The organism is Leifsonia williamsii (assembly GCF_030433685.1).
Lineage (GTDB): Bacteria > Actinomycetota > Actinomycetes > Actinomycetales > Microbacteriaceae > Leifsonia > Leifsonia williamsii.
The window spans coordinates 788738-1242750 of sequence record NZ_JAROCF010000001.1; the positions used below are offsets into that span (position 1 = coordinate 788738).

General features: G+C 71.4%; 423 protein-coding genes, 3 tRNA genes and 3 rRNA genes (2 of these 429 running past the window's edge). 241 read left to right on the plus strand and 188 right to left on the minus strand.

Translation table 11 applies throughout. From position 1 onward, the window contains the following. Positions 1–1424, plus strand: partial view of a choice-of-anchor A family protein gene (locus tag P5G50_RS03695; RefSeq protein ID WP_301211769.1) — the 3' portion only. The gene continues 4 nt to the left of window position 1, outside the view; 1424 of the gene's 1428 nt are visible here — the last part of the coding sequence; its start codon lies beyond the left edge, outside the window; it ends in the stop codon at positions 1422–1424. A 9-nt stretch (positions 1425–1433) separates the two neighbouring features. Next, a complete protein-coding gene (locus tag P5G50_RS03700) occupies positions 1434–1994 on the plus strand; it encodes a hypothetical protein (protein WP_301211771.1) in 561 nt (186 codons plus the stop codon). Here P5G50_RS03700 and P5G50_RS03705 read toward each other — a convergent pair. From P5G50_RS03705 to P5G50_RS03725, 5 genes are all read right to left on the minus strand, one after another. Then, positions 1978–2541, minus strand: a complete 564-nt coding sequence (locus tag P5G50_RS03705; protein ID WP_301211772.1) for a dihydrofolate reductase family protein — start codon at positions 2539–2541, stop codon at positions 1978–1980. The genes P5G50_RS03700 and P5G50_RS03705 overlap by 17 nt on opposite strands. Positions 2542–2557: 16 nt before the next feature. Beyond that, on the minus strand, positions 2558–2797 hold the full coding sequence (locus P5G50_RS03710; protein WP_301211773.1) for a hypothetical protein: 240 nt from the start codon (positions 2795–2797) through the stop codon (positions 2558–2560). 158 nt (positions 2798–2955) lie between these two features. Beyond that, a complete protein-coding gene (locus P5G50_RS03715) occupies positions 2956–3429 on the minus strand; it encodes a MarR family winged helix-turn-helix transcriptional regulator (RefSeq protein ID WP_301211774.1) in 474 nt (157 codons plus the stop codon). Continuing rightward, positions 3419–3664 (minus strand): DUF6458 family protein, encoded by a 246-nt coding sequence (locus P5G50_RS03720; protein ID WP_301211775.1) that lies wholly within the window; start codon positions 3662–3664, stop codon positions 3419–3421. Before P5G50_RS03720 ends, P5G50_RS03715 begins: the two co-directional genes overlap by 11 nt. A gap of 41 nt (positions 3665–3705) precedes the next feature. After that, positions 3706–4521 carry a shikimate 5-dehydrogenase gene (locus tag P5G50_RS03725; protein ID WP_301211776.1) on the minus strand — a complete coding sequence of 272 codons (816 nt, stop codon included), beginning with the start codon at positions 4519–4521 and terminating at the stop codon, positions 3706–3708. A 114-nt stretch (positions 4522–4635) separates the two neighbouring features. Here P5G50_RS03725 and P5G50_RS03730 point away from each other — a divergent pair, with 114 nt between their 5' ends. From P5G50_RS03730 to P5G50_RS03745, 4 genes are all read left to right on the plus strand, one after another. After that, positions 4636–5826: an ROK family transcriptional regulator gene (locus P5G50_RS03730; RefSeq protein WP_301211777.1), complete on the plus strand. Its 1191-nt coding sequence runs from the start codon at positions 4636–4638 to the stop codon at positions 5824–5826. A gap of 164 nt (positions 5827–5990) precedes the next feature. After that, entirely contained in the window at positions 5991–7538 is a 1548-nt protein-coding gene (mmsA, locus tag P5G50_RS03735) for a multiple monosaccharide ABC transporter ATP-binding protein (RefSeq protein ID WP_301211778.1), read from the plus strand. 2 nt (positions 7539–7540) lie between these two features. Beyond that, on the plus strand, positions 7541–8884 hold the full coding sequence (mmsB, locus tag P5G50_RS03740; protein WP_301211779.1) for a multiple monosaccharide ABC transporter permease: 1344 nt from the start codon (positions 7541–7543) through the stop codon (positions 8882–8884). 61 nt (positions 8885–8945) lie between these two features. Continuing rightward, entirely contained in the window at positions 8946–10046 is a 1101-nt protein-coding gene (locus tag P5G50_RS03745) for a substrate-binding domain-containing protein (RefSeq protein ID WP_301211780.1), read from the plus strand. 210 nt (positions 10047–10256) lie between these two features. On the opposite strand, the gene P5G50_RS03750 is transcribed toward P5G50_RS03745, so the two are convergent. After that, positions 10257–10907 (minus strand): GntR family transcriptional regulator, encoded by a 651-nt coding sequence (locus P5G50_RS03750; RefSeq protein WP_301211781.1) that lies wholly within the window; start codon positions 10905–10907, stop codon positions 10257–10259. A gap of 118 nt (positions 10908–11025) precedes the next feature. On the opposite strand from P5G50_RS03750, the gene P5G50_RS03755 reads away from it, so the two are divergent. After that, positions 11026–11700, plus strand: coding sequence for a GntR family transcriptional regulator (locus P5G50_RS03755; RefSeq protein WP_301211782.1), 675 nt, complete (start codon positions 11026–11028; stop codon positions 11698–11700). Positions 11701–11735: 35 nt separating this feature from the next. Here P5G50_RS03755 and P5G50_RS03760 read toward each other — a convergent pair whose 3' ends face one another. Genes P5G50_RS03760 through P5G50_RS03780 form a run of 5 tightly spaced genes read right to left on the minus strand, consistent with a single transcriptional unit; the run spans position 11736 to position 14576 of the window. Next, positions 11736–12548 (minus strand): alpha/beta fold hydrolase, encoded by an 813-nt coding sequence (locus P5G50_RS03760; protein WP_301211783.1) that lies wholly within the window; start codon positions 12546–12548, stop codon positions 11736–11738. After that, on the minus strand, positions 12545–12964 hold the full coding sequence (locus P5G50_RS03765) for a hypothetical protein (protein ID WP_301211785.1): 420 nt from the start codon (positions 12962–12964) through the stop codon (positions 12545–12547). Before P5G50_RS03765 ends, P5G50_RS03760 begins: the two co-directional genes overlap by 4 nt. 39 nt (positions 12965–13003) lie before the next feature. After that, positions 13004–13309, minus strand: coding sequence for an AzlD domain-containing protein (locus P5G50_RS03770; RefSeq protein ID WP_301211786.1), 306 nt, complete (start codon positions 13307–13309; stop codon positions 13004–13006). Further along, positions 13306–14034, minus strand: coding sequence for an AzlC family ABC transporter permease (locus tag P5G50_RS03775; RefSeq protein WP_301211787.1), 729 nt, complete (start codon positions 14032–14034; stop codon positions 13306–13308). Before P5G50_RS03775 ends, P5G50_RS03770 begins: the two co-directional genes overlap by 4 nt. Next, positions 14031–14576, minus strand: a complete 546-nt coding sequence (locus P5G50_RS03780; protein ID WP_301211788.1) for a TetR/AcrR family transcriptional regulator — start codon at positions 14574–14576, stop codon at positions 14031–14033. Before P5G50_RS03780 ends, P5G50_RS03775 begins: the two co-directional genes overlap by 4 nt. Before the next feature lie 93 nt (positions 14577–14669). Between P5G50_RS03780 and P5G50_RS03785 the strand changes: the two genes are divergently transcribed. Next, positions 14670–15908, plus strand: a complete 1239-nt coding sequence (locus P5G50_RS03785; RefSeq protein WP_301211790.1) for an MFS transporter — start codon at positions 14670–14672, stop codon at positions 15906–15908. Here the strand turns inward: P5G50_RS03785 and P5G50_RS03790 are convergent. Together P5G50_RS03790 and P5G50_RS03795 are read right to left on the minus strand one after the other, a co-directional pair. Beyond that, entirely contained in the window at positions 15892–16911 is a 1020-nt protein-coding gene (locus tag P5G50_RS03790) for an NADPH:quinone reductase (RefSeq protein ID WP_301211792.1), read from the minus strand. The genes P5G50_RS03785 and P5G50_RS03790 overlap by 17 nt on opposite strands. A 51-nt stretch (positions 16912–16962) precedes the next feature. Further along, positions 16963–18150, minus strand: a complete 1188-nt coding sequence (locus tag P5G50_RS03795; RefSeq protein WP_301211793.1) for a MarP family serine protease — start codon at positions 18148–18150, stop codon at positions 16963–16965. A gap of 145 nt (positions 18151–18295) precedes the next feature. On the opposite strand from P5G50_RS03795, the gene P5G50_RS03800 reads away from it, so the two are divergent. Next, positions 18296–18532, plus strand: a complete 237-nt coding sequence (locus tag P5G50_RS03800) for a hypothetical protein (RefSeq protein ID WP_301211794.1) — start codon at positions 18296–18298, stop codon at positions 18530–18532. Here the strand turns inward: P5G50_RS03800 and P5G50_RS03805 are convergent. From P5G50_RS03805 to P5G50_RS03820, 4 genes are all read right to left on the minus strand, one after another. Next, the gene (locus tag P5G50_RS03805; RefSeq protein ID WP_301211795.1) at positions 18529–18657 is read right to left on the minus strand and encodes a hypothetical protein; all 129 of its coding nucleotides are present in this window, start codon (positions 18655–18657) and stop codon (positions 18529–18531) included. The genes P5G50_RS03800 and P5G50_RS03805 overlap by 4 nt on opposite strands. 129 nt (positions 18658–18786) lie before the next feature. After that, complete coding sequence (locus P5G50_RS03810; RefSeq protein WP_301211796.1) at positions 18787–19512, minus strand: copper resistance CopC family protein; 726 nt, start codon at positions 19510–19512, stop codon at positions 18787–18789. After that, entirely contained in the window at positions 19509–20252 is a 744-nt protein-coding gene (locus P5G50_RS03815; RefSeq protein WP_301211797.1) for a YcnI family copper-binding membrane protein, read from the minus strand. Before P5G50_RS03815 ends, P5G50_RS03810 begins: the two co-directional genes overlap by 4 nt. A 78-nt stretch (positions 20253–20330) precedes the next feature. After that, positions 20331–20966 (minus strand): hypothetical protein, encoded by a 636-nt coding sequence (locus P5G50_RS03820; protein ID WP_301211798.1) that lies wholly within the window; start codon positions 20964–20966, stop codon positions 20331–20333. A gap of 169 nt (positions 20967–21135) precedes the next feature. On the opposite strand from P5G50_RS03820, the gene P5G50_RS03825 reads away from it, so the two are divergent. The 3 genes from P5G50_RS03825 to P5G50_RS03835 all read left to right on the plus strand — a co-directional run bounded on the left by P5G50_RS03825 (position 21136) and on the right by P5G50_RS03835 (position 24944). Further along, a complete protein-coding gene (locus P5G50_RS03825; protein WP_301211800.1) occupies positions 21136–21798 on the plus strand; it encodes a response regulator transcription factor in 663 nt (220 codons plus the stop codon). Then, positions 21795–23483 (plus strand): sensor histidine kinase, encoded by a 1689-nt coding sequence (locus P5G50_RS03830; protein WP_301211801.1) that lies wholly within the window; start codon positions 21795–21797, stop codon positions 23481–23483. Before P5G50_RS03825 ends, P5G50_RS03830 begins: the two co-directional genes overlap by 4 nt. 291 nt (positions 23484–23774) lie before the next feature. Next, entirely contained in the window at positions 23775–24944 is a 1170-nt protein-coding gene (locus P5G50_RS03835; RefSeq protein ID WP_301211802.1) for a hypothetical protein, read from the plus strand. Between the two features lie 200 nt (positions 24945–25144). Here P5G50_RS03835 and P5G50_RS03840 read toward each other — a convergent pair whose 3' ends face one another. From P5G50_RS03840 to P5G50_RS03850, 3 genes are read right to left on the minus strand one after another with little or no spacing between them, the layout of a single operon-like run. After that, positions 25145–26293, minus strand: a complete 1149-nt coding sequence (locus tag P5G50_RS03840; protein WP_301211803.1) for a YihY/virulence factor BrkB family protein — start codon at positions 26291–26293, stop codon at positions 25145–25147. Next, complete coding sequence (locus P5G50_RS03845; protein WP_301211804.1) at positions 26283–26561, minus strand: DUF3618 domain-containing protein; 279 nt, start codon at positions 26559–26561, stop codon at positions 26283–26285. The genes P5G50_RS03840 and P5G50_RS03845 overlap by 11 nt, the downstream gene beginning before the upstream one ends. After that, positions 26558–26989, minus strand: coding sequence for a phage holin family protein (locus tag P5G50_RS03850; protein ID WP_301211805.1), 432 nt, complete (start codon positions 26987–26989; stop codon positions 26558–26560). Before P5G50_RS03850 ends, P5G50_RS03845 begins: the two co-directional genes overlap by 4 nt. 112 nt (positions 26990–27101) lie before the next feature. Here P5G50_RS03850 and P5G50_RS03855 point away from each other — a divergent pair, with 112 nt between their 5' ends. Genes P5G50_RS03855 through crcB form a run of 3 tightly spaced genes read left to right on the plus strand, consistent with a single transcriptional unit; the run spans position 27102 to position 28443 of the window. Next, positions 27102–27626, plus strand: a complete 525-nt coding sequence (locus tag P5G50_RS03855) for a universal stress protein (protein WP_301211806.1) — start codon at positions 27102–27104, stop codon at positions 27624–27626. A 20-nt stretch (positions 27627–27646) separates the two neighbouring features. Then, a complete protein-coding gene (locus P5G50_RS03860; protein WP_301211807.1) occupies positions 27647–28072 on the plus strand; it encodes a fluoride efflux transporter FluC in 426 nt (141 codons plus the stop codon). After that, positions 28069–28443: a fluoride efflux transporter CrcB gene (crcB, locus tag P5G50_RS03865; RefSeq protein ID WP_301211808.1), complete on the plus strand. Its 375-nt coding sequence runs from the start codon at positions 28069–28071 to the stop codon at positions 28441–28443. Before P5G50_RS03860 ends, crcB begins: the two co-directional genes overlap by 4 nt. Positions 28444–28467: 24 nt before the next feature. Here the strand turns inward: crcB and P5G50_RS03870 are convergent, their stop codons facing one another. The 3 genes from P5G50_RS03870 to P5G50_RS03880 are packed head-to-tail and all read right to left on the minus strand — an operon-like array spanning position 28468 to position 30423. Beyond that, positions 28468–28833: a nuclear transport factor 2 family protein gene (locus tag P5G50_RS03870; protein WP_301211810.1), complete on the minus strand. Its 366-nt coding sequence runs from the start codon at positions 28831–28833 to the stop codon at positions 28468–28470. 50 nt (positions 28834–28883) lie between these two features. Further along, the gene (locus P5G50_RS03875) at positions 28884–29897 is read right to left on the minus strand and encodes a BtrH N-terminal domain-containing protein (RefSeq protein ID WP_301211811.1); all 1014 of its coding nucleotides are present in this window, start codon (positions 29895–29897) and stop codon (positions 28884–28886) included. A gap of 1 nt (position 29898) precedes the next feature. Continuing rightward, positions 29899–30423, minus strand: a complete 525-nt coding sequence (locus P5G50_RS03880) for a PadR family transcriptional regulator (protein WP_301211812.1) — start codon at positions 30421–30423, stop codon at positions 29899–29901. 58 nt (positions 30424–30481) lie between these two features. On the opposite strand from P5G50_RS03880, the gene P5G50_RS03885 reads away from it, so the two are divergent. Genes P5G50_RS03885 through P5G50_RS03900 form a run of 4 tightly spaced genes read left to right on the plus strand, consistent with a single transcriptional unit; the run spans position 30482 to position 32542 of the window. Next, positions 30482–30979 (plus strand): hypothetical protein, encoded by a 498-nt coding sequence (locus tag P5G50_RS03885; protein ID WP_301211813.1) that lies wholly within the window; start codon positions 30482–30484, stop codon positions 30977–30979. A 37-nt stretch (positions 30980–31016) separates the two neighbouring features. After that, positions 31017–31868 carry a pyridoxal kinase PdxY gene (gene pdxY / locus P5G50_RS03890; RefSeq protein ID WP_301211814.1) on the plus strand — a complete coding sequence of 284 codons (852 nt, stop codon included), beginning with the start codon at positions 31017–31019 and terminating at the stop codon, positions 31866–31868. A 57-nt stretch (positions 31869–31925) separates the two neighbouring features. Further along, positions 31926–32141 (plus strand): type II toxin-antitoxin system VapB family antitoxin, encoded by a 216-nt coding sequence (locus P5G50_RS03895; RefSeq protein ID WP_301211815.1) that lies wholly within the window; start codon positions 31926–31928, stop codon positions 32139–32141. Continuing rightward, positions 32138–32542, plus strand: coding sequence for a PIN domain-containing protein (locus tag P5G50_RS03900; RefSeq protein WP_301211816.1), 405 nt, complete (start codon positions 32138–32140; stop codon positions 32540–32542). Before P5G50_RS03895 ends, P5G50_RS03900 begins: the two co-directional genes overlap by 4 nt. Before the next feature lie 90 nt (positions 32543–32632). Here P5G50_RS03900 and P5G50_RS03905 read toward each other — a convergent pair whose 3' ends face one another. The 6 genes from P5G50_RS03905 to P5G50_RS03930 form a co-directional block, all read right to left on the minus strand. Then, on the minus strand, positions 32633–33409 hold the full coding sequence (locus P5G50_RS03905) for an ABC transporter permease (protein WP_301211817.1): 777 nt from the start codon (positions 33407–33409) through the stop codon (positions 32633–32635). Next, positions 33406–34185 carry an ABC transporter ATP-binding protein gene (locus P5G50_RS03910; RefSeq protein WP_301211818.1) on the minus strand — a complete coding sequence of 260 codons (780 nt, stop codon included), beginning with the start codon at positions 34183–34185 and terminating at the stop codon, positions 33406–33408. Before P5G50_RS03910 ends, P5G50_RS03905 begins: the two co-directional genes overlap by 4 nt. Further along, entirely contained in the window at positions 34182–34568 is a 387-nt protein-coding gene (locus tag P5G50_RS03915) for a DUF1048 domain-containing protein (protein ID WP_301211820.1), read from the minus strand. The genes P5G50_RS03910 and P5G50_RS03915 overlap by 4 nt, the downstream gene beginning before the upstream one ends. 1 nt (position 34569) lies before the next feature. Continuing rightward, positions 34570–34899 carry a PadR family transcriptional regulator gene (locus tag P5G50_RS03920; RefSeq protein WP_301211821.1) on the minus strand — a complete coding sequence of 110 codons (330 nt, stop codon included), beginning with the start codon at positions 34897–34899 and terminating at the stop codon, positions 34570–34572. Between the two features lie 132 nt (positions 34900–35031). Next, positions 35032–35448: an aspartate 1-decarboxylase gene (gene panD / locus P5G50_RS03925; protein ID WP_301211823.1), complete on the minus strand. Its 417-nt coding sequence runs from the start codon at positions 35446–35448 to the stop codon at positions 35032–35034. A 37-nt stretch (positions 35449–35485) separates the two neighbouring features. Beyond that, entirely contained in the window at positions 35486–35938 is a 453-nt protein-coding gene (locus tag P5G50_RS03930; RefSeq protein WP_301211825.1) for a MarR family winged helix-turn-helix transcriptional regulator, read from the minus strand. Positions 35939–36069: 131 nt separating this feature from the next. On the opposite strand from P5G50_RS03930, the gene P5G50_RS03935 reads away from it, so the two are divergent. The 4 genes from P5G50_RS03935 (at position 36070) to P5G50_RS03950 (ending at position 41076) form a co-directional block, all read left to right on the plus strand. Beyond that, complete coding sequence (locus P5G50_RS03935; protein ID WP_301211826.1) at positions 36070–37269, plus strand: MFS transporter; 1200 nt, start codon at positions 36070–36072, stop codon at positions 37267–37269. Between the two features lie 40 nt (positions 37270–37309). Continuing rightward, entirely contained in the window at positions 37310–38395 is a 1086-nt protein-coding gene (locus tag P5G50_RS03940) for a hypothetical protein (protein ID WP_301211827.1), read from the plus strand. Positions 38396–38484: 89 nt separating this feature from the next. Continuing rightward, positions 38485–40374: a hypothetical protein gene (locus P5G50_RS03945; RefSeq protein ID WP_301230569.1), complete on the plus strand. Its 1890-nt coding sequence runs from the start codon at positions 38485–38487 to the stop codon at positions 40372–40374. 291 nt (positions 40375–40665) lie between these two features. Then, complete coding sequence (locus P5G50_RS03950; protein WP_301211829.1) at positions 40666–41076, plus strand: META domain-containing protein; 411 nt, start codon at positions 40666–40668, stop codon at positions 41074–41076. 61 nt (positions 41077–41137) lie between these two features. On the opposite strand, the gene P5G50_RS03955 is transcribed toward P5G50_RS03950, so the two are convergent. The 4 genes from P5G50_RS03955 to P5G50_RS03970 all read right to left on the minus strand — a co-directional run bounded on the left by P5G50_RS03955 (position 41138) and on the right by P5G50_RS03970 (position 44308). Next, positions 41138–41377: a ParB family protein gene (locus P5G50_RS03955; RefSeq protein ID WP_301211830.1), complete on the minus strand. Its 240-nt coding sequence runs from the start codon at positions 41375–41377 to the stop codon at positions 41138–41140. Between the two features lie 243 nt (positions 41378–41620). Further along, positions 41621–42664: an NAD(P)/FAD-dependent oxidoreductase gene (locus P5G50_RS03960; RefSeq protein WP_301211831.1), complete on the minus strand. Its 1044-nt coding sequence runs from the start codon at positions 42662–42664 to the stop codon at positions 41621–41623. After that, a complete protein-coding gene (locus P5G50_RS03965) occupies positions 42661–43185 on the minus strand; it encodes an isoprenylcysteine carboxyl methyltransferase family protein (protein WP_301211832.1) in 525 nt (174 codons plus the stop codon). The genes P5G50_RS03960 and P5G50_RS03965 overlap by 4 nt, the downstream gene beginning before the upstream one ends. A gap of 13 nt (positions 43186–43198) precedes the next feature. Then, positions 43199–44308, minus strand: a complete 1110-nt coding sequence (locus P5G50_RS03970; RefSeq protein WP_301211833.1) for a type III polyketide synthase — start codon at positions 44306–44308, stop codon at positions 43199–43201. 88 nt (positions 44309–44396) lie between these two features. Between P5G50_RS03970 and P5G50_RS03975 the strand changes: the two genes are divergently transcribed. Beyond that, entirely contained in the window at positions 44397–44963 is a 567-nt protein-coding gene (locus P5G50_RS03975; RefSeq protein ID WP_301211834.1) for an RBBP9/YdeN family alpha/beta hydrolase, read from the plus strand. A gap of 56 nt (positions 44964–45019) precedes the next feature. Here P5G50_RS03975 and P5G50_RS03980 read toward each other — a convergent pair whose 3' ends face one another. From P5G50_RS03980 to P5G50_RS04005, 6 genes are read right to left on the minus strand one after another with little or no spacing between them, the layout of a single operon-like run. Continuing rightward, the gene (locus P5G50_RS03980; protein ID WP_301211835.1) at positions 45020–46183 is read right to left on the minus strand and encodes a mannitol-1-phosphate 5-dehydrogenase; all 1164 of its coding nucleotides are present in this window, start codon (positions 46181–46183) and stop codon (positions 45020–45022) included. After that, on the minus strand, positions 46180–46617 hold the full coding sequence (locus tag P5G50_RS03985) for a PTS mannitol transporter subunit IIA (protein ID WP_301211836.1): 438 nt from the start codon (positions 46615–46617) through the stop codon (positions 46180–46182). The genes P5G50_RS03980 and P5G50_RS03985 overlap by 4 nt, the downstream gene beginning before the upstream one ends. Further along, positions 46614–48236 (minus strand): PTS mannitol transporter subunit IIBC, encoded by a 1623-nt coding sequence (locus P5G50_RS03990; RefSeq protein ID WP_301211837.1) that lies wholly within the window; start codon positions 48234–48236, stop codon positions 46614–46616. The genes P5G50_RS03985 and P5G50_RS03990 overlap by 4 nt, the downstream gene beginning before the upstream one ends. A 52-nt stretch (positions 48237–48288) precedes the next feature. Further along, entirely contained in the window at positions 48289–49962 is a 1674-nt protein-coding gene (gene ptsP, locus P5G50_RS03995; protein ID WP_301211838.1) for a phosphoenolpyruvate--protein phosphotransferase, read from the minus strand. Between the two features lie 14 nt (positions 49963–49976). Further along, positions 49977–50243, minus strand: a complete 267-nt coding sequence (locus tag P5G50_RS04000; protein ID WP_301211839.1) for an HPr family phosphocarrier protein — start codon at positions 50241–50243, stop codon at positions 49977–49979. 56 nt (positions 50244–50299) lie between these two features. Then, positions 50300–50608 (minus strand): PTS sugar transporter subunit IIB, encoded by a 309-nt coding sequence (locus P5G50_RS04005; RefSeq protein ID WP_301211840.1) that lies wholly within the window; start codon positions 50606–50608, stop codon positions 50300–50302. Positions 50609–50837: 229 nt separating this feature from the next. On the opposite strand from P5G50_RS04005, the gene P5G50_RS04010 reads away from it, so the two are divergent. Then, positions 50838–52727 carry a BglG family transcription antiterminator gene (locus P5G50_RS04010; protein WP_301211841.1) on the plus strand — a complete coding sequence of 630 codons (1890 nt, stop codon included), beginning with the start codon at positions 50838–50840 and terminating at the stop codon, positions 52725–52727. Positions 52728–52812: 85 nt separating this feature from the next. Here P5G50_RS04010 and P5G50_RS04015 read toward each other — a convergent pair whose 3' ends face one another. The 3 genes from P5G50_RS04015 to P5G50_RS04025 all read right to left on the minus strand — a co-directional run bounded on the left by P5G50_RS04015 (position 52813) and on the right by P5G50_RS04025 (position 54452). After that, complete coding sequence (locus P5G50_RS04015; RefSeq protein ID WP_301211843.1) at positions 52813–53217, minus strand: hypothetical protein; 405 nt, start codon at positions 53215–53217, stop codon at positions 52813–52815. Positions 53218–53300: 83 nt separating this feature from the next. Then, on the minus strand, positions 53301–53978 hold the full coding sequence (locus P5G50_RS04020) for an HAD hydrolase-like protein (protein WP_301211844.1): 678 nt from the start codon (positions 53976–53978) through the stop codon (positions 53301–53303). 54 nt (positions 53979–54032) lie between these two features. Beyond that, positions 54033–54452 carry an SseB family protein gene (locus P5G50_RS04025; RefSeq protein ID WP_301211845.1) on the minus strand — a complete coding sequence of 140 codons (420 nt, stop codon included), beginning with the start codon at positions 54450–54452 and terminating at the stop codon, positions 54033–54035. A 134-nt stretch (positions 54453–54586) separates the two neighbouring features. On the opposite strand from P5G50_RS04025, the gene P5G50_RS04030 reads away from it, so the two are divergent. After that, positions 54587–54910 (plus strand): histone-like nucleoid-structuring protein Lsr2, encoded by a 324-nt coding sequence (locus P5G50_RS04030; protein ID WP_301211846.1) that lies wholly within the window; start codon positions 54587–54589, stop codon positions 54908–54910. 20 nt (positions 54911–54930) lie between these two features. Here P5G50_RS04030 and nucS read toward each other — a convergent pair whose 3' ends face one another. Then, complete coding sequence (gene nucS, locus P5G50_RS04035; RefSeq protein ID WP_301211847.1) at positions 54931–55626, minus strand: endonuclease NucS; 696 nt, start codon at positions 55624–55626, stop codon at positions 54931–54933. Positions 55627–55709: 83 nt separating this feature from the next. Between nucS and P5G50_RS04040 the strand changes: the two genes are divergently transcribed. Beyond that, positions 55710–56774, plus strand: coding sequence for a lactonase family protein (locus tag P5G50_RS04040; protein ID WP_301211849.1), 1065 nt, complete (start codon positions 55710–55712; stop codon positions 56772–56774). Here P5G50_RS04040 and P5G50_RS04045 read toward each other — a convergent pair. Then, a complete protein-coding gene (locus tag P5G50_RS04045) occupies positions 56771–58021 on the minus strand; it encodes an MFS transporter (RefSeq protein WP_301211850.1) in 1251 nt (416 codons plus the stop codon). The genes P5G50_RS04040 and P5G50_RS04045 overlap by 4 nt on opposite strands. A 78-nt stretch (positions 58022–58099) precedes the next feature. Between P5G50_RS04045 and P5G50_RS04050 the strand changes: the two genes are divergently transcribed. Together P5G50_RS04050 and P5G50_RS04055 are read left to right on the plus strand one after the other, a co-directional pair. Further along, positions 58100–59173 carry a LacI family DNA-binding transcriptional regulator gene (locus P5G50_RS04050; RefSeq protein WP_301211851.1) on the plus strand — a complete coding sequence of 358 codons (1074 nt, stop codon included), beginning with the start codon at positions 58100–58102 and terminating at the stop codon, positions 59171–59173. A gap of 172 nt (positions 59174–59345) precedes the next feature. Continuing rightward, entirely contained in the window at positions 59346–60554 is a 1209-nt protein-coding gene (locus P5G50_RS04055; protein WP_301211852.1) for an amidohydrolase, read from the plus strand. A 25-nt stretch (positions 60555–60579) separates the two neighbouring features. On the opposite strand, the gene P5G50_RS04060 is transcribed toward P5G50_RS04055, so the two are convergent. Next, complete coding sequence (locus P5G50_RS04060; protein ID WP_301211853.1) at positions 60580–61947, minus strand: MATE family efflux transporter; 1368 nt, start codon at positions 61945–61947, stop codon at positions 60580–60582. A 67-nt stretch (positions 61948–62014) separates the two neighbouring features. Between P5G50_RS04060 and P5G50_RS04065 the strand changes: the two genes are divergently transcribed. The 8 genes from P5G50_RS04065 to P5G50_RS04100 all read left to right on the plus strand — a co-directional run bounded on the left by P5G50_RS04065 (position 62015) and on the right by P5G50_RS04100 (position 70434). Then, positions 62015–62692: a hypothetical protein gene (locus P5G50_RS04065; protein ID WP_301211855.1), complete on the plus strand. Its 678-nt coding sequence runs from the start codon at positions 62015–62017 to the stop codon at positions 62690–62692. Then, a complete protein-coding gene (locus tag P5G50_RS04070) occupies positions 62689–63498 on the plus strand; it encodes an HNH endonuclease family protein (protein ID WP_301211856.1) in 810 nt (269 codons plus the stop codon). Before P5G50_RS04065 ends, P5G50_RS04070 begins: the two co-directional genes overlap by 4 nt. 51 nt (positions 63499–63549) lie before the next feature. Further along, positions 63550–64548 carry an ABC transporter ATP-binding protein gene (locus P5G50_RS04075; RefSeq protein ID WP_301211857.1) on the plus strand — a complete coding sequence of 333 codons (999 nt, stop codon included), beginning with the start codon at positions 63550–63552 and terminating at the stop codon, positions 64546–64548. Next, on the plus strand, positions 64545–66311 hold the full coding sequence (locus P5G50_RS04080) for an ABC transporter permease (RefSeq protein WP_301211858.1): 1767 nt from the start codon (positions 64545–64547) through the stop codon (positions 66309–66311). Before P5G50_RS04075 ends, P5G50_RS04080 begins: the two co-directional genes overlap by 4 nt. Before the next feature lie 39 nt (positions 66312–66350). Further along, positions 66351–66821, plus strand: a complete 471-nt coding sequence (locus P5G50_RS04085) for a GbsR/MarR family transcriptional regulator (protein WP_301211859.1) — start codon at positions 66351–66353, stop codon at positions 66819–66821. A gap of 73 nt (positions 66822–66894) precedes the next feature. Then, a complete protein-coding gene (locus P5G50_RS04090) occupies positions 66895–67362 on the plus strand; it encodes a hypothetical protein (protein WP_301211861.1) in 468 nt (155 codons plus the stop codon). Between the two features lie 10 nt (positions 67363–67372). Next, the gene (locus P5G50_RS04095; RefSeq protein WP_301211863.1) at positions 67373–69346 is read left to right on the plus strand and encodes a M13 family metallopeptidase; all 1974 of its coding nucleotides are present in this window, start codon (positions 67373–67375) and stop codon (positions 69344–69346) included. A 176-nt stretch (positions 69347–69522) separates the two neighbouring features. Beyond that, positions 69523–70434 carry a serine hydrolase gene (locus P5G50_RS04100; protein ID WP_301211864.1) on the plus strand — a complete coding sequence of 304 codons (912 nt, stop codon included), beginning with the start codon at positions 69523–69525 and terminating at the stop codon, positions 70432–70434. Between the two features lie 4 nt (positions 70435–70438). On the opposite strand, the gene P5G50_RS04105 is transcribed toward P5G50_RS04100, so the two are convergent. From P5G50_RS04105 to P5G50_RS04125, 5 genes are all read right to left on the minus strand, one after another. Beyond that, positions 70439–71503, minus strand: a complete 1065-nt coding sequence (locus P5G50_RS04105; RefSeq protein WP_301211865.1) for an NAD-dependent epimerase/dehydratase family protein — start codon at positions 71501–71503, stop codon at positions 70439–70441. Between the two features lie 118 nt (positions 71504–71621). After that, on the minus strand, positions 71622–74207 hold the full coding sequence (locus P5G50_RS04110; RefSeq protein ID WP_301211866.1) for a bifunctional lysylphosphatidylglycerol flippase/synthetase MprF: 2586 nt from the start codon (positions 74205–74207) through the stop codon (positions 71622–71624). Between the two features lie 76 nt (positions 74208–74283). Beyond that, positions 74284–75672, minus strand: a complete 1389-nt coding sequence (locus P5G50_RS04115) for a glycine--tRNA ligase (RefSeq protein ID WP_301211867.1) — start codon at positions 75670–75672, stop codon at positions 74284–74286. A gap of 75 nt (positions 75673–75747) precedes the next feature. Beyond that, positions 75748–76377 (minus strand): GNAT family N-acetyltransferase, encoded by a 630-nt coding sequence (locus P5G50_RS04120; RefSeq protein ID WP_301211868.1) that lies wholly within the window; start codon positions 76375–76377, stop codon positions 75748–75750. Positions 76378–76403: 26 nt separating this feature from the next. Beyond that, positions 76404–77714, minus strand: a complete 1311-nt coding sequence (locus P5G50_RS04125) for a glutamyl-tRNA reductase (protein WP_301211869.1) — start codon at positions 77712–77714, stop codon at positions 76404–76406. A 113-nt stretch (positions 77715–77827) separates the two neighbouring features. On the opposite strand from P5G50_RS04125, the gene hemE reads away from it, so the two are divergent. The 11 genes from hemE (at position 77828) to hemL (ending at position 87838) form a co-directional block, all read left to right on the plus strand. Continuing rightward, a complete protein-coding gene (gene hemE / locus P5G50_RS04130) occupies positions 77828–78976 on the plus strand; it encodes a uroporphyrinogen decarboxylase (protein ID WP_301211871.1) in 1149 nt (382 codons plus the stop codon). Continuing rightward, positions 78973–80619, plus strand: a complete 1647-nt coding sequence (locus tag P5G50_RS04135; protein WP_301211873.1) for a protoporphyrinogen/coproporphyrinogen oxidase — start codon at positions 78973–78975, stop codon at positions 80617–80619. The genes hemE and P5G50_RS04135 overlap by 4 nt, the downstream gene beginning before the upstream one ends. A 15-nt stretch (positions 80620–80634) precedes the next feature. After that, complete coding sequence (locus P5G50_RS04140) at positions 80635–80970, plus strand: hypothetical protein (RefSeq protein WP_301211874.1); 336 nt, start codon at positions 80635–80637, stop codon at positions 80968–80970. A 25-nt stretch (positions 80971–80995) separates the two neighbouring features. Further along, entirely contained in the window at positions 80996–81406 is a 411-nt protein-coding gene (locus P5G50_RS04145) for a phage holin family protein (RefSeq protein ID WP_301211875.1), read from the plus strand. Further along, entirely contained in the window at positions 81396–81611 is a 216-nt protein-coding gene (locus P5G50_RS04150) for a DUF3618 domain-containing protein (protein WP_301211876.1), read from the plus strand. The genes P5G50_RS04145 and P5G50_RS04150 overlap by 11 nt, the downstream gene beginning before the upstream one ends. A 49-nt stretch (positions 81612–81660) precedes the next feature. Then, entirely contained in the window at positions 81661–82392 is a 732-nt protein-coding gene (hemQ, locus tag P5G50_RS04155) for a hydrogen peroxide-dependent heme synthase (protein WP_301211877.1), read from the plus strand. Beyond that, complete coding sequence (locus P5G50_RS04160) at positions 82389–83573, plus strand: ferrochelatase (RefSeq protein ID WP_301211878.1); 1185 nt, start codon at positions 82389–82391, stop codon at positions 83571–83573. Before hemQ ends, P5G50_RS04160 begins: the two co-directional genes overlap by 4 nt. After that, positions 83570–84571 carry a hydroxymethylbilane synthase gene (hemC, locus tag P5G50_RS04165; RefSeq protein ID WP_301211879.1) on the plus strand — a complete coding sequence of 334 codons (1002 nt, stop codon included), beginning with the start codon at positions 83570–83572 and terminating at the stop codon, positions 84569–84571. Before P5G50_RS04160 ends, hemC begins: the two co-directional genes overlap by 4 nt. After that, positions 84568–85362, plus strand: coding sequence for a uroporphyrinogen-III synthase (locus P5G50_RS04170; RefSeq protein ID WP_301211880.1), 795 nt, complete (start codon positions 84568–84570; stop codon positions 85360–85362). The genes hemC and P5G50_RS04170 overlap by 4 nt, the downstream gene beginning before the upstream one ends. A gap of 185 nt (positions 85363–85547) precedes the next feature. Beyond that, complete coding sequence (gene hemB / locus P5G50_RS04175) at positions 85548–86474, plus strand: porphobilinogen synthase (protein WP_435870829.1); 927 nt, start codon at positions 85548–85550, stop codon at positions 86472–86474. Next, on the plus strand, positions 86471–87838 hold the full coding sequence (gene hemL / locus P5G50_RS04180; protein ID WP_301211882.1) for a glutamate-1-semialdehyde 2,1-aminomutase: 1368 nt from the start codon (positions 86471–86473) through the stop codon (positions 87836–87838). The genes hemB and hemL overlap by 4 nt, the downstream gene beginning before the upstream one ends. 10 nt (positions 87839–87848) lie before the next feature. Here hemL and P5G50_RS04185 read toward each other — a convergent pair whose 3' ends face one another. The 5 genes from P5G50_RS04185 to P5G50_RS04205 are packed head-to-tail and all read right to left on the minus strand — an operon-like array spanning position 87849 to position 92531. Beyond that, complete coding sequence (locus P5G50_RS04185; protein ID WP_301211883.1) at positions 87849–88085, minus strand: hypothetical protein; 237 nt, start codon at positions 88083–88085, stop codon at positions 87849–87851. A gap of 28 nt (positions 88086–88113) precedes the next feature. Next, a complete protein-coding gene (locus tag P5G50_RS04190) occupies positions 88114–89358 on the minus strand; it encodes a sugar ABC transporter permease (RefSeq protein WP_435870830.1) in 1245 nt (414 codons plus the stop codon). Further along, entirely contained in the window at positions 89355–90203 is an 849-nt protein-coding gene (locus P5G50_RS04195) for an ATP-binding cassette domain-containing protein (RefSeq protein ID WP_301211884.1), read from the minus strand. The genes P5G50_RS04190 and P5G50_RS04195 overlap by 4 nt, the downstream gene beginning before the upstream one ends. A gap of 46 nt (positions 90204–90249) precedes the next feature. Continuing rightward, on the minus strand, positions 90250–91356 hold the full coding sequence (locus tag P5G50_RS04200) for a substrate-binding domain-containing protein (protein ID WP_301211885.1): 1107 nt from the start codon (positions 91354–91356) through the stop codon (positions 90250–90252). Continuing rightward, a complete protein-coding gene (locus P5G50_RS04205; protein WP_301211886.1) occupies positions 91353–92531 on the minus strand; it encodes an ROK family transcriptional regulator in 1179 nt (392 codons plus the stop codon). Before P5G50_RS04205 ends, P5G50_RS04200 begins: the two co-directional genes overlap by 4 nt. Positions 92532–92674: 143 nt before the next feature. On the opposite strand from P5G50_RS04205, the gene P5G50_RS04210 reads away from it, so the two are divergent. Beyond that, positions 92675–93061 (plus strand): hypothetical protein, encoded by a 387-nt coding sequence (locus P5G50_RS04210; protein WP_301211887.1) that lies wholly within the window; start codon positions 92675–92677, stop codon positions 93059–93061. 30 nt (positions 93062–93091) lie between these two features. On the opposite strand, the gene P5G50_RS04215 is transcribed toward P5G50_RS04210, so the two are convergent. The 3 genes from P5G50_RS04215 to P5G50_RS04225 all read right to left on the minus strand — a co-directional run bounded on the left by P5G50_RS04215 (position 93092) and on the right by P5G50_RS04225 (position 95376). Next, positions 93092–93472: a DUF1304 domain-containing protein gene (locus P5G50_RS04215; RefSeq protein WP_301211888.1), complete on the minus strand. Its 381-nt coding sequence runs from the start codon at positions 93470–93472 to the stop codon at positions 93092–93094. A 28-nt stretch (positions 93473–93500) separates the two neighbouring features. Next, positions 93501–94526 (minus strand): acrylyl-CoA reductase (NADPH), encoded by a 1026-nt coding sequence (gene acuI / locus P5G50_RS04220; RefSeq protein ID WP_301211889.1) that lies wholly within the window; start codon positions 94524–94526, stop codon positions 93501–93503. A 73-nt stretch (positions 94527–94599) separates the two neighbouring features. Further along, complete coding sequence (locus tag P5G50_RS04225; protein WP_301211890.1) at positions 94600–95376, minus strand: isocitrate lyase/PEP mutase family protein; 777 nt, start codon at positions 95374–95376, stop codon at positions 94600–94602. A gap of 45 nt (positions 95377–95421) precedes the next feature. On the opposite strand from P5G50_RS04225, the gene P5G50_RS04230 reads away from it, so the two are divergent. Beyond that, on the plus strand, positions 95422–96900 hold the full coding sequence (locus tag P5G50_RS04230; protein WP_301211891.1) for an LssY C-terminal domain-containing protein: 1479 nt from the start codon (positions 95422–95424) through the stop codon (positions 96898–96900). Positions 96901–96942: 42 nt separating this feature from the next. Here the strand turns inward: P5G50_RS04230 and P5G50_RS04235 are convergent, their stop codons facing one another. Further along, on the minus strand, positions 96943–98529 hold the full coding sequence (locus P5G50_RS04235) for a cation:proton antiporter (protein ID WP_301211892.1): 1587 nt from the start codon (positions 98527–98529) through the stop codon (positions 96943–96945). A gap of 200 nt (positions 98530–98729) precedes the next feature. Between P5G50_RS04235 and P5G50_RS04240 the strand changes: the two genes are divergently transcribed. Together P5G50_RS04240 and P5G50_RS04245 are read left to right on the plus strand one after the other, a co-directional pair. Continuing rightward, entirely contained in the window at positions 98730–99509 is a 780-nt protein-coding gene (locus P5G50_RS04240; protein ID WP_301211893.1) for a polyprenol monophosphomannose synthase, read from the plus strand. Positions 99510–99519: 10 nt separating this feature from the next. Next, positions 99520–100050 (plus strand): YbhB/YbcL family Raf kinase inhibitor-like protein, encoded by a 531-nt coding sequence (locus tag P5G50_RS04245; protein WP_301211894.1) that lies wholly within the window; start codon positions 99520–99522, stop codon positions 100048–100050. Between the two features lie 62 nt (positions 100051–100112). On the opposite strand, the gene P5G50_RS04250 is transcribed toward P5G50_RS04245, so the two are convergent. Further along, a complete protein-coding gene (locus P5G50_RS04250; protein ID WP_301211895.1) occupies positions 100113–100751 on the minus strand; it encodes a LysE family translocator in 639 nt (212 codons plus the stop codon). A 31-nt stretch (positions 100752–100782) separates the two neighbouring features. Here P5G50_RS04250 and P5G50_RS04255 point away from each other — a divergent pair, with 31 nt between their 5' ends. From P5G50_RS04255 to P5G50_RS04265, 3 genes are read left to right on the plus strand one after another with little or no spacing between them, the layout of a single operon-like run. Next, positions 100783–102354: an MmgE/PrpD family protein gene (locus P5G50_RS04255; protein WP_301211896.1), complete on the plus strand. Its 1572-nt coding sequence runs from the start codon at positions 100783–100785 to the stop codon at positions 102352–102354. Next, on the plus strand, positions 102354–103253 hold the full coding sequence (gene prpB / locus P5G50_RS04260) for a methylisocitrate lyase (protein ID WP_301211897.1): 900 nt from the start codon (positions 102354–102356) through the stop codon (positions 103251–103253). The genes P5G50_RS04255 and prpB overlap by 1 nt, the downstream gene beginning before the upstream one ends. A gap of 33 nt (positions 103254–103286) precedes the next feature. Beyond that, the gene (locus P5G50_RS04265) at positions 103287–104414 is read left to right on the plus strand and encodes a bifunctional 2-methylcitrate synthase/citrate synthase (protein ID WP_301211898.1); all 1128 of its coding nucleotides are present in this window, start codon (positions 103287–103289) and stop codon (positions 104412–104414) included. A 36-nt stretch (positions 104415–104450) separates the two neighbouring features. Here the strand turns inward: P5G50_RS04265 and P5G50_RS04270 are convergent, their stop codons facing one another. Continuing rightward, positions 104451–105638, minus strand: coding sequence for an acetyl-CoA C-acetyltransferase (locus P5G50_RS04270; RefSeq protein ID WP_301211899.1), 1188 nt, complete (start codon positions 105636–105638; stop codon positions 104451–104453). A 237-nt stretch (positions 105639–105875) separates the two neighbouring features. Between P5G50_RS04270 and P5G50_RS04275 the strand changes: the two genes are divergently transcribed. Next, entirely contained in the window at positions 105876–106634 is a 759-nt protein-coding gene (locus P5G50_RS04275; RefSeq protein WP_301211900.1) for a JAB domain-containing protein, read from the plus strand. On the opposite strand, the gene aspS is transcribed toward P5G50_RS04275, so the two are convergent. Beyond that, a complete protein-coding gene (gene aspS, locus P5G50_RS04280; RefSeq protein WP_435870916.1) occupies positions 106564–107871 on the minus strand; it encodes an aspartate--tRNA(Asn) ligase in 1308 nt (435 codons plus the stop codon). The genes P5G50_RS04275 and aspS overlap by 71 nt on opposite strands. Positions 107872–107992: 121 nt before the next feature. Here aspS and P5G50_RS04285 point away from each other — a divergent pair, with 121 nt between their 5' ends. From P5G50_RS04285 to rrf, 8 genes are all read left to right on the plus strand, one after another. Then, entirely contained in the window at positions 107993–108658 is a 666-nt protein-coding gene (locus tag P5G50_RS04285) for a histidine phosphatase family protein (RefSeq protein WP_301211902.1), read from the plus strand. A 23-nt stretch (positions 108659–108681) separates the two neighbouring features. After that, on the plus strand, positions 108682–109263 hold the full coding sequence (locus tag P5G50_RS04290; protein ID WP_301211903.1) for a TlpA family protein disulfide reductase: 582 nt from the start codon (positions 108682–108684) through the stop codon (positions 109261–109263). A 1-nt stretch (position 109264) separates the two neighbouring features. Next, complete coding sequence (locus P5G50_RS04295; RefSeq protein ID WP_301211904.1) at positions 109265–110005, plus strand: cytochrome c biogenesis CcdA family protein; 741 nt, start codon at positions 109265–109267, stop codon at positions 110003–110005. After that, positions 109989–111614: a cytochrome c biogenesis protein ResB gene (gene resB, locus P5G50_RS04300; protein ID WP_301211905.1), complete on the plus strand. Its 1626-nt coding sequence runs from the start codon at positions 109989–109991 to the stop codon at positions 111612–111614. Before P5G50_RS04295 ends, resB begins: the two co-directional genes overlap by 17 nt. 9 nt (positions 111615–111623) lie before the next feature. Next, on the plus strand, positions 111624–112694 hold the full coding sequence (ccsB, locus tag P5G50_RS04305; protein WP_301211906.1) for a c-type cytochrome biogenesis protein CcsB: 1071 nt from the start codon (positions 111624–111626) through the stop codon (positions 112692–112694). A 555-nt stretch (positions 112695–113249) separates the two neighbouring features. Then, positions 113250–114773 (plus strand): 16S ribosomal RNA (locus tag P5G50_RS04310). 418 nt (positions 114774–115191) lie between these two features. After that, a 23S ribosomal RNA gene (locus P5G50_RS04315) occupies positions 115192–118306 on the plus strand. Between the two features lie 131 nt (positions 118307–118437). Continuing rightward, positions 118438–118554 (plus strand): 5S ribosomal RNA (gene rrf, locus P5G50_RS04320). Together the 16S, 23S and 5S rRNA genes form the textbook arrangement of a ribosomal RNA operon. 429 nt (positions 118555–118983) lie before the next feature. Here the strand turns inward: rrf and P5G50_RS04325 are convergent. Then, a complete protein-coding gene (locus P5G50_RS04325; protein ID WP_301210041.1) occupies positions 118984–119691 on the minus strand; it encodes a hypothetical protein in 708 nt (235 codons plus the stop codon). Between P5G50_RS04325 and P5G50_RS04330 the strand changes: the two genes are divergently transcribed. Further along, complete coding sequence (locus P5G50_RS04330) at positions 119677–120585, plus strand: tetratricopeptide repeat protein (RefSeq protein ID WP_301210042.1); 909 nt, start codon at positions 119677–119679, stop codon at positions 120583–120585. The genes P5G50_RS04325 and P5G50_RS04330 overlap by 15 nt on opposite strands. Further along, entirely contained in the window at positions 120560–121579 is a 1020-nt protein-coding gene (locus tag P5G50_RS04335; protein ID WP_301210636.1) for an HAD-IIA family hydrolase, read from the plus strand. Before P5G50_RS04330 ends, P5G50_RS04335 begins: the two co-directional genes overlap by 26 nt. 22 nt (positions 121580–121601) lie before the next feature. Here the strand turns inward: P5G50_RS04335 and P5G50_RS04340 are convergent, their stop codons facing one another. Next, a complete protein-coding gene (locus P5G50_RS04340) occupies positions 121602–122594 on the minus strand; it encodes an o-succinylbenzoate synthase (RefSeq protein WP_301210043.1) in 993 nt (330 codons plus the stop codon). Between the two features lie 56 nt (positions 122595–122650). Between P5G50_RS04340 and P5G50_RS04345 the strand changes: the two genes are divergently transcribed. The 3 genes from P5G50_RS04345 to P5G50_RS04355 are packed head-to-tail and all read left to right on the plus strand — an operon-like array spanning position 122651 to position 125806. Next, positions 122651–123562 (plus strand): 1,4-dihydroxy-2-naphthoyl-CoA synthase, encoded by a 912-nt coding sequence (locus tag P5G50_RS04345; protein WP_301210044.1) that lies wholly within the window; start codon positions 122651–122653, stop codon positions 123560–123562. A 10-nt stretch (positions 123563–123572) separates the two neighbouring features. Then, a complete protein-coding gene (locus P5G50_RS04350) occupies positions 123573–124796 on the plus strand; it encodes an AMP-binding protein (protein ID WP_301210045.1) in 1224 nt (407 codons plus the stop codon). 26 nt (positions 124797–124822) lie between these two features. Beyond that, positions 124823–125806 (plus strand): 1,4-dihydroxy-2-naphthoate polyprenyltransferase, encoded by a 984-nt coding sequence (locus P5G50_RS04355; protein WP_301210046.1) that lies wholly within the window; start codon positions 124823–124825, stop codon positions 125804–125806. Here P5G50_RS04355 and P5G50_RS04360 read toward each other — a convergent pair. Next, on the minus strand, positions 125768–126106 hold the full coding sequence (locus tag P5G50_RS04360) for a DUF4229 domain-containing protein (protein WP_301210047.1): 339 nt from the start codon (positions 126104–126106) through the stop codon (positions 125768–125770). The two genes, P5G50_RS04355 and P5G50_RS04360, sit on opposite strands and share 39 nt — an antisense overlap. 42 nt (positions 126107–126148) lie before the next feature. On the opposite strand from P5G50_RS04360, the gene P5G50_RS04365 reads away from it, so the two are divergent. The 3 genes from P5G50_RS04365 (at position 126149) to P5G50_RS04375 (ending at position 128798) form a co-directional block, all read left to right on the plus strand. Continuing rightward, a complete protein-coding gene (locus tag P5G50_RS04365; RefSeq protein ID WP_301210048.1) occupies positions 126149–126505 on the plus strand; it encodes a PLDc N-terminal domain-containing protein in 357 nt (118 codons plus the stop codon). Beyond that, complete coding sequence (menD, locus tag P5G50_RS04370) at positions 126498–128399, plus strand: 2-succinyl-5-enolpyruvyl-6-hydroxy-3-cyclohexene-1-carboxylic-acid synthase (protein ID WP_301210049.1); 1902 nt, start codon at positions 126498–126500, stop codon at positions 128397–128399. The genes P5G50_RS04365 and menD overlap by 8 nt, the downstream gene beginning before the upstream one ends. 144 nt (positions 128400–128543) lie before the next feature. Then, positions 128544–128798, plus strand: a complete 255-nt coding sequence (locus P5G50_RS04375) for a DUF3072 domain-containing protein (protein ID WP_301210051.1) — start codon at positions 128544–128546, stop codon at positions 128796–128798. Between the two features lie 12 nt (positions 128799–128810). On the opposite strand, the gene murQ (P5G50_RS04380) is transcribed toward P5G50_RS04375, so the two are convergent. Together murQ (P5G50_RS04380) and P5G50_RS04385 are read right to left on the minus strand one after the other, a co-directional pair. Beyond that, positions 128811–129761, minus strand: coding sequence for an N-acetylmuramic acid 6-phosphate etherase (gene murQ, locus P5G50_RS04380; RefSeq protein ID WP_435870831.1), 951 nt, complete (start codon positions 129759–129761; stop codon positions 128811–128813). Next, entirely contained in the window at positions 129745–130758 is a 1014-nt protein-coding gene (locus P5G50_RS04385; RefSeq protein ID WP_301210053.1) for an N-acetylglucosamine kinase, read from the minus strand. Before P5G50_RS04385 ends, murQ (P5G50_RS04380) begins: the two co-directional genes overlap by 17 nt. 131 nt (positions 130759–130889) lie before the next feature. Here P5G50_RS04385 and P5G50_RS04390 point away from each other — a divergent pair, with 131 nt between their 5' ends. Beyond that, the gene (locus P5G50_RS04390; RefSeq protein ID WP_301210055.1) at positions 130890–131756 is read left to right on the plus strand and encodes a MurR/RpiR family transcriptional regulator; all 867 of its coding nucleotides are present in this window, start codon (positions 130890–130892) and stop codon (positions 131754–131756) included. Between the two features lie 26 nt (positions 131757–131782). Beyond that, positions 131783–133342 (plus strand): glycoside hydrolase family 3 protein, encoded by a 1560-nt coding sequence (locus P5G50_RS04395; protein ID WP_301210057.1) that lies wholly within the window; start codon positions 131783–131785, stop codon positions 133340–133342. A 14-nt stretch (positions 133343–133356) separates the two neighbouring features. On the opposite strand, the gene P5G50_RS04400 is transcribed toward P5G50_RS04395, so the two are convergent. The 5 genes from P5G50_RS04400 to P5G50_RS04420 all read right to left on the minus strand — a co-directional run bounded on the left by P5G50_RS04400 (position 133357) and on the right by P5G50_RS04420 (position 138301). Beyond that, positions 133357–133668 carry a hypothetical protein gene (locus P5G50_RS04400; protein WP_301210059.1) on the minus strand — a complete coding sequence of 104 codons (312 nt, stop codon included), beginning with the start codon at positions 133666–133668 and terminating at the stop codon, positions 133357–133359. 60 nt (positions 133669–133728) lie between these two features. Beyond that, positions 133729–134529 carry an MBL fold metallo-hydrolase gene (locus P5G50_RS04405; RefSeq protein ID WP_301210061.1) on the minus strand — a complete coding sequence of 267 codons (801 nt, stop codon included), beginning with the start codon at positions 134527–134529 and terminating at the stop codon, positions 133729–133731. Positions 134530–134570: 41 nt separating this feature from the next. Beyond that, positions 134571–135830, minus strand: coding sequence for a diaminopimelate decarboxylase (gene lysA, locus P5G50_RS04410; protein ID WP_301210062.1), 1260 nt, complete (start codon positions 135828–135830; stop codon positions 134571–134573). A gap of 72 nt (positions 135831–135902) precedes the next feature. After that, positions 135903–136808, minus strand: coding sequence for a universal stress protein (locus P5G50_RS04415; protein WP_301210063.1), 906 nt, complete (start codon positions 136806–136808; stop codon positions 135903–135905). Further along, positions 136805–138301, minus strand: a complete 1497-nt coding sequence (locus P5G50_RS04420) for an amino acid permease (protein ID WP_301210064.1) — start codon at positions 138299–138301, stop codon at positions 136805–136807. The genes P5G50_RS04415 and P5G50_RS04420 overlap by 4 nt, the downstream gene beginning before the upstream one ends. A 145-nt stretch (positions 138302–138446) precedes the next feature. On the opposite strand from P5G50_RS04420, the gene P5G50_RS04425 reads away from it, so the two are divergent. From P5G50_RS04425 to P5G50_RS04435, 3 genes are all read left to right on the plus strand, one after another. Continuing rightward, positions 138447–139367, plus strand: coding sequence for a LysR family transcriptional regulator (locus P5G50_RS04425; RefSeq protein WP_301210065.1), 921 nt, complete (start codon positions 138447–138449; stop codon positions 139365–139367). A gap of 104 nt (positions 139368–139471) precedes the next feature. After that, entirely contained in the window at positions 139472–140017 is a 546-nt protein-coding gene (locus P5G50_RS04430; RefSeq protein ID WP_301210637.1) for a thioesterase family protein, read from the plus strand. A gap of 50 nt (positions 140018–140067) precedes the next feature. Continuing rightward, positions 140068–141024: a DNA-3-methyladenine glycosylase family protein gene (locus P5G50_RS04435; RefSeq protein ID WP_301210066.1), complete on the plus strand. Its 957-nt coding sequence runs from the start codon at positions 140068–140070 to the stop codon at positions 141022–141024. Between the two features lie 28 nt (positions 141025–141052). On the opposite strand, the gene P5G50_RS04440 is transcribed toward P5G50_RS04435, so the two are convergent. Continuing rightward, entirely contained in the window at positions 141053–141583 is a 531-nt protein-coding gene (locus P5G50_RS04440) for an SRPBCC domain-containing protein (protein WP_301210067.1), read from the minus strand. A gap of 104 nt (positions 141584–141687) precedes the next feature. Further along, a complete protein-coding gene (locus tag P5G50_RS04445) occupies positions 141688–143280 on the minus strand; it encodes a phytoene desaturase family protein (RefSeq protein WP_301210068.1) in 1593 nt (530 codons plus the stop codon). A 112-nt stretch (positions 143281–143392) separates the two neighbouring features. On the opposite strand from P5G50_RS04445, the gene P5G50_RS04450 reads away from it, so the two are divergent. Beyond that, complete coding sequence (locus tag P5G50_RS04450) at positions 143393–147085, plus strand: proline dehydrogenase family protein (RefSeq protein WP_301210070.1); 3693 nt, start codon at positions 143393–143395, stop codon at positions 147083–147085. A gap of 22 nt (positions 147086–147107) precedes the next feature. Beyond that, positions 147108–147977: an aldo/keto reductase gene (locus P5G50_RS04455; RefSeq protein WP_301210071.1), complete on the plus strand. Its 870-nt coding sequence runs from the start codon at positions 147108–147110 to the stop codon at positions 147975–147977. Here P5G50_RS04455 and P5G50_RS04460 read toward each other — a convergent pair. From P5G50_RS04460 to P5G50_RS04480, 5 genes are all read right to left on the minus strand, one after another. After that, positions 147974–148372 (minus strand): hypothetical protein, encoded by a 399-nt coding sequence (locus P5G50_RS04460; RefSeq protein WP_301210072.1) that lies wholly within the window; start codon positions 148370–148372, stop codon positions 147974–147976. The genes P5G50_RS04455 and P5G50_RS04460 overlap by 4 nt on opposite strands. 14 nt (positions 148373–148386) lie before the next feature. Continuing rightward, complete coding sequence (locus P5G50_RS04465) at positions 148387–149814, minus strand: sensor histidine kinase (RefSeq protein ID WP_301210074.1); 1428 nt, start codon at positions 149812–149814, stop codon at positions 148387–148389. Next, positions 149811–150611: a response regulator transcription factor gene (locus tag P5G50_RS04470; RefSeq protein ID WP_301210076.1), complete on the minus strand. Its 801-nt coding sequence runs from the start codon at positions 150609–150611 to the stop codon at positions 149811–149813. The genes P5G50_RS04465 and P5G50_RS04470 overlap by 4 nt, the downstream gene beginning before the upstream one ends. 103 nt (positions 150612–150714) lie before the next feature. After that, complete coding sequence (locus P5G50_RS04475; protein ID WP_301210078.1) at positions 150715–151140, minus strand: SRPBCC family protein; 426 nt, start codon at positions 151138–151140, stop codon at positions 150715–150717. Between the two features lie 74 nt (positions 151141–151214). Next, entirely contained in the window at positions 151215–151652 is a 438-nt protein-coding gene (locus tag P5G50_RS04480) for an Lrp/AsnC family transcriptional regulator (RefSeq protein WP_018189220.1), read from the minus strand. Between the two features lie 113 nt (positions 151653–151765). Here P5G50_RS04480 and ddaH point away from each other — a divergent pair, with 113 nt between their 5' ends. The 11 genes from ddaH to P5G50_RS04535 all read left to right on the plus strand — a co-directional run bounded on the left by ddaH (position 151766) and on the right by P5G50_RS04535 (position 164173). Next, entirely contained in the window at positions 151766–152656 is an 891-nt protein-coding gene (gene ddaH / locus P5G50_RS04485; protein WP_301210081.1) for a dimethylargininase, read from the plus strand. Beyond that, positions 152653–153906 carry an ornithine--oxo-acid transaminase gene (gene rocD / locus P5G50_RS04490; RefSeq protein ID WP_301210083.1) on the plus strand — a complete coding sequence of 418 codons (1254 nt, stop codon included), beginning with the start codon at positions 152653–152655 and terminating at the stop codon, positions 153904–153906. The genes ddaH and rocD overlap by 4 nt, the downstream gene beginning before the upstream one ends. A 40-nt stretch (positions 153907–153946) precedes the next feature. After that, the gene (locus P5G50_RS04495) at positions 153947–155422 is read left to right on the plus strand and encodes a peptide MFS transporter (RefSeq protein WP_301210084.1); all 1476 of its coding nucleotides are present in this window, start codon (positions 153947–153949) and stop codon (positions 155420–155422) included. 31 nt (positions 155423–155453) lie between these two features. After that, positions 155454–156101, plus strand: coding sequence for an MOSC domain-containing protein (locus tag P5G50_RS04500; RefSeq protein WP_301210085.1), 648 nt, complete (start codon positions 155454–155456; stop codon positions 156099–156101). A 175-nt stretch (positions 156102–156276) separates the two neighbouring features. Then, positions 156277–157572 carry a sugar ABC transporter substrate-binding protein gene (locus tag P5G50_RS04505; RefSeq protein ID WP_301210086.1) on the plus strand — a complete coding sequence of 432 codons (1296 nt, stop codon included), beginning with the start codon at positions 156277–156279 and terminating at the stop codon, positions 157570–157572. Between the two features lie 4 nt (positions 157573–157576). Then, the gene (locus P5G50_RS04510; RefSeq protein ID WP_301210087.1) at positions 157577–158557 is read left to right on the plus strand and encodes a carbohydrate ABC transporter permease; all 981 of its coding nucleotides are present in this window, start codon (positions 157577–157579) and stop codon (positions 158555–158557) included. Continuing rightward, positions 158554–159381 carry a carbohydrate ABC transporter permease gene (locus tag P5G50_RS04515; protein WP_301210089.1) on the plus strand — a complete coding sequence of 276 codons (828 nt, stop codon included), beginning with the start codon at positions 158554–158556 and terminating at the stop codon, positions 159379–159381. The genes P5G50_RS04510 and P5G50_RS04515 overlap by 4 nt, the downstream gene beginning before the upstream one ends. Then, positions 159378–160685 carry an anhydro-N-acetylmuramic acid kinase gene (locus P5G50_RS04520; protein ID WP_301210091.1) on the plus strand — a complete coding sequence of 436 codons (1308 nt, stop codon included), beginning with the start codon at positions 159378–159380 and terminating at the stop codon, positions 160683–160685. The genes P5G50_RS04515 and P5G50_RS04520 overlap by 4 nt, the downstream gene beginning before the upstream one ends. Then, positions 160682–161674: an N-acetylmuramic acid 6-phosphate etherase gene (murQ, locus tag P5G50_RS04525; protein WP_301210093.1), complete on the plus strand. Its 993-nt coding sequence runs from the start codon at positions 160682–160684 to the stop codon at positions 161672–161674. The genes P5G50_RS04520 and murQ (P5G50_RS04525) overlap by 4 nt, the downstream gene beginning before the upstream one ends. Then, positions 161664–162551, plus strand: a complete 888-nt coding sequence (locus P5G50_RS04530; protein ID WP_301210095.1) for a MurR/RpiR family transcriptional regulator — start codon at positions 161664–161666, stop codon at positions 162549–162551. The genes murQ (P5G50_RS04525) and P5G50_RS04530 overlap by 11 nt, the downstream gene beginning before the upstream one ends. Continuing rightward, positions 162548–164173 (plus strand): beta-N-acetylhexosaminidase, encoded by a 1626-nt coding sequence (locus P5G50_RS04535; RefSeq protein ID WP_301210097.1) that lies wholly within the window; start codon positions 162548–162550, stop codon positions 164171–164173. Before P5G50_RS04530 ends, P5G50_RS04535 begins: the two co-directional genes overlap by 4 nt. Before the next feature lie 18 nt (positions 164174–164191). Here the strand turns inward: P5G50_RS04535 and P5G50_RS04540 are convergent, their stop codons facing one another. Together P5G50_RS04540 and P5G50_RS04545 are read right to left on the minus strand one after the other, a co-directional pair. After that, positions 164192–165052, minus strand: a complete 861-nt coding sequence (locus P5G50_RS04540; protein ID WP_301210099.1) for an aldo/keto reductase — start codon at positions 165050–165052, stop codon at positions 164192–164194. 14 nt (positions 165053–165066) lie between these two features. Beyond that, positions 165067–166038 carry an aldo/keto reductase gene (locus P5G50_RS04545; RefSeq protein ID WP_301210101.1) on the minus strand — a complete coding sequence of 324 codons (972 nt, stop codon included), beginning with the start codon at positions 166036–166038 and terminating at the stop codon, positions 165067–165069. A gap of 161 nt (positions 166039–166199) precedes the next feature. Between P5G50_RS04545 and P5G50_RS04550 the strand changes: the two genes are divergently transcribed. Both P5G50_RS04550 and P5G50_RS04555 read left to right on the plus strand, forming a co-directional pair. After that, positions 166200–166976, plus strand: a complete 777-nt coding sequence (locus P5G50_RS04550; RefSeq protein ID WP_301210103.1) for a hypothetical protein — start codon at positions 166200–166202, stop codon at positions 166974–166976. 312 nt (positions 166977–167288) lie between these two features. Next, a complete protein-coding gene (locus P5G50_RS04555; protein WP_301210104.1) occupies positions 167289–167546 on the plus strand; it encodes a hypothetical protein in 258 nt (85 codons plus the stop codon). Between the two features lie 15 nt (positions 167547–167561). Here P5G50_RS04555 and P5G50_RS04560 read toward each other — a convergent pair whose 3' ends face one another. Next, positions 167562–168482, minus strand: a complete 921-nt coding sequence (locus tag P5G50_RS04560; RefSeq protein ID WP_301210105.1) for an SDR family oxidoreductase — start codon at positions 168480–168482, stop codon at positions 167562–167564. A gap of 106 nt (positions 168483–168588) precedes the next feature. Here P5G50_RS04560 and P5G50_RS04565 point away from each other — a divergent pair, with 106 nt between their 5' ends. Beyond that, positions 168589–169152, plus strand: a complete 564-nt coding sequence (locus tag P5G50_RS04565; RefSeq protein WP_301210106.1) for a TetR/AcrR family transcriptional regulator — start codon at positions 168589–168591, stop codon at positions 169150–169152. A gap of 21 nt (positions 169153–169173) precedes the next feature. On the opposite strand, the gene P5G50_RS04570 is transcribed toward P5G50_RS04565, so the two are convergent. From P5G50_RS04570 to P5G50_RS04605, 8 genes are all read right to left on the minus strand, one after another. After that, a complete protein-coding gene (locus P5G50_RS04570; RefSeq protein ID WP_301210107.1) occupies positions 169174–169416 on the minus strand; it encodes a glutaredoxin family protein in 243 nt (80 codons plus the stop codon). 9 nt (positions 169417–169425) lie between these two features. Beyond that, positions 169426–170112 carry a nucleoside/nucleotide kinase family protein gene (locus P5G50_RS04575; protein ID WP_301210108.1) on the minus strand — a complete coding sequence of 229 codons (687 nt, stop codon included), beginning with the start codon at positions 170110–170112 and terminating at the stop codon, positions 169426–169428. A gap of 42 nt (positions 170113–170154) precedes the next feature. After that, positions 170155–171609, minus strand: a complete 1455-nt coding sequence (locus tag P5G50_RS04580) for a rhamnulokinase (RefSeq protein WP_301210110.1) — start codon at positions 171607–171609, stop codon at positions 170155–170157. After that, positions 171606–173642, minus strand: coding sequence for a bifunctional aldolase/short-chain dehydrogenase (locus P5G50_RS04585; protein ID WP_301210111.1), 2037 nt, complete (start codon positions 173640–173642; stop codon positions 171606–171608). The genes P5G50_RS04580 and P5G50_RS04585 overlap by 4 nt, the downstream gene beginning before the upstream one ends. 5 nt (positions 173643–173647) lie before the next feature. Continuing rightward, positions 173648–174811: an L-rhamnose isomerase gene (gene rhaI / locus P5G50_RS04590; RefSeq protein ID WP_301210112.1), complete on the minus strand. Its 1164-nt coding sequence runs from the start codon at positions 174809–174811 to the stop codon at positions 173648–173650. Positions 174812–174836: 25 nt separating this feature from the next. Continuing rightward, the gene (locus P5G50_RS04595; RefSeq protein WP_301210113.1) at positions 174837–176156 is read right to left on the minus strand and encodes an MFS transporter; all 1320 of its coding nucleotides are present in this window, start codon (positions 176154–176156) and stop codon (positions 174837–174839) included. Between the two features lie 45 nt (positions 176157–176201). After that, the gene (locus P5G50_RS04600; protein ID WP_301210115.1) at positions 176202–176528 is read right to left on the minus strand and encodes an L-rhamnose mutarotase; all 327 of its coding nucleotides are present in this window, start codon (positions 176526–176528) and stop codon (positions 176202–176204) included. 268 nt (positions 176529–176796) lie between these two features. After that, on the minus strand, positions 176797–177840 hold the full coding sequence (locus tag P5G50_RS04605; RefSeq protein ID WP_301210116.1) for a LacI family DNA-binding transcriptional regulator: 1044 nt from the start codon (positions 177838–177840) through the stop codon (positions 176797–176799). 369 nt (positions 177841–178209) lie between these two features. Between P5G50_RS04605 and P5G50_RS04610 the strand changes: the two genes are divergently transcribed. Then, positions 178210–180519: a beta-glucosidase gene (locus tag P5G50_RS04610; protein WP_301210117.1), complete on the plus strand. Its 2310-nt coding sequence runs from the start codon at positions 178210–178212 to the stop codon at positions 180517–180519. Positions 180520–180577: 58 nt separating this feature from the next. On the opposite strand, the gene P5G50_RS04615 is transcribed toward P5G50_RS04610, so the two are convergent. From P5G50_RS04615 to P5G50_RS04625, 3 genes are read right to left on the minus strand one after another with little or no spacing between them, the layout of a single operon-like run. Then, entirely contained in the window at positions 180578–181642 is a 1065-nt protein-coding gene (locus P5G50_RS04615; RefSeq protein WP_301210119.1) for a LacI family DNA-binding transcriptional regulator, read from the minus strand. Between the two features lie 10 nt (positions 181643–181652). After that, a complete protein-coding gene (locus tag P5G50_RS04620; protein WP_301210121.1) occupies positions 181653–183449 on the minus strand; it encodes an alpha-L-rhamnosidase-related protein in 1797 nt (598 codons plus the stop codon). Then, positions 183446–186058 carry an alpha-L-rhamnosidase gene (locus P5G50_RS04625; protein ID WP_301210122.1) on the minus strand — a complete coding sequence of 871 codons (2613 nt, stop codon included), beginning with the start codon at positions 186056–186058 and terminating at the stop codon, positions 183446–183448. Before P5G50_RS04625 ends, P5G50_RS04620 begins: the two co-directional genes overlap by 4 nt. A gap of 233 nt (positions 186059–186291) precedes the next feature. Here P5G50_RS04625 and P5G50_RS04630 point away from each other — a divergent pair, with 233 nt between their 5' ends. The 3 genes from P5G50_RS04630 (at position 186292) to P5G50_RS04640 (ending at position 189457) form a co-directional block, all read left to right on the plus strand. Further along, positions 186292–187602 (plus strand): ABC transporter substrate-binding protein, encoded by a 1311-nt coding sequence (locus tag P5G50_RS04630; protein WP_301210123.1) that lies wholly within the window; start codon positions 186292–186294, stop codon positions 187600–187602. 64 nt (positions 187603–187666) lie between these two features. Continuing rightward, positions 187667–188551 (plus strand): carbohydrate ABC transporter permease, encoded by an 885-nt coding sequence (locus P5G50_RS04635; protein WP_301210124.1) that lies wholly within the window; start codon positions 187667–187669, stop codon positions 188549–188551. Between the two features lie 3 nt (positions 188552–188554). Then, complete coding sequence (locus tag P5G50_RS04640) at positions 188555–189457, plus strand: carbohydrate ABC transporter permease (RefSeq protein ID WP_301210125.1); 903 nt, start codon at positions 188555–188557, stop codon at positions 189455–189457. A gap of 6 nt (positions 189458–189463) precedes the next feature. Here P5G50_RS04640 and P5G50_RS04645 read toward each other — a convergent pair whose 3' ends face one another. Both P5G50_RS04645 and P5G50_RS04650 read right to left on the minus strand, forming a co-directional pair. After that, positions 189464–190762, minus strand: a complete 1299-nt coding sequence (locus P5G50_RS04645) for an MFS transporter (RefSeq protein ID WP_301210126.1) — start codon at positions 190760–190762, stop codon at positions 189464–189466. 5 nt (positions 190763–190767) lie between these two features. Continuing rightward, complete coding sequence (locus tag P5G50_RS04650) at positions 190768–191199, minus strand: MarR family winged helix-turn-helix transcriptional regulator (RefSeq protein ID WP_301210128.1); 432 nt, start codon at positions 191197–191199, stop codon at positions 190768–190770. Between the two features lie 71 nt (positions 191200–191270). Here P5G50_RS04650 and P5G50_RS04655 point away from each other — a divergent pair, with 71 nt between their 5' ends. The 7 genes from P5G50_RS04655 (at position 191271) to P5G50_RS04685 (ending at position 200022) form a co-directional block, all read left to right on the plus strand. After that, the gene (locus tag P5G50_RS04655) at positions 191271–192119 is read left to right on the plus strand and encodes an alpha/beta fold hydrolase (RefSeq protein ID WP_301210130.1); all 849 of its coding nucleotides are present in this window, start codon (positions 191271–191273) and stop codon (positions 192117–192119) included. Positions 192120–192214: 95 nt separating this feature from the next. Then, a complete protein-coding gene (gene lplAB, locus P5G50_RS04660; protein WP_301210131.1) occupies positions 192215–193264 on the plus strand; it encodes a lipoate-protein ligase LplAB in 1050 nt (349 codons plus the stop codon). 216 nt (positions 193265–193480) lie between these two features. Continuing rightward, positions 193481–196438 (plus strand): HtaA domain-containing protein, encoded by a 2958-nt coding sequence (locus P5G50_RS04665; protein WP_301210132.1) that lies wholly within the window; start codon positions 193481–193483, stop codon positions 196436–196438. A 134-nt stretch (positions 196439–196572) separates the two neighbouring features. Continuing rightward, a complete protein-coding gene (locus P5G50_RS04670) occupies positions 196573–197658 on the plus strand; it encodes a heme/hemin ABC transporter substrate-binding protein (RefSeq protein ID WP_301210133.1) in 1086 nt (361 codons plus the stop codon). After that, positions 197655–198746 carry a FecCD family ABC transporter permease gene (locus tag P5G50_RS04675; RefSeq protein ID WP_301210134.1) on the plus strand — a complete coding sequence of 364 codons (1092 nt, stop codon included), beginning with the start codon at positions 197655–197657 and terminating at the stop codon, positions 198744–198746. Before P5G50_RS04670 ends, P5G50_RS04675 begins: the two co-directional genes overlap by 4 nt. A gap of 32 nt (positions 198747–198778) precedes the next feature. Continuing rightward, positions 198779–199654, plus strand: a complete 876-nt coding sequence (locus P5G50_RS04680) for a heme ABC transporter ATP-binding protein (RefSeq protein WP_301210135.1) — start codon at positions 198779–198781, stop codon at positions 199652–199654. Further along, positions 199651–200022 carry a hypothetical protein gene (locus P5G50_RS04685; protein ID WP_301210137.1) on the plus strand — a complete coding sequence of 124 codons (372 nt, stop codon included), beginning with the start codon at positions 199651–199653 and terminating at the stop codon, positions 200020–200022. The genes P5G50_RS04680 and P5G50_RS04685 overlap by 4 nt, the downstream gene beginning before the upstream one ends. On the opposite strand, the gene P5G50_RS04690 is transcribed toward P5G50_RS04685, so the two are convergent. Further along, complete coding sequence (locus P5G50_RS04690; RefSeq protein ID WP_301210139.1) at positions 199982–200266, minus strand: GNAT family N-acetyltransferase; 285 nt, start codon at positions 200264–200266, stop codon at positions 199982–199984. The genes P5G50_RS04685 and P5G50_RS04690 overlap by 41 nt on opposite strands. 49 nt (positions 200267–200315) lie before the next feature. On the opposite strand from P5G50_RS04690, the gene P5G50_RS04695 reads away from it, so the two are divergent. The 5 genes from P5G50_RS04695 (at position 200316) to P5G50_RS04715 (ending at position 207808) form a co-directional block, all read left to right on the plus strand. After that, positions 200316–201206 (plus strand): DNA-methyltransferase, encoded by an 891-nt coding sequence (locus P5G50_RS04695; protein ID WP_301210141.1) that lies wholly within the window; start codon positions 200316–200318, stop codon positions 201204–201206. A gap of 71 nt (positions 201207–201277) precedes the next feature. Further along, positions 201278–202102 (plus strand): phosphatase PAP2 family protein, encoded by an 825-nt coding sequence (locus tag P5G50_RS04700; protein ID WP_301210142.1) that lies wholly within the window; start codon positions 201278–201280, stop codon positions 202100–202102. Positions 202103–202137: 35 nt separating this feature from the next. After that, positions 202138–202473 (plus strand): VOC family protein, encoded by a 336-nt coding sequence (locus tag P5G50_RS04705; RefSeq protein WP_301210143.1) that lies wholly within the window; start codon positions 202138–202140, stop codon positions 202471–202473. 158 nt (positions 202474–202631) lie between these two features. Beyond that, positions 202632–206573, plus strand: coding sequence for a hypothetical protein (locus tag P5G50_RS04710; protein ID WP_301210145.1), 3942 nt, complete (start codon positions 202632–202634; stop codon positions 206571–206573). 137 nt (positions 206574–206710) lie between these two features. Next, positions 206711–207808, plus strand: coding sequence for a LacI family DNA-binding transcriptional regulator (locus tag P5G50_RS04715; protein ID WP_301210638.1), 1098 nt, complete (start codon positions 206711–206713; stop codon positions 207806–207808). A gap of 39 nt (positions 207809–207847) precedes the next feature. Here P5G50_RS04715 and P5G50_RS04720 read toward each other — a convergent pair whose 3' ends face one another. Next, positions 207848–209485, minus strand: a complete 1638-nt coding sequence (locus tag P5G50_RS04720) for a glycoside hydrolase family 13 protein (protein ID WP_301210146.1) — start codon at positions 209483–209485, stop codon at positions 207848–207850. Between the two features lie 63 nt (positions 209486–209548). Here P5G50_RS04720 and P5G50_RS04725 point away from each other — a divergent pair, with 63 nt between their 5' ends. From P5G50_RS04725 to P5G50_RS04735, 3 genes are all read left to right on the plus strand, one after another. Then, on the plus strand, positions 209549–210829 hold the full coding sequence (locus P5G50_RS04725) for an ABC transporter substrate-binding protein (protein ID WP_301210147.1): 1281 nt from the start codon (positions 209549–209551) through the stop codon (positions 210827–210829). A gap of 84 nt (positions 210830–210913) precedes the next feature. Further along, positions 210914–211948, plus strand: a complete 1035-nt coding sequence (locus P5G50_RS04730) for a carbohydrate ABC transporter permease (RefSeq protein WP_301210149.1) — start codon at positions 210914–210916, stop codon at positions 211946–211948. Next, on the plus strand, positions 211945–212802 hold the full coding sequence (locus tag P5G50_RS04735) for a carbohydrate ABC transporter permease (RefSeq protein ID WP_301210151.1): 858 nt from the start codon (positions 211945–211947) through the stop codon (positions 212800–212802). Before P5G50_RS04730 ends, P5G50_RS04735 begins: the two co-directional genes overlap by 4 nt. Here the strand turns inward: P5G50_RS04735 and P5G50_RS04740 are convergent. The 12 genes from P5G50_RS04740 to P5G50_RS04795 form a co-directional block, all read right to left on the minus strand. Then, the gene (locus P5G50_RS04740) at positions 212799–213131 is read right to left on the minus strand and encodes a DUF7882 family protein (RefSeq protein WP_301210152.1); all 333 of its coding nucleotides are present in this window, start codon (positions 213129–213131) and stop codon (positions 212799–212801) included. The two genes, P5G50_RS04735 and P5G50_RS04740, sit on opposite strands and share 4 nt — an antisense overlap. 186 nt (positions 213132–213317) lie before the next feature. Continuing rightward, positions 213318–215210, minus strand: coding sequence for an amidase family protein (locus P5G50_RS04745; protein WP_301210153.1), 1893 nt, complete (start codon positions 215208–215210; stop codon positions 213318–213320). A 32-nt stretch (positions 215211–215242) separates the two neighbouring features. Further along, on the minus strand, positions 215243–216004 hold the full coding sequence (locus tag P5G50_RS04750; protein ID WP_301210155.1) for a cohesin domain-containing protein: 762 nt from the start codon (positions 216002–216004) through the stop codon (positions 215243–215245). Positions 216005–216267: 263 nt separating this feature from the next. Then, on the minus strand, positions 216268–217020 hold the full coding sequence (locus P5G50_RS04755) for a hypothetical protein (protein ID WP_301210157.1): 753 nt from the start codon (positions 217018–217020) through the stop codon (positions 216268–216270). Further along, positions 216996–217682 carry a hypothetical protein gene (locus tag P5G50_RS04760; RefSeq protein WP_301210158.1) on the minus strand — a complete coding sequence of 229 codons (687 nt, stop codon included), beginning with the start codon at positions 217680–217682 and terminating at the stop codon, positions 216996–216998. Before P5G50_RS04760 ends, P5G50_RS04755 begins: the two co-directional genes overlap by 25 nt. Before the next feature lie 105 nt (positions 217683–217787). Beyond that, on the minus strand, positions 217788–218810 hold the full coding sequence (locus P5G50_RS04765) for a LacI family DNA-binding transcriptional regulator (RefSeq protein ID WP_301210159.1): 1023 nt from the start codon (positions 218808–218810) through the stop codon (positions 217788–217790). A gap of 24 nt (positions 218811–218834) precedes the next feature. Next, on the minus strand, positions 218835–220292 hold the full coding sequence (locus P5G50_RS04770) for a GH1 family beta-glucosidase (protein ID WP_301210161.1): 1458 nt from the start codon (positions 220290–220292) through the stop codon (positions 218835–218837). A 2-nt stretch (positions 220293–220294) separates the two neighbouring features. Beyond that, positions 220295–221173: a carbohydrate ABC transporter permease gene (locus tag P5G50_RS04775; RefSeq protein WP_301210162.1), complete on the minus strand. Its 879-nt coding sequence runs from the start codon at positions 221171–221173 to the stop codon at positions 220295–220297. Further along, complete coding sequence (locus P5G50_RS04780) at positions 221170–222303, minus strand: carbohydrate ABC transporter permease (protein WP_301210164.1); 1134 nt, start codon at positions 222301–222303, stop codon at positions 221170–221172. Before P5G50_RS04780 ends, P5G50_RS04775 begins: the two co-directional genes overlap by 4 nt. A 66-nt stretch (positions 222304–222369) precedes the next feature. Further along, positions 222370–223695, minus strand: coding sequence for an ABC transporter substrate-binding protein (locus P5G50_RS04785; RefSeq protein ID WP_301210166.1), 1326 nt, complete (start codon positions 223693–223695; stop codon positions 222370–222372). Between the two features lie 174 nt (positions 223696–223869). Next, positions 223870–224679, minus strand: a complete 810-nt coding sequence (locus P5G50_RS04790) for a phosphatase PAP2 family protein (protein WP_301210168.1) — start codon at positions 224677–224679, stop codon at positions 223870–223872. A gap of 154 nt (positions 224680–224833) precedes the next feature. Continuing rightward, the gene (locus P5G50_RS04795; RefSeq protein ID WP_301210170.1) at positions 224834–226819 is read right to left on the minus strand and encodes an MDR family MFS transporter; all 1986 of its coding nucleotides are present in this window, start codon (positions 226817–226819) and stop codon (positions 224834–224836) included. A gap of 315 nt (positions 226820–227134) precedes the next feature. Between P5G50_RS04795 and P5G50_RS04800 the strand changes: the two genes are divergently transcribed. The 6 genes from P5G50_RS04800 to P5G50_RS04825 all read left to right on the plus strand — a co-directional run bounded on the left by P5G50_RS04800 (position 227135) and on the right by P5G50_RS04825 (position 232917). Beyond that, positions 227135–228028, plus strand: coding sequence for an amidase domain-containing protein (locus tag P5G50_RS04800; RefSeq protein ID WP_301210171.1), 894 nt, complete (start codon positions 227135–227137; stop codon positions 228026–228028). A gap of 94 nt (positions 228029–228122) precedes the next feature. After that, on the plus strand, positions 228123–228962 hold the full coding sequence (locus P5G50_RS04805) for a M15 family metallopeptidase (protein ID WP_301210172.1): 840 nt from the start codon (positions 228123–228125) through the stop codon (positions 228960–228962). Positions 228963–229045: 83 nt separating this feature from the next. Then, positions 229046–230224: a PP2C family protein-serine/threonine phosphatase gene (locus P5G50_RS04810; protein WP_301210174.1), complete on the plus strand. Its 1179-nt coding sequence runs from the start codon at positions 229046–229048 to the stop codon at positions 230222–230224. After that, positions 230221–232182: a glycosyltransferase family 2 protein gene (locus P5G50_RS04815; RefSeq protein ID WP_301210176.1), complete on the plus strand. Its 1962-nt coding sequence runs from the start codon at positions 230221–230223 to the stop codon at positions 232180–232182. The genes P5G50_RS04810 and P5G50_RS04815 overlap by 4 nt, the downstream gene beginning before the upstream one ends. Continuing rightward, a complete protein-coding gene (locus tag P5G50_RS04820; RefSeq protein ID WP_301210177.1) occupies positions 232179–232511 on the plus strand; it encodes an STAS domain-containing protein in 333 nt (110 codons plus the stop codon). The genes P5G50_RS04815 and P5G50_RS04820 overlap by 4 nt, the downstream gene beginning before the upstream one ends. Beyond that, on the plus strand, positions 232504–232917 hold the full coding sequence (locus tag P5G50_RS04825) for an ATP-binding protein (RefSeq protein ID WP_301210178.1): 414 nt from the start codon (positions 232504–232506) through the stop codon (positions 232915–232917). The genes P5G50_RS04820 and P5G50_RS04825 overlap by 8 nt, the downstream gene beginning before the upstream one ends. On the opposite strand, the gene pgm is transcribed toward P5G50_RS04825, so the two are convergent. Next, positions 232914–234536 (minus strand): phosphoglucomutase (alpha-D-glucose-1,6-bisphosphate-dependent), encoded by a 1623-nt coding sequence (gene pgm / locus P5G50_RS04830; protein WP_301210179.1) that lies wholly within the window; start codon positions 234534–234536, stop codon positions 232914–232916. The two genes, P5G50_RS04825 and pgm, sit on opposite strands and share 4 nt — an antisense overlap. 65 nt (positions 234537–234601) lie before the next feature. On the opposite strand from pgm, the gene pheA reads away from it, so the two are divergent. Next, positions 234602–235615, plus strand: coding sequence for a prephenate dehydratase (gene pheA, locus P5G50_RS04835; RefSeq protein ID WP_301210180.1), 1014 nt, complete (start codon positions 234602–234604; stop codon positions 235613–235615). A 24-nt stretch (positions 235616–235639) separates the two neighbouring features. Next, positions 235640–236254, plus strand: coding sequence for a hypothetical protein (locus tag P5G50_RS04840; RefSeq protein ID WP_301210181.1), 615 nt, complete (start codon positions 235640–235642; stop codon positions 236252–236254). A gap of 5 nt (positions 236255–236259) precedes the next feature. Here P5G50_RS04840 and P5G50_RS04845 read toward each other — a convergent pair whose 3' ends face one another. The 4 genes from P5G50_RS04845 to P5G50_RS04860 form a co-directional block, all read right to left on the minus strand. Continuing rightward, a complete protein-coding gene (locus P5G50_RS04845) occupies positions 236260–237441 on the minus strand; it encodes a Fic family protein (RefSeq protein ID WP_301210182.1) in 1182 nt (393 codons plus the stop codon). Between the two features lie 70 nt (positions 237442–237511). Then, positions 237512–238555 carry a diacylglycerol/lipid kinase family protein gene (locus P5G50_RS04850; RefSeq protein WP_301210184.1) on the minus strand — a complete coding sequence of 348 codons (1044 nt, stop codon included), beginning with the start codon at positions 238553–238555 and terminating at the stop codon, positions 237512–237514. 32 nt (positions 238556–238587) lie between these two features. After that, entirely contained in the window at positions 238588–239265 is a 678-nt protein-coding gene (locus P5G50_RS04855; RefSeq protein WP_301210185.1) for an NADPH-dependent F420 reductase, read from the minus strand. 3 nt (positions 239266–239268) lie between these two features. Then, the gene (locus P5G50_RS04860; RefSeq protein ID WP_301210186.1) at positions 239269–240084 is read right to left on the minus strand and encodes a DeoR/GlpR family DNA-binding transcription regulator; all 816 of its coding nucleotides are present in this window, start codon (positions 240082–240084) and stop codon (positions 239269–239271) included. A 105-nt stretch (positions 240085–240189) separates the two neighbouring features. Here P5G50_RS04860 and melA point away from each other — a divergent pair, with 105 nt between their 5' ends. Both melA and P5G50_RS04870 read left to right on the plus strand, forming a co-directional pair. After that, complete coding sequence (melA, locus tag P5G50_RS04865) at positions 240190–241491, plus strand: alpha-glucosidase/alpha-galactosidase (RefSeq protein ID WP_301210187.1); 1302 nt, start codon at positions 240190–240192, stop codon at positions 241489–241491. Next, a complete protein-coding gene (locus P5G50_RS04870; RefSeq protein ID WP_301210188.1) occupies positions 241488–242345 on the plus strand; it encodes a class II fructose-bisphosphate aldolase in 858 nt (285 codons plus the stop codon). The genes melA and P5G50_RS04870 overlap by 4 nt, the downstream gene beginning before the upstream one ends. A gap of 19 nt (positions 242346–242364) precedes the next feature. Here P5G50_RS04870 and P5G50_RS04875 read toward each other — a convergent pair whose 3' ends face one another. Then, on the minus strand, positions 242365–243432 hold the full coding sequence (locus P5G50_RS04875) for an amidohydrolase family protein (protein ID WP_301210189.1): 1068 nt from the start codon (positions 243430–243432) through the stop codon (positions 242365–242367). A gap of 135 nt (positions 243433–243567) precedes the next feature. Between P5G50_RS04875 and P5G50_RS04880 the strand changes: the two genes are divergently transcribed. The 12 genes from P5G50_RS04880 (at position 243568) to P5G50_RS04935 (ending at position 254462) form a co-directional block, all read left to right on the plus strand. Beyond that, the gene (locus tag P5G50_RS04880) at positions 243568–244449 is read left to right on the plus strand and encodes an SIS domain-containing protein (protein WP_301210190.1); all 882 of its coding nucleotides are present in this window, start codon (positions 243568–243570) and stop codon (positions 244447–244449) included. A 52-nt stretch (positions 244450–244501) separates the two neighbouring features. After that, positions 244502–245836, plus strand: coding sequence for an ABC transporter substrate-binding protein (locus tag P5G50_RS04885; RefSeq protein WP_301210191.1), 1335 nt, complete (start codon positions 244502–244504; stop codon positions 245834–245836). 13 nt (positions 245837–245849) lie between these two features. Next, positions 245850–246800 carry a carbohydrate ABC transporter permease gene (locus tag P5G50_RS04890; protein WP_301210192.1) on the plus strand — a complete coding sequence of 317 codons (951 nt, stop codon included), beginning with the start codon at positions 245850–245852 and terminating at the stop codon, positions 246798–246800. Next, entirely contained in the window at positions 246800–247705 is a 906-nt protein-coding gene (locus tag P5G50_RS04895) for a carbohydrate ABC transporter permease (RefSeq protein WP_301210193.1), read from the plus strand. Before P5G50_RS04890 ends, P5G50_RS04895 begins: the two co-directional genes overlap by 1 nt. Beyond that, complete coding sequence (locus tag P5G50_RS04900) at positions 247702–248688, plus strand: carbohydrate kinase family protein (RefSeq protein WP_301210194.1); 987 nt, start codon at positions 247702–247704, stop codon at positions 248686–248688. Before P5G50_RS04895 ends, P5G50_RS04900 begins: the two co-directional genes overlap by 4 nt. Beyond that, a complete protein-coding gene (locus P5G50_RS04905) occupies positions 248685–249578 on the plus strand; it encodes a 1-phosphofructokinase family hexose kinase (RefSeq protein ID WP_301210195.1) in 894 nt (297 codons plus the stop codon). The genes P5G50_RS04900 and P5G50_RS04905 overlap by 4 nt, the downstream gene beginning before the upstream one ends. Before the next feature lie 35 nt (positions 249579–249613). Continuing rightward, positions 249614–250879 carry a serine--tRNA ligase gene (gene serS / locus P5G50_RS04910; protein WP_301210196.1) on the plus strand — a complete coding sequence of 422 codons (1266 nt, stop codon included), beginning with the start codon at positions 249614–249616 and terminating at the stop codon, positions 250877–250879. Continuing rightward, entirely contained in the window at positions 250876–251700 is an 825-nt protein-coding gene (locus tag P5G50_RS04915; protein WP_301210197.1) for an HAD family hydrolase, read from the plus strand. Before serS ends, P5G50_RS04915 begins: the two co-directional genes overlap by 4 nt. A 104-nt stretch (positions 251701–251804) precedes the next feature. Further along, a complete protein-coding gene (locus tag P5G50_RS04920; protein WP_301210198.1) occupies positions 251805–253106 on the plus strand; it encodes an LCP family protein in 1302 nt (433 codons plus the stop codon). 129 nt (positions 253107–253235) lie between these two features. Continuing rightward, positions 253236–253320, plus strand: a tRNA-Ser gene (locus P5G50_RS04925). A 96-nt stretch (positions 253321–253416) separates the two neighbouring features. After that, positions 253417–253671 (plus strand): hypothetical protein, encoded by a 255-nt coding sequence (locus P5G50_RS04930; protein WP_301210199.1) that lies wholly within the window; start codon positions 253417–253419, stop codon positions 253669–253671. Between the two features lie 41 nt (positions 253672–253712). After that, on the plus strand, positions 253713–254462 hold the full coding sequence (locus P5G50_RS04935) for an ABC transporter permease (RefSeq protein WP_301210200.1): 750 nt from the start codon (positions 253713–253715) through the stop codon (positions 254460–254462). Positions 254463–254499: 37 nt separating this feature from the next. Here the strand turns inward: P5G50_RS04935 and P5G50_RS04940 are convergent, their stop codons facing one another. Both P5G50_RS04940 and P5G50_RS04945 read right to left on the minus strand, forming a co-directional pair. Next, positions 254500–255537, minus strand: a complete 1038-nt coding sequence (locus tag P5G50_RS04940; protein ID WP_301210201.1) for a TerC/Alx family metal homeostasis membrane protein — start codon at positions 255535–255537, stop codon at positions 254500–254502. A gap of 188 nt (positions 255538–255725) precedes the next feature. Next, positions 255726–256184 carry an ester cyclase gene (locus tag P5G50_RS04945; RefSeq protein WP_301210202.1) on the minus strand — a complete coding sequence of 153 codons (459 nt, stop codon included), beginning with the start codon at positions 256182–256184 and terminating at the stop codon, positions 255726–255728. Positions 256185–256243: 59 nt separating this feature from the next. On the opposite strand from P5G50_RS04945, the gene P5G50_RS04950 reads away from it, so the two are divergent. The 7 genes from P5G50_RS04950 to P5G50_RS04980 all read left to right on the plus strand — a co-directional run bounded on the left by P5G50_RS04950 (position 256244) and on the right by P5G50_RS04980 (position 264223). Beyond that, complete coding sequence (locus P5G50_RS04950; protein WP_301210203.1) at positions 256244–256915, plus strand: TetR/AcrR family transcriptional regulator; 672 nt, start codon at positions 256244–256246, stop codon at positions 256913–256915. Continuing rightward, a complete protein-coding gene (locus tag P5G50_RS04955) occupies positions 256912–257700 on the plus strand; it encodes a sugar phosphate isomerase/epimerase family protein (RefSeq protein WP_301210205.1) in 789 nt (262 codons plus the stop codon). The genes P5G50_RS04950 and P5G50_RS04955 overlap by 4 nt, the downstream gene beginning before the upstream one ends. Positions 257701–257838: 138 nt before the next feature. Next, the gene (locus tag P5G50_RS04960; RefSeq protein ID WP_301210206.1) at positions 257839–260649 is read left to right on the plus strand and encodes a fibronectin type III domain-containing protein; all 2811 of its coding nucleotides are present in this window, start codon (positions 257839–257841) and stop codon (positions 260647–260649) included. Positions 260650–260816: 167 nt separating this feature from the next. Then, entirely contained in the window at positions 260817–262334 is a 1518-nt protein-coding gene (locus P5G50_RS04965; RefSeq protein WP_301210207.1) for a SulP family inorganic anion transporter, read from the plus strand. A 24-nt stretch (positions 262335–262358) separates the two neighbouring features. Further along, positions 262359–262976 (plus strand): DUF2510 domain-containing protein, encoded by a 618-nt coding sequence (locus tag P5G50_RS04970; protein WP_301210209.1) that lies wholly within the window; start codon positions 262359–262361, stop codon positions 262974–262976. A 74-nt stretch (positions 262977–263050) separates the two neighbouring features. Next, positions 263051–263142, plus strand: a tRNA-Ser gene (locus tag P5G50_RS04975). 244 nt (positions 263143–263386) lie between these two features. Next, a complete protein-coding gene (locus P5G50_RS04980; protein ID WP_301210210.1) occupies positions 263387–264223 on the plus strand; it encodes an alpha/beta fold hydrolase in 837 nt (278 codons plus the stop codon). On the opposite strand, the gene P5G50_RS04985 is transcribed toward P5G50_RS04980, so the two are convergent. From P5G50_RS04985 to P5G50_RS04995, 3 genes are read right to left on the minus strand one after another with little or no spacing between them, the layout of a single operon-like run. Next, positions 264210–264926: an NADPH-dependent F420 reductase gene (locus P5G50_RS04985; RefSeq protein ID WP_301210212.1), complete on the minus strand. Its 717-nt coding sequence runs from the start codon at positions 264924–264926 to the stop codon at positions 264210–264212. The two genes, P5G50_RS04980 and P5G50_RS04985, sit on opposite strands and share 14 nt — an antisense overlap. 13 nt (positions 264927–264939) lie before the next feature. Then, positions 264940–266019, minus strand: a complete 1080-nt coding sequence (locus P5G50_RS04990) for an LLM class flavin-dependent oxidoreductase (protein WP_301210214.1) — start codon at positions 266017–266019, stop codon at positions 264940–264942. Between the two features lie 46 nt (positions 266020–266065). Then, a complete protein-coding gene (locus P5G50_RS04995; protein ID WP_301210215.1) occupies positions 266066–267076 on the minus strand; it encodes an LLM class flavin-dependent oxidoreductase in 1011 nt (336 codons plus the stop codon). A 185-nt stretch (positions 267077–267261) separates the two neighbouring features. On the opposite strand from P5G50_RS04995, the gene P5G50_RS05000 reads away from it, so the two are divergent. Beyond that, positions 267262–267744: a MarR family winged helix-turn-helix transcriptional regulator gene (locus P5G50_RS05000; protein ID WP_301210216.1), complete on the plus strand. Its 483-nt coding sequence runs from the start codon at positions 267262–267264 to the stop codon at positions 267742–267744. A 33-nt stretch (positions 267745–267777) separates the two neighbouring features. Here P5G50_RS05000 and P5G50_RS05005 read toward each other — a convergent pair whose 3' ends face one another. The 4 genes from P5G50_RS05005 to P5G50_RS05020 all read right to left on the minus strand — a co-directional run bounded on the left by P5G50_RS05005 (position 267778) and on the right by P5G50_RS05020 (position 272321). After that, positions 267778–268782: an AraC family transcriptional regulator gene (locus tag P5G50_RS05005; protein ID WP_301210217.1), complete on the minus strand. Its 1005-nt coding sequence runs from the start codon at positions 268780–268782 to the stop codon at positions 267778–267780. Positions 268783–269300: 518 nt separating this feature from the next. Next, entirely contained in the window at positions 269301–269945 is a 645-nt protein-coding gene (locus P5G50_RS05010; protein WP_301210218.1) for a DUF1345 domain-containing protein, read from the minus strand. 74 nt (positions 269946–270019) lie between these two features. Next, positions 270020–271174, minus strand: coding sequence for a glutathione-independent formaldehyde dehydrogenase (locus P5G50_RS05015; RefSeq protein WP_301210219.1), 1155 nt, complete (start codon positions 271172–271174; stop codon positions 270020–270022). Between the two features lie 187 nt (positions 271175–271361). Continuing rightward, positions 271362–272321 (minus strand): LacI family DNA-binding transcriptional regulator, encoded by a 960-nt coding sequence (locus P5G50_RS05020; RefSeq protein WP_301210220.1) that lies wholly within the window; start codon positions 272319–272321, stop codon positions 271362–271364. 102 nt (positions 272322–272423) lie between these two features. Here P5G50_RS05020 and P5G50_RS05025 point away from each other — a divergent pair, with 102 nt between their 5' ends. The 3 genes from P5G50_RS05025 (at position 272424) to P5G50_RS05035 (ending at position 277801) form a co-directional block, all read left to right on the plus strand. Next, a complete protein-coding gene (locus P5G50_RS05025) occupies positions 272424–274961 on the plus strand; it encodes a glycoside hydrolase family 2 TIM barrel-domain containing protein (RefSeq protein WP_301210221.1) in 2538 nt (845 codons plus the stop codon). Beyond that, positions 274904–276394: an MFS transporter gene (locus P5G50_RS05030; RefSeq protein WP_301210222.1), complete on the plus strand. Its 1491-nt coding sequence runs from the start codon at positions 274904–274906 to the stop codon at positions 276392–276394. The genes P5G50_RS05025 and P5G50_RS05030 overlap by 58 nt, the downstream gene beginning before the upstream one ends. A gap of 114 nt (positions 276395–276508) precedes the next feature. Next, positions 276509–277801, plus strand: coding sequence for a DUF1254 domain-containing protein (locus P5G50_RS05035; RefSeq protein ID WP_301210223.1), 1293 nt, complete (start codon positions 276509–276511; stop codon positions 277799–277801). 14 nt (positions 277802–277815) lie between these two features. Here the strand turns inward: P5G50_RS05035 and P5G50_RS05040 are convergent, their stop codons facing one another. Then, on the minus strand, positions 277816–278487 hold the full coding sequence (locus tag P5G50_RS05040) for a Type 1 glutamine amidotransferase-like domain-containing protein (RefSeq protein WP_301210224.1): 672 nt from the start codon (positions 278485–278487) through the stop codon (positions 277816–277818). 100 nt (positions 278488–278587) lie between these two features. On the opposite strand from P5G50_RS05040, the gene P5G50_RS05045 reads away from it, so the two are divergent. Then, positions 278588–278809 carry a PLDc N-terminal domain-containing protein gene (locus tag P5G50_RS05045; protein ID WP_301210225.1) on the plus strand — a complete coding sequence of 74 codons (222 nt, stop codon included), beginning with the start codon at positions 278588–278590 and terminating at the stop codon, positions 278807–278809. A gap of 18 nt (positions 278810–278827) precedes the next feature. Here the strand turns inward: P5G50_RS05045 and P5G50_RS05050 are convergent, their stop codons facing one another. Both P5G50_RS05050 and P5G50_RS05055 read right to left on the minus strand, forming a co-directional pair. Continuing rightward, complete coding sequence (locus P5G50_RS05050) at positions 278828–279199, minus strand: VOC family protein (RefSeq protein WP_301210226.1); 372 nt, start codon at positions 279197–279199, stop codon at positions 278828–278830. 151 nt (positions 279200–279350) lie between these two features. Continuing rightward, complete coding sequence (locus P5G50_RS05055; protein ID WP_301210228.1) at positions 279351–280052, minus strand: helix-turn-helix transcriptional regulator; 702 nt, start codon at positions 280050–280052, stop codon at positions 279351–279353. A gap of 126 nt (positions 280053–280178) precedes the next feature. On the opposite strand from P5G50_RS05055, the gene P5G50_RS05060 reads away from it, so the two are divergent. Then, complete coding sequence (locus tag P5G50_RS05060) at positions 280179–283565, plus strand: DUF5107 domain-containing protein (protein WP_301210229.1); 3387 nt, start codon at positions 280179–280181, stop codon at positions 283563–283565. 16 nt (positions 283566–283581) lie between these two features. Here the strand turns inward: P5G50_RS05060 and P5G50_RS05065 are convergent, their stop codons facing one another. Beyond that, positions 283582–284490: an AraC family transcriptional regulator gene (locus tag P5G50_RS05065; protein WP_301210230.1), complete on the minus strand. Its 909-nt coding sequence runs from the start codon at positions 284488–284490 to the stop codon at positions 283582–283584. Positions 284491–284603: 113 nt separating this feature from the next. On the opposite strand from P5G50_RS05065, the gene P5G50_RS05070 reads away from it, so the two are divergent. The 4 genes from P5G50_RS05070 to P5G50_RS05085 are packed head-to-tail and all read left to right on the plus strand — an operon-like array spanning position 284604 to position 289827. Next, positions 284604–285893, plus strand: coding sequence for an ABC transporter substrate-binding protein (locus P5G50_RS05070; protein ID WP_301210231.1), 1290 nt, complete (start codon positions 284604–284606; stop codon positions 285891–285893). Further along, positions 285890–286795, plus strand: a complete 906-nt coding sequence (locus P5G50_RS05075; RefSeq protein ID WP_301210232.1) for a carbohydrate ABC transporter permease — start codon at positions 285890–285892, stop codon at positions 286793–286795. The genes P5G50_RS05070 and P5G50_RS05075 overlap by 4 nt, the downstream gene beginning before the upstream one ends. Further along, positions 286792–287685, plus strand: a complete 894-nt coding sequence (locus P5G50_RS05080) for a carbohydrate ABC transporter permease (protein ID WP_301210234.1) — start codon at positions 286792–286794, stop codon at positions 287683–287685. Before P5G50_RS05075 ends, P5G50_RS05080 begins: the two co-directional genes overlap by 4 nt. A gap of 3 nt (positions 287686–287688) precedes the next feature. Further along, complete coding sequence (locus P5G50_RS05085; protein ID WP_301210235.1) at positions 287689–289827, plus strand: alpha-galactosidase; 2139 nt, start codon at positions 287689–287691, stop codon at positions 289825–289827. Between the two features lie 87 nt (positions 289828–289914). On the opposite strand, the gene P5G50_RS05090 is transcribed toward P5G50_RS05085, so the two are convergent. Next, positions 289915–292017, minus strand: coding sequence for an NPCBM/NEW2 domain-containing protein (locus P5G50_RS05090; protein WP_301210236.1), 2103 nt, complete (start codon positions 292015–292017; stop codon positions 289915–289917). 223 nt (positions 292018–292240) lie between these two features. Between P5G50_RS05090 and P5G50_RS05095 the strand changes: the two genes are divergently transcribed. Continuing rightward, the gene (locus P5G50_RS05095) at positions 292241–292882 is read left to right on the plus strand and encodes an HD domain-containing protein (protein ID WP_301210237.1); all 642 of its coding nucleotides are present in this window, start codon (positions 292241–292243) and stop codon (positions 292880–292882) included. 42 nt (positions 292883–292924) lie between these two features. Beyond that, positions 292925–293842 (plus strand): NADP-dependent oxidoreductase, encoded by a 918-nt coding sequence (locus tag P5G50_RS05100; RefSeq protein WP_301210238.1) that lies wholly within the window; start codon positions 292925–292927, stop codon positions 293840–293842. A gap of 1 nt (position 293843) precedes the next feature. Here P5G50_RS05100 and P5G50_RS05105 read toward each other — a convergent pair whose 3' ends face one another. Then, positions 293844–294836: a GlxA family transcriptional regulator gene (locus tag P5G50_RS05105; RefSeq protein WP_301210239.1), complete on the minus strand. Its 993-nt coding sequence runs from the start codon at positions 294834–294836 to the stop codon at positions 293844–293846. Positions 294837–294926: 90 nt separating this feature from the next. On the opposite strand from P5G50_RS05105, the gene P5G50_RS05110 reads away from it, so the two are divergent. Further along, on the plus strand, positions 294927–295559 hold the full coding sequence (locus tag P5G50_RS05110; RefSeq protein ID WP_301210240.1) for an HD domain-containing protein: 633 nt from the start codon (positions 294927–294929) through the stop codon (positions 295557–295559). A gap of 24 nt (positions 295560–295583) precedes the next feature. Here P5G50_RS05110 and P5G50_RS05115 read toward each other — a convergent pair whose 3' ends face one another. From P5G50_RS05115 to P5G50_RS05125, 3 genes are all read right to left on the minus strand, one after another. Continuing rightward, the gene (locus P5G50_RS05115; protein ID WP_301210241.1) at positions 295584–296039 is read right to left on the minus strand and encodes an SRPBCC family protein; all 456 of its coding nucleotides are present in this window, start codon (positions 296037–296039) and stop codon (positions 295584–295586) included. A gap of 21 nt (positions 296040–296060) precedes the next feature. Then, positions 296061–296795 carry a hemerythrin domain-containing protein gene (locus P5G50_RS05120; protein ID WP_301210242.1) on the minus strand — a complete coding sequence of 245 codons (735 nt, stop codon included), beginning with the start codon at positions 296793–296795 and terminating at the stop codon, positions 296061–296063. Positions 296796–296912: 117 nt separating this feature from the next. After that, positions 296913–297548 carry a hypothetical protein gene (locus P5G50_RS05125; RefSeq protein WP_301210243.1) on the minus strand — a complete coding sequence of 212 codons (636 nt, stop codon included), beginning with the start codon at positions 297546–297548 and terminating at the stop codon, positions 296913–296915. A 113-nt stretch (positions 297549–297661) separates the two neighbouring features. Between P5G50_RS05125 and P5G50_RS05130 the strand changes: the two genes are divergently transcribed. Further along, positions 297662–297934, plus strand: a complete 273-nt coding sequence (locus P5G50_RS05130) for a hypothetical protein (protein ID WP_301210244.1) — start codon at positions 297662–297664, stop codon at positions 297932–297934. Positions 297935–297975: 41 nt separating this feature from the next. Beyond that, complete coding sequence (locus P5G50_RS05135; protein WP_301210245.1) at positions 297976–298497, plus strand: GNAT family N-acetyltransferase; 522 nt, start codon at positions 297976–297978, stop codon at positions 298495–298497. 2 nt (positions 298498–298499) lie between these two features. Here P5G50_RS05135 and P5G50_RS05140 read toward each other — a convergent pair whose 3' ends face one another. Further along, complete coding sequence (locus P5G50_RS05140) at positions 298500–299723, minus strand: MFS transporter (protein ID WP_301210246.1); 1224 nt, start codon at positions 299721–299723, stop codon at positions 298500–298502. 78 nt (positions 299724–299801) lie between these two features. Here P5G50_RS05140 and P5G50_RS05145 point away from each other — a divergent pair, with 78 nt between their 5' ends. Continuing rightward, complete coding sequence (locus tag P5G50_RS05145) at positions 299802–300674, plus strand: LysR family transcriptional regulator (protein WP_301210247.1); 873 nt, start codon at positions 299802–299804, stop codon at positions 300672–300674. An 18-nt stretch (positions 300675–300692) separates the two neighbouring features. On the opposite strand, the gene P5G50_RS05150 is transcribed toward P5G50_RS05145, so the two are convergent. Together P5G50_RS05150 and P5G50_RS05155 are read right to left on the minus strand one after the other, a co-directional pair. Continuing rightward, complete coding sequence (locus P5G50_RS05150; RefSeq protein WP_301210248.1) at positions 300693–301997, minus strand: SGNH/GDSL hydrolase family protein; 1305 nt, start codon at positions 301995–301997, stop codon at positions 300693–300695. Between the two features lie 155 nt (positions 301998–302152). Next, positions 302153–303052, minus strand: coding sequence for an Lrp/AsnC family transcriptional regulator (locus P5G50_RS05155; protein ID WP_301210249.1), 900 nt, complete (start codon positions 303050–303052; stop codon positions 302153–302155). Between the two features lie 214 nt (positions 303053–303266). On the opposite strand from P5G50_RS05155, the gene P5G50_RS05160 reads away from it, so the two are divergent. The 8 genes from P5G50_RS05160 to P5G50_RS05195 all read left to right on the plus strand — a co-directional run bounded on the left by P5G50_RS05160 (position 303267) and on the right by P5G50_RS05195 (position 312655). Next, a complete protein-coding gene (locus tag P5G50_RS05160; protein WP_301210250.1) occupies positions 303267–304112 on the plus strand; it encodes a transporter substrate-binding domain-containing protein in 846 nt (281 codons plus the stop codon). 31 nt (positions 304113–304143) lie between these two features. Then, the gene (locus P5G50_RS05165; RefSeq protein ID WP_301210251.1) at positions 304144–304875 is read left to right on the plus strand and encodes an amino acid ABC transporter permease; all 732 of its coding nucleotides are present in this window, start codon (positions 304144–304146) and stop codon (positions 304873–304875) included. Further along, complete coding sequence (locus tag P5G50_RS05170) at positions 304872–305663, plus strand: amino acid ABC transporter ATP-binding protein (protein ID WP_301210252.1); 792 nt, start codon at positions 304872–304874, stop codon at positions 305661–305663. Before P5G50_RS05165 ends, P5G50_RS05170 begins: the two co-directional genes overlap by 4 nt. 49 nt (positions 305664–305712) lie before the next feature. Further along, a complete protein-coding gene (locus tag P5G50_RS05175) occupies positions 305713–306705 on the plus strand; it encodes a C-terminal binding protein (protein ID WP_301210253.1) in 993 nt (330 codons plus the stop codon). Between the two features lie 46 nt (positions 306706–306751). Next, complete coding sequence (locus tag P5G50_RS05180) at positions 306752–308428, plus strand: amidohydrolase (protein ID WP_301210254.1); 1677 nt, start codon at positions 306752–306754, stop codon at positions 308426–308428. Next, on the plus strand, positions 308425–310077 hold the full coding sequence (locus P5G50_RS05185) for a thiamine pyrophosphate-binding protein (RefSeq protein ID WP_301210255.1): 1653 nt from the start codon (positions 308425–308427) through the stop codon (positions 310075–310077). The genes P5G50_RS05180 and P5G50_RS05185 overlap by 4 nt, the downstream gene beginning before the upstream one ends. After that, positions 310074–311669: a zinc-binding metallopeptidase family protein gene (locus tag P5G50_RS05190; RefSeq protein ID WP_301210256.1), complete on the plus strand. Its 1596-nt coding sequence runs from the start codon at positions 310074–310076 to the stop codon at positions 311667–311669. Before P5G50_RS05185 ends, P5G50_RS05190 begins: the two co-directional genes overlap by 4 nt. Before the next feature lie 83 nt (positions 311670–311752). Beyond that, the gene (locus P5G50_RS05195) at positions 311753–312655 is read left to right on the plus strand and encodes a ribokinase (protein WP_301210257.1); all 903 of its coding nucleotides are present in this window, start codon (positions 311753–311755) and stop codon (positions 312653–312655) included. Here the strand turns inward: P5G50_RS05195 and P5G50_RS05200 are convergent. Beyond that, the gene (locus P5G50_RS05200) at positions 312645–313541 is read right to left on the minus strand and encodes an Lrp/AsnC family transcriptional regulator (protein WP_301210258.1); all 897 of its coding nucleotides are present in this window, start codon (positions 313539–313541) and stop codon (positions 312645–312647) included. The genes P5G50_RS05195 and P5G50_RS05200 overlap by 11 nt on opposite strands. 228 nt (positions 313542–313769) lie before the next feature. Here P5G50_RS05200 and P5G50_RS05205 point away from each other — a divergent pair, with 228 nt between their 5' ends. From P5G50_RS05205 to P5G50_RS05240, 8 genes are all read left to right on the plus strand, one after another. Beyond that, the gene (locus tag P5G50_RS05205) at positions 313770–315107 is read left to right on the plus strand and encodes an MFS transporter (protein ID WP_301210259.1); all 1338 of its coding nucleotides are present in this window, start codon (positions 313770–313772) and stop codon (positions 315105–315107) included. 32 nt (positions 315108–315139) lie between these two features. Continuing rightward, positions 315140–316798, plus strand: coding sequence for a thiamine pyrophosphate-binding protein (locus tag P5G50_RS05210; RefSeq protein WP_301210640.1), 1659 nt, complete (start codon positions 315140–315142; stop codon positions 316796–316798). A gap of 27 nt (positions 316799–316825) precedes the next feature. Further along, positions 316826–317788, plus strand: a complete 963-nt coding sequence (speB, locus tag P5G50_RS05215; RefSeq protein ID WP_301210260.1) for an agmatinase — start codon at positions 316826–316828, stop codon at positions 317786–317788. Between the two features lie 92 nt (positions 317789–317880). After that, positions 317881–318939, plus strand: a complete 1059-nt coding sequence (locus P5G50_RS05220) for an ABC transporter ATP-binding protein (RefSeq protein WP_301210261.1) — start codon at positions 317881–317883, stop codon at positions 318937–318939. After that, positions 318936–320153 carry an ABC transporter substrate-binding protein gene (locus tag P5G50_RS05225; protein WP_301210262.1) on the plus strand — a complete coding sequence of 406 codons (1218 nt, stop codon included), beginning with the start codon at positions 318936–318938 and terminating at the stop codon, positions 320151–320153. Before P5G50_RS05220 ends, P5G50_RS05225 begins: the two co-directional genes overlap by 4 nt. Then, positions 320150–320968 (plus strand): ABC transporter permease, encoded by an 819-nt coding sequence (locus P5G50_RS05230; protein WP_301210263.1) that lies wholly within the window; start codon positions 320150–320152, stop codon positions 320966–320968. The genes P5G50_RS05225 and P5G50_RS05230 overlap by 4 nt, the downstream gene beginning before the upstream one ends. Beyond that, complete coding sequence (locus P5G50_RS05235; RefSeq protein WP_301210264.1) at positions 320965–321780, plus strand: ABC transporter permease; 816 nt, start codon at positions 320965–320967, stop codon at positions 321778–321780. The genes P5G50_RS05230 and P5G50_RS05235 overlap by 4 nt, the downstream gene beginning before the upstream one ends. 101 nt (positions 321781–321881) lie before the next feature. Continuing rightward, positions 321882–323702, plus strand: a complete 1821-nt coding sequence (locus P5G50_RS05240; protein WP_301210265.1) for an alkyl sulfatase dimerization domain-containing protein — start codon at positions 321882–321884, stop codon at positions 323700–323702. A gap of 25 nt (positions 323703–323727) precedes the next feature. Here the strand turns inward: P5G50_RS05240 and P5G50_RS05245 are convergent, their stop codons facing one another. The 3 genes from P5G50_RS05245 to P5G50_RS05255 all read right to left on the minus strand — a co-directional run bounded on the left by P5G50_RS05245 (position 323728) and on the right by P5G50_RS05255 (position 327104). Beyond that, positions 323728–324552, minus strand: coding sequence for a nitrilase-related carbon-nitrogen hydrolase (locus tag P5G50_RS05245; RefSeq protein ID WP_301210267.1), 825 nt, complete (start codon positions 324550–324552; stop codon positions 323728–323730). Then, positions 324552–326051 carry an APC family permease gene (locus P5G50_RS05250; RefSeq protein ID WP_301210268.1) on the minus strand — a complete coding sequence of 500 codons (1500 nt, stop codon included), beginning with the start codon at positions 326049–326051 and terminating at the stop codon, positions 324552–324554. The genes P5G50_RS05245 and P5G50_RS05250 overlap by 1 nt, the downstream gene beginning before the upstream one ends. A 147-nt stretch (positions 326052–326198) precedes the next feature. Further along, on the minus strand, positions 326199–327104 hold the full coding sequence (locus P5G50_RS05255) for a LysR family transcriptional regulator (protein WP_301210269.1): 906 nt from the start codon (positions 327102–327104) through the stop codon (positions 326199–326201). A 72-nt stretch (positions 327105–327176) separates the two neighbouring features. Here P5G50_RS05255 and hisD point away from each other — a divergent pair, with 72 nt between their 5' ends. The 6 genes from hisD to P5G50_RS05285 all read left to right on the plus strand — a co-directional run bounded on the left by hisD (position 327177) and on the right by P5G50_RS05285 (position 333708). Beyond that, the gene (gene hisD, locus P5G50_RS05260; protein ID WP_301210270.1) at positions 327177–328496 is read left to right on the plus strand and encodes a histidinol dehydrogenase; all 1320 of its coding nucleotides are present in this window, start codon (positions 327177–327179) and stop codon (positions 328494–328496) included. A gap of 25 nt (positions 328497–328521) precedes the next feature. Then, on the plus strand, positions 328522–329853 hold the full coding sequence (locus tag P5G50_RS05265) for an ABC transporter substrate-binding protein (protein WP_301210272.1): 1332 nt from the start codon (positions 328522–328524) through the stop codon (positions 329851–329853). Next, the gene (locus P5G50_RS05270) at positions 329850–330788 is read left to right on the plus strand and encodes a carbohydrate ABC transporter permease (protein WP_301210274.1); all 939 of its coding nucleotides are present in this window, start codon (positions 329850–329852) and stop codon (positions 330786–330788) included. The genes P5G50_RS05265 and P5G50_RS05270 overlap by 4 nt, the downstream gene beginning before the upstream one ends. After that, positions 330785–331585, plus strand: coding sequence for a carbohydrate ABC transporter permease (locus P5G50_RS05275; RefSeq protein WP_301210275.1), 801 nt, complete (start codon positions 330785–330787; stop codon positions 331583–331585). The genes P5G50_RS05270 and P5G50_RS05275 overlap by 4 nt, the downstream gene beginning before the upstream one ends. Next, on the plus strand, positions 331582–333276 hold the full coding sequence (locus P5G50_RS05280) for a glycoside hydrolase family 13 protein (protein WP_301210277.1): 1695 nt from the start codon (positions 331582–331584) through the stop codon (positions 333274–333276). The genes P5G50_RS05275 and P5G50_RS05280 overlap by 4 nt, the downstream gene beginning before the upstream one ends. A gap of 69 nt (positions 333277–333345) precedes the next feature. Then, positions 333346–333708: an META domain-containing protein gene (locus P5G50_RS05285; protein ID WP_301210279.1), complete on the plus strand. Its 363-nt coding sequence runs from the start codon at positions 333346–333348 to the stop codon at positions 333706–333708. Here the strand turns inward: P5G50_RS05285 and P5G50_RS05290 are convergent. After that, on the minus strand, positions 333705–334187 hold the full coding sequence (locus tag P5G50_RS05290) for a MarR family winged helix-turn-helix transcriptional regulator (RefSeq protein ID WP_301210280.1): 483 nt from the start codon (positions 334185–334187) through the stop codon (positions 333705–333707). The genes P5G50_RS05285 and P5G50_RS05290 overlap by 4 nt on opposite strands. Positions 334188–334249: 62 nt before the next feature. Between P5G50_RS05290 and P5G50_RS05295 the strand changes: the two genes are divergently transcribed. Beyond that, the gene (locus tag P5G50_RS05295) at positions 334250–334618 is read left to right on the plus strand and encodes a VOC family protein (protein WP_301210281.1); all 369 of its coding nucleotides are present in this window, start codon (positions 334250–334252) and stop codon (positions 334616–334618) included. A 24-nt stretch (positions 334619–334642) separates the two neighbouring features. On the opposite strand, the gene P5G50_RS05300 is transcribed toward P5G50_RS05295, so the two are convergent. Further along, a complete protein-coding gene (locus tag P5G50_RS05300; RefSeq protein WP_301210282.1) occupies positions 334643–334906 on the minus strand; it encodes a DUF805 domain-containing protein in 264 nt (87 codons plus the stop codon). A gap of 94 nt (positions 334907–335000) precedes the next feature. Between P5G50_RS05300 and P5G50_RS05305 the strand changes: the two genes are divergently transcribed. From P5G50_RS05305 to P5G50_RS05320, 4 genes are all read left to right on the plus strand, one after another. Continuing rightward, positions 335001–335741 (plus strand): GntR family transcriptional regulator, encoded by a 741-nt coding sequence (locus tag P5G50_RS05305; RefSeq protein ID WP_301210283.1) that lies wholly within the window; start codon positions 335001–335003, stop codon positions 335739–335741. Continuing rightward, positions 335738–336733, plus strand: coding sequence for an ADP-ribosylglycohydrolase family protein (locus tag P5G50_RS05310; RefSeq protein WP_301210284.1), 996 nt, complete (start codon positions 335738–335740; stop codon positions 336731–336733). The genes P5G50_RS05305 and P5G50_RS05310 overlap by 4 nt, the downstream gene beginning before the upstream one ends. A gap of 78 nt (positions 336734–336811) precedes the next feature. Then, positions 336812–338272 (plus strand): purine-cytosine permease family protein, encoded by a 1461-nt coding sequence (locus P5G50_RS05315; RefSeq protein WP_301210285.1) that lies wholly within the window; start codon positions 336812–336814, stop codon positions 338270–338272. Continuing rightward, positions 338265–339206: a PfkB family carbohydrate kinase gene (locus P5G50_RS05320; protein ID WP_301210286.1), complete on the plus strand. Its 942-nt coding sequence runs from the start codon at positions 338265–338267 to the stop codon at positions 339204–339206. The genes P5G50_RS05315 and P5G50_RS05320 overlap by 8 nt, the downstream gene beginning before the upstream one ends. A 25-nt stretch (positions 339207–339231) precedes the next feature. Here P5G50_RS05320 and P5G50_RS05325 read toward each other — a convergent pair whose 3' ends face one another. After that, positions 339232–339696: a hypothetical protein gene (locus tag P5G50_RS05325; protein WP_301210287.1), complete on the minus strand. Its 465-nt coding sequence runs from the start codon at positions 339694–339696 to the stop codon at positions 339232–339234. 258 nt (positions 339697–339954) lie between these two features. After that, positions 339955–340509 carry a TetR/AcrR family transcriptional regulator gene (locus P5G50_RS05330; protein WP_301210288.1) on the minus strand — a complete coding sequence of 185 codons (555 nt, stop codon included), beginning with the start codon at positions 340507–340509 and terminating at the stop codon, positions 339955–339957. A gap of 124 nt (positions 340510–340633) precedes the next feature. On the opposite strand from P5G50_RS05330, the gene P5G50_RS05335 reads away from it, so the two are divergent. The 4 genes from P5G50_RS05335 to P5G50_RS05350 all read left to right on the plus strand — a co-directional run bounded on the left by P5G50_RS05335 (position 340634) and on the right by P5G50_RS05350 (position 345064). Further along, complete coding sequence (locus P5G50_RS05335; protein WP_301210289.1) at positions 340634–341266, plus strand: hypothetical protein; 633 nt, start codon at positions 340634–340636, stop codon at positions 341264–341266. Further along, positions 341263–342780, plus strand: coding sequence for a dihydrolipoyl dehydrogenase family protein (locus P5G50_RS05340; protein ID WP_301210290.1), 1518 nt, complete (start codon positions 341263–341265; stop codon positions 342778–342780). Before P5G50_RS05335 ends, P5G50_RS05340 begins: the two co-directional genes overlap by 4 nt. 14 nt (positions 342781–342794) lie before the next feature. Next, on the plus strand, positions 342795–343100 hold the full coding sequence (locus P5G50_RS05345; RefSeq protein ID WP_301210292.1) for an EthD domain-containing protein: 306 nt from the start codon (positions 342795–342797) through the stop codon (positions 343098–343100). An 86-nt stretch (positions 343101–343186) separates the two neighbouring features. Continuing rightward, positions 343187–345064, plus strand: coding sequence for a DEAD/DEAH box helicase (locus tag P5G50_RS05350; protein ID WP_435870837.1), 1878 nt, complete (start codon positions 343187–343189; stop codon positions 345062–345064). Positions 345065–345074: 10 nt separating this feature from the next. Here the strand turns inward: P5G50_RS05350 and P5G50_RS05355 are convergent, their stop codons facing one another. The 13 genes from P5G50_RS05355 to P5G50_RS05415 form a co-directional block, all read right to left on the minus strand. Further along, positions 345075–345299, minus strand: coding sequence for a hypothetical protein (locus tag P5G50_RS05355; RefSeq protein WP_301210293.1), 225 nt, complete (start codon positions 345297–345299; stop codon positions 345075–345077). Beyond that, on the minus strand, positions 345290–346195 hold the full coding sequence (locus tag P5G50_RS05360; RefSeq protein ID WP_301210294.1) for a hypothetical protein: 906 nt from the start codon (positions 346193–346195) through the stop codon (positions 345290–345292). Before P5G50_RS05360 ends, P5G50_RS05355 begins: the two co-directional genes overlap by 10 nt. Positions 346196–346371: 176 nt before the next feature. Next, the gene (locus P5G50_RS05365) at positions 346372–347601 is read right to left on the minus strand and encodes a DNA polymerase domain-containing protein (protein ID WP_301210642.1); all 1230 of its coding nucleotides are present in this window, start codon (positions 347599–347601) and stop codon (positions 346372–346374) included. Between the two features lie 48 nt (positions 347602–347649). Next, the gene (locus P5G50_RS05370) at positions 347650–347799 is read right to left on the minus strand and encodes a hypothetical protein (RefSeq protein ID WP_301210295.1); all 150 of its coding nucleotides are present in this window, start codon (positions 347797–347799) and stop codon (positions 347650–347652) included. 98 nt (positions 347800–347897) lie between these two features. Continuing rightward, entirely contained in the window at positions 347898–348290 is a 393-nt protein-coding gene (locus P5G50_RS05375) for a VOC family protein (RefSeq protein WP_301210296.1), read from the minus strand. Positions 348291–348318: 28 nt separating this feature from the next. Continuing rightward, positions 348319–348738 carry a hypothetical protein gene (locus P5G50_RS05380; RefSeq protein WP_301210298.1) on the minus strand — a complete coding sequence of 140 codons (420 nt, stop codon included), beginning with the start codon at positions 348736–348738 and terminating at the stop codon, positions 348319–348321. Between the two features lie 90 nt (positions 348739–348828). After that, positions 348829–350499 carry an alkaline phosphatase family protein gene (locus P5G50_RS05385; RefSeq protein WP_301210300.1) on the minus strand — a complete coding sequence of 557 codons (1671 nt, stop codon included), beginning with the start codon at positions 350497–350499 and terminating at the stop codon, positions 348829–348831. Continuing rightward, complete coding sequence (locus P5G50_RS05390) at positions 350496–351194, minus strand: RibD family protein (RefSeq protein WP_301210301.1); 699 nt, start codon at positions 351192–351194, stop codon at positions 350496–350498. Before P5G50_RS05390 ends, P5G50_RS05385 begins: the two co-directional genes overlap by 4 nt. After that, entirely contained in the window at positions 351191–352246 is a 1056-nt protein-coding gene (locus tag P5G50_RS05395) for a lysylphosphatidylglycerol synthase transmembrane domain-containing protein (protein ID WP_301210302.1), read from the minus strand. The genes P5G50_RS05390 and P5G50_RS05395 overlap by 4 nt, the downstream gene beginning before the upstream one ends. Positions 352247–352260: 14 nt before the next feature. Further along, positions 352261–353076 (minus strand): small ribosomal subunit Rsm22 family protein, encoded by an 816-nt coding sequence (locus P5G50_RS05400; protein WP_301210304.1) that lies wholly within the window; start codon positions 353074–353076, stop codon positions 352261–352263. Continuing rightward, complete coding sequence (locus P5G50_RS05405) at positions 353073–354161, minus strand: glycosyltransferase family 4 protein (protein ID WP_301210306.1); 1089 nt, start codon at positions 354159–354161, stop codon at positions 353073–353075. Before P5G50_RS05405 ends, P5G50_RS05400 begins: the two co-directional genes overlap by 4 nt. Continuing rightward, entirely contained in the window at positions 354134–354532 is a 399-nt protein-coding gene (locus tag P5G50_RS05410; protein WP_301210307.1) for a 6-pyruvoyl trahydropterin synthase family protein, read from the minus strand. Before P5G50_RS05410 ends, P5G50_RS05405 begins: the two co-directional genes overlap by 28 nt. Then, a complete protein-coding gene (locus P5G50_RS05415; RefSeq protein WP_301210309.1) occupies positions 354532–355509 on the minus strand; it encodes a zinc-dependent alcohol dehydrogenase in 978 nt (325 codons plus the stop codon). The genes P5G50_RS05410 and P5G50_RS05415 overlap by 1 nt, the downstream gene beginning before the upstream one ends. A 104-nt stretch (positions 355510–355613) precedes the next feature. Between P5G50_RS05415 and P5G50_RS05420 the strand changes: the two genes are divergently transcribed. Genes P5G50_RS05420 through P5G50_RS05430 form a run of 3 tightly spaced genes read left to right on the plus strand, consistent with a single transcriptional unit; the run spans position 355614 to position 357457 of the window. Beyond that, positions 355614–356324, plus strand: coding sequence for a CDP-alcohol phosphatidyltransferase family protein (locus tag P5G50_RS05420; RefSeq protein ID WP_301210310.1), 711 nt, complete (start codon positions 355614–355616; stop codon positions 356322–356324). A gap of 23 nt (positions 356325–356347) precedes the next feature. Continuing rightward, on the plus strand, positions 356348–356785 hold the full coding sequence (locus tag P5G50_RS05425) for a VOC family protein (protein WP_301210311.1): 438 nt from the start codon (positions 356348–356350) through the stop codon (positions 356783–356785). Between the two features lie 6 nt (positions 356786–356791). After that, positions 356792–357457, plus strand: coding sequence for a winged helix-turn-helix transcriptional regulator (locus P5G50_RS05430; protein WP_301210312.1), 666 nt, complete (start codon positions 356792–356794; stop codon positions 357455–357457). Between the two features lie 9 nt (positions 357458–357466). Here the strand turns inward: P5G50_RS05430 and P5G50_RS05435 are convergent, their stop codons facing one another. Then, the gene (locus P5G50_RS05435) at positions 357467–358102 is read right to left on the minus strand and encodes a hypothetical protein (protein ID WP_301210313.1); all 636 of its coding nucleotides are present in this window, start codon (positions 358100–358102) and stop codon (positions 357467–357469) included. Between the two features lie 92 nt (positions 358103–358194). Between P5G50_RS05435 and P5G50_RS05440 the strand changes: the two genes are divergently transcribed. Beyond that, positions 358195–359040, plus strand: coding sequence for a hypothetical protein (locus tag P5G50_RS05440; RefSeq protein ID WP_301210314.1), 846 nt, complete (start codon positions 358195–358197; stop codon positions 359038–359040). 86 nt (positions 359041–359126) lie between these two features. Next, complete coding sequence (locus P5G50_RS05445) at positions 359127–359450, plus strand: hypothetical protein (RefSeq protein WP_301210315.1); 324 nt, start codon at positions 359127–359129, stop codon at positions 359448–359450. A 16-nt stretch (positions 359451–359466) separates the two neighbouring features. Here the strand turns inward: P5G50_RS05445 and P5G50_RS05450 are convergent, their stop codons facing one another. Continuing rightward, on the minus strand, positions 359467–359970 hold the full coding sequence (locus P5G50_RS05450; protein WP_301210316.1) for a MarR family winged helix-turn-helix transcriptional regulator: 504 nt from the start codon (positions 359968–359970) through the stop codon (positions 359467–359469). A gap of 102 nt (positions 359971–360072) precedes the next feature. Here P5G50_RS05450 and P5G50_RS05455 point away from each other — a divergent pair, with 102 nt between their 5' ends. The 12 genes from P5G50_RS05455 to P5G50_RS05510 all read left to right on the plus strand — a co-directional run bounded on the left by P5G50_RS05455 (position 360073) and on the right by P5G50_RS05510 (position 380204). Further along, entirely contained in the window at positions 360073–361014 is a 942-nt protein-coding gene (locus P5G50_RS05455; protein ID WP_301210317.1) for an NADP-dependent oxidoreductase, read from the plus strand. 158 nt (positions 361015–361172) lie between these two features. Beyond that, positions 361173–361874, plus strand: coding sequence for a hypothetical protein (locus tag P5G50_RS05460; protein WP_301210318.1), 702 nt, complete (start codon positions 361173–361175; stop codon positions 361872–361874). 77 nt (positions 361875–361951) lie between these two features. Then, positions 361952–368074: an RHS repeat-associated core domain-containing protein gene (locus P5G50_RS05465; RefSeq protein ID WP_301210319.1), complete on the plus strand. Its 6123-nt coding sequence runs from the start codon at positions 361952–361954 to the stop codon at positions 368072–368074. A 442-nt stretch (positions 368075–368516) separates the two neighbouring features. Then, on the plus strand, positions 368517–368834 hold the full coding sequence (locus tag P5G50_RS05470) for a hypothetical protein (protein ID WP_301210321.1): 318 nt from the start codon (positions 368517–368519) through the stop codon (positions 368832–368834). An 829-nt stretch (positions 368835–369663) separates the two neighbouring features. Next, positions 369664–370038 carry a hypothetical protein gene (locus P5G50_RS05475; protein ID WP_301210322.1) on the plus strand — a complete coding sequence of 125 codons (375 nt, stop codon included), beginning with the start codon at positions 369664–369666 and terminating at the stop codon, positions 370036–370038. Positions 370039–371657: 1619 nt separating this feature from the next. Then, the gene (locus P5G50_RS05480) at positions 371658–373298 is read left to right on the plus strand and encodes an ABC transporter substrate-binding protein (RefSeq protein ID WP_301210323.1); all 1641 of its coding nucleotides are present in this window, start codon (positions 371658–371660) and stop codon (positions 373296–373298) included. Further along, a complete protein-coding gene (locus P5G50_RS05485; protein ID WP_301210324.1) occupies positions 373276–374316 on the plus strand; it encodes an ABC transporter permease in 1041 nt (346 codons plus the stop codon). The genes P5G50_RS05480 and P5G50_RS05485 overlap by 23 nt, the downstream gene beginning before the upstream one ends. After that, on the plus strand, positions 374313–375185 hold the full coding sequence (locus P5G50_RS05490) for an ABC transporter permease (protein ID WP_301210325.1): 873 nt from the start codon (positions 374313–374315) through the stop codon (positions 375183–375185). Before P5G50_RS05485 ends, P5G50_RS05490 begins: the two co-directional genes overlap by 4 nt. Then, positions 375182–376894 carry a dipeptide ABC transporter ATP-binding protein gene (locus P5G50_RS05495; RefSeq protein ID WP_301210326.1) on the plus strand — a complete coding sequence of 571 codons (1713 nt, stop codon included), beginning with the start codon at positions 375182–375184 and terminating at the stop codon, positions 376892–376894. Before P5G50_RS05490 ends, P5G50_RS05495 begins: the two co-directional genes overlap by 4 nt. Then, positions 376891–378315, plus strand: a complete 1425-nt coding sequence (locus tag P5G50_RS05500) for an NtaA/DmoA family FMN-dependent monooxygenase (protein WP_301210327.1) — start codon at positions 376891–376893, stop codon at positions 378313–378315. The genes P5G50_RS05495 and P5G50_RS05500 overlap by 4 nt, the downstream gene beginning before the upstream one ends. 104 nt (positions 378316–378419) lie before the next feature. Further along, positions 378420–379487 carry an alpha/beta fold hydrolase gene (locus P5G50_RS05505; protein ID WP_301210329.1) on the plus strand — a complete coding sequence of 356 codons (1068 nt, stop codon included), beginning with the start codon at positions 378420–378422 and terminating at the stop codon, positions 379485–379487. Between the two features lie 48 nt (positions 379488–379535). Continuing rightward, positions 379536–380204 (plus strand): class I SAM-dependent methyltransferase, encoded by a 669-nt coding sequence (locus P5G50_RS05510; RefSeq protein WP_301210330.1) that lies wholly within the window; start codon positions 379536–379538, stop codon positions 380202–380204. A gap of 4 nt (positions 380205–380208) precedes the next feature. Here the strand turns inward: P5G50_RS05510 and P5G50_RS05515 are convergent, their stop codons facing one another. Both P5G50_RS05515 and P5G50_RS05520 read right to left on the minus strand, forming a co-directional pair. Then, entirely contained in the window at positions 380209–381186 is a 978-nt protein-coding gene (locus P5G50_RS05515; protein WP_301210643.1) for a zinc-binding dehydrogenase, read from the minus strand. A 102-nt stretch (positions 381187–381288) separates the two neighbouring features. Beyond that, a complete protein-coding gene (locus tag P5G50_RS05520; RefSeq protein ID WP_301210331.1) occupies positions 381289–382056 on the minus strand; it encodes an SDR family NAD(P)-dependent oxidoreductase in 768 nt (255 codons plus the stop codon). 103 nt (positions 382057–382159) lie between these two features. Between P5G50_RS05520 and P5G50_RS05525 the strand changes: the two genes are divergently transcribed. Beyond that, complete coding sequence (locus P5G50_RS05525) at positions 382160–382762, plus strand: TetR/AcrR family transcriptional regulator (RefSeq protein WP_301210332.1); 603 nt, start codon at positions 382160–382162, stop codon at positions 382760–382762. Here P5G50_RS05525 and P5G50_RS05530 read toward each other — a convergent pair whose 3' ends face one another. After that, entirely contained in the window at positions 382763–383437 is a 675-nt protein-coding gene (locus P5G50_RS05530) for a FadR/GntR family transcriptional regulator (protein ID WP_301210333.1), read from the minus strand. Positions 383438–383446: 9 nt separating this feature from the next. Further along, positions 383447–384721 (minus strand): enolase C-terminal domain-like protein, encoded by a 1275-nt coding sequence (locus tag P5G50_RS05535; protein WP_301210334.1) that lies wholly within the window; start codon positions 384719–384721, stop codon positions 383447–383449. A gap of 85 nt (positions 384722–384806) precedes the next feature. On the opposite strand from P5G50_RS05535, the gene P5G50_RS05540 reads away from it, so the two are divergent. From P5G50_RS05540 to P5G50_RS05555, 4 genes are read left to right on the plus strand one after another with little or no spacing between them, the layout of a single operon-like run. Beyond that, on the plus strand, positions 384807–385670 hold the full coding sequence (locus P5G50_RS05540) for a fumarylacetoacetate hydrolase family protein (RefSeq protein ID WP_301210335.1): 864 nt from the start codon (positions 384807–384809) through the stop codon (positions 385668–385670). Then, positions 385667–386464 (plus strand): SDR family NAD(P)-dependent oxidoreductase, encoded by a 798-nt coding sequence (locus P5G50_RS05545; RefSeq protein ID WP_301210336.1) that lies wholly within the window; start codon positions 385667–385669, stop codon positions 386462–386464. Before P5G50_RS05540 ends, P5G50_RS05545 begins: the two co-directional genes overlap by 4 nt. Further along, positions 386464–387318, plus strand: coding sequence for an amidohydrolase family protein (locus P5G50_RS05550; RefSeq protein ID WP_301210337.1), 855 nt, complete (start codon positions 386464–386466; stop codon positions 387316–387318). The genes P5G50_RS05545 and P5G50_RS05550 overlap by 1 nt, the downstream gene beginning before the upstream one ends. Then, on the plus strand, positions 387311–388273 hold the full coding sequence (locus P5G50_RS05555) for an aldo/keto reductase (RefSeq protein ID WP_301210338.1): 963 nt from the start codon (positions 387311–387313) through the stop codon (positions 388271–388273). Before P5G50_RS05550 ends, P5G50_RS05555 begins: the two co-directional genes overlap by 8 nt. Before the next feature lie 121 nt (positions 388274–388394). Here P5G50_RS05555 and P5G50_RS05560 read toward each other — a convergent pair whose 3' ends face one another. Both P5G50_RS05560 and P5G50_RS05565 read right to left on the minus strand, forming a co-directional pair. Next, positions 388395–388649 (minus strand): hypothetical protein, encoded by a 255-nt coding sequence (locus P5G50_RS05560; protein ID WP_301210339.1) that lies wholly within the window; start codon positions 388647–388649, stop codon positions 388395–388397. 225 nt (positions 388650–388874) lie between these two features. Beyond that, on the minus strand, positions 388875–391301 hold the full coding sequence (locus tag P5G50_RS05565) for a M1 family metallopeptidase (RefSeq protein WP_301210340.1): 2427 nt from the start codon (positions 391299–391301) through the stop codon (positions 388875–388877). 212 nt (positions 391302–391513) lie between these two features. Here P5G50_RS05565 and nhaA point away from each other — a divergent pair, with 212 nt between their 5' ends. Continuing rightward, entirely contained in the window at positions 391514–393388 is a 1875-nt protein-coding gene (gene nhaA / locus P5G50_RS05570) for a Na+/H+ antiporter NhaA (protein ID WP_301210342.1), read from the plus strand. Here nhaA and P5G50_RS05575 read toward each other — a convergent pair. The 3 genes from P5G50_RS05575 to P5G50_RS05585 all read right to left on the minus strand — a co-directional run bounded on the left by P5G50_RS05575 (position 393345) and on the right by P5G50_RS05585 (position 399520). Further along, positions 393345–394250: a hypothetical protein gene (locus tag P5G50_RS05575; RefSeq protein ID WP_301210344.1), complete on the minus strand. Its 906-nt coding sequence runs from the start codon at positions 394248–394250 to the stop codon at positions 393345–393347. The genes nhaA and P5G50_RS05575 overlap by 44 nt on opposite strands. After that, positions 394247–396904, minus strand: a complete 2658-nt coding sequence (locus P5G50_RS05580; RefSeq protein WP_301210345.1) for an ATP-binding protein — start codon at positions 396902–396904, stop codon at positions 394247–394249. The genes P5G50_RS05575 and P5G50_RS05580 overlap by 4 nt, the downstream gene beginning before the upstream one ends. 63 nt (positions 396905–396967) lie before the next feature. Further along, the gene (locus tag P5G50_RS05585) at positions 396968–399520 is read right to left on the minus strand and encodes an MMPL family transporter (protein ID WP_301210346.1); all 2553 of its coding nucleotides are present in this window, start codon (positions 399518–399520) and stop codon (positions 396968–396970) included. A gap of 85 nt (positions 399521–399605) precedes the next feature. Here P5G50_RS05585 and P5G50_RS05590 point away from each other — a divergent pair, with 85 nt between their 5' ends. Then, a complete protein-coding gene (locus tag P5G50_RS05590; RefSeq protein WP_301210348.1) occupies positions 399606–400184 on the plus strand; it encodes a TetR/AcrR family transcriptional regulator in 579 nt (192 codons plus the stop codon). Here the strand turns inward: P5G50_RS05590 and P5G50_RS05595 are convergent. Continuing rightward, positions 400175–400822, minus strand: coding sequence for a TetR/AcrR family transcriptional regulator (locus P5G50_RS05595; RefSeq protein WP_301210349.1), 648 nt, complete (start codon positions 400820–400822; stop codon positions 400175–400177). The genes P5G50_RS05590 and P5G50_RS05595 overlap by 10 nt on opposite strands. 140 nt (positions 400823–400962) lie before the next feature. On the opposite strand from P5G50_RS05595, the gene P5G50_RS05600 reads away from it, so the two are divergent. Both P5G50_RS05600 and P5G50_RS05605 read left to right on the plus strand, forming a co-directional pair. Continuing rightward, complete coding sequence (locus P5G50_RS05600; protein WP_301210644.1) at positions 400963–402693, plus strand: MDR family MFS transporter; 1731 nt, start codon at positions 400963–400965, stop codon at positions 402691–402693. Positions 402694–402716: 23 nt separating this feature from the next. Beyond that, on the plus strand, positions 402717–403223 hold the full coding sequence (locus P5G50_RS05605; protein WP_301210350.1) for a MarR family winged helix-turn-helix transcriptional regulator: 507 nt from the start codon (positions 402717–402719) through the stop codon (positions 403221–403223). A gap of 67 nt (positions 403224–403290) precedes the next feature. Here P5G50_RS05605 and P5G50_RS05610 read toward each other — a convergent pair whose 3' ends face one another. Beyond that, positions 403291–404451: an ABC transporter permease gene (locus P5G50_RS05610; protein WP_301210351.1), complete on the minus strand. Its 1161-nt coding sequence runs from the start codon at positions 404449–404451 to the stop codon at positions 403291–403293. A gap of 49 nt (positions 404452–404500) precedes the next feature. Between P5G50_RS05610 and P5G50_RS05615 the strand changes: the two genes are divergently transcribed. Then, positions 404501–405259: a hypothetical protein gene (locus tag P5G50_RS05615; RefSeq protein ID WP_301210352.1), complete on the plus strand. Its 759-nt coding sequence runs from the start codon at positions 404501–404503 to the stop codon at positions 405257–405259. A gap of 6 nt (positions 405260–405265) precedes the next feature. On the opposite strand, the gene P5G50_RS05620 is transcribed toward P5G50_RS05615, so the two are convergent. Further along, on the minus strand, positions 405266–405826 hold the full coding sequence (locus P5G50_RS05620) for a GNAT family N-acetyltransferase (protein ID WP_301210353.1): 561 nt from the start codon (positions 405824–405826) through the stop codon (positions 405266–405268). Further along, positions 405823–406836 carry a PHP domain-containing protein gene (locus P5G50_RS05625; protein ID WP_301210354.1) on the minus strand — a complete coding sequence of 338 codons (1014 nt, stop codon included), beginning with the start codon at positions 406834–406836 and terminating at the stop codon, positions 405823–405825. Before P5G50_RS05625 ends, P5G50_RS05620 begins: the two co-directional genes overlap by 4 nt. 79 nt (positions 406837–406915) lie before the next feature. On the opposite strand from P5G50_RS05625, the gene acs reads away from it, so the two are divergent. Further along, positions 406916–408916, plus strand: a complete 2001-nt coding sequence (gene acs, locus P5G50_RS05630) for an acetate--CoA ligase (RefSeq protein WP_301210355.1) — start codon at positions 406916–406918, stop codon at positions 408914–408916. A gap of 120 nt (positions 408917–409036) precedes the next feature. Then, the gene (locus P5G50_RS05635; RefSeq protein ID WP_301210356.1) at positions 409037–418255 is read left to right on the plus strand and encodes a DUF7507 domain-containing protein; all 9219 of its coding nucleotides are present in this window, start codon (positions 409037–409039) and stop codon (positions 418253–418255) included. Between the two features lie 87 nt (positions 418256–418342). On the opposite strand, the gene P5G50_RS05640 is transcribed toward P5G50_RS05635, so the two are convergent. From P5G50_RS05640 to treY, 6 genes are all read right to left on the minus strand, one after another. After that, the gene (locus tag P5G50_RS05640; RefSeq protein WP_301210357.1) at positions 418343–418804 is read right to left on the minus strand and encodes a GNAT family N-acetyltransferase; all 462 of its coding nucleotides are present in this window, start codon (positions 418802–418804) and stop codon (positions 418343–418345) included. A gap of 10 nt (positions 418805–418814) precedes the next feature. Beyond that, on the minus strand, positions 418815–419744 hold the full coding sequence (locus tag P5G50_RS05645) for an alpha/beta fold hydrolase (protein WP_301210645.1): 930 nt from the start codon (positions 419742–419744) through the stop codon (positions 418815–418817). A gap of 77 nt (positions 419745–419821) precedes the next feature. Continuing rightward, positions 419822–420682, minus strand: coding sequence for a serine/threonine-protein kinase (locus tag P5G50_RS05650; protein WP_301210358.1), 861 nt, complete (start codon positions 420680–420682; stop codon positions 419822–419824). Beyond that, entirely contained in the window at positions 420682–422718 is a 2037-nt protein-coding gene (glgX, locus tag P5G50_RS05655) for a glycogen debranching protein GlgX (RefSeq protein WP_301210360.1), read from the minus strand. Before glgX ends, P5G50_RS05650 begins: the two co-directional genes overlap by 1 nt. A 230-nt stretch (positions 422719–422948) precedes the next feature. Continuing rightward, complete coding sequence (gene treZ / locus P5G50_RS05660) at positions 422949–424670, minus strand: malto-oligosyltrehalose trehalohydrolase (RefSeq protein ID WP_301210361.1); 1722 nt, start codon at positions 424668–424670, stop codon at positions 422949–422951. 5 nt (positions 424671–424675) lie between these two features. Next, positions 424676–427018 carry a malto-oligosyltrehalose synthase gene (gene treY, locus P5G50_RS05665; protein WP_301210362.1) on the minus strand — a complete coding sequence of 781 codons (2343 nt, stop codon included), beginning with the start codon at positions 427016–427018 and terminating at the stop codon, positions 424676–424678. A 167-nt stretch (positions 427019–427185) separates the two neighbouring features. Here treY and P5G50_RS05670 point away from each other — a divergent pair, with 167 nt between their 5' ends. The 3 genes from P5G50_RS05670 to P5G50_RS05680 are packed head-to-tail and all read left to right on the plus strand — an operon-like array spanning position 427186 to position 428655. Then, on the plus strand, positions 427186–427536 hold the full coding sequence (locus tag P5G50_RS05670) for a DUF7882 family protein (RefSeq protein WP_301210364.1): 351 nt from the start codon (positions 427186–427188) through the stop codon (positions 427534–427536). Positions 427537–427584: 48 nt separating this feature from the next. Further along, entirely contained in the window at positions 427585–428136 is a 552-nt protein-coding gene (locus P5G50_RS05675; RefSeq protein WP_301210365.1) for a MarR family winged helix-turn-helix transcriptional regulator, read from the plus strand. A 33-nt stretch (positions 428137–428169) separates the two neighbouring features. Continuing rightward, positions 428170–428655 (plus strand): MarR family winged helix-turn-helix transcriptional regulator, encoded by a 486-nt coding sequence (locus P5G50_RS05680; protein ID WP_301210367.1) that lies wholly within the window; start codon positions 428170–428172, stop codon positions 428653–428655. A 40-nt stretch (positions 428656–428695) separates the two neighbouring features. Here P5G50_RS05680 and P5G50_RS05685 read toward each other — a convergent pair whose 3' ends face one another. Continuing rightward, the gene (locus P5G50_RS05685) at positions 428696–428947 is read right to left on the minus strand and encodes a hypothetical protein (protein ID WP_301210368.1); all 252 of its coding nucleotides are present in this window, start codon (positions 428945–428947) and stop codon (positions 428696–428698) included. A gap of 144 nt (positions 428948–429091) precedes the next feature. Here P5G50_RS05685 and P5G50_RS05690 point away from each other — a divergent pair, with 144 nt between their 5' ends. After that, complete coding sequence (locus P5G50_RS05690; RefSeq protein ID WP_301210370.1) at positions 429092–429268, plus strand: CsbD family protein; 177 nt, start codon at positions 429092–429094, stop codon at positions 429266–429268. 123 nt (positions 429269–429391) lie between these two features. Then, on the plus strand, positions 429392–429766 hold the full coding sequence (locus P5G50_RS05695; protein WP_301210371.1) for a hypothetical protein: 375 nt from the start codon (positions 429392–429394) through the stop codon (positions 429764–429766). Here the strand turns inward: P5G50_RS05695 and P5G50_RS05700 are convergent. Continuing rightward, positions 429718–430689 carry a helix-turn-helix domain-containing protein gene (locus P5G50_RS05700; protein ID WP_301210372.1) on the minus strand — a complete coding sequence of 324 codons (972 nt, stop codon included), beginning with the start codon at positions 430687–430689 and terminating at the stop codon, positions 429718–429720. The two genes, P5G50_RS05695 and P5G50_RS05700, sit on opposite strands and share 49 nt — an antisense overlap. Positions 430690–430774: 85 nt before the next feature. Here P5G50_RS05700 and P5G50_RS05705 point away from each other — a divergent pair, with 85 nt between their 5' ends. From P5G50_RS05705 to hpaD, 10 genes are all read left to right on the plus strand, one after another. Further along, positions 430775–430996, plus strand: a complete 222-nt coding sequence (locus P5G50_RS05705; RefSeq protein ID WP_301210373.1) for a hypothetical protein — start codon at positions 430775–430777, stop codon at positions 430994–430996. A 33-nt stretch (positions 430997–431029) separates the two neighbouring features. Continuing rightward, entirely contained in the window at positions 431030–431656 is a 627-nt protein-coding gene (locus tag P5G50_RS05710; RefSeq protein WP_363319454.1) for an HAD-IA family hydrolase, read from the plus strand. A gap of 57 nt (positions 431657–431713) precedes the next feature. Further along, positions 431714–431974 carry a hypothetical protein gene (locus P5G50_RS05715; protein ID WP_301210374.1) on the plus strand — a complete coding sequence of 87 codons (261 nt, stop codon included), beginning with the start codon at positions 431714–431716 and terminating at the stop codon, positions 431972–431974. A 57-nt stretch (positions 431975–432031) separates the two neighbouring features. Continuing rightward, positions 432032–432562, plus strand: coding sequence for a DUF302 domain-containing protein (locus P5G50_RS05720; protein WP_301210375.1), 531 nt, complete (start codon positions 432032–432034; stop codon positions 432560–432562). Positions 432563–432604: 42 nt separating this feature from the next. Next, a complete protein-coding gene (locus P5G50_RS05725) occupies positions 432605–433321 on the plus strand; it encodes an IclR family transcriptional regulator (protein WP_435870840.1) in 717 nt (238 codons plus the stop codon). A gap of 68 nt (positions 433322–433389) precedes the next feature. Further along, complete coding sequence (gene hpaH / locus P5G50_RS05730) at positions 433390–434175, plus strand: 2-oxo-hept-4-ene-1,7-dioate hydratase (RefSeq protein WP_301210376.1); 786 nt, start codon at positions 433390–433392, stop codon at positions 434173–434175. After that, positions 434160–434984 (plus strand): aldolase/citrate lyase family protein, encoded by an 825-nt coding sequence (locus P5G50_RS05735; protein ID WP_301210377.1) that lies wholly within the window; start codon positions 434160–434162, stop codon positions 434982–434984. Before hpaH ends, P5G50_RS05735 begins: the two co-directional genes overlap by 16 nt. A 65-nt stretch (positions 434985–435049) precedes the next feature. Beyond that, positions 435050–436522 (plus strand): fumarylacetoacetate hydrolase family protein, encoded by a 1473-nt coding sequence (locus tag P5G50_RS05740; RefSeq protein ID WP_301210378.1) that lies wholly within the window; start codon positions 435050–435052, stop codon positions 436520–436522. Between the two features lie 69 nt (positions 436523–436591). After that, complete coding sequence (gene hpaE, locus P5G50_RS05745; RefSeq protein WP_301210379.1) at positions 436592–438157, plus strand: 5-carboxymethyl-2-hydroxymuconate semialdehyde dehydrogenase; 1566 nt, start codon at positions 436592–436594, stop codon at positions 438155–438157. Between the two features lie 110 nt (positions 438158–438267). Further along, positions 438268–439401, plus strand: coding sequence for a 3,4-dihydroxyphenylacetate 2,3-dioxygenase (hpaD, locus tag P5G50_RS05750; protein ID WP_301210381.1), 1134 nt, complete (start codon positions 438268–438270; stop codon positions 439399–439401). An 84-nt stretch (positions 439402–439485) separates the two neighbouring features. On the opposite strand, the gene P5G50_RS05755 is transcribed toward hpaD, so the two are convergent. Beyond that, positions 439486–441381 carry an FAD-binding monooxygenase gene (locus P5G50_RS05755; RefSeq protein WP_301210648.1) on the minus strand — a complete coding sequence of 632 codons (1896 nt, stop codon included), beginning with the start codon at positions 441379–441381 and terminating at the stop codon, positions 439486–439488. 134 nt (positions 441382–441515) lie between these two features. On the opposite strand from P5G50_RS05755, the gene P5G50_RS05760 reads away from it, so the two are divergent. Continuing rightward, positions 441516–442745, plus strand: coding sequence for an alpha/beta hydrolase family protein (locus tag P5G50_RS05760; RefSeq protein ID WP_301210383.1), 1230 nt, complete (start codon positions 441516–441518; stop codon positions 442743–442745). A gap of 7 nt (positions 442746–442752) precedes the next feature. Here the strand turns inward: P5G50_RS05760 and P5G50_RS05765 are convergent, their stop codons facing one another. The 3 genes from P5G50_RS05765 to P5G50_RS05775 all read right to left on the minus strand — a co-directional run bounded on the left by P5G50_RS05765 (position 442753) and on the right by P5G50_RS05775 (position 446265). Then, positions 442753–443922, minus strand: coding sequence for a hypothetical protein (locus P5G50_RS05765; RefSeq protein WP_301210384.1), 1170 nt, complete (start codon positions 443920–443922; stop codon positions 442753–442755). A 122-nt stretch (positions 443923–444044) separates the two neighbouring features. Next, positions 444045–444917, minus strand: a complete 873-nt coding sequence (locus P5G50_RS05770) for an alpha/beta fold hydrolase (RefSeq protein WP_301210385.1) — start codon at positions 444915–444917, stop codon at positions 444045–444047. A gap of 19 nt (positions 444918–444936) precedes the next feature. After that, positions 444937–446265, minus strand: coding sequence for a DMT family transporter (locus P5G50_RS05775; RefSeq protein WP_301210386.1), 1329 nt, complete (start codon positions 446263–446265; stop codon positions 444937–444939). Between the two features lie 31 nt (positions 446266–446296). Here P5G50_RS05775 and P5G50_RS05780 point away from each other — a divergent pair, with 31 nt between their 5' ends. Next, positions 446297–446854, plus strand: a complete 558-nt coding sequence (locus P5G50_RS05780; RefSeq protein ID WP_301210388.1) for a helix-turn-helix domain-containing protein — start codon at positions 446297–446299, stop codon at positions 446852–446854. 58 nt (positions 446855–446912) lie between these two features. Here P5G50_RS05780 and P5G50_RS05785 read toward each other — a convergent pair. Beyond that, positions 446913–446985 (minus strand) — tRNA-Arg (locus tag P5G50_RS05785). An 81-nt stretch (positions 446986–447066) separates the two neighbouring features. After that, positions 447067–447843: a dienelactone hydrolase family protein gene (locus P5G50_RS05790; protein ID WP_301210389.1), complete on the minus strand. Its 777-nt coding sequence runs from the start codon at positions 447841–447843 to the stop codon at positions 447067–447069. A gap of 269 nt (positions 447844–448112) precedes the next feature. On the opposite strand from P5G50_RS05790, the gene P5G50_RS05795 reads away from it, so the two are divergent. The 7 genes from P5G50_RS05795 (at position 448113) to P5G50_RS05825 (ending at position 452754) form a co-directional block, all read left to right on the plus strand. After that, positions 448113–448406, plus strand: a complete 294-nt coding sequence (locus tag P5G50_RS05795) for a GNAT family N-acetyltransferase (protein ID WP_301210390.1) — start codon at positions 448113–448115, stop codon at positions 448404–448406. Between the two features lie 13 nt (positions 448407–448419). Next, positions 448420–449409 carry a quinone oxidoreductase family protein gene (locus tag P5G50_RS05800; RefSeq protein WP_301210391.1) on the plus strand — a complete coding sequence of 330 codons (990 nt, stop codon included), beginning with the start codon at positions 448420–448422 and terminating at the stop codon, positions 449407–449409. 234 nt (positions 449410–449643) lie between these two features. Beyond that, a complete protein-coding gene (locus tag P5G50_RS05805) occupies positions 449644–450012 on the plus strand; it encodes a hypothetical protein (protein WP_301210392.1) in 369 nt (122 codons plus the stop codon). 46 nt (positions 450013–450058) lie between these two features. Then, on the plus strand, positions 450059–450271 hold the full coding sequence (locus tag P5G50_RS05810; protein ID WP_301210393.1) for a hypervirulence associated TUDOR domain-containing protein: 213 nt from the start codon (positions 450059–450061) through the stop codon (positions 450269–450271). Positions 450272–450333: 62 nt separating this feature from the next. Then, entirely contained in the window at positions 450334–450711 is a 378-nt protein-coding gene (locus tag P5G50_RS05815) for an META domain-containing protein (protein WP_301210394.1), read from the plus strand. After that, positions 450708–452075, plus strand: coding sequence for a glutamate decarboxylase (gene gad, locus P5G50_RS05820; RefSeq protein ID WP_301210395.1), 1368 nt, complete (start codon positions 450708–450710; stop codon positions 452073–452075). The genes P5G50_RS05815 and gad overlap by 4 nt, the downstream gene beginning before the upstream one ends. A gap of 22 nt (positions 452076–452097) precedes the next feature. After that, positions 452098–452754, plus strand: a complete 657-nt coding sequence (locus P5G50_RS05825; RefSeq protein ID WP_301210396.1) for a YrhK family protein — start codon at positions 452098–452100, stop codon at positions 452752–452754. On the opposite strand, the gene P5G50_RS05830 is transcribed toward P5G50_RS05825, so the two are convergent. Continuing rightward, positions 452729–453010, minus strand: a complete 282-nt coding sequence (locus P5G50_RS05830) for a hypothetical protein (RefSeq protein ID WP_301210397.1) — start codon at positions 453008–453010, stop codon at positions 452729–452731. The two genes, P5G50_RS05825 and P5G50_RS05830, sit on opposite strands and share 26 nt — an antisense overlap. Before the next feature lie 50 nt (positions 453011–453060). After that, a protein-coding gene (locus P5G50_RS05835) for an SDR family NAD(P)-dependent oxidoreductase (protein WP_301210398.1) crosses the window boundary here: on the minus strand, positions 453061–454013 show its 3' portion. 25 nt of this gene lie beyond the right edge of the window; only the last 953 of its 978 coding nucleotides appear in the window; its start codon lies off the right edge, out of view — the gene reads right to left on this strand; its stop codon occupies positions 453061–453063.

Genomic DNA, 454013 nt, shown 5'->3' on the forward strand with positions numbered 1-454013 from the left:
CGACGATGCTGGCCGTCGCCGCGGCGGTCCTCTTCGGCGCCGCCGTCGTCAACGGGCTGAGCGCGGCCTCCGCGGCGCCGGTGGTCGTCGGGCCGGTCAATCCGGTGACGCTCCCGGTGTCCGGTCATGCCGCCAACAGCGGCTTCACCATCTTCGTGGAGGGGGATGTCGCCCTCAACGCCGACGAGGTGGAGGGCACGGTCGCGGCGGGCGGCGACCTCCGGTTCGCGTCGAGTTACAACATCGCGGCGGGAGGCGCGTTCCCGCCCACCTTCACCGCGCCCGGCGATGCGGCGCCGACGTACCTGTACGTGCGCGGAGGCGTCGACTACAGCACCGGACCGACCAACGTGCTGCGCATCCTCAACAGCGGATACGCGAAGGTCGGCGACACGTCGACCTACACCGCGCTCGACCGCGACCAGAACAACGCGCTGGTGTCCTACGAGCTGGTCGCGCCGGGCTCGGCTTACGGCAGCGTCCCGCGCATCGAGGGCACGATCACCGAGACGCCGGCGCAGGTCGCCGCGCCGGTGGGCACCGAGCTCGTCGACATCGACGGCGCCTTCGCGGCCTACCGCGATCTGTCCGGGCAGCTGGCGCAGTGTCCCGTCAACGCGATCCTCAGGGACGACCAGGGCGCCCCCGTCACATCGCCGATCGCTCCCGGCGCGCGGGCGCACATCGGGCTGGCCGGCGGCGTCACCAACGTGCTGAACATCTCGGCGGCCGACCTCGCCGCGCTCGGCGAGCTGGTCTTCGACACCCCGCCCACCGCCTCCACCCCCCTCGTCGTCAACGTCACCGGCACGACCTTCACCGGCACGTTCCCGAACCAGGCCGGCATCGCGTCCCCTCAGGCCCCCTTCCTGCTGTGGAACTTCCCGGAGGCCACCTCCATCACGGTCACCGGGGGCGACAGCCTCGAGGGCACGATCTACGCGCCGGACGCGGCGCTGAACTGGCAGGTCACGCAGAACATCGAGGGCAACGTGATCGCCGCGAGCTTCATCCACGGTGTGCCGGCCGTGGGAGGAACGCTGCCGAGGGAGGTGCACAGCTTCCCCTTCTCGACCACCGTCACATGCACCTACGACGACGGCACGACGCCCACGCCGACCCCCACCATGCCGACCCCGACCGTCACGCCGACGCCGACGCCCACGCCCACGGTCACTCCCACGCCGACGGTCACTCCCACGCCGACACCGACCCCCGCTCCCACCACCACCCCGACCGCGGCAGTCCCCACCGACCCCGGGTCCTCGTCGGGAGGCGGCTCCGTGTACGGCACCTCCGACCCCCTCGCCGCCACCGGCAGCACGGCAGGCGGCGCGTGGCTCGGCACCGCCGTCCTGGCAGCGGCCGCCGTCGCGGCCGGCGCCCTCGCCCTCGTCCTGCATGCGCGTCGCCGGCGGTCCTAGACTCGTCCCGTGTCCGACGGAGTCCCGGCGCTGAGCGGCGCGCTGTTCGAGGTCTTCGGGGGTGGCAGCTGGGTCTTCCTGCCCGCCATGTCCGCGCGCGGCCTCGCCGCCGAGCTCGAGGCCGACATCCTCGACGAGCAGTTCTCGTGGTGCGAGAACCCGCACCTGGGCGAGGGCGCCGGGCTGCTCGTCCTCACCGCTCCGATGAACGGGTGGATGCTGCTGCACGGCGCGAGCGAGACCGTGGGCGGCGCCGCGGCCCTACTGAGCGAGCAGCGCGACGTGTACCGCGCGATGATCGACGTCCGGCTGCCCGCGATGTCGTGGTCGTTCCTCGAGCGCGGGATGCCGACGCGCACGGTCTCGCTCGAGCTGGGCGACGACGGCCATCTGGTCACTCGCACCGCGGGCCATCCGCTGCCGTTCGAGGCGGACGGGGCCGAGGCGCCGGTCGCCGCGGGCGGCCTCGACTCCTTCTTCTACCCGGTCGCGATCATGGGCGAGCACGGCGTCTCGCTGCGCGACCTCGAGCAGGCCCTCGACCTCCCGAGCGTCACTCTGCAGGTCTGACGCCGTAGCGCAGGAACACCGTGCCGTCCTCGAAGGCCCGCTGCTCGCGCAGCTCGTACCGCTGCAGCGCGTCGCGGGGGAGGGCCGGGGTGCCGCCTCCGACCGACACCGGCACCAGGTAGAGCTGCACCTCCTCCACCAGCCCGGCGGCGAAGGCGTGCGCCGCGAGCGTCGGGCCGCCGATCGACACGTCACCTGGGCTGCGTTCCACCAGCCGCCGCACCTCGTCCGGCCGGAACGCCGACTCGACCCGCGTGCGCGGCGTCGTGACCTCCGGGTGCGTGCCCGAGAAGACGACCTTGTCGGCGTCGCGCCAGATCCACGCGTACTCGGCCATCACCTCCGGGTCGTCCGGCCCGGGGAGGTCCTGCCACGCGCGCATGACCTCGTACATCCGGAGGCCGTAGAGGTACGTGCCGATCGCCCGCTCCTCGGCGTTGACGTGCGCGTGCACCTCCGCGGAGGGCGCCGCCCAGTCGAAGCTCCCGCTCGCGTCGTTGATGTAGCCGTCGAGCGAGCAGATGGCGGAGAACACGAGACGGCCCATGGGCCGCACTGTAGTGTCAGCGGCCGAGGCCGGGGAAGAGCGCGGCCAGCGCGTGCAGCTCCGAGCCGAAGATCAGCGGCACGACGATGTCGAGCACGAGGCCGATCCCGACCGTGAGCGCCGCAGCGCCGGCCGCGACGACGACGAGGATCAGGAACAGCCGGAGGTAGGCGTTCTGCGCGATCCCGGCGAGCGTCCCCCGCGCCCGCTCCGAGCTCATGCGCTGCGCCGAGAGGCGCTGATCCAGTGTCGTCATCTTCTCTTCCCTCCCCATGCCCGGCCCCCCGGCCGGGCATCACCCAGTCAACCGGCGTGGAGGGTCGCCGGGCATCAGCCGCAGGTCGTCGGGCGGTCATCCCCGGGTATGATCCCGGCGGCCACGACGGCGCCCACCACGGTGCCGGGGGAGGGGCGTCAGGAGGCGCGGACGGCCGCGGCGATGATGGCGCGGAGGCTGCCGCGCAGGTTCTCGAGCTCGCCCACCGGCAGCCCGAGGCGCTCGACGATGCGCGGCGGGATGGTCTCGGCCACGGCCCGCAGGTCGCGCCCTGCTGCGGTGAGCCGCACCTCCAGCGCCCGCTCGTCGGCCCTGCTGCGCTTGCGCTCGATGTACCCCGTCGCCTCCAGCCGCTTGAGCAGCGGGGAGAGGGTCGCCGGCTCGAGCTGGAGGGCGTCGCTCAGGTCCTTCACCGACCGCGGTTCTCGCTCCCACAGCGCCAGCATCACGAGGTACTGGGGGTGCGTCAGGCCCAGCGGTTCGAGGACCGGGCGGTATAACGCGATCACGCTGCGCGCGGCCACGGCGAGCCCGAAGCAGACCTGATTCTCGAGCGCGAGGATGTCCGCGTCGGTCGCTCCGGAGCCTGTGGCCGCCAGCTCAGTAGTCATCGGTGCGCCGCTCCTCGATCCGCTCGCCGGTGGCGGGGTCGATCATGTCTCGGCGGGTGACCGTCGTGGAGCGCCGGCGCAGCGCGAAGACGAGCGAGATGACGAAGACGACGAGGCCCGCACCCATCAGGATGTACCCCGTCAGCTTCAGGTCGATCCACGTCACCTCGATGTTCAACGCGAAGGCCAGGATCAACCCGACGACGAAGAGGAAGATGCCGCTGCCGATTCCCATGTCCGCGCTCCTTCGATCGTGGCGTCAGGCTACCTCGCGAGTCACTCCGCGCGCGAGAACTCCGAGGCGCGGGCGATCTGGTCCGCCGTCAGGGCCACGCCGGTGTAGCGCTCGAACTGGCGGGCCGCCTGGAGGGCGATGACCTCCGCACCGGTGATCAAGGTCTTGTCCGCCGCTCGACCGGCCGCGACGAGCGGCGTCTCCGAGGGGAACGCGACGACGTCGAAGACGGTGCTCGCCGCCTCGATCTGCGCGGGCGTGAACGACAGCGCCTGCTCGTCCGCGCCGCGCATCCCGAGCGGGGTGACGTTGACGACCATGTCGTAGCCGGGCGCCTCCTCCTCCGCGACCCAGCGGTAGCCGTAGCGCTCGGCCAGCGCCGGGCCGGCCTCGGCGTTGCGCGCGACGATCGTCAGGTCCTCGAACCCGACACCGCGGAAGGCGGCGACGACCGCCTTCGCCATGCCGCCGGAGCCGCGCAGCAGCACCCGCTGCGTCGGGTCGACGCGGCGCTCGTCGAGCAGCATCGCGACGGCCTCGTAGTCCGTGTTGGAGGCGGTGAGGAAGCCGTCCTCGTTGACCACCGTGTTCACCGACTCGATCGCCACGGCGGAGGGCTCCAGGTTGTCCACCAGCGGGATGATCGCCTCCTTGAACGGCATGGAGACCGAGCACCCCCGGAAGCCGAGCGCGCGGATGCCGCGCACGGCCCCCTCCAGGTCATCCGTCGTGAATGCCTTGTACATGAAGTTGAGCCCGAGCTCGTCGTACAGGAAGTTGTGGAAGCGGGTGCCGATGTTGCTGGGACGGGCGGCGAGCGAGATGCAGACCTGCATGTCCTTGTTCAGGATGGGCATGCCGCCATTCTGACAGGCGCCCGTGGGAGCCGGGCGGTGCACCGACCGGTCGTCCCCCATCGGTGTTACGTTCACAGCTTGACTACAAGGCGGTCATCCCTCACTCTTGAGGGCATGACCGCCACCTCGGGGCTCCTCGCTCGTGGCGCTCGCAATCCGGGGTCGCAGGGTGCGCTCAGACATCTGAACCAGGAGCGGCTCGTCGAGTTCCTCCTCGCCAACGGTCCGTCGACCCAGGCTGAGCTGGCGCGCGGCACGGGCCTGTCCACCGCCACCGTCTCGAACATCGTCCGCGACATGGCGGCGAAGGGTGTCGTCTCGACCTCCCCGGTCACCTCCAGCGGCCGCCGCGCGCTGCTCGTGCAGCTCGCCGACACCGGTGATATCGCGGTCGGAGCCGACTTCGGCCGCCGCCACGTGCGGATCGTCCTCTCCACGCTCGGCTACCAGGTGCTGGCCGAGGAGGAGCTCGCACTGCCGCTCGGCTACGACGTCCCGAGCGCGCTGGCCGAGGCCTCCGCGCTGCTCGACCGCATGCTGGCCGAGGGAGGCCACGACCGCGAATCCGTGCTGGCGGTCGGCGTCGGCATCCCCGGCCCGATCGACAGGAGGACCGGCACCGTGCTGCAGGGCGCGATCCTCCCCGAGTGGGTCGGCGTCAACCTGCGCGACCTCGAGAACGCCTTCCGCTTCCCGGTCGTGATCGACAACGACGCCAACCTCGGCGCGCTCGCCGAGGTGACCTGGGGAGCGAACCGCGGCGCGCGCAACATCATCTTCGTGAAGATCGGCTCCGGGATCGGGGCGGGCCTCATCCTCAACGGCCAGCCGTACTACGGCTACCTCGGCGTCACCGGCGAGCTGGGCCACACCCCGGTCGTCGACCAGGGCGTCATCTGCCGGTGCGGCAACCGCGGCTGCCTGGAGACCGTCGCCTCCACCTCCGTCATGCTGGAGTCGCTCAGCCGCAGCACGCACGGCCCGGCCTCCACCTCCGACCTCCTCCGCCGCGGGCGCGACCGCGACCCGGCCGCGCTGCGCGTGATCGGCGACGCCGGCGCCGCGATCGGCCAGGCCATCGGCAACATCGCCAACGTGATCAACCCCGAGCTCGTGATCATCGGCGGCCCGCTGGTGGGGCTGGGGGAGGCTCTGCTGGAGCCGATCCGCCGCGGATTGCAGCACAACGCCATCCCGATCGTGGCCGCGACGACGAACATCTGCGTGTCGTCGCTGGACGAGCGCGCGGAGTCGCTGGGTGCGGCTGCGCTGGTCATCCAGAACGCGCTCGCCGGTCTCGAATAACCTCTCGCGGCACCCGCGCGCGGTCGGCCGCCGCGGGAGTATCGTGTGCACACGCCGAGGCCGTTATCGCATTGTTGTCTTCACTATTTGACGCCAAGACGGAACATAGCGTTTACTACTTAGGCACAAGCAACAGAGACAGAGCAACGACGCAAGGAGCGACGATGTCGTCGAACGCAGTCATCCTTCAGATGCGCGCGATCACCAAGGAGTTCCCCGGGGTGAAGGCGCTCGAGGATGTCTCCCTCACCGTGCACGCCAACGAGATCCACGCGATCTGCGGCGAGAACGGCGCGGGCAAGTCCACCCTGATGAAGGTGTTGTCGGGTGTGTACCCGTACGGCACCTACAGCGGTGACATCGTCTACCAGGGCGAGGTCATGCGCTTCAAGGACATCAAGTCCAGCGAGTCGCAGGGCATCGTGATCATCCACCAGGAGCTCGCGCTCATCCCCGAGCTCTCGATCACCGAGAACATCTTCCTCGGCAACGAGCCCGGCCGCGGCGGCGTCATCGACTGGCAGGACGCCAAGATCCGCGCCGTCGAGCTGCTCGCGCGCGTCGGCCTCTCCGACGACCCCGACACCCAGATCAAGAACATCGGCGTCGGCAAGCAGCAGCTGGTCGAGATCGCGAAGGCGCTCAACAAGAACGTCAAGCTGCTGATCCTCGACGAGCCGACCGCCGCCCTCAACGAGGCGGAGTCGCAGCACCTGCTCGACCTCATCGTCGGGCTGAAGGGCAAGGGCGTCAGCTCCATCATCATCAGCCACAAGCTCAACGAGATCGAGCAGGTGGCCGACGAGATCACGATCATCCGCGACGGCCGCGCCATCGAGACCCTCAACGTGAAGGCCGACGGCGTCGACGAGGACCGCATCATCCGCGGCATGGTCGGCCGCACCCTCGAGAGCCGCTTCCCGGAGCGCACCCCGGACATCGGCGAGGTCTTCTTCGAGGTCCGCGACTGGGTCGTGCAGCACCCGCAGATCCCCGAGCGCCTTGTCGTCAAGAACTCCAGCTTCACCGTCCGCCGGGGCGAGATCGTCGGCTTCGCCGGCCTCATGGGCGCCGGCCGCACCGAGCTCGCCATGAGCGTCTTCGGCCGCTCCTACGGCAACTGGGTCTCCGGCGAGATCTACAAGGACGGCAAGGAGATCCAGGTCCGCAACGTCTCCGAGGCCATCGACAACGGCATGGCCTACGTGAGCGAGGACCGCAAGGTGCTCGGCCTCAACCTCCTCGACGACATCAAGCAGTCGATCGTCGCGGCCAAGCTCAAGAAGATCGCCAAGCGCGGTGTCGTGGACGACCTGCAGGAGTACGCCGTCGCCGACGACTACCGCAAGCGCCTGCGCATCCGCACGCCCGATGTCGACCGCGGCGTCTCCACGCTCTCCGGCGGCAACCAGCAGAAGGTCGTGCTGGCGAAGTGGATGTTCACCGACCCCGACCTGCTGATCCTCGACGAGCCGACCCGCGGCATCGACGTGGGCGCCAAGTTCGAGATCTACGGCATCATCCAGGCGCTGGCCGCGCAGGGCAAGGGCGTCATCGTCATCTCGTCCGAGCTGCCCGAGCTGCTCGGCATCTCCGATCGCATCTACACGATCTTCGAGGGGCAGATCACCAACGAGCTGCCCATCTCGGAGGCGACCCCCGAGACACTCCTGAAGAGCATGACTTCCGCAAAGAAGAGGGTGACCCAGTAACCATGACCACACAGATCGCTGACAAGAAGAAGTCCGGAGGGATCCGCGACCTCGGCAAGATGTTCGGCGGCGGCCAGTCCACGGGCCGGCAGTTCGGCATCCTGGGCGCGCTGGTCGTCATCGTCGTCCTGTTCGAGATCCTCACGGGCGGCAAGACGCTCGAGCCGGTGAACCTGATCAACCTGGTCAACCAGAACGTCTACGTCCTGGTGCTGGCCATCGGCATGGTCATGGTCATCATCGCCGGCCACATCGACCTGTCGGTCGGCTCGGTCGCCGCGGTGGTGGGCATCATCGTCGCCAAGTCGATGACCGACTGGAACCTCCCCTGGCCGCTCGCCATCGTGCTCGGCCTGATCATCGGTGTGATCATCGGCGCGTGGCAGGGCTGGTGGGTCGCCTACGTCGGCGTCCCCGCCTTCATCGTCACGCTGGCCGGCATGCTCATCTTCCGCGGGCTCAACCAGCTGATCGGAAACGCGAACACCATCCCGGTGCCCGACGGCTTCACCTACATCGGCGGCGGCTTCCTCCCCGAGTGGGGCCCGAACACCGGCTACAACAACTCCACGCTGCTGCTCGGCATCATCATCGCCGTGATCATCGCGGTGATGGAGGTCCGCACCCGCCGCAAGCAGACCAAGATGGGCTCCGACAAGGCGCCGCTCTGGGTCAGTGTCTTCAAGGTCGTCATCCTCGACGCGATCGTGCTCTACTTCACGATGCTGTTCGCCTCGGGCCGCGTCGGCACCTCGTTCCCGGTCGCCGGCATCATCCTCGGCGTCCTGGTCATCCTGTACTCGTTCATCACCCGCAACACGATCTTCGGCCGTCACATCTACGCGGTCGGCGGCAACTCCCACGCCGCGGAGCTGTCGGGCGTCAAGATCCGCCGGATCAACTTCTTCGTGATGATGAACATGTCGGTGCTCGCCGCGCTGGCCGGCATGATCGCCGTCGCACGCTCGGTCTCGTCCGGCCCGCAGGACGGCCTCAACTGGGAGCTCGACGCGATCGCCGCAGTCTTCATCGGTGGCGCCGCGGTCTCCGGCGGTATCGGTACGGTCGCCGGGTCCATCATCGGTGGTCTCGTCATCGCGGTCCTGAACAACGGCCTGCAGCTCCTCGGCGTCACCAGCGACAAGGTCCAGATCATCAAGGGCCTCGTGCTGCTGATCGCGGTCGGCGTCGACGTCTACTCCAAGCGCCGCGGTGGCCCGTCCTTGATCGGGCGGATGTTCAACCGCGACAAGGGCCAGCGCGCCGACGCCGCTGCCGAGGAGCAGCCCGCCGTCGTCCCGACCGGCGAGCCAGCAGAGGACTCGTCGCGGTCGCTGACCTCCTGAGCCTCCCCTCACGCTTCACCTCTCCTGCACCATCCCGAAAACACACAGAAAGTAGATTGCAATGCGCAAAATCGCACTCGCGACAGTGGCCGTCGCAGCTGCCGCCGCGCTCACCCTGACCGGCTGCTCCGGCGGCGGTCGTGGCGGCGCGAGCGGTGACTCGACCGCGGCCGGCTTCGACAAGGGAGCCACCATCGGCGTCGCCCTCCCGACCAAGACGTCGGAGAACTGGGTCCTCGCCGGTGACCTCTTCACCAACGGCCTGAAGGACGCCGGCTTCAAGGGCGACGTCCAGTACGCCGGCGCCTCGGGTGCCGTGGCCGACCAGCAGTCGCAGATCCAGTCGATGATCACCAATGGCGCCAAGGTCGTCATCATCGGTGCCGTCGACGGTGGCCAGCTGGCCGCGCAGGCCAAGGCGGCGCACGACGCCGGCGCCACGGTCATCGCGTACGACCGCCTCATCCTCAACTCGAACGACGTCGACTACTACGTCGCGTACGACAACGAGAAGGTCGGCGAGCTGCAGGGCCAGGCCCTCCTCGACGGCATGAAGGCCAAGTACCCGGGCAAGACGAAGTACAACATCGAGCTCTTCTCGGGCTCGCCGGACGACGCCAACTCGGCCGTCTTCTTCAACGGCGCGATGAAGGTCCTTCAGCCGAAGATCGACGACGGCACGCTGACGGTCGTCTCCAAGCAGACCGACATCAAGCAGACCGCCACCCAGGGCTGGCTGCCGGCGAACGCGCAGACCCGCATGGACAACCTGCTCGCCTCGAACTACGGCTCCGCCGAGCTCGACGGCGTCCTGTCGCCGAACGACACCCTGGCCCGCGCCATCATCACCTCGGTGAAGGGTGCAGGCAAGCCGGTCCCGATCGTCACCGGTCAGGACTCGGAGGCCGAGTCGGTCAAGTCCATCATGGCGGGCGAGCAGTACTCGACCATCAACAAGGACACCCGCAACCTGGTCAAGCAGGCCATCGAGATGGTGAAGTCGCTGCAGAAGGGCGACAAGCCGGACGTCAACGACGACAAGTCGTACGACAACGGCAAGAAGGTCGTCCCGGCCTTCCTGCTCAAGCCGGTCATCGTCACCAAGGAGAACGCGGCCGAGGCGTACGCCAACGACCCGACCCTGGAGCCGCTGACCAAGTAGTCGCACTCCACTGAACGACGCGAAGGCCGGACCCGATGGGTCCGGCCTTCGTGCTTCCCCCGATCCGTATCCCCCCGGTCGGATCCCCCTTGGGCCGAAGCTGAGGCCAGATTAGGAGACCGGAGCGCATCCTGGCATCGGGGCTGTCACGGATTCCGGTGACCGTGCCGGCACGTACCGACTGGTCTGTTTTCGACGTTCCGCGTCCGGTCAGAACGTGCGGAGGCGGTCGCTGAGCCGGGCGATGAAGTCGTCGATCAGCGTGATGGTCGCGCGGCCGTCGCGAGCGCGCGCGTGGTCGAGCAGCGCGGACGTGAAGCTCTCCAGCCGAGCGTGATCGATCCGCCCCTTGAGCTTGCGGCCGACGCGGCGCAGCTGCGGGATGACGTTGCTCAGCGCGCGCTGGCGGACCGCGTTGCCCTCGATCTGCGCGAAGGTCACCACCAGGTGCTGGAAGATCGTCACGTAGCGGACGATGTCGTCCTCTCGGGCCGCGTCGAGCAGCGAGTCCACGATCTCGGAGACGAGCGCATCGTCGTCCTCCTCCCAGAACGGGTAGCCGCGCAGGGCAGCGCCGCCCCACAGATCGCCGGTCACCTGGAGCGCGTCGATCACGCCCTCCACGTCGAGCGGCGCGACGCGGGTGTAGCGGTTGCGCTCCATCTCCACGAGACCCTGCTCCATGAGGCGGTCGAGTGCGTGCCGGATCGGGGTGCGCGAGATGCCGAGCCACTCGGCGAGCTCCGGGTCGCGCAGGCGCTCGCCGGGCTCGAGCACCCCCTCCATGATGGCGGCCTCGATGCGGTTGTACGCCTCCTGCGAGAGCGAGACGCGTTCGACGTGGTCGGTGGGCATGGGCATACGGGCAGTCTCCTTCGGGATGTTGTCGGGCCAGGATACCTCACGCTAAACTGCTTGAATATCACACACTTCACCCCAATTCGCGGGAGGTCCCGCCTCCCCGCACGAAGGACCGCGCATGACCATCGACTCCGTCCAGACCGGCTCCGGCACGCTGTCGTTCGCCGCCGCCGCGGCCGTGGCCGCCGCCGACCGCCGCTTGCTGCGCAACGACGTCTACGAGCTGCTGCTCGACCACATCCTGAACGGCGCCTTCCGGCCGGGGGAGCGGCTGAAGGACGCCGAGCTGACCGCCTGGCTCGGCGTCTCCCGCACGCCGGTCCGCGAAGCGCTCAGCCGGCTGGTGTCGGTCGGCCTCGTGCAGACCGCCCCGAACCGCTACACGATCGTCGCGCCCCTGGTCCCTCACGAGGTGGTGGGCGCTCTGGCGGTGCTGCGGCGCCTCTATCCCGACGCGATCCACGAGTCGATCCATCGTCCCGCCGCCGACGACGAGGTGCGCCTGGAGGTCCTCACCGCGCGGCTGCAGCGCGGTGAGACGGAGCCCGGCGAGGCATTCCGCCGGTGCATGTCCATCCTGCTCGACCGGCTCCAGAACCAGGTGCTCGCCGAGACGGTGGAGGCGGTGCAGCTGCGCATGCTCCGCTACCTCGCGCTCGATCCCGCGGCGGCCGACCTCCTGAGCCGTGAGCGCGTGACCGAGCTGATCCGCGCCGTCGCCGCCGGCGACGAGCGCGCGGTCGGGCTGGTCGACGACCTGCTCGAGGCCACGGAGCGCTCGCTCGACCGCTGAGGCGCTCGCTCGACCGCTGAGGCGTCCGGCCCGCGTCAGCGTCTGAGGAAGAAGGCGCGCAGCAGTGGCGCGACGACGTCGTCTTGCACCGCATGGCCCTGCCCGGGGACGGTCTGCGTGACCGCGTGCGGCAGACGGGCCGCGGCAGCGGAGACCGCGGCGACCATCCACGGCGAGCTGTCTCCTCCGACCAGCAACAGCGCCGGGCCCTCAGCCCCGACCAAGCGCTCGGGCGGCGCGTCGTCGGTCAGCGCGTACTCGTACGGCAGCGTCGGAGCGAGACCGACCATGCCCTGCCACCAGGGCTGGGAGCGAGCGGCGTCGACGTCCATCCCGACGTTCCCGAGGAAGAGCGCGGCCGCGGTGTCGCGATCCCCGGCCGCGAGGGCGGCGTCGACCGCGGCGGGCGTCGGGTTCTGTCCGCCGCCGTCGGGGGAGTAGGGAGGCTCGTACGCGGCCACCCGTGTCTCGTACGGAAGCGCCGCCGCCGTCTCCAGGGCCAGCGCACCGCCGGAGGAGTGCCCGTAGAGCATCGCCGTGCCGCCGACGGCGTCGATGACCGCCCGCACGTCGGCGACCTCCCGTGCGACAGCGGCCTCCCTGTCGGACGTGTCGGCCAGCCGGAAGCCGGCCTCCACCTCCAGCGCGCCGGCATCGTCGCTGTCTCCGCGACCGCGCCGATCGACGGTCACCACGGTGAAGTCGTCGGCGAGCAGGCGCGCGAGCCCGGCGGCGGAGGCGCGGGTATTGAAGGCGCCGTCGAGGAGGAGGAGCACGGGTCCGTCGCCGACGCGCTCGAAGGCGATCGTCGTGCCGTCGGGGCTGGTGGCCGTCTCGCGAGTGGTCATCGTCGTCCCTTCATCGCAGGTGCCGGGGTGCGGGCCGCTCCGCTCATGCTGCCCGCGGATGGCGTGCGCCGCAATGCCGCGCGGTAGAAACGCACGAGATCGGCGGCCGACGGCCGGGTGCTCGCCATGGTGGCAGGGTCCGTACGCCGGGCGGCCATGTGGTGCCGCCACGACTCGGCGGCGCAGCGGTGGTCCCAGCCGGCGGCGGCAGCGGCCTCCAGCGTCCGGCACCAGCCGATCAGCTCGCGGCCGGCGGAGGCGGGCGCCCAGGTGACGACGCGGAACCACACGTCGGGACGGTTGGGGTCGCCGAACGCGAACCGCCGGACGACCGCGTACGGCGCGCCCGCGGCACCCTGGCGGAGCAGCCACTCGGTGGGCTGCGCATTCGCCACCGGGTGCCAGTTCGCGCTCACGTCGAAACTGTACGGAGCGCCGCCGACACCTCCGCCCGGTCAGGTGAGGAGGCGGATGACGGCGGCGACCACCGCGGCGGCTGGCACCACGATGATGAACGGCACGCGCAGCGCGTAGAGGCCGGCGGCGATGGCGACGGCGGGGAGGCGCGCGTCGAGCTCCAGCGCCTGTCCGTTGCCGAACGTCTGCACGCAGATCAAGGCCGCGAGCAGCGCGGCCGTGAGCAGGTCGCTGACGCGCGCGACCGTCGGGTGGTCGAGCGTCTTCGGCGGCACGAGCCAGCCCGCGGCCTTCAGTGCGAGCACGGCGATGGAGCCGAGCAGGATGATGTGCCAGGTCGTCACGGCTCCACCTCCCGCTCCATCGGGATGGCCTCGGGATGCGGCGGCTCGTCGCGCCTCCCGAACAGGTTGAGCACACCCACGACGATGGCGACCACCGCCGCCGCCAGCACGGGCAGGCCGGGCATGAGGAACGGCGTGAGCAGGGTCGCGACGAAGGCCGCGGCGACCGCGACCGCCTGCGTCTGGCGCGCTTTCAGCCGCGGCCAGAGCAGGCCGAGGAAGGCGGCCGCCGCGGCGGCGTCGAGCCCGTACGCGCGCACGTCGCCGATGAGGTTGCCGAGCAGGGCCCCGGCGAGCGTCATCAGGTTCCAGCCGATGTAGACGACGAGGCCGGTGACCCAGAAGCCGATGCGCTGCGCCCGCGGCTCGGTCTGCGCGGTCGCGACGGCGGTCGACTCGTCGATGGTCAGCTGGACGGCGGCGGTGCGCCTCCAGAACCCGCGTCCGATCACGCGTGACAGCCGCAGCGCGTAGAAGGAGTTGCGCACCCCGAGCAGTGCGGCGCTCGCGATGGCGGTCCCTCCCGCAGCGACGCCGCCCGAGGCGAGCACGCCGATCAGCGCGAACTGCGACCCGCCGCTGAACATCACGAGGCTGAGCACGCAGGCCTGCCACACGTCGAGCCCCGACGCGGTCGCCAGTGCGCCGAACGAGATGCCGTACGCCGCGGTCGCGATGCCCACCGCCCAGCCCGACCGGGAGGCGGAGCGCTCCTCGGGCGTCACCGCAGCAGCCGGTCGACCAGGTCGTCCGCGGTCGTGTCGTCGAGCGTCCAGGGCAGGAAGATCACGCGGTAGATGATCGGTGCGATGACGCCGTCGATGATCTGGTCGGCGGTGACGGCCGACTCGGGGTGCCGCGCGAGCAGCATCCCGGCCTCGGTGCGGCGGTCGCGCAGGCAGTCGGCCTGGCGTTCGCCCGCGGCCGAGGCGCCGCCGCGCAGCAGGGCGGCGTTGACCGGCTTGCGGTAGTGCTCGACCAGCTCGCGCGCCCAGGCGGCGAGGTCCTCGCGGATGTCGTCGTGCTCGGGCAGCCGGCGGTTCGGGTCGAGCCGGTAGGTCGCGATGTCGTTGATCAGGGTCGGGAGGTCGCCCCAGCGCCGGTAGATGCTCGTCGGGTTGACGCCGGCGCGCTCCGCGATCATCGGCACGGTGACGCGCTCGCTGCCCTTCTCGCGCACGAGCTCCTCGACGGCCTTGCGCACGTTGTGGATGACCGCGGCGCTGCGGCCGCCCGTCCGCTTCGACGGTGTGGTCTCGGTGTCCATGGGAAACATCTTAAAGCAAAAACCGTTGCTTTTGGGGTGGGGACGGTTCTAGTATCGCCGTTAACGCAATCAGATTTGCTTTAAGGAGCTCTCATGACCGCTCTGGCCGACTCCGCGGCCCGCCTCCGCCTCGCCCCCGGCGCGGCCTTCGCCGGCACCTCCGCCGCCTTCGTGGCGGTGGCGCTCGCCGTGGGTGCGCCCAGCCCGCTGTTCGTGCTCTACCAGGAGGAATGGCACTTCGCGCCGTGGCTGCTGACCGTCGCGTTCGCCATCTACGCGGTGACGCTGCTCGTGACGCTGCTCGTGGCGGGGTCGCTCTCGGACCACATCGGCCGGCGGCCGGTGCTGATCGGGGCGCTGCTGCTGCAGGCGGCCTCCATGCTCCTGTTCCTCGGCGCCACCGACATCGGCTGGATCATCGTGGCCCGCTCCGTGCAGGGCATCGCGACCGGGGCCGCCATGAGCACCTTCACCGCCGCGCTGGTGGAGCTGGCCCCCGCGGGGCGCAAGAAGCTCGGCGCGACCATCGGCAGCACCGCGCCCGTCGGCGGCCTGGCCGTCGGCGCCTTCCTCGCCGGGATCGCGGTGCAGTTCACCGCGCGGCCCACGACCGTGGTGTTCGCGACGCTCGCGGTGCTCTTCGTGCTCGGCGCGATCGTCGTCGCCGCGGCCCCCGAGACCGTCGAGCGCCGCCCGGGCGCGGTCCGCTCGCTGATCCCGCGGCTCGTGATCCCGCGTGAGGCGCGGCGCGAGTTCGCGGGCGCGGTGCCGCTGTTCGTGGCGACGTGGATGCTCGCCGGGCTCTTCATCGGCCTGTCGCCGTCGATCATGCACGGCGTGTTCCACCTCGACAGCGGGCTGCTCAACGGCGCGATCGTCGCCGTGCCGCCGGCGGTCGGCGCGCTCGCCGGACTGGTGCTGACCCGCGTGGAGGGGCGGCTCCTGACGGTCTGGTCGATGGCCGCGATCGTGCTCGGCGTCGTCGTGGCGGCCGCGGGGATCGCCGCCGGCCTCCTCCCGCTCCTCTTCGCGGGAGCGACCGTGGCCGGAGCCGGCTTCGGCGCCGGCTTCTCGGCGATGCTGCGCATCCTCGCGCCGCTCGCCCCCAACGACCAGCGGGCGGAGCTGTTCGCGGCGATCTTCCTCGTCAGCTACCTCGCGTACGGGGTGCCTGCGCTCGCCGCGGGCGAGCTGATCGCCGTCGTCGGGCTGCTGCCGACGTCCCTCGGCTATGCGGCGGCCATCGCCGTCGCCGCGGTGATCGCGTTCGCCGTGCAGGCCGGGCGGGCGCGTGCGGCCCGCGCGACGGCCTCCCTCACGCCACGTCGATGAGCACCTTGCCCACGATGCCGCTCTCGACGGCGTCGTGGGCATCGGCCGTGCGCTCCAGCGGGAAACGGGTCAGCGGCAGGCCGTGTTCCTCGCCGACCGGCAATGCGCCCGCGGCGACGGCAGCGGCCACCGAGCGCACGGCGGCCGCCTTGGTCTCGGGCGTGGTCGTATAGGTCAGCAGGAACTGCCAGCGCAGGTTCTTCGACATGCTCGGCCGCACCGGGAGGGTGACCTCGGTCCTGCCGGGGGCGTCCGCGTAGACCGAGATGGTCGCGTTCGTGCCGCACACCTTGGCGTCGAGCTCCGCGTTGGCGATGACGTTGACCTCCACCACGATGTCGACCCCGCGCGGGGCGAGCGCGCCGATGGCCTGTGCCGTGTCGCCGTCGGTGTAGTCCACGACGTGGTGCGCCCCTGCGGCTCGGGCCAGCTCGGCCTTCTCGTGGCTGCTGACCGTGGCGATGACGGTCGCGCCGGCCCACGCGGCGAGCTGGATGGCGGCGTGGCCGACAGCGCCCGCGCCTCCGGCGACCAGCACCGTCCGGCCCTCCAGCGAGCCGGGCGCCAGCTCTGCCGGAGCGTATTCGTAGGCGGTCAGCGCCCGGTGCGCGGTCAGGGCGGGGATGCCGAGCGAGGCGCCCACGTCGAAGCTCGCGCTCTCGGGCAGAGGAACCGCCTGCGCCTCCGGCAGCACCACGAGCTCCTGCGCGGTCCCGTCGGGACGCTGATAGGCCGCATCCCACACCCAGACGCGGTCGCCGACCGCGAGCCCGGTCACGCCGTCGCCGACCTCGTCGACGACGCCGGCGCCGTCCTGGTTCGGCACCTGCGGCCGCGGGAGCTCCGTCTTGCCGCTGCCGGCGCGCGCCTTCCAGTCGGTCGGGTTGACCGCCGAGACGTGGATGCGCACGCGCACCTCCCCGGGGCCCGCATGCGGCTCCTCCCGCTCGCCGAGCACGAGCACGTCGGAGCCGCCGGTGGACGAGTACGTGATGGCCTTCATGGTCCCAGCCAACCATGTGCCGGGGGATCTGTCAGCGGGTGTGGCGACGGGTCAGCCGGCCGTGCAGGCGCCGGAGCTGATCGGTGCGGAGCCCACCGACGACAGCACCGGCCGCAGCTCGTCGAGCGTCAGCGCGTAGCCCGTGTCGGGGTCCACGGACGAGCGCGCGAACACCACGCCCACCACGTCGCCCGACGTGTCGAGCAGCGGGCCGCCGGAGTTGCCGGGGCGGACGGAGCCGCGGGTCGAGTAGATGTCGCGGTCGACGATCCCGCTCTGGTAGATGTCGCTGCCGCGCGCGGTGAGGCGGTCGCGCACCCGCTGCGGGCTGATGGTGAACGGACCGTCGCCGGGATAGCCGACGGCGTACGTCTGCTGGCCGGCGACCGCGTCCTGACCGATGTCGAGCGGGGCGGCGTCGAGGTCGGCGACGTCGAGCACCGCGAGGTCGCGCTCCGGGTCGAAGGCGACGAGGGTCGCGCGCTCCACGCTGTTCGAGCCGGGCTCGCGCACCACGATCGAGGAGGCGCCGGCGACGACGTGGGCGTTCGTCACGACCCGTCCGCGCATGACCACCCAGCCGCTGCCCTCCGAGTCGACCCCGCAGGCGGGCTTCGACGCGAGGACCGTGACGGTGGAGTCCTCCGACGCCGACACGGCCTGCGGAACCGACCCGTCCGGCGGCGGAGCGGCCTTGATGCTCTCGCCGCCCTCGAAGACCTTCGGTAGACCGGCGCTCGCGAGCACGTCGTCCATCGCGCCGAGCACGGTCGAGGAGGGGATGGGAGCGATGGAGTTCAGCGTCGCGACGACGCGCGACGAGCTGGTCGCCTGCACGACCGTCGCGAGGCTGGTGGTGGCGGCGAAGCCCGCGAGCAGCCACACGACGACGGCCCAGGTGAGCAGGCCGAGCACCGCTCCGATGAGGGAGTCGAGCCAGCGGACCGGACCGTGCCGCAGCACCCGGCCGATGACCGAGGCGGCAGCGGCGGTCAGCGAGTAGACGACGGCCGCGCACACGAGGATGACCACGGCGGCGACGATCGAGCGCTGCGTGACGCCCGTGAGCCCGGCCCTGACCATCCACTCGACCACCACGGGCGCGAGGAGCAGTCCGAGCAGGATGCCGGCGCCGAGGCCCACCAGCGAGCCCGCCGACCGGATGGCGCCACGGCTGTACCCGGCGAGGATCGCGAGGACCGCGAGCACCAGCAGCACGATGTCAACGACGGTCTCCACGCGCCCCACCCTGCCCCACGAGGCTGGGCGGAGGCTCAACCCGGGCTCAACCCGCGGTGGGTGTCCGCCGCTTCCTTCGCGCGTGGCCACGGGCTACCGTCGGTGCCCCGGGACCGTTCGGGGCCACGGGATCGAGGAGGAGCAGATGACCGATCCGCAGCAGCGCGGCGACCTCGCACCGAGCGAGCGCGAGATGACCAGCGCGGACCTCACCGCGCACGACCCGGAGCACGGGCAGGAGGGGCACGACGACGAGACGGAGCCCGCCACCGACGCGGAAGGGGTGAACGGCACCGAGGTCGACGACACCGAGCTCGCAGCGTCGACCGGGGTCCCCGACGAGACCGAGCTGCCCGACGAACGGGCGGGCGAAGGGGCCTAGAGGCGGCCGTCCTCCTCGTCGCCGTCGTCGACCGATTCCGGTTCCGGCTGCGGCGCCGGCACGATGTCGGGGTCCATCTGCCACTCCGGCACGGCGTCGGGCTGGTTGCGCGTTTCTGTAGCCATGCGCGAACGCTACGCCAGCGCCTCGCACGGCATAAGCCCCTGCGCGGACGCGAATCCCGCCATCGTCTCCGGACTTGTGCGCGGCTCCGCACGGCGTGTTGCGCGCACAAGTCCGGGACGGATGGCGGGTCAGGGGGTGCGGTCGGCGTCGGCGGGGGGTGCGGGTGGCGCGGGCGGGCGCCTGCGCGAGGTGATCAGGAGGATCACGACCCCGGCGATCGCCAGCACGACGATGGCGACGGCGATGCCGATCACGAGGCCCAGGTTCGTCGAGTCGCCGGTCTGCAGGGGCTGCGGGGTGGAGGCCGTGGCCTGGGTGGTCATCGTCCCTCCCGGCTCCTCGGTCCCTCCCGGCTCCTCGGCGGCGGGCGTCCCCGGCGCCGCGGATGCGCCAGGAGTCGCCGATGCCGACGCCGGGGGAGCACCGCACGGGGTGGTCGCGCTGCCCGCCGCCTCCGCCGTGCCCGCCGGGGGCTGGTACTGGAAGGCGTACGAGTTCGACACCGTGTGGCCATCCGCGGACACCACCTGGTACGTGACCGTGTACGCGCCGCCGGCACCGAGCGCGAGCGGGGCGCTGACCGTGCGGTCGGCGACCGTGGCGCATCCGGTCTCGAAGTGCTTCTTCGCCGCGTCGGTGACGGTGAGGAGGGTGCTCGAGCCATCGCCCGACAGATCCAGCACGCGGTCGTTGAACGTGAGCGAGACCGTGCTCGGCGGCGTGGTGACCGTCGCGTCGGCCGCGGGGTCGCTGCTCACGAGGTAGTCGTGGGCGGAGGCTGCGGCGGTCGGCAGCAGGGCGAGCGCGACGGCGGCGGCGACTCCCGCGACCGTGGCGGCGAGGCGGCGGGTCATGCCCGCACCTTACCCCGGCGGGTGAGCGCGAAGACCGCGACCACCAGGGCGATGGCGCCGAGCGCCAGTCCGGCGATCCCCAGCCCGATCGAGACGGCCGTGGCGGTCGTGCCCGCGGTGGAGGCGGACGGCGCGGAGGTGCCGGAGACGACCTGCGGCGCGTCGGATGCGCTCGCCGTCGCGGCGCCCTCCGCCTGCGGCTCGGCGTCCTTCACGTACAGGGTCGGAGCCGGGTGCTCCGGCTCCTTCCCCGAGGCCGGTGTCTTCTCGTCCCAGTCGACGACCGAGCCGTCCGAATAGAACTGGTGCGTCGGCAGCAGGATCGAGCCGGTGTCGGGCACCGCGCCTGCCGAGATCGTGAACTCCTGGAACTGGCCGGGCGCGATCTGCGTGCCGCTCTCGGCCGTCCAGGTGACGCGCACCGGGGCCTCCGTGATCGTGCCGTCGTCGGTCTTCACCGGCTCGGCGAGCTTCTCGGTGTCGACGGAGGTCGTCCAGCCCGCCACCGGCAGGTAGCTGACCGAGGTGAACGGGGTGCCGGTCGGCAGATCGACCACGAGCTTCACGGTGCCGGCCGTCGCCGACTCGGTCGGGACCTTGAAGGTCAGGGTCGCGTAGCTGCCGGGGTCGGCGTGGCCGGGATCGACGCGCACGTGCGCGCTCGCCGCGAGGGGCGCTGCGAGCAGGAGCAGCGCGGTGGTGGTCGCCGCCAGGGAGGCGGCGAAGGTCGTCTTCTTCATGGTGTCCTTGCGTTTCGGGGTCGTCGGATGGCGCGCGTGCGCGCTCGCGAGCGGCCCCGGGCCGAGCCGGGACTCCCGTCAGAGCGCGCCGAAGACCGCCGGTGGACCCCGGTGCCGGAGGCGGACGAGCGGCAGGCCGAGTGCGAGCGGGAGGCGCGGGCCGTCCGCCGGGACGAGTGCGGCGGTCCCCGGCACGAACGGCGCCAGGATGACGGCGATCCGCTCCACGAACCGCGAGACCGCCAGCCGCGCGGTGTCGAACAGGCCCCAGAAGGCGCGCTCGCCGTGGCGCAGCGCGACGATCGTCAGCAGCGCGGCGGAGACGTGTGACAGCCACATCGCCGCCGGGCCCGCGACCGCGGCGGGGGCTCCCGGCGCCATTCCGGTGAGCATCGTGAGGTGGTCGCCGACGTGCAGGTGACCGGCGCCGAGGTGCCCTGCGCCCGCCGGCACGAAGGTCGCGGTGCCCTCGCCCAACCCGAACAGCAGGTGGAAGAGGAGCTGGCTGACCGCCACCGAGGCCGACAGCCGCCACAGCGACAGGCGGCGTGCGGTCAGGGCGATCGACGCCAGGGTCGCGAAGGCGAGGCTGAGCGCGAGCGCGACGGGCCCGGGCGCCGAGCCTCCACCGGCGACGTGGAACAGCGCCGCGACGAAGACCGCCACGGCGGACGCGAGCATGCCGCGCGTGACGCGTGCGGCTCTCGTCCCCATCGCTGCACCTCCCGTTCCTGCTTCGTAGCCAGTCTACGAACCGGATGGGCGCGACCTTCGTCCACCGAACTGGGGTGGACACCTCGGGCAGAGCGCGCGCGCGCCCGCGGTTAGTCTGTGCTGGACGCCGGCGGTGCATGCGGTGTAATGGAAAACGGGGAGCGTGACGATGGGTGAGGGGACGTGGCAGCGGCGCGTGCTCGTGGTCGAGGACCACGCGCTCATGCGCTCGCTCGTCGCCGACGCCTTCGGTCAGCGGGGCTTCGCGGTCGAGAGCGCCGCCGCCGCCCACGACGCCCTGCAGCTGGCCGATCGGATCGACCCCGACCTCCTCGTCACCGACATCGACCTGGGCTCGCGGCCGAACGGCGTCGAGCTGGCGACCATCCTGCGCGAGCGGGCGCCGCACATCGCCGTGCTGTTCCTCAGCAACCTCTCCCGCGACGCGGCCGCTGCGCACGCGCGGGAGACCGTCGCCGGCGCCTCCTACGTCAACAAGGGCGCCATCTCCTCCGTCGACGAGCTGGTGGATGCGGCGGAGGCGGTGCTCGCCGATCGCCCCGTCACCCGCGACGACGCCCGCACCGGCCCGCGGGCGGCGCTGCTGCGGCTGAGCCCGGCCCAGCTCGAGACGACGCGCCTGCTCGCGGCGGGCCTGACCAACGCCGAGATCGCCCGCCGCCGCGGCGTCTCCGTGCGGGCGGTCGAGAAGAGCGTCGAACGCGTCTTCCAGGCCCTCGGACTCTCCGGCGGCGAGCAGGCCACCACCCCGCGCGTCGCCCTCGCCACGCTCTACGTCGCCACGCTGGGCGACCCCGTGTCGGGCCTGTGACCGGGTCGGTCGCGACGCGCACCTCCCGCGTCATCGCCCGGATCACGGGCTCCTCCGCGATCACGGTCTGGACGTGGATCGTCTCGCTGCCGTTCGCTCTGACGGTCATGTCGGGGGTGCAGTACATCCACGGCAGCCCGGCAGAGGTGCTCGCCGTGCCGCTGGTCCAGCACCTGGCCATCGGCGTCCTGCTGCTCGCCGGCCGCGGGCTCCTGGCGCTGACGCCGTCGCGGTTGCGGGCGGTGACCGTGCTCGCCGTCTACGTCGCCATCGGCGTGCTGCGTCCGCTGCTGTTCCTCGCGTGCGGTGAGGTGCTCGGGGTACGGGTCGACGCGGGCGATCTGGCGGGCCGCATCGGCATCAACATCGTCGCGGTGCTCGCCGCCTTCGGGCTCACCGCTCTCAGCGTCGACCTGGTGCGCGAGCACCTGGGGGTCTACCGGCGTCTGCGCGCCGCGCAGCGGGCGTCCTCCCGCGACGCCGCGGAGGCGGAGGAGAAGCTGCTGCGGCTGCGGCGATCGGCCGTCGACGGCGTGCTGGAGGAGATCGAGCACGCGGCCGCCATCGCGCGGCAGCCCATCCGGCCCCGCGAAGCGGCACAACTGCTGCGCGGCCTCGCCAACGACGTCGTGCGCCCGGCGAGCCACCGCCTGTACGGCGAGGACGAGTCCGCCGAGCGCGAGGACGGCGCAGAGCCGACCGTGCGCCGTCGCGACTGGTTCCGGGAAGTGGCGGAGGGGATCCAGGCGGCCCCGCCCGTCCTCGTCTCCGCCCTGTTCGCCCTGATCGTGCTGCCCTTCGGGGCGATGGACTACGGCCCCCTGCCGACGCTGTGCGCGGTGGCGGTCGCCGGCACGGTGGCGGTGGCGGGGAACGCCGCGGTGGCGCGGGCGGTCGAGCACGTACGGCCCGCGATGCGGCCGGTGACCATGCTGGTGGGGTACATCCTGGTCGGTGGGCTGCTGGCGCTCACCACCGGGCTGATCATCGACGCGCTGGGCAGCTTCCCGGCGATCGTCTGGTTCGAGGTGCTCACGTACCCGGTGATGGCGCTCTCGGTCGCCCTCATGACGTCGCTGTCCGCGCGGCTGCGCGTCGACCAGAGCCGGCTGGAGCAGGCGGTCCAGGCGAGCGTGCGCGAGGCCGCGCGCATCCGGGCCGACTACGACCACCAGCGGACGGCCCTGGCGCGGCTGCTGCACTCCGGGGTGCAGGCCGAACTGATCGCCGCGGCGCTCGCGCTCGGAGCAGACGGCCGCGATGACGCCTCCGGCGAGCTCCGGGCCGTCGTCGACCGCATCCGCTGCGAGCTCCTCACCCCCGCCGAGGAGCCGCCGGCGGCGGACCGGCTGCGCGCGCTCCTCGACAGCTGGGGCTCGGCGATCCCGCTCACCTTCACGATCGCCGACGGGGTGATCGACCGGCTGGAGGTGCCGGCCCGCTGCGACGCGGTCGTCGACGCCATCTCGGAGGGACTCGCCAACGCGGTGCGCCACGGTGACGGCACGCCGGTGACGCTCGACGTGCGCTCGGCCGACGACGCGGGCGTGGCCGTGGTGGTGACCTCGGGAGGCGCGCTCGCCGCCTCCGACCCCGGCATCGGGCTGCTCCAGCTCGCCGAGCGCGGAACCGTGGAGCTGCGGGAGGTCGCCGGCCGGGTCAGCCTCGCCGTCGCGATCCCCTGAGCCGGCACTCCGCCCTGTCGTAGCAGCCGTACCTCGGCGCGCCCGGCTCCCGTGGGGGACGTACCGTTCATTCTGTCCCGAGTGCCCGCATCACCCGGGGACGATCGCCCGGCCGGGGCGCCCTGCTCGACCCGAACCCGCAGGATGCGCCCCTCCCGGAGGCGGCCTATATCACTCATTCCATTCGTCTGCATTGATGCAATGCCCAGGCGACATGGGGTAGAAATGGTTGGTACCTTCCGCGCCGCATGAGGCGCCGCCGCCCCACCGACCGACCCCAGGAAGATCAGCTTGCCCCAGTCCAGCGCCCCTCTGCGGTCTCGCCGCAGTCTTCGCGCACCCGTCGTCGTCGACGTGGACCAGCAGGACCAGCTGACCGCCGACCCGGTCGAAGACTTCACGAGCGCCGAGCACTTCGCCGCGGTCGAGGCCGTCGAGACGGTCGCCACCCCGGTCTTCTCGAGCCGTCGCGCCCGCCTGGAGGCGGAGCGGACGGTGTCCGACCGCACCAGTGGCAAGCGCGACAGCCGCACTCGCAAGCGCGAGCGCATCGTCGTCAAGCCGACGCGCTCGTCGCGCCGTTCCTCCGCAGCGCAGGCCGCGACGGCGGCCGTCACGGCGCCGACCCCGGTCGTCTCGCGCGCTGCCGCGGGGGCGAAGGCCGCTCCCACCCCCAAGCAGACGCGCCCCGCCGCCAGCCCCCGCTTCCGCCGTCCGGACGGCCGCCGCCTCGGCATCCACACCATCGTCGTGCTCGCGCTCGCCGCGTTCTTCGGCACCGCCGCTCTGCCGGCCTACGCCACCTCAGCCGAGGCCTCGGTCACCGGCAACGCCCGCACCGCGCTCGCGGTGCAGACCCTCACCGGCGGCGACGCGACGGCCCAGGTCGTCTCGCGCGACGGCTTCGCCATCGCCGAGAGCCCCGAGATGCTCGACTCCACGATGAACGACACGGTCTCGCCGACCGTGCAGGCGCTCGCGGTGCAGCTGATGGGCGCCGTGGCCTCCGGCCGCCTCGTCGGGTCGACGCCCAACCACCTCCCCGAGATCGCCGACCTCGCCGAGGGCCGCGCCGTCCCGGGCTGCGGTGTCGACTACCGCGTGCTCCAGGCCATCGCGGTCGCGCTCGACAACTTCCAGCAGGTCGGCATCTCCGACATCAACCGCCGCTGCACCGGCCAGATCGAGGGCGCCGGAACCGAGTCGGCCCACTACGCCGACGGCGGCGGCCACGCGCTCGACTTCTACCTGCTGAACGGCACGCCGCTCACCGGCGGCGACGCCCGCTCGGTCGAGCTGCTCCAGATCCTCGACCCGATCGTGCCGAACGGCACCGGCGTCGGCCAGATCGAGTGCCGTGCCTCGAGCGACTTCGAGAACATGAAGCCGTTCTCGGACACCTGCAACCACCTCCACATCGACTTCCTCAAGTCGGACGGGCCCGCGCTCCGCTACGGGTGATCCGCAGCCCGGCCTGCCGCTCTGCCCGGCTGCCGACGCCGCCATCGGCTCGCCCAGCCGCGTCGCCCACCCACCTGCTCATGCGGCTGGAGACGCGGAAAAGGAGGCGGTACGGCCCCCAGCGAGCGTCACGACCTCCGTTCCCCGCGTAAGCGCGGCGATCCGGGCGGAGTCTCCTCCGTTCCCGCCGGTCGTGCGACCTACCGGTCCGTCGCTCCCGCGGCCGCGTTCAGTCCGGTCGCGGACTGTGCCGCCTTCTTCTTGCGCTCCTCGCGGGCCCGGCGCTCGGCCTCCTCGTGCGCGGCCTTGTCGCGGTACTGACGGCGCAGGGCGCGCGAGGCGAGGATGTCGCCGGCGGCGGCCTCCCGCTTCTTCACCAGCGCCTTGTCGGACTTGAGCGGGAGGCGCAGCACGGCGTCGGCCTCGATGCCCGCGACCAGCTCGCGGGCGCGCTCCACCTCGGAGTCGAGCTCGGCGCCGAACAGCAGGGCGTTGTTCGCGATCCAGATCCACAGCAGGAAGACGATGACGCCGGCAAGCGCGCCGTAGGTGCGGTCGTAGTTGCCGAAGTTGCCGACGTAGAAGGCGAAACCGGCGGAGGCGATGCCCAGGACCACGATCGCGGCGATCGAGCCGGGGGTCAGCCAGCGCACGCGCGGGTGCTTGATGTTCGGCGTCGCCGCGTACAGCACGGCGACGAGCACGATGATGACGGCGACGACGATGGGCCAGCGGATGATCGACCAGGCGATCTGGAACGCCTCCCCGAGCCCGAGCAGGTCGCCGATCCACTGCGCCACCGGGCCCGACACGATCAGCATCAGCGCCAGCAGCGACAGGGCCACGAGCGTCAGGAGGGTGACACCGAGCTGAACGGGACGCAGGGTGATGGCCGTGCGGCCCTCCTCCACGCCGTACACGCGGTTCAGAGCCCGGCCGAAGCCGCCGACGTAGCCGGACGCCGACCAGACGGCGCCGACGATACCGATGACGAGAGCCCAGCCGGTCGCGGGGGAGGAGGCGAGGCTCTCGATCGGTCCGCGCAAGACGTCGAGCATGCCGGGGGCGAGCTCGTCGACCATCCCGAACAGCGCGTCGATGCCCTGCTGGCTCTGACCGACGATGCCGAGGATGCTGACGAGCGCGAGCAGCGCCGGGAACAGCGACAACACGGCGAAGTAGGTCAGGCCGGCCGCCAGGTCGGTGCACTGGTCGGTGCTGAAGCTGCGCAGCGTCCGCTTGAGGATGAAGCCCCACGGCAGCCGGTACCACGGCTCGCTCCGGCGGTCCTCGATGCGCCGCACCGCCTTGGCCCGGTCGGGGCCGACACCGCCCCGGTCAGCGGGCACGCCCGCGCCTCCGCGTCAGGAGCACCGCGATACCGGCCGCTCCACCGGCGATCGCCAGGAACAGGCCGATGAAGAAGGTGGGATGCGAGCGGATCTGCACGCGCGGGTTGAAGGTAGCGAACAGGTCGTCGAGCGTGCTCGCGAGCTCGTCGCGGGTCACCTCGATATCGAGCTTGAGCGTGTTGATGCCGGCGCCGGCGGGGATCGGCGGCCGGCCCGCCGGGCGCTCGCCCTGGCGGCTCAGCTGGGGGGTGGTCGTGGAGGTCACGGCTGCTCTCCCTTCAGCGCGCGCAGGTCGGCGCTCAGCTCGGGCTTGAGGTCGTCGGGCACCGGAGGGACGCCCTTCTTGAGGCTGCGCCAGCCGATCAGTCCGGCGACGACCGCGAGCAGGATCAGGATGCCGGCCACGATCAGCGCGGCGAGCCACGGCGGGACGATCAGCGCGAACGCGCACACGGCGGCGGTGATGAGCACCGCCAGGGCGAAGAACACGAACACGAGTGCGCCCACGAGCAGGCCGGCGCCGATCCCGGCGGCCTTGGCCTTGGCGGTCATCTCGGCCTTGAACAGCGCCACCTCGCCGGCCACCAGGCGGCGCGACTGGGCCACGAGGTCCTTGGTCAGCTCGGGCAGCGGGCGCAGTCCCCGGGTGGTCCGGCGGCGCTCGCGGGGGAGCGGGGCCTTCTCGACGGTCATCCGTACGGTTCCCTTCCGTTCGTATGGCGACCGTACTCCCTCGGTCCGGACCCGCCAAGGCCGCGCGGGCAGGCAGGGCCGCTGGAACGCGGCCATGGTGCAGTATGGGGGCATGAGCGGGAACGACAGCTTCGGCCGGGGCGGGATCCTCGTCGCCGTCGTCCCCGGCCAGCCCGTGATCGTGCTCGAGCACGGCGCGCGGCTCGCCGATGACCTCGACCTGCCGCTGATCTGCGCGACGGTCGATCCCAACCGGTATCTGGTCTCGAGCTACGTCGACGGAACGGTGGTGGCCCTCCCGTACGACCCCGACCTCCCGGAGGCGGAGGAGGAGCGGTTCGACCCCGAGCTGGAGGAGCACATCCGCAGCGCGCTCGCGGGCCGTGGCATCCCGTACACGCTCAAGCAGCTCGCGGGCGACCCGGCCTGGGCGCTCTCGCGGCTCGCCGACGAGCTCGACGTGCGCTACATCGTGGTCGGCACGCGGGAGGCGGGGCTGCGCGGCAGTCTGCGCGAGTTCTTCAACGGCTCGGTCGCCGTGCACCTCGCGCACCGCCAGCATCGGCCGGTGATGGTCGTCCCGCTCGCGCCGGTGCCGGGCGCGCAGAATCTCCCGTGGGAAGACCCGCCCGTCTAGTGCGCCGCCAGCCTCCGCCCGTGCACCTGCACTGGCGCTCGGTGCTGCTCGTCTTCGTGGGCGGCGCGATCGGGACGACCGTGCGGTATCTGCTCTCGCTCGCCGTGCCTCCCGTGCTCGGCCTGCCGCTCATCACGCTCGTCATCAACGTCACGGGCGCCTTCGTGCTCGGCTGGCTGCTTGAGGCGCTGGCCCTGCGGGGTCCGGACGAGGGCCGCCGCCGCGACCTCCGGCTCTTCGCCGGTACAGGCATCCTCGGCGGCTACACGACCTACAGCGCCTTCGCTGTCGACACCGACGGCCTCCTCGTCGCGGCGAACGTCGGCGGCGGCCTCCTCTACGCGGCGGCGACCATCGTCATCGGCGCCGCGGCGACGGTCGCGGGCATCGCGGCGGCGGCCTGGTTCGGGAGGCGGCGGGCGCGACGGCAGGGAGGTGCGGCATGACCCCGCTCCTGGTGCTCGCGGTGGCGGTCGGCGGCGGGCTCGGCGCGGTGGCCCGGCTCGTGCTCGACGGCTTCGTGAACAGCAGGGTGCGCGTGAGCTTCCCGCTCGGCACGACCGTGATCAACGTGACCGGGTCGTTCCTCCTCGGGCTGGTGACCGGCCTGGCGATGGTGCACGGGCTCCCGCCCGAGTGGCGGGCGATCCTCGGCACCGGGTTCCTCGGCGGCTACACCACGTTCAGCACGGCCAGCTACGAGACCGTTCGGCTCGCGCAGCAGCGGCGGTACCGGGCGGCGCTGTTCAACGGCGTGGGGATGCTGCTGCTGGCGCTCGCCGCGGCCGGGCTGGGGTTGTGGCTGGGCCAGTTGTGAGGCGGACTGCGCCTGGTCGCGGAGCTACTCCTCTTCGCCCGGCTCCTGCTCCATCCACCACTCGGTGAACTCCTCGGCGCGGCCGTCGGCGGCGAGGCGCACGATCCACAGGTTGCTGTAGACCGGGCCGTCGCGGTAGTCGGTGACGCCCTCGACGAAGTAGGTCGGCCCGTCCTGCCCGAGCAGCCTCCACTCGAACTCGACGGAGCCGGGGTCGTCCTGCGCGTCGAGCCAGCCCTCCACGATCTCGAGGTGGCCGTCCCACGGCTCGGCGAACGGTTCGGTGCGGTAGCTCGCGTCCTCGGTGAAGAGCGCCCGGATGTCGTCCGGGTCGTTCGACTCCCAGGCGCGACGGTAGCGGTCGATCCAAGCAGTGATCGCGTCGGCCATGACCCCGTTATAGCCCGCCGTGCGCCGGGCCGCCACCCTCGGCCCTCGTGTCAGGCCGCGAGCGTGCGCAGCGACGACATGGCGGAGGTCTCGATGGCGGCGATCTCCTTCACCGCGTGACCGGCCTCGACCAGTCGTTCGGGTTCGGCGGTCTCGCCCGCCTGCTGCACGAGAGCGGCGACGCGCGACCACAGCAGGGCCGACTCGGCGAAGCGGTCGCGGCCGGCCTCCACGACCTCCGCAGCGCGCCGGTCGAGGTCGAAGCCGAGGCACTCCGTGAGGAAGTCGCGGTAGAGGTTGCGGAACAGCGCGCCGCCCGTCCCTCCTCGTTCCATCAACATGGCGATCACGGGGAGGTCGCGCTCCGGCCGCTCGACGCGCGCGAACCAGGAGGGGATGCGCCGGGCGGCCGTGAGGATGCCCCGGTCGCCGATGTTGGCGATCGGCGGCGTCACGAACTCCTCTGCGCAGGCGGCGATGGCCGGGAGGAGCGCGGCGGCGACGCGCTCGCGCACCTGCTCCACCGACGTGGGAAAGGCGACGGTGAAGGAGCGGTTCCGCGCGGCCATCGGGCCCCGCGCCGACCGCGCCGCGGCGAGGCTCGTCAGGCTGGTCGACACCGCTCCGCCCTGCTGCGCGGTGTCGACCAGGTAGGCGCGCTCGTCGTCGTAGCCGTACATCGCGACGACGTGGCCGGCGAAGTGCGTGCGCGAGCCGAAGTACTCGAGGTCGTGGCTGTCGAGCTGCAGGCCGACCGGGATGCCGCTGTCGATCGTCGACCGGACGCGCTCCCATGCGACGCGCTCGGAGCCGGTCTCGTGCACCTGCAGGTCGAGCCCGAGGCGCTCGGTCAGCCTCCGGGTGAGCTCGAAGGGTTTCACGCGGCCGCCCAGGAAGGGCAGCGGCTGCTGCTTGGAGTCCCAGTAGATGAACGACAGGCCGCCGCCGAGCCCGAACAGCATCGGCTCGGAGAGCGCCAGCCCGGCGTGCGTCAGGAGCACGCCCAGGGAGGTCGTCTCGCAGTGCTCGCCGCCGGTCGTCGGCACGCCGTCGATGATCGTCATGTCATTCATGGGGTGCCTGGACCCGCTGCGCGAGCCACGACCTTTCCGCCTCCAGGAGGCTGAGGGAGTAGGAGAAGACCTCGTGAGCGGCCGGAGGCAGCGGGGCCTGCGCCCGCTCCGCCTCCTCGATCGCGTGGATGCGCTGCTCGATCTCCCCGAGCCGGGCGCCCAGCGCCGCCGCGTAGTGCGACTCCGGGATCAGGGGGAGGTTGGCGAGTCCGACGAGCAGGGGGTGGGGGACCGGCCGGGCGTCCTCGATGAAGGCGAGCGCCTCCTGCCCGGCGACCCGCCTGCCCTCCTCGGTGGCGTGGAACACCCGCCGGGCCTTCGCGCCGGGGCGATCCGCCTCCGCCGCGACGAGTCCTCGCCGCTCCAGCTTCGCGAGCAGGTAGTAGATGGACGAGAACCCGATGTCGGTCCAGCGCCGGATGCCGCGCGTCTCGATGACCTGCTCGAGGTCGTAGCCGTGGCGCGGCTCCTCCACGATGAGTCCGAGCACGGTCAGCTCGGCCGGGGTCAGAGTCATGGCTGTATCCTAGCCCTAGGATAGTGAGGCACGGCAAGCCCGCCGCTAGCATGTGCGCATGGTGGGGGCCTTCGACGCGTGGTCCGAGTTCGACGTCGCCGTCGCGGGGGCGGGCGCCGCGCTGGCCGGCCTCCTGATCGTGGCGCTGTCGGTCAACATCAAGCAGATCGCCGAGTCGCGCGGGCTCGCTGCACGGGCGGGCGCCGCCGTCGCCGCGCTGATCCTCGGTGTCGTGCTGAGCTGCGCGGCGCTGATCCCCGGCCAGGTGCTGTGGGGGTTCGGAGTGCAGGTGCTCGTGCTGACCGCGCTCTGCTTCGTGATCGCCGGGTACGCCGCGCGGGCGGTGCTCGCCGACCCGTCGCGCGGCGAGTACCACCGGTTCGACATCCCGGTGATCGCGCTCTTCGTCGTCCCGCTCGTGCTGTTCGCCGTCGGCGGGGTGCTGCTCGCGGCCTCGGTCGCCGGCGGCCTGGTGTGGGTGGCGGCCGGCTCCATCGTCGCGGTGGTGGGCGCCATCGCCTTCTCGTGGATCGCGCTGGTCGAGGTGCTGCGCTAGCGCCAGGGCCCGTGCGCGGCGGAGGTAGCCTGAAGGGATGAAGGTTCTCTCCATCCAGTCGGCGGTGGCGTACGGCCACGTCGGCAACTCGGCCGCCGTGTTCCCGCTCCAGCGCATCGGGGTGGAGGTGCTGCCGGTCTACACCGTGAACTTCTCGAACCACACGGGGTACGGCGCCTGGCGCGGCCCGTTGATCGCACCGGACGACGTGCGCGCGGTGATCACCGGTGTGGAGGAGCGGGGCGTGTTCCCGTCGATCGACGTGGTGCTCTCGGGCTACCAGGGCGGCGTCGGCATCGGCGACGTGATCGTTGACGCGGCCCGCCGCGTCAAGGAGGCGAACCCGTCGGCGATCTACGCGTGCGACCCGGTCATGGGCAACGCCAAGTCGGGCTGCTTCGTCGCACCCGAGATCCCGGACCTTCTGCGCGACCGCGTCGTCCCGGTCGCCGACATCATCACGCCGAACCAGTTCGAGCTCGGCTACCTGACCGGCACCGAGCCCGGCGACCTGGAGTCGACGCTCGCCTCGGTCGATGCGGCCCGCGCGATGGGCCCCTCCACCGTCCTGGTCACGAGCGTCGAGCGCCCCGACCGTGATCCCGAGACGATCGAGATGCTGGCCGCCGACGACAAGGGCGCCTGGATCGTGCGCACGCCCCTCCTGCCGCTCAAGGCCAACGGCTCCGGCGATGTGACGGCCGCGCTGTTCACGGCCCACTACAGCGCCACCGGCGACGCGTCGGTCGCGCTGGAGCGCACGGCCTCGAGCGTCTTCGACCTCATCGAGGCCACGTACCGCTCGGGTCAGCGCGAGCTGCAGCTCGTCGAGACGCAGGAGGCGTACGCCCACCCGCGCATGCAGTTCACGGCCGAGCGGGTGCGCTGAGGGTCGACGGCACCCCCCTCCTGTCTTATATAGTGATTTATATAAGATAGGAGGGTCATGGCCATCACATCCATCGACATCGACCAGGAGGAGCTCCGCCACGCCAAGGAGCTCACAGGGGCGGCCTCCAACCGTGAGACCGTCGACCTCGCACTCCGGACGCTGATCGCCGTCCGCCGACAGCCCGCGGCCGTCGAGCGGATCATCGCGCGCCGATTCTCCGAGGATCAGATCGACGCCCCCACGGTCGACCCCGCCGAGGGTGCGCGGTGACGACCTACCTGGTCGACAACAGCATCTGGCAGAAGGCCGGGCGAAGCGACACCATCGCCCGGCGGCTGCGCGAGCTCTCGCCGAACCACCTCATCATCACCTGCCCTCCGCAGGTCCTCGAGTACTGCCATTCCGCCCGCTCGCCCGAGGAGCACGCCGAGTTGCGGGACGACATGGACGAGCTGCTCCCCGCGTGGGTGCACCCGACTCATGACGTCGCGCTCGACATCCAGCGGCGGTTGTGGGATACCGGGCGCGTCCGTGCGGCGGCGGCCTTCGACTGCCTCATCGCGGCGTACGCGCTGGCGAACGACGCGGTGATCCTGAACTCCGACCGCGACTTCGGTCACATCGAGGCTGCGACCGAGGGCGCCGTCCGTCAGGAGTACATCGACGCCTGACCCGCCCCGGATCGGGAACGGATTCGTCACGAATGCCGGGTTACGCGCTGCGCAACCCGGCATTCGTCACGAATCCGTCGTTCGACGTCATCACCCGGCCGTGATCCTCCGGCGGTACACCACGTTCGCCAGCACATAGGCGACGACCAGGATGCCGACGCACCAGGCCAGTGCGATCCACAGGTCAGAGCCCACCGGCTGGCCCGCGAACAGCGCACGGATGCTGTCGACGATGGAGGTCACCGGCTGGTTCTCGGCGAACCACTGCACCGGCCCCGGCATGCTCTCCGTCGGCACGAACGCCGAGCTGATGAAGGGCAGGAAGATCAGCGGGTACGAGAACGCACCCGCGGCATCCACGCTCTTCGCGGTGAGGCCGGCGATCACGGCGATCCAGGTGAGCGCCAGCGTGAACAGCACGAGGATGCCTGCGATGCCCAGCCAGGCGAGCACACTCGCGCCGGTGCGGAAGCCGATCAGCAGCGCCACCAGCACCACCAGCACGATCGAGATCAGGTTGGCGGCGAGCGAGGTGAGGACGTGCGCCCAGAGCACGCTCGACCGGGCGATCGGCATGGACTGGAACCGTTCGAAGATGCCGCCCTGCAGATCCATGAACAGCCGGTAGGCCGTGTACGAGACCCCGGTCGCGACCGTGATCAGCATGATGCCCGGCAGCAGGTAGTCGACGTACGAGCCGGTGTGCGAACCGGTGTCGATCGCGCCGCCGAAGACGAACACGAACAGCAGCATGAACGCGATCGGCATGAGCGCGGTCGTGATGATGGTGTCGAGGCTCCGCGTGATGTGCTTCATGGAGCGCCCGGTGAGGACGGTGGTGTCCACGACGAAGTTGGCGGTGGTCATGACTGCTCCTTCCCGCCGACGATCGCGAGGAACACGTCCTCGAGAGTCGGCTGCTTCTCGACGTACTCGACGGTCGCGGGCGGCAGCAGGGCCTTCAGCTCCGCCAGCGTGCCGTTCGCGATGATGCGGCCCTCGTGGAGGATCGCGATGCGGTCGGCCAGCTGCTCCGCCTCGTCGAGGTACTGGGTGGTGAGGAGCACCGTGGTGCCCCGGCGTGCGAGACCCTTCACGGCCTCCCACACCTCGATGCGCGCCTGCGGGTCGAGACCCGTCGTCGGCTCGTCGAGGAACACGATCGGCGGCTCCCCGATCAGGCTCATCGCGATGTCGAGCCGCCGCCTCATGCCGCCCGAGTACGTGCCGACCTTGCGGCCGCCCGCCTCGGTGAGCGAGAAGCGCGCGAGCAGGTCGTCGGCGATTCGTGCGGGGTTCTTCTGGTGCCGGAGGCGGGCGACGAGGATGAGGTTCTCGCGTCCGCTCAGCAGCTCGTCGACCGCGGCGAACTGGCCGGTGAGGCTGATCGACTCGCGCACGTCGGCCGGCTGGGCGGTCACGTCAAAGCCGTTGACGCCGGCCGAGCCTCCGTCCGCCTTCAGCAGCGTCGAGAGGATCTTGATCGCCGTGGTCTTGCCGGCGCCGTTGGAGCCGAGCAGGGCGAAGATGCTGCCCGGCTCTACCTCGAAGTCGACGCCGCGGAGCACCTGGAGGTCCTTGTACGACTTCTCCAGTCCGCGGACCGCGATGGCCGGTGTGCGTTCGAGTGTCGGCGTGCTCATGATTCGTCTCCCTTCTTCTGGGCGTCGCCCGTCTCGGCCGCCTCGACGGCCTCGGTGAGCCGGGCGCGCTCCTTGTCGATCCACCGCTTGCCGATGTACGCCTCGGTGAAGGCGTCGGCGAACTCGACCGGGTCGGCCCCGACGACTTCGCGCACCGGCGTGCCATCGGCCGCGGCCTGCTCGAACAGCTCGACGAAGTCGCGCATCATCGTCATCATCGCGTCGCCCTCGACGAGGCCGCCGTTGTACATGAAGTAGCGGAAGACCGCCTTCGCGACACCGCGGTACGGCTCGGCCAGCGCCTCCATGCGCTTCTTGTACTGGCGGTATTCCTTCTTCTGCTCGAGCGATCCGGTGACCAGCTCGATCCACTTGGCTGCCATGTCAGTTCCCTTCCCGGTGGAGCTGTTCGATGCGCTCTGCGAGGAAGCTCCACGTCCTCCAGAACTCGTTGAGGTACTCCCGACCCTGCGGGTTGACCGAGTACACCTTGCGCGGCGGGCCCTTCTCGGAGGGGACCTTCTCCACATCGACGAGGCCGCGCTGCTCGATGCGGACGAGGAGGGCGTAGATGGTGCCCTCGGCGATGTCGGTGAAGCCCTGCTCGCGCAGCCACGAGGTGATCTCGTAGCCGTAGGCGGGCCGGACCGACAGGATGGCGAGGACGATGCCCTCGAGCGTCCCCTTGAGCATCTCCGTCTGCTGGCTGCCCATCGGAACCTCCCTTGCTAATCAGTGTTGCTGAGTACTGCTAGATAGTAACGCCGAGTACCGGTAGATAGCAACACTGAATACCGAAGTCGTGGAACGACCTCGGCGAGGGGGGTGGTGGAGGTGGCGGCGGCCTCAGCCGCGCACGGCGAACGGCGGCGTCTCGACGCCGGGCACGATCGCCTCCGCGGGGTCCGAACCCAGCGCGACGATGCGGTTGTGCTCGTCGACGTGCACGACCGTGGGTACGAAGGCGCGCGCCTCGGCGTCGTCGAGCTGCGCGTACGAGATGACGATGACGAGGTCGCCGACGCCCGCGAGATGGGCGGCGGCGCCGTTGACCCCGATGACCCCGCTGCCGCGCTCGCCCGCGATCAGGTAGGTCTCGAAGCGGTTGCCGTTCTCGATGTCCACCACCGAGACCTGCTCGCCGGGGAGGAGGTCGGCTGCATCCAGCAGGTCCTGGTCGACGGTCAGTGAGCCGATGTAGTGCAGGTCGGCGTGCGTGACGGTCGCGCGGTGGATCTTGGACTTGAACATGGTGCGGAGCATGGGGTGCCCTCCGGTTCGTGGCGTGAGGTGGATGGGCTCAGCGGGCGGCGAGCGTCAGCTGGGGGAGCGCCTCCACGAGGGCGGCGAGCTCGGGGATGTCACGGGCGTCCGCAAGCGCCTGCTCGAGAGCGGCGTCGTGGACGGGGCGGGCCTGGTCGAGCAGCTCGTGGCCTCCCGCCGTCAGCTCGGTGTAGATGCCGCGGCGGTCGTCGAGGCAGTCGACGCGGGTGAGCAAGCCGCGCTCCTCCAGCCGGTTGACCAGCCGGGTGGTCGCGCTGGGGCTGAGGGCGCTGGCCCGCGCGAGCTGCTGCATGCGCATGTGCCAGCCGTCCTGCCGGTTGAGCGCGTCGAGCACGGTGTACTCGACCACCGAGAGGCCGGCATCGCGGGTGAGTGCGCGCTCCAGGACGTTCTCGATGGAGGCGTGGAGGGCCGCCAGGGTCCGCCAGCCGTGCGCGCGCACCTCGACGGCGTCGTCTGCGATCCCCATGGGTTCCTCCTCGGAATGCCGAAAGCGGTGGGTTGCGAAAAATACTTGCGCGTGCAACTATTTATGACGCGTCTGCAACTACTAAGAGTAGCCGCTGTCCCGTCCATCCCCTCTTCCTCCCAGGAGTCTCCATGCCTGCAGGCCTGATCGCGCTCGCCCTCGGCGGCTTCGGCATCGGCCTCACCGAGTTCGTCATCGCCGGGCTGCTGCCCGAGGTCGCCGCCGACTTCCACGTCGACGAGGCGACCGCCGGCTGGCTCATCTCGGGCTACGCGCTCGCGGTCGTGGTCGGCGCGCTCGGCCTGACCGCGGCCTCCACGCGGCTGCCCCGCAAGGCCACGCTGCTCGGACTGATGGTGCTGTTCATCGCCGGCAACGCCCTCTCGGCGCTCGCACCCGACTACGGCACGATGCTCGCCGGCCGCATCATCGCGGCGCTCTGCCACGGCGCGTTCTTCGGCATCGGCTCGGTCGTCGCGGCCGGCCTCGTCACGCCGGACAAGAAGGCGCGCGCCATCGCGATCATGTTCACCGGCCTCACCGCCGCGAACGTCCTGGGCGTGCCCTTCGGCACCCTGCTCGGGCAGGCGCTCGGCTGGCGGTCGACCTTCTGGGCGATCACCGTCATCGGCGTGATCGCCCTCGTGGGCGTGGCCGTGCTCGTGCCGAAGTCGGCCGCCGACTCCGACGCCGAGGCGCCGAGCCTGCGCCGCGAGCTGAGCGCCTTCCGCTCCGGGCAGGTGTGGCTCTCGCTGGCGGCGACCGTGCTCGGGTTCGGCGGGATGTTCGGAGCCTTCACGTACATCGCCTACACGCTGACCGGGGTCGCCGGGTTCCCGTCGGGTGCGGTGCCGTGGCTCCTCATCCTCTTCGGCGTCGGGCTGTTCGTCGGGAACGCGCTCGGCGGGAGGCTGGCCGACCGGTCGGTCGACGGGACGCTGCTCGTGCTCCTGGCCGTGCTCGCGGCGGTGCTCGGCGTCTTCGCGCTGGTCGCGGGGAACGGCATCGCGGCGGTGATCGCGCTGGTGCTGATGGGTGCGGCCGGTTTCGCGACCGTTCCGCCCCTGCAGCTGCGCGTCCTGAGCCACGCCGAGCATGCGCCGACGCTCGCCTCCGGCGCCAACATCGCCGCGTTCAACGTCGGCAACGCCCTCGGCGCCTGGCTGGGCGGGCTGACCATCGCCGCCGGGCTCGGCTACACGTCGCCCCTGTGGGTCGGCGCCCTGATGACCGTCGGCGCGCTGATCGTGATCGCCGTGGCCGCGTTCGTCGAACGAACATCACGCGCGCGATCTGAAAAAATCCGTGAGGACGCTCTTCCCGTCCGGTAGACAGGGGGGTACATTCCCGACCATCTCGAACGGTCAGGGGGTGATCGCGCTGGATACGGAAACCGCAGCTCTGCAGCTGCCCCGCTCGCGCGGTCCCGTGCGCCTGCTGGCCGGCTCGCTCATCGCGGGCGCCGGTATCACCGTCCTGGGATTCCTCCTCGGCGGATCGCCCGCCTCGGCCGACGAACAGGCGCCTCCTGCGCCGCTCGGCTCGGTGGTCTCGTCGGTGACGCAGGGCTTGGACTCGACCGTGTCGGGGGTGACGCAGGGCGTCGGCTCCACCGTGTCCACGGTCACCGCGGCTGTGGCGCCGGCGGTGCCCGACCCGGTCCAGCAGGTGGTGTCGGAGGTGGTGGCACCGGTCGTGGACACGGTGTCCGACGTCGCGGCCCAGGCGCCCGTCGCCGCCGTCACGACGCCCGTGACGGACACGGTCGACGAGGTCGTCGCCTCCACCCCGGTCGTCGGGGATGTGGTCGGCGGCCTGCTCGGCGATGCGCCGGTGAGCTCGGTCGTGACGCCCGTCGCGGATGTCGTGGACGGTGCGGTCGGCGGCGTCGCGGACGCGGTCGGGCAGGGGACGCAGCCGGTGACGACGCCGCCCGCGGGGGTGGACGTGCCGGGCGTGGACGTGCCCGGTGTTCCGGGGCTTCCCGGGATGCCTGGGCTGCCTGGCGGGAAGGACTCGGGCGACGGGTCCGGCGTCGATGTGCCGGGTGCGCCTCATGCGCCTGCTGCCGATGCGGCTCGGGCTGCTGCGCTCGCTGCGCTCGCCGCGGAGGCGCGGAGCCTGGCATCGGCGCAGGCCCTCTCGTTCCTCCCGGGCGTGGTTCAGGCCGCCGATGTCCTCGGGTCCGGCGCCTCAGCCGGTCACGGGATCCCCGGTCTTCCGGGTCTGCCGGGTCTGCCCGGCCTGCCCGGTGGCGACCCGCTGCCCGCTCCCGGCTCGCCGTCCGGGGCGACCGGCTCCTCCACGACCGCCGGAGGCGGTTCCGCGCCGGCCTTCGCCGCCCTCGCGGACGGCACGCAGCTTCCCGCCGGCGCCCATCTCGGCGTTCTCGGTGGACCCTCGGACGACCGGATCCCCGGCTCGCCCGTCGCCGACCACGACATCAGCCCCGACTGAGTGGGTCGCAGCTGCCCTCGACGGCAGCACGCGACCATCCCACCGCGCCTTCTGCGCGGCGGACTGACACTCATTCGGAAGGCTGAATAATGAACAAGTTCGTTTCGAGAGGGCTGTGGTTCACCCTCTCCGTCGGCGGCCTGTGGCTGGCGGGAACGGCTGCGGCGAACGCCGCGGAAGCCCCCGCCGGCGACGGCATCGCCACCGGCGACCAGGCGGTCGTCGGAGTCTCGATCCCGGTCACGGTGGCCGGGAACGGCATCTCGGTCCTCGGCGACTCCTCGTCGGCGGACTCCTCGACCACGGCACCGGCCGCCCCCGCGGCCCCGTCGGTCTCGCTCTCGCCGTCGTCCATCGATGGGGTGCTGAGCGGCGACCAGGCGGTGGTGGACGTGGCGGTCCCGGTCGCCGTGGCCGGCAACGGCGTGTCGGTCATCGGCGACGCGTCGTCGGCCGACTCGTCCACGTCTGCGCCGGCGGGCGACTCCACCACGGTGGAGGGCGGCTCGGGTGACGGAGGTATCGCCTCCGGCATCCAAGCCCCGATCGACGTCGCCGCGCCGGTGACGGTCGGCGGCAACGCGATCAGCGTGGTCGGCGACGCTTCGTCGTCCGACGCGACGGCCACGGCGCCGGCCCCGGGCTCGACGGAGGTCGTCGGCGGTGCCTCCTCGGATGGTGGCCTGCTGACCGATATCCAGGCCCCGGTCGATGCGGCTGTGCCGGTGACGGCGGGTGGTAACGCGATCAGTGTTGTGGGTGACTCTGCCACGTCGGGTTCGTCCACGTCGGCTCCGGCTGCTGGTGGGTCGACGGGGGTGACGGGCGGTGCTGGCGACGGGATCGTCTCGGGCGTCCAGGCGCCGGTCGACGCGGCTGTGCCGGTGACCGTCGGTGGCAACGCGATCAGCGTGGTCGGTGACTCGGCCGCCTCCGGTTCGTCCACGTCGGCTCCGGCTGCTGGTGGCTCCGGTGAGGTCGTCGGTGGCTCCTCGGATGGCGGCCTGATGACTGACATCCAGGCCCCGGTCGATGCCGCTGTGCCGGTGACGGCTGGTGGCAACGCGATCAGCGTGGTCGGTGACTCGGCCGCCTCCGGTTCGTCCACGTCGGCTCCGGCTGCTGGTGGCTCCGGTGAGGTCGCGGGCGGATCGTCGGATGGTGGCCTGCTGTCGGGCGTTCAGGCGCCGGTCGATGCGGCTGTGCCGGTGACTGCTGGTGGCAACGCGATCAGTGTGGTTGGCGACTCGGCGACCTCGGGTTCGTCCACCTCGGTGCCGGCTGTTGGTGGCACCACCACGACGGGAGGCGACAACGATGGTGGGCTGCTCTCGGGCATCCAGGCTCCGATCGACGCCGCCCTACCCGTTACGGTCGGCGGCAACGCGATCAGTGGTGTGGGTGACTCGAGCACCTCGGGGACCGGTACCCAGGCTCCGGCTACGGGTGGCGGAACCGAGGTGATCGGTGGAGGCCCCGATGCGGGCATCCTCGACGGCATCGGTCTTCCGATCGGTGTGGAGGTGCCGGTGACCGTGGGTGGGAACGCCATCAGCGTGATCGGCGACACCTCGGCGAACGGCTCCGTCACTGATCCGACGACGCCGGGTGAGCCGGGTACGCCGGGTACGCCGGGCACCCCTGGTACTCCGGGGACCCCTGGTACTCCGGGTAACCCCGGTACTCCCGGCACTCCCGGCACCCCGGCCGGCCCGGCCACGACGACCGACCGCTCCGCCATCACTGCCGGCATCGGCTCGGCGGCGGCCCTGGCCGGATCCGCCGGCGCCTCGGCGGGCATGGCGGACAGCGTGATGAACGGCATGGCCCTCGGCACGTCGCGCGGTGCGGCCGGCAGCCTCGCGTCGACCGGCTCTGACGAGCTCGGCCTCGGCGGCATCGCGGCCCTCCTCGCCCTGCTCGGGGTGCTGGCGCTCCTGCTCCCCGGCACCCGCGAGCGGCGCCGCGCGCTCCGGTAAGCAAAGGAGCATCGGCGAGGCAACACCAGGAAGCAGCGGACGCGGTGGGGCGTCGGAATCCGGCGCCCCACCGCTTCCGCACGCCGCGGACCAGGGCCGACAACGCACCACACCCGACGCGCGCCCCTCCAGTACTGCCGAGTCGGCACCGCCTCCCATCCAGACGCCACGCAGACCGCGACCGCGACCCACCCAACGGGCCCCTTCCCCTCGCCCGATCCCTCGACGTCTCCCACCCGTCCGGTCGATCAGTCATTCCATAGGCGCGGGGCAGCCCGCTACCGTGTCGCCATGAGCACAGCAGCAGCTTCTGTTCCGTCCGCTCGCCTCCGGCGGGCTCCTCGTCGTCTTGCCGTGCCGTTCGCCGCGGCGGCGTTGCTGGCGGCGCTCGCCGGATGCGCGACTCCCGGCGGCGAGACCGCCGCGTTCACGGGAACCTGGGGCAGCTCGGCGTCGGGCCAGCCGAACCTCACGATCGAGGACGACGGCAAGGTCAGTGGCACCGACGGTTGCAACCGACTGACCGGCACCGGGACCGTGAGCGGCGACACGTTCCGCTTCGGCAACCTCGCGTCGACCATGATGGCCTGCGAGGGCGTGGACGAGTGGTTGGGCAAGGCCTCCACCGCCTCCGTCGACGGCAAGACACTCATCGTCTACGACGACTCCAACAAGAAGATCGGCACGCTCGAGAAGCAGTAGGAGAAGGTGGACACCCCGCCGCGGGGGCGGAGGGAGACCGCGGCGGGGCGTCCTGGTCCCGTCAGTACCCGATGGGCCTGCCGGGATTCAACGGCTCCTCGCTTCCGGGGAAGCGCTGGCCGGAATTGTGTGCTCGCTCGCGCCGCTCCACCTCGGCCAGGAGAGCTTTGGTGAGCATCTCGGACCAGCTCGCATCCTTCTCGTGGAACGACGTGGACCGGTACGCGGCGCGGGCGCGGTTGCGCAAGTTGTCGCTCAGATAGAAGGTGATGGTCGTCCGCCCGTGCGAGGCGCGACTCACGCCGCCCCCGCGACCAGCACCGGTGGGACCCGTGGCGCCCGCGGAACCGCCCGACCCACCCGACCCTCCGGCGTCGGCGAAGAGTTCGGAATCGGCAGGAGCACCTGAGCTCATCGTGACCTCGCAGTATGTGAAATGCAGTAGAACGTGCGTCACATACTACACGTTCTACTACGGCGCGACACCCTTTTCGGGTGCCACGAAAAACCGGCCGGAACGGGCGACCCGCGGTGGTGGCGACGGTCAGCGCGACAGGCGCTCGACGATCGAGCCGAACAGCTGCGGCCGCGCGACGGCGGCCGGCACGATGCGCGGCCGGAAGGGGGACCGCGCCGCCATCACGAGCCCGGAGGTGAGCATCCGGAAGTCGCGGGTCGTCTCGCGCCACGCGCGCTCGTAGCGCGCGGTATCGCCGTCGCGGATCGCGGCGACGGCGGCACGCGCCTGCGCGAAGCCGACCCGCATCCCCTCGCCCGTCAGCGCATCCACGTATCCGGAGGCGTCACCCGCGAGCAGCACCCGGCCGGCGGCGCGCGCCCGCGAGCGCTGCAGCAGCGGCCCGGCGCCGCGCAGATCGCTCACCGGGCTCGCCCCCTCCAGCCGGGCGGCCAACTCGGGGAGGGCGGCGATCGCACCGTCCTGGTCGAGCGGGCGCGAGCCGAGCACGGCGACGCCGACCATCTCGTCCGACACGGGCGTGACGTACGCCTCGGCAAGGGACGACCAGTGCACCTCCACGAGGTCCGTCCACGGCGCCAGCGCGTAGTGCCGGCGCACCCCGAAGCGGCGGCGCGACTCCACCTGCGCTCGGCGCTCGAGCCCCAGCAGGCGGCGGACGGTCGAGTGGAGGCCGTCGGCCGCGATCACCCACGGCGCCTCGATCGCGGAACCGTCCGAGAGGGTCAGCGAGACGCGGTCGCCGTGCTGCTCCAACGCCGTGACGCGGGTGGCGACGCGCTCTGCTCCCAGCTCGTCGGCGCGCGCGGCCAGTGCGGCGTGCAGCGTCGTCCTGCGGACTCCGCGCCCCGGCCGGTCCGCGAAGCGGTGCTCGACGCGCGCCGGACCGTCGACGTACGCGATGCCGCCGAGCGTCCGCCCGGCGGGGTCCACGCCGATCCGGTGCAGCGCGGCCAGCGCGCCCGGCATGAGGCCCTCGCCGCACGCCTTGTCGATCGGCCCGGTCCGCGGTTCGACGACCACGACTTCCAGCCCGCACAGCCGCGCCTCGATCGCGCACGCCAGCCCCACGGGACCGCCCCCGACGACGATCAGGGCCGGACCGGTCATGTGCGTGCGGGGACGACGGTCGCCAGCGCGCGGTTCTCGCAGGGGATGCGCACGGCGAGCAGCAGGATGGCGTTGAGCACCGTGAAGGCGATCGCCGTGATCCAGGCGGTGTGGACGAGCGGCAGTGCGAAGCCCTCGACGACGACCGCGACGTAGTTGGGGTGCTTCAGCCAGCGGTAGGGGCCGCGGGTCGCGAGCGGGAGGTCGCGCACGATGATCACGCGCGTGTTCCAGCGCGGGCCGAGCGCGCCGATGCACCACCAGCGCAGTGCCTGGCTGGCGAGCACCAGGACGAGCATCGGCCAGCCCAGCCAGGGGATGAAGGGGCGGTCGAGGAACCAGACTTCGGCCAGACACGCCAGCAGCAGCCCGGTGTGCAGCGCGACCATCGGCGGGAAGTGGCCGCGACCGAACTCGACCCCGCCGCGCGCGAACGACCACCTGGCGTTGCGGGTGGAGACGACGAGCTCGGCGATGCGCTCGGCCCCTGTCGCGAGGACGAGGATCACGTACCAGATCATGCCGCAGCCCGGATCATGCCGCCTCGCCGATCGCCACCGGCCCGGCCTGCGCTGCAGACCCGGCCGCCCAGCGCAGCAGCACCAGCTCGCTCGTCACTCCGGGCCCGAGCGCGAACAGCAGCCCGACGGTGCCGGCCGGATGCTGGTCCACCTCTTCCGCGAGCACGTGCAGCACTGCCGCCGACGACAGGTTGCCCGCGCGGGCGAGCGACCGCCAGCTTGCGTCGAGCGCGCCCTCCGGCAGGTCCAGCGCGCGGGAGAAGGCCTCGAGCACCTTGGGGCCGCCAGGATGCGCGGCCCAGGCGCCCACGTCCTCCACGGTCAGATCGTGCGCTGCGAGGAGGCCGCGGGCGTCTCCGGCGAAGTTGTTGTCGATCACCTCGGGCACGCCGGCGCTGAGGACGATCCGGAAGCCGGTGCCGCCGATGTCCCAGCCGATGACGTCGGCGGTGTCGGGGTAGATGCGGCTGCGGGTGTCCACGACCTCCGGCCCCGGCAGGCCCAGCGCCTCCGCCCGCTCGTCGCCGACCATGACGACCGCCGCGGCGCCGTCGCCGAACAGCCCGCTGGCGACGATGTTGGCCATCGAGTCGTCGCTGGCCTGCACGGTCAGCGAGCACAGCTCGACCGACAGCAGGATGGCGACCTCACCGGGATGCCCGGCCAGATAGTCGTGAACGCGGGCGATGCCGGCGGCCCCGGCGACGCAGCCGAGCCCGAAGCTCGGCAGCCGCTTGACGTCGGGCCGCAGCCCCAGCCGCTGCACGAGCTGCGCATCGATCGAGGGCGCTGCGATGCCGGTGACGGAGGTGAAGAGGAGGTAGTCGACATCCTGCGGCGTCAGCCCCGCGTGCTCGAGGGCCTGGGTGACCGCTCGTTCAGCGAGGGTCGTGCCCTCGGCGATGAAGAAATCGTTGGACTCCTGGAACGAGCCGATCGAGCTGTACCGCTCCAGCGGCATCACCAGGCTGCGCGTCTCGACCCCGCTGGCCGCGTGGATGCGGCGCATGACGGCCTGCCGTGACGGGTCGCTGGTGATCATCGCGAGCAGGGCGGAGGTGATCTCCTCCTGGCTGTAGGTTCGCGCGGGGAGCACCGGCGCCACCGCTACGATTCGGCTCACAAGCGCAACGTACCACCGGCGCGAGGTTCGGCTGCCAGGTCGCAGCGAACCCGAAGCGGTGGTACCGGGGAGGCGCTAACGTCGCCTCATGCGCGCCTTCCTCCTCCTCCACGGCTGGGACAACTTCCGGCCGGCGGGCCACTGGCAGCGCGAGCTCGCGACCGCCCTGACCGGCGACGGTGCTCGCGTGGTCTACCCGCAGCTTCCCGACGCCTCGTCGCCGACGGTGGAGGCATGGCGGGAGGCGGCGGCCGCCGCATTCGAGGAGGCCGCCGCCGACGGTGCGCCGGTGACGGTGATCTGCCACAGTCTCGGCTGCCTGCTCTGGCTGGGAGCGCGCCCCGCCGACGAGGGAGCGGTGGAGCGTGTGCTGCTCGTGGCCCCGCCCTCGCAGGACGTCGTGGCCGGCATCGCCGAGATCGCGCCGTTCGCCGGGCTCGCGGTGACGCGGCCGGCGGGAGAGGTCGCGATCGTCGCCTCCGACGCCGACCCGTACTGCCCGGAGGGGGCGGAGGCGGCGTACGGTGCCCCGCTCGGCATCCCGGTCACGACGATCCCGGGCGGCGGCCACCTCGACCTGGCGGCCGGGTACGGCGACTGGCCCTCCGTGCTGGCGTGGGCGCGGGACGAGACGACCGCCATCGTCCCACGCTGACATGCAGAAGCGGCGGGCGCCTGGCACCCGCCGCTTCCAGCCGAGATGGCGACGCGTCAGCCGTTCACGGCCTCCTGCGCCTCCCGCACGACCGCGACGAGCGGCTCGTGGAGGGCGTGGCCGGGCTCGATGCCCATGATCTCGGCGACGATCGCCTCCGGGCGGCCCTCCTGCAGGATCTGCTGCAGCTCGACGCTCTGGGTGTCCTCAGGGACGTCGAAGCGGAGCGCCGCTCCGACCGCTTTCAGCAGGGCCGACGGGATGCCGCCCACGTACTCCGCATAGTCGGCCGCCGGGCCGATGAAGCGGTCGTTGCGGCCGAGCTTGCGCAGCGGCTCGCGCCCGACGCGGGTGACCTCGTCGACCAGGTACGGGTTGGTGAAGCGCTCGAGGATCTTGGCGCGGTAGGCCGCCAGCTCGGACTCGGGGAGGCCGTGCTTGGCCGACAGCGCGGCCGACGTCTCGCGCAGGGCCGCCTCGGCCGCCGTTCGCACCGCGGGGAGCTGCATGGCCTCGCTGATCGTGGCGGCACCCTCCGCGAAGCCGGTGTATGCGACCGTCGCGTGGCCGGTGTTCACCGTGAAGAGCTTGCGCTCGATGTACGGGCCGAGGGCGTCCACGAAGTGAGCGCCCGGGATGGCCGGCTCTGAGCCCTCGAACGGCGTGCGGTCCACGACCCACTCGTAGAAGGTCTCGACCGTGACGTCGATGCCGGCGTCGGGCGCCTGGGCGGGGACGATCCGGTCGACCGCCGTGTTGGCGAAGACCGCGCGCGCGGCCAGGGACTCCCGCTGCTCGTCGTCCGCCAGGCCGTCCAGCAGCTCGGCCGCGAGGAGGTCGCTCGCGCCGATCGCGTTCTCGCACGCCATGACGGCGAGCTTCGGCGCACCCTCCACCCGGGCGGCGAGGCCGCGCGCGATCACCGGAGCGACGAACCGCAGGATGCGCGGACCGACGGCGGTCGTGACGACGTCGGCCGACGCGATCTCGGCGACCAGCGCCTCCTCGTCGGTGGCCGAGTTGATCGCCCGGAAGCCGGTGACGGTCTTGGTCGTGGAGTCCTCGCCGACCAGGTGCACGTCGTACGAGTCTGCCGCGGCCAGGGCGTCGATCAGCTCGGCGTTGACGTCCGCGAAGACGACCTCGTACCCGGCTTCGTGGAGCAGGAGCCCCACGAAGCCGCGTCCGATGTTGCCGGCGCCGAAATGGACGGCCTTCATTCGTTCACATCTCCCAGCAGCGCGTACAGCGCGTCGGCGTCGGGGGCGTCGAGCAGCTTCTGCACGTCGTCCTCCTCCGAGAAGATGATCGCGATCTTCGACAGGATGTCGAGGTGCTCGTTGTTCTGCCCGGCGATGCCGACGACGAACCGCACCTCCTCGCCGCCCCAGTCGAGCGGCGAGGAGTAGCGGATGAACGACAGGGCAGACCGCTTGATCTCGTCCTTGGACTCGTTGGTGCCGTGCGGGATGGCGAGGCCGTTCCCCATGAAGGTGGACACGGTCTCCTCGCGCGCCCGCATCGAGTCGACGTAGCCCGGGTCGACGGCGCCCGCCGCGACGAGCAGCTCACCCGCCTCCCGGATCGCGTCCTCCCGGGTGGTCGCGGAACCCGCGGCCACCACGTTCGCCCGGTCGAGAATCGTGTCGGTCATTTCGTGGCATCCTCCGTCGCCGTCGCGCCCTGCTGGTTCTTGACGAGGTCGACGACCTCGTCGTACTTGGGGCTGTTCATGAAGTTGTCGACCGACACGTGGACCGAGTCGGGGGACTGGCCCTTCGCACGGTCGGTCAGCTCGCGCTGCGTGATGACCAGGTCGGCCGTGCCGTCGAGGTTCGCGATGGCCTGGTTGGACACCGTCACCCCCTCCACTCCGGCCTTCTTGATCTTGTTGCGCAGCACGGATGCTCCCATCGCGCTGGAGCCCATGCCAGCGTCGCACGCGAACACGATGTTGCGCACCAGGCGGTCGGTGCCGTCGCCCTGGGCGTCGCCGGCGTCGTGCTCGCCCTCGTTCACCAGGCCCTCGAGGACCGACGACGACTTGCCCTTGTTGGCCTCGGTCTGCGCGACCGCGGCGGACAGGTCGCCCGCGTTGCCGGCGGCCAGGTCGCGCTTGCGGCTGGCCCGCAGGATGATCGACGCGACGATGAACGACACCGCGGCCGCTCCGATGACGGAGAGGATCACGCCGACGAAGCTGTCTCCTGGCGTCTGCAGCAGCACGGCGATGATCGAGCCGGGGGAGGCCGGCGCACGCAGGCCGGAGCCGAAGGTGACGTTGATCGCGATGCCGGTCATGCCGCCGAGGATGGCCGCGATGATGATCATCGGCTTCATCAGCACGTACGGGAAGTAGATCTCGTGGATGCCGCCGACGAACTGGATCAGGGCCGCACCGGGCGCGCTCGCGCGGGCGATGCCGAGACCGAAGATCGAGTACGCGATCAGGATGCCGAAGCCGGGGCCGGGGTTGGCCTCCAGCAGGAACAGGATCGACTTGCCGGTCTGCTGCGCCTGCTCGACGCCCAGCGGGGTCAGCACGCCGTGGTTGATGGCGTTGTTGAGGAACAGCACCTTGCCCGGCTCGATCAGGATGCTCGCGAGCGGCAGCAGGTGCGCCGAGACGAGCCAGTTGACCGCGCCGCCGAGGACCGAGCTCAGCCACTCCACGATCGGGGCGATCCCGAAGAAGGCGCCGATCGCGAGCAGCATGCCGAGGATGCCGGCGGAGAAGTTGTTGACCAGCATCTCGAAGCCGGCCTTGATCTTGTTCTCCCACAGCCGGTCGACCTGCTTCATCAGGTACGCGCCGAGCGGGCCCATGATCATGGCGCCGATGAACATCGGGATGGTCGACCCGACGATGACGCCCATGGTCGCGATCGAGCCGACGACACCGCCGCGCACGCCGTAGACCATGCGGCCGCCGGTGTTGGCGATGAGGAGCGGCAGGAGGTACGTGATCATCGGGCTGACGAGGCCGGTGTAAAGCACGCTCACGTTGCCGTTGTCGTCCTGTGCGAGCGTCGTCATGGCGCCCTGCCAGCCGATCTTCGACTGCTCGCCGAACCCGCCGAGGATGCCGTTGATGTCCCAGCCGGTGTTCTGCAGCCAGCCGGTGGAGATGAACAGGGCCGTGATGAACCCCCACGCGATGAACGCGGGGATGTTCGGCATGACCATGTTCGAGAGGAAGGTGCCGAAGCGCTGCACGTGGACGCGCGCGCCTCCCGGCTTCTTCGTCGTCGACGTCACTGTCGTCGATGTCATTGCGGTGCCTCGTTTCTGTCGGGCTGCTGAGGTCGGCGGGGGCCGGCCGGGTCTATGCAGGGGAGGTGAAGCGGGATGCGGCCGCGCGGACCGCCTCCCGGGCGTCGGCCGCGCCGTCGGCGGCCAGGGCGATCTCGGCCAGGGAACGGGCCTGGTCGAGGGTGTAGCGCTTGAGGGAGAGCCGCACGTCGGCGAGGGCCGCCGGCGACATGGAGAGGGTGGTCGCGCCGAGTCCGACGAGCACCACCGCGAGCAGCGGGTCGGCCGCGGCCTCGCCGCAGATGCCCACCGGCTTGGAGCGGGCGGCTCCCGCCGCTCCCACCTCGCCGATGAGCCGCAGCACAGCGGGGTGCCACGGGTCCTGGAAGCCGGCGACCGAGCCGAGGAGGCGGTCGGCGGCGAGGGTGTACTGGGTGAGGTCGTTGGTGCCGATGGAGGCGAACGCGGCCTCCTCGAGCACCCGGTCGGCGAGCAGCGCGGCCGAAGGGACCTCGACCATCACGCCGACGGTCTTGAGGCCGTACTCGGTGGCGAGCCGCACGAAGTACCGGGTCTCCTCGACCGTCGCGACCATCGGCGCCATGACCCAGAGGTCGGCCTCGGTCTGCGCGTCGGCCTCGGCGAGGGCGGTGAGCTGCTCGCGGAGGATGTCCTCGCTGGCGCGCAGCGCGCGCAGGCCGCGCAGGCCGAGCGCCGGGTTGTCCTCGTGCGCGTCGTTGAGGAACTCGAGCGGCTTGTCGGCGCCCGCGTCGAGCACGCGCACCACGACCTTCTTGCCGGGGAACGCCTGCAGCAGCCGGATGTACTGCTCGCGCTGCTGCTCCACGGTCGGCGCCATGCGCTGGTCGAGGAACAGGAACTCGGTGCGGAACAGTCCGACGCCCTCGGCGCCCGCCTCCAGCGCCTTCTGCGTGCCGTCGGCCGAGCCGAGGTTCGCGAGCAGCGGGATGGCGCTGCCGTCGGCGAGAGCTCCCGGCTCCAGGCCGCCCGAGAGCGCGGCGCGGCGCTCGTCGATGCGGCGCTCGGCGTCGGCGCGCTGGTCGGCCGAGGGGGCGACGGTGACCGCCCCTGCCGCGGCGTCGAGCACGACCTCCGTGCCGTCGGTCAGGTCCTGGGCGCCGGCGACGCCGACGACCGCGACGATCGCCTTCTCGCGGGCGAGGATGGCGGTGTGGGAGGTCGGGCCTCCCTCCTGGGTCACCAGGCCGAGCACCTTGGTCAGGTCGAGCAGCGCGGTGTCGGCCGGCGCGAGGTCGCGGGCGACGAGCACGTACGGGGTGTCCGACTCCGGCACGCCGGGAGCCGGCCGGCCCTCGAGCGCGGCGATCACGCGCTGCGCGACGTCGTCGAGGTCGGTGGCGCGCTCGCCCATGTAGCCGCCGAGGCTCACGAGCATGTCGCGGAAGACGGCGAAGCCCTCGAAGACCGCGCGCTCGGCCGTCTTGCCGCCGTCGATGCGCTGCGCGACGTCGTCGGCGAGGGTGGAGTCCTCTGCCATCATCGACTGCGCCTCCAGCACGTCCGCCGCGGTGCCGCTCACCTTGCCCGCGCGGTCGCGGAGGTCGGCGGCCACGGTCTGGACGGCCTGCGCGACGCGGGCCTTCTCCTCCTCGGCACCACGGGAGCTCGGCGCGTCGGACGGCTCGGGCAGCGGGTCGGCCATGCGGAGCACCGGTCCCAGGGCCACGCCCTGCCCGATGCCGGCCCCGGTCAGCACGTCAGTCATCGTCCCGGCCATGATCAGGCGTCGTGGTCCGTGGCGATGATCTCGGCGAGGTCGTCGAGCACGGCCTCCCCGTCCGGGGCCTCGGTGCTGAGGACGATCTTGTCGCCGTGGTCGATGCCCAGCGAGATGACGCCGAGGATGCTGCCGGCGTCGACGGTCTTGCCGCCCTCCTTCGACAACGTGACCTTCGCGCCGCTGCCCTTGACGGCCTCGACGAAGAGCTTCGCCGGGCGCGCGTGCAGCCCGTGGGTCGATCCGACGGTGATGATCCGCTCAGCCATGTGTGTCTCCTTCTGTGGTTCCGCGCCCCGGTGTGCGGCGCTGGTGGCTCGTGCTCTCATACTCCCGCCGCTTTCGCGTCGAGGACCAGGTCCAGGGCGCGGTCGCCGTCGAGGGCGGCGGGGGAGACGGGCGGCAGGACGGCCACGGCGGTGCGCACGGCGGCGGCGCGGGCCCGCAGAGCGGGGACGCCGGCCTCGAGGTGCGCTCCGACGAGGACGACGTCGATGCCGTCGAGCGAGTCGAGCTGGCTGACGCTCCCGGCCTCGACCGTGGCGAGGACGCCGCGCGCTGCCGCAGCGTTGCGCAGCTTGACGGCGACGAAGGTGCTGGACGCACCGGCGCCGCACACGACGACGATCCTCATCGATCACTTGCCTTTCGGGATGGAGCGGGTGGAGCCGATGGAACGGGTTGGTACGGGTACAGCGGGTTGATCGTCTCTCATCGTCACCCCGCCGCCTTACGCCCCTCCAGCAGCGTTTCTTCCGGGGGTGCGGAAGCCGGATGCGGAAACCCCCGCCGGGCCGTCCGCAGGTGGTTGACTCATGGTGGGAAGGGGAGGTCGCGTGGCGCTCTCGGCGAGGCAGACGAGGATGCTGGACATCCTCGCGCGCCGTGCCGCCTGGGTGACGGCGGCGGAGCTGGCCCATGACCTCGGCGTCACCACCCGCAGCATCCGCAGCTACGCCGCCGCCCTCGGCGAACTCGTGGAGTCGGGAGCCAGCGGCTACCGGGTGCGGACCGACGCGTACGCCGCCTACCAGGCGGAGGCCGCCGCACCCGATGCGGGAGCCTCCTACTTCGCCCCCGGCTCGCCGCAGGAGCGCCTGGTCTTCCTCGCCCGGCGGCTGCTGGACGAGCCCGACGGCGTCGACGTCTACGAGACGGCCGAGAGCCTCTTCGTCAGCGACTCCACGATCGAGTCGGATCTGACCCGGCTGCGCGGGCTGCTCGCGGGAACCGAGCTGGGCCTCCAGCGCCACGGCGGTGTGGTGGAGCTGACCGGGCCGGAGATCGCGCGCCGCAAGCTGATCAGCCGCCTGTTCCGCGAGGAGATGCGGCAGGGCGTGGTCGATGTCGCGCGCATCCAGGAGGCGTTCCCCTCGACCGGGCTCGCCGCCTTCAAATCCGACCTGATCGAGATGCTCGACGCGCGCGGCTTCTTCGTGAACGAGTACGGCATCAACGACGTGCTGCTGCACATGGCCGTCGCCCTCGACCGGTTCTCGAAGGACCGGGTGCTGCCCGACGCGTCCGACGTGGAGGTGAGCGAGACCATCGGCATCCTCGCGCGCGACCTCGGCGGGCTGATCCAGCGGCACTTCGAGGTGGAGCTCGACCCGACCGAGCTGCGCTACCTCGCCATTCTGCTCCGCACCCGCGTGATCGCACCCGGCGCCGGCCGCGACCCGGTCGAGGAGTTCGTGAAGGAGGAGCACCTGGAGGTGGTGCGCGGCATCGTCGCGCGCGCCTCCGCCGAGTACCTGGTCGACCTCCGCGACGAGAACTTCATCGTGCGGCTCACCCTGCACGTGCAGAACCTGGTCGCGCGGGCCCACGAGAACACCTACTCCCGCAACCCGCTCACCCGCTCCATCAAGAGCTCGTACCCGTTGATCTACGAGCTGTCGGTCTACATCGCCAGCCGCCTGCAGAGCGCGGAGGGCATCGAGGTCAACGACGACGAGATCGCCTACATCGCCATGCACGTCGGCGCCTACCTCGAGCAGCAGTCGCGGCGGCGCGACGCGGTGACCTGCGCGGTGGTGTGCCCGAACTACTACGACATGCACATCCTGCTCCGCGACCGGCTGGTGAGCACGCTCGGCGACGAGCTCGACATCACCCGCGTGATCACCTCGACCGACGCCGACTGGGGGAGCATCGACGCCGACCTGGTGCTGACCACCATCGACCCGCACGGCCGACGCGAGAACGCCGTCATCGTGCAGCCGTTCCTGACCGAGACCGACATCGAGCACATCCGCCAGGCGGCGGCGCGCATCCGCCGCCAGCGCCGCCGGGCCGGGATCAAGGACGACCTGCTGCGCTACTTCGACGAGCGCCTGTTCCTGCGCAACTTCTACGCGCGCGACCCGATCACGCTGATCCGGGCGCTCGGCGACCGGATGATCGCGGTCGGGGCGATCGACGAGGACTATGTCGACCAGACGGTCGAGCGCGAGCAGATGTCCTCCACCGCCTTCACCGACACCCTGGCCGTGCCGCACGCCATGACCATGAGCGCCAAGCGCACCGCCATCGCGATCGTCGTCAACGACACCGCGATCGACTGGGGAGACGCGCGCGTCAACGTCATCGCCTTCATCGCGTTCGACGCGAACGGCCGGGCGTCGTTCCAGACGGTCTTCGACCAGTTCGTGGAGGTGTTCAGCGACAGGGAGGCCGTGCTCGGCCTGATCCGTCGGGCCGACACCTTCACGGCGTTCATCGACGAGCTGGTCCGCATCATCGACTCCTGAAACTGTCGAGTACGCAGAAAATGCGCCGACTCGCGAGGAATCGGCGCATTCTCTGCGTACTCGGCTGTTGCCGACTCGAGTGGGGCTAGTTCGCGGTGACCGTGTAGGTGACCGAGACGCCGGGGGTGCCGACCGCGACGGTGTACTTGTCGCTGGTGTAGATCACCTTGGTCTCGGTGCCGCCGGCCTGCTGCGTGTAGCCGGCCTTCTCGAGCGCGGACTTCGCGTCGGCGAAGCCGCTGTTGTTCTTCGGCTGCACGGTCACGGACCAGCCGTTGTCCTTGTCGCCGCGGGCGACGACGACCTGGCCGTCGACGAGCGGGACGTCGCTCTTCGGGAAGTCCGAGGGGAGCTTCTCCGACGCGGCCTGCGTGGCCGACGCCGAGGGGGTGCTGCCCGACTCCGACGCGGTGCCGGAGCAGCCGGCGAGGGAGGCGATGGTGAGAGCCGCGACGATGGCGGCGGGGAACAGTGTGTTGCGGGTGCGCATGATTCTTCCTAGTGCTGTATGCGGTGCGGTATTGCCAACGAAACAGCCTACTCGTGCAGGCGGCCGCGCGGCCCTCCCCGCTCTCAGCCCAGCAGCAGCGAGCTCAGCTGGTCAGCCGAGTGCACGACGGCGATCGCTCCGGCCGCCTCGGCGGGGGACCCGTAGCCCCACTCCACGAGGATCGTCGGCAGGCCGTGCTCGCCGGCGCCGATCACGTCGTAGCTGCGGTCGCCGACCATGACGGTGTGGCCGAGGTCGATGCCGCGCTCCTCGAGGCGGCGCAGCGCCTCCGCGACGACGTCGGCCTTCGCGCTGCGGCTCTCGTCGTCGGTGGCGCCGGTGATGACCTCGAAGTACTGGGCGAGGCCGAAGTGCTCGAGGATGCGTGTGGCCTGCGTCTCGGGCTTGCTCGTCGCGATGGCGAGCGGGACGCCGGCGGAGCGCAGGCGCTCCAGCAGGCCGCGGATGCCGGGGAAGACGGCGCTGTCGAAGGCGCCGCGCTCGGCGTAGTACCTGCGGTAGACGCCGAGAGCGTCCCGCGCCTCCGCCTCGGTCATGCCGCCGATCGACTGCAGCGACTCCAGGAGCGGCGGGCCCACGTACTCCACCAGCTCGACGGGTGTCGGCACGGGGCGGCCGATCGTCTCGAACATGCGGACGAGCGCGGAGGTGATGCCGGGGGCGGAGTCGGTGAGGGTGCCGTCGAGGTCGAAGAGGACGCAGGTCCAGGTGCGGGTGACGGTCGGAGCGGTATCGGTCATAGCGCCACCCAATATATGTGACGTATCCGGACGATCGCTCCGCGTCGGCTGTGCTCAGGCCGGGCCGAGAGCCTCTTCGATGTGCGACCGGGCGACGACCATCGTGTTCTCGGCGCCCGGATCGAACTGCACCGCGACGAACGGCGCCGTGCGGATGAAGCCGAGCGCCTCCGTCGCCGGGACGATGACCGCCTGCACGCGCGACCCTTCTCCCTCGGCGGTCTGGGCGACGGCCGCGCGCAGCGCATCCATCGACGTGAAGAGGGGGAGCACCGGCTCGCCCGTCGTCGAGCTGATCGTGCGCAGGCGCGTGTCCTGCGGCGTCGATCCGGTGACGTCGACCACCAGGCCGCCCTTGACCGCGGCGGCGAGCAGCTTCTGGAGGTTCTCCAGGGTGGGCTCGGCGGCGATGGCGGTCAGAGCGGAGCGGACGGGGAGGTTGCGGTAGCTCTGCGGGAAGCGCGGGGCGGGCATGGTCATCCATGATACGAGGAAATGCTGAATGCGACTATTCGTGAATTCGCTGGCTGGATTTCAGGAAGTATTGGATAGGCTTTTCGGTACAAGCCCGAAATTCACGGATATTCATTCACGCGAGAGGTGTGGAAATGGCGCGCAAAGTCATCGAGACGATTCTGGACGACATCGACGGCTCGGAGGACGCCTCCACCGTCTTCTTCGCCTTCGACGGCCGCTCCTACGAGATCGACCTCTCCGATGAGAACCGCGATCGGCTCGCCTCCGCGCTGCAGCCGTTCATCGACGCGGCCCGCACCACCAGCTCGCTCCAGCGCTCCACGACCGGGAGCCGTCCGGCGCAGCAGCGGGACCTCAACGAGATCCGTGAGTGGGCGCGCAACAACGGCTTCTCGGTCAGCGACCGCGGGCGGGTCGCCGCGCACGTGATCGAGGCGTACGACGCCGCGAACTAGCCCTCCGGCTCGTTGAGCGCTCAGAAGAGCGTCGGGATGCGGCTCTCGACGCCCTTCATCGCCTCGTAGTCGAGCAGCAGCACCTCGATGCCCCGATCCTCTGCGAGGGTGCGCGCCTGCGGGGCGATGCTCTGGGCGGCCAGGATGCCGCGCACCGGCGACAGCGCGGGGTCGCGGTTCATCAGCTCCAGGTAGCGGGTCAGCTGCTCGACGGCGTCGATGTTCGCCTTGCGCTTGAGCTCGACGGCGACCGCGCCTCCTGCACCGTCCCTCGCGAGGATGTCGACCGGCCCGATCGCGGTCATGTACTCGCGCCGGACGAGCGTGTGCCCGTCGCCGAGCAGCTCGATCTGCTCGGCGAGGAGCTTCTGGAGGTGAGCCTCCACGCCGTCCTTCTGGAGCCCGGGGTCGACGCCGAGCTCGTGCGCGGTGTCGCTGAGGATCTCGTGGACCGCGACGATCAGCATGTCGGCGGTCTTGGCCTGCGTCACCCGCCACACCTCGGTGATGCCCGCAGCGCGCTGGTCGTCGTCGGGCTCCATCACGCTGAGCGTGCACGGCGGGCTCATCCAGTTGAGCGGCTTGTAGGAGCCGCCGTCGGAGTGGACGAGCAGGCTCCCGTCGGCCTTCAGCATGAGCAGGCGCGTGGCGAGCGGCAGGTGCGCGCTCAAACGGCCGGCGTAGTCGACGGAGCAGGTGGCAATGACGAGACGCACCGTGACATCCTACGGGCCGGTGCCGGTGACCGACGCCCTGTCAACCGCGCGACGCCCGCGGCTCCCGCTGGCAGGATGTGGGCATGGCTCACGACCTCCTCATCGGCACGTACACGCAGCGCCTCCCGCACGTCGACGGTCACGCGGAGGGGGTGGTCGCCGCCCGTTTCGACGGCGACCGCATCGACGACGCGACGGTCGCCGCCCGGGTGACGAACCCCTCCTGGGTGGCCGCCGCCCCGGACGGCCGCGCCGTGTACGCGGTGGAGGAGACCGGCCCCGATGGCCGCGTGCACGCCTTCGCGCGTGACGACGGCGGCGCGCTCACTCCGCTCGGGAGCGTGTCGAGCGGAGGCGCCGATCCCGCGCACCTGCTCGTGCACCCCTTCGGGCGGTTCCTGCTCGCGGGCACCTACAGCGGCGGGTCCGTGTCGGTGTGGAGGTTGAACGCAGACGGCTCGATCGGCGAGCGCACCGCCTTCGTGCAGCACGAGGGGCGCGGCCCGGACGACGCGCGCCAGGAGGGTCCGCACGTCCATCAGCTGAGCGTCGACCCGGTCACCGGCGACGTCGTCGTGGTCGACCTGGGCCTCGGTCAGGTGCGCTGGTACGCACTGTCGGAGGAGGGTGCGCTCACTCTGCGCGAGGACGCCACTGTGGCGCTCGGCGCGGCGGGCCCGCGCCATCTGGTCTTCCACCCGGACGGCCGCCACGCACTCGTCGTCGGCGAGCTCGACGATGTGCTGCACGTGCTGCGCCGCGAGGGCGACCGGTTCACGCTCGTGGGCGGAGCCTCCACCCGCGCGGCGGTGGCGGCGGGGGAGGCGCTGCCGACCGGCGAGAACACGTCGGCCGCGGTGCGGCTCACCGAGGACGGGCGCACGGTGCTCGTCAGCAACCGGGGCGACGACACGATCGCGGTGTTCGCCTTCGAGGCATCGACATCAGGCCTGGTGATGGAGGCGGTGGTCCCGGCCCACGGCCGCACTCCGCGCGACCTCGTGCTCTCGCCGGAGGGCGACCGGCTGCTCGTGGCCTGTCAGGACTCGGACGAGGTCACCGTGTTCGCGTTCGACGCGGGCACGCGGGAGCTCCGCTTCCTGACCTCGTCGGAGATCCCGACGCCGGTCTGCCTGCTCTTCGTCTAGGCGCCGGCGTTTGCATCCGCGGTCCGGCGGGCCTGCCGCACGGCAGGGGCCGCGAAGAAGGACGCCAGCAGCAGCACCACGATGAGGTACAGCGCGTTCAGGAGGCCGACCTCCTTGCCGAGGAAGCCGATGATCGGCGGACCGACCAGGAAGGCGCAGTAGCCGATGATCGCGACGGCGGAGACGCGCGCGGCCGGGTTCGCCGCTCCGTCCGCCGCGGCCGACATGCCGAGCGGGAAGCCGAGGGAGACGCCGAGGCCCCACAGCACGGTCCCGATCACGACCACCCACATCGGCCCTCCGACGATGAAGAGCAGGAGGCCGACGACGCCCATCGCGGCGGTGATCCGGATGGCGGCCACCCGCCCGATGCGGTCGACGACCGGGCCTCCGGCCACGCGCCCGACGGTCATCGCGGCGACGAAGCAGCCGAACACGATCGCGCCGGTCGAGTTCTCCTGGCCGTGGCCGTCCACGACGGCGAGCGAGATCCAGTCGTTCGCCGAGCCCTCGCCGAACGCCATGCCGAGCATGACCACGCCGATGAGGATGAGCTTCCAGTCGGCCCACACGGCGAGCGAGGTGCGCAACCGCTCGGCGAAGGGCTGCTTGGGGGCGTCCGCCGCCTCGTCGCCGAGGTCGGCCTCGCGCGGGATGAACCGGACCGCCACCACGCCGCCGACCACGAGGATCACAGCCACGACGACGAGGTGCCACGCGACGGCGATGTGCAGAGCGGCGGCCGCGGCGCCCAGACCGGCGCCGATCACGGTGCCGAGGCTGAAGCAGGCGTGCATGAGCGGCAGCACCGTCTTGCCGAGCTCGCGCTCGACGGCCGTGCCCTCGACGTTCATCATCACGTCGAGCATCCCGTTGCCCAGTCCGAGCAGGATGAGCCCGACGGCGACCACGGGCACCGCGTGCAGCACGGTCGCGCCCAGACCGATCAAGGCCGTACCGATCGCGGCCGTCGTCAGGGTGGCGACCATCCCGCGGTGCGGTCCGATGCGCACGAGCACGAACGAGGACCCCGCGAGGCCGATGATCGCGCCGGCGGACATGCCGGCGATCAGCAGGCCGACCGCCGAGGGGTCGGTGCCCAGCCCCAGCTCGTCGCGGACGCCCGGGATGCGGGCGACCCAGCTGGCGGTCGCGAGCCCGCTCAGGATGAACACCACGAAGACGGCGTTGCGCCAGGCGGTGAGCTCGCGGCGGCTGCGGGTGGAGGTCGGGGTCGGCTGCGACATCGGCGTTCCTGCTGGGTATCTGGTGACTTCTGGCGGTCGAATCGTTTCGATCGAAACGATTCGACTAAGCTACCACACGTGAGCAACGCCAGCACCACCTCCACCGGAGCCCGACCGACGCTCGCCGCGGTCGCCCGGCTGGCGGGCGTGTCCAACTCCACCGCCTCCCTCGCCTTCTCGGGCACGGGGCCCGTCTCTGAGGCGACCCGCGAGCGCGTGCTCGCCGCCGCGAAGGAGCTGAACTACGCCGGGCCCGACCCGCGGGCGCGCTCGCTGCGCCGCGGACGCTCGGGCATCGTCGGGGTCGTGATGGAGGAGCGCGTGCGCGACGCGTTCCGTGACCCGATCAAGATCGCGCTGCTCGACGGCATCAGCGAGGAGCTCGGCTCCATCGACGCCGGTCTGCTGATCCTCACGGACGCGGGGGAGGCCGCCCAGCGCATCGAGGACGCCCCGATGGATGCCGTGGTCCTGGTCGGCTGCAGTCCGCGCCTCGACGAGTCGGTCGCGATGCTCAAGCAGCGCCGCATCCCGCTCGTCGCCATCGAGGGGGATCCGGCGGACGGCGTGCCCACGATCGCGCAGGACAACCGCGAGGCCACGCGGGTCGCCGCCCAGCACCTCTTCGACCTCGGGCACCGCGATGTGGCGCTCGTCACCCTGCCGCTCACGCGCGACCGTGGCCGCGGCCCGCTCACCCCACACCACGCGACGACGGCCAGCTCGACCACCGCCGCCGAGCGTCTCGCCGGGGCGCGCGACGTCTTCCCGGACGCCCGCGGCCGGACCACCCGGGGCTCCTTCGTCGAGGAGGGCCGCCTCGCCGGCGAGGCCCTGCTCGCCGACCCCGCCACCCGCCCGACCGCGATCATCGCCCAGAGCGACCTGCTGGCCGCCGGCGTCATCCGCGCCGCCGAGGAGCTCGGGCTCGCGGTGCCCGACGACGTGAGCGTCGTCGGGTTCGACGGCGTGCGCGTCGACGGCCTCTGGCCCTACGACCTCACGACCCTGGTCCAGCCCGCGGTCGACAAGGGCCGCGCCGCCGGCCGTGCGATCGTCGCCATGCTCGACGGCCAGGAGGCGCGGCCCACTTCCTTCACCAGCGTGTTCCACCGGGGCAACACGACGGCGCCGCCGCGCCCCGCGCGCTGACGGCGTGCCGCGTCCGAACCCCGCATTCGTGCCGAATGCAGGGATTGGGGCGCCCAAACCCCGCATTCGTGCCGAATGTAGGAAAAGGGGCGCCCAAACCGCACATTCGCCACGAATGTTTCGCCCGGGAAGCGCCGGACGGAGTGGCCGCGCCGCCGCATAGGGTGGGGGCATGGACCTCGACGCCCTCTACCGCGACCTCCACGCCCACCCCGAGCTGTCCTTCGCCGAGCACCGCACCGCCGGGATCGTCGAGCAGCAGCTCACCGACCTCGGTCTCGAGGTGCACTCCGGCATCGGCGGCACGGGCGTCGCCGGCGTCCTGCGCAACGGAGACGGCCCGACCGTGCTGCTGCGCGCCGACATGGACGCGCTGCCCGTCCGCGAGCTCACCGGCCTGCCGTGGGCGTCGACCCAGACGGTCACCGACGACGAGGGCAACACCGTTCCGGTGATGCACGCGTGCGGCCACGACATCCACATCACCTGCCTGCTCGGAGCCGTGGAGGAGCTGGCCGGCTCCCGCGACCAGTGGTCGGGCACCCTCGTGGCCGTCTTCCAGCCCGGCGAGGAGCACGGCGGCGGCGCCCAGGTCATGGTGGACAGCGGTCTCTACCACCGCGTTCCGACGCCGGACGTCGTGCTGGGCCAGCACGTCACGCCCCTCCCCGCCGGGATGCTCGGCGCGCACTCGGGCGCCGCGATGGCGGCGGTCGACACGATGGAGGTCACCATGCACGGCCGCGGCGGCCACGGCTCCCGCCCCGAGACGACCATCGACCCGATCGTCATGGCCGCGGCGACCGTGATGCGGCTGCAGGGCGTGGTTTCGCGGGAGATCGCCCCGCAGGACACGTCCGTCGTGACCGTCGGCAGCCTCCACGCGGGCACTAAGAACAACATCATCGCGGCGGAGGCCCGGCTCGGGATCAGCGTCCGCAGCTTCAACGAGGACGTCCGCGCCCGAGTGCTCGCCGCCGTGGACCGGATCATCACCGCCGAGGCGCAGGCCTCCGGGGCGACGAAGGCGCCCGAGCTGGAGTGGGGCGAGCGCTACCCGGTCACCGTCAACGAGCCCGACGCCACCGCCCGCGTCAACGCCGCCTTCGCGGCCGAGTTCGGCGCCGAGAACCTGCTCGACCCGGGTGCGCTCTCGGGCAGCGAGGACGTCGGCAACCTCGCCACCGCGGCCGGCGCCCCGCTGGTGTACTGGATGCTGGGCGGCGGCGACCCCGAGAAGGTCCGCGCGGCGATGCAGGCCGGCACGGTCGACGAGGACATCCCCTCCAACCACTCCCCGTACTTCGCCCCGCTGGCTCACCCGACCATCCCGACCGGCGTGCGCGCGCTCGTGGTCGCGGCCCGGGAGTGGCTGGGCTAGCCGGTCCGGTCGCCGGGGCGTCGCGTCACACCACCGCGCCCACGCGCATCCACGTGCGCCCGTGTGCGCGCAGCCCCAGGGTGACCGCCCGCGCTCCCAGATACCCGAAGGCGAACGCGGCCGCGAGCCATGCCAGGCCCGCGGCGTCGTGGCCGCCCCAGAGCAGCACCGCCGCGGCCATCGGAACGAACGCGACGACGTTCAGGAGGCCGGTGAGCGCGAGGTAGCGCGCGTCGCCCGCGCCGATCAGCACGCCGTCGAGCACGAACACGTACCCGCCGAGCGGCGCGCCGATGCCGATGATCGCGAGGGAGGGTGCGAGCAGCGCGGCCACCGAGGGGTCGCTGGTGAACAGCCCGGCCGCGAACGGACTGAGCGCGACTGTCGCGGCACCGAGAACCACGCCGGCGCCGACGCCCCACTCCAAGCAGCGGCGGAGAACGGCGCGGACCCCCTCCGCGTCTCCTGCTCCCAAGCCCTTGCCGACCAGCGCCTGCGCGGCGATCGCGAGGGCGTCGAGTGCGAAGGCGAGCGTCGAGAACACCGTCATGGTGACCTGGAAGGCCGCCAGCTCGTCGGGGCCGAGCCGGGTCGCCGCGAACACGGCCAGCAGGATCGCGGCGCGGAGGCTCGCCGTACGCAGCAACAGCCATCCACCCGCCCGGGCGGATCGGCCGATGCCGGCGTGATGGGGGAGGAGCGGCGCCCCCACCCTGCGCGCATGCCGCGCGACGATCACCGCGTAGACCGCGACCATCGCCCACTGCGCGACGACCGTGCCGAGCGCGGAGCCGGCGATGCCCCTCCCGAGCACGTAGATGAAGAGGTAGTTCAGCGCGATGTTGGCCGCGAACCCCGCGACGGCGACGACCAGCGGCGTCCGGGTGTCCTGCAGTCCGCGCAGCAGACCGGTCGCCGCGAAGACGAGCAGCATCGCCGGGAGGCCGAGCATCGACACCTGCAGGTACTGGGCCGCCTGGTCGGTCACGGCCGGGGATGCGCCGAACAGCCCGACCAGGGCGGGCGATGCGAACCAGCCCGCGGCGGCCAGCACCACACCGAGGCCCAGCGCGAGCCACACGCCGTCCACCCCCGCGGCGACGGCGCCGCGCTCGTCGCCCGCTCCCAGCCTCCGCGCGACCGCCGGAGTCGTGGCGTAGGCGAGGAAAACCATCAGCCCCACGATCGTCTGCAGCACCGCGCTCGCGATGCCCAGCCCGGCGAGCGGCGCGACGCCGAGATGGCCGACCATCGCCGAGTCCGCGAGGAGGAAGACCGGCTCGGCGATCAGCGAGCCCAGCGCCGGGACGGCGAGGCGGAGGATGTCCCGATCGACCGGGCGCGGACGGAGGAGCTTCACGACCTTCCCGACCCTACTGCCGACCACCGACATCGGGGCCGCCCGCCGGTCGGGCGGGTCGCTCCGCGGCGATGTCGGAGGTCGTTCCTAGGGTGGACTCATGAGCCAGCTGATGCCAGAACTCCTCGCCACCTGGACGTGGCGCCTGGAGCGCGTGCAGAGCGGCCGCACCATGCTGGGTCGTGGCCAGGCGAGCATGGCGCGCACCGATCTCACCCATGACAGGGCGGCCCATCCGGAGGCGTACGCCGGCTACGAGGAGGAGTTCGCCGCGGCCATCGACGCGCTCGACGTGCTCGCTCAGCAGCACAACCGGCGCGACGACCTCGACGCCGTGCTGGCGACCGAGCGGCGGCGCGAGCGCGCGGCATCCGGCGCGGGCGGAGCGGCCGAGGGCGGCCGCGTCGACCACGCGACCCTCGGCGGCGGACGCGCCAGGGTCTCCCTCGCCCCCGAGCACGATCGCGTTCCGCGCGGCCTTCCGGAGCCGCTGGACCAGTGGGTGCACCGGCTGATCCGCTACCGCAGCGGAGCCAAGCTGATCGCACCGATCGAGGCGTCGCGGGCCGAGATCCGCCTGCGCAACGAGGCCGACCTCGACCCGGCGGCGTACCTGGGGCCCGTCTCCGGGCCGTACTTCCGTCGGGTGATCCGCGAGCTCGGCGAGATCGCCACGAGCCAGCGCCCGGGCGTGCATCTGGCCGGCCGCGGCCTCCACCGCGGCGTCCCGACGCTTCCGGGTGAGATGGCGTCGACCTCCCGGCGCTCGGCGCGGTGAGGCGCCGCCGTCGCGCGGTCGGTGCGAAGACGGGGCTCGGAGCCGCCGGGCTGGTCCTCGCCGCCGTGATCGCCCTCTGCGGGTACGCCGTCGCGTCGCGGGGCGGAGACGGAACGTCGCCGGAAGGCCCGGCCGCCTCGGCGTCGGCGCCTGCGGAGGCCACCGCGCCCCAAGCGCCCGCCGCGCCCGCGGCGCCCACCGCGCCCGCACCCTCCCGCGTCTCCCCGCTCACCCCCGACGCCGACGTCCCCGCGCCGGGCGCCGCTCGCGCCCTCCTCGCCGCCCTCCCCACCAAGGGCCGCGCACCCAAGACCGGCTACGACCGCGTCGGCGACTTCGGCCCCGCCTGGGAGGACGTCGACCGCAACGGCTGCAGCACGCGCGACGACATCCTGGCCCGCGACTTGACCGGTGTCGTGCGACGGGGAGGCTGCACCGTGCTCTCCGGCACGCTGGACGACCCGTACGCCGGCCGCACCATCGCCTTCCAGCGCGGTCCGGACACCTCCGCGCGGGTCCAGATCGACCACGTCGTCGCGCTGATGAACGCCTGGCAGACGGGCGCGCAGGCGCTCTCGCCCGAGCAGCGCCTCCGCCTCGCCAACGATCCGCTCAACCTGGTCGCCGTCGACGGGCCGACCAACCAGAGCAAGGGAGCGGGCGATGCGGCGACCTGGCTTCCGCCGGCCAAGGCCTTCCGGTGCGAGTACGCCTCTCGCCAGGTCGCCGTGAAGGCGCGTTACGCGCTCTGGGTCGTACCGGCAGAACGCGCGGCGCTCGACCGCATCCTCGCCGACTGCCGCTAGCGGAGATTCACCACTTTCACGAAATTGTGAAGAGGGCGTATGCTCCCGCTCATGAACGAGCAGTCTGCCCCGGTGATCGAAGCCGTCGGCCTCCACAAGCGGTTCGGCCGCGTCCACGCTCTCGACGGTCTCGACCTGGTCGTGCCTGCCGGCGAGGTGCACGGCTTCCTCGGACCCAACGGCGCCGGCAAGTCCACCACCATCCGCGTCCTCCTGGGCCTCGCCCGGGCGAGCGGCGGACGCGCGACCGTCTTCGGCCGCGACCCCTGGCGGGAGGCCGTCGACCTCCACCGCCGCATCGCCTATGTGCCCGGCGACGTGAGCCTGTGGCCCAACCTCTCCGGCGGCGAGGCGATCGACCTCGTGTCGCGGCTGCGCGGCGGCACGACCGACAAGGCCGGTTACGCGGAGCGCAAGCAGCGCCTGCTCGAGGTCTTCCAGCTCGACCCGCACAAGAAGGGACGCGCCTACTCCAAGGGCAACCGGCAGAAGGTGGCGCTCGTCGCCGCGTTCGCGACGCCGGCCGACCTCTACATCCTCGACGAGCCGACCAGCGGTCTGGATCCGCTGATGGAGGCGGTGTTCGCCTCGGAGGTCGCCAGGATCGCCGCCGAGGGCGCGAGCGTGCTGCTGTCGAGCCACATCCTCTCCGAGGTGGAGCGCCTGTGCGACCGCGTCAGCATCATCCGCGCCGGCCGCACGGTCGAGTCGGGCAGCCTCGACGAGCTGCGCCATCTGACCCGTACCGAGGTCTCGTTCGCAGCCGACGGTGTGTCGCAGGAGGCGCTGGCGAGCATCCCCGCCGCCTACGATCTCCACGTCTCGGGCGGCAGGGTCACCTTCACGGTCGACAGCGACGGACTGCCGCCGGTCCTCGCCGCGCTCGCCCGGATCGACGCGCGCGGCCTCACCGTCGCGCCGCCGTCGCTCGAGGAGCTGTTCCTGCGCCACTACGGCGACGACGTGCGCGAGGGCGACGCGGACGCCGGGGGCGGCCGCGAGCGTCGCGCCGACCGTCGCGCGGCCGACCAGCAGGCAGCACGGCGATGACCTCCGCGGGCACGCACGCCCCCACCGACCCCGGGCGGGACCGCCGCCACCAGCATGCTGCCGCCGGCGCCCGCCCGAATGGCGCCGGCGGGCCTCTCGACCCACCAGGATCGCCGACGGTCACGCCCCCGAGCGCCACCCGCACCGTCGCCGTCCTCGTGAGCCAGCGCCTCCGCCGCGACCGCTGGCAGCTGCTCGTGTGGCTGCTGAGCATCGGGCTGCTGGCCGCGTTCTCGGCCGCGAGCATCGCCCAGACCTATGGGGACGCCACGGCCAGGGCCGAGCTGGTGCGCCTCGCGATCGCGAACCCCGCGATCCTGATGCTCCGCGGCATCCCGCAGGGCACCGGCCTGGCGAGCGTCACGTTCTTCGAGATCTACACGTTCCTGGCGCTGCTCGCCGGACTGATGAACACCTTCCTCGCGGTGCGCCACTCGCGGGCGGAGGAGGAGTCGGGCAGGGCAGAGCTGATCGGCTCCACGCCCGCGGGTCGCCTGCTGCCGACCGCCGCGACGGTCGCGCACGGCGTGCTCGTGAACATCGTCCTGGCTCTGGTGGCCGCCGGCGGGTTCATCTCCGCCGGCCTGCCCGTCCAGGGCTCGCTCACGGCCGGAGCGGCGATCGGCGGTGCCGGCCTCGCCTTCCTGGGCGTCGGGCTGCTCTTCTCCCAGCTGATGTCGACCTCCCGCGGGGCGAACGGGTACGCCGCGGCGGTCGTCCTGCTCGCCTACCTGCTGAACGGCATCGGCGACGCGATCGGCACGCCGGTCGACAGCACGCACCTGGCGGCGGGCTGGCCGAGCTGGCTCAGCCCGATCGGCTGGGGGCAGGCGTCGGCGCCGTACACCGCGGACGACGGGGGGCCGTTGCTGCTGCAGGTGGCGCTGGCGGCCGTGCTCGTCGGCGTCGTGTTCGGCATCCAGTCGGTACGCGACTCCGGCGCCGGGGTCTTTCCCGAACGGGCCGGTCGGAGGGACGCTCTGCCCACGCTGAGCGGCCCGCTGGGGCTGGCATGGCGGCTGCTGTGGCCGGTCATCCTCGGCTGGACGCTCGGCGGCATCGCGACCGGCCTCCTGGCCGGCGCCCTCGGAAGCGTCGTCAGCAACTCGCTGGCCGACGACCCGAGCATGTCGAACATCCGGGAGGCCATCGGGCGGATCGGCGCGGGCGGGTCCGGTCCGCTGAGCCAGCTGTTCATCTCGGCGATCTTCTCGATCGTCGGTGTGCTGGCGGCGGCGTGCGCGGTTCAGGCCGTCGTCCGGCTCCGGCAGGAGGAGGCGAGCGGCTCGGCCGAGACCGTGCTGGCGACCCCCGTCTCCCGGGTCCGCTGGCTGCTCGAGTTCGTGCTGGTCGGTGTCGTCGCGGTGGTGCTGGTGCTGCTCGGCGCGGCCGTCGCCTCTGCCGTGTCGGCGGTCGGTGCCGGAGAGGATGTGGCCCGCATCGGCGACTCCTTCGCCGCCGCCGCCGCTCAGCTGCCCGTGGCGCTCTCGTACCTCGGCGTGCTGACGCTGGTGTTCGTGCTGCTTCCAGCGGCGACCGCGCCCGTCGGCTGGGCGGCGCTCGGTCTCGGCGCCTTCATCGGCGTCTTCGGCGGGCTGGTGAAGCTCCCGGACTGGCTGCGCCACGTCTCCCCGTTCGCCGACGCCCCCGTGGTCGTCGGCGAACCGGACTGGACCGGGGGATACTGGATGTTCGGGATAACACTCGTGGCGCTCGTCGCCTCCGCCGTGCTGATCCGCCGCCGCGACCTCGCGACCGGCTGAGCGCGGCGGCGGCCGGCCGGAGGGCGGGAGGAGGAACGCGTGGCGAAGGACGAAGCGGCCCTGCGCGAGATGCGCGAGCACGCCGCCGCCGTGCTCGCGGGCGCCGGCTTCCCGAAGATGCCCGCCCGCGTGCTCATGGCGTTGACCGTCACGGAGCAGGACGGCATGACCGCCGCCGAGCTCGCCGAGGCCCTCGACGTGAGCCCTGCGGCGATCTCGGGAGGCGTCCGCTACCTCCAGACCATCGGCATCGTCCGCCGCCTCAGCCAGACGGGCAGCCGCCGCGACCGCTATCAGCTGCCGAGCGACTGGTACGCGCTCATGGTGCGCAACAGCCCGATCTACGGCGTGCTCGCCGCGCAGGCCGACGCGGGGCTCGCGGCCGTCGACGACCCCGCCTCGCCCGCGACAGAGCGACTGGCCGACATGGCGGGCTTCTACCGCTTCCTGCAGGAGCGCCTCCCCGAGCTGATCGGGGAGTGGGAGCAGGTGCGCGCGAGCAGGCGCTGAGCGGCGCGCCTCCGCCTCCACGACCCGCTGGGCCGCCATGCTGGCGTCGAGCAACACCAGGGGGCAGGGCACCATGAAATTCGTCACACCGCTGCAGAAGGGGATCGTCGTCGCGGTCCTCGTCGTCGTCTCCGGGCTCCTGGCGCTCCTCCTCGACGCCCTGCACTCCGAGACCGGCTCGATCGTGCTGAGCGTGCTCCAGGTCGCGGGTTGGTATCTCGCCTCGCGCCTGTTCCGCGGGCCGGAGGAGCCGCTGCGGCCGGCCAGGGCGTGGTGGCGGATGACCAGCCGGCCGCTCCTCAGCGGCGTGCTCGGCGCGCTGTACGTGGTGACCGCGCTGGTCAACGTCGTGTACTCGATCCTCGGCTACGGGAGCCTGTCCGGCTGGGTGTCGATCCTCGCCGAGGCGGTGCTGGGCGGGCTCTTCGTGCTCTCGTTCCTGCGGCTCCGGAGCCTCGGCCGACTCTCCACAGGCGCCGCCTCCGGCGAGCTCTCCACAACCCGTCCGAATGGGCTGCGGTCGGAGGTGGGCGCGCCGTAGGCTGGGCTGCATGACGCTCGCTTCCGGCATCGCCACCGACGACCTCGACCCCGCGACCCGCCCTCAGGACGACCTGTTCCGGCACGTCAACGGCCGCTGGCTCGACCGCACCGAGATCCCCGCCGACAAGGCGCGCTGGGGCTCGTTCATGATCCTGGCGGAGGAGGCGGAGGCCGCCGTCCGCGAGATCGTCGAGGCCGCTCAGACCGCGCCGGAGGGCACGGAAGAGCGCAAGTTCGGCGACCTGTTCGCCAGCTTCATGGACGAGGAGCGCATCGACGCCCTCGGGGTCCAGCCGATCGCGGCCCAGCTCGCTCTCGCGAGCGACGCCTCCAGCATCTCCGAGCTGCTGCAGACGCTCGCCACGCTGGAGCGTCACGGCGTCGCCGGCTTCTACCAGCTCTTCGTCGACAACGACCCCGGCGACCCCGAGCGCTACCTCGTGTTCGTGGAGCAGGGCGGCATCTCGTTGCCCGACGAGTCGTACTTCCGCGAGGAGCGGTTCGCGCCGGTGCGCGAGGCGTTCGTGGCGCACATCCAGCGCATGTTCGAGCTGGCCGGCGTCGACGACGCCGCCGCGCGGGCCCAGCGGGTGTTCGACCTCGAGACCGACATCGCGAAGTGCCACTGGGACAACGTGCAGTCGCGCGACTCCGAGAAGACGTACAACCTCTACAGCTGGGCCGACGCATCCGCGCTGTTCGCGGGCGGCGGCGGAGACCCGCAGGCGTCGCTCGACGCGTGGGCCACCTCGCTCGATGCGCCGGAGGGTGCGCTCGCCGAGGTCGTGCTGCGGCAGCCGTCCTTCACCTCCGGGATCGCGGCGCTGCTCACCGAGACGCGCCTGCAGGCCTGGAAGGACTGGCTGGCATGGCAGATCATCCACGGCGCCGCGCCGTACCTGACCGGCGACTTCGTCGACGCGAACTTCGACTTCTACGGCCGCACGCTCACCGGCACGCCCGAGATGCGCGTGCGCTGGAAGCGCGGCGTCTCCCTCGTCGAGAGCGCGATGGGCGAGGCCGTCGGCCGCATCTACGTCGAGCGGCACTTCCCGCCGCAGGCGAAGGAGGCGATGGACGAGCTGGTCGCCAACCTGGTCGAGGCGTACCGCCAGAGCATCCGCAGCCTCCCGTGGATGGGCGAGCAGACGCGCGAGCGCGCCCTGGACAAGCTCGGCAAGTTCACGCCCAAGATCGGCTTCCCGGTGAAGTGGCGCGACTACTCGGCGCTCGAGGTGGACCCGACCGACCTCGTCGGCAACGTGCGCGCGGCCGCGCTGTTCGAGTTCCACCGCGAGCTCGGCAAGATCGGCAAGCCGCTGGACCGCGACGAGTGGTTCATGACGCCGCAGACGATCAACGCGTACTACAACCCCGGCTTCAACGAGATCGTGTTCCCTGCGGCGATCCTGCAGTACCCGTTCTTCGACGCCGGCCGCGACGCCGCCGCCAACTACGGCGCGATCGGAGCGGTGATCGGGCACGAGATCGGCCACGGCTTCGACGACCAGGGCTCCAAGTTCGACGGCGACGGCCGCCTGCAGGACTGGTGGACGGCCGACGACCGCGCCGCCTTCGAGAAGCGCACGGCGAACCTCATCGCGCAGTACGACGCCCTCGCTCCCGCGCAGGTGCCCGACCACCACGTCAACGGCGCTCTCACCATCGGCGAGAACATCGGCGACCTGGGCGGCCTCGGCATCGCCTGGAAGGCGTACCTGCTGTCCCTCGACGGCCAGGAGCCGCCCGTGATCGACGGGCTCACCGGCGCGCAGCGGTTCTTCCTCTCGTGGGCGCAGGCCTGGCAGCAGAAGGGCCGCGACGCCGAGGTGATCCGCCTGCTCGCGATCGATCCGCACGCGCCGAACGAGTTCCGCTGCAACCAGATCGTGCGCAACATCGACGCCTTCTACGAGACGTTCGGAGTGTCCGACAGCGACGCACTGTGGCTGGCGCCGGAGGAGCGCGTCACCATCTGGTGAGCGCACCGAACTTTCCCGATCGGCCCACTCACGTGTCCCCCGATCGGGGTAACATCTCTTCTGTCGTCGGCTCGGCAGAAGGCTCTCCGGGCGGGCGATCGCGGGGCGGCCGATCGGGGATCGGGGAGGTCCGCAGCTCCGGCAGTTCAGACTCGGCAGAAGGGCGCAGCCACACCGTGACGACGCAGACCCAGGAGTCCGAGCGGCGCACCCGTCATGCGGGTGCGCGACGCGGGAGGCACCGGGGTCCGATCGGTGATCGCGAGGCGTTCGCGCGCGCCTTCGCCGCCCTCGGCCAGCTGGCCGTCCAGGGCGTGCAGGTCTCGGCGCGCGCCACCGACCTCGCCACCGGCGAGGTGCTCTTCTCGGTCGACGACCACGTCGTGATGCCGACCGCCAGCATCGGCAAGGTGCTGCTGCTGGTAGAGGTCGCGGCCCGGCTGCAGACCGGTGAGCTGAGCCCGCTGGCGACGCTCGACAGGCTGCCGCAAGACGCCGCCGGCGACTCCGGCATCTGGCACCACCTCCACGTGCCGTCCCTTCCCGTGGCAGACCTCGCGGCCCTCGTCGGCGCATCGAGCGACAACCTCGCGACCAATGTGCTGCTGCGCCGGGTCGGGCTGGAGGCGGTGAGCGCCCGTACGGAGGCGCTCGGCCTCACGCGCACGGCCCTCCTCGACCTCGTCCGCGACCACCGCGGCCCGGACGACGCTCCGCAGCTCTCGGTCGGCAGCGCCAACGAGCTCACCTGGCTGTTCTCGGCCCTCGCCCGAGGCGAGGTCGTCAGCCCGGCGACGAGCCAGCGCGTCATCTCGTGGCTGTCGCTCAACAGCGACTTCTCCCTCGTCTCCAGCGCATTCGGCCTCGACCCGCACTCGCACCGGCACGCCGAGCACGGCATCCTGCTCGTCAACAAGACGGGCACCGACGCCGGCGTGCGCAGCGAGGTCGGCGTGCTGCGCGGCCCGCGTGCCGGCGTGACTTACGCGGTCTCCACCTACTTCGACGACACCAGCCTCCCGGCCCGCCTCGCCGTCATCGACGGGATGCGCACGGTCGGGCTCGACCTGCTGGAGTACGTGTTCTGACGGGTCAGCCCCTGCCGTCCAGGTAGGCGTCCTCCGCCGCGTAGTCGAACCAGCCGTCGGCCGCCGCCCGCCGGGCCAGCGCGGGGAAGACGGTCTCCCAGCCTTCTCCGTGCCGCTCCGCGGCCCGGACCTCCCGTACGGCCCAGTCCACAGCGGTGGCGACCGCGTCGGCGTAGCGGGCCACTGCCCGGTAGCCGAGGTCGACCTGCGCCTTCGCCATGCTCATCACGAGGGGATGCGCGACCGTCCACGGTGTCGCTCCCACCGACTCCAGCGGTGGGCCGTCGAAGACGTCCAGCTCGACGTGCTGATCGAGTGCCCGGTAGACCGCGGTCGCGATCTCGGCCACGGACGGGTTGTCGTCGTCCACGGCGTTGAGCACCCGCTTGCCCGGCTGGGCGGCGCACAGCGCGACCAGCTCGGCGATGTTGACGGTCGAGGAGGTGCTGAACCGGTTGCGGCCGCCGTCCGCCAGCACCACGCGGCGCCGGCCGTCGAGGGCTCGCTTGATGAAGTACCACTCGCGCAGCGCCGGGCTGAACGGCCCGTGGATGGCTCCGGGCCGCAGGATGCTCACGGGCAGGTCGTCGACCTCCAGCAGCCGCCGCTCCAGCGCCGCCTTGAGGGGCGAGTAGGTGCGCTCGGCGTTGTCGACGGTCGGGTCGCTCTCGCGCAGCGGCAGCGGATAGTCGGGGAAGTCGTCGGGCCCGGTGACGACGTCGAGGTAGCCGCCGTCGCGCCCGAGGTAGACCGAACCGGTCGAGATCACGACGAGCGATCCCACCTCGCCGGCGAGCTGCGCGAGCTGGTCGGCGTGCCGCGGCTCGTAGGCGACGGTGTCGAGCACCAGGTCGTGACCGTGGGCCCGCTCCACGAGGGAGGTCGTGTCCTCCCGGTCGAGACGGATGCTGGTGACGTCGAGCTCGGCGAGGGCGGCGTCGCCAGCGTGCTCGCCGCGGTGGGCGACGAGCACGGACCAGCCGTCGTGCGCGAGCCGCCGCGCCACCGCCGACCCGATCTGCCCGGTCCCTCCGATGATCATGGCCGTGCGCGTGTCGTCCGCATGCATGCGACCACCGTACGCGGGCCGGGCAACGGCCGAGTACGCGGAAAGTCCGCGTAGTCGGCGGTTCCGCGTCGAATTCGCGCGTACTCGACGGCCGGGCGGCAGCCACGCGGCGGCAGGGTCAGCGCAGCAGTGTGCGCGCCAGCGCCACGTACTCGCGCGCGTTCGCGTCCGGCAGGTACGCCTTGCCGATCGCCGTGCCGATGGCCGCCAGCGCCACCGGGTCCGGGTACGCCATGTAGAGCGTCTCGTAGGTCGGGTTGAACTTGCTCTTGAAGGCGAACAGCGACGCGAAGCCGTACGCGGGCTCCAGAGTTCGTGCCAGGAAGGCGAGCAGCCGCTCCATCACGCCCTCGTCCTCCTGGTCCGAGTCGTCGCCCGGCCCGACCGGCCCGCCCGGCCCGGTCGGCGCGGTGGCGAGCGGCGCCCCCGACAGGCTCAGCACCTCCACGCCCTCCTCCTGCATGCGCAGCGCGGCGGAGGCGATGACGAACTCCATGATCCCGGGCATGCTGTCGTCGCCGCGGCGCATGAAGTCGATGGTCCAGCCCGTCACGCGGCCCGCCTCCCAGCTGGGCAGCCAGCTCGTGACCGCCTGGAGTCCGCCCGCCGGGTCGAAGGCGAGGTACAGCCGGACATCCGGGTCCTTCAGCTCGGCCATGCCGCCGAGGGTGAACCCCATCTCGGGCAGCTCCTTCTCGGCCACCCACTGCTCGCTCAGAGCGGTCACCTGCGACTGCTGGAGCGGCGGGAGGTCATCCCAGCTCGTCCACACCGTCGTGATGCCTTCGCGCACGCCGCGGTTGTGGGCCTGGCGCACCTTCTGCCACGGCTTGCCGGCCAGGTCGAAGGTGAGCGGGTGCATCAGCGTCTCCTCGCCGACCGACATCGACTGCCACCCCAGCGATTCGAAGACCGGTAGGTAGCGTCCGTGGACGCTGTAGAAGACGGGCGTCCAGCTGTTGGCGTCGCAGAACGAGATGAAGTCGATGATGGTCTGCTCGGCGCGGTCAGGGCGGCACACGGGGTCGGAGAGGGTGATCGCCACGTCGCCGATCACGCGGTACGCGACCGCCGCGTCGTTCTCCTCGCTGAACCAGTAGACGTTGCCCGGCCAGGTTCCCATGAAACCGAGCGTCCCTCCGCCGCCCCAGCGGAGCAGCTCGCGGAAGTGCAGCTCGTCTCCGACCGTGCGCCCGGTCGACGTCGCGCGGTAGAGCCGCATGGTCGCGACCACGAAGATCGCCCAGAACACCGGACCGATCCACTGGTACAGGATCACCACCGGCAGGGAGGTCGGCACGATGACGTGCCCGAGCACCGACTCGAAGCCGGCCGGGACGAACCGCCGCAGCGTCGACGCGAACACGTCGCCGATGGTCGCGTCGGGCACGTACCCCGCCAGGGAGGCCAGCCCGGCGACCAGGTACGCCATCGCGAGCAGCAGGAAGGCGATCACGGTGAGGAGGGTGAAGCGCACGACCGCCGCCCGCGGCGCCCGGATCTGGAACTGCCTCCGCGTCAGGAGGAGCAGGACGATGGAGGCTGCGGGCACCAGCATCGCGGCGAACACCCACGCGAGCACCTCGATCGCGGGCACCAGCGCGTCGAGGCTGTCGACCTCCAGCCGCAGCTCGCCGGAGGGCAGCGCCGTGAACGGCAGCACGAGCATCACCGCGTTGACCACGATGCCGAGCACGAGAGCGAAGTGCCGGCCCCGGCGCAACCCGATCGCGGTGACGATGAGCAGCACGAGCGGGAGCAGCGACAGCAGCAGCGGGCCCAGGCCCTGCACCGAGACGAGCGCCAGGCCGAGCCGGCAGTCGGTCGTGAAGGACGCCTCGCAGCGCGCGAGTGTCCTGGCGACGTCGACCTGCTCGTGGCGGAACAGTTCGGCGATGAAGGAGAACGGCCCGAACCCGCCCGGCGGGAGCAGCGCCGCGATCGGGCCGACGGCCGTGATCGCGATCAGCGTCGCGACGAGGTTGCGCGTCTCGCCGTGCGAGCTGCGTCGCAGCCGCTGCAGCCGCGTGCGGCGCATCGCGACGCCGAGGCCCAGCCCCAGCAGCGCGGCGATCAGCCGGTAGACGTTGTTCTGGTCGCCGTTGTAGAGCACCAGCATCAGCACGATCGCGAAGGCGACCAGCCGGATCCGCCGTCGCCACAGCGCGCTGGCGAAGGCGCTCGCCGCGACCACGGCTCCCGTGATCCCGATGGTCGGGTCGAGGGTGAAATCGAACTCGGTCGCCGTCGCCCAGAGCTCGCCGACTCCGGCCGCGAGCCATTGCCCGAGCACGCCGAGGGCGATGCCCACTACACCGGTGACGAGGAAGGCGGTGACCGCCCGCGCCGTGCCGAGATAGCGCTCCGCGACGGCGAAGACGGTCAGCGACAACAGCACGCACAGCACCAGCTGCAGCGGATCCTCGGGCACGAACAGCGCGGTGACCGGCGTCCACCAGAACCCGGCCTGGATGGTCGTGGTCACGCCCGCGGCCCAGAGCAGCGCCTGCCCGCCCGCCGTCGCGACGCTCCACGCGGTCCCGGTCACGAGCGAGGTGACGAGCACGATCGCCGCGAGCGCGATGCTGGCGGGCGCGACGCGGGCGAAGCGCAGCAGCAGGGAGTGCGGAGGCCGCGCCGGTTCGCGCACGGGCGCCCCGGCGTCGTCGCGCCGGCCGTGCTCGGTGGGGGGAGCGGTGCTCATCGTGGTCTCCGTCGGCTCCGGACCACCCTAGCGGCCCGCTCGGGCGCTCAGGCGGGCCGAAGCGCGCGGAGGCGGCTCAGATCTCGCGGAGGCGCTCTGCCAGGTAGCGGTCGAGGCCCTCGAGCGGGATGCGCTCCTGCTTCATCGAGTCGCGGTCACGCACCGTGACCGCGTCGTCCTCGAGGGAGTCGAAGTCGACGGTCACCGCGAGCGGCGTGCCGATCTCGTCCTGACGGCGGTACCGGCGGCCGATCGCGCCCGAGTCGTCGAAGTCGACGTTGCGGCGCTTGCGCAGCTTGTCGGCGAGCCCGCGGGCGAGCGGGGAGAGGGCCTCGTTGCGCGAGAGCGGCAGCACGGCGACCTTGACCGGCGCGAGGCGCGGGTCGAGGTGCAGGACCGTGCGCTTGTCGGTGCCGCCCTTGGCGTTCGGCACCTCCTCCTCGTCGTACGCGTCGACGAGGAACGCCATCAGCGCGCGCGTCAGGCCGAACGACGGCTCGATCACGTACGGGACGTAGCGCTCGTTCTTGTTCTGGTCGAAATAGCTCAGGTCTTTGCCCGAGTGCTCGATGTGCGTCTTGAGGTCGTAGTCGGTGCGGTTCGCGACGCCCATGAGCTCGCCCCACTCGCTGCCGACGAAGTCGAACTTGTACTCGATGTCGATGGTCCGCTTGGAGTAGTGGGCCAGCTTGTCCTGCGGGTGCTCGAAGCGGCGGATGTTGGCCGGGTCGATGCCGAGGTCGACGAACCAGTCCCAGCAGAGGTCGATCCAGGTCTGGAACCACTCGTCGTCCGTGCCGGGCTCGACGAAGAACTCGATCTCCATCTGCTCGAACTCGCGGGTGCGGAAGATGAAGTTGCCCGGCGTGATCTCGTTGCGGAACGCCTTGCCGATCTGGCCGATGCCGAACGGCGGCTTCTTGCGCGCGGTCTGCAGCACGGCGGCGAAGTCGGTGAAGATGCCCTGCGCGGTCTCGGGGCGCATGTAGTGCAGGCCCGACTCGTCGTCGACGACACCGAGATACGTCTTCATCAGGCCCGAGAACTGGCGGATCGGCGTCCACTGACCGACCTTGTCCGGGTGGTCGGGGTCGGGGATGTCGTCGAGCCCGTTCTCCGGCGGGTGGCCGTGCTCGGCCTCGTAGCGCTCGAACAGGTGGTCGGCGCGGTACCGCTTGTGCGTGATCAGCGACTCGGTCAGCGGGTCGCTGAACACCTTCACGTGACCGGAGGCCTCCCACACCGGGGTGGGCAGGATGATCGCCGAGTCGAGGCCCACCATGTCGCCGCGGCCGCGCACGAAGGCGTTCCACCACTCGCGCTTGATGTTCTCCTTCAGCTCCACGCCGAGGGGCCCGTAGTCCCAGGCCGAGCGGGTGCCGCCGTAGATCTCGCCGGAGGGGAACACGAATCCGCGGTGCTGCGCCAGCGTGATGACGGAATCCAGTCTCGACGTTGCGGCCATGGTGCTCCCACTCGAAGTCAGGTGTTGGTCGGGCGAGAGTGCGCCCGCCACAATCCTACCGAGCGGAAAGGGTGCTCACTGCGCCGAGCGGAACTCGTCCTCGAGCAGCGAGTAGATGGCGGTGTCGACCCAGCGGTCGTCCTTGATCTCGCGCTCGCGCAGCAGCGCCTCCTGGTGCATCCCGACGATCTCGCACAGCCGGGCCGACGCCTCGTTGCGGGCGTCGAGCTGGGCGAACACTCGGTGTGCGCCGAGGCCGTCGAAGGCGAGCTGCAGGAGGCGCTTGGTCGCCTCGGTCGCGTAGCCGCGGCCGTGGATGGCCGGGTGGAACACCCAGCCCAGCTCGACCTGCGCCCACTGCGCCGACTTCAGGAACATGCTCATGTGCCCGATGACGCGGGTGTGGCCGCCGTCGGCGTCGAGCAGCTCGACCGCGTAGACGATGCCGTCGCCGTCCTGGTGCAGGCCGTTCATCGCGAGGCGCTTGCGGAGGCGCTTGGCCGACTCCTCGTGGTCGTGCACCTCCCAGTGCAGATAGCGGACAACGTCGCGGGCGCGCTGGTAGGACTGCGCCTCGTCCAGCTCGCCGGTGTTCAGCGGACGGAGGCAGAGGCGCTCGGTGCGCAGCTCCTCGGCGGCGCATGGCAGGCCGGTCGCCGCGTGCGGCTCGGCGGTGCGAGTGGGGATGGCGGCTTCGTCGCTCACGGTTCCTCCTCGTGTCGGGTGCGGGTTCAGGATGCGGCGGACTCGTCGGCGATGTCGCGCACGACGGCGGAGAGCCGGGGCGCGGCGGGCTCGACGTCGAGGCCGAACAGCGCGGAGGCGCCGTCGACGAACGCCTGCGCCTCGCCCTGCCTGGCCAGCTCGCGGGCGCGGACCGACGGGGTGTGCAGGAGCACGCCCGCCAGGTGGCGCAGGGCGGCCTCCGTCTGCTCGCTGGAGTCGCCGCGGCCTCGTGCGCGCTCGATCTCGGCGTCGAGCACGTCGAAGACGTGCTTGCGCAGCGCGACCAGCGCCGGGGTGACGGCCTGCTCGGCGCGCTTGGCGGCGAACTCGGCCGCGGCGGCGTCGACGATCTCGCGGGCGTCGTCGGCGGCGTTCAGCTCTTCGAGGGGGGCGTGGAGGCTGATGGTCTCGAGGTCGAGCAGCTCGACGCCCGGCAGACCCGCGACGGCGGGGTCGACGTTGCGGGGGAGGCCGAGGTCGATGACGAGGCGGCGCTCGCGGGTACCGGGGAGATTCTGGGCGGCCGTCATGATCGCCGGGGTGAGCACGTGGTCGGTCACCGCGGAGCAGGTGACGACGAGGTCGCTCTCGGCCAAAGCCTCCACGAGCCCGTCCGCCTCCACGGGGAGGATGTCGTGCGAGTGCGCGAACTTGGCGGCGCGGCCGGACGGCGAGAACACGCGGACGTCCTCGGAGCCCTTATCGCGCAGGGCGGCGAGGCTCGCGCCGGCGTACTTGCCGGTGCCGACGAGCAGCACGCGCGCCTGCGCCCAGTCGCTGATGCGGCTCTCGGCCAGCTCGAGCGCCAGGCGCACCATCGACCGGCCGGCGGTCATGATGCCGGTGCGGTTCTTCACCCCGCGGGAGGTGCGGGAGGCGTCCTGGAACAGCCGCTCGAGGTCGTTCGTGACGGTGCCGGCGGCGCGGGCGTTCTCGAGCGAGCGCCGCACCTGCCCGGCGATCTCGCCCTCGCCGACGACGACGGACTCGAGGCCGCTGGAGACGGCGAACAGATGCTCGGCCACGGCGTCGTCGCAGTAGACGGAGCTGGCGGACCGCAGCTCGTCGGCGGCGATGCCGCTGGCGGCGCTCACCGCGTCGATGACGGCCTCGGCCGAGACGGCGCGGGCGGCCGGGAGCGGCTCGTCGATGTCGAGGTACGCCTCGAACCGGTTGCAGGTCGCGAGCACGACGGAACCGGCGACGACTTCACTGTGCTCTGCGAGTGCCGCGGAGACGGCCGGAGCGTTGCGCTCGAGCCGTTCGAGGAGGTCGAAGTCCGCCGTCCGGTGGCTCGACGAGAAGCAGAGAAGCACGCACGAAAGCCTACGCCCGCTCGCAACCGTCTTCGAATCGAGCGGCGCCTGGACAAGGGGCGACGGGCGGATTCCCGGGGGATTGGCAGGTCGCACCCTGGCACAATCAAGGGGTGACCAACCTCCCCGCCGCCCATCCGCTCTCCGCCGGGCTGACCGGCTCCAGCCGGCTCGTCCGCGCCTACCAGGCCGACCGGCCGGAGGTGACGCCCGTCTGGTTCATGCGGCAGGCAGGGCGGTCGCTGCCGGAGTACCGGGAGCTGCGCGTCGGCACCCGCATGCTCGACGCGTGCCTCGACCCGGCCATGGCGAGCGAGATCACCCTGCAGCCGGTGCGCCGGCACGGGGTCGACGCGGGCATCTTCTTCAGCGACATCGTGGTGCCGTTGAAGCTGGCCGGGGTGGAGGTCGAGATCCAGCCGGGCAAGGGCCCGGTGTTCGAGCAGCCGGTGCGCACGCTCGACGACGTGAAGCGGCTCGCGGAGGTCGACCCGGCCTCCCTCGGCGCCGACACGTTCGCGGCCATCACCGAGGCCGTGCGGCTGACCACGGACGAGCTGGGGGAGACGCCGCTCATCGGCTTCGCGGGCGCGCCCTTCACGCTCGCCGCGTACCTGGTCGAGGGAGGCCCCTCCAAGGACCACATCCGCGCTCGGACGCTCATGCACGCCGACCCCGAGGCGTGGGCCGCGCTGATGGACTGGACCGCCGACATCTCGGGCGCGTTCCTCCGTGCTCAGGTGCTCGCCGGCGCCAGCGCCGCCCAGCTGTTCGACTCCTGGGCGGGGTCGCTGTCGCTGCACGACTACGCGACCCATGTCGCCCCGGCTTCCGCCCGTGCGCTGTCGCACGTGCGCGACCTCACCTATGCGCTGCCGACCACTGAAGCGCTGGACGAGGCGGAGGAGGCCGGCGAGCCGATCATCCGCAACGTGCCTCTCGTGCACTTCGGCGTCGGCACCGGCGAGCTGCTCAAGGCGATGCACGACGCCGGCGCCGATACGGTCGGCGTCGACTACCGCATCCCGCTGGACGAGGCCAGCCGCCGGCTGGGGCACGTGGTGCCGGTGCAGGGCAACGTCGACCCCGCGATGCTCGACGCGCCGTGGGAGGTGCTCTCGGCCCACGTCGCCGATGTGCTGCACCGCGGGCTGGAGGCTCCTGCCCACGTCCTCAACCTCGGCCACGGCGTCCCGCCGGAGACCGACCCGGCGGTGCTGACGCGTGTGGTCGAGTTCGTCCACGAGTGGCGGGCAGCGTGACCGACCCGACGCCCACCGACCACGACGCGCTCGCGGAGGAGATCCGGCACGCCGTCGAGGCGCCGCCCACCCGCATCGTCGTGATCGGCGGCGGGATGGCCGGACTGGTCGTCGCGCGCGAGTGCGCCCGGCCGGGCTTCGACGTCACGGTGCTGGAGGCCTCCGCGCGCGTCGGCGGCTCCGTCGCACCGCTCGAGCTGGCCGGGATGACCCTCGACGCCGGCGCGGAGAGCTTCGCGACCCGTGGCGGTCACGTGGCGGCGCTGCTGGAGGATCTGGGGCTCGACGGGGAGGTCGTGCAGCCGAACCCGTCCGGCGCGATGGTCCGGCACGGCTCCCGCTCGGTGCCGCTGCCGAAGGCGGGACTGCTCGGCATCCCCAGCTCGCCGCTCGCGAACGACGTCGTCGCCGCGATCGGTTGGGGAGGCGCCCTCCGCGCCTACCTCGACCGCCTGATGCCCGTGCTCAAGATCGGGCAGGAGCGGCGCCTCGGCACGCTCGTGCGCAAGCGGATGGGGCGGAAGGTGCACGATCTCCTCGTCGCCCCTGTCGTCACCGGCGTGTACTCGGCCGAACCGGCGAACCTCGACGTGGATGTCGTCGCGCCCGGCCTCAACTCCGCGCTCACGCGGCTGGGCTCGCTGTCGGGCGCCGTCGGCGAGCTGCGCTCGGCCGCCAAGGCGGGCAGCGCGGTCGGCGGCATCCGCGGCGGCATGTGGCGGCTGCCGGAGGCGCTCGCCGCCGACGTGGCGGCCCGCGGCGGCCGCATCGTGACCGGCGCGCCGGTCGTCGCGGTCGAGCCCTGGACGGCTCCCGACCCCGACGACGCCATCGAGGCCGCCGTGGAGGCCGTGCTCGCCCACGCGCTGGACGAGGAGCCGCCGTTCGACGCGCCGGCACCGCAGCCTCCCGTGCCCGCCGATCCGTCGCCCGTGCACACCGTGCCGGCCGACCCCGACCGTGACGCCCGCTGGACCGTGCGCCTCGCGGACGGATCGTCGCTTCCCGCCGACGCCGTCGTGATCGCCGTGCCGTCGGACGCCGCGCTGCCGCTGCTCGCCTCCGCGTCGCCCGAGCTGGCCTCGCTGAGCGACCTCGACTGGCCGCCGGCCTCCAGCGTCGAGCTGGTCACCCTCGTGATCGACGACCAGCGCCTCTCGGCCGCCCCGAGCGGCACGGGCGTGCTCGTCGCCGACACCGCGGACGCCGACGTGCGCGCGAAGGCCATGACGCACTCCAGCGCGAAATGGGCCTGGGTGGCGGAGGCCGCGGGCGAGGGCCGCCACGTCGTCCGTCTCTCCTACGGCCGTGCCGGGCGCCCGGCCGAGACGCGGGAGCTCGCCGACGCCGAGCTGCGCGCCCTGGCGGTCGCCGACGCGGGCCGTCTGCTGGGTATTCCGCTCGCGGAATCCAGTGTCACCGCATTCGCCAGGACCCCCTGGACCAATGCCCTTCCCTATGCGACAGTGGGGCAGCGGGACCGCATCGAGCGGGTCCGCGCGGGAGCCGAGGCCGTCGAAGGACTCGACGTCACCGGCTCCTGGCTGACCGGCACCGGCCTCGCGTCGGTGGTCCCGGATGCGCGCCGGGTGGCCGAGCGCATCCGAGGTCTACGCTGGAAGGCACTGACCGACAACCTCTAGACCGAGGGGGCGCGAATGCGCGGAAAGCTTCTGTTCCTGGCCGGTGCGGCGGCGGGCTATGTGCTCGGCGCCAGGGCCGGCCGACGGCGGTACGAGCAGATCAAGGAGACCGCGACGAAGCTCTGGGAGTCGCCGGGCGTGCAGAAGCAGGTCACCGCGGTCGAGGACTTCGTCGCCGCGAAGGTCGGCGAGCTGCCGGAGGCCGCCTTCGGTACCGCGAAGAAGCTCGTCGGTCGCGCGAACCAGCGCCGCCGCGAGGCGCGCGACCCGTATTCGTCCGGTTCCGCCCCGCGTGCCGCCCGCGACTCGCACGCCGCCGCGGGAGCAGCGGCGGCCGGCAGCGGGTCCTGACCGACACGGCGGAAGGGGGAGCGGGATGACCGATCGAGAGCGCATCCGGTCCAAGTCGCTGGCGGAGCTGATCGCCGACCTGCCGCGGCTGCTGATCGAGCTGTTCAAGGCCGAGGTCGCGCACCTGCGCGCCGAGTTCGCCGAGAAGGCCAAGCACGCCGGCGTCGGCATCGGGCTCTTCGCCGTCGCCGCGTTCCTCCTGTTCTTCGCCCTCGGCGTGCTGATCGCCGCGGCCGTGCTGGGGATCGCGGTCGCACTGCCGGCGTGGCTCGCCGCGCTCATCGTCTTCGTCGCCCTGCTGCTGATCGCGGGCGTGCTCGCGCTCGTCGGCGTCCGCTCCTTCAAGCGGATGAACGGCGTCGCGCCCAAGCAGACGATCGACTCCATCAAAGAGGACGCGGACGCCGTGAAGGGGATGGGCAAGTATGACAACTGACCGCACCGACGTCGATCGCGCCCGCGCAGAGCTCACCGCCACGGTCGACGCGATCACCTACAAGTTCGGCGCTCCCAAGCGGGCCGTCGAACGCGCTCAGCGCTTCGTCACGGAGCAGCCTCTCGTCGCCGCGGGCATCGCCGCAGGCGTCGCCGCAACGGTCGGCGGCCTGGTCTGGGCGGTCGTCCGGCTGACCCGACGCTGACCGCGACCGCGGTTTTGGCCTTCTCAGCTTTGCGGGGGAGACTGTGGGTATGAGTACCCCGGCTGCCGTACCGGCAGAGTCGACCACCCCCGCTGAAACACCCGACACTCCGACCGGCTTCGCCCTCTGGGCGGTGCTCCGCCGTGACCCCGCCCGACCGGACGACCTCGACGGCACCGACGTGCCCAAGGCGGTCTCCGAACTCGAGGGCGTCATCGCCGACATCGAGCTGCAGGGTGTGACCACCCGCGGCCTGTACGACGTCTCCGGCCTGCGAGCCGACGCCGACGTCATGATCTGGCTGCACGGACCCCAGGCCGAAGCGCTGCAGTGGGGCCTCCGCCAGCTGCGCCGCACCCGCCTCCTGAAGGCGCTGCTCCCGACCTGGAACGCGATGGGCGTGCACCGCGATGCCGAGTTCAACAAGGCGCACGTGCCCGGCTTCCTCCGTGGCAAGGAGCCGAAGAACTGGCTCACCGTGTACCCGTTCGTGCGCAGCTACGAGTGGTACCTGCTGCCCGACGAGGAGCGCGGCCGGATGCTGGCCGAGCACGGCCGCAAGGGCGCCGCATTCCGCTCGGTGCTGGCGAACACCGTCGCGTCGTTCGCCCTCGGCGACTACGAGTGGATCCTTCCGCTGGAGTCGGACGAGCTGCTCGACCTCGTCGACCTGATGCGCGACCTGCGCCAGACCGACGCGCGCCGCCACGTGCGCGAGGAGGTCCCGTTCTTCACCGGCCGCCGCATCGAGCCGGCCGAACTCGTGGAGGTGCTCCAGTGACCGACGTCGACACCACGGCTCAGCGCGTGCTCGGCGCGACGCCGGCCGCCGCCTCCGGCCCGGAGCACGTCACCGAGCCGGTCGCGTACGACGCGATCCTGCTCGCCGGCTTCGGCGGCCCGGAGGGGCAGGACGACGTCATCCCGTTCCTGCGCAACGTCACCCGCGGCCGCGGCATCCCCGAGGAGCGGCTGGAGGAGGTCGCGCACCACTACCGCCACTTCGGCGGCGTGAGCCCGATCAACGACCAGAACCGCGAGCTGAAGGCGGCGCTGGAGGCCGAGCTCGCCTCCCGCGGCATCGACCTGCCCGTGCTGTGGGGCAACCGCAACTGGGACCCGTACCTGGAGGACGCCCTCCGCGACGCGCAGGAGCGCGGCTTCAGCAAGCTGATCGCCATCGCGACGAGCGCCTACTCGTCGTACTCGAGCTGCCGCCAGTACCGCGAGGATTTCGCCCGCGTGCTGGAGGAGACCGGGCTCGAGGGCACCATCGCGATCGACAAGGTCCGCCAGTTCTTCGACCACCCCGGCTTCGTCGAGCCGTTCATCGAGGGCGTGAAGGACGCGGTCGAGCAGCTGAAGGAGCGCATCCCGGGCCTCGACCCGGCGAAGGACGTGCGCATCCTCTACTCGACGCACTCGATCCCGTCGTCCGATGCCGCCAAGTCCGGCCCGGCCGAGCGCGGCTTCGGCGAGGGCGGCGCGTACGCGGCCCAGCACCTCGCGGTCGCCGAGGTCGTCTCGCAGGCCGCCACCGGCGGCGTCGTCGAGTGGGACCTCGTCTACCAGTCGCGCTCCGGCCCTCCCTCGATGCCGTGGCTCGAGCCCGACATCAACGACCGCATCGCCGAGCTCCCCGCCGCCGGCTACAAGGCCGTGATCATCGTGCCGCTCGGCTTCGTGAGCGACCACATGGAGGTGCTCTGGGACCTCGACAACGAGGCGATGGAGACGAGCGAGGAGAACGGCCTGATCGCCATCCGCGTTCCCACCCCCGGCACCCACGCGAAGTACGTCAAGGGCCTCGTCGACCTGGTGCTCGAGCGCCGCGACGGCGTCCCGGTCGACCAGCGCCCGGCCATGACCGAGCTCGGCCCCTGGTACGACGTCTGCCGGCCCGGCTGCTGCGAGAACGTGCGCCTCGGCTTCAAGCCCGCCGCTGCGGGGCTGGCGCCGTGAGCGGGACCGTGACCCGGGCGGCCGGCCCGGTCGAGCGCCGCGAGGGCGTGCTGCGGGTCGGGACCCGCGGCAGCGCGCTCGCCGTCGCGCAGACGACCGCCGTCGCCGAGGCGATCGCGCGCGCCACCGGCGTGGACGTGGAGCTGGTCACGGTCACCACGCACGGCGACACCTCCCGCGAGTCGCTCTCGGAGCTCGGCGGCACCGGTGTGTTCGCCACCGCGCTCCGCGACGCGCTGCGGGTGGACGAGGTCGACATCATCGTGCACTCCCTCAAGGACCTCCCGACGGCGAAGGCCCCCGGTCTCGTCATCGGTGCCGTGCCCAAGCGCGCCGACGCCCGCGACACGCTGTGCGCGCGCGACGGCCTGACCCTCGACGCGCTGCCCGACGGTGCGCGCGTCGGGACGGGCTCGCCGCGCCGGGTCGCGCAGCTCAAGAGCCTCCGCCCCGATCTCGACATCGTCGACATCCGCGGCAACGTCGACACCCGACTGGGCCGCGTGGCCGAGGGCGACCTCGACGCGGTCGTGCTGGCCGCGGCAGGGCTGGGCCGGCTGGGCCGGCTCGACGCCGTCACCGACTACTTCCCGCTCTCGCAGGTGCCGACGGCTCCGGGCCAGGGTGCTCTGGCGCTGGAGGTCCGCGAGGGCGACGAGAAGGGCCGCGGCCCGATCGCCCGCGCGCTGTCGACCGTCGACCACGTGACGACTCACGCATGCATCACCGCCGAGCGCGAGGTGCTGGCCGGGCTGGAGGCGGGATGCGCCGCTCCGATCGCGGCATCCGCCCTCGTCGATGACGGCCTGCTGTTCTTGACCGCGTCGGTCTACCGGCCCGACGGCTCCGAGCGGCTGACCGCCTCCCACGCGGCCACCCCGGACTCGCTGGCCGCGCACCACCTGGACGAGGCAGCACGCGACGTGGGTGCGCGCGTGGTGTCCGAACTGCTCGGCGCGGGGGCCGCCGACCTGGCGCCGCTGGGGAGCACGCGATGACCACCGCCTCCACCTCCGCCTCTCCGAAGCCGCTCGCCGGCTGGCGGGTGCTCGTGCCGCGCGGCGGCCCGTGGGGCGACTCGGTCGCGGCCGACCTGCGGTCGAAGGGCGCATCGCCGATCGTCGCGCCGATGATCAACTTCGCGCCGACCGCCGACGCCCCCGCCCTCGAGGGCGCGCTGGAGCGGCTGGCCGCCGGCGAGTTCGACTGGATGACCGTGACGAGCGCCACCACAGTCGACGTGCTGAGCGCGCAGCGGGCCGTCGTCCCACCCTCGACCCGGGTCGCGGCGGTCGGCGAGACCACCGCCGCCGCCCTCGCCGCCGCCGGGTACAAGGTCGACCTGGTGCCGTCGGAGGACAACTCCGCCCGCGGCCTGCTCGCCGAGTGGGAGGCCGCCACCCAGGGCGTCGTGCCCCTGCGCGTGCTGACCCTCCGCTCCGAGATCGCCAAGCCCCTCCTCACCGAGGGGCTCCGCCGTATCGGGCACGAGGTGGAGTCGGTGGTCGCGTACCGCACCATCGGCGTGCCGGTGCCGGAGAACGTCGTCAGCGACGTGCGCGACGGTCTGGTGCAGGCCATCCTCGTCACCAGCGGTTCGGTGGCGCAGCAGGTGCAGCAGCAGCTCGGCCCGGTGCCCGAGTCGACCCTGGTCGCGGCGATCGGCCCGCAGACCGCGCGCGACGCCCGCGACCTGGGCCTGCGCGTCGACGTGATCGCCGAGGAGCGCACCGCCCCCTCCCTCATCGACGCGGTCGTCGCGGCCGCCGCCTCCCGCACCCCCTCCTGATCCCCGCGCCTGAAACCGCCGAGTACGCGCGAATTCGCCCGGAAACACGCGAGTACGCGGAGAATCTGCGTACTCGACAGTCGCTTCCGGGTCGAGCAGGCACCCAGGCGCGCGGGCGTAGGCTGGGGCGAGTGAGTGAGTTCCATCCCGTCATCCGGCCGCGGCGGCTCCGGCAGTCTCCCGCCATGCGTCGTCTGACAGCCGAGACCCGGCTGCACCCGGCTGAGCTGATCCTCCCGATGTTCGTCCGCGAGGGCGCCTCCGAGCCGCAGCCGATCGCCTCCATGCCGGGCGTCGTGCAGCACTCGCTCGACTCGCTGAAGCGCGCCGCCACCGAGGCCGCCGAGGCGGGCGTCGGCGGCGTGATGCTGTTCGGCGTGCCCGAGACGCGCGACGCCGTCGGCAGCGCCGCGACCGATCCCGAGGGCATCCTCAACGTCGCGACGCGCGCGCTCGCGGACGAGGTCGGAGACGCGCTCGTCGTGCAGACCGACCTCTGCCTCGACGAGTTCACCGACCACGGCCACTGCGGCGTCCTCGACGCACGCGGCCACGTCGACAACGACGCCACCCTCGTCCGCTACCAGGAGATGGCGCTCGCGCAGGCCCGCGCCGGCTCCCAGCTCCTCGGCCTCAGCGGCATGATGGACGGCCAGGTCGCGGCCGTGCGCGACACGCTCGACGCCAACGGCTTCACCGACATCGTCATCCTCGCCTACGCGGCGAAGTACGCCTCCGGCTTCTACGGCCCCTTCCGCGAGGCCGTCGACTCGCAGCTCTCCGGCGACCGCCGCGCCTACCAGCAGGACCCGGCCAACCGCCGCGAGGGCCTGCGCGAGGCGCGCCTCGACCTCGACGAGGGCGCCGACATCCTCATGGTGAAGCCGGCCCTCAGCTACCTCGACGTGCTGAGCGACGTCGCGCAGCTCAGCGACGTGCCGGTCTGGGCGTACCAGGTCTCCGGCGAGTACGCGATGGTGGAGGCCGCTGCCGCCAACGGCTGGATCGACCGCGACCGCATCATCGAGGAGACCCTTGTCGCCGCGCGCCGCGCCGGAGCCGATGCCGTCATGACCTACTGGGCCACCGAGGTCGCGGGGTGGCTGCGATGAGCGCCGCGCAGAACACCGGGCCGAACTCCGAGGCGGGCGCGATCGCCGACGGCGCGGCCATCGGCGACGTCAACCTCGCCCAGTTCGAGCGGGCCCAGCGCGTCATCCCCGGCGGCGTGAACTCGCCGGTGCGCGCCTTCCGCTCGGTCGGCGGCACGCCCCGCTTCATGGTCTCGGCCCGCGGGCCCTACATCACCGACGCGCAGGGCCGCGAGTACGTCGACCTCGTCGCGTCGTGGGGTCCGGCAATCCTCGGTCACGCCCACCCGGCGGTGGTGGAGGCCGTGCAGCGCACCGCGGCGAACGGCCTGTCGTTCGGCGCCTCCACCCCGGCTGAGACCGAGCTGGCGGAGGCCGTGCTCGCGCGCCTGCCGTTCCTCGAGAAGCTGCGCCTGGTCTCCACCGGCACCGAGGCCACGATGACCGCCATCCGGCTGGCCCGCGGCTTCACCGGCCGCCCGCTGCTGATCAAGTTCGCCGGCCACTACCACGGCCACTCGGACAGCCTCCTCGCCGAGGCCGGTTCGGGGCTCGCGACGCTGTCCCTCCCCGGTTCCGCCGGGGTCACCGAGGCGACCGCCGCCCAGACGCTCGTGCTGCCGTACAACGACCTCGACGCCGTGCGCGCCGCCTTCGAGCAGAACGGCCCCGACATCGCGGCCGTGATCACCGAGGCCGCTGCCGCGAACATGGGAGTCGTGCCGCCGGACGAGGGCTTCAACGCCGCACTCGCCGACATCGCGCACGAGTTCGGCGCGCTGCTCATCCTCGACGAGGTGCTCACCGGCTTCCGCGTGAGCGAGGCCGGGTACTGGGGCCTCGACCGCGGCTACACGCCCGACCTGGTGACGTTCGGCAAGGTCGTCGGTGGCGGGATGCCGCTCGCGGCCCTCGGCGGTCGGGCCGAGCTGATGGACTACCTCGCGCCGACCGGTCCCGTTTACCAGGCGGGGACCCTCTCCGGGAATCCGCTCGCGGTCGCGGCCGGCCTGACGACCCTCCAGCTCGCCGACGAAGCGGTCTACGACCGTCTCGACGTCGTCGCCGAGACCGTGTCGTCGGCCGTTTCCAACGCGCTGTCGGCGGAGGGCGTCGCCCACCGGGTGCAGCGCGCCGGCAACCTGTTCAGCTTCGTCTTCGGCGACTTCGCCGCCGCGCCGCGCACGTACGCGGAGGTGCAGACGCAGGAGGCGTTCCGCTACCGGGCGCTGTTCCACGCGATGCTCGACGCGGGCGTCTCCCTGCCGCCGAGCGTCTTCGAGGCGTGGTTCGTCACGGCCGCCCACGACGACGCGGCGGTCTCCCGCATCCTGGAGGCGCTCCCCGCCGCCGCACGCGCCGCGGCGGCCGCCCGCCCCGAGTAACCCCCGCGGGTTATTCGTCCGAGGCGGAGGGTTCGCGGCTGAGCGACTCCACGTACGTGTAGGTCGCCGACTCCGGCCAGCCGTCGGCGTCGAGCAGCGCGTACACGTCGAACGTCAGCGTGCCGCCGCCTCCCGCCGCCCTGCGCAGGGTGCGCGGAGGCGAGTCGGAGGAGGCGCGCACCGTCACCGTCCGCGGCTCGGCGCCCTCGCGCAGCAGGCGGGCGTGGAAGGTGGTGGTACGCGTCACGCGTTCCAGCCAATCACGTCGGCGCCGATCATGCTTGGCCGTGTGAGGCGCGCGAGCGCCGCGACACCGAGTCGATGATCACGGCGAGCAGCAACACGGCGCCCGTGATCATGAACCGGAACGACGAGTCGAGGTTCAGCAGCGTGAGCCCGTTCGAGATCGACTGGATCACGAGGATGCCGAGCAGCGCCGACCACGCCGATCCCCGGCCGCCGAACAGGCTGGTGCCACCGATGACGGCCGCCGCGATGGCGTTGAGGTTCGTGTCGGTCCCTCCCGAGCCGGCGCCGACCGACGCCAGCCGCGCCGCGGCGAGCAGCCCGCCGACCGCCGCGAACGTCGAGCAGAGCACGAAGACGCTGATGAAGACGCGGTTCACGCGCACGCCCGCCCGGCGCGCCGCCTCCACCGAGCCTCCGACCGCGTACACGGAACGGCCCCAGCGCGTCCGGGTCAGCAGGTAGTTCATGACGACGACGAGCACCACGAAGAACACGAACATCGCGCCGGTGCCGCGGTCGGTCGAGAGGTACCACGCGCTCAGGCAGAGACCCACGAGCAGCAGCCCGGACTTGATCAGGACGAGCGCCATCGAGCCCTCGGAGAGCCCGGCGCGGCGGCGGCGCGCGTTGCGCCTCCAGTCGGTCCAGAACATCCCGAACGCTCCGAGCACCGCGAGCGCGTACGCGGCCCACGGCGGCAGGAACGTCTGCTGCGCGAACTGCACGATCCACGAGTCGAACGGGATGTTGATCGAGCTGTTCGGCCCGAGGATCCAGAGTTGGAGGCCGAGGAAGCCGAGCAACCCGGCCAGCGTGATGATGAAGCTCGGCACGCCGAACCGGGTGAACAGCAGCCCGTAGAGCAGCCCGATGACCGCCCCAGAGAGGATGGCCGCGATCACGGTCACGGCCAGCGGCCAGTGGAGCTGCGTGAACCCGACCCCGAGGATCGCCGCGGCGACGCCGCTCACCGATCCCACAGAGAGGTCGATCTGCCCGAGCAGCAGCACGAGCACCACGCCGATCGAGATGGTCCCGATGGCCGCGCACTGCAACGTGAGGTTCACGAGGTTGTTGGCGCTGAGGAAGCTCGGGTTCAGTACCTGGAACACCGCCCAGATCACCGCCAGGCCGACGACGACCGGGAGGGAGCCGAGGTCGCCGCCGCGCACGCGGTAACCGAAGGCGCGCACCGCGCCGGCGATGCCCTCGTCCTCCTCGCCGGGCAGCGGGCGGGCGCCGGCGGGGACGGTGTCGGTGACGCGGCTCACAGCAGGTCGCCTTCCTCGTCGGGTGCGGCCTCGCGGGAGACCGTGTGGCGTCCTGCCCGCTCGGGGCGGTGCACCAGCACGTTCTCGGTGGCGCCGGTGATCGCCGAGATGATGTCCTCGTAGCTCACGTCGGCGGCGAGGAAGTCGCCGTTGTTCCTCCCGAGCCGCAGCACCACGATCCGGTCGGCGACCGCCTGCACGTCGGCCATGTTGTGGCTGATCAGGATGATGCCGAGCCCGTGCTCGCGCAGCCGCTCGATGAGGTTCAGCACCTCGGCCGACTGCGCGACGCCGAGGGCGGCGGTGGGCTCGTCGAGGATCACGATGCGCGGGTCGCCGACGAGCGAGCGCGCGATGGCGACGGTCTGCCGCTGGCCGCCCGACAGCGACGCGACGGCCACACGGACCGAGGGGATGCGCGCCGACAGCTGCCGCAGCAGGCTCCACGCCCGCTTCTCCATCTCCTCCTCGTCGAGCGCGCCGCGACCGATCTCGCGGCCCAGGAACAGGTTGGCGACCACGTCGAGGTTGTCGCAGAGCGCGAGGTCCTGGAAGACGGTCGCGATGCCGAGTTCGCGCGAGGCGGCGGGGGAGGGGATGGACACCTTCTGGCCGTCGAACAGGATGCTGCCCGAGTCGGGCGGGTGCACCCCGGCCAGGATCTTGGCGAGCGTCGACTTGCCGGCGCCGTTGTCGCCGACCAGGGCCACGACCTCCCCTGGATGCACATCGAGGTGCACGTCGGTGAGGGCGCGCACGGCGCCGAAGCCCTTGGAGACGTCACGCAGCGACAGTACCGGCGTCCGGGGCGGGCGGGCCCGCTCGAGCGGCGGTTCGATCGTCACAGGGTGCTCCTTCTGAGCGCTCGGTCGGTGTGGCGGGGGCACGCGGTCATCGGATGCCGTGCTCCGCGCAGGCCGCCCGGTAGGCGGGGGTGCAGATGTCCGCCACGGTACGCGGCCCGTAGAAATCGTCGGCCACCACGGTCGCCTCGATCCGGTCGGCGGTCACCGGCACGGGGTCGAGCAGGAACGACGGGATGGCGGCACCGGTCGACGTCTTCACCTCGGTTGCAGCAGGGGGATGCTGCCCCTTGGTGAGCGCGATCGCCAACTCGGCCGCACGCTCGGCCTCCGGCTGGATCGCCTTGTAGACGGTCATGTACTGGTCTCCGGCGAGGATGCGCTGGATGCCCGCGAGCTCGGCGTCCTGCCCGATCACCGGCGGAAGAGGGGAGACGTCTGCCGCCTTGAGGGCCGCGACCGCGCCTCCGGCCGTCGCGTCGTTGGCCGCGTAGACGCCGCGGATGCGGTCGCCGTACTGCGTGATCTGGCCGCTCACCCAGTCCTGCGCCTTGGCCGGGTCCCACGAGGGCGTGTCGTACTCGGCGAGGATGCGGTACCCGCTCGTGTCGAACACGCTGTGCGCACCCTTCTTGAACAGGGAGGTGTTGTTGTCGGTGGGGGAGCCGTTGACCATCAGGATGCCGGCGTCGTCGGGCACCGACTCCTGGCGCAGCCGGTCCACCAGCGCCTGGGCCTGCAGGCGGCCGACCTTCTCGTTGTCGAAGGACACGTAGTAGTCGACCTTGTCGCTGTCGATCAGGCGGTCGTAGGAGATGACGGACACCTTGCGCGCCGCAGCCTGAGCGACGATGGAGGCGGCGGCCCGGCTGTCGGTGGGCGCCAGCACCAGCACGCTCACGCCCTGGGTCAGCATCGACTCCGCCTGCTGCTGCTGCTTGGCCGCGTCGGCGTCGGCGTTGGCGTAGAGCACGGTGCAGTCGGGGCAGAGCTTGTCGATCTTGTGCTCGAAGAACGGGCGGTCGGCGGCCTCGTACCGCGCGGTGACGGAGTCGGGGAGCAGGAGGCCGATGCGCGCCGTCGCCGGATCGCCCTTGGTGACGTCGGTGCCGTCCGCCGCGTTCGAGCAGGCGGTGAGCGCGACGAGCGAGAGCGTGACGGCCGCCGTGGCGATCGCGCGGGCGAAGCGCTTCACAGCACGCCTTCCGGCGTGACGTTCGCCATGTCGATCGCGTACGCCACCGCGCCGAGCGTCGCCGCGCGCGTGCCGAGCTGGGCCTGGACGACGTCGGGGAGGACCTCCTGGTCGATGATCACGCCGCGCTCGAGGGCGTGACGCAGCGGGCCGAGCAGGAGCTCGCCCGCGCGCGCCAGCTCGCCGCCGACGATGATGCGCTCCGGGTCGAGCACGTTGCAGAGGTTCGCAGCCGCGATGCCGATGTGGTTGCCGGCGTCGCCGATCGCGCGGATGCAGCGCGCGTCTCCGGCCATCGCCTGGATGACCACGTCGCCCAGCTTCAGGCTGCCGAGGTGGTCCCGGAGGTCGTCGAGGATCGCGGGGCCGCCGGCGATGGCCTCCAGGCAGCCGCGGTTGCCGCAGCGGCAGATGGGGCCGTTCTCGCGGATGGTGGTGTGCCCGAACTCGCCGGCGACGCCGTTCGTGCCCCGGAACACCTGCCCGCCGAGGATGAGGCCGGCGCCGATGCCGTCGCCGACGTCGAGCGTGACGGTGGTGCGGCGCCCGCGCCCGGCGCCGAAGCGCGACTCCGCGAGCGCGGCGAGGTTGGCCGCGTTGTCGACGTGGACGGGCCTGCGGATGCGGCGCTCCAGCGAGTCGGCGATCACGACGCCGTCCCAGCCGCGCATGATCCCGCTGCGCGCGATCGTGCCGGTCGAGCGGTCGATGGGCGCAGGGATGGCGAGGCCGACCGCGAGGATCTCCTCGCGCGAGGCGTCGACCGAGTCGAGCATGTCGGTCAGCAGCATCGCCACCTTGTCGAGCTCGTTGTCGGCCCGGTGGTCGCGCGCGAGCGGCATGTGGTTCTCGGCGACGACGGTGTTGGCGACGTCGGAGAGCGCGACGCGCAGGTGCCGTTGCGAGAAGTGCACACCCACGACGAGTCCGAGGGCGTGCGCCAGCGTGACGTGCTGCGCGCGCCTCCCACTGCGGATGCTGTGCGACGTGTTCAGCACGCCGGAGGTCGAGAGCTCCTTGACGATGTTGGAGACGGTCGCCGGCGACAGACCGGTGGCGCCCGCCAGCTCGACCTGGGTCAGGCCGCCGTACTTCTTGATGGCGTCGACGATCCGTGCCCGGTTGGCTTCGCGGAGCGAAGTCTGCGACCCGGGAGTCCGCCGTTGAGCTGCCACGAGGAGAAGGATATCGCGCACGACCGGGGAGTTCGCCGGGGTGTACCGCCCACGCGGCGTCTCCGGCGCGTTCCAACCGAAGGGTTATGGCTTTGTGAGGTTCGGCAGCCCCGCAGCGGCAGGTGGGTTGGCAGGATAGAGCTATGGCCGACCTGCACGTTCACCCCGACCGCCTGGAGATCCACCTCACGCGGGCCGAGAAGGTGCTGTCCCTCAAGCGGGAGGACCTGGTCATCCCGCGCGAGAGCATCCGGTCGGTCGCCATCACCGAGGATCCGTGGATCTGGATCCGCGGCATCCGCGCCCCCGGCGCCGCCGTTCCGCTGACGCTCTCGGTCGGCACGTGGAAGTTCCACGGCGGCAAGGACTTCCTGCTGATCAAGGGCAAGCAGCGCGCCGCGGTCGTGGTCGACCTCGACGGCGAGGAGTACAGCCGCGTGATCGTCTCGACACCGCACGCCGCGAAGCTCGTGGAGGCGCTGCGCGTCGACGTGAGCGAGATCCCGGCCGACGGGGAGATCATCGAGTGACCTCTCCGCGCCTCCTCTGAGCGGTGCCCGTCAGGCGAGCAGCATCAGCACGAAGCCGATCAGTGGCAGCGTGCCCTGGATCAGCGCCGCGCGCCAGTACCCGCGCCCGGTCGTCACCAGCACCACCGCGGCGAGCACCATGCTGGCCGTCGTGAACAGGATGAGCGCGAGCCCGGCCTCCTGCATCCCGACGCCGTACAGGATCAGCCCGAGCACCGCGCCGGCCGCCAGGAACAGGTTGTAGAACCCCTGGTTGTAGGCCATCGGCCGGGTGGTGTCGGCGGCCGCCTGGTCGGCGACCCCGAAGCGGCGCCACACCGCCGGCCTCGTCCAGGCGACGCTCTCCATGAAGAAGATCGCGACGTGGAGGGCCGCGGCGAGCGTGACCACGACGGTGGCGAGGACGATCATGCGGCCAGCATACGGGTGGCCGGCGTTCTCACGCGCGAACGGCGACGACCGTCCGGCCGCGCAGCCGTCCGGCCAGCAGCTCCTCCGCGGTGGCGATCGCCTCGCCGAGCGTGATGAACGAGGTCATCGCGGCGAGCGCCTCCTCGTCGAGGTCGGTGGCCAGGCGGCGCCACGCGGTGTCACGCAGGGCGGCCGGAGCCTCCACCGAGTTGATGCCGGCGAGGGTCACCGCGCGCAGGATGAACGGCATGACGGTCGCCGGGAGGTCCGCGCCCTGTGCGAGGCCGCACGCCGCGACGGTGCCGCCGTAGCGGGTCTGCGCCAGCGCGTTGGCGAGCGTGTGGCTGCCGACCGAGTCGATCACTCCGGCCCAGCGCTGGCTCTGCAACGGCTTGCCGCCGGCCTCGGAGAGCTCGGACCGGTCGATGATCTCGCTCGCGCCGAGGTCGGTGAGGTAGTCGCGCTGCTCCTCGACGCGGCCGGTGGAGGCGGTGACGGGGTAGCCGAGGCGCGCCAGCAGGGCGACGGCCACCGAGCCGACGCCTCCCGCCGCTCCCGTGACGAGGACGCTGCTGCCGGAGGTGCGCACCTCCTCCGGGTCGACACCGTTGCGCTCCAGTGCCAGTACCGCCAGCATGGCCGTGAAGCCGGCCGTGCCGATCGCGGCGGCCTGCTCGCTCGTGAGCGTGTCGGGCACCCCCACGAGTGCGTCACCCCTCACGCGTGCGCGCTCGGCGAGTCCGCCGTGGTGGCGCTCGCCGATGCCGTCGCCGTTGAGGACGACCCGGTCACCCTCCCGCCACCGCGGATCCTCCGACGTCGCCACGGTGCCGACCAGGTCGATCCCGGGAACGAGGGGCGAGACGCGGGCGACCCCGGGCCGCCCGGCGATGGCGAGCCCGTCCTTGTAGTTGAGGTCGCTGAACTCGACGTCGATGGTGACGTCACCGGGCATGAGGAGGTCGTCGCCGACCGTCCTCACCTCCGCGCTGTGCTCGAGGACCTTCCCGCCCTCGGTCCGCTGCTCGATCACGATGGCCCGGAAGTCACTCATGGGTCACACCCTACGCGGGGGCTGCTCGCGGCGGTCCGTTGCGGTGCGCTGCTGCGGGGCTGGTCGCTTCGTCTCAGTTGAGCGGACGCACGCCCTGCGGCAGGTGCTCGCCGGCGTAGAGCGCGATCGCCGCGTCCTGCAGGGCGGTCAGTGCGATCCGCTGCGTCCACGGGCCGTACGAGACGCGAGCCACCCCGAGTTCGTGCAGTCGCGCGGGCGCGAGCGAGTTCGGTACCGCGATGACGCTGAGCTTGCGTGCGCCGAGGCCCGCGACGAGCCGCTCCACCGTGCGCTCGTCCAGCAGTCCGGGCACGAACACGCAGGTCGCGCCTTCGTCGAGGAACGCACGACCGCGCCGCACGGCCTCCTCGATCTTCTCGTCGTCGGTCGGGAAGGCGTTGCGCACGAACACGTCGGTGCGCGCGTTGAGCGCGAAGGGCACGCCCTCCGCCTCTGCCGCCTGGATCGCCGCGCGGACGTTCGCGACCGCGTCCTCGAACGGCCGCATCTGGTCCTCGAGGTTCGCGCCGACCACACCGACACCCACCGCCCGGCGGATCGTCTCACCCGCGTCGCCGTAACCGCCCTCGAGGTCGGCACTGACGGGCAGCTCGGTGGCCGCGACGATGCGCCCCACCATGTCGAGCATCAGGTCGAGCGGGATCTTCTCGCCGTCCTCGTAGCCGAGCGTGGCGGCGATGGAGTGGCTGGCCGTCGCGAGCGCGCGCGTGTCGGGCAGCTCGGCCACGACCTTCGCGCTGATCGCATCCCAGACGTTGACAACCTGGAGCAGCTCGGGAGCGTCGTGAAGTCGTCGCAGCTCGGCGCCGCGTTCCTGGATCGTCGTCATGCGCCCACGATACGGCGGAGGCGGGGCCGACTCTAGGATGGCCGCATGGCCGAACCGCGGGAGGTCGGGGATCGCGCCGCCGACGCTGCGGCGCGGCGCGACGGTGCTGAGCCGCGCGATGTCGGCGCGGCGCTCCCCGCAGCGGAAGCGACCGCCCCGGCTGAGCCGCGCGATGTCCCGAAGACGCGCTCGGCGACCGCACGCCGCTTCTCGCTGAGCGCGGTGCTCGACTACGCGTTCTTCGTCTTCGGCGGCGTCGCGGCCGTGTGGCTGGCGTGGATCATCGTGACCGAGAGCTTCTCGTGGGGCTGGTTCCTCATCCTGTTCTTCGTGCTCTTCTGGGTGGTCCTCGCGTATCTGGTGCTGCCGCGCCTCCATCGCATCCTCACCGAGATCTACGTGCCCGACTATTTCATCGGCCGCGCCCGCACCAGCGACGGCCTGCTCGGCGACCCGATCAATCTCGCCGCCCTGGGCTCGGAGGCGCAGCTCGAGGACGCCATGCGCGCCGCCGGCTGGACGCGTGCCGACGACGTGACCGCCGCCTCCAGTCGCCGCATCATCACCTCCACGCTATTCCGGCGGAGTTACGACGAGGCGCCCGTGAGCCCGCTCTTCCTGTTCGGCCACCAGCAGGACGCCGCGTATCAGCAGGAGGTCCGCGGCAACCCGGCGAAGCGCCACCATGTCCGCTTCTGGCGCTGCCCCGACGGCTGGCTGCTGCCGGGAGGCCACCACGTCGACTGGCTCGCCGCGGGCACGTTCGACCGAGCGGTGGGGTTCTCCCTGTTCACCCTGCAGATCACCCACAAGATCGACGCCGACACCGACATCGAACGCGATCACATCGTCTCGACCCTGCGCCAGGCGGACGTGGGCGTGGAGGTGTCAGTCATCCGCGATTTCTCGACCGGCTATCACGCCCGCAACGGTGGCGGCGACAGCATCGAGACGGATGGCGACCTGCCCATCCTCGACCTCCGCGCGGTCGCGACCGACGCCCGGGACCGCGGCGTCGCCGCCGACGCCGACGCCCGCCGGGTCGCCCGCGATCGCCGCCGCCCGGTGCCGACGACCCTGGGCTTCCTCCTGATCCTGCTCCGCATCCTGGCCGGCGTGCTCACGATCGCGTTGACGGTCATCGACTGGCGGCACTGGGTCGATGCCGTGCTGGAGTCGGGCGAGGCCACGGTGGAGGGTGTCACCCGTTCCCAGGTCGATCTCGTCTTCGGCATCGCGATGGGCGTGTTCGGAGCCGGCCTCGTCTTCTACTTCGTGCTCGCCCTGCTCGTCCTCCGCGGCAGCAACTGGGCCCGTATCGCCTCCATGTCGTACAGCGCGCTGCTGATCGTGTTCACTGCGGTGGACTACTTCAACGGCGGCCCCCAGGTCACCCTCGCGAACAACCTCCTCGGCCTCCCGCTGGACATCCTGATCGTGCTGGCCCTCTCCTCCCAACGCTCACGCCACTGGGCCCGCCTCCCTCGCTCCGAGCGCCGCTCGGCCCTGCAGACGCCCGCCTAGCGGATCGGTTCGCGGGGCCGTCCCCACCCGCTCCGCACCCGCTCACATGAGCGGCTTCTTCCCACCGGGCCCGGAGGACTTCAGCGCCGTCTCCTCCGCATCCAGGAACGCCAGCACCGACCGCACCGCCGGCTCCTGGAACCGCCCCTCCGCCCGCGCTTCCAGCACCGCACGCCGTTCCGCACCGATCATCGACCGCCGCAGCCGCCGGTACTCGAGCGGAGCGTCCTCGTCCTGATCCGACGACGGGTTCTCCAGCGCATCCGACAGGAAGACGGCGTTGATGCGCAGCCGTTCCAGCACCCGGCCGTCCTCGTTGCCGGTGACCTGCGACTCCAGATGCTCGAGCCCCGCGGTCTGCGCCTCGGCGAGGAGCCGCTGCATCTCGCTCGCCTCCTGGGCGAAGTCCGGCGGTGGCAGGCGCAGCCGCCGGATGATCCACGGCAGCGCCAGCCCCTCCAGCAGCGTGACGACCACGACCACGAACGCGAGGAACTGCAAAAACTCTCGGTGCGGCGTCTCCGCCGGCAGCAGGAACACCGCCGCGAGGGTCACCACCCCGCGGATGCCCGCGAACGACACGGCGATGCCGGTCGGCCAGTTCCATCCGCGTTCCCGCAGTCTCCTCGGTCCATGCCGGTAGAGCGCGGTCGTCCCGACCATCCACGCGAACCGGGCGAGGAACAGCGCCACCACGACAACGAGGCTGATCAGGATCGTCTGCGTCACCGTGATGCCCGATCGGAACGCCTCGCTGAGGATGCTGGAGAGCTCCAGCCCGATGAACAGGAAGACCGCGTTCTCGAGCAGGAACTGGATCGTCCTCCAGTTGATCGTCTCGGCGATCCGTGCCTCCGCCGTCTGAATGGTCGGGGAGCGGTACCCCAGGTACAGCCCCGCCACGACGACCGACAGGATGCCCGACCCGTGGAGGAGCTGCGACGGGATGAAGGCGAGGTACGGCGTGACCAGCCCGAGCGACGTGTCGAGCACGGGCGACCGCAGCCGTTTGCGGATCTGCGCCAGCACCCAGCCGACGCCGAAGCCGAAGCCGATGCCGACCACGACGGCGAGCACGAAGTCGCCCGCGATGGTCCAGGGATTGATGACGCTCACGATCGCCGCGATGCTCGCATTCAGCGCCACGAGAGCGGTCGCGTCGTTCAGCAGGCTCTCACCCTCGAGGACCGTCACGAGTCGCCGGGGGAGGTGCACGCGGCCCGCGATGGCCGTCACCGCGACCGTGTCGGTCGGCGCGACGACGGCGCCGAAGGCGAACGCCGCCGCCAGTGTGATCGCCGGCACCACCAGCCACGTCGCGACCCCCACGACCAGGACGGTGAAGGCCACGAGCCCCACCGACAGCAGCAGGATGCCGTCGCGCCTCGCCCGCACGTCGACGATCGAGGTCTGGATGGCCGCGGCGAACAGCAGGGGCGGGAGGAGCCCGTACAGCACGACCTCTGGCTCGAGCGCCACCTGCGGCACGCCGGGCACGAACGACGCGATGGCGCCGACGACGACCAGCACCACGGGCGCCGACCATCCCACACGGCGCGACAGCCCGGTCACGGTGACCGTGACGACGACGAACGACACGATCCAGATGATGGTGGGCACGGGATCCATGCTGTTCATGATGGCCGCAACGCGAAAACGCCACCAAGGGTTCCCGCAGATCGGTGGATAACCCGCTGAGAGCAGGGGCCTGTGCACACGCAATGGCCCGCTGGTGCCTGCGTGGATCGGAAGGTTCGTTCTCCAACTGTTCAGCGTGCTGGAGGATGGTGGGGAGTACGGTCGACACGCAGTACGAGAAAGGCGGTTCCGTGCGAACCCTCGTCATCATCCCCACCTACAACGAGCGGGAGAACATCGGCCCGATCGTGGGGAGGGTCCGCGTGTCGGTCCCGGATGCCGACATCCTGATCGTCGACGACGATTCGCCGGACGGCACGGGCGAGATCGCCGACGCGCTCGCCGCGACCGACGCGCAGATCCACGTGATGCACCGGGCGGGGAAGGACGGCCTCGGCGCCGCCTACCGCGACGGGATGCGCTGGGCCCTCGATGTCGGGTTCGACCGCATCGTGGAGATGGATGCCGACGGCTCGCACCGCCCGGAGCAGCTCCCGAGCCTTCTCGCGGCTCTCCGTGACGAAGACGGCGGGCCGGGCGCCGACGTCGCACTCGGTTCCCGCTGGGTCGCCGGCGGCGACGTCGTCAACTGGCCGGCCCACCGACGACTGCTCTCCCGTGGGGGGAGCCTCTACTCGCGCGCCGCCCTCGGCATCCCCGCGCGGGACGTCACAGGCGGCTACCGCGCCTTCACGGCCGAGGCGCTGCGGAGCATCCACTTCGACGACGTGGAGAGTCAGGGGTACTGCTTCCAGATCGATATGCTGCGCCGCGCGTACCGGGCGGGGCTCGCTGTCGCCGAGGTCCCGATCACCTTCGTGGAGCGCGAGCACGGCGCGTCCAAGATGACCGGTGCGATCGTGGCCGAGGCGATGCTCCGAGTTACGGGCTGGGGGATCACAGGGCTGCCGCAGCGCCTGCGACGCCACCCTGCTCCGGTGGAGGTCTCCGGCTCCGCGCAGAGGGCGTAGCGTGACGCTCATGACGACGGATCCCCTTGCGCGTTTCGGCGCAGTTCCCCAGTTCACCCTCACCAGCGACGACATCGCCGACGACCGCCCGCTGGCCCGCGCGCAGTGGGGCGCAGGTGGAGGTGGAGGGGATGTCTCGCCGCAGCTCTCGTGGAGCGGATTCCCGGCCGAGACGAAGAGCTTCGCTGTGACGATCCACGACCCGGACGCTCCGACCGGCTCCGGGTTCTGGCACTGGGCCGTGTACAACATCCCGGCCTCCGTCACCTCCCTGCCCTCCGGAGCGGGCGCCGAGGGTGGAGCGTCGCTGCCGCAGGGCGCCTCGATGCTGTCGAACGAGCTCGGCTCGAAGAGCTTCACCGGAGCCGGCCCGCCGCCCGGAACGGGGACGCACCACTACAACGTGATCGTGCACGCGCTCGACGTGGACCACCTCGACCTCGACCCCGCCTCGACTCCCGCCGTGCTGGGCTTCAACGCGCACTTCCACACCCTGGCTCGGGCGTTCCTGATCCCGATCGCCACCGCCGGCGACATCTGATCGGCGGTTCGCGGCGGCCTGTTGGTGGCGCGGGATGGCGCTCTGTCAGCGCTGGAGCCCTGTCAGTGCTTCGAGCCGGTGAGGGCGAGAATCCCTCCCAGCCCGATCATGAGCACCCCGCCGGTCGCGCCCAGCCGCTCGACGCGCTTGGGTGAGCGGCCGAACCACTCGCGCGCAGTTCCCGCGGCCAGCGCCCAGATGCTGTCGAAGATGAGCGCCAGCACCAGGAACACCACGCCGAGTTCCATGAGCTGCACCGGGATGGATCCCGCCGAGTAGTTCACGAACTGCGGCAGCACGGCCACGAAGAAGACGAGCGACTTCGGGTTGGTGAGCCCGACGAGGAACCCCTCGCCGAGGATCCGCCACGGCGAGTGGCGCGGGGGCGCCGCCTCGTGGGTGACCGCGGTGTGCCGGCGATGCCGGATCGCCTGGATTCCGAGGTACACGAGGTACGCGGCTCCGGCGAACTTCACGATCGTGAAGACGACCTCCGACTGCGCCACCACCGCGCCGATCCCCAGCGCCACCGCGACGACCAGCGGCAGCATCCCGAGCGCGTTCCCCACCACACTCAGGAGCCCGCCCAGGCGACCGAGCGCGAGCGACCGGCCGATGACGAAGAGCACGCTCGGCCCGGGGATGACGATCAGGGCGAGCGCGGTCAGCGCGAATGCGAGCAGGGAGGGCGGTGGGACCATGGGCGAGAGCGTAGCGAGGTAGGTTCGATACGTGAAGCTTCACAACGTCCGTGTGCACAGGAGCGAGGAGACTCTCGCTCGCCAGGATCAGCTCGCGTGGAAGATCGCCGACGTCGCTGCCGACCCCGTCGACGTCGACGGCGATGTCACCGACATGGTCATCAATCGCGTGATCGACAACGCGGCCGTTGCGGCGGCCTCGCTGACGCGTCGGCCGGTCGTGTCGGCCCGTTCGCAGGCGCTTGCGCACCGCCTCCCGGTCGCGCAGCTCGAGGAGCTGACGTCGACGAGCGCACACCCGCAGGACGGTGCCACCGTCTTCGGCGAGGCCTCGGACGTCCGCGTCTCGCCCGAGTGGGCCGCTTGGGCGAACGGCGTCGCGGTGCGCGAGCTGGATTACCACGACACGTTTCTGGCGGCGGAGTACTCGCATCCCGGTGACAACATCCCCCCGATCGTCGCCGTTGCGCAGCACGCCGGCCGCGCGTTCGGCCTGACAGGGCGCGACGTGGTCCGCGCCATCGCTACCGGGTACGAGATCCAGATCGATCTGGCGCGAGCGATCAGCCTCCACAAGCACAAGATCGACCACGTGGCGCATCTCGGCCCGTCGGCCGCGGCAGGCATCGGGACGCTGCTCGGCCTCCCGCCAGAGGTGATCTTCCAGGCCGTGGGCCAGGCCCTTCACACCACCACCGCCACTCGGCAGTCGCGCAAGGGCGAGATCTCCAGCTGGAAGGCTCACGCTCCCGCCTTCGCCGGCAAGATGGCTGTCGAGGCCATCGACCGCGCCATGCGCGGCGAGACCAGCCCGACCCCGATCTACGAGGGGGAGGACGGCGTGATCGCGTGGCTGCTCGACGGGCCGTCGGCCTCGTACGACGTTCCGCTGCCCGAGCCCGGCGAGCCGAAGCGCGCGATTCTCGACTCCTACACGAAGGAGCACTCCGCGGAGTATCAGGCGCAGGCGTGGATCGATCTGGCCCGCAAACTGCATCGCGAGCACCCCGCGGTCGCGGACCCCTCCCGTGTGGAGTCGATCCTCATCCACACCTCGCACCACACGCACTATGTCATCGGCTCCGGCGCGAACGATCCGCAGAAGTACGATCCGACCGCATCTCGCGAGACGCTCGACCACAGCATCCCGTACATCTTCACGGTGGCGCTCCAGGACGGTCGCTGGCATCACGCGGAGTCGTACCTGCCGACGCGCGCGGCCCGGCCGGATACCGTCGCCCTCTGGGGCAAGGTGCGCACGACGGAGGACCTGGAGTGGACCCGCCGCTACCATTCGACCGATCCGGCCGAGAAGGCCTTCGGCGGTCGGGTGGAGATCCGCATGGCCGACGGCAGCACCATCACGGACGAGATCGCTGTCGCCGACGCCCACCCGCTCGGGGCCCGGCCGTTCGCACGCGCCGACTACGTCGCCAAGTTCCGCACCTTGGCGGCCGATGTCCTCGAGGAGGCCGAGATCGAGCGATTCCTCGACGTCGCGGAGCGACTGCCGCAGCTCACCGCCGCCGAGCTGGGCGGCCTCACCATCACAGCCCGTCATGGTGTCCTGTCCTCCGTCGCTGCGCCGAAGGGATTGTTCTGATGCTGTATTCGTCGCTTCCGGCGCATGAGAAGCGCGCCGCGTTCCGAGCCCGGCTCGCGTCCGGTGAACTCGTCAGGATGCCCGGCGCCTTCAACCCGCTCAGCGCGCGCTTGATCGAGCGCAAAGGCTTCGAGGGCGTCTACATCTCGGGCGCCGTGCTCTCGGCGGAGCTCGGCCTCCCCGACATCGGGTTGACCACGCTCACCGAGGTCGCGGGCCGTTCGGCGCAGATCGCGCGGATGACGGACCTGCCCGCGCTGGTCGACGCCGACACCGGCTTCGGCGAGCCGATGAACGTCGCGCGCACGGTGCAGTCGCTGGAGGATGCGGGAGTCGCCGGTCTGCACATCGAGGACCAGGTCAACCCCAAGCGATGCGGGCATCTCGACGGCAAGCAGGTCGTCGACGAAGACACCGCCCTCAAGCGCATCCGCGCCGCCGCGGACGCCCGACGCGACCCGAACCTTCTCATCATGGCCCGCACCGACATCCGCGCGGTGGAGGGCCTCGACGCAGCGATCGACCGTGCGAAGGCGCTCGTCGACGCGGGTGCCGACGCCATCTTCCCCGAGGCGATGGCCGACCTCGGCGAGTTCGAGGCGGTGCGTCGGGCCGTGGATGTGCCGATGCTCGCCAACATGACGGAGTTCGGCAAGAGCGACCTCTTCACCGTGGACCAGCTGCGCGATGTGGGCGTGAACATCGTCATCTGGCCGGTCTCCCTCCTGCGTCTGGCGATGGGCGCGGCCGAGCGCGGGCTCGATCAGCTCGTCGGGGAGGGGACGCTGAAACCCCTGCTCGGCGAGATGCAGCATCGCGCCGATCTCTACGATCTGATCGACTACGAGGGCTACAACGCCTTCGACACCTCCGTGTTCAACTTCGAGGTGCGCCGCTAGCTCGGCGCCCGGGCAGCAAAGGAGCTCCAACACATGACCGATCCGGACATCCACAAGGGCCTCGCCGGCGTCGTGGTCGACACCACGACGATCTCTTCCGTGAACCCGCAAACCAACTCCCTTCTGTATCGCGGTTATCCGGTGCAGGAGCTCGCCGCCCACTGCTCCTTCGAGGAGGTCGCCTACCTCCTCTGGCACGGCGAGCTCCCCACGGCGGACGAGCTGGTCGCGTTCGAGGCGCTGGAGCGCTCGCTCCGCACCCTGGACGACCGCACGCGGCGTGCCATCGACGACGTGCCCGTCACCGCCCACCCGATGGATGCCCTGCGGACGGCGGTCAGCCAGCTCGGCGGACTGGACACCACCCTCCAGCAGCCCGATGGCATCCTCGACCCCGCGCTCAACGACGGCCGCGCTGTCTACCTTCTGGCCCAGCTGCCCTCGATCGTCGCCTACATCCAGCGCCGTGGGCGGGGTCTGGAGCCGGTGGAGCCCCGCGACGACCTGGACTTCTCGCGCAACTTCCTCTGGATGACCTTCGGAGAGCTGCCGGACGATGTCGTGGTGGACGCCTTCCGCGTCTCTCTCGTGCTCTACGCGGAGCACTCCTTCAACGCCTCCACGTTCACCGCCCGCGTGATCGCCTCCACCCTCTCGGACGTGTACTCGGCCGTCACCGGCGCGATCGGCGCCCTCAAGGGTCCCCTGCACGGCGGCGCCAACGAGGCAGTGATGCACGCCTTCGCCGAGATCGGCTCGGCCGACAACGCGGAGACGTGGCTCGACACCGCGCTCGCCGAGAAGCGCAAGATCATGGGCTTCGGCCATCGCGTGTACAAGAACGGCGACTCCCGGGTCCCCACCATGCGGTCAGCTCTCGAACGACTGGTCGAGCACTACGACCGAGCAGACATGCTGGCCCTCTACGACGCTCTCGAGAACGCCATGGCCGCCCGCAAGAACATCAAGCCCAACCTCGACTACCCCTCCGGCCCCGCCTACAGCCTGATGGGCTTCGACACGGAGACGTTCACCCCACTCTTCGCCGCCGCCCGCATCACCGGCTGGACCGCCCACATCTTCGAGCAGTACGCGGCGAACTCGCTCATCCGCCCCCTTTCTCAGTACACCGGCCCCGAGGAGCGCCACCTCGAGCGATAGGCGGCGCTCCCCGCCGGCGAGACCCTCCGCAGGCCTTCACCGCCACAGCAGCAGCGCATCCCCCTGCCCGCCGCCGCCGCACAGCGCGACCGCCGCACGTCCGCTACCGCGCCGCGCCAGCTCGTGTGCCGCATGACCGGCCAGCCGTGCTCCGGATGCCCCGATGGGGTGCCCGAGCGCGATGGCGCCTCCGTGGATGTTCACGCGCTCGGGGTCCAGCCCGAGGTCGGCGGTCGATTGCAGCGCCACGGCGGCGAACGCCTCGTTGATCTCGACGAAGTCCAACTCGTCCGTGGACCAGCCGGCCCGCTCGAGCGCGGCCTCGATCGCGTGCGACGGCTGCGAGTGCAGCGAGTTGTCCGGTCCGGCCACCTGCCCGCTCGAACCGACGACGGCCAGCCACTCGAGGCCCAGTCGTTCGGCGTTCTCACGGCTGGTCAGGATGAGAGCCGCCGCGCCGTCGCTGAGCGGTGAGGAGTTGCCGGCCGTCAACGTGCCGTCTTCGGCGAAGCTCGGCGCCAGCCTGGCAAGGATCTCCGGAGTCGAGTCCGGCCGTACGCCCTCGTCCGTCGTGACAACCACGGGGTCGCCCTTCCTCTGCGGGATGGAGACGGGCGCGATCTCGTCGGCGAAGGTGCCGTCGGCGATCGCTGCCCCGGCCCGTCGGTGCGAGGAAGCGGCGAAGGCGTCCTGCGCCTCCCTGGTGAGCCCCAGCCGCTCCGTGTAACGCTCGGTGGAGGCGCCCATCGAGATGCCGTCGAACGCATCGGTCAGCCCGTCGTAGGCTGCCGAGTCGAGCGCCTGAATGGAACCGTACGTCCACCCCGTGCGCGAGCCGGGCAGCAGGTGCGGCGCATTCGTCATCGACTCCTGCCCTCCCGCCGCCACCACTGTCGCTTCGCCGGCCCGGATGAGGCGGGCCGCGTCGATCACCGCTGCCAGCCCGGAGAGACACACCTTGTTGATGGTGGTCGCCGGCACGTCCCAACCGACCCCGGCGCCGATCGCGGTCTGCCGCGCCGGGTTCTGTCCCGCACCGGCTTGGAGCACCTGGCCGAAGATCACTGCATCGATCGCTTCGGGCCCGACACCGGATTCCTCGATCGCCTTGCGGAGCGCGATGGTGCCGAGTTGAACGGCGCTCTGGCTGGCGAGGGCTCCCTTGATCTTGCCGAGCGGGGTACGCGCGGCCGAGAGGATGACGACGTCGGTCGGACTGGTCATGGACGACTCCTTCTGAGAATGTGCGTCCATTGTGACCCTGAGCGAGGCTCGCGGATCGAGCGATTTTTGAATCCGTGGACAACTGCCGGGCCGCCACTGCTTGTGGACATGATCCGTCCACTGCCGAGGCGGCGTCCTCCCGGCGACCGCTTTTCCACAGGTTCGTGCCGGTGAGAAGTTCTCCACAGAATTGACGCGGTTGCGCCGCCGGGTCTCGCGCCTTCCTACGGTTGGCTCATGCCTGATCAGGAAGATGGGGAGCCTCTTGCGAACGTCCCTGCACACGACCGGCCGCGCGAGCGGATGCGGCGCCTGGGCGTCGGCTCACTCACCGACGACGAGGTCCTGGCGCTGGTCCTCGGCTCGGGCCAGACCGGGCTCAGTGTCCTGGCGCTCGCGCGTTCGATCCTGCGGCGAACGGGCGGATACCAGGGGCTGGCGTCGATGGACTTCGCTCGTCTCGAGGCTCTTCCCGGTGTCGGTCCCGCCACGGCGGGCCGTCTGGTCGCGATCATCGAGATCTGGCGACGCGCAGGCAAAGCCTCGGCGTGGACGCGGCTGGTCGACGACAAGGCGGTGGCCGACGTCGTCCGACCCGAACTGCTCCACCGTGACAGCGAACGCTTCGTCGTCGTGGTGGCGGACAGAGCTGCACGGCCGCGCGAGGTCGTCCTGCTACGCGACGGCGGAGTCGACGACTCGCAGATCCAGCCGGCCGACGTGCTGCAGGCCGTGCTCACCCGCGGGGGGCGGTCGTTCGCCGTCGCTCACAACCATCCGTCCGGAGTGCTCGACGCGTCGGTGGCCGACCTCATGCTCACGCGCAGGCTCGACACCGCCGCCGCGACGATCGGCATCCGATTCCTCGGACACATCCTCGTGGCAGGCGAGCGTTGGACGGCGCTCCCGTCATCCGGGAGCGGCGCTACGGCGTCAGGCGCGTCGGCCCGCGGAAGAGGTAGGTCGTCTCGCGAAGGTTCGAGAGGTGCAGCATGAGCATCAGTACGCGCGCCAGACCCATACCGAAGCCGCCGTGCGGCGGAATCCCGTACTCGAAGAAGCTCAGGTCGAGCTCCTCGACATCGAGCCCCTTCTCCTTCGCCTGCTCTGCGAGGATGTCGACGCGATGCTCGCGCTGAGCGCCCGTGGAGATCTCGACGCCGTTGAAGATCAGGTCGTAGCTCTTCGTCAGCGTCGGGTCGTCCTCGTGACGCATGTGGTAGTACGGCCGGATGCTGGCGTTGTAGTCGGTCAGGAAGACGAACTCGTGACCGTAGGTCTCCTGGACGTAGGCCGAGATCTGGCGCTCGCCCTCGGGGTCCATGTCGTCGTCGGCGCGCGGCACCTCGTACCCGCGCTCGGCCACGATGCGCTTCGCCTCGGCCAGCGGGATGCGCGGGAACGGCGTGGTCGGAACCGTGACCTCCACGCCGAACAGGCGCTCGATCTCCTCGCCGTGCTTATCCTTGACCGCCGTGAAGCCGGCGACGATGAGCTCCTCGTGGAGCTTCATGACATCCTCGTGGCTGTCGATCCAGCTGATCTCGCTGTCGACGCTCGTGAACTCCGTGGCGTGGCGGCTCGTGAAGCTGGGGTCGGCGCGGAACGCGGGGCCGATCTCGAAGACGCGGCCGAAGCCGGCGGCCTGGGCCATCTGCTTGAACAGCTGAGGGCTCTGGGCCAAGTACGCGGTGGTCTCGAAGTAGTCGAGCTGGAAGAGCTCCGCCCGGGACTCCGACGGCGATGCCATCAGCTTCGGCGTGTGGATCTCGATGAAGCCGTTCTCGACCCAGTACTGGCGCAGCGCGTGCTCGAACGTGGTCTGCACGCGGAAGATGAGGTTGTGCTTCGGCTCCCGGAGGTCGAGGAAGCGCCAGTCCATCCGCTTGTCGATGCCGCTGTCGGCAGCGATCGGAGTCTCCGGGATGGCCGCCGTCTCGACGGTCAGAGACGTGAGCTTGATCTCGATGCCGCCGAGCTTGACGCGCTCGTCGTGCTTGAGCTCGCCGGTGGCCCGCACGAACGTTCCCTGAGAGAGACCGGAGATGGTGGTCGCGGGCTCGTCGGCCACGACGGTCCCGTCCTCACCGACGGTGCGCGGGTTGACCAGCTGCACCGCACCCGACTCGTCGCGCAGCACGACGAACTGCACCTTCTTCTGGTCGCGGACGGTCTCGACCCATCCGGCGACGCTCACGGGGCCGTCGGGAAGGGCAGCCAGGTCTCTGATCAAAGCGCGTGCGGTCACGAGCGACAAGCCTACCGTCCGCCACTACCGCCCGCGCGGGCCGTCGCGGAGCCGTCGCCGCCCGCGCTCAGTGAATTCAAGGGAAAGCCGTCCGTAGACTGGACCGGTGGTAGCAAGCCAGGTTCATCTCGTCCGTCATGGCGAGGTGTTCAACCCCGACGGCATCCTGTACGGCAGGCTGCCGGGCTTCGGCCTCTCCAAACTCGGGCACCGGATGGCCCAGTCCGCGGCGGACGAGCTGCGCGACCGAGGCCGGCCGGTCACCGCCCTGCGCGTCTCCCCGCTTCAGCGGACACGCGAATCGGCACGCCCGGTGGCGGCGGCCTTCGACCTGGAGCCGGTCGTCGACGACAGGATCATCGAGCCGACGAACCGGTTCGAGGGCACGGTCATGCGTCGCGCGCTCAAGCGCCCCGCGAACTGGCCCTTCCTCGTGAACCCGGCTCGTCCCAGCTGGGGCGAGGCGTACACGAGCATCGAGAGCCGCATGCTCGCGGCGATCGACGAGGCGTTCGACTCCGTCCCCGACGGAGATGTCGTGCTGGTCAGCCACCAGCTCCCGATCTGGGTCAGCCACCTCTCCGTCGCCGGAGAGCGGTTCTGGCACGACCCCCGCAATCGGCGTTGTGCGCTGTCGAGCATCACCTCGTTCGAGCGCTCGGCCGGCGACGCGACCGAGGCGACAGAGGCACCGAGCCGCCTCGTCGAGGTCGGATACGTGGAGCCGGCGGCGGGGCTCCTCGCCGCGGCAACGGATGTGGGGGCGGTGTGATGCGTCGCCGAACGGGTCTGACCATGGCGCTCTCCGCGGCAGCGGTCGCCGGCGCCCTCCTCCTCTCCGGCTGCACGTCCAACGACAGCCTGGCTCAGCAGTACCGCGCCGGCAGCGGCCAGAACTACATCGCCGGTGACGGTACCGTGAGCGAGTTCGCCTCCGGCAACCGTGGTGAGGCTGTCGCTTTCGACGGCAAGCTGGCCGACGGGTCTCCCGTCTCCTCCAAGGACTATGCGGGCGACGTGCTCGTCGTGAACTTCTGGTACGCAGGCTGCCCGCCCTGCCGAGTGGAGGCTCCGGATCTCGAGGCGCTCTATCAGAAGTACAAGGGCGAGAACGTGGATTTCCTCGGTGTGAATCTCTACGACTCGGCCAGCACCGCCGCCAGCTTCGAGAACGACAAGGGCATCACCTACCCGACCGTCCTCGACCGCGACACCGGCTCCGTCCTGCTCGCCTTCAGCAAGACGGTGCCGCCGAAGGCGACGCCCACCACCTTGGTCATCGACAAGAAGGGCCGGGTCGCGGCCCGCATCCTCGGGGCGATCCCCGACCGCAGCATCCTGGACACCCTGATCTCCGACGCCGTGGCCGAGTCCTGACGTGGGTGGCATCGGTCAGATCGTGTTCAGCGGCCAGCTGCTGCTGGCGCTCCCGGTCGCGCTGCTCGCGGGCCTGGTGTCCTTCGCATCCCCGTGCGTGCTCCCGCTCGTGCCCGGCTATCTCGCGTACGTCGGAGGCATGAGCGACCCAGGCGCGAAGCGGGACCGTTCGCGGGTGCTCACGGGCGTCGCGCTCTTCATCCTCGGCTTCGCGGTGGTCTTCGTCGCGTACGGCGCGGCCTTCGGCGCCCTGGGCCTCTGGCTGGTCCGGTGGCAGGAGGTCGTCATCCGCGTCCTCGGGGTGCTCGTCATCGTGATGGGGCTGGTCTTCATCGGCCAGTTCTCATTCCTCCAGCGGACGATCAAGCCGTCATGGCGGCCGGCGACCGGCCTGATCGGAGCCCCGCTGCTCGGCATCGTGTTCGGCTTGGGCTGGACGCCATGCATCGGTCCGACCCTCGCCGCGATCAGCGCGCTGAGCGTCGGCACCGGATCGCCCTGGCGTGGAGCCCTGCTCGGGCTGTTCTACTGCATCGGCCTCGGCATCCCGTTCCTGCTCGTCGCCCTCGGCTTCGACTGGGTCGCCGGTTCGGTCGTTTTCCTCAAGCGGCACATCCGGGCGATCAACATCATCGGCGGCGTGCTCCTCGTCGTCATCGGCATCCTGATGGCGACCGGGCTGTGGAGCCAGCTCATGTCGCAATTCCTGGCGGTGATCCAAGGTTTTGAGCCGGCCCTCTGATCACATCGATTCCGCGCCGCCGCGCGAGGACCCCGACGTCGTCCAGCCCCGCCTGGGACCCGTCGGCTGGGTCCGCTGGTTCTGGCGTCAGCTCACCAGCATGCGCACGGCGCTGTTCCTCCTCCTCCTGCTGGCGATCGCCGCCGTGCCGGGCTCGCTCGTCCCGCAGCGCAGCTCCGACCCGAACGGAGTGACGGAGTACTTCACAAAGAACCCGCAGCTCGCACCTGTCCTCGACAAGCTGCAGTTCTTCGACGTTTACACGTCCGTGTGGTTCTCCGCGATCTACCTTCTGCTGTTCGCCTCCCTCATCGGCTGCATCATCCCGCGTACCAAGCACCATTTCGATGCGATGCGCGCCAAGCCGCCGAAGACGCCGGTCCGACTGACCCGGATGGCCGGGTTCCAAGCGCGGATCCTGCCTGCGGAGGTGCGAGCATCTGCTCCTGAGCCGATCGAGGCCGCACGCGAGATCCTGAAGGCGTCGCGCTACCGGGTCGCCCTCTATCAGGACGCCCGGTCGACCTCCGTCTCTGCGGAGCGCGGCTATCTTCGGGAGTCCGGAAACCTCGTCTTCCACATCGCGCTCCTCGGCGTCCTCATCGCCATCGGAGTCGGAGGGGGCTTCGGCTACACCGGACAGAAGGTCGTCGTCGAGGGTCAGAGCTTCGTCAACAGCCTCCCCTCCTACAACTCGTTCAACCCGGGCCGCTTCTTCAGCGATCACGCGCTCGAGCCGTTCTCCATCCGCGTCGACAAGCTGGACGTGTCGTACGAGACGAAGAACGAGAACGCCGTCGGGACTCCGCTCGACTACACGGCCCACGTGACGACCACGGGTCCCGGCGATGCGACGTCCACCTCCACCATCAAGGTCAATGAGCCGCTGTCGATCGGCGGCACGAACGTCTACCTCCTCGGCAACGGCTACGCGCCGACGATCACCGTCAAGAACACGAAGGGCGACGTCGTCTTCACCGACTCCGTGCCGTTCCTGCCCCAGGATGCGCGGCTGACTTCACTCGGCTTCGTCAAGGTCCCGGACGGGCTCGCCAAGCAGGTCGGGATGATCGGGTTCTTCTACCCGACCGTGGCCGAGAGCCAGACGGCGGCCGGTGCCCTCACGTCCAAGTTCCCCGGCCTCGACGACCCGGTGCTGAGTCTCAACGTGTACGTCGGCGACCTCGGGGTGGACAGCGGTGTGCCGCAGTCCGTCTACAGCCTCAACACGGACAACCTCACGCAGCTCGCAGGGCCGCCGACGAAGACGAAGGCGCTGGAGCTCAGGCCCGGCCAGACCGTGGAGCTCCCCAACGGGCTCGGCACCATCTCGCTCGATGACGTGAAGCGATACGCCTCGCTCGACGTCCACCACGACCCCGCCCAGGGCTGGGTGCTGGTGTTCGCCGTCCTGATCCTCGCCGGCCTGCTGACCTCCCTGTTCGTTCCGCGGCGTCGCATCTGGGTGAAGGCCGTCGAGAACGCGGACGGATCGCTCACCCTCGAGTACGCGGGGCTCGCGCGAGGCGAGGACCCGAACCTGATCGCAGCTGTCACCGCCGTGGCGGATCAGCATGCGACCGCCCTCACCCGACCACCGACGACGTAGGCTTAGATCGTGACCGAGACCTTGTCCCAGCTCTCCACCGTGTTCATCTACGCGGCCATGGGGCTCTATGCGGCCGCGTTCATCGCGTTCGCCCTCGACCTCGCCCGCCGAGGTTCACGAGTGACCGCGGTGGAGGCGGCGTCCATCCCGAGTGCTGTGGCACGCCGCGCCGAGGTCTCCTCACCGGTCGGTGCGGCCGGCACCATCACCGCGACCGGCGGTGGTGATTCGGGCGGTCCCAGCGGGCCGACCTCCGCGCTCGGCCGTCTCTCATCGCGCATCAGCTCCCGCGTCGAGGACGACGTGATGAACGGCGCGGAGTCGACGGTGGCGATCCGGTGGGCGTTCGTGCTCACCACCATCGGGTTCGGATTCCACCTGGTGGCGACCGTCCTGCGGGGAGTCGCAGCGGCCCGCGTCCCGTGGGCGAACATGTGGGAGTTCTCGATGACGGGCACGCTCGTCATCGTCGGAGTGTTCCTGCTGGCGAACCTCCGCTGGGAGATCAAGTATCTCGGCACCTTCATCATCGGGCTCGTCCTGATCCTTCAAGGGATCGCGCTGCTGCGGTATTACGTTCCGGTCGTTCCACTGCAGCCGGCGCTCCAGTCGTACTGGCTGGTCATCCACATCATCGTTGCCGTTCTGGGCACCGCGTTCTTCGCGCTCGGCTTCGCCCTGTCCGGCCTGCAACTGCTGCAGTACCGGCGCGAGCGCCAGATCGCGGAGTCACGACCGCAGGGTTTCCGCTTCCTCGCGACACTGCCGAGCTCCGTGGCGCTCGAGAACCTTGCGTACCGGATCAACATCGTCGGCTTCATCGCATGGACATTCACGCTCATCGCCGGCGCGATCTGGGCCGAGAAGGCGTGGGGCCGTTACTGGGGTTGGGACACCAAGGAAGTCTGGACATTCATCATCTGGGTGATCTACGCCGGATACATCCACGCCCGCGCCACACGCGGATGGCGTGGGTCCCGTTCGGCGTGGCTCGCCATCATCGGGTTCGCCGCGGTGCTGTTCAACTTCGGTGTGGTCAACGTCTTCTTCAAGGGCCTGCACGCGTACTCGGGTCTGTGATCCGCCCGCGATTCCGCGGCCGTCTGCCGAGACACGCCCGGGATTCTGCCGCGATTTGCGCGGTCACGCGAGCCTTGCGTAAAGTACTTACTTGTCACCCCAAAGGTGCGGGAGAGCCGAAGAGCTCCCCGGCCTCAAGCGGGACCATCATTCTGAGCCTGACGGCGAAACTGAACTTGTGAGAGTCGGTTCGCTGCGTTTAGGATGAACACCTCCACTTCTTGATCGGATTCGATCGGCGCGGCGCGCTGAGTTGACATCCTGGTCCGGAGTGGTAAGGTAGGGAAGTTGCCTCACGGTGAAGCCTGGAAGGGTGGAGCGTGGGTGCGTCCGATCCTTGAGAACTCAACAGCGTGCACAATGTCAAATGCCAAATTATCCTCGGCATTCGTGTGATGGTTTCGACCTGATCGTGAGTGTTTGAGATTCCTTTGGATTAGAAACAGAATGTCAGTAGATATTCGAAACTAGTCAGAACAAACTCGCAGTGTGGAGCATATTTCCTGTTTCGCCTGCACTATGTTTCCTGGTTGCTTGCAGCTAGGGCATAAACATTTTACGGAGAGTTTGATCCTGGCTCAGGACGAACGCTGGCGGCGTGCTTAACACATGCAAGTCGAACGATGAACCCGGAGCTTGCTCTGGGGGATTAGTGGCGAACGGGTGAGTAACACGTGAGTAACCTGCCCTTGACTCTGGGATAACCTCCGGAAACGGAAGCTAATACCGGATATGACGTGCGGAGGCATCTCCTGTACGTGGAAAGAATTTCGGTCAAGGATGGACTCGCGGCCTATCAGGTAGTTGGTGAGGTAATGGCTCACCAAGCCTACGACGGGTAGCCGGCCTGAGAGGGTGACCGGCCACACTGGGACTGAGACACGGCCCAGACTCCTACGGGAGGCAGCAGTGGGGAATATTGCACAATGGGCGCAAGCCTGATGCAGCAACGCCGCGTGAGGGATGACGGCCTTCGGGTTGTAAACCTCTTTTAGTAGGGAAGAAGCGAAAGTGACGGTACCTGCAGAAAAAGCACCGGCTAACTACGTGCCAGCAGCCGCGGTAATACGTAGGGTGCGAGCGTTGTCCGGAATTATTGGGCGTAAAGAGCTCGTAGGCGGTCTGTCGCGTCTGCTGTGAAAACCCGAGGCTCAACCTCGGGCCTGCAGTGGGTACGGGCAGACTAGAGTGCGGTAGGGGAGAATGGAATTCCTGGTGTAGCGGTGGAATGCGCAGATATCAGGAGGAACACCGATGGCGAAGGCAGTTCTCTGGGCCGTAACTGACGCTGAGGAGCGAAAGCGTGGGGAGCGAACAGGATTAGATACCCTGGTAGTCCACGCCGTAAACGTTGGGCGCTAGATGTGGGGACCATTCCACGGTTTCCGTGTCGCAGCTAACGCATTAAGCGCCCCGCCTGGGGAGTACGGCCGCAAGGCTAAAACTCAAAGGAATTGACGGGGGCCCGCACAAGCGGCGGAGCATGCGGATTAATTCGATGCAACGCGAAGAACCTTACCAAGGCTTGACATACACGAGAACGCTCTAGAAATAGGGAACTCTTTGGACACTCGTGAACAGGTGGTGCATGGTTGTCGTCAGCTCGTGTCGTGAGATGTTGGGTTAAGTCCCGCAACGAGCGCAACCCTCGTTCTATGTTGCCAGCGCGTTATGGCGGGAACTCATAGGAGACTGCCGGGGTCAACTCGGAGGAAGGTGGGGATGACGTCAAATCATCATGCCCCTTATGTCTTGGGCTTCACGCATGCTACAATGGCCGGTACAAAGGGCTGCAATACCGTAAGGTGGAGCGAATCCCAAAAAGCCGGTCTCAGTTCGGATTGAGGTCTGCAACTCGACCTCATGAAGTCGGAGTCGCTAGTAATCGCAGATCAGCAACGCTGCGGTGAATACGTTCCCGGGCCTTGTACACACCGCCCGTCAAGTCATGAAAGTCGGTAACACCCGAAGCCGGTGGCCCAACCCTTGTGGAGGGAGCCGTCGAAGGTGGGATCGGTGATTAGGACTAAGTCGTAACAAGGTAGCCGTACCGGAAGGTGCGGCTGGATCACCTCCTTTCTAAGGAGCAGCTGGCACCCACTGGGTGTCCATGCGCCGGATCCGAGGCGAATGTTCTCGGCCGGTTAGCTCATGGGTGGAACATTGACATTGGTGTCGGGCTGAAGGGCCCGAGCTCAGTACGCTTCTTCGGAAGTTGGAACGGTTCGGATCTGGATGGCCGGCACATGCACGCTGTTGGGTCCTGAGGGACCGGACCTCGCTCGATACGAGTGGGAGACGAATCCTCTGGACCTTTTCTTGTTGGCCATCACTCGGCCGGCGGAGAAGGTACCGCCCGTACTTTGAGAACTACACAGTGGACGCGAGCATCTTAGATTGATCCTTTATGGATCAGTCACTAGATGATCTGATTTATTAGATCATTGGTCAATCTGCTCATCTTCGGATGAGTCGATCGATTCTAAAACTCATGTGATTTCAAGTTTCTAAGAGCAAACGGTGGATGCCTTGGCATCTGGAGCCGAAGAAGGACGTAGCAATCTGCGATAAGCCTCGGGGAGTTGATAAGCGAACTTTGATCCGAGGATGTCCGAATGGGGAAACCCCGCTGGGCCCGTGAGGTGACCCAGTGACTCCCGCCTGAATATATAGGGCGGGTAGAGGGAACGTGGGGAAGTGAAACATCTCAGTACCCACAGGAAGAGAAAGCAAAAGCGATTCCGTTAGTAGTGGCGAGCGAAACCGGAAGAGGCTAAACCGATCATGTGTGATAGCCGGCAGGCGTTGCATGGTCGGGGTTGTGGGACTTTTCTGCAGCTTCTGCCGAACTGCGAGCGTTACAGAGGATCATAGGTGAATGGCTTTGAAAGGTCAGCCGTAGAGGGTGCCAGCCCCGTAACTGAAATGGTCCGATGGCGCGAAGAGTATCCCAAGTAGCACGGGGCCCGAGAAATCCCGTGTGAATCTGTCAGGACCACCTGATAAGCCTAAATACTCCCAGATGACCGATAGCGGACAAGTACCGTGAGGGAAAGGTGAAAAGTACCCCGGGAGGGGAGTGAAATAGTACCTGAAACCGTTTGCTTACAAACCGTTGGAGCCTCCGTGTTGGGGTGACAGCGTGCCTTTTGAAGAATGAGCCTGCGAGTTAGCGATATGTGGCGAGGTTAACCCGTGTGGGGTAGCCGTAGCGAAAGCGAGTCTGAATAGGGCGATTCAGTCGCATGTCCTAGACCCGAAGCGAAGTGATCTATCCATGGCCAGGCTGAAGCGACGGTAAGACGTCGTGGAGGGCCGAACCCACTTAGGTTGAAAACTGAGGGGATGAGCTGTGGATAGGGGTGAAAGGCCAATCAAACTTCGTGATAGCTGGTTCTCTCCGAAATGCATTTAGGTGCAGCGTTGCGTGTTTCTTGCCGGAGGTAGAGCTACTGGATGGCCGATGGGCCCCAAAAGGTTACTGACGTCAGCCAAACTCCGAATGCCGGTAAGTGAGAGCGCAGCAGTGAGACGGTGGGGGATAAGCTTCATCGTCGAGAGGGAAACAACCCAGACCACCAACTAAGGTCCCTAAGCGCGTGCTAAGTGGGAAAGGATGTGGAGTTGCACAGACAACCAGGAGGTTGGCTTAGAAGCAGCCACCCTTGAAAGAGTGCGTAATAGCTCACTGGTCAAGTGATTCCGCGCCGACAATGTAACGGGGCTCAAGCACGCCACCGAAGTTGTGGCATTGACATTTTTGGTAGGCCTTCGTGGTCCAGCCGTGTTGATGGGTAGGAGAGCGTCGTGTGGCGAGTGAAGCGGCGGTGGAAACCAGCCGTGGACGCTACACGAGTGAGAATGCAGGCATGAGTAGCGAAAGACGGGTGAGAAACCCGTCCTCCGAAAGACCAAGGGTTCCAGGGCCAGGCTAATCCGCCCTGGGTAAGTCGGGACCTAAGGCGAGGCCGACAGGCGTAGTCGATGGACAACGGGTTGATATTCCCGTACCGGCGAAGAACCGCCCAAGCTAATCCAGTGGTGCTAAGAGTCCTAATCCCGGATTCGGATCCCTTCGGGGTGAAGGTCCGGGCCTAACGCTCGACCCCATGCTGGTGCGGCTAGCGTATTAACAGGTGTGACGCAGGAAGGTAGCTGTACCGGGCGATGGTTGTCCCGGGGCAAGGATGTAGGGCAAGAGATAGGCAAATCCGTCTCTTATAGAGCCTGAGACCTTACGCATAGCCGTCAAGGCGAATTCAGTGATCCTATGCTGCCGAGAAAAGCATCGACGCGAGGTTCCAGCCGCCCGTACCCCAAACCGACTCAGGTGGTCAGGTAGAGAATACCAAGGAGATCGAGAGAATCGTGGTTAAGGAACTCGGCAAAATGCCCCCGTAACTTCGGGAGAAGGGGGGCCTGAGGCGTGAAGGGATTTACTCCTGGAGCGTTTGAAGGCCGCAGAGACCAGTGGGAAGCGACTGTTTACTAAAAACACAGGTCCGTGCCAAGTCGCAAGACGATGTATACGGACTGACGCCTGCCCGGTGCTGGAAGGTTAAGAGGAAGGGTTAGCTTTACGCGAAGCTCAGAATTTAAGCCCCAGTAAACGGCGGTGGTAACTATAACCATCCTAAGGTAGCGAAATTCCTTGTCGGGTAAGTTCCGACCTGCACGAATGGCGTAACGACTTCCCAGCTGTCTCAACCGCGAACTCGGCGAAATTGCATTACGAGTAAAGATGCTCGTTACGCGCAGCAGGACGGAAAGACCCCGTGACCTTTACTATAGCTTGGTATTGGTGTTCGGTGTGGCTTGTGTAGGATAGGTGGGAGACTATGAAGCCGGCACGCCAGTGTCGGTGGAGTCATTGTTGAAATACCACTCTGGTCACTCTGGATATCTAACTTAGAACCGTAATCCGGTTCAGGGACAGTGCCTGGTGGGTAGTTTAACTGGGGCGGTTGCCTCCCAAAAAGTAACGGAGGCGCCCAAAGGTTCCCTCAACCTGGTTGGCAATCAGGTGTCGAGTGTAAGTGCACAAGGGAGCTTGACTGTGAGACTGACAAGTCGAGCAGGGACGAAAGTCGGGACTAGTGATCCGGCAGTGGCTTGTGGAAGCGCTGTCGCTCAACGGATAAAAGGTACCTCGGGGATAACAGGCTGATCTTGCCCAAGAGTCCATATCGACGGCATGGTTTGGCACCTCGATGTCGGCTCGTCGCATCCTGGGGCTGGAGTAGGTCCCAAGGGTTGGGCTGTTCGCCCATTAAAGCGGTACGCGAGCTGGGTTTAGAACGTCGTGAGACAGTTCGGTCCCTATCCGCTGCGCGCGTAGGAAATTTGAGAGGATCTGACCCTAGTACGAGAGGACCGGGTTGGACGAACCTCTGGTGTGCCAGTTGTTCTGCCAAGAGCACCGCTGGTTAGCTACGTTCGGGATGGATAACCGCTGAAAGCATCTAAGCGGGAAGCCGGCCTCAAGATGAGATTTCCATACCCTTTGGGTGAGAGGCTCCCAGCTAGACTACTGGGTTGATAGGCCGGATGTGGAAGTGGGGACTAAAGACCCATGGAGCTGACCGGTACTAATAAGCCGATAACTTGATAATCACTACTCTCATACTGTTGTAAGGCTGGTATGAGAGGCCAGATTGCCCGCGTCCACTATGTGGTTCTCGATGTACGGTCGAGAACCGATTCAAGCAAAGCTTGATCGTTCACTTTGATACATCAATAGTGTTTCGGCGGCCATAGCGAGAGGGAAACGCCCGGTCACATTCCGAACCCGGAAGCTAAGACTCTCTGCGCCGATGGTACTGCAGGGGGGACCCTGTGGGAGAGTAGGACACCGCCGGACTTCTTCGTGAAATGGCCACCCAGTGATGGGTGGCCATTTTTCGTTAACAGGTCCAATGTGCACCGCAGGCGATGACGCCGCGCGGACCGGCACGCCACCGCCCGGGGTAAGCCCCGCAATTCGATAGGAGTAGTTGTGACGGACAATCCGGCAGACAACGACAACGAACGCGGCGCTCGCGCTCCCCGGGGCGGTCGCGACGGTTCCACAGGGGCCGACCGGAGCAGCCAGCGACGCGACTCCGATCGCTCTCGCGACAGCAGGCCGCAGCATTCTGGCCGTGACGGTGACCGCCGACCGCGCGCGGACCGTGCTGATGGCGGTCGTTCCGGATCGGGGTGGGGTGGCGCGCGCGGGACCGGCGGCCCTCGGGGAGGCGCCGGCGGGCGTGAGAGCGGCGGCGCTTCTCGGTCCGGTGCTCCCCGAGGTTCAGGAGCTGGCGAGCGTAGCGGCGACCGCTACGGACGTGAGGACCGTCCTGGATGGGGTGGTCGCGCCGGTGGAAGCGAACGTGGGGGCCGCAACGACCGCGGCGGCGACTTCCGACGTGGCGGCAATGATGACCGCGTGCGGCGCGACGGGCAGCACCATGGCCGGAACGACGGTGCAGTGCGCAATGACCGCGGCGGCAGGGATGACCGTTTCGGTCGCGATGACCGAGCTGGGCGCTACGACCGCTCTGGTCGCGACGATCGCGCCGGCAAGAACGACCGCTACGGGCGTAGCGATCGCGCCGACCGCGCTGGACGCGACGACCGCGCTGGACGCGACGACCGTTATCGAGGCGCCGACCGTGCTGGACGCGGTGAGCGTGATGACCGCGGCGGGCGTGACTTCCGGGCCGGACGTGATGACCGCGCCGGCCAGAACGACCGGTTCAGCCGATCCGACCGTGGGGGCCGCAACGACCGTACCGGCCGCGATGACCGGGCCGGCCGCGACGACCGCTTCGGTCGCGACGCGCGTGGCGAGCGCGGCGGCGTGGGGCGGGGCGCTTCGCGCAATCGCGGCGACGACAAGCTGTGGACGCGCGACGGCCGTCCCGCTCGCGGTGACCGCGATGCGCGCGAGCAGGGGTTCCGCGACGACGCCGAGGCGGCGCGCGCGCGTGAACTGCGATCGGTGCGTCCGCGGCACGATGATCCCGACATCCCCGACACCGTCGAGGCGCGCGACCTGGACAAGGCGGCGCGCGTCGAGCTGAAGACCCTCAGCAAGGACAACGCCGACTGGGTGGCGCGTCATCTTGTCATGGCCTCCCGTCTCATCGACAGCGACCCCGAGCTCGCGCACCGGCACGCGCTGTCCGCTGCGCGCCGCGCCGGCCGCATCGCGGTCGTGCGTGAGACGCTCGCCATCACCGCCTACGCGTCGGGTGACTTCGCGCTCGCTCTGCGGGAGCTCCGCACGTACCGGCGCATCTCCGGCTCCAACGACCAGTTGGCGCTGATGGTCGACAGCGAGCGCGGTGTCGGCCGACCCGATCGCGCACTCGAGCTGGGGCGCTCGGTCGACCGCTCCAGCCTCCCGAACGACGTACAGGTGTCCCTGGCGATCGCGATGTCGGGAGCGCGCCTCGACCTGGAGCAGCCGGAGGCCGCGCTCGCGGAGCTCGAGATCCCGCAGCTCGACCCCGACCGGGCGTTCAGCTGGAGTCCTGACCTCTTCCACGCCTACGCGGAGGTGCTCGAGGAGCTCGGCAAGCGCGCGGAGGCCGAGACATGGCGGGAGCGCGCCGAGCGCGCCGAGGCCGCGCTCGACGATGCGGCCGCGGTCGACGAGCACGAGACCATGGACATCGTCGAGGAGGAGCTCCTCCCCGACGGAGTGTTCACCGAGGAGGACGTGTTCACCGGGGATGATTCGCTGATCGGAGCGGACGGCGATGCCAGCAAGGACGCCGCGATCGACGAGGACGCCGACGACGAGGAGAGCGGAACACCGGACGATTCCGGCTCCGCCGACACCGAAGAGACCGGACGCACGCAGGAGGGTGACCAGCAGGATGGCGCTGTTTCGACGGAGGACTGAGAACGCGGCTCCGCTCGACGGCGTCGATGTCGTGCTTGCCGACCTCGACGGGGTCGTTTACAAGGGCCCCGACGCCATCCCTCACGCGGTCGACAGCCTGAACCGCGCCGCTGAAACCGTGCGAGTCGGTTACATCACCAACAACGCCTCCCGTACCGATGCCTCCGTCGCTCAGCACCTCACCGACCTCGGGCTTTCGGTGCAACCGTCTGACGTGGTTACCTCACCGCAAGCGGCGGTCCGGCTGCTGAGCCGACACGTCGATCCCGGCTCCACCGTCCTGGTGATCGGCGGCGACGGACTCGTCGACGAGGTTCAGAAGGGCGGGTTCGGTGTCACGCGCTCCGCCGAGGACGAGCCGGCCGCGGTCGTCCAGGGGTTCGCGCCGGAGGTCGGCTGGACGCAGCTCGCCGAGGCGGCCTTCGCGCTGCAGGGCAGGTCGGAGAGCGAGCGGCCCTGGATCGCTACTAACACCGACTGGACTATTCCGGTCGCCCGGGGAATCGCTCCCGGCAACGGGACGCTGGTCTCGGCTGTGCACACCGCTGCGGGCCGCCTGCCGCTTGTCGCGGGCAAACCGGAGGTGGCGATCTTCGAGGAGGCGGTCACGCGATTCGGAGCGAAGAATCCGCTCTTCATCGGCGACCGGCTCGACACGGACATCCTCGGAGCGAACCGTGCCGGCATCGCCTCCGTGCTCGTGCTCACGGGCGTGGACGGGGCGAAGCAGCTGCTCGCTGCCGATGCGGACTCGCGGCCGACGTACATCCTCCGCGACCTGCGACAGCTGTCGGAGCCGTACCCGGAGACGCAGGTCGCGAAGAACGGGGCTGTCACTGTCGGCAGCGCCAAGGTCGCGATCGAGGGCAACGACGTGCGGATCGTGGCCGAGGGCGACGATGAGGTAAACCTGCTGCGCGCTGCGAGCGCGGCGATCTGGAACTCCGGCCGGGCGATCTACGGCCTGGAGGTGCCGGAGAGCCTGTACCTGTGAGCGCGTGACCGCGTAATCGGGTTCAGAGCGCTGCGGACCGTTCGAGCAGTCGGTAGCAGCGGCGCACGCGGTCGAGCCACCAGTCGCGGCGTTCTGGCGTCGACTCGAGCTCGGCTAGACGCGCGGGTGACAGCGAGGGACGGTTGACGGGGATGCTTCCGTCGACGGGGACGAGCGGGTGGTCGGCGACGTCTACCGCGAACATGGCCACCGTGCCGAGGCCGCAGTCGTACTCCAAATCGGGGATGGCGGCCGCGAGGTGTGCACCCATCGCGATGCCGACGGAGGTGTCTATGGCGCTCGACACGACCACCGGCAGTCCCGCCTCCGCCACGATCCGCAGTGCCGAGTGCACGCCTCCGAGCGGCTGCGCCTTCACGATGAGGAGGTCGGCGGCCCCGGCCCGCGCGACGGCAAGGGGGTCGGAGGCCTTGCGCACGCTCTCGTCAGCGGCGATCGGGATGCCCATGTAGCTGGTGCGCGAGCGGATATCGGCGAGTTCGTCCACTGTGGCGCAGGGCTGCTCGACGTATTCGAGGTCGAAGGGGGACAGCGCGTGGATGGCGTGCTCGGCCTCGTCGACGTTCCAGAGAGCGTTCGCGTCGACGCGGATGCGACCTTCGGGGCCGAGGTACTCGCGGACGGCGCGCACGCGGGCGACGTCGTCGGCGAGGGTCTGACCCGGCTCGGCGACCTTCACCTTCGCGGTGCGGGCGCCGGGGTAGCGATCGAGGACGGCTCGGACCTCCCCGGCCGCGATCGCGGGCACGGTGGCGTTGACGGGGATGTGGTCGCGCAGCGGCGCCGGCGCCTCCCGCCATCCGAAGTCGATGGCCGCGTGGAGCCACGCGGCCGACTCTTCGTCGTCGTACTCGACGAAGGGGGAGAACTCAGTCCATCCCTGCGGGCCCTCGAAGAGCACGGCTTCTCGGGCGGTGATGCCGCGGAAGCGGGCGACCATGGGCAGCGTCACGACTCGCGCGGTTGTCAACAGGTCGGCGAGCTCTGGCACCATTCCACAAGTTTGGCACGTGCGGATCGGCGCGGAGCGGCCGAACGTAGGCTGGAGGCATGTCAGGAGCAGTCTCGGAGATCTTCGATCCGTCGCAATGGCGGCCGGCGCCCGGGTTCGGGTCGCTGACCGACATCACCTACCACCACGACGTGTCGGGGCGCATCGCGCGCGTGGCGTTCAACCGGCCGGAGGTGCGCAACGCGTTCCGTCCGCACACGGTCGACGAGCTGTATGCGACCCTCGAGGATGCGCGTACCAACCCGCGGATCGGAGTGGTCCTGCTGACCGGCAACGGGCCGAGTCCGAAGGACGGGGGGTGGGCCTTCTGCTCGGGCGGCGACCAGCGCATCCGCGGACGAGACGGATACAAGTACGCGGACGGCGAGACGGCGAGCAGCATCGACGCCGCACGCAACGGGCGGTTGCACATCCTGGAGGTGCAGCGGCTGATCCGCTTCATGCCGAAGGTGGTGATCGCCGTGGTGCCGGGGTGGGCGGCCGGCGGCGGGCACTCCCTCCACGCGGTGTGCGACCTCACGCTGGCGAGCGCGGAGCACGGGCGGTTCAAGCAGACGGATGCGGATGTGGGGTCGTTCGACGGCGGATACGGCAGCGCCTACTACGCGAGACAGATCGGGCAGAAGCTGGCACGGGAGGTGTTCTTCCTCGCGCGGGAGTACTCCGCGCAGCGGGCCTACGAGATGGGCGCCGTCAACGCGGTCGTGCCGCACGCGGAGCTCGAGAGCACGGCGCTCGAGTGGGCGCGGGAGATCATGGGCAAGTCTCCGACGGCCATTCGCATGCTGAAGTTCGCGTTCAACGCCGTGGACGACGGCATGGTGGGGCAGCAGGTCTTCGCAGGAGAGGCGACGCGGCTCGCGTATGGGACCGATGAGGCGGTGGAGGGGCGAGACTCGTTCCTCGAGAAGCGGGAGCCGGACTGGTCGCCGTTCCCGTGGCAGTACTGAGGCGGCGGCGATGACCCGGGCGGTTCAGGTGGTCGACGCGGGGCGGCCGGAGGAGGTGCTCGAGGCGCTGCGCGCTGCGCTCGCCGGGGCTGGGCCGGCCGTGGTCCCGCGTGCGGAAGGCGCGGCGGGAGCGGCCTGGCCGTCGGAGACGGATCGTGTCGCCCAGAACGTGGCAGTGGTGATCGAGACGTCCGGATCGACCGGGGTGCCGAAGCGCGTCGCGCTGTCGACCGATGCGCTGCTGGCGAGCGCGGCGGCGTCCGCCGGTGCGATGGGGGGACAGGGGCAGTGGCTCTTGGCCCTGCCGGCGCACTACGTGGCCGGCGTGCAGGTGCTGGTGCGGTCGCTCGCGGCGGAGACCGAGCCGGTGATGTACGGCGGCGGGCACTTCGACCCCTCGCGGTTCGCAGCGGTCGCCACGGGGATGGTGCACGACCTCCGCTTCACCTCGCTGGTGCCGGTGCAGCTCGCCCGGTTGGTGGAGGCGGCCGAGGGCGGCTCGGCGGAGGTCGCGCGTGCGCTGCGGCGGTTCGACGGCATCCTTGTCGGGGGGCAGGCGCTCACGCCGGTGCTGCGGGAGCGCGCGGAGGCCCTGGGCGCGCGCATCCTGAGCACGTACGGGTCGAGTGAGACGGCGGGCGGGTGCGTTTACGACGGCGTCCCGATCGGGTCGACGGTGGTGCGCGAGACGGACGGCGTGCTCGAGATCAGCGGGCCGACGCTCGCCGAGGGCTATGTGGGTGATCGGGGCCGGACGGCCGCTGCCTTCCACGAGGACGGTGGACTGCGCTGGTATCGGACCGGTGACCTGGGTCGCGTCGAAGGCGGGCGGGTCACGGTGCTCGGGAGGGCCGACAACGTGATCATCTCGGGTGGCGAGAAGGTGCTCCTCGACGCGGTGGAGGCGGTGGTGCGCGGGATCGAGGGGTTCGGTGGGGCCGTCGTGGTCGCGGCGGAGGACGCGCAGTGGGGGCAGGTGCCGGTGGTCGTCGTCGGGGGTGAGCCGGCGGCAGGCAACGGAGAGAGAGGAACGTCAGGGGCGTTGGCGCGCGTCCGGGAGGCCGTGGCTGACCGGTTGGGGCGGGCTGCGGCGCCCGCGCGGATCCTGGAGGTGGAGTCGATTCCGCGGCTGAGCAGCGGGAAGCCGGATCGGCGGCGGCTTGCTGATGCGGTGGGTCGGAGCGGGGGCTCGGACGGTGGGGTTCCGGGTACGCACACGGGCTCGGGGGCATAGGCGATGTTGTTACGATTCGCACTGTGATGAGCCAGAACAAGCCTCGAATGCAGCGGATGACTCCGACGCCGGCCCGCGGGCCGCGCGGCGGCAAGAGTGGTCGGCCGGGAGCGGTGTCGACCGCCGTGAAGCCCGCGACCGCATCCGACTGGATCGCGGGGGCGCGCATCCGCACACTTCCGCTGGCGATCGCTCCCGTCCTCATCGGTGTCGGTGCGGCCAAGGTCGCCGAGGGGCCCGGGGTGTGGCACCCGGTGCGGTCGCTGCTCTGCCTCGCGGTCGCCGTACTGCTCCAGATCGGCGTCAACTACGCCAACGACTACTCAGACGGGGTGCGGGGGACGGACGAGTTCCGTGTCGGTCCGGGGCGACTCACCGGCTCCGGCAAGGCGGCGCCGCGCAAGGTGCTCACGGTCGCACTGGTGTTCTTCGGGCTGGCGGCGGTGGCCGGACTGGTGCTGGTCATCCTCACGCAGCACTGGTGGGTGCTCCTCGTCGGGGCGGCGGCCATCGCGGCGGCGTGGTTCTACACCGGGGGCAAGCGGCCGTACGGGTACTACGGGCTCGGCGAGGTCTTCGTCTTCGTGTTCTTCGGGCTCGTGGCGACCGCGGGCACGACGTACATGCTCGCCGGCACGGTGAATCAGGAGGCCTGGTACGGGTCGGTGATCGCCGGGCTGATCGCCTGCGCGGTGCTGATGGTCAACAACATCCGCGACATCGAGCCGGACAAGCAGGCGGGCAAGCGCACGCTGGCCGTGCTGCTCGGGCGGATCGCATCGCGGATCGTGTTCTGCGTGCTGCTGCTCGTGCCGTTCGGCATCCTGGGCGTGCTGGCGCTCTTCTACCCGATCGCCTGGTACGGGATGTTCGCGCTGCTGGCCGCGCTCCCGGCGTGCGTGATCGCGCTCTTCGCCAAGACTCCGCGCGAGCTGGTCACGGCCCTGCAGCTGACCAGCATCACGGGGCTGCTAGTGGGAATCGCGCTGGGCGCGGCTTTCGCTTTCTGACGGGGTCGCCGCGGCGTCAGTCGCCGCGTTGTCGATCGCCGCGTTGTCGATCGCCGCGTCTTCGGCGTCCGCATCCTCGGAGGGAGCGGGGGTCTCGCGGTGGCGGGCGGCGTACAGGTCGGACGAGACCGCGTTCCGCGGGCGGCTCAGGAAGATGTACGAGAGGCACAGGCCGATGAGCGCGGCGGCGATGACTGCCAGCCACCAGACCAGGCCGACCAGAAGCAGGATGGCGAGCGGCACCGCGAACACCAGCAGGCGCAGCACGGTGTAGGTCAACCAGGAGGGAATCCGCTTCACCCTCACAGCTTAGGCACGCACCCTGAGAGTTACGATTGACGCATGGTTCGCCTCTGGATAGTCCTCGGCGTCGCGGCCGCGGTCTTCTACATCTATTCGGTGGCAGACTGCGCTCTTTTCGATCGCTCGCGGGTGCGTGGCCTACCCAAGCCTGTCTGGCTGCTCGTGATCATCCTGTTCCCCGTCATCGGCGGTGTGCTGTGGTTCCTGATCGGTCGAGGCCGGCGGGGCTCCTCCGTGCAGCGCCGGGTGACAGCGCCCGACGACGATCCCGAGTTCCTCGGCAAGCTGAAGCTCGATCGTGACCAGGAGGAGCGCATCCGGCAGCTCGAGCAGGAGCTCGCCGAGCTCGACGACAACGGAACCGACCCCGACCAAACCGGCCGACGGGATGGGTGACCGTCCCACGACGGCTCCGGCCTCCACGAACGCACCGGGCGACAACGCGTCCGACGACAACGGCCCCACCGAGATCGGCAGCGCTGACACCGCCAGCGTCGACGTCTCCAGCGCCGACCTCCCCATCAGCGGCAATCCCGCGACCGACTTCTCCATCGCGCTGCTGAGCGGGCTCGTGCGCGCAGGAGTGCGCGACCTCGTCGTGAGCCCCGGGTCGCGCTCGCAGGCGCTCGCGCTCGTCGCGGCCGAGCTGGAGCGGAGCGGAGCGGCGCGACTGCACGTCCGGATCGACGAGCGGGTCAGCGGGTTCCTGGCGCTCGGGCTGGCCCGGGAGAGCGGCGCCCCTGCGGTCGTCATCACGACGAGCGGCACGGCCACCGCCAACCTCCACCCGGCGGTGCTCGAGGCGCACGAGGCGGGCGTCCCGCTGATCGTGCTGACGGCCGACCGTCCGGCGGAGCTGCGCGGCATCCGGTCGAATCAGACGACGCAGCAGGACGGGCTCTACGGCGACGTCGTGCGGTGGTCGGAGGACGTCGAGGCTCCGACGGGCGCCGATGGCGAGTCCGAGCGAGCGGAGGCGCTCGCCGTGGACGCGGTGAGGGCTGCCGTCGGCGCTGAGACCGCCGACCCGGGTCCCGTGCACCTGAATGTGGGGCTGCGCGAGCCCCTGTCGGTGGCCGTCCCCCCGCTCGATGGGGTGGTCGCTGCTGCGGAGGGGCGCGAGGCTTCCGACCGGATTGCCCGACGACTCCTGCCGACGGTTGCCGGGCCGGAGGCGCTCGGGCGCGAGATCCTGCAGCTGTCCGCCGGTCCGCGGACCGTGGTGGTCGCGGGCGCCGACGCCGGCGAGGACGCCGAGCGGCTGGCGCGCGAGGGCGGGTTCCCGCTGCTCGCCGAGGTGTCGAGCGGTGCGCGGTTCGGGCCGAACCTCGTGCCGGCGTACCGGGAGCTGCTCGGGGAGGCGACCTTCGGCGGGCGGGTCGAGCGCGCGGTCGTGTACGGGCATCCCACGCTCAGCCGCGAGGTGCCGGCGCTCCTCACCCGGGCCGACGTGGAGGTCGTGGTCGTCGCTCCGACCGGCCGCCAGGCATACAACCCCGGACACCGCGCCCGCATCGTCGGCGGTGTGCGACCTCCCGAGACCGACCTCCGTTCCCCCGAGGTGCGTGGCTGGGTCGGGAGCTGGGTGTTCGCGAGCCGGCGGCTCCTCGAACAGGCGGCCAGGGAGGCCGACCCGGCGGCGGTCGCGCCGGATGTCGAGAAGGCGCGATCGTATGATCCCGCAGATGCCCTCGCGTTCGCCAAGGCGGAGCTCGCCGCGGTCCGCGCACCGCTCACCCGTGCGCTCCTGGCCGAGGCGCTGTGGCGGTACAGCTGGCCGCACGACCGGCTGGTGCTCGGCGCCTCCCGGCTGATCCGCGACCTGGACCGGGCCGCGCCGGGCAAGCGCATCCGCGTGCACGCGAACCGCGGACTCGCCGGCATCGACGGCACGATCTCGACCGCGCTCGGCATCGCGATCGCCAGCCAGACGGCTGCGGCGGCGTCGGATGCGCCCGGCGGCGTCACCCGCGTGCTGCTCGGCGACCTGGCGCTGCTGCACGACGCCGGCTCGCTGCTGCTCGGAGCGGGAGAGACGCGTCCGCACCTCCAGGTCGTGGTGGGCAACGACGGCGGCGGGACCATCTTCGACGGACTCGAGGTGTCGGCGTCGGCGCCGGCCGCGGCGTTCGACCGGGTGCTCTACACGCCGCAACAGGTCGACATCGCCGCGCTGGCCGCCGCGTACGGGTGGGACCACCGCGTCGCGCGCACGAAGGGCGAGCTCGACCAGGCGCTGTCGGCGCCTCCGCCCGGGGTCAGCATCGTGGAGGTGCCGCTCGGGCGGTGACCGCGGGTGAGCGTGGCCTTGGCGGTGGCTGCTGACGCTGACGCTGGCGGTGCTGGCGGTGGCTAGGGGTGGCAATGGTGGCGGTGCTCTCGGGTGCTCGCGACGCTGGCGGTGCCGTCGGTGGGCGAGGGTACTGTGCACGGCATGAGCGACAACAGCGAGCAGATCCCCGCCGGTGACGACGTGCTGGGTGCGCGCGGAACGGATGAGCAGAATCCCGCCAGCAAGGATCCGTCGGAGTGGGTCACCGGCGACGAGCCGATGACGGCCTCGCAGCGCAGCTACCTCGACACGCTGGCGCGTGAGGCCGGGGAGGAGCTGCCGGCGGACCTGACCAAGGCGCAGGCGTCGACCGAGATCGACCGGCTGCAGGAGAAGACGGGTCGCGGGCAGAGCTGACGCTGCCGCCCGTCAGCGCGCGTCGAGCGCGGCACGGAGGCTGGGGGCCGTAGCGAGCGCCTCTTGGGCCTGCTCGGCGCCGACTCCGCGGAGCAGCATGAGGACGGCGACCTTCACGGAGCCCGCCGACGCGGAGAGGGCGGCGGCGGCCTCCTCGGCCGTGCAGTCGGTCACCAGCATCACGGTCCGCTCCGCGCGGGCCCGCAGTTTCTCCTTGGTGGCCTGGAGGTCGACCATGATGTTCCCGTAGGTCTTGCCCAGCCGCACCATCGTGATCGTGGAGATCATGTTGAGCACGAGCTTCTGCGCGGTTCCGGCTTTGAGGCGCGTCGAGCCGGCGATGAACTCCGGGCCCACGACCACCTCGATGGCGTGGTCCGCCATGCGTCCGATGACCGACTCCGCGTTGCAGGCGACCGCGACGGTGAGGGCGCCCGCCGAACGCGCGGACGTCAGCGCGCCCGCGACGTAGGGGGTGCGGCCGGAGGCGGAGAGGCCGACGACCGTGTCCGCCTCCCGCAGCTTCAGCTCGGACAGTACGTCAGCGCCGCCCTGCTCGTCGTCCTCGGCGTTCTCGACCGCGGTCCGGATCGCCGGGTCGCCGCCGGCGATGACGCCGACCACGAGGCCGGGGTCGACGGAGAAGGTCGGCGGGCACTCGCTGGCGTCGACGATGCCGAGTCGGCCGGCCGTCCCGGCGCCGACGTAGATCAGACGGCCGCCGCGGCGCACCCGGTCGGTGATGGCGTCGATGGCCGCGCCGATCGCCGGGAGTGCGCGTGAGACGGCCTCGGGGACGCCGCGGTCACCGTCGTTCATCCGCTCCACGAGGCGGGCGGTACTCAGCGTGTCGAGGTCGCGCCCGCGGTCGTCGACCGACTCGGTCGTCAGGGTGGCGAGCTCGTCGCGGAGGAGATCGCGCGAGCGGGGTCCGCGCGGGCGCGTGTCAGGCACGGGTGACATACCTTTCGTGGGGGAGGTCCCGCCGGGCTGCGAGGAGCGCTGCGCCGTCGAGGGGCGACCCGACGGGGCGGTGCGGCACCAGGTCGCGGCGGAGCAGTTCGTCGAGCAGTGTCCGCAGTAAGGCTGGATCATCGGCCAGCCCGCCCGTGATGCTCACCGCGGATCCCGACGCCGCCACGGAGGCTGCCGTCGCCGCGAGGTGACCGGCGGCGTCGTGGACGATCGCGCGGGCCACCTCGTCGCCTTCGGCGGCCCGGCGGAGCACGGCGGGAGCGAAGGAGGCGAGGCTCCGAGCGACATCGGGGCCGCCGGCGACGCGACGCGGCAGGGAGGAGAGGTCGCCGTCGGCGAGTGTGCGGGCATCCTCCACGAGGGCCGTCGCCGGGCCCCGGCCGTCGGCGGCGCGCAGGGCGGCCTGCAGTCCGGACTGCCCGATCCACCGGCCGCTGCCCTCGTCGCCGAGCCAGGGGCCGTAGCCGTCGGCCCGGGCGGCGGTGCCGTCGGGGGCGATGCGGTAGGCCACGGCGCCGGTTCCGGCGATGAGCACGGTGCCCGGGGCGCCCGCGAAGGCGCCGAGGTGGGCGGTGAGGACGTCGGAGGCGATGGCGACGGGGAGGCCGAGCCGGTCGTGGAGGCGTTGCGCCAGGAGGCGGGTGGCGTCGCGGTCGGAGTCGGCTCCGGCTGCACCGGCCGCGAGTGCGCTCGCCGCGCGTGAGGGTGCGCTCGCCGCGCCTGCGTTCGCGCCGTCCGCGCTCGCCGCGCGTGCGGCGGCGTCGAGGCCGTCGGCGTCCAGCCCGAGCGGGTCGGGGCCCAGGTCGTCGAGGAGGGGGACGATCGCCGCTAGCGCCGCGTCCACTCCACCCTCTGCGGCGAGGCCGGGGAAGCCGGCGCCGCGCCGTTCTCGGGCGGGCGATGTGGCCGTCGCCTCGACGCGGACCCGGCAGTTCGTCTTGCCGAGGTCGATCGCGATGTGCTGCGGTGCGGCCTCGGTACTCAACGCGTCCCCATCCCGGCACCGCGAAGTCCACGGCCTGTCCGTCCGATCGATAGAGACAATTTACACAACGACCAACAGGTGTGTAAATGATTGACATGCGCTCGGGTGGGCGGATAGCGTGGCGCATCAGCATGAGCATCCAGACGAACATCCAGGCGCACGTCGAGTCGTTCCCGCCGACCATGCGCCGGGTGGCCGACGCGATTCTGGAACGGCCGCAGATCGTGCTGGAGAACACGATCACGGAGTTCGCCCGCGCCTGCGACACCTCCGAGGCGTCCATCGTGCGGTTCTGCCGCTCCCTCGGGCTCACCGGGTATCCGCAACTGCGCCTGCAGCTCGCGTCGGAACTGGGCAAGGAAGCGGCGGAGTTCGGAGGCGGGTCCGCGACCTACGGCGCCGACATCAGCCCCTCCGACTCCCTCGGCGAGATGGTCGCCAAGATCGCGGGAAGCGAGATCCTCGGCATCCGCGAGACCGCTGACAGCATCGACATGCCGACCCTCGAACGGGTGATCCGGAGCGTGGAGGGGGCGCGGCGCGTCGTGCTGTTCGGCGTCGGCGCCAGCAACGCGGCCGCGCAGGACCTGGCGGCCAAGCTGCTCCGCATCGGTCACGTTGCGCTCGTGTTCCACGACGCGCACGACGCGCTGGTGTCGGTGGCGCTGCTGGGCTCCGACGACGTGGCGATCGCCTTCTCGCACAACGGCCGGACGACCGAGACCGTCGCCTTCCTCCGCGCGGCGAGGAACGGCGGCGCGCACACCGTCGCGATCACCAACGCGCCCGGCTCGCCGCTGACGCAGCACGCGGACGAGGTGCTGCGCACGGCGGTGCGGGAGACCACCTTCCGGTCCGGAGCGATGGCCAGCCGGATCGCGCAGCTCACCATCGTCGACTACGTCTTCGTCGGGGTCGCCCGCGGCCGCTACGACCGCACGGTGCAGGCGCTGAAGAGCACGTACGAGATCGTCAGGGAGCTGCGCGACGAGGGATGAGACCCGAACGAGAACGGACGACCAGCATGCCGCACGCCACCGATCACCCCACGACGACAGGTCAGCAGGAGGCGACCTCCCGCTCCGACAGCGAACTCCGCCGGCTCGCGAACGGTGTCGTGTGGCCCGGGTTCACGGGGGTGGAGGCGCCGGAGTGGCTTGAGCGCGAGCTCGCCGGCGGCCTCGCGGGCGTGGTGTATTTCGGGCAGAACGTCGAGGATGCCGCGCAGGTGCGCGCACTCTCCGACCGCATCCACCGCCTCCGCCCCGACGCCCTGATCGGCGTCGACGAGGAGGGAGGAACCGTCACGCGTCTGGAGGTGCGCGAGGGCTCCTCCACGCCCGGCAACGCCGTCCTCGGCCGACTCGACGACGTCGAGCTGACCGAGAGGGCCGCCGCATGGACCGGCGCGCTGGTCGCCGCCGCGGGCATCGACATCGACCTGGCGCCGAGCGTCGACGTGAACGTGGACCCGCGCAACCCGGTCATCGGGGTGCGGTCGTTCGGCGCCGACGCGAGCCTGGTCGCGCGGCAGGCGGAGGCGGCCGTGCGGGGTCTGCAGTCCGCGGGGATCGCGGCGTGCGCCAAGCACTTCCCTGGGCATGGTGACACGTCGACGGACTCGCATCTGGCGCTTGCCGTGACCAATGCCGGGCCTGACGCGTTGACGGATGTGCACCTCCCGCCCTTCGCCGCGGCCATCGAGGCCGGGGTCGCGATGGTGATGTCGGCGCACATCCGCGTGCCGCACTTGGGCGATGCGCCCGCGACGCTGAACCCGCGGGCCCTGTCTCTCCTGCGCGACCTGGGCTTCGAGGGCGTGATCGTCTCGGATGCCCTCGACATGGCGGCGATCCGGGCCGGCTACGGGCTCGGGCCGGGTGCCGTGGCCGCGCTGCAGGCCGGGATCGACCTCCTGTGCGTCGGAAATCCCGCGGAGAACGGCAGCAGCGCCGAAGGGCGGACGGACGAGAACGAGTTCCTGGAGGTGCGGGACGCGCTGGTGGCCGCCATGCGGTCGGGCGAGCTGGCCGTCGCGGTCGTGGAGGACGCGGCGGAGCGGGTGGCGGCGCTGGCTGCGTCGCTGCGCTCCGCCCGCGGGCGCTCGGTCGCTGGCGACTTCCCGGCTACGGATTGGACGGGCGTGGCCGGCGAGGGGCTGGAGGTCGTCGGGCACGTACGCCTGGCGAGCGGGCCGGTGACGCTGGTCGACGCCCGAACGAAGCGGAACCTCGCGGCCGGATCGCAGCCCGACCACTTCACGCGTGCGCTGAGCGAGCGGCGGGAGGTCGACCGTATCTGGCTCTCCTCGACGGACCCGTCCGCCGCCGCAGCGGAGGCGGTCGCGGCGCTCGCCGAGGCGGCCGCGCCGGTCCTCGTGGTCAATCAGCCGCAGAGCAGCGTGCTGGAGGCGGAGGTGCTCCGGGCGGTGCTGGAGCGTCGGCCCGACACCGTGGTGATCGTTGCGGGCTGGCCGCTTCCGGCTGGAGAGCGTGCGGGTGAGCCCGCGAACGTCGTCTATCCCTACGGGTCCGCACGGGTCAACGCGGAGGCCGTGGCCCGGGTGCTGTGCGGGGAGGCGTGAGGCGCGCCGCAGGATCAGTGCTTTGAGTCGGCGCCTGACTCCTCCGCCAGCTCCGCTGCCAGTTGCTCGGGCGTGAGGGCCGCGCCGGCAGTCGGGGTGCGGAACGGGGGCCGTGGGCCCTTCTCGAACGCGCGGGTGCTCTCCGCGTCGGTGACGGCGGAATCGTCGGAACCGCGCTCGGCCTCGGCCTCGGCCCGAGCGGCGTGGCGGGCTTTGCGGTGTGGCGCCTCCACGAACACGTCCACGTCCGCATCGACGTCGTGCTCGCGCGGGTCTGGCTCGCGGCGAGGCTCATGCGCGGGGAGGAACGGCTCGGACATCGACATGCGCAGACCGTCGCACGCAGAGGTGAAGCGCAGGTGAACGCGGGCCGGTCGGCGCGCCGCTCAGCCGTCGGTGGGATGCCAGCGACCACCGTGCAGCGTCCCGAAGCGCAGCTCGGGGAAGTGGGCGCCGACGCCGGTGGTCGACGGATCGGCGAGGAGCTCGCAGAGGGTGCTGCGCGTGTGCTCGGCCAGCCGGGCGTCGACGTCTCCCATGGAGTGCCAGCCGGATTCGGCGAGCTGCTCCGGAGCGGTGATCGCGTCGCCCAGCAGGATGACCCGCCGACCATCGGACTCGAGCACCACGCAGAGGTGGCCCGGAGTGTGGCCGGGAGCGGGCACGGCCTCCACGCCGGGCACGACCTCCGTGGCGGTGCGCAACGAACGGAGTCGCGGTGCCGGCAGCGACCGCAGGCCCTTCTCGATGTGCGGGGCCATCTCGCCGGGGCCGTCGACGAAGTGGTCCCAGTCGCCGGCGCCGAACCACACGGTGGCCGCGGGGAACACCGGCTGCGCCGCGAGGTCGAAGAGCCACCCGACGTGGTCCGCGTGGAAGTGCGTGCAGATCACGTCGGTGATGTCGCCGGGTCGTACCCCGAGCGAGCGGAGCCCGGTCAGGAGCTGGCCGCCGACGAGCCACATGGCGTCCGGGAGGGACTGCATGTCGGGGCCGAGGCCGGCGTCCACCAGGATGACGCGGTCGCCGGTGCGCACCAGGAAGCAGCCGATGGGCAGCCATGCGGCGCCCGCCCGGCCGAACAGCCGGGGCTCTGCGGCGGCGGTGGCGTCGGGATGGAAGTAGGAGGGGCGTGCGACGAAGGCGCCGTCCGAGACCGGATCCAGCCGGATCGCTCCCACCTGCATGGGCTCAGCTTAGGTGCTGCGCGGCCGGTGAGCGGAGGCGCTCACTGGTCGCGGTCGAAGAGGTCGGCCCAGGTCTCCCGCCGGATGACGGCCCTCGCCTCGCCGTCGCGCGCGAAGACCACCGGCGGCCTCCGGTACCCGTTGTAGTTGTTCGCCATCGTGTGCGTGTACGCGCCGGTCGCCGGGACGGCGAGCAGGTCGCCGACCCGCGCGGCCGGCAGCCGGAGCGGATCGATGAGCACGTCTCCGGACTCGCAGTGGCGCCCGACCACGACGACGTCCTCCACGTCCTCCTCGTTCATCCGGCCTGCCAGCACGGCCTCGTAGCGCTGCTGGAAGAGCGCGGCCTCCAGGTTGTCGCCCATGCCGCCGTCCACGGCGACGAAGTTGCGGGCGTCGCGCTTGACCGTGGTGACGGTGTAGAGCGTGAAGGCGGAGGAGTTGACCATGCTGCGGCCCGGCTCGATGATGATCTCCGCCTCGGCCGGCAGATGCTCGTCGGCCGCCTGGAGCAGCGCCTCGACGTACGCGTCGACGGTCGCGGGCCGGTCGGCGGTCGTGTAGCGGGCGCCGAGCCCCCCGCCGAGGTCGTAGACGGGGAAGGCGCCGAGCGCCGCGAGCGGGGCCACGGCCGCGGCGAGCTCGGCCGGGTCCATGATCTGCGAACCCACATGCGCGTGCACGCCTCGCATGTCGAGCAGGGGGCTCGCCTCGATCCTGGTGATCAGGCGCCGGGCGGCGTCCGGCGTCAGGCCGAACTTGGAGCCGAGCTGCCCGGTCTGCACGTGCGGGTGCGTGGAGGAGACCACCCCGGGGATGACGCGGACGAGCACGGACTGCGTGTTCCCCGGGGCGACCAGCTGTTCGAGCCGGTCGACGTCGTCTTCGTTGTCCACGACGACGAGTCCGGCGCCGGCGTCGACGGCGATCCCCAGCTCCTCGGTGGTCTTGGCGTTGCCGTGCACGACGATCAATCCGGGGTCCACTCCCGCGCGCAGGGCGCTGAGGATCTCGCCGCCGCCTGCGACGTCGAGCCCCAGCCCCTCCTCCACCATGACCCGCTGCACGGCGGTGGCCGGGAACGCCTTCGACGCGAAGACGATGCGCGCGTTCGCTCGGCGTGAGGTCAAGGCCGTCCGGTACTCGCGCGCCCTGGCGCGCAGCGAGCGCTCGTCGACGACGATCGCGGGGGTGCCGAACTCCCGCGCGAGGTCGTCCACCCGGCAGCCGCCGATCACGAGGGTGCCGTCGGGGTCGACGGCCGCCCCGGCCGGGAAGAGGTCGAGGAGGGGATGCGGCATGGTGCGTCTTTCAGTTTCGAGAGGGGCAGGCGGTATCGGGAGGGGCAGGCGTATCGGAAGGTATCGGGCGGGTCAGTCTCGCTCGCGGCTGCCGACGCCGTGTGGCACCACGACGACCGGGACGGGGGAATGGCGCACGATCTTCGTCGCGTGCGAGCCGAGGAACACGCGGGCGATCGGGCCGAGCGTGCTCGATCCGACCACCAGCACCTCGCCCTGATCCCAGCCGATGTCCGCGATGGCCGCCTCCCAGGTCTCGCCCATTCCGACGGCGACGCCGGAGACGGCCGGGGCGTCCTCCAGTTCGGCGACCTGGCGCACCACCGCTGCCGCGTGCCGCTCGATGTCACCCGCCCAGGTGTTCGCGATCGTCAGTTCCGCGTCGAGTCCGGCGCCCGAGGTCCCGGAATCGGGAGGAACGACGGCGAAGGAGGCGACCCGCAGCTCCGCCCCCAGGGTCGCCGCCACCTCCGCCGCGCCCAGCACGAGGCCGGTCGAGGCGCCGGTGCCCCGATACGCGGCGGTCACCCGGGTCACGCGGGCGTCTTCGTCGGTCCGATACCCGCGAGGCGCGATCGCCACGGGGACCGGCGAGGCATGCAGGAGGGTGTCGCTCTCGGCGCCGAGGGCGATCCGCCCCGGTTGGCCGCCTGCTCCCGACCCGACGACGATCAGCGACCCGTCGTGCTGGTCGGTGAGCTCGACGAGTCCGCGCCGGGCCGACGCCGCCTCGTGCAGGAGGTACTCGGCAGCGATCGAGTCGCCGAGCACGGCGGCGGCGTGGTCGAGGGCGCTGTCGGCGTTGTCTCTGGTGTACCCGCGCCACTCCCTGTCCGCGCCTCCCGCCGTCGCCGGCCAGGCAGGGGGGACGACCGCGGCCACGACGAGGTCCGTGCCGGAGGAGCGGGCGAGCATGGCGGCGAGGTGCAGCGCCGACGCGGAGCGGTGTGCGGGGTCGACCCCGACGATGATACTCATCTCCGGTTCGCCTTCCGGCGTGCGGCGGCGGCGCGGATCTCGCTCTTGCTGGGCTGGCCGAAGTTGCTCGTGTACGGGGCATCCCCGTCGGCGGCCGGCCGTTCGGCCTGCAGTGCGGAGTGCTTGCGGCCGTAGAACCAGTAGAACAGGAGGAAGACGGCGGTCCAGATCAGGAACACGACGATCGTGATCACCCGCAGCTGCGTGATGATGGCGATGCAGCCGGCGATCGACAGGATGGGGATCGTCCAGCCGAACGGCAGGCGGAAGCCGCGCTCCAGCTCCGGCTCCCGCACGCGCAGGATGATGACGCCGAGCGACACCACGAGGAACGCGACGAGCGTCCCGATGCTCGTCATCTCGGCGAGGAAGTCGATCGGGATGACCGCGGCGAGGATGCTCGTGGCGATCATCACGATGACCGTGTTCTGCACCGGCGTCATCGACCGCGGGTTGACCTTCGCGAAGACCGGCGGGATCATCCCGTCGCGCGACATGGCGAAGAGGATGCGCGTCTGCCCGTACAGCACGACCAGCGTCACGGAGAAGATGGAGATGATGGCGCCGATCGCGACGATGGTCCCCGGCCAGCTCGCGCCGATGATGTTCTGGAGGATCTCGGCGAGGCCCGCATCCTGGTTCTCGAACTTCTCGGGCGCCTGCGCGCCGAGGGCGGTGAGGCTGGTGGCGACGTAGAGCAGCACGATGATCACCAGCGCGAAGATGATCGCGAGCGGCAGGTTGCGCTTCGGGTTCTTCGCCTCCTCGCCGGCGGTCGAGACGGCGTCGAGGCCGACGAACGAGAAGAAGATGATCCCGGCGCCGCCGACGATGCCCGCGAATCCGGCCGGTGCGAAGTTGTGGAAGTGGTCGGTGTTCCACCCGGTGAACGCCACGGCGCAGAAGAACAGCACCACCGCGATCTTGATGACGACCATGATGCTGTTTACCGTGGTGGACTCGCGCGCACCGCGGAGCAGGAGCAGCGAGCACAGCACGATCACGACCACCGCAGGCACGTTGACGATGCCGCCCTGCTCCGGCGCCTGCGAGAGCTGCACGGGGAGCTCCCACCCGACGAGGTTCTGGAGCAGCTGGTTGACGTACTGGGACCACCCGACCGCGACGGCGGCCGTCGAGACGCCGTACTCCAGCAGAAGGCAGGCTCCGACCGCCATCGCCGTGCCCTCGCCGAGCGTCGCGTACGCGTAGGAGTACGTCGAGCCGGAGACGGGCACGGCGCCTGCCATCTCGGCGTAGCACAACGCCGTGAGCCCGGCGACGACGCCGCCGATGACGAACGACCAGATGACAGCGGGGCCGGCGACCGGGACCGCCTGGGAGAGGATGAAGAAGATGCCGGTGCCGAGCGTTCCCCCGACCCCGATCATCGTCAGCGAGAAGAGGCCGATGCTGCGCTTGAGCCGGACGTCGCCCGGCCCGGGCGGCGTCGTGGGTTTTCTCCGCAGCAGCTGCTGAGCGACGGTGGGCATACCAGTCTCCTTCGAATGGTGAAGTCTCCCCTCAATGGTCCGGGTGACGCCGCCCCACGAGAACCCCCAAGATGCACCCGGCCCTCATAGACTGTATGTGGCTCGATGCACCATCGAGCGAGAGCGCGATCGAGGCAGGCACCGCATGGCGGCGGATCTACGGCAGTTCGAGGCGCTCAGAGCGGTGCACGACGCGGGGTCGGTCACGGCGGCCGCCCGCCGCTTGGGCTGGAGCCAGCCGACGGTCGACTACCACCTGAAGAACCTCGAGACGCTGGTCGGATCGCCCGTGCTCGAGCGCTCCCCGCGCGGCAGCAGACTCACCCCGGTCGGCATGCTCCTGCTCGATCGCGCGCAGCAGATCCTGACGCTCAGCGAACGGGCGATCGGAGACGCGCGCGAGTTCGGCGAGCTGGGGCGCGTACGGCTGCGGTTCGGCACGTTCGCGACGGCTGCGGCGAGCATCCTGCCGTTCATCGCGAACCCCCTCGGCGACCTGGGCATCGAGATCGAGGCGACGATCGACGAAGTCCCCGTGCTGGTGGACCGGATCAACCGCGGCGCGCTCGATGCGGCGCTCGTGTACACCGTGCCCGGTTACGAGCTGCCGCTCCGCCCGACCGTGGAGGCGGTAGAGGTGTACCGCGACCCCCTGATGCTGGCGCTGCCCGCCGGCCACCCCTTCGCGTCGCTCCCCGCGGTGGATCTCGCGGCCCTCCTCTCCCTCCGCAGCGAGCGCTGGGTGGTCTCGACGTCGGAGGCCGACGCGATCGACCGCCTGCTGGTCGATGTCTTCGCGGCACGGGGATACGCCGTCGACGTGGCGATCAGGACCGATGACTTCCAGGTCCTCCTCGGCATGACCGCCGCGCGGATGGCCGTCGGGATCATCCCGGGCCTCGCGACGACCGCCGAGCACCCCGGGATCGTGCTGATGCCGATCGACGACCCGTCCTTCGTGCGCTCCATCCTCGCGGTGACGTCGTCGCCGAACGACGGGAGCCGCCATCCCGCGGCGGCTGTCCGCCGCCTCCTCGCCGCGGTGAAGGACGGTTTCGCGCGTTAGGGCATCCGGTACAACCCCGCGTCCGTCCCGGCGCGCTGCGATTGTCGCCCCTCGATAACGATCGCGCCCGGTCGTTGACGAATGGCTACTGTGTCCGGGTGCACATGATCTTCCGGACGATGCTCCACTTCCTGCTCTCGAGGTTCGGTCCGCGTCTCGGGCACTGGGACGTCGCGCGCACGCGGTTCCGGGTGCTGCCGACCGACCTCGACATTCTGAAGCACATGAACAACGGCGTGTACCTGTCGATCGCCGACATCGGCCGGTTCGACATGCTGTCGCGCAACGGGGTGTGGGCGATCTTCAAGCGGAAGGGCTGGTATCCGGTCGTCGCGTCCGAGACCATCTCGTTCCGCAAATCGCTCGAACTGTGGCAGCCGTTCGTGGTGGAGTCGCGCATCCTCGGCTTCGACGAGAAGGCCGTGTACGTCGAGCAGCGGTTCACGGTCGACGGCGAGATCTACACGCAGGCCTTCATCCGCGGGCGGTTCCTCAAGCGGGGCGGCGGGGTCGTGACCATCGACGAGCTGCTGGAGGCCGTCGGCCCGTCGCCGACGGACGTCACCGTGCCGCAGTGGCTGCGCGACTGGGGCGTCGACGCGGCGCTGCCGTCGACCCGCGCCGAGGCGCCGAGCGTGTGGAGCGAGTGATCCTGCGCGGAGCGGTGCCGCTGTCAGCCGCGTGACGTAGCATGCCGTCCATGTCCGCCGTGCTCCCCGCTCCCGCGCCGCGGGCGGAGCCGGCGGCCGAGACGGTGTACCGTCCCGCCCAGCCGATCGACATGCCGGGGACGCTGGCGCTGCTCGGGCGCGGGCCGTACGACCCGACGACCCAGTGGGACCTGCGTGGGATGTGGCGCACCTGGCGCACGCCGGAGGGGCCGGCGACGCTGCGTGTGCTGCGTCCCGCCTCCGACGGGTCCGTGACGGCGGCCGCCTGGGGCCCGGGCGCCGGCTGGGCGATCGCGGGCGTGCCCCGCCTGCTCGGCGGCGACGACGACTGGAGCGGGCTCGACGTGAGCGGGCATCGGCTGCTGCGCGACAGCCTCCACCGCAACCCGGGGCTCCGGCTCGCCCGCACCGGGCAGGTGCTGGAGGCGCTGCTCCCCGCGATCATCGAGCAGCGCGTCACGAGTCTGGAGGCGTACCGGTCGTGGGCGCGCCTGCTGCGCTGGTACGGCGAGCCGGCGCCCGGGCCGGCGCCCGAGGGCATGCGGGTCGTGCCGACGCTGGAGACGTGGCGCGGCATCCCGTCGTGGGACTGGCACCGGGCGGGCGTCGACCCCCGCCGGGCGCGTGCCGCCCAGGCCGTGCTCGCCGTTGGCCGGTCGCTGGAGCGCGCGGCCGAGCGCGCCTCCACGCTGGACGAGGCTGCCGCCGCCCTGCAGACGGTACCGGGCGTCGGGCTCTGGACCGCGGCCGAGACGCTGCAGCGCTCGCACGGCCACCCCGATCTCGTCAGCGTCGGCGACTACCACCTGGCGCATCAGGTCGGCGAGGCCCTGATCGGCAAGCGGGTCGACGACGACGGCATGCTCGAGCTGCTCGAGCCCTGGGCGGGTCATCGCCAACGGGTCGTGCGGCTCATCTTCGCGAGCGGTTTCCGGTTCCAGCGACGCGGTCCGCGGATGACCGTGCAGGATCATCGCTGGCACTGAGCTGCTGCACTGGGCGCGGTGGCTTCTGCTACCCCAGCGTCCCGTCGCGGTGGGCGGCGGCGTGCTCGGTCTTGAGGTCGTGCGACATCTCACGGCACAGGGTCTCGTAGTGCTCCAGCATGCTGGGGTAGTAGTCGTCCCAGCGCGGGAGCGGGCGCCCGTCATGAGCCGCCAACATCCGGTCGAGGTAGTAGTCCCAGCCGACCCCGATGTCCGCCTCGCCCGTCAGTGTGCGCAGACGCTGGGCGAACGTGACGGTCGTATGGCCGCTCGCCTCCGTCAGGTGCACGTACATGCGGCGGGAGTCGCCCGCGTGGCCGACGTCGACGTGGAGGCGGTGCGGGGCCTCGCACTCCATGATCGCGACGTCCTCCCACTCGGCGTCGTCGCCTTCGGCCGTCATCCGGAACTTGACCGCGCCCGTGCGCGGATTGCCGGTGAACTCGCCGATCCACTGCTGCAGATAGCCGGTGCGGCTGAAGAGCGCCCACACCTCCTCGATCGGCGCTCGCAGGATGCGGTCCAGGACCACATAGACGCCGTCGTCCTTGCGGACCAATCGACCTGTCGGTTGCGGCTGCATGGTGACCTCCCGGTGAGTCAGTCCCCGATGGACCTCACCTTAGTCATGCGATCGCGAAACCGGCAGGGGCGACTCCGGACTCAGCCCTCGAGCACCGCCATCGCCGCGTTGTGGCCGCCCAGGCCGCTGACCGCGCCGCCGCGGCGGGCGCCGGAGCCGCACAGCAGGATGCGCGGGTGCCGCGTCGCGACCCCCCAGCGCTGGGCCGGCGTGTCGAGCGCGTCGTCGTCCTCGGCGAACGGCCACGAGAGCGGGCCGTGGAAGATGTTGCCGCCGGGCATGTTCAGCGCGCGCTCCAGGTCGCGCGTGGTCTTGGTCTCGATGCAGGGCCGGCCGTCGGCGTCGGTGAGCAGCAGGCTCTCGATCGGCTCGGCGAGCACCGAATCGAGGGAGGCGAGCACGGCATCCTGCAGCCGCTGCCGGGTGGCGTCGTTGTTCTCGTCGGTCAGCCACCGATCGGGGGTGTGCAGGCCGAAGACGGTGATGGTCTGCGCGCCCGATTCGGCGAGCTCCGGGTCGAGGATGGTCGGGTCGGCGAGGGTGTGGCAGTAGATCTCGCAGGGCAGCAGCTCGGGCATGACGCCGCGGGTCATCCCCGCGTACGCCTCCTCGAGCTGGGTGTACGTCTCGTTGATATGGAAGGTGCCGCCGAAGGCCGCCTCGGGTGCGACCGACTCGTCGCGCAGGCGGGGCAGGCGCTTCAGGAGGAGGTTGACCTTGACCTGGGCGCCCTCCGCGCGGGGGCGCGGGGGCTGCGGCTCCTCGCCCAGGAGCGCGTCGAGCACGTCGGGCGCCGCGTTGACCAGGACGTGCCGGCCCTCCACCCTTCGCTCGTGGCCGTTGCGCACGTAGTCGACGCTGCCGTCGGGGTGGATGGCGGTGACCTCGGCGCCCGTGACGATGCGGGCGCCCGCCTCGCGTGCGACGCGCGCCAGCTCGCCGGTGACGGCGCCCATGCCGCCGATGGGTACGTCCCACTCACCGGTGCCCTGGCCGATCACGTGGTAGAGGAAGCAGCGGTTCTGGTCGAGCGCGGGGTCGCCGAGGCTCGAGAAGGTGCCGATCAGGGCATCGGTGGCGGCCACGCCGCGCACGAGGTCGCTGGTGAGGCGCGACTCGATGAAGCCGCCGATCGGACGCTCGATCAGCGCCTCCCACAGCTCGTCGTCGCCCACCAGTGCGCGGGCCTCTGAGCGGGTGAGCAGCGGCTCGGTGACGGTGGGCCAGAGCGCGCGTGCGACTGCGCCGGTGGACTCGTAGAAGGCGTCGAACGCCTCGGCGTCCTCGGCCGCGCCGACCTCGGCGAAGGAGGCGGCTGTCGCGGCGGGGTCCGTGTTGTCGACCAGGAGGCCGGATCCGGGGTTGCCGGGGACGGGCGTGTAGGAGGAGTAGCGGCGGCGGGCGAGCCGGATGTCGAGGCGGAGGTCGTCGATGATGCGCTGCGGGAGCAGGCTCACGAGGTACGAGTAGCGCGAGAGGCGGGCCTCCACACCGGGGAAGGCCTGAGCGCTCACGGCGGCGCCGCCCACCTCGTCGAGACGCTCCAGCAGGATGACGCTGCGACCCGCCTGGGCGAGGTACGCGGCGGCGGTGAGGCCGTTGTGCCCGCCGCCGACGATGACCACGTCGTGGGAGGGGGCGGAGGCGTGCGCGGCGGCGGCGAGATCGGTCATGGGACGAGCCTAGAGCGTGCTTTCGTCTCCACAGGAAGGCCTTCCTTGGGAGTTGTCCACGACTTGCGCTCGGCCCTTCGTCGCGTGTGCGGCGGACGAATACAGTCGAGGCATGGTCGAACACACGGACGGGGTCGAGACGCGCCCGGCACAGCTGGCTCAGGAGGCTGTCGAGCTCGTGCGCACCTGGCTGGGCGAGAGCGCGCGCGGCGAGGCGCACGACGATCCGGCGGCCGAGCGGCTGGCCGGCGTGCTGCGCGACCCGCACGGGCTGGAGTTCGCGGTCGGCTTCGTCGACGGTGTTGCCCGGCCGCAGGACCTCTTCGTGGCGGGTTACAACCTCCAGCGCGTGGCGAAGACGATCCCGCGCTTCCTGCCCTGGTACCTCCGCTTCGCGCTCTGGCTCGGCGGCGTGCTCGGGCCGGTGCTGCCCTGGGTCGTCGTGCCGATCGCGCGGCGGGTGCTGCGCCGCATGGTCGGTCACCTGGTGGTCGACGCGACGCCCGAGCGGCTCGGGCCGTCGATCGACCGGCTGCGCGCCTCCGGCGACGTCCGCCTGAACCTCAACCTGCTCGGGGAGGCGGTTCTCGGCGAGCAGGAGGCTGCCCGCCGCCTCGAGGGCACGCGAGCGCTGCTCGCGCGCGACGACGTGGACTACGTCTCGATCAAGGTGTCGTCGATCGTCCCGCAGCTGTCGATGTGGGCCTTCGACGAGAACGTGGAGCGGGTGGTGGAGCGACTGCTGCCGCTCTACGAGCTGGCCGCGGCCTCCCCGACGCCCAAGTTCATCAACCTCGACATGGAGGAGTACCGCGACCTCCACCTGACCATCGCCGTGTTCATGGACCTGCTCAGTCGGCCGCAGCTCATGAACCTTGAAGCGGGGATCGTGCTGCAGGCGTACCTCCCCGACGCGCTCGACGCGCTCCAGACGCTCACCGAGTGGGCGACGGACCGGCGGATCGCGGGCGGTGCGGCGGTCAAGGTGCGTCTGGTGAAGGGCGCCAACCTCGCGATGGAGCACGTGGACGCCGCCCTGCACGGCTGGCCGCTCGCGACCTACGGTGACAAGCAGTCGACCGACGCGAACTACAAGCGGGTGCTCGACTGGGCGCTCACGCCGGAGCACACGTACGCGGTCAAGCTCGGCGTGGCCGGGCACAACCTGTTCGACGTGGCGTACGCCTGGCTGCTGGCGTCGCGTCGCGGGGTCACCGACCGGATCGACTTCGAGATGCTGCTCGGCATGGCGACGGCGCAGGCCGAGGTCGTCAAGCGGACGGTCGGGGAGCTCCTGCTCTACACGCCGGTGGTCGACCCGCGCGAGTTCGACGTGGCCATCTCGTACCTCGTGCGCCGGCTGGAGGAGAACGCCAGCCCCGAGAACTTCATGTCGGCGGTGTTCGAACTGGGGAGCGATCCCGCCGCCTTCGAGCGGGAGCGCGACCGCTTCCTCGCCTCGGTGGCGCAGCTGGAGGCCGACCCGCTGCCGCGCGGCGCGGCTCCGCTGCCGAATCGCCAGCAGGATCGCGCGCGGGAGCGGGAGGAGGCCGAGCCGGCGTTGACGCGGCCGCCGGCGGGGTCTGAGCCGCCGGTCCCCTCGGGCTCCCCGGTGCCTGCGGTATCGGACGCGGACGAGGCGTCGCCGGTGGAGGCCGAGGGGCTGACCAGCGTCGTGCTGGGCTTGACGCGCGGGTCGAGCGGGCTCGATGCGCCTCTGGATATCGCCGGTGCGGTTGCGGCGGCGGGCGGGGCAGAAACGGATGCGCCGTCGGAGTTCCGGAACGCGCAGGACACCGACCCATCGTTGCCGGTGAACCGCACGTGGGGGCGGCGGATCCTGGCGCGCTCGGCCGACTCCGATATCGGTGCGGCCACGATCGCCGCGGCGGTCATCTCCGACGCGCGGCGGCTGGAGGCGGCCATCCAGACGGTGCGGGCGGCGGGCGTCGAGTGGGGAGCCCGCAGCGGAGCCGAGCGGGCCGCGCTGCTCGACCGGGCCGGGCGGGCGCTCGAGGCGAACCGCGACCGGTTGATCGAGGTGATGGCGTCCGAGACGGGCAAGACCATCGCGGAGGCCGACCCCGAGGTCAGCGAGGCCGTCGACTTCGCCCACTACTACGCGACGCTCGCGCGCGAGCTCGACACCGTGCAGGGGGCGCGGTTCGTGCCGTCGGCGCTCACGGTCGTCACCCCGCCGTGGAACTTCCCGGTCGCGATCCCGGCCGGGTCGGTGCTGGCGGCGCTCGCCGCGGGCAGCGGTGTCATCATCAAGCCGGCTCCGCAGGCCCGGCGCTCGGGTGCCGTCATGGTGGAGGCGCTGTGGGAGGCGGGGATCCCGCACAACCTGCTCCGGCTCGTCGATGTGGCAGAGGACGACCTCGGTCAGCGGCTGGTCGCCGACCCGCGGGTCGACCGGGTGATCCTCACCGGGTCGTACGACACAGCGCGGCTGTTCCGGTCGTGGCGGCCCGACCTCCCGCTGCTCGCCGAGACCAGCGGCAAGAACGCGATCATCGTCACGCCCAGCGCCGACATCGACCTCGCGGTCGCCGACATCGTCAAGAGCGCGTTCGGGCACGCCGGGCAGAAGTGCTCGGCGGCGAGCCTGGTGATCCTCGTCGGGTCGATGGCGCGGTCGGAGCGGTTCCGCAACCAGCTGATCGATGCGACGACCAGCCTGCGGGTCGGCTATCCGAGCGACCCGATGAGCCAGATGGGGCCGCTCATCGAGCCGGCATCGGGCAAGCTGGCGCACGCGCTCACGACGCTCGGGGCCGAGGAGGAGTGGCTCGTCGAGCCCAAGCCGCTCGATGGGACCGGGCGGCTGTGGCTGCCGGGCATCCGCTCGGGGGTGCAGCCGGGGTCGTACTTCCACCTCACCGAGTTCTTCGGGCCGGTCCTCGGGATCATGACCGCGCGGAACCTCGAAGAGGCTATCCGCTACCAGAACGCGGTCGAGTACGGGCTGACGGCCGGCCTGCATTCGCTGGAGTCCGAAGAGCTCGCCCTCTGGCTCGATACCGTCGATGCCGGCAACCTCTACGTCAACCGGGGCATCACGGGGGCGATCGTGCGGCGGCAGCCGTTCGGCGGCTGGAAGCGGTCCTCCGTCGGCGCCGGGGCCAAGGCCGGAGGCCCGAACTACCTGATCGGGCTCGGCTCGTGGGTGCCGGAGCAGGGGCAGTCGAGTCGGAGCCTCCACCTCCGCGGGCTGGAGCCCCGGGTGACGCAGCTGATCGAGTCGGGGCAGTCGTCGATGGACTACGCGGCGTTCGACCTGGTGCGGCGTTCCGCGCTGAGCGACGCCATCGCCGTTGCGACCGAGTATCACCGGGTGAAGGACGTGTCCGGGCTGGGCGTCGAGCGCAACCTGTTCCGGTACCGGCCGGTGCCCGTCACCATCCGCCTGTCGGAGGGGGCGACGCTTCCCGAGCTCCTGCGGATCATGGCGGCGGGGACGGTCGCGCGGTCGCGGTTCAGCGTCAGCACGGCCACGCCCCTACCTCGCGCGGTGCACCAGGTGCTCAAAGACCGGGAGGTCGAGGTCGTCGTGGAGTCGGACGCGCACTGGCTCTCGCGGGTCCGGTCGCACCGGGTGACGGCGCACCGCATCCGGCTCATCGGAGGGGACCGCGCGGCGCTGGCGGCAGCGCTCGGGGGGAGCCCCGACGTGGCGATCTACGCGGGTCCGGTGACGGCGTCGGGGCGGGTCGAGGTGCTGCCGTTCGTGCACGAGCAGGCGATCTCGATCACGAACCACCGGTTCGGCAACCCGACCCGGCTGTCGGAGGGGGTGATCTGAGGGCGGGCGTACGCTGAGGCCCATGACGACTTCCGAGAGCTCTTCCGTTCCTGCTGCCGCGTCGGGTGTGCCGGCCGTTCCGTTGAACTCGGGTGGCAGCATCCCGCAGGTCGGGCTCGGTACCTGGCCTCTCGACGACGGCGAGGTCGAGCGCGCGGTGATCGAGGCGGCCGGGATCGGGTACCGGCACGTCGACACCGCCGCCAAGTACGGCAACGAGACCGGGGTCGGACGCGGTGTCGCGGGGAGCGGTGTCGCGCGTGAGGAGTGGTTCGTCACCACCAAGCTCGACGGCCAGTTCCAGGGTGACGACAAGGCGATCGCCGGGCTGGACGAGAGCCTGCGCAAGCTCGGGCTGGAGTACGTGGATCTGCTGCTGATCCACTGGCCGCTTCCGGCGCGCGACCAGTTCGTGTCGACCTGGGAGACGTTCATCCGGCTGCGGGAGCAGGGCAAGGCGCGGGCCATCGGGGTCTCCAACTTCAAGCCGGCGCACCTCGACCGGTTGATCGCCGAGACGGGGGTCGCGCCCGCCGTGAACCAGATCGAGCTGAGCCCGGCGATCCAGCGGCGCGAGCAGCGGGCGTACGACGCCGAGCACGGCATCGTGACCGAGTCGTGGAGTCCGATCGGTGGCGGGTCCGGCGACCTGCTCTCCGCTCCGGTGCTCGCGGAGCTGGCCGAGAAGCACGGCAGGACGCCGGGGCAGATCGTCCTCCGCTGGCACGTGCAGAACGGGCTCGTCGCCATCCCGAAGTCCAAGAGCCCCGAGCGCATGGCGCAGAACCTCGCCATCTTCGACTTCGAGCTCGACAGCGACGACCTGGCCGCCCTCGACACCCTCGACCAGGGCCCCGACGCGGGCGTCGACTCCGACCGGTCGGGGCACTAACGGCGTACGCGCGCCGTCAGCGTGAGGAGCGTTGCTCCCGCCGCGAGGGAGCCGTATGCGAGGGTCGTCGAGGCCCACGTTCCGCTGTAGGTGGTGATCGTGCCGTTCCCGTCCGCACGGTCCCACTTGCAGGCGCGTCCGAGGGGCCACCAGCTCAGCGTCTGCGTCACGGTATCACCGCTTTCGCTGACGACGGCGAGCGGTGACGCGGGTCCCTCCTGAAAGCACGTGTTCGTGGTGGCGGAGCCGACCGAGACCAGAAGCGACGCCGCGCCGACCAGCAGCCCGAGCAGCCCCACCGTGCCGAGGGCGGCGCGGAGCCCTCGCGACGTCGTGCGCGACGTCGTGCGCCACCTCCGGCGCGGCGGCGTGAGCGGAGTCGTGTGCGGCGGCACAGCCGGCCCCGCGCCTAGTCCGCGTCCCGCACGAGCGGCAGCGTCACCGTCACCTCCAGGCCCGTCGGCTCCGCGTTCGCGAGGACCACGCCGCCGCCGGCCGCGTCGGCGAGGGCGGCGACGATGGCGAGGCCGAGGCCGCCTCCCGTGCCCGATCGGGAGGTGCGGGCGCCGTCGGCGCGGGTGAAGCGGTCCAGAGCGACCGGGATGAAGTCGGCCGGCATTCCGGGGCCGGTGTCGCGCACGGTCAGGACCACGTCGGAGTCCGTGACCGACAGGGACGCCGTGACCGACGCCTCCTTCAGCGATGCCGAGCGGATCGCGGTGATCGCGTTGCCGAGCAGGTTGTCGAGGATGCGGCCGACGTCGGTGGGGGAGAGGGCCACCCGCGCGTCCGCGTCCGGGCGGCGGCGCGGGTCGTAGTCGTAGTCGATGGAGATACGGCCCTCATCGTCGTCGCTGCTCACCAGCAGGCGGGCGCGGTCGACGGCGTCGGTGAGCTCGTCCGCGAAGGTGCGCCAGTCGATCCGGCCGCTCGACGGGCCGGCCTCGATGCGCGAGAGCTCGAGCAGGTTGTTCGCCAGCTGGCCCAGCCGCAGCGCGGTCGCGTGCGACGAGCGGATGTCGGAGAGCAGCGACTCCGCGTCGCCCGCATCCAGCTCCGCCAGCTCCAGCTGCCCGCGGAGCACAGCGAGGGGCGTGCGCAGCTCGTGGCTGGCATCCGACACCATCTGGCGCTCCCGCTCGGCGGAGGCGCGCAGGCGACGGATCAGGTCGTTCAGGGTGGTGGCGAGGGCCGACAGCTCGTCCTCCGCCGGGCCGACGGTCAGCAGGCCGGTGGACTCCTCGCGGCGACTGCGCTCCTCGCCGGCGATGCGCTCCGCCTGCTCCCGCATCCTGCTCACCGGGCGCAGCGCCGCGCGTGCCAGCAGCCACGACGCGGCGCCGAAGCCGAGGATGAGCACGGCAGCGCCGATGAGCAGCGCGGCGGTGAGACGGTCCAGGATCAGGGCGGTCGTCTCGTCGTTGCGTGCGGCGACGATGTGGATGGGGCCGGCCGTCGTCTCGATCGTGTGCGTCATCACGAGGTACTGGTCGTCGCCGAGCTGGAACGCGGTCGGGGTGTCCTCCAGCCGGATCAGCGTGGCGATACGCCGCTCCATCGCGGCCGGGAGGGTGGAGGCGAGGAGCTTGCCGCTCGACGACACGACGGCCAGCTCCTGGCCGCCGCCCGGCAGGTCGAAGGGCCCGTCGGGGTTCTCGCGCACCGACTCCTCCGGTGTGCTGATGTCGTTGCTCAGGAGGGTCACGGTCGCGTTGTGCAGGATGCCGGCGACGCCGATGCGGATCACCACGACGGCGACGAGCCCGAACAGTGTCGCCACGATGAGGCTGCCGATCGTGATGCGGGCCGTGATCGACAGCCGGCGCAGCCGGTTCACGAGCGCGACGCGCCCCGGCCCTCCGCGGACGCGGGCTCGGCAGCAGCCGCAGCACTAGCAGCAGTAGGGGCAGGCGCCGCACCGGCACCGGCAGCGGCACCGGCCTCCGCCGGCGCTGGCTGCGCGTTCTTCGCATCCAGCCGGTACCCCCGGCCGCGCTCGGTGACGATCGAGAGGCCGGCGTCGGCCGAGTCGAGCTTCTTGCGCAGGTACGAGACGTACTGGTCGATCACGTTGGTGCCGATGTTCTCGGTGGTGCCCCAGACCGACTCGAGGATGTCGGCGCGCGACAGCGTCTTGTCGGGGTTGGTGGCGAAGAGCCGCAGCAGCGTGAACTCGCGGCGGCTGAGCGGCATCTCGTGCCCGGAGACGATCGCCTGGTGCTCGTGCGAATCGATCGTCAGCCTCCCGACGCTCACCTGCGGCCGCATCCCGCTGGGCTCCCGGCGCAGCAGGGCGCGCAGGCGGGCGGCCAGCTCGGCGAACGCGAACGGCTTGGTGAGGTAGTCGTCGGCTCCGGAGTCGAGGCCGTGCACGCGGTCCTCGATGGCGTCGCGGGCGGTGAGCAGCAGGATGGGCATCGGGTTCTGCTGCTCGCGGATGTGCCGGCACAGTTCGAACCCGCTCATCCCGGGCAGCATCACGTCGATCGCGGCGGCGGCGAAGGCGTCCGAGCGCAGCGCGATCATCGCGTCCACGCCGTTCGTGACCAGGGTGACGTCGTAGCCCTCGGCGGCGAGGCCGCGCTGGACCAGGCCTCCCATGTCCGGATCGTCTTCGACAACGAGCAGCTTCATGGGGCCATCGTGCCACTGTCAGCCGTGCCGGCGCTCGGATCCGGCGTGATCGGGTGCGGGGAGCGCTGAACGTTCTCTCAGCGCTTCCGCGCGGAAGGCGGCATCAGCCCCCTTCGACGACCGACCGCAGCGACTCCAGCGTCATGCCCCAGTTGCCGCTCATCCGCTCGGCCTCCGCCGCGTCGGCGCAGCCGCCCTGCGTGACCGTGACGAGCGTCGCGTCGCCCTCGGTCGAGAGCAGGTACGAGACCGTCTGGTAGTTCTCGGGGACGTCGGGCTTGCCGCTGAGCGGGCTGTAGTAGGTCGAGACGAGCCGGTCGTCCGGCACCACCTCGAGCAGCGTGCCGTGGTCCTCGTACGGCGCGCCCTCCCACTCCCCGCGGTAGACGATCGGGCTGCCCTCCTGCCAGTCGGTCTCGACCTTCGTGCCGAACATGAACCGCGAGATCGTCTCGGGGTCGGTCAGCGCCCGCCACACGGCGGAGCGGTCGGCGTCGATGCGGATGCTGGCGCGTGCTGTCTCGCTCATGCTCACAGCCTCCACCCGATGGCGGTGCGGATCTTGAACGATCGCGACAGGAGGCCGCGGTGCCGTGCGAGATGTCAGGCGTTGCCGCGGTTGATGAGCCGGGACAGCACGATGGCGCTGCGGGTGTGGTCGACGTTGGGCGCGAGCCGCACCTTCTCGAGGGCCGCCTCCAGGCTCGGGATGTCGCGCGAGCGGATGTGGACGATGGCGTCCGCGCTGCCCGTCACCGTGCCCGCGTCGACGACCTCGGGCACGGCGGAGAGGATGCGGAGCAGCTCCTCCGGCGACACCGTGCCGCGGCAGAACAGCTCGACGTACGCCTCCGTGCTCATGCCGTCGATCGCCGGGTCGACCTGGATGGTGAAGCCGCGGATCACCCCGTCGGCGACCAGGCGGTCGACGCGGCGCTTGACGGCGGAGGCGGACAGCCCGACCACCGAGCCGATGTCGCCGTAGCCGGCGCGCGCGTTCTGACGGAGCAGATCGAGGATGCTGCGATCGAGGTTGTCCACGGCGCAAGCATACGGTGGATCGTTGCGCATTCACCCCGGTATCGCTTGAATTTTGCGCTTGAACGCAAGGGATCGCTATGGATTCGCTGTGCGGGGAGGAGAACACTGGCCGCATGTCGATCGCTGACGAGGATGTGCGGCCGGAGCCGGAAGCGGCGGCCGTACGCTCGCCGCGGCACAGGACGGTGCTGATGTGCCGCCCCGAGCACTTCGCGGTCGTCTACCGGATCAACCCGTGGATGGACCCGGCCCGGCCGACCGACACCGCCCTCGCCGTGCGCCAGTGGGAGCAGCTGCGCGGCGTCTACCTCGACCTCGGCTTCGACGTGGAGCTCATCGACCCGCTCCCCGGCCTGCCCGACATGGTCTACGCGGCGAACGGCGGCTTCGTGCTGGGCAACGTGGCGTACGGCGCGAGCTTCGTCCACCCGCAGCGACGGGCGGAGGGCCCCGCGTACCTCGAGTGGTTCCGCGCCAACGGGTTCGAGACGGTCGAGCCGGCGGAGGTGAACGAGGGGGAGGGGGACTTCCTCGTCGTGGGCGACGCGATCCTGGCGGGCACCGGCTTCCGCAGCACCGACGCCAGCCATCGCGAGCTGGAGGCGATCATGGGCAGGCCCGTGCTCACCCTCCGGCTGACCCACCCGGACTACTACCACCTGGACACCGCCCTGACCGTGCTCGACGAGACGCCGGGACACGAGCACATCGCGTACCTGCCCTCCGCCTTCGACGAGCCGAGCCGGACGCTGCTGCGCGAGCGGTTCCCCGACGCGATCCTCGTCGCCGAGGAGGATGCGGCCGTGCTCGGTCTCAACGCCTTCTCGAACGGTCGTGACGTGGTGATCGCCGCGCGCGCCACCGGGTTCGCTGCGCAGCTGCGCGAGCACGGCTACACCCCCATCGGCGTCGACCTCTCCGAGCTGCTGCGGGGCGGGGGCGGCGTCAAGTGCTGCACCCTCGAGCTCCGCCGGAGCCGGACCGAGCCGAAGGAGACGCGATGAGCACGACGACCGGCGACGGGGCGCAGACCGAGTCGCAGACGCAGGCAGAGTCGCAGACGCAGGCCATCGCCCGCGAGGCGGCCCACCTCGCGCACAACTACCACCCCCTCCCCGTGGTCATCGCCTCCGGGGAGGGCGCCTGGGTGACCGACATCGGGGGCCGCCGCTACCTCGACTGCCTCGCCGCCTACTCCGCGGTGAACTTCGGCCACTCCAACCCGGTGCTGCTGGAGGCCGCCCGCGCACAGCTGGACCGCATCACCCTCACCAGTCGCGCCTTCCACAACGACCGGCTCGGCCCCTTCGCCGAGGACCTCGCTCGCCTGGCGCACAAGGAGTTGGTCCTCCCGATGAACACCGGCGCCGAGGCCGTCGAGTCGGCGGTGAAGGTCGCGCGCGCCTGGGGCTACCGCGTCAAGGGCGTCGGCGCCGGCCGCGCGAACATCGTCGTGATGGCGGGCAACTTCCACGGCCGCACGACGACGATCGTCGGCTTCTCGGACGATCCGCAGGCCCGCGACGACTTCGGTCCGTATACGCCGGGCTTCCGTACCGTGCCGTACGGAGACGTGGAGGCGCTCGCGGCGGCGATCGACGAGGACTCCGTCGCCGTGCTGGTCGAGCCGGTGCAGGGGGAGGCCGGGATCATCCTCCCGCCTCCCGGCTACCTCGCCGGGGTGCGCGAGCTGTGCGACCGGCGCCGGGTGCTGTTCGTCGCGGACGAGATCCAATCGGGCCTGGGCCGCACGGGTTCGACGTTCGCGTGCGACCTGGCCGGCGTGACGCCCGACCTGTATCTGCTGGGCAAGGCGCTCGGCGGCGGGATCGTGCCGGTGTCGGCGGTCGTCGGCGACGCCGCCGTGCTCGGCGTGCTGCGCCCGGGCGAGCACGGCTCGACCTTCGGCGGCAACCCGCTGGGCGCGGCGATCGGCAGCGCGGTGGTGGCGATGCTGGCGACAGGGGAGCCGCAAGCGCGCGCAGCAGCGCTCGGCGTCCTCCTGCGCGAGCGGCTCGAGGGCCTGGTCGGCCACGGGGTGGAGGCGGTGCGCTGCGTCGGCCTGTGGGCGGGCATCGACATCGATCCCGCGCTCGGCACCGGACGCCGGATCTGCGAGCTGCTGATGGAGCGCGGCGTGCTCGCGAAGGACACCCACGGCTCCACCATCCGGCTCGCGCCTCCGCTCGTCGTCGAGGAGGCCGATCTGGCCTGGGCGCTTGACCAGCTGGAGGCCGTGCTCGCGAGCGCGTGACCCCTCCCCGCGCGCCGCCCGCGGTGGCACCATGTGCGCCATGAGCGACTCGGAGCAGGTGACGCAGCCGCACGACACGCGCAACGATCGCGGCTTCTTCGGGCAGCCGCGCCCGCTCGCGAGCGTGTTCGGCGTGGAGATGTGGGAGCGGTTCTCGTTCTACGGGATGCAGGGCATCCTCCTCATCTACCTCTACTACAGCGCGGAACGCGGGGGCCTCGGCGTGCCGGAGGCGACCGCCGCCGGCATCGTCGGGGCGTACGGCGGCGCGGTGTACTTCTCGACCATCCTGGGCGCCTGGCTCGCCGACCGGGTGTTCGGCTCGGAGCGCATCCTGTTCTGGAGCGCCGTCGTCATCATGGCGGGCCACATCTCGCTCGCACTGCTGCCCGGGTTCACCGGCGTCATCGTCGGCCTGATCTGCGTCGCGATCGGCAGCGGCGGGCTCAAGGCCAACGCCACCCGCATCGTCGGCACCCTCTACGACGAGCACGACCCGCGGCGCGACGCGGGCTTCTCGCTGTTCTACCTGGGCATCAACCTCGGCGCGTTCCTCGGGCCGCTGCTGACCGGCCTGCTGCAGACGACGCTCGGCTTCCACTGGGGCTTCGGGCTCGCAGCGGTCGGCATGGCGATCGGCCTCATCCAGTACTCGTTCGGCCGCAAGCGCCTGCCGGACCGGGCGCGGGAGGTGCCGCATCCGCTGCCGCGCAGCCGGTATCCGCTGATGATCGTGCTGGCCATCGTGGCGGTGGTGATACTCGTGGTGCTCGTCCTCACCGGCCTGATCAACGCGGACAACATCGCGCTCTGGGTGATCGGCCTCGTGGTGGCGGCGGCCATCGCGTACTTCGTGGTGATCCTCGGCTCGCGGCTGGTCAGCGCCGACGAGCGCAGCCGCGTCGTCGCCTTCATCCCGCTGTTCATCGTCAACGCGGTCTTCTGGTCCCTGTACCAGCAGCAGTTCACCGTCGTGACGATCTACTCGGACAAGCGCCTGAACCGCGACATCTTCGGCTGGGAGTTCCCGGTCTCGTGGGTGCAGTCGATCAACCCGATCTTCATCATCGTGCTGTCGGGCGTGTTCGCGGCGATCTGGACGAAGTGGGGCGAGAAGCAGCCGTCGACGCCGCTCAAGTTCGCGGCGGGCACGGTCTTCATGGGGCTCGCGTTCTGGCTGTTCCTGATCTGGGCGGGTGGAGGCGCCAACAGCACGCCGGTGCTCGCGATCGTCGGCATCCTCCTCGTCTTCACGGTCGCGGAGCTGCTGATCTCGCCGATCGGGCTCTCGGCGTCGACGAAGCTCGCACCACGGCCGTTCCAGGCGCAGATGGTGGCCCTGTACTTCCTGTCGGTGGCGCTCGGCACCGCGATGGCCGGACAGCTCGCGAAGCTGTACTCGCCCGACAACGAAGGGGTGTACTTCAGCATCATCGGGCTCGTGGCGGTGATCGTCGGCGTCGCGCTGGCCCTGGTCAGCCGGTGGGTGCTGCGGCTGATGCGCGGGGTGCGGTAGGGCCGTCCAGCCTGTCCGGCATACTGGGTCGATGGCCTCCGTCATCGCCGTCTGCCGTGTCGACCAGCTGCTGCACGACTCCAGCTACATCGGCGTCACCGCGATCGACAAGCGGCCGGTGTCGCGGCGGCTCAAGGTGCGGCCGTACGGGCTCCACGGCGACGTGCAGGCCGACCGCAAGCACCACGGCGGCCCGACGAAGGCGCTGTACGTCTACGCCGAGGAGGACGCCGCGTTCTGGGCCGGCGAGCTCGGCCGCGACATCCCGCCGGGCCTGTTCGGCGAGAACCTGCGGCTCGGCGGGCTCGACGTGAACGCGGCCGAGATCGGCGAGCGCTGGCGGATCGGCGAGCAGTTGGTCGTCGAGGTCACCTGCCCCCGCACGCCGTGCGCGACCTTCCAGCGCCGCATGGGCGAGGAGCAGTGGGTGCGCCGCTTCACCGAGGCCGCGCGCCCCGGGCCGTATCTCTCGGTCGTGAAGTCGGGCGCGATCGGCGCGGGCGACGAGGTGGAGGTCGTCTCGCGTCCCGGCCACGGCGTCACGATCGCGTCGTGGTTCGCCGCGGCGGACGCCGGGCAGGCCGACGCGCTGGAGGCGGCGGAGCGGGAGGGGCGCGTGACGCTCGTCCGCGAGATGCACGAGTCCATCGCCGCGGTCCGCAAGCGCACCTCCGCCTGACGCCCGACGTCGGGAAACAAACGGGAAACGGAGCCGTAACGGACACTTCACGGCCCGAGTGTTGAAATCACTTGCATCAGAGCGGCTCGATAGGAAAGATAGTTTCATCAGCGCGGACAGGTTCCGCAACCGCCCCGGCTTCGGCGTTGAAGCCGGTACACCAAGGAGTCAGCACATGAAGAAGCGCTCTCTCTCCCTCGCCGCCCTCGCCATCGCCGCTCTGAGCCTCACGGCCTGCTCCGGCAACGGCGCGGCCGGCGGCGACGGGGGCCCGGTCGACGCGAAGGGCCAGAAACTCAGCGTCTGGATCATGCAGGGCACCAACCCGGATTCGACCGCCTTCTTCAAGGAGGTCGGAGACGAGTTCACGAAGGAGACCGGCGCGAAGCTCGACGTCCAGTTCGTGCAGTGGGCAGACGCTCACGACCGGTTCGTCACCTCCATCGCCGGCAACACCACGCCGGACGTCGCCGAGACCGGCACCACCTGGACCGCCGAGTTCGCGGACGCCGGCGCCCTCGCGCCGATCGGCGACTACGTGAAGAAGGCGGGCCTCGAGAAGGACCTGGTCGCGGGCCTCAAGGAGTCCGGCACCTACGACGGCGAGCTGTACGGCATGCCCTGGTACGCCGGCGTCCGCTCGCTCGTGTACCGGGCCGACGTGTTCCAGGAGCTCGGGCTCGACGCCCCGAAGAGCTGGGACGACATCGTCGCCGCCGGCGAGAAGATCAAGGCCGCCAAGCCCGACATGATCCCGTTCGCCGTCCCCGGCAACGCCGAGTTCGGCGTCTACCCGTGGGTCTGGGGCGCGGGCGGCGAGGTTGCGACCGAGAAGAAGGGCAAGTGGACCTCCGGCCTCGACAGCGCCGAGTCGCGCGCGGGCATCGAGTTCTACACCGGCCTCGCCACGAAGCACGGCTTCTCGACCCCGGGTGCGACCACCTGGAAGGAGACCGACGTGCTCGACAACTTCAACCAAGGCAAGGTCGCCATGGCGATCCAGGGCTCCTGGACCCCGGCGACCATCGTGCAGAAGGCGCCGGAGCTGAAGGGCAAGATCGGCGCCACCCCGATCCCGGGCGAGAAGGAGGGCATCAGCCCGTCCGTGCTCGGCGGCTCGCACCTGAGCGTCTTCAACACCGCGAAGAACAAGGACCTGGCGTTCGCCTTCGTCAAGCTCATGACGACCGGGAAGTTCGCTGAGGAGTGGGCGTCGCAGACCGGCTACTTCTCGGGCCTCAACTCGCTGGTCACCAAGACCATGGACTCCGACGACCCGCTGGTGAAGCCGTTCGCCACCCAGCTCGTCGACGGCGGCGCCTCGGTGCCGGTCACCCCGCAGTTCGGCGCGGTGCAGGCGAAGCAGACCACCAACGCCATGATCCAGTCGATCCTCTCCGGCCAGAAGTCGGTCGACGAGGCCACGTCCGACGCGGCCAAGGAGATGACCGGCCTGCTGAACGACAAGTGACGGCATGACGGTCGACGTCCGCCCCGAGACCCCGGTCGCGCGCCCGTCGCGCGGCCGGGGCGCCGGGCCCTCCACCCCCTCCCGCCGCCGCCGTCGGCTCGTCGCCGCCGGCCGCCCCTGGCTGCTGCTCGCGCCCGCGCTGATCGTGCTGGCCGGCCTGCTGCTCTGGCCGCTCGTGCGCGTCGTGATCTTCTCGCTGCAGGACTACGGCCTGCGCGAGATCGTGAGCGGCCGCACCAACTTCATCGGCCTCCAGAACTACGTCGAGGTCTTCACCAACTCCACGCTGTGGGCGGTCGCCCTCCCGAACACGGTCGTGTTCGCCGTCCTCTCGGTGACGGGGACGGTCGTGCTCGGGACGCTGGTGGCGCTCCTCATGGCCAATCTCGGCCCGACCTGGCGGACCGTCGTCGGCAGCGCGATCATGATCGCGTGGGCGATGCCCGCGGTGACCGGCACATACGTCTGGATCTGGATCTTCGACGCCGACAACGGCATCGTCAACGCCACGCTCAAGAACCTCGGGCTCATGCAGGAGCCGTTCAACTGGTTCACCAACCCGGTGAGCTTCTACGCGATCGTGCTGCTGAACATCATCCACCACGGCTTCCCGTTCGTCGCGATCACCGTGCTCGCCGGTCTGCTCGGCGTTCCGAAGGAGATGCTGGAGGCCGCCGAGATGGACGGCGCCGGCCCGGTGCGGCGCTTCTTCTCGATCATCGTGCCGTCGCTCAAGCAGGTCTTCGCCGTCGTGATCATCCTGTCGACGATCTGGGACTTCAAGGTCTTCGCGCAGGTCTACCTGATGCCGGGAGGCTCCGGCTCCAACCGCCAGGTGCTCAACCTCGGCGTGTGGTCGTACGTGGAGTCGTTCGGGCAGAACCGCTACGGGTTCGGCTCGGCCATCGCGGTGCTGCTCACCCTCGTGCTGCTGGCCATCACGGTCGTCTACGTCCGCACCATGCTCAAGGAGGACAAGCTGTGAACCGCAAGCTGCGGGGCCGGATCGTGCGGGGCGTGCTCGTCGCGCTGCTGCTCGTCTTCACCCTCTTCCCGGTCTATTGGATGGTGTCGAGCGCCTTCGACAAGCGGGCCTCGAGCGGCGGCCAGTCGCTCGTGCCGCAGGAGTTCACGTTCGACAATTTCGCGTACGTGCTGACCTCCGGCGGGTTCGACGTGTTCCTGCGCAACTCGGCGATCGTCGCGGTCGCGGTCGTGGTGCTGTCCGCGGTGCTCGCGCTGCTGGCCTCGGTGGCGGTGGCGCGCTTCCAGTTCACCTTCCGCACCGCGATGCTGTTCATGATCCTCACCGTGCAGATGGTGCCGCTGGAGGCGCTGGTCATCCCGCTGTTCGTGCAGGTGCGCGACCTGGGGCTGCTCAACCAGCTGCTCGGCCTCATCGTCGTGTACGTGGCGCTGTCGCTGCCGTTCGGCATCTGGATGCTGCGCGGCTTCGTCGCGGCCGTTCCTGTCGAGCTGGAGGAGGCCGCGTACCTCGACGGCGCGAGCTGGTGGCGGATGTTCCGCTCGGTGCTCTTCCCGCTCGTGATGCCGGGTCTTGTCGCGACGAGCGTGTTCGCCTTCATCACCGCGTGGAACGAATTCATCTTCGCCATGACCCTGCTCGGCGGCGCGACGCAGAACTACACCGTGGCCATCGGTCTCAAGCAGTTCTTCGGCGAGCACACCAACGAGTGGGGCTACGTGATGGCGGCCTCCACGATCATCACCATCCCGGTGATGGTGTTCTTCGTGCTCGTGCAGCGCCGGCTCTCGAGCGGCCTGGTGGCGGGAGCCGTCAAGGGATGAGGATCGTCTCGCTGCAGTCCGGCACCAGCGTCGACGGCATCGACGTGGCGGTGGTCGACGTGGCGCCGGTCGACGCACCGGGCGCCTCCGCCGAGCGGCCCACCCTCTCGCTGCGGCCGCTGCTCGCGCGCACGGTCGCCTGGCCGGCGGCTCTGCGCGCCGAGCTGCTCGCTGCCGTCGCCGGTGAGCCGATGACGCCCGAGAGCTTCTGCCGGCTCGACGCGCTGGCCGGCCAGGAGTTCGCGCGCGCCGCCGCGGATGCGGTGGAGGCGGTGCGTGGGCTGCCCGGAGGCGCAGCCGATCCCGACCTCGTCGTCTCGCACGGCCAGACGCTGCACCATTGGGTCGAGAGCGGTCACGCGCGCGGCACCCTGCAGATCGGGCAGCCGGCGTGGATCGCCGAGCGGCTCGGCGTCCCCGTCCTGTCGGACGTCCGCTCGGCCGACATCGCGGCCGGCGGCGAGGGCGCACCCTTGATGGGGTTGTTCGACCGCGCCTGGCTGGCGGGGGAGGCGGCAGCCGCCCGACGGCCGATCGCCACCGTCAACCTCGGCGGCATCGCCAATGTGCAGGTCGTGGCACCGGGCGGCACCGCCGTCGCCTTCGACAGCGGCCCGGCCAACGGGCTCATCGACGCCGTGGTGGCGCGGGCGACGGGAGGCGAGCGGACGCAGGACACCGACGGACGGCTCGCTCACGCGGGCCGGGTGCGGGAGGCCCTGCTCGGGGCGCTGCTGACGCATCCGTACTTCTCCGCCGCGCCGCCCAAGAGCACGGGCCGGGAGACGTTCGACCTCGCGGTCGTCGACCGCGCGCTCGCGGCGTCCGGCCTCCGCCCCTCCACCGAGGATCTGATCGCGACGCTCACCGCCCTCACCGCGCGGACCGTCGCCGACGCCGTGCTGGCGGTCGGCCCTGCGCCGGCCATGCTCATCGCCTCGGGCGGCGGCGTGCACAACCCGGCGCTGATGCGGGCCCTGGAGGCTGCGCTCGCGCCCCACGACACCTCGGTCGTGACGAGCGACGCGCTGGGCGTGCCCGCCGACCACAAGGAGTCGCTGCTGTTCGCACTGGTCGGTTGGCTGAGCTGGCACGGCGTGCCCGCCGAGCTGCCCGGTACACCGGCGGGGAGGGCGCGCGTCCTCGGGCGGCTGACGCCGGCCATGGGCCGGCCGCTCGCCCCGAGCACCGGGCGTGCGCTGACCGGCGTCTCCGGGCTGCGGGTGGAGGCCCCACAAGCCGAGGCTTCGCGGGTCGAGACCCCCGCCCCCGTCGCCGCGACCGCAGAGGAGGCGCACGCGTGAGCGAGCGACAGACCACGAGTGACCAGCAGACCATCGCCGCGCTGCGGGATGAGCTGGGCGGCCTCGCCACGGAGGCGGTGAGCGAGCGCACGCGCGACCTCGACATGCTGTCGGTCGAGCAGCTGGTCGCCGCCATGACCGCGGCCGACGCCGAGGTCCCGGCCGCGGTCGAGCGCGAGAGCGCGGCGATCGTCGTCGCCGCGACCGGCATCGCGGAGCGCCTGGCCCGCGGCGGCCGGCTGCTGTACTTCGGAGCCGGAACCGCCGGGAGGCTCGGCGTGCTCGACGCGAGCGAGATCCCGCCGACCTTCGGCGCCCCTCCCGAGCTGGTCGTCGGCGTCATCGCGGGCGGCGACACCGCGCTGCGGAGCGCCGTCGAGGACGCCGAGGACGACGAGGAGGCAGGGCGCGGCGCAGTGCGCGACCTTCAGGTCGGGCCCGATGACGCGGTCGTCGGCATCTCGGCATCCGGCCGCACCCCGTACGTGCTCGGCGTCGTCGCCGAGGCCCGCGCGGCCGGTGCGTTCACCGTCGGCCTCGCCTGCAACGCCGCGTCGCCGCTCGCCGCGGCCGCCGAGGCGGGCATCGAGGTGGTGGTCGGCCCGGAGGTGCTCACCGGCTCCACCCGGCTGAAGGCGGGGACCGCGCAGAAGATGGTGCTCAACATGCTCAGCACCATCGCGATGGTGCGGCTCGGCAAGGTCTACGGCAACCTGATGGTCGACCTCCGTGCGACGAACGCGAAGCTGCGGGCCCGCTCCGAGCGCACCGTTATGCTGGCGACGGGTGCCGACCCCGGGACGGCCGCGGCGGCCCTCGATGCGGCAGGCGGACGGATGAAGGCGGCGATCCTGATGAGCGAGACCACCCTCGACGTCGACGCGGCGGTGGCGTTGCTCGCCGCCCACGGCGGACGCCTGCGCGAGGCCGTTGCCGCGGCGCACGCGGGAGAGGCGATGACGCAGGCGGGAGCGGTCCGTGCGGGCTGATGTGCTCGGCGCGGTCCGCCAGGCCGTGCCGAAGCTGAGCACGACGGAGGCGCGGATCGCCGAGGTGATCCTGGCGAACCCCGAGCGCGTCGTCGAACTGACCATCTCGGAGCTGTCGGCGATCTGCGGCGCCTCCGAGGCCACGATCGCGCGGTTCTGCCAGGGCATCGGCTACACCGGCTACCGCCAGTTCCGGCTGGCCGTGGCGGCGGCGACGAGCCGCGAGGAGGCGGAGCGCGAGCGGTTCGCGCTGACGCAGAGCGAGATCGACCCGGGCGACGACGCGCGCGAGGTCGTCGCCAAGATCGCCTACCAGGAGGCGACCGCCATCGAGAGCACCGCGAAGAGTCTCGACGTCGAGGAGCTGGATCGGGTCGTCGCCGCGATCGTCGCGGCTCCGCGGATCGACGTCTACGGCTCCGGCTCGAGCGGCCTCACCGCCCAGGACCTGCAGCAGAAGCTCTCCCGCATCGGGCTGACCGCCTTCTGCTCTCCCGACTCCCATCTCGCCCTCGCGTCGGCGGCGCTGCAGCGGCCGGGCAACGTCGCGATCGGCATCTCGCACTCGGGCGAGACCATCGAGACCACGCACGCGCTGTCGGTGGCCCATGCCGCAGGCGCGACGACGGTCGCGATCACGAACTTCCCCGCCTCCACGCTGACCGAGGTCAGCGACCACGTGCTCACGACCCAGGCGCGCGAGAGCCGGTTCCGTTCCGGGGCGATGGTGAGCCGGATAGCGCAGCTCGCACTGGTCGACTTCCTCTTCGTGCGCGTCGCGCAGCAGCTCTCCGACCGCGTGACCGAGGCGCTACGGCTCACCTACGAGGCCGTGAGCGCGCAGCGGCCCGCGCGGCCGTCGGCGCCGGAGCGATGACGGCGGCCGACCTCCTGCTGCCGCGTCCCGCAGAGGTGCGCGACGCGGCCGGTGAGTTCGTCCTGCGCGCGGGCGCGCGCCTTCGCGCGGATGCCGGGGGAGCGCCGGTGCTGGCCTGGCTCTCGGCCCGCTTGCGCGCCGCGAGCGGCCTCGCGCTCGACGGCTCCGAACCGGAGGCTCCCGGCGTGGAGCTCGCCGTCGACCCGGTTCTCGCCGACGAGGAGTACCGCCTGTCGGTAGCGCCGGGCGGTGTCCGGATCACGGGAGGCGCGACCGCCGGCGTCGCGCACGGCGCGCAGACCCTCCTCCAGCTCCTGCCGCCCGTGGTGTACCGCAGCGCGCCCGTTGCCAGCACTCGCTGGGCGGCCCCGGCGTGCGAGGTGGCGGACCGGCCCGCGTACCGCTGGCGCGGCGCGCTGCTCGACGTGGCCCGGCACTTCCTGCCCCTGCGTGAGGTGCTGCGCTTCGTCGACCTGCTCGCCGCACACCGCCTCAACGTGCTGCAGCTGCACCTCACCGACGACCAGGGCTGGCGCTTCCCGGTGGACCGGTATCCGCTGCTGACCGAGGTGGGCGGCTGGCGCCGCGAGTCGCAGGTCGGCTTCGGGCGTGACGCTCCCGGCGACGGCCGCCCGCACGGCGGCTTCTACAGCAAGGACGACCTCCGCGAGCTCGTCGCCTACGCCGCTGCCCGCGGGGTCACCGTCGTGCCGGAGATCGAGGGCCCCGGCCACGCGCAGGCCGCGATCGCCGCCTATCCGGCCCTGGGCGTCGGCGACCGCAGGCTCGAGGTCGGTACCCGCTGGGGCATCATCCCGAACGTGGTGAACCTGGAGGAGTCGACGGTCGCCTTCTACTGCGACGTGCTCGACGAGGTGCTCGACATCTTCCCGTCCGCGTACATCGGCATCGGCGGCGACGAGTGCGTCAAGGACCAGTGGATCGCCGACCCGCGCACCCAGGAGCGGCTGCGCGAGCTGGGCGCGGCGACACCGGAGGAGGGCCAGAGCTGGTTCGTGCGCCGGCTCGACGCGCACCTCGCCTCCCGGGGACGCCGCTCGTACGGGTGGGACGAGATCCTGGAGGGCGGCCTCGCCCCCGGCGCGACGGTCGCCAGCTGGCGCGGCGAGAGCGGGGCGGTGGCGGCGGCGCGGGCCGGCCACGACGTGGTGCTCTGCCCCGACAGCACGCTCTACCTGAACTACCGGCAGTCCGACTCCCCGGACGAGCCGATCCCGCTGATCGTGCCGATCACCGTGCGCGACGTCTATAAGTACGACCCGGTGCCCGCGGGGCTGACAGAGCAGGAGCGGGGGCACGTGCTCGGCGCGCAGGGCAACCTGTGGACGGAGTACATCGACTCGCCGCGGACGCTGGACTACTTCGCCTTCCCTCGGCTGTGCGCGCTGGCCGAGGCGCTCTGGACGGCCGGCGAGCGCGACGCGGACGCGTTCGCCGAGCGGCTCGACCGGCACCTCGCGCGCCTCGACGCGCTCGGCGTCGAGTACCGCCCGGCGGACGGCCCCCGGCCGTGGCAGACCCGCCCGGGCATCCCGGGCCGGCCCGTCACAGCCGAGGAGCGCGCCGCCGAGGTCGCCGCGCTGACGGCGTCGCTGCGCTGACGGCGCTGCGGACGGGGGTCAGGCCGCGTTCAGGCGCTCCAGCTCCTCGGGGGTCAGCTCGACATCCACCGCCGTGAGGGAGTCACGGATGGTCTCCGGTCGCGACGACCCCGGGATCGGGATGACGTTCGGCGCCTGCGCCAGGTGCCAGGCCAGCGCGACGACCTGCGGGCTGATGCCGCGCGCCGACGCGATGTCGGCGAACGGCTCGAACCGGTCACCCAGCTCGGCCGCGTTCGTGATGCCACCGAGCGGGCTCCACGGCAGGAACGCGATGCCCAGCTCCTCCGTGAGCCGAAGCTCCGGCTCGCTCGACCGGAAGGCCGGCGAGAACTGGTTCTGCACCGACACGAGCCGCCCGCCGAGCACCTCCTGCGCCTCCCGGATCTGGTCCTGGTCCGCGTTCGAGATGCCCGCCATGCGGATCACGCCCTCGTCGAGCAGGTCGCGCAGCGCGCCGACGGACTCCGCGTACGGCACGTCCGGGTCGGGACGGTGGAATTGGAACAGCCCGATCGCGTCGCCCCCGAGCCGGCGCAGCGAAGCCTTCGCCGCTTCCTTGAGGTAGTCCGGCCGCCCGTGCACCGTCCAGCTGCCGTCGCCCGGCCGCAGGTGCCCGCCTTTGGTGGCGACCAGCACGGTGGAGGCGTCGCCGCCCCAGGTGCGCAGCGCCTCCGCGATGAGCTCCTCGTTGTGGCCGGTCTCGTCCGCGTGCAGATGGTAGGCGTCGGCGGTGTCGATGAAGGTGGCGCCCGCGTCGAGGGCGGCGTGGATGGTCCGCAGCGAGCGCTCGCGGTCCGGGCGGCCCTCGATGGACATGGGCATGCCGCCCAGGCCGATGGCGCTGACCTCGACGTCTCCGATCCTGCGCGTCTTCATGTGGTCTCCTCCACTCACCATGCGTAGTCCTCGGGCGCCGTGCGGTGCCCGGGGAAGATCTCGTCCAACCGCTGCAGCGCCGCGTCGTCGAGCGTCACGTCGAGCGCGCGGAGGCCGCCCTCCAGCTGCTCCATCGTGCGCGGGCCGATGATCGGGCCAGTGACGCCCGGCCGGGTCAGCAGCCAGGCCAGCGTGATGTCGCCGGGCTCGTGGCCGAGCTCGGCGGCGAAGTCCTCGTACGCCTCGATCGCGTCGCGGTGCTTCTCGAGCGTCTCGGCGGCTCGGCCCTCCAGGCGGCGCTTGCCCTCGTTCTGCTTGCGGACGACTCCGCCGAGCAGCCCGCCCTGCAGCGGCGACCAGGCGATCACGCCGACGCCGTTCGCCTGCGCGGCGGGCAGCACCTCCAGCTCGACCTGGCGGGTGAGGAGGTTGTAGATCGACTGCTCGCTGACCAGGCCGACGAAGTTGCGCTTACGCGCCTCCGCCTGCGCCGTCGCGATGTGCCAGCCGGCGAAGTTGCTCGAACCGGCGTAGAGGATCTTGCCCTGGGCGACGGCGACCTCCATCGCCTGCCAGATCTCCTCCCAGGGGGTGTCCCGGTCGATGTGGTGGAACTGGTAGATGTCGATGTAGTCGGTCTTGAGCCGCTGGAGGCTGGCGTCGAGCGCGCGGCGGATGTTCAGCGCCGACAGCCTCCCCTCGTTGGGCCAGTCGCCCATGTCGCCGTACAGCTTGGTCGCGAGCACGGTGCGCTCGCGGCGGCCGCCTCCCCTCGCGAACCAGTCGCCGATGATCGACTCGGTCGCACCCTTGCCGAGGTGCTGGCCGTAAGCATTGGCGGTGTCGAAGTAGTTGATACCCGCCTCGTGGGCGGCGTCCATGATCGCGTGCGAATCCTCCGCGCTCGTCTGCGGCCCGAAGTTCATGGTGCCGAGGACGAGACGCGAGACCTTCAGGCCGGAACGGCCGAGATGCGTGTACTCCATGGCGTCAGCATCCCCCCGGGGCGGGGAAAGGCCAACGGGTGGCGGGAGGAAATGTGCGAAGGTGCACTTGCGTATGAAATATTAACGGTAAGGTGCTTCTCGTGAAAGCTCGACGAAGAGATGAGGGCGCCCCAACGCGCTTGGAACGAGGTGCCGCGACGGTGGCAGCGCTGGCTGTAGGGGGACTAGCCTGCGGGCTCCTCTCCGGCTTCGCCCCGGCTGATGCCGAGGCGGTGAACGCGGCGGAGGCCGTCGCGGCCATTCAACAGGTCGCTCCGGAAGCCGTCGCGGCGGCGATCGGCGGAACGAACGGTGCGGACGCTGCAGCAGCGGCGACCGCCGCGACCGAGGCCGGGACCGTCGTCGTCCCCGCGGATGCGGCCGCCGGCATCCGGCTCGGCGGGGAGACGCCCGGCCTGACCATCGGTCTTCCGTTCGCCCAGAGAGCCGACGACGCGACCGCGTCCGCGCTGCCGGGGGTGGTCGTCTACGACAACAACAACGGCTCCTCCACGGTTCCGGTGATCCGCCGCAACGGCAGCGTGCAGATCAACACGGTCATCGACCGTCCCACGGCGCCGAAGCGGTATCTCTACGCGATGGCGCTCCCAGTGGGTGCATCCCTGCGGTCGACCCCCGGCGGTGGCGTCGAGTCGTTCGGCGGGGCTCCGGATGCGGCGGTGCTCCACGTCGACGCGCCGTGGGCCAAGGATGCGCGGGGAGGTGCCGTCCCGACGCACTACGAGGTCTCGGGACGCTCCTTCACCCAGGTGGTCGACTTCACGCCGCGGACCGCTTTTCCGGTGACGGCGGACCCGGCGATCTACATCGACCGCACCACCACCCAGGTGATCAATGTGGTGAATCGCGGGGTGCAGACGCGATGGAAGTTTCAACTCTTGCACCGCGGCTGTGCGAACGTCGTGCAGCGTGAGTAGGACCTATGTGGCATCGGCGACCGTCCAAACGGCTCTGAATGCCTCGGCGGCAACCGTCGGGAGCTCCATCGGCATCAGCGCCGGCGCGAGCACCGAACTATCGATCAAGTGCGGGGTCAGCAAGGGCCCCGGCAGGGCAACGCTCTATGCACAAGCCACGAAGAAGACGTACCAGATTCGGAAAACCCGGATCTACGGTGTCTCGTCCTTCGGCTCGAAGTTGAAAACGGAAGTGAGAACCAGTGCGATGCTGACTGCCTTCAAGCCCAATGGGCGGTACTCGTGCGTGTAGGTTGGCTAATTTTCCTCGGAGTGGTCGCGGCCGTCGTCCTCATAGCCATCGGCTTCGGGCTGGCGGACCTCGGGCGGATCGCGGTGTGCGACGGTCCCATCGTCGACGCCGCACCCTGTAACGGCGCCCGCCTGCGCCAGTCGATCTTCGCCTCGGCGCTCGCGTTGGCCGGGATCATCGCCGCGGCGGTCCTGATCGCGGCGTTCGTCGTCGCGCATCGGCCGCGCCCGACTTCGACGGCAACCGTCGTCGACGAGGCGCCGGCCGAGCGCGACTGACGCAGCCCCAGACGGCTACCGCGACACGGGTGCGGCGGAGTACGCCCCCGCCGCGATGTCCTCGAACAGCGTGGGGCCGCTCGGGGTCCATCCCAGCCGCTCGCGGGTGAGGGCGCTGGAGGCGGGGATGTCGGCGCTGAAGAACGCGCCGAGCCAGCCGAAGTGGTCGGCTGCCTCCTCGGCGGGGATGGAGGCGGTGGGTACCCCGAGCGCTTCACCGAGCGCCGCGGCGATCGCGCGGGTCGGGAGGCCCTCCTCGGCGACGGCGTGCACAACCGGGAGCGCCGGCGCGCCCGCGAGCGCCTCGTCCATCGCGAGGGCGATCAGCCGGCCCGCGTCGGAGCGGTGCACGGCCGGCCAACGGTTGCTCCCGTCTCCGACGTAGCCCGCAACGCCGGTGCGTCGCGCGATGTCCGCGAGGACGGCGGTGAAGCCGTGGTCGCCCGCGCCGTGCACGGTCGGGGCGAAGCGCAGCGCGACGGGGCGCACGCCGCGGTCGGCCGCCGAGAGCGCGAGCTGCTCGGCTCCACCGCGGGGCGATTCCGGTCCCGAGAACGGCGAGGCGTCGCGCTCGGTCGCGATCCTGCCTGCGGCGAGCAGGGCGAGGCCGGAGGCGAAGAGGAATGGCTTGTCGGTGCCCTCCAGCGCGCCCAGCATCGTCTCGACGGCGGCGCGCTCGGCGAGGCCCGACGACGCGTAGGCGTCGAAGTCGTGCTTGAAGGCGAGGTGGAGGACGCCGTCCGCCTCCTCCGCTCCCGAGCGGAGGCTGTCGAGGTCGTCCAGGCTGCCTCGGTGGACGCGGGCGCCTGCGGCGAGGAGGGCGTCGGCGGAGGTGTCGGAGCGGGCGAGGCCGGCCACCTCGTGGCCGGCGGCGAGGAGCTCCGGGACGGCGGCCGAGCCGATCCAGCCGGAGGCTCCGGTGACGAAGATGCGCATGTGCGGTCCTTTCGAGCGGTGATGTCAGGATGTGACATCAGCGGAAGCGTAGCACTGATGTCAGCAACTGTCATCAGAGTGTCTGCACCCCGGTAGACTGGCCCGCATGGGACGCTGGCAGCCGGACGCACAGGGGCGCCTCTCCGTCGCCGCGCTGGAGCTGTACGCCGAGCGCGGCTACGACCGCACCTCCGTCGCCGACATCGCCGCGCGTGCGGGCGTGACCGAGCGCACGTTCTTCCGCCACTTCTCCGACAAGCGCGAGGTGCTGTTCGACCGCACGAACGCGATGGGCGCGGCGGCCGTCGCGGCCATCGCGGACTCGGCGCCGGGGCTCTCGCCGTTGCAGCGCGCGGAGGCGGGCATGGCTGCGGCCGGCGCCTTCCTGGAGGAGCGGAGGCCGTGGGCGCGGGCGCGCGCGCAGGTCATCGCGGCGACCCCCAGCCTCCAGGAGCGCGAACTGCTCAAGCTGTCGACGCTCGCCGACGACTGCGCGACGGCGATGCGCGAGAAGGGCGTGCCGGAGCCCGCGGCCACCCTGGCGGCGGAGGCCGGGGTGGCGGCGTTCAAGATGGCGTTCGCCGGCTGGATCGCCGACGACGACCCGCAGACGATCGCGCAGCGCGTCCATGCGCACCTGCGCGATCTGCGGGAGCTGGCGGTGGGCTGACGAGCGCCACCGCCGGGGGCGTCAGCGGCTCAGCGCCGCCTCCAGCTCCGGGTCCGTCGGCTCGACCAGGTGGCTGCCGTCGGGGAGCACGATCACGGGGATGTTGGTGCGGCCGCTGATCGCGCGGGCACGGTCGGCCTCCTCCGGACGCTGCACGAGGTCGATGTACTCGTACTCGGCGCCGAGCCGGTCGAGGAGGGCCTTGGAGCGGATGCAGTCGCGGCACCAGTCGGCGCCGTACATGGTGATGGCGGGGGAGGTCATCCCTCCACCCTACGAGCGGCCGGCTGTGAGTCCTGTGGGCAACGTGCCGTCGATGATCAGCGTGGCCCGGCCGCTCGTCGCCTCGATCAGCCGTCCGTTGACGCCGTCGACGTCGCAGGCCCAGGCCAGGGCCGCCTCGGGCGTGCGGCCGTGCCGGGTGTGCCGGTCGACCAGGCGGCGCACGCGCTCCTCCTCGGGCGTCGCCACGAACCAGCTCTCGGCGAGGAGGGCGGGGATGCGGTCCCAGGGCGACTGCGGCGCGAGCAGGTAGTTGCCCTCCACGACCACGAGCCGCACCTCCGGCGCGACTTGGATCGACCCGGCGACCGGCTCGTCGACCGTCCGCTCGAAGGCGGGCGCGTACACCGGGTTGTCGCGCTCGTCCAGGATGCGCCGCAGCAGCGCGACGAACCCCCAGCCGTCGAAGGTGTCGATCGCTCCCTTGCGCTCGTGCCGCCCAAGCGCGTCGAGGGTGGCGTTGGCGAGGTGGAAGCCGTCCATCGGCAGGTACGCCGCGACCGCCTCCCCGGCTCGTTCGTTGACGGCGGCGGCGATGGCGCGCGCGAGGGTGGTCTTGCCAGACCCGGGACTGCCGGCGACGCCGAGCAGCGCGCGCGAGCCGGGCGCGGGCACGAGGCCGAGAGCGCGCTGGGCCAGCGCGTCGAAGGGGAGGGAGGAGGGGGAGGCGGAGGTCACGGGACCATTGTGCCCTCCGCCCCCGATGCGCGAGGCCGCGGCCTAGACCCCGACCCGCGCTGGCTCGTACCGCACCGGCGCGAACACCCGCCCCACGAGCCCGCGCAGCGTCTCCAGGTCGCCGCTGATCAGCCCAGCGGCACGCCCCTGCACCAGCGCGTTGCCGATCGCGGTCGCCTCCACCGGTCCCGCCAGCACCGGCACGCCGAGGCGGTCGGCGGTGGCCTGGCAGAGCAGAGCGTTGCGCGCGCCTCCGCCGACGATGTGCACCGTGTCGACCGTCACGCCCGACAGCGAGGAGGCCGTGCGCACCGCGCGCGCGAAGGCGTCGGCCAGGCTCTCGATGATCGCGCGCACGATACCCGCCGGGCTCGCCGGCGCGCGGAGGCCGCGCTCGGCGTACCAGTCGGCGATCCGGCCCGGGAGGTCGCCGGGGGCGAGGAAGCGCGGGTCGTCGGCGTCGAAGAGGTCCGTCGGGCGGGGGAGGGCCGCGGCCTCGCCGAGCAGCGACTCCAGGGTCACGTGGAGGCCGCGGCGCTGCCACTCGCGCACCGATTCGCTCAGCAGCCAGAGGCCCATCACGTTGTGCAGGTAGCGCACACGGCCGTCGACGCCGCCCTCGTTGGTGAAGTTGGCGGCGCGGCTCTCGTCGGTCAGCACGCGCCGCTCCAGCTCCACGCCGACCAGGCCCCAGGTGCCGCAGGAGATGTACGCGGCGCGCTCGGCCTGCATCGGCACGGCGACGACCGCGGAGGCGGTGTCGTGCGATCCGACGGCCGTGACCGTCGGGCCGGCGCCCGCGAACGGCAGGTCCGCGGCGAGCGACGGGAGCAGCGGCCCGACGGCCGTGCCCGCGTCCACCAGCGGCGCGAACAGGTCGCGCGGAAGGCGCAGCCGCTCGATCAGAGCATCGTTCCACGAGCCGTCCGCGGCGAGCAGCCCGGTCGTGGAGGCGTTGGTGCGCTCGGCGTGCTCCCGCCCGGTCAGCCAGTACGTGAGCAGGTCGGGGATGAGGAGGAAGCGGTCGGCACCCTCCAGCGCCCCGGTCTCGCGGTCGACGGCGAGCTGGTACAGCGAGTTGAACGGGAGGAACTGGAGGCCGCCCTCGCGGTACAGCTCCTCCGGCGCGACCGTCGCGTGCACCAGCTCCACGCCGTGCGCCGTGCGGTCGTCGCGGTAGTGGTACGGCTCACCGCGGAGCCGACCACGGCCCAGCAGGCCGTAGTCGACCGCCCACGAGTCCACGCCGATGCTCGCCAGCTCGGGCTCCGCCCGCGCGACCGCGGCCAGGCCCTCCAGCACGCTGGAATACAGGCCGGTCACGCTCCAATGCAGGGCCGCGCGGTCCCCCTCCCACACCCGCACGGGCGTGTTGAGGAAGCGGGCCGCCTCGGTCAGCTCGAGCGTGTTCGCGCCGACGCGGGCGTGCATGACCCGGCCGCTCGTCGCGCCCAGGTCGACCGCCGCGACGGCGCCCGCGCGCCCCGCCACGCTCATCGCAGGAACGCCGCCGCCACGCCGGCGTCCACGGGGATGTGCAGACCGGTCGTGTGGTCGAGGTCGCTGGTGCAGAGGACGAACACCGCGTTGGCCACGTGCTCCGGCAGCACCTCGCGCTTGAGCAGCGTGCGCTGCGCGTAGTACTTGCCCAGCTCCTCCTCCGGCACGCCGTAGACCGCGGCGCGCTTGGCGCCCCAGCCGCCGGCGAAGATGCCGGAGCCGCGCACGACACCGTCGGGGTTGATGCCGTTGACGCGGATGCCGTGGTCGCCGAGCTCGGCGGCCAGCAGGCGCACCTGGTGGGCCTGGTCGGCCTTCGTCGCCGAGTACGCGATGTTGTTCGGGCCGGCGAAGATCGAGTTCTTCGACGAGATGTAGACGATGTCGCCGCCGAGCTTCTGGTCGATCAGCACCTTGGCCGCGGCGCGCGAGACCAGGAACGAGCCCTTGGCCATGACGTCGTGCTGGAGGTCCCAGTCGGCCGTCGTGGTCTCCAGCAGCGGCTTGGAGATGGAGAGGCCGGCGTTGTTCACGACCAGGTCGAGGCCGCCGAACTGGAGGAGCGCGGCGGCGATGGCCTCGTCGATCGCCTTCTCGTCGGTGACGTTGGCGGCGACGCCCAGGGCGACGTCGGCGTTCCCGATCTCGGCCGCGGCGGCCTGCGCCTTCTCCAGGTCGAGGTCGGCGATGACGACGCACGCGCCCTCGGCGGCCAGACGCGTGGCGATGGCCTTGCCGATGCCGGAGGCGGCGCCGGTGACGAGCGCGACGCGGCCGGCGAGCGGCTTCGGCTTCGGCATGCGCTGCAGCTTCGCCTCCTCCAGCGCCCAGTACTCGATGCGGAACTTCTCGGCCTCGTCGATCGGCGCGTAGTGCGAGAGCGCCTCGGCGCCGCGCATCACGTTGATCGCGTTGATGTAGAACTCGCCGGCGACGCGGGCGGTCTGCTCGTTGGCGCCGTAGGAGAACATCCCGACGCCCGGGATGAGGATGATCGCCGGGTCCGCACCACGGATCGCGGGGGAGTCCGCGGTCGCGTTGCGGTCGTAGTACGCCTGGTAGTCGGCGCGGTACGCCTCGTGCAGCTCCTCGAGCCGGGCGACCGAGTCCTCGATGGAGGCGTCGGCCGGCAGGTCGAGGACCAGCGGCTTCACCTTCGTGCGCAGGAAGTGGTCGGGGCAGCTCGTGCCCAGCGCGGCCAGGCGCGGGTGCTCGGCGTGCGCGAGGAAGTCGAGCACGACCTCCGCGTCGGTGAAGTGGCCGACCTGCACCTTGTCGGTGGAGGCGATGGCGCGCAGGTGCGGAGCCAGCGCGGCCGCCTTGGCGCGGCGCTCGCCCTCGGGCAGGGCTTCGTAACCCTCCAGGACGGGACCGAACGGGTCTGGACGGCCGTTGGCCGCGATGTACTCCTCGGCGGTCTTGATGATCCACAGGGAGTTGGCCTCGGCCTCCTCGCTCGTGGCGCCCCAGGCGGTGATGCCGTGGCCGCCGAGGATGGTGCCGATCGCCTCCGGGTTCGCCGCCTTGATCGCGGCGATGTCGAGGCCGAGCTGGAAGCCGGGGCGGCGCCACGGCACCCACACGACGCGACCGCCGAAGATCGTCTTGGTCAGCTCCTCGCCGTCGGCCGCGGTCGCGATCGCGATGCCGGAGTCGGGGTGGAGGTGGTCGACGTGCGCCGCATCCACGAGGCCGTGCATCGCGGTGTCGATCGACGGCGCTGCGCCGCCCTTGCCGTGGAGCGTGTAGTCGAAGGCGGCGACCATCTCGTCCTCGCGCTCGACGCCGGGGTAGACGTTCTGCAGTGCGCGGAGGCGGTCGAGGCGCAGCACCGCGAGGCCCTGCTCCTTCAGCGTGCCGAGGTCGCCCCCCGAGCCCTTCACCCAGAGCAGCTCGACCGGCTCGCCGGTGACGGGGTCGGTCTCGGTGCCCTTGGCGGAGGTGTTGCCGCCGGCGTAGTTGGTGTTCTTCGGGTCGGACCCGAGGCGGTTCGAGCGGGCCAGGAGGGCCGCGACGGTCTCGTTGGTCATGCTGTTCACGCTCCCCATCCGGCCTGGGTACCGCCAACGCGGTCGGCCTCGATCTTCTGCTGGTACCCGGACGCCTTGTAGGCGGCCATCGGGTCGGCCGGGAGGCCGCGGGTCTCGCGCCAGGCGGCGAGGTCGGCGCGCACGTCGGTGTTGAAGGCGTCCATGAAGACGGTGTTGGCGGCGAGCACGTCGCCGGCGCGCTGGGCGGCGTCGAGCGCCTCCGTGTCGACGAGGAGGGCCTTGGCCGTCGCCTCCTGCACGTTGAGCACCGAGCGGATCTGGCCCGGGATCTTCGCCTCGAGGTTGTGGCACTGGTCGAGCATGAAGGCCACGTCCGGGTTGGCGTAGCCGCCGCCGCGGATCACCTCGAAGACGATGCGGAACAGCTGGAACGGGTCCGCGGCTCCCACGATCAGGTCGTCGTCGGCGTAGAAGCGGCTGTTGAAGTCGAACGAGCCGAGCTTGCCGAGGCGCAGCAGCTGCATGACGATGAACTCGATGTTCGTGCCCGGCGCGTGGTGGCCGGTGTCGAGGCACACCATCGCGCGGTCGCCGAGCGCGGCGGTCTGTACGTAGCTGGTGCCCCAGTCCGGAACATCGGTGTGGTAGAACGCCGGCTCGAAGAACTTGTATTCGAGCACGAGGCGCTGGCCTTCGCCGATGCGCTCGTAGATCTTCTGGAGGCTGTCGGCCAGCCGGTCCTGCCGGGCCCGCATCGAGTCCTGGCCCGGGTAGTTGGTGCCGTCGGCGAGCCAGATCTTGAGGTCGCGCGACCCGGTCTCGTTCATGATGTCGATGCACTCGAAGTGGTGGTCGATCGCCTTCTGGCGGATCCTGTCGTCCCAGTGCGTGACCGACCCGAACTTGTAGTCGTCGTCCTGGAAGGTGTTCGAGTTCACGGTGCCGAGCTCGACGCCGTTGTCCTCGGCGTGCTTCTTGAGGTCGGCGTACGAGTCGACCTTGTCCCACGGGATGTGGAGCGCCACGGTCGGCGCGAGGCCGGTGTGCCTGTGCACCTGGGCGGCGTCCGAGATCTTCTCGAACGGGTCGCGCGCGGTGCCGGGGGTGCCGAACACCTTGAACCGGGTGCCCGAGTTGCCGAACGCCCAGCTGGGGAGCTCGATCGCCTGCAGCGCGAGCTGCGAGCGGATGTCGTCGGTGAGGGTCATGGTCTCGCTTTCGTGTCGTGGTGGGTCAGGCGCGCGCGTCTTCGCGTGCGGTGGAGTCGGTGGAGGTGGTGGTCGGTGTGTCGCGGCCGTAGCGCTCGGCCTCGATCTGCCGGAGCGACTTGCCCTGCGTCGCCGGCGCCCAGATGACGCCGATCAGGAGGGCGACCACGAGGAACGCGATCAGGATGAGGCCGACCGTCGGCACGCCGGAGGCGGCCAGGAGCACCGGGAACACCGAGCTCAGCAGGCCGACGGCGATGCGGGCCGCGAAGAACAGCACGCCCTGCGCGCTCGCCCGGTACGGCGTCGCGAACAGCTCGGCCGTCCAGACGCCGTAGAAGGCCTGCGCACCGATGCCGGCCGCGATGCCCCACGAGATGGCGAAGGTGAGCAGGGTCGGCAGCCCGGGAGGGGCGAACACCAGCACGACCCAGGCCAGGATGCCGAGCACGGCGCCGATGAAGTACAGGACGCGGCGCGACATCCGGTCGGCCAGCTGCATGAAGCCGAAGTAGGTCGCGAGCACGGTGCAGCCCCAGACGAGCACCTGCAGGAGGTCCTGCTCGACGGCGCTGTGCACGCCGGCGGCCTCGTAGACGCGCGGCATGAAGATGCCTGCCTGGCCGGCGACGAGGTTCCAGAAGCCGTAGACGCCGAAGAGGAACAGCAGCGCGGTGATGTTGGCGCGCTTCGAGAAGAGGGCGCGCATCCCGGTGCCCGAGTGGGTGGTGGAGACGGCGCCCGTCTTGACGTCGGTCCACAGCTTCGACTCGGGGAGGCCCTGCCGCACCCACCAGACGATGGCGGCCACCACGAACAGGTGGGCGAAGATCAGGCGGCTGCCGAGCAGGCCCAGCGGGGCGAGCGCGGCCGCGAGGGCGAATCCGACGAGCGGGCCGATCGACCAGGCGAGCTGGGCCATGCCGACGTGCTTGCCGCGCGCGTGGTCCGGCGCCTGCTCGGCGATGTAGGTCCAGGAGGCGGGGACGCCCGCGCCGACGGCGATGCCGGTGATGAGGAAGGCGGCGAACAGCATCCCGGCGTTCACCGCGAAGACCGCGAGCAGCACGCCGAGCATGTAGAGCAGCAGGTCGTACGTGTAGATGAACTTGCGGCCGAGCCGGTCGGTCAGTGGGCCGCCCAGGATCGCTCCGATGGCCGCGCCGAACGCGTTGGCGCTGAACGCGGCGAGGATGCCGACGAACCCGTCGGTCAGGTGGAACTGCGTCTGCCAGAACCCGAGGCTCGTCGCGATCGCGATGATCGATCCGGACTCGATGTAGTTCGACATGGCGACCGACGTGGTGGCCCGCCATCCGGTGGTGCTGCTGCTTCCGACTCTCATCGTCGTTGGTGCTTCCTTACTGCTTCGTTGCGGTGCGATCCGGGCTCAATCGAGATGGAAGTACTCGGTCAGCCGGTTCATGGTGCTGTCGGGCGCGGCCTCCTCGGCGAAGAACTCGGCCATGCCCGCCTGCCAGCGCGCGTTGACCTCGCGCTCGTTCATGGCGGCCTGGGCCGCCTCGAAGTCGTCGGTCTCGAGGTAGCCGACGACGAGTCCCTCCCGCTTGTCGACGAAGAGGGAGTAGTCGTGCCAGCCGGTCTCGCGGAGGGCGTCGAGCATCTCGGGCCAGACGGTCTCGTGCGCGGCGAGGTAGTCGTCGATGCGCTCGGGCTTGAGTCGCATCGTGAAGCACACGCGGCGGGATTCGGACACGAGAACTCCTTTGTACGTCGGTCGTGGGCGCTGAATCGTTTCAAGAGTACACAGCGCCGTCGTGAGGCACAACCCGGACGGTTGGTTGCGCCGGAGGCGCGCCGCGACGCGCCGCGTCGGCGGCCGGTACTCCGGAGGCAGCGCCGCTTCCTCGTCCGGGTTCCGGAGTTGCGCGCGGCGGTAGTCAGATCCGGAGCGCAAGCGCGGACGGCCCCGACTCTCCGGAGTTGCGGGGCAACACGCCGCGCCGACGGGCCGACCTCCGGAGTTACTGCGCGGATACGGCGGCGGGGGCGGAGGAGCGGCGCACGATCAGCTCCGGCACGAAGCGGACGTGCTGGTGCACGTGCGTCGCTCCCGCGTCGAGATCCTCGATCTCGCGGAACAGCAGCTCGCCGGCCGAGTAGCCGATCTCGCGGCGCGGCTGCCGCACCGCCGAGAGCGGCACGGCGGCCGTCGCGGCGAAGTCGATGTCGTCGTAGCCGACGATCGCGACGTCGTCGGGCACGCGCAGCCCGGCGGTCACGAAGCCCTGTAGGAGTCCGAGCGCGAGGAGGTCGTTGGCGGCGAACACCGCGGTCGGCCGCTCGCCAGCGGGGAGGGCGAGGAGGCGCTCCGCGGCCTCCCGTCCGTCGCGCGCGCCGAGCGTGGCGGTGTCGACGACCGACAGCTCGACGGGCCGAGGGGCGTCGGCGACCGCCCGGCGGGACCCCGCGAGACGGTCGCGGATCTGCTGCAGCTCGGCCGGCCCGCCCACGAAGGCGATCCGCTGGTGGCCGCCGTCGATCAGGTGGGCGACGGCGAGCCGGCCGCCCTCCACATCGTCCACCGCGACCGAGCACGCCTCCACGTCGGAGGCGACCCGGTCGACCAGCACGGTCGGCATGCCGCGCTCGCGCAGGCGCTCGACCGAGCCTCCCGCCACCCCGATCGGGGCGAGCAGCATGCCGCGAACGCGCTGCTGCTCGAAGGCGGCGAGCTGCTGCCGCTCGCGCTCGGGGTCGTTGCCGCTGTTGCCGAGCTGGATGGAGAAGCCGCGCTCGAGCGCGAACGCCTCGGCGCCCGTGTACAGGTCGGTGAAGAACGGGTTCGCGACGTCCATGACGACCATCGCGAGGCTGCGGCTGGCGCCGGCCCGCAGCTGCCTCGCGGACTCGTTGCGGGTGAAGCCGAGGGCGGCGATGGCCTCCTCGACCGCTCGCCGGGTGGGCTCCGCGACGATGTCGGGGCGGTTGAGCACGTTCGAGACGGTGCCGACGGCGACGCCGGCGAGGGCGGCGACATCCTTCACGCTGGGACGCTTGGCGGCCACTTCGATCCTCCCCGGTCGGCGTGATTGAACGCATTGAACGCTTGGCGAGCATCGTATCGTTTCAACGCCGTGGCCGCGCCTCGCCACCGACAGCGACCGTCGGCTCGCCGCCTCCCGCGCCCGCCGACGTCAGCACACATTCGGCACAAATGCAGGGAATCGGGCGCTCAAAACGCACATTCGGCACGAATGTCGAATCCACCCCCGAACAGGGGTTTCGCTTCGCGAGGGCGCGTCAGGCGAATAGAACGTTTAAATCAATGCTTGCGGTGCAACGCGGCCCTCCACTAGCGTCCCCGAATTGAAACGTATTAATCGCGTTCCGTGCGGCCTCCGCCGTACGGGAGTTCTCAACGAAGAGGAGTTCGCATGCACGTCTCGCACCCCCGCAAGGGCGACCGCCGCGCCGGTCCCGGCGCCGGTTCCCGCACCCGCTCCGGTGTCGGCTGGAAGCGGTGGATCGCCCCCGCCGCGGCCGTCGGCCTCCTGGTCTCCGCCCTCAGCGCCGGCCCGGCGCTCGCGCAGTCGTCGGCCGGGCAGGCGGCCGCCGACCGGGGCAAGCCGGTTCCCGCCGGCTGTCCCTGGATGGACACCTCCAAGTCCCCGGAGAAGCGCGCGCAGCTGCTGCTCGCCGCCAGCACGCTCGACCAGAAGCTGCGCTGGCTCGACGAGCAGGCGGCGAACAACCCGACGCAGACGACCTTCAACGGCGTCACGTATCCGGCGCAGGTGCCGTGCACGCCGACGGTCGCGTACGCGGACGGCCCCGACTACGTCCGCGGGCCGAACGGTGTCACGATCTTCCCGGCGCAGCTCGCGCTCGCCTCGTCGTGGAGCACTGAGCTCGCGACCGCGAAGGGCAAGGCGCAGGCCGACGAGGCGTTCCGCGCGGGCCGCAACGGCCTCCTGTCGCCGCAGATCACGTCCGCCCGGACGGTGCTGGACGGCCGCATCACCGACTCGTTCGGCGAGGACAGCCTGCTGAGCGGCGACCTGGCCGCCGCGCAGACCACCGGCATCCAGGACGGCAACGCCGACGAGCCGGTGATGTCGGTGCTGAAGCACTACGTCGCCAACGAGCAGGAGCTCGACCGCCAGACCAGCTCCTCCAACCTCGACGGGCGCACCCTGCGCGAGGTGTACGACCTGGCCTTCCAGATCGCCGTCTCGAAGGGCAACCCGGCGGGCGTGATGTGCTCGTACAACCAGGTCAACGGCGTGTACGCGTGCGAGAACCCCATCCTCAACAACCTGCTGAAGGCGGGCGGATGGAGCGGCTACGTCGTCTCCGACTTCGGCTCGGTGCACTCCACCGCGCCGTCGCTCAACGCGGGGCTCGACCAGGAGCTCAACCGGCCGATCTACTACACCCCGGCGAACATCCGCGCCGCGATCGATAATGGCTCGACCAGCATGGCGCAGGTCGATTCCGCCGCCTCGCGCGTGGTCACGGCGTACATCAAGACGGGCCTGTTCGACCACCCGCTGCCGGCGACCCCGGCCGCCTCGGTGACGAACGCCGCCAACCAGAAGGTCGCCGAGCAGATCGCGGAGCAGGGCTCGGTGCTGCTGAAGAACGACGGCGGCATCCTCCCGCTGACCAAGAAGGCCAAGACCGTCGCGGTCATCGGTCCGACGGCGTCGAAGCAGGCGACCAACGGCGTCAGCGCCGCGACCGTCTGCGCGATCAAGAACTTCGGCCCGCCGACCGCCTGCCCGAACGTCGTCGCCCCGCTCGACGCGCTGACCGAGCGTGCGGCGAAGGCCGGAGCGACGGTGGCGTTCGACAACGGCGCCGACCCGGCCGCTGCGGCGGCTGCTGCGGCGAAGGCCGATGTCGCGGTCGTCTTCGGGTACGAGATCCAGGGCGAGGGCGCCGACCGCACCTCCCTCTCGCTCGACGGCAACGGCGACGCGCTGATCGCGGCGGTCGCGGCCGCCAACCCGAACACCGTCGTGGTGCTGGAGACCGGCAGCGCGACCGACATGCCGTGGCTGTCCGCGGTGAAGGGCGTGATCCAGGCCTGGTACCCGGGTGAGCAGGGTGGCACGGCGCTGGCCCGCCTGATCTACGGCGACGCGAACTTCAGCGGCAAGCTGCCGATCACCTTCCCGAAGTCGCTGGCCGACACCCCGACGAACACGCCGGCGCAGTACCCCGGGCTCGTGAACGGCTCGCCGACCCGCCCGGCCGGCGACAAGTCGATCCGTCAGGTCAGCTACAGCGAGGGCCTCGCGGTCGGCTACAAGTGGTACGAGAGCAAGGGCATCGAGCCGCTGTTCCCGTTCGGTCACGGGCTGTCGTACTCGTCGTTCGAGTACAGCAAGCTGCAGCTCGCCCCGGCCGTCATCAACAAGGCGAACAAGTCGCTCAAGGTCTCGTTCACGGTGAAGAACACGAGCTCCACGGCCGGATCGACGACCCCGCAGGTCTACCTCACCCTCCCCGCCTCCACCGGGGAGCCCGGAGACCGGCTCGTCTCGTTCGACACGGTCACGCTGAAGCCCGGCGAGAGCAAGCGGCTCACGGTGACGATCGACCCGAACGCCGTCGACCGCCCGCTGTCGTACTACAGCACCGCCGCCAACGCGTGGGTGACCGACCCCGGCACCTACGGGATCGCGGTCGGCGACTCCTCGAAGGCGTCGCTCTCGGCGACCTTCACGGTCAACCGGTAGCGCGAGTGGAGTGACGAAGCGGGTGCCGGGCGCAGGCTCGGCACCCGCTTCCGCGCGTTCAGACCGGGACGCGCTCCCGGCCGATCGTGCTCTCGCGCACGACGAGGTGCGGCTGCAGCAGCACCCGCCGGTGCACGTGCCCGCCGTGCTCGTCACGCAGCTCGCCGAGCAGGAGGTCGACGGCCGCGCGGCCCATCTCCTCGCCCTGCATCGACACCGAGCTGAGCGGGATGGCGCCGCCCCACGCGGCCGAGTTGTGGTCGCAGCCCATGACCGCGACGTCCTCCGGGACGCTGATGCCCGCGTTGGTGAGCTCGTTGATGATCGCCATGGCGAGGAGGTCGGTGACCGCGAGCACGGCGTCCGGGCGCTCCTGCTCCGGCATGCCCGCGAGCCGGCGACCGGCGTCGGCGCCGCCCGGCGGGTCGAGGTCGACGGTGTCGAGCTCGATCAGCGTCACCGCGCCTCCCGCCTCCTCGACGGCCGCCCGCACGCCCCGCCGCCGGTCGTGCACGGGCTGGTAGTCGTCGTGGGCGGCGACGAAGGCGATGCGCGTGCGGCCGAGGTCGATCAGGTGCTTGGCGGCGATGTAGCCGGCGCGTTCGTTGTCGATCAGCACGCGGCAGGAGTCGGTCAGCTTCGAGTCGAAGTTGACCACGACGACGGGTCGCCCGTGGCGGCGCACGCGCGCGATCTGCTCGTCCGACTCCTGCATGGGCGCCAGGATCACGCCGGAGACCCGGGCGCTGTCGAAGAAGGAGAGGTGCGCGTCCTGCACGGCCAGGTCGTTGTTGGCGCTCGCCAGCTGGAGGGTGAACGCCTGCGACTGCGCCTGCTCCTGCGCGCCGCGGGCGACGTCGACGAAGAGCGAGTTGGTGAGGTCGATGACGACCAGCCCGATCGAGCGCGCGTCGCCGGAGCGCAGCGCGCGAGCGGTCTGGTTGAGCGTGAAGCCGAGCTGCTCGATCGCCTTCTCGACCTTGCTGCGCGTGCTGCCCGCCACCTTCTCGGGGTGGTTGAGAACGTTCGAGACGGTCGCGACCGACACGCCGGCGAGCTCGGCGACGTGGTGCATGTTCGGCGGCCCGGCCGCTCCGCCGCGCGCACCGTTCTTGCGCATCATGTCGATCATCCTAGGGCGAAGGCAGGCGCACGCACGCAGGCCCCGGGTGCTCGCCGCCCTCGGCCACGAGCACCGCTCCCGCGGGCACGTCGACGACCGTGCCGCCCGCGTCCGCGCGAACCACGATGTCACCCTGGGGCGCGGGGATGCGCGCCTCCGCCCACTCCAGCCCGCCCAGCGCCGGTGCGACGGCGAAACGCGCCCACCCGTCGGCGAGTGGCCGCACGCCGAGGATCGCGTCGGGCAGCAGCGCGGCGGGCGACGAGGACCACGCGTGGCAGAGGCTCTTGCCGAAGGGGCGCCCGTACATCTCGTACGGCGAGGCGCCCGGCTCGGCGAACTCCTCCCAGAAGCTGGTCGCCCCGGCGGCGAGCATGCCGCCCCACAGCTCGCGCACGCACTCGACCGCCGTCGCCGGCTCGCCGGCCTCGATGAGCGCGCGCAGCAGGAATCCGGTCATGAAGGGCGTGCCCGCCCGCCGGGTGCCGGTGAGCAGTGCGCGCATGGCCGGGGTCACATCGCCGTCCGCTCCGCCGAGCCTGGCCAGCACCGCCAGGAAGTTCGGGTACGGGGAGGCCGCGGAGGCGCCGTCCGCGTACTCGCGCCAGACCTGCCCCTCGGCGTCCCACGCCGTGCGGTGCAGCGTCGAGCGCACGGTCGCGGCCAGTGCCTCCCATCGCCCGGCACCGGGATGCCCGACCGAGCCGAGCAGGTGCGCCGCCGAGGTGAGCGCCCAGTGCCACAGCACCTGCAGCGCGGTGGCGTCGCGGGCCGGGTCCGCCTCCACGCCCCAGTCGATGAAGACGAGCTTGAGGAAGTCGTCGTCCCCGGGGCGGGGGCGCAGGAGGCCGTCGTCGCCCGCCTGCTCGGCGAGGCCCTCCACGAATGCGTGGAGGTGGTCGGCCTCGCCCGCCAGGTAGGCGCGGGCGTCGAACGCGCTCGCGAAGAAGCCCGTCCCGATCACCCACCAGAGGGAGTAGTCGGAGATGCCGTTCACGAAGCCGTGCCGCGGGCGGCCCAGCGCGGTGAGGCTGGCTGCCACGATGCCGCCGTCGCCGAACGCGTACGCGTTGGCGAGCGTGTTGAGCGCCTGGTCGCCGATCCACGGCATGCGGTCGCGCTTGATGCCGTCGAGCATGAGGCCCTGCATGCACACGCGGAGGGTGTCGGCGCTGACCTGCCAGATCCGCGTCAGCTCGTCGTCGGAGCACGAGAAGGCGCCTGCACGCGGTGTGGGCCGGCGCGACGCCTCGACGATCACGTCCGTGATGGGGTTGTCGCTCTCGACACGCAGGTACCGGAAGCCGAGCCGGTGCGCGGTGGTCCAGCGGCCGTCCGGGAGCCGGACGACGTCGTGCCGCGTCTCCGCCGCCTCCGGGTCGGCCAGCGCCTCCTCGCGCGACTCGCCCGACGAGACGACGGGCTCGGCGATCGACGCGAACACCGGGCGGCCGAGCAGCGGGCCGTCGGCCTCCCACAGGCCGTCCCGCAGGGTGAGCGGCACGGCGACGACCGGCTCGGGCTGTACATGCGGGGGAGCCTCGCCGTGCGCCGCCACGGCGACGGCCGGCTGCCAGTCCTCGCCGGGGAGTCGCACCTCCACCCGCGCCGCGTCGGGCAGCTCGATCGCGGGAGGGACGGCCGCGACCATGAAGGGGTCGCCGCCATCCACCCGGAACTCGGCCGCCGACGCCGGCTGGGCGTGGTTGAGCGCGTAGTCGACGTGGCGGTTGGCCGCGAAGCCGGAGCGGACGAGCTCGTGCAGCATCCCGAGCTCGTACTGCCGGGGCGGGTAGTACCAGGTCACGGGGTGCCGACGGCGAGGGTCTCAGAGTGGAGGGGTGCCGTGGCGGGCTCGGTGAAGCGGTGCCGCCCCGCCCCGACCTGCTCGGTGCGGCCGCTGGGCAGCACGACCTCGGCGGTGGTCGCGGTCGGCACCTCCACGGCCAGGTCGAACACGCCGTCGGCCAGCGTCCAGGCCACGCTCGCGCGGCCGTACGGCGTCTCCAGCTCACGGGAGGCGCGCGTCAGGCCGCCGCCCGGCTGCGGCGCGAACCGCAGCCGCCGGAAGCCGGGCTCCAGCGGCGCGATCCCCGCGACCGTGGTGTGCAGCCAGTCGGCGACCGAGCCGAGGGCGTAGTGGTTGAACGAGGTCATCTCGCCCGGGTTCACCGTGCCGTCGGGCAGGAGGCTGTCCCAGCGCTCCCAGATCGTCGTCCCTCCCGAGAGCACGGTGTAGAGCCACGACGGGCACTCGCGCTCGAGCAGCAGGCGGTAGGCGGCGTCCGTCCGGCCGCCCTTGCTGAGCGCGTCCGCGATGAGCGGCGTGCCCGCGAAGCCGGTGCCGATGCGGTAGCCGTTCTCGGCGACCAGCTCCGCGAGGGCCGCGCCGGCGTGGGCCAGCTCGTCGGCGTCGAACAGGTCGAACGCGATGGCGAGGGCGTACGCAGCCTGCGCGTGGTTGCTCAGCCGGCCGCCGGGAAGCACGTACTCGCGGCGGAAGGCCGCGCGCACCTCCTCGGCCAGGGCGCGGTAGCGCTCGGCGTCCGCGTCGTGGCCCAGCTCGGCCGCGATCAGCGAGAGCACCCGCGTGGAGTGCTCGAAGTACGCGCTGGCGACGAGGTACTTGTCGGTCTCGGCGACGGTCGGGTCCTCGGGCGGCGCGGTGGGGTCCAGCCAGTCGCCCAGCTGCATGCCGGTGTTCCAGAGCCGGGAGGGGCCGGCGAGCCGCTCCAGCAGGTCGACCCACGCCCGCCCGCTGTCGTACTGGTCCGCGAGCACCTGGCGGTCGCCGTAGTGCTGGTAGAGGACCCACGGTGTGAGCACGGCGGCGTCGCCCCAGACCGCGCCGGGCTTGATCGGCGTCCAGAAGTCGCCGCCCGGGATGACCGGCACGTACCAGGGCACGGTGCCGTCGGGCAGCTGCTCGGCCGCGACGTCCTTCAGCCAGGAGGCGAGGAAGCCCGAGACGTCGTACAGCCCGGCCGCGGTCGGCGCGAAGACCTGGATGTCGCCGGTCCAGCCCAGGCGCTCGTCGCGCTGCGGGCAGTCGGTCGGGATGTCGACGAAGTTGCTGCGCATGCTCCACAGCACGTTCTCGTGCAGGCGGTCCACGAGCGGGTCGGAGGAGGAGAAGGTGCCGGTGCGCCGCATGTCCGAGTGGATCGCGACGGCGACGACTTCGAGGTCGCGCGGGTCGCCGCTCCAGCCGGACACCTCGGCGTAGCGGAAGCCGTGGATGGTGAACCGCGGCTCCCAGTCGATCGGGCCGCCGTCGGCGACGTACTCGTCGACCGAGGCTGCGAGCCGGAGGGTGCGCGTGTAGAGCTCGCCGCCCTGCAGCACCTCGGCGTGGCGCAGCGTCAGCTGTTCGCCCGCGACCGAGGAGGAGGCGCGCAGGCGGAGCCGGCCCGCCAGGTTCTGGCCGAAGTCGAGCAGCACGCGGCCGCCATCGAGCGGGGTGGCGCTGACCGGACGCAGCTCGGCCGTGCGGCGCACGGGCGGCCCGTCGGGCGCGACCAGCAGGGAGGTGTCGAACGGCTCGACCGTGACCGGCTCCCACCCTGCGTCGTCGAAGCCGGGGCGGGACCAGCCGGGCAGGTGCTCGGCGGCGATGTGGCGCTCGCCGTCGTAGAGGCCTGAGCGCTCGATGGGGGAGGGATGCGTGCGCCAGGAGGCGTCCGTGACCACGGTGGTGACCGTGCCGTCGGCGCCGGTCAGCTCCAGCTCGGCGAAGAAGGAGGTGCGGTCGCCGTAGAAGCCGCGCGTGCCTCCGTCGAACCCGATGCGGCCGCGGTACCACCCGTCGCCGAGCCAGGCGCCGAGCGCGTTCGCGCCGGGCTGGACGAGGTCGGTGACGTCGTAGGACGCGACGCGGAGGCGGTGCTGGTAAGCGGTCCACCCGGGGGCGAGCACGTCGTCGCCGACGCGGTGACCATTGAGCTCAGCCTCGAAGACGCCGTGCGCGGTCGCGCGCAGCACGGCGCGCACGACATCGGCGGGGGCGTCGAACGCGCGGCGGAGCAGCGCCGGCCGGCCGTCGCGGTCGTCGGGCTGGGCGCCGGGGCCGACCGCCTGCGCGGTCCAGTCGGCGGGGGAGAGGAGGCCGGCCTCCCCGACGGCGGGGACGGACCACTCGGAGACCGTGTCTCCGCCGTGCACGCGGACCCGCACCTCGGCGACCTCGCGCGAGCGCAGCGGCTCGTCGGGCCACGGCACGAAGACGGAGTCGGAGCCGGCGACCTCGAACACGCGGGTCTCGCCCGCGCGGGTCACCTCGACCTCGTAGCCGGTCTGCGTCCAGTCGCGGTCGGTGGCCGCCGTGCGCCAGCTCAGGCGCGGGGCGGCGACGCCGATCCCGAGCGCCGGCCCGCTGTCGCGGCGCTCGAAGCGCGGCTGTTCGACGACGACGGTCATGTACTCCTCCTCGAGTGGAACGGTGCTGCTGCGGCGAGGGTGCGGCCGCGGCGTGCTCGAAGGCTACCCCGATTCGTTAGAACGTTTCAAGCTCGATTCAGCCACGAAGGGCCGCAGAATGATTGCGATGCGCCGGATGTGTTGACACTGCGAGTGACCGTGTGCTTTCATACCCGTTGAAACGTTCTAATCACGTTCGCGACTCCGGACGCGACCCTTTTCAAGGAGGAAAAGTGATCACAGCAACCCGACGGGCGCGGCGGCTCGCCGTCATCGGCGCCGTCCTCACGGCCGGAGCCCTGGCTCTGACCGCGTGCTCGGGAGGCGGCGGCAGCAGCAGCAGCGGTGGCGGCAACTTCACCACGCTCGGCCTGACCAGCAACTCCACCCCCAACGACACCCTCAAGGCGCTCTCGACCGCCGGCTGCCAGGCCGCGCAGAAGGACGCGCCGATCAAGACGGACGCCGACGAGCAGACCCAGCACGACCAGAAGCTGCAGCTCCTCGCGGGCCAGAACGCCCTCCCGAGCATCTTCGTCAGCCCGAACACCCCCGACCTCGCCAAGCAGTTCATCAAGGGCGGCAAGCTGGTCGACATCGGCGCCGAGCTGAAGAAGGACGACCTGCAGGACCAGATCCTCCCGGTCGCCGCCTCCACCATCGAGAAGCTCTACGGCCAGGACAGCGTCTACGCCCTGCCGAACGAGCTGAACATCGAGGGCATCTGGTACAACAAGAAGCTCTTCGCCGACAACGGCATCGAGGTCCCCGGCACCTGGGACGAGCTCACCGCCGCCGCTGAGAAGCTGCAGTCCACGGGCGTCCAGGCGTTCGCCGGCGACGGCAAGGACGGCTGGCCGATCACCCGCTTCGTCGGCGCCTACCTCTTCCGCGACCTCGGCCCCGACGCCCTGCAGGACGTCGCCGACGGCAAGGCCAAGCTGACCGACGCCGACTACGTGAAGGCGGCCGACGAGGTCTCCAAGCTCGGCAAGGCCGGCGCGTTCGGCCAGGGGGTCGCCTCCACCGACTACAACGGTGCGACCAACCAGTTCCTGACCGGCAAGGCGGGCATGTTCTACATGGGCTCGTGGATCCTGTCGAACTTCAACGACGAGTCGCAGAACAAGATCGGCGCCGACAACATCGGGTTCATGCCGTTCCCGGCCGTCGACGGCGGCAAGGGCAGCATCGACCAGACCCCGGCGAACGTCGGCCAGCCGCTCATGATGAGCAAGGCCGCGTACGGCAAGGGCGGCGCCGCCTGGCTCAAGTGCATCGCGGAGGGCTACGGCGACGAGGTGCTCTCGAAGAGCGGCGTGGTCTCGGGCTTCAAGCTGAAGGACACCCCGAGCGACCTCCCGGCCCTGACCCAGACGGTCCAGAAGCAGATCAACGACTCGAAGTCGTCGGTGCTGTGGTTCGAGGCGCTGTTCAACTCGAAGGCGACCACGGTCAGCCAGTCCAACGGCGGCTCGCTGGGCAACGGCTCCCTCTCGGGCGCCGACTTCATGCAGCAGGTCCAGGGCGCCCTCGGCCAGTAATGTGCAACGCGGGGTGCGGCGGCGAGTCCGGCGCACCCCGCGTCTATCAGAAAGCAACCGCACCATGAACTCTGTGCTCGGGAGCCGGCGCACCGCCCTCCTCCTGGTCGGCCCGGCGCTGCTGGTCTACACCGCCATCACGCTCGTCCCGATCTTCTGGTCGTTCGGCTACACCTTCTTCTCGGGCGGGCTCATTTCGGGCTTCACCTTCGCCGGGCTGAAGAACTTCCAGACCTTCTTCACCGACCCGAACGCGTGGAACGCCCTCGGCTTCACGCTGAAGTACGCGATCATCGTCACCATCGGCCAGGTCGCCATCGGCTACCTGCTGGCGCTGCTGTACGTCTTCTTCCTGCGGCGGGCCTCCAGCTTCGTGCGCACCGTCGTGTTCTTCCCCGTCGTGCTGCCGACCGTCGCCGTCTCGCTGCTGTTCCAGCGGATGTTCCAGCTGACCCCGCAGCCCGGCCCCGCGAACGCGGTGCTGCAGGCCTTCGGCGGCACCGGCACCGACTTCCTCGGCCACGCCGACAGCGCCTTCTGGGTGCTGATCATCATGGACATCTGGCGCTCGATGGGCTTCTACGCCGTGCTGCTGTTCGCCGGCCTGGTCGACATCCCCGACGAGATCATCGAGTCGGCGCGCCTCGACGGCGCCGGCGGCTGGTCGCTCGTGCGCCGCATCATCCTGCCGCTGTCGGCCCCGGTGCTGCTCTCGAGCGTGATCTTCTCGATCAACGGCACCTTGAAGGTGTTCGACTCCGTCGTCGCGCTGACGAACGGAGGCCCCGGCAACGCCACGACACCGCTCACCCTGTACATGTTCCAGACCGCGTTCACGTACGGCGACTACGGATACGGCTCCACCATCGCGCTGATGCTGACCATCCTGTGCCTGATCGTCACCGTGTTCATCTTCCGCGGCTCCCGGCGCGACCTCACGAAAGCCTGACCCATGACCGCTGTGACCGACGAGCTCGACCGCGACGTCACCTTCAAGCGCCCGACCGAGGAGCGCAAGGGAGGCGCGGGCCGCTTCCTGCGCAGGCTGCCGATGAACATCGTCATCGTGCTGCTGCTGATCATCGAGATCTACCCGCTGATCTGGATCCTGCTCGGCTCCTTCAAGACCCAGGACGAGTTCCTCAACGACCCGTTCTGGACCCTGCCGAGCAGCTGGGACCTCGCCAACTACGCCAGCGCCTTCACCACCGGCAACCTCGGCCGCTACATCCTCAACAGCGTGCTGACGGTGTTCCCGGCGCTGTTCATCACCCTCGCGATCGGCGTGGCCGCGGCCTTCGCGCTCGAGATCCTGGTGTGGAAGGGCCGCGGCACCATCCTGCTGCTGTTCCTCGCCGGCATCATGGTCCCCGGCCAGATGGTGCTGCTGCCGCTGTTCTCGATCTACTTCAACCTGCAGCTGACCGGGACGCTGTGGCCGCTGATCATCACGTACACGGCGTCGGGCCTCCCGCTCACCGTGTTCATGGTCGCGACCTATTTCCGGGCGGTGCCGCGCGAGATGTTCGAGGCCGCCACCCTCGACGGCGCGGGGGTCTTCCGGCAGTTCTGGTCGATCGGCGTGCCGGTGGTGCGCAACGCGATCTTTACCGTCGGGCTCGTGCAGTTCTTCTTCCTCTGGAACGACCTGCTCATCGCCCTGACGTTCACGAACAGCGAGGACCTGCGCACCATCCAGGTCGGCCTCCTGAACTTCACCGGTCAGTACGGGCAGATCCAGTACGGCCCGCTGTTCGCGGCCATCTGCGTGAGCATCTTCGGCACGCTCCTGCTGTACCTCTTCCTCAACCAGCGGGTGATGAAGGGCCTGGCCGCCGGCTCCGTGAAGGGCTGAACGGGGTCAGGAGGCGCGGGTCGCCGTCGCCTCCGCCTCCTCCAGCTCCTCGCGGGCGGTCTCGCGCGGCGTCAGCTCGACGCGCGGGACCATGCCGGTGAAGCGGACGCGGAGGCCGCGGTACTTCACGAGGTAGAAGACGCCGACCAGCGCCGCGAGGAAGCCGCTCGCCGCCCCGACCCCCATCGCCCAGCGCGGCCCGAACGTGTCGGCGACCCAGCCGACGATCGGGGCGCCGACCGGGGTGCCGCCCATGAAGATGGCCATGTAGATCGCCATGACGCGGCCGCGGAGCACGGGGTCGGTCGTCATCTGCACGGTCCCGTTCGCCGTCGTCATCAACGTCTGCGACGAGACGCCGATCGCGATGAGAGCGAGCGCGAACAGCCAGAAGGTCGGCATCACGGCCGCCAGCGCGCAGCCCGCTCCGAAGAACGCGGCCCCGGCGAACAGCAGGGCGACCCGCGGCCGCTCCCTCCGCGCCGACAACAGGGCGCCGACCACCGAGCCGATCGCCATGATCGACGAGAGCACGCCGTACTCGCCCGCGCCCTGGTGGAAGACGCTGACCGACATGGTCGAGATGAAGATCGGGAAGTTGAGGCCGAACGTCCCGATCAGGAACACCATGATCAGGATCACGACGATGTCGGGGCGGTGCCGCACGTAGCGGAAGCCGTCGACCAGGCTGCCGCGACTGCGCGACGCCCGCTCGTTGCGGTAGAGCTTGTCGCGGCGCAGGGTCATCAGCGAGATCAGCACGGCCGCGAAGGTCGCCGCGTTGATCAGGAACACCCAGCCCGCGCCGACGGCCGCCGTGAGCAGGCCGGCGACCGCGGGGCCGAGGAGGCGTGCGGCGTTGAAGGAGGCGGAGTTCAGCGCGACCGCGTTCGACAGGTTCGGCCCCGCCACCAGCTCCGACACGAACGTCTGCCGGGCGGGCGCGTCGAAGGCCGCCACCGCGCCGAGCAGCAGCGCGAAGACGTACACGTGCCACAGCTGCACGACTCCGGTCACGGTCAGGAGGCCGAGCCCGAGCCCCAGCAGCCCCATCGCGCCCTGCGTCGCCATCAGCAGCTTGCGGCGGTCGAGCCGATCGGCGGCCCAGCCGGTGACGGGGAGGAGCAGCAGCTGCGGCCCGAACTGCAGCGCCATCACGAAGCCGACGGCGGCGGCGTTGTTGTCGGTGAGCTGGGTGAGGACGATCCAGTCCTGCGCCGTGCGCTGCATCCACGTCCCGACGTTGGAGACCAGCGCCCCGGCCGCCCAGATGCGGTAGTTGATCCCCGCGAGGGAGCGGAACATGGCACTCACGAGTCGGCGAGCTCCCGCATGATCGTGGCGGCCTCCGCCAGCGTCGCGCGCTGCTCGGCGGTGAGCGTGCGGAGGCGCTGGTGCAGCCAGGCGTCGCGGCGGCGGCGGGTCTCGCCGACGAGGGCGTGGCCGGCCTCGGTGGGCACGACGACGACCTTGCGCCCGTCGGCGGCGTCGGCGGTGCGGCGGACGTAGCCGGCGGCCTCCAGGTGGTTGACCGTGCGGTTCATCGACGGCGGCTTGACGCGCTCGTGCTCGCTGAGCGTGCCGAGCGTGCCGCCGCCCTCGCGGACGAGGAAGGCGAGGATCGAGGTCTGCGTGTCGCTGAGCTCGTCATCCTCCTTCTCGGCGCGCAGCCGGCGGGAGAGACGGGCCACGGCGATCCGCAGCGCGCTGCTGAGATCGAGGGAGGTGTTCCGTGTCGCCATATAGTTAGCCTAACAAATTAGCTGCGCTAAAGATTCCCCGCCGCGTCGCGAACGTACGCCAGAATGAGCCCGTGCGCGAGTTCCCCACCGACGACGGCGTCCGGATCTTCTTCACCCACCACCCTGCGCCGCAGCCGCGGGCCGCGGTGCAGCTCGCCCACGGGGTGGGGGAGCACGCCGGCCGCTACCTGCCCCTGATCGAGCACCTGGTCGCGAACGGCTTCACGGTCTACGCCGACGACCACCGCGGACACGGCCGCACGGGCATGACCCAGTGGAGCGACGACGCGACGAAGCTCGGGAGGCTGGGGCCGGGCGGGCTGCGCGCGGCCGTCGACGACCTCCACCGCTTCGGGCGGCTGATCCGCGAGGAGAACCCGGACCTCCCGCTCGTCCTCCTCGGGCACAGCTGGGGGTCGCTGATGGGGCAGATGCTCCTCAACCGCTACAGCGACGAGTACGACGCCGCCGTGCTGTCGGGGACCGCCTACCGGATGATCGGCTCGATGAACAGCGGCGACCTCAACAAGCGCTTCGCGCACCTGGGCACGACCGGCGCGGAGTGGCTGAGCCGCGACCCCGCCGTGGCGCAGGCCTTCGTGGACGATCCGCTGACCACGCTCGTGCCGCTGCAGAAGCTCTTCGGGCTGGTGGACGCCGCGCGGCTGCTGGGTCGGCCGGCGCGGAGCCTGGCCCGCGACCTCCCGCTGCTCATCCAGATCGGCTCGGACGACCCGCTGGGCGGCGAGGTGTCGGCGCGGCGGCTGGAGCGCGCCTACCGCGAGCGATCGGGCCTGACGGACGTGACGACCATCGTCTACGCGGGCGCCCGGCACGAGGTCTACAACGAGACGAACCGCGAGGAGGTCTTCGCCGACCTCACCGCCTGGCTCTCGGCGCGCATCCCCGCCCGCACCTAGCCGCCGAGTACGCGCGAATTCGGCCCGAAACCGTCGAGTACGCGGAGAATCTGCGTACTCGACGGTTGCCCGCCGCGCGGACTTAGGGTGGAGGCATGCATGGTGAGTACAAGGTCCCCGGGGGCAAGCTCGTCGTCGTCGATCTGGAGGTGGTCGACGGCCGCATCGCGCAGTTCCGGCTCGCGGGCGACTTCTTCCTCGAACCCGACTCCGCACTGGAGGCCATCGACCGCGCGGTGAACGGACTCCCCGCCGAGTCCGACTCGAAGGCGATCGCCGCCGCCGTCAAGGAGGCCCTGCCCGACGGCGCGATCCTGCTCGGCTTCTCGCCCGAGGCCGTCGCCGTCGCCATCCGCCGCGCGCTCGCGAAGGCGACGAGCTGGCGCGACTACGACTGGCAGATCGTGCACGCGAAGGCCGTCTCGCCGCAGCTGCACCTGGCGCTCGACGAGGTGCTCACCGCCGAGGTCGGCGAGGGGAGGCGCGGCCCGACCCTCCGCATCTGGGAGTGGGAGGAGCCGGCCGTGGTCATCGGCAGCTTCCAGTCGGTCAAGAACGAGGTCGACCCCGAGAACGCCGAGAAGTACGGCGTGCAGGTCGTGCGCCGCATCACCGGCGGCGGCGCGATGTTCATGGAGGCCGGCTCCGTCGTCACGTACTCGATCTACGCTCCGGCCGACCTCGTGCAGGGCATGAGCTTCGCCGACAGCTACGCGTACCTCGACGAGTGGGCGATCATCGCGCTGAAGTCGCTCGGCATCGACGCGGTCTACCAGCCGCTCAACGACATCGCGAGCCCGAGCGGCAAGATCGGCGGCGCCGCGCAGAAGCGCCTCGGCTCGGGCGCCGTGCTGCACCACGTCACCATGAGCTACGACATCGACGGCCAGAAGATGACGGAGGTGCTGCGCATCGGTCGCGAGAAGATCAGCGACAAGGGCATCACCTCCGCCGCCAAGCGCGTCGACCCGCTGCGCAGCCAGACCGGCCTCAGCCGTGCGGAGATCATCGAGCAGATGAAGCTGACCTTCCGCAACCTGTACGGCGCGACCGACGGCGACATCACCGACGCCGAGTACGAGGCCGCCGAGCGCCTCGTCGAGGAGAAGTTCGCGACGGACGCGTGGCTCTACCGCGTCCCGTAACCCCCGGTTCCTCAGCCGCCGAGTACTCAGAAAATCTCACGAAAACCGCCGAGTACGCAGACATTCTGCGTACTCGGCGGTTCGTCGTTTGCGCTGGGCCACGCAACATGCGCGGGGAGACGGGGTTGCGGAGGAGACTGAGAGGTCTGTTAGGTTAGGCGAGGCTTAGTTAGCTGAGCCTTACCTAACTATCGCTCGACCCCACCGAGGAGCGCCATGACCCGGACCCGATCCGCCCGCCGCCTGCTCGCCGTCGCGCTGGCCGGACTGCTCGCCGCCGCCGGCATCGCGGCCGTGCCGACCGCCGCCTTCGCCGCGGCGCCGACGACGACCGTCACGCCGGCGACCGGCCTCGACCCGGCGGGCGCCACGGTCACCGTCGGCGGCACCGGGTTCACCCCGACCGGAGGCGGCGTCTTCGGCGTCTACGTCGGCGTCGGCCCGAAGTCGGCGAAGGACAACGCCGACTGGTTCACCAACGCCGGCTACTACCAGGGCGTGAAGTGGGTCAGCTCGATCGGAGCGGACGGCGCCTTCAGCCAGGCGCTCACCGGCATCACGCAGGTCTTCACCTCCAACGGCCGTCAGGTCGACTGCTCGACCGAGGAGTGCGGCGTCTACACCTTCGCCGCCCACGGGTCGGCGGACCGCACCCAGGACACGTACGCGCCGATCGCGTTCGCGGCGCCGGCCGTCGAGCCCGCCGCCACGCAGCTCACGATCGCGAGCAGCGTCGCCACGGTGAAGGAGGGTGAGGGCGTCACCCTGAGCGCCACCGTCAGCCCCGCCGCGGCCGGCACGGTCACCTTCCTCGACGGAGCCGCTTCGCTCGGCGACGTGCCCGTGAACGGCGCGTTCGCGTCGCTGACGACGACGCTGGCCGCCGGCTCGCACACGATCACCGCCTCCTTCGCTCCGGCCGACCCGGCCGCCTTCGCGCCGTCGACCTCGTCGGCCGTCACCGTGGAGGTCACCGCCGCCCCGCAGCAGCCGGCGACGCCCACGGTCAGCGTCTCTCCCTCCACCGGCATCGACCCCGCCGCGGGAACCGTGACCGTCACCGGCTCGGGCTTCTCGACCGGCGGGCCCGGCTTCTACATCGGCGTCGGCCCGAAGTCGGCCAAGAACAACGCCGACTGGTTCGTGAAGGCGTCGTACTACCAGGGCGTCAAGTGGGCCACCGTCGCGGGCACCTACGGCGCGAAGATCAACGCGGACGGCACCATCTCGATCGCGCTCGCGAACCTCAAGCAGGTGTTCACCTCGGGCGGCGCCACGGTCGACTGCGCCGCCGAGGAGTGCGGCGTCTACACGTTCGCCGCGCACGGCTCGGCCGACCGCTCGCAGGACACCTACACGCCGATCGCATTCGCCGCGGCAGCGCCGCAGCCGGTCACGACCTCCACCACCCTGGCCGCCAGCGCCTCCAGCGTGAAGCAGGGCGACACGGTCACGCTGACCGCGACCGTCGCGCCCGCCGCTGCGGGTGCCGTCGCGTTCTTCGACGGTTCGGCGAAGCTCGCCACCGCTCCGGTCGCCGCGGGCGCGGCCTCCGTCGCGGTCACCTCGCTCGCCGTCGGAACGCACGCGCTCACCGCGACCTTCACGCCGGCCGACGCAACCGCCTTCACCGCCTCCACCTCGGCCGCGGTCAGCGTCGGCGTGGCGACCAAGCCGCAGCCGACCGGTCCGACCATCACCGCGCCCGAGGTCCCCGTGAACGGCGGCACGATCACCGTCACCGGCCGCGGCTTCTCGGCCGCCGCGCCCGGCATCTACCTCGGCGTCGGCCCGGCCGGGCTGCCGGGCTTCTACGCCGGCTCCAGCCAGCTCGTCTCCGGGAACACCATCTGGATCGGTCCGGGCAACGCCGAGGTCCCGACCGGCGAGCAGCGCATGGCGCCGCTCAAGGCCGACGGCACCTTCTCGGTGACGCTGACCATCCCGGCGCCGACCGCGACGGTCCCCGCCTACGCGATCTACACCTCCAAGGCCCACGGTCAGGGCCTCGCCGACAAATCGCAGGACACCGTCACCGCGCTGACCTACGCCAAGCCGGCGCAGCCTCCGGTCGAGGGCGCGACGAAGACCTCCCTCGCCATCGACGTGCAGAAGGTCACCGGAGCCGACGATGCGCTCGACGTCACCGTGACGGTCACGCCGGCCGCCGACGGCACCATCACGCTGTCGGACCGCGGCGCGGTCGTCGCCAGCGGGCTGCGCCTCAAGCCGGACACCTCGGCCCTCACCACGGCCGCGCTCAGCACCGCCGCGACGGCGAAGGCCCTGGCGGCCGGAGGCTCGTCGTCGGTCACCGCACGCCTCACCGGCCTCAGTTCCGGCACGCACTCGTTCACCGCCGCCTTCACCCCGGACGACCCGGCCGCCTTCGCGCCGTCCGCCGCCCCCGCGGTGGAGCAGGCCGTGCAGCCGGCGGCCGTGGTCGCCGACCCGATCCCGCAGGCCTCGCGCGACGAGCCGGCCGCGCCCGTCTGCGTCGCCCGCTCGGTCAGCGGCGCAAGCCTCGCCTGGGGTGTGAAGTCGAGCTTCCGCAGCTACATCAGCGGCGGCATCGCGAACGGCTCGTGGAGCCTGTCCGGCGTCGGATACGACGGCGGCGCGTTCACCTGGAGCGGCGGCACGGGCAGCTTCAACCCGTCTGAGACCCGCGGCCTCGTCCGGTTCCCCGGCAGCGTCTCGTTCACCGGCCACGAGGGCACGCTGAACCTGGTGCTGTCGAACATCGCGGTCCGGATCACGAGCCCCGGCTCCGCCACGCTGATCGCCGACGTGCACTCGACCGACATGGCCGGCACCCCGGCCGACTACGCGAGCGTCGCCTTCGCGAGCATCGCGCTCGACGGCGGCACCTCCGGCTCGGCCTACAGCGCCGAGGGAGCTGCGGCCACGCTGACCGCGGACGGCGCCAAGGCGTTCGCCGGCTTCTACACCGCCGGCGCCGCGCTCGACCCGATCACGCTGCGGCTGCCGCTCGGCGGCGACGTGGAGTGCGACAGCACCACCACCACCGGTCTCGCGTCGACCGGCTCGACCGGGTCGGGCGGGTGGCCGCTGATCGGCGGGCTGCTGCTCCTCAGCGGCGTGGCGGCCGTCGTGGCCGTCCGTCGCCGCGCGGCGCGCACGGCAGCGGACACGATCGCGGAGGCGCGGTGACCCGCACCGATCGGACCCTCGTGGGCGGCGCCGGCAGCGGCGCCGCCCACGGGCGTGCCCGCATTTTGCGGTCTCGCACGCCACGACCCCGCACGAACCGGCCGCGCTCTCGACGTCGCGACGCGCGCCGCGGTGTGCTGTCGCTGACCGCTCTGGCGGCGCTCGCCGCGGTGCTGACGGGCTGCGCGGCCGGTGCGCCCGCGACGCCGACCGGTTCGACGCGCGCGACCGCCTCCCCGTCGTCCTCCGCCCCCGCGGGAGAGGCCCTGCCCGACCCGCGCACCATCACCGGCCCGTCGACCGCCGCCTCCATCGCCGCGATCGAGCCGGTGGAGGCGCACCCGACACCGTCGCTCCCCGTCACCGTCACCGATGCGAGCGGCGCCTCCGTCACCGTGACCGACACCAGCCGCATCCTCGCGCTCGACATCTACGGCACGCTCGCCGAGACCGTGGTCGGCCTGGGGCTGGGCGACCGGCTCGTCGGGCGCGGCGCCTCCAACACCCTCGACGTGATGAAGGGGCTGCCGCTCGTCACGCAGAACGGGCACGAGCTCAACGGGGAGGCGATCCTCGCCCTGCGCCCGACGCTCGTGCTGACCGACACCACGCTCGGGCCGCGCGAGGTGCAGGACCAGCTGCGCGCCTCCGGCGTGCCCGTCGTCTTCTTCGACCCGAAGCGCAGCGTCGCCACGATCGGCGACCAGATCGAGGCGGTCGCGCACGCGGTCGGGCTCGACGCGACCGGTGAGAAGCTCGTCGCCCGCACCGAGGCGGAGCTCGCCGAGGCGAAGGCCGACATCGCGGCGCTCGCGCCGGCTGCCGACGCCGAGAAGCTGCGCGTGGCCTTCCTCTACGTCCGCGGTCGCGCGGGTGTCTTCTTCCTGTTCGGCAAGGGGATGGGCGCCGACGACCTGATCGCCGGCGTCGGCGCGGTCGATGTGGCGACGCAGGCCGGGATCACGGGCGCCAAGCCCGCGAACAGCGAGGCCCTGCTGGCGACGAACCCCGACGTGTTCCTCACGATGACCGACGGCCTGGCGTCAACGGGAGGCGTGGAGGGGCTGCTCGAGCGGCCCGGCGTCGCCGACACGATCGCCGGTCAGCACCGCCGGATCGTCGACATGGCGGACGGGCAGGTGCTGTCGTTCGGCCCCTCCACCCCCGCCGTGCTGCGCTCGCTCGCGGACGCGCTGTACCGGCCGGGAGGGGTGGAGTGACGGGAGCGGCGTCGGCGTCGGCTGCGGGCCGCCCCCCGGCGGTGGCCGCCGTCACCCGTGCCCGCGGCCGCCGCGTCGCGGTCATCGCGGCGCTCGCCGTTCTCATCGTCGCGGTCTCCCTGCTCTCCGCCGCCGTCGGCCAGTTCGCGCTGGGCCCGGCCGAGATCCTCGCCTCCCTCGGCCGGCGGCTCGGCCTCGCGCCGACGACGCCGGACGACCTCTACGCCGATGGCGCGCTGTGGAACGTGCGCTTCCCGAGGATCGTGCTCGGCCTCATCGTCGGAGCCGCGCTCGGTGTCGCGGGCGCGCTGATGCAGGGCGTCTTCGCCAATCCGCTGGCCGAGCCGGCCGTCGTCGGCGTCTCCGCCGGCGCTGCCGTGGGAGCGTGCGCAGCCATCGTCTTCGGCCTCCAGACGTTCGGGGCCGCGACCGTGCCTGCCGCGGCCTTCGTCATGGGCATCGTGACGACCCTCCTGGTCTACGTGCTGTCGCGTGCACAAGGCCGTACGCGGGTCCTCATGCTCGTCCTGACCGGGGTCGCGGTCAATGCGGTGGCCAACGCGGTCATCGCGCTCTTCGTCTTCCTCGCCGACACCGCGAGTCGGGAGCAGATCATGTTCTGGCAGCTGGGCTCGCTCAACGGCGCGAACTGGTCCGCGGTCGCCGTCACGCTCCCGCTGCTGATCGTCGGGGTGATCGGAGCCTCCCTGCTCGCCCGGCGGATGGATGCGCTGGCCCTCGGCGACCGCAGCGCCCGGCATCTCGGCGTGCCGGTGGAACGGGTGCGGCTCCTCGCCATCCTGCTCGTCGCCCTGCTGACCGCGGCAGCGGTGTCGTTCGCGGGCATCATCGCGTTCGTCGGGCTGATCATCCCGCACCTGCTGCGCCTGCTGATCGGACCGGCGCACGCCGCACTGCTCCCCGCCAGCGCGCTCGGGGGAGCGCTGCTGATCGGCGTGGCCGACGTGGTCGCACGCACGGCGGTGCCGTTCGCGGACCTGCCGATCGGGATGTTCACCGCGCTCGTCGGCGGTCCGGTGTTCTTCGTGCTGCTGCGGCGCACGATCGCGACGGGGGAGCGGGCATGAGCGCGGCCTCCCGCCCGCACAGGGGTCCCGACATGCCGCGCGCCGGTGGCGCGGACGGCGTGTCGGGACCCGCGGATGCGGCCGCGCTCGGCGCCCGCGCCGGGATCGGCGCCGAGCTGCGCGGGGTCGGCGTCACCGTCGGCGGCCGGCGCATCCTCGACGGCGTCGACCTGGCGGTGCGCCCCGGCGAGCTGGTGGCGCTCATCGGCCCCAACGGCGCCGGGAAGTCCACCGCGCTCGGGGTGCTGGCCGGCGACACCGTTCCCGACGACGGCTCCGCCCTGATCGGCGGTCGGGAGGCCCACCGCCTCCGCCCCGCCGAACTGAGCCGGCTGCGCGCGGTGCTGCTGCAGCAGAAGGGCGTCTCGTTCTCGTACCCTGTGCGCGAGGTCGTGGCGATGGGCCGGATGCCGTGGGCGCGCACGCCGCAGAGCGACGACGACGATGCGATCGTGGCGGAGGCGCTGGAGGCGACCGGCACCTCCCACCTGGCCGACCGCGACGTCACCACGCTCAGCGGCGGGGAGCTCGCCCGCGTCTCGCTCGCCCGCGTGCTGGCCCAGCGCTGCCCGATCGTGCTGCTCGACGAGCCGACCGATGCGCTCGACCTCGGGCACCAGGAGCAGGTTCTCGCCCTGGCGACCGGCCTCGCGCGGGCGGGCGGCGCCCTGCTCGCGGTGCTGCACGACCTCGACCTGGCCGCCGCCTACGCCGATCGCGTGGTGCTGCTGAGCGGCGGTCGGGTCGTCGCGGAGGGGACGCCGGAGCAGGTGCTCACCGCCGACTTGATCGGCCAGGTCTACGCCCATCCGGTCGATGTGATCCCGCATCCGTCGACCGGCGTTCCCTTGGTTCTTCCTGTGCGTCCACCGGCGGTGCGGCGGGCCTCCGGTACCCTGGATCGGTGAATTGGTGGGTCGTAGGCGCGGTCGTCGTGATCGTCGCCCTGATCGTGGTGGCCGTGCGCCTGGGCTGGATCGACCTCTCCAACAAGGCCCGCCGCGGCTCCGGCACCATGAGCGGCGCGATCGGCGGCTCGTTCGACGAGGTCTTCGCGCCGACGCGGCACGAGGCCCAGCAGGAGCTCGACCGCCAGACCCTCCTGCCCGCTCCGGCGCCCCTTCCCGGCGACCGCGGCGACGGCGGCTGGGAGGGCGGCCGGATCACCATCGACGTCGGCTCGGCCGGCCGCGGTCAGCGCGCCGAAGGCCGTGCTCCGAGCGAGGAGGGGCGGGCTACCGCCGCTGCAGACCAGCGTAGTCGGGGTGCTCGCTGAGCCAGCTCCGCACGTAGGGGCACGACGCGATCACGCGCAGCCGCGTGTTGTCGCGCACGTCGTCGAGGGCGGTCTGCACGAGGTGCGAGGCCATCCCCTTCTCCCGCTTCTCGGGGTCGACCTCGGTGTGGGTGAAGACGATGGCGTCGTCGCGGAGGTCGTACTCGGCGATCCCGATCACCGCGCCGTCCTTGAGCAGGGCGTAGCGGGACTGGTCGGGCTGGTTCTCCACCGTCAGGCTCATGGCGCCAGCGTAGCCCGGCTTTCGCGAGGTCGTAGGCGAGAATGGACGCATGCTCGAAGCCCTCCCGGACGCCCCACCGCCGCTCTGGCACGCGGGCGCGCCCAGCACGGTGGTGCTCGGCGACAACCTCGAGGTGGTGGCGGGCCTGCCCGACCGGTCGTTCCGGCTGATCTATCTCGACCCTCCCTTCAACACCGGCCGTACGCAGACGCGGCGCAGCACCACCTCGGTCCGCACGGAGGGAGGCGCCGGCAGCGTCATCGGCTTCGGCGGCCGCAGCTACGAGCGCATCAAGGGCGACCTGCTGCGCTACGACGACCGCTTCGACGACTACTGGGAGTTCCTGGAGCCGCGGCTCATCGAGGCCTGGCGGGTGCTCGCCGACGACGGCACGCTGTACCTGCACCTCGACTACCGGGAGGCGCACTACGCGAAGGTGCTGCTCGATGCGCTGTTCGGGCGGGAGTCGTTCCTCAACGAGATCATCTGGGCCTACGACTACGGCGCCAAGACCAAGAACCGCTGGCCGGCCAAGCACGACACGATCCTCGTCTACGTGAAGGACCCGGCCTCCTACTACTTCGACTCCGCCGCCGTCGACCGCGAGCCGTACATGGCGCCCGGGCTGGTGACCCCCGAGAAGGCCGAGCTCGGCAAGCTGCCGACCGACGTCTGGTGGCACACCATCGTGTCGCCGACCGGCCGCGAGAAGACCGGCTACCCGACCCAGAAGCCGGAGGGCGTGCTCCGCCGCATCGTGCAGGCGTCGAGCGCCGAGGGCGACTGGGTGCTCGACTTCTTCGCCGGAAGCGGCACGACCGGCGCGGTCGCGGACGCACTCGGCCGCCGGTTCCTGCTGGTCGACAGCAACCCCGCGGCGGTCGGCGTCATGCGGGAGCGGTTCGCCGCCACGGCACCGGGGATCCGCTTCACGGAATGACACGCCAGGGTCCCGGAACGCGCAGCGGTCGTGCGGAATTCTCCGAGGACCGTGTGGAAGGGTTGGTGACTATGCGACCCGCGCTCCGAGCCCTGCCGTTCCTGTGGGGCGCGCTCGGGATCGCGGCCGCCTTCACGGTCGTCTACCTCGTCTTCGTGCAGAGCTACATGGGCCAGGTCATCGACGAGCGCGCCTTCGCCGGAGCGGACGCCTGGAAGGGCGACCTGATCGACCTGGCCAACACCTTCCTCGACCTGCTGCCGGTGGCCTCGGTGGTCGCCGGAGCCGTCATCGCGATCATCGTCGTGCTCGTCCGCCGCAACTGGCTGGTGTTCGCGATCGCGGTCGGCGCGGCGGTCGGGGCGAACGTCAGCACGCAGCTGCTGAAGTACGCCGTCCTGTCGCGCCCGGCGAAGGGGGTGGATGTCGGCCTCGCCAACTCGCTGCCCTCCGGTCACACGGCGGTGGCGGCCTCGGCGGCGCTCGTCGTCTTCCTAGTGGCGTCGCCGCGGTACCGGCCGGTGGCGGCGGTCGTCGGAGCGGTCTTCACGATCGCGGCCGGAGCCTCCACCCTGGTCGAGCAGTGGCACCGCCCGAGCGACGTGATCGCGGGCATGCTCGTGGTCGCGTTCTGGGCCTGCGTCGCCGGAATGGTTCTCGCCGGGCTGCGTCTGCGGCCCGCCGACCCTCCCGTCAGCGCGAGACTCTGGCCGCTGGTCTGGATCGCCCTCCTCTGCACGGTCGGCGCGGTGACATCGCTGCTGGTGACGTACTTCTCGGCGCAGTCGGGGGCGGAGCACCTGTTCATCGCGTACGCGGGAGGCGTGGCGGCGATCGTCGCGGCCGGGTTCCTGCTGGCGGTGGTGGGGAACCGGCTGTACCGGGCGCTGGCGTAGGGGCCGTGGCGCCGGTGCCGCGGTAGCATCGCGCCGTGACGATCACCGGCATCGGCGGCCTCTTCTTCCGCAGCAGCGACCCCGAGGCGCGTGCGGCCTGGTATCGCGAGCACCTCGACATCGAGGCGGGGCAGGACCGGGTCTGGCAGCAGGCGGCCGGGATGACGGTGTTCGCCCCCTTCCCAGCGGCGAGCGACTATTTCGCGCCTGACCAGCCATTCATGCTGAACCTGCGCGTCGACGATCTCGACGCGCTCGTCGGGCGCCTGGAGGCGGCCGGCGTGCCGGTCGAGCGGCGGCCGGAGTGGGAGACCGAGTACGGGCGGTTCGCGCGCCTCCACGACCCCGAGGGGCTCCCCATCGAGTTGTGAGAGCCGGTCGGCTGAGCTGATCGTATCGATAAAACCCGCTCTTGATTTTATCGGTACAAACGCAGTACGTTCTCACTCGACGCGTGGCGCACGGCGCCCGCCTCCTTTGACAACGGTGTGGAAGGCCAGCGATGACTCGAACCATTCGGAAGGGCCGCGTGACAGCGGCCATCGCGCTGACAGCGCTGCTCGCGTCGGTGACGACGCCGGTGCTGTCGGCGGCGGCGGCGGGACCGGCTCCCGCGCCCCTGCTCGTCGGCAGCGAGACGCTCGCCGGCGGCGCAGGAGCAGCGGGGTCCATGGACCTGACGGCACTCGGCACGCTCGGCTGGGTGCATGCGGACGGATCCGGGACCGAGACGAAGGCGTCGGCCTCCGATCCGCTCGAGCTCACGAACCTCCACCCGGACACGCCCCTCGCCACGCTCACGGACAGCCCGATCGCGTTCAGCTGGTCGGACGGCGCGGGCACAGCCTCGGCGGAGGGGGTGACGACGGGCGCGGTGTACCGCTACGACCTCAGCACCGTCGGCGACACCACGGCGTACGATGCCGGCTACCGCCTCACCGTCCCGGCGGCCGACTCGGTGCGCCAGGTCGTCCTCGTGAGCGGCATCTGGCAGGCCGACGCCCGGTTCAGCGTGACCACGCTCGACGGCACCGCCGTGTACGGCACGCAGCTCTCGGCGGGAGGCTCCGCCTCCGTCAAGAAGACGACGGTGACCCTCCGCCCGGGCGAGGGCGCCGTGATCTCCGCGACGCTGCGCGCGGTGCACGGTCGCGACGGGAACGTCTCATTCATGGGTGCGGCTCTGCGCTCGCTCGAGAGCGGCCCGCAGCTCGCGACCGGTCCCGTCCCCTCCACCATGGACCTCACCGCCGAGGGCGCACTCGACTGGCTGCACCTCGACGGCGCGACGATGGAGCGCTCCGCCGACGGCGACGGCTCGCTCGGGGTCGCCAATCGCGACGCCTCCGGCACGATCAACCAGCAGGGCGACAACCCGGCCACGTACTCATGGAGCAACGGCACCACGGTCGTGCAGCAGCCGGGCACCCGCACCGGCGGGGTCTTCCTGGCCCGCACCGGTGACTTCGCCCAGCCGTGGGGCTGGGACCTCACGGTGGCCTCCGCACCCGGCCCGCGCACCCTCCGATTCGTCGCCGGCGCCTGGCAGGCCACCGCTCAGCTGACGGTGACGCTCGACGGAGCCACGACCCCGGTCCTGACCGATGGGAGTCTCAGCGCCGGAGGCGCAGCCGTCAGCTACCTGTACACCGTCTCCATCCCGGCCGGCTCGTCCGCGAAGATCAGCACGCAGCTGACGAACACCACCGAGGCGAACGGGAACGGCAACGTCACCCTCGCCGGTGTCACGCTGGCCGAGCAGGACTTCCATGCGGCCCTCTCCACGCTCGTGCAGCAGGCCGAGGCCCTCGACGCGTCCGGCGCGGAGCCGGCGATCGCCGACCAGCTCGACGCCGAGACCGAGGTCGCGAAGGCGCTGCTCGCCGACGCCGGCGCCCCCGCACTCGATGTGCAGCGCGAGGTCGCGCTGCTCCAGGCCGCGGTGGCGGCGGCGACGGCCAGCTCCAGCGGAGCGCAGTACACGTACCAGACCAACCCGGGCCTCACGGCGTCGTTCGGCTGGGAGGGCGACAAGGACGCTCCCATCGCCTTCATCGACGGCAGCTACCGTCTGCGCGACCACGGCAACACCATCGTGACGTTCGGCGTGCCCGACATCCCCGGGAAGATCGGCTGGCGCAACGCCGAGGGGTACCTCCCGGCCTTCATCAGCACCTATGCCAAGGGCGGGCTGGAGTTCACCATCCAGAGCTTCTCGGACGAGGTCACGGTCGGAGGCAACCGGTTCGAGGTCGCCTACTCACGCATGACGACGAAGAACACGACCGCCGCCGCGGCCACGCTTCCGCGCGTCTCCACCGCGCTCGTCCCGCTGAACGGCGGCGCCGCCGAGACGACGGTCGCGGCGGGCGCCACCGTCGTCCGCGACTACGCCATCGGCGCCGACCGCTTCGGCAACACCTACGCCTGGCCCACGGACGCGCAGCTGCAGGCGCTCGGCTCGTACGACGAGCACTACAGCCACATGCGCGACTACTGGAACGGCCGCCTGTCGGCGATCGCGGACATCACCGCGCTGCCCGACGCGCGCCTGATCAACGCCTACAAGGCCGGTTACATCTACACGCTGCTGATCCGGGACGACGTGAACGGCCAGAAGCAGCTCCACGTCGGTGAGAACGGCTACGACGAGATGTTCGACCACGACACGATCGGCATCGTCTCCAACCTGCTGAACCTGGGCGACTTCACCTACGCGAAGGACTACCTCGCCACGCTGCCCGCCCAGCTCCAGTACCAGGACGCCAAGTGGAAGTACAGCGTCCCGTACGCCATCTACCTCCAGCGCACGGGAGACGAGGGCTTCGTCCGCGATCACTTCGACGTGATCAAGACGAATACCCACACGATCTCGAGCGACCGTGAGGACGGCGGCACCGGCATCATCAAGATCACCAACGCCATCGACTCCGACGGGCACTGGACGGTCGACAACTGGTCGGCGCTCTACGGCCTCTCGACCTACAAGTACCTGGCCGAGAAGCTGGGCGACCCGGCAGAGGCCGCCTGGGCGCAGTCCGAGTACGACAGCCTGATGGCCGCGGCGAACGCGAAGCTCGACGCCACCCGTGCCCAGTACGGCCTCGGCTACATCCCGATGGCCATGGACCAGCCGAACGAGTCCGGCCCGCGCAGCGACCCCCGCGACGCGAACTGGGCCTCGATGTTCCTCTTCGGAGGCTGGGCCTGGGACAGCTACCTCTACGGCATGCCGCAGTCCGGCTCGATGCTCACCGACATCGACAAGACGTACGCGTACGGCATCGACCGCCGGAAGGGCGTCTCCGACTCCCCGTACAACTTCGGCGGCTACCCGCACGGGTTCTACTCGAGCGCGTACAACGCCGGCTACGGCGGTGCGGCCCTGCGCGGCGAGCAGTACCGCGACATCGGCATCAAGGCGTACGAGTTCATGATCGACCACTCGCAGAGCGGCCCGTTCGGCTGGTGGGAGGGCGTCGCCTACCCCAGCGACGGCTCGCCATGGGACATCGCGCACGCCTCCGGCGGCGGCGGGTCGGACCAGCACATGTGGGGTCAGGCCATGAACACCAAGATGCTGTTCGACTCCCTGGTCTCGCTGGCCTCCGACGGCTCCCTGATCATCGGTCGCGGCGTGCCGACCGAGTGGGTCGCCGACGGGAAGAAGGTCGCGCTCGACGACTTCCCGGTGAGCGACGGCGGCCGCATCGGCTATGCGATGGAGGCGAAGAAGAACACGGTCGCGCTCTCCTTCAGCGGCGACCTGGACAAGGTCCCCGGGATCAGCGTCCAGCTGATGGCGCTGAAGGACAACATCGCCTCCGTGAACGTCAAGGGCGCGAAGGTGGATGCGGCAGCGGGCACGATCTCGCTGCCGAAGGGCACCACGAAGGTCACGATCAAGCTCGGCCACCCCGTCCTGACCGCCACCAAGCAGCCGAGCATCTCCGGCAAGCCGGTCGTGGGCAGCACCCTCACCGCGAAGCAGGGGACGTGGACGGCCCAGGGCGCGAGCTTCGCCTACCGGTGGCTGCGCGACGGCCGGCCGATCGAGGTGCCCGCGGCTCCGGCCGCGTCGGGCGCGTCCGCTCTCGCCGCTGTCGTGGCTCAGCCGGCGGCCGCAGCAACCGGAGCGACCTATACGCCGACGGCCGCCGATGCCGGTCACGCCATCTCCGTACGGGTCACGGCCTCCCTCGCCGGCTACGACGACGGGACGGCGACCTCCGCCGCGGTAAGGATCGCTGCCGCCGCGGGCCCGGGCGGCGGGGGTGACGGCGGGGGTGCCGGAGGCGGCGGTGCGAGCGGCGGTGCGGGAGGCGCGAGCGACCCCGCGGCCACCGGTTCCGGAGACGGCGTGCTCGCCAGCACCGGGAGCGACGCGGCCTGGCCGCTCGGGCTGCTCGCCGCAGCGCTCATCGCTGTCGGTGCCGTCGCCTTCGGGGTGCGGCGGAGCCGGCGCGCATGAGCCGGCTCGCATGAGTCCGCTCGCATGAGCCGGCTCACGTGATCCGGCTCACGTGATCCGGCGGCGGCCCCGGGGTATCGGGAACCCCGGGGCCGCCGTCGCCGTGCGGGGTGGCCGACTAGTCTGGACAGGTGGCGATGAGGGCGAGCCGGCCGAAGGTGACCATGGCGGACGTCGCGCGCGATGCGGGCGTCTCGGTCATGACGGTCTCGTACACCTACAGCAGCCCGCACCGCGTCTCGCCGAGGACGCGCGAGCGGGTGAACGCCTCCGCCCAGAAGCTGGGCTACCAGGGCCCCAACCCCTCTGCGCGCTCGCTGCGGCAGGGCAAGAGCAACAGCGTGGCCGTCGTGGTGGGGGAGGGCCTGACCTACGCGTTCGACGATCCGCAGTCGAGCCGGTTCCTGGCGGGCGTCGCCGCCGTCTGCGTCGAGTTCCGGCAGAGCCTCACCCTCCTGCCGGTCAGCGGGGACGAGTCCGACGGCGACCGCATCCACCAGTCGAGCGCCGACGCCTTCATCTGGTGGACCGGCGTCTCCGAGGGGCCGCTGCTGGAGGCGCTGATCGCGGCGGGCAAGCCGATCGCCATCCAGGGCGCTCAGCCCGACTCCTTGCGCGACCCGGAGGGCGCGGTCGCGGAGCGCGTGCACGTCGTCACCATCGACGACCGCGCGGCGGCGGAGGCGATCGCCGAGGTGACGTTCGCCGGCGCGGCGGCGCCCGCGGTCGTCAGCTTCGCCCTCGACGACGACCAGGACCCGGTGATCGTGCACGGGCCCGCGCTCGACGACATCCGCTTCCCCGGTGCGCGCCAGCGCCTCGAGGGCTTCAGGGCGGCATGCGAGCGGCTCGGACACGCGTGGGAGGCGGTGCCGGTGGCCGTGGTCAGCCGCAACCACCGGCAGGACGCCCGGCCGCTGATCGAGGAGCTGTTCGAGCGCGACGTGCGGCCGGACGCGGTCGTCGCCATGAGCGACCAGCTGGCGCTGAGCGTGCTCGACGTGCTGGCGGACCGCGGTCTCACGACGCCCGACGACGTGTCGGTCAGCGGGTGGGACGACTCCGCGGAAGCGGAGCAGCAGGGGCTCACGAGCGTGCACCAATCGCTGGAGGAGCAGGGGACGCGCTGCGCCCTCCTCGCCCTCGGGCAGCTCAGCGAGCCGGCGGAGGGCGTCGCGGTGGAGGAGCCGTGGTCGCTCGCCGTGCGCGCGACGACCAGGCGGCGGCGCGCCTGACCGCAGGCTGCACCGCCACCCCGCTCACCACTGCCACGCTCACCACTGCCACACGGCCGCGTCGGGCAGGAGCCTCCCCTCGCTGATCGCCTCCGGGATGCTCGTGACGCGATGCCCGGCCGCCGGCAGCTCCACCGGCTCGTCGCCCAGGTTGACGACGACGCGGACCGCTCCGTTCGTGAAGGCGACGACGCCGTCGGCGGCCTCCTGCCACTCCACCGTGCCGAGACCCAGCGCGAACTCGGTCCGGAGTGCTGCGCATCGCCGGTACAGCGACACGGTCGACTGCGGGTCCGCCAGCTGGCGGTCGACGCTGAGCGCGCCGTACTCCTCCGGCTGCGGCAGCCAGGAGGCGCCGCTCGGGCTGAACCCGTAGGCGGGCTCGTCCTCCGCCCATGGCAGCGGCACCCGGCAGCCGTCGCGCCCGTGCTCGACGCCCCCGGTGCGGTGGAAGGTCGGGTCCTGTCGCGCCTCCGCGGGCAGGGCGAGGTGGTCGGGGAGGCCGAGCTCCTCGCCCGCGTAGACGTACGCCGACCCGGGCAGTGCGAGCATGAGCATCGCCGCCGCGCGCGCTCGCCGCAGACCCAGGGCGCCGTCGGGAGGCGGCGTCCCCGGCCCGGCGGCGGGCGGCCATGAGACGGCGTCCGCCAGGCCGAAGCGGGAGGCGGCGCGCATCACGTCGTGGTTCGAGAGCACCCAGGTCGTCGGCGCCCCCACCGCGTCGTTCTCGCGCAGCGTGGTCGTGATCGACCGGCGGACGCGCTCGGCGCTCCAGCCGACGGTCAGGAAGTCGAAGTTGAACGCCTGATGCATCTCGTCCGGCCGCACGTACCGGCTGAGCCGGCTCGCGGGCGCGACCCACGCCTCCGCGACCAGGACACGGTCCGGTCCGTACTCGCCGACCAGCGACCGCCAGCGCCGGTAGATGTCGTGCACGCCCTCCTGATCCCACATCGGCCCGCGCGCGCCGCCGTCCACGATCTCGCCGGAGGGGCGGTCCCAGGCGGGCAGGGCGGGGTCCTTGATCAGCCCGTGTGCGACGTCGACCCGGAAGCCGTCGACGCCGCGGTCGAGCCAGAACCGCAGCACGTCGTCGAACGCCTCCACCACCTCCGGGTTGCGCCAGTCGAGGTCGGGCTGCCGCGCGTCGAACAGATGGAGGTACCACTCGGCATCGCCGGGCAGACGCGACCATGCTGGGCCGCCGAAGACCGAGATCCAGTCGTTCGGCGGCAGCTCGCCGGCGGGCCCGCGGCCGGGGCGGAAGACGTAACGCGCGCGTTCGGCGCTTCCCGGAGCGGACTGCCGGGCCGCCGCGAACCACGGATGCTCGGACGAGGTGTGATTGGGGACGAGGTCGATGATCACGCGGAGGCCGCGCCGGTGCGCCTCCGCGAGCAGCGAATCGAAATGGTCGAGCGTCCCGAAGACCGGGTCGACGTCGCAGTAGTCGGCCACGTCGTACCCGGCGTCGGCCTGGGGAGAGACGTAGAACGGCGAGAGCCAGATCGCGTCGACGCCCAGCCCCTGCACGTAGTCCAGCCGGGCCGCGATGCCGGGCAGGTCGCCGATGCCGTCGCCGTCCGCGTCGGCGAAGGAGCGCGGGTAGATCTGGTAGATCACGGCGCTGCGCCACCAGTCCTGCCCGTTGCGAGAAGAAATAGTATCGATACACACGCTTCGAATAGTATCGTTACACAGCGCGGGCCGACGCCCGCCCCCAACTCGACGAGGAGTGTCATGAGAGCACGAGGCATCACCATCGCAATCGGGATCGCGGCCATCGGCGCGGTCCTCGCCGGATGTTCCGGCACCGGCGGATCGGGAGGCGGATCCGACGCCGACTCCGGTCTCGACGGCAAGGGCCCGATCACGTTCGTCCAGGGCAAGGACAACTCGAACGTGATCCGCCCGCTGATCGACAAGTGGAACAAGGACCACCCGGACGAGAAGGTCACCTTCAAGGAGCAGACCGACAAGGCCGACCAGCAGCACGACGACCTGGTGCAGCACTTCCAGGCCAAGGACTCCAACTACGACGTGGTCGACGTGGATGTCGTCTGGACCGGTGAGTTCGCGGCCAAGGGCTGGCTCCAGCCGCTGAAGGGCGATTTCGAGATGGACAACTCGAAGCTCCTGGAGTCGACGGTCAAGTCCGGCACGTACAACGGCACGCAGTACTCCGCGCCCCGCGCGTCGGACGGCGGCATCCTCTATTACCGCAAGGACCTCGTGCAGAAGGCGCCCGCGACGTGGGACGAGCTCCTGAAGGACTGCGACATCGCCAAGGCCAAGGGCATCGGCTGCTACGCCGGACAGTTCGCCCAGTACGAGGGGCTGACCGTGAACGCGGCGGAGGCGATCAACACCGACGGCGGCGCCATCGTCGGCGACGACGGCAAGACGGTCACGGTCGACAGCCCCGAGGCCAAGGCGGGCCTCTCGCGGCTCGTGGATGCGTTCAAGGGCGGCCAGATCCCGGCCGAGGCCATCACCTACCAGGAGGAGCAGGGTCGGCAGGCGTTCGAGGCCGGAAAGCTGATGTTCCTGCGCAACTGGCCGTACGTCTACAGCCTCGCGAAGACCGACGGCGAGTCGACGGTCAAGGACACCTTCGGGATCGCTCCGCTGCCCGGTGTCGAGGAGGGCAAGCCCGGCGCATCGAGCCTGGGCGGTCACAACGCCGCGATCAGCGTGTACTCCAAGCACAAGGCCACCGCATTCGAGTTCCTGAAGTTCCTCCAGTCGGAGGAGACCCAGCGGTTCTTCGTCACCCAGGGCTCGCTCGCGCCCGTGGTCGCGTCGCTCTACGACGACGCCGACCTCAACGCGCAGCTGCCGTACCTGTCGACGCTGAAGACCTCGATCGAGAACGCGGTGCCGCGTCCGGTGTCGCCGTTCTACCCCGCCATCACCAAGGCCGTGCAGGACAACTCCTACGCGGCGCTGAAGGGCGACAAGACGGTCGACGAGGCGCTGAAGGACATGGCCTCGGCCATCCAGACCGCCTCCGCCGGCTAGGCGTCGCGCGGCGCATCGCTCACCGGGCGGCGGGAACCCTCCCGCCGCCCGGTCCCATCCTTCCCACCTGCCTCCGGAGGCCCCATGTCGACGCCCGACGTCATCGCACCGCCGTCACCCGCCCGCCCGCGACCTCCCGCGCGCGACGGGGCCCGGAGGCAGCAGCGCGCGGGGAGACGGTCCGCGCTGCTCCTGATCCTCCCGACCCTGGTCCTGCTCGCCGTGGTCATCGGGTACCCGATCGTGAGCGCGGTCGTCATGTCGTTCGAGAAGGACGCCGGCCTCGACCCGGCGACCGGCCTGTTCGTGCAGGGCGGGTTCGCGGGGTTCGAGAACTACGCGCACTGGCTGCTGCAGCGCTGCATGGGGCCGGACGGCGCCGTCATCGCCTGCCCCCCGGGCAGCCTGGGCGCCCAATTCTGGAACGCGACGCTGGTCACCTTCTTCTTCACCGTCGTCACGGTCGCCCTGGAGACCGTGCTCGGCGTCTGGTTCGCCGTCGTCATGAACCGCGCCTTCCGCGGCCGCGCGATCGTGCGGGCGGCCATCCTGGTCCCGTGGGCGGTGCCCACCGCGGTGACCGCGAAGCTCTGGTTCTTCATCTTCTCGGCGGCGGGAGTGGCGAACGCCGTACTCGGCGCCCAGATCCTGTGGACGAGCGACGAGTGGGCGTCCCGGTTCGCCATCATCATCGCCGACACCTGGAAGACCGCGCCGTTCATGGCGCTGCTGATCCTCGCCGGCCTGCAGATCATCCCCGAGGAGGTGTACGAGGCCGCCCGCATGGACGGCGCCTCCACCTGGCAGTGCTTCTGGAGCGTGACGCTGCCGCTGCTGAAGCCGGCGCTCCTCGTCGCCATCCTGTTCCGCGTGCTCGACGCGCTGCGCATGTACGACCTCCCCGCGATCCTGACCGGGGGAGGAGGAGGCGACGGTCACGCGACGACGACCCTGTCGATCCTCGTCGTCGACCAGATCCGGCAGGGCTTCAACGGCGCGGCCGCGCTCTCGACCATCACGTTCATCATCATCTTCGGCGTCGCGCTGATCTTCGTGCGCGTGCTCGGAGCCGACGTCGTCCGCACCCAGCAGGCGCAGCAGAAGGGAGCACGCCGATGACCGCAGTACGCCCGACCCGGCTCCGTCAGCGCAATCAGAGTGTGCGTACCGGTGTGCAGGCGATCGTGATCGTGTTGTGGTGTCTGCTGCCGTTCTACTGGATGGTGGTGACCTCGTTCCGTGATGTCGGGTACACCAACGACAACACGCCGTGGTTCACGCATGTGACGTTGGACAACTACATCACCGCGTTCTCCACCCGGCTGGGCAACCACCTCGCGCAGGCGCTGCTGAACTCGCTGTTCATCGGCATCTGCGTCACGGTCGTGTCGCTGGTGGTCGGCATCTTCGCCTCCTACGCGTTGGCCCGGTTGGACTTCAAGATGAAGGGCATCGTGCTGGGCATCATCCTGGCCGCGTCGATGTTCCCGGGCGTTGCGCTGATCACGCCGCTGTTCCAGCTGTTCACCAACATCGGCTGGATGGGCACCTACCAGGCGCTGATCATCCCGCAGATCTCCTTCGCGCTGCCGTTGACGGTGTACACGCTGGTGTCGTTCTTCCGCGAGATGCCGTGGGACCTGGAGGAGGCCGCCCGGATCGATGGCTGCACCCAGGCGCAGGCGTTCCGCAAGATCATCCTGCCGCTGGCCGCGCCGGCGGTGTTCACGACCGCGATCCTGGCGTTCATCTCCTCCTGGAACGAGTTCCTGATCTCCAGCCAGCTCTCCAGCGACGCGACCCAACCGGTCACCGTCGCGATCGCGTCGTTCACCGGCAGCCAGCCCCACCAGGAGCCGTACACGACCGTCATGGCCGCCGGCACCATCGTCACCGTGCCGCTGATCATCCTCGTGCTGATCTTCCAGCGCCGCATCGTCGCCGGCCTCACCGCCGGCGGCGTGAAAGGCTAGGCCACCACCAGCGTCGGCTTCGCCTCCTCCCTCACCGGCTGCTCCTCCGGCTCGACGATCAGCCCGCGGGGGCCGTCGGCGGTCTCGGCCAGGCGGGCGAGCCAGCCGCGGTTGAGTACGGGGGCGCGCGAGCCGGAGAAGTGGAACATGACGTTGCTGGTGGGGTGGAGCCACACGCTCGTGCGGCCTCCGCCGCTGTCGGCCGGGTCCTTCCACGAGAACGCGAAGCTCTGGCCGCTGCGCAGCTTGTTGATGATGACGACGTGGAGATGCGCGAGCGTCCGGTCGTCGAACTCGACCTCTCGGCCGTCGTAGGCGAAGTAGCCCATGGTGGTGCCCTCTCTGGTCGGTCCGGAAGGGGCAAAGATTCGATTGCCAGTCGAGCCTTCACGTCAACCGGAGGGTGCCTGACCAGTGTGACCCCTTTCGGGGGTCACGGCGAGAGCGCCGAGAGGATTGCCAGGCCGGCGTTCGTGTGTCGAACGCCGGCCTGGCGGTGCGGAGGAGCCGGGAGGCTACTTCAGCGGTCCGTACAGCGGTGCGGTCGCGCGGGCGTGGGTCGCCTGCTCGAAGGCGTACGCCAGGCCGATGATGCCGCTCTCGTCGTAGTCGCGCCCGAGGAACTCGAGGTTGACGTTGGCGCCGACGATCGGGTTGGTGCCGTCGGAGGCGAGGGCCTGGCCCATCGGGACCGTGATCGCCGGCATCCCCGTGTTGGGGCTGAGGCGCATGTTGGTGCCGATGGTGCTGTACGGCGAGCCGCTCGGGTACACCAGCGAGTCCAGCGTGTTGTCATTCATCAGCTGCGTCACCGTCGCGTTGCCGGTGGCGATCGCCGTGGTGTGCGTGCCGGTCGGGCCCGCCCACGCCTGGTACTGGGCGTCGGTCACGTTGTTGCGCGAGGTGTAGATGCTGTTGCGCGAGGTGACGTTGCGGCCGCTCGCGAGGATGTCGGTGATCGACCGGGCGCCGACCTCCGGTGCGAGGTGGTTCTGGACGTAGATGTTCAGGTCGTGCTTGAACTCGTTCGTGCTGCCGCTGCCCTCGTTGAGGGTGGCCGTGAACGCGGCAGGCACGCTCGTGATCTCGACCACCGTCGCGCCCTGCGCCTCCAGCGTCGCCTTGGCGTTCGCCCACAGCCGGGTGACGGTGGCGTTGCTGCCGAGCATGGAGGTGACGATGCCGATCCGCGTGCCCTTCAGTGCGGTGGGGTCGAGCGCCGCGGTGTAGGAGGTGGGGACGTGACCCGTCTGCTCCGCGGTGATCGGGTCGGCCGCGTCCACGCCGGTGACCGCGTCGAGGGCGACGGCCGCGTCGGTGACGCTGCGGGCGATCGGGCCGCCGGTGTCCTGGCTGAGCGCGAGCGGGATGATGCCGTCGCGACTGGCCAGGCCGACCGTCGGGCGGATGCCGACGAGGGAGTTGTACGTCGACGGGACGCGGATGGAGCCTCCCGTGTCCGTCCCGAACCCGATCCCGGCCAGGTTCGCCGCGATGGCCGCGCCCGTGCCGCCGCTGGAGCCACCGGCCGTCTTGGTGGTGTTGAGCGGGCTGGCGACGAGGAGGGTCTTGCCCGGGTCCTGGAACGACGAGAACTCCGAGACGAACCCGTACGCGAACTCGTCCAAGCTGGCCTTGGCGAGGATGACGGCTCCGGCCGAGCGGAGGCCCTTCACCATCGCCGCGTCGTCGCTGGTCTGGTTGCCGTCCCAGCAGCCGCAGCCGCCGGTGGTCGGCATGTCGGCGGTGTCGTAGTTGTCCTTGACCGCGATCGGGACGCCGAGCAGCATGCTCGTCATGCCCTTCTCGGCGCGCGTGGCGTCGGCCTTCGCGGCGATCGTGAGCGCCTGCTTGTTGGTCGAGATGATCGAGTTGAGCGCGCGGCCGCCGGCCGCCGGGTCGACCACGGCACGGTCGAGGGCGGAGATGCGGTCGAGGTACTCCTGCGTGATCTTCACCGACGTGGTGACGCCGGCGTTCATGGCGGCCTGCATGTCGAGGGCGGAAGCCTCCACCAGCTGGAAGGGGCCGTCGTCGTAGATCATGCGCTGCGAGAGGCCGACGACGTCCTTGACGGTGATGACGCCGTCCGCGTCGGTGTCGGCCGCGGCGACCGAGGACCAGCCGGCGGAGGCGGTGGTGTCTCCGAGGTGGTCGGTCAGCACGTCGAGGTCGGCCCTCGTCACCTGCTCGTCGCCGGTGAGGTCGAGGGCCGTGTAGTACGGCGCGAGGAACGCGCCGGACGGGGCCGCGGCTGCGGCGGCGGCCGACGGAGCAGCGGACGCCGGTGCGACGACGGCGCCGGTGGCGACGAGGGCGGCCAGCGCTGCGGCGGCCCCGGTCACGGTCGTGGCGCGGCGGGCGGCGGTGCGGCGGGAGGCGGTGCGGCGGGAGGCGGTGCTGGGCATGGCGGTGGCGCTCCTCGGGTTCGGTCGGCGGGTCATCGGGCTTCTCCCTCGCGGCGGCGGAACGTGATCAGGGCGGCGAGGGTGCCCAGGGCGACGAGCACGCCCGCAGCGATCACGTACAGCGTGAGGTCGGAGCCGGTGGAGGCGAGGTCGTCCTGCGACGCGGTCACCGGGTCGCCGGTCCCTGCGGGGTCGGTCCCGCCGCCGTCACCGGATCCGCCGGGCGCCGGGGCGCCGGCCGTCGGGGTGGGCGTGGGCGTGGGCGCCGGAGGCGTCGGAGGCGTCGCCGCTGGCGTGACGCTCACGGCGGGGCTGGTCGCCGCGTCCGCGAGCGGGGTCACGGCCGAGGCCGGGTCGACCAGCGACAGCGACCGGACGGCGAACGCCGTCGAGCCCGCCGCCTTCGCGGAGAACGTCAGCGTGAACGCGATGTCGCCGGAGAGGGAGGGGGAGGTGCCGAGCCGCGTGTAGACCAGGTCGACGGTGTCGGTGCCGGTCTCGACGGCGTCGTAGCCGCCCGCGGTCACGACCGCGCTGCCGTCGACGTAACCCGCGACGGTCGGGTCGAAGGCGAGCACGGACTCGTAGCCGAAGACGTCGGCGGCGCCCGCCAGCGTCACGGTGACGTCGAACTCGTCGCCGGCGGTGACGGTCGCCGGGGCAGAGACCGTGACGCGGGCGACGGCGGGAGCCGCGAAGGCCGGAGCCGCGGCTCCGGCAGCGAGTCCTGCGCCGGCGAGCGCCGCCGCCGTGAGCGCGAGGAGGCGCACGAGGCGCCGGGGGGTGTGATGCATCGGATGGTGCCTTCCTCTGGAGCGGGCGAAGGGGGTCGCCGATGCGTCCGCCGTCAGCGGGAGGAAGAGAGACTCGAGGCGCCGGGGGAGCACGACCTGCGAACGGTCCAGTGCCGGGCCCGGGGGAGCGCCGGCGGCTGAGAAGCGGCTCCATCGACATGACCGACGTTAGGGAATCGCTGTTTCGCGCAACGGCCGATCATGTTTCTGAGGCGTTACACAGATGCGCGCAGGTGGAGTGGCAAATCGGCGGTATGCCGTTTCTAGCGCACGTCCATAGCGGTCATCACCAGTTCCAGGTTCATCCGGCCTTGCGCCCGTGCTGCCGCGTCGAGGTTCACCCACGGTGCTGCGGTCTCGTCGGCGATGTGGTCGCGAATGGTGCGCAGCCGTGCCCGATCGTTCTTCGAGGACCGGGAGTAGTCCAGCTCGGAGGCGTCCGTGATCGATGCAAGGAGCGTCGCAGCGTCGTCGAGGTGCCGGCCGGGGTTGCGCTGGTCGATGAGGTACGCTGCACCTTTGGCGACGAGCGCGCCGATCTCATCGGGGACACCGACTGTGACGTTCGCGCCGGAGTTGAAGCTCAGCTGGTACTCGTCACGACGGTCGATCGCCTGCTGGCCGGCGGGTACGATCAGCGCTGGCTTCCTCTGGAGGCGGATGTTGATCCGGCTCGGGAGGTGGTCGGGGACCATCGCGTCGATCTTCCGGCCGTCCGTGTGGACGAATCGGTAGGCGAACTGTTCGTCGTCTTTCAGCTGGAACCCGAGCTTGCCGACCGCCACTGCGAAGTCGGTGAGGCCGCCGCGGTGCACCATCGCGTTGACGAGGAAGTCCGCGTCGTCGGTGGACCGCGGCATGGTCAGACCGCCGCGGGTCGCGTGGAGGTAGACCATGAGTCCGCCGACAATGGTGAGCTCCCTGGTATCCATCACTTCGGACAGGGCGATGACGGTTTTCCATGCGGCGAGCTGGTCGTCGTCGCCGAGGTTCAGCTGGTGCGTGAGAGCAGCCATGCGCCCTTCATCTCCTCGAGGGCGTCGAGGCCGGCGCTGCGCTCTCGCGTGTCCGTGGACAGGGCGAGGTCGGCGGCGACGACGGCGGGCAGCGGCTCCGTGTACCCGTCGCCGGGTGCGGTGTTCTCGTACAACACGTCGGCTCCGGTCGGATCCTCGACCATGAAGTGGGTGCGGGCGTACTCGGCGACGGTGGTGCCGGCGGGAACGTACCCGGCGACCCTGCGGGTGTCGGCGAGGAGGTCGCTGCCGATGAGGTCGGAGGCGGCCCGGCCGGTGGGGATGAGGTCCGCCTGAGCTTTCACAGCGTTCGCGGCACGGAATCGATGCGCTGTCGTTCTGGCTGCGACGGACAGTGCGAGGTCGGCGGCGTTGCTCAGCCGTATTTTCGTCCGGGCCCTGGCGAACGTGGATCGAGACAGCAAGTTCGCGGCCCTCACGCCGGAGAGCTCGTAGAGGATGGCCCAGGCGGTCACCTGGTCGAGGTTCCTGCCCGAGGCCTTCCGACGGTGTTGCCAGCGGATGACGGAGTCGTTGTCGGCGAGCCAGTCGCCGGAGCTGAGCTTGCGACCGGTGATGGCGCCGTCCTCGAGCAGCATGCGGACGCGACGGTCGCTGACGCCGAGACGGTGGGCGATCTCGGCGACGGTCGCCTCTGCCATGCGCATAATCCTTCCGGCGTCGGAACCATTACGAGCTATTGTCGCACAATACTTCCGGAGTCGGAAGGATTCTGCGACATCTCTCCGCGCCGCCGCCGCCCCCGCCTACGAGCTCTGCCGGACCACCAGCTCCGTCGGCAGCAGCGTCACGCGCTCGACCGGCTCGCCGGCCAGGCGGCGCACGAGCACGCGGGCCATGGCCTCGCCGAGCCCGATCGATGGCTGGTGCACGGTGGTCATGGGGGGCGTCGCCGTGAGACCGAAGGTGTCGTCGTCGAAGCCGACCACGGCGATGTCGCCCGGGATGCTGAGCCCCGCCTCGTGGATGACCGAGTACGCTCCCGCCGCCATCTGGTCGTTCCCGGCGAACAGGCCGTCGATCGGGCGGCCGCGCGCGAGCAGCCGGCGCATGGCCTCCATCCCGGAGCGGGGGGAGAAGTCGCCGTACTCCACCAGGGTGGCGTCGATCCCGTGCTCGTCGAGCGTGCGCTTCCAGCCGGTGTAGCGGTCGAGGCCGGCCGGCATGTCCTGCGGGCCGGTGATCAGTGCGAGGTTGCGGCGACCGCGTTCGATCAGGTGGGCCGCGGCCCCGGCCGAGCCGGCGATGTTGTCCACGTCGACGAAGTACGAGTCCGCCGCGGCGTCGCTGACCGGTCGGCCGCCGAACACGATCGGCAGGCTCGCGCCGAGCTGCTGGTACGAGTGGTCGCCCGAGTGGTGCGAGACGACGAGCGCCCCGTCGACGTTGCCGCCCATGAGGTAGCGCCGGGTCTTGTCGGGGTTCGTCTCCGACGAGATGACCATGTTGAGCGTGTACTCGGTGTCGGCGAGGCTCAGGGCGACGCCCTGGACGATGGAGGCGAAGAACGGGTCGGCGAAGACCTTGGCCGTCGACTCGGGCACCACCAGCGCGATCACCTGCGTGCGGCGCGACGCGAGCGAGCGGGCCGCCCGGTTGGGCACGTAGTTGAGGTCGGCGATGGCCCGGGTCACGGCGGCGACGACCTCCGCCGTGACCTTGGGAGAGCCGTTGACCACACGCGAGACCGTGGCGCGCGAGACGCCCGCCCGAGCCGCCACGGCCTCCAGGGTCGGGACGGGGCGGCTCTCGGTCTGCTCGGTGGTCATGCGGCCCCCTTTCGTGCGTCCATGCTAGACGGGCGCCGGTGCGGAGCGGTCGGACTCGGTGGTGCGCGCCGCGGCGATCAGGCGGGCGTAGGCCGCGCCGGAGTCCTTGACCGTGCGCCGCTGGCTCTCGTAGTCCACGTGCACGATGCCGAACCGCTTCGCGTACCCCCACGCCCACTCGAAGTTGTCGAGCAGCGACCAGACGAAGTATCCGCGCACGTCGGCGCCCTGTGAGATCGCCTCCTGCACCGCGGCGACGTGCTCCCGCAGGTACGCCTCGCGCTCGATGTCGCGGATGCGGCCGTCGTCGTCCACGACGTCGTCGTAGGCCGAACCGTTCTCGGTGATGTAGAGCGGAGGGAGGCTCGGGTACTCGCGAGAGAGCCGCACCAGCAGGTCGCGCAGCCCGTCGGGGTTCACCTCCCAGCCCATCGCCGTGGTCGGCCGGCCGCGCGACGGGAAGGTGACGAACTCGCTGCCGGGGAAGGGAGACGCCTTCGGCCGGTCGGTCGGCTGCAGCCCGGCGGGCGCGTCGGCCGGCAGCGGGTGCCCGCTGACGTTGTCGTCGTGATAGTGGTTCACGCCGAGGAAGTCGATCGGTTGCGCGATCACCTCGAGGTCGCCATCGTGCACGAACTCCTCGAAGCGGTGCTCGCGCACGTCCTCCAGCACGTCGTCCGGGTAGGCGCCGAGCAGCAGCGGCTCGAGGAACATGCGGTTCCACAGCCCGTCGATGCGCCGCGCGGCGTCGAGGTCCACCGGGTCGGCCGGATCGTTCGGGACGGCCGTGGTGAGGTTCAGCGTGATGCCCAGGCGCAGCGGCGAGCCGGCCGGGCCGCGCGCGCCGCCCGAGGCCTCCCGCAGCGCACGCACCGCGAGCCCGTGCGCGAGGTGCTGGTGGTGCAGGGCGGCGAGTCCCGCGCGCGCCTCGGTGCGGCCCGGCGCGTGCTCGCCGCCGGCGTAGCCGATGAGGGAGGAGCACAGCGGCTCGTTGAAGGTCGTCCAGTGCGTGACCCGGTCGCCGAGGGCGTCGTGGACGGCCAGGGCGTAGTCGCGGAACCGGTACGCGGTGTCGCGGTTCGTCCAGCCTCCCCGCTCCTCCAGCGCCTGCGGCAGATCCCAGTGGTACAGGGTCAGCCAGGGCAGGATGCCGGCGCCGAGCAGTTCGTCGACCAGGCGGCTGTAGAAGTCGAGTCCCGCCCGGTTGACCGCGCGGTCGCCCGGCTTGACGCGCGCCCACGAGGTCGAGAAGCGGTACGACTGGAGGCCGAGGTCGCGCATCAGGGCGACGTCCTGCGGCATCCGGTGGTAGTGGTCGACGGCCGTCTCGGGGGTGTCCCCGCCGGCGATCGCGTTCGGGACGCGGGCGAAGGCGTCCCAGATCGAGTCCTCCTTGCCGTCCTCGTGCGCGGCGCCCTCGATCTGTGCGGCCGCAGTGGCCGACCCCCACAGGAAGCCGGCGGGCCAGCGGTCGTTCGTCATTCTCAACCTTTCACCGCGCCCGCCATGATGCCGGAGACCAGCTGCCGGCCGGCGAGCACGAAGAGGATCAGCAGGGGGATGGTGGCGAGCACCGCGCCGGCGAGCACGATCGAGTAGTCGACGTACTTGGCCGACTGCAGCTGGCTCAGCGCCACCTGCAGGGTCGGGTTCTGCGGAGCCACGAGCAGCGGCCACAGGTAGTCGGTCCACGCCGTCATGAAGGTGAACAGGCCGAGGATCGCCATCGCCGGGCGGGCGGCGGGGACGCCGACGTGCCAGAAGGTGCGGATCATGTTGGCGCCGTCGACGCGCGCGGCCTCGATCAGCTCCTCGGGGATGACGTCGACCAGGTACTGCCGCATGAAGAACACGCCGAAGGCGGTCACCAGGGTCGGCACGATGACCGCGCCGAGCGTGCCCGTCCAGCCGAACTGCTTCATCACCATGAACAACGGGATGATGCCCAGCTGCGTCGGCACCGCGAGCGTCGCGATGACGAAGACCATCAGGCCCTCGCGGCCGCGGAAGCGCAGCTTGGCGAACGCGTACCCGGCGAGGGTCGAGAACGCGACGACCGAGAGGGTGATCACGCTGGCGACGATGATCGAGTTGCCCAGCGCGAGCCAGAACGGGACGGTGCCGAGCACTTCGCCGACATTCGTCCAGAACTGTCCGCCCGGCAGCAGCGGCGGCCAGGTGGAGGTCAGCACGGTGCTGTTGCTCGAGCCGGCGACGAACGACCACCACAGCGGGTAGGCGCCGCCGATGAAGACCGCGAGCAGGAGGCCGTAGGTCAGGAAGCCGGGACGGCGGTCGATCCCGAGCGCCTTGCGCTTGGGGGCGCGGGTCGCCGCGGCGCGGGTGGAGGTGGTGGCGGTCATCGGATCTGCTCCTCGCTGGAGGCGGCCAGGATGCGGGCGCCCTCGGCGGTCTGCGCTTCGGGCTGGGCCTCGGGCTGCGGTTCGGATGCGGAGGCGGCGCGGCTGCGGGCGAGCCGCTTGGCGGTGCGCCGGCGGTGGACGCGCGCCTCGGTGGAGGCGATGCGCCGCGAGATCAGGAAGTTGAGGACGCCGAAGAGCACGATCAGCAGGAACAGCATCCACGCGATCGCCGACGCCTTGCCGAAGTTCTGCCGGTTGAACGCCATGTCCCACAGGTAGAGCACCGTGGTCTGGTACTGCCGCTGCGGGCCTCCCGGCACCGCGCTCGACGGGTTGAACAGCTTCGGCTCCGTGAAGATCTGGAGGCCGCCGATGGTCGCCGTGATGATCACGAAGATCATGGTCGGGCGGATGCTCGGCAGCGTGATCGAGAAGAACCGGCGGAACGAGCCGGCGCCGTCGAGCGCGGCGGACTCGTGGATGTCGCGCGGGACCGCCTGCATGGCGGCCAGCAGGATCAGGGCGTTGTAACCGGTCCAGCGCCAGTTGACCATGGTCGCGATGGCGACGTGCGACGGGAAGGTCTGCGTCTTCCACATCACGGGGTCGAGCCCGATCGCCTGCAGCAGGTTGTTGATCAGGCCGTACTTCTCGTCGAAGGCGCTGGAGAAGATGAGCGTCACGGCGACCGGGGTGACGACGTAGGGGAGCAGCACGCTCATGCGCCAGAAGGTCTTTGCCCGCAGGTTCTGGTCGAGGATCGCCGCGATGAACACGGCAGCGATCAGCTGCGGGATGGCCGACAGCAGGAAGATGCTGACGGTGTTGAACAGCGAGTTCCAGAAGAAGGGGTCCTGCAGCTCGGCGACGTAGTTGCCGAGGCCGACCCACTCGCCGGGGCCGGTCAGGAGGTTCCACTTGTTGAGCGACACGACGAACGTGTAGATCAGCGGGAAGAGCCCGACCAGTCCGAACAGGATGAAGAACGGGGCGACGTAGAAGTACGGGGACGCCTTCACGTCCAAGCGGCTGAGGCGCTGCTTGAAGGTGAGCGCCCGGCTGGCCTGCCGGTCGTTCCGGGCGGCATCGGGAGCGGCGGCGGCGGCGTCCCTGGTGGCGGTGGTGGTCATGGCGGTTCTCCCGTGGTGCGGGCCCCCGCCGCGTGTCGGCAGCGGGGGCCCGGGTATGGATGCGGGTTACTTGTTGACGACCAGCTGGTCGAGCAGCTTCATGGCGTTGTTCCACGCCTGGTCGCCGTCCGCCTTGCCGGAGTCGAGCTCCTGGACCGACGGGCCGAACACCTGGGACTGGATGACGGAGTCGTCCGGGCCCTTGTACTGGGCGACGACGCCCTTCGCGCGGAGCCCAAGGATCTGGCCGATGGGCGCGTTGTTGAAGAACTTCGTCAGATCGCTCTCACCGGTGACGCCGGCGTCGGTCTGGGCCTCGGTGACCGACGGGAAGGTGCCGGCGGCCTGGAAGGTCTCGACCTGCGACTTCGCGGTGGTCAGCCACGCGGCGAGCTCGGCCGCCTCCTTCGGGTGCTTCGACTGCTTCGGCACGGTCAGGAACGAGCCGCCCCAGTTGGCGGCGCCGCCCGGGAACACGTTGGCGAAGTCCCAGCCGGTGGCCGCGTCTCCGCCGCCCGCCTCGACCTGGCCCTTCACCACGCCGAGCATCCAGCCCGGGCAGACGAAGGTCGCGAACGAGCCGTCGGTGAACGCCTTGCCCTTGCCCCAGTCCCACTGGGTCTGGTTGGAGGTCAGGCCCGCCTTGGCGCCGGCGGCCAGCTTGCTCCACAGCGCCTTGAGGTCGGCGTTGTCCTCGATGTTGAGCTTGCCGTCCTTGGTGTAGTAGCCCTCCTCCTGCTGGTTCACCATGGCGTTCCAGATGAAGCCGGACTGGTCGTACCAGGGCTTGCCGGTGGCGGCGTGGTACTGCTCGCCGACCTTGAAGAAGTCGTCCCAGGTGGCGTTCTCGCCGCCGAACAGCTTGGCGACCTCTTCGCGGTCGCTCGGCAGGCCGGCCGCGGCGAAGAGCTTGCCGTTGTAGCAGAGGCCCTCGGGTCCGATGTCGGTGCCGTAGCCGATGATCCGGCCGTCCTTGTCGGTGGCCTGCTTCAGCTTCCAGTCGACCCAGCGGTCCTTGATCTTGTCGGCGCCGTAGTCCTTCAGGTCGTTGAACTGGTCGCTGACCTGCATGACCTTGCTGAGCCAGCCCTCCTCGACCGCCTGGACGTCGGGGAGGCCGCTGCCGGCGGCCTGCTTCGTCTGCCAGTCGGTGAGCGCGTTGTCGCCCGTGTCGATGTTGGTGGCCTTGATCTTGACGTTGGGGTGCTCCTTCTCGTACTGCGAGTAGAGCTTGTCGAAGCCCATCGTGCCGAACGTCGTGACGGTCAGCGTGATCGGGTCCGAGCTGCTTCCGCCGCCGTTGCCGTTCGAGGAACAGCCGGAGGCGAGAAGGGCGATGGCGGCCGCGCCGGCGATGGCTGCGGCAGCCGTGGTGCGTCGTGAAAGCTTCACGGGTCACTCCCTTGTGCGTGTGTCGTGCTTGGGTCCGGTGAGTGCGTGGGAGCGCTCTCATACGGCAAGCTGTGAGAGCGCTCTCACGCGTCGAGCACGACTGTAAAACGGTCAGGGCGTCCGTGTCAAGAACAAAATGATCGCGCTCTCATTGCCGAGTTTCCGCGGATCGGGTCAGTGGGAGGCTCGGGGGCTCACGAAGGTCTGTCTGTGCTGGCGCGGGCCGGTCTGCGGAGCGGGGACCGGCCCGAACGCGCTCAGGACGCGCAGCCTCCGCAGCACCGGCATCCCGATCGCGTTCCAGAGGCCGGCGGCGCCCAGGCAGGCGCTGGCGGCCAGGACCGCGCCGGCCAGCACGTCGCTCGGATAGTGCGCTCCCGCGTAGAGGCGGGAGGCACCCACGATCAGCACGACGAGGGCGCCGACGCCGATCACGGCGGTGCGACGTCGCCTCGCGAGCACGGCGCAGCCGATGACGAGGGCGGTCGCGACGGCGGTGTGGCCGCTCGGGAAGCTGTCGTCGCGGAGGTGCGAGGCGATCGCCTCGTCCATCGTGGCCGCGTAGGGGCGCGGGCGGGAGAACAGGAGTGTCAGCGGCTGGACCGCCACCCAGCCCGCGCCGGTCACCAGGGCGAATGCGATGGCATTGACCGGCGCCCGGCGCACGAACAACTGGGCGGCGACGACGCCGAGGAGGAGCAGCGTCGCGACGGGCGGGGAGAAGGCGAACGCGATCGCGAGGGCCGCCGCGTCGAGCGTGGGGCTGTGCACTGCGTCGAGGCCGGACACGACGCCGGCCTCCCACTCCGTGATGCCTGGTGCGAGCGTGACGGCAGCGCCCATGAGGAGCACGAGCAGGATGCCGTTGGCGGCGAGGGGGATCCAGGCCGCGGGCAGGGGCAGCTGGGCCAGGCGGGTGCGGTCGGCCGTTCGGTCACGGTCGATGCGGCGGGTGCGATCGGGTACGCGGGTGCGGTCCGGCACGGGTCCTCCGGAGGTGGGATCGGTGGCCGCGGCGGGTGACGGCGGCGTACCCAATGTAGCATCCGGAATATCAGAACCGTACAGTCGGCGTACAGGAACGATGGAGGCCGCCGCCCCGGACGGGACGGCGGCCTCCATGTGACGCTCGGGCGGCCTAGTCGGTCGCGGGACGCGGGCGCTGAGCCCGGGTCGACGCGGTGTCCGCCCCCGGCTCGATGAGGGCGCCGAAGTCGTCCGCGGCCCGGCGGGCGATGATGCCGGTGTCGAGCTCGGCGTCATCGTCGTCTGCGGCGGACGCCAGGACCGACGCGGCGGTGACGCGCTCACGCTCCCCCTGCGCCTGGGCCTCCGCACGGTCGTCGGCCGCCTCCTGCAGCGCGGACTTCGCCCGCAGCGGCGGCGCCTTGAAGAACAGCGTCAGGATGAACGCGAGGAGCACGACGATCAGCGCGACCCAGTAGACCGTCACTGCCGACGCGTTGAAGCCCTCGAGGAACGGCTTGGTGAGCCGCGGATCGGCACCGTTCAGGAACGAGGTGTCGTTGAGGCTCGAGTCGCCGGCGGCCGTGGCCGAGTCGGCGCCCGTGGTCGGGTTCGCCTCGATCCGCGCGACCGTGGTCTCCACGACCTGGGAGCGCACGGCCTCGTTCGAGAGATCCGTGCCCGGGGGGAGCTGCGCCTTGATCGGGTCGACGAACTTGTTGTACGCGAGCTTCATGATCTGCGCGTTCTCGGGGGCCTCGGCCACGCTCGGCGTGAGCGCCGCGTCGAGCGCGCTCGTCAGCGTCTCCTGCTTGGTCAGCGAGTTCGCCAGGTTCGACGGGAAGACCGTGAACAGCAGGGAGAGCAGCACGGCGGTGCCGAGCGTTCCACCGATCTGGCGGAAGAACGTGGAGGCGCTGGTGGCGACGCCCATGTCCCGCAGGCCGACGGAGTTCTGGCTGGCGATCGTGAGGGTCTGCATCAGCTGGCCGAGGCCCAGGCCGATCAGCAGCATGGCGCCCGCGATGAACCAGTACGAGCTGTCGTACTTGAGGAAGGTCAGGTAGAAGAACCCGCCGGAGAGCAGCGCCGTACCGATGATCGGGAACTGGCGGTAGCGGCCGGTGCGCGCGATGATCTGGCCGCTCGCGATGGAGGAGATCATCAGGCCGAGGATCATCGGGAGGAGCTGGAGCCCGCTCTCGGTCGGCGTCGATCCGAGCACGAGCTGCAGGTACAGCGGGAGGGTCAGCATGGCGCCGAACATCCCGAAGCCCACGAACACGCCGATGATGGTCGCCATCGAGAAGGTCGCCGACCGGAAGAGCTTGAGCGGGATCAACGCGTCGTCCTTCATCGCCATCTCGATGAAGATGAAGGCGATGATGCCGACGCCGCCGATGATGTAGCAGGCGTAGGCGCCGACGCTGTCCCAGCCCCACTCGCGGCCCTGCTCGGCGATCAGGAGCAGCGGCGCGAGCGCGACGATCACCGCTGTGGCACCCCACCAGTCGATCCGGACCGACCCGGGCGTGTGCTTGGGCAGGTGCAGGAAGCGCAGCACCATGAACAGCGCGCCGATGCCGATCGGCACGTTGATCAGGAACACCCAGCGCCAACCGGTGATCCACAGGATCTGGTCCGCGCCCGCGAACAGTCCGCCGACGAGCGGGCCGACCAGGCTCGAGATGCCGAACACGGCGAGGAAGTAGCCCTGGTACTTGGCGCGCTCGCGCGGGGCGAGCATGTCGCCCATGATGGCGAGCGGCATGGACATCAGGCCGCCGGCGCCGAGACCCTGGATGGCGCGGAACACGGCCAGCTCGATCATCGACGTGGAGAAGACCGCCAGCGTCGAGCCGATCACGAAGATCACGATCGCGATGATGAACAGCGGCCGCCGGCCGAAGATGTCGGAGAGCTTGCCGTAGATCGGCGTCGAGATGGTGGAGACGATGAGGTAGCCGGTCGTGACCCACGCCTGCTGGCTCAGGCCGTGGAGGTCGTCGCCGATGGTGCGGATCGCGGTGCCGACGACGGTCTGGTCGAGGGCGGAGAGGAACATGCCGGCCATGAGCCCGAAGATCACGAAGAGGATCTGCCGGTGCGTCATGATCGGCTGGGGCGCGGCGTTCGCCGAGGGGTTTGCGGTGGACATCGAACTCCGGGTCGAGAGGGCGGGGACGCCCGGGTGCTCGGGCGTCACACCGGTGTGAGGGTCGCGAAAAGATATTTTGCGGAGAGTGCAAAGTTACACCCGGTGCGAGTCTTGCAGCAACGGCTTCATGAGCCCCTGGTGGGCGGTTCGCCACGGGCGAACGGGGGCGCGGACGCCCGCCTGGATGTGCGTTCTTCGCACGCGATTCCGCGGAAGCGTCGGGTGTCGCGCCCCCCGTCCAGGTGTCGCAAAGGTGGGAGGAGTACCGTGGCCGACACCCGATTCCTGCACCCTCCGAATCGACCCAAAAGGCATATGAGTTCTCTCACACGTACCCGTTCCCGCGTCCTCGCCGCAGCCTCCGTCAGTGCTGCCGCCGCGCTTCTCTTCACCGGATGCGCGGGGGAGCCGTCGCCGGTCACCAAGGCCGTCGCGGCCGCGCAGTCCACTCCCGAGTCCACCGCCGTCGCCGCCATCGAGCCCGCGACCGGCAGCGTCTCCGGCGGAACCGTGACGATCACGGGCACCAACCTGCAGAAGGTCGGCAGCATCCAGATCGGCTCCCAGCCCGCCACCGTGACCCAGGCCACCGCGGACAAGGTCGTGGCGGTCGTCCCCGCGGCGCAGAGCTTCCAGGCAGGCGCCGTGCCGATCACCGTCACCGACAAGGACGGCACCGCGGTGCCGACGAACGGCAAGACGTACGAGTACACGGTGCAGTCCGACGTCGACAAGCAGCTCGCGTACGCCATGACGTACTGGAAGAACTACAACAGCTCCGAGTGGGGCGACCTCAACCCCGTCGGCGGAGACTGCGCCAACTTCGTCAGCCAGACCCTGCTCGCGCGCGGCTGGCAGATGAACGACGACTGGTACAACCACGACGCCGCCGCCGACTGGAGTCCGGCGTGGGGCTACGTGCCGTCGATGGACGCCTACTTCCGGGCCAACGCGGCGCAGCTCGGGCTGACCGAGTACTCGTTCGACCAGCGCGACAAGATCAAGGTCGGCGACATCGTCATGTTCGACTGGAACGACAACGACTCGCTCGACCACGTGCAGATCGTGTCCGCGGTCGAGAACGTGGGCGGCCAGATCAAGATCAAGATGGTCGGCCACAACGAGGACAGCGATTACCGCGACCTCGACGAGGCGATCACCGTCGACCACCCGGGCGGCATCGGCCACTTCTGGAGCCTCTCGAAGTAGGGGCACGCAGCGGCGTCGGGAGGGTCGCGCCTCCCGATAAGCTCGTGCCGTGATCTCGGGGGAGGCCCGTCGGCGGGCGAAGCGTTCGACGTCCGTGCCGGCGGCAGCCCTGCTGCTCCTGCTCGGCGCCGTGCTGAGCGGCTGCAGCGCGGGCGCGTCTGCGGCGGGGCACGAGCCGTGGCCGGGGGAGCCGCAGCGCGCGGCCGCGTCTGCCACGCCGTCGGCGACCCCCACTCCCCGCCGCACGCCGCCGCCGACCGCCACCGCGACCCCGCGCCCGACGCCGACCGTCCCGGCGACGCCGACCCCGGCCGGGCCTCCCGCGTTCGACAAGACCGCCCACTCCGTCGACGATGCGGCGAGCCCGTGGGTCGTCGTGAACAAGTCGCGCGCCCTCTCGCCCCTCGACTTCGCGCCGGGCGACCTCGTCTACCCCGACGTGACGTACGTGAACCGCCAGCCGATGCGGCAGGGCGTGGCCACCGCGCTGGTCGCGATGTTCCAGGCGGGGAAGCGGGAGGCCGGACTCGACTTCTCCGTGCAGAGCGCCTACCGCTCGTTCGACTCGCAGACGCGCGTCTACGACGAGGACGTCGCGCAGCACGGCCAGGTGTACGCCGACACCGACACCGCGCGACCCGGGCACAGCGAGCACCAGACCGGGCTCGCCGTCGACATCAGCGCCGTGCCGGCGCGCTGCTCGCTCGACGCCTGCTTCGGGCAGACGCCGCAGGGGGAATGGCTGGCCGCCAACGCCTGGCGCTTCGGCTTCCTGCTGCGCTACCCGGCCGACAAGGTCGCGGTGACCGGCTTCACCTTCGAGCCGTGGCATTTCCGGTTCGTCGGGGAGGCGCTGGCCGCCGAGCTGCACCGGACGGGTGTGACGACGCTCGAGGAGTTCTTCTCCGTGCCCGGAGGGACCGAGTACCGGTAGTCGCCTTCGCCGGACCGAATACGGATAACACGTCCGCGGTTCTGCCGACTGCGAGCGGGCGTGCCCGCCCGTACAGTGAAGGCATGGTCTTGAAGATGGAGGCGGCGCAGCAGACGGAGTCACGACGGCAGCGTGCGCTGACCGGACTCGGGATCGTCGGGACTCCGCGCGAGGAGCGCTTCGACCGCATCACCCGCATGGCGCAGGTGCTGTTCGACGTCCCCATGGTGAGCGTGACGCTGCTCGACGGCGAGCGGCAGTGGCGCAAGTCGCACGTGGGGCTCACCGATGTGGCGCCGCGTGAGGGCGCCTTCTGCGACCTCACCGCGCGGCAGGACGCCGCCCTGATCGTCGACGACGCGGCGTCCGACGCGCGGTTCAGCGACAACCCCTTCGTCGTCGGCGACCCGCACCTGCGCTTCTACGCCGGGGAGCCCCTCCACGCGCCGGGCGGTGAGGCCGTCGGGACCCTGTGCGTGCTCGACACGCAGCCGCGCACGCTGACCCCGGCCCAGGCGCGGGTGCTGCGCGACCTCGCCGACCTGGTGCAGGCCGAGCTGGACCGCGACGAGGAGCTCGACCGCGCCTCCATCGCCCAGAAGGGACTGCTGCCGCGGCGCAAGCCGGCCGCTCCCGGCTACGACGTCGCCGCGGTGTGCGAGCCGTCGCGCGGAGTGGCCGGCGACTTCTACGACTGGTACGACGTCGACGACGCCGGGTTCTGCCTGACCATGGGCGATGTCATGGGCAAGGGCATGGCGGCCGCGATCGTCGCCGCGTCCGTCCGGACGGCCCTGCGCAGCACGATGGGGTCCGGCGACCTGCAGGAGGCCGTGACGGCAGCCTCCCGGCTGGTCGAGGAGGACCTGGACCAGCTCTCGACCTTCGTGACGCTCTTCCACGCCCGTTTCGGCGCCGAGGGCCGCGTGCAGTACGTCGACGCCGGGCACGGCCTCGCGTTCGTGGTGCACGACCGCGGCCCGTTCGACCGGATCGACGCCGGCTCGCTCCCGCTCGGCGTGCCGTCTCCCGACCCGTTCGTGCCGCAGGAGCTGACGATGGCGGAGGGGGACGTGCTCGTCTGCGTGAGCGACGGCGTGCTCGACGCCCTGGGCGGCGATCGGGCGCTGTCGCGGCTCGAGGCGATCGTGCGGAGCTCGGCGACCGCGGCCGGAGCCGCCACCCGGATCGCGGGTGCGGCGCTCGCCGGCGTCCCCATCGACGACATCACCGCCGTGGTCGTGCGCCGGAGCGCCCGGTGAGGCGCGCCCTGCTGCGGATCGTCGCGCTGCTCGCCGTGCTCGCAGGCGTGAACTACGTCGTCTGGCGCTGGCTGGCCTCCATCAACTGGGACGCCTGGTGGATCGCGGTGCCGCTCGTGGTCGCCGAGACGTACAGCGTGATCGACACGTTCTTCTTCGCCCTCACGATGTGGCGGCTGAAGGTGCGGACCGGTCCGGACGCCCCGCCGGAGGGGACCGCCGACGTCTTCATCACGACCTACGACGAGCCGGTCGAGCTCGTGATGACGACTGCCGCCGCCGCCCAGCACATCCGCTACCCGCACAGCACCTGGATCCTCGACGACGGAGCCCGGCCGGAGATGCGCGCGGCGGCCGAGCGGGCGGGCATCGGCTACGTCACCCGCACGGAGGACTGGAGGGACAAGCCGCGCCACGCCAAGGCCGGCAACCTCAACAACGCGCTCTTCGCGACCGAGGGCGAGTTCCTGCTCATCCTCGATGCCGACCAGATCCCGGAGCCGGAGATCCTCGACCGCACGCTCGGTTACTTCGCGGACCCCGAGGTGGCCCTCGTGCAGACGCCGCAGTTCTTCGTCAACGTGGACGAGGCCGACCCGCTCGGCAACCAGGCGCCCCTGTTCTACGGACCGATCCAGCAGGGCAAGGACGGCTGGAACGCCGCCTTCTTCTGCGGCTCGAACGCCGTGCTGCGCCGCGAGGCGCTGATGCAACTCGGCATCGTCGGCTACGTGCGGGATGTCGAGCGCACCGTGCGCACGGCACTGCGCGCCTCCGACCGGGTGCTCGCCAGAGCCGCCCGCGAGGCCCGGCACGACCCCGCGACCGCCGAGCTGATCCGGGAGGTGCGCGTCCGGGTCGCCGAGGCGTCGGCGCGGCTCGCGGAGGGGCAGAGCGTCGGCGAGGTGACCTATCGGCTGCAGCAGGACGTCGACCGCGTCTCCCGTACCGCGGTCGACCGCGACCTCGTCGCCATGCAGGAGGACCTCGCGGCGATCGCGACGCTGCCGCTCGAGCGCGACGCCGAGCTCGCCGCGTTCGTCGTCGACGAGGAGGCGCTGGACAGGCTCGCCGACCGCGAGTGGTCGCCGCTCGGCGCGATCGAGTCGGTGCAGAGCATCCTGGCCGCCGTCGCTGTGGACCGCCCGGACGAGGCGCAGCCGGTGATGCCGATGGCGACCATCTCGGTCACAGAGGACATGGCGACGGCCATGCAGCTGCACTCCAACGGCTGGCGGAGCGTGTACCACCACGAGACGCTCGCGTACGGCCTCGCGCCGGAGGACCTGGGCACGCTGCTCAAGCAGCGGCTGCGGTGGGCGCAGGGCACCCTCCAGGTGATGCTCAAGGACAACCCGCTCGCCAAGCGCGGGCTCTCGGCCGGCCAGCGGCTGATGTACTTCGCGACGATGTGGAGCTACCTCTCCGGGTTCGCCGCGGTGATCTACCTGGCCGCCCCGGCGATCTACCTGCTCGCGGGTGTGATGCCGGTGACCGCCTGGAGCGTGGACTTCTTCGCCCGGTTCATCCCGTACTTCGTGCTGAGCCAGCTCATGTTCCTCGTGGCGGCGCACGGGGTGAAGACCTGGCGCGGCCAGCAGTACGCCCTGGCGCTGTTCCCGCTGTGGATCCGCGCCTGCTGGACCGCCGCCGCGAACGTATGGTTCGGCCGCCCGCTCGGCTTCGTCGTCACCCCCAAGACCAGGGAGAGCGGGCGCGCTCCCATCCCGTGGCGACAGATCTGGCCGCAGCTGACCGCGATGGCCGTGCTGGTGATCGCCACGATCGTCGGCATCATCCGGGTGATCGCCGGAACGGCCGACGGCGTGGGCACCCTCGTGAACACCGTGTGGGTCGCCTACGATGTCGTGGTGCTGAGCGTCATCCTCCGCGCCGCGCTGTACCGCGGGCCGGCGACCGCAGAGGCCACCGCCACCGCCGAGGAAGGACAGCGATGAACATCTCCACCACCATCCGCCCTGACGGCGTCGCCGTGCTGAGCGCCGACGGCCGGCTGAACGTCGTGACCGCGCCGGCGATGCGGCGCGAGGTGCAGCGGGTCGTGGAGGAGGGCAGCGCGCGCGTCGCCGTCGACCTCTCCGGCGTCGACTTCATCGACTCCTCCGGCCTCGGCGCGCTGGTCAGCGGGCTCAAGACCGCGCGGACGGCCGGAGGCGACCTGCGGCTCAGCGGCGCGGGCGAGCAGGTGTCGAGCGTGCTCGCGCTGACCCGGCTCGACCGCATCCTCCGCGTGTACGCCGGACCGGACGACGCCTACCGTGAGTGAGCCGTTCTCGGCCTCCTTCGTCGCACCGGCCGACCTGGCCACCATCGAGCGCGTGCACAGCATGTTCGAGCGGCTCGGCGACGAGCGCCCCGACCTCCCCGAGCAGACACGGTCGGCGTTCGAACTGGCGGTGGTGGAGGTCGTGACGAACGTCGTCCAGCACAGCCCCGACCGCCCGCCGGTCACCGTCGAGCTGCGGATCGTGGCGACCCCGAGGGGCCTGGAGGCGGTCGTCACCGACGATGCGCCTCCCGCCGCCGTCGACCTCGACGCCGCCGCCCTGCCGGAGGACGACCTCGCCGAGAGCGGGCGAGGGCTCGCGCTCGTCGGCCTGCTGGTCGACCGGTTCGAGCACGAGCCCCTGGCGTCCGGCAACCGCTGGACGCTGGCGGTGGAGGCGGGCTAGGCGCCCTTCAGCGCGTCGCCGACGATGCGACGGGCCTCCTCCTGCACCTCGCGCAGGTTCTCCTCGCCCGCGAACGACTCGGCGTAGATCTTGTAGACGTTCTCGGTGCCGCTGGGGCGTGCGGCGAACCAGGCCTTCTCGGTCTGCACCTTCACGCCGCCGAGCGGGGCGTCGTTGCCGGGGGCGCGGCTCAGCTTCGCCGTGATCGGCTCGCCCGCCAGCTCCGTCGCGGCGATCGCGTCGCCGTCGAGCTTGCCGAGGGCCGCCTTCTCGGCGGGGGAGGCCGGCGCGTCGACGCGCTGGTAGACCGGGTCGCCGAAGCGCTCGGTGAGCTCGCGGTAGAGCTCGGAGGGCGACTTGCCCGTGACCGCGCGGATCTCGCTGGCGAGGAGGGCGAGCAGGATGCCGTCCTTGTCCGTCGTCCAGACCGAGCCGTCGAAGCGCAGGAAGCTCGCGCCGGCGCTCTCCTCGCCGCCGAAGCCGACCGAGCCGTCGATCAGGCCGGGCACGAACCACTTGAAGCCGACCGGCACCTCCCACAGGCGCCGGCCCAGCGACTCCGCCACCCGGTCGATGATCGACGACGAGACGAGCGTCTTGCCGACCGCGGCATCCTTCCGCCACCCTGTGCGGGTGCGGAACAGGTAGTCGATCGCGACGGCGAGGTAGTGGTTCGGGTTCATCAGGCCGCCGTCGGGCGTGACGATGCCGTGCCGGTCGGCGTCGGCGTCGTTGCCGGTGAGGATGTCGTAGTCGGCGCGGCGGGCGACCACCGAGGCCATGGCGGAGGGGCTCGACGGGTCCATCCGGATCTTGCCGTCCCAGTCGAGCGTCATGAAGCTCCAGGTCGGGTCGACGTCGGGGTTCACCACGGTCAGGTCGAGGTCGTAGCGCTCGGCGATGGCCTGCCAGTAGTTGACGCTCGCGCCGCCCAGCGGGTCGGCGCCGATGCGGATGCCGGAGTCCTTGATCGCCTTCACGTCGATGATGTTCTCGAGGTCGGCGACGTAGTTGCCCCGGAAGTCGTAGGTCTCGACGCCGCTCGGCTCGGCCTGGCGCACATCCTTCAGACCGTCGGCGATGATCTCGTTGGCGCGCTCGGCGATCCACTTCGTGGCGTCGGTGTCGGCCGGGCCGCCGTGCGGCGGGTTGTACTTGAAGCCGCCGTCGGACGGCGGGTTGTGGCTCGGGGTCACGACGATGCCGTCGGCCTGGTCTCCGTGCTCCTCGCGGTTGTATTTGATGATCGCGTGCGAGAGCGCGGGAGTGGGCACCCAGTCGTCGAACTCGTCCACGAGCACGCGCACCTCGTTGGCGACGAGCACGGCCAGCGCGGTCGTCGTGGCGAACTCGCTCAGGAGGTGCGTGTCGGCCCCGAGGAACAGCGGGCCGGTGATGCCCTGCGCGTTGCGATACTCCACGATCGCCTGCGTGGTCGCGAGGATGTGGTCCTCGTTGAAGGCGGTGTTCAGCGAGCTGCCGCGGTGACCCGAGGTGCCGAAGACGACACGCTGCTCCGGGATGCTGACATCCGGCTTGAGCTCGTAGTACGCCCGGCGGAGGGCATCCACGTCGATGAGGTCGGAGGGCTGAGCGGGGGTGCCTGCGCGATCGGTCATGGTCCCTATGCTTCCACGGCGGCCCGGCGCGGGCGAGGGGCGGCGCCGTCGGTAAGCTGAGCGGCATGTCCAGCGCTCCCGCCGAACCGACCGCCGAGCTGCCCGCGTCCGTCGACGAGGTCTACAGCTTCCTGGGGCCGTCCGGCACCTTCACCGAGGCGGCGCTCAAGCAGGTGCCCGAGGCGAGCGGCAAGCACTGGCGCGCGGTCAACAACGTGGGGGAGGCGCTCGCCGACGTCACAGCCGGACGCAGCGTGGCCGCCATGATCGCGATCGAGAACTCCATCGAGGGCGGCGTCTCGGTCGCGCAGGACGCGCTCGCGACGGTCCCCGGCCTCCGCATCGTCGGCGAGTACCTGGTGCCGGTGAACTTCGTGCTCGTCGCCCGGCCGGGGACGGCGCTCGCCGACGTGAAGACGATCAACGCGCATCCCGTCGCCTACGCCCAGTGCCACCAGTGGCTCGACGCGCACCTGCCCGAGCATGGCCACCTCCCCGCGTCCAGCAATGTGGCCGCGGCCTCGTCGCTGTTCGACGGGAGCACCGCCGACGCCGCCATCGCGCCGCCCGGCATCGTCGACCACCTCGACGTGGAGGTGCTGGCCGAGGATATCGGCGACAACCCGAACGCGGTCACCCGGTTCGTGCTCGTCAGCACCTCCCGCAGCGTGCCCGCCCCGACCGGCGCCGACAAGACCAGCCTCGTCGCGGAACTGCCCGACGACCGCCCCGGCGCGCTGCTCGACCTGCTGGAGCAGTTCTCGACCCGAGGCATCAACCTGAGCCTGATCGAGTCGCGGCCGATCGGCGACGCCCTCGGCCGCTACCGGTTCGTGATCGACGCCGACGGCCACATCCACGACGAGCGCGTCGCCGACGCCCTGCTCGGCCTCCGCCGGTTCAGCCCGTCGGTGATCTTCCTCGGCTCGTACCCGCGCGCCGACAAGGTGAGCGTCGACTTCGACCAGCGCTACCGCGACGAGGTGTTCACGGAGGCGCGGGAGTGGCTCGCGTCGCTGACCGACGAGGCCGCTCCGGCGGACGGATCCGGCGGCGCCGACGACCCCGCTCAGGCGTAGGCTGCGCAGCGAGAGGCGGGCACCATGATCGCGGACGACGAGCAGCAGGACGTGTCCCGCGCGGGCGGCTTCGACCCGCGCTACGACCCCGCGTTCCAGCGCGGCTACACCCCGCGGCCCGGCGAGGTCGCGCGGACGCGCACCCGGGCGCCGGGCTCCCGGTCGACCGCCGCGGCCCGCCCACGCCGCTGGGACGGCGACGACGACCGTGCCCGGTACGACGACCGCGACGGCTTCTTCGACGGCGGGAACGACGAGCAGCCCGCCGTGGCCGAGGCGGCTCCCGCCGGCGCCCCGGTCGTCTTCGCGGCTCCGGCGCCTGGCCTGCTCGATCGCCTCGACATCTCACCGCGCCGCAACCGCTGGATGCTCGCCCTCTGGCTGGTGGGCGCCGGCTTCGTGGTCCTCGGCATCGTCTTCTACTGCATCTCGGTCAGCATCTCGTACGCCGGCCCTGCGCCGGGCGGCGACGTCGGCTCCCTCGTGATCGCCCAGCTGGGATGGATGCTCGCCGCGCCGCTCGTGACGGTGGGGCTGCTCACCCTGGTCGCCCTCCTCTTCCTCACGGCCCTGGTCGGCTGGCGCTCGGCGGCGGCGGGCGAAGGGGAGGGCGACGGCGAGGAGCCGGAGGGGTTGTAGCGGCCTCAGTCCGCGTAGTTGCGACGGCCCGCCCGAGCCACGAAGGCGTCGAGCGCGTCCAGCACCTCCTGGTTGACCCAGACGCGCTTGCGCCGCTTCGAGTTGCCGGGCGCGAGAACCCCGCGTTCGACCAGCTGCGCCAGCCCGTTGGTCACGGCGGGCTTGCTCGCGCCGGTCGCCCGCATCGCCGTCGCCAGGTTGATCACCGGGTATTCGAGCGTCGCCGTCGCGATGGATCGCGCCGCGGCGTCGGCGCGGATACCGGTGAGCCGGGAGTCCCACCCGGCCTGCAGCGCCGCCATGGCCGCGGCCAGCCGCCTGGCGTTGTCGACGGCCTGCAGCGACGCCGACGAGAAGACCTGCACGATCGCGTCGGCTTCGCCCCGGCGGTACGCCGTGAGCGCGTCGAAGTAGCCGTCGATGTCCGACAGCAGGCCGGCGGAGACGGGCACCGCGAGATGGCGCAGGATGCCGCCGTGCCGCAGCATCGCGTGCAGCAGCGCGCGTCCGGTGCGGCCGTTGCCGTCGGGGAAGGGGTGGATGGTCTCGAACTGCGCGTGGGCGACCGCGGCCTGCACGAGGACCGGCAGGTCGGTGCGGCGGGCGAACGCGACCAGGTCGGCCATCGCCTCCGGGACCCGGTCGTGATGCGGCGGGACGAAGGAGGCGTCGTGCGGCAGCCTCCCGCCGACCCACACCTGCTCGGCCCGGTACCGGCCCACCGCGTCGGGGGCGGAGTCGCCGAGCAGCGCCTTCTGCATGGCGATGATGGATGCGTCGGAGATGTCGTCCGCCAGGGCGATAGCCGCCTCCATCGCCCGCACGTTGCTCACGATGAGCGGGGCGTTGCCGTCGGCCCGCTCGCCGATGACGGCCTCGGCGATCGCGCGCGTGCCCGAGGTCAGCTGCTCGATCTGCGAGCTGGACGCGGACTCGCTGCGCAGCAGAACGGCGGAGAACGGCGCCGGGAAGTGCGTCGTCTCGCTGTCGAAGCGCACGAGTGCGGCCGACGCGTCGTCCGCCTCGGCCAGGGTGTCGGGCGAGAGATCGAGCGCGATGTCGGCGATCCGCGCCGGGATGGCGGCGGTGTATGGCTCTCGGCGGAGGAGGTTCTGCCGCCGTGAGGCGTATAGCGGCTCGTCGGCGCGCGGAAGGCGCCGTGACTCGTACGTCAGGGCGGTGCCCATCCTTCACCTCCGTCCGTCTTAAGTAAAGTTTAGCAGATAAACTTTACTTAGGAGCGTCGGGGAGGAAAGGCTACCCCGGCACCTTCACCCGCAGCGACCGCTCCTCCACGCGCACCTCCAACGCGACCGCGGTGCCGAAGGCGTCGCCGTCGAGCTCGAAGGGCTCCGGCTCGTCCACGCGGAGGCTGACCGACGCCCCGCGCAGATAGCTCAGGCGCGTGCGCACCGTTCGGTCGGTGAAGCGGATGATGCGGCGGCCGAGCGCGCTGCGGCGCAGCACGCGGTTCTCCCAGGTGACCTTGCGCCAGATGGCCAGCCAGCCGAAGACGGACGCCGGCTGCAGGATGGCGACGTCGAGCAGGCCGTCGTCGACCTCGCCGTCGGGGATCAGCTGCATGTTGCCGGGGAGGGTGCCGCAGTTGGCGATCAGGATCGTGCTGACGTGCGCCGAGCGCTCGTGCCCGCCGTCGATGCGGAAGCGGATGCGGACCTTCGTGGCCGACGGCAGCGAGCGGAACGCGGCGTCGACGTAGGCCACCCAGCCGAACCGGCGCTTGAGGGCCGGGCGGGCGTTCGCGATCATCGCGGCGTCGATGCCGACGCCGGCCATGACGAGGAAGGCGTGCTCGGAGACGGTGCCGTCCTGGGCCTCGGCGACGGCGACCCCCACGTCGATGCTGCGGGTCGCCCCCTCGAAGGCGATCCGGCAGGCCTCCTCCACGCTCGTGTACGGAACGCCGAGGTTGCGGGCGAGGAGGTTGCCGGTGCCGGCCGGCAGCAGGGCGAGCGTCGCGCCGGTGCCGCGCACGGCCTCCGCCACCGCTCGCACGGTGCCGTCGCCTCCCGCCGCCAGCACCAGCCGTGCCCCGCGGTCGAGCGCCTCCCCGACCTGGGCCTGGCCGCCCTGCTCGGGCGTTGTCTCCAGCCAGAGCAGCTCGGTGACGCCGGCCTGCTCGGCCGCCGCCTCCACCGCGGCGCGGACGCGCGGCAGATCGACGCGGACCGGGTTGCAGACGACCGCGACGGGCCCCTGCACGGCGGGCCTCTCAGCGCCGCCGGCCGGTGCCGACCGCTCGGCCGTGTCGGGCTCCCCGCCCCGATCCCGCTCGCTCACGGCTTCACGCTACCGGGCGCGGGGCGCGCTGGTCAGCCGCCCGCTTCCGCTGCCAGCCGCAGGCTCACGGCGCGACCGTATCCGCGCGCGACCATGGCCACCTCGAAGCCGGCCATGGCCTCCAGATGGCGCGCCATGCGCAGAGGGCCGACATCGACGGGGTCGGTGCCGAGTTCGCGGGCGAGGGACAGCACGCGGCCCTTCGCCTCCTCGTCGTCGGAGGCGATGAAGGTCTGCGGGCGGCCGCCGCCCGCGAGCAGCTCGGCGTAGACGGTGTTGAACGCCTTGACCACGCGCGCGCCGGGCGCCGCGGCGGCCAGGCGCTCGGCGAGGGAGGGGCCGCCGGCGAAGCGGCTCTCCCAGTAGCCGGGTTCGAGCGGGTCGCCCGGTGCGAGCGGGTTGCCCAGATCGATGACGATGCGGTCCGCCAGCTCGTCGGCGAGGGCGGCGACGACGTCCAGCGCCACAGCATCGGCGACGGCCACGATCACCGCGTCGCTGCGAGCGGCCTCGCGATGGTCGCCGCCGACCGCGACGGGCCGCGCAACCGTACCCGCGGCACCGCCGCCGCGCTCCGACGCCAGCTCAGCCGCCAACGCAGCCGCCCGCTCCGGCTCCCGGCTGCCGATCACCACGCCGTGCCCTGCGTCGAGCAGCCGGCGGCCGAGAGCGGAGGTCATCGGCCCGGTGCCGAGCAGTCCGACGCGCATCCGTCACTCCTGGTCGGCGATCACGATCTCGACGCCGGCCGCCGCGATGGCCGCCAGCTCGTCGGGATCGGCGGAGCTGTCGGTGATCAGCATCGCCACCTGGTCGATGCTGGCCATCTGCGCCAGCGCCACCCGCCCGACCTTCGACCCGTCGGCGACGACCACGGTGCGCTGCGCCTTGGCGACCATCGCGCGGTTGGTGCGGGCCTCGGTCTCGTCGTGCGTGCTGACCCCGCTCGCGGCGGTGATGCCGTCGGCGCCGAGGATGGCGGTGCCCACGTTCACGGCGTTGAAGGTGCCCTCCGCGAGGGCGCCCACCAGCTCGAGCGACTGCCGGCGCAGGAAGCCGCCCGTCATCACGACGCGCACGCCCGCGTACTCCGAGAGGAGGTTCGCGATGGTGAGCGAGTTCGTCACCACGGCGATGTCCTCGTGGTCGGCGAGGGCTCGGGCGACGCTCGCGGTCGTGGTGCCGCCGCTGAGGGCGACGACGTGCCGCTCGGGTGGCAGGCGCCGCACCATGGCCTTCGCGATCGCGCGCTTCGCCTCCTGGAACCGGGTGTCGCGCAGCGCGACCGGGATCTCGCGCCCGCGCTCCAGAGCGGAGGCGCCACCGTGCGTGCGCAGGATGAGCTTCTGGTCGGCCAGCGTGGTGAGGTCGCGCCGCACGGTCGCGGCCGAGATCCCGAGCGTCTCCGACAGCTCGGTGAGGCTCACGGTGCCGCGTTCGCCGATCAGGTCGAGCAGCTGCGCCAGGCGCTGGGAGCGACGGCCCGAGGTCGCTCGTGCGATCAGGGCCTCGGTGGAGGTGGCGACCATCGCTTCCCCTTCGGAATGGTCGAATCGATCAATGGCACTGCACACTTTATACGCGATTCGCTCATTTCGTTGCGCGGATCACACAGGCTGTCAGATGATCGCTCCATGCCTCAGATCGTCTTCATCGGCGCCGGGAGCGTCGTGTTCACCCGCCAGCTGCTCGCCGACCTGTTCCGCTTCGACGACCTCCCTCCGCTGCGCATCGTGCTGCACGACATCGATGGGGAGCGCCTGGAGGTCGCCCGCGGCACCGCCGAGCAGGTGGCGGCCCGCTTCGGGCGCGACGCCGAGATCGTCGCCACCGCCGACCGCCGGGCCGCCCTGACCGGCGCCGACTTCGTGATCAACATGATCCAGGTGGGAGGCATCGCCGCCACCCGCGTCGACCTGGAGGTGCCCGCCGCCGCCGGCCTGCTGCAGACCATCGGCGACACGACCGGCGTCGGCGGGGTCTTCCGCGGCCTCCGCACCTTCCCGGTTCTGACCGCCATCGCGAACGACATGCGCGAGCTGTGCCCCGACGCCTGGTTCCTCAACTACACCAACCCCATGGCGATGAACGTCTGGTGGCTGTCGGTGGTGGCGCCGGAGCTGAAGACGGTCGGCCTCTGCCACAGCGTGTTCTGGACCGTGCACGACCTGTGCGAGCTGATCGGCGTGCCGCTGGAGGGCACCCACTACCGCGCGGCCGGCGTGAACCACCAGGCGTGGCTGCTGGAGTGGTCGCACGACGGGGAGGACCTGTACCCCCGGCTCCGGGAGGCGATCGAGCGCGACCCCGAGCTGCGCCGCCGGGTGCGCGTGGAGATCTTCCGCCGCATCGGCTACTACCCGACGGAGACCAGCGAGCACTCGTCCGAGTACCTCGACTGGTTCCTGCGCTCGCCGGAGCAGATCGAGCGCTTCCGCATCGAGCCGCTGCAGTACGTCGGCATCTCGGAGGAGAACGTCGCCGAGTTCGAGCAGGCCAAGCGGCTGCTCGCCGAGGGCCTCCCGCTGGAGCTGGAGGAGAGCGCCACCGAGTACGCGCCGCAGATCATCCACTCGATGCTCACCGGCACCGAGCGCACCATCCACGCGAACGTCGTGAACCGCGGCCTGATCGGCAACCTCCCGGAGGGCGCCGTCGTCGAGGTGCCGGCCCGGGTCGACGCCGACGGGGTGCATCCGGAGGCCGTTGGCGACATCCCGGTGCAGGGCGCCGCCCTCAACCGCACGTACCTGTCGGTGGCCGAGCTGGCGATCCAGGCCGCGCGCACAGGCGACCCCGAGCTGGTGCGCCGCGCGGTGCTGACCGACCCGAACGCGAGCTCGTCGCTCACCCCCGAGCAGATCTGGGCGCTCTGCGACGAGCTGACCGCGAAGCACGCACACCTGCTGCCGAAGGCGCTGGGCGGCACGCTGTGACGCTCGCCGGAGCCGCGGGACTGCTGGCGACGGCGGCGACGAACGGCGCGGCCGTCCCGTCGTTCAACGTCATCGCCCTGGAGCACGCGGAGGCGGTCACCGTCGGCGCCGCCTCCGCGGGCTCCGGCGCGCTGCTGCAGTTGAGCGAGAACGCGATCGCCTACCGGGGCTCGCCGTGGCCGCTGCTGGCCGCATGCCGGGAGCTGGCGGAGGCGTCGGAGGCGCCGCTCGGCATCCACCTCGACCACATCGCCGACCGCGCTCTCGCCGAGACGCTGATCGAGCGGGCGGAGCGGTACGGCGTCGGCTCGATCATGTTCGACGCCTCCACGCTCGACTACGCCGCGAACGTCGCCGCGACCCGCAAGATCGCTGTGCGCGCGCACGACGCCGGCCTGCTCGTGGAGGCTGAGCTCGGCGCGATCGGCGGCAAGGACGGCGCGCACGCGCCCGGCGTGCGGACCGACCCCGGCGAGGCGGCCGACTTCGTGGCCGCGACGGGCGTCGACGCGCTCGCAGTAGCCGTCGGCAGCTCGCACGCCATGCGCGACCGCACGGCCGCCCTCGACCTGGAGCTGATCGCACGGCTGGCCGCAGCCGTCCCCGTGCCGCTCGTGCTCCACGGCTCGTCGGGCGTCCCCGACGAGTCGATCGCGCAGGCCGTGGCCGCGGGAATCCGCAAGGTCAACGTCGGGACGGCCCTCAACGTCGCCGCGACCGCCGCCCTGCGCGCGGCGCTGGCGGCACGGCCGGACGCCGTCGATCCGCGCCGCTACAGCGAGGACTCGCGTCGGGCGATGGCGGAGCTGGTCGCGTCGTTCTGCGCGGTGGTGCGGGAGCCGGTGGCGGCGTAGCGCGCCGCCACTCCGCGCCTCAGATCCCCAGCACCCGCCGCGCGTTGCCCGCGTACACGCCCTCCAGCAGCTCCGGCGCCAGTGCGAGTGCCGAGACGTCCCAGCGGCCCTGGGGCGGGATCTCGGCGGCGGGGTCGTAGCGGAAGCCCTCGTCCGCCGTCTCGAAGAAGCGGTAGTGCAGCCGGTACTGCTCCGCCGTGATCGGGAAGATGTCGGTCCCGAACAGCACGCGGTCGGGGTGCGCGGCGACCAGTCGTGCGAAGCGGCGCGGCTGGCGACCGAGTTCGGCCATCCGGCCGGCGGTGTCGATCGTGTAGTTGGGCGCCGCCTCCAGCAGGCTCTCGACGCGGTCGAGGTCCTCGGCGGCGCAGCCGGCGTGCGCGCCGATGAAGGAGGTCTGCGGGCAGGCCAGCGCGAGCGCTGCGTGGGCGTCGAGGAGGGTGTCGAAGGACGGATAGCGGTCGCGGTCGCCGAACCACCACTCCGGCACCTCCGAGAGCTCGTCCAGGCGCTCGTTGTGCCGGTCTGCCGGCTCGAAGAAGGCGATCGGGTCGGCGGTGTGGATGAGCACCGGCAGCCCGAGCTCGCCGGCCCGCCGCAGCACCGCGACGACGCGGGGGTCGTCCGGGAGGATCAGGGCGCCGTCGGCGTCGCGCACGGTGAGCCCGAGGTTCTTCCACACCTTGAGGCCCCGCGCGCCGCGGGCGACGCTGTCCTCGAGCGACGCGACGAGCGCGGCCACGCCGTCGGGCGCTGCCAGGCGCTCCCACTCCAGCTGGCAGAAGGTGAGGAAGCGGCCGGGATGGGCGCGGTCGTAGCGCTCGACATTGGCCGTGACCTCCTCGCCCCACATCCCGTCGAGGTTCACCACGGTCTGCACGCCGCAGTCGTCCAGCAACCGGAGCAGCGCCGGCACATCGGGGATCATCCACTCGCCATCGCTGAGCCAGCGACCGAGGTGGTTGTGCACGTCCACGACGGGTGCTGCCGGGCGCTCGACGACCGTCTCCGCCGAGCGCATCATGCTGCGCGGCGCCCAGTCGGCCAGGCGCAGCTGTGCCAGCTCCTGCCATCCGGCAGTGGTCATCCCGAAACCTCTCTGTAACGAATGAGCAGTCAAAGTGAGCGTTTCGGGCAAAACTATTGTCAAACGCTCAGTGTCCGCCCAATGATAAGGGCATCCCGGGGCCGGGGCCCCTCCGAGACACACCAGGAGCACCACGTGACACTCACCTCCCGCGAAATCGACAGCCAGCCGGTCATCTGGCAGCAGGCACTCGACACGCTCGCCGACCGCGCGACCGCGCGGCTGACGGCGCGCGGGGCCCGCGTGCTGGTCCTGGGCTGCGGCACGTCGGCCTTCGCGGCCGAGTCGTTCGCCGCGCTCCGCGAGCAGGCGGGCTTCGGCGAGACCGACGCGGCCTACGCCTCCGAGCCGTGGCCCTGGCGCGGGTACGACCTCGTCGTGCTGCTGAGCCGCTCCGGCACGACGACCGAGGTGGTCCAGGCCTTCGACCGCATCCCCGCCGGAGTGCGCACGGTCGCCGTGACCGGCGTCGCCGACTCCCCGGTGGCCGAGCGCGCCGACGACGTGCTGCTGCTCGACTTCGCCGACGAGGAGTCGGTGGTGCAGACACGCTTCCCGACCACCTTCCTGCTCCTCGCCCGCGCCGCCTTCGGCGACGACGTCGGCGGGCTGCCCGCCCAGGCGGCGGCCGCCCTGTCCCAGCCGCTCGAGCTCGACCCCGCCGCGCTCTCGCACTTCGTCTACCTCGGCAGCGGCTGGACCTACGGACTCGCGCAGGAGGCGGCGCTGAAGATCCGCGAGGCCGCCCAGGCCTGGTCGGAGTCGTACCCGCAACTCGACTACCGGCACGGCCCGCTGGCCGTCGCCGGCGACACCTCGGTGGTCTGGATCATCGGCGAGGAGGCCCCAGGCATCGTCGACGACATCGCCGTCACCGGGGCCCGCGTCGTGACGAGCACGCACGACCCGCTGGTGGAGCTGGTGCAGGCGCAGCGCCTCGCCGTCGCCATCGCGGAGCACCGCGGCCTCAACCCGGACACCCCGCGCAACCTGACCCGCTCGATCGTGCTGAGCTGACCCCACCAGCCCGCCAGGACCAGAGCACCGAACGAGAGAAGAGGAACCGACGATGACGACTCCACTCCCCGGACGCCGATCCCGCGCAGCGAAGGCGGTGCGCGGCATCGGCCTGCTCACGGCGGGCGCCCTCGCCGTGGCCCTGACCGGCTGCGGCGGCTCGCAGGGCGCGACGACCCTCGACAAGAAGGCCGATGTCACGATCCAGGTCTGGTCCGGCCAGGCCGACACCGCCGAGAAGCTCATCGAGGACCTGGCGAAGGAGTTCGAGAAGGACCACCCCAACGTGACCGTGAACGTGTCGCCGGGCGCCTCCTCCACCGAGCAGCTCCTCCAGAAGCTGTCGGCCGGGTTCGCCGGCAACCAGTACCCGGACATCTCGTACGCGTTCGGCTCGTGGGCCGGAGAGCTGGAGTCGTCCGGCCGCACGCTCGACCTCTCGGACGAGGTGAAGAAGCCCGAGGTCAAGTGGGACGAGTTCACCGCCGCCGCGCGCAAGACCGCCCAGCCGACCGGCAAGAAGGTCATCGGCTTCCCGGCCGTCGTCGACAACATCGGCCTCTTCTACAACAAGACGCTGTTCGACAAGGCGGGCCTCGCCTACCCGACGGACGACTGGACGTGGGACGACTTCCGGGAGGCGGCCAAGAAGCTCACGGACCCGGCCAACCACGTCTACGGCTACGGCTACTCGGTGTCCGGCAGCGAGGAGACGACCTGGCAGTTCTGGCCGCACCTGTGGCAGAACGGCGGGCAGATCCTCAGCGACGACGACTCGAAGGCCGCGTTCGCCTCCCCGGAGGGCGTGAAGGCGCTGAGCTTCCTGCAGTCCATGGCCGTCGACGACAAGAGCGTCTACCTCGACCAGACCGACCTCAAGTTCGGCCAGCTGTTCGTGAGCGACCGCATCGGGATGATCACCTCGGGCCCCTGGCAGCTCACCGACCTCAAGACCGGCGGCACGAAGTACGGCGTCGTCCAGCTCCCGGGCGTCGACGGCGACCACCAGACGGTCTCCGGCCCCGACCTGTGGGCGCTGTTCGACCACAAGGATAAGAACCGCGCCTACTGGTCCACCCAGTTCGCGCAGTGGCTGACCTCGCCCGAGCAGGACGAGCGGTTCAACGTGGCGCTGGGCAACCTCCCGCTGCGCTCCTCCGAGGCGGGCTCTGCCGCCGTCGAGAAGGAGAACCAGGAGTACCCCGGCTACGACGTGCTGGTGAAGAACGCCGAGAACGTCAAGAACGCCCGACCGACCACCAAGGGCTACGCGGCCCTCTCGGTCGAGATCGCCAAGGCCATCTCGGCGGTGCTCCAGGGCGACGGCGAGCCGAAGGAGGCCCTCGACAAGGCCGCCGCCGCCGCCGACAAGCAGCTGAGCAAGTAGGGCGGGGGACGCGATGGCGGACACCGCCGTACGCCCGGCCGGGAGCCGGCCGGGCCGGGACACCGACACCATCCGGCGTGCCAGGCGCCGGTCGGGCCTGCTCTCGACGCTGACCGGCTGGGGCTTCGTCGGACCGGCCATGGTCGTGGTGCTCGGGCTGTCGATCTTCCCCGCGCTGTGGGCGCTGGTGCTGTCGTTCCAGAGCTGGGACGGCTTCAGCGAGGCGCAGTGGGTCGGCACCCAGAACTACACCGAGCTCATCGGCGACGACGAGTTCTGGAGTGCGGTCGGCAACACCCTCGGCTACACCGTGCTCTTCGTGCCCGCGTCGGTGCTGGCGGGGCTGTTCCTGGCGGTGGCGCTGAACCGGCGGATCAGGGGGATGGCGTTCTACCGCACCGCGATCTTCGTCCCGTTCGTGGCCTCGGCGGCGGCGACCGGCATCCTCTCGACGTACCTGTTCAGCCCCCAGTTCGGGCTGGTCAACAACGTGCTCCGCGTGCTGGGCCTGCCGCAGCAGGGCTGGCTCGACGACCCGAAGCAGGCCATGCTCGTCATCGCGATCATGTCGCTGTGGGGGTCGGCGGCCTTCACCACGGTCATCTACCTCGCCGCGCTGCAGGACGTGCCGCAGGACATCATCGAGGCGGCCCGCATCGACGGAGCCAGCCGGTGGCAGACCTTCTGGCGGATCGTGTGGCCGCAGCTCGCACCGGTGACCGTCTTCGTGACGATCTGGCAGACGATCCAGGCGATCCAGCTGTTCGACCTCGTCTACACCACGACGCGCGGCGGGCCGCTGGGGGCGACGAAGACGATCGTCTACTTCCTCTACGAGAAGGCGTTCCGGTCGCTGGAGTTCGGCTACGGGTCGGCAGCGGCCTACGTGCTCTTCGCCGCGACCCTGATCATCACCATCGTCGTCGTCGTGTACCAGCGGCGGCGCGGATCGGAGGCGTTCTGATGTCCGACAGCGTGCTCGAGCGGATCGCGGACTCGTCGGAGCAGGTCGCCGCGGCCCCGCCGCGATCCGGGCCGGAGGGACGCCGGCGCCGAGGCCTGCCGTTCAGCGGCTGGCACTTCGTGCTGCTGCCGATCGCGGTGCTGTTCCTCGTGCCCTTCCTGCAGATGACCCTCGCGTCGTTCTCGCCGGCGAAGGAGCTGGTGGCGTTCCCGCCGCCGTTCATCCCGTCGACCTTCACGCTCGACGGCTACATCAAGCTGTTCACGACGACGGACGTGCTGCTGTGGCTCGGCAACACGATCGTGGTCTCGGGGGTGGCGATCATCTCCAACCTGGTGCTGTGCTCGCTCGCGGGGTACGGCTTCGCCCGGCTGAAGTTCGCCGGACGCGACTTCGGGTTCCTGATGATCCTCGCGACCATCATGATCCCGACCCAGCTGTTGATGATCCCGACCTACATCCTGTTCGCCACGCTCGGGCTGCTGAACGGGCTGGGCGCCGCGATCGTGCCGTGGCTCGCCACCGCTTTCGGCATCTTCCTGATGCGGCAGTTCTTCCTCTCCCTCCCGGCGGAGCTGGAGGAGGCGGGCGCGGTCGACGGCTGCAACCGCTGGCAGATCTTCTTCCGCATCGTGCTGCCGCTTGCGCGGCCGGCGCTCGCGACGCTCGCGATCTTCACCCTGCTCGGGGCGTGGAACGACCTGGTCTGGCCGCTCATCGCGATCAACGACCAGCGCTCGTTCACCCTCCAGCTCGGCATCGCGAACTTCCAGGGCGCGCACCAGACCGATTGGAGCCTGATCATGGCGGGGAACGTCGTGGCCACGCTGCCGCTGATCCTCTTCTTCCTGTTCGCGCAGCGGCACTTCATCGCCACCATGACCTTCTCGGGACTGAAGGGATGAGCGGGGCCGACGCACTCGTGGACGCGCTCGTTGACGTGCTCGTGATCGGGGACGCCAACCCCGACCTCCTGCTCACCGGCGACACCCGGCCGCGCTTCGGGCAGGCGGAGCAGCTGCTCGACTCGGCCGACATGCTGCTCGGCGGGAGCGCCGCGATCGTCGCCTGCGGTCTCGCCCGCCTCGGCGTGCGGACGGCGCTCGCCGCCGTCGTCGGCGCGGACCGGTTCGGCGAGTTCATGCTCGACACGCTCCGCTCGCGCGGGGTCGACGTCTCGGCGATCGAGGTGTCGCCCGACCGGCCGACCGGACTGTCCGTCGTGCTCTCGGAGCCGGGCGACCGCGCCATCCTCACGCTGCCGGGGACCATCCCGGCGCTGACCGCCGACGCCGCCCTGGATGCGGTGGACCGGCTGCGGCCGCGGCACGTGCACATCGCCTCCTACTTCCTCCAGCCCGGCCTCGCCGCCGCGCTGCCCGGGCTGCTCGACGGGCTCCGCGAGCGCGGGGTCACCGTCAGCATCGACACCAACTGGGACCCGGCCGAGCGCTGGACCGGTCTGCACGAGGTGCTCCCGCGCGTCGACGTGTTCCTCCCGAACGAGGAGGAGGCGCTCGCCGTCGCGACGGCCCTCGACGACAGCGGCACGGCACCGGAGGGCCTCGACGCGGCCGCCTCCGCGATCTCACGACTCGGCTGCCGTGTGGTCGTCAAGGCGGGTGCCGAGGGCGGCCGAGCGTACGAGCGCGGCTCCCTCGTCGCACATGCCCCCGGCCTGACGGTCGACGTCGTCGACACCACGGGCGCCGGGGACAGCTTCGACGCCGGCTATCTCGCGGCGCTCGTGGGCGGCATCGCCGACGAGGAGGAGCGGCTGCGGTGGGCGGCCGCGGCCGGGTCGCTCTCTGTGCGCGGGCTCGGCGGCATCGGGGCGCAGGCCACCGGCGCCGAGCTGACCGACGCCGTGGCGGGCGCGCTGCGGTGACCATCCACACGCTCGGGCTGACGCCCGCGCTCGACGTCGTCTACGTGCTCGACCACGTGGAGCCCGGCCGCATCCACCGTCCGCCGGTCGTCCTCAAGTCGGCAGGAGGCAAGTCGCTCAACGTCGCCCGCGCGCTGGCGCTGCTGGAGCGTCCGGTCCGCGCCATCGTGCCGCTCGGCGGGCACGTGGGCGCGTTGGTGAGCGACCTGCTGGCGGACGCGGGCGTCGCGGCCGACGTCATCCCCACGGGAGCCGAGACGCGACTCTGCGTGACCGCCTGCGACACCGGCGCCGGCCGGCTGACCGAGTTCTACGAGCTCGTCCACGAGGTCGGGCTGCCGCCGGAGCGGTTGACCGCCGAGCTCGGCGAGCGGCTGTCGGCGGTGCGGCCGGGGGAGTGGCTCACCGTCTCCGGCGCCGTGCCGCGCGACCTCGACCCGGCCGCCCTCGCCGGGCTGCTCGCGGAGGCGCGCGGCCGCGGGGTGCGCGTCGCGCTCGACACCCACGGACCCGCGCTCGGCGCCCTGCTGCGACTCGCTCCTCCCGACCTGGTCAAGGTGAACCGCGCCGAGGCCGCCGAGCTCACGGGTGCCGGCTCCGCGATCGAGGGCGCCCGCGCGCTGGTCGCTCTCGGCGCCCGGGTGGCTGTCGTCACCGACGGCGAGGCCGGGGCGTCGGCGGCGACCGCCGACGGGCACGAGGTGGCGCAGCCTCCCGTCGCCGAACCCGGGCTCTTCCCGGTCGGCAGCGGCGACTGCTTCCTGGCCGGACTGGTCGCGGGCCTCGCCGACGACGAGCACGACACGGCCGAGCGACTGGAGGCGGCCCTCGCGCTCGCCGCGCGCGTCGCCGCCGCCAACGCGCTCCGCCCAGGGGCAGCGGTCTTCTGACCGGTCGCGCAGCCGCGGTGGATAAGCTGGGGCACGTGATCGATCCCGTCCTGCTCCGCGAGAACCCCGACGTCATCCGCCGTTCCCAGGAGGCCCGCGGCGACTCCGTCCAGCTGGTCGACGAGGCCCTGCAGGCCGACATCGAGCGCCGCTCCGCGATCACCGCCTTCGAGGAGCTGCGCGCCGAGCAGAACGCCTTCGGCAAGCAGGTCGCCAAGGCCCCCAAAGAGGAGAAGCAGGCGCTCGTCGCCCAGGCCCAGCAGCTCGCCGGCCGGGTGAAGGAGGCGCAGCAGGCCGCCAACCAGGCCGAGACCCGCTTCAACGACGTGCTGCGCCGCATCGGCAACCCGATCGTCGACGGCGTCCCCTCCGGCGGCGAGGACGACTTCGTCGTGCTCAAGGAGGTCGGCGAGATCCCGTCCTTCGGCTTCGAGGCCCGCGACCACCTGGAGCTCGGCGAGCTGCTCGGCGCGATCGACATGGTCCGCGGCGCCAAGGTCTCCGGCACCCGCTTCTCCTACCTGCGCGGCATCGGCGCCCGGCTCGAGCTCGCGCTCATGAACATGGCGCTCGACAAGGCCGTCTCCAACGACTTCATCCCGATGATCACGCCGACCCTGGTGAAGCCCGAGATCATGCAGGGCACCGGCTTCCTGGGCGCGCACGCCGACGAGGTCTACCACCTCCCGGCCGACGACCTCTATCTCACGGGCACCAGCGAGGTCGCGCTCGCCGGCTACCACTCCGACGAGATCATCGAGGTCGACCAGCCGCTGCGCTACGCCGGCTGGTCCACCTGCTACCGCCGCGAGGCGGGCTCGGCCGGGAAGGACACCCGCGGCATCATCCGCGTGCACCAGTTCGACAAGCTCGAGATGTTCGTCTACACCCGCCCGGAGGAGGCGGAGGCCGAGCACGAGCGCCTCCTCGCCTGGCAGGAGGAGATGATGCAGGCGCTGGGCCTCAGCTACCGCGTCATCGACACCGCCGCCGGCGACCTCGGCTCGAGCGCCGCGCGCAAGTACGACGTGGAGGCGTGGATCCCGACCCAGGGCCGCTACCGCGAGCTGACCTCCACCTCCAACTGCACGACCTTCCAGGCCCGCCGCCTCGACATCCGCTACCGGACGGAGAGCGGCAAGACGGCGCCGGTCGCGACCCTCAACGGCACGCTCGCCACGACGCGCTGGCTCGTCGCCATCCTCGAGACCCACCAGCAGGAGGACGGCTCGGTGCGCGTGCCGGAGGCCCTGCGCCCCTACCTCGGCGGGCTCGAGGTGCTCGAGCCGGTCGCCAAGTGACCGACGCGCGCGGCGACGGCCGCCTCCTGATCGCGCTCGACGTCGACGGCACGCTCATCCACGAGGACGAGAGCGTCTCCGAGCGGGTGGTGGAGGCTGTGGCGCGCGTGCGCGACGCCGGCCACGAGGTCATGCTCGCCACCGGCCGCAGCTGGGAGACGGCGCATCCGATCCACGAGCGCTTCGGCCTGCGCAGCGACTTCGTCGTGTGCGCGAACGGCGCGCTGACGATGCGGCGCGACGACACCGTCGACGGTGGTTACCGGCGCGAGTTCATCGAGACGTTCGACCCCACGGAGGTGCTGGAGACCATCCGTCCGCACCTCCCGCGCGGCAGCTTCATGGTCGAGGATCCGACCGGGTTCCGCCGCTACACCGAGGGCATGAGCGACTGGGAGCTGGTGAATGCCGAGCAGGTCACCTTCGAGGAGTTGACGCGGCATCCCGCCACCCGTGTCGTCGTGGTGTCGCCGCAGCACGACGAGGAGCAGTTCCTCTCGATCGTCGACCGGATGGGGCTGCACAAGGTCAGCTACGCGATCGGCTGGACCGCCTGGCTCGACATCGCGCCGGAGGGCGTCAACAAGGCCACAGCGCTGGAGCGGGTGCGGCACGCGCTCGACATCCCGCGCGCGAACCTCGTCGCCGTCGGCGACGGCCGGAACGACCTCGACATGCTGCAGTGGGCGGGCGCCGAGGGCCTGTCCGCCGCGATGGGACAGGCGCCGGACGAGGTGAAGGCCGTCGCGACGCGGTCTGTCGGCACCGTGCTGGACGACGGGCTCGCGGAGGTGCTGGAGGGCCTCCACGCCACCCTGTGAGACGCGTTTTGAGAGCATTGCCAGGGTCGCCTGGCAGGCTGTTGCGCGGCGTGCGCCCACTTCTTGCGTGCGCCACCACCATGTCTCCCGCCGGAAGGAAGTGAATGAGCGAGATGCCCACCCGCGCGCAGACGCGTGCGCAGGAGAAGTCGGCCGGACCCTCCGTGGCCCGCCACGGCCGCCTCAAGAAGCATCATCCGTTCAAGACCATCCTCGGCATCCTCGCCGCCGCGGTCGCCGTCGTGGGCATCAGCACCGCGAGCGTCGCGGCCTACGCCACATACGACGTGGCCACCAGCTTCAAGCCGTCCGTCAAGCTCGTCGACGCCAAGGGCAACGTCAGCACCCCCAAGATCGGCGCGATGGACGGCGCCTTCAACGTGCTGCTCGCGGGCAGCGACTCGGGCGGCGGCAACGCGGCCTACGGTGAGCGGGGCGAGACCCTCAACGACGTGACGATGCTGCTGCACGTCTCGGCGGACCACAAGAACGCGACCGTCGTCAGCTTCCCGCGCGACATGTACGTGCCCATCCCGTCGTGCCCCGACCCCAACGGCGGCTCGTTCGACGCGATGAGCCGGCAGAAGATCAATACCTCCCTCAGCTACGGCGGCCTGGCGTGCACCGTGCTGACGGTCGAGAAGCTGACCGGGCTCGACATCCCGTACGCCGGCGTCATCGAGTTCGACGGCGTGATCGAGATGTCGAACGCTGTCGGCGGCGTGAACGTCTGCGTGGCGGGCGACATCGAGGACCCGTACACGGGCCTCGCCGTGAAGGCCGGAGAGAACACGCTGCAGGGCGCGCAGGCGCTCGCGTTCCTCCGCACCCGCCACGGCGTCGGCGACGGCTCCGACCTCGGCCGCATCAGCAACCAGCAGGTGTTCATGTCGTCGCTGGTCCGCACCATCAAGAGCGCGGACACGCTCTCGAACCCGGTCAAGGTCTACGGCCTTGCGAAGGCGGCGACCAGCAACATCCAGCTCTCCGAGAGCCTCAACAACGTGACGACCATCGCCTCCATGGCCATGGCGCTCAAGGATGTCGACATCAGCAAGGTCGTGTTCGTGCAGTACCCGAACCACTACGAGGGCGACGGGGTCGCCCCCAGCAAGGACGACGCGGACACCCTGATGGCGGCCCTGCGCAACGACCAGCCCGTGACGCTCACCGGCGACACCGGCGTCGGCTCGCAGGCCGACCCGAACGCCGCGACGCCGGGCGCCCCGGCGACGCCGGCCACGCCGGCCACGCAGGCCCCGACCGACGCCACGACGCAGGCGCCGACGACCGACGCCTCCGGCGGCACCGGCTCGACGGACGGCACCGGCTCGGTGACCCTCCCGTCGGAGGTCCACGGCCAGACGGCCGCGCAGGTCACCTGCTCGAAGCCGTTCGAGGGGTAGCCCGCATCCATTCGTCACAACACGCCGCCTGGCCGCCCGGCCAGGCGGCGTGTTGCGTCAACTCGTCGTTCCGGATGTGTGGAGGCAGCGCCCGGTAGACTCGCGGGCGACGCCGGTGCTTCGGCGCCAGGAGGGCTGTCCGAGCGGCCGATGGAGCCAGTCTTGAAAACTGGTGGGCAGAAATGTCTCGTGGGTTCGAATCCCACGCCCTCCGCTCCGTCCTCCCCAGGCCGTGAGCGCGGTGGTACCCTTCCCCCGAAACGCGGCATGGTAGCCCGCCGAGTGATCGCTCGGTGCTGATCGGAGGACCATGAGTGCTGATGGTGGTGTGCAGCAGACGTCCGCGGGTTCTGGCAGGGGGCTGGCGATCACGGGGATCGTCTTCGCCTTCCTCCTCCCGATCGTCGGGCTCATCCTGGGCCTCATCGCACGGAACCGCGCGCATGAAGCACGATCCGACACCCGGCTGGCCACCGTGGCGATCGTCATCTCAGCGATCATGATCGCGCTGGAGCTGATCGCCGGGATCTTCGTCACGATCGCGGTCTTCAACACGAGCCGGTAGCCGTCCCGGCGTCACCGGCTGTGGTGCGTAGGCTCGTCCCCGTGCCGATCGTCCGCGAGCTCGCCCCCACGCTGCTCGGCGTCGCACTGCTCGCCCTCCTCGCCACGGCCGTGCTCTCGGCGTACCGCGTGCCGCATCGGTGGGCGCCGCTGCTCGCGGTGCTGCAGGGGGCCGCGCAGCTGGCCGTCATCAGCGTGATCCTCGCGGGGGTCATCACGAGCCCGGTGTGGGTGGCGCTCGCGCTGCTCGTCATGTTCGGGGTGGCAGCCGCGACCGCCACCCGGCGGGTCGGCTGGTCCGTCGACCATGCGGCGATGATGGCTGCCGCCATGGCGACCGGTGTCGTCGTGACGTTCACGATCGTGTTCGCCACCGGGGCGATCGAGTTCAGCGCGCGGTACGCGCTGGCCGTCGGCGGCATCGTCATCGGCAACGCCATGAGCATCGCGACCCTGACGGGCCGCCGGTTCACGGAGGCGGTCGACGATCACTGGGACGAGGTGGAGGGCTGGCTCGCGCTCGGCGCCTCCCCCCGGCAGTCGACGCTCGAGCAGGCGCGGACCGCGGTGTACTCGGCCCTCATCCCGAGCGTCGACCAGACCAGGACCACCGGGCTGGTGACGCTGCCCGGGGCGTTCGTCGGCGCGATCTTCGGCGGAGTGTCGCCGCTGGAGGCCGGCCGCTTCCAGGTGGTGGTGCTCGCGTCGATCATCTGCGCCGGCTCCATCACCGCGGTGATCGTGTCGGCGTGGCTGGCGCCCGTGCGGGTGCGGCCGGGGCGGCTGCGGTAGGAGCGGCCCCGGCCCGCCCCTACCGACCGCGGCCGGCTCAGTGCTCGCCGTGCGGGCGCGCCGGGACCTCCGCCTGCTCGCTCGGCGCAGCCTCCACCTCGCCCTTGCCCTCGCCCTTCCCCTTGGTCTTCCGCTGGCTCGCCACCGCCGCGACCGCGATCGTGGCGCCGATGAAGGCCAGCGAGAACCAGGTCGGGATCTCGGGGATCCAGTCGATGTGCTCGCCGCCGTTGATGAAAGGCAGCTCGTTCACGTGGAGGGCGTGCAGCACCAGCTTGACGCCGATGAACGCCAGGATGACGGCGAGGCCCTGCGCCAGGTAGACGAGGCGCTGGAGCAGCCCGCCGATCAGGAAGAACAGCTGGCGCAGGCCCATCAGCGCGAAGGCGTTCGCGGTGAAGACGAGGTAGGCCTCGCTCGTCAGGCCGTAGATCGCCGGGATGGAGTCGACCGCGAAGACGACGTCGATGAGGCTGATCGCGATGATCGTGAGCAGCATCGGGGTGACGAAGCGGCGGCCGTCGATGCGGACGGTGAGCCGGTCGCGGTGGTACTCCTCCGTGACGGGGAGGTGGCGGCGCACGAATCGCATCACCGTGCCCTGGCTGGGGTCGGAGTCGTGGGAGCCGAACGCCTGGCGCCAGGCGAGGAACAGCAGCAGCGCGCCGAACAGGTAGAAGATCCACGAGTAGTTGTCGATCAGCGTCGCGCCGACCGCGATGAACGCGCCGCGCAGAACGAGCGCGATCAGGATGCCGATCATCAGCACCTTCTGCTGGTACGCCTTCGGCACCGCGAAGGCCGACATCAGCAGCAGGAACACGAACAGGTTGTCGACCGACAGCGCCTTCTCGGTCAGGTAGCCGGCGAAGTACTGACCGCCGAAGTCCCAGCCCGACACCACGCCGACCCCGACGCCGAACAGCAGCGCCAGGCCGACGTAGAAGGCGGACCAGCGGGCGGACTCGCCGATCGTGGGCTCGTGCGGCTTGCGCACATGGGCGAAGAACTCGTAGACGAAGAAGGCGATCGTCACGGCGATCGTGACGATCCAGATGAGCGGGGTGACCTGCACCGGGACTCCAAGGGGTAGGCGGAACGACCTGCCAAGGTCTCCTCCACCCCGCCGGAACAGCTGCGGGACCAGCGGCCCGGGCTGCGATGGCGCAGCCGTATTGACGGGCTCGCTGCGGGCGGGAGTACTCCCCTTGTGGCATCGATCGTACCGGAGGGCCGCTCCGCCCGCCTGGGAATCCGCCCCGCTCAGCGCGGCCCGGCTGCCACCCTCCCGGTCCGCACGAGGACCTCGAACCGGTCGGGCACCCCCCAGTGCTCGACGATGCGGCCCTCCTCGATGCGCGCGACGTCGAAGACGGTGAACTGCACGGGCAGGCCCGTCGGCGCGCCCAGGAAGGGACCGGTGTTGGTCCCGGCGCCCCTGGCGCGCACCCAGATCGTGGGTGCTGCGTCGTCGTGGTCGCCGGTCTGCGTCCAGTCCTCGACGGTGAACCGGAGGTCGGGGAACGCCGCGTGCACGGCCGTCATGCACGCCTTGAGCTTTCCGAGCGCTTCTGCGCCGGTGCCGGCCAGGTCGAACTGGTGCTCCACGATGTCGGGGGAGCACAGCTCGTCGACGACCTCCGTGCGACCGGCGGCGAAGCCCTCGGTCAGCATGCGCTCCATAATGCGGAGGGCGGGCGGATGGATCTGTGTCTGAACCATGATGACTCCTTCGTACTGCATGGTGTCTGCACTCGATGCAGTAACACTGCACTGAGTGCATGACTAGTATCGACCTCGTGGATGCGCAGGTCAAGAAGCCGTCGTCGTACCGGCAGGAGCAGGCCGAGGCGACCAGGCTGCGCATCGCGCTGGCGGCACAGACCCTCTTCGCCCGCGACGGCTACGCGGTCACCAGCATCGACGCCATCGCGCGGGAGGCCGGGGTCGGCACCCGCACGGTGTACGCGGTCTACGGCGCCAAGCGCGAGATCCTCAACGCGATCTGCGAGCGCTGGCTGGAGCGTGCCAGGGCGCGGGAGCTGGCGAAGGAGATCCTGGAGGAGCCGGACGCGACCGCGCGCGTCGCGGGGGCCGCGCGCTGGCTGACGACGCTGTACGCGACGGACTTCGACGTGGTGCGCATCCTCGATGCGGCGATGGACGAGGACGCCGAGACGCAGAGCCTCCTGCGCTCCAAGCTCCGCGGCCGCAACCGCGTCATGGACGGCCTGATCGCCTCGGTCGAGTCGTCGCTGGTGCTGCCGCTGGCCGACGCGCAGGCGATCTACCGCGCCCTCGCGGCGAGTGGCGTCTACAACGAGCTGGTGGTCACCGAGCAGTGGGGGCCGGAGCGGTTCCAGGAGTGGCTGCGACGGACGCTGTCCACCCAACTGCTGGGCGCCGCCGACGGCGACCAGCAGAGAGCACGACCCGAAGCGAGGAAGCGATGACCGAACCCATCATCTCCGACCCCATCATCTCGGTGCAGCTGTGGAGCGTCCGCGAGGAGATCGCCGAGCGCGGCTGGGACGCGGTCGTCGACGCGCTCGCCGCGGCCGGCTTCGAGCACGTCGAGCCGTTCCACGTCTCCCGCACGCTGCCCGAGCTCGCTCCCGCCCTGGCGCGCACGGGCATCACGACGCCGACCGTGCACGGGGAGCTGCTCGGCGACGAGCTGCCGCGCACCATCGACGCGGCGGCGGAGGCCGGGGCGACGCTGGTGATGCACCCCTCCTTCCCGGCCGAGCGCTGGCACGAGCCGGACGGCCGCCTCGCGGTGGGCCGGATCGCCGACGACCTCGAGCGCGCCGCCGAGCTGGCAGCACCGCTCGGGATGCGGGTGGCCTTCCACAACCACGACGACGACCTCCGCGTCGCCGTCGACGGCCGCCCCGCCCTGCTCGCGCTGATGGAGCGGGTGGGCCCGTCGGTCGGCGTCGAGTTCGACCCGTACTGGGCCACGATCGCGGGCGTCGACGTGCCGGCGACGATCCGCGCCCTCGGCGGGCGGATCCTCGCGGTGCACCTCAAGGACGGGCCGCTCGACGGCGTCAACGAGGACCAGGTCGCGGTCGGCGACGGTGAGCTGGACTGGCCGTCATTCGTCGCGCTGGTGCCTCCCGCGGCGCCCCTCGTGATCGGGCTGGACGAGTTCCGGGGGTCGACGCTGGACGCCGTCATCCGCAGCCGCCGGCGCGTGGTGGAGCTGGTCGCGGCGCGCGACGGTCGCCGGTAGCGGGAAGGCGCGGCGTCCCTCGAACGGGTGGGCGCCCAGCCGTACCCGTCGGCGCTCGAAGCCGTCGGCATGGATATTCTCGGCGCGCGTGGGGTCCCTCCCACCTCCCGAACCCCGAACCCCCGCCCGAGGTCGTAGATGACACCCCGCCCCCTGCCCGGATCCGCCCTGCCCGGAACCGGCGCCCCCTCCCACGCCGCCCGCCGCCCCCGACTCGGCCGGCGCCTCCTCGCCGCCGTCGGCGCCGCGGCCCTGCTGACCTCGGCGTGGCCGCTCGCCGCGAGCGCCGCCCCCGTCGTCGGGGGCACCGGCACGCCCGTCCCGTACACCGAGCAGGGCTCCCCGGTGCCCATCGGTCAGAACGTGACCATCACGAGCGACGCCGGCAGCCCCTCCACCTACGGCGGCGGGTACATCGACTTCCAGATCGACGGCGACACCGCCTCCTCGTTGCTCTCGCTGCGCAGTGACGCGGCGCCCAGCACGGCGAGCGGAGTGATCTCGATCGTCGGCGGCGTCGCGTACCGCGGCAACGGCACGACGGCCGACGTCATCGGGTCGGTGGACGAGAACATCGACGGCACGAACGGCCACCTGCGGGTGAACTTCACGAGCCCGTTCTCGAACTCGAGCTTCGAGGACGGGATCACCGGCTGGACGCCGGTGGAGCAGCGGATCGACCTCGGCGTCACCGACCTCGCCGGCTTCCCGTCGCTGGAGACGGGCACCTACCCCTCCGGTGGCGCCGCGCCCTACGGGGCGCCGACGAACCAGGACAACACCGCGCCGCAGCGGCCCGGCACCTTCTCCGTCACGCGCGACAACAGCCAAGCCACCGATGGCGTCTCGAGCCTGTCGCTGTCGTCCTCCGGGATGACCACCACGCAGGGCTGCGACGTCGTGCACGGGCCGGCCGTGTACAGCGACGTGTTCCCGGCCTCGCAGGGCGACCAGATCTACTTCGACTGGCGCGCCTTCTACGGCGACGACGCGTACGACGTGCTCGGCTACGTGCTCAACACCGACGACGGCACCACGACGCCGGTGCTCGACGCCACCGGCACCGAGGCGGGCAACACGGAGTGGGCGACGGTCAACGCGGCCATTCCGAAGAACGGCAACTACCGCTTCGTCTTCGTCTCGGGCACCTTCGACTTCAGCTGCGGCCGGGCCGCCGGCGCCTCCCTGCGCATCGACAACGTGCGCGTCTACGGCACCAAGGCCAACGACGCCGCCGCTCAGGAGATCGCGCGCCGCCTGCTCTTCAGCAGCACGTCGGACAACCCGCCGACCACGCCGCAGACGCTCACCGTGACCGTCAAGGACACCACGGGCAAGACCGGGACGAACATCCAGCCGGGAGTCCAGATCGCCCCCGTCGACGACGCGCCGACGATCGACACCCCGGCCGCCATCGCCTTCACCAACACGGAGGCGGCCCCGGAGACCTTCGCCGCGCAGACCGGCACCCTCTCGGCCGCCGACCCCGACAGCACCGGTTTCACCTACGGCGTGACCGGAGCGTCGGCGAGCTCGGCCGTCGCCGGGTACGACCTCGCGAAGGCCGGCGCCTCCGGCACGCTGTACGTGAACTCGACGACCGGCGCCTACCGCTTCGAGCCCGACGCGGCGGCCATCGACCGCACGCTCGTCAGCGCCACCGACGCGTTCGCGGTGACCGTCACAGCGGACGGCAAGCAGGCTCAGGCCCAGCTCTCCGTCGCGATCACGGTCGCCGTGGCCGGTACGGCGCACGCCCCGACCGGCCTCCAGGCCGCCCCCGGCGACGCCTCCGCCCGTCTCACCTGGACGGCGCCGGACTGGACCGGCGGCGCGGCCGTCACCGGCTACCGGATCGAGACCTCGACGGACGGTGGAACGACCTGGGTGGAGGCCGTGGCCGACACCGGCTCGGCCGACACCTCCGCCACCGTCACAGGCCTGCAGAACGGCACCGACACCCGGTTCCGCGTCAGCGCGATCACCTCGGAGGGCACCGGAGCCGCGAGCGACCCGGCGTCCACCACGCCGCGCACCGCGGCCTCCCCGGTCACCGTCGTCTCGGTGAAGCCCGGCAACCACACCCTCACCGTCGACTTCGCCCCGCCGGCCAGCACGGGCGGCACGCCGGTGACCGGCTACGAGTACTCGCTGGACGGCGGCAAGACCTGGACGGCGTTCGACGCGAGCGTCAGCCCCCTGGTGGTCCGCGGCCTCGACAACGGCACCGACTACGCATTCACCATGCGCGCGGTCACCGCCGCGGGCCCCGGCGCCGCGACCGACGTGCGCACGGTGCAGGCGACCGTCTCGCCCGTGCTGCTGCCCGGCGACGGCGGCCAGGTCCTCCCGGAGTTGGAGCCCGGCCAGACGCGGATGTACATCGACGGCGAGCTGGTGACGGTGAAGACCTCGTACCAGGACGGCGTGCTCACCATCCAGGGCGACGGCTACACCCTCCGCATCAGCGCCGACGACGAGAACGGCGTGCGGACCGACGCGAACGGCCGGATCGTGATCCAGCACGGCGGAGCGGTCCACGTCTCGGGCAGCGGCTTCAAGCCGGGCTCGACGGCCGACCTCTGGCTGTTCAGCGCCCCCGTGCTGCTCGGCGAGCCGACCGTCGACCGCGACGGCGCCTTCGCCGCGACCTACAGCATCCCGGCGAGCACCCCGGCGGGGCCGCACACGCTGCAGATCAACGGTCTGTCGGCCGACGGCGCCCTGCGCACCGCGGTGACGGGTGTGGTGCTGGAGGCTGCGGCCGCGCCGAGCGGCTCCGGTGCCGGCTCCGGTGCCGCGCCGGTCGCGACCGTGGGCTCGGGCCTCGCCTCGACCGGCTCCGACGCGGCCTCGGCCGTGATCGCGGGCGGCGTCGCGGGAGCGCTCGTCCTGCTGGGAGCCGTCGTGCTCCTGGTGACGCGCCTGCGCCGGCGGCACAGCGCCTGACGGATGACGGCGAACGCCCCGGGTCTGTGCGGCCCGGGGCGTTCGTCGTCGGAGGCGGGCGTTCGTCGTCGTGCCCCGGCGCCGTCGTTAGGCTTGAACCCTCCTCCCCCCCCGCTGCCGAAAGGACTGCCGCGCGGTCTTCTCGCGGCCGTCCGGCGCACCCGACCATGCCCGTCGCCCCCTCCGCTCCCGAATCGACCGGCCTCCGTCTCCCGAACGGGCAGGTGCCGGCGCTCGCGGTGCTGCGCAGGCCGCGGCTGCTGACGACGGAGGTGCTCGCCGGGCTGGTGACGACCCTCGCGCTCATCCCCGAGGTCATCTCGTTCTCGCTGATCTCGGGCGTCGGGCCGGATGTGGCGCTGATCTCGTCGGTCGTGCTCGCGGTGGCGATGTCGTTCCTCGGCGGGAGGCCCGCGATGGTCTCCGCGGCGGCGGGGTCGGTCGCGCTCGTCCTCGCGCCCATGGTGCAGGCGCATGGCGTCGGCTACATGCTGCCGACGGTGCTGCTGACCGGGCTGATCCAGGTCGCGTTCGGCGCAGCCGGGCTCGCGCGGCTGGTGCGGTACATCCCGCGCTCGGTGATGGTCGGCTTCGTGAACGCGCTCGGGGTGCTGATCTTCGTCGCGCAGGTGTCGCATGTCGTGGACGTGCCCTGGCAGGTGTATCCGCTGTTCGCCGCGACCATCCTCATCGTCGTGGTGCTGCCGCGGTTCACGAAGGCGGTGCCGGCGCCGCTCGTCGCGATCGTGGTCGTCACGGCCGCGGCCTTCTTCTTCGGGCTGGATGTGCCGACCGTCGGCGACGAGGGCTCCGTCAGCGGCGCGCTGCCAGGGCTGACGCCGTGGACGGTGCCGTTCGACCTCGAGACGCTGCAGATCATCGCGCCCACCGCGCTGGCGGCCGCGCTGGTCGGGCTGCTGGAGAGCCTCCTCACCGCCAAGCTCGTCGACGACCTCACCGACAGCCGCTCGGCGAAGGGGCGGGAGTCGTGGGGTCTCGGCGTCGCGAACCTGCTGGCCGGGCTGTGGGGAGGCGTCGCCGGCTGCGCGATGATCGGCCAGACCGTCGTGAACGTGGAGCTCGGCCGCGCCCGCACCCGCATCTCCACCCTGGTCGCCGGGCTCGCGCTGCTGCTGATGGTCGCCGTGCTCTCGCCGGTGATGGCCGCGATCCCCATGGCGGCCCTGGCGGCCGTGATGATGGTCGTCGCCCTGCGCACGGTCGACTGGCACAGCGTGCGCCCCTCCACGCTCAAGCGGATGCCTGTGCCGGAGACGCTGGTGATGGTCGTCACGGTCGCGGTCGTCGTCGCGACCGGCAACCTGGCGACCGGCGTGGGTGTCGGCGTGCTGCTGGCCCTGGTGCTGTTCGCCCGCCGGATCACCCACGTGGTGCGCGTCTCGCGGACACTCTCGGAGGACGGTTCGGCCGCCCACTACCGCGTGCTCGGCCCGCTGTTCTTCGCGTCGAGCAACGACCTGACGGAGCAGTTCTCGTACGCCGACGACCCCGCCCGCGTCGTCATCGACCTCAGCGGCTCGCACGTCTGGGACGCCTCGAGCGTCGCCGCCCTGGACGCCGTCGAGACCAAATACGCGACGCACGGGGCCGCGGTGGAGCTGGTCGGGCTGAACGACCACAGCCGGCTGTTCCACGAGCGGCTGACCGGCGAACTGGGCGGGTAAGGTGCAGAAGACGGAAGGGGAGCGATGAGCTCGTCGGGGACTGCGGAGCCGGCGCCTGCCGCGCCGGGATGGTACGGGGACCCGTGGCGCGCCGCGCCGCTGCGCTGGTGGGACGGCGCGCAGTGGACCCCGCAGGTCGCCCAGACCCTCCCGCGCCGGCGGCTCCCTCTCGAGACCCCCGTGCAGACGGTGTGGGTGTGGCTGGTCGCGTTGCTGCCGCTGGTGTCGGTGCTGCTGCTGCCGCTGGTTCAGCCGCACATGGCGCTGCGCCCCACCACCTCCGGAACCCTCGTCGGTGACCCGCTCGCCCTGGTGGGCGGCCCGATGTTCTTCGTGGTGCAGTTCGTCTCGGTGGCGGCGACCGCCGCGACGGTCGTCTTCTCGTGGCTGGACCACCGGGCGCTCGCATCCCGCGGAGTCGAGCGCCCCTTCCACTGGGCCTGGTCGTTCCTCGGCGGCCTGGTCTACACGATCGGCCGCGCGGTGGTGCTGCGCAAGGTGACGCCCCGCAGCGCCCTCGCGCCAGTGATCGTGGCCGCCGTCGTGTACCTGGTGGCGATCGTGGTGACCATCGCCTGGACCATCTCGATCGTCGCGGGCCTCTTCACGACCTCCTTCGACCCGACGGTGGTCGGAGCCTGAGAAACCCGTGTCCGGGAGCGACGGATTCGTCCGTTATGATGGCTGTCGTGCGTCCAGCGTCAGCCGGTCGCGCTGGAGACGTCGCATAGTCAGGCCTAGTGCACCACCCTGCTAAGGTGGAGTCCCCGATAGGGGACCGAGGGTTCAAATCCCTCCGTCTCCGCCATTGAATCTGCTGGTCGGGGAACGTTTCTAGATTCCCATTCGCGCCTGACCCTCACGAACGCCCCGTCTGGGCGACATCGCGGGGAAGACCCCGTCGACCCTCGACGCGCGGGCCCGCTCCCTGCCAGGATCGTCATCATCCTGACGCGCGTCGTTCACGAGCCGGAAACGCCCCGCGAACATCATCGCTTCAGGGTGGCCGAACGGCTTTCGGCCCACGCATGAGCACAACGGGAGGACCCATCATGTCTTTTGTCACCACCGATGACGGTGCGGAGATCTTCTACAAGGACTGGGGTCCCCGTGACGCCCAGCCGATCATGTTCCACCACGGATGGCCGCTGTCGTCGGACGACTGGGACGCCCAGATGCTGTACTTCCTCGGCAAGGGATACCGCGTCGTCGCGAGCGATCGCCGGGGTCACGGGCGGTCGTCGCAGATCGGCACCGGCCACGACATGGACCACTACGCGTCCGACGCCTCCGCCGTGGTTGAGCACCTCGACCTCCGCAATGCCGTCCACATCGGCCACTCCACCGGCGGTGGCCAGGTCGCGCGGTACGTCGCCAAGTACGGAGAACCGCAGGGACGCGTCGCCAAGGCCGTGCTGGTCGCGGCCGTTCCCCCGCTGATGGTGCAGACCGACGCGAACCCGGAGGGCACGCCGATCTCTGTCTTCGACGGGTTCCGCGAGGCGCTCGCGGCGAACCGTGCCGAGTTCTTCGAGGCTGTCGCCTCCGGCCCGTTCTACGGCTTCAACCGTGAGGGCGTCACGCTGTCGCAGCCCGTGGTCGACAACTGGTGGCGGCAGGGGATGACGGGCAGCGCCCTCGCCCACTACGAAGGCATCAAGGCGTTCTCGGAGACCGACCAGACCGAGGACCTGAAGGCGATCAGCGTGCCGGTCCTGGTCGCCCAGGGCGACGACGACCAGATCGTCCCGTACAAGGACGCGTCGCTGAAGCAGGCCGAGCTGCTGCAGAACGCGACCCTCAAGATCTACGAGGGCTACCCGCACGGCATGCTGACCACCCACGCCGACGTCCTCAACGCGGACATCCTGGCCTTCATCCAGCAGTAGCAGGGCCGATCGCGCGGACGGCGCTCCGAGAGCCGCTCGGAGCCCCGTCGGCCGCGTCGATCAGCGAGCGCAGCTCGTCGGCCGGCACGTCCGCGCCGAAGGTCGGGCGGCCCGGCTGCAGGAGGGCGCCGGCGGCGAGCGGGCCGGCGACCACCGGGTCGAAGCCAAGGGCATCGATCAGGGCGGCGACGCGGTCGACGTCGGCTGCGTGGTCGCCGGCGATGGCGATGGCCTTGCGTTCCGGTGCACCGGCCGGGCGGCTCTCCTCCTCGAGGTCGTGGTAGCCCATGTGGTTCAGGGCTTTCACGACGCGGGAGCCGGAGAGGAACTCCTGCACGATCTCGCTTGTCGAGGTGAGGGGGTCGTTCAGGTCGTCGCGGATGCCGTCGGTCTCCCACCAGTAGTTCATCGCGTCGATGACGAGTTTGCCGCGCAGCTGCTCGACCGGGAGGTCGCGGTAGTTCCCCAGGGGCAGGGCGAGGATCACGACGTCCGCCCCTTCTGCCGCCTCCTCGGGACGGGTGGCCGTGGCGCCCGGGGTGAGGACGTCGACGGTGAGGGCGATGCGGTCGGCGTCGCCGGAGCCGGAGATCAGCACGCGGTAGCCCGCCGCGAGGGCGAGCCTCGCGAGGACGGTGCCGACCTTGCCCGCTCCCAGGATGCCGACGGTGCGGATTCCGCCCGTGTGGATGTGGTCGTTCATGTCCATCCTTTCGTCAGCGCCGGAATGCGGCGCCGGTAGCGGGCTTCGGTGCCTCGGCGAGCAGGTCGCGCACCATCGGGATGACCGTCGTGCCGTAGAGCTCGACGGCCCGCATCCGGTCGCTCGCCCGCATGGCTCCGCCGGCGGTGTAGATGAGGTCGAAGCGGCCCACGTCGAGCGTGCGGATGGCGTCGGCCATCTTGCGGGCGACGGTCTCGGGGGAGCCGATGTAGAGCGAGCCGTGCGCGACGTCCGCCTCGAACTCCTGCCGCTGCAGCGGCGGCCAGCCGCGCAGGGCGCCGATCCGGTCGCGGATCACCTTGTAGCCGGGATAGAACAGCTCCATCGCCTCCTCGTCGGTCTCGGCGATGAACCCGGGGGAGTGCATCCCCACGGGGAGGGCCTCTGTGCCGAACTGCTCGGCCGCCCGGCGGTACAGGTCGACGTACGGCGTGAAGCGGGAGGGTGCGCCGCCGATGATCGCGAGCATGAGCCGGAACCCGTAGTGCGCCGTGCGCAGCACCGACTGCGGTGTGCCGCCGACGCCGACCCAGGTGCGCAGGCGCCCGGACTCCGTCTTCGGGAACACGTCGGCCTCGTGCAGGGCGGCCCTCGTGGTGCCCTCCCAGCTGACCGGCTTCTCGTCCAGCAGCTTGTTGAAGAGGTCGATCTTCTCCTCGAAGAGCAGGTCGTAGTCCGCCAGGTCGTACCCGAACAGCGGGAAAGACTCGGTGAAGGACCCGCGGCCCAGGATCACCTCCGCTCGCCCGTTCGAGAGGGCGTCGACGGTTGCGAACCGCTGGAACACCCGCACCGGGTCGTCGGAGGACAGCACGGTCACGCCGGAGCCGAGCCGGATGTTCTCGGTCGCGGTGGCGATGCCGGCGAGCACGGTCTCCGGCGTCGAGATGGCGTACTCGGGGCGGTGGTGCTCGCCCACGGCGAAGGCGTCCACCCCGAGGTCGTCGGCGAGGATCGCCTCGTCGCGGGTGGCGCGGATCGCGTGGGCGAAGCTGGTGATCTCGCCCCGGTCGTCCCTGGGCAGGTCGCCGAAGGTGTCGAGGCCGAATTCGAGGCCGGTGATGTCGGTCATGGTGTGTCTCCTGTCGGAACGGATGACGGTGGGTCGGTGGGGCAGGTCACTGCGGGGCGTTCGCCCGGGCGGTGACGATCTGGGCCGTGTGGCGGTCGGTGAGGCGCCAGTCGCCCGGGTCCTCAGCGATCAGCTCGCGGACGCGGGGCGCGACCTGCTCGCCGAAGAGCCGGATGCTGCGCTCACGGGCCTTCACCGGCAGGTGCCGGATGTCGTACTTCAGGTCGAAGCGCGAGAGGTGGTTGGTGCGCACGATCGCGGCCAGCTTCTGAGCGACGGTCTCGGGGGAGCCGACGTAGAGGGCGCCGGTCGCGACCTCCTGCGCGTACCGTTCGGCGGTGGGCGGGTAGAACCCGCGCTCCTCGCTCAGCGCGGTCACGACCGGCCGCCAGTACTGCCAGTGCTCGTTCTTCGCCTCGTCGTCGGTCGGCGCGATCAGCCCGAGCGAGTGCTGCCCGATCGGCAGCTCCGGCTGCCCGAACTGGGCCAGCGCTCGCAGGTAGAGCTCGGCGTGGCCGGCGAAGCGCTCCGGCTTGCCGCCGATGATCGCCATCATCAGGGGGAGGCCGTACCGGGCGGCGCGGACGACGGAGTCGGGGCTGCCGCCGATGCCGATCCAGGCGGGGATGCCGCCCTCGGGCATCCGCGGGCGCAGCCGCACCGACTCGAGCGGGCTGCGGTACCGGCCGGACCAGGTGACCCGATCCTCTCGCATGAGGCGGAGGAAGAGGTCGAGCTTCTCGTCGAAGATGTCCTCGTACTGCGCGATGTCGTAGCCGAACAGCGGGAACGACTCGATCGCCGACGCGCGGCCGAGCACGAGCTGCGCGCGTCCGCCGGAGATCCCGTCGACCGTGGAGAACTGCTGGTACAGCCGCACCGGGTCCTGCGTCGACAGCACCGTGACGGACGTGCCGAGCCGGATCGTGGACGTCGCCTGAGCGGCGGCCGCGAGCACCACGGGCGTGGCGGAGTCGACCATGTCCTCGCGGTAGTGCTCGCCGACGCTGTAGACGTCGAGGCCGACGGATTCGGCGAGCTGTGCCTCCTGGACCATCAGCCGAGCGTCTCGGCGTCGGACAGGACCCTGCCGCCGTCGGTGGCGACGTCCCCGAAAGAATTCAGTCCGAACTCGAGTTCTCCCATGTCGATCACGACCTCTCTCGCCTCCGGAACCATCCGAATTGACGTGTCAATGCTGTAACAATGGACTTGACGCGTCAATTCCCAGAGGGAGACGAGATGAACGAGGACAGACCGCGCCGCGCCCCGACGCGGGAGCAACTCCGCATCTGGCGCGACTACATCGAGACGGCCGAGGTGCTCCGCACCCGTCTGGGCAGCAGGCTGCAGAGCGAATCCGAGCTGTCCGCCGGCGACTACCAGGTGCTGCTCGCCCTGACCGAGGCCGAGGATCGCACCCTCCGCTCCTCCGAGCTGGCGGACCTGATCGGCTGGGAGCGCAGCAGGCTCTCCCACCACCTCGGCCGCATGGAGAGACGCGGACTGATCAGCCGCCAGGCCTGCGCGGACGACGTCCACGGGATCGACGTGATCGCCACGGACGCCGGATCGGCGGCGTTCCGAGCCGGCTCCGTGCCCCACCTCCGTGCCGTGCGCGAACTGTTCCTCGACGCCCTCACGCCCGCCCAGCTGAACGAGGTCGACGACGTGACCAGGGCGCTGCGCCGGCACTTGGGGCTGGAGTCTGCTCCGGAGGAGTGACGGCGAGCGCCGGATCGGCCCCGTTCTGTCGTCTCAGGCCCCTGGTTCTCCCCCCGCCCCGCGCAGCGTCTGCGACGGATGCTCCCCGAACGCCCGGCGGTATGCCGCCGCGAACCGCCCGAGGTGGATGAAGCCCCAGCGGGTGGCGGCCTCCGTCACGCTGTCCGTGCCGGGCTCGGCCCGGGAGAGCTCCTCTCTGACGTGCTCCAGCCGCACCGTGCGGAGATAGGCCATGGGGGTCGTGTCGAGAGAGCGGCGGAAGCCCTGCTGGAGGCTGCGCGCACTCACCGACACCCTCGCCGCGAGCTCGACGACCGTCCACGGGTGAGCGGGGTCGGCGCGGAGGAGGTCCACGGCACGCGAGACGGGGCGCGTGCCCGGGTCGGGCGCCGGGGCCAGGAGCGCGTCCGAGTGGTTGTGGGGTTGCGCGAACAGCAGTGACTGGATGAGCGTCTGCTCCAGCCGGAGGCGGGCCAGGGGGTGAGCGAGCGGTCCGCTCTGCATGGCGGAGGCCTCGTCGATCGTCAGCAGAGCCTGCAGCATCATGCGGCCGCCCGGCCCGGTCAGGTCGAGCTCCCTCGTGTACTCGAGTGGACGGACGGATTCGCGGCCGAGCAGCCGCTCCAGCTCGAGCTGGAGCTCATCGCGGGGGATCATGACCGACAGCTGCGAGAACCACGCGCTGCAGTCGAGCCGCACGGGCTTGCCGGGTGTGAAGACGCCGGCGGTCCGGGAGGTGGCGTGGATCTCCGGGCCGACGCCCGCCCGCATGACGGCTCGGCCGTCGACCGGGATGTCGAGATGGTAGTTCTCCGCCTCGACGGTCTCGATGCAGACCTCCTCGCGGAACCGCATGAAACCGCAGGTGACCCGGCCCACGTCGAGGGCGTTGAGCGTCATCCCCACGCTTCCGGAGGCCGGCACGAACGGGAAGTTCACGGGGAGAAACACCTGGGAGAGGGCCTCCCGAGCCTGCTCGACGCCGCGACCGGCCGCGACGCGGTGAGTGGCGAAGAGTTCGCCGAGCGGCCGATCCATGCGGCGATTGTAAGCAGGCCCCGCGAGGCGTTCCGACCGTCCCGGCGACCGGTCGTTCGCGAACGGGACAGCGGTGTTCGCCCACCGGATAGCCCGGCCTCCGGGGCCGACCTACCGTGGAGGCACGGTCGACGTGTCCGACCTGCGAGCGCGGTGGCTCTCCCCGTCGGGTGGGGAGGGTCACCGCGACGGCACCACCCCATCCCGACCGCCCGAAACCCGCTGGAACACGATGATCGAACCGAATCAGATGACGCGCCCGCGCTGGTGCCCGCGGTGTCGGGCTCGGATGCGCGTCCGGCCCAACCCCTACTACGGTGTCGGGCTAGCCGTCCACAACTACCTGTCCACCTGCCCGCGCTGCGGCCTGGTGGAGTTCCTGCCGCGCGTGCCCCGGCATGCCGAATCCGCGCCGGCCGTCGCCCCGGTGTCCAAGGCGTCCCCGGCCTCCTTCGCCCAGCGGGTGCTCGCCCTCGCGGCGCGCTTGTTCGCAGCGCCGAGATAGGGGAGGGCCGGGCTCAGCCCTGTCCGCCGAGGCTGGTCACGATGTTGATGGCGACGGCGATGAGCACCGTGCCGAAGAAGTACGACAGGAGCGCGTGCATGAGCGCCTTGCGGCGCGTCCCGACCGCGTTCGGCTCGACCTCCGAGACGCCGTAGGACATCCCGATGGTGAACGCCAGGTAGGCGAAGTCGCTGTAGGTGGGCGGGGACTCCTGGTTGAAGTCGAAGCCGCTCCCGTGGTGGTCCACGTAGTACATGCGGGCGTATTTGAACGCGTAGACGGTGTTCACCAACGCCCACGCCACGATCGTCCCCAGCATGCCCAGGATCACCAGCGCGATCGAGGCCAGGTCGGTGCTCCGGTTGCTGGACTGCACCACCGACGCCACGACGGCCGCGATGCTGACGAGGCACGCGGCGACGATGACGTCGTCGGTGATGTGCGTCGTCGACTCCTCGCGGGCCAGACGCTCCGTCCCGGCGCTGTCCTTCGGCCAGCAGATGCGCCAGACCCAGACGAGGTCGATGATGCCTGCTGTGCACCATCCGACCAGCGGGCCGATGCGGGGATCGATGACGAGCGCCGCGACGGTTCCCGTCACGATGCCGATGGCGACGCAGATCAAGGTGCGGCGGGCGGAGAGAAGGCGACCGGCCATGGCTGCTCCCGAAGAGACAGGGGGCGGGCGACGTCGCCGGGGAGTCCCAGGCGACGCCGTCCGCCCCGCTGTCGTCAGGCGGCGGCCCCGGCCGGGTGGAGGATGACCTTCGTCCAGCCGTCGTCGCGGTTGTCGAAGTGCTCGTAGGCGTTCGGCGCCTCGTCCAGGCTCAGCTCGTGGCTGACGATCCAGGACGGCGTCGCCTTGCCCGCCGCGACGAGGTCGCGCAGTCGCCGGTTGTACTTCTTGACCGGCGCCTGGCCGCTTCCCATCGTCTGGCCGCGGAACCAGAACTGGCCGTAGTCGAACGCCACCTCGCCCTGCTTCGCCAGCTCGTCGGAGGCGCCGGGGTCCTGCGGGACGTACACCCCGACGACGCCGATCGTGCCGGTGAACCGGACGGACTGCACCAGCCGGTTGAGCGTCATGTTGGGATGCTCGTGCCCCTCGACGTCGTGCGCCTGGTAGCCCACGCACTCGCAGCCGTTGTCGGCCCCGAGACCCATGGTCATCTCGTTGACGGCCTCGACAGGGTCGACCTTCGAGTCGTCGATCGGGATGGCCCCGATCTCCTCCACCAGCCTCAGCCGGTCGGGGTGGCGGTCGACGACCATCACCCTGCTCGCGCCCTTGAGGATGGCGGAGTAGGCCGCCATGCAGCCGACCGGCCCGGCGCCGTAGATCACCGTCTGGTCGCCGGGCTTCACATCGGCCATCTCCGTCGCGTGGTAGCCGGTCGGGAAGATGTCGGCCAGCATCACGTAGTCCGACTGCTTCTCCTCGGCGTCCTCGCCCAGGCGCAGACAGTTGAAGTCGCCCCACGGGACGCGGAGCAGGTCGGCCTGACCGCCGGCCCACGGACCCATGTCGGCGAACCCGTAGGCGGCGCCCGCCCACTCAGCCTTCGGCTGCGCGGTCAGACAGTAGTTGGTGAGGCCGCGCTCGCAGTTCTTGCAGTGCCCGCAGGCGACGTTGAACGGGAGGACGACGTACTCGCCCTCCTGGACCTTGTCGACGCCGTCGCCGACCTCGATCACACGACCGAGATTCTCGTGACCGAACCATCGTCCGGTCTCGAAATCGGTCCGGCCCTCATACATGTGCAGATCCGATCCGCAGATGTTGGTCGAGGTGATCTGCACGAGTACATCCGTCGGCCGTTCGATGCGGGCGTCAGGGACATCCTGGACGCTGACCTCGCGCGGACCGTCGTACACCACTGCTTTCATCGTTCTACCTCCATCGATTGTTTATCCGCGGAGGCGGCACACTCATCCCCTGTCGTCGTCCCGCTTCGGCGCACAACGTAGGCGGAATCGCGGGGTTGAGGCCCGGTTGACAAACGGGGCCGGGCGGTAGCGGACCTTGTCGGATCGGGCCTGGAGGAGGTGGTCGCCCGATGGCCGGAAGGGTCGCTCAGGCGGATTCGCGCCGGATCAGTCGCGCGTGGCTGAAGGGGTCTCCGATGTCGGGTTGCGCCCCTCCGCGTGCGACCGCCAGCGCCTGCTGCGCGAGCGCGCGGCCCAGGCCCGCGAGGTCGAGGTGGATCGTGGAGATCGCGGGCACGAACATGGCGGCGATGGGTGAGTCGTCATGCCCGAGCACCGCGAGGTCGTCCGGCACCCGGAGGCCGGAGCGCAGGGCGCCGCCGATCGTCCAGGCGGCCGTGTCGTCGTTGAAGGCCGCGACGGCGGTGACCCCGGCCCGGGACCACGTGCGCACCACCTCCTGCGCGTTCGTCGCCGAGACCTCGGCCGAGCGGAACGCCGCGCCTGCGGCCTCGGCTCCCCTCCTGATGCGGCTCATGCGCTCCTGGTCGAGGTCGCGCATCGCGGCGATCGGAGTGTGCGCGTAGGCGATCGAGGTGTGGCCGAGGTTCAGCAGATGGCCCACCTGCAGATCAGGGCCCACGCGATACATCGGAAGCATCTCCGGCCCGTGCTTGATCACGACGGCGCCGGAGCGCTCGATGGACTCGAGGACCTTCGGCGCCAAGGGGTCGATCGACATGACGACGTCGGGCCGCAGGCTCTCCCACAGGGGCGTCGCCCGCCGCGATCGCCGCGGGTCCATGGTGACCAGGGAGTACCCGGCCTCGTCGAGCTCGACGGTGGCCTCGTCGAGGAGCTGACGGGTGACGTACTCGATCGGCCACTCCGGCAGCACCATCAGCACGATGTTGCTCTGGCCGCTCGCGAGCGCTCGTGCCTGCGGATGCGGCATGTAGCCGAGTCGGGAGGCTTCGGCCAGCACACGTGCGCGGACCGCGTCGGAGATGGACTGCCCGGGCGTGGCGTTGAGGACGAAGCTCACCGTCGCGCGGGAGACGCCCGCCGCTTTCGCCACATCGGTGGCGGTGGTCCGTTGCCCGGGCACGTGGCCTCCCCGATCGCTTGCGCGATTACTTGCGCGCGTTAGTAGACCGATGCTAACATCCCGAACCAGCGCTAACGCGCGTTAGTAGCACAAAGGAGTCTCATGGTCATCGCCGCCCACCCCACCCCCTCGCCCGAGAGCCGGACGCTGTTCAACGACGGTTGGACCGTGCGGCCCAAGGTCAGCGTCTTCTTCGAGCTCGGGGGCGCGGCCCCCGAGCCACAGCCGGTCACCCTCCCGCACGACGCCGCGATCGGTGAGCCCCGAGACCCGGCCGGCAGCCACGACACGGGGTATTTCCCCGGAGGCGCGTTCCAGTACGAGAAGACCTTCGAGGTGCCGGCCGACTGGGCGGGCAAGCACGTCGGGCTCGAGTTCGAGGGCGTCTACCGCGATGCGATGGTCTACATCAACAATCGGTTCGCCGGGCACCGCGCCTCCGGCTACGCCGCCTTCCGCGTGGTCGCGGACGACTTCCTGGACTACGGCGCGACCAATACGATCCGGGTGGAGTGCCGGCTGCACCAGGATGCGCGCTGGTACTCCGGCGCGGGCATCTACCGGGATGTGTGGCTCACAGTCCAGGAGCCGGTGCACGTCGCCGCTGACGGGCTCGTGGTGAGCACCCCCGACGTCGATGACGAGCTGGCGATCGCGGCTGTGGCGACGACGGTGGAGAACGCGGGGACCCGCCCGCGGACGGTCCGCGTCGACGCCCGCATCGAGGACGCGGACGGCGCCGTGGTGGCACGGGCGACGACTCCCGTCACCGTGCTCCCCGGAGAGCCCGCCGTCGTCCGTCAACGTCTCGCCGTCGACCGGCCCCAGCGTTGGAGCGTCGACACCCCCAACCTGTATCGGGCTGTGGTCACCGTCGCCGACGACGACCGGATCGATGTCCGCAGCACGCTCTTCGGCATCCGGACCCTCCAGCTCGACACGCGGTACGGCCTGCGGATCAACGGCGAGCCGGTCAAGCTGCGCGGCGCGTGCATCCACCACGACAACGGACCGATCGGTGCTGCGGCTATCCCGCGTGCGGAGGAGCGTCGCGTCGAACTGCTCAAGGCCGCAGGATTCAACGCGATCCGCAGCGCTCACAACCCGATCAGCCCGGCCATGCTCGACGCGTGCGACCGCCTCGGGATGCTCGTGATGGACGAGTTCTCGGACGTCTGGGCCGAAGCCAAGACCTCCTTCGACTACTCGATCGACTTCGCCGAGTGGTGGCAGCGCGATGTGGAGGCGATGGTCCGCAAGGACATCAACCACCCGAGCGTGATCCTCTACTCGATCGGCAACGAGATCCCCGAGACCGGCGACCCGATCTCCTCCGTCTGGAGCCGCCGCCTCGCCGAGCACGTGCGCGCGATCGACTCGAGCCGGTACGTCACGAACGGTGTGAACCCGATGGTGTCCGTCATCCGCCATTTCGCAGCGATGACCTCGCAGCAGGGCAGCGAGGGCGGCGTGAACGCGCTGATGAGTGAGATGAACGACATCATGGGCCAGATCAGCGCCTCGGAGCTGGTGGCGGAAGCGACCGAGGAGTCCCTCGCCGTCCTGGACGTCACCGGCCTGAACTACGGCGACCGACGCTACCTGCTTGACCACGAGCTCTTCCCGAACCGCATCACCGTCGGCACCGAGACCTCGCCGGTGCGCATCGCCGAGAACTGGGCCGTCATCTCCGAGCACGCCAACCTGCTCGGAGACTTCACCTGGACCGGCTGGGACTACCTGGGCGAGGCCGGCCTCGGCCGGGCCCTCTACGCAGACGAGGGCACACCGCTGCTCATGGGCGAGTATCCGTGGCTGCTTGCCCGCTGCGGCGACATCGACATCACCGGCCGCCGGCGTCCGCCGTCGTACTACCGCGAGATCGTCTTCGGCTTGCGCCACGAGCCGTACATCGCCGTCCGCCGGCCCGACACCCACGGTCGATCACAGATGCCAGGGGTGTGGGCGTGGAGCGAGTCGCTCGCGAGCTGGGACTGGGATGTCGCCGAGGGGACCCCGATCACGGTGGAGGTCTACAGCGACGCCGACGAGATCGAATTGATCCTCGACGGCGAGAGCATCGGGCGCGCGGCGGTCGGCTCCCGCAACGGGTTCCGCTGCGAGATCGACACGGTTTTCCGCCGCGGCGAGCTGGTCGCGATCGCCTACACGGACGGACGGGAGACCGCACGAACCGGCCTGCGCTCCCCGAGCGACGAGGTGCGACTGGAGGTCGTGGCGGACCGCGGCACCATCGACGCGTCGCCGTCCGATCTCGCATACGTCGACATCGACCTCGTCGACGCCGATGGTGTGCCGGTCACCGCGAGCGACAGGCGCGTCGTCGTCCTCGTCGCGGGCCCCGCCGTGCTCCAGGGCCTCGCCAGCGCGCGGCCCGCCACCGAGGAGAGCTTCACCGGGTCCTCGCACACCACGTACGAGGGCCACGCTGTGGCCGTCGTCCGCCCGACCGGAGCGGGACGCATCGTCGTCACCGTCCGCACCGACGACGGGCTCGAAGCCGGCACCGAGATCCACGCCGGCACCCCCTCCCACACAGCACCCGACAAAGGAGTCACCTCATGGCGAAAGACGCCACACGCACCTCGGGCGAGCAGCTCCGCGCTGCCGTCGCGATGACCAATCAAGAATCAGTCACCTCCCATCTCGCTGCGACGCGTGTCGGTGAGGACGTGCAGGACCCGAGCGGCGTCCGCCTGAAGCTGCGGGAGCGGATCTCGTACGGCATCGGCGACGTCGGCGGCAACCTGATCTTCGGCCTGATCACGAGCTTCCTGCTGTTCTACCTCACCGACACCGTGGGGGTGGGCGCGGCGATCGCGGGAACCCTCCTGCTCCTCGGCCGCGTGCTCGATGGGACGATGGACCTGATCCTCGGGACGCTGATCGACAAGACCTCGACCCGCTGGGGCAAGGCCCGTCCGTGGATCCTGTTCAGCGCACCGTTCGTGGTCGTGATGTTCGTCCTGCTGTTCAACGTCCCGGCCGGGCTGAGCCAGGGCGGCAAGGAGGTGTACGCCTTCGTCTTCTACTTCCTCTGCCTCGGCGTCGGCTACGTCGCGTCCAACCTCGCGTACCACACGCTGCTCTCGGTCATCACGTCGAACAGCACAATGCGTGTCTCGCTCACCGTGATCAGGACCATCTGCGCGCTCGTCACGGGCCTCGCCGTCAACGTGCTCACCATCCCGATCATCGGTGCGTTCGGCGGCGGCCAGAAGGCGTGGACGCTCACCGCGATCATCTACGGCGCGATCTCGCTCGTGACCCTCCTGATCGTGTTCTTCGGAACCCGCGAGCGTGTCCGTCCGGCGAAGGAGACCGACCGCAGCGCCAAGCGCCCGCTGGGCCAGCTGCTGAAGATCCTGTTCAGGAACCCCTACTTCTACCTCGGGTTCGCGTTCTTCTTCCTCGTCTATCTGAGCAGCGGCAGCGCGGGCGCCGGCGTCTACTTCGCCAAGGACGTGCTCAAGGACCCGGCGATCTTCAGCCTCCTGAGCCTGGTCACCCTCGGCCCGCTGATCATCGGCATCTGGTTCATGCCGGCGATCATCGGCCGGTTCGGCAAGCGGATCCCCATGCTGGTCGGCATCGGCATCACTCTCGTCGGTGTCGCGATCACCTTCATCGACCCGACCAGCGTGACCGTCGTCCTCGTCGGCTCGCTCGTCCGCGCCGTGGGGGCGATCCCGGCCGCGGCCTCCATGTTCGCGTTGATCGCCGACATCGTCGACTACGGCGAGTGGAAGTCGGGCGTACGCGTCGACGGAATGACCTTCGCCGCCGCCACCGCCGGCCAGAACTTCGGGGCCGGCGTCGGAGTGGGCCTGGTCGGGTGGCTGCTCGCCGCAGGCCGGTACGACGCGAGCGCTGCCACCCAGCCGGCGTCGGCCACCTCGATGGAGGTGTTCCTCTACCTCGGGCTGCCCGCCGTCGTCGCGATCCTGCAGGGCGTCATCGTCTACTGCATCAAGATCGACAAGAACATGTCGCAGATGCAGCGCGACCTGGCCGCGCGACGTGTCGCGGCGAACGAGGTCACCGGCGCCTGATGCCTTTCGAGGGGGCGCCGCCGAGGCGGAGCCCCCTCGAAATCGCGTATAGCCACCCCCCGCGCGTCCCCGCTACCGTGCGGGCACGACATCACACCGGGGGGAACGCAGCCGATGAACGACTTCCTGAGCGACACCCGCGCGCTGGCGGCAGAGGCGTACCTGTACCTCTACCCGCTCGTCACGATGGAGGTGACCCGGCAGCAGAGCGTGCTGGGCGCCTCCGGGAACCCGATGCAGGGGCCGCCGAACGCGTTCCGGCACCTGCGGCGGTTCCCGGACGCCTCCTTCCGCACGGTCGTCCGCCCGAACTTCGACACCCTGTATTCGAGCGCGTGGCTCGACCTGCGGTCGGGGCCCGTCGTCATCGACGTGCCCGACACGCATGGGCGGTACTACATGCTGCCGATGCTCGACATGTGGACGGAGGTCTTCGCCAACCCGGGGGCCCGCACGACGGGTACCGGGCCGCAGCGCTACCTGCTCACCGCGGAGGCCGGTACCCCGGACGTGGAGGGTGCCGTCACGATCCATGCGCCGACGCCCCTGGTGTGGGTCATCGGGAGGATCGAGGCCGGACCGGATGACGCCGCGGAGGTCAACGCGCTGCAGGACGGACTCGGCATCACGCCGGTCGGTTCCGGCGCTCCGCCCGTCGAGTCGGCCACCGTGGACCTGGAGGAGGAGCCGCTCCGCTATGTCGACGGGCTGGATGCTCCGGCGTTCTTCCGCCTCGCCGCCCAGGCGCTGAGCGTGAGCCCGCCGCATCCCACGGACTTCAACGTGCTGGCGCGGATGGCGCACGTGGGCCTCGTTCCCGGCCGCCCGTTCGACGAGACAGCCGCCGACGGCGCGACCATCGCTGAGGGTGTCGCCGATGCGCGCGCCCGCCTCGCTGCCGCCCCGGCGCAGCTCACCAGGCGCGCCAACGGCTGGGGACTGCTGCTCACCGACATCGGCGTCTACGGCAACGCGTACCTGTCACGCGCCATGGTCACCCAGGTCGGGCTCGGCGCGAACCCCGTCGAGGACGCCATCTATCCGCTGCTCCTCGCCGACGCCGACGGCCGGCCGCTCGACGGCGGCACGGACTACGTGCTGCACTTCGACGCGGAGGGGCTGCCGCCGGTCGACGGCTTCTGGTCGGTGACGATGTACGACCGGGAGGGGTTCCAGATCCCGAACGAGCTGGGCCGCTTCGCACTCGGCGACCGCGACCCGCTGATCTACAACCCGGACGGGTCGCTCGACCTCTACCTCTCGCGCGACCGGCCGGACGACGCGCGCCTGCCGAACTGGCTGCCCGCGGGGGACGGACCGCTCGGGGTCACCCTGCGGCTGTACGCGCCACGCCCGGAAGCGCTCGACGGCCGATGGGCGCCGCCGGCGGTGCGGCGGGAGGGCTGACCGGACGGCAACCCTCACCCGCCGAACGCCTCCCACCGCCCCTCGCTCACCACCTCCACGTCTCCATCGGCCACCGCGATCGCCGTCTGGTCGTCGATCGCGTAGGACCGGCCGGGGATGCGCTCGGCCCAGCGGCGCGCGGCCGCGAGGGTGTTGCTCGGCCAGCCGGGGTGGTCGAGGTGGGGGAAGAGCGAGAAGTCGACGAGGCCGAGGGTGTCGTCGGGGCCGTCGGGCTGCCAGTCGAGGAACTCGGGGCCGACCCGGGGTGTCAGGACCATGCTGCCGGCGCTCACCCCCACCCAGACCGTGTCGTGCAGCTCCGGAAGGAGCGCGGTCAGACCCGCGCGCTGCATCCACGTGTACAGGTATCTCGCCTCGCCGCCGTCGACGAGTAGCGCGTCGGCCTCGCGGACCCAGCGCGTCCAGCGCTCCTCGGCGATGGTGGGAAGCGCGGTCAGCTCCAGCACCCCGACCGACCGCCAGCCGAGGCCCACCAGGTCGCTGTCGCCCTCCCAGCGTCCGGCGGTCGACCTCCACACGCTCTGCGGGTCGCACGCGGGCTGCCCCCACTGCGCGGTCGGGACGAACAGCGCGTCGCTCTCGGCGATCGGCTTGCCGAGCAGCGCGACCAGTGCGGCGCGGATGCTGTCATTGGTGACGCCGCCCGAGGTGAGCAGGAGCTTCATGCGCGGGACCCCCATCGGTGCGCCGGGATGGGGCTCACCCTAGACCCGGTTCGTCCAGGGACGCGCTAACGTTGTCCTGCCCGACGCGAAGGGGGAACGGATGCTCGCCGGACTGACCGGATGGCACACCATCATCATGGTGGTGCTGCTCCTGCCCTGGCTGATCGCGGTCGTCCAGATCGCGCGGTCGAAGGCGCCCGCGACGCCGGTCGTCCTCTGGCTGGTGGTCGTCACCGTGCTGCCGTTGATCGGCGCCCTGCTGTGGTTCGCGGTCGGGCGGGCGTCGCTGCGGCGGGAGGCCCAGCGGCTGCAGGGGCAGTGACGGGCTCGGTGACGCCCCTCACCCCTCCGGCCGGCTGAACAGGTTGACGAGGTTACCGTCCGGGTCGCGGAACAGGGCCGAGCGGTTGCCCCACGGCATCGTGGAGGGGCGGAGCACCACGGCGGCCAGGTCCGGCTCCAGGCGGGCGAACTCGGCGTCCACGTCCTCCACCTCGAACTCGACGATGATCGAGCGGTTCGACGCGGGGGAGGCGGCGCCGCCGAGCATGGAGACGGTCGCCGGGCTCGCGATGGCGAGGGTCGCCCCCGCACCCGTGAACTGGGCGAAGACCGGGGCCGGTCTCGCGGCGGTCAGGCCGGTGACCCGCTCATAGAAGGCGGCGAGCCGGTCGACGTCGTCGGTGATGATGCGGATGGATGCGAACGGCACGTGAGCCTCCTGGTGTCGGAATCGATGCGCCCAGTCTGCGCCGGGGGCGCGACAGCGTGCTGTCGGGGTTTCGGCAAGCGATCGAATTGACGCGACATGCCGTCTCGGCCGACGGCGAGGCGGCATGTCGTGACAAATGGATGGGGCGTGCTCAGCGCAGGTCGTCGACGACCGAGCGGAGGGTGCCGAAGGGGATGTCCAGGTCCTCCCGGCGCAGCGCGCGCGGCTCAGGGCGCTCGTCGGTCAGCTCGGCCGAGAGCATGCGGTCGCCGCGGAAGGCACGGACGCCGTCGCGGAGGCGGCACCAGGCGATCAGGTACCAGGTGCCGTCCCGGCCGATGGAGCCGAGCGGCTCGACCTCGCGCTCGCTCACCTCGCCGCTGCCGTCGCGGTACACCAGTCGAACGACGCTGTCGGCGCGCAGCGCATCTGCGAACGCCGGCGGCACCGGGTCCTCCTCCTCCGGTTCGAGGAGATGGATACGCCCGGCGAGCGCGGTCGCACGCCGGGCCTCCTCGTCGGGCAGCACGGCCAGCAGCTTGCGCATCGCCGTCCCGGCCGAATGGCGGAACGGGCCGCGGCGGAGGCTGCCGAGACCGACCAGCACCGCGAGCGCCTCGTCGGCGGTGAAGCCCGTCGGGCCGAGCGTGGCCGACCTGTCGATGGCGTACCCGCCGCCGCGACCGGTCTCCGCCCAGATCGGCACGCCCGACTCCTGGAGCGCGGAGAGGTCCCGCTCGATGGTCCGGACCGACACCTCGAAGCGCTCGGCCAGCCAGCGCGCGCTGCGACGCCGCGGCGCGACCGCACGCAGCTCCTCGACCAGCGCGTAGAGACGGTCGGTGCGGTTCACGACTCCATTGTGGCGCCGGCCGCCGACGAGCCCGGCCGCCGACGATCGACGCGATCGGAGAATCGTCCAGGTGGAGCGTGGGAACGCATATTCTCCTGCGGTCGGCGCCGAAATAGGGTCCTGCTTATGTCCGAAGCACACCCCCGTTTCCCGCTCCCGCCGATCCCGGAGGATCAGCGCGACGCCGCCGTCGCGGCGTGGAGCGAGCCCGTCGATGTCCGCACCTACGAGCCGGGTGAGCCCGGCCGCCTTCCGGCGTTCCTGGAGTCGCGGGTCTACCAGGGGTCGTCCGGCCGGGTCTACCCGCTGCCGTTCATCGAGTCGGTCAGCCATGAGGCCACCCTGCGCACCTGGCAGGCCGTGCACCTGGAGAACGAGTACGTGCGCGTCGTCGTGCTGCCGGAGCTCGGCGGGCGCGTGCACATCGCCGTCGACAAGACCACGGGACAGGACTTCTTCTACCGCAACGACGTCATCAAGCCCGCGCTGGTCGGGCTCGCCGGGCCGTGGATCTCGGGCGGCATCGAGTTCAACTGGCCGCAGCACCATCGCCCGGCCACCTTCCTCCCGATGGACTGGACGATCGAGCGGGAGGCCGACGGCGCGATCACCGTCTGGTGCTCCGACCATGATCCGTTCGCCCGCATGAAGGGCATGCACGGCATCCGCCTGCGCCCGGGGTCGGCGGTGCTGGAGGCGCGGGTGCGGCTGTTCAACCGCACCGCCGTGACCCAGACCTTCCTGTGGTGGGCGAACGTCGCCGTCCGCGTGCACGACCAGTACCAGTCCTTCTTCCCCGCCGATGTGCACGTGGTCGCCGACCACGCCAAGCGCGCAGCGACGGCGTTCCCCGCCGCCGACCGCCCGTACTACGGCATCGACTACCCGGCGCGGGCCGACCGGAACGACCCGGCCTTCGTCGCGGACGACGCCGACCGTCTCGACTGGTACCGCAACATCCCGGTTCCGACCTCGTACATGTGCGTGGCGAGCGAGGACGACTTCTTCGGCGGGTACGACCACGCGACCGGGCTCGGGTTCGCGCACGTCGCCGACCACCGCATCGCGCCGGGCAAGAAGCAGTGGACCTGGGGCGACGCCCCGTTCGGCCGGGCCTGGGACGCGAACCTCGGCGACGACGGCAGCGCCTACGTGGAGCTCATGGCCGGCGTCTACACCGACAACCAGCCCGACTTCTCATACCTGGCGCCGGGCGAGACCAAGACGTTCAGCCAGTACTGGTTCCCGTTCCACGGGATCGGCCCGCTGACGCAGGCATCCACCGAGGTCGCGCTCAGCCTCACCACCGAGGCGGAGGGCTCGGGACGCACGGCGTACATCGGCGCCGCAGTCACGTCCGTGCGCGACCGGCTCGACCTGGCGCTGCTCGACGATCGCGGGACGGTGCTCTGGCAGGAACAGGTGGCCGTGGCGCCGGGACGGCCCACCCGCGCGGAGGTGTTGGTGCCGGCGGCGGGCGACCTCGAGCTCGTGGCGTCGGTGGGCGGCGTCGAGCTGCTGCGCGCCTCCACCCGGTTCCGGGACGCGGCCCCGGACGGTTTCGAGACCGCCACCGAGCCACCGGCCCCCGCGGAGATCGCGTCGATCGACGAGCTGTACCTCACCGGAGTCCACCTGGCGCAGTACCGGCACGCCACCCGGTCGCCGGAGCCGTACTGGGAGGAGGCGCTGCGGCGCGACCCTGGCGACTCCCGCTGCAACGTGGCCCTTGCCTCCGCCAGGCTCTCGGCCGGACGGTTCGCGGAGGCCGAGGAGCACCTGCGCACCGCCCTCCGCCGGCAGACGCGACGCAACCCGAACCCGGCGGATGGCGAGGCGTCGTACCTGCTCGGGCTGGTGCTGACCGCTCGCGGTCGTGACAGCGAGGCGGACGACGCGTTCGCGAAAGCGGCGTGGAACCACGCCTGGCGGGCGGCTTCCGGTCTCGCCCGAGCCCGGGTCGCGGCCCGCGCCGGGCGGTGGAAGGATGCGCTGCGGCTGGCGGAGGAGGCGGCGCGCCTCGACGCCGACAACCTCCAGCTCACCGCGGTGCGGGTCGTGGCGCAGCGCGAGCTCGGTCACGACGAAGAGGCGGACGCGCTGCTCGCGGCGGCACGGGCACTCGACCCGCTGGACGCCTGGCTGCACGATCTCGCGGGCCTCCCCCCGGCGACCGACGCACAGACCCTGCGCGACGTCGCCGGCGAGTACCGCTCGCTCGGCCGCGCCGACGACGCCCTGCGCGTCCTTGATGCGGCCGCCGCGATCGCCGCGGAGCGCCCGGTGCCGGGAGCGGGCGACCCGCTCGCGCTGATCCACTACGCCCGCGCGGAGCTGTTGGCACAGGCGGAGCGTCACGAGGAGGCCGGCGCGGCCCTGCGCGAGGCCCGCACCGTCTCCGCCGACCGCTGCTTCGCCGGTGGCCTGGCCGACGCGGCCCTGCTGGAGCGCCGGATCGCCGCCACCGGGGATCCCCGCGCCCACGCCCTGCTCGGGCACTGGCTCTACTTCCAGCGCCGCTACCGCGAGGCCATCCGGCACCTCGAGGCGGCGGTCGCCGGCCACCCGGACGACGCCGTCGCGCTGCGCGGGCTCGGCCTCGCCGCCTACAACATCGAGGAGGACCCGGAGAAGGCCGTCGCTCTCTACCGGAGTGCCGTGGCGGCTGCGCCGGGCGACGCCAAGCTGCGCTACGAAGCCGACCAGCTCGCGCGCCGGATCGGCGTGCCCCCGCGGGAGCGGCTGGCGGCGCTGAGCGACGCCGACGCGCTGATCGCCGACCGCGACGATCTCGCGCTGGTGCACGCCGAGCTCCTCGTGCTCGTGGGACGTCATCGCGAGGCGATCGACCTGATGGCAGGGCGCCGGTTCAGCCCGTGGGAGGGCGGAGAGGGTGAGGCGATCCGTGTCTGGACGCTGGCCCAGCGGGCTGCGGCGCGCGAGGCGCTCTCGCTCGGCGACGCTCCTGCGGCCGTGGCGGCGCTCGAGGCGGCGGTGGACGTGCCGTCGACGCTCGGGGAGGCGCCGCATCCCCTCGCCAACCGCTCCGACCTCCTGCTCGCCCTCGGCGACGCGCGACGTGCCGCGGGCGACGACACCGGGGCGGAGTCCGCGTGGCGCGCCGCCGCGAGCAGCGCGGGCGACTTCACGACCATGTCGGTCGTGCCGCACTCGCCGATGACCTACTCCTCGATCCTCGCGGCCCAGCGGCTCGGCGACACCGAGCACGCCCGTCGCCTCACGGCCGAGCTGGCGGCGTACGTCGAGCAGAAGCGCACCGAACGCGCGAGCATCGACTACTTCGCGACCTCGCTGCCGACGATGCTGATCTTCCGGGAGGACATCCAGCAGACGCACGCGGACCTGGTCGCGGTGATGGACGCCCAGCTCGCGCTGCTCCGCGGCGACCGGCCGGCGGCGCAGTCCCTCCTCCTGGCCCTGCAGGAGCGCGATCCGGCCGACGCGCTGGTCCGCGATCTGCTCGCGGTGACCGAGCCCGCGGCCGTCGCCTGATCGGCCCGTGCCCGGATCAGCCCTTGTGCTGCTCCCGGTACTCGCGCGCCGTCATGCCGTGCACCTTCTTGAACTGGCGGGCGAAGTAGAACGAGTCCGGATAGCCCACCTCCGCCGCGATCGCCGCGATCGTGGCGGAGGTGGTGTCGAGCAGCTCGCGTGCGCGCCCCATCCGGAGCATGGTCTGGTACTGCAGCACGGGGTAGCCGACGTGCCGTTTGAACAGCGCCGAGAAGTGCGAGGTGCTGAGGGAGGCCATGGCCGCGAGCTCGGGGACGGTCACGCGGTCGGCGATGTGCGCGCGCAGGTACTCGGTGGCGTGCTCGATGACGTCGCCGGCGTCGTCCGAGCGCGAGCGCTCCGAGGCGAGGAGGGTCAGCGCGTGCCAGGCGGCTCCGGCGGCGGCGTTGAGGCTCGTCGTGGTGCTGTCGCGTTCCATCCACGAGAGCACCTCCGACATCAGCGAGACGACGGGGTAGAGGTCGCGCGGGCCGCGGACGGGGTTCTCCGCGGTCATCCCCGACGATGCGAGGAACGCCTCCACCTCGGGGCTCGCCGCGTGGAACCACCACAGCGTCCACGGGTCGTCCGCGTCGGCGCCGTAGGAGTGCGGCTGCCGGGGCGGGAGCACCACGACCTGGCCTCGGTGTACGGGGAATCGTCCAGCTTCGGTCTCGCACCAGCCGGCGCCGTCGACGCACGCGAGCACAATGGCCTGCCCGATCGGCGTCGTCCGGCGGCGCCCGTGGGAGTCGGCCCGCGGGAAGTATCCGCAGTCCGTCACGACCAACCGTGCCGTGCCGGGCTGGTTGAGGAACTCGCGCACGCGCGGGCGCGGGAGCACCAGCATGCGCTGGCCGGGGAATCCGTCGGGGATGAGCACGTCACGATGATGCGCCATGGTCGTCGAAATGTCCAGGTTCACCGCAGCATTCTGCTACGGGGACGGACCGGGCCGACATACCGTGGATCAGGTTCGGCCCTAAGATCGTGCCTCGGCCGAGCGTCCACCCGAACACCACATGAATGGAGTCGAAGATGACCCGTACGTCCACCCGATGGCTGGCGGCGCTGGGCACCACGGTCGCCGCGACGGCGCTGCTCGCGGGTTGCGTCGCAACCTCGGGTGAGGCGCAGCAGACCAAGACCGGCCCGGACGCCTCCGGTCCGCTGATCCTGCAGTCGCGCTTCACCGATGCCGAGAAGGGAGGGCTGGACAACCTGGTCAAGGCCTTCAACGCGAAGGGCGAGGGCGAGGTCAAGGTGAACACCATCCCGACCACGACCTTCAACCAGCAGCTGCCCTCGTACCTCACCGCCAAGAACCCGCCGGACGTCTACACCTGGTACGCCGGTCAGGCCACGCGCGACTTCGCCGACCAGAACCAGCTCCTCGACCTGTCGAGCGTCTGGAAGAGCGACGGCGGCGACTTCCCCGACGCGCTCACGAGCCTCAGCCAGGACTCGTCCGGCAAGGAGGTGTTCGTGCCCACCGGCTACTACTGGTGGGGCGTCTACTACTTCAAGAGCGACTTCGAGAAGCTCGGCATCACGCCGCCGAAGACGTGGGACGAGTTCCTCGCGGCCTCCGAGAAGATCAAGGGCCAGGGCGTGACCCCGTTCACCGCCGGCCTCAGCGACAACGCCTGGCTGGCCTCCGCGTGGTTCGACTACCTCGACCTGCGGATCAACGGCGCCGACTTCCACCTCAACCTGCTCTCCGGCAAGGAGAAGTACGACAGCCCCGAGGTGAAGAAGGTCTTCGCGGCCTTCAAGCAGGTGCTCCCCTACTTCGATCCCGCCGTGCTGGGCACCACGCAGAACCAGGCGATGAGCGACTTCTCGCAGGGCAAGGTCGCCATGTACCTGCTCGGCGCGTGGGCGCAGCCGTCGGTCCCGGCCGACAAGCAGAGCGACCTCGCCTTCTTCCAGTTCCCGATCGTCGACCCGAAGGTCCCGGTCGCCGAGGAGGGGCCGACGGACGGCTTCATCGCGAGCGCGAAGACCGACAAGCCGAGCCTGACCAAGAAGTTCCTCGAGTACGTCGCCAGCCCCGAGGCCCAGACCGAGCTCGCCAAGGGCCAGCAGGGCACCTACCTCCCGGCGAACACCAAGGCGACGCTGCAGCTCGACGCGCTCTCGAAGCAGGGCAAGGAGATGCTGGAGTCGGCGAAGCAGATCACGCAGTTCTACAACCGTGACGCGGGCGACGCCCAGCAGGCCCCGGCCGACACGGCGTTGACCAGCTTCTTCGCCCACCCGGAGCAGATCGACCAGATCCTCAAGGACTGGGACGCGGCGGCCGAGAAGATCCGGGCGACTTCGTGACCACTCTCACCTCTGTGCGCGGTCGGCGGCGGATCTCCATTCCGCCGCCGATCGTGTTCGCGCTCGTCCTCGTCCCGTTCCTCATCGAGGCGGTCGGCGTGTTCTGGCCGGCGTTCCAGGGGATCGGCCTCTCGTTCCTGCACTGGAACGGGGTGGGGCCGGCCACCTCGGTGGGGGTGCAGAACTACACCGACCTGTTCTCCGACCCGATCTTCCTGACGGCGCTCAAGAACACCGCGATCTGGATCGTCCTGTTCGGCGGCATCTCGTTCGTCGCGGGGCTCGGCGTCGCGCTGCTGTTCCAGTCGGAGCGCCGCGGGGTCGGCATCTACCGCACCGCCCTGTTCCTCCCCATCGTGTTCTCGCTGGTGGTCACCGCTCTCATCTGGGGCGCGTTCTTCCAGCCGAACGGCGTGCTCAACAACGTGCTCGACGCCGTCGGCCTGCACAGCTGGACCCGGGTCTGGCTGGGCGACTCCAGCACCGCCCTGTACGCGGTGATCGTCGCCGCCCTCTGGCGCGAGATCGGCTACGTGATGGTGCTGTTCATCGCGGGCCTCAAGGCGCTCGACCCGGCGGTTCAGGAGGCGGCGCGCGTCGACGGCGCGTCCGCCTGGCAGCGCTTCCGGCACGTCACCATGCCGCAGCTGCGGAGCGTGAACCTGGTGGTGCTGTCCGTGCTCATCATCGACTCCCTCCGCTCGTTCGACATCGTCTGGGCGATGACGCGAGGCGGGCCCTACCACTCGACCGAGCTGCTCAGCACGTACATGTTCTCGACCGCGTTCGGCTCGCGCGCCCTCGGATACGCGTCGGCCATCGCCGTGGTCATCTTCGTCCTCGCGATCGCGGTCATCGTGTCCTACCTCGTGCGGGCGCTCTCCGAGGAGAAGGAATCGTGACGACCACCGCATCCCGCGCCCGCACCACGCCGCTGCCCGCCCGCGCCGCCGTCCGACGGAGGAGCGGCCGCAAGACCGCCGCGACCGTCGGCTTCCACACGAGCGGCATCCTGATCTCGCTGGCCTGGTTCGCGCCCATCCTCGTGGTGCTCATCACCTCGTTCCGCACCTTCGACGACATCTCGGCCAACGGCATCGCCGGCCTGCCGCACACCTTCACGCTCTCCACCTACGTGCAGGCGTGGAACCAGGGCGGCCTGTTCCAGGCGCTCGTCAACAGCATGATCGTGACCATCCCGACCGTGGTGCTGACCCTGCTGCTGTCGGCGGCCGCCGCCTTCGGGCTCAGCCGCTTCCGGATCCCGTTCCGGCGCACCATCCTGCTGCTCATGCTCGCGGGCAACCTGCTGCCGGTGCAGATGCTGCTCATCCCGGTCGCCCGGCTCACGCAGCAGCTGAACGTGTACGACACGCTCGGCGCGCTGATCGCCGTGCAGGTCGCCTTCGGCATCGGCTTCTACACGTTCGTGCTGTACGGCTTCATGCGCACCATCCCGAACGAGCTGCAGGAGGCTGCCACCCTCGACGGGGCGAGCACCGTCCGCATCTTCCTCCAGGTGATCCTGCCGCTGACGCGCCCGGCGCTCGCGGCCCTCGGCGCCCTGTCGTTCACCTGGATCTTCAACGACCTGCTGTGGTCGATCACCCTGCTGCAGACCTCGGAGAAGCTGCCGATCACAGCGGCCGTGCTGTCGCTCCAGGGGCAGTACGTCTCCAGCTGGTCCGTGATCGCGGCGGCCACCGTCGTCGCGGCCATCCCCTCGACCATCGTCTTCCTGCTGTTCCAGCGGAGCTTCATCGGGGGCCTCGCCCTCGGATCGGTGAAATAGAGCATGCCCATCGACTCGGACCACGTCCACCTGCGAGCGGGAGGCACCAGCGTCGTCGTCCTGCTCGACCGCTCGCGCCTCCCGCGCATCCTGCACTGGGGCGAGGACCTCGGCGAGCTGAGCGCGGAGGCGCTGCAGCAGATCGCGGCGACCACCCAGCCCGCGGTCGGCGACAGCGCCGTCACCTATCCGCAGCCCGTGCCGGTGCTCGGCCAGCTGCACGAGGGCTGGCTGGGGCGGCCGGGGCTCGTCGGCGACTCCGGCGGACGCCGCTGGGCGCCCGAGTTCCTGACGACCGGCGCACAGGTCTCGACCTCGGACGAGGGTGTGGCCCTGACCGTGGACGCGCACGACGACGCCTACGGTCTCTCGCTCACGCTCGAGCTGGAGGTGCTGCAGGCGAGTGGCCTTGTCCGTCAGCGGGCACGGCTGCGCAACGACCGGCCCGACGCCTTCCGGCTCGACGCCCTCGAACTGGCCCTCCCGGTTCCGGCCGACGCCGACGAGCTGCTCGACCTCACCGGCCGCTGGTCGCTGGAGCGCGTCCCGCAGCGGCGGGCGTTCGACGTCGGGGAGTGGGTGCGCGCCTCCCGCGGCGGCAAGCCCGGTCTCGAGCACACGATGCTGCTCGTCGCCGGGCAGCCGGGCTTCGGCTTCCGGAGCGGTCGGGTGTGGGCGACGCACCTCGCCTGGAGCGGCAATCAGACCCTCGCTGCCGAGCGCACGCCGGCGAACATCCGCCGGCTCTCCGCCCTGGAGGGGCTCGCGGCCGCCGAGGTCGAGCTCGGCCAGGGCGAGGAGCACGTCACGCCGTGGCAGTTCGGCTCGTGGGGTGACGGGCTCGACGCGCTCGCCGCGCGGTTCCACCGGCACCTGCGGGCGTCGCCGGCGCATCCCGTCGGCCCGCGGCCGGTGCTCGTGAACACCTGGGAGGCCGTGTACTTCGAGCAGGACCTCGACACGCTCGTCCGGTTCGCCGAGGAGTCGGCGGCCATCGGCGCCGAGCGGTTCGTCGTGGACGACGGCTGGTTCGTGGCCCGGCGCGACGACACCAGCTCCCTCGGCGACTGGGTGGTCGACCCCGAACGGTGGCCGGGCGGGTTGAAGCCGCTCGCGGACCGCGTGCACGAGCTCGGCATGGACTTCGGTCTCTGGTTCGAGCCGGAGATGGTCAACCTCGACTCCCGGCTGGCCGAGCAGCACCCCGAGTGGGTCTTCGACGCGGGCCACGGGCCGGGTCTGCCCTCGCGGCACCAGCACGTGCTCGATCTCGGCCATCCCGAGGCCTACGACCACGTCCTCGAACGGATGAGCGGGCTCATCGACGAGCTCGGCATCGCGTACGTGAAGTGGGACCACAACCGTTACCTGCTGGATGCCGGGCACACCCCCTCCGGGCGTCCCGGCCTGCGTGCTCAGACGCTCGCGGCCTACCGCCTGATGGACGAGCTCCACCGCCGGCACCCGGGCCTCGAGATCGAGTCGTGCGCGAGCGGCGGCGGCCGGATCGACCTCGGTGTGCTGGAGCGCACGCAGCGGGTCTGGCCGAGCGACTGCAACGACCCGCACGAGCGCCTGGAGATCCAGCGCTGGACGGCGCTGCTCGTCCCGCCGGAGCTGCAGGGCACCCACATCGGCGCCGAGGAGTCGCACACCACGCACCGCTCGCACCCGCTGTCGTACCGCGGAGAGAAGGCGATCTGGGGGCACCTCGGCATCGAGATCGACCTCCTCATGGCCGACGACGCGACCAAGCGGGAGCTCGCCTCGTGGATCGCGTTCCACAAGGAGCACCGGGAGCTGCTGCACAGCGGCGCGCGCGTCAACGCCGACCTGACCGAGGCCGCCGCGCGCCTGGAGGGCGTCGTCGCGGCCGACGGCGGGGAGGCGCTCTTCGCCTTCTCCGTGACGGAGCGGCCGCGCACCTGGCCGGTGGGCCGGCTGGGGCTGCCGGGGCTCGATGACGAGCGGCAGTACGCCGTGCGTGCCGTCTTCCCGGCCGGTGGCGCGCTCTCGGGCGCCCAGCCGCCGTGGCTGGCTGATGGCGCCCTCCTCCCTGGTCGCGTGCTGCGGCTCGTGGGGCTGGAGATGCCGTCGCTGGACCCGGACCGCTCGCTGCTGCTGCACGTGCGGGCGATCTGACGCTCCGCTCAGGCGCCCGTCGTCCGTCGCAAACGCAGAACCGGGGCGTGAGGTCGATCCTCACGCCCCGGTTCTTCTTCCGGTCCGTCAGCTGCAGCTGATGAGGGGCGCCGCCCAGTCGGCGCGGTCGTTGTAACCGCCGTCGCCCGCGTCTCCGACATGGAGCACCAGCTCGCGCGCACCGGTCAGGTCGACGTCGAAGGCGACCGCCGTGCCGCGCGAGACCGTACCGCTCTCCCAGACGGTCGTCCCGTCGGCGACGAGCGAGAAGGTCGCGGTGCCGCCCTCCGGACCGACGTTGTCCACGACGTCGTCGATGCCGACCGCACCCGTCAGGCGCGTGCACACGCCGCCCACGTAGTAGCGGATGTCGGACGGGCTGGCCACGCCGAGCCCGGTGCCGTAGGTCGCACCGGCGACCCGGATCGGGTTGCCTCCGCCGACGCTCTGGTCGACCGCGGGAGTCATCCATCCGCTCGTCGCCGAGATCCAGGGCTGGTGCGACAGCGGCTGGTCCGCGCCCGACGGCGGCGCGGGTGCCACGGTCACCCGCGCGGCGGGGGAGGTCACCGTGACCTCACCGCCGGAGCCCGTGAACCGCACGGAGGCGCCGATGTCGTTCGATCCCGTGCTCGCGCCCGCGGGGACGGTCACCGAGAAGGCGACATCGGCCGTGCGGCCCGGGAGCAGCACCGGCACACCGCCGCCGGTGGCCGTCGCCGTCCAGCCGTCGGGCGCGGTGAGCGTCGCACGCGGCGCCTTCACCGGAGTGAGGCCGTCGTTGCGAAGCGTGACCGTCGCGTCGATGGTCGAGCCTCCCGCGGCGAGCAGGTCGCCGGTCGGGGTGATCGCCGTGCCGTTCACCGCGGTGAACGTCGGGGCGCCGGCCAGCACCCGCGGCGTCTGCGGCTTGCCGGTGCTCTTCGACACGATGAGCACCGAGACACCGTGCGCCGGGACCTCCGAGCGGATGGCGTCCTTGCTCTCGGTGACGGCGTCCGTCCACACGTCCTGGACCGCGACGCGGGTGGCCTTGAGGCCGATGGCGGAGGCGGTGGTCGCGACCTCGGACGCGGCGCCGCCGCGGTTGACCAGAGCGACGGCGGTGGAGCCGTCGGCGAGCGGCTTCGTCCACGTCTCCGTGGTGCCGGCCGGGCCGACGCGCACGGCCTGCTTGCCCAGCGGGTCGCGGTCGATCGCGAGCAGGCCCCGGTTCGTCAGGGTCGCGATGGTGGCGTCGCTGAAGGTGCGGGGGTCGCTGCCCACGACGAGCGGGGCGGCCGACATGGCCCAGAGCGCCATCTGCGAGCGGAACTCCTCGTCCGTCATGCCCAGCTGCGGGCCCAGGTAGTCGGGGTCGTTCCAGTGCCCGGGGCCGGCGGCCTCGGGGTGACGGGCGTTGGCGTCGAAGTTGCGCAGCACGTCCGTGTACTTGATGGAGTTGACGAATCCGACGTCGGTGTAGGTGCGCCACGACTGCGCGATGGCGGGCGCGTAGCTCCACGTATTCGTCGACTGCTGCGACTCGGGGTAGTCACCCCAATCGGGCGAGGTCACCGGGTTGCAGAGGTTGAAGATGATCGGCCGGTTGCTGCTGTTGTGGCGCAGCGCGTCGGCGAACTCGGTGTAGACCGTCTTCGGATCGAGGTCCGCTGCGATGCCGCAGAGGAAGTCCACCTTGACGGCGTCGTATCCCCACTGCGCGAACGTGTCGGCGTCGGTCTGGTAATGGCCGTAGCTCCCCAGGCCGCACGAGCCGGGGATGTACGGACCGGCGTCGGTGTAGATGCCGGCCTTGAGGCCCTTCGCGTGGATCGCCGCGGCGAGGGCGGCCATGCCGTCCGGGAAGCGCGCCGGGTCGCCCTGCAGCAGGCCGTCGGTGCCGCGCGGGGTGGACGCCTGCCAGCCGCCGTCGAGCCACACGATGTCGTACCCGGCCTTGGCCAGGCCGCTCGACACGAGGTGGTCGGCGACGTCGAGGACCTGCGTCTGCGTGTAGTCGCCGCCCAGGCCGAAGTAGGTGTTCCACCCCGCGTACGGGGTCGCTGCCAGCGTGGAGGTGGAGGAGGGTGCGGTGGCGGGGGCGGCCTCCGCGGCCCCGGGCGCGGCGGCTGCGGGCACCGCCGCCGCGACCGTGCCGAGACCGAGCAGCGCCGCAACGCCGAGGCCCAGAACACGTCTGGTGATCATGTGAGCTCCTTGACTTCGTCGTCATCGCGGCGGTCGCCTGCGACCCTTCCATCCCAGCGCGGCGGCGGGCGCGCGAAGAAGACGCGAACCACGGAATACCTGGACAAGTCACTGACGGGCCGCGTCCGGAATCATGCGTTTCGTGGCCGATCGTGAGGAGCCGGGGCGGGGGAGCGGCGGCGAAGCTGGAGAAAAGCCGCCCGATCCGACCCGAGGAGCACACGTGTCCACCGATGTCATCGCTGGGGTGTCGATCCCCGACAGCCGACTGGTCGCCGATGCGACCGAGCTGGTCCGTTCCACCACGCCGGAGCTCATCTTCCATCACTCCCGCCGGGTATTCCTGTTCGGGTCGCTGCAGGCCGCGCGCGCCGGCCTCCACCCCGACCCGGAGCTGCTGTACGTCGCCACGCTGTTCCACGACCTGGGCCTCGTGCCGCCCTACCGCGGCGACGCCCAGCGCTTCGAGCTCGACGGCGCCGACCGCGCCAGGGCGTTCCTGACCGAGCACCGCTTCAGCGACGCGGACGCCGAGCTGGTGTGGACCGCGATCGCGCTCCACACCACGCCGGAGGTGCCGTGGCGGATGGCCCCGGTCGTCGCCGCCACCACAGCCGGCGTGGAGACCGATGTGCTCGGCATGCGCCTGGACCTGCTCACGCACGCGGAGATCGAGGAGGTCGTCCACGCGCACCCGCGGCCCGACTTCAAGAACCGCATCCTCGCCGCCTTCACCGCCGGTTTCGCCGAGCGGCCCGACTCCACCTTCGGCACGGTCAACGCGGACGTGCTGGAGCACTTCGTCCCGGGATTCCGGCGGACCGACTTCGTCGACGTCATCCAGAGCTCGGCCTGGCCCGAGTAACCGGGGCGCACCCACCAGAACGAGAGACACGAAAGGACACCCATGAAGGCGATCACCGTGAGCGACAGGGCGGCAGGCGCCGCCGGGCTGCGACTGGACGAGCTGCCCGAGCCGCACGCCGCCGAGAACGACGTCGTCGTCCAGGTGCGCGCCGCCGGCTTCACCCCCGGAGAGCTCGCCTGGCCGGCGACCTGGACCGACCGCTCCGGCCGTGACCGCACCCCCACCGTCCCCGGACACGAGCTCGCCGGTGTCGTCACCGCGCTCGGTTACGGCACCACCGGCCTGACCGTCGGGCAGCGCGTCTTCGGCTTCGCCGACTGGGCGCGCAACGGCACGCTGGCCGAGTACGTCGCCGTGGAGACGCGCAACCTGGCGCCGCTCCCGGCCGACATCGACTTCGTGACCGCGGCGAGCCTCCCGATCTCCGGGCTCACCGCCTGGCAGGGCCTGTTCGAGCACGGGCGCCTGCAGGCCGGACAGACCGTCCTGGTCGACGGCGTCGCCGGCGGCGTGGGGACGATCGTGGCCCAGCTCGCACGCGAGGCGGGTGCGGTGGTGGTCGGAGCCGGTCGCGGGTCCCACCGCGAGCGCGCCCTCGAGGCCGGCGCGCACCTCTTCGTCGACACGGAGGGTGACTGGTCGGCGGTGGAGGGCGGCGTCGATCTCGTGTTCGACGTGATCGGCGGCGACGTGGGCGCCCGTTCGGCCGATCGGCTGCGCGCGGGCGGCCGGCTCGTGACCATCGTCGAGCCTCCGCAGCTGGCGCGGACGGATGTCGACGCGGTCTTCTTCGTGGTCGAGCCGGACCGCGCGCAGCTGGTCGAGATCGCGCGCCGCGTGCGCTCCGGCGCGTTGCGGCCGTTCGTGGGCGATGTCGTCCCGCTGGAGGAGGCCGCCGCCGCGTTCGGCGCCCGGGCCGCCGGTCGCGGGAAGACCATCGTCCGCGTCGGCGACTGAGTCAGGACGCGGCGGCCGACCGGTCGCCGGTGCGGAACCGCCGCTGATAGGCGGCCGGTGAGACGCCCAGCTCGCGGGCGAAGACGCGGCGGAGGCTCTCGTAGCTCGGGAAGCCCGCGCGCTGGGCGGCCTCCGTCGCGTTGTACCCCTGGTCCAGCAGCGAGCGCGCGATGTCGAACCGGATCGACTCGACGTACCGGGTCGGCGTCGTCGCCAGCTCGTCACGGAACAGGCGGCTGAGGTGCCGCGTGCTCACGTTGAGCTGCGCGGCGAGGTCGGCCTGCGTGTGCTGCGCGGTCGGGTCGGCGACGACCAGGTCGACGATCCGCCGCAGCGCAGGGGTGCGCGGGGCGGTGCCCTGCAGCGGCGCCGAGAACTGCGACTGGCCTCCCGCGCGCTGGAGGTACACGACGAGCGCTCGTGCCACCGCGCGCGACAGGTCGGGTCCCTCATCCTCTTCCACCAGCGCCAAGGCGAGGTCGATGCCGGCGCTCACCCCTGCCGAGGTATAGGTCGCGCCGTCGCGCACGTAGATCGCGTCGAGGTCCACCGCCGTCTGCGGGTAGCGGGAGGCGAGCGCCCTGGCGACCTTCCAGTGCGTGGTGGCGCGCTTGCCGTCGAGGAGGCCGGCCTCGGCGAGGATGAACGCCCCGGTGCAGATGGAGGCCGTGCGCCGCGCATCCCGCGCGAGGGCGAGCGCGGCGTCGGAGAGCGTGCGCGGCACCGCCGAGCCGGGGTAGAGGTCGGCCCCCGCGACGATGACCGTGTCGGCGTCCGCGGCGAGCTCGGGGCCGCCGTCGACCGCCAGGCGGATGCCGACCGACGTCGTGACGTCGGCGCCGTCCGGCGAGACGACCGTGATCCGGTAGTCGGCTCCCAGCCGGTTGGCCTCGCCGAACACGTCGGCCGGCCCCGCGACATCGAGCAGCTTGGCTCCGTCGTACACGAGGATCACGACGGACCGTCCGGCGCCGTCCGGTTTCGGGTGACTCATGGCCGCTCCCGGGCGGCGGCGGCACGCCCCCCGGCGGGATCGTGGGAGGTGCGGACGACCTCCGCACACCGACCCGGAATGGAGCAGGACATGTCGAGAATTATCGCAGGCGTCGCGTTGCCGGAGACCCCGGCGGCCGAGGCGGCCCGGACCCTGGTGGAGGCGCAGAGCAGCCCCCTTCTGTACGACCACTCGCTGCGGGTGTTCCTCTTCGGCTCGCTGCACGCCCGCGCCAGGGGGCTGGAACCCGATCCCGAGCTGCTGTACGTCGCGTCGCTGTTCCACGACAGCGGACTGCTGGTCCCGCCGGCCCCGACGCCGCACCGGTTCGAGGTGGACGGGGCCGACCTCGCGCACGCCTTCGCCCTCGATCACGGGTTCTCCGAGGAGGCGGCGCGCCTCGTCTGGGAGGCCGTCGCCCTCCACACCACGCCGGAGATCCCCGGGCGCATGGGGCCGGAGGTCGCCGCGATGAACCTCGGCGTGCTCACCGACGCCGTCGGGGCCGGCCTGGACGCCCTCGACCCGGCCGCCGTCGACGAGATCCTCGCCGCATACCCGCGCGACGACTTCAAGCGCGGCTTCCTCGCGACGTTCCACGAAGGGCTCAAGCACCGCCCCGGCACCACCTACGGGACGATCAACGCCGACATCCTGGAGCACTTCGAGCCGGGCTTCCGGCGCGGGAGCATGGTCGAGCGGATCCTGTCGTCCTGGGAGTGATGCGCGCGTCCGTCCACGGCTCGCTCACTCGGCCGCCGCCGGTACTCGTGCGCGATCCTCCGCATCCAGCATCCGCTCCAGCCCCCGGAAGTCGCGCCGCAGGATCAGCACCCACGCGAACCGCGGCAGCACCCCCACCACCCGCAGCCACCCCGAGATGTCGCCCGCGTAGGAGGCGTCGACGCGTGTGCCGCTGCGCTCGGGCGTGCAGACGTATTCGACCCGCGAGTTCCACGGCGCCGTCGAGTGCCAGACCACCCGTCGGTCGGGCTCGACCTCCTCGAGCACGTCCTCGAAGTGGGCGCGGAACGGGCCGAGGATGCGGTCGGTCGCGGCCCAGCGGGAGCCGACTGTCGGTGGGCCGTCACCGACCCGGCTCCGGGCCTCCACGGCCGGGGCGAACGCCGGCCAGCGCGCGGGATCGGCGAGGGGCGGGAAGACGCGCGCGGGCGGGTGGCCGATCCAGGCCGACAGGGTCACGCGCCGCCACATGTCAGACCGTCACACCATGGCCGGCACGGGCCGGTCCGGGTAGAGCTCCCGCATGTCGCGGTCGTACTGCCGCTTCATCAGCAGCAGGTAGAGCACGCGGATCGGCGGCGGCACGTTCTCGCGCGTCCACTCCTCGCGCTCGTCCTCCGGCACGCTCGCCAGCAGCAGGCCGAGTTGCAGGGCCAGGACGTCCTTGCCCAGCTCCTTGCGGTGCGCGCGCAGCTCGGCGCGGGTGTGCTCCTCCATCCAGTCCCACTCCTGCTGCGACAGCACGGCGCCGGCCACGGGGAGGATGTCGGCCTCCTCTCCGGCGAGGTGGACGTTCAGCGTGTCGCGCAGCCGCTCGATGTCGGCGGCGAAGGCATCGCGCCGGCCGGCGTCGGCGGTCTCGACCCACGGCGCGAGCTGCGGCTCGATGCGGGCGAGGTGCTTCGCGACGGCGGCGTGCTCGGCCCGCATCCGGGAGACGTGGAGGGAGCAGCCGGGATCGCGCGCGACCAGCCGGTCCCACAGCGCGATGTCCTCGGTGTGGTGGTGCAGATGCAGGGCGTAGAAGTCGAGGTGCGCATACCGCCCGACGACCGCCGCGCGCTCGCGGTCGCCGTCAGGGACGCCGCGGACGAGCTCCGGCAGCTCCCGGTACAGCCAGCGGAAGATCCGGTGCACCAGGATCAACCCGGACGTGTCGCAGCCGGCATGCTGTCCGTCGGGCATCGGCCCCGACGAGGGCAGTCTGGTGGTCATGTCGCACCCCCGATCCGGCGCGGCCGGTCGCTCGGGTGAAGGCCGTGGGCGCGCCGATCGCGGGCAGTGTAGACCCGGCGGGCGGGGTGCGGGGAGGGGGAGGTACGTCCCTCGTGCTCACCCGCGCCGCCGCACCAGCCCCGCGAACACCGTCGCCGTCGTCGTCCCGTACACGAGGTGCGCCGCGAGGTCCTTGCCGAGCGTCTTCGCGTCGTACTCGGTGATGCGCTTGTACAGGCCGAGCGGAGGGAGGATCACGTAGCCGGAGAGCCACATCCCGGCTCCCAGCAGCAGCCCGTAGGCCGCGCGCGGGTGCTTGAGCGAGCCCGCGAGGAGGCCGTACGCGGTGGCGCCCGAGAGGGCGTACGCCCAGTGGGCGATGTTGTTGAGGGAGGCGGCCCGCTCGTCGGGCAGCCGGGTCTGGAACAGGCCCTCGATGATGCGGCGCCCGACCTGGGCCGGAGCCGGGGCGTCGTCCCACCCGGTCACGTCGGCGGAGAACTCCCAGTCGGGGAGGGGCTCGGTGCCGCGCTCGCGCCGGTACTGCAGGTAGAGCCACACGTCGAAGGCCACCGTGCCGACGACTCCCGCGGCGACTCCACGGGTCAGGGCGCCGAGCGGGGTGGGGCCGACGGCGGTCGGAGGCCGGCGCCGGGTGCGCGCGGCGGCCGCGGTGATCGCGGTGGCGGCGACGGCGACGACCGCGGTGGCGGCTCGGCGGGCGGAGCGGGGATCCTGCATGGCGAGGGTCATGGGCGCCTCCTTCGTTCCGGGCCAGGATGCCGTGCGGAGGGGGTGCTGGGGAAGGCCGCCGCTGGTGCGAGGCGTCGCCGCAGCGCATCCTGGAACCGGAAGCGAGGTGCCGGATGGACCCACACGACCTGGCCGCCGGCCTGCTCGACCGCGCCGTCGCCGATCAGCAGGCGTCGCACCGCGTCGGAGCGGGCATCGACGTGCCCGCCGTGCGGGCGGAGGTGCGACGTCTCGCGCGCGAGCGCGGGGTGCGCATCCGCACAGGGATCGTCGGCGACGCGCTCGTGGTCGTGCGTGCGGACGCGGACCTGTGGCACGAGCCGGTCGCGGTGATGCGGGAGAAGCTCGAGCCGGGCGAGCCCGGCGAGCCCGGTGAGCCTGTATGAGGTCGGGGCCGCGCGCCTCTCCGGCTGCTAGCGTTCCCTCCATGCCCGCCGTCACCCTCCGCGCCCGCACCGACGCCGACCTCGACGCGCTGTTCGCGATCGCGGCCGACGCCGGCACGTGGGAGGAGCGGACCCCGTCCATGCCGGCGCCGCTGACCCGCAGCGCGTTCGAGGCGCGGCTGGCGGCGGCCGAGGCCGCGGCGGCGCACGACCTGCGGTTCGTCGTGGACGTCGACGGGGCGGCGGTCGGCAGCGTCTCGCTCTTCGGCTTCGACGACCTCGCCCGGCACGCGGAGGTCGGCATCGCGCTGCTGCCGGAGGCGCGCGGGCGGGGCATCGGCACGGCGGCCATCGGGCAGATCGTGGAGTACGCGTTCGTGCGCTGCAACCTGCGCCGGGTGCACCTCCAGGCCATCGCCTCCAACGCCGACGCCATCCGCGCCTATGAGAAGGCGGGATTCGTGGTGGAGGGGCGGCAGCGCGAGCACGCCTGGGTGCGCGGACGCTACGAGGACATCGTGGTGATGGGGCTGCTGCGGGCGGAGTGGCGCTCCGCGAGCTGAGCTCAGCCCCGCCGCAGCATCCCCGCGCCCGCCACCACCGACAGCACCGCCACCGCCGCCACGAACACGACGAGCACCGGCACCAGCGGCCACAGGATCAGCGCCACGCCGACCAGCAGCACCGGGAGCGCCAGACCGATGTAGGCGATGAGGAAGATCGCGGCGAGCACCTCGCCGCGGCGCTCCGGGGCGGCGAGGGAGGCGGCGGCCGCGATCGCCGAGCGGAACTGCAGGCCGACGCCCGCCCCCGCGAGGATGCCGCTGACGATGAACACCCCGAGCGACGCCACCACGACGCCCGCCGCGAGACCGGCGAGGCCGACGAGCATCAGGGTGAGCGCGAGCTTCAGCTGGGCGCGCGACGACAGCCGCGCGAAGACGATCTGCGACAGCGCGGAGGCCGCGAAGACGCCGAACGGCACCGCGCCCGCGAGCAGGTGCGAGGTCTGGTGCAGCGTCCCCGCCAGCACGCTCGGTGCGAGCGAGGTGAACAGGCCGAACACGGCGAAGCCGGCGAAGGCGGCGGTCGCCGCGGCCGAGAAGGCGCCGCGCGCCGACGCGGGCAGCGAGATGCGCTGCGGCCGGTAGGCGGGGCGCTCCTCCGCGCGCTCCACGGTCTCGGGCACGAGGGCGACCGCGACGGCGGCGACCGCCAGCACGACGAGGAAGACGGCGTACGGCAGCAGCAGCGGGGCGGGGAGGAACTGTGCGAACGCGCCGCCGATCAGCGGGCCGAGGGCCAGGCCGCCGGTGTTGACGACGGTGGAGACGGTCCCGGCGAGGCGTGGAGCCTCCTGCGGGCGGGCGACGGCTCGCAGCTCGCTCAGGTGCGCGGTCGCGCTCGCGGTGAGGGCGCCGACCCCGATGCCGGAGAGCGTGCGCGCGACGATCAGCCCCGCCACGTCGTTCCAGAACAGGAAGAGGGCGGCGGCCACGATCTCCACCAGCACGGCGACGAGCACCATGCGGCGGCGTCCGGCCCAGTCGCTCACGTGCCCGACCAGGAACAGGCTCGCAATGACGCCGACCGCGTAGGCGGCGAAGATCACCGTGACGACCCAGGTCGGGAAGCCGTCGCGGGCCTGGTAGAAGGCGTACAGCGGGGTGGGGACGGTCGAGAAGGCCATGACCGCGAGGAACGCCGCGGCGATGACCCAGAAGCCGGCCCCGTGGCGGAGGCGGAAGGGGCGGCGGTCCGTGGTGGGGGGAACCAGTGTGGAGGTCATGCTTGAAGGATGCTCCCGACGGCCCATCGAGTCCAACGGAAATAGCCGATGCTGAGCATCGAGCAATACGATGACCGCATGGACACCCGACAGCTGGAGTACCTGGCCGCCATCGCCGACGAGGGCACCTTCACCCGGGCGGCCGAGCGGGTCTACGCGGCGCAGTCGACCGTCTCCGCCGGCATCCAGAGCCTGGAGCGCGAGCTGGGCTCCCCGCTGTTCGAGCGCGATGCCCACGGCGTGCGGCTCACCGACGTCGGGGAGGAGGTGCTGGCGGAGGCCCGCGTGGCCCTGCGCGCCGTCGAGCGGATGCGCGAGCTCGCCGACCGCGAGGGCCCGCTGCGCGGCACGGTCCGGGTCGGCATCTTCACCAATCTGACCACGGTCGACCTGCCCGGGGTGATGGGCGAGTTCCACCGCAGGCACCCGCACGTCGACCTCCGCCTCGGCCCCTCGCCGACCGGGTCGACCGGACTGGTGGAGGATGTGCGCCAGGGCCGGCTCGACATCGCCTTCCACGGCCTGCCCGACCCGGTGCCAGGCCTGCTCACGCGGCCGCTCGCCGACTCCCCGTTCCGCGCCGTGCTGCCGGAGGGTCATCCGCTCGCCCGCCGGAGGACGGTCGCGCTCGCCGACCTGGCGGACGAGCCGTGGGTGGACGCACGCGCCGGCTTCGGAAACCGCGTCGCCCTCGACCGCGCCTTCACGGGGCTGGGCCTCACCCGGCGCGTCCCGACCGAGCTGGCGGACCTGGGCGAGATCCCCCGCTTCGTCGCCGCGGGCCTCGGCGTGGCCGCGCTGCCCGAGCTGACGATCATCCCCGCTCCCGGCGCCGTCGTGCGGCCGCTGCGCGAGCCGGTCGACTGGCGGCTCAGCGCGATCGCCCGCCCGCGGCCGGGGCGCGCGGCGGAGGCCCTGCTGGAGCTGCTGGAGGAGCGGATCGGGGGCTGATCCGCTCCTCCCGCATCCTTAGCGCTGCAGCGCCGCCTCGATCGCCGGCAGGTAGCCCTGCGCGTGGCCGGCGGCCGTCGGATGCATGATGTTGATCAGCTGCAGCGGGTCGACGTCGTTGATCCACGCGTTCGGGCTACCGCCGCGCATGGCGCCGTGGCCCATGAAGCGGTCGCGCACGTCGACGAAGGTCACACCGGCCTCCGCGGCGGCCGACCGGATCGCCTCGTCGGCGACGTCGACGGCGGCGTTCATCCTGGCGCGGGAGCTGTCGCTGATCAGGCGGGTGTTCGCGGTGGTGAACAGGCGCGGGTAGTCGATCACGAGGACGCGGGCGTCCGGTGCGACGCGTGCCTTGACCGCCGTGTAGATCTGCACCAGCCGCTGATGGAACTCCGCCGAGCGGGCCTGCGTCTCCGCCGCTTCGATGGAACCGACGCAGGCGCCGGAGGGGTTGTCGAAGAACTCGTTGAAGGCGCAGTCGATCAGGATCTGTGCGAAGTTCAGGTCGTTGCCGCCGATGGACAGGGTGACGAGGTTGGTGTCCGGCTTCAGCGCCTCCAGCTGCGGCCCGGTGCTCACGTCGAAGAAGCCGAAGAACGTCTGGGCGCTCTCGTCGATGTTGTTGGACACGGCCTGGGCGCAGGCGACCGACGTGTACGACGCGACCTTCTCCGCCGTCGCGAGCAGCGCGGAATACGCTTCGGGGCTCTGGAAGCAGAAGTTGCCGTAGGCCAGGGGTGCGCGCGTACCGAGCCCGGAGGCGTATGAGTCGCCCATGGCGACGTAGTGGATGGGCTTCACCGGGGTGAGCAGATCCGTCGCGGTGGTGTCGTCCTGGGCCCCGGTGGGGACGAACACCCAGAGGACCCAGTAGCCGGGGTTGCGCTCCTCGGCGGTGAGCGAGCCCGACCCCGAGTTGTCGAACCCGAGGATGCGGGACTTGTCGGCGGCCGGGCCGATGCCGTAGCCCTTCGCGGCGTCGTGACGGTCGAGGTAGTCCCATGCGTACTGCTGGTCGGCGCGTCCCTGCACGCAGGCCTCGGCGTGCACGACGCCCGCAGCGCCGGTCAGGCAGAGGGCCAGCGTGCCCGTGCCGTACATGACGGGCCCGGTGGACCCGACGGCCGGGAAGGACCACGTCGCGGCGCGGTCGCGGACGGCGTCGACGGACGGCCCGGTGACACCGGCGATGGGGGCGCCGGCTGTCGGGACGCCGACGGCCTCGAAGAGCGACGCCCCACGGCCGTTGTTGGTGACCCAGGGGCCCGTGATGCGGGAGGTGGAGGCGGCCGGATCGGCGTGGGCGGGTTGCGCGGCCACCGGCGCCAGCGATGTCGCCGCGGCGGCGGTCAGGGCCAGTGCGGCCAGGGCGGTGAGGCGCGCGGATCGGCGCGAGGACGGGCGGAGTCTGTTTCGGGTGGTCGGATTCACTCCACAAGTGATACATGTAAAATGTTAGATGGTCAAAACCGGCCCTATCCCTCCCGCCGTTGCATGAACTGGTAGCGCTCGAGGCGGATGCGCGCGTGCAGCCAGGTGGTGACCGCGCGGGTCTCCGGGATGCGCCGCAGCTGATCCAGGAACGCATTGAGGTCTTGCAGCGACGAGAACGCGATGGTCGCGAGGAGGTCGAACCGGCCGACCGTGCGGGCCATGAACTCCAGGCCCCGGCGGCGGGAGGCGAGGGCGACGACCTCGTCGCCGTCGCCGGCGAGGTTGACGCCGATGCCGAAGACCAGGCTGCCGGTCGAGTCGGAGCGCTGGCCCAGCGGGCCGATCCGCATGATGCCGGCCTTCACCAGGCGGTTCACGCGCGAGCGGACGGCCGTGATCGACAGGTCGGCATGGTCGGCCAGCTCGCGGTAGGCGGTGCGGCCGTCCCGCTGGAGGAGCTGGATGATGGCGCCGTCGGCCTCGTCGAGTTCCGCCTGCGGCCCGTCGGGCTCCGCCCCGAGGAAGAAGCTGTTGAGCACGTGGTCGTAGATCAGGTGCCGGGCGTCGGAGACGCCGGGGAGGCCGCGGATCTCGCGCAGCACGGCCTGCAGCTCGCCGAGCGAGCGCACGTGCGTCTCGACCACGAGCTGCTCGGCGCCGACCGTCTCCGAGATGAAGACCGCGGGGATGCGGTCGCCGATCTCGGCGACGATGCGGTCGACGTCGCCGCTGATGCGCAGCGCGATGTGCGCCATCACGTTCAGGCCGAAGAAGCGGGGATGCACCGCCGCGACGATGCGCAGCTCGCCGGAGTCGAGCATCGGCGAGATGCGGGCGGCGATGGCGGCGCGCGGCACGCCGAGCTCGCGGGCGAGCTCGGCGAACGAGAGCCGGCCGTCGGTGCGGAGGAGGGCGAGAGCGTCTTCGGTGATCGCGTCCATGAAAAACCTTCGGATCGGGGAGCGGTTCAATTCTGCTACGGGAAAGCCCATTCATGTCAACATCGACGCAAAAACTGCGGCGCGTCGCGACGGATTGGCCAATGTTTCGCGCATGTAACAAAAACCTGATTTGACGGGGTCCTTTTCCGGCCTGCATGCTTCGTACACCGACGCCGATGCCGGTGGCGCGGTTCCCAGCCCGAAGGAGTGTGCAATGAAGAAACTCGTAGCATCGTTCTGTACCGCCGCCGCCCTGGCCGTCACGCTCGCCGGGTGCGCATCGGGGAGCAGCGCGGGAGGCGGCTCCAGCGCCTCCGCCGGACCGGAGGGCCTCGTCCAGCCGGGCAAGCTCACCGCCTGCATCGACCCCGAGTACGCGCCCCTCGAGTACTACAAGAACGGCACGGACGGCGACATCGTCGGCTTCGACGCCGACGGCATCCGCGCCCTCGCCAAGCACTGGGGCGTCGAGACCAACCTGCTCGTCACCTCGTTCGACGGGCTGATGCCGCAGCTGCAGTCCGGCGCCTGCGACATGATCTTCGGCGGCCTCTATATGACCGACGAGCGGTTGAAGATCGCCGACGCCAGCGCGGTCATGCAGGCCGGCCCCGCCATCCTGACCTCGCCCGATCGGGTCAAGGACATCACGAGCCCCTCCGACCTCTGCGGCCTCACCGTCGCCGCGCAGTCGGCCTCCTCCAACGCGGCCACCATCAAGACGCTCTCGGAGAAGTGCACGGGCGACGGCGCGAAGGCCATCAACCTCGTCGAGTACCCGAAGACCGCGGAGACCGTGCTCGCGGTCCTCAACGGCAAGGCCGACGCGCTCGCCGAGACCAACGTCGCGGCCGCCTACATGGTCACGCAGAACAAGGGCAAGCTCGAGATCGCGCCCGACGTGCTCGAGCTCGACACGCAGTTCGGCGTCTTCAGCCGCAAGGACGACAAGATCTCCGCCTCCATCGCGAGCGGCCTGAAGGCCCTCCGCGAGGACGGCACGCTGGCCGACATCGCCAAGACGTACGGCCTCGACCCGGCCATCGTCGAGGTCAAGTAGCCAGAGGCCCGGTCACGGAAAGGCGGCCCCCATGGGTTTCGATCCCCAGATCTTCCTCCAGCAGCTCCTGAGCCCGGCGTACCTGGTCGGAGCGCTGCTCTCGATCGGCGTGGCTTTCGTCTCGCTCGTCATCGCGACGGTCATCGGCTTCCTGGTCGCCCTCGGGCGCACCGGGAGGTCGGCGGCCGGCCGCGTGCCCGCCGGCATCTACGTGTGGTTCTTCCGGGCCATCCCGGCGCTGCTCGTCCTGCTGATCATGTGGAACGCGCTGCCGCAGCTCGTCCCGGCGCTGCGCGGGGACTGGTACTCGCCGTTCGTCGCGGCCTCGATCGGGCTGGGCCTCGTGGAGGCCGCCTTCATGGCCGAGATCATCCGCTCGGCGCTGCTCAGCGTCGACGACGGCCAGGCCCTCGCCGGCCGCGCCCTCGGCATGAAGCCGGCGAGCGTGATGCTCCGGATCGTCCTGCCCCAGGCGATCCGGATCGCGCTCCCGCCGACGACCAACGAGTTCATCGGCCTGATCAAGTACTCGTCGCTCGCCTCGGTCATCTCGCTCCGCGAACTGCTGACGACGGCGCAGGTCGGCGTCAACATCACCTTCCGCTACGCCGAGTACTACGCGGTCGCGATCATCTACTACCTGGTGATCGTCAGCATCGTGACGCTCGTGCAGACCCTGATCGAGCGCCGGTTCGCCTGGATCTCGGTGAAGGCGGAGAAGAAGCGCAAGCCCGTCGCCGTCCCGGCAGGAGGACTGTCATGACCGATGCACGCACCACCGCGGGAACGACGGCGCTGCAGCAGCCGACGCTGCAGGTGACCGACCTCCACAAGGCCTACGGCGGCAACGAGGTCCTGAAGGGCGTCGAGTTCGAGGTCCGCAAGGGTCAGGTGAAGGCCGTGCTCGGCCCGTCGGGCTCCGGCAAGTCGACCATGCTGCGGCTCATGGCGCTGCTGGAGCCGGCCGACCGGGGCGACATCTCCCTCCACGGGACCCGCATCGGCCGCACGCCGGAGGGCCGCCACCTGCCGGAGCGCGCACTGGCCGTGCAGCGCCGGGACATCGGGATGGTGTTCCAGAAGTTCAACCTGTTCCCGCACCTGACCGCCGCACGCAACGTCGCCCTCGCCCTGCACGCGGTGCAGGGGATCGGCCGCCACGAGGCGCTCGAGCGGGCGCACGCCATGCTCGACCGGGTCGGGCTGTCGCAGCGGGCAGGGCACTTCCCGTCGGAGCTCAGCGGCGGGCAGCAGCAGCGGGTCGCGATCGCCAGGGCGCTGGTGCTCGAACCGGACGTGATGCTGTTCGACGAGCCGACCTCCGCCCTCGACCCGGAGCTGGTCGGCGAGGTGCTGGACGTGATGGAGGGACTGGCCCGTGGCGGCATGACGATGATCGTCGTCACGCACGAGGTGCGCTTCGCCCGCCGCGTCGCCGACGAGGTCACGCTGTTCGACAGCGGCGTGATCGTCGAGCAGGCGGCGCCGGACGAGTTCTTCGACAACCCGCAGCACGAGCGCACGCGGCGCTTCCTCAGCCACGTGCACTGACCGCCTCCCGACCGACGAACGACGACAGACGAACGACCAAGGGATCAGCATGACTCACGACGCTTCGTCGCGCCCGGTGAACGTCGCCGTGTGCGCCGACCTGGACGCGCTCGACGTCCGCCCCCAGCTCGACCGGCTGACGGCGGAGGGCCACGCGGTCACCGTGCTGCGCGGCTTCGACAAGCGGGCCATCATCGCGGAGGCGGCGGAGGCCGACGCCCTCATGCTCGGCTACGGCGACGTGGACGAGGAGGTGCTCGAGGCGCTGCCGCGGCTGCGGATGGTGGCCCTGGCCTCCATGGGCTTCGACAACGTCGACGTGGTCGCCGCCGCCCGCCGCGGCGTCGCCGTCTCGCACATCGTCGGCGCCGCGACCGAGGAGGTCGCCACCCACGCGCTCGCCCTCGCCCTCGACGCCCTGCGCGGCATCAGCGCCTACGACCGCTCGGTGCGGGCTGGGGTGTGGGACTTGGAGGTCGTGCCCGTGCAGCCGCGCATCAGCGGGCTCACGCTCGGCGTGGTCGGCATGGGCCGGATCGGCGCGGCGCTCGCCGAACGCGCGCGTCCGCTCTTCGGACGGATCGTGGGCCACGACCCCTTCCTGCCCGACGACCGCATCCGGCGGCAGGGCGTCGAGCCGGCCGGGCTGGAGGAGGTGCTGCGCTCGGCGGACGTCGTCTCGTTGCACCTCCCGCTCACCGAGCAGACCGCCGGCCTGATCGACGCCGACGCACTCGCCACGATGCGGCAGGAGGCCGTGCTCGTCAACGTGAGCCGCGGCGGCCTGATCGACACGGGCGCCCTGCGTGCTGCGCTCGACGCCGGGCGCCTGCGGGGCGCAGCGCTCGACGTGCTCGACACGGAGCCTCCCGGCGCCGGGCACCCCCTGATCGGGCACCCGCGCGCGATCGTCACGCCGCACGCCGGCTTCCGCTCCGCCGCCGCCCTCGACGACTACGTGCGGCTGCAGGCCGAGAACGTGCTCGCCTGGGCGCGCACGGGAATCCCGCTGACCCCCGTCCCCGTCCCCGCCCTCGGCTGACCGCCCGGCCGACCGTCTCCGCTTCACGACACAGAAAGCCCCCTTCATGCGACGCTCACTCCCCACCGCGGCCGTCGACCAGCAGCCGCTCATCGTCACGGCCTCGGCCATCCACACCGTCGACGCGGCGGACACGGTCGCGCAGGCGCTGCTCGTCATCGGCGGCCGCATCGCTGCCGTCGGCGACGTCGCGACCTGCCGGGCGGAGGCGGCGCGCGTCTCGGCCCTCGCGCCGCGCGAGGTCGACCTCGGGCCGGCGGTCGTCGTGCCCGGCTTCATCGACGCGCACGCGCATCCGCTGATGTACGGGCAGATGATGACGTGGGTCGACTGCGGCCCCGAGAAGGCCGGCTCCATCCCCGAGATCGTCGCGCTGCTGCGGGCCGCGGCGGAGGCGCACCCGGGCGACACCCCCGTACGCGGTTACGGCTACGAGCAGCGGAACCTGGCGGAGCAGCGCCACCCCACCCGGCAGGAGCTCGACCAGGTCTCCACGACCCGCCAGGTGTACCTCATGAACGCCAGCGGTCACGGCGGCGTGGTGAACACCTTCACGCTGGAGCAGGCGGGCATCGGGAGGGACACGCCCAATCCGCAGGGCGGCGAGTTCTTCCGCGACGCCGACGGCGACCTGACCGGCGAGCTGAGCGACGCCGCCTGCAACATCCTCACCGGGGTGCACGGCGTCAAGATCGGGCACCACGGGCCGAACTTCCACCTCGAGGACGAGCCGGCCGAGCACCTCCGCCAGCTGGAGGCCGCGCAGCAGCGCTTCCTCGCCGGGGGAGTGACCGCCCTCGGCGACTGCCAGGTGACGCGCCGCGAGTTCGACATGTACCTGCGGCTCGCCGAGCGTGGCGAGCTCACCACCCGGGTGTCGATGTACGTGCTCTCGCACCTGCTCGACGAGGTGCTGGAGCTCGGGATGCACGGCGCCTTCGGCAACGAGACGCTCAGCTTCGCGGGCATCAAGCTGTACGCCGACGGCACGCTCGGCGGCTGGACCGCGTACTTCCCGGACGGCTACGTCGGCGACCCCTGCCGCACCGGCCAGCTCTACCACGAGCCGGAGGAGTACGACCGGCTGGTGCGCAAGGCGCACGCCGTCGGCCTCCAGACCGCCACGCACGCGCAGTCTCCCGATGCCATCGAGATGGTCGTCTCGACGATCGAGCGGGCGCTCGCCGACCGGCCCGACGCCGACGCCCGGCACCGGATCGAGCACTGCGGCCTCCCGACGCCCGGGCAGATCGACCGCATGGCGCGGGCCGGCATCCGCCCGGTCAACCAGCCCCAGCACTACTACAACTGGGGCGAGGGCGTCACCGACGCGATCGGCACGCCGGGGGAGCGGTTCAACCCGCTCGGCGAGTTCGTCGCCGCCGGGGTGCCCGTCACCATCTCGTCCGACGCCCCGGTCGCCGACCCGATCCCGCTGGAGGCGATCCAGGTCTCGGCGACGCGGGTCACCCGCCGCGGTCACAAGCTCGGCTCCGACGACCTGCTCATCCCGGCCGCGGAGGCGCTGCGCGCGCACACCATCAACGGCGCCTTCTCGATCGGCCGCGAGGACGACCTCGGCTCGCTGGAGGTCGGCAAGCTCGCCGACTTCGCCGTGCTGTCCGCCGACCCGCTGACCGTGCCCGCCGCCGAGATCGGCGCCATCGAGGTGCTGGAGACGTGGATCGGCGGGGTGCAGCGGTACCGGAGCGACGCGCGATGACCGGGCCCGACCGCTCGGCGAGCACCGGAGGCCGCGCCATCATGCGCGCGATCCGCGGCTACGGCGTCGACACCGTCTTCGGCATCCCCGGCACGCACAACCTGGAGTTCTACCGCCTGCTCGCCGAGCTGGGCATCCGCCCGGTCACGGCCCGCCACGAGCAGGGCGCCGGGTACGCCGCCGACGGCTGGTCGCAGCGCCGGGGTCTGCCTGGCGTCGTCGTCACGACCAGCGGCCCCGGACTGCTCAACGTGCTGTCGGCCGCCGGCACCGCGTTCTGCGAGTCGCGGCCGCTGCTCGTCCTCTCTCCCGGAACGCCGCGCGGCACGGGCTTCGCGGACCGCGGCGTGCTGCACGAGTCGAAGGACCCGACCGGCGCCGCGGGCGCGGTGATGCTGTGGAGCCGGCGCGTCGAGTCCGACGCCGAGGCGGTGGAGGCGGTGCACGAGGCGTTCGCCCTGTTCCAGGCGGGCCGCCCGCGGCCGGTGCACATCGAGGTCCCTCTCGATGTGCTGGAGGGCCCGGCGACCGTGGGCGAGGGCTTCCTGGCCCGGCGCCACCGGCCGCTCGTCGCGCCCGACCGGTCAGCGGTCGCGGAGGCCGCGCGCCTGCTCGACGCCGCCTCCCGACCGCTCATCGTCGCGGGTGGGGGCGCCGTGCCCGCTGCGGACGCGGTCAGGCGCCTCGCCGAACGGCTCGGTGCGCCGGTCCTCACGACGCTCAACGGCAAGGGAGTGCTGCCGGAGACGCATCCGCTCTCGCTGCGCGCGGAGCTGCGGCTCGCCGCCTCCGCCGACGTCGTGCGCAGCGCCGACGCGGTGCTCGTGATCGGCAGCAAGCTCGGAGAGGCGGAGCTCTGGGGCAACGCGTTCGCCCCGGCCGGCCCGGTGGTCCGCATCGACCTCGATCCCGCGCGGATCGACACGAACCTCCGCGCCGACGTCGCTCTCGTCGGCGACAGCCGCCTCGCCGTGGAGGCGCTCGCCGCCGCGGTGTCGACGGACCGGCGCGAGCCGGGTGACCTGGAGGGCGTGCGCTCCGCGCAGCGCGCCGAGGCGGAGGCCTTCTCGCCGCTCGTGATGGCGGCCGCCGATGCGATCACCGCCGCGCTTCCTGCGGGTGCGACGGTCGCAGGCGACTCCTCCCAGATCACCTACTACGGCATGACCTCGACCGTGCTGCAGGAGGAGCCGAAGCGGTTCCTCTACATGCCGGCGTACGCGACCCTCGGCTACGGACTCCCCGCGGCCATCGGCGCCGCGATCGCCGAGCCCGGCTCTCCGGTCGTCTGCGTGCTCGGCGACGGCGCGCTGATGTTCTCGGTGCAGGAGCTCGCGACCGCGGCCGAGCAGGGCCTCGACCTCACGGTGGTGGTCGTCGACAACGGCGGCTACCGCGAGATCCGCGAGAACGAGCTCGACCGCGGCATCGCGCCGGTCGGCGTCGACCTGTTCCAGCCGGACTGGCCGCGCCTGGCGGAGGCGTTCGGCGGCACGGGTCACGCGGTCACCGCAGCTGACGAGGTCACGCAGACGGTCGCCGCCGCGATCCGCGAGCCGGGTGTGAGCCTCGTGCACGTGCCGCTCGGCGTCTTCGAGCGCGCGGCCGACGAAGAGACGACGACGAGTGAGGAGTGGATCAGCGCATGACCATCGACACGGGGATCACCCTCGGGGCAGCGGCTCGCGCCACCGCGCAGGCCTGGATCGACGAGCACAGGGACGAGCTGTCGGCCTGGCACTCCCGTATCTGGGAGCTCGCAGAGCCGGCGTGGCGGGAGTACGAGTCGGCGGCCTGGTACGTCCGCACCCTCCGCTCCCTCGGGTTCGAGGTGGAGGAGGGCTCGGCCGGGATGCCGACGGCGTTCTCGGCGAGCTGGAGCAACGGCGACGGCCCGGTGCTGCTCACGTACGCGGAGTACGACGCCGTCCCCGGCAACAACCAGGCGGCCTCAACCGCTCCGGCCCCGCGCGACGGGCTCAGCGCCTACGCGCCCGGTCACACCGACCCGCACTCCGCGCTCGGCATCTCCACCCTGGCCGGGCTGCTCGCCACGCAGCACGCGATGCGAGAGCACGGCATCCCCGGCACCCTGCGCTACACCGGCGAGCCGGCCGAGAAGATGCACGGCTCGAAGGTCGTGCACGGCCTCCGCGGCTACTACGACGGCGTCGACGCGATCGTGTCGTTCCACCCCTTCTACATGCTGCCGCTGTGCAACACCGCCCGCTGGGACACGCAGTGCGGCGCCTACTACAGCAAGGTCTACACGTTCAGCTGCGACGAGGCCGAGACCTGGCAGCTCGAGAACGACCCCAACTCGCCCATCCCCGCCTCCCACTCCGCGGCCAGGGCGCCCGGGGCCAACGCCGCGCTGACGACGATGTACACGGCGTCCCGGGCGATGCAGGACGCCATGCTGCCGAGCGTCGGCGGGTGGAGCCTCTCCGACGCCATCCTGCTCGACGGCCAGGCGACGGCGGACAACCTGCCGACCAGGGTCGCCCGCATCCAGTTCTCGTGGCGCACGCCGAACATCGAGATGGCGGAGCACGTGCTCGCGGTCCTCGACCGCAACGCGGTGCACGCCGCCGCCATGGCGCACTGCACGCTGGAGGAGCGCTGGGTCGCGCGCAGCCGCCCCGGCCGCACCAACCACGTCCTCGCCGAGGTGCTCTACCGCAACCTCGAGGTCGTCGGAGCCCCGACCTACGGCCAGGAGGCGGTGCAGGTCGCGAACGACATCCTCGCCACCCTGGGCGTCGAGCCGCAGGAGCATCCGTTCCTCGACGAGTGCGAGCGGCTCATCGAGCCGCAGGAGGCCGAGCGGCTGCTGCGCGAGCACATGCCGGCCTGGCAGCGCAACTGGACGAGCGACGACTACGTCGAGATGACCCACTACGCGCCGACCGTGCGGTTCTACGTCTCGCGGCCGGCGCTCAAGCCGACGCCCGGCCGTGGCGCGTACCCGGCCTGGGTGATGAACGCGCTCGGCGGCATCCCGGCCACCATCGATCCGACGATCGCGACCGCGGGCGCGACGATCGCGGGAACGTTCCTCGACCTCCTCACCTCGCCGGAGCTCCTCGCCGCGGCGAAGGCGGAGTTCGACGAGCGCACGGCGGCCGACCCCATGCCGCCGCTGCTCGACGCCGACTTCGAGGCGCCGGTCGACCTCCCCTGGCCGGACTACTCGATCCGGCGCGACCGCGCGGCGGGGGAGGGCAGCAGGCACTGGTGACGGGAGGCGGCGACTGTCGGCCCCGACCTCCGGCGACTTGCTAGGTTGGCAGCTCGGACACCATAACGGGAGGCGGGCACGGCATGAGCGTCATCGTCGTCGGCTCGCTGAACACCGACGTCACCATCCGCGCGCCGCGCATCCCCGCGCCGGGTGAGACCGTGCTGGCCACCGGCGTGGTCGAGGAGCCGGGCGGCAAGGGCGCGAACCAGGCCGCCGCGGCGGCGACCCTGGGGGCGCAGACGTTCCTCGTCGGCGCGGTCGGCGACGACGAGCGGGGGAGGGCGGCCAGGGCCGCTGTGGAGGACGTGGGCGTGCGGCTGGACCAGCTCGCCACCGTCGATGCCCCGACCGGTGCCGCCTACGTGACCGTCGACGACCGCGGCGAGAACACGATCGCGGTGCACCCGGGCGCCAACGGCCTCCTGCATCCCGACCGGGTCGCCGACGCACTCGACCGGCTCGCCCCGGTGGTGAGTCCCGGCTCCGTACTGGTCGCGAGTCTCGAGGTGCCGGTGGAGGCGGTGGCCGCGGCCGCGCGCATCGGCAGAGACCACGGGTGGACCGTCCTCCTCAACCCCGCACCGGCCCGGCCCCTCGACGCCGAGCTGCTCGCACTGGTCGACGTGCTCACCCCGAACGAGACGGAGGCCCGGGCGCTGGGCGGCCCCGACGCGCTGTTCGGCGCCGGCGTCGGCGCGATCATCGCCACCCGGGGCTCCGACGGCTGCGCGATGCTCCGTCAGGACGGCAGCAGCGAGCGGATCGCGGGCCTGGAGGCACGGGTCGTGAACACGACGGGCGCCGGCGACGTCTTCACCGCGGCCCTCGCCTGCGCGCTGGACGATGGCATGACGCTGGAGCGGGCGGCGCGCTTCGCGAACGCTGCCGGCGCGATCGCCGTCGAGAGCGCCTCCACCCGCGTTCCGGGGCTGACGAGGGCGGAGGCGACAGCCAGGGCGGAGGCTGCGCGGGCTACGCGGTGACCACCGGTCGCAGGGTGCGCGTGTAGTCCTCCTTCACCACGGCGAGGTGCAGCCAGGTCTCCAGCCCGGCGACGCCGGGCAGCGAGCGGATGCGCTCCAGGCTCTCGTGCAGCGCCCCCGCCGACGGCTGCACGAGCGTCGCGACGGCGTCGAACCGCCCGATCGTGCGGGCCGCGAAGTCGACATCGGGCCAGGCCGCCAGGGCGGTGAGCACGGCGTCGTCGTCGGCGGTCAGCGTGAGGCCGACGCCCATCGACAGCTGGCGCCTGGTCAGTCCGCGCGCCTCCACCGCCCGCACGGTGATGACGCCGGAGCCGGTGAGTCGATCGAGCCGGGTGGCGACGGCGGACGGCGACAGGCGCACGGTCTCGCCGAGCGCGCGCAGGCTCTGCCGCCCGTCGCGCTGCAGCTCCTCGACCAGGGACGCGTCGGTGGCGTCGATCCGCACGGGGGCGCGCAGGTGCGACACGAAGAACCCCTTCACCACGGCCGAGTAGATGAGCGTGCTGATGCCGGCGACGCCGGGCAGGGCGCGGATGCGCGCGAGCAGCTCGTGCAGCGCCGCCATGCTGCCCAGGCGCACCTCCGTCACGATGCCGTGCGTGCCGCCCACCGCCGAGACCAGCACGGTCTCGTCGAGACGGCGCAACTGCTCGGCGATCGGCTCCACGGCTCCGTCCGTGCGGATGGAGACGTGTGCAAGGACATGCTGACCGAGCACCGCCGGGTCGACGGCGGCGATGACCCGCACGGTTCCGTCGGCCAGCATCGCCCGCAGGCGGCGGGACACGGCCGCCCGCGGCTGACCGAGGCGCGCGGCCAGGGTCTGGACGCTCGCGCGGCCGTCCTCCTGGAGCGCCCGGACGAGTGCCGCGTCGAGGTCCATCGGCCGCCTCCTTGCAAAGTCGCCGGAATCGGTCTGCCATCCGATCAGATCGTCAGTCTAGTGAGCCGCCGACCGATCCTGACAGAGATGATGTGACGCAGAGCGTACATATCTGCTGCGCGAGCGCCTCCATTGCAGATGTTCTGCTCTTGCGGCCCCGGCGGCGCGCTCGTAACATCCAGAGGTCCCCGGCAACGGGTCCCCCGGCATCACCGCAAAGGAGCGGCCATGACATCCACCACCAGCAGGGCGCGGCGCGCAGGCATCGCCGCCTTCGTCGGCACCACCATCGAGTGGTACGACTTCTACGTCTACGCGACGGCCGCGGCCCTCGTGCTCGGTCCGTTGTTCTTCCCGAGCGGAGACCCGCTCGCCGAGACCGCCGCCGCCTTCGCCACCTTCGCGGTCGCGTTCCTCGTACGCCCGCTCGGCGGCATCCTGTTCGGCCACATCGGCGACAAGCTGGGCCGCCGCGTCTCGCTCGTCATCACGCTGCTGCTGATGGGCGTCGCCACCGTGCTGGTCGGCTGCCTGCCCACGTATGCCTCGATCGGCGTGGCCGCGCCCATCCTGCTGATCCTCCTCCGCGCCCTGCAGGGCCTCGCGGTCGGCGGCGAGTGGGGAGGCGCGGTGCTGATGAGCGTGGAGCACGCCCCCGAGGGCAAGAAGACGTTCTACGGCGGCTTCACCCAGCTCGGCAACCCGGCCGGCGCGCTGCTCGCGTCGGGCGTGTTCGCGATCATGACCCGCTTCGGCGAGGACTTCATCCGCGACGGCGGCTGGCGCATCCCCTTCCTGCTCTCGATCGTGCTCGTCGGCGTCGGCCTGTGGGTGCGCTACCGGGTCGAGGAGTCGCCGGTGTTCGAGGAGAAGGTGGAGGGCCGCAAGCAGTCGATGCCGCTGGCCTTCGCCCTGCGCGTCAATTGGCTGCCCATCCTGCTCGGCATCGGCCTGCTGCCGATCTCGACCGGCGGCTACTACCTCGCCACCACGTTCGCGACGTCGTATGCGACCGGGGAGACGGTGGGGCTGAGCGAGCAGCTGATCCTCGACGCCATGACGGTCGCGTCGTTCGTCGAGTTCCTCGTGACGCTGCCGGTCGCCTGGCTCGGCGACAAGTGGGGGCGCAAGCGGATCATGTACATCGGCCTGGCGACCTCGGTGCTGACGTTCGTGCCGTTCATGCTGCTCCTCCCCGGGAGGGTCGAGCCGCTCGTGTTCCTCTTCGCCTCCCTCGTGCGCGTGACCATGAGCGCGACCTACGCGCCGATCGCGGCCATCCTCGCCCAGATGTTCCGGCCGCAGGCGCGGTACACCTCCATCGCGCTCTCCTACGGCGTCGGCGCCGCGCTCTGGGCGGGCTTCTCGCCCTGGTTCGCGACGCAGCTGATCGCCTGGACCGGCAGCATCTGGTCGGTGATCGCGATGTTCGTCGGGATGGCGGCGCTCTCGGCGATCTGCACCCGGCTGGCGCCGCAGCACTCCGACGAAGCCCCGGTGACCTCCTCCTTCCAGGCCCGCACCGACACCACGGCGACGCCGGCCCTGCGGCGCGATCGCGCATGACGGTGACGGCCGACATGACGGGCGGCATGACGATGACGGGCGCGGCGGACACCGACCGGCTCGGCGGCGCCGGGCGATACGCCGACACCGCCGGGCGCGCGGTGCTCGAGACGATCGCGGCGTACGGCGTCACGACGGTCTTCGGCATCCCCGGCACGCACAATCTGGAGCTGTACCGTCCGCTCGCCGCGCTCGGCCTGCGGGCGGTGACGACCAGGCACGAGCAGGGAGCCGGGTACGGCGCCGATGGCTGGGCGCAGCAGACCGGCCTCCCCGGCGTCGTGATCACCACCTCCGGGCCGGGGCTGCAGAACGCCATGAGCGCCATCGGCACCGCGTTCTGCGAATCGCGGCCGCTGATCGTGCTGTCGCCCGGCGTCGCGATCGGCGACGAGTTCAGCGACCGCGGCACCCTTCACGAGACCAAGGACGCGACGGCGTCGGTCGCCGCGATCGCCGAGTGGTCGCGGCGGGCGACCACCGCGGGGGAGGCGGTGGAGGCGGTGCACGACGCCTTCACGCTGTTCCGCACCGGCCGGCCGCGTCCTGTCCACATCGAGATCCCGCTGGACGTGCTGGAGGCGCCCGCCGGCGTCCCCGCCGAGGCTCGCGCCGCGCGACCGGCTCCCATTCCGGCGGCGGGGGATGCCGAAGCGGTGCGGGCGGCGGCCGAGCTGCTGGCCGGCGCCGTCTCTCCCGTGATCATCGCCGGGGGAGGCGCGACGGCGGCCCCCGCCGAGGTGACGGCGTTGGCGGAGCGCCTCGGCGCGCCCGTGCTGACCACGCTCAACGGCAAGGGCACGGTGGACGAGCGGCACCCGCTCTCACTCGGCTCCAACCTTCGGCTGGAGGCGGCGCGATCAGTCGCCGAGGCCGCCGACGTGCTCCTCGTGCTCGGCTCGAAGCTCGGCGAGGCGGAGCTGTGGGCGCCGGCGCTGGCCGCCCGCGGACGCGTGATCCGCGTCGACATCGCCCCGGCCCAGCTCGCGAAGAACCTCGACGCCGCGGTCGGCATCGCAGGCGACTGCGCGACGGTCGTCGCACAGCTGTTGGGCGAGCTGCCGCGCGAGCTTCCGGGAGCGGACCGGGACCGGCCCTCCCTCGACGCCGTCCGCGAGGCGATCGCAGCCGAGACGGAGGCGATCGCCCCCGCGACCGTCGCCCTCGCCCGCGTCATCGCCGACGCCCTCCCCGACGGCGCCGTCGTCGCCGGCGACTCCTCGCAGATCGTGTACCTGGCCCTGGCGAACCTGCTGCGTCAGGCGACCCCGCACTCCCTGCTCTACACGCCGACGTACGCCACCCTCGGCTACGGGCTGCCCGCGGCGATCGGCGCGCGGGTCGCGCAGGAGGCGCTGCCCGCGGCCGAGCGGCGCCCGGTGGTCGCGGTGCTCGGCGACGGCGCGCTCATGTTCTGCGTGAACGAGCTCGTCACCGCGGTCGAGCAGCGCCTCGACCTCACGATCGTGTGCGTCGACAACGGCGGCTACGGCGAGATCCGGCAGAACGAGCTCGACCGCGGCATCGCCCCGATCGGCGTCGAGCTGGCGCAGCCCGACTGGGCGGCGCTCGCCGGCGCCATGGGCGCCCACGGCCGCAGGGTCGAGGGCGCCGAGGGGCTCCCCGCGGCCCTGGGCGCGGCCATCGCCGACGGCGGCGTGCAGCTCGTGCACGTGCGCACGCCCTTCTGACCCCATCCCTGCGAGACGAGGACCACCATGACCGAACCCATCGGACCGATCGACGCCTCCCGCGTGCCCCGCTACGCCGGCATCGCCACCTTCGCGCGGCTGCCGCGGATCGAGGAGGTGGAGCGCGCCGACATCGCCGTCGTCGGCGTGCCGTTCGACAGCGGCGTCAGCTTCCGCCCGGGGGCGCGCTTCGGCCCGTCGCACGTGCGCGAGGCCTCGCGTCTGCTGCGTCCGTACAACCCGGCGCAGGACGTGTCCCCGTTCGCCGAGGCGCAGGTCGTCGACGCCGGCGACATCGCCGTCAACCCGTTCGATCTGCAGGAGGCCGTGCAGGACGTCGAGCGGGCCGCCCGCGACCTCTCCGGGCGCGCGCAGCGGATCGTGACCATCGGCGGCGACCACACGATCGCGCTGCCGCTGCTGCGGGCCGTGCACGCCCTCCACGGTCCGGTCGCCGTGCTGCACTTCGACGCCCACCTCGACACCTGGGACACGTACTTCGGCGCGCCGATCACGCACGGCACGCCCTTCCGCCGGGCCAGCGAGGAGGGGCTGATCGACCTGACCGCGAGCTGCCACGTCGGCACCCGTGGGCCGCTCTACGCGAAGCAGGACCTGGAGGACGACGAGCGCCTCGGCTTCTCGATCGTCACCAGCGAGTTCGTCGAGGAGCACGGGGTGGAGGCCGCCATCGAGCGGATGCGCGCCCGCATCGGCGACCGCCCCCTCTACATCTCCATCGACATCGACGTGCTCGACCCGGCGCACGCCCCGGGCACCGGCACCCCGGAGGCCGGCGGGCTGACCAGTCGCGAGCTGCTCCGCATGGTCCGCAGCCTCGCCGACCGCGACGTCGTCGGCGCGGACGTGGTGGAGGTCGCCCCCGCCTACGACCACGCCCAGCTGACCGCCGTGGCGGCAAGCCACGTCGTGTACGAGCTGGTGACGCTGATGGCGGCGCGGATCGGGCGGGAGCGCGCGGCGGGCTGAGCGCGGCCCGTCGGGAGCGCGCCAACTCCACCGGTGCGCACGCCCAGCCCTCCGCATAAGATGAGCCACGCTCATCGTGGAGGTGGTAGCCGGTGCCCGACGTTCCCGCGATCCGGTTGACGCAGCTGACCAAGCTCTTCGGGGCGGTCTCGGCCGTCGACCACCTGGACCTGGAGATCGGGGCCGGCGAGTTCTTCTCGATGCTGGGCCCGTCGGGGTCGGGCAAGACGACCGTGCTGCGCTGCATCGCCGGGTTCGAGAAGCCGACCTCGGGCCGCATCGAGCTGTTCGGACAGGACGTGACGGGCCGGCCGGCCGCCTCCCGCGACGTGAACACCGTGTTCCAGGACTACGCGCTGTTCCCGCACATGAGCGTCATCGACAACGTCGCCTACGGCCTCCGCGTGCGCGGGGTGTCGCGGCAGGAGCGGCGACTGCGGGCGGCCGAGGCGCTCGCCAGGGTCCGGCTGGACGGCTTCGCCGATCGCCGGCCGTCGCAGCTCTCCGGCGGGCAGCGGCAGCGCGTCGCGCTCGCCCGCGCGACCGTCGTCGAGCCGAAGGCGCTGCTGCTCGACGAACCGCTCGGCGCGCTCGACCTCAAACTGCGGCAGCAGATGCAGGTCGAGCTGAAGCAGCTGCAGCACGAGTTGGGCATCGCCTTCGTCTTCGTCACCCACGACCAGGACGAGGCGCTCACGCTCTCCGACCGCATCGCCGTGATGAACAACGGGAGGATCGAGCAGCTCGGGACGCCGCGCGAGCTGTACGAGCACCCGGCGTCGCGGTTCGTGGCCGACTTCGTCGGCACATCCAACCTGTTCGCCGGGGGGCAGGCCAGGGCGGTTCTCGGCCGCGACGGCGAGTTCTCGATCCGGCCCGAGAAGCTGACACTAGCGACCGTCGCCAACACCACGGGATCGCCGGGGGCCGCCGGGACGCTGGTCGAGTCCATCTACGCCGGCAGCAGCATCCGCCGGGTCGTCGATCTCGACGCCGGACCGCGGGTGTCGGTGCTGGAGAGCAACGACCGCCTGCACCGCGGCGAGCTCGACCCTGGCGCGCGCGTGCACGTGTCGTGGAGCGACGACGACGTCAGAGAGCTGACGAGCGCCGGAGAGCTCACGAGTGGAGAAGAGAGGCAACCATCATGATGCGAGGAACGAAGCGCGCGCTGCGCGCGAGCGCGACGGCCGCGACCGTCTCCGCGGCCCTCCTGGTGCTCGCGGCCTGCTCCGGCGGCGGGGGCGGTGGCGCGGGCGGCGGCTCGGCGGGCTCGGTGCCCGACGTGCCGATGGCGAAGAAGCTCGGCGCGAACGAGAAGCAGCTGAACATCATCGTCTGGGCGGGCTACGCCGAGGACGGCACCAACGACCCGAGCGTCGACTGGGTCACCCCGTTCGAGCAGAAGACCGGCTGCCAGGTGAACGCGAAGGTCGCCGGCACCTCCGACGAGATGGTCCAGCTGATGCGCAGCGGCGACTACGACGGGGTCTCGGCCTCGGGCGACGCGACGCTCCGGCTGGTCTACGGCGGCCAGGTGGCGCCCGTGAACACGAAGCTCGTTCCGAGCTACGCCACCGTCTCCGACTTCCTCAAGGACAAGGCGTGGAACTCGGTCGACGGGCAGATGTACGGCATCCCGCACGGTTGGGGCGCCAACGTGCTCATGTACAACAAGGCCGTGGTGACCCCGGCCCCTGACTCCTGGTCCGCCGTGTTCGACGATGCGTCGAGGTACGCGGGCAAGGTCACCGCGTACGACTCGCCCATTTACATCGCCGACGCCGCCCTGTACCTGAAGGCGCACGACTCCTCGCTCGGCATCAAGGATCCGTACTCGCTCACCGAGAAGCAGCTGGCCGCCGCCGTGGACCTCCTGAAGAAGCAGAAGGCGTCGGTCGGCGAGTACTGGTCGGACTACACGAAGGCCGTGCAGTCGTTCGAGTCGGGCAGCAGCGTGGTCGGCACCTCCTGGCAGGTCATCGCGAACCTGATCCAGGCCGACGGCAAGGTGCAGGTCGGCACGACCGTCCCGAAGGAGGGGTCGACCGGCTGGTCCGACACCTGGATGATCTCGTCGAAGGCCGCGCACCCGAACTGCATGTACCAGTGGATGGACTGGATCACCTCGCCCGAGGTGAACGCCCAGGTCGCCGAGTGGTTCGGCGAGGCTCCCGCCCAGACGAAGGCGTGCGAGCACACCACCGATCCGGACTTCTGCGCCACGTATCACGCGACCGATGCCGACTACGCGTCGCAGATCCACTACTGGACCACGCCGCAGAAGAAGTGCGTCGACGGCAGCGGGACGGACTGCACCGCGTACACCGAGTGGGTCCGCAAGTGGCAGGAGATCAAGGGGTGAGGGCCCGGCTGGGGCTGCTGCTCGGGCCGCCCCTGCTCTGGCTCGTCGTCCTCTACCTGGGGTCGATCGCCGTCCTGCTCGTGTCGTCGTTCTGGACCGTGGACGGCTTCACGGGCGCGGTCGTCCCGACGTTCACCCTCGACAACTACGTCACACTCGTCACCGATCCGCTGTACGGGACGGTCGCCCTCCGCACGCTGCTGGTCGCACTCGGCGTGACGCTGATCGACGCCGTGGTCGCCTTCCCGATCGCGCTGTACATCGCGAAGGTGGCCAAGCCGGGCCGGCGCGCCCTCTACCTGGTCGCGGTGACGACACCGCTGTGGGCGAGCTACCTGGTCAAGGCGTACGCCTGGCGCATCCTCGTGGAGCCGGGAGGCCCGATCGCGGCGGTGACGGGAGGCTGGGCTCCCGGCTTCGGCCTCCCCGCCACCGTCATGACCCTCGCCTACCTGTGGCTGCCGTACATGATCATCCCCGTGTACGCGGGCTTCGACCGGGTGCCGGACTCGCTGTTCGAGGCCAGCTACGATCTGGGCGCCTCCACGTGGCGGACGATCTGGCGGGTCGCCTTCCCGCTGGTGTTCCCCGCGATCGTCGCCGGCTCGATCTTCACCTTCGCGCTGAGCTTCGGCGACTACATCGCCGTCGGCATCGTCGGCGGCAAGACGCAGCTGCTCGCGAACCTGATCTACGGCCAGCTGGTGACCGCGAACAACCAGCCGCTCGCGGCGGCGCTGTCGGTCATCCCGCTCGTCGCCGTGGTGCTGTACCTGCTCGCGGTCCGCCGCACGGGAGCGCTGGAGAACGTATGAAGCTGCTGTCAACGCCCGCCAGGATCGTCGCCGGAGTCTGCATGCTGCTCGGCCTCGTCGTGCTGTACACGCCGCTGCTGCTCATCGTGCTGAACTCGTTCAACAGCTCGCGCACCTTCTCGTTCCCGCCTCCCGGCTTCACCCTGCAGTGGTGGGAGGACGCCCTCCACTCGCGCGGAGCCGCCGACGCCCTGGCGACGTCGGTGATCGCCGGGCTGTGCGCGTCGGCGATCGCGCTCGTGCTGGGCACGATGGCGGCGTTCGCGGTGCAGCGGTTCCGGTTCTTCGGCCGGCAGAGCATCAACTTCCTGGTCGTGCTGCCGATCACCCTCCCGGGCATCGTCACCGGCATCGCCCTCGCCTCCACCTTCACGACGGTCCTCGGCCCGCTGGGCGTCACGCTCGGGCTCGCCACCGTGATCATCGGCCACGCCACCTTCTGCATCGTCATCGTCTACAACAACGTGCAGGCGCGGCTCCGGCGGATGGGGACCTCGCTCGAGGAGGCGTCGGCCGACCTCGGCGGGCGCGGCTGGCAGACGTTCCTCTGGGTGACGTTGCCGCAATCGCGGGGGGCGCTCGCCGCGGGCGTGCTGCTCGCCTTCGCCCTCAGCTTCGACGAGATCGTCGTGACCACCTTCACCGCCGGCCCGGCCGTGCAGACCCTGCCGATCTGGATCTTCCAGAACCTGTTCCGCCCGAACCAGGCGCCGGTCGTGAACGTCGTGGCGGCGGTGCTGACGATCCTCGCGATCATCCCGGTGTGGCTGTCGCAGCGGCTGGCGGGGGACTCCGTCACCAGTCGGGTCTGAGCGCCGCGGAGGCCGCCACGCCGGGTCTTGTCGCCCCCCTCCCGCCTCCCCTAGCCTCCGTGCCGAGAGCGGGTGCTCGCCCGCCGGAGCGGAGGGGCACCATGACGCAGACGGGGGAGCCGTCGACGAGGCAGTCGACGACCTTGGAGGAGTGGGAGGCGTTCTTCGACTCCTTCAAGCAGAACCTGGCGCCGGTCGCCTACGAGGCCGGCCCGAGCATCTCCTGGACGGAGCCCGCCCCGACCGTGCACCCCGAGCAGACGGCGTGGGCGCGGCAGATGGCCAAGCGGCTGTACGAGCCCGTCGCCGGTCGGGTCTACGTCGGCGTCGGCTACCAGCTCTGCTCGACCACGGTGGTCGTCGGCGAGGACGGCCTCATCGTCATCGACCCGGGTGAGAACGACGACGCGGTGAAGGAGCTGCTCGGCGACGTCCGCCGCTTCACCGACCTGCCCGTGACGGTGATCGTGTACACGCACCGGCACCCCGACCACTGCTACGCGCTGGAGGGGCTGGGCGTCAGCCACGAGGACGTGGACGCCCGCCGCGTCGACATCGTCGCGCACGAGACCTTCGAGCAGTGGCTGATCAACGACGCGGGCCTCGTCGGGCCGATCCTGACCGCGCGCACGAGCCTCGTCTCGTACGCCGGCTTCGGCGCCGAGGGCATGATCCAGGGCGGGCTGGGCACCCTGCCGGCGCCGGGCCCGAAGTCGACGCACCTCCCGACCATCACGACCGGGGAGGTGGACGAGCTGACCCTCGCGGGCCTCCCCGTCACCGTGTTCCACGCCTACGGCGACGCGCAGGACGAGATCGACCTGTGGTTCCCGACGCTGAAGCACGTGCACGGGTCAGAGACGATCCAGGGCGAGACGTTCCCCAACCTGTACACGCTGCGCGGTACCGCGTATCGCGACCCCGAGAAGTGGCGGGAGGGGGTGGATGCGCTGCTCGCGCACGCCCGCCAGGCCGACACCTACTCGGGCTCGCACATGCGGCCGTGGGTGGGCAACGACTTCATCGTGGAGCGCATCATGAACTACCGGGACGCCATCCAGTTCATCCACGACCAGTCCATCCGCTTCATCAACCAGGGCGCCACGGCGGCGGAGCTGGTCGACCTGGTCGCCAAGCGCCTGCCCGCGCACGTCGTCGACGACCCGTGGCTGCAGCCCTACTACGGCGCGCCCGAGCACTGCGTGCGCGCGGTCTACGACGGCGTCCTCGGCTGGTACAACGCCGACCCCACCGAGCTGGCGGCGCCCCTCCACGCCGACCGGGCACGCCGGTACGTGCAGGCGCTCGGCGGCCGGGAGGCGGTGCTCCGATCGGCCAGGGAGGCCATCGACGCCGAGGAGTTCGGCTGGGCCGCCGAGCTGCTCACCCACCTCGTCCGCGCCGACACGGGCGACGCCGACGCCCGCGGCCTCAAGGCGGAGGCGCTGCGCCAGTGGGGCTACCGGCAGAAGAACATCTACTGGCGCAACCTCTCCCTGGGCGCCGCGAAGGAGCTCGACGGGACGATCGACTACTCGGAGAAGTACGACCTGCAGCCGAAGGACGTGCAGGCGGTCATCCCGGCGGCGCGGACGATCGCGAACCTCCGCGTGCGCCTGGACCCCGCCGCCGCGGGCGACGCGCACACGACGATCGGCTTCCGCATCCCCGACACCGGCGAGGAGGTCGCCCTCGAGATCCGCCGCGGCGTCGCGGTGGTGCACGACGACCTCCCGGCGGGCGCAGCCGCGACGGTGACCATCCGCTCGGATGCGGTCCGCGGGCTGTCGGGCGGGATCACGGAGGCGGATGCGCTGGTCGCTGCCGCGGACGCGGTCGACGGCGACGAGACGGCGCTGCGCACGGTGCTGGGGTGGTTCGACCCGGTGCCGGAGCGGACGCCGCCGCTGGTGGGGCGGTGAGACGCCTCCGCGCCGCGGACGGCGGTTACTGCGCGATGCCCCCGTAGAGGTCCGGTCGCCGGTCCTCGAACAGGTGCGCGAGGTCGGACAGCCGCTTGTCGCGCGAGGCGAGCAGGTCGAGGTCGGCCGTCGCCCTCCCGGCTCCTGGCCCTGACTCTGAGACGATGACGCCGGCAGGGGACACGATCGCGGTGCCCTCGGTCCACTCGACGCCGCGCTCGTGACCGTACCGGTCGGCGAATGCGATCGGCATGCGGTTGACCAGAGCGGCGGCCACGGCGATGCGCTGCTCGGCCGGGCGCTCGCCGGGGTGCTCGGTCTGCGGCCAGTTCGTGGGCACGGCGAGCAGATCGGCGCCGGCGAGGGCCGCGAGCCGCGTCCATTCCGGGAACTCCAGGTCGTAGCAGATCATGACGCCCACCCGGCCGTGCGGCGTCTCGACCACGGGAGGCGCGGCGTCGCCCGGGGTGAAGACCTCCTTCTCGCGGTCCCACAGGTGCACCTTGCGGTAGACCGCACGCACGCCGGAGCCGTCGACCACGGCGGCGCTGTTGTACACCGCGCCGTCGTCGCCGAGCTCGCTGAAGCCGCCGACGACGACGCCGAGGCCGTCGCGGGCAGAGCGGGCGAGCGAGGCCCACTCGGCGAAGAGCTCGTGGTCGGGCCGGACGGAGACCGAGCGCGCCTCCTCCCGGTCGCGGAAGACGTAGCCCGAGGTGGCGAGCTCGGGGACGACGACGATGGACGCCCCGGACGAGAAGGCGTCGGCGATGGCGGCGGCGGCTCGCTCCCGGTTGCCCGCGAGGTCTCCGACGACGGGTGCCAGCTGGAGGGCGGTGACGGTGGTCATCAGTGCTCCTGACTCGGTTCGGGCCGGCGGTCCTCGCTGGCGTCGACGACGTGCTCGGCCGGGCCGGCAGGCGCCTCCTGTACGCCGCCGGAGGCGTCGAGCGCCTGCCGCACGCGGTCGGTGACGCCGCGGCGCAGCGTGATCAGCAGCCCGATGACCAGCCACGCTCCCACGATGTAGGGGAACCAGCTGTAGGGCGCCTCCACCCCGACGACGTTCTTGTAGATCGTATAGAGCACCAGCACCAGGGCGAGCACCGGGATGACGATCTGCCATCTCGGCGTCCGCACGTCCCGGCGGAAGAACAGGAAGCGGATGGCGCCGACCGTCGCCAGGACGTACGCGACCAGCAGCGCGATCGTCCCGACCGTCAGCGACCAGTAGGTGGCGTCCAGTACGTCGGCGCCGGTGAGGCTCTCGCCGACGATGACGATCAGCGCGAGCACGACGGCGACCGTGATCGCCGTGGTCGGCGCGCCCGTCCGGGACAGCCGGGAGACGCGCGGGGCCAGCCCGGTGTCCCGCGAGAGCGCGAAGGCCACCCGCGCGGCGCCGGAGAGCGTCCCGAGGAAGATGGCGAACAGGCTCACCACCGCCGTCAGCGTCAGGATGTCGGCGAGCCACGGCCCCACGTAGGCCATCGCCAGGTCGCCGTATGGCGCGCCCGCCGAGGCGAACCGCTTCACCCCGGCCGCGTCGGTCCCGTAGCCGAGCGACTGGGCGACGATCGTGAGGAGGTAGAAGGCGCCGACGAGGACGATCGCGATCTTGATGGCGCGCGGGATGTCGCGGCGCGGGTTGTCGGTCTCCTCGCCGAGCGTCGCCGCTCCCTCGAACCCGGCGAAGGCCAGGAAGCCGAACACCGCGGCGCCCGCGATGAGCGTGACGTCGGCGCCAGGGGGCAGCGCGAGGAACCCGGTGTCGAGCCGCAAGCCGTGCGGGGCGGCCCCGACGCCGAGCCGCACGAGCACCACGATGTTGAGGACCGTCACGAGCACCACCCCGGCCAGCTCGGCGAACAGCAGCAGGCGGGTGATGATCCGCACCTCGCGGCGGCCGAGCACCAGCACGAGGGCGAGCGCCACGACCGCGACCCACACCCACGGCGGCTGCACGGCCACGCCGAGGTACCCGAGCAGCTGGTTCACGAACAGCCCGATCTCCATCCCGGAGCCGGCGCCGATGGTGACGTAGGCGAAGAACAGCGCCCAGCCCGCGACGAAGCCCGCTCGCGGCCCGAGCGTGAGCCCGACCGTGGCGTACACCGAGCCGGTGTGCGCGATGTGGCGGGACAGCTTGACGAAGCCGTACGCGACGAGCGCCACCGCCACCAGGGCGAACACAAACGCCCACATGGCGCCGGCGCCGAGCAGTCCCGCCGCGCCCGCGCCGAGCAGCGCCATCACGCCGACCGGGCCGATCAGGCCGATGGAGAAGGCCGCGGCGTCGGCGACCTTGAGCTCGCGCTTGAGGCCGGGCTCGGGGGTGGGCACGCTCATCGACGCCTCGTTTCTGCGGAGGGAGGAAGGGGGAGCGCATCGGGCTCGGTCGGGTCCGCGAGCGCTTCCTGGCAGCCTCGCGTCACGCGATGCCGAGCACAACTCCGAACCATCCAGGGCGAACCATAGGGATGCCCTATGAGTACATCACGCCCGGCGGTGGTGGCTGAGCAGCATCCTCTGAGCCAGGCGCGCGATCTCGCGGGTCGCGGGGGAGAGCACGTTGCCCCGGCGCTGGATGATCGCAATGGTGTCGTAGAGCGGCTCCGCGAACGGGACGGTGTGGATGTTCTCAGGGAACGCCTTCGACTCGGCGACCGCGCGCGACACGATCGTGTCGCCGCCGCCCAGGGCCACGATGCCGAGCGCGGACTCCACGTGCTCGATCTCGATCTGCGGGGTGAGCGTCACGCCCTCCAGCTGGGCGCGTTCGGCGAGCTGCCGCCGCGTCGGGTCCCGCCAGCCGTAGTGGGCGTCGTAGAGGATCAGGTCGGTCGCGGCCAGGTCGGCGATCGTCACGGGCGTCCGCGTGCGCGAGGGGTCGGCGGAGGCGAAGAGCACCTCGTCGCGCAGCAGCGGCGTCACCGACAGCTCCTCGGCATCGATCGGGAGCACCACCAGACCGGCCTCGAGCTCGCCGGCGCTGACCGCCTCCGCGACCTCGACGCTGTTGAGGCCGATGATGCGGAGCTGCACGTCGGGGTAGCGGCTGTGGAAGGTCTCCAGCAGCGCCGAGAGGAAGTAGTAGTTGGCGTTGCGCAGCAGGCCGAAGGTCGCCACCCCGCCGCTCAGTGAGGTGACGGAGCGCAGCGCGCGGTCCGCGCCGTCGGCCGCGTCCACCGCCTGCTGCGCGTACGGGACCAGTTCTTCTCCGGCGGTGGTGAGCACCAGGCGCCGCGGACCGCGCATGAAGAGCCGGATGCCGTAGGCGGCCTCCATCCGCTTGATGAGCTCGGAGACGGAGGGCTGCGTCATCTTCAGCTCCGCCGCCGCGGCCGAGAAGGTGCCCAGCGCGGCGACGCGCAGGAAGACGCGCAACTGGTTGAGGGTCATAGGGCGATCCTATGGCACACCAAAGATGATTCGGTCTTGTCCAGGGTCGATGCGCTGGAGAGGGTGGAGATCATGAAATTGAGCCCCCGTTTCGTCGCTCAGCACGACGCCCGCTTCACCCTCCTCAAGTCCCCCGGCGTGGACGCGCCCGAAGCCCAGCGCGACCCCCGCGTCGCCGAGACGGTCACGGCGATGCTGCTCGACATCGAGAAGAACGGGATCGACGCCGTGCGCCGGTACGCGCGGGAGCTCGACCGGTTCGAGAAGGACGACTTCGAGCTGAGCGCCTCCGACCTCGCGTCCTCCGGGTCGCGCATCGCGCCGGAGCTGCGCGAGGCCATCGACCTCGGCTCCGCCCGGACCAAGCAGTTCGCCGCCCTGCAGCGCGAGCACCTCGAGGACTTCGAGGCCGAGATCGCGCCGGGGCTGGTCGTCGGTCAGAAGTACGTGCCGGTCGGCAACGTCGGCGCGTACCTGCCGGCGGGCCGCTTCCCGCTCACCGCCAGCGCCTTCATGACGGTCGGCGTCGCGAAGGTCGCCGGCGTGCCGTCGGTCATCGGCTGCACCCCGCCGCAGCCGCACGGCGGCGTCAACGACGCGGTCGCCTACACCGCATACGTCTCCGGTATCGACCACCTGTTCGTCGTCGGCGGCGTGCAGGCGCTCGCCGCGATGGCGTTCGGCCTGCTCGGCCAGGCGCCGGTGGACATGATCGTCGGCGCCGGCAACGCGTACGTCGCCGAGGCGAAGCGGCAGCTCTTCGGCACGGTCGCCATCGACCTCCTCGCCGGCCCCAGCGAGGTCGCCGTGATCGCGGACGACACCGCCGATCCCGAGCTGGTCGCGGCCGACCTGCTCGGCCAGGCCGAGCACGGCCCGAACTCGCCGGCGGCCCTCGTCACCACCTCGGAGCGCCTCGGCCGGCTGGTCATCGCCGCCGTCGACCGCCAGCTCGAGACCCTGTCGACCGCGTCGATCTGCGGTTCGGCCTGGCGCGACTTCGGCTCGGTCGTCCTCGTGGAGAACAAGGAGGACGCGGTTCTCGTCATGGACGAGCTCGCCCCCGAGCACCTCGAGATCCAGACCGCCGACGACGCCTTCTACCAGGACGCGCTGACCAACTACGGCTCCCTCTTCATCGGCCCGTGGAGCACGGTCGCCTACTCCGACAAGGGCATGGCGGGCACCAACCACACCCTCCCGACCGCCGGCGGCGCGAAGCACAGCGCCGGCCTGTCCGTCTCCCGCTACCTCAAGCCCCTCACCTTCCAGAAGATCAGCCGCGAAGCGACCCCGCTGCTCGCCCCGGCCGTCGAGACCATCTCGGCGAGCGAAGGGATGTCCGCCCACGAGGCGACCGCGACGATGCGCATGCAGCGCTACGTCGGCTGACCCCACCCCCCAACGGAGGAAACCCATGTCACACGCACCCCGCCGGTCTGTCGCGCTCGTCATCGGCGCGACCCTGGCCGCGCTCGCCCTGACCAGCTGCGCCGCACCCGGATCCGGCTCGGCCTCCTCGGCCTCCGGCTCCGAGACCATCTCGGCGAAGGTCACCGCCGCCGACGTGAAGAAGCTGGGCTCGACCACCCTCTCGGTCTGGGCCGACCAGGCCGAGCAGCCGCTGATGAAGAACTTCATCCCGGCGTACGAGAAGGCGTACCCGAACGTGAAGGTGGACATCACCTACAAGAGCTTCGACGACCTGATCGCGACGGTGGTCAACGCCGCGGCGAGCAAGACCGCGCCCGACGTGTTCCAGGGCAACATCGGCTACGCCGTCGACGGCGCCCTCGTGAAGGCGAAGCTCGTCCGCCCGCTCGACGACGTCGCGAAGGTGTACGGCTGGACCACCGGCACCGGCGCCTCCACGCTGTCGCCGGCCCGCTGGAACGAGGACGGCACCGCCTTCGGCTCCGGCACCCTCTACGGCATGTCGCCGATCAGCGAGGTGCAGGGCATCTACTACAACAAGGCCAAGCTCTCCGCGCTCGGCCTCGACGCGCCGGCCTCCATCGCCGACCTCGAGAAGGATGCGGCCGCGGCGAAGGCGGCGGGCGAGACCCCGATGATGCTCGGCAACTCGGACCAGTACGCGGCGACGCACATCTTCAGCGACATCGCGGTGACCGACGAGAAGCCGGCCACGATCCGCGACTGGATCGGCGGCGAGAAGGGCGCGACGTTCGAGACCTCCGGCAACGCGAAGGCGGCCGACACGATGCGCGACTGGGTGTCGAAGGGCTGGTTCGAGTCCGGCTATGACGGCCTCAGCAACGAGGACGCCCTGGCCAAGTTCGCGGGCGGCACCGGCGTGTTCTTCGTCGGCGGCTCGTGGAACGGCGCCGCGCTGAACGCCGACGGCTACGGCTTCGGCTCGCTGGTCTCCGGCGGCGTCGGAGCCACGGCCTCCCCGTGGCACATCAGCGCCAAGACCGAGAAGTCGGCCGCCGGCATCGCCTGGCTCGACATGCTGCACCAGCCGCAGACCGGCCAGTGGATCCTCGACGGCGGTCGCCTGCCGGTCGTGACCGACGGGGTGAAGGCCGCCGACAGCCTGAGCGCCGAGACCCTCGACGCTCTGAAGAAGACCATCGAGGCGGGCACCCAGGTCGGCTACTACGACTGGACCACGACTGACATGCTCAGCGTCATGGGCGGCGCCCTCCAGGAGGTCATGGCCGGCCGCACCTCCGGCGCCGACTTCACGAAGACCGTCCAGGCGGCGTGGACCAAGGGTCACAAGTGACCGTCCTCACCCCGACCGAGACCGCCGGCGTCGTCGTCGCCACCCGACGACGCCGGCGGCGGCTCACCCGCGCGAGCTGGTCCAGCCTGCTCTACCTCGCGCCGGCGCTGGTGTTCTTCGGGCTGTTCGTCGTCTACCCGATCATCACCTCCATCCAGTTCTCCTTCTACGACTACGACGGCCTGACGGTGGCGACGCCGGCCGGCTTCGCCAACTACGTCAACGTCTTCACCGACCCGGACCTCCGGGCGGCGCTCGCCCACTCCCTGGTCCTCCTCGTCTTCTATGCGGCGCTGCCGGTGTGCATCGGACTGCTGCTCGCGGGCGCGATGTCGCGCATCCGCATCTACGGGCTGACCCTGTTCCGCGCGCTGCTGTTCGTGCCCCAGATCCTGTCGAGCGTCGTGGTCGCCGTCGCCTGGCGCGGCCTGCTCGCCACGGACGGTCCCGTGAACTGGGTGCTGCAGCACATCGGCCTCGGCGCGCTTGCGACCGCGTGGCTCGGGAACTTCGACACCGCGCTCCCGGCCATCGGCGTGATCGGGACCTGGGTCGAGTACGGCCTCTGCATGGTGCTCTTCCTCGCCGGCATCGTCACCATCGACCGCTCGCTGTACGAGGCGGCGCGGCTCGACGGCGCCGGCGCCGTGCGCGAGTTCTTCGCGATCACCCTGCCGGCGCTGCGGCCGCAGATCTCGATCGCGCTCATCCTCACGATCACCTTCGCGCTGCGCAACTTCGACCTCATCTGGAACACCACGCGCGGCGGGCCGGGCACCTCCACCACCGTGCCGTCGCTGTTCGTCTACCTCGACGCGTTCCAGAACCGTCAGCTCGGGCAGGCGTCCGCGCTCGCGGTCGTGCTGACCGTGATCATCTTCGTCGTCGTGACCGCGGTCCAGGCGCTCCTGCAAGAGAGAGGAGAACGGTCGTGAAGACCACGCTCCGCGAATCCGTCACCACCCACGCCCTGCTGATCGTCGCGGCGCTGTTCGCCGTCTACCCGCTCGGGTCGATCGTCGCCTCCTCGCTCTCCGGCCGCTCCGGCGGCATCGACTGGGGCAACTTCGCCGTGGCCTGGACCCGCGGGCACTTCGCGTCGGCGCTCACGTCGAGCGCCATCGTCGCCATCACGGTCGTCATCGTCACGGCCGTGATCTCCTGCACGGCCGGCTACGCGCTCGGCACCATGCGCGTGCCGGGCAGCCGGGTGATCATGGCCGTGCTGCTCGTCGGCCTCGTGCTGCCCTACGAGGTCACGGTGCTGCCGCTGTACCAGCTGCTCTCCGGCTGGGGGCTGGTCGACACCTACTGGGCGCTCATCCTGCCGCAGGTCGGGCTCTCGGTGCCGCTCGGCGTGTTCTGGATGCGGACCTTCTTCGCCTCCGTGCCCGGCGAGATCCTGGAGGCGGCGCGGATGGACGGGGCGTCGCGCTTCCAGATCCTGCGGCAGGTGCTGCTCCCGATCGCCGGGCCCGCCGTGGCGACGCTCTCGACCATCCTGTTCCTGTTCACCTGGAACGAGTTCCTGCTCGCGCTCGTGCTCGTGCCCGGCAACGTATCGGCGCAGACCGCGCCGCTCGCACTGTCGTTCTTCGCGGGGACCGACCGGGCCAGCAACCCGAGCGTCACGGCGGCCGCGGCCGTCCTCGTCGCCCTGCCCATCATCGTCGCCTACATCGTGCTGCAACGCCGGCTCATCACCGGCCTCACAGCGGGAGCCGTGAAATGACCCAGCCCATCGAGACCCTTCGCACCGCCACCGGCATCGACCCGGCCGACACCGACTGGTGGCGCGATGCCGTGATCTACCAGATCTATCCCCGGTCGTACAGCGACAGCAACGGCGACGGCATCGGCGACCTGCCGGGCATCGTCTCACGCCTCGGCCACCTCGCCCGGCTGGGCGTCGACGCCGTCTGGCTGTCGCCCTTCTATCCGTCGCCGCAGCGCGACGGCGGCTACGACGTGGCGGACTACCGCGACGTCGACCCGCAGTTCGGCACGCTCGCGGATGCGGACGCGCTCATCGAGATGGCCCACGGGCACGGCATCCGCATCATCGTCGACCTCGTCCCCAACCACTGCTCGTGGGACCATCCGGCGTTCCGCGCGGCGCTCGCCGCCGCACCGGGGAGCCCCGAGCGCGCACTCTTCCACTTCCGGGACGGCCGCGGTGAGCACGGCGAGCTGCCTCCCAACGACTGGCAGTCGATGTTCGAGGGGCCGGCCTGGACGCGGGTGACGGAGGCCGACGGCACCCCCGGGCAGTGGTACCTCCACCTGTTCGACACCTCGCAGCCCGACTGGAACTGGGCCGACGAGCGCGTGCGCGACGACTTCCGCACGACCCTGCGCTTCTGGCTCGACCGCGGCGTCGACGGGTTCCGCGTCGACGTCTGCGACGCCCTGGTGAAGGCCGACGGCCTGCCCGACTGGCCGCACGCGACGCACGGCGTCGTGACCCCGATCGACGGCCGCATGCCGCCGATGTGGGATCAGGAGGGCATCCACGAGATCTTCCGCGACTGGCGGGAGGTGCTCGACGAGTACGAGGGCACGCGCATCCTCTGCGCGGAGGCGTGGCTCCCGCCCGAGCGCACCGCCCGGATCGTCCGGCCCGGCGAGATGCACCAGGCGTTCAACTTCGCCTACCTGGAGCAGGCGTGGGACGCGGGCGACATCCGCACGACGATCGAGACCTCCCTCGCTGCGAACGACGCCGTGGGTGCGCCGACGACCTGGGTGCTGTCGAACCACGACGTCATGCGTCACGCCAGCCGCTACGGCTACGACGGCCGGGTCGACCTGGAGGCGGGCGTCGGCCGCGACGACCCGCAGCCCGACCGCCCGCTGGGTCTGCGCCGCGCCCGCGCCGCGACCGCGTTGATGCTGGCCCTGCCCGGCTCGGTGTACCTGTACCAGGGCGAGGAGCTCGGCCTCCCCGATGTCACCGACCTCCCGGACGACAAGCGCCAGGACCCGGTGTGGGAGCGCTCCGGCCACGCGATCCGCGGCCGTGACGGCTCCCGGGTCCCGTTGCCGTGGGAACCGGGGGAGCCGTCCTTCGGCTTCTCGTCGGTGCCCGCCGCCGACACCTGGCTGCCGCAGCCGGAGTACTACGGCGAGTACGCCGTGGCCCTGCAGGACGGCGACCCGCTCTCCACGCTCAGCCTGTACCGGGAGGCGCTGGTGCTGCGCCGCGCGCTCGGGCTCGGCGACGGCGAGCTGGAGTGGGTGCCCGGCTCGCCGGAGGGGGTCATCGCCTTCCGCCGCGGGCGGATCGAGGTGCTCGCGAACGTCTCGGGCGCCGAGGTGCGCCTCCCGGCCGGCAGCGAGATCCTGCTCGCCTCGGACGGCGACCGCGAACCGGGCCGGAGCGTCGGCCGGGACACCACGGTCTGGTTCACGCCGGGGGAGTAGTCGGGGGCGGGGCCTCGGCCCGGCGGGCGGGGCTATCCGCGCCTGCCGCCCGGCGGCTACCTTCTGGCCATGACCACCAGATCGGTGCGCGCGGCCCTCGCCATCGCCGCGGCCCTTGCCCTGACCGCTCTCAGCGGATGCTCGTCCGCCTCCTCGCTCCCCGGCGACTGGGGGGAGGAGGCTGCGGGCGAGCCGTCGCTGACCATCGAGTCCGACGGCACCTTCACCGGCACGGACGGCTGCAACCCCGTCGAGGGCACGGGCACGATCGACGGCGACACGTTCACCTTCGGGCCGTTCGCGGCGATCACCAAGGCGTGCGAAGGCGTCACGCCCTGGCTGAACCTCGCCAGCACGGCGAAGGTCGACGGCGACACGCTGACGGTGTACCGCTCCGGCGGGAAGGAGATCGGGACGCTGGAGCGGCGCTAGAGGCTCTCGCCCTCGTTGCCGGGTGCGGTGTCGGCGCCCGCCCGGAGCGCGCGGATCATGCTCTGGAGGCTGCCGAAGGCCGCCGTGCGCTCCTCGGGCGTCATACCGCTCAGCATCCGCTCCTCGACGGAGCGCACGGCGGCGCTCGCCCGACCGAGGAGCTCACGGCCGTGCGGGGTGAGCCGGGTCGGGATCGCCTTGCCGACCGCGGCCTCCACCGCCCGGGTCACCTGGCCGTCGCGCTCCAGCGTCTGCAGCAGCACGTTCATGGTCTGCCTCGTGACGAACGCTCCGCGCGCGAGCTCGGAGTTGGACAGGCCGGGACGCTGGGCCAGCAGTTCGAGGCAGGAGTAGTGGGTCACGTTCATGCCGAGCGGGCGGAGCACCTCCTCCATCGCCGCCCGGAGAGCGCTGGACGCCTCCTTGAGCACGTAGCCGAGCGAGGTGTCGAGGTCGATGCCGGCGTCGTCTTGACTCATGTCAGTATTCTGACATAGAGTCGCGTGTGTCAGAAAACTGACACGCATCGATTGGAGCCACCATGCCCGTCACCGGACCCGATTTCGTCTCCCTCCAGACCCGCGACCTCGACGCGTCGCGCGCGTTCTACGAGCACTACCTCGGCCTCGTCCGCTCGCCGGCCGGTCCGCCGCACGCCGTCGTCTTCGAGACCACGCCCATCGCGTTCGCCCTGCGCGACCTCGTCCCTGGCACCGACCTCGCCGCGGTCTCCCAGCCCGGCATCGGCGCGGCGATCTGGCTGCACGCGACCGACGTCCAGGCCATCCATGACGCCCTCGCCGCCGACGGCCACCGCATCGTGGCCGAGCCGATCGATGGCCCGTTCGGGCGCACCTTCATCTTCGCCGACCCGGACGGATACCACGTGACGCTGCACGACCGCGGGTGAGGGGCGGGCGGCTGCGGGGAGCGGCTAAGCGCCCTGCGGCCGCGGCCGATCGAACCGCACTCCGTCGGGGTCCGGCGCCCCGGCGAGGTTGATCAGCAGCATGATCGGGCCGATCAGCGGGATGAGCCCGAAGAAGAACAGGCCGCCCGAACTGTTCACGTCGTGCAGGCGCCGCCAGGTGATCGCGAGCATCGGCACGATGAGCGCGAGCATGTAGACGTCGACAACGGCCACGAGGAGCAGTGAGCCGACGGCGTAGGCCGTGTCGGGGAGGAGGCGCAGCGGCATCGGCAGGATGATCACCGCGATGACGGGTGGGATGTTCGCCGCGGCGTCCCTCCCTCACTTGCAGTACAGGTAGTGAACAGGTACTGTATCGCGCATGGACAACGACGCCGCCTCGGCCACGCGCAGCCGGACCTCGCTCAAACGGCAGGAGATCGCGGACGAGCTGCGCTCCGCCATCCTGAGCGGCGCCTACCGCAACGGAACCCTGCTGCCGGGCGAGAACGAGCTCGCGCAGCGGTTCGCGGTCAGCCGCGGCACCATCCGCCGGGCGCTCGACGCGCTCGCCGAGGAGGAGCTGATCGACACGCGCACCGGCGTCGGGTCGTTCGTGACCTTCGACGGGCAGGAGCTCGGCGACAACCCGAGCTGGGGCCGTGCCCTGAGCGTCAGCGGCACCGTCAACCGCACCGACATCCTGCGTGCCGAGGTCGTCCGCGATCCCGAGCTCGCCGCCTCCGTGAGCGCGAGCGGGATGGACTTCCTCGCGCTCGACCGCGTGCGGCGCCTCGACGACGGCACGGCCGTCTCGCTCGAGCGCAGCCGCGTACCCGCGATCGGCCGCATCGCCGACGTGCCGCTCGACGGGCTCGTGGACGACTCGCTCACCCAGACCATGCACGCCGCCGGGCTCATCCCGGCGCAGGGCGACGAGTGGATCGCCGTCACCACGCTCGACGACGCCGACGCCGCGCTGATGGGCCGGCGACCGGGGGAGGCGTTCCTCCACGCCGTGCGGATCGCCCGCGACGCCGACGGGCGCTTCGTCGAGAAGGTGGTCAGCCTCCTCGATCCGCAGCGATTCCGCCTCCACCTCACGTTCGGGGCCGGCCGATGACGGCCGACCGCGCCGCCCGCGCCCTCGCCGCCTTCGAGGGACTCGCCCTGGGCGACGCCCTCGGCATGCCGACCCAGTCGATGTCGCGGGCCGAGATCCGTGAGGACTACGGCGTCATCACCGGATTCCGCGACGCCGGCCCTCGGCAGCGCATCGCGGCGGGCATGCCGGCCGGGTCGATCACCGACGACACCGAGCAGGCCGTGCTCCTCGCGCGGTTGCTGGTGGCGGGCGGAGGCGCGGTCGACGTCGACGACTTCGCCCGGCAGCTGCTCGCGTGGGAGGCCGACATGGCCGCCCGCGGCTCGCTCGACCTCCTGGGCCCCAGCACCAAGGCCGCGCTGCAGCGCCTGAGCGACGGCGTCCCCGCCTCCGAGGCCGGGCGTTTCGGCACCACCAACGGAGCGGCCATGCGGATCACCCCCGTCGGCATCGCGCATCCCGTCGACGATCTCACCGCCTTCGTCGACGCGGTCGCCGCCACGAGCGAGCCGACCCACAACACCAGCCTCGGCATCGCCAGCGCCGCCGCGATCGGTGCGGCCGTCAGCGCGGGCATCGACGGGGCCGCCCCGGCCGAGGCGATCGAGGTCGCCATCGCCGCCGCCGAGGAGGGCGCGCGCCGCGGCCACTGGGCGGCAGGAGGCGAGATCGCACCGCGTCTGCGCTGGGCCGTGCCGTACGTGGCCGAGCTGCCCGCCGCGAAGCGCGCCGACGCGGTCGCCGAGGTCGTCGGCACCTCCGTCGCCTCGCAGGAGTCGGTGGTCGCCGCGCTCGCGCTGGTCGCCTGCTCCGACGACCCCTGGAGCACCCTCTGCCTCGCCGTCGGCCTCGGCGGCGACACCGACACGGTCGCCGCGATGGCCGGCGCCGTGCTCGGCGCCACCCACGGCGGCGCCGTCTGGCCGGAGGCCGAACGCGCGCAGCTGCGCCGCGTCAACGACCTCGACCTCGCCCCTCTCGTCCGGGAGCTCCTCGCCCTGCGCGGCTGAGCCTCCCGCCTCCCTCACATCCCCGATACACCGACCCGCACCACCGACCCGATTCACACGACGACGTCTGGAGACCCCATGTCCACCCGTTCCGCCCTCACCGCGGTCGAGCAGCGCGGCATCGAGCCGGTGCCGCCGGCCGAGCGCACCGGCAACCCCCTGCAGCTGTTCTGGGTCTGGTTCGCGGCCAACATCTCGATCCTCGGCCTGCCGCTCGGCGCGACGCTCGTCGCCGTGCAGGGCCTCAACATCTGGCAGGCGCTGATCGTCGCCGCCATCGGCACCGCGGGCTCGTTCGCACTGGTCGGCGTCGTCTCCATCGCCGGGCGGCGTGGAGGCGCGCCCAGCATGACCCTGTCGCGCGCGATCTTCGGCCCGCGCGGCAACGCCGGCCCGACCTTCGTGTCGCTGCTGTCGCGGCTCGGCTGGGAGACGGTCAACACCACCACCGGCGCCTTCGTGCTGCTGTCGCTGTTCACGTTGATCTTCGGAACGGGCTCCGACGCGAAGGCCGTCCCTGTGCTGGCGATCGTCGCCATCGCGATCTTCGAGGCGTGCACGCTGCTCGTCTCGGGCCTCGGCCACGCGGCCATCCTGGTCATCCAGAAGTGGGCGACCTGGATCTTCGGCGCGCTCAACATCGTCGTCGGCATCGCGCTCGTCTCGACCATCGACTGGTCGGCCGTGGCCGCGATGCCGGGTGGAGGCTTCGGTGCGATGCTCGTCGGCGTCGCGACCATGGCCGCCGGCACCGGCATCGGCTGGGCCAACGCGGGCGCCGACATGGCGCGCTACCAGCGGACCAGCGTGAAGGCGGCCCGGCTCATCGCGGCCAGCGCGGCCGGCGCGGGCATCCCGCTCGTGGTCCTGATCGGCCTCGGCGCGCTGCTGACCGCGGGCGACACCTCCCTGGCCACCGCGAGCGACCCGGTCGCCGCGATCCGCGAGCTGCTGCCGACCTGGATGGCGATCCCGTACCTGATCGCGGCGTTCGGCGGCCTCCTGCTCTCGAACCACCTCTCGGTGTACTCGGCGGGCCTCACGACCCTCACGCTCGGTATCCGCATCCGCCGGGTGTACGCGGTGACGGTGGATGTCGTGGTCACCTTCGCCGGCTCCATCTACTTCATGCTGATCGCCGGCTCGTTCTACGGCCCGTTCATCAGCTTCATCTCGCTGCTCGCCATCCCGATCACCGCCTGGCTCGCCGTGTTCCTGATCGACATGATCAAGCGCCGCTGGTACGACCCGGTCGCGCTGCTCGACATGCGCGGAGGCCGCTACTGGTACCGCGGCGGCGTCGAGTGGCGGGCGGTCGGCGCCTGGGCGGTGGCGATCGTCGTCGGCTACGTGCTGCTGTCGATCGGGCAGAGCGGCATCGCCTGGATCGTCACGTTCGTGATCGCGGCCGGCCTGTACGCGGTGCTCGGCGGGGCGCGCGGGCAGCTGCTCGACCCGGCCCCGGCCGCCACCGCCGATGGGGTCGACGCCCCGGACGCCCCGGAGAGCCTGGACGCCTCGGAGGCGGCACGTGGCTGACAGCCCGCGCCTGATCTTCACCGGCAACGTGATCGTCGACATCGTCATGGCGATCGACCGGATGCCGGAGCCGGGCGGCGACGTCATCGCGTCCGCCAGCGGCCTGACCGCGGGCGGCGGCTACAACGCGATGGTCGCCGCCCAGCGCGACGGGCTCCCCGTCGTGTTCGCGGGCCAGTACGGCACGGGAGGCTTCGGCACGATCGTGCGGACCGCCCTCGCCGATGCCGGCTTCGCGGTCGCGCAGACGGGCATCGACGACGTCGACAGCGGCTTCACCGTCGCCCTGGTGGACGCGTCGACCGAGCGCACCTTCGTCACCTCGCGCGGCGCGGAGGGCCGGCTCACCCGCGCCGACCTCGACCGGGTGGAGGTGCGGCCCGCCGACCTCGTGTACGTCTCGGGCTACAGCCTGGCCCACCCCGTCAACGCGGAGGCCCTGCCCGGCTGGCTGGAGGCGCTGCCCGCGGGCGTGCGCGTGCTGTTCGACCCGTCGCCGCTCGTCGACACCTTCGCGCCGGAGCTGCTCGGCCGTGTGCTCGCCGCGACCGACGTCGTGAGCGTCAACGCGCGCGAGGCGCGCCTCATGACGGGCGGCGTCGACCTCGCAGCGGCAGCGGTCGCACTGGCCGGTCGCACGCGCGGAGGCGCGGCGATCGTGCGCGACGGCGCGGCGGGATGCTGGGTGGTCGAGCAGGGCGCCCCTGCCGCCGAACTGGTGCCGGGCCTCCCTGTCGACGCCGTGGACAGCAACGGCGCAGGAGACGCGCACGGCGGCGTGCTCGCCGCGGCGCTCAGCCGCGGTGACGACCTCGTCGCCGCGGCCCGGCGCGCGAACGTGGCGGCCGCCATCGCGGTCACCCGCCGCGGCCCGGCCACCGCGCCGACCGCCGAGGAGATCGACCGGGAGCTGGAGCGCGCGACGCGGGGCTGAGCGCGGCTGCGCTCGGCTCCGGGCCTCAGGCCGCCGACACCGCCTGCTGTGCGACCGCGCCGAAGAGCGGCGCCGCGACGTGCTCGCCCTGGCCGACGCAGAGGAAGAAGACGACGTCCGCCGGGCAGTCGACGCCGATCACGGCGTCGACCCCGCAGAGGGCGTCGTCGGGGAGCTCGGTCAGCCTCCCCATCTCCAGCGGCCGGCGCTCGGCGTCGCGGGCGATGCCCTGCACGGTGAAGAAGGCGTCCAGGCAGTCGTCGTCGGCAGCGTCGGCGATCCAGCCGACGAGCGGGACGGCGGCCTGGTCGCTGAGGGCGAGCGAGCCGAGCAGGGCCTCGACCACCGCCTCCAGCGACGCGTCGGTCGGCACGGCGCCGGGCTGCGGCTGCACGTGGCGCGAGGTGAGGGCGATCCAGCCGCCGGCCGGGACGGCGTCGACGACGGAGAGAAGGCGGCCGGACAGGAGAGGGTTGAGAGAACGGAGCATGGAAGTCGGGTGCTTTCCACGAAGCGCCGGCGCGCGCCGGCAACGGTTCCCCCCAACGCGCCACCGAACGCGAAACGGATTCGGGTAGGAGAGCCGCCCGTGGGGTGACTCGACGATGGCACCCCGTCGGAGTTTCGGGTTCCGGCGGGTGTTCATCAGCATAGGGGCGTGTCCTCCAATGTGCTGACACCAGTACGGGGGACAAAAACGGCGTGTGGGAGGCGCGGGGATCGCGCCGGGCCGCTGGCGGCGAAGCTTTCAGACGCGGGTCAGGGCTCGCGCGCTCCGCAGGAACGAGGCCCCCAGTGCCTCCGCGTCGTCCAGGTACCCGGACACCATCGCGCCGTCGCGGATGAGCATGAGATCGTCGGCGACGGCCTGCGGATCCTGGAGGCCGAGCGGCCCCACGATCTCGGCGAACGTGGTCTTGCACCAGGTGCGGTGCGCGTCGACGGCCGCGCGGACCGGGCTGGCCGGGTCCGGGTACTCGGCGGCGGCGTTGATGAAGGGGCAACCGCGGAACCCCTGCTCGCACGCCATCGTGCCGAGCTGCTGCGCGATCAGCTGGAACGTACGATCCGGGTCTCCGGCCGCGGCCTCCCTCGCGCCCGCGATTCCGGCCCGCTCCTGCTCCGCGCGGCGCTCGAGGTGTGCGACGACGAGGTCGTCCTTGCTCTTGAAGTGGCGGTAGAAGGTGACCTTGGTCGTGCCGGCCTTCTCGATGACCTTGTCGACGCTGACGGCGCGGAGTCCGTCCGCATAGAACAGCTCGGTCGCCGCCTGGATCAGCGCCTCCCGCATCGACGTCTTCACGCTCCCGATCATAAGTGCTCCCTTCCTGGGCGCTTGCGTCTCCGGCCTCCGCTCGCTACGGTGAAGCCATGTAGAGTGACTAGTCATTCTACATCGTCCATCGTCACACAGAAACGGAAACCGCATGACCACCGCCCCACCCGCCGCACGCCCCGTCGCGATCGCCTCCGCGCTGCGCACCCTGTACTTCGTCCGGTTCGGCTTCGCCATCGTCTGGGCCGCCGTCGTCGCGCTCACCGCCGCGACCCTCTCGCCGCTCACCGCGGTGCTGCTCGTGGTCTACCCCGTCTTCGACGTCGTCGCGGCGATCGTCGACCACCGCGCTTCACGCGCGACGCGCCCCGCCTCGCTGCTCTTCGTCAACATGGCTCTCAGCGCCCTGGCGGCGATCGGGCTCGCCGTCGCCGCTCCCTCCGGACGCGGAGCGGTGCTGCTCGTCTGGGGTCTCTGGGCGATCACCGCGGGTGCCGTGCAGCTCGCGGTCGCCATCGTGCGCCGCCGCCTGGGCGGTCAGTGGCCGATGATCCTGAGCGGCGGCATCTCGGTGCTCGCCGGTCTCGGCTTCGCGCTGCAGTCGGGCGGCGCCGCGGCATCCCTCGTCGGCCTGGCGGGCTACGCCACACTCGGCGGCGTGTTCTTCCTGGTGTCGGCCCTCCGCCTCCAGCGCACGGTGAAGCGTGAGCGCGACGCCGGCGCCGACACCGCCGCCACGCGCCTCGGCGGCACGCGTCTCGACACCGAGGCGGACGCCCGATGAGCGCGACCGCGTACGACGTCGTCGTCATCGGCGGCGGCCCGGTGGGTGAGAACGTCGCCGACCGCGCTGTGCAGGGCGGCTTGTCCGCCGTGATCGTCGAGGCGGAGCTGGTCGGCGGCGAGTGCTCGTACTGGGCCTGCATGCCGACGAAGGCCCTCCTCCGCGACGCCGCCGCCCTGCGCGCGGCCCGCAGCCTGCCGGGTGCGGCGGCCGCCGTCACGGGAGACCTCGACACGGCCGCCGTGCTCGCGCGGCGCGACCGCTTCGCCACCCACTGGCACGACGACGGGCAGGTGGCCTGGCTTCAGAGCGCCGGCATCGACCTCGTGCGCGGCCACGGTCGCCTGCTCGGGGGAGGCGCGGTCGAGGTGACCGGCGCCGACGGCGGCAGCACCGTGCTCACCGCGCGGCACGCCGTCGTGGTCGCCACCGGTACGACTGCGGCGCTCCCGCCGATCGCCGGGCTGGCCGAGGCGAAGCCCTGGACCAGCCGGGAGGCCGTCTCCGCCGAGCGCATTCCCGCCCGTCTCGCGATGATCGGGGGCGGTGTGGTCGGCGCCGAGATGGCGAGCGCGTACAGCGCCTTCGGCACGGAGGTCACGCTGATCGCACGCGACGGCCTCCTCCCGCGCGTGGAAGCCTTCGCCCGCGACCACCTCGCCGCCGCGTTCGCCGCCGACGGCGTCCGCGTGCTGAGCGGCGCCGAGCCGGTGCGGATCGACCGGGACGCCGACGGCACGGTCCGCATCGCCCTCGCGGGCGGCGAGACCGTCGAGGCCGACGAGGTCCTGGTGGCGACCGGCCGCACGCCGAACACCGGCGACATCGGCCTGGAGGCCGTCGGGCTCGCGCCCGGCGGCTGGTTGCCGGTCGACGAGACGCTCCGCGTGGTCGACGGCGAGGGCATCCCGGTGGAGGGCGGGAGGCTGTACGCGGTCGGTGACGTCAACCACCGCGCGCTGCTCACCCACCAGGGCAAGTATCAGGCCCGTGCCGCGGGCGACGTCATCGTCGCCCGCGCGACCGGCGCCGAGGTGGACGACGCGCCCTGGGGCCGTCACGCCGCGACGGCCGACCACGGCGCGGTCCCGCAGGTGATCTTCACGCATCCGGAGATCGTCGCGGTCGGCCACACCGTCGCGAGTGCGACGGAGGCCGGGCTCCGGGTCCGGGCCGTCGAGTACGACCTCGCCGCGGTCGCCGGCGCATTCCTCCACGCGGACGGCTACACCGGCCGGGCCGGGATGCTCATCGACGAGGACGCCGGCACGATCGTCGGCTTCACCGCCGTCGGCCCCGACACCGCCGAGCTCGCCCACGCGGCCACCATCGCCATCGCGGCCGAGGTGCCGATCGAGCGCCTCTGGCACGCGGTGCCGGCCTATCCGACGGTCAGCGAGCTGTGGCTGCGCCTGCTGGAGACCGCGGGCGCCGACACGCGGAACCGGCGCACCACAGCCTCCACCACCTCCACCTCCGCCTCCACCACCCCGCTCGCCACGAGCACCCGATAAGAGAAGGAACCACCATGCCCACCAAGATCACCCTCATCATCGACAACCCCGCCGACCCGGCCGCCTTCGAGACGGCGTACGCCGAGATCGAGTCGCTCGCCCGCACCCTCCCGCGGCTGCGCCGGGTGGAGGCGGCGAAGGTCTGGCCGAAGGAGGACGGCACCCCGACGCCCGCCCACCGCACCCTCGACCTCTACTTCGACAGCTACGACGACGCCTCCGCGGCCGTCGCCGACCCGGCCGCCGGCGCGTTCTTCCAGCGGCTGGTGGGCACGGGAGTGGGCTTCACCGGGCTGTTCTCCGACCTCGCGGAGGGGTGAGCACCGGCGCCGGCTTGCGGTCGGCGCAGCTCATCCTGGCGGACGGGGGAGGCGGTACAGGGTCCCGGCGGACTACCGTTGACCTGGTGACCACCACCCCCGACTCCGCTCCCCACGACGACACCACCGCCGCCGACGCCGTTCCGGCGGACGACGCCACCGCCGACACCATCACCTTCGGCGACCTCGGCCTCAGCGCCCCGGTGCTGAAGGCGCTCAAGGACGTCGGCTACGAGACACCGTCCGCGATCCAGGCGGCGACCATCCCACTGCTGCTCGAGGGGCGCGACGTCGTCGGGCTCGCGCAGACCGGCACCGGCAAGACGGCCGCGTTCGCGCTGCCCATCCTGTCGCGGCTCGACCTGTCGCAGAAGACCCCGCAGGCGCTCGTGCTCGCGCCGACCCGCGAGCTGGCGCTGCAGGTCGCGGAGGCGTTCGAGAGCTACGCCGCGCACCTGAAGGGCGTGCACCTCCTCCCCGTCTACGGCGGTCAGGGCTACGGCGTGCAGCTGTCGGCGCTGCGGCGCGGCGTGCACATCGTCGTCGGCACCCCCGGCCGCATCATGGACCACCTCGACAAGGGCACCCTCGACCTCTCCGAGCTGAAGTACCTCGTGCTCGACGAGGCCGACGAGATGCTCAAGATGGGGTTCGCGGAGGATGTGGAGACCATCCTCGCCGACACCCCGGACGACAAGCAGGTGGCGCTGTTCTCGGCGACGATGCCCGCGCAGATCCGCCGCATCTCGAAGCAGTACCTCAACGATCCGGAGGAGGTCACGGTCAAGACGAAGACCACGACCTCCCCGAACATCACCCAGCGCTACCTGGTCGTCTCGTACCCGCAGAAGGTCGACGCCCTCACCCGCATCCTCGAGGTCGAGAACTTCGAGGGCATGATCATCTTCGTCCGCACCAAGAACGAAACGGAGACGCTGGCCGAGCGGCTGCGTGCCCGCGGCTACTCGGCGGCCGCGATCAACGGCGACGTGCCGCAGGCGCAGCGCGAGCGCACGGTCGACCAGCTGAAGTCGGGCAAGCTCGACATCCTGGTCGCCACGGACGTCGCGGCGCGCGGCCTCGACGTCGAGCGCATCAGCCACGTCATCAACTTCGACATCCCGACCGACACCGAGCCCTACGTGCACCGCATCGGCCGCACCGGCCGCGCCGGCCGCAGCGGCGCCGCGATCAGCTTCGTCACCCCGCGCGAGCGCCGCCTCCTCACCGCCATCGAGAAGGCCACCCGCCAGCCGCTGACCCAGATGCAGCTGCCGACCGTGGAGGACGTCAACGTCACCCGCCTGGCCCGCTTCGACGACGCCATCACCGAGGCGCTCGGGCAGGAGGACCGGATCAGCCGCTTCCGCGACATCATCGCCCACTACGTCGAGCACCACGACGTGCCGGAGGCCGACGTCGCGGCGGCGCTCGCTGTGGTGGCGCAGGGCGAGGAGCCGCTGCTGCTCTCGGAGGACGACGAGCTGACCCAGCGCGTCGAGCGCGACGGCCGGGCCGGGCGCGACCGGGACCGCTCTGCGCGTGACACGGGCGACTCCCGCGGCCGCGGCGCTCGCCGCGAGCGCACCGGAGCACCGCTGTCCCCCTACCGCATCGAGGTCGGCAAGCGCCAGCGCGTCGAACCCCGTCAGATCGTCGGCGCCCTCGCCAACGAGGGCGGCCTCAGCCGCGACGACTTCGGCCACATCCGCATCATGCCCGACTTCACCATCGTGGAGCTGCCGGCCGACCTCCCGCGCGAGACGCTGGAGCGGCTGTCGGGCACGCGCATCGGCGGCAAGCTGATCGAGCTCCGGCCCGACCGCGGCCCCGGGGCGCGGCGCGAGTCGGGGCGACGGGACTACGAGCGGCGGGACGCGCCGCGCCGCGAGTACGAGCGGCGTGACGACCGGCGTGATGACCGGGGCGACGAGCGCCCGGCGCGCAAGCCGCGGCACAAGTAGGGCGGCGGGGCTAGGGGCGCTGCTGCTTCTCCACCCGCCGGCACACGAGTTCGAGCGGGATGAGGAACGCCAGGGTCATCACCACATAGATCGCGATCGGCAGCAGGTTGCCCGGCCTTGTGCCGCCTCCGGGCAACCCGCCGATCAGGAGCCCGAGGATCAGCGCCCAGATCGGGAGCACCCGGCCTCCCCACCGACTCAGGCGGAACACCGAGAGCGCGGCCGTCAGGCGCATGCGGACCTCACCAACTGGCCCAGATACGTGTAGCTGAAGGACCAGGTCCGGCACTGCCCGAGCCGGGTCGAGTTGTAGGAGCCGATGGTTCCGTAGACGGCCGCACCGATCACCATCCCGACCGGTCCTGTCAGCGAGAGCAGCCCGAGGGCGACGGCGACGGACCCGCCGTGGATGGCCTGCGCGGTCGCCTGCGACATCGTCACCACGACGTACGTTCCGAACGTGATGCTCGGGTCGGCGACGACGGGGAACGCCGTGCGTTCGGTGAAATCGACGACCTGAACGAGGGTCGTCCCGTCGATCTCGTAGTGAGTGGCGACCGGCGCGCCGTTCGCGTCTTTGGCCCAGGGAGCGGCGACCGTGCCCGTGACCACGTCGCCGCCTGCGGTCGACACGACCACCGAACCATCGCCGGCCAGGTGCAGCTCCTGTTCCGCCGGGAGGGACAGCGGGTATGTGTATCGCTTCGGTGCGGCGGGCCCGGCGATCACAGTTGTGATCTGGATGCTTCCGTCCGCCTGGACGCTCGGCACCGTGACCGATCCGTTGTTGTTGTCGTAGGAGACGACGCCTGCCCTCTCTGCAGTGGCTCGGTCCGCATCGGCGGCGAAGGGCAGGCCGATCCCGATGGTGTTGTCTCCGATACCCAGCGATACGCCGTCGGACGGGTCAACCGGAACGGTTACATCCGTCCCAGCGATGGTGGCGTCGATGGCAGCAACGCCGGACTCCGTCGTCTCGACCGGAGCCGCACCGGTGAGCGCAGTCGGGTCGGCGGCGGCCACGGCGGCCAGCGGGTCCTCCGCCGCCGCGTGCGCGGGCGCCGAGCCGAGGGTTGCGAGGGCGATCGTTGCGGCTGCGACCGCCGCAGACAGGGGAAGTGCTCGTCTCATAGTTGGTCCGTTCCTCATCGAACGGAGTGGACGTCCTTCGCGACCCGTACTCGGCGCGATCGTGTCCACGACCCGGCACGCGGAGAGCGCGCACTTCCGACGCTAGGGAGCGTTCAACCCGTGCTCAGGGCGCTCAGTGAGAGCAGGGCAGGAATTCAGTGCCCATCGACGATGTGTCAGGGCGCCTGCCGCCCCGCCCACGGGTCGTAGTCCGCGATCAGCGCCTCCTGCTCCGGCCGCTCCTCCTCCGGCACGTGCTGCAGGTTGACCCGCACGCGGTACCAGAGCGAGCTCGAGCCGCGCATGCCGTCGACCAGCTCGTCGGCGGGGTGGAGGCGCTCGGCCGCGGTCGGGTGCGCCGACTTCCACGCGGCCAGGGCCTCCAGCGCCTCGGGCTTCGTCTTGGTGCGCGCCACCTCCACCAGCGGCATCTGGGACACGCGGCGGCCGGAGCCGTCACCGCCGCGCGGCGGCTTCTCGGCCGGGCCCAGCTCCTTCGCGAGGGCGAGCAGCGCGTCCAGCGAGCCGGGCGCCTCGTCGATCCCTTCGTGCGGGTCGCCGCGCTCCGCGAAGCGGTCGAGCACCGTGCGGACCGTGAACTCCTCCGGGCGGCGGGTGCGCACCTCCTCCCAGTCGAGCGGGGTGGAGACGCGGGCGTCGGGCAGCGGGCGGATCGAGTAGGCGGAGGCGACGGTACGGTCCTTCGCGTTCTGGTTGAAGTCGACGAACACGCTCTCGCCGCGCTCCTCCTTCCACCAGCGGGCCGTCGCGAGACCCGGCGCGCGGTTCTCGACCTCGCGCGCGAGCGTCTCCGCCGCCAGCCGCACGTCGGCGAAGCCCCACCGGGGGTGGATGCGGACGAGGATGTGGAGGCCGCGCGACCCGCTCGTCTTCGGCCAACCGACCAGCCCGTGGTCGCTGAGCACGTCGCGGGCGATGAAGGCCACATCCACGATCTGCGCCCAGTCGACGCCGGGCATCGGGTCGAGGTCGACGCGCAGCTCGTCGGGATGGTCGAGGTCCTCGGCGCGGACCGCGTGCGGGTTCAGGTCGAGGCAGCCCAGGTTGGACACCCAGGCGAGCCCCGCGGCGTCCCGCAGCACGGCCTCCTCGGCGGAGGTCCCGCTCGCGTAGTGCAGGGTCGCGGTGTCGATGTAATCGGGATGGTTCTCGGGCACCCGCTTCTGGAAGAACGGCTCCTGCCCCAGCCCCTTCGCGAACCGCTTCAGCACCATCGGCCGCCCGCCGGCTCCGCGCAGCGCCCCATCGGCGACGGCCACGTAGTACCGCGCGAGGTCGAGCTTGGTCAGCCCCGCATCCGGGAACACGACCTTGTCGGGACTGGAGACGCGCACCTCACGGCCGGCGGCCTCCACGAACGCCTCGGACTTCGACGACGGGCTCATGGGAGTCACGCTGCCACGGTTGGGGCGGCTGGGCCAGTGGGAGTCCGATCACTCGTCGGACGCGCCACCCTCCCCGCGCGCATCCCGGATGCCGGCGGCCACGCCCCTGCGCACCACCCAGTACAGCGCGTACAGGATCACACCCGCTATCACCACGGTGAGTGCGAGCCCGCTGAACGGGTCGGCTACTGCGATCATCGGCGATTCCCCCTTCGCGACCTCCGACGATGGTAGCGGGGAGGCGCGTCCGGCGACCCCCTACTGCAAGCAGAACTCGTTCCCCTCCGGGTCGCGCATCATGATGACGAACTCCTCGTACGGTCCCCACATCCCCAGCAGCGTCTCTCCTCGGTGGCGCCGAGGGCGAGGAGGCGGTCGCGTTCGGCCTCCAGCTCCTCGCGGGTGGCGCGGCGGTCGTCGAACGGGGTGATGTCGAGGTGCATGCGATTGCGGCCCCGCTTGCCGTGGCGGTAGCGGGAGAAGAAGAAGCGCTGGTGGGTCGGGTCGCCGTCCCAGGCCTCGGCGCGGTCGGCGAGGTCCTCGTCGGTGAGGCCGGCGGCCTTCAGCTCCTCGACGTCCTCGGCGTCCCACGAGCTGCCCGCCGGGTAGCCCATGACGGCCGACCAGAATCGGGCCAGGGCGGTGGGGTCCTCGGCATGGAACGAGACGTTCGCGATACGCGCTGTCATGCCAGCACCCTATGCGAGGGCGGGAGGGTCAGGCCACCGCCACCGCGCGCCGCCGCCGCAGCACCGCCGCGGTCGTGATCGCCAGCACCACGATGCCGATCGACTCGACGATCACGGTCTCGGGTACCAGCGTGAAGCTCCACACCTCGCGGATGCCGAACAGGCCGACCGTCAGCGCGAGCAGCAGCGAGGCCAGGGAGGCGATGAGGAACAGGAGGCTCAGCACGGTCGTGATCCGCAGCAGGGCACCGCGTGTGACGAGCATCGCCACGGCGAGCACGAGGGCGGCGATGCCGTTCAGCACGAAGAGGACGCCCAGCAGGCCGCCCACCCCGACGAACAGCAGGTAGAGGTGGATGCCGCCGGTCACGGCGAGGACGAGCGCGCTCAGGATGCGCAGAGTCCAGAGCGCGCCCTGGTGCTGCCCGGCCGTATCCGCTGCGCTCATGGGTTGTTCGGTCATGGGGTCACCCGCTTCCGATCGGGGCCCCGACGGGAGGGGGCCACAGGGAGAACACGAAGGAGCCGCGCCGGGGGTTCATCGCAAGGCCGATCCGGTCGCGCTGTGCGTTCCGTCCGCCCCGAACGCCGTGAGGAACCGGTCGCGGAACGCGTCCATCCGCCACACCGGCGCGGAGGGCGACGGCAGCATCCCGGCCTCCCACCGCCACGATGCGACGCGGTCGAGCACGGCCGGGTCCTTGGCGATGATGCTGACCGGCACGTCGTGGCCGGCCCCGGTGCCGCTCACGATCGATGCCGGCTGATGGTCGCCGAGGACGACGAGCACGAGGTTCGGGTCGTCGAAGGTGGTCAGGAACGAGAACAGCGCGCCGAGCGAGTACTGGATCGACTGGCCGTAGAGCTGCCGCACGTGCTCGGGATCCTGCCAGGCGACGCTGGGCGAATCGCCCTTCGCGTACTGCCCCGCGTAGAGGGAGCCGTCGCCGATCGCATCCCACGGCACCAGGCTCGGCAGCGGCGTCCACGGGGTGTGCGACGAGACGAGGTCGATCTCCGCCATCACCGGCTGGTGCGGCTTCGCGAGGTCGCGCTGTTGGAAGTAGGCGAGCGTGTACTGGTCGGGGACGCGCGCGTAGCTGAAGCGCGGTCCTCGATAGCCGACGTTCTTCCCGTTGAGCTGCTCGTCGAAGCGGTAGAACGACGAGCCGACCGGCCAGTGCCGGGTGTCGGAGGGGACGTCGCTGACCGTCCGCCAGCCCGCCTTGCGGAACGCCGCCGCGAGCGTGAGCCGGTCGCTCGTCGTCACCCGGTCGTACGCCAGCGGGGAGTCGACCCAGAGCCCGGACTGCAGGGTCGAGTGGGCCAGCCAGCTGACGCCGCCGAAGGTGGGGGAGGTGAGGAAGGCGCTCCGCTCGCCGTACCCGTGCGCCGCGAGGCCGGCCTCGCCCTGTCGCAGCACGGCGTCCACGCCGTCCGAGAAGCTCGAGCCCTGCACCGCGACGCGCCCGTAGCTCTCGACGAACGCGACGACGACATCCTTGCCCTTCAACCCGGTGAGGAGGTCGCTGGCGGGTACGCGGGCGAAGGGGTCGTTCGCGACGGCCCGGTCGAGCGCGGTCGCGTCGTGCGCCGCCGCCTCCACCTGACGGGTCCTGGCGGCGGCCGTCGCGACCGTGTCGGCCGCGGCCACGGGCTCGCCGGGCACCAGCTGCACGCCGACGAGCGCGAGTACGAGCCAGCCGGCCGTCACCGCGGAGGCGCCGATCAGCGCGGCCCGGCGCCGCGGGCGCAGGCGCCGGGAGAGGTGGAGGAGGGAGGCCGTCACGGCGATCACCGCACCGAGCGCGAGCACCACGACGCCGACGAGCAGCGCCAGCGCGCCCCCGGGGCCCGCGGAGTCCTGCACGACGCCGTAGCCGTCCACGAGCTCCGGCCAGCCCGTCACGATATCGAACGGACGCCCGACGGTCAGTGCGAAGACGCGGTCGAGGCCGGCGCTCACGGCGGTGAGCACGAGCAGCAGGGCGGCGACCACCGCGACGACGCGCCGCAACCAGCCCTGCGGCAGGAGGGTCAGCACAGCGAGCGCGAGCACGGCCTCCAACGGGAGGCGAAGCAGCGCGAGCGCGGAACCCGAGCCGATCAGTCCGGGCGCGAGCGCGACGGCGGCCAGCGCGACGACGGCGAGGACGGTCGCGATGGTGGTGCGGACGGGGTGGAGGCGTGCGGCGGCGCTGGCGCTCATGAGCCGGCCCCCTCGAACCGCTCCGACAACGCGTACCGCAGCAGCACGACGTCGCCGACGGCACGGGTCTCCGCGAGCACGGCGCGGCGCTCGCCGTTCCACGGGAAGGCGCCCTCGCCCACGAATCGCGGCGCTCGCCGGTCGCCGACGAACAGCGGCGCGACGGCGACCTGCAGCTCGTCGACGAGGTCGTCGCAGAGGAACTGGGTCAGCGTGCGCCCGCCGCCCTCGACCAGGAGCCGGTGGAGGCCGCGCTCGCCGAGGTCGGTGAGCAGGTCGGCCATCCGCACCTCCTCGCCGAGCGGTACGACCGTGGCGCGGTCGCCCAGCCGGGCGCGGATCCGGTCGGCGTCGCCGCGGGGGCAGTACACGAGCTTCGGGGTGTCGCCCTGCGTGAAGAAGGCCGCCGACGGGTCGAGCTCGCCGGTCGCAGTGACGGTCGCCTTGACCGGTGACGGCGCCCTGCCCGCGGCGGCGCGGCGCTCCTGCCGCTCGCCGCTGCGCACGAGCAGCCGCGGGTTGTCGAGCCGGACCGTGCGAGCACCCACGAGGATCGCGTCGTGGTGCGACCGCAGCTCGTCCACACGGTCGAAGTCGTCGGCGTTCGACAGCGCCAGCCGCGGTGGGCTCGCTGTGTCGAGGTAGCCGTCGAGCGAGATCGCGCAGCTGACGGTGACGTAGGGGCGCGCGGTCACGGGCGGGGGCTCCTCGGGGCGGGGGTGGGGGAGGTGATGGACCACGCGAAGGCGGTGGACACGGCGGAGGGGACGCCCGCGGGAGACGTGGCCCGCGGGGTGAAGGCGCGCCGCGGGATCACCGCCCCCGGCAGGACCGCGAGCAGCGTCACCACCCCGAACAGCGTTGCCGCCGCCACGCCGGCCGTCGCGCCGACCCCGGCGGCGGCGAACGCCCAGCCCGCGACTCCCTCCCGCGGTCCCCAGCCCCCGACGCCGATCGGGAGGGAAGCGGCGAGCAGCACCACGAACGCCAGCGCGACGACCTGCGGCGGCGGTATCGCTACGCCGACCGCCTCGGCCGCCACCACGAAGGTCCCCACGTGCGCGAGGCACACGACGACGGAGGCGAGCACGCACTTCACCACGGCGCCCGCCGATCCGAGCCCGCGCAGCGCGGCCGCCTCCCGCAGCAGCACCCGCCGCGCACGCGCACTGGCGACGCCCGCGATCACCGCGGCCAGGGCGACCGTCGCCGCGGCGCCGCCGACACCGATGGCCAGCGGCGGGAGGATCATCCCCCCGAAGCCCGTCCCCGCCAGCAGCACGACCGGCACCGCGATCACGAGCTGCACGACCTGCCCGATCGTCCGCTCGATCACCACCGCGCGCGCCGCGGGCCCGAGCCGCTCGACGCTGCGCCCGTGGTCGACGGCCCTGCCGACGTCGCCGACCACGCCACCGGGGAGCACCGAGTTGAGGAACTGGGAGCGGTAGTACATCGCCACCGCCGCACCCCATCGCAGCGGGACGCCGAGCGCGCGCGAGACCGTGCTCCAGCGCCAGGCCGCGGCGGCCGTCGCCAGTGCCGTCAGGGCCACCGCGGCGGCGACGGTGGGAACGTCGAGCGCCGCGAGCCCCGCCAGGAACGGCGCCGCGCCCACCTGCAGCACGACGGCGATGAGGACGACCGCCCCGAGCGCCACGCGGACGACCGGGCGGAACCACGGCGAGGCCGTGACCTCCCGGAGCCGCACCACACCGGCCCCGCGCGCCGCGACAGAGGCCGACACGCCCTCCCGGCCCCTCATCCCGGCCACCCCAGCACGTCGAGGTGGTAGACCACCGCCGACAGCTCGCCGCGGGCCAGCTGCGCTCGCCGCATCCGCCGGTAGTCGGGTTCGGAGCGCAGCTCGGGCGCCTGCTCCTCGGCCGCGTCGATCCAGCCGTCGAGCCACTCGCCCAGCAGCTGCGGCTGGTGGCGGTCGAGACGCCACATGGTGAGCGCCCGGCGCGTGCGCCAGCCCGCCTGGGTGAAGAGCCCCTCCACGATCGGCGCCCCGAAGCGGCCCAGCAGCTGGCGGCCCTGCACCTTGCGCCGCTGGTGGGCGTTGAAGGCGCGGGCGAAGCGGATGTCGCGCCCGTCCCAGGGCCGCAGCTCCACATCCCCCGTCACACTCAGTGACAGCAGTGTGGGTGCGCCGACCGCGACGCACGCGTCGACGATGGCGTGCGCTTCGGGAGCCGTCAGCACGTCGAGCAGGGCGGAGGCGGTCACCAGCGAGGCCCCGGCCAGGTCGTCCGCGCCCAGCCGGCTCAGCTCGCCGACCCGCGAGCGGATGGCGATCGGGCGCCCGTCGCGGTCGCGCGGCCGTGCACCCCGCGCGGCGTGGGCCGTGAGGCGGGCGTTCCAGTCGTGCAGCATCCAGGTCTGCGGCCCGGGGAGCAGGGGAGCGAGCCAGCGCATCATCGATCCGGTGCCGCTGCCCAGGTCGTGCACGGTCAGCGGGCCGGCGGGGAGCAGCGCGGGGAGGGAGGCCGCGAGCAGCCGGGACCGCGCGCGGGCGTCCTCCGCCTCCCGCAGCTCCAGCCAGTCGCTGCTGACGTCCAGCACCTCGCTCATCGCGTCGCCGCCCGGTGCGCCGACTCGGCCTCGGTCGAGGTGGCCGCCGCCTCCGCCAGCGCCGCCGCGACCACGGCCGTCGTCGTGTCCCACGACCGCGCGCCCGCCCGCGCCAGGAGCGCCTCCGCTCGCAGCTCCTCCCGCAGCGGGGCGCTCGACCACCAGCGCTGCAACGCGATCTGGAGCGCCCACGCGTCGTCCGGCGGCACGATCAGCGCCGCTCCCGGCCGGTCGAGCGCCTCCGGGATTCCGCCGACCTCGGTCGTGAGCACCGGGACGCCGTGGGCGAGCGCCTCCGCGACAACCATGCCGTAGCTCTCGCTGCGCGCGGGGTGCACGAGCAGGTCGGCGCTCGCGTACGCCGCCTCCAGCGCCTCGCCGCCGAGCACGCCCGCGAACGTCACGCGCTCGGCGAGCCCGGTCGCCTCGACGACCGCCGCGAGCGCCGCCGCGAAGTCGGGGTCGACCCCCAGCGATCCGACGATCACGCAGCTCCAGCCCGGGGTGGCGGTCAGGCCGGCCAGGGCGCGCACGAGGAGGTCCTGGCCCTTGTGCGGCGCCACCGCGGCCACGCAGAGCAGGCGCTCGCCGCCCGGGGAGGGGGTGGACGCCGGCGCGAGGTCGGCACCAGGCTGCGCGACGACGATGCGGCGGGGGTCGGCGGCGTCCTGCTCCACGAGTTCGGAGCGGGTCCAGCCGCTCGTCGCAATCACGCGCTGCGTGGAGCGGAGGGCGGCGAGGAGACGGTCGTCCGGCCGCTCGGGCGCCTGGTGGGCGAGCACGACCTCCCGCAGCCGCGACGCGTGGCGGGCGAGCGCGTCGGCGGCGCCCGGCACCAGGAGGCCGTCGACCAGCACGAGCGCGCCGTCGGGGAGGCCGGCGAGCACGGAGGCGGTGGAGGGACCCGGCGCCGCCTGCACCGGCACCTCCACCATCCGCACCTCCCACCCCTCCGCGTGCAGACCGTCGCGCAGCCGCCGGTCGTACACGTTCCCGCCGCTCACGCGGCCCGGGTCGTCCACCCCCTCGGGGACGACGAAGGCGAGCGTCCCGGCCGTCACAACGACCTCGAGTAGCTCGCCCACGCGATGTGCGACTCGTGCAGGGTGACGCTGATCGACGTGACCGCCGAGACATCGCCCAGCTCCCCGGCGTGCGCGGCGCCCGCGAGCCGGTCGGCGACGGCGCGGCACAGCACCTCCGTCGTCGTGTTCACGCCGGCGAACGCGGGCTCCTCGTCGAGGTTCCGGTACGTGAGCGCGCCGGTGATGGCGGCGAGGGCGGTGGAGGCGCGGCCGATGTCGATCACGACGCCGTCGGCGGTGAGGTCGTCGGCGCCGAAGCTCGCGTCGACGACGAAGGTCGCGCCGTGCAGCCGCTGCGCCGGCCCGAACAGGTCGCCGGTGAAGCTGTGGGCGACCATCATGTGGTCGCGGACGGTCACGGTGTACGGCATCAGGCGTCCCTCCAGTCGATCGTGTGGCACAGCTCGGCGCCCGGCGACGCTGCCAGCCGGGCGAGCACCTCGGGCAGCTCGCGCCACGCGGAGGCGCCCGTGAGCAGCGCGTCGAAGGCCGGGTCGCGCAGCAGCCGCAGGGCGAGCCCGAGCCGGTCGCTCGTCGTGCGGCGGTCCCGGCGGGCGGGCGAGACGGCGCCGACCTGGCTCGACCGGATCATGAGCCTGCGGGAGTGGAAGTCCGCGCCGAGCGGGAGGGCGACCTCCCGATCGCCGTACCAGCTCGCCTCGACCACGACCCCCTCCGTGACGACCGTCTCGAGCGCGAGGCGCAGGCCCGCCTCCGAGCCGCTCGTGTGGATGACGAGATCGGCGTCGCGCGGAGCCGCATCGGGGTCCGCGAACGCCACGCCGAGCTGCTCGGCCACCGCCGCGCGCCCGGGCTCGCGATCGACGAGTGTGACCTCGGCGCCCGGGAGGCCGGCGGCGAGGCGGGCGACGCAGCAGCCGATCATGCCGGCGCCGATCACCGCCACGCGGTCCCCGACCAGGGGCGCGGCATCCCACAGCACGTTCACCGCTGTCTCGACGGCGCCCGCGAGCACCGCCCGCCGCGCAGGCACGCCCTCCGGGACCGGGAGCACCGCTGAGGCCGGGACGACGAAGGCCGACTGGTGCGGGAACAGCGTGAACACCGTGCGTCCCGCCAGCTCCGGCGGCCCCTCCTCGACCACGCCGACGTTGAGGTAGCCGTACTTCACCGGCGCCGGGAAGTCGCCCTCCTGGAACGGCGCCCGCATCCGCTCGCGCTCGCCGACGGGCACCCGGCCGCCGAACACGGTCGCCTCCGTGCCGCGGCTGACGCCCGTCCACAGCGTGCGGACGAGCGCCTCGCCCGCGCCGGGCGCGCGCAGCGCCTCCTGCCGCAGGGCGCCGGAGCCGGGCTCCTCGACCCAGAAGGCGGTGGCCTCGCGCACGCTGTCCTCCCTCCGCGCCGGCCGGTGAACGATCGGCGCATCCGCGGCGTGTTAACGCCGTCGTCGTATTGCTCAGGGTGCCGCACTCAGGACACGAGGGACAGATGCAAAGGGTTCAACTGGAGGCCGCGGGCGCGCTGCCGGGCGCCCTGCCGCCGGTCGGCTGGCTCGCGATGGCCGCCTTCCTCGTCGTCACCGCGGCCCTGGTCGTGCGCGGGTACCGCCGTCGCGGCATGGCCCGGTTCGGCGCCGCGAACGTCGTCACGAGCCTCCGCGCGGTGCTGGTCGGCGCGATCACGGGGCTGGTCGCGGGGTCGTTCGCCGGCGCCGTGCCGGTCGCCACGGTGGTGGCGCTCGTCGTGCCCGCGCTCGCACTCGACGCGGTCGACGGCTGGGTGGCGCGGCGCACCGCGAGCGTGACCGAGCTGGGCGCCCGCTTCGACATGGAGGTGGATGCGTTCCTCCTGCTCGTCCTCGGCATCGCTGTCGCGCCCGCGCTGGGGGTGTGGGTGCTGGCGATCGGGCTGCTGCGGTACGCCTTCGTGGCGGCGGGGTGGATGCTGCCGTGGTTCCGCCGCACGCTGCCCCCGCGGTACTGGCGCAAGGTCGTGACCGCCTTCGCCGGCATCGCACTGGCGGTCGCGGTCTCGCGCCTCCTGCCCGGGCTCGACGTGGTGCTGGTCGGCGCGGCGCTGCTGCTGCTCGTGGAGTCGTTCGGGCGCGACGCGATCTGGCTGGTGCGGAGGAGGCGCGAGAAGGGTCTTGACGCGGACACTTGTTTTTTGCAAGTATCGGCGGCATCGGATCGAAACTGATCGCCAACCTTGGGGAGACCACGATGTCCATGATGTTCGTCAACCTGCCGGTGACCGACCTCGAGCGCTCGAAGGCGTTCTACGAGGCCCTCGGCTACACCATCAACCCGCTCTTCACCGACCACAACGCGGCCTGCGTCGTGGTGGAGGAGGACCACAACTTCTTCATGCTCGTCACTCGCGAGTACTTCCAGACCTTCTCCGACCGCCCGATCGGCGACCCGTCGTCGACCGTCTCGGTCGCGGTGGCGCTGTTCTCGCCGAGCCGCGAGGAGGTCGACGCCACGGTCGCACGCGGCATCGAGGCCGGCGGCGTGGAGGAGCGCCCGGCCTCCGACTACGGCTTCATGTACCAGCGGCAGCTCGCCGACCCCGACGGCAACATCCTCGAGTTCGGCTGGATGGACCCGCAGGCCGCGCAGCAGGGCCCGGAGGCGTACGCCGAGCAGCAGCAGGGCTGAGGCCCGGTGGTCGCACGCGAGTACGGGCAGTACGACGGCATCGCCCGCGGGCTGGAGCTCGTGGGCGAGCGCTGGTCGCTGCTCATCGTCCGCGACCTGCTCGTCGGTCCGCGCCGGTACGGGGAGCTCGCGGAGGGGCTGCCGCGCATCCCGAGCAACATCCTCGCCACCCGGCTGAAGGAGCTGCAGGAGGCCGGCATCATCCGTCGCGCACCGCGCTCGCGCGTGATCGTGTACGAGCTGACGGAGTACGGCCGCGAGCTGGAGCCGGTCGTCCTCGCCCTCGGCGCCTGGGGCTTCAAGGCGCTGGGCGAGCCGAGGGAGGCGCAGATCATCACGCCCGATGCGATGACGATCGCCCTGCGCACCGCCTTCCGGTCCGGTGTCGCGGCCGAGCTGCCGGCGACCGCCTACGCGGCGCGGATCGGCGGCGGCGCGGGCGCCGACCTCCTCATCTCGGTCGACGGCCCGGCGCTGGAGGTCGTGCGCGCGGAGGCGGTGCCTGCGCCCGGCCGCGCCGACCTCGCCTTCGCGACCGGCCCGGGCATCCGGCGGCTGCTCTCCGGAGAGCTCGCGCCCGAGCGCGCGATCGAGACCGGCGTGGTGGAGGTGCTGCACGGGCCGGGGGAGCTGCTCGGGAGGTTCGCGAGCACGTTCCACCTGGCGGCGTGAGGGGGAGCGTCAGCCCTCCCGCGTCAGCGTGAAACCGCGACCGGCGAAGAAGCGCGAGAAGGTCGCGACGTCGAGCCGGGCGTTCTCCGCGGTCTCCCGTACGCCCGAAGGATTGTGGAACGTCACGCTGTCGGCGTCGGCGGTGTGGACGAGCACGAGGTGACCGCCGCGCCGCGCGTTCGGCCGATCGGGGTAGCGAATTTCGGGCGAAACGGATGCCACGAAGACCCGGTCCTCGCACGCCTCCAGGAGTGCCTGTTCGGCGGCGGGGCCTTCCGCCACCTCGCCCACCAGGCCGAACTCGGCGCGGACCCACGCGAGGAACGGCCGGTAGTAGAGCCCGCCGACCGTCTCCCCCTCGCGGACGAGGGCGCCGGCGGACTGTGCCCCGAGGACGAGCCGATGCATGGGAGGCCGTTGCCCGCGCCAGGCGCCGAGCACCGACCGCAGGCAGGCCAGTCCGCAGACGTTGCGGGCCCAGAGGCGGTAGTCGTCCGCGCTCGCGTACCCTTCCGCGCGCCAGTCGAAGTGCTCCGTCGGGTCGGCGCCGTGCTCGATCAGCGGCGCGTTCAGGGCGACGTCGCCCCACTGGGACTCATACGGGAAGGCGCCTGCTCGTGGCGTCGCCGCGGGTGTCGTCTGCATGCCGCTCCGTCGATCGTCGGTGTCGTCCGAGCGTATCCGACCCGTTCGTGGTGCCTCCGGCATACTGGTCGCACGACGATCGGGGGGATCGGATGACGTGGAGGGGCGCCCGCAGCCGTGCGCTCACGGCCGTACTCGCCGCGGCGCTGCTGGCCGCGCTCACCGCCTGCGCCGGCCTGGCCGGCCCGCGATCCGGTGACGACGTGGCGCACGACGCCGCCCGCGCGGAGGCCGACCGGATCGCGAAGGCCATCGACGACTCGCGCCCGCGCAACGTGCTGGCGTCGGACTTCGCCTACCGCTACTCCGACGTGTCGGGCTCGGGAGGGCGGATGGACCCCGACACGCACGCCGAGCTCACGGTCGACGCCGTCTCGTGGGACGGGATGACCCGCGACGCCGGCGGCGCCCGGTTCGTGCTGTCGATCGGCGCCCACGTCCAGGCGCAGAGCTCGTCATTCGGCGCGGAGAGCTGGGGTGAGGGCGACTGGGCGGGGTGCTTCGCCTTCCGCACGTACGCCTTCTTCGAGTGGAGGCGCACCTCCGTCGACGGGGTCACCTGCCCGCCGGTCGCCCCCTCGCCTCCGCCGTCGCCCGCTCCTCCTCCTGCTCTGCCCGACGACGCCGCCGCCCGTCTCACGGCCGTGCTCACCGACGCGACGGACTCGAGCAGCCTCGCGGACGGGCTGGAGGCGGCCTTCCCCGACGACCAGGTCCGCCGCGACGAGGTCACGGGCGCGCACCTCACCCGCGACAGCGGCGCGGAGGGCACGGTTCTCGGCGCGGCGGTCGGAATCTCCGGCACCAAGGACTGCTGGGTCGGCAAGCGCGACGCCGCGGGGGCGGTGCACGTCTGGCGCCCCGAGAAGATCACGCTGGAGGCGGGGGAGGCCGGCTGCACCCTCAGCAACGCGCTGCACCCGGTGAAGACGCACTGAGTCACGGCCCTGGCGCCCCGCCTCCGCTTCCGGTTGGATGGAGCAGAGCCCGCGGCACCGGCCCGCGCCCATCGAGAGGACACCGCATGACCGACAGCCCTGTCGCCGCGTTCGAGCTGCTCGCCGCGCAGCTGCTGGAGGACCCCGACCTCGACGTCTCGGTCACCGCGACCGGGCTCCACGTGCGCGGGAGGCTGTTCGCCTACCTCGACGGCGTCGAGCTCGCCGTCGACCTGCCCGAAGAGCGCGCGAACGACCTCGTGGGCCGGGAGGTCGCGCAGGCGGTCGCCGCCGGTCGCAGCGAGCCGAAGGGTGCCTGGGTGCGCATCGCCGAGGAGGAGGACTGGCCCGAGCTGGCCTCCGAGTCGCACCAGTTCGTCGGCGAGCCCGCCGTCGGCGGCGAGTCCTGAGCCGGCGCGAACTCGGCTAGCGCGAACCCGCGCGACGGCGCTTCGCCGACCGCGGCGGCAGCGCGCGCATGTGATCCACGACGGGCGTGAGCAGGCGCTCCAGCTCCCGCGTGCCGTCGGCGTCGAGAGTGGCGAACAGCATCTCCTGCAGGGTCTCGATGTGCCCTGGGAAGACCTTCGCCAGCACGCCGCGGCCCGCGTCGGTGATCGTCACCGTCGTCGCCCGCTCGTCGTCGGCTGACGGCGCCCGCGTGACGAGACCCGCCTTCTCGAGCAGTCCCGCCTGGTAGGTGAGCCCGCTGCGGCTGTAGACGACGCCGTCGGCCAGCTCCGTCATGCTGTGGCTGCCGTCGGGTGCGTCGCCGAGCCGCGCGAGCAGCTGGAACTGCACGTAGCTCAGGTCCCCGGCCTCCCGCAGCTGCTGCTCGACCGCGTGGCGCAGGAGGCTCGTTGCCTCGATCAGCGCGAAGTACGCGCCGAGCTGCGTGCGGTCGAGGGCCGGCGGCGTCGGTTCGCTCATGTCTCCAGTATAGGTTGCTACGAATTCGAAGCAGTGCTATCGTCTCGTTTTGTGCTTCGAATTCGAAGCAAATGGAGCACCAGCAGACGGAAGAAGAGAGCCATGAAGGCAGTGCGTTTCCACGAGTTCGGCGGACCCGAGGTCCTCCGCATCGACGAGGTCGAGGTGCCGGCGCCCGGCGCGGGTGAGGTGCGGGTCCGCGTGGCCGGCGTCGCGTTCAACCCGGCCGACAACGGCATCCGGAGCGGAGTGCTCCGGGCGATCCCGGTCACCCTCCCGCACGTCCCCGGCTACGACGTCTCGGGCACGGTCGACGCGCTCGGGGAGGGCGTGACCGGCCTGACCGTCGGCGACGCCGTGATCGGGTTCCTCCCCATGGCGGCCGACGGTGCCGCCGCCGAGTACGTCATCGCTCCCGCGGAGGCGCTGGTCGCGGCCCCGGCGAGCATCCCGCTCGCCGACGCGGCGGCCCTGCCCTCGGTGGCGCTGACCGCGTGGCAGGCGCTGTTCGACGACGGCGGACTGCAGGCCGGTCAGCGCGTGCTGATCAGCGGCGCGGGAGGCGCTGTCGGCGGGTACGCCGTCCAGCTGGCGAAGGCGGCCGGGGCGCACGTCATCGCCACGGCCAGCCCGCGCAGCGCGGCTGCGGTCGCGGCGGCGGGCGCCGACGAGGTCATCGACCACACCACGACGGACGTGCTCGGCGCGGTCACCGAACCGGTCGACGTGCTGCTCAACCTGGCGCCGATCGACCCCGACGCCTTCACCGCGCTCGTCGCCCGCGTCCGCGACGGCGGCGTGGTCGTGAGCACCACGGCGTGGATGCCGGCGCCCTCCGACGCGCGGCGCGACGTGCGCTCGGTGGTCGTCTTCGTCCGCAGCGACGCCGCGCAGCTCGCCGAGCTCGTGCGCCGGGTCGACGCGGGCGGGCTGCGGGTGGAGGTGGCGCGTCGCGTGCCGCTCGCCGACCTGCCCATTGTGCACCGGGAGGCCGCCGCCGGCACCCTCCGCGGAAAGGTCGTGGCGGTGCCCGACGCGGCGTGAGCGCGGCAGCAGGGACCGCGGGGAGGGCCGGAGGACATCGGCTCCTCCCCGTGATGCCCTGCGGGGTAGACGAGACAGTACGCATGTTTCGCCGATCAAGCACGCAATCGGACGGAAAGCCCGGTAGCCGATAACGGTTTCCTGGAAGTCTCGGCGGCGTGCATCAACCGTTCCGTGTGCCGTCGAGCTGGCGCTTTCTCTTGTCGTCTCTCGCGGCGCTGTCGCTCTCGCTGTCACTGGTGCCGTTCGCGCCGGGCTCTGCCGCGCAGGCCGCGCCCGCGGTGCACGAGGCGGTGCACGCAGCCGAATATCAACCGTGTCCGGCGACGGGGGATGTGGCCGCGTGCGATGCCGATCATGACTCGATCCCGGATGTGGTCGAACGGGTTGTGACCGGTTCTGCGACGGGGGCGACCGGTCGGGAGGATCGGGACACCGACGGCATCCCCGATTGGGTGGAGGCCATGGCCTGCGGCACGACCGCGTGTGCGTCGCCGACGAGAGACGGTGTGGGGGACGGGATCCCGGACTACGCGCGTCAGATCGTCTGCGGGTCGGCGACGTGTTCGACGGGCAACGGGGACGTGAACGCGAACGAGGTGCCGAAGTGGGCGTCTGTGGTGATCTGCGGGACGGTGGCGTGCGCGAGCGGACACGAGGATTACGACCGGGACGGCATCAGCGATGCGATCGAGTTGGCGGCGTGTGTGACGCCAGGGGCGGACTTGGCGCATACGGGTTCCACGATCGCACTGTGGGCGATCACGTCGGCGGCCGCCGGTCTGATCGGTGCCGGTCTGGTACTGCGGCGCAGATGGCCGCTGCTTTCCGCCGCCCTTGACGCTCCGACGACCGCCTGATGCGGCCGGGGACCATGCGGGGGCGCTTTTTCGACCCCGTGAACGCGCGCGGGCGCGCGACGCGGATCGTCCTGTCCGTGGTCGCAGCGGCGACACTCACAGCCGCCGGGACCGTCACCCCGGCGCAAGCGTCGCCGCAGGAGCTCGCGCGGCGAGTTGCCGCTGCGACGCTGGCGGAGGTGCGTGCGGCGGCTGCTGTGCAGAGCGCCCGGCTCGAAGCCGAGACCGAGGCCCCTGCGCCGACTGCGACCGGCAGGATCGATCCGGGCAAGAAGTCCACCGTGGACGCGGACGGTTTAGGCGTGTCGGCGACGTTCTCCGGCAACAAGGTCGATTCCGCCCTGGACGTGGCGGTGGGGGCCGCGCCGACTCAGGCGTTGCGGGCGGCGAAGGCGGAGCGGCCGGGCAGCGGGACGCCGGTGTCGGACCCGGTCCAGATCACTGCCACCGATCCCGACGGGAAGCAGGTGACGCAGTTCCCACCGAAAGCGGTCAACACCCGTGGTGGTGGCGACAAGGGCCCGGTCGTCTCCGACGTCGTGCCCGGTGTCAGCCTCGAGCTGAAGCCGGATCTGGCGCTGGTGGAGGCGAACCACCTGAACCCTGCGACGTTGCAGATCTACACCCGTGAGACCGCAGGGGAGCCGTGGACCGCGCTGCCGTCGTTCTATGACGCGAAGGCGGGCGTGGTGCGGGGGGAGTCCACGCATCTGTCGCAGTTCGTGGTGATCGGGATTCCGTTCCCGGTGCCGGCCCGTCCGGTTGTGGTGCTGGACCCCGACAATGACGAAGGCCACGCGTCCACGCCTGCCCCGCCGGTGACGGAGTGGGCGTACAACCAGGCGTTGGCGGCAGCGCTGAAGTCCCGGCTGGAGGCGGACTGTCTGGCGACGGTCGCGATCGCGAACACCGGCCCTGACACGATGCTCTCCCGGGCGACCCGGGCGGGGATCGCGGCAGCGCAGAATCCGACGATGACGGTGGGGATCGGGTTCAACACCAACCAGGGCACCGCGTGGGGATCGCCGTCGGATGGCGGGTCGCAGCTGTATTCCCGTGGCGGCGCCGCCGATGACGCGCTCTCGAACGCCCTGGTCGGGGTGCTGCCCAACTACACGGGCCGCCCGGCGGTGAACAAGGGCAACAACGGCAACTTCCCCGGAACGGATTTCGATGGCGTTCCCGGTGCGCTCACGCACCTGGAAGCGTTGTTCATGGACCACAACTACGACCGCCCGGTGATCGACAACGGCATGGGCTCGATCGCGGATGGTGTGCTCACGGGGCTCGGTGTCTATCTGCAGTCTCAGGGGTTCAGCTGCGTCGACCCGGCGACCGGGGGCTGGCCGACAGCGCCGTCGGCGGCGACCTTGGCGCGGTGGCGGCAACTGGGTCACCAGAATCACCAGACCTATGGCGGCGAGCCATTCAGCTTCTCCACCGGGAATCTGGTCGAGGACGAGAAGCTGTTCAGCCTCCCCGGCCCCGGCGGCTCCAGCACCGAGGTGACGCTGACCTACAACAGCCAGGACGGTCGCCCGTCCCGGGTGGGGGCCGGCTGGTCGTTCGGGCTGGGGGCACGGGCGCAACGCTTCATCGACGGCAGTGTGCTGGTCGAGCGCGGTGACGGCGCCTCGTTCGTGTTCACCTCCGACGGGCACGGCGGCTACGTCTCCGACCCCACCCTGCATCAAACGCTGACCGAGGCCGGCGCGGGGAGGTTGACGCTGACCGACGTCTCAGGCGAGAGCTGGGTGTTCGACGCCGCCGACATCGACGGCATCGGGGAGCTCGTCTCGCACACCGACGCCACCGGCCACACCACCACCCTCGCCTACGGGCCGGCGGACCCGGATGTGAATCAGTTCGTCCCGCTGACCGGCATCACCGACAGCGCCGGGCAGACCATCGTCGTGCAGTCGGATGCGCAGGGCCGGGTGGTCGGATTCACCCGCCCCGGCGGCGACCATTGGAGTCTCTCGTACAACGCCGCAGGCGACCTGACCCAGATCGCCCTGCCGGACGGGCGCACCCACACCTTCACGTACGACGGCGCGCACCAGTTGCTGACCGGAACGGACGCGACCGGAACCACCTACCTGAAGAACGAGTACGACGCGGCCGGGCGGATCATCCACCAGTGGGATGCGGCCGGCGACGAACGCTCCCTCGACTACTCCACCGTGGGGCAGACGGCGTACACGGACAATCTCGGCCGCAGGAGCGTGTTCTTCTACGACACCGCATCCCGGATCACGAAGGTGCAGCACCCGGATGGCACCACCGCGACCTTCCGCTTCGACGCCCAGAACAACGTCATCTCTTCCACGGATGAGAACGGGGCGAAAACGATCTACGGGTACGACTCGTTCGGCAACCTCACCGCCGTGACCGGCGCTGACGGGCTCGTGACGAAGTACACGTACACGCCGACCGGGCTGGTGGCGACCAAGACCGACACCGGCGGCCCGAAGGGTGCCGCGCGGACGTGGACGTACGACCACAACGATGCCGGCGCGATCACGGCCGTGCACCAACCGGACGGCACCGTGATCAGCAACAGCTACGACGGTGCAGGGAACCTGATCGCGGTCTCCCAGCCGTCCGGCGCGACCACCACGTGCAGCTACGACGCGCCCGGGAATCTGACCTCGGCCACCGACCCCGACGGCAACAAGACGACCTACACGTACGACTCGGCGGGGCGGATGCTCACCCAGACCAGCCCGGCCGGGCACACCACCGCTTACGCCTGGGACTCCGGGGACCGGGTCGTCACCGCGACCAACGCGGTCGGCGGCGTATTCGCCTACGGGTGGGAGCCGAACGACCACCTGGCATCGCTCACCGACCCCACCGGTGCGGTGACGACGTACACCTGGGATGCCCTGTTCCACCTCACCTCCACCACCTCTCCGACGGGTGGAGTGACGAAATACGGGTACACCGCTGAGGACGTCGTCGCCTCCACCACCGACCCGCTCGGCGCGGTCACCACCGACAGCACCGACTCCCGCGACCGCGTGGTGAAGACCGTCGACCCGAACGGCGGCGTGTGGACCGCCGGCTACGACGGCGTCGGCAACCTCACCTCCACCACCTCTCCGACCGGTGCGAAGACCACCAATGCCTACGACAGCGACGGCCGCCTGCTCTCGAGCACCGGCCCGACCGGCGGGAAGACGGCGTACACGTACGACTCGGTGGGGCGACTGACGAAGCAGACCGACCCCGATGGCGTGTCCACCTCCTACGCGTACGACGTGATGGACCGGGTGACCCGGATCACCGACGGCCTCGGCAAGCACACCGACCTCGGCTACGACGTCGACGGCAACCTCACCAGTGTCACTGACCGGCAGGGCAACACCACCGGCTACCGCTACGATGCGGCCGGGCACGTCACCTCGCAGACAAGCCCTCTCGGCGAGGTCACCTCCTACGGCTACGACCCGGACGGTAACGTCACCACCGTGACCGACCCGCTCGGCCGGGCGACCACGTACACCTACACGGCGCTGGGTCAGCTCGCCTCGACCACCGGCCCCGCAGGCAACCGCACCGCGTACACCTACGACGCGGCCGGGCGGACGCAGACGGTGACGGACCCGAACGGGCACACCACGTCGTTCGGCTACGACAAGGGCGGCAACCAGACGTCGGTGACCGACCCGACCGGCGCGATCACCGGCTACGGGTGGGACGCGGCCGGGCGGCAGACCTCGACGACGGACCCGGAAGGGCACCAGACCGTGTACGGGTACGACCCGGCCGGGCAGCTCGTGAAGGTCACCGAGGGGTACACGGCCGGCGCGAAGCCGGGACCGGATGTGAACGTGGTGTCTGAGTACGGGTACGACCCGGACGGGAACCTCACCTCCACGACCGACCCCAACGGGCACACCACGACGTACGCTGTCGATCCGGCGGGGCAGACGACGAAGGAAGTGAACCCGGTCGGCAACACCACCGCGTGGGCGTACACCCCGGCCGGGCGGCTGGCGTCTACGACGAACGGCAACGGCCAGACCACCGCGTTCGGCTACGACAAGCGCGGTGACCTCACCCGCCAGAACCAGGCTGGCGCTGTGGCGTCGTACGAGTACAACGCGAACCAGCAGCTCATCGCGATGACCGACCCGACCGGAGTGTCGGGATGGACCTACGACAAGGACGGCCGCACCACCACCCAGATCGACCAGCGGGGCGGGCACCTCGCCACCTCCTATGACAAGGCGTCTCAGGTCGCGGGGATGACCCTCCCCACCGGGGAGAAGCTGGCGTACACCTACGACACCGCCGGGAACCTCACCTCGCAGACCTCCCCGTGGGGGTCGCTGACGTACGGGTGGGATGGCGCGGCGAACCTCACCCGGATCGGCCGCTCCAGCGGGGTGACGACCAGCTATGGGTACGACGCGGACAACCGGGTGACCAGTGTGCTGCACCAGACTCCGGCCCCTGCTGGCGCTGCAGCTGCCGCTGCGAAGCGGGCGGGCTCGACTCCGGCCCCGGTTCCGTATGGCAAGAAGGCCGCCGCCGCCACGTGCACCACCGTCGCCGGATACCTCGGTGCCCGGACCGCGCCCGCGGGGGCTTCGAATCTGTGTAAGCATGCGGACGCCTACCTCGACGGTCGCACCCTGCCCACGCCGGCGAATCCGGTCGCGGATGGTGGGGCGTTGGGGTACCAGTACGGCTACGACAAGGACGGCAACCTCATACAGGCGACCCGCACGATCAGCCCGCCCACGGTTCCGCACGCACCTTCCACGCCGACGTCGAAGCCGACCGCCGCGCAGACGTCGTACGCCTACGACGGCGTGGACCGGCTCTCGACCTCGACCACGAAGGCGGGGGAGAAGAACACCTACCGTTACGACCCCGCAGGAAACCGTGTCGGCTGGACCCGCACGGGCGCCAAAGATGGCAACTTCACCCAGACCGCGGCGTTCAACAACGCCGACCAGCTCACCAGCACGACCACGTCCGCTGCCGGCCGCGGTGTCGCGGCTGGAACCGCGACCTACTCCTACGACGGGGCCGGCCAACGCACCAACCAGTCCCTGGCCGGGGTGAGCACCGGGTACGGGTACAACCCGGCCGGGCAGACCACCAGGGTCACGCGACCGGGCCTCACCACCACCTACAGTTACGACGGTCTCGGCCGCACCGCGGCCACCACCGACGAGACCGCCTACGGGGCCGCCACCACTGCCAACACCTACGACGGTTCCGCTGTGGTGCAGACGAAGGACCAGCAGGGCACGAGCACGCTGATCCGGGACGCGGCGGGGTCGTTGGCTGAGCATGTCACCGCGACCGGCGACGCCACCTGGGACCTCCTGGATGGTCTCGGCTCCACGATCGCGGGGTCAAGGAACGCCTCCATCACCCAACTCGCGTCGTACGACGACTGGGGCGGCCAGAACTTCGACACGAGCGGGTGGAGTGCGCCGGAGGGATACACCGCGCACGCTCAGGATCCGACCCAGAACCTCGTCCACACGTACGCGCGTTCGTACGATCCTGCTGCTGGGGCCTGGACGAGCCCGGACAGTTGGCGGGGGCTGCTCACACAGCCGAAGTCGCTGGCCCGGTACCGGTACGCGTTCGACAACCCCACCAGTTATCTGGATCCGGACGGGCACCGGTGCGCGGCCCGGTCGGGCGGCTCCGACGCGCTGCCCCTCGGCTGCGGCGCACCAGCAGTGCAGGCATACAACAACGTGAAAATGCCGCCACCGCCGGCGCCCTACATACCGGCCAAGAGAGTCACGCCGATTAAGCCCAAGCCCACGGGACCGACAGCGCAAGACTGCATCCAGCAACGCCACCTGGACAGCAACTACATCGTCCCGACAATGAAAATCGCCAGCTCCGGCAAGAAGACTTGCGGTGCCGGAATCGCGCCGACACTCTGCAATCGGTTGAAAGATCTGCCGACCAAGCCGGCCCGGGAATTCGGTCAGGTGGATGGCAAGAAGGCCCTTGAACTTTGGGCCGTGGTCTGGGACGGCGTGACTATCGTGGGCGAGGTTTACACAGGGAGTATCAGCGAACAAGACGTAGGCTCGTTCGGCAGTGACCTATACGACTATCTGACCAAGAGCTACGCACCCGCGGTGATCGTCGCCCCGGGAAGAGACTCGGGGCAATGGACAATATGGGGACCGACTCCGCCGGGAGGCCTGTCGTGACTAATTCGACTTACCGATCCTCGCCTGCGCACAGGTCCATTTTCACGGCGCGGATCCTTTTGGTTGTCCTCGCGTCTTCCAACCTTGCGATTGAGTGCTGGCTCCTGGCAATCAAGCCGTGGTCCAACGTGGTCAGAAGGTTCAATTCGACCATTGAGTTGCGGGGCCATTCGGTTCTAGCAGGGTTCGCTTACGTGCCAATTGTGCTGATTGTGTTTAGCGCTCTCGTCGCCATCGGCCTCTGGACTGTTATCCCGCTCATAGGCTCCCGGAAATTGATGAAGACGCGGTTCTGGCGTTGGGCATCAGTTGTTTTTTGTATTGCCTTTATTTTGTCGGCGATGGCAAGTCCACAGAGAATGGCGCTTAGCTTGCTTCCGATCACAGTCACAGTCCTCGTCTGGGTGAGACCTCGGGGGTTAGAGAGAAATGAGCCACACGCATGATTTACGTCGCCGTAGTACTCGGGCTCTTTGCTGTTTTCGTGGGCGCTGTAATCTGGCGAATGGAAGTTCTGCGACGCCACGCCTCCTCACCCCTTGGGGTATGCGGAATCGTCTCGAATAAGCGCACTGCCCAGGAATCGGGGACGATAGGGGGCGCGCCACTAGGCGGCATCTCTCTTCGCCCGCTTGCGGTGGTTCCTAAGAGCTTCGTGCTCACCATTGCCACAGAGGGCGGCGAGCGTCAGATAGTCGTCGACGAGGCGCTATTCTCCCGCGTCGAGATAGGTGACAGCTTCCCACCCTCGCCACGGTGACTATGTCGCGCATGCTGGAGGTGAGCGTCGCGTGACTCGTAAGCGAAGGACGCTTCCACTGCAAGAACCCGGTTGCGGCGCCGATGTCGTCACGCTATTGGCGTCGAGTTCGCGCCCCTGACGCTGCCCATAGTGATAGCAGCTGTCTGGGATCGGGTTCGGGCCAGTATTGGATCTGGGTATTGGGGCCGGTGGCGTGGTTCGACAATCAGATGATGCACAGAGAAAGTCGGCTGTGATGACCGTACGAGCACTCCTCGTTTACGGGGCAGCAGCGTTGCTGATCGTGTGGGGTAGCCTCATGGTCTTCTTGGGGAGATGGCGGATGAAGTTCCGATATCGGGGACAGCCCTGGGGAGAGACTCCGCGAATGATGAGCGTTCGTGAAATGAGGAACTACGGACTTGGCGTCATCGCAATAGGTTTCATGGCATTCGCTTGCGTCTGGGCCGGCCTCGTCAAATGAGCGCTCGCCCGGTCGATCGGCAAATGCGCCCGCCAAAATATCGAACGTTGACGCAAACAAGCGGTGCAAGCGCCAATGATTGCGAGGAGCAGCCGATGACCGAAGATCGCAGTTTGGACGACAGATTCGTCGCTGAGATGGACTCCTTCTCGGCTGCGGCGCACCACCCGCGCAGGCACCGAGCAACGTGACAATGCCGTTGGGTCCATATTATTTCTATCCCTATGGCCCCATGAAGTTCTACAACTGGGCTGCAGGCGGATATGCGGATATCAGCCAGGAAATTATCTGGAACGAAACGGTTTACCTAAGATGAGTCCGCAAGGGTGGAGTCGAATCCGCACTATTTCGATCTTCCTGTTGGTGCCCGTCGTGCTCGCAGGAGTGCTGATAGGTTCGATTGTGTGGCTGAACCGATCAGTATCCGTTACAAGAGCGGAAGTCGTCGGTGTGTGGGAATCTTCCGGGACCGGGCCGAAGACCAAGATAGTGTTTGGTGAAGACGGAACCGCGGAGATCTTTGGCGGCCCGCTCCCGCCGACAGGGTTGCAGGGGGATGTTCAATGGACGATTCTGCAGTCAGGGACTGAGACCCGCATTCTTCTCACCGATTCCGCGGAAGGTGGTCATCTCTATGCCGAGCCGCTGGGCTTCTCCACAGTGCTCGTGTCCTACCTCGGCGACCCGGATCAGCCTGGGATGCGTTTCGTCCTGTCGCGTGTGGACAATGGTGGCTAGATGACACGTGTGGCCGCGAACCTGGGAACCCCTACATCTACGACGGTCTCGACCGGTTGACCACCTCGTACAACTCCAACAACCTCGTCACCGGACCAAGCGCCCGAAATCAGGTAGCGAAACGGCACGCGGACACGTGGCCCGCTTCAGATTGCCCGGGGGGGGGTACTCCTACACCTACAACAGCTATACGAACCCGGTTTGCGCCAAGGACACAAGCATTCGAAACAATGAAGAACGTTACGGATCGCTCGCTGATTGGGCCGCTTGGATAAGTTCGGTAGCCGGACTCCTATCTATTGCAATTCCTCCAGCAGCGGTGGTTGCTTACGGGGCGGGGGCTCTGGCCGCATCCTATGATTGCTCCCACCTTGATACCCGAAGCACCGAACGTGCGACAGACGCGTTCTCCCTCACGTTGCCTGGCGCTGGGAAGATCTTGACCGTTGCCGTCGGCCGCGAATCGGCAAGAAGTGATCGATGGAATCACAAAGGCGCTTGGCGGACTACTGGACTCGTGGGGTGCGACTCACCATCCAAGCGAAGGGATCACGCTATGACCGGGAAGCCTCGCTTCATCTCTCTTCTGCCAGGGCTGAGCGAGCGCAGTTGGAATCGGCTGACTCTGGCCGCCGCGCCGTTTTGGATCTGCGGAGGAGTGATCGTCTACCTCAACCGTAGCGGTGCTGCGGGGTGGCAATTGAGCTGGATCGCGGTAGCAACGGCTCTTGCTGCGTTTATCTTCATGGCGATCTTTGCCGGTATCGCGCGCGTTCGTGGGAGGCGCGAAACAGCTGCCGGTTACACGACAGTCATGGGAGATCGGGGCGTGCCTCGGGTAGACCCGAAGACGGGACGTGTACTTGACGATGCATCGGAGCGGTCCCACGGTACGGGAGAGTGATCTGGAACCGAGTTCTGCTGGGCTTCTGATATTGAGTGCGCGAGCACGATCACTCCGTAGAGCACGTACTGAATGGCGTTCCACGTGCATCGGGGCCCCCATAGTGGCAGGGATCGCCGCCGTAGCTCTGAACCGTCGCGCGGTACGGGCGGGTGCTGTGGAGCACCGGAACCTCGGTTCTGCACTGCTCCTACCGCCAGTCGGGGCTAGTTGGAACCTCCAGGGGGCGAAATGAGAGTGGTGCTTGTGATCGGCGGTCTTGCGATGGTTGCTGCCGGATCGCTCGCAATCGTGTTTCGACGGAGACTGCTGAGGTGGTCCACGCGCGCACAACGAGATGCGTTCGGACCTGCTGCTGAAGGGTTTCAGCGAAGCCAGACAGAGATCACCATGGTCTTGGCCGGGAGTATCGGCATTGTGTTCGGCGTTCTGGCGACGGTGAACGGGCTCGTTCGACTCGGTGCATAGCAACCGATCGAACGGCGACTACTCGCATCGAGTGCCTTCATGCCGTGTTTCGCGAGGGTCTCGCCGCCGGCCGATGGGGCTCTCCGGTCACGTGTGCCATGAAGCAGCCCTATACCCCGCACCCTCCCACCCGTCACCCTCGCATGACGCCATGTTCCACCCGCGCAACACATCGTCACGGGCGCTCGACGGGGGTTGCGGGCTGGCCCATCCTGATGCGAATCCCCGATCCCGTCAGGAGTCCCAGATGCGTTCCCGTACCTCCCGCACCATCGGCGCAGCGGCCGTCGTCGTCGCCGGCGCCCTCGCGCTGTCGGCCTGCGCCGGCGGCTCGCAGGCCGCGACCGGCGGCGGCCAGAAGGTGGACGGCGGCACCGTCGTCTACGCCCACCAGCAGGAGCCGGCCTGCGTGTTCGGCGGCTGGATCGAGCAGGCGTACCTCTCGTACCAGGTGCTCGACAACCTCACCTCGCTCGACGACGACAAGAAGGTCGTGCCCTGGCTGGCCACGTCGTGGAAGCAGTCCGCCGACGGCCTCACCTGGACCTTCGACCTCAAGAAGGACGTCGAGTTCACCGACGGCACCCCGCTGACCGCCGAGGCCGTCGCCTACAACTTCGACTACTGGCTGAAGGGCGGCAACAGCACCGCGCTGGTCTGGCTCGACGGCTACTACAAGGACGCGAAGGCCGTCGACGAGCACACCCTCCAGGTCGACCTCTCCCGCCCGTACCCGCGGCTCGCCGACAACCTCAGCCAGGGCTACTTCGGCATCCAGTCGCAGCACGCGCTGGAGACGCGGACGAAGGAGCAGAACTGCGAGGCGCCCATCGGCACCGGCGCCTTCACCGTCGAGAAGTGGAACCGCGGCCAGGACATCATCCTGGTGAAGAACCCGAAGTACACCTCGCCGCCCGCCAACGCCAAGCACACCGGCCCGGCCTACGTCGACAAGATCGACTGGAAGTTCGTCGCCGACCCGACCACCCGCGTCGCCGCGCTGCAGGGCGGCCAGGTCGACGCGATCTACGACGTCCCGGCCGTGCAGTGGAACACGCTGAAGGGAGGCGGCTACCAGCTCGAGAAGTACGTCACCCCCGGGCGCCCGCAGCAGATCTCCTTCAACACCCAGCAGGGCCCGTTCACCGACGAGAAGGTGCGGCAGGCGTTCGCGTACAGCCTCGACCGCAAGGCGATCGTCGACACGATCGGACACGGCGTGATCCCGGTCGAGGGCAACGGCGGCGTCAGCCAGGCGACCCCCGGCTACAGCGAGAAGGCGGCCGGCTGGTACAGCCAGGACGTGAAGAAGGCGGACGCGCTGCTCGACGCGGCCGGGTGGACCCGCAAGGGCGACACCGGCGTCCGTGAGAAGGACGGCACGAAGCTGACCGTCTCGCTGCCGTACGGCGCAGGCTCGATCATCAACGCCGACGGCGCCGCGATCCTCCAGGGCGTCAAGGAGCAGGCGGACAAGGTCGGCTTCGACGTCAAGCTCGTCCCGGTCCCGCAGAGCGAGTTCTTCTCGGGCAAGTACGCCGGCCCCGACACCCACGACCTGGCCGCCGGGTACTGGACCGCGGTGACCGCGGGCATCCTCTACATCAACTGGCGCCCCTCCACCGAGGACCACCCGAACTACGCCAACGCCGCGTTCTACAACGACCCGACGCTGGAGCAGTACATCCTCGACGGCAACTCGGCCGCGACGGTGGAGGCGCAGAACGCGTCGTACGAGAAGGCGCAGGACTACATCGCCGAGCACGCGCTCTCGATCGGCGTCTACGACCGGCTGAGCACGCTCGCCGTCGCGACCAAGCTGCACGACGTGTGGCAGGAGAACGCACAGGGAGGGCCGACGTTCTATGACGCGTACTTCACCAAGTGAGCCGGCACCCGGCGAGCTGACAGCCGCTCCGCCCCGGGGCCAGATCGCCGAGCACGCGATCCGGCCCCGCCGGGGGCGTGCCGTCGCCCTGACCGTCCTCAAGAAGGTCGGCGCCGCCCTGGTCGTGCTCTGGGGCGCCGCGACCGTCGCCTTCTTCGCTCAGCTCGCCCTGCCGGGCGATCGGGCCACGACCATCCTCAACATCCGCGCCGGCCAGGCCCAGGCCAGGACCCCCGAGGAGCTCGCGCAGATCAACCAGCAGTACGGCCTCACCAAGCCGGTGATCGTGCAGTACCTCGACTACCTGCGCGGGCTGATCGCGGGCGACTTCGGCACCTCCTATCAGCAGTACCGGCCGGTCACCGCGATCATCGGCGAGCAGCTCGGCGCCACGCTGACGCTGTCGCTCACCGCCATCGCCTTCGCCTGGCTGATCATGGTGGTCTGGGTGACGCTGACCGCCGGGCGCGGCCCGCGGCTCGGGGCGGTGGGAGCGACGGCCGACGTTGTCACCGCCGGCCTCCCCGCGTACTGGCTCGGCATCATCCTGCTGCTCGTCTTCGGCCTCGGCCTGCGCTGGTTCCCGATCATCAGCGGCACCGCGCCCGCCGGGATCGTGCTGCCCGCGCTGACCCTCGCCATCCCGCTCGCCGGGTTCATGGCGCAGAGCGTGCGGACCGAGTTCGAGCGCGCGCTCGACCAGCCGTTCGTCGTGTCGGCGCGCATGCGCGGCATGGGGGAGTGGGGCATCCGGCTCCGGCACGTGCTGCGGCACGCGGTCATCCCGGCGGTGACGCTGTCGGGCTGGGCGCTCGGAGCGACCCTGTCCGGCGCCGTGATCGTGGAGTCGATCTACTCGCGCCCCGGCATCGGCTCGGTGCTCGTGACCGCGGTCAACTCGCAGGACCTCCCGGTCGTCACCGGGATCGTCACCCTGGTCGCCGTCGTCTACGTCGCGGCCAACCTCATCGTGGACGTCGTCTACACCGTCATCGACCCCCGGCTGGAGTTGTCATGACCGCCCTCGCCTCCGCCCCGACCCGGCGTCCGGACCGGCCGCGCGCCGGCGCCCGCCTCGCCCGCGCGCCGTGGGGCCTGTACGTCAGCATCGCCTTCGCGCTGCTGCTGCTCGTCGCCGTCGTCGCCCCGCAGGCGCTCACCACGCACCTGCCAACGGCGATCGACTACCAGGCGGCCCTGCAACCGCCGAGCCTCGCCCACCCCTTCGGCACCGACGAGTCGGGCCGCGACCTGTACACGCGGGTCGTCTGGGGCGCCCGCGACTCGCTCACCATCGGCCTCGGCGCCGCCGCGGTCGGCGTGGGGCTCGCCCTGGTGCTCGGCACGCTGGCGGCGCTCGGGGTCCGCCCCGTCGCCGTCGTCATCGACCGGCTCGTGGAGGTGCTGTTCGCCTTCCCGGCGCTGCTGCTGGCCCTGCTGCTCATCGCCATCGCCGGTCCGAGCGCTGCGACGCAGGTGCTCGCGGTCGGCATCGGCACGGCGCCCGGCTACGCGCGCATGATCCGCGGGCAGATCCTCGGCGCCCGCAACTCCGGGTACGTGGAGGCGGCGACCGCCCTCGGGCACTCGCGGCTGCGCATCCTGCGCGCCCACATCCTCCCCAACGCCCTGCGCCCGCTGGTCGCGGTGTTCGCCCTGTCGATCGGCCAGTCGATCGTGTGGGCATCGAGCCTGTCGTTCCTCGGCCTCGGCGTCGCGCCTCCCGCCTCCGAGTGGGGAGCCCTGCTCGATGCTGGCCGCGCCTACCTGACGACCGCCTGGTGGCTCGTCGTCATTCCCGGCCTCGTGATCGTCGCGGTGGCGCTCGCCGCCACGACGATCGGCCGGCACATCCAAGCCCGTCTGGAGAAGGGAGAGCGGTCGTGAGCATCGCGGAACGAGAGACCCGCAGCATCGTGGAGGCCGTGCCCGGCCCCGCTGCCCCGCAACCCGCCCGCCTGCGCGTGCGCGACCTGCGCACCGGCTTCACGGTCGACGGCGAGCACCGGCCGGTGGTGAAGGGCGTGAGCTTCGACCTCCTGCCCGGCGAGTGCGTCGCCATCGTCGGCGAGTCGGGCTCCGGCAAGTCGGTGACGGCCCGCTCGCTGGTCGGTCTCGCCGGCCGCAACGCGACCGTCGAGGCGGAGACGCTCGAGATCCACCACGAGGACGTGCGGCGCTTCACCGCGCGGCAGTGGCGACGCATCCGCGGCCGCGACATCGGCTTCGTGCTGCAGGACGCGCTGGTGTCACTCGACCCGCTGCGCCCGGTCGGCCGCGAGATCGCCGAGGCGCTGAAGCTGCACGGCTGGGGCGACCGTGCCGCGCGCAGGCAGCGCGTGCTGGAGCTGCTGGAGCGCGTCGGTGTGCCGTACCCCGCCGTACGCGCGAAGCAGCGGCCCGACCAGCTCTCGGGCGGCCTGCGCCAGCGCGCGCTGATCGCCTCCGCGATCGCGCTCGACCCCGACATCGTGATCGCCGACGAGCCGACCACCGCGCTCGACGTGACCGTGCAGGCGCAGGTGCTGGCGCAGCTGGAGGGCATGAAGGCGCGCGGAGCCTCCATCGTCCTGATCAGTCACGACCTGTCGGTCGTCGCGCAGCTCGCAGACCACATCCTCGTGATGCGCGGCGGCGAGGTGGTGGAGCAGGGATCGTCGGCCGAGGTGCTCGGCGACCCGCAGCACGCGTACACGCGCGCGCTCATCGCGGCGGTGCCGAGCGAGGTCACCCGAGGACACGCGCTCGTCCCCGGCGCGCCTCCGCTGCCGCCCAAGCCCGCCCCCGGCGAGGTGGTGCTGGAGGCGACGGACCTCGTGAAGCGGTTCCACACCTCCGACGGCACGGTCACGACCGCGGTCGACCACGTCTCTTTCGCGCTGCGCGCCGGCGAGACGCTCGGCATCGTGGGCGAGTCGGGGTCGGGCAAGAGCACCACCGCGCGGCTCGCACTGGGCCTCGACGCCCTGGACGGCGGGGAGGTGCGGCTGCTCGGGCAGGACTGGTCGCGTCTGCCCGAGAGCCGGCGCCGCGGTCTGCGCAACCGGATCGCCGTCGTCTACCAGGACCCGCTGAGCTCGTTCGACCCGCGCTGGACCGTCGAGCGCATCCTGCTCGACGCCCTCCGCTCGCAGCCGTTCGACTCGGCCGAGGCGCGCCGGGAGCGGGTGGCCGAGCTGCTCGCGCAGGTCGGCCTCCCCGAGAGCGTGCTGCCGCGGTTCCCGCTGCGGCTCTCCGGCGGGCAGCGGCAGCGCGTCGCCATCGCGCGGGCGCTGGCCCCGCGGCCGGACGTGATCGTGCTCGACGAGGCGGTGTCGGCGCTCGACGTCACCATTCAGGCGCAGATCCTCGACCTGCTGGCCGCTCTGCAGCGGGAGTCGGGGGCCGCGTTCCTCTTCATCTCGCACGACCTCGGCGTGATCAGCCACCTCAGCGATCGCGTGCTGGTCATGAAGGATGGGATCGTGGTGGAGGAGGGCACGCCGGTCGAGGTCTTCGAGCACCCGCAGCAGCCGTACACGAAGGCCCTGATCGCGGCCATCCCCGAGTTCGACCCCGCGGCCGTGGCCGCACGCGAGAAGGAGTCCGCCGCATGAGCGAGCCGAAGCAGCTCTTCGTCAACCTGTTCGAGATGGCGTGCGTGAGCCACATCACCCACGGCCTCTGGCCGCTGCCCGGCAACAACCGCGAGCGGTTCGCCGACCTCGGCTACTGGCTGGAGCTCGCGCAGCTGCTGGAGCACGGCGGTTTCGACGGCATCTTCCTGGCCGACGTGATCGGCGCGTACGACGTGTTCCGCGGCGGACCCGAGACGGCGCTGCGGGAGGGCCTGCAGAGCCCGAACATCGACCCGCTGCTGGTCATCCCGGCGATGGCCGCTGTCACCGAGCGGCTGGGGTTCGGCGTCACGTTCTCGACGACGTACGAGCCTCCGTTCGCCTTCGCCCGCCGCATGTCGACCCTGGACCATCTGACCAAGGGGCGGATCGGGTGGAACATCGTCACCTCCTACCTCCCGAACGCCGCCCGCAACTTCGGGCTCGACAACGAGATCCCGCACGACCAGCGCTACCGCTACGCCGACGAGTACCTCGACGTGCTCTACAAGCTGTGGGAGGGGTCGTGGGACGACGACGCCCTGGTCGCCGACCGCGCCGCCGGCGTCTTCACCGACCCGTCGAAGGTCCGCTACATCGACCACGTCGGCGAGCGGTTCCGGGTCGCGGGGCCGCACATCGTGCACCCGTCGCGGCAGCGGACGCCCGTGCTGTTCCAGGCGACCGGGTCGCCGGCCGGCATCGAGTTCGCCGGCCGGCACGCCGAGGTCGTCTTCACCGGTGGCCGCACGAGCGAGGAGTTCCGCCGCAACGCCGACGGCATGCGCGACGCCGCCGAGCGCCACCACCGCCGCCGCGACGACGTCAAGTTCATCGCGATGGCGGGCGTCATCGTCGGGCGCACGCAGGAGGAGGCGGAGGACAAGTGGAGGGTGTACCAGCAGCACGCGAGTCTCGACGGCATCCTGGCGCACTCCAGCCTCCCCGTGGACCTGACCGCGTTCCCGCGTGACATCACCGTGCGGGAGGCGCTGGCGCGGGCGGAGTTCCCGGCGTCGAAGGTGCCGTTCCTCCCGCTGGACGCGACCGTCGGGCAGGCGCTGGACTTCATCAAGCAGGGCCGCGACGAGCGCTTCCTGGTGGTGGGCGACCCGAAGACGGTGGCCGACGCGATCGAGCGCTGGCTCGACGAGGACGGCCTCGACGGCATCAACCTCCGCCAGTACCACTCCTTCGACACGGCCCGCGACTTCGCGGAGCTGGTGGTGCCCGAGCTGCGCCGCCGCGGCCGCCTGCCCGCCGAAGGGGAGCGCTCCGGCACGCTGCGCGAGCGCCTGTTCGGGGAGGGGCAGGCGCGCCTCCCCGAGCGGCACATCGCCACGCGGTACCGCGGCGGCGCCAACCTCGACACCCCGGTGGAGCCGTTGCGGCTGACCTTCGAGCACGCCGCGTCCTTCTGAGCCCACCCCCACCCACCCCATCGACTTGGCACGACATGCCGTCTCGCGGAGGGGCGAGACGGCATGTCGTGCCAACCGGATGACGGGCTGTGGAGAATGGGCGCGTGCAGCAGCGGATCGGCAGGGTGACGACGGCGAGCGGGGGTGAGCTGGCGTACGCGGTCGTCGACGGGCGCGGCCCCGGCGCCCGCGGCCCGGCCGCCGCTCCCCGCGGCCCCGCCCGCACGATCCTCCTCGTCTCCGGCTGGCTCGGCCACCTCGAGCGCGGGTGGGAGCTGCCGGAGGAGCGCGCCTTCCTCGAGGGCCTCGCCCGGGGCGCCCGGCTGCTCCGCTACGACCGCGCCGGCTGCGGGATGTCCGGCCCCGCGGTGCGCCCGCCCTCACTGGCGTCCGAGCTGGAGCAGGTGGAGGCGGTGCTCGGCGTCCCCGAGGCAGGCGACGGCGCCGTCGACCTCGTCGGCTGGTCGCTCGGCGCTCCGGTCGCCGCTGCCTGGGCGGCCGCTCATCCCGAGACCGTCCGCAGGCTCGTGCTCTACGGCGGGTGGGCCTCCGGCGCCGCGATCTCACCGCCCACCGCCCGCGACCATCTGCTCGGACTGGTGGAGGCGCACTGGGGCCTCGGCTCGGACGTGCTCACCGAGGTCTTCGCCCCCGACGCCCGTCCCGCCGCCCGAGAGGCGTTCGGCCGGTACCAGCGCGACTCCTCCAGCGCCGCGACGGCGAGGGCGCTGCTCGCGCTCAGCTACGAGCTCGACGTCAGCGCACTGCTCAGTGCCGTGACCGCGCCGACCCTGGTGCTGCACCGCGCCGACGACCGGGCCGCGCCTGTCGCGCAGGCGGAGGCGCTGGCCGCGGGCATCCCGGAGGCGCGTCTCCTCGTGCTCCCCGGCCGTTCGCACCTGCCGTGGGCCGGCGACGCCGATGCGGTCGTGCGCGAGATCCGGCGCTTCCTCGGCCTGCCGCTCGCCCGGGCCGCCGGGCCGCTGACGGGTCGTCAGCTGGAGGTGGCCGCCCTGGTCAGCACCGGCCGCACGAATCGCCAGATCGCCGAGGAGCTCGGCATCGACGAGCGCTCGGCCGAGGGGCACGTGGAGCGCATCCGCCTCCGGCTCGGCGTCCGGTCGCGGGCGCAGATCGCGGCCTGGTACGCCGAGGGCGGCCCGGCGAAGTGAGGTAGTTCCCCGCCTGCGTGCGATCCCGCCGACACGGAGAGTGGAGGCATGAGCGAGACGACCAGCACCTCCACCGGCCCCCGCACCGCGTTCCCCCTCCACCCCGGCCGCGGCCGCTTCAACGCGGCCTTCTTCTCGCTGCTGGGCCCGTACCTCGAGCGCAGCCTCCGCACGCAGAAGAGCCGGGTCTACGCCGGCCTGCCGCGCGCGGTGGTGGAGCTGGGCCCGGGCGTCGGCGCCAACCTCCGCCACCTCCCTCCCGGCTGCACCCTGACCGCGATCGAGCCCAACCGCTACATGCACCCGCGGCTGGAGGAGGCCGCCCGCGCACGCGGCGTTCGCCTCGACCTGCGCGAGCGCACCGCCGAGGACACCGGCCTCCCGACGGCCGGCGTCGACGCGGTCATCTCATCGCTCGTGCTCTGCTCGGTCGCCGACCCGGTCGCGGTGCTCGCGGAGGTGCGCCGCATCCTGCGCCCGGGCGGGACCTTCCGCTTCGTGGAGCACGTGGTCGCCTCCCCGGGCACGCCCACCCGCGCGGCGCAGCGCCTCGTCCGCCGCCCGTGGGCCTGGACGTTCGAGGGCTGCTCCTGCGAGCGCGACCTCGCCGCCCTGATCCGGGAGGCGGGCTTCGCGAGCGTGGATCTGCGGCGCTACCGCGTGCACACCCCGCTGCTGCCGTTCAACCCGCAGATCGCCGGCGTCGCCCGGGCGTGACGGGTCAGGCGCCGCGCAGCAGCACCTTGCCAACGCGCCCCGGCCGCCCGCTCGCCTCCACGGCCGCGCGCGCCTCCGCGAGCGGGTGGACGCTGTCGACCGGAAGGGTGAGCGTGCCGTCCGTGACGCGGGCGAACAGCTCGCCGAAGAGCTGGGCGCGGGTCTCGGGGCTGAGCTCCTTGCCGACCGCGCTGCCCCAGAAGCCCCGGACCGTCACGCCGCGGAAGAGGATGTCGGAGGTCGCCACCTCCACCCGCCCGGAGGCCATCGCGCCGAAGATCACGAGCGCGCCGCCGTCGCCGAGCACCGAGGCCAGGTCGCCGGAGGCCGAGCCGCCGACCGAGTCGACACCCACGCGGATCGGGGCGCCGCCCGTGATCGCGGCGACCCGCTCGCGCCAGCCGTCGTCGTCGGTCGCGACCACGCGCTCGATACCCTGCTCGCGCAGCTCGTCGACGCCGGCCGCGCGGCGCACGAGGCCGACCACGTTGAGGCCGCGGACCGCCGCGAGCTGGGCGACCATGCGGCCGACCGCGCCGTTGGCGGCGTTCTGGATCAGCCAGTCTCCCTCCTGCAGGTCGAGGCGGTGCAGGAGGCTGACCGCGCTGAACGGCATCTGCACGAGCTGGGCGGCGGCCTCGTCGGGCAGCCCCTCCGGCACGGGGATCAGGCCGGCCGCATCGGCGAGGTAGTACTCGGCCCACACGCCGAAGGCGCCGCCGGCGACGCGCTGACCGACCGCGAGCCGGTCGACGCCCTCGCCGAGCGCGTCGACGACGCCGAGCGCCTCGGTTCCGGCGGGCGCGGGCAGCTCGGGCTTGAACCCGTACTCGCCGCGGATCGTCATGAGGTCGTGGTTGTGGATGGGTGACAGCAGCATCCGCACCCGCACCTGGCCGGGCCCTGGCTGGGGCAGCGGCCGCTCCTCCACCGCGAGCACCTCGGCCGGGTCGCCGAACGAGCGGTGCACGAGGGCGGACATGGTGGCGGGGGTGGTGCTGTCGGTCATCGAGGGACTCCAAGAGGGGATGGACGGGCGGGGGACGCGCTCGATCGTACGCGCGCCCCCTGGCCGTCGGTCAGATCACGCCGTCCAGCCGCCGTCGATCGTCACCGCCGACCCGGTCATGTAGCCGGCCGCGTCCGACGCGATCCACGAGACCAGCTCGCCCACGTCGGAGCTGTGCCCGAACCGCCCGAACGCGGTGAACCCGGCCAGGTAGTCGCCGGCCTCGCCCGACGCCGGATTGCCGTCCGTGTCGATCGGGCCCGGCTGCACCACGTTGGCCGTGATGCCGCGCGGTGCGAGGTCGCGGGCCAGCCCCTTCGTGAAGCCGACCATCGCCGCCTTCGTCAGCCCGTAGACCGCGCCGCCGGTGAAGGGGATGCGCTCGGCGTTCACGCTGCCGATCGTGATGATGCGGCCGCCGTCCGGGAGGCTCTCGAGCGCCGCCTGCGTCGTGTACACGGTGCCGCGCACGTTGAGGTCGATGGTGTGCTCGATGTGCTCGTCCGGGGTCTCGGCGAACGGCTCGAACCAGCCGCCTCCGGCGTTGTTGACGAGGATGTCGAGGCCGCCGAGCGCCTCGACGGCGTCGCGCACACCCTGACGGGCCGCGTCGGCGTCGCCGTTGTTCGCGCGGACCGCGACCGCCGTGCCGCCCGCCGCCGCGATCTCGGCGACCAGCGCCTCCGCCCGCTCGGGGGAGGACCAGTACGTGATCGCGACCTCGGCGCCGTGGGCGGCGAGCGAGCGCGCGACGCCCGCGCCGATGCCGCGCGAGCCTCCCGTCACGAGCGCCTTCTTGCCGGCGAGGGTCGGGGTGGTGGTGGCGGTGGAGGTGGAGGTCATGATGTCCCTTTCTGTTCCAGTTGGTACAGAAAAGCGATCCGCTTGCCCTGCTATTCCCGCTGCGCGATAATTTTTTCCGGGACGGTACAGAAAGGGGTCGACGATGGCAGCAGTCCGCGGCCGGCCGCGCGGCTTCGACGCCGACGAGGCGCTCGACAAGGCGATCGAGGTGTTCTGGCGGCAGGGCTACGAGGGCACCACGCTCGACGACCTCACCGGCGCCATGGGCATCAACCGGCCGAGCCTCTACGCGGCCTTCGGCAACAAGGAGGCGACCTTCAAGCGCGCCGTCGACCGTTACGCCGAGATCGACATGGCCTACGTGGGGGAGGCGCTGGCCCAGCCGACGGCCCGCGCGGTGGCCGAGCACTACCTCCGCAGCAACGTCGTGGCGATCACGCAGCCCGGCAAGCCCGCCGGCTGCCTGTCGGTGCAGGGCGGCCTCGCCGGAAGCCCGGAGGACCAGCGGATCGTGCGCTTCCTCGCCGACAGCCGCGCGGCGGGGGAGCGGCGCTTCGTGGAGCGGTTCCGCCGGGCGCGCGCGGAGGGCGACCTCCCCGCCGGCGAGAGCCCCACGGAGCTCGCCCGCTACCTCTCCACCGTCAGTGCGGGCCTGGCTGTGCAGGCGGCGGCGGGCGCCTCCCGCCGGTCGCTGATGGCGGTGGCGGAGCGGGCGCTGCGGGCGTTCCCGGCGAGCGGGTCCTGACTACTCCGCCGCCTTCCGCAGCCAGCTCTCCACCCCGCCGATGTGCAGCGTCACCGCCGCACGCACCAGATCGGGGTCTCCCGCCTTCAGCGCGTCGAGGATGGCCCGGTGCTCCGCGAGCGTGCGCTCGGCGGCGTGCTCCTCGGTGATGCCGCGCCAGACCCGCGCGCGGACCGTGCCGCCGGAGAGCCCGTCGAGCAGCCCGGCGAGGTACTCGTTGCCGCTCGCCGACGAGATGAGGCCGTGGAAGCGGAGGTCGTGGGCGACGAGCGCGTCGACCCCGGCGGCGGCGTCGGCCGACGCGAGCTCCGCCTCCAACTCCTCCAGCCGCTCCGGCGTCATCCGCCGCGCGGCGGCCGCCGCGGCGTACGGCTCGAGCACGCGGCGCACCTCCAGGATCTCCAGCACGGTGGCGTCGCGGTGCAGGTCGACGACGAACGACAGCGCTTCGAGCAGGAGGCGCGGCTCCAGACTCGTGACGTACGTCCCGTCGCCGCGGCGCACGTCGAGCACGCGGATGACCTCGAGCGACTTCACGGCCTCGCGGAGGGAGTTGCGCGAGAGCCCGAGCCGCTCGCTCAGCTCCTTCTCGGGCGGCAGCCGCTGCCCCGGGGCGAGCTCGCCCGACAGGATCATCGCCTTGATGGCGGAGATCGCCTCGTCCGTGACCGCCACGTTGCCAGCCTACCGGCGGTACTCGGCGATGGAGGCGGCGAGCATCTCGGCGCCCGACCCCGGCAGCTTCGGCGCCCGGTAGTGCGCGTCCACGAACTCCACCGGCTCGGCGAAGTGCTCGTGGAGGTGCGCGACGTACTCGATCATGCGGCCGTCGGTGGTGCCGGAGACCGCGATGCCGTCGAACATCGCGAGGTGCTGCACCAGCTCGCACAGGCCGACGCCGCCGGCGTGCGGGCACACGGGCACGCCGAACTTCGCCGCGAGGAGCAGGATGGCGATGTTCTCGTTGACCCCCGCGACACGCGTGGCGTCGATCTGCAGCACGCCCAGGGCCTTCGCCTGCAGCAGCTGCTTGAACAGCACGCGGTTCATGCCGTGCTCGCCGGTCGCGACGGGCACCGGGGCGATGGCCTCGGCGATGGCCGCGTGGGCGAGGATGTCGTCGGGGCTGGTGGGCTCCTCCACCCAGGCCAGGTCGAAGCGGCTCAGCTCGCGGATCCAGGCGATCGCCTCGTCGCGGTCCCAGCGCTGGTTGGCGTCGATGGCGATGCGGATGTCGGGCCCGACGACCTCCCGGGCGATGCTGAGACGTCGGATGTCTTCTTGTAGGTCGGCGCCGACCTTCAGCTTGATCTGGGTGAACCCGTCTGCGACCGCCTCCCGGCTCAGGCGGGCCAGCTTCTCGTCCGAGTACCCGAGCCAGCCCGGCGTCGTCGTGTAGCCGGGGTAGCCGTCGCGCTGCAGCGCCGCGATGCGCTCCTCGCGGTGCGGCTCGGCCGCGCGCAGGATGTCGAGCGCCTGCTCCCGGGTGAGCGCATCGCTGAGGTAGCGGAAGTCGACCAGGTCGACCAGCTGCTCCGGCGAGAGCCGGGCGAGCAGCAGCCACAGCGGCACCCCCTCCCGCTTGGCGCGGAGGTCCCACAGCGCGTTCACGACCGCGCCGATCGCCATGTGGATGACGCCCTTATCCGGCCCGAGCCAGCGCAGCTGCGAGTCGTGCACCAGCTCCCGCCAGACGCCGCCGAGGTCGGCGAGCGCCTCCTCGACGTCGCGGCCGACGATCCACGGCTGCAGCGCGGCGATGGCGGCGCACTGCACGTCGTTGCCGCGGCCGATGGTGAAGACGAAGCCGTGGCCGGTGAGTCCGTCCTCGGCGTCCGTCTCGATCCGCACATAGGCGGCCGAGTAGTCGGGGTCGGGGTTCATCGCGTCCGAGCCGTCGAAGTCGGTCGAGGTCGGAAAGCGGATGTCGTCGACGACGAAGCGCGTGAACTTGCTCATGGATGGCCCTCCGGCTATGTTTGCCCCGAGCCTAGACATCGGATGTTTGGGCCGTCAACTCGAACCGACGACGCAGGAGGAACGGATGCGGCTGGCCAGGCTGGGAGAGCGCGGGGCCGAGATCCCCGTGGTGTTCGACGGAGAGCGGGCCCTCGATCTGCGGCCGCTGATCGCCGACCTCGACGGCGCGGCGCTCGCGCCCGCGTCGCTGGAGCGTATCGCCTCCGCGGTCGCGGCCGGCGAGTTGGCCGAGCTGGAGAGGGCGGAGGCCCTGCGCCGAGGGGCGCCCATCGCACGCCCCGGCGCCATCCTCTGCATCGGGATGAACTATGCGGCGCACGCGGCCGAGTCCGGCTCCGAGCCTCCGGCCATCCCCATCCTCTTCCTCAAGGTGCCGAGCACCGTGGGCGGCCCCGACGACGAGGTCGAGATCCCGCGCGGCTCGACCACCACCGACTGGGAGGTGGAGCTCGGCGTCGTGATCGGCACCCGCGCGCTCTACCTCGACTCGCCCGCCGACGCCCGCGCCCACATCGCCGGCTACGTCGCCGCCAACGATCTCTCCGAGCGCGACTGGCAGCTGAAGCAGTCGGGCGGCCAGTGGAGCAAGGGCAAGATCGCCCCCGGCTTCAGCCCGCTCGGCCCCTGGCTGGTGACCGGAGACGAGGTCGACCCGCAGGCGCTGCGGCTGCGCAGCTGGGTCAACGGCGAGCCGCGCCAGGACTCGACCACCGCCGACATGGTCTTCGACGTCGACCACCTGGTCTGGCACCTCAGCCAATACGTCGCGCTGGAGCCGGGCGACGTCATTCTCACCGGCACCCCGGAGGGCGTGGCCCTGTCCGGCCGCTTCCCCTACCTCGCGCCAGGCGATGTCGTGGAGATCGAGATCGAGGGGCTCGGCCGGCAGCGGCAGACGTACCGTGCGCACGAGGAGGCGCGGCGGTGAGCGGGGAGGCAGGGACCGGGCAGGCAGGGACCGGGCAGGCAGGGACCGGGCAGTTCGGCGGCCTCGTCGCGGTCGTCACCGGCGGCGCGTCGGGCATCGGCGCGGCGATCACCGCGCGGCTGCGCGCGGGCGGCGCCCGGGTGGCCGTGCTCGACCGCGCGGTGGAGGGCGCGGAGGCCGACCTCGCGCTGTCCGCCGACATCACCGACGACGAGGCCGTGCGTGCCGCGATCGCGCGGGTGGTCGACGAGCTCGGCGGCATCGACATCGTCGTGAACAACGCGGGCATCGGGGCCCAGGGCACCATCGAGGACAACCCCGACGTCGAGTGGACCCGCGTGCTCGACGTGAACGTCCTCGGCCTGGTCCGCGTCTCGCGTGCCGCACTGCCCGCCCTGCGCCGCTCCGCGCACGCCGCGATCGTCAACACGTGCTCGATCGCGGCGACCGCCGGCCTTCCGCAGCGCGCGCTGTACAGCGCCTCGAAGGGTGCCGTCCTCGCCCTCACGCGCGCGATGGCGGCCGACCACCTGGCCGAGGGCATCCGCGTGAACGCGGTCAACCCGGGCACCGCCGACACCCCGTGGGTGGGCAGGCTGCTCGACTCCGCCCCCGATCCGGCGGCCGAGCGGGCCGCCCTGGAGGCGCGCCAGCCGCACGGCCGGCTGGTGTCGGCGGCCGAGGTCGCCGAGGCCGTCGCCTACCTCGCCGACCCGCGCAATGGCTCCACGACCGGAACGAGCATCGCCGTGGATGGCGGAATGCACGAGCTGCGCCTGCGCCCGAGGAACTGATGACCGTGCTCGACGCCCACGCGCACCTCTGGACGCGCGCCAGCACGCCCCAGCCGTGGATCGACCCCGGCTCGATGGCGGCGATCGACCGCGACTTCGGCGTGGCCGACCTCGGGGAGGCGCAGCAGGCGGCCGGCATCGACGGCGCGCTCCTCGTGCAGTCGAGCAACGACCTCCGGGAGACCCGCGACCTCCTCGCGCTGGTCGACGGCGCCGCGGTGCGCGGGGTCGTCGGCTGGGTCGACCTGGAGGGCGACGTGGCGCAGCAGCTGGAGGAGCTGGGAGGCGGTGCCGGGGAGGTTCCCGCCGGCCTCGTCGGCATCCGTCACCTCGCGCACCAGGACCCTGACCCGCAGTGGCTCGGTCGCCCCGCCGTGGGCCGCGGGTTGGACGCGCTCGGCGACCTCGGCCTCCCGTTCGACCTCGTCGTGCTGCCCGCGCAGCTGCCGCTCGCCGCCGAGGTCGCGCGTGCGCATCCCGGAACCCGGTTCGTGCTCGATCACCTCGGCAAGCCGCCGCTCGCGAGCGGCGACCTCGCGGCCTGGCGCAGTGACCTCGCCGCTCTCGGCCGCCTCGACAACGTCGTCGCGAAGCTCTCCGGGCTGGCGATCGAGGGCGACTGGGCGGGCTGGACGGTCGACGACCTCAGGGAGCCGGTGGAGGCGGCGCTCGCGGCGTTCGGACCGTCGCGACTGATGTTCGGCTCCGACTGGCCGCTGGTCCGGCTCACCCGTGGTCTCGACGCCTGGTTGGAAGCGCTGCGGACGCTGCTCGGCGACCTCTCCGGCGACGAGCGGGCGGCGGTGTTCGCCGGCACCGCTGAGCGCACGTACCTCGGAGGCCCTCATGCGTGAGCGCGGGCTCCCCGGCACCGGGCTGCGGCTGACCGAGCTGGGCTTCGGCGCGGCGAGCCTCGGCAACCTCTACGTCGAGACACCCGACGAGGTCGCGGCGGCCACGGTCGACGCCGCCTGGGAGGCGGGCATCCGGTACTTCGACACCGCCCCGCACTACGGTCTCGGGCTGTCCGAGCGACGGCTGGGCGCCGCCCTGCGCGGGCGTCCGCGCGACGAGTATGTGCTCTCCACCAAGGTCGGACGCCTGCTCGTGCCGCGTGTGCCTCCCGCCGACCGCGACGACGACATCTTCGAGGTGCCGGGCGACCTGACCCGGCGCTGGGACTTCACGCGCGACGGCGTGCGGCGCTCGATCGACGAGAGCCTCGCCCGCCTCGGCGTCGACCGTATCGACATCGCCTACGTGCACGACCCGGATGCGAGCGGCGTCCCTGGCGCGGCGGCGTCGGCGGCGGAGGCCCTGATCGAGCTGCGCGAGGAGGGCGTGCTCCGGGCGGTCGGCATCGGCACGAACAGCGTCGACGCGGCCCTTCACCTCCTGAGCGAGACCGACATCGACACCGCCATGATCGCCGGCCGGGTGACCCTGCTCGACCACGGGCGGGTGGAGGAGCTGCTCGCCGCCGCCGGAACCCGTCGCCTGGTCGCCGCCGCCGTCTTCAACGGCGGCCTGCTCGCGGTGCCGCGCCCGGCCTCCGGCGCCCATTTCGACTATCGCCCCGCCCCCGATGAGCTGCTGGCGCGCGCGAACCGCATCGCCGACGTGGCGCAGGCGCACGGCGCGACACTGCCGCAGGCCGCGCTCGCCTACCCGCTGACCTTCCCCGGCGTCGCCACGCGGGTGGTCGGCATGCGGACCCCCGAGGAGGTCAGCGCCAACGTGGCCCTCGCCACCGCGGAGCCCCCCGCGGCGCTGTGGGACGCGCTGCGCGCCGCGTCCCTCCTGGACTGACGCTGCCGCGCCGCGTGCTCAGCCCTGCGTTTGCGCCAAATGTCGCGTCAGCGGCGCCGACCCCTGCATTCGTGCCGAATGTGCGCTCAGCACCGCCGAAAACTCGCATTCGGCACGAATGTCACCCCGCAGCCGCCGGCCGCCGCGCCTGTACACACGCCAGCGCCACCGCCGGGCACTCCGCCCACAGCGTCTCCGTCCAGCCCTGCCCGAGCAGCAGCACGTCGTAGCCGTACGCGTCGCGCTCGACGTATGCCAGCACCCCGCCCGGCGATGCGGGCGGAAAGCGCCGGTCGCTGATCCGCCACGACGCGTCGCTCAGCGCGATCACCTCGAGTTCGTCGTCGACAGCGATCCCTTCGAAGTTCACCGCCATGGTGTCACCTCGCCGTTCTCTCACTTCGGATACCAGTGCACCACCCGCCGTGCCCGACCGGGAGGGCTTGACAGAATGCCGCCTGTCATCCGCTGATTCCCGCCCACTCGTGACCTCATGTCACTTCTCGCGCCCGCAACCCGCAACGAGTCACGATTCGACCGGGCCGAACGCGAGGAAGGCCCCCACGCGCGAGCGTGAGGGCCTTCCCGGTGCGAGTGGAGGCTACGCCTCCGAGCGCCGACGCCGAACGGCGGACAGCACGAGCGCACCCGCGCCGAGCAGCACGGTCAGCACACCCGCCGCGATGGCCGGTCCGGCGACCGACGAGCCGGTGCTCGCCAGGGCGTCGCCCGCCGCGACGGACGCGCCCGAGCCGGTCGAGCCTCCCGCCGTCCCGCTGCCGCCGCCGGAGTCCGAGCCGGTACTGCCGCCGGTCCCACTGTCGCCGCCGCCCGTGCCACCGCCGCCCGTGCCACCGCCGCCCGCGCCGCCACCCGGCGCCGCGGCGACCGTCACGTCGTCCCAGCCGAGCAGAGCCCCGGTCGCGTCGGTCAGCGCGAGCTTGTGCGCGCCGAGGGCGGTGTCCGCCGGGATGGTCACGACCACCTGGCTGCCCGCCACGGTCGCCGTCGCGATCGTCCGCGGCGCCGAGAACAGCACCGCCGAGATCTGCTCGCCGTCGTGCGACGCGTCGGGGAAGGTCACCGTGACCTTCGCGCCCGGCACGACCTTCTCCGGCGACACGGTGACGCCGTTGCGGGTGGCGTCGGTGAGATCCGCCTCCGTGATCGGCGCCGGCGGGATGACCGGCGTGGTCAGCGTGGAGGAGCAGGAGGCGCAGCTGACGCCGAGCCCGTCGCCGGCGGCGGTCGCGGTGAGCGTCCCGCCGGACGATGTCGCCTTCACCGTGACGGTGAACGTGGTCGTCACCGTCTCGCCGAGCGCGGCCGAGGGCACAGCCCAGGTGAGCGTCGAGCCGCTGACGCTCGCGTCGGCCGGGATGGTCTCCAGCGCGGCGTCGTCGAGCACAGCGGCGAGGTCGACCGAGACCGTCGTGCCCGTGAGCGGGATCTGCCCGGTGTTGGTCGTCGACAGCGTGTACGAAACGGTGTCGCCCGGCTTCACCTCACCCGACGCCGGGGTGGAGGCGAGGCTCAGCGTCGAGGTCATCGGCCAGGCCGGCTTGTCCGCGTCGTAGACCCAGTCCTGGAAGAACGCCGTCAGGTCCTTGCCCGAGAGCTCCTCCGCGAGCGCGATGAAGTCCGTAGTGCCCTTGCTCTGGCCGGCGTAGCGGGTGGCCCACGTCTTCATCACGTCGGCGAAGACGGTCGGCGTGATCGCCTGGCGCAGCGCCTCCAGCGTCATCGCGCCGCGGCTGTAGACCTGCCAGTCGAAGAGGTCGGCCGGGTCGGTCATCGCCGCCGGCGGGATGGTCCACCGTGCGTTGGAGGCCGCGGTCGAGTTCCACAGGTTGAAGTACGTCGTCGCGGTCGAGTTGGGCGACGTCTCGTGCTCGTACGCGTACTGCGTCGGGATGAAGGTCGCCGGGCCCTCGTTCAGCCAGATGCTGTTCCAGTCGTTCGGGCTCACCGAGTCGCCGAACCACTGGTGCGCCAGCTCGTGGACGAACGTGGACAACGACACCGAGCGCTCGAAGTACGGCCGGTCCTGCGTCTCCAGGGCGTAGCCGAGGGAGGTGATGTCGACGACGAAGCCGGTGCTGTCGCCCGGGTACGCGCCGTACTTCTTCTCCAGGTCGTTCAGGATCTCGGGGAGCGCCGCACGCCGGGTCTGGATCGTCGCCTGGTTCGTCGTGGTGACGGCCGGGTCGACGAACGTCCACTCGTGGATGGTGCGGCCGCTCGACAGCGCGATGTCCGACTCGTAGGTGAGGTACTTGCCGTACGAGATCATCGCGAGCTCGGTCGCCATCGGCTTGTTCTGCTGCCAGTGCCAGGTCGTGCGGCTGCCGTCTCCGACCGGGGTCGCCGTGACCAGCTGGCCGTTGCTCACAGCGGCGGCCGCCGCTCCGCCGACCGTGTTCGGCGCGGTGATTGTGATGTCGAAGGTCGCCTTGTCGGCCGGCGTGTTGTTGCTCGGCAGCCAGGTCATGTTGCCGACGGGCTGGCCGAGGGCGGTGAAGCCGTCGCTGGTCAGCACCCAGCCCTCGCTCGAGCCGTCGGGGTCGGTGTGGGTGACCGGCGCGCCGGAGTACGCGACCACCACCGTGAAGTCGCCGGTGACGGCGGCTGCGGGGGTGACGTTCAGCTTGTACGACGACGTCGCCGGGTCGCTGCTGCGCGAGAAGGCGGCGGCGGGCGTGCCGTTGACGAGCACGGAGTCGACGGTCAGCCCCTCCAGGTCGAGCGAGAACGCCGACAGCTCCTGGGTGGCGGTCGCTGTGATGGTGGTCGTGGCGGTGATCGTCTTGTCGTCGTTGTAGGTGATCGCGACGTCGTAGTGCTTCACGTCGTAGCCGCCGTTGCCGATGCCGGTGAACAGCGAGTCGCCGATGGTCGGCGCGCCGGGCGCGGGGGCGGCGGTCGCCGGCGCGGCCAGCGGCAGCTGCACGGCCGCGACGATGGCGGCGGTGGCGACGACGGCTGCGGCGCGCCGGCCGCTGCGCCGGTCGGGGTGTCTCGAACGCATGGAGGGGCCTCCTGGTGCTGAGTCTCTGGTGAACAGTCGGGATACCGGGTGTGATGCAGGAGTCCGGTGGCTGAACGCTACCCGTCGATTGTTTCCGGCGTGAGTCTTGACTTCGGCGCACGGATCCGGCGTCGGGCCCGCGATCGACGCCGACGGTGGCGCTCCGGCGGCAAAAGCGCTGAGATAGGAGCACACCCCACCCGGAGGATCCCGTGACCCAGCTCACCCTCATCCAGCGGTCTCCCGACCCCGAGCAGAGCGGCCGCTCCACGCAGCGCCGCCCCTCGCTCAAGGACCGCTTCCTCGCCGTCGGCCGCAGCCGGCTCGGCGCCATGCTGCTCGTGCTCGCGACCCTGATCGCGATCGTGTGGGCGAACATCTCGTTCACCGGCTACGAGGCGTTCTGGGAGACGCACCTCACCGTCGGCCTCGGCGACCTGCACCTCGACTTCACCCTGCACTCGCTGGTCAACGACGCGCTGATGGCCATCTTCTTCTTCACCGTCGGGCTGGAGGTGCGGCGCGAGTTCGCGATCGGCGAGCTGACGAGCTGGTCCCGGGCCGTCGTCCCGGTGGTGGCCGCGCTGTTCGGCCTCGCCGTCCCTGCCCTCGTCTTCCTCCTCTTCGTCATGGGCACCGGATACGAGCACGCCTGGGGCGTGGTCATCTCCACCGACACCGCCTTCCTCGTGGGCGCGCTCGCCCTGATCGGGCCGCACGCGACCGGCCGGCTGCGCATCTTCCTGCTCGCGCTCGCCGTGGTCGACGACATCGGGGCGCTCAGCATCATCGCGCTCGTCTACACCGACCACTTCAACCCGTGGCCGCTGGTCGTCGCGGCCGTGGGCCTGGTCGCGGTGTACTTCACCCGGTACCTGCGGGGAGGCCGTGGCCCGGTGTACGCCACCCTTGCGATCGTGGTGTGGCTGTGCTTCCTGGCATCGGGCGTCCACCCCACGCTCGCCGGCGTCGCCATGGCGTTGCTGATCCCCGTCTATCGGCCCAACCGCCGCGATGTGGAGCACGCCCTCGACCTCGCTCGCACCTTCCGGCAGTCGCCGAACACCGAGTACGCGCGGGCGGCCGCGAACAGCCTCCGCGAGTCCATCTCCATCAACGAGCGCCTGCAGTCGGCCTGGTCGCCGTACGTCGCCTACGTAGTGCTGCCCCTGTTCGCCCTCGCCAACGCGGGCGTCCGGCTCGACGGGGAGATCCTCGCCGGTGCGATCGTCTCGCCGCTCGCCTGGGGCGTGCTCGCCGGCCTGGTGGTCGGCAAGTTCGCGGGCGTCTTCGGCTCGACGGCGCTGCTCCGCGCCTTCCGCGTCGGCGAGTTCGGGCCCGGCCTCACGGTGGACCGGCTGGCCGGGGGAGCCGCGCTGTGCGGCATCGGCTTCACCATCTCCCTCTTCATCGTCGACCTCGCGATCACGGACGAGACCGCGCAGAACGAGGCCCGCGTCGGCGTGCTGGCCGCCACGGTGGTCGCGCTCGGCATCGCCACCCTGATCTTCCGCATCTCCGACGCGGTGCGCCCGCGCGAGGAGGCCGGCTTGACCCTCGTGCGCCCGGTCGACCCCGCGCGCGACCATCTGTTCGGCGACCCGAACGCCCCGATGACCATCGTCGAGTACGGCGACTTCCAGTGCGGCTTCTGCCTGAAGGCGACCGGCTCGGTGCAGGAGGTGAGCCGCGAGCTCGGCGACAGCCTCCGCTACGTCTGGCGGCACGCCCCGCTGACCAGGTACCACCCGAACGCGCTGGCCGCGGCGGAGGCGTCGGAGGCCGCGGCGAAGCAGGGCAAGTTCTTCGAGTTCGAGCGCAGCCTGTTCGCCGACCAGGAGAACCAGCTCCCGTCCGACATCCTCCGCCGCGCCGAGGAGCTCGGCCTCGACCTCGACCGCTTCGAGCGCGACCTCAGCTCGCCCGAGGTGGCGGCCCGCGTGCGCGACGACATGCTCGACGCGGAGGCGATGGACATCACGGCCGTTCCGACCTTCTACATCAACGGCCGCCGCCACGTCGGCCCCTACGACGCGCAGTCCCTCATCCGCGCCCTGCAGGAGACCGTGCCCGACCCGACGCGCTGACGCGGCGATTCAGCCGCACCTCCCCCCACGCGTACACCGCCGCGAACACCGCCAGCGAGCACACCATCCCGGCGACGAGCAGCGGCGCCGACGGTCGGCTCCACAGCAGCTCCCCACCGCGCAGCAGCAAAGCGGCGACGATGAGGACGAGGCTCACGAGCTCGGCCTGCACGATGCGGCGGAAGGCCGACCACCGGGCGTCGCCGAGCATCCACACGTTGACCATGCCGGGCAGGGTGAGGACCGCCCCGAGCACGCGGGCCGTCAGGGGGGTGAGCTTCCACGCCCACAGGTCGATGCCGAGGGACGGCGCGACGAACAGGCAGAGCCCGCAGAGCAGGGCCGCGATACCGATCACGGCGAGGACGGCCCGCACCCATACGGGCAGCGAGGCCTCCGGCGTCGCGGGCGCGCCCGCGTCCTCCCGGCGGTTGACGATCATCGCGGCGAGCACGAGGAACGGCGTCGTCACGTAGAGCGTCACCCAGACGATGAACGAGATATGCCCGGGATGGAATTTGTCCCAGTGCAGGAAGGTCGCCACCGCTAGCAGCACCGAGAAAAGCAGCACCGCGGGGAACCCGTACCGCACGGTGTGCCACTGCCCCGACCGCACCACCTGCACGAAGAACCAGATTCCGCCCGCGTAGGCGCTGCCGAGCAGCATGGCGGTGAGCGGCGGGAGGATCGTCCAGGCGAACAGTTCGTCCGTGCGATCGGCGAACGGGTACAGGATGACGACCGCCGCGACGAGGAACGGCACGATCACCACGCCGACGATCCGCGTGTACAGCAGGATGCGGTCGGCCCCGGCCGGAGCAGGCGCGGTCCCGGCGTCGGCGCGGCCCTCGCTGCGCGTCACGGCGCGCTCCCGGGAGCCGCCGCACTCGCCCCGGCGACCTGGAGTGCGACGCCCTGCGCCACTTCCACCGCCTCCGCCACGCTCATTTGCCGCCCCTCCTCGGCCGCCTCGGTCAGCGCCGCCGCCGCTCCCGTCTCCGCGAGCCGGTCGACGTAGAACTGGTGGAACGAGAACGCCGCCGCGTTGTGCAGCCCGGTCCGATCGCGCAGCGCCCGTGTAGCGCCGAGCAGCCGTCCGGCCCTGGCGGCGTCGCCCGTCACGGCCGCGACGGCGACCATGCCCTCCAGGGCATATGCGATGCCGTCCGTGTGGCCGAGCCGCTGCGACAGCTCCAGGCATTCCGCGAAGTCGGCCGCCGCGCCCTGCGGGTCGCCGAGCAGGAGCCGCGCCCACCCGCGGTGGTGCTGCGCGATGCTCACGCCGAGCTCGTCGCCGTGCTGTCGGGCCAGCGTGAGCGAGCCCTCGAACTCCCGCAGCGCCTCCGGCACCTGCTGCCGGAGCAGGGCGACGCGGCCGAGGACCACCATCGCCATCGCCTCGCCCCAGCCGTCGGCGGCGTGGTGGAAGAGCCCTCGGCTGGTCTCCATCGCCGCATCGGCGGCCGGGATGTCCGGTTGCGGCGCCGCGAGCAGCGCAAGCGCCAGCGAGATCAGCGCCAGCGCCTCGCCGCGCGCCTCGCGGGCCTCATGGAACAGCTGGGCGCTCTCGGCGAGCCCGGCGGCGACCGAGCCGTCCGGGTCCTGCCAGAAGCCGATGGCGTGCGTGAAGTAGAGGGCGGTCGCCCTGGTCAGATCGTCCAGTCCGTCGCCGTCGGTTCCCGCCTCCGCGGTCGCGAGCAGCTCCTCCATCAGCGCCTTCACCTCGCCCAGACGGCCGGCGATCCAGCGGTACAGGTAGAGCGACCAGGCCAGCCGGGCGATCGCCGCGCCGTCGCGGCGCTCCAGCAGCCTCCGCTCGGCCGCCCGCAGGTTGCCGTCGTCCTCGGCGAGCCGCCGGACCCACTCGGCCTGACGCGGACCCTCCAGCTCCAGCGCCGCCCGCGCTGCGAGGTCGAGATAGTAGTCGGCGTGGAGGTCGCGGGCGCGATCGAGGCCGCCCTCCTCCGCCAGCTTCTCGAGCGCGTACTCGCGCACGGTCGCGAGCATCCGGAACCGCGGCCGGTCGCTGGTCGCCCGCTGGCTCAGCAGGCTGCCGTCGACGAGCGCGTCGAGGCCGCTGAGGGTGTCGGGAGGGGGAGGGCCGCCGGGCTCGATCCTCCCGGTCACCACGTGCTCCGCGGCGTCGAGGGTGAAGCCGCCCTCGAACACGCCGAGGCACGCGAGCAGCCGCCGCTCGGGCTCGGCGAGCAGCTGCGTGCTCCATTCGATCGTGCTGCGCAGGGTCTGCTGGCGCTGCGGGAGGTCGCGCGAGCCTCCCACCAGCAGCGGCAGCCGGCGGTCGAGCCGCTCCGACAGCTCCGTCGCCGTGAGCACCCGCATGCGCGCCGCGGCGAGCTCCAGCGCGAGCGGCACGCCGTCGAGGGCCGCCACGATCCTGTCCACCGCGGCCGCGTTGTCGGGGGTGATCTCGAAGTCCGGCTTCACCGCATGTGCGCGCTCGACGAACAGCGCGACCGCCTGCTCGACGGGAAGCGGCCCCAGCTCGAAGCTCCGCTCGCCGCCGACCCGCAGCAGCGAGCGGCTGGTCACGATGACCGAGACCCCCGGCGCCTCCGCGAGCAGTCCGACGAGTTCGGGAGCCCCCTCCAGCACCTGCTCGAAGTTGTCGAGCACGAGCAGCATGCGCCGGTCGCGCAGCGCGGCCACCAGCTTGACCGCGATCGGCGCCTCGCCGGTGTCGCGCACGCCGACCGCCTGCGCGATCGTGGCGGGCACCGCGGCCGGGTCGTGCACGCCCGAGAGCGCGACGAAGGCGACCCCGTCCGGGAACCGGTCGGCCAGCGCCGTTCCAGTTGCGATGGCGAGCCGGCTCTTGCCGATGCCGCCCGGGCCGGTGACCGTGACCAGCCGGGCGCCGTCCTCGATCAGCCGCTGCAGCCTCCCGAGCTCGCGGTCGCGGCCGACCAGATCGGTCAGCGGCCGGGGCAGGGGAGCGGGGAGGGAGGGCGCACCCGCCTGCTCCGGCTCGGCCCGGCGTTCCGGCGGCGAGTCGACGGCGGGTGCGGTGCTCAGCCGCGCGAGGTCGAACCGCTCGGCGAGGAGGGTGGCGAGATCCGCCTCCAGCAGCGCCCCCAGCTCCCGCGCCGTCTCGAAGTACTTGAACGACGCCCGGTCGTCGTCGCGGATGCGGTCGAGCAGCGTGCGCAGCCGCGGCTCCCGGTTCGGGGCAGGGTCCTTGATGTACAGGAGGCGCGGGAGGTCCGGCGGGCACAGGTCGTACTCGTCCTCCAGCCCCGACACCGTCTCGTCGGGTGCGACCCAGCCATAGCGCTCCCAGTACAGCCCGACGAAGACGTCGCTCTGCTCCAGATACGCGCGGTAGAGCTCCCGCGGCGGGTGCGGCCGCGCGCCCAGCTCGAACATCACGGGCGCGAGGTGCAGGCGCTCGATCGCGGCGCGCGCCGCCCGGCGTTCGGGGGCGAGCTCCTTGAGGGTCGAGCTGACGAAGATGCGCAACCGCTGATCGGGTGTGCGGATCGCGCGAGCCGCGTTCATGCCGGCCATTGTGCTGCCGCCGCCGACCCAGCGGCAACACACCCTCGATGGTCAGCGTCAGCGTCAGCGCGAGGCGGAGGCGGAGGCGGGAGCGGGGGCCGCGGTCTCGACCGGCGTCCCGTCGAGGTGGTGCTGACGCTCCAGGGCCGCGCCCTCCACATCCACGTTCGGGAGGATGCGGTCGAGCCAGCGCGGCAGCCACCAGGCGCCCCGGCCGACCAGGTGCATCAGCGCGGGCATCAGCAGCAGTCGCACGACGAAGGCGTCGAGCAGCACGCCGAGGGCCAGGCCGAAGCCGAAGCCGCGGATGATGTTCGACTCCGAGAAGATGAAGCCGCCGAACACCGACACCATGATGATTCCCGCCGCGATCACGACCGAGCGCCCGGCGCGGAAGCCCTGCATCACCGCGAGCCGCGCCGGCGAGCCGTGCACGTACGCCTCGCGCATCCCGGTGGAGAGGAACAGCTGGTAGTCCATCGCCAGACCGAACAGGATGCCGACCAGGATCACCGGCAGGAAGCTCAGGATCGGCCCCGTCGTGTGGATGCCGAACAGCCAGCCCAGCCAGCCCCACTGGAACACCGCCACGAGCGCGCCATAGGTCGCGAACAGCGACAGCACGAAGCCTCCGGTCGCGATCAGCGGCACGACGAACGACCGGAACACCACGATCATGATGATCAGCGAGAGCCCGACCACCACCGCGAGGTAGAGCGGAAGGATGCCGACGATCTTCTCGGAGATGTCGATGTTGCTCGCCGCCTGACCGGCGACGCCGAGCGTGATGCCCTCGTCGATCTGCGGGAGCGCGCGCAGGTCGCGCACCAGGTCCTCGGTGGAGGCGCTGCTCGGCCCCTCCTTCGGGATCACCTGGAACGCCGCGAGCCGGTTGTCGTCCGAGACGGCGATCGGCGCGACCGCGACGACGTCGGCCTGGTCGGCGACCGTGGAGGCGATGTCGACCTGGCGCTGCTGCACCTGGTCATCGTCCAGCCCGGCGGGCAGGGTGGCCGAGACGAGGAGGGTGCCGTTCGAGCCGGCGCCGAAGGAGTCCTCGATCGCGTGATAGGCGCGGTAGGTCGTGGAGTCGGCCGGCTCGGAGGCGCCGTCGGGCAGCCCGACGCGCATCGACAGGGTCGGCAGCGCGATCACGACGAGCGCGGCGATCGCGGCGATGGAGGTGACGATCGCGCGCCAGGTCGACATCGGCTTCACGGGCTTCCGCGCGGCGCGGCTCTGCTGCGCCTCCTCGCGCTTCGCCGCACGTGCCCGGGCGCGGCGGGTCAGGATGCGCGGCCCGACGAGACCGAGCAGCGCCGGCGTCAGTGTGACGGCGATGAGCACGGAGACCGCGACGGCGATCGCGCCGGCCGTGCCCATGAGCCCGAGGAACGGGATGCCGGTGACGTTCAGCGCCGCCAGCGCGATGACCACGGTCGCACCGGCGAACACGACCGCGTTGCCGGCGGTGCCGGTCGCGAGCCCGATGGACTCGCGCACGTCGGCACCGTGCAGCAGCTGCTTGCGGTGCCGGTTGATGATGAACAGCGCGTAGTCGATGCCCACCGCCAGGCCGAGCATGACGCCGAGGACCGGGGTGACGGAGGCCATCTGCACGACGCCCGAGAAGGCGAGCGTCGCGACCGCCGAGATGGCGACGCCCAGGATGGCGGTGACGAGCGGCAGCACCGCCGCGATCACCGAGCCGAGCATGACGAGGAGCACCACGGCGGCGATGACCACGCCGACCGCCTCCCCGACGCCGAGGATCTGCGGCACGCCCTGCGCGAGCTCGGTCGAGAAGTCGGCCCGCACCCCGTCGATCGGGTTCTCCTCGACGTGGTCGATGACCGCCTGCTTCGACTCCTCGGGCAGCTCGAGCCGGGTCTTGTCGAACGAGATGCTGGCGAGGGCGGTCGAGCCGTCCTCCGAGACGAGCCGGATGCCCTTCGAGAGGCTGAGCAGCTTCTCGCCGCGGTCGAGCTTCTCGGCGTTCGCGTCGAGCTGGGCGCGGCCGTCGTCGACGGTCTTCTGCTGGGCCGCGAGCTGCGCCTTCTGCGCGTCGAGCTGCGCCTGCTGGGCGTCGAGCTGAGCGGTCGGGAGGCCGGCCGCGGTCGCCTGCTGCCGGCCGGCGTCGAGCTGCTGCTGCGCCGCCGCGAGCTGCTGGGTGCCCGCGTCGAGCTGGGCCTGGCCGGCGTCGAGCTGCGCCCGCCCGGCCTCCAGCTGCGCCTTCCCGTCGCTCAGCTGCTTCGCCTGGTCGGCGCGCTGCTGCTCGGTCGTGAACGGGTTCACCGCACCGGAGACGTCGGAGAGGCCGTCGGTGCCGTCGATGACGTCGCCGATCGCGTCCTTCTGCTCCTGCGTGAAGGGCTCGCCGTTCGCGGTCCGGAACACCACGGTCCCGGAGGCGCCGCTGAAGTCGGGGAGCTTCTTCGCCAGCTCGTCGGTGACCGCCCCGGAGGCCGTGCCCGGGATGTCGAAGCTCGAGGACAGCCCCTTGAACCCGATCAGGAATCCGCCGAGCGCGACCCCGAGGATCACGATCCAGGCGCCGATCACGAGCCAGGCGCGCTTCGCGGCGCCCTTCCCGATGCGGTACAGCAGCTCGGCCATCACAGTCCCTTCCGCGTCCGGCGGCCCGGCGCGCCTTCGATGATACGCACCGTCTCGTTTCGAAAGGTGAACGTAAGATGTGAGCATGACGGGCCGGAGCGGACGCGTTCGCAGCGAGACGGCGCGCGTCGCGATCCTCCAGGCGACCGCACGGATCTTCGGCTCCCGCGGCTACGACCACCTGACGATCGAGGGGGTGGCGGCGGAGGCCGGGGTCGGCAAGCAGACCATCTACCGCTGGTGGCACTCCAAGGGGGAGCTGGTCGCCGACGCGCTGCTGGAGGGGCTGCTGCTGCCCGAGCCGCTGCTCCCGCCCGACACCGGTGACCTCCGCGCCGACCTCACCACCTGGCTGCGCGACGTGTTCGGGCTGCTGCAGCGCCCGGGAGGCGACGACCTGGTGCGCTCGCTGGCCGCCGCGGCCGCGGAGAACGCGGACGTCGGACGCCGCATCCGAGACAGCCTCGGCGCGACCTCCGAGCTCGCCGCCCGGCTGCGCACGGGGGTGGAGGCCGGCCAGCTCCCGCCGGGCGTCGCCATCGAGGACTTCGGCGACGTGCTCGTCGGCGCCGTCGTGCTGCGGGCGCTCGCCCGCACCGAGACGGACGAGGCTGCGGCGGAGCGGCTCGTGTCCGTCGTGCTGGGCGGCGCCCCTCAGAGGTAGGAGCCGAGCGTCCGCGCGATGGCGACCGCGCGGTCGGCCACGTCCTCCGGCGCCCCGACGGCCCCCTCGTCCGCCCACTCGCGGACCGCGATGCGCACCGCCCCGATGCAGGCGACCACGATCAGCTCGGCCCGCGCGCTCGCGTCGACCTCCGCGTCGACGGCGATAGGGGTCTCACGCTCGATGAGCTGGGCGACGGCCTCCACGAGCCCCTCGCGCAGATCACCGAGGCGGTGGAGGTTGCGGTTGACGAGCCCCGGGCGCCGGGAGGCGAGCAGGAGGCGCGCCTCCCGCAGCTCCAGGTCCTGCGTCTCGCTCGGCAGTGCGACGAACAGCGTGCGGATGACGCTCTCGACCACGTCGCCGCCGTGGGAGGCGGCGAGCGTGCGGGCGACGAGCTGGGGGTCGCCCCAGGCGCGGCGGATGCCGAAGAGGGCGTCCTCCTTGCTGTCGAAGTAGTTGAAGAAGGTCCGATGGGACACGGGCACGCGCGCGCAGATGTCGTCGACGGTCACCCGGTCGATGTCGTCGTGATCGAGGGCGAGCTCGACGGCGGCGCGCTCCAGGTCGGCGCGGGTCTGCGCCTTCTTGCGCTCACGGAGGCCCGGCTCGGCGGCCACTGCTGAAGAAGTTTTCATACTCGGAAATTTTGCGTGGATGCAGTTTGTTAGTTGACTTCGGTCACCTAAGTATATATGCTTGCTGTCAGTCAACCAATTCTGTAAGGAATCACATGTCAGGAAGCGTCACCACGGAGGAGAGGTCCGCAGCGCCGGCGATGTCGCACCGGCAGGTCCTCGAATCCCTCTCCGGGCTGCTGCTCGGAATGTTCGTCTCGATCCTCGCTGGCACGGTCGTGTCGACCTCGATGCCGCGGATCATCTCGGAGCTGCACGGCGACCAGACCGCGTACACCTGGGTCGTCACCTCGACCCTGCTCGCCACCACGGTCTCCACCCCGATCTGGGGCAAGCTCGCCGACCTGTTCAACCGCAAGCTGCTGATCCAGCTCGCCCTCGGCCTCTTCGTCGTCGGCTCCGCGCTCGCCGGCTTCTCCGGCGACACCAACTGGCTGATCGGCTTCCGCGTCATCCAGGGCCTCGGCGCCGGCGGTCTGACCGCGCTCAGCCAGATCATCATGGCCGACATCATCAGCCCGCGTGAGCGCGGCCGCTACATGGGCCTCTTCGGCGGCATCATGGCGGTCGGCACCGTCGGCGGCCCGCTGATCGGCGGTCTGCTCACCGACTCCATCGGCTGGCGCTGGAACTTCTTCGTCGGCGTCCCGGTCGCGATCATCGCGATCATCCTGCTGCAGGCCACCCTCAAGCTGCCGAAGCGCCCCGCCCGCAAGGTGCGCATCGACTACCTCGGCGCGGTGTTCCTCGCCGCAGGCGTCTCGCTGCTGCTGATCTGGGTCTCGCTCGCCGGCAAGGACTTCGAGTGGGCCAGCTGGACCACCGCGTGGATGGTCGGCGGCGCCGTGCTGCTGCTGATCGCGACCGTGATCACCGAGCTCGTCGTCAAGGAGCCGATCATCCCGCTCGGGATGTTCAAGAACCGCACCTTCACCCTCGCGGTCATCGCGTCGATCTCCGTCGGTGTCGCCATGTTCGGCACCTCGGTGTTCCTCGGCCAGTACATGCAGGTCGCCCGCGGCGCAACGCCCACGGAGTCCGGCCTGCTGACCCTGCCGATGATCTTCGGCCTGCTCATCTCGTCGACCGTGGTCGGCAACCTGATCAGCCGGTTCGGCAAGTACAAGGCCTTCATGGTGGTGGGAGCGATCCTGCTGACGGTCGGCCTGTACCTCATGAGCACCATCGAGTACGACACCAACTACCTCCTGGTGTCGGTCTACATGCTCGTGCTCGGCGCCGGCGTCGGCATGGTGATGCAGAACCTCGTCCTGATCGTGCAGAACACGGTGGCGGCCAGCCAGCTCGGCGCGGCCAGCTCCAACGTGGCGTTCTTCCGCAGCCTCGGCGGCACCATCGGTGTGTCCGTCATGGGCAGCGTGCTCGGCACGACGGTCAAGGACCTCTTCTCCGACCGCAAGGACGACCTGATCGCCGCGGCGACCAAGGCCGGCAAGAGCGGCATGGAGGCCCTGCAGTCGCTGCAGACCGGGACCATCCCCGAGGTGAACAAGCTGCCGGGCGGCATCCGCACCATCGTGGAGTCGGTCTACGGCCAGTCCGTCGCCGACATCTTCCTGATCGCGGTCCCGCTGGCGATCATCTCGATCATCGCCATCGCCTTCCTGCCGAACATCAAGCTCGGCACCAAGACGGCCATCCAGAAGGCCGAGGAGGAGAAGGCGGCCGGCCAGGGCGCCGAGTCCGGCCTCCGGCACGCCGAGGAGACCGTGATCGAGGTCGCGGAGGCGCTGGTCGGCTCGCCGGCCACCGGGTCGGTCCCCGTCGTCTCCCGCGGCGACGCGAGCGAGCTGCAGGCCGACCGGCCGGGCGCGCGCGGCGGCCGGCGGGCGGCCCAGGAAGACCGCTGACCGGGCGCGTTATGATCGCGGCCATGGACAACATCGAGCGGGCGGCGGCGGACGACGTCGCCGCCCGCCCGGGCTCCGTCGCAGAGGCGGAGCGCAACGCGACCGACGCGGCCATCGCGGCGGTCGAGGAGCAGTTCGCGCTCCTCTTCAACCAGGTCAGCACGCAGATGCGCGACCGGGCCGCCAAGGTCCACCCGGACCTCCAGCCGCTCGGCTACAAGCTGCTGACGACGATGGTCCGCACCGGCCCGATCCACGCCGGCGGCCTGGCCGAGCTGCTCGGCACCGACAAGAGCGTGATCAGCCGGCAGACCCGCGTCCTCGAAGACCTCGGCTTCATCGAGCGGCGCACCGATCCCACCGATCGCCGGGCGAGCTTCCTGGAGGCGACGCCCGCCGCCATCGAGGCCGTCAACGAGGTGCGCGCCGCCGACCAGGCCAAGCTCTACCGCAGCCTGCGGCAGTGGGACGACCACGACCTCCACCGGCTGGCCGAGCTGCTCGAGCGCCTCAACGACCTGCAGCCCTGACGTCCGGCCCCCTCCCCGCCGTCTGAACTCCGGAAGTCCCGGCCGTGATCGGCCGGGACTTCCGTCGTTACGCGACCGCCCCCGGCGTGTCGCCCCGGATCTCCGTCCTCGCCGACCGCGGCCACCCGCGCCACTCGTGGAGGTCCTCGCCCGGCGCCCCCGGCCCGTACCGCAGCAGCCGCACGGCGACGAACAGGCCCAGCGCCGCGACAAGCCACACGGCCAGCACGATGTACGGCTCGGCGTGAAGGTCGCCGGGGAAGTACGTGAGGTCGCGCACCGCCCGGACCGTCGCGCCGGTCGGCAGCCAGCGGCCCATGAACTCGTAGAAGGGCGGCAGCAGCTCGGGCGCGACCGCGCCGCCCGACGACGGGTTGCTGATCAGCACGAAGATGAACCAGGTCGGCAGCATCGCCCAGCGCGCCCCGAGCAGCACCCGCCAGAAGCTGTAGGTGGCGCCCGCGATCAGCATGGTGAGGGCGAGCACGCCCCAGACCGGGAAGAAGGGGATGAGCAGCACGCCGAGCAGCGGCCCCACCGTGAACGCGATCGCGAACCCGCCGAGCACCGAGCGGACCACGTCCCAGAACAGCTCGCCGCCCAGCGTCAGCCGTGCCGCGTTGACCCGGGTCTGAATGGCGCCGACGAAGCCGATGATCACGGCCGCGAGCGCCACGTAGAACAGCACCAGCCCGTTCGGGTCCTTCGGGCCGAGCGGGTGCGTGTCGATCACCGTGATCGGCCGGCCGAGCGTCTGCTCCAGCCGCAGGGCGTCGGACTGCAGGAGGCGCGCGACCGACGCCCCGGAGGCGCTCGACACGTAGAGCCGCACGGTCTGGTCGGCCTGCTCGACGACGGCGCCGTAGACCTCCTGCTCGCTGATCGCGCGCTCGGCGTCGCCCTCGGTGTCGTACGCGCTGACGACGAACGTGGTGCCCGTGCGCGCCTCCAACTCGGCCTCCAGCTGCGCGGGCGTGTAGGTGGACGACACCATGCCGAGCGGGATGTCGTGCGGCTGCGGGTCGCCCATCGCCCAACTGTACGTACCGGCGAAGAGGCCTGCGACGACCGTGACGATGAGGGTGACGACGAGCGCCGGGAGGTGCGGGCCCTCGCGGAAGCGGCGCACGGCTCCCGCCGGTGCGGCCTCCGTGTCCGCGGGCTCGACGCTTGCGTGCTCTGCTTCGTCCGGCTCCGTGTTCCCGGGCTCGGTGTGTGCGTCGGTCATGTGGCCTCCCGGTTCCATTCGACCACGCCTTTGGTACCCTCTGACGGGTATGCAGTCCGCATCCAGCCTCCCCTCGCGCACGCGCGGTCGCCGCTCGGCGGGCCGCCGCGCCGCTGTGCCGCGCCGGGTCCAGCGGGTGCGGGCCGCACGGATGCCGCTGCAGCACCGCCTCGGCGTCGCCCTCGCGGTGATCGCGCTGGTGAGCGGCTTCTCCATCGTGCCGACCGACGACGCGCTCGCCGCCTCCCTCGCGACGCCGGCCTCCACCGTCGCCCCGGGGGAGCAGGTGCAGCAGGAGGGCGTCCCCGCGCCCGAGCAGCACCTCGCCGTCGATGCGACCATCGCCGCGCCGGCCGTCAACCGCGACAGCATCTCGGCCACCGACGGGCTGCAGACCCTCGCCCGCGTCGGCACGAACGAGTCGTGGGCGAAGCTCGTGCTGATGTTCGGCGGCTGGCCGCAGACCGAGGCCAACGTCACGGTCATGCTGCGCTGGATGCGCCAGGAGAACGGCCCGCCGGACTGGTGGAACCGCAACAACCCGCTCAACAACGGCTACGGCTCGGGGGGAGGCGCCGGCCTCGGCAGCTACCCCGACCTGATCACCGCGGCCGAGTACTGCGCCAAGAACCTGCAGCGCGGTTACCCCGACATCGTCGCGGGACTCCAGGCCGGCACCAGCGCCGACGCGACCGCCGCCGCGATCTGGGCGTCGCCGTGGGCGACCAGCCATTACGCGAACGGCGCGCACTGGAGCACCCGCCCGGTCGACATCGTGAAGGCGCCCGCCTCCGCCTGGGGCCTCTGAGCGCGGCTACGCCGCCCACTCGTCGGCGAGGAGCGCGTACGTCACGCCGTCGACCCAGCCGAGGTCGCGGTGCAGGGAGGCGCGGACGGTGACGGCCTCCCGCCGCATGCCCACCCGCTCCATGAGCCGCCAGGAGGCCTCGTTGTCCGCGAAGGCGTTGGCGACGAGCCGGCGGACCCCGAGCTCCTCGAAGCACACGCGCAGCAGAGCGCGCACCGCCTCCGTCGCGTAGCCGTGCCCTTGATGATCGGGGGAGAGCACCCAGCCGATCTCGGCCTCGTCCTGGTGCGGACGGCCGGCGGCGTCGCGCTGCGCCCAGCCGTCGCGCACGGCGAGATACAGGTCGCCGATCACCTCCCCGTCCCGCTCCACGATCAGCGTGGCGGCCAGGCGCTCGGGGTCGGTCTGGAAGCTCCGCCACGCATCGAGGCCGGCGAGCCGGTCGCTGAGCCAGCGGTCGACATCGGGGCGGCGCCGGTACTCCCACATTGCGTCGGCGTCCTCCGCGCGGGCGGGGCGCAGCACGAGCCGGTCGGTGGTGACCGGCCACGGTGTCTTCTCCGTCACGACGTCTTCGCCAGCCAGCCGCGGAGGCGCTCCAGCGGCCACGTCGTCACGATCCGCTCCGCGGGCACACCGTTCGCGGCCGCGCGCGCTGCCCCGTATGCGAGGAAGTCGAGCTGCCCGGGCGCGTGGGCGTCCGTGTCGATCGAGAACACGCATCCGGCCTCCAGCGCGACCGCGATGAGCTCGTCCGGCGGGTCCTGCCGCTCCGGCCGCGAGTTGATCTCGACCGCGACCCCGTTCTCCGCGCACGCGGCGAACACCGCCTCCGCGTCGAACTCCGACGGAGGCCGCGTGCCCCGCGAACCGGTCACGAGCCGCCCGGTGCAGTGCCCGAGCACGTTGGTGTGCGGGTCGCGGATGCCGCCGAGCATCCGCTCCGTCATCGTCGCGCGATCGGACCGCAGCTTGGAGTGCACGCTCGCGACGACCACGTCCAGCCGGTCGAGCATCGTGGGCGTCTGATCGAGCGTCCCGTCTTCGAGGATGTCGACCTCGATCCCGGTGAGCAGGGTGACGGAGCCGGGGTCGAGCCCGGCGATGACCTTCAGCTGCTCCTCCAGCCGCTCGGCGCTCAGGCCGTTCGCGACCGTGAGGTTGGGGGAGTGGTCGGTGATCGCCTGGTACTCGCGGCCCAGCGTGCGCGCGGCCGCCGCCATGACCTCGATCGGCGTGGTGCCGTCCGACCACTCGGTGTGACTGTGGAGGTCGCCCCTCAGCTGCGCGCGCAGCTCGGCGCCTCCCGCATCCAGCGGCTCGGCGTTGCGGTCGCGCAGGTCGGCGAGGTACCCGGGCACCTCCCCGGCGACGGCCTGCGAGATGACCTGGAACGTCCGGTCGCCGATGCCCTTGGTGCGCTTGAGCCTGCCGTCGGCCACACGCTCGGCCAGCTCCTCTTTCGACAGCGGGGCGATCGTGGCGGCGGCCCTGCGGAACGCCTGCACCTTGAAGGTCGGCGCGAGCTCCCGTTCCAGCCAGAAGGCGATCTCATCCAGTGCATCCCGAGCGTCCACGGTTCTCATCCTGGCCCGGGTTACGAGACTTTACGAGTGCGGAAGACGCTCCCCGCGCCTCCCGGATAGCGTCGTCAGGGTGACCAGCGCGATCGAGAACCTCGGCCGGGAGTCCCGCGTCTACCCGCCCTCCGCCGCCTTCGCCGCCGCCGCCAACGTCGACGCGGGCGTCTACGACGAGGCCGCCGACCCGGTCGCGTTCTGGGAGCGCCAGGCCGCCCGCCTCGACTGGGCGGAGCCCTGGCGCACCGCCCACACGTGGCAGCCGGCGACGGTCGGCGACGACGGCGAGCTGACCGTCCCCCAGGCGGAGTGGTTCGCCGGCGGGAGGCTCAACGCCGCGTACAACTGCGTCGACCGCCATGTGGAGGCCGGCAACGGCGACCGCGTCGCCCTCCACTTCGAGGGCGAGCCCGGCGACACCGAGACGATCACCTACGCGGAGCTGCAGCGCCGCGTCGCGCGGGCCGCGAACGCCCTCACCGCACTCGGCGTCGGGAAGGGCGACCGCGTCGTCGTCTACCTGCCGGTCATCCCCGAGACCGTCGTGATCACCCTCGCCATCGCCCGCATCGGCGCCATCCACTCGCTCGTCTTCGGCGGCTTCTCGGCGGAGGCGCTGCGCTTCCGGGTCGAGGACACCGGCGCGAAGCTGCTCGTCACCTCCGACGGGCAGTTCCGGCGCGGCGCGGCCGTGCCGGTGAAGGCGAACGCCGACGCCGCTGTCGCGGGCGACAACGCGATCGAGCACGTCCTCGTCGTGCGCCGCACCGGCGACCTCACGCCGGACATCCCGTGGACCCCCGGCCGCGACGTGTGGTGGCACGACGTGGTCGACACCGCACCCGACACCCATGAGGCAGAGGCCTTCGACGCCGAGACGCCGCTGTTCATCATCTACACCTCGGGCACCACCGGGCGGCCGAAGGGCGTCGTCCACACCACCGGCGGCTACCTGACCCAGGCCTCCTGGAGCCACTGGGCGCTCTTCGACGCGAAGCCGGACGACGTCTACTGGTGCACAGCCGACCTCGCCTGGGTCACCGCGCACACGTACGTGCTCTACGGGCCGCTCTCGAACGGCGCCACCTCCATCATCTACGAGGGCACGCCGAACACCCCGCACCGCGGGCGCCACTTCGAGATCATCGAGCGCTACGGCGTGACCACGTACTACACGGCGCCCACGCTGATCCGCACCTTCATGACCTGGTTCCCGGAGGGCCCGGGCGACGGCTGGGACCTCTCCAGCATCCGGCTGCTCGGCACGGTCGGCGAGGCGATCAACCCGGAGGCGTGGGTGTGGTTCCACGAGCGGATCGGTGGAAGCCGCGCGCCCGTCGTCGACACCTGGTGGCAGTCGGAGTCGGGCGCCGCGATCGTCGCGCCGCTGCCGGGCGCGACCGCGCTCAAGCCGGGATCGGCGACCGTCGCGATCCCGGGCGTGACCGTGCGCGTCGTGGACGAGCGCGGAGACGACGTGCCCCGCGGCTCGGGAGGCTCCATCGTCATCGACGGCACCTGGCCGGCCATGTCGCGAACGGTCTGGGGCGACCCCGAGCGCTACCGCGACTCCTACTGGAGGCCGTTCGCCGACCGCGGCTACTTCCTCGCGGGCGACGGCGCAGCGATCGACGCCGACGGCTACATCTGGCTGCTGGGCCGCCTCGACGACGTGATCAACGTCTCCGGCCACCGGCTCTCCACGATCGAGATCGAGTCGGCACTCGTCGCCCACAGCGGCGTCGCGGAGGCGGCGGTGGTCGGTGTCGGCGACGACACGACCGGCCAAGCGGTCGCGGCGTTCGTCGTGCCCGGCGCCGCGACGCCGACGGAGGCGGACCTGCGCGAGCAGGTCGCCCGCGAGATCGGCGCCATCGCGAAGCCCAAGCACATCGTGGTCGTCGGCGACCTCCCCAAGACCCGCTCGGGCAAGATCATGCGCCGCCTGCTGGTCGACCTCTTCCACGACCGCCCCCTCGGCGACACGACGTCGCTGCAGGACGAGACGGTGCCGGCCACGATCGCGGAGGCGCTGTCCGGTACCCGTCCACGTACGGTTGGGCCCACCGCCACGTAATTCGCCCGAACCCCGTTTCGGCACGCATTCGAGGGTCATATTCTGCAGGTTGCATTTCACATCCTGCGGACGACCTGACCGACCCCTGCGCTCTGTCGTCCCTTCACCCGAGAGGACGACATGGACGGCTCGCGCTCGCTCCGCCTGTTCCCCGCACCTGCTGCCACCCGAGGCCCGGAGGGCGCGAGGCGCCGCCGACGCAGGCCGATCATCGCGGTCATCGCCATGCTGGCGGTGTTGTTCACCGTGCTGGTGCCGGCCAACGCGGCGATGGCCGACATGTCGCTTCCCAACACCGACGACATCTCGTGGACCAAGACCGGAAGCACGACGGCCTCCGGCACGCTCCCGGGCAACCTCGCCTCGCTACCCGGCGCCACCCTCTCCGTCAGCTCCTCCCAGCAGCCGGTCGACGTCGCCGAGTGGGGTTCGTCGACGGTGGCGTCGCACACGAACGGCGGTTACGACTGCATGAGGGGGAGGGCGCTCAAGCAGATCACGACGTGCGAGACCTTCACCTACACGGTCACGCTCAAGACGCCGCTCATCGACCCCATCGTCCCGTTCGGCTTCAGTACCGGCCGCTACTGGTCGACCACCGAGTCGACGTCGCGCGGTTGCATCAGCGGCTGGTACGACGGAGCGCTGTCGAACGTCAACGGCTCCGCACCGACGAGCAGCTCGCTCACGACGCTCCAGGAGCCGGGCGGCGGCTGGGCTCATACCGGTACCGCCACGTGGGCGCTGCCGCAGAGCGCCATCGACTCCAACAACTGCATCAACCGCACCACGACGGATCAGATGGGGATGATCCAGCTTCGCGGCAAGATCTCCAGTTACAGCTTCACCGTCTACTACCGTGCGGCGATCGTGATCCCCTGGACGACGACCGTCTGCCCGCTGCTGTCGGCGCCCGCCGGGCAGTTCATCGCATCGGTCCTGATTCCGCAGGTCGACCTCCGGGTGCAGAAGACCGGCCCCGCCTCGGTGCCCGGGAACAGCGCCCTCACCTGGGACATCACCGTCTCCAACCTGAGTCAGTGGGACTCTCACGGTTTCGTCGTCAAGGACGCGGTCCCGTCGAGCATGTCCAACGTCTCGATCGTCAGCGCCCCGGCCGGCTGTTCGGTGAACGGGCGCGACCTCGTCTGTGCGATCGCTCCACCGGGCTGCTCCGTGTCACAGAACGGGTCAGTGTCGACGCTCGCGGACATCTCCTGCACCAACGCCATCCTGGCCGATCAGTCCGTGCTCGCCCCCGGCGCGTCGTCCACCATCCGGCTGTCGGCCACGGCACCGGCGACCAACGGCACCAAGATCGCGAACACGGTGACGGTGTCCGGTGTCGACGAGGACCCGTACACGCCGAACAACTCCTCGACGGTGACCACGACGGTGGTCCAGGCGCCGAGCCTCTCGATCGCCAAGCAGGCCGCGCTCGCACCCGGGTCGACCGGCAAGGCCGGTGACCTGGTGAATTACACGTTCACCGCGACGAACACCGGCAACGTCGCCCTGACTGGAGTGACGATCGCGGACCCGCTGCCGGGTCTGTCGGGCCTGACCTACAGCTGGCCGGGAGCCGCCGGATCGTTGCAGGCGGGACAGTCCGTGACCGCGACCGCCACGTACCGGCTGACGCAAGCCGATGTCGACGCCGGTGCGGTCTCCAACGTCGCCACGGCGACCGGCCGGGACCCGGGCAACGCGCTGGTCGACGGCGGCAAGGCCCCGGCGACGGTGACGTTGAACCCGAAGCCGGCGTTGACGATGACCAAGCAGGCCGCGCTGGCGCCTGGCGCCACCGGTAAGGCGGGCGACCTGGTCACTTACACCTTCAGCGCCACCAACGTCGGTGACGTGACGCTCAAGAACGTCGCGATCAGCGACCCGCACGCCGGACTGTCAGCGCTGACGTATCAGTGGCCGGGGACGCCGGGCCAGCTGGCGCCGGGACAGAAGGCGACCGCGACCGCGACCTACACGATCACGCAGGCGGATGTCGACGCCGGGCGCGTGGACAACACCGCGTCTGCCGCCGGAACGACGCTCTCCGGGGTTCCGGTGGACGGCGGTCGGGCGTCGGTGTCGATCCCGCTGACCGGGAGCCCGCAGCTCTCGCTGACGAAGACCGCGAAGCTCGCGGTCGGCGCGCAGGGCGTGATCGGTGACCGGGTGGAGTACACCTTCACCGCCACGAACACGGGCACCCAGACGCTGACCAACGTCACGGTCGTCGACCAGCTCGCCGGCATGTCGGCGCTGACCTACCAGTGGCCCGGCGTGGCGGGGGTCCTCGTCCCCGGTCAGTCCGTGACCGCGACCGCGACGTACACCATCGCCCAGAAGGACGTGGATGCGGGATCTGTGAACAACGTGGCCACCGCGACGGGGCGCGCTCCGAACGGCGCCTCCGTGCCGTCCGGGCCGGCTCAGGCGACCGTGCCGCTGAACGTGAAGCCTGAGCTCACGCTGACGAAGCGTGCCGTCCTCACGCCCGGCCAGACCGGTGTGGCGGGCGACAAGGTCCAGTACACCTTCACCGTGACCAACACGGGCCGCGTCACCGTCAACGGGGTCACCATCAGCGACCATCTCGCCGGGCTCAGCGCTCTGACCTACCAGTGGCCCGGTGCGGCCGGCGTCCTCCAGCCCGGTCAGACCGCGACGGCCACCGCGACCTACACGCTCAAGCAGGCGGATGTCGACGCCGGCTCCGTGTCCAACGTCGCCGTCGCCTCCGGGACCACCCCGACGGGTGCCCCTGTGACGTCGAACGAGGTTCCGGCGACCGTTCCGCTGGACCGCACCGCGTCGCTGAACGTCACCAAGACCGCGAAGCTGGCGACCGGCCAGACGGGCAAGGCCGGCGACACCGTGAACTACACCTTCTCGGCGACGAACACGGGTCCGACGACGCTCACCAGCGTCACGATCACCGACCCGCTGCCCGGACTCTCCGCGCTCGTCTACACCTGGCCGGGAACGCCCGGCACGCTCGCTCCGGGGCAGAAGGTCACCGCCACCGCGACGTACACGGTGAAGCAGGCGGATGTGGATGCCGGTTCGGTCTCCAACGTGGCCGCGTCGGCGGGCAAGGCGCCGGACGGCACCCCGGTCGACGGCGGGCGGGCACCCGCGACGGTGCCCCTCACGAACACCGCATCCCTCAACATCCGCAAGACCGCGACGCTGGCTCCCGGTGCTGTCGGCAAGGCGGGTGACACCGTGAACTACACGTTCTCGGCGACCAACACCGGTCCGACGACGCTGACGAACGTCAAGATCACCGACCCGCTGCCCGGGCTGTCCTCGCTGGTCTACACGTGGCCGGGTGCCTCCGGCACGCTGAAGCCCGGTGAGACGGTCAACGCGACCGCGACCTACACCGTCAAGCAGGCGGATGTCGATTCCGGCGCCGTCTCGAACGTCGCCGCGTCGACGGGCCGCGCTCCGGACGGCAGCAACGTCGACGGAGGCAAGGCGCCGGCGACGGTGCCGCTGAAGGCGGGCGCCTCCCTGAACGTCACCAAGGTCGCGAAGCTCGGCGACGGCGCGACCGGCAAGGTGGGCGACACCATCACCTACACGTTCACCTCGACGAACACGGGTCCCACGACCCTGACCGGCGTGACGATCACCGACCCGCTGCCGGGACTGTCCGCGCTGGAGTACAACTGGCCGGCCTCGGCCGGCGTGCTCGCACCCGGACAGAAGGTGACGGCGACGGCCACCTACGTGGTGAAGCAGGCGGACGTCGACGCCGGCTCGGTCTCGAACGTGGCCTCGTCCAAGGGCACGGCTCCGGACGGTTCCCCGGTCGACGGCGGCAAGGCGCCGGCGACGGTTCCGCTCGATGATGACGCCTCGCTGAACGTCACCAAGACGGCGGCCCTGGCCGCCGGGCAGTCCGGCAAGGCCGGCGACACGGTGAACTACACGTTCTCCGCGACGAACACGGGTCCGACGACGCTCACCGGCGTCGTGATCAGCGACCCGCTGCCGGGGCTGTCCGCGCTCACGTACACCTGGCCGGGAGCGGCCGGGGTGCTCAAGCCCGGGCAGAAGGTCACCGCCACGGCGACCTACACGGTGAAGCAGGCGGACGTCGACTCCGGCGCGGTCTCGAACGTCGCGTCCTCCACGGGCACGGCCCCGGACGGTTCGCCTGTCGATGGCGGCCGGGCCCCCGCGACCGTGCCGCTCACGCACGGTGCTTCGCTGAACATCACCAAGACGGGCGTGATCGCCGCGGGACAGTCCGGCAAGGCCGGCGACACGGTGAACTACACCTTCTCGGCGACGAACACCGGGCCGACGACTCTGACCGAGGTGGTGATCGCGGACCCGCTGCCCGGGCTCTCGGCGATGAGCTACTCCTGGCCGGGAGTCGCCGGGACGCTGAAGCCGGGTCAGACGGTCACCGCGACCGCGACCTACACGGTCAAGCAGACGGATGTGGACGCCGGGTCGATCTCGAACATCGCGGCCTCCGGCGGCCGGGCGCCGGACGGCTCGCCAGTCGACGGCGGCAAGGCGCCGGCCACGGTGGCCCTGCCGCACGGGGCGTCGCTCAACATCGCGAAGACCGCCGCGCTCGCGTCGGGGCAGGTGGGCAAGGCCGGTGACACGGTGAACTACACCTTCTCGGCGACGAACACCGGGGCCACCACCCTGAAGAACGTGGTCATCAGCGACCCGCTGCCGGGCCTCTCCGCGCTGAAGTACACCTGGCCGGGAACGCCCGGCACGCTAAAGCCGGGACAGACGGTCACCGCCACGGCGACCTACACCGTCACCCAGGCGGACGCCGATGCCGGGGCCGTCTCGAACGTCGCCGGATCCACCGGGACGGCGCCGGACGGCAGCGCCGTCGATGGTGGCAAGGCGCCCGCGACCGTTCCGCTGGGGGCGACGCCGACGCTGCGTCTCCACAAGGAGATCGCGAGCGTGACCGGCGGCAGTGCCGGCGACGTGGTGACCTACCGGTTCACCTCGACCAACACCGGTGCGCTCACCCTGAAGAACGTCGTGATCGTCGACCCGCTCGACGGCCTCTCGGCCATGACATACACGTGGCCCGGTGCATCCGGCATCCTGAAGCCGGGTGAGAGCGTGGTCGCCACGGCGACCTACGTCATCAAGCAGTCCGATGTCGACGCGGGCGGCGTGTGGAACACCGCTGTGTCCCACGGCGACTTGCTGGGGAAGTCGGGCCGTTCGCTTCTGAGGAGCAGCGGTTCGGTGGACAGCAACGAGTCCTCGGCCGAGCTGCCGCTCGGCCAGGCTCCGAAGCTCGAGCTGACCAAGACCGGTGCGCTCGCGGCCGGCGCCACCGGTAAGGCCGGCGACCGCGTGAGCTTCTCGTTCACGCTGTCCAACCCGGGATCCGTGTCGCTGACCGCTGTGTCCATCGCCGACCAGCTGCCGGGCCTGTCCGCGATCACGTACAGCTGGCCGGGTGCCGCCGGTGCGCTGTCACCGGGGCAGACCGCGACCGCGACCGCCTCGTACACGCTGACGCAGGCCGATGTCGACGCCGGAAAGGTGACCAACATCGCCACCGCCTCCAGCACGGACCCGTCGGGCGACCCGGTCGACTCCGACCCGGCGCAGGCGGACGTGCCGCTCACCGGCGCCCCGTCGATCGCGCTCGTCAAGACCGGCGCGCTCGCGGCCGGCGCCACGGGCAAGGCCGGCGACGCGGTGAACTTCGCCTTCACGGCGACGAACACCGGCACCACCACGCTGACCGCCGTCACGATCGAGGACCGTCTGCCGGCCGTCTCGGCGTTGGCCTACTCCTGGCCCGGCGCGGCGGGGACCCTCGCGCCCGGGCAGAAGGTGACAGCGACGGCGACCTACGCCCTGACGCAGGTGGACATCGACGCCGGCCGCGTGACCAACGTCGCGGTGCCTCACAGCACGGCGCCTGACGGCTCACCCGTCGATGGCGCCCCTGCTCAGGCGGTCGTGCCCGTGACGCCGGCTCCCGCGCTGACGCTCACCAAGACGGGCGCGCTCGCAGCGGGCGCGACCGGGAAGGCCGGCGACGCGATCACCTTCGGGTTCACGATCACGAACACGGGCTCCGTGACCGCGTCGTCGGTCGCGATCACCGACCAGCTGGCCGGCCTGTCCGCGATCACGTACACCTGGCCGGCCTCCGCCGGGGCGCTCGCCCCCGGGCAGTCGGCCAGCGGCACCGCCACCTACACGGTCCGCCAGGCCGACGTCGATGCGGGGTCGGTGCTGAACGTTGCCACCGCCGCTGGGAAGGCGCCCGATGGGTCTCCGATCCCGACGGGACCGGCGCAGGTGAGTGTGCCGCTGCAGGCGACTCCGGCGCTGACACTGGTCAAGACGGGTGCTCTCGCTGCCGGTGCGACCGGTGTCGTGGGTGACCGTGTGCAGTTCTCGTTCACGGTGACGAACTCCGGTTCGGTGACGGCGACGGGTGTGTCGATCAGCGACCAGCTGGCCGGCCTGTCGGCGATCACGTACACGTGGCCGGCTGCGGCTGGGACGCTGGCGCCGGGTCAGTCCGCCACGGCGACCGCGTCGTACACGCTGAAGCAGGCGGACCTGGATGCCGGCTCGGTGAAGAACGTCGCCACGGCGACAGGGAAGACGCCGTCCGGCTCCACGGTCACGGCGCCGCCCGCGCAGGTCGAGGTCCCGGTGGATGCGTCTCCGGCTCTGACGCTGGTCAAGACCGGAGCGCTCGCGCCCGGCGCGACCGGTGCAGTGGGTGACCGTGTGCAGTTCTCCTTCACGGTGACCAACAGTGGTTCGGTGACCGCTACGGGTGTGTCGATCAGCGACCAGTTGGCCGGCCTGTCGGCGATCACGTACACGTGGCCGGCTGCGGCTGGGACGCTGGCTCCGGGTCAGTCCGCCACGGCGACGGCGTCCTACACGCTGAAGCAGGCCGACCTGGATGCGGGGTCGGTGAAGAATGCCGCCACCGCGAGCGCGAAGACGCCGACCGGCTCCACGGTCACGGCGCCGCCGGCGCAGGTCGAGGTTCCGGTGGATGCGTCTCCGGCGCTGACGCTGGTCAAGACCGGTGCTCTCGCTGCCGGTGCGACGGGCGCGGTGGGCGACACGGTGACGTTCCGCTTCACGGTGACCAACTCGGGCACGGCGACCGCCGCCGGTGTGTCGATCAGTGACCAGCTCGCCGGGGTGTCCGCGATCACGTACACATGGCCGGCGACGGCCGGCGTGCTCGCTCCGGGGGCTTCGGTCCAGGCGACGGCGACGTATGCGCTGACGCAGGCGGACATCGATGCGGGCTCGGTCACGAACGTGGCCACGGCGACCGGCTCGGCGCCTGACGGGTCCACGATCGAGGCGCCTCCCGCGCAGGTCGTCGTGCCCGTCGCAGGCCGGCCGGCGCTGACCGTCACCAAGACGGGCGCACTGGCCGCCGGTGCAACGGGTGCCGCGGGTGACTCGGTCTCGTACCGGATCACCGCGACGAACTCGGGCACGGTGACGCTGACCGCGGTGACGATCAGCGACGAGCTGGCGGGACTGTCGGCGCTGCAGTACGCGTGGCCCGGCTCGGTCGGGGTGCTCGCCCCCGGCCAGGCTGTGACCGCGACGGCGAGCTACACGGTGACGCAGGCGGATGTCGATGCCGGTTCGGTGCTCAACGTCGCCTCGGCGTCGGGGACCGACCCGCGTGGGAACAGCGTCCCGGGTGGTCCGGCGCAGACGGTGGTCCCGCTGGCTCCCACGCCGGCGCTGTCCCTTGCGAAGTCGAGTGCCCTCGCCGCCGGAGCGACCGGCGTGGCCGGTGACACGGTGGACTACACGTTCACGATGAGGAACACCGGAACGGTGACGCTCACCTCGGTGACCGTCACCGACGGGCTCGCGGGCCTGTCCGCGATCGTCTACACGTGGCCGGGCGCCGCGGGGATCCTCGCGCCGGGCGAGCAGGCGACCGGCACCGCGACCTACGTGCTCACCCAGGCGGATGTGGATGCCGGGGCGGTGGCCAACACGGCGACCGCGACGGGGAAGACCCCGCAGGGCGAGACGGTGCCGGCCACGCCGGCGGAGGCCGTCGTGTCGCTCGATCCTGCGCCCGGGTTGGCCGTGGTGAAGAAGGCGGCGCTCGCGCCGGGTGCGACCGGCGGAGCCGGCGACACGGTGCGGTACACGTTCACCGTCACCAACACCGGCGGCGTGACGCTGACCTCCGTCGCCGTCGATGACCAGCTCGACGGGATGTCTGCACTCGACTACGCGTGGCCCGCCGAGGCCGGTGTGCTCGCGCCGGGGCAGTCGGCCACGGCCACCGCCTCCTACACGATCAGTCAGGCGGACGTCGATGCGGGCTCGGTGACGAACCTCGCCACCGGTGTCGGCACCGGGCCGCGCGGCGACGTCGTCGACACGCCTCCCGCCGAGGCGGTGGTGCCGCTGAACCCGACGCCGGGGCTGGCGCTGACGAAGACCGCGGTCTTCTCGGCCGACTCCGACGGTTCGGCGGGTGACGCGGTCGAGTACACCTTCTCGGTCACGAACACCGGTGGCGTCACGCTCGACGGAGTCTCCATCAGCGACCAGCTGACCGGGATGTCGGTTCCGGTGTACTCGTGGCCGGGCGCCGCGGGCGTGCTGGCGCCGGGGCAGTCGGCGACGGCGCGGGCGACGTACATCGTCACAGCGGCGGACGTCGAGGCCGGCTCGGTCGACAACGTCGCCACGGCGACGGGGCGCGCGCCGTCGGGCAGCACGGTGACCTCGCCGGAGGCTCACGCGGCGGTTCCGCTGGCGGGCGTGCCGCTCCAGGCGGGCACGCCGGGCATGGACCTGACCAAGTCCGGTTCGCTCGCCGAGGGCGCGCTCGGGCAGGTCGGCGACCTGGTGCATTTCACGTTCGTCGTGACGAACACGGGAACCGTTCCGCTGACCAGCGTGTCGATCAGCGACCCGCTCGACGGCATCAGCCCGCTCCAGTTCGGTGCGTGGCCCGGCGCGGTCGGGCGGCTCGAGCCGGGGCAGGCGGTCACGGCGACGGCGACCTACGCCCTCACCCCCGACGATGTCGCGCGCGGCTCGGTCGTGAACACCGCCTTCGCACACGGCACGCACGAGGAGACGCCGCTGGAGGCGGGGAGCAACACGGTCACCGTGCCGCTGCCGCCGCAGGCGTTCCCCTCCGGCGGGCAGCCCATGGTCGCGGCGACCGAGCAGGCGCCGGTGTTCGACATGCTCGCGCACACCGGTCTGGACGCCCTCCCGTTCGGGTTCGGGGCCCTGGCCCTGCTCCTGGCCGGCGGTGTGCTGCTGCTGATCCGCCGCCGCGCGCGGGAGAGCTGATCCGGCCTCCCCGCGCATGACGCCGCCGCCCCTCCTGCACGACGGGAGGGGCGGCGTCGTCGTGTCAGGAGCGGTGACGCACCGAGGTCAGAGCTCCAGCGTGTAGTACGCGCTGAGCGGGTCGTCGGTGTATTTCCCGAACGGTCCGCTGGGTGTGAACCCCGCCCGCTCGTAGAGGCGGCGCGCCGGCGCGAAGAAGTCCATGGCTCCCGTCTCGAGCGAGACGCGGGCGACGCCGCGGCCGCGGGCGTCCTCCAGCACGAAGGCCAGCAGCTGCGCGGCGATGCCCTTGCCGCGCTGCTCGGGGTCGGTGCGCATGCTCTTCAGCTCCTCGTGCGCCGGCTCCAGGGCCGCGAGCGCCGCGGTGCCCACGATCGCGTCATCGACCGTGGCGGTCCACAGGCGAACGCCCGCGCCCTGCAGCTCCTCCAGGTCGAGCGCATGCCGGCTCTCGGGAGGCGCGGTCGGCTCCATGTCGTCCAGGTGCGCCTGCAGGAAGGCGGCGAGGGTGGGGTCGGCGAAGTCCGCGCGGGCGATGGTGACGCTCATGCCGGTCAGGTTAGGCGTCCGGGATGTCGCGGACGTTTCGAGCGGCCTCCGCGGTCAGCCGGGCGGCGGCCTCCCGGGTGAGCTCGACCGCGACGGGGCCGCCGTGACCCTCCGACTCCACGACGTGCAGCTCGCTGTGCGGGAGGCGCTGGTGCAGCCGCCAGGCCGTGATCACCGGACCGCTGACGTCGTGACGGCCGTGGATGAGCACGACCGGGACCTCCGCCAGCCGGTCGGTGCGCGCCAGGATCGCCTCGTCGCCGGGCAGGAAGGCGTCGTGGGCCCAGAAGTGCGTGACGAGTGTCCCGAAGACGGCGCGCTGCACCGAGTCCTCGTGCAGCGGGCCGGGCTGCCAGGCCGGGTCGAGGGAGACGTGGGTCGACTCCCAGGCGTCCCACGCGTCCGCGGCGCGGGCGCGGTCGTCGGCGGCCTCCTCGGAGGGGTCCGCGAGGCGCCGGGCGTACGCCTCCACGACGCGCTCGCCCGGGTGGCGGCCGGAGGCGGCTTCGAACGCGGCCCACGCCTTCGGGAAGATGCGGCCGACGCCCTCCGTGATCCAGTCGACCTCGTCGCGGGAGGTGGTCGTCACCGCGAACGCGACGACCCCGATCACGCGCTCCGGGTGGGCGACGGCGTATGCGAGGGCGAGCGTGCTGCCCCACGAGGCGCCGGTGACGATCCAGCGCTCGATGCCGAGGTGCTCGCGGAGCGCCTCCAGGTCGGCGATCAGGCGCTGGGTGGTGAGCCCGGGCAGGGAGCCGAGGTCGTCGACGATGAGCGGACGACTGCGGCCGCACCCGCGCTGATCGAGTCCGACGACGAGGTTCTGCGCCGGGTCGAACCGGTTCCGGTAGCCGCCCGCGCCGAGACCGGAGCCAGGACCTCCGTGCAGCCAGACCGCCGGAACGCCGTCGGGAGCTCCCGAGGTCTCCCAGTACAGGCCGGCGCCGTCGTAGGCGCAGCAACCCGCTGTCGAGGAGGGGGGAGTCGAGAGTCACCCCGCGACTCTAGCCAGCCTCACCTGCGCGCCGACAGCCCCGCGGCGTCGATCACGGCCTCCCGGAACAGCGGCGTCAATTGCTCGGCGGTGGGCCGGGCGGCGGGGTCGCGGGCGGTCATGGCGCGCAGCAGACCCGTCCACGCGCCGGGCAGGTCGTCGGGCACGGGCGGGTCGACGCTGAGCCGTGCCAGTGCCGACGCGACGGCGTCGTGGCCGGGGTAGGCCACCTGGCGGGTGAAGCACTCCAGCAGCACCAGGCCGAGCGAGTAGATGTCGCTCGCCTCGGTCGCCGGCTGACGCGACGCCTGCTCGGGGCTCAGGTAGGCGGCGGTTCCGGTCGTCTTGCCCTCCTCCTGGTGCGCCTGCGACGCGGGGAGGCCGATCGCGATGCCGAAGTCGGTGAGCCGGGCCCGGGCGCGGAAGGTCGTCGTGCCGTAGGTCACCAGCATGATGTTCGACGGCTTGATGTCGCGGTGGACGACGCCGTTCGCGTGCACGTACTCCAGCGCCTCGGAGATGTCGTAGGCGATCTCCGCGATCTCCTCCGTCGACAGCTCCCGCTCGTCCAGAGCGGTGGCGAGGTCGGTGCCAGAGACCAGCTCCATGATGAGGAAGGGCCGCGGGTCGCGCGGCGCCGAGTAGTCGATGCCCGCGTCGATCAGCGAGACGATGCCGTGGTGGCTCAGCCGCGCGAGCGCCATCTGCTCGGTGCGGTACTGAGCCATCTCCTCCTCGCCGCCCGACCGGTACAGCTTGATCGCGACCTCGCGGCCGAGGATCTCGTCGACGGCCCGGAAGATGCTCGCCTCGCCGCCGCGCCCGATCAGGTTCTGCGGACGGTAGCGGCCGAGCAGAGCCGGGAGCTCGCGCTCGGGCATCAGCCGGCCCGCGAGCGGAGGAGCGCGAAGGAGGTCTCGCCGACGATCACGCTCTCCCCGTCGTTGAGCCCGAGGTCGGGGTCGCTCGAGAGCTCCAGCTCCCAGTGGCCGCCGGGAGGCTCAGGCAGGGTGAACTCCACCCCGTTCGCCGCCGCGTTGAGCATGAGCAGGAACGAGTCGGCGCCCTCGTGCATCAGCTGGAAGGCGATCGAGCGCGCCTCCGGGTCGTCCCAGTCCTCGTCGGCGAACGGCTCGGCGTCGGCGCGGAGGATGCAGACCACGTCGGGGCCGCCCACCTCGGGCGCATGCCGGTACCACTCGGGGCGCAGGGCGGGCTCGGCGCGGCGGAGGCGGATGAGCTTCTCGGTGAAGTCGCGCAGCTCCCAGTCGGCGTGCTGCCAGTCGAACCACGAGATCTCGTTGTCCTGGCAGTAGGCGTTGTTGTTGCCCTGCTGGGTGCGGGCGATCTCGTCGCCGCCGAGGATCATCGGCACGCCGGCCGAGAGCAGCACGGTGGCGAGCATGTTCTTGCGCTGCCGGGTGCGCGTGGCGAGGATCTCCGGGTCGTCGGTCGGGCCCTCGACGCCGTAGTTGCGCGACCGGTTGTCCGATTCGCCGTCGTTGTTGTCCTCGCCGTTGGCCTCGTTGTGCTTCTGCTCGTAGCTGGTGAGGTCGGCGAGGGTGAAGCCGTCGTGCGCGGTGATGAAGTTGACGCTCGAGAGCGGCGCGCGGCGCGACTCCTCGTAGATGTCGGGGCTGCCCAGCACGCGCTGCGAGAGCGTCGCGAGCATGCCCTCCGTGCCCCGCCAGAAGTCGCGCACGTCGTCGCGGAACTTGCCGTTCCACTCCGACCAGTCGGCCGGGAAGCCGCCCAGCTGGTAGCCGGCGACATCCCACGGCTCAGCGATCAGCTTCACCGTCGAGAGCACCGGGTCCTGCTGGCACAGCGTGAGGAAGGCGCTGTGGAGGCTGGCGTCGCCGCCCTGCCGGGTGAGCGTGGTGGCGAGGTCGAAGCGGAAGCCGTCGACGTGCATCTCGGTCACCCAGTAGCGCAGCGAGTCCATGATCAGTTGCAGCGCGGCGGGGTGGCTCACGTTGACGCTGTTGCCCGTGCCGGTGGTGTCGAAGTAGTGCGCCGGGTCCTCCTCCACCAGCCGGTAGTAGGAGGGGTTGTCGATGCCCTTGAAGCTGAGGGTCGGGCCCTTGTCGTTGCCCTCGGCCGTGTGGTTGTAGACGACGTCGAGGATGACCTCGATACCGGCCTTGTGCAGCGCCTTCACCATCCCCTTGAACTCGTCGACCTGGCCGCGGTCGCCGGTCGCCGCGTACTCGTTGTGCGGGGCGAAGAAGCCGATGGAGTTGTAGCCCCAGTAGTTGCGGAGGCCCTTCTCGAGCAGGTGCGAGTCCTGCAGGAACTGGTGCACCGGCAGCAGCTCGACCGCGGTCACGCCGAGGCCGGTGAGGTACTCGATGGCGGCGTCGTTGGCGAGGCCGGCGTAGGTGCCGCGGAGGTCCTCCGGCACCTTCTCCATCAGCTTGGTGAAGCCCTTGAGGTGCACCTCGTAGATGATCGACTCCGACAGCGGGATGCTCGGGCGCTCGTGGTCGCCCCAGTCGAACGCGCGGTTGTCGGTGACGACGCCGAGCGCCACGTGGCCGGCGCCGTCGGTCTCGTCGCGCTTCTTCGGCTTGTCGAGCTGGTGCCCGAAAACGGCCTGCGTCATGTCGAAGGCGCCGGTGACGGCCTGCGTGTGCGGCTCGAGCAGGACCTTCGCCGGCGCGAACCGGAGCCCGGCCTCCGGCGCCCAGGGCCCGTCGACGCGGAGGCCGTAGCGGTCGCCCGGGTTCATGCCCTGCACGATGCCGTGGAACACGTGACCGGTGCGGTTCGTGAGGTCGGTGCGCTCCTCCGTGCCGTCCTCGCGGAACAGGCTGACGGTCACCCGGTCGGCGCGCTCGCTGTAAACGGCGACGTTCGCGCCGCCCTCGACGAGCGTGACGCCGAGCGGATACGCGAACGAGCCGTCCCTGCTCACCGGGCTCACCGGGAGGCCCCGGCGTCCGTGCGGGCGTGGTGGGAACCGGGCTCGGTCACAGTGTCTCCGATCGTCGTGTCCAGCCAACCTACCGGGCGGGGGCGGCGGTCAGGAGGGCATTGACACGGGGTCTCGGGGCCGCTATCTGCAGCCGCCGAGTACGCGGATCATCCGCGTACTCGGCGGTTTCGGGGCGAATTCGTGCGTACTCGACGGTGGGGGGCCGCTGATCAGACGCGGGTGACCCGCACCGCGTCCGCGAACGCCGCCGTGACCTCCGTGGCGGGCGCGGGCTCGCCCAGGCCTCGGCCGCTCAGGGCGACCTCGACGCGCACGTCGCCGCGGGTGAAGGCGAGCACGCCCTCCGCCACTCCGACCTCTGTCGCCGGTGTGAGCGCCGGGATCGTGCGGCGGAGCGCGATCAGGTCGCGGTACCACTGCAGCAGCTCGGCGTGCTCCGGGCGGGAGGGCTCCGACCAGTCGAGCTTCGAGCGGAGGAAGGTCTCGGGGTCCTGCGGGTCGGGCACCACGTCCGGGTCCCAGCCCATCTTCTCGAACTCCTTCACGCGGCCCTCGGCGGTCGCCTTCCCCAGCTCCGGCTCCGGGTGGGAGGTGAAGAACTGCCACGGCGTCGTCGCGCCCCACTCCTCGCCCATGAACAGCATCGGCGTGAACGGGCCGAGGAGGGTGAGTGCGGCGGCGGCCGCGAGTCCGCCCTGGTCGAGCGTCGCGGTGAGGCGGTCGCCGGCGGCGCGGTTGCCGATCTGGTCGTGGTCCTGGCTGAACGCGACGAGGCGGGTGTGGGGGAAGTCGGCGTCCAGCGGGCGACCGTGGTGGCGCTCCCGGAAGCTCGAGTAGGTGCCGTCGTGGAAGAACCCGCGCTCGAGCACCTTCACCAGGGCCTCCGGCGCGCCGAAGTCGGCGTAGTAGCCGGTGACCTCGCCCGTCAGGTTGGCGTGGATCGAGTGGTGCACGTCGTCGTCCCACTGCGCGTGGAGGCCGTAGCCGTTGCGCTCGCGGGTGCGGATCAGCTTCGGGTCGTTGAGGTCGCTCTCGGCGATGAGCGTGAGCGGACGGCCCAGCGCCGACGCGAGCTCGTCCGCCTGGCGGGCCAGCGCCTCCAGGATGTGCTCGGCGGAGGAGTCGTGGAGGGCGTGCACGGCATCCAGCCGCAGCCCGTCGACGTGCATGTCCTCCAGCCAGTAGCGCGCGTTGTCGAGGATGTACCCGCGCACGACGTCGGAGTGCGGCCCGTCGAGGTTGAGGGACGCGCCCCAGGTGCTCGACGCGCTGCCGAGGTACGGGCCGTACAGCGGCAGGTAGTTGCCGCTCGGGCCGAGGTGGTTGTAGACGACGTCCTGCACGACCGCGAGGCCGCGCGCGTGGCACGCGTCGACGAACCGCTGGTACGCCTCCGGGCCGCCGTAGGTCTCTTGCACGGCGTACCAGAGCACGCCGTCGTAGCCCCAGTTGTGAGTGCCGTTGAAGGCGTTGACGGGCAGCACCTCCACGGCGTCGACACCCAGCTCCACCAGGTGGTCGAGCCGGTCGATGGCGGAGTCGAGGGTGCCCTCCGGGGTGAAGGTGCCGATGTGCAGCTCGTAGATCACCGCGCCGGTGAGGTCGCGGCCGCTCCAGCCTCCGTCGCTCCAGGCATGGGCGCGCGGGTCGAACTCGCGGGTCAGGCCGTGCACGCCCTCGGGCTGGCGCAGCGAGCGCGGGTCGGAGTGCGGGCCGTCGCCGTCGACCACGAAGCCGTAGTCGACCGGGTCGGGGCCGGCGTCGAACGGAGCGGGGAGGCTCCACCAGCCCTGGTGCCCCTCCGGCGCGTCGCGCACGGGGCTCAGCGGGTGGGTGCCGTGACCGTCGACCACGACATCGACCGCCGTGGCGTGCGGCGCCCACACCGGGAAGGTGCGGTCGGGTCCGAGCGGACCGCCGGCGCTCGGCACGCCGATCATCGGGTCACCGCCAGCAGGGCGACGGGGTAGGTGTCGAAGACGGTGGCGAGCGGCACCCGGCCGCGCAGCTCCCGTCCGGTCAGCTCGTCGCGCATCGGCGTCTCCCCGAGGTCGATGGTGGTGTCGCCCCAACCGCCGGCGGCGGCGAGGCCGTGCGGTAGTCGCGTGACCAGGGTCACGGCGCCGCCGCGGTCGAAGGCCAGCAGGTGGCCGGCGCGGTCGCCGTCGGCAGCGAGCGGCGTGTACCCGCCGAACAGCTCGGGGCGGTCGCGACGCAGCCGCAGGGCGCGGGAGGTGACGAGCACCTTCGCGGCGCCCGACGAGTCGATCCCGGGTCGCCAGCCCTCGTCGATGTGCGCGAGGAGGCCGGCGGCCACCTCCCACTCGACGGGTCGACGGTTGTCCGGGTCGACCAGCGAACGCTCCCAGCGCTCGGAGCCCTGGTACACGTCGGGCACACCGGGCATGGTCAGCTGCACGAGCTTCGCGGCCAGGCCGTTGCTCGCGCCGGGGCCGTCGATGAGGGCGGACATGGCCTCGACCTCCGCCCGCACCCGCTCGTCGTCGAAGGCGGCATCGACCAGCGCGGCCATGCGCTTCTCGAACTCCTCGTCGGGGTCGGTCCAGCCGGTGGAGGCGCCCGCCTCGCGGGCCGCCTTGAGCGCGTAGTCCTGGAGGCGCTCGCGGGAGGCGGGCCAGGCGCCGAGGATCGACTGCCAGAGCAGCGACTCCAGCGACCCGTCCCCCAGGGGGACCCGCTCGTGCACGGAGGCCAGGAACCGTTCGAACCGCTCCGGCATTTCTGCGAGCACGAGGATGCGCGCGCGGGTGTCCTCGCTGCGCTTGGTGTCGTGGGTGGTGAGCGTCGTCAGCGACTGGGGGAGGCGCTCCAGCCGGTCGAGCTGGTGGCGGTGGAAGTCGTCCACCGAGAGGGCGAACAGGTCGGGCTCGCCGCCGACCTCGGTGAGTGCGACCAGCCGCGTCCAGCGGTAGAAGGCGTTGTCCTCGACGCCCTTCGCCATGATCGCGCCGGTCGTCTGCTGGAAGCGCTCGGAGGGCGCGTCCGGGCCGGCGCCCTCGGCGAGGCGTGCGGCGACGTCGCGGATCGTGTCGGCGATGTCGGGGCGGGAGGCCGCGGCGGCATCGCGGGCGGCCTCCAGGTACTCCACGCCGAACGGCAGGTAGCTACGGTACACGGGGAACCAGGCGGCCAGCTCGGCGACCGCGTCGGCGGCCCGCTCGGCGGCGGACGGGTCGGCGCCTGCGCCCTCGGCGTCGAGCCGCAGCTCACGGACGACCCGCAACACCTCCGACCGGAGGATGCCGTCGGCCGCCGCGCGCTTGCGCCGGTGCACGAGCTCGGCCCAGTCCTGGTTCTCGCCGCGGTCGTCGTGCTCGCGGGCGAGCGCGGTCAGCGGCTCCTCGCCGGCGGGGTCGACCAGGACCCGGTCGACCAGGCCGAGGGCGTCGTAGCCGGTGGTGCCGGCGACCGGCCAGTCGGGCATCCGCTCGTCGCCCTCGATGATCTTCTCGACCCAGATCGGGCGGCCCTCGGCGAGCTCCGCCAGGCGTTCGAGGTAGCGGCCGGGGTCGCGCAGGCCGTCCGGGTGGTCGACGCGGAGGCCGTCGACCAGTCCCTCGCGGATCCAGCGGCCGATCTCGCGGTGGGTGTCGTCGAAGACGCGGTCGTCCTCGACGCGGAGTCCGGCGAGCGTGTTGACCGCGAAGAACCGCCGGTAGTTCAGCTCCGCGTCGGCCCTGCGCCACGAGACCAGCTCGTAGTGCTGCCGGGCGTGCACCTCGCGCGGGGTGCCGCCCTCGGTGCCGGGGGCGATCGGGAGGCGGTGATCGTAGTAGCGCAGCTCGCCGTCCTCGACGCGCAGCGCATCCTCCTCATCCGGGCCGTCGCCGAGGATCGGGAGACGCAGCCTCCCGCCGCCGAACGCCCAGTCGATGTCGAAGTACGGCTCGTACGCCGATTCCTGCCCGTGAGTGAGCACGTCCCACCACCACGCGTTGAGGCGTGGAGTGGCGACGCCGGCGTGGTTGGGCACGATGTCGACGAGGACGCGCATGCCGCGTTCGTGCGCCGCGTCGGAGAACTCGCGCAGCGCCTCCGGACCGCCGCGCTCCTCGTCGACCCGGGAGTGGTCCACGACGTCGTAGCCGTGATTCGAACCGGGCTCCGCCTGCAGCAGCGGCGACAGGTAGACCCAGTCGGCGCCGAGGCGCTGCACATGGTCGAGCACCTGGGCGGCGTCGCGGAGGGTGAAGTCGGCGGAGATCTGAAGGCGGTAGGTGCTGGCCGGGATGCGGTCGGCGGGATACGGGCTGCTCACGTGCAGTCATTCTGTCCGTGGGCGGCGTCGCGGTGAAGGGCTTGAAATGTTCACCCCGGTGTATTGCTAGACGTTCTAGCTATATGGTTAGACTAACTACATGTCGCGTCGACGAGCGGTTCCGCCGTCGGGAGCAGGCAGCGAGCAGCAGCGGAGGCGGAGCGCGGATGGGCGTCCTGAGTTACGGGGGCAGCGAGTACGAGTTCGACGACCGGGTGCTGAGCCACCTTCAGGTCGTGATCACGACGAAGCTGCGGCGTCGCGAGTCGTTCGCCCTCACCTGGGTGCCGGAGAACGGCGAGTACGGGCGCGAATCCATCTGGGTCGACAACGGCTTCCCGATCCGCTTCCGGTTCAGTCAGCCGGGCGCCTCGCCGCTCAATCGCGAATGGCTGGAGCAGTTGATGGACGGCACGCATCGCCCCGCCGGGCTCGTGCTGACGGCCGAGTCGGGCCGCTCGGAGGACCAGCCGGCGCGTCGCGGCCGTGTCCCGAGCGCGCACGCCACGACCGCCTGATCCGAGAAAGCTAGGCAGCCTAGTTTGTAGTTGCTCTATCGTTAAGCCATGTCGTCCGAGATCCACGGGTCGGCGCACTACTGGTACGGCCAGGAGCGCGCCGAGCGCACCCCCGGCATCGAGGTGCTGGAGGCGATGCGCGCCTACGGTGCTGCCGAGGCCGCGCTGCGCCGCCGCTCCGAAGGCGTGCTGCGCATGAGCGAGAACGACATCTCGGCCATGCGCTACCTGCTGCGCGCCCAGGAGAACGGCCGTACGGTCGGGCCCAAGGAGCTCGCGGAGTATCTCGGCATCCAGAGCTCGTCGGTCACCGCGCTGCTCGACCGGCTCGAGCGCGGCGGGCACATCCGCCGGGAGGCGAGCCCGTTCGACCGCCGCGCGTTGATCGTCGTGCCGGTCGTGCCGGAGGATCAGCTGCAGCGGGCCATCCTCGGCGACGTCCGCGAGGAGGTCGTGCGGGTGGCGGAGTCGCTCGACGCGGACGACGCGCGCGTCGTCGTCGCCTTCCTCGACCGGCTGCGCGATGCCGTGGATCACATCGACGGCGGCGACACTGCGCCCGCGACCGAGCACCGTGGCGCCGGCAAGCGCGGCTCCTAGACCCTGTTCGCGTAAAATCGGATCATCGAGAACGTGAATCCCGGCCCCGCCTGGTACGACAGCGCGGCACCCCACACCGTCGACCTGCTGCAAGCCCTGCGCAGTTACCGCGCCGCCGAGCAGGCCATGCGACGGCGTACGCGCGACTCGATGCGGATGGGCGAGAACGACCTCCGCGCGCTCCGCTTCCTGCTCAGCCGGCAGGCCGATGGCGAGCCGGCGACGCCCGCCGACATCGGCGCCCTGCTGGGCCTCAAGTCGTCGTCGGTGACGGTGATGCTCGACCGGCTGACGGTCTCCGGGCACGTGACCAGGCGGCCGCATCCCGCCGACCGGCGCAGCGTCGTCGTCGTCGCGACGCCTGGGGCGGACGAAGAGGTGCGGCACACCCTCCACGCGATGCACGACCGGATGCTGAGCGCGGCCGCCGCGCTGTCGCCGGACGAGCGCCGCATGATCGTGGACTTCCTCGGCCGGATGTCGGAGACGGTCGACGCGATCGACACGGCCCGCGACTGACGGTTGACGACGGACGTCGCCCGGACGGCTGGGAGGCCGGTCAGGCCGCCGTCGGCTGAGCCGTGGTGGCCGACTCCGCCGGCCCGCGCCACGCGCCGTAGACCGCGCGCCGGGCGGCGGAGAGCGAGCGGAATGTGCCCAGGTCCTCGCTGGTGCTGCCGTTGGCGACGAAGCCCTCGTCGGTCTCCTCGACCATCCCCACATAGGCGGTGGGGGTGGCGGCGACCCACAGGCAGGCGACCGGGCTGCTCCAGGTGAGCAGCTCGACGTCCGGGAGGTCGGGGAGGGTCATGTGTCGATTACACCGTGCGGCCTCCGGATGCCCCAAACGCAAGGAGGGGGTTGATTTCCCACCTGGTGCGTGCAGCCTGGACGCGCCCCTGCGGCGGTGGGAGCTTGAGATGGACCGTATGAACCACGACGGAAGGAAGCGCTAATGGGGCTCGACGACAAGATCGAGAACGCCGGCGAGAAGTTCGGCGGAGAGGCCAAGGAGTCGGCGGGCAAGGCCACCGGCAACGAGCGACTCGAGGCCGAGGGCAAGGGCGACCAGATGAAGGCCGACCTGAAGCAGGCGGGCGAGAAGGTGAAGGACGCCTTCAAGCGCGACTGACTCCCGACGTCAGACAGAGGACCGGCGACGCCTGCGGGCGGTGCCGGTCCTTCGTCGTTGACGGGCATCGTTCACCTGACGTCCACCTACCCTTCACCGCGCTCCCGGAGTAGCTTGCGTCGCATGGGTGACCGGATGGAGCGAGCCCGGGCGCGACGCAGGGTGGCGAGCGGGATCGTGCTCGGCCTCCTGGCGCTCGTGGGAACCGTCGCGATCACGATCGCCATCCCGACGCAGGGCGAGAACCCGCGGGCGTGGGGGACCGTGGGCTGCGGCATCGTGACGGTCTGGCTGTGCGCGCGGCTGGCGCAGCGCAACCGGCTGCTGCTGCGGCATTACCGCGGCGAGGACCTCCCCGAGCCGCCGCGGGAGGCGCACCCGTACGAGGCGGCCGCCGAGCGGAGGAGGGGAGTGCACCTCCATCTCCACGTGCACAGGGTGCACGGGACTCACACCGCGGCGGTCGCCTCCGGGGTGCGCGCGAAGGACGCGCGGTAGCGGGTCGGCGGCACCCCGACCTCCGCGTCGAAGTGGTGCCGCAGCAGCGTCGCGCTGCCGAAGCCGCACTGCCTGGCCACCTCGTCGATCGGCAGCGACGTGGTCTCGAGCAGGAGCCGGGCGTGCAGGATGCGCTGGGTCGTCAGCCACTGCATGGGCGGCACGCCCGTCTCGGCGACGAAGCGGCGCGAGAAGCTGCGGGTCGACATGTGGGTGCGGCGGGCGAGCGCGGCCACCGAGTGGCTCTCGTGGAGGTTGCCGCTGAGGTAGTCGATGAGCTCGCTGAACGTCTCGTCGGAGCAGTCGGAGACCGGGCGCTCGATGTACTGCCGCTGCCCGCCGTCGCGCTGCGGCGGGACGACCATGTTGCGCGCGATGGTGTTGGCGACCGCGCTGCCGAGCTCGCGGCGGACGAGGTGCAGGCACGCGTCGATGCCCGCCGAGGTGCCGGCGCTCGTGATCACGGTGCCGTCGTCGACGAACAGCACGTCCGGGTCCACCTGCGCCGCGGGGAAGCGGCGCTGCAGGGCGTTCGCGTAGCGCCAGTGCGTCGTGCACTCCCGGCCGTCGAGCAGGCCGGCGGCGCCGAGCACGAACGCGCCGGAGCAGACGCTGAGCAGGATGGCGCCGCGGGCGTCGGCGCGGCGCAGCGCCTCCAGCAGCTCCTCGGGGTACTCGTCGCGGATCGTCGCGGCCGGCACGCAGATCAGGTCGGCGTCCTCCATCGCCTCCAGCCCGTACGGCGCGATGAGCTGGACACCGCGCGCGTTGTCGACGGGCTCGCCGGGGTGGAGGGAGCAGACGCGGAAGTCGAACGGCTCGAGGTTCGCGTAGCTGCGGTCCAGCCCGAAGACCTCGCAGACGACGCCGAACTCGAACATGGCGAACTCGTCGATGACGGGCACCGCGACCTTCTTCAACATGCCGTCAGTGTACTGGCCGTATCTTTGCGAAGAAAGACCCTCAGCCATCTCGTGGCATGATCTTTTCGTTCGTAACGTGAGTGTCATGGCAAACACGACCTGGGCACAAGGCATGGAACACGGCTGGGTGGCCCGCCCGGCTCGCACGAACGGCGGGGAGCCGATCCGCGCCGCACACCGGCGCTTCGTCCTGAGCGACTGGCTCCCAGCGGCGATCGCAGCCCGCGGAGGGCGCGTCACCCGCGAGACCGACCGCGCGCTCGCGGATCTGCGCGCGGCGCAGGACGCCCGCTCGATCGGGCGGTGACGGAGCGAAGAGGCGGCTGGCTAGGCTGAGTCGGTGGACATCAGCGCATCCGGCTTCCTCTTCGACATGGACGGCACGCTCGTCGACTCGACGCCCGTCGTGGAGGCGGTGTGGACCGCGTTCGGCGAGCGGCACGGCGTCGACGCGGCCGACATCCTGGCGTACTCGCACGGACGGCAGGCGATGGACACGATCGTGCGCTTCCTGCCCGACGCCTCCGCCGAGGAGCGGCTCGCCATCGCGCAGGGGCTCGTCGCCGAGGAGCTGACCCGCACCGACGGCATCGTCCAGATCGGCGGCGCCGTCGCCCTGCTGGAGGAGCTGGAGGCGCTGGGCGCGCCGGTCGCGGTCGTCACGAGCGCGCCGCGCGAGCTCGCGGTGGCACGCCTTGAGGCGGCGGGACTGCGCGTGCCCGACGTGCTGGTCAGCGCGGAGGACGTCGAGCGCGGCAAGCCCGACCCGCAGGGCTACCTGCTCGCCGCCGAGCGACTGGGCGTCGCGATCGGCGACTGCGTGATCTTCGAGGACGCCGAGGCGGGGGTGGCGGCCGCCGTCGCCTCGGGCGCGCGCGTGTTCGTCGTGGGCGACCTCGCGACCGCGGGCACCGAGGGCCTGGAGCGGCTGCCCGACTACGTCGGCGTGCGCGCAGCCCTGCGCTAGCCTCTAACGCCCCCGGGCCCCTTGCCCCGCCTCCCGCACGCGTGGATGGTGGGAGGCATGGAGCACGACACCCACGAGGACAAATCGACCGTGGCCGAGCGCCTGACCGGCGTCCGCGACCCGAAGGACCCGGACGGCCTGCTCACGGTCGAGCAGGACGCGGACCGGCCGGACCCCTCCCGCTACGGCACGCCGGAGACCGACACGCTGGCACGCGAGCGGGCGCACTACGAGGCCGTGCGCGCGCGGGTGGAGGCCGGCGAGGAGCGCAGCATGCCGCGCCCTCCGGAGAAGCGCGGCGTCACCGCCCTCGACTGACCGGCTTCCACGCGGGCGCGTCGGCCGGTGCGGGGCCGCCCGCGCGAGAATGGCTGGATGGCCTACAACGCGACCGAGCGCAACATCCCGCTGTCGGTGAATCGCATCGAGCTGGAGGCCGAGGCGCCCTTCGAGACGCTGCGCCGCGCCTTCGAGGCCGAGGTCCCTCCGCTCGACACCGACCACCTGCGCCGGCTGCTGGACCAGGGCGCCGAGTGGAGACGGATCGCCGCCGAGACAGCCGGTGACGGCATCCACCGATTCGTGCGGTTCTGGTCGGACTCCGTCACGCCGGTGATGCGCGTCGGGGGCGCGGACACCCCGAGCGCCGCCTACCTGATCGGCGACTACGCGACCGCGGCGCGGATGTTCCGGCACGACGCGGGCGTGATGCTCTACACGCCCATCCGCGTCGAGCTGCACGCCCTGCGCAACGGCCGCACGGTGCTGTCGGTCGACCAGCCGAGCACGCAGCTCGCGGGCTTCGGCAGCAACAAGATCACCCAGGCCGCCTTCGAGCTGGACCGCATGCTCGGCGACCTCCTCGAGGAGCTGGGGCTGCCGCGGCCCGAGCGGTTGCGGCTCTGAGCGGCTCTCCAGCGGGGGGGGGGGCGTTCTATAGTCGAACACGTGACCGCCGCCGCTCCCACCCCCGACTCCGGCCCGCCGCTGCAGACGCTCTCGCGCGGCATCCGGATGCTGGAGGTGCTGGCCGACGCGGGCGAGCCGCTCACCATCGCCGAGACCGCGGCCCGGCTCGGGCTGCACCGGTCAATCGTTTACCGGCTGCTGCGGACGCTGGAGGAGCACGGGCTCGTCGTGCGGGACGCCGCCGGCGCGATCCAGCTCGGCCCGCGGATGGCGACGCTGGCGCGCTCGGTGTCGCACGACCTCCAGTCCGCCGCGCTGCCGCAGCTCACCGCTGTCGCCAACGAGCTGTCGATGACGGCGTTCCTCGCGGTCCTCGACCGGCACGACGTCGTCACGCTGGTCTCGGTCGAGCCGGCGCGCGCGCACGCGACCGTGGCCCAGAAGCCGGGCACGCGGCATCCGCTCGCGTCGGGCGCGCCGGGCATCGCCATCCAGTCAGCGCTCACCGAGGCGCAGTGGAGCGCGCTTCCCGAGGAGCATCCGCGGCAGGAGGCTGCAGAGACCCGGGCCCGCGGATACGCGACCAGCCACGACGAGGTGATCCCCGGCCTCGCGTCGGTCGCCGTGCCGCTCGCCCTGCCGCGGCAGCCGGTGGCGGCGCTCGCCGTGGTCTACGTGGCGAACGGCCGCGACCCCGAGTCGATCGGCGCCCGCCTGCTCGCCGCCGCCTCCGCGGTAGCCGCCTCCCTCCGCTGACCCGGGCCTGGTAGCGTGGACGGCGGATCGTATACGAAACGACCATACGGACCACGAGGGAGTATCCGGTGCTCGACAGCTCCACCATCCAGGACATCGCCGACGAGCTCGCCGCCGCCGAGCGCGACCGCAGCACCGTGCCCCTGCTCACCGCGCGGCATCCCGGCATGACCGTCGAGGACTCCTACGCCGTGCAGCGGGTCTGGGTCGAACGGGGGCTGGCCGCGGGGAGGCGGCTCGTCGGGCGCAAGATCGGCCTCACCTCCAAGGTCATGCAGCAGGCGACCGGCATCACCGAGCCGGACTACGGCGCGATCTTCGCCGACATGGTCTACGAGACCGGTGCCGTCATCCCGTTCGACCAGTACTCGAACGTGCGGATCGAGGTGGAGCTGGCCTTCGTGCTCGCCCGGCCGCTCGAGGGCCCGGACGTGACCCTGTTCGATGTGCTCTCGGCGACCGAGTACGTGGTCCCGGCGCTCGAGATCCTCAGCTCGCGCATCGAGCTGCAGGGGCGCACGATCGTCGACACCATCTCCGACAACGCGGCGATGGGCGGCATGGTCGTCGGCGGGAGGCCGGTCGCGCCCGACGCGGTCGACCTGCGCTGGGTGGGCGCGCTGCTCTACCGCAACGAGACCATCGAGGAGTCGGGCGTCGCCGCGGCCGTGCTGAACCATCCGGCCTCCGGGGTCGCCTGGCTCGCGAACAAGCTCGCGCAGCACGGCAGCCGGCTCGAGGCGGGCGACATCGTGCTCGCCGGATCGTTCACGCGCCCGATGTGGGTCGAGCGCGGCGACACCATCCACGCGGACTACCGAGACCTGGGAGCCATCACATGCCGTTTCGTCTGAACCCCGGTGCGCACGAGCCGGCGCCGAGCCTCGCCGACCGCCTCCGATCCGCCGAGCGCACGCAGTACGGCATCTGGGTGTGCTCGGGCAGCCCGCTGAACGCCGAGATCTGCGCGGGAGCCGGGCTCGACATCGTGCTGATCGACGGCGAGCACTCGCCGATCGGCCTGGAGACGACGCTCGGGCTTCTGCAGGCGGTGGCCGCGTACCCGGTCGCGCCGCTCGTGCGGGCGCCGATCGGCGACACCGTGATCGTGAAGCAGCTGCTCGACCTGGGTGCACAGAACCTCCTCATCCCGATGGTGAACTCGGCGGAGGAGGCGGAGGCGATGGTGCGCGCCGTGCACTACCCGCCGCGCGGGGTGCGCGGGGTCGGCAGCGCGCTCGCCCGGTCGTCCCGCTGGAGCCGCATCGACGACTACCTCGCCCGGGCCGGCGACCTGGTGTCGCTGTTCGTGCAGATCGAGACGGTGGAGGCGGTCGCAGCCGCCGCGGACATCGCCGCCGTGGAGGGCGTCGACGGCCTGCTCGTCGGCCCGGCCGACCTCGCGGCGTCCATGGGGCTGCTCGGGCAGCAGAGCCACCCCGACGTGGTCGCCGCGGTCGAGAGCGTGATCGCTGTGGGGGCCGAGGCCGGCAAGCCGGTCGGCGTGAACGCGTTCGACCCGGAGGTGGCCGAGCGCTACGCGGCGGCCGGAGCGGCGTGGGTGCTCGTGGGGGCCGATGTCGCACTGCTGGCGCGGGCGTCGGAAGCGCTCGCGGCGCGGTTCGTGGGCGATGCAGGGCCGGAGGGGCGTGCCAGCTACTGAGCCCGGCTCCTGACCCCTGCTACCGAGCATTGTCGAACCGCGCGGGATCGTATACAATCTCGGATATGGTCAGCGCCGACAGCTCCGGACTCCCGATCGCCCGCCCCGGCAAGATCATCGCGGTCCACCTCAACTACCGCTCGCGCGCGGCGCAGCGCGGTCGCACGCCGGCCACGCCCTCCTACTTCTTCAAGCCGTCGTCGTCGCTGGCCGCCTCGGGCTCGTCGCTCGAACGGCCCGCCGGCACCGAGCTGCTCGCCTTCGAGGGCGAGATCGCGCTGATCATCGGCCGGCCCACCCGGCGCGTCGCGCCGGAGGAGGGCTGGGCCGCCGTGTCGGGCGTCACCGCCTCCAACGATTTCGGCGTCTACGACCTGCGTGCGGCGGACAAGGGTTCGAACGTGCGCTCGAAGGGCGGTGACGGCTTCACCCCCGTCGGCCCTTCCGTGCTCCCGGCCGAGGGGATCGACCCGGGCGCGCTGCGCGTCCGCACCTGGCTGAACGGCGAGGTGGTGCAGGAGGCGACCACCGACGACCTCCTGTTCCCGTTCGGCCAGCTCGTCGCCGACCTCTCGCAGCTCATGACGCTGGAGCCGGGCGACCTCATCCTCACCGGCACGCCGGCGGGCTCGTCGGTCGCGCAACCCGGCGATGTGGTGGAGGTGGAGGTCGACGCGCCGACCGCTCCCGGCTCCCCGACCACCGGCCGCCTGGTGACGCGCATCACCGAGGGCACCGTCCCGTTCGGCGACTTCGGAACGAAGCCTGCGGCCGACGACCACCAGCGTGCGGAGGCGTACGGCACGACTCCTGAGCCTGCCTGGCGCCTCACCGACGACCTGCGCGCCGGGCTCGCGTCCGTCGCCACCGCCACGCTCAGTTCCCAGCTGCGCAAGCGCGGGCTGAACGATGTCTCGATCGACGGCCTCACCTCCACCCGGCCCGACGCGAAGGTGATCGGCACGGCGCGCACGCTGCGCTACATCCCGCACCGGGAGGACCTCTTCGCCTCGCACGGCGGCGGCTACAACGCGCAGAAGCGCGCCTTCGACTCCGTCGGAGCGGGCGAGGTGCTCGTCATCGAGGCGCGCGGCGAGCGCGGCAGCGGCACCGTCGGCGACGTGCTCGCGCTGCGCGCCCAGGTCAACGGCGCCGCGGGCATCGTGACCGACGGCGGCGTGCGCGACCTGGCCGTTGTCGCCTCCCTCGACATCCCCACCTATCACAACGGCCCGCACCCCGCGGTGCTCGGCCGCCGGCACGTGCCGTGGGAGACCGACGTCACCATCGCCTGCGGCGGTGCGGCCGTGCAGCCGGGCGACGTGATCGTGGGCGACGCCGACGGCCTCCTCGTCATCCCTCCGCACCTCGTCGAGGAGGTCGTGGCCGACGCGATCGAGCAGGAGGCCGAGGAGGAGTTCATCGCCGAGCGGGTCGCCGCCGGCGAGCGGGTCGACGGCCTCTTCCCGATGAACGCCGCGTGGCGGGAGCGGTACCGCGAGTGGCGCGACCGCCGTGACGCCCGCCCCCAGGACTGAACGAACCGGCCCCGAACGAACCGGCCCCGGACGAACCACCTCCGACCGAACCACCGAAGGAGAGCGCGCATGTCGCAGCAGACAGCCGTCACCACCCACCACATCCCCGAGGATCTGCCGACGCGCATCCAGCACTTCATCGACGGGGCCTTCGTCGACAGCGTGTCCGGCGCGACCTTCGACGTGCTCGACCCGGTGTCGAACGAGATCTACGCGACCGCGGCCGCCGGGCAGAAGGAGGACATCGACCTCGCGGTGGCCGCCGCGACCCGCGCCTTCAAGCAGGGCCCGTGGCCGCGGATGAAGCCGCGCGAGCGCGCCCGCGTGCTCAACCGGATCGCGGACGCGGTGGAGGCGCAGGACAAGCGGCTCGCCGAGCTCGAGACCTTCGACACCGGCCTCCCGATCACGCAGGCGCTCGGCCAGGCGCAGCGCGCGGCCGAGAACTTCCGGTTCTTCGCCGACCTGATCGTGGCGCAGTCCGACGACGCCTACAAGGTGCCCGGCAGCCAGCTCAACTACGTCAACCGCAAGCCGATCGGTGTCGCGGGCCTGATCACGCCGTGGAACACGCCGTTCATGCTGGAGAGCTGGAAGCTCGCCCCGGCGCTCGCCTCCGGCTGCACGGTCGTGCTCAAGCCGGCCGAGTTCACGCCGCTGTCGGCGTCGCTGTGGGCGGGCATCTTCCGCGACGCGGGCCTCCCCGACGGCGTGTTCAACCTCGTCAACGGCCTGGGGGAGGAGGCGGGAGACGCGCTCGTGAAGCACCCGGACGTGCCGCTGATCTCGTTCACCGGCGAGAGCCGCACCGGGCAACTCATCTTCGGCAACGCGGCGCCGTACCTGAAGGGCCTGTCGATGGAGTTGGGCGGCAAGTCGCCCGCGGTCGTGTTCGCCGACGCGGACCTCGACGCCGCGATCGACTCCACCCTGTTCGGCGTCTTCTCGCTGAACGGAGAGCGCTGCACCGCCGGCTCCCGCATCCTGGTCGAGCGGCCGATCTACGACGAGTTCCTCGCGCGGTACGCGGAGCGGGCGAAGAACATCGTCGTCGGCGACCCGCACGACCCCGCGACCGAGGTCGGCGCGCTCGTGCATCCCGAGCACTACGAGAAGGTCATGTCGTACGTCGAGCTGGGCAAGCAGGAGGGCCGGCTCCTCGCGGGCGGTGGCCGTCCGGAGGGGCTCGACACCGGCAACTACGTCGCGCCGACCGTCTTCGCCGACGTCGCGCCCGACGCGCGCATCTTCCAGGAGGAGATCTTCGGCCCGGTCGTCGCGATCACGCCGTTCGACTCCGACGTGGAGGCGCTGGAGCTGGCCAACGGCGTCAAGTACGGTCTCGCCGCGTACATCTGGACCAACGACCTCCAGCGCGCCCACACCTTCGCGCAGAGCGTCGAGGCGGGCATGGTGTGGCTGAACTCGCACAACGTCCGCGACCTCCGCACCCCGTTCGGCGGCGTGAAGGCGTCGGGGCTCGGCCACGAGGGCGGCTACCGCTCGATCGACTTCTACACCGACCAGCAGGCGGTCCACATCACCCTGGGGCCGGTGCACACGGCTCGCTTCGGCGCGACCCCGCATCGGCCGGAGGAGGCGGAGGAGGCCGCCGAGGACGCCGGCGACGCCTGACCCTTCTCCCCAGCCACTCGACCGCACCCACTCGACCGCACCCACTCGACCGCACCCACTCGACCGCACCCACTCGACAGCACTCACTCGACGAAGAGGAACGCACCACCATGACGATCACCCCCGGCACCCCGGAGCCCGTGACCACCGCCGGCGACCCCATCCCGGCTCCCACCGACCCCATCCCCACCTCGAAGGCGACCCCGCCGGATGTCGTGCGCTGCGCCTACATGGAGCTGGTCGTCACCGACCTCGCCGCCAGCCGCGAGTTCTACGTCGACGTGCTCGACCTCGTCGTGACCGAGGAGGACGAGAACGCGGTGTACCTGCGCAGCATGGAGGAGTTCATCCACCACAACCTCGTGCTGCGCAAGGGCCCGGTCGCCGCGGTCGCCGCCTTCGCCTATCGGGTGCGCACGCCCGAAGACCTCGACCGGGCTGTCGAGTTCTACACCGAGCTGGGCTGCCGGGTCGAGCGCCGGGCGCAGGGCTTCACGAAGGGGGTCGGCGACTCCGTCCGTGTGGAGGACCCGCTCGGCTTCCCGTACGAGTTCTTCTACGAGGTGGAGCACGTGGAGCGCCTCGCCTGGCGGTATGACCTCTACACGCCGGGCGCGCTCGTCCGGATCGACCACTTCAACCAGGTCACGCCGGACGTGCCTCGCGCCGTGAAGTACATGGAGGACCTCGGCTTCCGGGTCACCGAGGACATCCAGGACGAGGCCGGCACGACCTACGCCGCGTGGATGCGCCGCAAGCCGACCGTGCACGACACCGCGATGACGGGAGGCGACGGGCCGCGGATGCATCACGTCGCGTTCGCCACCCACGAGAAGCACAACATCATCGCGATCTGCGACAAGCTCGGCGCCCTCCGCCGCTCCGACTGCATCGAGCGCGGCCCGGGCCGCCACGGCGTCTCCAACGCGTTCTACCTGTACCTGCGCGACCCCGACGGCCACCGCGTCGAGATCTACACGCAGGACTACTACACCGGCGACCCCGACAACCCCGTCGTCACCTGGGACGTGCACGACAACCAGCGCCGCGACTGGTGGGGCAACCCGGTCGTGCCGTCCTGGTACACGGAGGCGTCGCTCGTGCTCGACCTCGACGGCAATCCGCAGCCGCTCACCACCCGCACGGACGACTCTGAGATGGAGGTCACCATCGGCGCCGACGGCTTCTCGTACACGCGCAAGGGCGACGAGGCGCAGGGCTTCAAGCTGGGCGCCCAGGTCTGAACCGCCGAGTACGCGCATAATCGAGCGAAAACCGCCGAGTACGCAGACAGTCTGCGTACTCGGCGGTTTGCTGCTGGCGGGAGACTACGAGACCGTCGCGGCAGAGTGGATCGGGGCGAAGAAGCCGGCCAGGGCGTCGGTCGCGTCCAGCGGCAGCACGTGCGCGACGTACTGGTCGGGGCGCACCACCACGACGGCGCCGGCGCGGTCGACGCCGCGGAGGTGGAAGATGTCGTCGCCGGGGCGGGTCGCGTACACCTTCTCGTAGTCGATCAGGCCGAACGGGCCGGTGCGCGGGAGGAACACCTCCGGCACGGCGCCGAGGTCGACCTCCGTGTGGTCCTGCTGGTACACCACTTTCACGTCGAACCAGGCGTCGAGGTCGGCACCGGCCGGGGTCGCGGCGAGCGGTGAGGCGGAGGAGGTGAGCAGCCAGTCCGCCAGCGCGGCGGTCGGCGTGCCCTCGCGAGCGGCGGGCGCGGCGTCGGCGAAGACGTAGATGCGCCAGCGTCCGTCGGCGCGGGCGTGGTGGCCGAGGTGCAGCGGGTTGGTGTCGCAGACGCGCTCCACGACGGCGGACTTGAAGCGCTTGCCGATCGGGAAGCCGGTCGCGAGCGCCTGGTGCTCCGCCGCGCCGACGATCAGCGACGGCGCGTACTCGGTCATGAACCCGGCCGGGAACTCGGCCGTGCGCACGTAGAACTCCTCCAGCTCCGACGGGTCGTCGAACTCCTCCGGCTTCTTGGCCATCATCGACGACCACTGCTTGTCGAAGTCGATCAGGTTCTTCGCGACGACCTGACGCTCGGCCGAGTAGGTGGCGAGCAGCGACTCGGGGGAGCGCCCCTCCAGCACGTGGCCGAGCTTCCAGCCGATGTTGAAGCCGTCCTGCATCGACACGTTCATGCCCTGGCCCGCCTTCGCGCTGTGCGTGTGACAGGCGTCGCCGGTGATGAAGACGCGCGGAGTCCGTGTGCCGAGCTCGGTCGGCAGCACGTCGTCGAAGCGGTCGGTGAGCCGGTGCCCGACTTCGTAGACGCTGTGCCAGGCGACGTTGCGCACGTCGAGCGTGTACGGGTGCAGGATGTCGTTCGCCTTCGCGATGATCTGCTCGATCGTCGTCTGCCGCACGGCGCCGTGATCGTCTTCCGGCACCTCGCCGAGGTCGACATACATGCGGAACAGGTGGCCGCCCTCGCGGGGGATCAGGAGGATGTTGCCCGCCTCCGACTGGATCGAGCACTTGGTGCGGATGTCCGGGAAGTCGGTCACGGCCAGCGTGTCCATCACGCCCCAGGCGTGGTTCGCCTGGTCGCCCGCGAGGTGGCAGCCGATCGACTCCCGCACCTTGCTGCGGGCCCCGTCGGCGCCGACCACGTACTTCGCGCGCACGACGCGCTCCTCGCCCTCGTGCTCGCCCGCGGTGTGCGCGAGTGTGACGGCGACCGGGTACTCGGCGTCGTCGTCCACGACCAGTCCGCGGAACTCGTAGCCGTAGTCGGGCGTCAGCCGCCCGGGCGCGTTGGCGGCGTACTCGGCGAAGTAGTCGAGCACGCGGGCCTGGTTCACGATCAGGTGCGGGAACTCGCTGATCCCGGTCGGGTCGTCGACGGCGCGAGCGGCGCGGTGGATGCGGGAGGGGTCGGCCGGGTCGGGCTTCCAGAACGCCATCTCGGTGATGCGATACGCCTCAGCGGTGATCCGCTCGGCGAAGCCGAACGCCTGGAACGTCTCCACGCTGCGGGCCTGGATGCCGTCGGCCTGGCCGATCGCGAGCCTCCCCGGCCGCCGCTCCACCAGTCGCGTGACGACGCCGGGGAACATGGCGAGCTGGGCCGCCGCGATCATGCCGGCAGGCCCGGAGCCGACGATCAGCACGTCGACCTCGTCGGGCAGCTCGGCGGGGCGGTCGAGGCCGACGCCCGCTGCCGGCTGCACCCGGGGGTCGCCGGACACGTAACCGTGGTGATGGAACTGCACACGAACTCCCTTGTTCATTATGCGAACATCATGTTCTGATATCGCTCACTCATGGTACGGCGAGCGGAGGAAGGCGGGCAACCTCCCTCCGACGAGGGCTGGCGGGCGGAGGGGGTGGTCGGCAGAGTGAGTCCATGAGCCACGCCAGCAGCGCCTTCGCCACCGGTTTCTCGCCCAACCCCGACTTCGACTTCGACCTGCGCGTGGTGCTCGGCTCGGCCGTGGAGCGCGCGGCCGACCCTGGCGAGGTGCTCGCCGCGACCGCGGCCGTGCACAAGGGCGACCACCCCGGCTGGTTCGCCGCCTGGCGGGATCTGGGGAGGCGAGCGAAGGCCGTCGGCGACACCGCCTCCGCCGCGGGTCACCGCGTGAGCGCGGCCGAGGCGTACCTGCGTGCCGCCAACTACTTCGGTGTGGCGGTCAACGCCGTCAGCGGTCTGAAAGACGAGAGCGAGCTCCTCCCGGCGTTCCAGGCGACCAGGGAGGCGTGGGAGGCGTTCGTTGCGCACACGAGCGCGAACGTCGAGACCGTGGCGATCCCGTACGAGGGCACGACGCTGCCGGGCTGGTTCTTCCGCGCCCCGGCCGAGTCCGCGCAGGGCGACTCAGCCCCCACCCTCGTGACGGTCAACGGGAGCGACGGCTCGCTCGCCGCGCTGTGGGCGGCGAGCGGCGCCCCGGCTCTGCGGCGCGGCTACAACGTGCTCCTGTTCGACGGCCCCGGCCAGCAGTCGATGCTGTTCGAGCGCGGCGTGCCGTTCCGCCCCGACTGGGAGAAGGTGCTGACGCCCGTGTACGACGCCGTGGCCGGCTACGACGGCGTCGACGCCTCGCGCATCGCCGTCTACGGCATCAGCCAGGCCGGCTACTGGGTCTCACGGGCGCTGGCTTTCGAGCACCGCTTCGCCGCCGGCATCGTGGACCCGGGGGTGGTCGACGTCTCCGCCTCCTGGACGGCGCACATGCCGAAGAACATGATCCGGCTGCTCGACGAGGGCGAGGACGAGAAGTTCGACCGCGACATGGCGATGGGCATGAAGTTCTCGACCGAGCTGTCGAGCACCTGGCAATTCCGCGCTCGCCCGTATGGGACGACGGGCTATGCGGAGACGCTGGAGGCCGTCCGGCAATACACGGTCGAGGAGGTCGCGGCGCAGATCACGACGCCGCTGCTGATCACCTCGCCCGAGGACGAGCAGTTCTGGCCGGGCCAGCCCGAGCGGCTCGCGGAGCTCACCTCCGGCGTCTCCACGCTGCTCCCGTTCACCGCGGCCGAGGGCGCCAACTACCACTGCGAGCCGCTGGCCCGCGGACTGACCGCTCAGTGCATGTTCGACTGGCTGGACGAGCGGGTGGGGCGCTGACCGCCGGTCAACGGCACTGGCCGGCGACCGCGATCTGCTCGTCGGACGGCCGGCCGTACGCCTCGATGCCGGCGCCGCCCGTATCGAAGCCGAGCGAGATGGCCCAGGCGGTCGCCCACATCTCGTCATCGCGGTTGAAGACAGGGCCCTCGAACAGCGGCTTGCACTCCGGGCGCACCACCTGAGCGTGGCCGACCTCATGGGTGATCAAGGCCTTCGCGTCCACGTCGCCTCGTGCGAAGCCGTCCTGCACGCTGTAGTTGAGATCGATCGTCGCCCAGCCTCCGTCGGTCTCGTTGTACTGCGTCGTCCCCGAGTACCAGCCGTCGCCGAGGCCGCTGACGAGCTGGTGGTATTCGACGTCGAGCGTGACGCCGTGGGCGATCGATCGCGCGTACTCCTCGATGCGCGCCCGCACGGGGTACGCCGGGTCCTGCTTCGCCGCCTCACCTGCGGCCTGGGAGGCGTTCACGGCGTCGATCGTCGACATGATGCGCAGGAGGCCGGACCCGCCGAACTGCGCCGACATCACCCCCGACGCGCCTGCGTCGATGGCGTGGCGGAGCTCGATGCGGCTTGCATAGGTGGAGGAGCTGTCGGCGGAGAGCACCTGCTCGCCCTGGCTCGCGAGCACCTTGTAGACGGCGGTCGTAGCCGATGACAGGGTTCGCACGGCGGCGTCCAGGGTCCGCGCGTCCGCCTTGTACGCCTTGGTCTCGGCGGACTCTCGCCGCGTGATCGCCTCCGAGCGCTGGGTGCGGTCGAGGATGGTCCAGGGGAGGAGGTCGGGAAGCGGTGCGACGTGCGGCTCCTCGAACGGCGCGTACGTGAGTCCCTTGCTCGTTTCCGCCACCGTCGCGTGGGCATCGCTGAGCGCCTTCGCGGTCGCCTCTGGCAGGTAGGCGGGGCGCGGTTGTGCCGCATACGCCTCCAGCGACGAGAGGGCCGCGTGGGCCTTGTCGAGTGCCGAGCCGCGCACGTCCGTGGCGGCGGACAACGCGGCGGACGCGCGGGCGAGATCGCGGTCGGTCGCGGCTGTGACCGTGCGCGCGAACGACTGCCAGCCGAAGACGGCGCCCACGGCCGCGGCGACGATCACGATGGTGAAGGCGGTCGCTACGACCCACCGGCGCCGGCGCTCGACGATGACGACCTCCGTGACGGCGTCGTTCTCCACGGCATGCTCCCCCTCCAGGGAGTGCGTCGCCGTTGGCTGCGGGCCCTGGTCCTCGATCCGACCGCACGCCGATCCGAGCGTGCTCGTCGTTCATTATGACGGCGAGCGGGTCGTCCTCGTGCTCACATCACGCCGCGGAAGAAGCCGATCAGGGCGTCCGCAAGCGCGTCAGGGGCCTCCTCGGCGACGTGGTGCCCCGATTCGATCCCGTGCCCGCGCACGTCGTCCGCCCAGTCGCGCCAGATCGTGAGTGGGTCGCCGAAGAGCCGCTCCAGGTCGTCGCGCAACGACCAGAGCACGAGCAGGGGAGGCTGCAGCCGGCGCCCGGCCGCCCGGTCCGCCTCCTCGTCGGCACGGTCGATCGTGAGCCCGGCCCGGTAGTCCTCGAGCATCGCGCGGACCACCTCGGGGCGGTGCACGGCCTCCCGCCGCTCGGCGAAGTTCTCCGGTCCCATCGCGTCGGGGTCGCCGCCGTACCAGGCGTCCGGGTCGGCCGTGATCACGCGCTCGGGCGTCTCCGGCTGCGCGAAGAAGAACCAGTGGAACCACTCCGTCGCGAACTCCGGCGTGATGCGGTCGAGGTGCTCCACGATAGGGAGGCAGTCGAGCAGTGCGACGCTCCGCACGGCCTCCGGATGGTCCATCGCGAGGCGGAAAGCCGCGTAACTGCCGCGGTCGTGGCCCACCAGCCGGAAGGTCTCGTGGCCGAGCGAGCGCATGAGGGCGAGCACGTCCTCCGCCATCGCCCGTTTCGACGCCTGGGAGTGGTCGGGCCGCGGGGCCGGCGCGATCGACCGGCCGTAGCCGCGGAGGTCGGGGACGACGACCCGGAAGCCGCGCGACGCGAGCAGGGGCGCGACGCGATGCCACGTCGCGCCCGTGCGCGGGTGGCCGTGCAGCAGGACGAGCGGCTCCCCGCCGGCGTCGCCGCCCACGCGCACGTGCAGCGTCGCGTCGCCGACCGGGACGTCGTCGACCGTGAAGCCGTCGAACATGCCTACCGTGCGGGTCTGGTCAGACCTGCTCGCGGAGGTTGCGCGCGATCGACTCGAGCGACTCCTCCAGGGCCTCCTGGATGCCGTCGTGCTCGTGCGTCGTGTGGATGGTCAGCTCGGCCGCGTCGTCGGTGAGCCGCAGCGCGCCGTGGTACTCGTGCGGACCGGGCGCCGACCAGCGCACCTCGCGTGCGGCGTTGTCGACGTCGAACTCGGCCTCGGAGGTGACCGTCTCGTCCTCGCCGTCGCGGTCGACATCGACCTGCGCGGTGGTCTCGACCTTGCCGTCGGGGAGCTCGTGGGCCTGCGTCATCCGCGGGAAGTAGGCGGGCAGGTTCTCGGGGTTCGAGATGTAGTCGAAGTACAGGTCGGCGTCTCCGTCGAGCGGCCGGGTGGCGGTGTAGGTGGGCATGCCGCGACCGTACGCCGGGTCGGCGGAGTCCGGGAGGGGCCTCCCGGCGCTCGCTTCTGCTCGCCGCTTCTTCGGCTGCAACTCGCTGACGATGACGCCGGCGACGATCAGCGCGGCGCCGAACACGGCGACCAGGGGGAGGCGGTCGCCGGCGAGCCGCCCGATGATCCCGCCCCACACCGGCTCGCCGGCGTAGATGATCGTCGCGCGCGTCGGCGACACCGACCGCTGTGCCCAGTTCATGGTGAGCTGGATGACGCAGCTCGCGACGCCGAGCCCCACCGCGGGCAGCAGCCACGCCCACGAGAACGCGGGAGCGGCCTCCCCGACCAGCGGCATGACGGCGAACCCGAGCACCCCGGCCACGAGGAGCTGCACGACCGTCACCCGCCGCACGTCGGCGATGCGCGCGAACGCGCTGATCAGGATGATCTCGGCCGCGATGGGCAGGGTGCTGATCAGTGTCACGACCTCGCCCTCGCCGAGCCCGATGCGCACCGCGTCCGGCCCGGCGAGCAGCAGCAGCCCGAGGAACGCGAGCGCGACGCCGACCAGCGTGAGCGCCCGCGGCGCCCGCCGCAGCACGATCCACTGCAGCAGCGGCACGAGCGGTACGTAGATCGCGGTGATGAACGCGGAGGTGCTGCTGCTGACGGTCTGCAGCCCGTGTGTCTGCAGGCCGTAACCGAGTGTGATGGTCACCCCGATCGTGGCCCCGGCGCCGAGGTCGCGCCAGCGCATCCCGCGCAGGGCCCGGTGGAACAGAGCAGCGCTCAGCAGCCCGGCCACGAGGAAGCGCAGCCCGACGAAGAACCACGGTCCGCTGTGCTGCATCGCCAGGTGCACGATCAGGAACGTCGCGCCCCAGAGCGCGGTGATCGCGATGAGGGCGAGCTCCTGCCGGGAGAAGCGGATCGCGCGGAGCCTGTGCAGCATAATGCACATCCTATGGTGCAGAATGATGCACATGCCAGTTCATGACGGCGACTCCGGCGTGCTCGCGCACGTTGCCGGCAACGTCCGCCGCCTCCGCCAGGAGCGGGGCCTCAGCCAGGCGACCCTCGCCGAACGCTCGGGGGTCAGCCGCCGCACGATCATCAACCTGGAGGCGGGGGAGGCCAACGTCAGCCTCTCGGGCCTCGACCGGGTCGCCGACGCCCTGAGCACCCGATTCAGCGCCCTCGTCGCCGAGCCCTCGGCTCCCTCCACCGCGATCAACGCACTGGCCTGGCGGGGAGCCGGACCCGAGAGCTCAGCCTCCCTGCTCGGCTCGGCGCCCGCATTGTCGGAGGCGCAGCTGTGGTCGTGGTCGCTCTCACCCGGCGACCGCTACCACGCCGAACCCGACCCGGCCGGCTGGCACGAGCTGCTGCTGGTCACCTCCGGCCGCCTCCGCCTCGAACTGGAGGACGGGGAGACGCTGCTCGGGCCCGGTGACCACGCGATCTACTCCAGCGCCCAGCGGTACGCGTATGTCGCCGTGGGGGAGGAGGCGGTGCGGTTCGTGCGGGTGGCTGTGTCCTAGCCCGGACACGACAAAAGCCCCGGCTCTCGCCGGGGCTTTCACACTGTCTCAACCAGTGTGCGCCACGAGGGATTCGAACCCCCAACCTTCTGATCCGTAGTCAGATGCTCTATCCGTTGAGCTAGTGGCGCGTGACCCGCTTGCGGGCCGCATACGAGCCTACATGATCGCTTCCCCGACCGCCAATCGACCCGGGCGGCCGGCGCCGCCGCTCATGCGAACACCTCGTCGAGGAAGCACACCAGCGCCCGCCAGCTGCGGGCGTCAGCGACCGGTCGGTAGTTGTCGCCGCCGGGGATGGTGAAGGCGTGCGGTGCGCCCGCGTACGTCGTCACCTGCCAGTCGACGTGCGGGGCGCCGCGCAGCTCGCCCTGGAAGGCGGCGACCGCGCTGTCGGGGACCACCGGGTCCGAGCCTCCGGTCAGCACCAGGAGGGAGGCGGCGATCGCCGCCGCGTCGGACGGATCGTGCGCGATCAGGCCGCCGTGGAACGACACCACGCCGCGAGCCGGAGCCCCGGTGCGCGCGAATTCGAGCGCCGCGGTGCCGCCGAAGCAGTAGCCGATCACGGCGAGGCGGGCGGGGTCGACCGCGGGATGCTGCTGCAGCCAGCTGAAGCCTGCCGCCACCCGGGCGCGCAGCAGGGAGAGGTCGCGGTAGTAGCGGCCGGCCTCCGCCGGAGCCGCGTCCCCGGTCGGGCGGACGCCCGCGCCGTACAGGTCGGCCGCGAACGCGACGTAGCCGCGCCGGGCCAGCATCTGCGCGCGCATGCGGACGTTGTCGCCGACGCCGTGCCAGTCGTGGAGGATGAGGACCGCCGGCCGGCGCTCGTCGGCCTGCACGTCCCTGGCGAGGTAGCCCTCGAGCGGGGTGCCCTCGTGCTCGTAGGCGACGGTCTCGGTGTCGATGACGGAGTGCTCGCCCAGCGGCACGTGCTCGAGCAGTGCCTGGTGGGCGGGGGAGAGGGCGGGCGACGGGCGGTCTGACACGGAACGCGGCTCCAGGGTCGACGTCGTCGGCGGCGGGCGCCACCGACGGCCGGCCGTGCTGCGGCGTCGCGGATGCGCGCGGGAACCACGGGTGCAGTCGGGTTCCTGCATCGCCACACTATCCCGCCGCGGCCGCCGGGCAGCCGTCGAGTACGCGGATTCTGCGCGTACTCGACGGTTTTCGAACGAATTCGCGCGTACTCGGCGGCAGCGCGGAGGGGGTGGGGGAGGGGGTGGGGGAGGGTGCCGCGCGGACGTACCATGGGCGCATGGCCACCGAGTTCAGCAACGAGACCGACGCGAACCGCTACGCGATGCGCATGGACGGTGAGCTCGTCGGTGTGCTCGACTACCGCATCCTCGGCGGCTCCATCTCGCTGACCAGGGCCTTCACCGCTCCGCATCGGCGCGGCCACGGCTACGCGGCGCAGCTCGTCGAGTACGCGGTCGACGACATCGAGCGTCGAGGCGACCTCACGGTGGTGCCGATGTGCTGGTACGTCGCCGACTGGTTCGACGCGCATCCCGAGCGCTCGGGGCTGCTGCAGCGGCGCGCCGGCTGACCCCGGCCGGCCGATGACGACACGGCGGGTCGCCCGCGTCTCCCGCTTCGGCGACGTGGGCGCCATGGTGCTGGCGGACGAGTGGATGCGGGCCCCGCGCGGCACCGAGGTGGAGGTGCGTGTCACCCATGCCTCCCTCGGCTCCACCGACCTCTTGGCGCGGCGGGGCGGTTACGTCCTGCAGCCGATGCCGGGCTTCGTCACCGGCTACGACTTCGTCGGCGTGCTCGAGTCCGAGTCGGCCGTCTCGGTGGCGCTGGGTCTGCGGGCGGGCGCGCGGGTGGTGGGGACGCTCCCGCGGATGGGCGCGCACGCGACCCGACTGGTGCTGTCACCGACCTTCCTCGTGGCGCTGCCGGAGGGCCTCGACCCGGCGGTCGCGGCGACGCTGCCCCTCGACGCGCTGACCGCCTCCCGTGCGCTCGCGCTCGCCGGCCCGGCGCGCAGCCTGCTCGTGCAGGGCGCGTCCGGAGCGGTCGGGTCGCTCGCGGTGCAGCTGGCCCAGCGGGTAGAGCGCACCATCGTCGGCACCGCCTCCGCTCGCAGCCGCGACGTCGCCGCCGCTCTCGGCATCCCGCTGGTCGACTACACGAAGCCCGACTGGCCGGCCGCCGTGCGCGCGCAGGCCGGAGGAGCGGTGGAGGCGGCGATCGACCACACGGGCTCCCCGCTGGTCCGCGAGGCCCTCGCGCCCGACGGCATCCTCGTCCACACGGCCTTCGTCGGCCGGCCAGGGCACGAACGCGCGGACTCGCTCCGCGGCGGGCTCGCTGCCGCCAGGAACCGGCGATCACAGCCGCGGGAGGCTGTCGTCAGCATCCCCACGTTCGTGCTGCGCCGCCGGCCCGAGTACCGGCGGGTGCTCACTGGCCTGCTCGCCGACGCGGCGGAGGGCCGGCTGGCGGCTCCCGAGCCCGTGGTCGTGCCGTTGGGCGAGGTGTGGGATGCGCACCGGGCGGCGGAGGCGGCGACCCCCGGGACCAAGGTCGTGCTCGCGCCGTAGCGTCGGGCCCGGAGCATCGGGACAGGCGCACCGCGGCGCCCGGACCCTCCGCATGGGGATGGATCGACTCCACCCCCACGCGGTTGCGGGTAAGACGGCCGGCCCCTCGACGCCCCCTGAGCGCGGATGACGGGCACGGCTGACCCTCCAGGGTAACCGCGGAGTAGACGGTCCAGTCAACCGACAGACGTCGGGCATGCCCGCAGGCCCACTGCCGTCGCTATGCTGCGCGCCATGAGCACGAAGAGCAGGCAGGCGCCGCGGCGCGAGGAGACCCTGGAACTCGGCAGCGCGCACAGGGGGCTGTGGGGAGCGTTCGCGGGGCTGATCGTGGCCGTGCTGATCGCCTACCCGCTGTCGGCGAGTGTCGCGTTCGCGACCCATCCGGCGACGCAGAAGCTGTTCGGCGGGAGGCTGGAGGGGGCGTCGTCCGCCGGGTACGCCGCGTTCTGGTGGGTGATCGCGCTCGGCTGCCTGGCGCTGCCGTTCCTCGTCGGCTTCGGGATCGCCCGGATGTCCGGCCGCACGCTGCTGATCATCGGCGGGGTCGTCGTGGTGTTCCTGATCCTCGTGCTAGTACTCGGGCAGGTGTTCGCGTTCTGAGGCCCACCCCTCGCGCATCCACCCCGATGCGCGTTGGCTGGCGGGCATGACGAAGAAGCTGAAGAAGGGCGACCACGTGGAGTGGTCGTCGCACGGCACCGACGTGCCCGGCGAGGTCGAGCGCGAGATCACGAGCGAGACGGACGCCGGCGGGCGGCACGTGAAGGCGTCGGAGGACGACCCGCAGTACCTCGTGAAGAGCGACACGAGCGGCAAGGAGGCCGTGCACAAGCCCGGCGCGCTGCACAAGAAGGGCTGACATACCGTCTTGCCGCACCGCTCCCGGCGTGCATAGCATCGCGCACGTCGAGGGGAGCAGCCATGCGGCGGTACGCGTCGAAGGCGCCGGGAGCGGTCGCGCTCGCGATCACCCTCCTCGCGCTCGGGGGCTGCGCCGGCACTCCGAGCGGGCACGCCGTCGTCGGGGAGTGGGGGTCGACAGCGACCGGCCAGCCCCATCTGACGATCGAGGACGACGGCACCTTCAGCGGCTCCGACGGGTGCAACAGCCTCTCGGGCAACGGGCAGATCGACGGGGACGAGATCGACTTCGGCTCCATCACCTCCACGCTGAAGGCCTGCGAGGGCGTCGACGAGTGGCTCGCCAAGGCGGCCACCGGCAACGTGAAGGGCGACACCATGACCGTCCTCGACGACTCCGGCGCGACCATCGGAACGTTGAAGAGGGAGGGGCCATGACCACGCTGACCGACCGGACGGCGGCCCCGCCGCCTCCCGACACCCCCGCGTACACCGGCCGCCTCTCGCGTCATCGGCCGCCGGATCGGCTGCCCGATGACCCGGTCGCCGCGGAGAGCGCCTACCGGCTGATCCACGACGAGCTGCTGCTCGACGGCAGTTCGCGGCTCAACCTCGCGACCTTCGTCACGACGTGGATGGACCCGGAGGCCGCCACGCTGATGGCCGAGGCGTTCGACAAGAACATGATCGACAAGGACGAGTACCCGGCCACCGCCGAGATCGAGCGGCGCTGCGTCGCCATCGTCGCCGACCTGTTCCACGCCGAGCCAGGGACGCCGACCGGGGCCGCGACCATCGGGTCGAGCGAGGCGGTCATGCTGGCCGGGCTGGCGCTCAAGTGGCGCTGGCGCGCCCGGCGGGGGCTCTCACGCGGCGGCTCGCCGAACCTCGTGCTCGGCTCGAACGTGCAGGTCGTCTGGGAGAAGTTCTGCCGGTACTTCGACGTGGAGCCGCGCTACCTCCCCGTCGCGCACGACCGGTATGTGATCACGCCCGAGCAGGTGCGCGACGCGGTCGACGACGACACCATCGGCGTCGTCGGCATCCTCGGCACCACCTACACCGGCGAGCTGGAGCCGATCGCCGAGATCTGCGCCGCACTCGACGCGCTCGCCGCGTCGGGCGGGCCCGACGTGCCGGTGCACGTGGACGCGGCCAGCGGCGGGTTCGTCGTTCCGTTCCTCCACCCCGACCTGGAGTGGGACTTCCGGCTGAAGCGGGTCGTCTCGATCAACGTGAGCGGCCACAAGTACGGGCTGGTGTACCCGGGGATCGGCTTCGTGGTCTGGCGCTCGCCGGAGCACCTCCCCGAGGACCTCGTCTTCAAGGTCAACTACCTCGGCGGCGACATGCCGACCTTCACCCTCAACTTCTCGCGGCCGGGCAACCAGATCATCGGGCAGTACTACAACTTCGTGCGGCTCGGCCGGTCGGGGTACACGGCGGTGATGGAGGCGCTGCGCGACACCGCGCTGCTCATCTCGGGCGGCCTGGCGGAGGAGCCGGCGGTGCGGATCATCACCGACGGCAGCGCGATCCCCGTGATCGCCTTCGCCATCGACGACGATGCCGGCTACACCGTCTTCCAGGTGTCCCACGAGCTGCGCGCCCGCGGCTGGCAGGTGCCCGCGTACACGATGCCGCCGGACGCGCAGGATCTCGGCGTGCTGCGGATCGTGGTGCGCGACGGCTTCAACGCCGACCTGGCGAGCGACCTCGTCCGCGACATCCGCGCGGTGTGCGCCGAGCTCGCGGCGCCGGAGCCGGCGTCGTCGCGGCAGCGGTCGCACTTCGCGCACTGAGTCCTGGCAGGGGAGCGCGGCGATGGCCCGGGGCAGGAGCGTGCGCGCCCGGGTCGAACCCGCGGCCTTCGCGCTCGGTTCGGCCTGCTTCGCCGTCGCCGCCATCCCCGTGCTCGCCGACGCGATCGGCGCCATCGCCACGAACGCGATCTTCTTCGCCGGCTCCGTTCTGTTCACCACCGGCGCCGCGCTGGAGCAGACGCGCGTCGGCTGGTCGCCGCGCCGCTCGGAGCCGCTCGACTGGTGGGCGTCGGCGGTGCAGCTGCTCGGGACCCTGTTCTTCAACGTCAGCACGGCGGTGGCGCTCGCCGCGGCGGTTCCCGCGGGAGCGCAGGGCGGCACGGGATGGCGGCCGGACGTCTTCGGATCGGCCTGCTTCCTGCTCTCCTCGGCGCTCGCCGTGCGCGCCGCGCGGCTGCCGGAGGGGCGCTCGAGGGAGGCGCGCAGCCCCGACGAGCGCCGGGAGGCGGCGCTGAACTTCGCGGGCTCCGTGCTGTTCGGGATCTCCGCGGTCGGCGCGTTCATCCGGCCCGCGACCGGTCAGGAGCTGAGCGCGTCGTGGACCGACCTCGGCACGTTCGGCGGGGCGCTGCTGTTCCTCGCCGCAGCGGGGATGAGTGGAGGCTGGACCGCCGGGCGCGGCGCGGACCGGCTCAGAGATCGTCCATCGAGCCGATGACGACCGGCACGCACTCCGAGAAGCTGTAGCGCAGCAGCACCGGCCATTCGCTCGAGTCGCTCAGGTCGAAGACGTCCATGACGGCCGCTCCGCCGATGTGCGAGGGCAGGCGCAGCTCGAACGGCGGCTCGCTCGTGCGCTCGAACTCGATCTCGAACGCCAGGTCGCCGCGCTCCAGGACGGCGAGGACCGTCTCCATCGGCTCCACCTCCTCACGCAGGACCGCTGCCGGCTTGCTCCAGGAGTACCCCCTCACGCGCCGGCCACAACCCCTCGCGCCCGGGTCGGGCCGGGCGGTTCCTGCCGCTATGCGGACGACGAACGCCGCATAGCCCGTGCGACGAGGGCGACGGCTCCGGCGGCGGTCGCCAGCCCGACGAGCGTGCGGCGGGTCTGCGCGCGCCGCCCGTGCCACCCGCCGGTGATCGAGCCGGGAGCGGGGGACGGCTCGAACAGGTTGCCGGAGTGCGGCCGCTCGGTCGTGCGCTCGAACTGGCCGGCGGCGGTCTGCGCGGCGATCGCGGCCTCCACCGACCGCGGGTGGCGCTGGTGCCGGCGCACGAGCATGCCGCCGGCGACGGTCACGTCGCGCTCCCGCCGTCGCGGGTTGTGCAGGGCCGACAGAATGGTGCGCACGGCCGCGTGCACCGGGTAGACGGGCGGCAGCGCCCGGACGGCGCGGCCGGTGTGGTTGCCCGAGTGCTGGAAGATCGGGGTGTCGAGCGCGGGAGGCTTCACGGTCACGACCCGCACGTGCGAGCCGGAGAGCGCGAGCTCGGCGGCCAGACTGCGGCCGAAGGCGATGACGGCCGCCTTCGACATGGAGTACGGCGAGCTGAACGGCTGCGGCACCTCGCCGAGGATCGAGGCCACGTTGACGATCACGCCGCGGTCGCGCGGCAGCATCCGCGCGAGGGCGCTTCTGGCGCCGTTCGCGTACCCGTGCACGTCGACGTCGATGACGCGGGCGAACTCCTCGGGAGGCAGCTCCCAGAACCGGCCGTAGGAGCTGACGCCCGCCGCATTGATCCAGTAGTCGATGCGCCCGAACCCGCGCTCCGCCGACTCGGCGGCGCGCTCCAGCGCTTCGGCGTCAGCGGTGTCGGCGACGGCGACGGCCGCCTCCGTGTGGTGCGTGCGGCAGAGGGAGGCGACCTCCTGCAGGGAGGCGTCGCGGCGCCCGACGAGCACCAGCCGGGCCCCGCGCTTCGCGAGGGCGATGGCGGTCGCACGGCCGAGACCGCTGGACGCGCCGGTGA

Bases quoted from the DNA above. Each gene is read 5' to 3' on its own strand.
- P5G50_RS04075 (WP_301211857.1), top strand. From the start codon at position 63,550: ATGAACGAGCAGTCTGCCCCGGTGATCGAAGCCGTCGGCCTCCACAAG.
- P5G50_RS05805 (WP_301210392.1), top strand. From the start codon at position 449,644: ATGAGCACGAAGAGCAGGCAGGCGCCGCGGCGCGAGGAGACCCTGGAA.
- P5G50_RS04810 (WP_301210174.1), top strand. From the start codon at position 229,046: ATGGTCTTGAAGATGGAGGCGGCGCAGCAGACGGAGTCACGACGGCAG.
- P5G50_RS05380 (WP_301210298.1), bottom strand. From the start codon at position 348,738: ATGAGCGCAGCGGATACGGCCGGGCAGCACCAGGGCGCGCTCTGGACT.
- P5G50_RS04610 (WP_301210117.1), top strand. From the start codon at position 178,210: ATGCACGTCTCGCACCCCCGCAAGGGCGACCGCCGCGCCGGTCCCGGC.
- P5G50_RS05410 (WP_301210307.1), bottom strand. From the start codon at position 354,532: ATGCCGTACACCGTGACCGTCCGCGACCACATGATGGTCGCCCACAGC.
- P5G50_RS05325 (WP_301210287.1), bottom strand. From the start codon at position 339,696: ATGCTCCGTTCTCTCAACCCTCTCCTGTCCGGCCGCCTTCTCTCCGTC.
- P5G50_RS04350 (WP_301210045.1), top strand. From the start codon at position 123,573: ATGACCCGGGCGGTTCAGGTGGTCGACGCGGGGCGGCCGGAGGAGGTG.
- P5G50_RS04270 (WP_301211899.1), bottom strand. From the start codon at position 105,638: ATGACCAGTCCGACCGACGTCGTCATCCTCTCGGCCGCGCGTACCCCG.
- P5G50_RS04215 (WP_301211888.1), bottom strand. From the start codon at position 93,472: ATGATCGTCCTCGCCACCGTCGTGGTCACGCTCGCCGCGGCCCTCCAC.
- P5G50_RS04795 (WP_301210170.1), bottom strand. From the start codon at position 226,819: ATGTCCACCGCAAACCCCTCGGCGAACGCCGCGCCCCAGCCGATCATG.
- P5G50_RS05285 (WP_301210279.1), top strand. From the start codon at position 333,346: ATGACCACCAGATCGGTGCGCGCGGCCCTCGCCATCGCCGCGGCCCTT.
- P5G50_RS05360 (WP_301210294.1), bottom strand. From the start codon at position 346,195: ATGAGACGAGCACTTCCCCTGTCTGCGGCGGTCGCAGCCGCAACGATC.
- P5G50_RS04005 (WP_301211840.1), bottom strand. From the start codon at position 50,608: ATGAGGATCGTCGTCGTGTGCGGCGCCGGTGCGTCCAGCACCTTCGTC.
- P5G50_RS05775 (WP_301210386.1), bottom strand. From the start codon at position 446,265: ATGCTGCACAGGCTCCGCGCGATCCGCTTCTCCCGGCAGGAGCTCGCC.
- P5G50_RS04400 (WP_301210059.1), bottom strand. From the start codon at position 133,668: ATGTCGATGTCCGAGCCGTTCCTCCCCGCGCATGAGCCTCGCCGCGAG.
- P5G50_RS03950 (WP_301211829.1), top strand. From the start codon at position 40,666: ATGAGCACAGCAGCAGCTTCTGTTCCGTCCGCTCGCCTCCGGCGGGCT.
- P5G50_RS04980 (WP_301210210.1), top strand. From the start codon at position 263,387: ATGTCTTTTGTCACCACCGATGACGGTGCGGAGATCTTCTACAAGGAC.
- hemQ (WP_301211877.1), top strand. From the start codon at position 81,661: ATGAGTACCCCGGCTGCCGTACCGGCAGAGTCGACCACCCCCGCTGAA.
- P5G50_RS03875 (WP_301211811.1), bottom strand. From the start codon at position 29,897: ATGACGATCATCGACGGCGTGCCGACGACCGGCGGCGAGCACTGCGAG.
- P5G50_RS05315 (WP_301210285.1), top strand. From the start codon at position 336,812: ATGTCCACCCGTTCCGCCCTCACCGCGGTCGAGCAGCGCGGCATCGAG.
- P5G50_RS04375 (WP_301210051.1), top strand. From the start codon at position 128,544: ATGAGCGACAACAGCGAGCAGATCCCCGCCGGTGACGACGTGCTGGGT.
- gad (WP_301210395.1), top strand. From the start codon at position 450,708: ATGACCACGCTGACCGACCGGACGGCGGCCCCGCCGCCTCCCGACACC.
- P5G50_RS05240 (WP_301210265.1), top strand. From the start codon at position 321,882: ATGACGCAGACGGGGGAGCCGTCGACGAGGCAGTCGACGACCTTGGAG.
- P5G50_RS04615 (WP_301210119.1), bottom strand. From the start codon at position 181,642: ATGATGCGCAAGAACGGTGCGCGCGGCGGAGCGGCCGGGCCGCCGAAC.
- P5G50_RS05085 (WP_301210235.1), top strand. From the start codon at position 287,689: ATGCCCATCGACTCGGACCACGTCCACCTGCGAGCGGGAGGCACCAGC.
- P5G50_RS05130 (WP_301210244.1), top strand. From the start codon at position 297,662: ATGGACCCACACGACCTGGCCGCCGGCCTGCTCGACCGCGCCGTCGCC.
- P5G50_RS05685 (WP_301210368.1), bottom strand. From the start codon at position 428,947: ATGACCCTCCCCGACCTCCCGGACGTCGAGCTGCTCACCTGGAGCAGC.
- hpaD (WP_301210381.1), top strand. From the start codon at position 438,268: ATGACGATCACCCCCGGCACCCCGGAGCCCGTGACCACCGCCGGCGAC.
- P5G50_RS05445 (WP_301210315.1), top strand. From the start codon at position 359,127: ATGACCGACAGCCCTGTCGCCGCGTTCGAGCTGCTCGCCGCGCAGCTG.
- P5G50_RS04760 (WP_301210158.1), bottom strand. From the start codon at position 217,682: ATGGCAGAGGCGACCGTCGCCGAGATCGCCCACCGTCTCGGCGTCAGC.
- P5G50_RS04960 (WP_301210206.1), top strand. From the start codon at position 257,839: ATGACACCCCGCCCCCTGCCCGGATCCGCCCTGCCCGGAACCGGCGCC.
- P5G50_RS03755 (WP_301211782.1), top strand. From the start codon at position 11,026: ATGACCATCGACTCCGTCCAGACCGGCTCCGGCACGCTGTCGTTCGCC.
- P5G50_RS04110 (WP_301211866.1), bottom strand. From the start codon at position 74,207: ATGAGCACCGCTCCCCCCACCGAGCACGGCCGGCGCGACGACGCCGGG.
- P5G50_RS03780 (WP_301211788.1), bottom strand. From the start codon at position 14,576: ATGGACACCGAGACCACACCGTCGAAGCGGACGGGCGGCCGCAGCGCC.
- pgm (WP_301210179.1), bottom strand. From the start codon at position 234,536: ATGACCGATCGCGCAGGCACCCCCGCTCAGCCCTCCGACCTCATCGAC.
- P5G50_RS04780 (WP_301210164.1), bottom strand. From the start codon at position 222,303: ATGACCACCACCGCCACCAGGGACGCCGCCGCCGCCGCTCCCGATGCC.
- P5G50_RS05345 (WP_301210292.1), top strand. From the start codon at position 342,795: ATGCCCACCAAGATCACCCTCATCATCGACAACCCCGCCGACCCGGCC.
- P5G50_RS05825 (WP_301210396.1), top strand. From the start codon at position 452,098: ATGGCCCGGGGCAGGAGCGTGCGCGCCCGGGTCGAACCCGCGGCCTTC.
- P5G50_RS05225 (WP_301210262.1), top strand. From the start codon at position 318,936: ATGATGCGAGGAACGAAGCGCGCGCTGCGCGCGAGCGCGACGGCCGCG.
- P5G50_RS04055 (WP_301211852.1), top strand. From the start codon at position 59,346: ATGGACCTCGACGCCCTCTACCGCGACCTCCACGCCCACCCCGAGCTG.
- P5G50_RS03975 (WP_301211834.1), top strand. From the start codon at position 44,397: ATGCGCGCCTTCCTCCTCCTCCACGGCTGGGACAACTTCCGGCCGGCG.
- P5G50_RS04695 (WP_301210141.1), top strand. From the start codon at position 200,316: ATGCTCGAAGCCCTCCCGGACGCCCCACCGCCGCTCTGGCACGCGGGC.
- P5G50_RS04770 (WP_301210161.1), bottom strand. From the start codon at position 220,292: ATGACGAACGACCGCTGGCCCGCCGGCTTCCTGTGGGGGTCGGCCACT.
- P5G50_RS03985 (WP_301211836.1), bottom strand. From the start codon at position 46,617: ATGACCGACACGATTCTCGACCGGGCGAACGTGGTGGCCGCGGGTTCC.
- P5G50_RS04455 (WP_301210071.1), top strand. From the start codon at position 147,108: ATGACGACTTCCGAGAGCTCTTCCGTTCCTGCTGCCGCGTCGGGTGTG.
- menD (WP_301210049.1), top strand. From the start codon at position 126,498: ATGGGTGACCGTCCCACGACGGCTCCGGCCTCCACGAACGCACCGGGC.
- P5G50_RS05005 (WP_301210217.1), bottom strand. From the start codon at position 268,782: ATGGATCGGCCGCTCGGCGAACTCTTCGCCACTCACCGCGTCGCGGCC.
- mmsB (WP_301211779.1), top strand. From the start codon at position 7,541: ATGACCACACAGATCGCTGACAAGAAGAAGTCCGGAGGGATCCGCGAC.
- P5G50_RS04945 (WP_301210202.1), bottom strand. From the start codon at position 256,184: ATGGTTCAGACACAGATCCATCCGCCCGCCCTCCGCATTATGGAGCGC.
- P5G50_RS03885 (WP_301211813.1), top strand. From the start codon at position 30,482: ATGGTGGGGGCCTTCGACGCGTGGTCCGAGTTCGACGTCGCCGTCGCG.
- P5G50_RS05560 (WP_301210339.1), bottom strand. From the start codon at position 388,649: ATGGCGGTGAACTTCGAAGGGATCGCTGTCGACGACGAACTCGAGGTG.
- P5G50_RS04595 (WP_301210113.1), bottom strand. From the start codon at position 176,156: ATGAGAGTCGGAAGCAGCAGCACCACCGGATGGCGGGCCACCACGTCG.
- P5G50_RS05540 (WP_301210335.1), top strand. From the start codon at position 384,807: ATGCGGCTGGCCAGGCTGGGAGAGCGCGGGGCCGAGATCCCCGTGGTG.
- P5G50_RS05110 (WP_301210240.1), top strand. From the start codon at position 294,927: ATGTCGAGAATTATCGCAGGCGTCGCGTTGCCGGAGACCCCGGCGGCC.
- P5G50_RS04420 (WP_301210064.1), bottom strand. From the start codon at position 138,301: ATGCCCACCGTCGCTCAGCAGCTGCTGCGGAGAAAACCCACGACGCCG.
- P5G50_RS04265 (WP_301211898.1), top strand. From the start codon at position 103,287: ATGACCGATCCGGACATCCACAAGGGCCTCGCCGGCGTCGTGGTCGAC.
- P5G50_RS04895 (WP_301210193.1), top strand. From the start codon at position 246,800: ATGTCCGACAGCGTGCTCGAGCGGATCGCGGACTCGTCGGAGCAGGTC.
- P5G50_RS04105 (WP_301211865.1), bottom strand. From the start codon at position 71,503: ATGCATGCGGACGACACGCGCACGGCCATGATCATCGGAGGGACCGGG.
- P5G50_RS05025 (WP_301210221.1), top strand. From the start codon at position 272,424: ATGGTCATCGCCGCCCACCCCACCCCCTCGCCCGAGAGCCGGACGCTG.
- P5G50_RS05520 (WP_301210331.1), bottom strand. From the start codon at position 382,056: ATGACCTCCACCTCCACCGCCACCACCACCCCGACCCTCGCCGGCAAG.
- P5G50_RS03915 (WP_301211820.1), bottom strand. From the start codon at position 34,568: ATGGCAGCCAAGTGGATCGAGCTGGTCACCGGATCGCTCGAGCAGAAG.
- P5G50_RS05015 (WP_301210219.1), bottom strand. From the start codon at position 271,174: ATGAAAGCAGTGGTGTACGACGGTCCGCGCGAGGTCAGCGTCCAGGAT.
- P5G50_RS05510 (WP_301210330.1), top strand. From the start codon at position 379,536: ATGAGCGAGACGACCAGCACCTCCACCGGCCCCCGCACCGCGTTCCCC.
- rhaI (WP_301210112.1), bottom strand. From the start codon at position 174,811: ATGACCCTCACCGACGACATCCGCTCGCAGCTCGCGCTGCAGGCGATC.
- P5G50_RS04665 (WP_301210132.1), top strand. From the start codon at position 193,481: ATGACCCGGACCCGATCCGCCCGCCGCCTGCTCGCCGTCGCGCTGGCC.
- P5G50_RS04275 (WP_301211900.1), top strand. From the start codon at position 105,876: ATGCCTGATCAGGAAGATGGGGAGCCTCTTGCGAACGTCCCTGCACAC.
- P5G50_RS05210 (WP_301210640.1), top strand. From the start codon at position 315,140: ATGACGGGCGCGGCGGACACCGACCGGCTCGGCGGCGCCGGGCGATAC.
- P5G50_RS04900 (WP_301210194.1), top strand. From the start codon at position 247,702: ATGAGCGGGGCCGACGCACTCGTGGACGCGCTCGTTGACGTGCTCGTG.
- P5G50_RS03805 (WP_301211795.1), bottom strand. From the start codon at position 18,657: ATGGCTACAGAAACGCGCAACCAGCCCGACGCCGTGCCGGAGTGGCAG.
- P5G50_RS05175 (WP_301210253.1), top strand. From the start codon at position 305,713: ATGACTCACGACGCTTCGTCGCGCCCGGTGAACGTCGCCGTGTGCGCC.
- P5G50_RS03920 (WP_301211821.1), bottom strand. From the start codon at position 34,899: ATGGGCAGCCAGCAGACGGAGATGCTCAAGGGGACGCTCGAGGGCATC.
- P5G50_RS03800 (WP_301211794.1), top strand. From the start codon at position 18,296: ATGACCGATCCGCAGCAGCGCGGCGACCTCGCACCGAGCGAGCGCGAG.
- P5G50_RS03750 (WP_301211781.1), bottom strand. From the start codon at position 10,907: ATGCCCATGCCCACCGACCACGTCGAACGCGTCTCGCTCTCGCAGGAG.
- P5G50_RS04500 (WP_301210085.1), top strand. From the start codon at position 155,454: ATGGCCTCCGTCATCGCCGTCTGCCGTGTCGACCAGCTGCTGCACGAC.
- P5G50_RS04425 (WP_301210065.1), top strand. From the start codon at position 138,447: ATGGCGGCGGATCTACGGCAGTTCGAGGCGCTCAGAGCGGTGCACGAC.
- P5G50_RS04020 (WP_301211844.1), bottom strand. From the start codon at position 53,978: ATGACCGATACCGCTCCGACCGTCACCCGCACCTGGACCTGCGTCCTC.
- P5G50_RS04755 (WP_301210157.1), bottom strand. From the start codon at position 217,020: ATGGCTGCTCTCACGCACCAGCTGAACCTCGGCGACGACGACCAGCTC.
- P5G50_RS05355 (WP_301210293.1), bottom strand. From the start codon at position 345,299: ATGCGCCTGACGGCCGCGCTCTCGGTGTTCCGCCTGAGTCGGTGGGGA.
- P5G50_RS05440 (WP_301210314.1), top strand. From the start codon at position 358,195: ATGACGTGGAGGGGCGCCCGCAGCCGTGCGCTCACGGCCGTACTCGCC.
- P5G50_RS05700 (WP_301210372.1), bottom strand. From the start codon at position 430,689: ATGTTGAAGAAGGTCGCGGTGCCCGTCATCGACGAGTTCGCCATGTTC.
- P5G50_RS05180 (WP_301210254.1), top strand. From the start codon at position 306,752: ATGCGACGCTCACTCCCCACCGCGGCCGTCGACCAGCAGCCGCTCATC.
- P5G50_RS04505 (WP_301210086.1), top strand. From the start codon at position 156,277: ATGAAGAAGCGCTCTCTCTCCCTCGCCGCCCTCGCCATCGCCGCTCTG.
- P5G50_RS04405 (WP_301210061.1), bottom strand. From the start codon at position 134,529: ATGCAGGTGGGAGCGATCCGGCTGGATCCGGTCTCGGACGGCGCCTTC.
- P5G50_RS04290 (WP_301211903.1), top strand. From the start codon at position 108,682: ATGGCGCTCTCCGCGGCAGCGGTCGCCGGCGCCCTCCTCCTCTCCGGC.
- P5G50_RS04995 (WP_301210215.1), bottom strand. From the start codon at position 267,076: ATGGTCCAGGAGGCACAGCTCGCCGAATCCGTCGGCCTCGACGTCTAC.
- P5G50_RS05695 (WP_301210371.1), top strand. From the start codon at position 429,392: ATGGGTGACCGGATGGAGCGAGCCCGGGCGCGACGCAGGGTGGCGAGC.
- P5G50_RS05070 (WP_301210231.1), top strand. From the start codon at position 284,604: ATGACCCGTACGTCCACCCGATGGCTGGCGGCGCTGGGCACCACGGTC.
- P5G50_RS05040 (WP_301210224.1), bottom strand. From the start codon at position 278,487: ATGAAGCTCCTGCTCACCTCGGGCGGCGTCACCAATGACAGCATCCGC.
- hpaE (WP_301210379.1), top strand. From the start codon at position 436,592: ATGTCGCAGCAGACAGCCGTCACCACCCACCACATCCCCGAGGATCTG.
- P5G50_RS04090 (WP_301211861.1), top strand. From the start codon at position 66,895: ATGAAATTCGTCACACCGCTGCAGAAGGGGATCGTCGTCGCGGTCCTC.
- P5G50_RS04765 (WP_301210159.1), bottom strand. From the start codon at position 218,810: ATGACCACCGAGCAGACCGAGAGCCGCCCCGTCCCGACCCTGGAGGCC.
- P5G50_RS04025 (WP_301211845.1), bottom strand. From the start codon at position 54,452: ATGCCCGCCCCGCGCTTCCCGCAGAGCTACCGCAACCTCCCCGTCCGC.
- pheA (WP_301210180.1), top strand. From the start codon at position 234,602: ATGTCCAGCGCTCCCGCCGAACCGACCGCCGAGCTGCCCGCGTCCGTC.
- P5G50_RS05815 (WP_301210394.1), top strand. From the start codon at position 450,334: ATGCGGCGGTACGCGTCGAAGGCGCCGGGAGCGGTCGCGCTCGCGATC.
- P5G50_RS04230 (WP_301211891.1), top strand. From the start codon at position 95,422: ATGGCCGAACCGCGGGAGGTCGGGGATCGCGCCGCCGACGCTGCGGCG.
- P5G50_RS04725 (WP_301210147.1), top strand. From the start codon at position 209,549: ATGAGAGCACGAGGCATCACCATCGCAATCGGGATCGCGGCCATCGGC.
- P5G50_RS04210 (WP_301211887.1), top strand. From the start codon at position 92,675: ATGGCCGACCTGCACGTTCACCCCGACCGCCTGGAGATCCACCTCACG.
- P5G50_RS05550 (WP_301210337.1), top strand. From the start codon at position 386,464: ATGACCGTGCTCGACGCCCACGCGCACCTCTGGACGCGCGCCAGCACG.
- P5G50_RS04640 (WP_301210125.1), top strand. From the start codon at position 188,555: ATGACCGCTGTGACCGACGAGCTCGACCGCGACGTCACCTTCAAGCGC.
- P5G50_RS04885 (WP_301210191.1), top strand. From the start codon at position 244,502: ATGACGACTCCACTCCCCGGACGCCGATCCCGCGCAGCGAAGGCGGTG.
- P5G50_RS03720 (WP_301211775.1), bottom strand. From the start codon at position 3,664: ATGGGAATCGGCAGCGGCATCTTCCTCTTCGTCGTCGGGTTGATCCTG.
- P5G50_RS05525 (WP_301210332.1), top strand. From the start codon at position 382,160: ATGGCAGCAGTCCGCGGCCGGCCGCGCGGCTTCGACGCCGACGAGGCG.
- P5G50_RS04065 (WP_301211855.1), top strand. From the start codon at position 62,015: ATGAGCCAGCTGATGCCAGAACTCCTCGCCACCTGGACGTGGCGCCTG.
- P5G50_RS05305 (WP_301210283.1), top strand. From the start codon at position 335,001: ATGGACAACGACGCCGCCTCGGCCACGCGCAGCCGGACCTCGCTCAAA.
- hemL (WP_301211882.1), top strand. From the start codon at position 86,471: ATGAGCGCCGCGCAGAACACCGGGCCGAACTCCGAGGCGGGCGCGATC.
- P5G50_RS03935 (WP_301211826.1), top strand. From the start codon at position 36,070: ATGCCTGCAGGCCTGATCGCGCTCGCCCTCGGCGGCTTCGGCATCGGC.
- crcB (WP_301211808.1), top strand. From the start codon at position 28,069: ATGACCCCGCTCCTGGTGCTCGCGGTGGCGGTCGGCGGCGGGCTCGGC.
- P5G50_RS04800 (WP_301210171.1), top strand. From the start codon at position 227,135: ATGAGTTCTCTCACACGTACCCGTTCCCGCGTCCTCGCCGCAGCCTCC.
- P5G50_RS04390 (WP_301210055.1), top strand. From the start codon at position 130,890: ATGAGCATCCAGACGAACATCCAGGCGCACGTCGAGTCGTTCCCGCCG.
- P5G50_RS03960 (WP_301211831.1), bottom strand. From the start codon at position 42,664: ATGACCGGTCCGGCCCTGATCGTCGTCGGGGGCGGTCCCGTGGGGCTG.
- P5G50_RS04140 (WP_301211874.1), top strand. From the start codon at position 80,635: ATGCGCGGAAAGCTTCTGTTCCTGGCCGGTGCGGCGGCGGGCTATGTG.
- P5G50_RS04475 (WP_301210078.1), bottom strand. From the start codon at position 151,140: ATGAGCGAGACAGCACGCGCCAGCATCCGCATCGACGCCGACCGCTCC.
- P5G50_RS05635 (WP_301210356.1), top strand. From the start codon at position 409,037: ATGGACGGCTCGCGCTCGCTCCGCCTGTTCCCCGCACCTGCTGCCACC.
- P5G50_RS03880 (WP_301211812.1), bottom strand. From the start codon at position 30,423: ATGACTCTGACCCCGGCCGAGCTGACCGTGCTCGGACTCATCGTGGAG.
- P5G50_RS05610 (WP_301210351.1), bottom strand. From the start codon at position 404,451: ATGACCGACGCACACACCGAGCCCGGGAACACGGAGCCGGACGAAGCA.
- P5G50_RS04430 (WP_301210637.1), top strand. From the start codon at position 139,472: ATGATCTTCCGGACGATGCTCCACTTCCTGCTCTCGAGGTTCGGTCCG.
- P5G50_RS05735 (WP_301210377.1), top strand. From the start codon at position 434,160: ATGCCGTTTCGTCTGAACCCCGGTGCGCACGAGCCGGCGCCGAGCCTC.
- P5G50_RS05760 (WP_301210383.1), top strand. From the start codon at position 441,516: ATGAGCCACGCCAGCAGCGCCTTCGCCACCGGTTTCTCGCCCAACCCC.
- P5G50_RS05255 (WP_301210269.1), bottom strand. From the start codon at position 327,104: ATGACCCTCAACCAGTTGCGCGTCTTCCTGCGCGTCGCCGCGCTGGGC.
- P5G50_RS04750 (WP_301210155.1), bottom strand. From the start codon at position 216,004: ATGCATCACACCCCCCGGCGCCTCGTGCGCCTCCTCGCGCTCACGGCG.
- P5G50_RS04970 (WP_301210209.1), top strand. From the start codon at position 262,359: ATGAGCTCGTCGGGGACTGCGGAGCCGGCGCCTGCCGCGCCGGGATGG.
- P5G50_RS04585 (WP_301210111.1), bottom strand. From the start codon at position 173,642: ATGACCAACGAGACCGTCGCGGCCCTCCTGGCCCGCTCGAACCGCCTC.
- P5G50_RS05035 (WP_301210223.1), top strand. From the start codon at position 276,509: ATGAACGACTTCCTGAGCGACACCCGCGCGCTGGCGGCAGAGGCGTAC.
- P5G50_RS05670 (WP_301210364.1), top strand. From the start codon at position 427,186: ATGGGCGTCCTGAGTTACGGGGGCAGCGAGTACGAGTTCGACGACCGG.
- hisD (WP_301210270.1), top strand. From the start codon at position 327,177: ATGAAATTGAGCCCCCGTTTCGTCGCTCAGCACGACGCCCGCTTCACC.
- P5G50_RS05485 (WP_301210324.1), top strand. From the start codon at position 373,276: ATGACGCGTACTTCACCAAGTGAGCCGGCACCCGGCGAGCTGACAGCC.
- mmsA (WP_301211778.1), top strand. From the start codon at position 5,991: ATGTCGTCGAACGCAGTCATCCTTCAGATGCGCGCGATCACCAAGGAG.
- P5G50_RS05515 (WP_301210643.1), bottom strand. From the start codon at position 381,186: ATGTCCGCCCTCGTGCACCGCTCGTTCGGCGACCCGGCCGAGGTGCTC.
- P5G50_RS05145 (WP_301210247.1), top strand. From the start codon at position 299,802: ATGGACACCCGACAGCTGGAGTACCTGGCCGCCATCGCCGACGAGGGC.
- P5G50_RS03980 (WP_301211835.1), bottom strand. From the start codon at position 46,183: ATGAAGGCCGTCCATTTCGGCGCCGGCAACATCGGACGCGGCTTCGTG.
- P5G50_RS04245 (WP_301211894.1), top strand. From the start codon at position 99,520: ATGACGACGGATCCCCTTGCGCGTTTCGGCGCAGTTCCCCAGTTCACC.
- P5G50_RS05290 (WP_301210280.1), bottom strand. From the start codon at position 334,187: ATGAGTCAAGACGACGCCGGCATCGACCTCGACACCTCGCTCGGCTAC.
- lysA (WP_301210062.1), bottom strand. From the start codon at position 135,830: ATGCCGCATCCCCTCCTCGACCTCTTCCCGGCCGGGGCGGCCGTCGAC.
- P5G50_RS04700 (WP_301210142.1), top strand. From the start codon at position 201,278: ATGCGACCCGCGCTCCGAGCCCTGCCGTTCCTGTGGGGCGCGCTCGGG.
- P5G50_RS05205 (WP_301210259.1), top strand. From the start codon at position 313,770: ATGACATCCACCACCAGCAGGGCGCGGCGCGCAGGCATCGCCGCCTTC.
- P5G50_RS05585 (WP_301210346.1), bottom strand. From the start codon at position 399,520: ATGGCCGAGCTGCTGTACCGCATCGGGAAGGGCGCCGCGAAGCGCGCC.
- P5G50_RS04345 (WP_301210044.1), top strand. From the start codon at position 122,651: ATGTCAGGAGCAGTCTCGGAGATCTTCGATCCGTCGCAATGGCGGCCG.
- P5G50_RS05375 (WP_301210296.1), bottom strand. From the start codon at position 348,290: ATGACAGCGCGTATCGCGAACGTCTCGTTCCATGCCGAGGACCCCACC.
- acuI (WP_301211889.1), bottom strand. From the start codon at position 94,526: ATGAGTGACTTCCGGGCCATCGTGATCGAGCAGCGGACCGAGGGCGGG.
- P5G50_RS05795 (WP_301210390.1), top strand. From the start codon at position 448,113: ATGGCCACCGAGTTCAGCAACGAGACCGACGCGAACCGCTACGCGATG.
- P5G50_RS03850 (WP_301211805.1), bottom strand. From the start codon at position 26,989: ATGACCGTCGAGAAGGCCCCGCTCCCCCGCGAGCGCCGCCGGACCACC.
- P5G50_RS04560 (WP_301210105.1), bottom strand. From the start codon at position 168,482: ATGCGCATCTTCGTCACCGGAGCCTCCGGCTGGATCGGCTCGGCCGCC.
- P5G50_RS05165 (WP_301210251.1), top strand. From the start codon at position 304,144: ATGGGTTTCGATCCCCAGATCTTCCTCCAGCAGCTCCTGAGCCCGGCG.
- P5G50_RS05675 (WP_301210365.1), top strand. From the start codon at position 427,585: ATGTCGTCCGAGATCCACGGGTCGGCGCACTACTGGTACGGCCAGGAG.
- P5G50_RS03965 (WP_301211832.1), bottom strand. From the start codon at position 43,185: ATGATCTGGTACGTGATCCTCGTCCTCGCGACAGGGGCCGAGCGCATC.
- lplAB (WP_301210131.1), top strand. From the start codon at position 192,215: ATGCATGGTGAGTACAAGGTCCCCGGGGGCAAGCTCGTCGTCGTCGAT.
- P5G50_RS05450 (WP_301210316.1), bottom strand. From the start codon at position 359,970: ATGAGCGAACCGACGCCGCCGGCCCTCGACCGCACGCAGCTCGGCGCG.
- P5G50_RS03715 (WP_301211774.1), bottom strand. From the start codon at position 3,429: ATGACTACTGAGCTGGCGGCCACAGGCTCCGGAGCGACCGACGCGGAC.
- P5G50_RS05705 (WP_301210373.1), top strand. From the start codon at position 430,775: ATGGCAAACACGACCTGGGCACAAGGCATGGAACACGGCTGGGTGGCC.
- P5G50_RS03730 (WP_301211777.1), top strand. From the start codon at position 4,636: ATGACCGCCACCTCGGGGCTCCTCGCTCGTGGCGCTCGCAATCCGGGG.
- P5G50_RS04150 (WP_301211876.1), top strand. From the start codon at position 81,396: ATGACAACTGACCGCACCGACGTCGATCGCGCCCGCGCAGAGCTCACC.
- P5G50_RS05535 (WP_301210334.1), bottom strand. From the start codon at position 384,721: ATGAGCAAGTTCACGCGCTTCGTCGTCGACGACATCCGCTTTCCGACC.
- P5G50_RS04095 (WP_301211863.1), top strand. From the start codon at position 67,373: ATGACGCTCGCTTCCGGCATCGCCACCGACGACCTCGACCCCGCGACC.
- P5G50_RS04540 (WP_301210099.1), bottom strand. From the start codon at position 165,052: ATGAAGACGCGCAGGATCGGAGACGTCGAGGTCAGCGCCATCGGCCTG.
- P5G50_RS04820 (WP_301210177.1), top strand. From the start codon at position 232,179: ATGAACATCTCCACCACCATCCGCCCTGACGGCGTCGCCGTGCTGAGC.
- P5G50_RS05640 (WP_301210357.1), bottom strand. From the start codon at position 418,804: ATGAGCGTCACCATCGCCCGCGCGGACTTCGCCGACCCCACCCTCGCC.
- P5G50_RS04060 (WP_301211853.1), bottom strand. From the start codon at position 61,947: ATGTCGGTGGTCGGCAGTAGGGTCGGGAAGGTCGTGAAGCTCCTCCGT.
- P5G50_RS04015 (WP_301211843.1), bottom strand. From the start codon at position 53,217: ATGCGCACCCGCAACACACTGTTCCCCGCCGCCATCGTCGCGGCTCTC.
- P5G50_RS04690 (WP_301210139.1), bottom strand. From the start codon at position 200,266: ATGAGCCTGACGGTGGAGAACCAGCCCGACCAGTCCCGCTACGCCCTG.
- P5G50_RS04080 (WP_301211858.1), top strand. From the start codon at position 64,545: ATGACCTCCGCGGGCACGCACGCCCCCACCGACCCCGGGCGGGACCGC.
- P5G50_RS04495 (WP_301210084.1), top strand. From the start codon at position 153,947: ATGAGCGACTCGGAGCAGGTGACGCAGCCGCACGACACGCGCAACGAT.
- P5G50_RS04565 (WP_301210106.1), top strand. From the start codon at position 168,589: ATGGGACGCTGGCAGCCGGACGCACAGGGGCGCCTCTCCGTCGCCGCG.
- P5G50_RS04875 (WP_301210189.1), bottom strand. From the start codon at position 243,432: ATGACCACTGCCGGATGGCAGGAGCTGGCACAGCTGCGCCTGGCCGAC.
- P5G50_RS05190 (WP_301210256.1), top strand. From the start codon at position 310,074: ATGACCATCGACACGGGGATCACCCTCGGGGCAGCGGCTCGCGCCACC.
- P5G50_RS05595 (WP_301210349.1), bottom strand. From the start codon at position 400,822: ATGAAAACTTCTTCAGCAGTGGCCGCCGAGCCGGGCCTCCGTGAGCGC.
- P5G50_RS03725 (WP_301211776.1), bottom strand. From the start codon at position 4,521: ATGCCCATCCTGAACAAGGACATGCAGGTCTGCATCTCGCTCGCCGCC.
- P5G50_RS04045 (WP_301211850.1), bottom strand. From the start codon at position 58,021: ATGTCGCAGCCGACCCCGACCTCCACCCGCAGCCGCCGCGAGCTCACC.
- P5G50_RS05715 (WP_301210374.1), top strand. From the start codon at position 431,714: ATGGAGCACGACACCCACGAGGACAAATCGACCGTGGCCGAGCGCCTG.
- P5G50_RS04415 (WP_301210063.1), bottom strand. From the start codon at position 136,808: ATGAGTATCATCGTCGGGGTCGACCCCGCACACCGCTCCGCGTCGGCG.
- P5G50_RS05740 (WP_301210378.1), top strand. From the start codon at position 435,050: ATGGTCAGCGCCGACAGCTCCGGACTCCCGATCGCCCGCCCCGGCAAG.
- P5G50_RS05265 (WP_301210272.1), top strand. From the start codon at position 328,522: ATGTCACACGCACCCCGCCGGTCTGTCGCGCTCGTCATCGGCGCGACC.
- P5G50_RS05600 (WP_301210644.1), top strand. From the start codon at position 400,963: ATGTCGCACCGGCAGGTCCTCGAATCCCTCTCCGGGCTGCTGCTCGGA.
- speB (WP_301210260.1), top strand. From the start codon at position 316,826: ATGACCGAACCCATCGGACCGATCGACGCCTCCCGCGTGCCCCGCTAC.
- P5G50_RS04355 (WP_301210046.1), top strand. From the start codon at position 124,823: ATGAGCCAGAACAAGCCTCGAATGCAGCGGATGACTCCGACGCCGGCC.
- P5G50_RS05135 (WP_301210245.1), top strand. From the start codon at position 297,976: ATGCCCGCCGTCACCCTCCGCGCCCGCACCGACGCCGACCTCGACGCG.
- P5G50_RS04040 (WP_301211849.1), top strand. From the start codon at position 55,710: ATGGCTCACGACCTCCTCATCGGCACGTACACGCAGCGCCTCCCGCAC.
- P5G50_RS05045 (WP_301210225.1), top strand. From the start codon at position 278,588: ATGCTCGCCGGACTGACCGGATGGCACACCATCATCATGGTGGTGCTG.
- P5G50_RS03945 (WP_301230569.1), top strand. From the start codon at position 38,485: ATGAACAAGTTCGTTTCGAGAGGGCTGTGGTTCACCCTCTCCGTCGGC.
- P5G50_RS05195 (WP_301210257.1), top strand. From the start codon at position 311,753: ATGAGCGTCATCGTCGTCGGCTCGCTGAACACCGACGTCACCATCCGC.
- melA (WP_301210187.1), top strand. From the start codon at position 240,190: ATGCCTCAGATCGTCTTCATCGGCGCCGGGAGCGTCGTGTTCACCCGC.
- P5G50_RS04435 (WP_301210066.1), top strand. From the start codon at position 140,068: ATGTCCGCCGTGCTCCCCGCTCCCGCGCCGCGGGCGGAGCCGGCGGCC.
- P5G50_RS04890 (WP_301210192.1), top strand. From the start codon at position 245,850: ATGGCGGACACCGCCGTACGCCCGGCCGGGAGCCGGCCGGGCCGGGAC.
- P5G50_RS04470 (WP_301210076.1), bottom strand. From the start codon at position 150,611: ATGAAGCTGCTCGTTGTCGAAGACGATCCGGACATGGGAGGCCTGGTC.
- P5G50_RS04650 (WP_301210128.1), bottom strand. From the start codon at position 191,199: ATGGCGACACGGAACACCTCCCTCGATCTCAGCAGCGCGCTGCGGATC.
- P5G50_RS04115 (WP_301211867.1), bottom strand. From the start codon at position 75,672: ATGGCCGCAACGTCGAGACTGGATTCCGTCATCACGCTGGCGCAGCAC.
- P5G50_RS05140 (WP_301210246.1), bottom strand. From the start codon at position 299,723: ATGACCTCCACACTGGTTCCCCCCACCACGGACCGCCGCCCCTTCCGC.
- P5G50_RS05800 (WP_301210391.1), top strand. From the start codon at position 448,420: ATGACGACACGGCGGGTCGCCCGCGTCTCCCGCTTCGGCGACGTGGGC.
- P5G50_RS04715 (WP_301210638.1), top strand. From the start codon at position 206,711: ATGAGGGCGAGCCGGCCGAAGGTGACCATGGCGGACGTCGCGCGCGAT.
- P5G50_RS04625 (WP_301210122.1), bottom strand. From the start codon at position 186,058: ATGACCGTCGTCGTCGAACAGCCGCGCTTCGAGCGCCGCGACAGCGGG.
- P5G50_RS05280 (WP_301210277.1), top strand. From the start codon at position 331,582: ATGACCCAGCCCATCGAGACCCTTCGCACCGCCACCGGCATCGACCCG.
- P5G50_RS05480 (WP_301210323.1), top strand. From the start codon at position 371,658: ATGCGTTCCCGTACCTCCCGCACCATCGGCGCAGCGGCCGTCGTCGTC.
- P5G50_RS03895 (WP_301211815.1), top strand. From the start codon at position 31,926: ATGGCCATCACATCCATCGACATCGACCAGGAGGAGCTCCGCCACGCC.
- P5G50_RS03745 (WP_301211780.1), top strand. From the start codon at position 8,946: ATGCGCAAAATCGCACTCGCGACAGTGGCCGTCGCAGCTGCCGCCGCG.
- P5G50_RS05125 (WP_301210243.1), bottom strand. From the start codon at position 297,548: ATGACCCTCGCCATGCAGGATCCCCGCTCCGCCCGCCGAGCCGCCACC.
- P5G50_RS04365 (WP_301210048.1), top strand. From the start codon at position 126,149: ATGGTTCGCCTCTGGATAGTCCTCGGCGTCGCGGCCGCGGTCTTCTAC.
- P5G50_RS05340 (WP_301210290.1), top strand. From the start codon at position 341,263: ATGAGCGCGACCGCGTACGACGTCGTCGTCATCGGCGGCGGCCCGGTG.
- P5G50_RS04340 (WP_301210043.1), bottom strand. From the start codon at position 122,594: ATGGTGCCAGAGCTCGCCGACCTGTTGACAACCGCGCGAGTCGTGACG.
- P5G50_RS05235 (WP_301210264.1), top strand. From the start codon at position 320,965: ATGAAGCTGCTGTCAACGCCCGCCAGGATCGTCGCCGGAGTCTGCATG.
- P5G50_RS05470 (WP_301210321.1), top strand. From the start codon at position 368,517: ATGATTTACGTCGCCGTAGTACTCGGGCTCTTTGCTGTTTTCGTGGGC.
- P5G50_RS04520 (WP_301210091.1), top strand. From the start codon at position 159,378: ATGAGGATCGTCTCGCTGCAGTCCGGCACCAGCGTCGACGGCATCGAC.
- P5G50_RS05120 (WP_301210242.1), bottom strand. From the start codon at position 296,795: ATGACCACCAGACTGCCCTCGTCGGGGCCGATGCCCGACGGACAGCAT.
- prpB (WP_301211897.1), top strand. From the start codon at position 102,354: ATGCTGTATTCGTCGCTTCCGGCGCATGAGAAGCGCGCCGCGTTCCGA.
- P5G50_RS05435 (WP_301210313.1), bottom strand. From the start codon at position 358,102: ATGCAGACGACACCCGCGGCGACGCCACGAGCAGGCGCCTTCCCGTAT.
- P5G50_RS05455 (WP_301210317.1), top strand. From the start codon at position 360,073: ATGAAGGCAGTGCGTTTCCACGAGTTCGGCGGACCCGAGGTCCTCCGC.
- P5G50_RS04860 (WP_301210186.1), bottom strand. From the start codon at position 240,084: ATGGTCGCCACCTCCACCGAGGCCCTGATCGCACGAGCGACCTCGGGC.
- P5G50_RS05780 (WP_301210388.1), top strand. From the start codon at position 446,297: ATGCCAGTTCATGACGGCGACTCCGGCGTGCTCGCGCACGTTGCCGGC.
- P5G50_RS04985 (WP_301210212.1), bottom strand. From the start codon at position 264,926: ATGAACGACCACATCCACACGGGCGGAATCCGCACCGTCGGCATCCTG.
- P5G50_RS04145 (WP_301211875.1), top strand. From the start codon at position 80,996: ATGACCGATCGAGAGCGCATCCGGTCCAAGTCGCTGGCGGAGCTGATC.
- P5G50_RS05295 (WP_301210281.1), top strand. From the start codon at position 334,250: ATGCCCGTCACCGGACCCGATTTCGTCTCCCTCCAGACCCGCGACCTC.
- P5G50_RS03760 (WP_301211783.1), bottom strand. From the start codon at position 12,548: ATGACCACTCGCGAGACGGCCACCAGCCCCGACGGCACGACGATCGCC.
- P5G50_RS04250 (WP_301211895.1), bottom strand. From the start codon at position 100,751: ATGGTCCCACCGCCCTCCCTGCTCGCATTCGCGCTGACCGCGCTCGCC.
- P5G50_RS05425 (WP_301210311.1), top strand. From the start codon at position 356,348: ATGTCCATGATGTTCGTCAACCTGCCGGTGACCGACCTCGAGCGCTCG.
- P5G50_RS04445 (WP_301210068.1), bottom strand. From the start codon at position 143,280: ATGACCGATCTCGCCGCCGCCGCGCACGCCTCCGCCCCCTCCCACGAC.
- P5G50_RS05310 (WP_301210284.1), top strand. From the start codon at position 335,738: ATGACGGCCGACCGCGCCGCCCGCGCCCTCGCCGCCTTCGAGGGACTC.
- P5G50_RS04235 (WP_301211892.1), bottom strand. From the start codon at position 98,529: ATGGATCCCGTGCCCACCATCATCTGGATCGTGTCGTTCGTCGTCGTC.
- P5G50_RS03815 (WP_301211797.1), bottom strand. From the start codon at position 20,252: ATGAAGAAGACGACCTTCGCCGCCTCCCTGGCGGCGACCACCACCGCG.
- P5G50_RS05590 (WP_301210348.1), top strand. From the start codon at position 399,606: ATGACGGGCCGGAGCGGACGCGTTCGCAGCGAGACGGCGCGCGTCGCG.
- P5G50_RS05000 (WP_301210216.1), top strand. From the start codon at position 267,262: ATGAACGAGGACAGACCGCGCCGCGCCCCGACGCGGGAGCAACTCCGC.
- ddaH (WP_301210081.1), top strand. From the start codon at position 151,766: ATGTCGATCGCTGACGAGGATGTGCGGCCGGAGCCGGAAGCGGCGGCC.
- P5G50_RS04635 (WP_301210124.1), top strand. From the start codon at position 187,667: ATGAACTCTGTGCTCGGGAGCCGGCGCACCGCCCTCCTCCTGGTCGGC.
- P5G50_RS03790 (WP_301211792.1), bottom strand. From the start codon at position 16,911: ATGAAGGCCATCACGTACTCGTCCACCGGCGGCTCCGACGTGCTCGTG.
- P5G50_RS04735 (WP_301210151.1), top strand. From the start codon at position 211,945: ATGACCGCAGTACGCCCGACCCGGCTCCGTCAGCGCAATCAGAGTGTG.
- P5G50_RS05090 (WP_301210236.1), bottom strand. From the start codon at position 292,017: ATGATCACCAGACGTGTTCTGGGCCTCGGCGTTGCGGCGCTGCTCGGT.
- P5G50_RS04990 (WP_301210214.1), bottom strand. From the start codon at position 266,019: ATGACCGACATCACCGGCCTCGAATTCGGCCTCGACACCTTCGGCGAC.
- P5G50_RS05490 (WP_301210325.1), top strand. From the start codon at position 374,313: ATGACCGCCCTCGCCTCCGCCCCGACCCGGCGTCCGGACCGGCCGCGC.
- P5G50_RS03825 (WP_301211800.1), top strand. From the start codon at position 21,136: ATGGGTGAGGGGACGTGGCAGCGGCGCGTGCTCGTGGTCGAGGACCAC.
- P5G50_RS04535 (WP_301210097.1), top strand. From the start codon at position 162,548: ATGACGGCGGCCGACCTCCTGCTGCCGCGTCCCGCAGAGGTGCGCGAC.
- P5G50_RS03705 (WP_301211772.1), bottom strand. From the start codon at position 2,541: ATGGGCCGTCTCGTGTTCTCCGCCATCTGCTCGCTCGACGGCTACATC.
- P5G50_RS04580 (WP_301210110.1), bottom strand. From the start codon at position 171,609: ATGAGCGTGGCGGGGCGCGCGGGCGCCGTCGCGGCGGTCGACCTGGGC.
- P5G50_RS05160 (WP_301210250.1), top strand. From the start codon at position 303,267: ATGAAGAAACTCGTAGCATCGTTCTGTACCGCCGCCGCCCTGGCCGTC.
- P5G50_RS05155 (WP_301210249.1), bottom strand. From the start codon at position 303,052: ATGGACGCGATCACCGAAGACGCTCTCGCCCTCCTCCGCACCGACGGC.
- P5G50_RS03855 (WP_301211806.1), top strand. From the start codon at position 27,102: ATGAGCGGGAACGACAGCTTCGGCCGGGGCGGGATCCTCGTCGCCGTC.
- P5G50_RS03710 (WP_301211773.1), bottom strand. From the start codon at position 2,797: ATGACGACACTGGATCAGCGCCTCTCGGCGCAGCGCATGAGCTCGGAG.
- P5G50_RS05400 (WP_301210304.1), bottom strand. From the start codon at position 353,076: ATGAGCGAGGTGCTGGACGTCAGCAGCGACTGGCTGGAGCTGCGGGAG.
- P5G50_RS05060 (WP_301210229.1), top strand. From the start codon at position 280,179: ATGTCCGAAGCACACCCCCGTTTCCCGCTCCCGCCGATCCCGGAGGAT.
- rocD (WP_301210083.1), top strand. From the start codon at position 152,653: ATGAGCACGACGACCGGCGACGGGGCGCAGACCGAGTCGCAGACGCAG.
- P5G50_RS05605 (WP_301210350.1), top strand. From the start codon at position 402,717: ATGGACAACATCGAGCGGGCGGCGGCGGACGACGTCGCCGCCCGCCCG.
- P5G50_RS05555 (WP_301210338.1), top strand. From the start codon at position 387,311: ATGCGTGAGCGCGGGCTCCCCGGCACCGGGCTGCGGCTGACCGAGCTG.
- P5G50_RS04010 (WP_301211841.1), top strand. From the start codon at position 50,838: ATGCTGGACATCCTCGCGCGCCGTGCCGCCTGGGTGACGGCGGCGGAG.
- P5G50_RS04955 (WP_301210205.1), top strand. From the start codon at position 256,912: ATGACCGAACCCATCATCTCCGACCCCATCATCTCGGTGCAGCTGTGG.
- P5G50_RS05565 (WP_301210340.1), bottom strand. From the start codon at position 391,301: ATGCGTTCGAGACACCCCGACCGGCGCAGCGGCCGGCGCGCCGCAGCC.
- P5G50_RS05770 (WP_301210385.1), bottom strand. From the start codon at position 444,917: ATGTTCGACGGCTTCACGGTCGACGACGTCCCGGTCGGCGACGCGACG.
- P5G50_RS03905 (WP_301211817.1), bottom strand. From the start codon at position 33,409: ATGACCACCGCCAACTTCGTCGTGGACACCACCGTCCTCACCGGGCGC.
- P5G50_RS05500 (WP_301210327.1), top strand. From the start codon at position 376,891: ATGAGCGAGCCGAAGCAGCTCTTCGTCAACCTGTTCGAGATGGCGTGC.
- P5G50_RS05365 (WP_301210642.1), bottom strand. From the start codon at position 347,601: ATGAGCCCGTCGTCGAAGTCCGAGGCGTTCGTGGAGGCCGCCGGCCGT.
- P5G50_RS05385 (WP_301210300.1), bottom strand. From the start codon at position 350,499: ATGAGCGCCAGCGCCGCCGCACGCCTCCACCCCGTCCGCACCACCATC.
- P5G50_RS03785 (WP_301211790.1), top strand. From the start codon at position 14,670: ATGACCGCTCTGGCCGACTCCGCGGCCCGCCTCCGCCTCGCCCCCGGC.
- P5G50_RS04335 (WP_301210636.1), top strand. From the start codon at position 120,560: ATGGCGCTGTTTCGACGGAGGACTGAGAACGCGGCTCCGCTCGACGGC.
- P5G50_RS05650 (WP_301210358.1), bottom strand. From the start codon at position 420,682: ATGCCCGAGCGCGAGCTCCCGGCTCTGCTCGGCCGCTACCGTCCGCAG.
- pdxY (WP_301211814.1), top strand. From the start codon at position 31,017: ATGAAGGTTCTCTCCATCCAGTCGGCGGTGGCGTACGGCCACGTCGGC.
- P5G50_RS04510 (WP_301210087.1), top strand. From the start codon at position 157,577: ATGACGGTCGACGTCCGCCCCGAGACCCCGGTCGCGCGCCCGTCGCGC.
- P5G50_RS03930 (WP_301211825.1), bottom strand. From the start codon at position 35,938: ATGGGGATCGCAGACGACGCCGTCGAGGTGCGCGCGCACGGCTGGCGG.
- P5G50_RS05170 (WP_301210252.1), top strand. From the start codon at position 304,872: ATGACCGATGCACGCACCACCGCGGGAACGACGGCGCTGCAGCAGCCG.
- P5G50_RS03870 (WP_301211810.1), bottom strand. From the start codon at position 28,833: ATGGCCGACGCGATCACTGCTTGGATCGACCGCTACCGTCGCGCCTGG.
- P5G50_RS05370 (WP_301210295.1), bottom strand. From the start codon at position 347,799: ATGATCGCAGTAGCCGACCCGTTCAGCGGGCTCGCACTCACCGTGGTG.
- P5G50_RS04745 (WP_301210153.1), bottom strand. From the start codon at position 215,210: ATGCCCAGCACCGCCTCCCGCCGCACCGCCTCCCGCCGCACCGCCGCC.
- P5G50_RS05200 (WP_301210258.1), bottom strand. From the start codon at position 313,541: ATGGACCTCGACGCGGCACTCGTCCGGGCGCTCCAGGAGGACGGCCGC.
- P5G50_RS05100 (WP_301210238.1), top strand. From the start codon at position 292,925: ATGAAGGCGATCACCGTGAGCGACAGGGCGGCAGGCGCCGCCGGGCTG.
- P5G50_RS05615 (WP_301210352.1), top strand. From the start codon at position 404,501: ATGCAGTCCGCATCCAGCCTCCCCTCGCGCACGCGCGGTCGCCGCTCG.
- P5G50_RS04570 (WP_301210107.1), bottom strand. From the start codon at position 169,416: ATGACCTCCCCCGCCATCACCATGTACGGCGCCGACTGGTGCCGCGAC.
- P5G50_RS04225 (WP_301211890.1), bottom strand. From the start codon at position 95,376: ATGACGACGATCCAGGAACGCGGCGCCGAGCTGCGACGACTTCACGAC.
- P5G50_RS05690 (WP_301210370.1), top strand. From the start codon at position 429,092: ATGGGGCTCGACGACAAGATCGAGAACGCCGGCGAGAAGTTCGGCGGA.
- P5G50_RS05030 (WP_301210222.1), top strand. From the start codon at position 274,904: ATGGCGAAAGACGCCACACGCACCTCGGGCGAGCAGCTCCGCGCTGCC.
- P5G50_RS04680 (WP_301210135.1), top strand. From the start codon at position 198,779: ATGCCGCGCGCCGGTGGCGCGGACGGCGTGTCGGGACCCGCGGATGCG.
- P5G50_RS05185 (WP_301210255.1), top strand. From the start codon at position 308,425: ATGACCGGGCCCGACCGCTCGGCGAGCACCGGAGGCCGCGCCATCATG.
- P5G50_RS04730 (WP_301210149.1), top strand. From the start codon at position 210,914: ATGTCGACGCCCGACGTCATCGCACCGCCGTCACCCGCCCGCCCGCGA.
- panD (WP_301211823.1), bottom strand. From the start codon at position 35,448: ATGCTCCGCACCATGTTCAAGTCCAAGATCCACCGCGCGACCGTCACG.
- P5G50_RS05250 (WP_301210268.1), bottom strand. From the start codon at position 326,051: ATGAGCGTGCCCACCCCCGAGCCCGGCCTCAAGCGCGAGCTCAAGGTC.
- P5G50_RS05580 (WP_301210345.1), bottom strand. From the start codon at position 396,904: ATGAACGCGGCTCGCGCGATCCGCACACCCGATCAGCGGTTGCGCATC.
- P5G50_RS04740 (WP_301210152.1), bottom strand. From the start codon at position 213,131: ATGGGCTACTTCGCCTACGACGGCCGAGAGGTCGAGTTCGACGACCGG.
- P5G50_RS04855 (WP_301210185.1), bottom strand. From the start codon at position 239,265: ATGCGCGTCGGACTGCTCGGCACCGGGCCGATGACCTCCGCTCTCGGC.
- P5G50_RS04000 (WP_301211839.1), bottom strand. From the start codon at position 50,243: ATGGCTGAGCGGATCATCACCGTCGGATCGACCCACGGGCTGCACGCG.
- P5G50_RS04930 (WP_301210199.1), top strand. From the start codon at position 253,417: ATGAGTGCTGATGGTGGTGTGCAGCAGACGTCCGCGGGTTCTGGCAGG.
- P5G50_RS05105 (WP_301210239.1), bottom strand. From the start codon at position 294,836: ATGAGTCACCCGAAACCGGACGGCGCCGGACGGTCCGTCGTGATCCTC.
- P5G50_RS05420 (WP_301210310.1), top strand. From the start codon at position 355,614: ATGCAAAGGGTTCAACTGGAGGCCGCGGGCGCGCTGCCGGGCGCCCTG.
- P5G50_RS03910 (WP_301211818.1), bottom strand. From the start codon at position 34,185: ATGAGCACGCCGACACTCGAACGCACACCGGCCATCGCGGTCCGCGGA.
- murQ (WP_435870831.1), bottom strand. From the start codon at position 129,761: ATGTCACCCGTGCCTGACACGCGCCCGCGCGGACCCCGCTCGCGCGAT.
- P5G50_RS04845 (WP_301210182.1), bottom strand. From the start codon at position 237,441: ATGGGCACCGCCCTGACGTACGAGTCACGGCGCCTTCCGCGCGCCGAC.
- P5G50_RS03820 (WP_301211798.1), bottom strand. From the start codon at position 20,966: ATGGGGACGAGAGCCGCACGCGTCACGCGCGGCATGCTCGCGTCCGCC.
- P5G50_RS04545 (WP_301210101.1), bottom strand. From the start codon at position 166,038: ATGGAGTACACGCATCTCGGCCGTTCCGGCCTGAAGGTCTCGCGTCTC.
- P5G50_RS04965 (WP_301210207.1), top strand. From the start codon at position 260,817: ATGCCCGTCGCCCCCTCCGCTCCCGAATCGACCGGCCTCCGTCTCCCG.
- P5G50_RS05720 (WP_301210375.1), top strand. From the start codon at position 432,032: ATGGCCTACAACGCGACCGAGCGCAACATCCCGCTGTCGGTGAATCGC.
- P5G50_RS05810 (WP_301210393.1), top strand. From the start codon at position 450,059: ATGACGAAGAAGCTGAAGAAGGGCGACCACGTGGAGTGGTCGTCGCAC.
- P5G50_RS05245 (WP_301210267.1), bottom strand. From the start codon at position 324,552: ATGACCACCGTCACCGCCCTCCAGCTGGCACCCGTCGTCGGAGACCTC.
- P5G50_RS04395 (WP_301210057.1), top strand. From the start codon at position 131,783: ATGCCGCACGCCACCGATCACCCCACGACGACAGGTCAGCAGGAGGCG.
- ptsP (WP_301211838.1), bottom strand. From the start codon at position 49,962: ATGACTGACGTGCTGACCGGGGCCGGCATCGGGCAGGGCGTGGCCCTG.
- P5G50_RS04645 (WP_301210126.1), bottom strand. From the start codon at position 190,762: ATGTTCCGCTCCCTCGCGGGGATCAACTACCGCATCTGGGCGGCCGGG.
- P5G50_RS04840 (WP_301210181.1), top strand. From the start codon at position 235,640: ATGATCGCGGACGACGAGCAGCAGGACGTGTCCCGCGCGGGCGGCTTC.
- P5G50_RS04450 (WP_301210070.1), top strand. From the start codon at position 143,393: ATGGTCGAACACACGGACGGGGTCGAGACGCGCCCGGCACAGCTGGCT.
- P5G50_RS03990 (WP_301211837.1), bottom strand. From the start codon at position 48,236: ATGACATCGACGACAGTGACGTCGACGACGAAGAAGCCGGGAGGCGCG.
- P5G50_RS05300 (WP_301210282.1), bottom strand. From the start codon at position 334,906: ATGCCGCTGCGCCTCCTCCCCGACACGGCCTACGCCGTCGGCTCACTG.
- P5G50_RS04030 (WP_301211846.1), top strand. From the start codon at position 54,587: ATGGCGCGCAAAGTCATCGAGACGATTCTGGACGACATCGACGGCTCG.
- P5G50_RS03810 (WP_301211796.1), bottom strand. From the start codon at position 19,512: ATGACCCGCCGCCTCGCCGCCACGGTCGCGGGAGTCGCCGCCGCCGTC.
- P5G50_RS05335 (WP_301210289.1), top strand. From the start codon at position 340,634: ATGACCACCGCCCCACCCGCCGCACGCCCCGTCGCGATCGCCTCCGCG.
- hemB (WP_435870829.1), top strand. From the start codon at position 85,548: ATGCGTCGTCTGACAGCCGAGACCCGGCTGCACCCGGCTGAGCTGATC.
- P5G50_RS04920 (WP_301210198.1), top strand. From the start codon at position 251,805: ATGAGCGAGATGCCCACCCGCGCGCAGACGCGTGCGCAGGAGAAGTCG.
- P5G50_RS04775 (WP_301210162.1), bottom strand. From the start codon at position 221,173: ATGACCGCCACCACCTCCACCCGCGCCGCGGCGACCCGCGCCCCCAAG.
- P5G50_RS05010 (WP_301210218.1), bottom strand. From the start codon at position 269,945: ATGGCCGGTCGCCTTCTCTCCGCCCGCCGCACCTTGATCTGCGTCGCC.
- P5G50_RS04950 (WP_301210203.1), top strand. From the start codon at position 256,244: ATGACTAGTATCGACCTCGTGGATGCGCAGGTCAAGAAGCCGTCGTCG.
- P5G50_RS04170 (WP_301211880.1), top strand. From the start codon at position 84,568: ATGACCACCGCCTCCACCTCCGCCTCTCCGAAGCCGCTCGCCGGCTGG.